Origin of the sequence: Corallococcus caeni (assembly GCF_036245865.1) — a bacterium.
GTDB lineage: Bacteria > Myxococcota > Myxococcia > Myxococcales > Myxococcaceae > Corallococcus > Corallococcus caeni.
On record NZ_BTTW01000008.1, the window covers coordinates 1 to 456,431 of the forward strand.

Genomic DNA, 456,431 nt, shown 5'->3' on the forward strand with positions numbered 1-456,431 from the left:
GCACCACGGACGTGACGGGCACGGTGAAGCTGCCGGACAACGTCGAGATGGTCATGCCGGGCGACAACATCGCCATCGAGGTGGAGCTCATCACCCCGGTCGCGATGGAGAAGGAGCTCCGGTTCGCCGTCCGCGAGGGTGGCCGTACGGTGGGCGCCGGCGTCGTTGCGGAGATCATCGCCTAGTCGGCTTCCCGCCGACCGGCTTTCACGGGCACTGAGTTGCGGAGGGGAGGGCTGCTTTTGTAGCCTTCCCCTCTAGCATCTGGTGAAATGAACCATGCCTAAGGGTAACCGTTCCATCATCTCGCTCGAGTGCACCACGTGCAAAGAGCGGAACTACACGACCACGAAGAACAAGCGGAAGAGCCAGGACAAGCTCGAGCTGAGCAAGTTCTGCCCTCGGTGCCGCAAGCACACGGACCACAAGGAAGGCAAGGTCTAGGTCGTCCGTTCCATGAAGGTTTAGGCCAGTAGCTCCAACGGTAGAGCAGCGGTCTCCAAATCCGCGTGTTGGGGGTTCGAATCCCTCCTGGCCTGCCAGCTTCAGTACAGGGACCCCCGGTACCGAGCGGTGCCGGGGGTCCCTGCCTTTTCGCAGTCCCGCTTCCGCAGTCCCTCGTGAGGCACCATGGCGACGGCATCTGAGGCCAGCCAGCAGGCTAACCGCTCGGGCATCGACCCCAAGCGGCTCGTGGTCATCTTCTATCTCGTCGCCGGCATCGTCCTGGCCCTCTTCCTGGAGCACGTCTTCGGGTTGCTCTGGAGCCGGTTCGGTTGGAACGACGTGGAGCTCTTCGAAGGGCTCGGCTGGCGCGTGTCGACGCTGGTGGGCTATGTGGTCGCGCTGGCCCTGGTGCTGGCGGCCTACTTCAACCCTCGCACGCACACCCTCTCCATCGACGTGGCGTCCGAGCTCATGAAGGTCACTTGGCCTACCTGGTCGGAGACCCGCGCATCGACCATGGCCGTGGTCGTCGCCTCGCTGGTGGCGGCCGTTCTGCTCTTCTGCATCGACACCGTCGCCTACAACTTGATGGTGGAGTGGCTGCCTGCCCTGTGGGGGAAGCTGTAATGGCGAAGAAATGGTTCACGGTCCAGACCTACTCGAACTACGAGAACCAGGCGAAGAAGAACCTGGAAGAGCAGGTGCGCCTCAAGGGCCTGCAGGACCAGGATCTGATCGGTGAGATCCTCATCCCCATGGAGCAGGTCGTGGAGATGGTGAACGGCGAGAAGAAGACCACCCGCCGCAAGCTCTTCCCGGGCTACATCTTCGTCCAGATGGAGCTCAACGACATCACCGTCCACCTGGTGAAGAACACCTCCAAGGTGACAGGGTTTCCGGGCGTCGGCCAGAACGAGCAGCCCCGGCCCATGTCGGACCGCGAGGTCGAGCGCCTCACCGCGCAGGTCACCGAGGGCGCCCACAAAGCCAAGCCCAAGGTCCAGTTCGAGACCAGCGACACGGTGCGCGTCATCGACGGCCCGTTCGCGAACTTCAACGGCACCGTGGAAGAGGTCAACCCGGAGAAGGGCCGCGTGCGCGTGCTCGTCAGCATCTTCGGCCGTGCGACCCCCGTGGAGCTCGACTTCATGCAGGTGGAGAAGACCACCGGCTAGTTTCCCCAGTCTTCCGCGTCCGTCACCCGGGCGCGGATCAACGGGTGGGAGGGTCGTCCCGTCTGGCGACCCGTTGGAACCACCCTCTCGAAAGGCAGCAGTCCGCCGATGAAGAAGGTCACAGGTCAGGTCAAGTTGCAGATCCCCGCCGGCAAGGCGAACCCCGCCCCGCCGATTGGTCCCGCGCTCGGTCAGCAGGGCGTGAACATCATGGAGTTCTGCAAGCAGTTCAACGCCAAGACGCAGGCGGAGGCCAAGGAGGGTCTGATCATCCCGGTGATCATCACCGTGTATCAGGACCGCTCCTTCACCTTCATCCTGAAGACCCCTCCCGCCGCGATCCTCATCAAGAAGGCCGCGGGTCTCCACACGGAGAAGAAGAAGGGTTCGGGCGCGAAGAAGCCGGGCAAGGAGAAGGTGGGGACGATCACCCGCAAGCAGCTCGAGGAGATCGCCAACAAGAAGATCCAGGACACCACCGCCGCGTCCATCGAAGCCTGCATGAACACCATTGCTGGCACCGCGCGCTCCATGGGCATCGACGTCGTCGGCTAGCCCGCCCCATCTTTCAAGGATTCCTGCCATGGCTACCAATGGAAAGAAGTTCCGCGCGTCCAACGAGCTGGTGGACCGCAACAAGCGCTACCCTGTCGCCGAGGGCTTCGCGCTGCTGAAGAAGACGGTGGAGACCCGCGCGACGAAGTACGACCAGACGGTCGACGTCGCCATCAACCTGGGCGTGGACCCCAAGCACGCGGACCAGATGGTCCGTGGCGCCGTGGTGCTCCCGCACGGCACCGGCGCCACCGTGCGCGTGGCCGTGTTCGCCAAGGGTGAGCGCGCCACCGAGGCCGCCAACGCCGGCGCGGACATCGTGGGCGCGGAGGACCTCCAGAAGCGCATCGAGGAGGGCTTCCTCGACTTCGACACCGTCATCGCGACGCCGGACATGATGGGTATCGTCGGCCGCCTCGGTAAGGTACTCGGTCCCCGTGGCCTCATGCCGAACCCGAAGGTCGGCACGGTGACCATGGACGTCGCCAAGGCCATCCGCGACTCCAAGGGCGGTAAGGTGGACTTCCGCGCGGAGAAGGCGGGCATCGTCCACGCGAAGATGGGCAAGGCCTCCTTCGCCGCGGACAAGCTCGAGGCGAACTTCAACGCGCTGGTGGACCTGGTGATGAAGCTCAAGCCGGCCACCGCCAAGGGCGTGTACCTGAAGGGCATCGCCATCTCGACGACCATGGGGCCGGGCATCAAGCTCGACACCACGGAAATCCTGGCGCGTCACCGCTAGTCGCGGGTGTCAGGACGGGCAGGGAAGGGTGCGCTCCCTGACGGGGAGCGTCAGTCCCGTCGCCCGTAGAACATCAGCCCGATAGAAAGTGCTGGATCTTTGCGAAAGCCGGGGGTATAGGCCCCCGGCTTTTGCAATTGGAGCGCCATGTCGAGAGACGCGGCGTTTCGACCTGGTTCATGACAGCAGGGACCTGGAAGGGAGAAGACGCGTCCGTTGGGAACCGGGCAACCGGTCGGGCCGTCCATCCACTCCTGGTTCAAACGACCGCAAGGTCAGCCCTGCCGAGACTGGAGGTGCGGTGTGGTGCCTCTCGGAGGCCCCCCTCTCGCTCTGCCACTTTGGCCCAGGCATCACGCCCGACCGTCAGGTCGGGCCATGAAGGAGGTGAGTCAAGGTGCTGAAGAGCGAGAAGGAAGAGATGATCAAGGATCTTCACGAGAAGTTCACCCGGACCAAGACCGCGGTGCTCGTGGAGTCCTCCAAGGTGAACGTCGAGACCGTCACCAAGCTGCGTCGCAAGTTCCGCGAGGGCAAGGTTGAGTACAAGGTCATCAAGAACACGCTGGCGCGTCGTGCCGCTCAGGGTACGTCCGTCTCCGTGATTTCGGATGACTTCACGGGTCCCGTGGCGCTGTGCATCAGCTACGACGACGTGGTGGCTCCTGCGAAGATCCTGATGGATTTCATCAAGGACATGGAGACCATCAAGGTCCGTAGCGCCGTGGTGGACGGCAAGAAGATTGACGTCAACGGCGTGAAGGCGCTGGCGAAGATGCCGGGCCTCAACGAGCTGCGCGGGCAGTTGCTCGGCATGCTCAACCAGCCGGCAGGCAAGCTGGTTCGGACCATCGCGGCCCCCGGGTCGCAGCTCGCGCGGGTGCTGCAGGCCAACGCGGACAAGTCGCAGGGGCAGTAATCATCCCGAGAAGTTTTTCTACCGCAACCTCTTCGGTGCGGCAGCCCAGATGGGTCGCCCACCGTTAGTCAACCGCAGAAGGACACAGTTCAATGGCTGACCTGAATTCGATTGTCGACCAGCTCTCCTCGCTCACCGTCATGGAAGCGGCCGAGCTCGTGAAGCAGCTTGAGGCGAAGTGGGGCGTTTCCGCCGCCGCCGTGGCCGTTGCCGCCGCGGGCCCTGCCGCCGCCGCCGCTCCTGTCGAGGAGAAGACGGAGTTCAACGTGGTGCTGGCGAACGCCGGCGCCAACAAGATCAACGTCATCAAGGAGATCCGCGCCATCACCGGCCTGGGCCTGAAGGAGGCCAAGGACCTGGTCGAGGGCGCGCCCAAGACGGTCAAGGAAGGCGTCAACAAGGACGACGCCAAGAAGATCAAGGACCAGCTCGTCGCGGCTGGCGCCACCGTCGAGATCAAGTAGTTCTGTACAGGGGCTGCCCTGTTCTTCCGGGAAATCCCGGGCAGCCTGCTGATCGGATGAGCAGGCCGGCGCTCCCTTTGCTGGGGCGCCGGCTTTGCCCATTTGACATTTGCCAAATTTCCCGGCGCCGCCGCGCGTTACTGAAGTTTGCCCCGCCCGAGCAGCCGTCCCCGGAGACCGAATGCCGACGCAGATCCAGAACAATTTCCGCGTGCGGAAGACCTTCGCGAAAATCGCGAAGATCATCGACATTCCCAATCTCATCAACATCCAGAAGCAATCCTACGAGAAGTTCCTCCAGGCCGACATCGCCCCGGAGAAGCGTGAGGACCTTGGCCTTCAGGGTGTCTTCAAGTCCGTCTTCCCGATCCGGGACTTCAACGAGACCTCCTCGCTGGAGTTTGTGAGCTATCACCTGGAGAAGCCGAAGTACGACGTCGATGAGTGCCACCAGCGTGGAATGACCTACTCGGCGCCTATCAAGGTCGTCGTGCGCCTGGTCGTCTGGGACAAGGACGAGGAGACCGGCGCCCAGTCCATCCGCGACGTGAAGGAGCAGGAGGTCTACTTCGGCGAAATCCCGCTGATGACCCAGAACGGTACGTTCATCATCAACGGCACCGAGCGCGTCGTGGTGAGCCAGCTGCACCGCAGCCCGGGTGCGTTCTTCGACCACGACAAGGGCAAGAGCCACTCGTCGGGCAAGCTGCTCTACAACGCCCGCATCATCCCGTACCGCGGCTCGTGGATCGACTTCGAGTTCGACCACAAGGACCTGCTGTACGTGCGCATCGACCGGCGCCGCAAGCTGCCGGCCACCGTGCTCATCCGCGCCCTGGGCGCCGTCGGTGACACGGCGAAGAAGAACCCGCTCGACTTCAAGGGTTCCACCGAGGAGATCCTCAACTACTACTACGCCACCGAGACCATCTACCTGCAGAGCGCCGCGGACTTCGAGAAGTCCGTCGAGCTGGAGCTCCTGCCGGGTCAGCGCGCCACGCGCGACATCAAGACCAAGTCCGGTGAGCTGATCGTCAAGAAGAACCGCAAGTTCACGCGCGCCGCCATCAAGAAGCTCGAAGCGGCGAAGATGACCAAGCTGCCCATCGACGCGGACGAGCTCTTCACCAAGGTGTCCGCCTACGACGTGGTGGACGAGAACACCGGTGAGGTCATCCTCGAGTGCAACGAGGAGGTCTCGCAGGAGAAGGTGGACGAGCTCCTCAAGCGCGACATCAAGGAGTTCAAGGTCCTCTTCATCGACAACCTCAACGTGGGTCCGTACCTGCGTGAGACGTTGATGCTGGACAAGATCGAGTCGCCCGAGCAGGCCATCATGGAGATCTACCGGCGCCTGCGCCCGGGTGATCCCCCGACGCCGGAGACGGCGACGAACCTGTTCAGCAACCTGTTCTTCAACCCGGAGCGCTACGACCTGTCCAAGGTCGGCCGCCTCAAGCTGAACTTCAAGTTCAGCCTCGAGGAGCCCCTGGACGGTCAGATCCTGACCAAGCGCGACATCCTGGAGGTCATCCGCTACCTGATCGACCTGAAGAACGGCAAGGGGACGATCGACGACATCGACCACCTGGGCAACCGCCGCGTCCGCGCGGTGGGCGAGCTGCTGGAGAACCAGTACCGCATCGGCCTCGTCCGCATGGAGCGCGCGATCAAGGAGCGCATGAGCCTCCAGGAGATCGAGACGCTCATGCCGCACGACCTGATCAACGCCAAGCCGGTGACGGCGGTGATCAAGGAGTTCTTCGGGTCCAGCCAGCTGTCGCAGTTCATGGACCAGACGAACCCGCTCTCGGAAGTCACGCACAAGCGCCGTCTGTCCGCGCTCGGGCCTGGCGGCCTCACGCGTGAGCGCGCGGGCTTCGAAGTCCGCGACGTGCATCCGACGCACTACGGCCGCATCTGCCCCATCGAGACGCCGGAAGGCCCGAACATCGGCCTCATCGCGTCGCTGTCGACCTACGCGCGCGTCAACGAGTTCGGCTTCGTGGAGACGCCGTACCGCAAAGTGGACGCGGGCAGCGTGACGGGGGACGTGGCCTTCTACTCGGCGCTGGAGGAGGAGAAGCACACCATCGCCCAGGCGAACGCGGAGACGGACAAGAAGGGCAAGTTCGTCAACGCGCTGGTGCAGAGCCGCCGCAGCGGCGAGTTCGTCCAGGTCAAGGCCGAGGACGTGGACCTGATGGACGTGTCCCCGAACCAGCTGGTGTCGGTGGCCGCCTCCCTCATCCCGTTCCTGGAGAACGACGACGCGAACCGCGCGCTCATGGGCTCCAACATGCAGCGCCAGGCCGTGCCGCTGCTGCGCACGGCGGCGCCGCTCGTGGGCACGGGCATCGAGGCCATCGTGGCCCGCGACTCGGGCGTCACCTGCGTGGCGCGCCGTGACGGCATCGTGGAGTCGGTGGACGCCAGCCGCATCGTGGTGAAGGCGGACTCCAACGCGGCCCTGAGCGACGTGTCCAGCGAGGTGGACATCTACAACCTGCTCAAGTACCAGCGCTCCAACCAGAACACGTGCCTCAACCAGAAGCCCATCATCCGCAAGGGTGACCGGGTGAAGAAGGGCGACGTGATCGCGGACGGTCCGGCCACCGAGACCGGTGAGCTGGCGCTGGGGCAGAACATCGTCGTCGCGTTCATGCCGTGGCAGGGCTACAACTTCGAAGACTCCATCCTGCTCAGCGAGCGCATCCTCAAGGAGGACGTCTTCACGTCCATCCACATCGAGGAGTTCGAGTGCATCGCGCGCGACACCAAGCTGGGCAAGGAGGAGATCACCCGCGACATCCCGAACGTGGGTGAGGAAGCCCTCAAGGACCTGGACGAGAGCGGCATCATCCGCATCGGCGCCGAGGTGAAGCCCGGCGACGTGCTGGTGGGCAAGATCACTCCGAAGGGCGAGACCCAGCTCTCCCCCGAAGAGAAGCTGCTGCGCGCCATCTTCGGTGAGAAGGCCGGCGACGTGCGCGACAGCTCCCTGCGCGTGCCCCCGGGCGTCGTGGGCACCGTCATCAACGCCAAGGTGTTCAGCCGCAAGGGCGTGGAGAAGGACGAGCGCGCCAAGCAGATCGAGTCCATGGAGGAGGCGAAGCTCCTCAAGGACCAGAACGACGAGATCAAGGTCCTCCAGGACTCCGCGTACAGCCGCCTCCGTGGGCTGGTCCGCGGCAAGGAGGTCCAGGGCAAGCTCGTGGACGACAAGGGGAAGATCCTCCTGAAGAAGGGGGACATCCTCAACGACGAGCTGCTGGCCACGGTGCCGTACAAGTACTGGGGCGAGATCTCCGTGGGCGACCCGCTGGACGCGCGCCTGCGCGACATCCTGCGCAGCCTGGAGGATACGAAGGAGGCCGTGAAGCTGGCCTTCGGTGAGAAGATCGCCCGCATCAAGAAGGGCGACGAGCTTCCCCCGGGCGTCATCAAGATGGTGAAGGTGTACGTCGCCATCAAGCGCAAGCTCGCGGTGGGCGACAAGATGGCCGGCCGCCACGGCAACAAGGGCGTCGTGTCCCGCGTCCTCCCCGAGGAGGACATGCCGTACCTGGAGGATGGCCGTCCGGTGGACATCGTCCTCAACCCGCTCGGCGTTCCCAGCCGCATGAACATCGGGCAGATCCTCGAGGTCCACCTGGGCTGGGCCGCGAAGGGCGTGGGCGAGCAGCTGCAGCGCTACATCGACGAGAACTTCAGCGGCGAGCAGCTCAAGAAGCAGCTGAAGACCATCTACGACGACAAGGCCTTCGGCGACTTCGTGGACGGCCTGTCCGACCAGGAGGTCCAGGACCTCTGCCGCCGCCTGAAGAAGGGCATCCACGTGGCGACGCCGGTGTTCGACGGCGCCCGCGAGACGGAGCTGCACGCCCTCTTCGACGAAGGCCGGCTGCCGCGCTCGGGCCAGATGGTGCTCTTCGACGGCCGCACGGGTGAGCCGTTCGACCAGAACGTCACCGTGGGCGTGATGTACATGCTCAAGCTGCACCACCTGGTGGACGAGAAGATCCACGCCCGTTCCATCGGGCCCTACTCGCTCGTCACGCAGCAGCCCCTGGGCGGCAAGGCCCAGTTCGGCGGCCAGCGTCTGGGCGAGATGGAAGTGTGGGCGATGGAGGCCTACGGCGCGGCGTACACGCTGCAGGAGTTCCTCACGGTCAAGTCGGACGACGTGGTGGGCCGCACGCGCATGTACGAGGCGATCGTCAAGGGCGACAACGTCCTGGAGAGCGGCCTGCCCGAGTCGTTCAACGTGCTGCTCAAGGAGCTCCAGTCGCTGGCCCTGGACGTGGAGCTGCTGGAGAGCGCGCCCCCGGAGCGGCAGCGCAGCTTCGGCGGTGACTTCCTGGGTGGCGGCGACGGCGAGGACCGGAAGTCGGGGACCGAGGCCTAGGCCTTTTCAAAGAAGCCGGTGCGCCCGCCTGACCGGCTGGCTGCTTCCTCGTGGAGGGAGCGGCTGGCCGGGCGCAGGGCGGGGGCCCGAAACGTTTGGCGCCCTGAGCGCTCATAAGTTTTCGGAGGCAACGTGAAGGACATTTTCAACTTCTTCGAGAAGCCGAAGGACCCGCTGTCGTTCAACGCCATCCGCATCGCGCTGGCGTCGCCCGACAAGATCCGCCAGTGGTCGCACGGCGAGGTGAAGAAGCCGGAGACGATCAACTACCGCACCTTCAAGCCGGAGCGGGACGGCCTGTTCTGCGCCCGCATCTTCGGGCCGGTGAAGGACTACGAGTGCAACTGCGGCAAGTACAAGCGCATGAAGCACCGTGGCGTCGTGTGCGAGAAGTGCGGCGTGGAGGTCATCCAGTCCAAGGTGCGCCGTGAGCGCCTGGGCCACATCACGCTGGCCACGCCCGTGGCCCACATCTGGTTCCTCAAGTCGCTGCCCAGCCGCATCGGCAACCTGCTCGACATCACCCTCAAGGAGATGGAGAAGGTGCTGTACTGCGAGAGCTACATGGTCATCGACCCGAAGGCGACGCCGCTGCAGCGTGGCGAGCTCGTCTCCGAGGAGAAGATGCACCGGCTCTTCCAGGAACACGGCGAGGACTCGTTCACCGCGGGCATGGGCGGCGAGGCCGTCCGCGAGATGCTCAAGTCCCTGGACGTGGAGAAGCTGTCCGAGGAACTGCGCAAGGACATGCGCGAGACCACCAGCGAGGCGAAGCGGAAGAAGTACGCCAAGCGCCTGAAGGTGGCCGAGGCGTTTCGCGTCTCCGGCAACAAGCCGGAGTGGATGATGCTGGACGTCATCCCGGTCATCCCGCCCGACCTGCGCCCCCTGGTGCCCCTGGACGGCGGCCGCTTCGCGACCTCCGACCTCAACGACCTGTACCGCCGCGTCATCAACCGCAACAACCGCCTCAAGCGGCTGCAGGAGCTGAACGCGCCGGACATCATCATCCGCAACGAGAAGCGGATGCTCCAGGAGGCCGTGGACGCGCTGTTCGACAACGGCCGCCGCGGCAAGACCATCACCGGCCCGAACAAGCGGCCGCTGAAGTCGCTGTCCGACATGCTCAAGGGCAAGCAGGGCCGGTTCCGTCAGAACCTGCTCGGCAAGCGCGTGGACTACTCGGGCCGCTCCGTCATCGTCGTGGGCCCCGAGCTGCGCCTGCACCAGTGCGGCCTGCCGAAGATCATGGCGCTCGAGCTCTTCAAGCCGTTCATCTACAACAAGCTTGAAGAGAAGGGCTACGTCACCACCATCAAGTCCGCGAAGAAGATGGTGGAGAAGGAGCGTCCGGAGGTCTGGGACATCCTCGAGGACGTGATCCGCGAGCACCCGGTGCTCCTCAACCGCGCCCCCACGCTGCACCGCCTGGGCATGCAGGCCTTCGAGCCCGTCCTCATCGAGGGCAAGGCCATCCAGCTGCACCCGCTGGTGTGCGCCGCGTTCAACGCGGACTTCGACGGCGACCAGATGGCCGTGCACGTGCCGCTGTCCATCGAAGCTCAGATGGAAGCGCGCGTGCTGATGATGTCGACGAACAACATCCTCAGCCCCGCGAACGGCAAGCCCATCATCGTCCCGACGCAGGACATGGTGCTCGGCATCTACTACATGACGCGCGCCCGCGAGTTCGCCAACGGCGAAGGCCGCGTGTTCGCGTCGCCGGACGAGGTGCGCGCCGCGTACGACCACGGTGAGGTCCACCTGCAGGCCAAGGTGGTGTGCCGCATCGACGGCAAGCGCAAGGAGACCACGGTCGGCCGCGTGCTGCTGTGGGAAGTCGTGCCGCGCCGCGTGGGCTTCGACGCCATCAACAAGGTGCTCGACAAGAAGTCGCTCGGTAACCTCATCGACCTCTGCTACCGCCTCACGGGCGAGAAGGAGACGGTGCTGCTGGCCGACCGCATCCGCAGCGCGGGCTACTTCCACGCGACCCGCGCCGGTATCTCCATCGCGCTCAAGGACATGATCATCCCTGCGAAGAAGCAGGAGTTCCTGGACTACGCGCGCAAGGAAGTGGCGGAGATCGAGAACCAGTACCTGGAAGGCCTCATCACCGACGGTGAGCGCTACAACAAGGTCATCGATATCTGGGCGGAGATCACCGAGAAGGTCGCCCAGGAGATGATGCAGCAGATCTCCCAGGACGAGGCTTCCGGGGACGTGGACGGCAAGCGCGTGACGCGCAAGCAGCCGTCCTTCAACCCCATCTACATCATGGCCGACTCCGGCGCCCGCGGCAGCGCCCAGCAGATCCGCCAGCTGGCGGGTATGCGCGGCCTGATGGCGAAGCCCTCCGGCGAAATCATCGAGACGCCCATCACGGCCAACTTCCGTGAAGGCCTCTCCGTGCTCCAGTACTTCATCTCCACGCACGGCGCCCGCAAGGGCCTGGCGGACACGGCGCTCAAGACGGCCAACTCCGGTTATCTCACCCGCCGTCTCGTGGACGTGGCGCAGGACGCCATCATCAACGAGTACGACTGCGGCACCATGGACGGTCTGTTTATTGGCGCCCTGGTCGAGGGCGGCGAGATCATCGAGCCCTTGGGTGAGCGCATCCTGGGCCGCGTGGCCCTGGACGACATCCTCGACCCGGTGACGGGCGAGGTGCTGGTGCGCGCCAACGAGGAGATCGACGAGGACCGCGTCCGCCGCATCGAGAACAGCGGTCTGGACAAGGTGAAGATCCGCTCGGTGCTCACCTGCCAGGCCAAGCGCGGCATCTGCGTGGAGTGCTACGGCCGTGACCTGGCGCGTGGCCGCAAGGTGTCCGTGGGCGAGGCCGTCGGCGTCATCGCGGCGCAGTCCATCGGTGAGCCGGGTACGCAGCTGACCATGCGCACCTTCCACATCGGTGGTGCGGCGACCCGTCGCGCGGAGCAGTCCAGCCTGGAGAACCGCTACGCGGGTTCCGTGAAGTTCGCGGGCCTGAACACGGTGCAGAAGGCGGACGGCACGCTGGTGGCCATGAACCGCAACGGCGAGATCGTCGTCGTCGACGAGTCGGGCCGCGAGCGCGAGCGCTACCAGATCATCTACGGCGCCCGCATCCTGGTGAAGGAGAACCAGAAGCTGGAGCCGGGCGTGCTCCTGGCCGAGTGGGACCCGTTCGCGATTCCCCTGCTCACGGAAGTGGGCGGTGTCGTGCGCTACGAGGACATCATCGAAGGCGTGACGATGTCCGAGACGCTCGACGAGGTGACGGGCCTGTCGCGCAAGACGGTCATCGAGTCCAAGGACCCGGAGGCGCGTCCGCGCGTCACCATCCGCGACGCGGCCGGCAACGTGAAGGACCTGCCGTCCTCCCGCAACCAGGCGAGCTACTTCCTGCCCCAGGGCGCGATCATCACGGTCAACGACCAGGATGAGATCTCCGCGGGTGAAGTCATCGCCAAGGTGCCTCGCGAGACCACGAAGACCAAGGACATCACGGGCGGTCTGCCCCGCGTGGCCGAGCTCTTCGAGGCGCGCAAGCCCAAGGACGCGGCGGCGATCGCGGAGATCGACGGCGTGGTGTCCTTCGGCAAGGACACCAAGGGCAAGCGCAAGCTCATCATCACCCCCGAGGTGAGCGGCGAGCAGCGCGCGGATCTGGCCAAGGAGTACCTGATCTCCAAGGGCAAGAGCATCAACGTCCACTCCGGCGACCGCGTGAAGGCCGGCGAGGCGATGATGGACGGCGCGGCCAACCCGCACGACATCCTCAAGGTGCTGGGCGAGAAGGAACTCGCGCGCTACCTGGTGGACGAAGTGCAGGAGGTCTACCGACTGCAGGGCGTGAAGATCAACGACAAGCACATCGAGACGATCGTCCGGCAGATGCTGCGCCGGGTGCGCGTCACCGACGTGGGCGACACCAACTTCCTGGTCGACGAGCAGGTCGAGAAGTGGGTGTTCGAGGAGGAGAACGAGAAGGTCATGTCCGAAGGGAAGCGCCCGGCCGTGGGCGAGCCCCTGCTGCTCGGCATCACCAAGGCGTCGCTCTCCACCGAGTCGTTCATCTCCTCGGCGTCGTTCCAGGAGACCACGAAGGTGCTCACCGAGGCCGCCATCAACGGCAAGGTGGACTACCTGCGCGGCCTCAAGGAGAACGTCATCATGGGCCGGCTCATCCCCGCCGGCACGGGCCTGCCGAACTACAAGCACCTCGACATCGAGGTGGAGAGCCCCACGGACGAGGTCAACGAGATGGAGGCCGCCCTGGCCGCCACCCACGGCGACACCGGCCCGCTGGCCCCTCCGCCGTCGCGGCCGGACACCCGGTCCACCGACGTCGCCTAGTCATTCCCCGAAGCGTCCCTGACGCTTCGTGAGTCAGCCGCCGTCCTGGTGTCATGCCGGGGCGGCGGCTTTCTTGTTTCGCACAGTTCGCACTTGTTGCCTTGACACCATGTCGCGGTGCGTTATGTTGACGCATCACGTTATCAAACCCGGATCAGCCGGGGGGGAGCACGACATGGCGACGACGAGTGCGAAGGCAGCGGACAAGGCGGGCGTGACGCAGAACGTGGAGGCCTTCCTGAAGGGGCGGTTCTCCGAGGCGCACAAGCGGTTCCAGGGCCTGGAAGGGGAGGCGAACAAGGCCTTCCGTGCGCTGGAGACGCGGAGCCAGGTGGCGGCGAAGGAGGTCCAGGCCCTCTGGACGAAGGTGCAGGCCGGTGAGCTGCGCGCCGACCCCCGCGTTCAGGAGCTGACCAAGAAGGTGGACGAGGCGGGTGTGGAGCTGCGCAAGCGGCTGGACGGGCTCCAGGCGAAGGTCGTGGAGGCGGTGGGAGTTGCCAGCCAGTCCCAGGTGCAGCAGATCACCCAGGAGCTGGGCCGCCTGTCGAAGAAGCTGGATGTGCTCCTGAAGCCCACCCGGCGCGCCCACCCTTCGACCAAGAATTCCGGCGGCGCGGCGTCTTCTCCGCGCGCCTGAGCAGCGTTTTCATCACCCACGGGGTGTGCTTAGGTCGCAGACCCCTTTGAATGCCCTGGGTTCCTTCCAAGCGAAGGGCCCGGGCACTCCCGGAGCGACTTCATGGACAACAACACCGAGGCCCCCCGAGAGAAGCCTTCCGTGGCGGAGGCGTTCGAGCGGATCTGGAGCCAGGCGCTCCTGGCCGTGAACACGGCCGAGGAAGAGGCTTCCCGCGCCGTGCAGCGCGTGGCGTCCGTCGCGGGCTGGAGCCAGGACGAGGTGAAACGTCAGGCCCGCGAGTTCGCGGAGCGCCTGACGGGGCACCGCAAGGACCTGGAGCACAACGTGGAGGAGCGGGTCCGCACGGCCCTGACCCTCCTGAAGCTGCCGCGCCGCGAGGAGTTGCAGGCCTTCGGTGCCCGCCTGGAGCGTCTGAACGAACGCATCCAGGCCCTGGAGCACCGTAAGTGAGTGGCCCCGCCGCCTCGGGCGGCAGGTCGCTGGGAACGCGGTTCTTCGCGGGGCTGCATGCCCTGAGCAGCGGGTGCTCCCGGCTCCCGTTGCTCGCGGGTGTGGCGCTCGTGGTGTCCGCGCGGGTGGTGCCCCTCCTGGAGGAGCCCGCCCCCCAGTCCATGGTCCCCGAGCTGGTGGCGCAGGAGGCCGTCTCCGAGGAGGCGGCGCTCATCGACGCCGTGCTGGCCAAGCGCGCCCCGGACCTGGGGCTCACGCTGCGCCGGCGTCTGGGGCAGGCCATCGACGAGGAGTCGCGCCGCACGGGGTATGACCCGCTGCTGGTGCTGGCCCTCATCGACGTGGAGTCCGACTTCGAGGAGGAATCCGTCTCCGAGAAGGGCGCCCGGGGCCTGATGCAGATCAAGCCCAGCACGCTGCACTTCCTGGCGGAGAAGGAAGGCCTGAAGCTGTCGCGCGAGGAAGTGGTGGCGGACCCCGCCGTCTGCGTGCGCCTGGGCATCCGCTACCTGCGCAACCTGCAGGGCCGCTTCGGCGGCGATCTGGACCTGGCGCTGATGGCCTACAACGCGGGCCCCACGCGCATCCGGGACGCGATGAAGGCCGGGGAGCTGGAGAAGTTCCGCCGCTATCCCCGGGCCGTGCGGCGCGACTTCCGCCGCTTCCGCGAAGGCCACGGTCTGGGCGGGGACTGGGCCCTGGCGCAGCGCGAGCCGCCTCCGCCGACGCCCGACGAGACGCCGACCGCGGCGCCCTGAAGGGCCCCAGCGGTCCGATTGGAAGACGGGCCCCCGGGTGAATGTTCGGGGCGGCGGAGCGCTCCAAGAGGCGCCGTCCCCGCCTTGTTCCGCTCCCCCGGGTGCGCTAAGTCGTTGCAAGCCCCCGGGACTGTTGAGGATTCCCAGGAGGAATGCCCCCCATGCCCCGCCCGTCCGCCCGCATTGCCATCACCGTCGCGGCCTCGCTCGTTCCCATGCTGGCCCTCGCCGGTTCGGTCTTCCTGAACGGCGTGAAGATCGACGGTGTGACGAACACGCGCTTCGAGAAGGCCACTGTCCGCATCGACGCGGAGGGGAACGTCCACATCGACGCGCCGGGGTACGCCGCCCGCGTGACGACCGTGACGCCCACGCCCGCGACGCCTTCCACCGCCACTCCGCCTGCCGCCACGCCCCCGGACGCGGGCGTCGTCGCGCAGGCTCCCGGGCCGGCTGCCCCCGCCGCGCCTCCGTCCGTGCCGGGTCGCATCACCCAGCGCTACTGGCTGGTGACGGAGCAGACGACGCCGGGCATGACGGACTTCGACATCGACGTGTACGTGAACTCGCGCTGGCTGCGTCGTTTGCGCAACAACGAGGATCAGGTGGTGGTGGACATCACCAGTCAGTTGCGTCCCGGCGCGAACGCGGTGACGCTGATTGCCCGCAAGCAGGCCACGGGGAACCGCCGCAGCACTTCGCCCGCGAACGTCTTCAAGGTGATCATCGGCGAGGGCAACGAGGGCGGCGGCAACGTGATGATTGACACGCCCCTCATCCGCTTCCAGAAGACGGCTGCGGACGCGCAGGACGCGACCGAGGAGTTCACCCTCACCACCCGCTAGGGTGCGCGGGAAGGGAGACGACGGTGTTCACCATCGACGAGCGCTACCGGGGCCTCCCCGCGAATCGCGACCAGGTGCTCGCGCTGCACCTGTCCCTCAACGCGCCGCACGTGGCGATTCCCGGCAAGCAGGCCGGGCCCGCGCAGGCCTTCGTGGTGGGGCTGCGCGGCGGGCAGGGCGCGGGCGTCTTCGTGTACCTGTACCTCGTGGAAGCGGGGGACTGCGCGGTGTACGTGTCCGGCCGGCGCATCCAGTCCGCGGACGAGCTGCGCGAGGACGAGGACGACGCGCTCGCGTTCGTGGAGTCGCTGGGCTTCATGATGGACAACGCGAACTGGCGTGCCGCGGCGCCCGCGCAGCAGGACGAGTGGCTCAAGACGCTGCCGGTGTTCTTCCGGGAGCCCACGCTCGTGCCCGCCGTGAAGGCCCGCGCCGAAGAGAAGCGCAACGTCGCCACCACCCTGGGCCGCTTCCTGGCCGCGTTCTGACCCTCCACCCCGGATTGGCACCCATGTCCCGCATCACTTCCTCCTGCTTCCTCGCGTTCGCGCTCGCGTCGGCGGGCTGCGCGCACGTCCCCACGGAGAAGGAGCGCCGGAGCTCGGAGATCCACTACGACCTGGGCATCCAGGCCCAGCAGCACGGCCATGTGCAGGACGCGCTCGCGGAGTACCAGAAGGCGCTGGAGCAGAACCCGGACAACCCGGAGGCCCACAACGCGGTGGGGCTCCTGCTGCACCTGTCCTTCCGGCGGCTCGACGAGGCGTCGTCCCATTACGAGCAGGCGCTGAAGCTGCGGCCGTCCTTCTCCGACGCGCGCACCAACCTGGGCAACCTGCGCCTGGACCAGGGCCGCTACGACGACGCCATCAAGCTGTACGAGGAGTCGCTCAACGACATGCAGTACCGCTACGGCTTCTCCGCGCAGAACAACATGGGCTGGGCCCTCTACAAGAAGGGCGACACGGTGAACGCGCTGCAGAACATCAAGGCGGCCATCACCACCAACCCGGACTTCTGCCTGGGCTACAAGAACCTGGGTATCATCTACGACGAGACGGGCAAGACGGAGGAGGCGTGCCGGCAGTTCGCGCACTACCGTGAGAAGTGCCCGGACGTGGCGGAGGCCTACCAGCGCGAAGGCGTTTGCCAGGCGAAGCTCGGGCGGGTGGACGAGGCGAAGGCTGCGTTCGCGGGCTGCGAGTCCAAGGCCCAGCCCAACGAGCAGGTGCTCAAGGACGACTGCCGCTCACTGCTGGACCACCTCTAGGCGCGGGGGCCCCGAAAGACCGTGGACCACGTCGACTTCGGCAAATACCTCAGCCAGCAGCGCGAGCTTCGCGGCCTGTCGCGCGAGGACGTCTCCCGGGAGACGAAGATTCCCCCCAGCCTCGTCGCGGCGCTGGAGGCGGGGCAGGTGGAGCGGCTGCCCGAGCGCGTGTTCGTGCTGAACTACATCCGCGCGTACGCGCAGGTCATCGGCCTGTCGCCGGAGGAAGCGGCGCTGCGCTACGAGGAGGTGGACCGGGCCGTGCCCGCGCCTTCGCCGGTGCAGCTCGAGAAGGAGCGGCGCAAGCGGGCGTACATCATCCTGGCCGTGCTGCTGGCGGTCCTGCTCCTGGGCGCGGCCCTGTTCCTGGTGCTGTCCGGGAAGCTTCCGCCCCCCACGGCGCGTTGAAGAGGGGTTATGGAGCGGTACGCCGACGACGCGTTCGTGCTGTCCACGGTCGACTATGGTGAGTCCGACCGGATGGTGACGTTGCTGACGCGCGAGCACGGCAAGCTGACCGCGTTCGCCGCGGGAGCGCGCAAGAGCAAGCGCCGGTTCGCGGGGGCGCTGGAGCCGTTCATGCGGCTGCGCGTGCAGCTCGTGGAGACGCGCGGCAGCACGGTGCGGTTGGACTCGGCGGACATCGTTGCGGGCTTCTACGCCGCGCGCGAGGACCTGTCGCTCATCGCCCGGGCGCTGTACGCGGTGGAGCTGTGCCGCGAGCTCACGCGCGACCATGAGCCGCACCCGGAGCTGTTCGAGCTGGTGGAGGGCTACCTGCACCGGCTGGACGCGAAGGAGGCCGGGCCCACGTCGTTGCTTGCGTTCGAGCTGGCGGCGCTGGCGCAGGCTGGCTTGATGCCGCGCTTCGACTCCTGCTCCCTGTGTGGCGGCCAGCCCGGTGAGCGGCCCCGGTTCGATCAAGGCCACGGTGGCGCGGTGTGCGAGCCGTGTGGCGGACGCGCGCGTGATTCCGTGGCGGTGCCGGTGGCGCTGCTGTCCGGCCTGCGGTCGCTCCAGGAAGGCGCGCGCACGCCGCTGCCTCCGGACCTTCGCGCTCGGGCGCGGGGACTGCTCAACGTCTTCATCGCGCACCACCTGGGCCGCAAGCTCAAGAGCGTGGACTTCATGGCGCAGGTGGGCCTGGACTGACGACTGTCAGCGCGCGGTCCCGAGGGGGCAGTGTCATGCACGAGGCCGGACCGCTGGACGTGGTGTGTGTCGGCGAGACGCTGGTGGACTTCCTTCCCGTGTCGGGCGGCGCCACGCGCGTGCGAGACGTGGAGGCCTGGAAGCCATCGCCGGGGGGCTCGCCGGCCAACGTCTCCGTGGGGCTTGCGCGGCTGGGCTTGCGCTCGGCGATGGTGGGCGTGGTGGGCTCCGACGAGTTCGGTCACTTCCTGCGCGACCGGCTGGCGGCGGACGGCGTGGACGTCAGCCGCCTGCGCCAGGTGGACCACGCCCGCACGGGCCTGCTGTTCGTCTCGTTGGATGCGCACGGCGAGCGCAGCTTCACGTACTTCCGGACGCGTTCGGCGGAGTTCCTGCTGGATGACTCGGACGTGGATGGCGACTTCGTGCGCCGTGCGAAGGCGCTGCACTGTGGCTCCAACTCCCTGCTCCTGCCGGAGGCGCGCGAGGCGATGGTGCGCATGCTCACCCTGGCGCGTGAGGCCGGGATGCTGGTGAGCTGTGATCCGAACCTGCGGTTGCACGTGTGGGAACGGCCGGAGGAGCTGCGCGTCCTCCTGGGCCGCATGCTGCCGCTGTGCACGGTGGTGAAGCTGTCCGAGGAGGAGATCCACTTCGCGACCGGCGAGCACTCGCCCGAGGCGGCTTTGCACGTCCTGGCCGCTCGGGGCGTGCGGCTGCCCGTGGTGACGCTGGGCCCTCGCGGCGCGGTGTTCCTCTGGCAGGGGGAGGTCCTCTCCGTACCCGCTCCCCAGGTGACGGTGGTGGACACGACGGGCGCTGGGGACGGCTTCGTGTCCGCGATGTTGACCGGGCTGGTGCGGTGGTACGGCGACGCGCGCTCGCTGGAAGGGGCGACGCGCGAGGACCTGGTCGCGCTGATGACCTTCGCCGCGGCCGTGGGGGCTCGGGTCGTGACGAAGCTGGGCGCGGTCGCGGCGCTCCCGTTGGCGTCCGAGGTCGAGGGGCTGCTGCCCACGCGGCCTTCCATGGCCGACGCCGCGCGACGCATCGCGCGCTGACGGGAAGCGCCGTGCCGGGTCAGGCTCGCGTGCTTCGCTGCGTCCGCCGTGGCCCACCATCCCACGCAGGAGGGACCGATGAGTGACACCCGAGAGACCTCTTCCTCCACCCCGTCGCGGGTCCGGGGATTGGAGCAGATCGACCGGCTGTCCGTGCCCCTGCCGCACGGCACGGAGGTCACGACGCGCGTGGAGCGCGTGGCGTCCGCGGGGCGCCGGATTCCGCAGGGCGTGGTTGGCCGCGTGGTGCGCGCGCATGACGGCGGCTTCGACGTGCAGATCGTCGGCGTGGGCGAGGTGTGGTTCGCGCGCGATGAGCTGGTCCCCCGGCGCGCGGGACAGGTGCAGTTCGCCCAGCGTCGCGAGGCGGCCTGGGGCGCTCTGCGGCCCTGCGTCGTGCTGGAGACGCGCGTGGGCAGTCACGCGTGGGGGCTCGCGGACGAGCGCTCCGACGTGGACGTTCGCGGTGTCTTCGCGCTGCCCCTGCCGTGGACGCTGGGCCTGGGGCAGCCGCCGCAGGACCTGGTGAGCGCGGATGGCAGCACCACGTACTGGGAGGTCCGCAAGACGGTGGAGCAGGCGCTGCGCGCGGATCCGAACACGCTGGAGACCCTCTTCGTCCCTGGCGCGACGGCGGTGGACGAGCTGGGCACGTGGGTGCTGGAGGCGCGCGAGGCGTTCGTCTCCAAGGCCATCTTCGGCAGCTTCGGACGCTACGCCATGAGCCAGCTCGACAAGCTCACCCGTAGCCAGCGGCTGGCCGAGCACCGCGACCTGCTCCTCGCGTGGCTGTGCGAGGAGCCCACGCCGGACCTGGACGAGGTGGCCCGGCGTCTGGCCGCCGTGTCGCCCCGCGCCGCGCCCACGCCCGAGGACGGGGTGCTCGCGGCGAAGACGTATGTCAAGCAGCTCTACCGCTCGCTCTGGGATCAGGGGCTGCTCGCGGCGAACGACTTCGCGGCGCTCACGGCGTACGCGCGCGGCGGTGGCCAGCGTCCGCCGTCCGCTCGGGAGCTGCGGCCGAAGAACGCCTACAACCTGCTGCGGCTGGTGGCGCTGGCGACGGGGTGGTTGCGCGACGGCGTGCCGACCTTCGAGGCGACGGGGGCGCTGAAGGCGCGGCTGCTCGACATCAAGGGCGGACAGGTGCCTCTGGAGGACGTGCTGCGCGACGCCGAGGCGATGGCGCCGGGGCTGGAGGCCGCGCACCGCGAGAGCCGGCTGCCGGAGCACCCGGACTACGCCCGCGCGGACCGGCTGCTGCGGCGGGTAGGGGACGAGGTGGCTCGGCGCTGGGTCTTGAAGACGCCGGGACCGCTGGGCCGCGATGCGCCGGAAGCCCCGGCACTGGAAGGAGGGACGGAATGAAGGGCAAGGTGACGGACCATCAGGAGCGGATGGCGGACCGCGTGCTGGACGCCGAGTCCCTCCAGCGCGAGCACCTGGTCATCTCACTGTCCGGCGCGCATGCGTACGGCTTCCCGTCGCACGACAGTGACCTGGACCTCAAGGCCATCCACATCGCGCCCACCGCCGCGCTCCTCGGTCTCCAGCCCCGGCACGTGCCGGCGGAGCGGCTGGAAGTGCTGGAGGGCGTGGAGGTGGACTACTCGTCCAACGAGCTGCAGCCCGTGCTGCTGGGCATTCTCCAGGGCAACGGCAACTACATCGAGCGGGTGCTGGGCGCCATCACCGTGCGGGCCCTGCCGGAGCTGGAGACGCTGCGACCGCGGGTTCGCGCCGTGCTGTCGCGGCGCATCCACCGGCACTACCGCGGCTTCGCGCAGGGGCAGCTCCGCGAGTGGGAGAAGAGCGGCTTCCGCTCCGTGAAGAAGCTGCTGTACGTCCTGCGCACCACGCTCACCGGAACGCATGCGCTGCGCACGGGCGAGGTGGAGACGGACGTCACCGCGCTGCTGGAGCCGTATGGCTTTGGCGAGGCCCACGCGCTGGTGGAGCGCAAGCGGCGCGGCGAGCGCATCGAGTTGACCGACGCGCTCAGCGAACAGTGGCAGCGGGAGGTGGCGCGCGCCTTCGCGGTGCTCGAGGCGGCGGACGCGGCCTCCATGTTGCCCCTGGAGCCACAGCCGGCGGCCGTGGCCGCGCTCGAGGGCTGGATGCTCGACGTGCGGCGACAGCGGTTCGGCGCCTAAGCCGCTTTCCCGGGGCTCCTGGCTCCGGGGGGCGAGCCGTCTGCAAAGACGATCATCGACCTGGGAGGGTTCGGCGGGTAACATCCGCCCCGCCATGAGCATGCAGGGTGGCGCCGGAGAAGATCCCGACCGGGGGCGGCGCATCGGAAAGTACGAGATCCTCACCCGCCTTTCGATGGGAGGGATGGCGGAGCTGTTCCTCGCGTTCACCTCCGGCCCCGGTGGCTTCCGCAAGTTCGTGGCGGTGAAGCAGATCCTCCCCGACATCAAGAAGGACGACCAGTTCGTCAAGATGTTCCTGGACGAGGCGCGCATCACCGCGGCCTTCTCGCACGCGAACATCGGACAGGTTTTCGACCTGGGGGAGGAGGACGGCGAGCTGTACCTCGCCATGGAGTTCCTGCCCGGCCAGAACCTGGAGCAGGTGGTGAAGATGGCGGAGCGGCGCAAGTACGCGCTGCCGCTGGGCTTCTGCGCGCGCGTCATCCGCGACACGTGCCTGGGCCTGCACTACGCCCACCACTTCATGGATCCGTCGGGCCGCCCCGTGGCGGTGGTGCACCGCGACGTGTCGCCGAAGAACGTGATGCTCACCTACGACGGCGTCGTGAAGGTGATCGACTTCGGCATCGCCAAGGCGCGCGGCAAGCTGGGCCGCACCCAGGTCGGCACCGTGAAGGGGACCAGCGGCTACATGTCCCCGGAGCAGGTGCGCAACAAGGACCTGGATGGCCGCAGCGACCAGTTCTCCACGGGCGTGATGTTCCACGAACTGCTGGCCGGTCAGCGCCTGTTCAACGCGCCGGGCGAGGCGGCCGTGATGATGCAGATCGTGGACGGGGAGATCCCCGCGCCGCGCTCGCTCAACCCGGCCGTGCCGGAGGCCCTGGAAGCGGTGGTGCTCAAGGCGCTGTCGCGCGACGCGGCCCAGCGCTTCGGCACCTGCCGGGAGATGGCGCGCGCCATCGAGGCCACGCTGGGCGCCGAGCTGTTCGACGAAGACCAGCTGACCGCCGTCATGGGCGAGCTCTTCGAGGAGAAGCGCCAGAAGACGCGCACCCTCCTGGAGCTGGCCAGCCGCGCCGAGGACGCCCGCGTCAGCGAGGCCGCCGGCGCGCTCCAGGCGGAGGAGGGCACGGATCAAGCCGCCTCCGCGGCCACCGCGCAGGTGAAGTCGCCGCACGCGGAAGCCCCGCAGCCGGACGTCGCCGCGTCCTTCAAGCCCACGCCCGTCCGCCGCGCCGCGGCCGAGTCCGCGACGCCCGCACCGCGCGCGACCCCGCGCTCCACCGCGGAAGCCCCAGAGGCCCGCGCCTCCCGCGTCAACACGCCGGCCGTGACTCCGCGAGCCCAACGGCCCGCGGGTTCGGACGCGGCGCCCATTCCCCGGGTCATCCGTCCTCCCGCGGACGCCGTGCGGCCCTCCAGGGCACGCCCCACCGCGCGGCCCGAACCCGCCGAAGCCCGGAGCGCGCCCCCGGCGGACTCGCTGATGGACCCGCCCAGCGATCTCCAGACGCAGCGCTTCCGGACGCGTCCGGCGCGGGGCACCGCACGTCCGTCCCGCCAGGCGGAGGAGGAGGTGGCCGAAGCGCCTCCCTCGGCCACGCCTGCCCGCGAGGGCTCCGGCTGGGGCATGCGGCTGCTGCTGCTGCTCATCCTGGGGGGCGTGGGCTACCTGGCGACGCTCGAACCCGTGCGCCGCGTGTTCATGCCCGCGTACGACTCCGCGAAGCAGTGGGTGAAGGCGGAGCTGGATCCGGCCCCGCCCGTGGACCCCGCCGCGAGCGGGCAGTGGCCGCCGAAGCCCTCCGGTCCTCCGCCGGGCTTCGCGCAGAAGACCGAAACCCCGGCGCCCGAGAAGTCGCCGGAGGTGGAGCCGACTCCGCCCGAGCCCGTGGTGGAGGCGACGCCCGCCGACACGAAGAAGACGCCCGCGGGGAAGGGGGGCCGCAAGACGAAGCCGGCCCCCAGCGCTCCGGCCGCCACTCCCACCACGCCCGTGGTGGCGGCGACGGCCGAGCCGCGCCCCGCGAAGCCCGAGCCGTCGGAGCGGGCCCCGGAGCCCGTCACCACCGTCACGCAGGCCGAGAACCCGGAGGTGCTGGACACCTCCACCTCGAAGGGCGCGGCGAAGGCGGGCCTGGGGTGGCTGACGCTTTACACGGTGCCAAAGAACGCGGCGGTGTTCGACGGCGCCACGCAGCTGGGCACGTCCCCGCTGATCAAGTTCCCCCTGCCCATCGGGACGTACCGGCTGCGCGTGGTGGACCCGCAGGACCCCGGCGGAACGAGCAAGCTGTTGTCCGCTCCCATTCGTCCGGGCGAGGTGACGAAGCTGCAGATTCGACTGGTCGACCTCCCGGCCTACGCGGACTGACAGCCGTCCTTGACGCTCCTGGACCCCCTCACTAGGGTCCGCCGCGTTCCGCCTCCGCCTTCGACGCACTGCGAGAAGGACTCGCCATCATGTATTTCCAGGACCTCATCCTCACGCTCCAGAAGCACTGGGCCGACCAGGGATGCATCGTCACCCAGTCGTACGACACGGAAGTCGGCGCGGGCACGATGGCCCCCTACACGTTCCTGCACGCGCTCGGTCCCGAGCCCTGGAACGTCGCCTACGTGCAGCCCTCGCGACGCCCCGCCGACGGCCGCTTCGGTGAGAACCCGAACCGGCTGTTCCAGCACCACCAGTTCCAGGTCATCCTCAAGCCCGCGCCCAAGAACGTCCAGGAGCTGTACCTGGAGTCGCTGCGGAAGGTTGGCCTGGATCCGCTGGAGCACGACATCCGCTTCGTGGAGGACGACTGGGAGTCGCCCACGCTGGGGGCCTGGGGCCTGGGCTGGGAGGTGTGGTGCGATGGCGAGGAGGTGACGCAGTTCACCTACTTCCAGCAGTGCGGCGGCTTCGACTGCCGCCCCGTGGCCGCGGAGCTGACGTACGGCCTGGAGCGCCTGGCCAGGTACCTCCAGAACGTGGAGAGCGTCTTCGACATCGAGTGGGTCAAGGGCGTGAAGTACCGCGAGGTCTTCCACGCGAACGAGGTGGAGATGAGCAAGTACGCCCTCCACGAGTCCGACCCGCAGATGCTCTTCACGCTGTTCGACGCGTACGAGAAGGAGTGCAAGCGGCTCATCGAGCGCCACCTGCCGCTGCCCGCGTACGACTACGCGCTGAAGTGCTCGCACACGTTCAACCTGCTGGACGCGCGCGGCGCCATCTCCGTCACCGAGCGCGCCAACTTCATCAAGCGCGTGCGTGACAACGCGCGCCTGTGCGCGGAGGGATACCTCCAGATGCGCGAGCGGCTGGGCTACCCGCTGACGAAGACGCCGTGGACGGTGGGCGAGCAGCCGGCGGTGCTGGAGGGCAAGCCCGCCAGCGACTACTGGAAGACGGTGCAGCTCAACAAGCCGGTGGAGAAGAAGGAGAAGGCGGAGGTGTCCCGTGGCGCGTGATCTGCTGCTGGAGGTCGGCGCCGAGGAGATCCCGGCGTCGTTCATCGTGCCCGCGCTGGAGGACCTGAAGCGCGTGCTCACCGAGCGCATGGCCGACGCCCGCCTGAAGCACGGCGAGGTGCGCACGTTCGGAACGCCGCGCCGGCTGGCCATCTGGGTCCGCGACGTGGCGGACGCGGGAGAGGACATCACGAAGGAGGTGCTGGGGCCCAGCGCCAAGGCCGCCTTCGACGCGCAGGGCAAGCCCACCAAGGCGGCGGAGAAGTTCGCCGAGGGGCTCAAGCTGACCGTGGACGCGCTCGGCCGCACGACGACGGCCAAGGGCGAGTACGTGTCGGCGCGCGTGGAGGAGAAGGGACGCCCGGCGGACGCCATCCTCCAGGATGCGCTGCACGCCGCGGTGCACGGCATCAACTTCAAGAAGTCCATGCGCTGGGGGGACGTGGACACGTCCTTCGCGCGCCCGGTGCAGTGGCTGGTGGCGCTGCTGGGTGACACGGAGCTGGCGGTGGTGCTCGGCGACGTGAAGAGCGGACGGACGACCTACGGCCACCGCTTCCTCGCGCCGGGGCCCATCCCGCTGAAGGCGCCCGCGGACTACGAGTCCACGCTGGAGAAGGCGCACGTGCTGGCGGACCTCGGCAAGCGCCGCGCGTCGCTCGTGGAGAAGCTGCACGCCGCGGCGAAGGGCGCCGGCGGGCAGCTCATGGAGGACGAGGGACTGGTGGACCAGGTGACGAACCTGGTGGAGCTGCCGAACCCCGTGGTGGGCAGCTTCGACCCGCGCCACCTGGACCTGCCGCCGGAGGTGCTGGTGCAGGAGATGAAGAGCCACCAGCGCTACTTCTCGCTGCTGGACGCGCAGGGGAAGCTGCTGCCGCGCTTCATCGCCGTGTCCAACACGCCGGTGCGCGACGCGCAGCTGTCCCTGCGTGGGTACGAGCGCGTGCTGCGCGCGCGGCTCGCGGACGGGCGCTTCTTCTTCGACGAGGACCGCCGCACGCCGCTGGCCGACCGCGTGGAGAAGCTGGGCCGCGTGGTGTGGCAGGGCCAGCTGGGCACGTACCTGGAGAAGGTGGAGCGCTTCCGTGCGCTGGCGGGCTTCCTGGCCCAGGCCACGGGCAGGGCAGGGGAGGCGGCCACGGTGGAGCGCGCCGCCACGCTGTCCAAGGCGGACCTCGTCACCGGCATGGTGGGCGAGTTCCCGGAGCTCCAGGGCGTGATGGGCCGCGAGTACGCGAAGGCGGGCGGCGAGCCCGACGCGGTGGCGCTGGCCATCTTCGAGCACTACCTGCCCCGCGGCGCCGAGGACGCGCTGCCGTCGCAGGACGCGGGCGCGCTCATCGGCCTGGCGGACCGGCTGGACTCGCTGTGCGGCATCTTCGCCATTGGCAAGGCGCCGTCGGGCGCGGCGGATCCGTTCGCGCTGCGCCGCGCGTGCCTGTCCATCATCCGCATCGTGCTGGGGCGCGGCTACCGCTTCAGCCTTTCGGCCGCGGTAGACGAGGCGCTGCGCCTCCTGGCCCCGAAGCTGGCGAACGTGAAGCGCAAGCCGGGCGAGGCGGCCCCGCGTGAGCAGGTGCTGGAGTTCTTCCGCGGCCGCCTCAAGGCGCTGTGGGGCGAGCAGCACCGCACGGACGTCGTGGAGGCCGTGCTGGCCGTGGGCTTCGACGACCTCGTCGCGGCGAAGAAGCGCCTGGAGGCCCTGAGCCTGCTCGTGGGCCACTCGGACTTCCAGCCGCTGGCGGCGGCGTTCAAGCGCGTGGTCAACATCGTGGAGAAGCAGGGCAAGGACGTGGCGGGCGGGCAGACCAACCCGCAGCGCTTCACGGACGAGCCGGAGAAGAACCTCCACACCGCCTTCACCCAGGCCCGCGACAAGGTGGGCGAGCGCGTGCGCGCGGACGACTTCGCCGGGGCGCTCAAGGAGATCACCGGCCTGAAGCCCGCCGTGGACACCTTCTTCGACAAGGTGATGGTGATGGCCGAGGACAAGGACCTGCGGGAGAACCGCATCCGGTTCCTCACGGAGATTGGCGCCCTGTTCAACCAGGTGGCGGACTTTTCCAAGATCCAGGCCGAAACCGCTGCGGCGGCCTGAGGCCCGGTCGCCCGTTCACCGCTGGCGCGTGCCCGCTTTCCCGCCAGGGGAGCGGCGCACGCCGTCCGTGCGGGGGGGAGGGATGTCGGGAGGAGGGCGGCCGGGAATAGTGACAGCCCTATTCAGTTGCCCGGCGCAGGGCGTCGTTCCTACACTCCGCCCCCCTCTGATGCGCCTCCATTTCCTGACCCCCGCGCTGCTGCTCCTCGGAGCGTGTTCGCTCGAATCCGATCCGAACCCGCCTCCATCCACCCGCTTCGTGTACCCCAGCGGGGTGGCGTTCTGGCGCCCTCCGACGGCGGGAGGGCCCTCGGCGAGCAACGGCTATCTCTTCGTCGCGAACGCCAACTTCGACAACTGCTACGACTCCGGTTCGGTCGTGGCACTGAACCTGGACGCACTGAGCACGCAGGTGGACGGGCAGCCGGTGACGGTGCCCCACCTGGGCAGTGTGCTCCCGGAGTCCGCGCTCGCCTTCGAGGACCTGGCGTCCGCGGACGAGTCGCTCGTGCAGATCCGCAGCTTCGCGGGTGAGCTGGGCCTGTGGGTGAACCCGGCCAGCGGGCTGCCGCGCCTGTTCGTGCCGTCGCGCGCGGAGGGCAACGACCTGCACGCGGTGGACGTGAGCCTGGATGGCAACGGCGCGCCGGTGCTCAACTGCGTGCAGGGCGGCGTGGACTGCCGCGACGGCGCGCTGTCGCTCACCGACGACATCCCGGCGTCCTTGAGCGAGGCGGGCCGGCCGGGCCTGCCCCGTGCCCCGTCGCCCATCGGCGTGACGGTGGATGCGGCGAGCGGCACGCTGTACGTGACGCACTCCGAGGCGGCGGACTCGCCCGCGAAGTCCAGCACCAACTTCGAGAACTACCTGGCCACGGTGAAGCTGGACAACCCCACGCGCGACACGCTGGGCTTCATCCCGCTGTCGCCCGACGGCTACCTCTACGGCGGCTCGGACTCCGTGACGGTGGGCGCAGGCTACCTCTACGTGACGGGCCGCAACTTCGTGGCCGGCATCAACGGCACGGTGGCCGCCAACTTCGTGCTGCGGCTGGTGGACAAGAACGAGCCCGGCATCATCCTGGAGCCCGCACTGCAGTCGGTCTTCAGCATCCGCGAGGCGCGCGCGGCGCGCGTGGTGCCCCGGCCGGTGACGGCGGCGGAGCGGGCGGCGCGTCCGAACTTCGTGCGCGAGCGGCTCTACATGCTGGCGCGCGGCCCGGACACGCTGCTCACCCTCGACTTCGAATACGACGCGGTGCCGGGCACCGCCGCCACCCAGCCCTTCTTCCGCGTGGTCTCCGCGGTGCCCCTGCCGGACGGCGTGAGCGACATGCAGCTCATCGAGCGGACGCCGGGCACGTCCAACGCGGACACCAACATCCTCGCGGTGACGAGCACGGGCGACAGCGCGGTGTCCCTCTACGACGAGGCGCTCGGGCAGGTCGTGGCGCAGGTGCCGCTCGTCAACAACCTCAACCAGACCAGCAACCCGTCGCAGGCCTTCGGGCTCGCGGTGGACAACCCGGCCGGGACGAACGCGGCGCGGCTGTTCGTGACCAACTTCGGTGACGGACAGGTGTCCATCGTGGACATCCCCGACCTCGCGCGCCCCCAGGACGCGAGGCTGGTGGCGAGGCTGGGCACGCAGCAACAGCGCGATCCGAACCAGGGCACCAGCGTGTGCCAGGAGAACTGACCTTGAAGCGCGGCTTTCTTGCGGCCCTGTTGCTGAGCGGCGCGAGCCTCGCGCTCGCCTGCTCCGACACCACCTCCACCGCGGGCGCCGCCGGCCTGTCCGGCACGTACGACGTGGTGCTCTCCAACCAGCTCGTCTTCGTCACCTCCCAGGACCGGGATGAGCTGCGCGTGCTGGACCTGACGCGCTCGCCGCGTGAGTTCCTCCCCGCGCCCAACCCGCTGGAGCCCCTGTCCATCCCCGTCATCGCGCGGCCCGACTCGCTCACCCGCGACGTGGGCTACGACGCCACCGGCAACGACGTGTCCGGGCCGTACATCTACGCGCGCAGCTCCGGTGGCCGCGGCATCTCCGTGGTGGCCGCGGACCGCGCGCGCCTCAACGAGGTGACGCGCCTGGCGACCGGCCAGCTCATCACCGCCTTCGCCGCGCATGCCCCGGTGGCGGACGGCGCGCCGAGCGTCCTGTACTACGCGCTCCAGACGCGCCCGGCGGCCGCCGAGCAGCTCTGCGGCCCCTTCGGCGGCGGCGTGGTGATGCGCCAGGACCTGCCCGGCCCGGAGGGCTTCGACGCGGCCGCGCTGCCGCCCGCGCTGCCCGTGTTCTGCCTCAAGCCGGCGGACACCGTGCTGTCCATGATCACGCTGCCCGCGCGGGCCAACGTGACGGACTCGCTGGTGCTCGCCATCCGCAACGTGTCCGGCACCAGCCGGCTGGTGCGCGCCGCCGCGGACGGGGCCTCCGTGGAGATTCCGTACAAGCGGCCGCGTCCGGTCCCCTACGCGGTGCCCACGTACACGGACCTCATCGACATCCCGGCGCGGCTCGTGGCCACGCACGCCAGCTTCAAGGTGTCGGACACGGTGACCGTGCCCGCGGGCCGCTTCGTGTACGTGGTGCTGGATGAGCTGACGTGCAACTCGTCGGACTGCGAGGGCGTCATCGCGCTCGACAACGGGCCGGATCCCCTGGCGCCCTCCACGGCGCCGGCGCTCGCCCGGGACATCACCGGCGCGCCCATGCTGACCCTGAAGCCGTCCGCGGGCCTGCCCACGGGCCTCACGCTGCGCACGGGCCTGGAGGTCCGCGAGCTGCTGTCGGACGGCGTGGCCTACACCACCCCCGTGCCGCTGCTGGGCATCGTGCCGTCCTCCAGCGGGGAGATCACCCTGTTCCGCGCGGACGAGCGGCGCGCGTTCAACCTGGACCGCGACCCCAAGACGGGCCCGCTGAAGGCGTCCGTGTCCGCGGAGCTTCGCGACAGCAACGAGGCCGTGCGCGCGGATCAGTTCCAGGCCATCACCGTGTCGGAACCGGGCTGCCCCCAGGTGCAGGACGCGACCAACGCCACCGCGTTCCTCTGCAGCGGGACGGTGCCCAACGGCACCTACCGCTTCGTCTTCCAGGGCGCGCTGCCTGGCCTGACCAGCCTCACGCGCGACCTGACCGTGGAGGATGCTCCGATCCTCATCGAGACCACCCTGGCGACGTCGCGAGGCGTGGTGCCCGGGGACTCCATCGTGCTGGCGAACAACGCGGGCGCCTGCGCGACGGCCATCCCCATCCTCCGCCTGGAGGACCAGGGCAACGGCCTCACGCGGCTCTACCCGGACCTGTCCGACCCGGCCATCGCCACCGCGGTGGAGCCCTGCGCCTCGTACCCGCTCTTCTCCGTGCGGGCCGGTCCGAACGTGAAGCCCTACCTGCTCTATGCCGGCGCGGAGAGCAGCGGTTCTTTCATCCAGCGGCTGGATGTGAACGAGCCGTACACCGTCTCCAGCTTCCTGGACTACTACGCCCACCCGGACGACTTCGACCTGGGGTTGGACCCGCCCAAGTCACCCACCACCTACGTGCCCGCGCCGCTGACGCTCACCATGACCGCGACCATCGGTGCGCAGAGCCGACTGGTGGCCGGTGACCGCTACGTGGTGACGCTGCTGCCGCGCTTCCGCCGCTTCGTCTTCGGGGTGGACACCGGCTCGTCGAGCAACCTGGCGGTCTACACCCTGCCTGCTTCCGTGGTGGCCACGGACGTGGAGGGCTCCAGCCTGGCCTTCATCGCCTACCCCTCCGCGGACGGCATCCTCCAGGTGGCCCTGGAGTCCATCAGCGACAACGCGAAGAACCTCCAGTATCTCCGGGCCTTCCAGTAACTGGGCGCGCCCGGCCGGCTCTGCTATCGTCCTCTACGTCCAGCATTTCCCGAGCCAAGACCGATGATCGATCAGAACTCCCGTCCCGCACGCAAGGTCGGCATCGCCGAGCACCTGTGGGAGACGTACGAAGAGATGGCCCAGCAGATGGGGTCGGATCGCGACGCGCTCATCAACCAGGCGCTGTTCATGTTCGCGCGTCTCAACGGCTTCATCGACGTGAAGACGAAGGGAGAGCCCGCGGTGGCGGCGGTGCCGTCACCGGCGCCTTCCGCGCGCGCGGCCTCCGCGCCCCCCCCGGCCGCCGCGGCCAAGGGCGCGCCGCCGGTGCTGGCGCCCGCGCCGGCGTCGTCGCGCCCCGCCGCGCGCAACGGGGCGGAGGAGCGTCCTTCCTCCAACGGACTGGACAATGATCCGGTGCGCCGCGAGGTCGCCGAGCGCGTCCTGGAGACGGCCGCGGAGCTGGAGCGGCTCATCAAGGGCAAGAACGAGCCGCCCCCGCCCTCCGCGGACGACATGATCGAGGACGAGGAGGAGCCCCTGCCGGAGCAGGAGGAGCCGCCGCTCGACGACATGCAGGACGAGCCTCCGGAAGAGGCCGAAGAAGAAGAGGCCATGGAGGAGCCGGACGAGGAGGAGGGCGCCGCGCTCTACCTCGTCACGGAGTCCGGCGAGCAGGAGAAGATCGTCAAGGACCGCTACGTCATCGGCCGCGGCAAGCACTGCGACTTCGTCATCAACTCCGGCAAGGTGTCGCGCGAGCACGCCGTCATCGCCCGCGACGGCGGCGACTTCTACATCGAGGACCTCGGCTCCTCGAACGGGACCTGGTTCAACAAGCAGCGCATCAAGCGCCGCAAGGTTGAGGACGGGGACGAGTACTTCATCTGCAGCGAGAAGATCCGCCTCGTCATCCATTGAGGAACGGGATGACGCAGGGCCCCACGGTGCGATGGTCTTGTTCAGGAATTGACGGGCTCCAGGCCTCCATTGTTTGATGGGGGTCGCCTGCTCCCCATGGGAGCAGGTGCCGAATGACACCTGTTCAGCTCGCGCTGTGGACGATTCTGGGAGTGGCCCTGGTGATTGCGGTGGTGACCGACGTGCTGCGCCGGCTCATCCCGAACGCCGTGACCTATCCGCTCATCGTGCTGGGGCTCGGGGTGCGCGCGGTGTCCGAGGGGTGGGGCGGGCTGGAGTCGGGGCTGGTGAGCGGGCTTCTGGCGGGCGCGGGACTCGCGCTGCTGCTGGTGCCGGGTGCGCTGCGCGGGCGCATGGGGTGGGGTGACGTCAAGCTGATGGCGGGCGTGGGCTGCGTGCTGGGCTTTCCCACGGTGCTCGCGGCGGCGGCCTTCATCTCGCTGGTGGGCGCGCTGCAGGCAGTCGTCACACTGCTGTGGCAGGGGGCTGTCTGGGACACGCTGGCGGCGGTGGCCCGTCGCTGGGCGGTGCGGATGAAATTCATGCGCGAGGCAACCTCGCCCGCTCCCGTGCGACACATCCCCTACGGCGTCTCCATCGCGCTCGGGACTTTCTGGGCCATGTGGTGGCAGCAACAACATCTGGGATAGCGCGCCGTTGCGTCCGGGCGCGCGCACGCAAGAAGGGGATTCACACGATGTCCACTCGCTTCACGCAAGCCCTGGCGCTCGGCGCCCTCGTCACCCTGGTGGCCAGTGCCCCCGCCCTCGCCCAGGAGGGCAGCAGCGTCAGCCTGGGTGTGGGTACCCAGAAGGTGCTCACCATCCCCGGCCTCAGCCGCGTCGCGCTGGGTGACCCGTCCATCGCCGAGGTGAAGACGCTCGGCACCGGCCAGTTGCTCGTCACCGGCAACCAGGAGGGCAAGACGACGCTGCTCGTCTGGAAGTCCTCCGGTCAGCGCATCAGCTACCTCGTCACCGTCCGCAAGCAGGACCCCAACGAGGTCATCTCGGAGATCAAGCGCCTCCTGGGTGAAATCGAAGGCGTGTCCGTGCGCATGGTGGGCGACCGCATCTACCTGGACGGTCAGGCCTACACCACGCAGGACGCGGACCGCATCGAGCAGGTGGTGAGCCTCTACCCGAACGTGAAGTCGTTCGTGAAGATCGCCCCCAACGCCAAGAAGCTGGTCGCCCAGAACCTGAACGCGGCCTTCCAGAAGGCGGGCCTGAAGAACGTGCAGGCCAACGTGGTGGGCGCGACCATCTTCCTGGAGGGCTCCGTGGAGAGCCAGCAGGACCTCCAGAAGGCGGAGCTGATCACGAAGGCCATCGGTGAGAAGGTGGAGAACCTGCTCGTCGTCGGCATCAAGCGGATGATCCTCTCCGAGGTCCAGTTCGTCGAAATCCGCCGCAACAGCCGCGACCGCTACGGCATCAAGTACCCCACGGACATCACCGGGTCGCTGACGGCCACCGTGAACCTGAACAAGGCCCTCATCCCGTCCGGCGACGCGGTGTCCAACCTCATCATGGGCGCGACGGGCGGCTCCGACCTGAGCATCGGGTTCCAGGCCAACGACGGTTACGGCCGCCTGCTGGCGCAGCCCAAGCTGGTGTGCGCCAGCGGTGAGAAGGCGGAGTTCCTCGCCGGCGGCGAGGTGCCCATCCCGCTCATCACCAACACGCAGTTCACGGTGGAGTACAAGCCCTACGGCGTCATCCTGAACATCCGCCCCACCGCGGACCGCAACGGCAACATCCAGACGGAGGTGGAGGCGGAGGCCTCTGAAATCGACACCTCCGTGTCCGTGTCCTTCGGTGGTTCGTCCGCCATCCCCGGCTTCCGCACCCGCAAGGTGAAGACGAACGTCACCGTGCGCCACGGTGAGACCATCGTGCTGTCGGGCGTGTTCAGCCACGACGAGCAGAAGGCCGTCGCGAAGCTGCCGGGCCTGGGCCACATCCCCATCGTGGGCGAGCTGTTCAAGAACCGCGCGTTCGACTCCACCAAGCGCGAGCTGGTGATCTTCGTCACCCCGCGCATCGTGAACCCGGACTCCGACAAGGTCCGCAGCATCATCGAGGACGTGAAGACCCGCTACAAGCAGGCCCGCTCCGAGGTGAACTTCAACATCTTCGACTGAGGCCCTCGCAGCCCTCACGTCGGATCCGGGCCGGCCCCATCCCTGCTTCAGCGGGGGAGGGTGCCGGCCCGTCTGTTACCGGGCAGCAGGCGGGCGAGCGTCGCAGGAGTCTTTGAGGTCGTAGGAGGGCTTGGTAGCATCCCGGCCCATGTTTCTAGTCACGCTGACGGAGAAGGGCGGCGGTTCGGAGCAGCGGGAGTACCCCAAGAACGAGATCACGATCGGCCGGATTGCCGGCAACGACATCGTGCTCGCCAAGGGGAACGTCTCCAAGACCCACTCCCGCATCGTCGAAAAGGACGGGCGCTTCATCATCGTGGACATGAAGTCCACGAACGGCACCTTCGTGAACGGCAAGAAGATCGCCGGTCCCATGGTGCTCAAGCCCACCGACCAGGTCTCCATCGGCGACTACATCCTCAACGTGGAGGCGCTGGAGGACGCGCCCCAGGACGAGGGTTACGACGAGGAGCAGGGCGAGGAGGCCTACGAGGAGGAAGAGGCCTACGAGGAGGAGGAGCCCTACGAGGAGGAGGCGCCCGCGCCCGCCGCCGCCCCTCCCAGCCGCATGCCCGCGTCCATGGCCGCGGCCATGGCGAAGAACAAGCGCAAGGTGGACCCCCGGCTGGAGCGCTACTCGCGGCTCCAGAAGGAGATCCACGACCGGCTCATCGAGTACCTGGACCTGCGCCGCATGGACATGGACCGGCTCGGGGACGAGGAGCTCTGGCGCCGCACCGAGAAGGCCATCCGGGACATCATCGACCAGATGGAGGCGGACGGAGAGCTTCCGACGGACGTGGACCGGGAGGAGCTGCTCACCGACGTCATCAACGAGGCGCTGGGCCTGGGGCCCCTGGAGGCGTTCCTCGCGTCGGAAGAGATCAGCGAGATCATGGTGAACCACGCCAACCAGATCTACATCGAGCGCAAGGGCAAGCTGACCCTGTCGGAGAAGACGTTCTCCTCCAACCAGGCGGTGCTCGGCGTCATCGAGCGCATCGTGGCGCCCATCGGCCGGCGCATCGACGAGTCCAGCCCGCTGGTGGACGCGCGCCTCAAGGACGGCAGCCGCGTGAACGCCATCATCCCGCCGCTGGCGCTCAAGGGCCCCTGCATCACCATCCGCAAGTTCAAGAAGGACGCGCTGAAGATCCAGGACCTCATCAAGTACAAGACCGTCACCGCGCAGATGGCCGAGTTCCTGGAGATGTGCGTCACCGCGCGCCGCAACATCGTCATCTCCGGCGGCACGGGCTCCGGGAAGACGACGACGCTGAACATCATCAGCTCCTTCATCCCGGAGGGTGAGCGCATCATCACGGTGGAGGACGCGGCGGAGCTTCAGCTGCCGCAGGACCACTGGGTGCAGCTGGAGAGCCGCCCGCCCAACCTGGAAGGCAAGGGCGCCATCACCATCCGCGAGCTGGTGAAGAACTGCCTGCGCATGCGGCCGGACCGCATCGTCGTGGGCGAGTGCCGCTCCGGCGAGACGCTGGACATGCTCCAGGCCATGAACACCGGCCACGACGGTTCGCTCACCACGCTGCACGCGAACACGCCGCGTGACGCCATCGCGCGGCTGGAGACGATGGTGCTCATGTCCGGCATGGAGCTGCCGGTGAAGGCCATCCGCGAGCAGATCGCCAGCGCGGTGCACCTCATCGTGCAGCAGACGCGCTTCTCCGACGGCTCCCGCAAGATCTGCTTCATCACGGAGGTGTCCGGCATGGAGGTCGACATCGTGACCCTGCAGGACATCTTCTATTACAAGCAGGATGGCTTCACCGAGGACCACAAGGTGCGCGGGCGGTACGTGGCTTCGGGCTTCGTCCCGAAGTTCTACGACGAGCTCCAGCGCAAGGGCATCCCCGTGAACATGAGCATCTTCCGCGAGGACTGACGCGCCCATGGCAACCCTGGTCGTCCGTCACCCTGACGGCACTGAGCACGAGCACGAAATCGCTGGCGAGCTGAAGATTGGCCGCCAGCAGGGCAATGACCTCGTCCTCACGGAAGGCGGCGTGTCGCGGCAGCACGCGCGCGTCTACGTGGAGGGCGGCGCCGTCTACATCGAGGACGGAGGCAGCCAGAACGGCACCTTCGTGGACGGTGAGCGCATCGAGGGGCCCACGGCGCTGACGCCGGGCTCGCAGGTGCTGCTGGGCGACTACGAGCTGAAGCTCAAGGGGAGCGCCCGGAGCAGCAGCAGCGGCCGCCGCGCGGCGACGCCGCCTCCCGGCGATCCCGCGACGCTCGCGGACGCGCCCGTGAAGGGCACGCGCGCCATGCCCAGCATCCGCGCGAAGGCCACCCAGAACGGCGCCGCGAAGCCCGAGGGCGCGCTGGCGAAGCGGCCCTCACGGCCCCAGCCCGCGGGTGGCGCGGCGGCGGGCGCGGGCGCGGGTCCGGTGCTCAAGGGCATGACGGGGCCGTGGGCGGGCAAGTCGTTCCCCATCAGCGGCACGCTGCTGGTGGGCCGGGCGCCTCCGGCGGCGGTCATCCTGGATGACGACTCCGTGAGCCGGAAGCACGCGGAGGTGCGGCGCGAGGGCGCCGCCGTGCGCGCGCGCGACCTGGGCAGCGCCAACGGCACCCTGCTCAACGGCGAGCTGCTGGGCGAGGAGTTCGTCGACCTGCAGCCCGGGGACGTTCTCCAGTTCGGCGTGGTGGAGATGACCTACGAGGCCTCCGACACGCCCGCGCGGCGTCCGGGGACGGGCGCGGTGCCGCCCCGCCGTGGCAGCCGCGCGGAGCCCGCGGCGGATAGCAAGCGCAAGCTGCTGGTGGTCGCGGGCGGCGTGGTGGCCCTGCTGGCGGTGGCGGCGGTGGTGAAGTCCTCCGTCGGGGCTCCCCAGAAGGCCCCGAAGGCCGGTCCGGCCGCGCCGTTGGATCCCGCGCAGCAGGTGCAGGAGCTGCTCAGCGAGTGCCGCTCCTACGCCTCCAACGAGATGGGCGCCCCCAACTGGGACCGCGCCGAGTCCACGTGCGAGCAGGCGCTGGACATGGACCCCATCAACGCCGAGGCGAACACCCTCGTGCGGCGCATCAAGCTGGAGAAGGAGGCCTTCGGCAACTTCGAGGCCGCGAAGAAGGCCATCGAGCTCAACCGTGAGAAGGAAGCGCTGACGCTGCTGCGCAAGATTCCGAAGGAGAGCGAGTACTTCCGCCGCGCCCGCTCCAAGGCGCGGGAGACGGCCGAGCAGTTCGTGGAGCGCGCGAAGGACGACTGCAAGCGCTACCTGAACAACTCGCAGTGGGGACCCGCGGTGCCGCGCTGCCAGGAGTACATGGAGGTGTGGTGCCAGAAGCAGAGCAAGGAGGACCTGGAGCCGCCCATCGGCCAGACGCTCCGCCTGGAGGGCGGCCTGCGCAAGAACGACTGGCGCCCCAAGGACGCCATGTTCGTGAAGTTCCTCGTCGCCCGCACGCGGGTGGACCGCAACGCCGCGCCGTGGACGTGCCCGGTGTCCGACATCCTGGCGTCGGATGAGCTGGGCCCGGATCAGGCCAGCGAGGTGCGCGCCATGTTCACCAAGCGCTACGCCCCGAAGCTCGTCCAGGCGGCGATGATGGACTACTGGACCGGCCGCGGCAGCGAATCCGTGGCGACGCTGCAGAAGCTGCGCGCGAAGGTGGACCAGGCGGAGTTCCACTCGCTGGCGGACGAGCTCATCCGCGACGTGTCCAACGTGGATCAGCTCTTCAAGACGGGCGAGAGCGCGCTCACCAACGAGGACCCCGAGCGCGCGGTGGCCCCGTTCAAGGAGGCGCTGGCGACGGACAAGCGCATCATGGCGGAGCTCGCGGAGTCTCACGTGTCCTTCTACCGGAAGAACATCTTCCAGGACATGGCGGCCGCGTCTTACCTGCGCGGCAAGCACTTCGCCGACCGCGAGGACCGCCGCCGAGGTTGCCGCATCTGGAAGCTGGGCTTCGACTTCTACAAGGGCAACACGGACCTCAACCGCGTGGTGGCCTTCTGCTCCACGCAGGCGCAGAACGCGCTGTCCGGCGTAGGCAGCTGTTCGGACCTGGCGATGGTGGAGGACTATGCCGTGCCGGGTGACGGCATCGCGGAGCAGGTGGCCGCGAAGAAGGCCGAGCTGAAGTGCCGCTGAGCGGCGCTCGGGTGCGGGGCTTCGTGGACAGGGAGCGGGAGGCGCGCTAGGGACGGGGGATGGCCGACACCAGCCCCCCGCGCTCCGAGCGCCGCCTGGCGCTCTTCGACGCCTCTGGCTTCATCTTCCGCGCCTACCACGCCATCCCCCCGCTCACGACGAGCAAGGGGGTGCCCACCAACGCGGTGCTGGGCTTCACCCGCATGGTGCTCAAGGCCCTGCAGGAGCTGAAGCCCACGCACGTGGCGCTGGCGTTCGACAAGTCGGGCCGCGTGGAGCGTCAGAAGATAGACCCCACGTACAAGGCGAACCGCAAGGCGCCGCCGGAGGACCTGACGCCCCAGTTCCCGCTCATCCGCAAGGTGGGGGACGTGCTGAACCTGCCCTCGCTGGACGCGGAGGGCTGGGAGGCGGACGACGTCATCGGCACGCTGGCGCTCCAGGCGAAGGCCGAAGGGTTCCAGGTCCTGGTCATCACCAGCGACAAGGACTTCATGCAGATCGTCGACGAGGACATCACCCTCTTCGACCCCGCGAAGAACAAGCGCATCGGCGTCGTGGACGTGCAGGAGAAGATGGGCATCCTGCCGAAGCAGGTGCGCGACTTCCTGGCCCTGGTGGGCGACGCGGTGGACAACGTCGCCAAGGTGCCGGGCGTGGGCGACAAGACGGCGGTGGAGCTGCTCCACCAGTTCGGCGACGTGGAGACGCTGCTCTCGCGCGTGGAGGAAGTGAAGAAGCCGAAGATCCGCGCGGCGCTGGAGTCCCACCGCGACAGCCTGGTGCGCGCCAAGCAGCTCGTGACCTTCAACACCACGCTGCCCCTGGGCGTGAAGCTGGACGACCTGGCCCGCCGCCCGCCGGACTCCACGCGCGCGCGGGACTTGTTCACGGAGCTGGAGTTCTTCGCGCTCCTGCGCGACCTGCCGGCGGAGGAGCCCGCGGCCCGCCCGGACGTGGCGCCGCTCGCCGTCACCACCACGCTGGTCACCACCGAGGAGGAGCTGAAGGCGCTGGCGGACGCGGCGAAGGCCGGCGGGGCGCTCACGCTGGTGCCCGCCTTCGAGGGCATGCCCTTCGCGGCGCCGCTGGTGGGCCTGGGCGTGGCGCTGCCGGACGGAAATACGCGCTACGTGCCCCTGCGGCACCAGCAGCTGGGCGCGACGCAGGTGCCGGCGGCGGCCTTCACCGCGGTGATGAAGGACGTGCTCGCGGACGCGGCGGTGAAGAAGGGCGGCCACGACCTCAAGGCGCTCACGCTGGTGCTGGCCAACGAGGGGCTGACGCTGGAGGGCGCGCACGACGACGTGGAGCTGCTCAGCTACCTGCTCAACCCTTCGCGCCGGGAGCACGCGCTGGAGGACCTGGCGCGCGAGCGGCTGCGCTCGGAGCTGCCCGCGCTGCCCGCGTCGGTGGGGGGCAAGAAGGGGCGGGCGCTGGCGGACCACGGGCCGGAGGAGGTGGCCGCGGCGTACGCGGTGCGCGCGGACGCGGCGCGGAGGCTGGCCCCGGAGCTGTGGAAGGAACTGGAGCTGGGCGGGCTGGCGGAGCTGGCGCGCACGCTGGAGCTGCCGCTGCTGCCCGTGCTCGCGCGCATGGAGCGCGAGGGCGTGAAGCTGGACGTGGCGGAGCTGGCGCGCACCTCCGAGCGCGTGGACGTGGAGGTGAAGGCGAAGGAGGCCGAGTGCCACCAGGCCGCGGGCCACGTCTTCAACCTGGGCTCCAATCCGCAGCTGGCGCAGGTGCTCTACGAGGAGCAGAAGCTGCCCATCCTCAAGCGCGGCAAGACGGGCCCGTCCACGGATCAGGAGGTGCTGGAGAAGCTGGCGGAGGAGCACGACAGCGTGCTCGCGCGGGCGCTCATCGAGTACCGGGGCCTGTCCAAGCTCAAGAGCACCTACCTGGACACGCTGCCCACGCTGGTGGCGAAGGACGGGCGCATCCATACGACGTACCACCAGGCGGCCACCGCCACCGGCCGGCTGTCCTCGTCCGACCCGAACCTCCAGAACATCCCCATCCGCTCGGAGCTGGGGCGTGAAATCCGGCGCGCCTTCGTGGCGGAGGCCGGGCACCAGCTGGTGAGCGCGGACTACTCGCAGGTGGAGCTGCGGCTTTTGGCGCACATCGCGGAGGACCCGGTGCTCATCGAGGCCTTCCGCAACGACGAGGACATCCACAGCCGCACGGCGGCCGAAATCTTCGGCGTGGACCCCAAGGACGTGGACCGCGAGCAGCGCCGCGTGGCGAAGACGGTGAACTTCGGCATCGCGTACGGCCTGTCCGCGCACGGCCTGTCCACGCGCCTGGGGATTTCACAGGAGAACGCGCGCGACGTCATCGAGCGGTACTTCACCCGGTACGCGGGCATCCGCCAGTACCTGGAGGACACCGTGGAGAAGGCGCGCAAGGTGGGCTACGTGGAGACGCTCTACGGCCGCCGCCGCCTGATGGGGGACCTGCTCTCCAAGAACCGGGGCGTGGCCCAGGCCGCGGAGCGCGCCGCCATCAACATGCCCATCCAGGGCACCGCCGCGGACCTGATGAAGAAGGCCATGCTGTCCGTGGACGCGGCGCTGCGCGCGCAGAAGCTGAAGACGCGCGTGCTCCTGCAGGTGCACGACGAACTGCTCTTCGAGGCGCCGGACGCGGAGGTGGACGCGGTGAAGGCCCTGGCCGTGAAGAGCATGGCCTCCGTCGCCGAGCTGAAGGTGCCGCTCAAGGTGGACGTGGGCGCGGGCAAGAGCTGGGCGGACGCGCACTGAGCCCCAAAAAAATGCGGGAGAGCGCCCACCCCCGTAGGCGCCCTCCCGCTGCCCCATCCCCACATCCCCCCGACAAAACATGCCGATCCGTCCGACCGGCGGAGCGCGCGGACCCCCATCCACGCGTTCCGGCGTTCGACCGTGTGCGGCTCACCGCTCCCCCGAGCAGGAACACGCACCCTCAAGGCGCGGTCACGGACCCCCATCCGCGACAGCGCACCCTCCCGCCAGCCCCCGGACCCTTCCTCATTGAGGAGTGTCAAGCCGGACGGATCGGCAAACCCTTGCAACCAAACCCTGGCGCCAACCGCGCGCCGTGAATGCCTCTCAATGCATGGCGGACCGCTCGTCGCGACGGCCCGCCGGGGCCCGGCGCGCGTGGGACGGCCGCTCGAAGTACTCCACCACCAGGCCGCCAAACGGCACCCGGGGACCATCCGCCTTCGGGTCCGCCATCCGCTGGAGCAGCGCCACCGCGCTGTCCACGGCCTCGTCGAGCGCGCGGTTGATGCGCTGGCGCTCCGCGTCCCCACCGCCCAGGACCTCCAGGGCGTCCACCAGGCACCGCCGCAGCAGTGCGAACTCGTCGTGCAGGGCCCGCGCGCCACGCTCCGGCGCCAGGCGCAGCACCGCGCGGGTGCGGCTCCAGGGGCTGGACTCCACGCCCTCCAGCGTCAGCCCCAGCTCCCGGACGAAGGGCTCCACCAGTCCGTCCAGCAGGCTGGCGCCCGGAACGCCCTGGCCCTCGTGCGCCGCCAGCCGCATCCGCCGCCACAGCGCCGCGATGCGCTCCGGCTGCCTGCTGAAGACCCGGGCCGCCCCGGCCTTCTTCCGTCCCCGCTCCGCCGCCATGTCCGTTGTCGTCCGCATCGCGAGCAAAGACATAGCAAGGGCTTTGCCAACGCCAGACGTGTGCTGGTTCCCAATGAATCCGCCCACTTGGGCAATGGGCCTGCCCTGAAGGGAGGGCGGAGGACGTAAATCCTACGGGGCGGATGTTGAAAGGCCGGGAGCAGGGGAAGAACCTTCCCTGCCTGGGCAGCCCGCGCCTCTCAGTGGAGCGTCGGCTTGGGCGGGCGGCCTGACGGGGACTCGCCGTCCAGCTCGTACTCGCCGCTGGAGGACTCCGGCTCGTCGTCCGCCGCGTCCGGGCCCTCCGGGGCTTCCGGCAGGCCGGCGCCCGACTCCAGCGCCTCCGGCGCGCCCTCCAGGGCCTCCGGCTGGGCGGGCGCGGACGGGTTGGGCGGGGTGGGGGTGGTGGCGCCGGGCCACTCGGGCCAGGGCAGGGCGGGGGACAGCGGCTCGGCGCCGTCCACGGGCACGGGCCCCGCCGCGCGGGCGGCGGCGAGCAGGCGCAGCGCGGCGTCCTCGGCGGCGTCCTCCGCGGCCAGCTCCGTCATGCGCGCGGACTTCTGGCGCATGCGGCGCGCGAACGCGGCCACGCACAGGATGGAGGCGGTGAGCCACAGGAGCGCGGAGCTGGTGGTGAGCGGCAGCCAGCCGTACCGGGCCGCGAGCCCCTCGCGCCAGTCCTGCTCCTCCAGCAACAGCGACGTGCGGAACGCCTTGCCGAAGGCCTGCTCGAAGGGCTCTCCCGCGCGCACGCCGTCCACCAGCAGGCCCATGGCGTGCGAGCCGTGCTTGCCGGTGAGGTAGGCCACGAAGGCGGCGCTCTGCGCGTACGCGATTTCAACGTCCGCGGGCACGTCCGGCCAGTCCTCGGACAGGTCCTCGAAGTGGAAGACGCGCTCCTGCGTCACCGCGCGGAAGAGGGCGGTGTAGTGCGCGACGGAGTAGCGCTCGTCGGTGAGGTTCTGCGCCACGCCCTCCTGGAACCAGCGCGGCCAGTCCTTCGCCAGCTGCCCCAGCGCCACGTGCGCCATCTCATGCCGCAGCGTCGTGGGGCCCTCCGTGTCGCTCAGGCTCAGCGCGTCCAGCAGGATGATCTGATGCCCGGGATACGCGAGCGCCACCGCCCAGCCCGGGGGCTTGCCGCCGGGGAGGGCCAGCGCCTCGAACTCCTGACGGCCCACGCCCAGGCGGATCTCCGTGGTGCCCGGCCAGTCCCGCCCCAGCATCGCGCCGAAGGCGTCCCGCACGCCTTCAATCTGCCCGGCCAGCGCCCGCGCCGCGCCCGCGGCCTTCGCGGTGTGCAGGATGACGAAGCGCTGGGTCTTCAGCTCGCCCGCGACGATGGCGGGGCGGGCGTGGGGCACGAGCGCGCTGTCGGTGACGACGGCCTCCGTGGCGTGGATGCCTCGAGGACCCTCGTCCTGCGCGAACACGCCCGGCGAGGCCAGCAGCATCATCAGGAAGGCGAACAGGCGGAGCATGCGTGGCCTCACGGTCCACCAGAGATAACAGCCTCGACCGCCGCCGCATCAACCCCCTGCACCTTCAATCGCTTACGGCGCGACGTGTCACCCGCCACGAGTGTCACCTGGCGACGCGGCACGCCCAGCGTTTTCGCGATGAATTCCACCAGGGCGGCATTCGCTTCCCCATCCACGGGCGGCGCGGCGAGCTGGATCTTCAACTGGCCGTCATGCTCGCCCACCACCTTCGTGCGGGACGCGCGCGGCTGGACGAGCACCGTCAGCTCCACCCCGGCGGGGACGGCCTTGAGCCAGGGGGCGGGCATGCGCGGGCGTCAGTCGTTGGAGGTGGCCTTCTTCTGCGACAGGAACGCGACGTTGTCCTCCACGCGCGCGTAGTCGCGGTCCGCGAAGGCGGGCGCGGCGAACGTCTCCAGCAGCTTGCGGTGGGCCTCCACCACGGAGCGCACCTGCGACTCGAACTGGGTGCGCTGGCGCTTGAGCTCGTTGATGTCCTCCACCACCTGCACCAGCCGCTGGTGCGCGCCGTGGACGATCTTCTCCGCCTGGTGCTCCGCGTCCGCGATGATGATCTCCGCTTCCTTCTTCGCGGCGTCCTTCAGGTCCTCGCTGATGCGCTGGGCGGTGACCATCGTCTCCTGGAGGGTGCGCTCGCGCTCCTGATGCTGCTCAAGGCGCGCCTGCGTGCGCTTCAGCTCCTCCTTGAGCGCGATGTTCTCCTTCACGACCTCCTCGAACTCGCCGGCGATCAGCTCCAGGTACGCGCCCACTTCGGGACGCGCGAAGCCGCGCATCACCGTCTCGAAGCGCTTCTGCCGGATGTCGAGGGGGGTGATCTTCATGCGCCCCAGTCTAACCCATACACGCGCGCACTCCAGGAATCGGCCCCGGGGCGGCAGGGGCCCACGGCCATGTCAGGCCTGGAGGGAGGGCAGGCGGGCAGGCGTGTTTCAGGGCGCGGGGGCCGCGGCGGCTTCCCACTGCGACGCCACCGAGCGCGCGGCGTTCTGCACCGCGTAGCCCACGCGGCTGTCGGCGGCCACGTCCTGCACCACGCGGCGCGCGGTGGGCGTGCGCTGATAGAGCAGCCCGCTCAGGGCCTGGATCTTCAGCGCGTCCGGCAGGCGCGGGTGGCGCACGACGTTGCCCAGAATCTCCTCCGCGCGGCGGTGCTGGAAGAGGGCCACCGCGCGCAGCGCCGCCTGCTGGATGCGCGGGTTCGGGTCCCAGATGAACGCGGCCAGCGGGTCCAGGGCGCGCGCGTCGCCCAGCAGCGCCAGGTCCTCGATGGCGAGCGCGCGGATCTCCTCCGGCGCGGGCTCCGCCGCCCACAGCAGACCCTTCAGGAGGGCCGCGTCCGACGCGCTGGCGTCCTCCGGGGGCCGGGCGGGGGCGGCCCTGTCCGCGGGGGCCTTCTCGGGCTTCGGGGAGGCCTTGGGCGCGGCGGCCGGGGCCGACGGGGCCTGGGCGTGCGCGGCGGCGGTCAGGAGCAGGGCGGCGGCGAGGAGCGGTCGCATGGGCCTCGTTCTACCCGAAACCCGGGAAGCCCGGCAGCGCGCCCGGGGGCTCCCCCTGGGTCGTCCACGACATTTTCTTGACGGGATCGCCGGACGTGGGAGGTTGCCGCTGCTACAGGCGTGTTGCGAACGGAGGTCGAAGTCACCATGAGTGCGGCGGTCGCGAGCTGGCAGACACTGGAGAACGTCACGGTGGAGTGCACCCACTGCGGCGTGATGATGACGCTCCAGCCCGGGAGCCGGGTGAAGTACTACCGGTGCGGTTCATGCCACCGCTGGGTGTCCAGCACCTACAGCGAGGTCTTCCGCGCGGACGCGAAGATGCGCACGCACCCGGTGAAGGATACCGCGGACGCGGACGCGCGCTTCGTGGAGGTGAAGGCCCGGTTGGACCAGTGGCTCACCGCCGTCCAGGAGCAGTGCCCGTACCAGACGATGGGCGTGTCGCCGCTGGACTCCGCGGACGTCATCCGCGCGCGCTTCCACGCGCTGGCCATGGAGCGGCACCCGGACCGGGGCGGCTCCGCGGAGCAGATGCGCGAGCTCAACGCCGCCTACGAGCGCATCCTCAAGCACCGTCAGCGCAAGCGGCTGGAGGCCATGGCCTCCGGTACGTCCACGCGCGCCACGCCCGCGTCCGTCCTGCCCGCTCGCAACAGGTAGAGCCAGAACAGCGCTCCCAATGACAGGCCCAGCCCCACCTTGGCCCAGGTGGGGAACAGGTGGCCCGGGGAGATGAAGCCTTCCACCACGCCGATGCCGGCGAGGAAGGGCGCGCAGCCCACCACCAGCTTCACCGCCTCACGTCCGCGCGCCTGGAGCGCCTGCGCGCGCGGCAATTCGCCGGGGTCGATGAGCGCCTGGCCCACCATCAGCCCCGCGCCGCCCGCGATGACGATGATGGACAGCTCCACCGGCCCGTGCGCGGCGATGAAGTCCAGGAAGCCCGTGGCCATGCCCTCGCGGAAGCACAGCGCGCCCACCGCGCCAATGAGCACGCCGTTGTTCACGAGCGTGAAGATGGGCCCCACGCCCAGGAGGATGCCGGACGCGAACGCGAACAGCGTGACGGTGAGGTTGTTGGTCGCGATGCCGGAGGCCACGGCATTGGGCGGCGCCACGGACAACAGGTCGTCCGTCCACATGCGCCCCTGCGCCACGTAGCGCCGCACGCCCTCCGGCACCAGCAGCTCCGCGCCGCGCGGCTCCAGCGTCACCACCAGCGCGCCCAGCAGCAACCCCAGCACCAGCAGGCCCGCGCTCACGCCCACGAAGCGCGCCTCGCGGCGCAGCGTGGCGGGGAAGTCGCGGCGGAAGAAGTCGCGCGTGGAGGCCCAGCGCTCGCGCGGCGGCTGGTAGATGGCGCCATACGCTTGCGCGCACAGCTGGTTGAGGAAGCGGTGCGCGTCCGTGCCTGGATAGAACGTCTGGGCTTGCGCCAGGTCCGCGGCCGCGCGCCGGTACAGCGTGTCCAGCGTGCGCAGCTCCGCCAGGCCCAGGCGGCCCGAGCGCTGGCGCGTGAGCAGCGCCTGGAGCGCGTCCCAGTCCGGGCGGCGCCGCGTGACGAACGTGGGCAGGGGCACGGCCATGTCAGTGGGCCGCCTTCGCGCGCGTGCGCAGGAAGGCCTCCGTGGCCTCCGCGGACTGGAGCACCCGCGCGCGCTCCTCGTCCGTCAGGGACGCGCCCACGCGGTCCACCAGCCGCGCGCCCAGCCGCTGGCGCACCTCCGGCTCCAGGCCGGGCGCGCGCGCGAGGAACGCGAGCACCAGCTCCACGTCCTCCGCGTCCAGGGGCCGCTGCACGCTGGCGCCGGGCGTGGAGCCGGGCGCGGCGTCCGCCGGGGGCGCCTGGGTGTACTTGTCCAGGTCGATGGCCTCCTCGCGCACCAGCACGGTGCCGGCGAGCAGGTCCCCCAGCCGGCGGTGCCGCGAGTCCAGCAGCATGGTGATGCAGCCGGTGGCGTAGAGCACGGGCAGGAAGTCCACTGCACGGCAGAGGTTGCGCACCGCGCTTTCGAAGAAGCCCACCGGCGAGCCATCCTCGCGCACCACCCGGATGCGCATCACGCGCTTGCCGGGTGTCTGTCCATGGAAGAAGACCTCCGCCAGCGTCCAGTACAGCCATTGCGTGGCGAAGAGGCCCACCGCGAGCAGTGTCTGCGTGAGCCCCGACAGCGCCTGGAAGGCTCCCAGCACGTCGGACACCAGCAGCGTGATGACGAAGTAGAGCGCCACCCAGAAGAAGAACAGCAGGCTCGCGTCCACCAGCCACGCCAGACAGCGGTAGCCGATGCCGGCCACGGGCAGGGAGAGCGCGACGCGTTCGGGGGTGGCGACGTCGACGTGGGGTGCGGGGGCGGAGGGAGTCATGCGCGCGGGACGCACAGCATACGCCCTTGGCGTCCAGGACGCGCCATCCCCGTGCATTGGCGCCATTCCTCGGACGCCGGGCGAAACAGCAGGCGAAACATTGAAATGTGGACGCCGGATGCGTGTCCCGCGGCCGACAGCGATCACGACCTGACGGACAGGGCCCTGGATTTCGATACGATTCGTGCGCAATTGACAGTCCCGACAGGGGCGGTTCGCATGAGGCCTTGGATGATGTTAGGGTCTCGGTTGGCAGGAATTGCCTGAAACGGAAAGGGAGGAACGGCCCGGATGGGCCAGTTCGGCAGTCGCAAGCGCAGTCCGCAGGGCAGCACTGACAAGACCCCCGGATGGAGTTGAAGCGCGGTTCTCGCACGCTCAGCACAGGCGGAAGTTCCGCCGCGGTTCCACCGACTCCGGGGCAGGTTGAAGTCGACAGGTAGCATTGAAAGCAATTCGCCACGACGGCTGGGGGGCCATCGCATGGCAGCGAATCAATCGGCAGTTCGTATTTCTATTCTCGAAGGACCGTGGGCGGCCTGGCAGGGCTTGTCCGATGGGCTTCGGGGTGAGGGTCATTCCACTTCAGTGACGCGCGACGTGCGCGGCTTCCTGGACGGACTCGGCACGGATCCACCGCAGGTGGCCATCCTCGACGTGGAGAGCGACGGCGAGGCCGCCATCGGATGCTCCGTGACGGAGGGGCTCAACCTGCTGCGTGAGGCCCGCAAGCGCCGGCTGGAAGTGCGCATGCTGCTCTTGTCCGCGGTGAGCACGCCGGAGGTCATCTCCCAGTGCTTCGACGAAGGGGCCTCCGGGTATCTCTTCCGCGCGGGGCTGGGCGTGAACGCGGTGTCCTCCGCGGTCCAGTCGCTGGTGCGGGGCGAGCGCCTCTTCCCGGTGCAACTGTTGCGCAACGACTTCGAGCATCCGCCGGTGACGTCACCCACGGCGAGCGTGCTCTTGCTGCTCACGCAGCGGGAGCGCGAGGTGCTCCAGTACGTGGCGGGCGGGGCGGACAACCTGAAGATCGCCGCGCACCTTCAAATCGCCGAGCGCACCGTGAAGTCACACGTCACGCAGCTCTACCGCAAGCTGGGCGCGGAGAACCGCACCCAGCTTGCCCTGCGCGCCTGCCACCTGGGCGTCAGGCCTCCGCCGGACCTCTAGCCGGTCCGGCCCACCCTCCCCGTTGAAGCGGGGAGGGCGCGGTGGGAAGCGCACGCGGCCTTCAGTTCTTGTTGCGGGCCGCGTCCTCTTCCATCTTCTTGCGGAGGCTCAGCGGACGCATGTCCGTCCAGACCTCCTTGATGTACTCCAGGCACTCGGCCTTCAGGCCCTGCTTGCCGGCGTCCTTCCAGCCCAGCGCGTTCTCACGGTCCGCGGGCCAGATGGAGTACTGCTCTTCGTGGTTGACGACGACCTTGTAGATGGTCGTGTCTTCGCGCTCGTCGCTCATCGGGGGGCTCCTGGATGCAGGGGACCCCCTTTCGTCGCACACCCGGGGAAAAGCGGTCAAGGTAGGTGGAGGCGACAACGCCCGGACCTTCCTGGGAAGGCGGATCCGCGCCCGGCCGCCCGCCGGGGTTGCGCCCGGAACCCGTGGCCGTGACACGAGCGGCATGGGGCGCGGATACTCGGCCGCATGCGCATCTGGAAGAACGCCATGTCGGGGCTCGTGCTCCTCCTGGGGGGCGCCTGGGCCTCGTTGGCCATGGCCCTGACGGGGACGGGGCCGGAGGGGCCGCACGTGGCCCGGACCCTCGTGGCGGGGGCCCTGGTGGCCGCGGCGGTGGCGACCTGGCGGTGGCGCTCCGGGCGCTGGGGCGTGGCGGTGATGCTGCTGGGGTGCCTTGGCGTGCAGGGCTGGGTGCGGACGTTCCAGCCCTCCAACACGCGCGACTGGGCGCCGGACCTGGCGCGGGCGCCGTGGGCGGAGGTGGCGGGTTCGAAGGTGACGCTGCACGAGGTGCGCGACTTCCGCTACCGCAGCACCACGGACTGGGACCCCGCCTGGTACACGGCCACCTACGACACGGACGCGCTCACGGAGGCGTCGTTCATCGTGGAGCCCTTCTCCGGGTTCTACGGCGCCGCGCACACGATGGTGAGCTTCGGCTTCCAGGACGGCCGCCGCGTGGTGTTCTCCGTGGAGGTGCGGCGGGAGCAGGGGGAGACGTTCTCCGCGCTGGGCGGGCTCTTCCGCCGCTTCGAGATCGCCTACGTCGTGGGCGACGAGCGGGACCTGATCCAGCTGCGGTCCAACTTCCGCCACGACGTCGTGTATGTGTATCCGGTGAACGCGTCCCGGGAGCGCATCACCGCGTTCTTCCTGGACATGGTGCAGCGGATGAACGGGTTGCACACGCAGCCGGAGTTCTACGACACGCTCACCAGCAACTGCACCACCAACCTGGTGCGCCACTTCGAGAAGGTGGCTACGAAGGACGTGCCGTACGACCACCGCACGCTGATGCCGGCGTTCGCGGACGAGCTCGCCTACGAGCTGGGCATCATCGACACGGACGTGCCGCTGCCGCAGGTCCGCCAGCGCTACCACATCAACTCGCGCGCCCTGGCCGCGCAGGGGCGGGACGACTTCTCCGCCCGCATCCGCGCGCCGCTTCAGACCGCCACCGCGCCCGCGCCCTGAGGCCTGGCGCCGGCCGGCCTCAGGTGCCCGTGGCGGCCGGGGCCTGCGTGGGGGCAGGGGCGCCGCGCAGGTGCTTGTCGTAGTGCCTCTCCAGCGCGGTGAAGTAGCCGCGCTCCTCCCACATCTCCTGGAGGAGCCGGTCGGTGAGGGACTTCACCTCCGCGCTCTCGCTCTTCGGGTCGGGCACCCGGGCGCCGCCCTGCTTCGGATCCATGAAGGCGCGGGTGGCCTCGGCCATCAGCACCCGGCTGCTCCGGAAGATGCGGCGCAGGGCCTGGTTGATGGGGCGGGCGTCCAACTCCGCGCAGGCGGCGACGATGGCGGCCTGCACCTTCAGGGGCGCGTCCCCCTGGAGCGAGGCCGCGTCCAGGTCTCCGCGCTGGAGCGCGTGGTGCAGCAGGTAGCCGTGGTGCAGGCAGGCGCTCGTCAGGTCCACGCAGTCCTTCACCCAGAGGACGAAGAAGACCTTGCGGAACACCTTGCGCACCGGGAAGAGGGCCACGGCCTTGAGATAGGACACCAGCTGTCCGCCCAGGCTGCGCGCTTCGTACGAGCCGGCGAGCACCGCGATGGCCTTGTCCGGCGCCTTCAGGCCCTTGTCCTTGAGCTGGTCGCGCACGGACTGCTCACGCACCTGGCGCAGGGCATAGTCGTCCAGGAAGGGCACGGGGATGAGCGGGGTGAGCCCGGCCGCCACGGCGTGGAAGGCCACGCGGGCGAGCGAGGGCGGCACGGCGCCGGGCGGCGGGAGGGTGGAATCAGCCATGGCGTGTTTCATAACCGCTTCCGCGCCCGCCGCCTTCCGCCGGTAGAGTGGGATTGTCATGAACCCGTCGCGCGAGCGCGGGACAGGGAAAGGCGTGGCTCCCGGATGAAGGCGAAGGCGAAGGTGAAGCAGGAGCTCCCGGTCGTGCCGTTCGCGTCGGAGAAGGCGTGGGAGCAGTGGCTGGAGAAGCATCACGCCGACGCGCCGGGCGTCTGGGTGAAGCTCGCGAAGCTGGAGTCCGGCATCCCGTCCGTGACGTATGCCCAGGCGCTGGAGGTGGCGCTCTGCTACGGCTGGATCGACGGGCAGAAGGACGCGTTCGACGCGGAGTACTGGCTCCAGCGCTTCACGCCGCGCAAGCCGCGCAGCAAGTGGTCCAAGATCAACTGCGGCAAGGTGGAGGCCCTGGTCGCCGCCGGGCGCATGAAGGCCGCGGGCCTGCGCGAGGTGGAGGCGGCGCGCGCGGATGGTCGCTGGGAGGCCGCGTACGCGGGGGCGAAGACCATCGTGGTGCCGGCGGACCTGACGCTCGCGCTGGAGAAGAACCCGAAGGCGAAGGCGTTCTTCGCCACGCTCAAGAGCGCCAACCGCTACGCCATCCTCTACCGGCTCCACGAGGCGAAGAAGCCCGAGACGCGGGCGCGGCGGCTGGAGAAGTTCGTCTCCATGCTGGAGGCCGGGGAGACGCTCCACGGCTGAGGCCGCGGGAGGCTCCGCGGACTACGTCGGCCCGCCCATGACTTCCATCGTGTGCTTGAGCCGCTCCAGGCCCAGCCGCACCAGGGCGCCGCGCAGGTCGGGCTGGCCCAGGAAGGCCTTCTTGAACACGTCGCGCTCCAGCTTGAGGAGCGTGCAGGGCGTCACGGTGCGCACGGTGGCGGTGGCCAGCCGGCTGCGCAAGAGGGAGATCTCCCCGAACAGGGCGCCTTCCTCCAGCGTGGGGTAGGGGGACTGGCGGCCGTCGCCGTGCGTGTGGAAGACCTCGCACTGGCCCCGGATGAGGACGTAGAGCGCGTCGCCCGGCTGGCCCCGGGTGAGCAGCGTCTCTCCGGCGGGGACGGTGCAGGGGACGAAGGCGTCACCCAGCTCGTGCTGCACCTCCGGGGGCAGGGCGGCGATGAGCGGGTTGCTGCGCAGCGCGTCCGCGAGCAGGCGCTCCCGGGCGGTGACCTGCATCTGCTCGCCCTTGACGCCGTAGTCCTTGCCCAGCTCCCGGACGCCGGCCTGGGTGAGCTCCAGCAGCACGGCGTCCTCCACCGTCACGATGGTGGCGGTGCGCTGCGTGCCGGTGAGCAGCGCCAGCTCGCCGAAGAACTCGCCGGCGCCCAGGCGGCCGACCTCCGTGTTGGCGCCGTTGTCGCCGCCGCGCAGCACCGCGACGCGGCCCTCCAGCACGACGAACATCGAATGGCCCGGGTCGCCCTCGCGCACGACGATCTGGCCCGCGGGCAGGTAGCGCGTGCAGACGGGCGGCGGCGCGGGGGCACCTTCCGCATCCGTCGGAGCGCCTGCCGCCGTGGGCGCGGCGGAGGTCGCGGGCGTCTGCACGGCGGAGGTGGCCGGGGCGGACGGGTGGGCGGACAGCAGGGCCTGCAGGCGCGCGAACAGGGACATGGTGGCCAAATGCTACCCGGGGCGCCCCGGCGGAAACTGTGAAGCGCTTCACAGGCAGCGCGGAGGTGGCCTGAAAGACAGCCAGGCAGGCGCTGGGCGCTCATTGAACAGGGATTGACCGCTGCTGTCACGTCTGTGTTTCGCCCTTCCTGACGCACGGCGACGGGCGCCGGGGATGGCGTGGGCGGACCGGGACGCCCTACAGTCCCTGGCCCATGGGAGACACGCTGGACGTCGTGGTGGACCTGGGAGACGTGGGGGAGACGCCCGCGGACGCCGTGCTGCTGAAGTACGCGCAGGGCTTCCACGGGGCGGACGGCGCGGTGTCGCGCCGGCTGGAGGCGGCGGGCGTGGCCATGGACGCCTTCGACCTGCTCCCCGGGGACCACCGCTTCATCGACACGCGAAGGAGCCTGGGGGCTCCGCTGGTGCTCTTCCTGGGCACGGTGCGCCTGCGGCAGTTCGGCTACCACGAGATCCGCCAGTTCTCCGTGCGCGCGCTCCAGCTCCTGGAGCCCCGGCACGAGGTGCGTCACCTCGCGTGCACCGTGCATGGCCCCAACTATGGGCTGGACGAGGACGAGGCCGTGCTGGCCCTGGTGGGCGGCTTCGTGGACGCGTTCCAGCGCGGCAGCGGGCCGCGCGACCTCACGCGCATCACGGTGGTGGAGCTGAACCCCAAGCGCGTGGAGCGGCTGCGCAAGGCCATCGCGCTGGGGCTCGGGCTCACGCCGGGCGTGGAGCCGCTGATGGGGGCCACGGGCTTCCGCGTGCGGCGGACGTCCCGCTTCGTCCAGGCGCCGCCCATGGCGAGCGCGGGCGCGAACTCCAACGAGAAGCCCCACGCCTTCGTGGCGATGCCCTTCGCGCCGGAGTTGGAGGACACCTACCACTACGGCATCCTGAACCCCGTGAAGGCGGCCGGCCTGCTGTGCGAGCGGGTGGACCAGGCCGTCTTCGACGGCCCCATCATCCAGCGCATCCGGGACCGCATCGACACGGCGAAGGTCGTCATCGCGGACCTGTCATTGGCGAACCCCAATGTCTATCTGGAGGTGGGCTATGCCTGGGGACGCGGCAAGCCCACCCTGATGCTGGTGCGCGACGTGAAGGAGCTGCGCTTCGATGTCTCTAGCTACCGGTGCCTCGTCTACCGGAACATCCGGCACCTGGAGGAGATGCTGACGCAGGAGCTGCAGCGCATCGTCTGAGATGGGCGAGGGGTCAGTAGGGGGCGCAGAGAATGCCCTCGCAGTTACCGGCGCCGTTGTTCCGCGCGACGTTGCCGCCCCCGTCGTAGGCGGTGGGCGCGTAGATGCCCCAGCCTGTGTTGCCCAGGGCCACGTTGCCAATCACCGTGGGCGTGTGGGGCGGCGGGACGCGGAGGCCGTCACCGTCGTTGTACAGGAACCGGTTGGCGCGAACGATGCCGGTCTGCGGAAGGGCCACGTAGGGAAGGTTGCTCAAGGTCAACCCTCCCGCGTTGTTCAAGAAGGTGTTGCCATGGACATAGACCGTGAAGGTGTAGACCTCAAGGCCGCTGCCATTGCCCACGAACAGGTTGTTGACCAGCTCCAGGCTCTGCGGCACCCAAACCGGCTCTGCCGTGGTCCCGAACGAGGTGTTGTTGGCGAGAAGGGAGTCCTCGAACCGCAAGTGACCGCAGAAGTCAGGTCTCCCACCGGTGTCAACCGCTCTGACCACAGCCTGGTTCCGCGTGAAGATGCTTGAACGGACGCGCAGACTGCCACTGAAGCAGTCGATGACGACATCGTTCGAGGTGAAGGTCGAATCGAGGATGTCGGCGATGTGGCCTTGCAGGAGGAAAACGTTGCCATTGTTCTCGAAATGGCTCGACCTCACGTCGAACAACCCATAGGACTGCTCGAAGTCATTGAAAAAAACGTAATTGCTGCCAATGAAACGGGAGTGGGTGACGAGGAAGTAAGTGCTGGTGAAGTCGTAGACTGCGACGCCGTTGTCCTCGAACTTGAGTTCGTGCAGCCGCAGATAGCTTGCGCCTTCGGTAAAGATGCTTATCGCGAAGCCGCGAATCGTGCCGTTGCGCACCATGCTGTCGCCGGAAACCACGATGCCGTATCCGCCCGGTTGGGACAGACCCGAGTCGCGCACGGTGTGGCCCCCCAGATCGAGGACGATGCCATCACCTTCGATGGTGAGCGCGGGCCCGTCCGTGCCCGAGCAGGACAGGTCATGCGTGAGCTTCGTGTGTTGGGTGATGACGTCGCCACACTGGACGTCGCATTCGACCGGCTTCGCTTGCTGGAACCGGGCGTCGAGTGGCTCCCTGTCTGCCGCGAGCGCCGGGGGCGCTCCCAGGGCCAGTCCCGCGATTGCCATTGTGACGAAGAAGCCCATTACCTTATGCATGCCGCCTCCAGCCGGAAGTCCTTCCGGCGATCGGCGCAATGCTAGACAAGGACGGGTGGCCGGGGTCCTGCCTGTCAGTGTCAGCAGGGCCGCCAGAAGCTGACGGCTCGGAGGCACGATGGGGCGGGACAAGCAGGCGAAGGATCAGTAGGGGGCGCAGGTGACGCCCTCACATTGGCCCGCGCCGTTGTTCCGCGCGACGTTGCCGCCCCCGTCGTAGGCGGTGGGCGCGTGGATGCCCCAGCCCGTGTTGCCCACGGCCACGTTGCCAATCACCGTGGGCGTGCTGGGCGGCAGGACGCGCAGGCCGTCACCGTCGTTGTGAAGGAACCGGTTGGCGCGAACGATGCCGGTGAGCCGCTGTCCAGCCACGATGGGAGAGTCGCTGAGGGTCAGTCCACCCGCGTTGTCCCAGAAGGTGTTGCCATGGATGTAGACCGTGCTGGCTTTGACTGCGAGTCCACCGTCGTTGCCCATGAGCAGGTTGTTGACCATCGCCAGGTTCGACACCACTTGCAATCCGAACGAGGTGTTGTTCGCGAGAAGGGAGTCCTCGAACCGAAGCGTATCGCAGAGGAATGGACCTTGGCCGGGGTCCGCAGCTGAGGCCACGGCCTGGTTCCGTGTGAAGACGCTCGAGCGGACGCGCGTGCTGCCATAGAAACAGTTGATGGCGACCTCGTTCGACGTGAAGGTCGAGTCGAGGACGTCGGCGGAGTGGCTGTTCAGGAAGATCGCCTGGCCATTGTTCTCGAAATGGCTCGACCTCACGTCGAGCGACCCCGAGGACACGTCGAACTCACTCAAGAATCCGAAGTCATTGCCAATGAAGCGTGAATGGGTGACGAGGAAGCGGTTGCCCGTGTAGTTGTAGACCGCGACGCCATTGTCCGCGAACGTGAGCTCGTGCAGCCGCAGATAGCCCGTGGCGACGGTCCGGACACCCTGACCGAAGCCGCGAATCGTGCCGTGGCGCACCATGCTCTCGCCGCTGACCACGACGCCCCTTGTGTTGAACCGCTCCGGGCCCGAGCGGCTCACGGTGTGGCCGCCGAGGTCGAGGACGATGCCGTCACCTTCGATGCGGAGCGCGGGCTCGTCCGTGCCCGGGCATGACAGGTCATGTGTGAGCTTCGTGTGCTGGGTGATGACGTCGCCACACTGAACGTCGCATTCGACAGGCTTCGCTTGCTGCAACCGGGCGTCGAGCGCCTCCCTGTCCGCCGCGAATGCCGCGGGTGCTCCCAGGAACAGTGCAGCGATGGCCGCCGTGACGGAAAAGCCCTCTGCTTTATGCATGCCGCCTCCCAGCCGGAAGTCCTTCCGGCAACCGGCGAAATGCTAGACACAACACCGTCAGCGGCATCCCCCATTGCCAGTGGCAGCGCACGGACCGCTAGATGACAGCCGGGCGGCACGCTGGGGCGGTACGGACTGTCACCAGCCGCGCGCCGTGACCTCCCACGCCGCCACGCCCTCGTCGCCGCGCACGACGTGCAGCCGGGGATGCTGGGGGACGGAAACACAGACATGGTTGGGCACCACGCGCACGCGCTCACCGATGCGCGGGCGCCACTCAGTGCCGGACACGTCCAGCAGGCCGTGCTCCTCCGACAGGTTCTTCACCACGACCTCCGGCCGGTCCAGCAGGGCGCCGTAGCCCGGCGCGAGCCCCTCCTCCTTCACCAGCGCCTTGGACCCCGCGTCGATGACCACCTGGCCGGGCACGGCCGTGCTCACCACCGTGGCCAGCACCGAATAGGCACACTCCGTCCAATCACAGGCGCCGATGACGGCCGCGTTGCGGTCGTTGAGCACGTTGAGACCGGGACGGATCTCCGTGAGGCCCTTCACGGTATGGGATCGCCAGAGCGTCGGGGTGGAGCCGCCGCTGACCACCTCCGGCGGCAGGCCCGCGTGGCTCAATGCGCCCACGAACGTCGCCAGCGCCGCTGCCTGGGCCTGCATCGCGGCGGACAGCTCCGCCTGGGGAACACGGATGTGGCCCGCGTAGAACGTCACCCCGCGAAAGGCCACTCCCGCCGTGGACGCCGCCGCGCGTGCCAGCGCCACCGTCTCCTCCGGCGTGCGCAGCCCCACGCGGCGCATGCCCAGGTCCACCTCCACGAGCACGCCCACGGTGCGCCCCGCCTCCCGGGCCGCGCGCGCCAGCCCCTCCAGCGCCTCATGGGAGTCGAGCGCCACGCTGAGCCGCACGCGCGAGGGCAGGGCCATCAACCGAGCCAGCTTGTGCGCGCCCACGGGCGGGTACGCGAGCAGCACGTCGTCGGACACGGACGCCATGACCTCGGCTTCCAGCACCGTGGCCACCGTGACGCCGGAAGCCCCCGCCGCGACCTGCATCGCGCCCAGCTCCGCCGTCTTGTGCGTCTTCGTATGGGGGCGCCAGCGCAGGCCGTGCTCGCGGGCGTAGGTCGCGACGCGCTGGACGTTCCGCTCGACGCGGTCCAGGTCCACGATGGCGGCCGGCGTGTCGAGCGTATCGAGGAAGGTCTGGGACATGCGGCGCATGCTGGCACCGCGCTCCTCGACCCGTCACCGGAATCCCGCCGGACGTGCGGCAGGCAACGCCATTCCCAGCGCTACCGCGGCGGCGTCGCTGGCTCGAAGCTCACCGTGGGCCGCTGCCAGCTCCAGCCGCCGGACTTCAGGGCCTCCGTCGCCTGCGCATCCAGCACGCGCAGCGCCGCGAGCACGTCCGCGGGAGGACGGGGCGCTCCCGGCGCGCTCTCCACCTCGAAGCGCGGGGGGATGGCCGCCGCATCCTGGCCGCCCATCACCACGCGGATGCGGCAGTTCTGCGGCGACAGCTCCGTCTCCCCGGACCAGGACACGTCCTGGACGAAGAGGTCCACCGTCCCCGTGGCCTTCTGCCCTTGCAGCCGCGTCACCACCGCGTCCAGTGAACCCTTCGCGCGCGCGTTCCGCTTCTTTCCAAGACGGGTGAGCGTCCACCAGGCCAGGCCGCCCGCGACCACGGGCGAAAGGATGAAGTAGGGGATGAGCGGGCTCATGGGGCGGCAGGCTGCCACGAAATCCGGAAGAAGAAACGCCCGTCTCCAAGCCCTGGGGCTCGGGAGACGGGCGTGAAGAGAAGCACGGCTACTGCGGCGCGGGCGCGGAGACCTTCTTCGTCGCGTTGGGCTTGTACGTCATGCCCAGCTCGTTGAAGACGAAGGAGTAGACGTCCACCTCCTCCTCGATGCGCGCGGACAGCGGCGTGCCCATGCCGTGGCCCGTCTCCGCGTTGGCGCGCAGCAGGATGGGCTTGGGGGACGCCGTCGCGGACTGCATCCGGGCCACCATCTTGCGCGAGTGGTACGGATCCACGCGCGGGTCATTGGCCCCGGACGTGAAGAGCACCGACGGGTACTTCGTCCCGTCCTTCACCTGGTGCACCGGCGAATAGCTGTACAGCGCCTTGAACTGCTCCGGGTCCTTCACCGAGCCGTACTCCGTCACGTTGAACTGGCCGTTGGGCGTCAGCTCCGTGCGCAGCATGTCGTAGATGCCCACGCGCGCCACCACCGCGCCGTACTGCTCCGGGTGCTGCGTCAGGGCCGCGCCCATCAGCAGGCCGCCGTTGCTGCCGCCCTGGATGGCCAGCTTCTTCGGCTGCGTGTACTTCTGGTCCACCAGCAGCTTCGCGCACGCGTAGAAGTCGTCGAACACGTTCTGCTTCTTCGTGAGCGAGCCGCCCTTGTGCCACTCCTCGCCGAACTCCGAGCCGCCGCGCAGGTTCGCCACCGCGAACACGCCGCCCTGCTCCAGCCACATGCCCGTCAGCGGGCTGTAGCCCGGGTTGATGGAGACGTTGAAGCCGCCGTAGCCGGTGAGCAGCGTGGGGTTGTTCCCGTTCAGCTTCGTGCCCTTCTTCTTCAGGATGGTGAGCGGCACCTTGGTGCCGTCCTTGGACGTGGCCTCCGTGCGCACCACCTCCACGTCGCTCATGTCGACGGGCGCCGTGCGCGCCAGCGCCGTCTTCGTGAGCTTGTTGTCCGCCGCCGAGTAGCGGAACCACGCGGCCGGCTGGGTGAAGCTGCCGTTGACGACGAGCAGGTCGTCCGCGCCCTGGCGGACCAGGCCTCCCACCGACGACACCGGCAGCGTGGGCACCAGCCCCTGCGCCTTGCCCGTCAGGTCCACCATGCGCAGCTGCGACGGACCGCCCAGCTGCTCCAGCAGGTACAGCCGGCTCTTCGTCGGCACCACGGCCTGCACCGTCGCCTCGCCCTCCGGCACGATGACGGCGGCCTTGTCCAGCGTGGGCGTGGCCAGGGGCAGCCGCAGCACCTTGCCCTTCGGCGCATCCTTGCGGCTGATCAGGTACGCCGCGCCGTCGCTGCCAAAGCGCGCGGACACCACCTTGTCCGCGTACTTCGCCACCTGCGTCCAGGTGCCCTTGGGACCGTGCAGGAACAGGTCGTACTCGCCGCCGTCGCCGTTGGCCACGCGCGCGAAGGTGTACTGGCCGTCGTCGCTGGACTCCAGCTCCGTCATCGCGATGCGCGGGAAGTCCTTGCCCAGCGCGTACGTGTCCTTCTCCGTGGGTGTGCCCAGCGCGTGGAAGTACACCTGCTGGTAGACGTTGCGGTCCTCGGGCGGGCGCTCCTCGCCCCGCGGATGGCGCGTGTAGAAGAAGCCCGTGCCCTGCGCGTTCCACGCGAGGCTGCCGCCCGCCGTTCCGCTGTTGACGCGCGGCACCAGCTCGTTGGGCATCGCCTTCGAGGAGGCCACGTCCCACACGGACACGTCACCGCTCTCCGTGCCCGCCTTGGACATGGAGACGGCGACCTTCTTGCCGTCGTGCGACAGCTGGAACCAGTCGATGGTCGTCTTGCCGGAGGTGTCCACGACCGTGGGGTCCACCAGCACGCGCTCCTTCGACGTGTCGTCCAGCGAGCCCACCACGATGAGCGTGGGCTGCTGCTTGGGCGGCTGGTACTTCAGCGCCAGCAGCGTGCCGCCCTGTTCGTCCAGGCCGCCGTAGCCGGGCGACTTCCAGGAGAGGATCTCCGTGATGCGCTGGCGCAGCGGCTCGCGGCCCGGGAGCTTGTCCAGGTACGCGCGCGTGTACGTGTTCTGCGAGTCGGTCCACTGCTGGACCTTGGGGTCGGTGGCGGACTCCATCCACTGGTACGGATCCGCCACGGTGGTGCCGTGGTAGGTCGTCTCCACGGGCCGCTTCTCCGCGGCGGCCGGCTTCGCGGGCGCCTTGCCGGCGGCCCCCGCCACCAGCGGCAACAGCAGCGCCGCGGTCGTCACTGCGATTCTGGACTTCATGGTTCACCTCGCATGCGGGTGGTCCCCTGCGGGACGCTCATCGCAGGGGCAGCTCCACCAGGGCGGTGGAGAAGGTGTCGAAGGTCTCGTTGGCGTTGGGCTTCGTGCCCTCGTCCATGTTGCCGAGCATCAGCGCGAAGACGACGCGCGGGTGCTCCGGGTCGTTGGGGCGCTCCGCCACGCCCACGAAGCACTTCTGGCCCGTGAGCGTGCCCGTCTTCGCGCGGATGCGGCCCGCGGTGGACTGCGTCGTCTTGCGGCCCGCCAGCGTCCCGTCCACGCCCAGCACCGGCAGGCTGTCCACCAGCGCGGCGCCGTAGGGCTCCTGCAGGCTGGTGAGCAGCACCCGCGCCATGCCCCGGGGCGTGGCCAGGTTGTAGCGGGACAGGCCGCTGCCATCCACCGGGCGCAGGTCCTTGGACGGGACGCCCCGGCGCGTCAGCTCCGCGACCAGGGCGGTGCGCAGCGCGGCGTAGCCTTCGTTGCCGGTGCGCTCGCGCGCGAAGCGCATGCCCAGCCGCTCCGCGTACAGGTTGAGGCTCTCCTTGTTCGTCGCGCGCACCAGCTCCGACAGGGGCGGGCTGATCAACTCCACCAGCGGCACCGGCACCGGCGGCATGGGCGGGGTGGGGGCCTCCAGCGACATGGGCAGCCGCGTCACGCCGTGGCGGGCCAGCGCGTCGTCCACGCACGCGGCGAAGAGGGCCTCCGGCGCGTCCACGGACAGCTTCACCGCGGCGGCCTGAGGACACGGCCCCCCTGAAGGCGAGCGCCACGTGCACCGCACTCCACCGCCCCCGCGCACGCAGGCCAGGTTCGCGCGCTCCGCGTTGACGTCCACGTTCACCACCGCGGACAGCGTGGCGAAGGTGGGGGTCCACTGGATGGAGGGCGCATCCGCGCAGGTGGCGCCGGGGGCGCGGGCGAGCGCCAGGTCCACCACGTTCTCGCGGAAGACGAAGGGCGTGGGTGCCGCGCTGTAGGCATACGCCGCGTCGTCCCAGGCCCAGCCGGGGCCCAGGCCGCCATCCACGCCGTCCGTGCCGGCGATGCGCACGTTGCCGCGCCACTGGTGGATGCCGCGCGCCTGGAAGGCCTCCGCGATGCGGTCACACGCGAGCGCCGTCTCCGGGAAGCGCCACGAGCCCAGCGACGGGTCCCCGGACGCCTGCGCCACCACGTCGCCCAGGAACAGGCCTCCCGTCTGCGAGCCCTCCAGGGACACCGGCGTCACGAAGCGGAAGTCCGCCCCCAGCGCGGACAGCACGGCGGAGGTGGACACCACCTTCATCGTGGACGCGGGCAACAGCCGCACGTTCTCCCGGTGCGTGAAGAGGGGCGCCCCGGTGCGAGCGTCCACCACATAGGCGCCCGTGATGGCGCCGTCCGCCTCCAGGGTCTCCAGCAGGGCGTTCGTCACCCCGGGCAGGGTGTTCCGCGGGGCGCCGTCCGGAGTGGCGGGCGCGTGGGTACAGGCGGACAGGAAGAGGGCAACGCTGGCGGGGAAGAGGGCGCGGCGCATGGCGGCGGCCACCGTATGTCGCGTGCCTGGGAGTGTCATGGTTTCCCGCCGGCGGGGTGGGGCGGAGGCGTGCACGGTTGGACGGAGCACGGGCAAACGGCTTCGCGCGCGGGCTATTCCCAGGCCTCTCCGTCCAGCCACACCGAGTGCCTTGACGCGGCGCCACGCGACCCCCATCCTGCCGCGCCCCATGCCTGTCCTACGTGGTGCCGTGACCTTTTCGCGCTTCCGGACCGAGCCGGCCAAGGATGCGCCGTCCGACGTCAAGCGCTGGCTGACCAAGGGACTCAAGTCCCATGCGTTCGAGCCCATCGACCGCCGCTCCGAGGAGGAGCGCGCCGCCGGTTTCGTGGAGCTGGAGAACCCGGAGTCCTCCGAGTTCGCCACCGGAAACCTCTTCTATGGCGAGTACGCCCTGTTCGGCTTCCGCATCGACACGCTGAAGGTGCCCGCGTCGATGATGAAGTCGGAGCTGGACAAGTGGTCTGCCGCCTTCGCCAGGGAGAACGGCCGCCCGCCCGCGCGCGCGGAGAAGAACAAGCAGCGCGCGGAGCTCAAGCAGCTCCTGCGTCAGCGCGCGGTGCCGCGCACCAGCGTGCTGGACGTGACGTGGAACCTGAAGACGCAGACGGTGCAGGTCTGGGCCGCGTCGCGCAAGACGGTGGATGAGATCTGCGTGGCGCTGGAAGGCGCCCTGGCGGTGAAGGTGATTGGCATCACGCCCGCGTCCATGGCGCAGCGCGCGGGCATCGACGAGAAGGCCCTGGGCCCCACGGCGGAGCTCATTGGAATGGACCTGCCGGCGACGGCTTCGGTGGAGGACACCCATGGCGAGGCGTGAGCAGGCGAGGGAAGAGGCGGCGTTCGCGCGGGGCGATGTCGGCGTGGACGGCGTCGCCACCGAGGAGGAGAAGGACGAAGCCGAGGTCGAAAAGGGCAAGGCGCGCGAACAGCTGCTGCGCGGCCGGGCCTACCTGGGCCGCGAGTTCATGACGTGGCTGCTGTGGCGCTCGGAGTCGGGCGACCCGCTGGTGGAGTTCGACGGCGCGGGTGTCGTCGTCCTCTTCCTGGGCAAGGTGGTGCTGCGCGGCGTGGCGGGCGACGTCACGGAGATGAGCGCCAAGGGCACGCTGGCGCCGTATTCGGAGAACGTGCGCCATTCACTGGACCGGGGCCTGCTGGTGTCCCAGGCGCGGCTGCGCATCTCCCACGGCGAGCGCGAATACGAAGTCACGCTCGATTCCGAGTTCCTGGACATCCGCGCCGCCAAGCTGCCCGCGCTGATGACGGAGGAAGAGGATGATCAGCTCAGCGAGCGGCTGGAGCTGACCGAGCAGCTCTCCGGACTGGTGGACGCGCTGGTGCAGGACTTCCTGCCCATGCGCGCCGGCCGCGCCTGGAGCAAGCAGGTGGTGCCCGCGATGAAGGCGTGGATGAAGGGCGAGGAGAAGGGGAGCGACGTGCTCTCCAAGGCCGCCCGCGCCCGGGGCCGCGACGCACGGGCCGCCCGGGGCTGACGGCTGGCAAAGAGCCTCCGGGTCCATGGACTCGGAGGCTCTTGAGTGCGCGCTACGGGTTGATGCAACGCCAGACGCCGCAGGAGCCTTCGCCGTTGCCGCAGTCATACTGGCTGTAGCAAGGCTTGCAGCTGGCCGAGCAGATCATCCGGACCGCCTGGTTGTCGCTCGTCTCCGACGCCGAGCCGGGAACCATGGCCAGGGCCGAGCCCGCCATGGCGCCGATGATCAGGGCAAGGCCGGGAAGGGACCGCTTCAGTCGCGACGGCTTCATGCTTCCTCCGGGGGGAATGGGGCCGGAGCATCCGGGCCCACACCGCGAGGGCATTCGAACAGACGCGCAGAGGCGATCCAAGTTCGACGCTGGTCCAGTCTGGCGCGCTGTCCGAACCGCAATGGAGCGGGCGGCCGTGCCAGTCCGGAGCAGTGCAAGACCGTCCCAGGGCGGTGGACAGAGGCACGGGGCTCGCAATGACTCGCGGCCAATCCCTCCCGCCCGAGCAGGTGTCCCGTGCCGTCCGCCCCCAGCACCGAAGCCATCCAGCGCATCTCCCTGAAGAACCGCGAGTACGCCTACATCGAGGACGCCAACCGCGGCGTTGTGCTGATGGAGGTGGGCCCGCGCGTGCTGACGCTGGAGGCGCACCTGACGCTCGTCGCGAAGGAGCGGATGGTGGAGGTGGGCGCCGGCAGCTGGTGCGTGGTGCGCAACCCCGTGGTGCGCGTGGACGGTCAGGTGGCGCTGGACGACTTCGGCCAGGCCCGCGTCGCGGTGGGCGACCGCGAGGTCCGCGTGGGCCCGAAGGTCTTCCCGCTGTACCCCGGCGAGGAGCTGGAGGGCGACATCGTCCCGGAGTACGTCCTGGGCGTGTCGGAGGCGCTGCGCCTGCGCGCGCTCACCGCCTTCATGGACACCAGCACCCCGGACGCGCCCCGCCGTCGCGAGGCCGGTGACGAGTGGCTGGTGCGCGGCCCCGGCCGCTACGTGCCCGGCGAGGCCGTCACCGTCGTGTCGCTGGAGAAGGCCCGCGTCCTCAAGGAGACCGAATACTGCGTCATCCTCAATCCCGTGGACCGCGCCACCGGCCGCGTCCAGGAGGGCCGCCGCAAGGTCGTCTCCGGTCCGGACGTCTTCTTCCTGGAGCCCGGCGAAGCGCTGGAAGGGGACGTGCGCCGCAAGCACGTCCTGTCGGAGCTCCAGGGGCTGAAGCTCCAGGCGCTGGATGACCTCTCCGAGAACGAGGGCGGCGAGCCCCGCGCACGCAAGGCCGGTGACACGTGGATCGTCCGCGGCCCGCGCACCTACGTGCCCAGCGAGAAGGTCCTCATCCACCGGGAGATTTCCGCGCTGTCGCTGGGGCAGGGGGAAGGCCTCTACGTGCGCGATTTGCGCTCGGGGAAGGTGTCGCTCGTCCAGGGGCCGTGCCAGTTCATGCCGGAGGCGCACCAGGAGCTGCATGAGAAGCGCCTGTCTCCGGACGCGGAGGCGCTGCTGGGCCTTGCTCCGCCGTTGCCACCTTCGGCGGACGCGAAGGACGCCCGCGCGCCGCGCCCTACGACCCAGGCGGAGAAGGGGGACCGCACGCGCGCCATCGTGCTGCGCATCGAGGACAACACGGCGGTTCTCATCAACGACTTCGAGACCAACCACGCGCGCGTGGAGTTCGGCCCCGCGAAGGTGATGCTGCGCCCGTACGAGGACGTCACCGTGCTGGACCTGTCCGGCAGTACGCCCAAGCGCCCGCGGCAGCTCAAGGTGCTGATGCTGCGGCTGGGGCCGGACTTCGCCACGGACCTGTTCGAGGTGGCCACGCGCGACCACGCGCGCCTGCGCATCAAGCTCTCCTACAAGTGGCAGTTCGACGTGCAGGGCGACCCGGAGAAGGACAAGGCCATCTTCCGGGTGAACGACTTCATCGGATACGTGTGTGAGAACCTCGCGTCGCGCATCCGCCAGGTCGCCGCGGAGAACGAGTTCGAGACCTTCCACAAGAACGCCAGCGTGCTCATCCGCCGCGCCATCTTCGGCATGGACGACGCGGGCCGCGCGCGCAAGGACCGCCTCTTCTCCGAGAACCAGCTGCGCATCATCGACATCGACATCAAGGACATCGCCCCCGTCGACGAGAAGACGGCCCTGAAGCTGCGCGAGGCCATCGACACCAACATCCAGATCCAGCTGGACGCCTCACGCCAGGAGGCCCAGGCCGCCGCGGAGCTCAAGCGCATCCGCAGCGAGGAGGAGAAGCAGCTCGCGGACATCGCCAGCCACCGCAAGTCGGAAGCCGAGCGCCAATCCCTCATCGAACTGCAGAACCGCAACCACCAGTTGGAGACGCTCAGCCGCGCCAAGGTGGAGGCGGAGGCGCAGCTGGAGCGGGCCCGCGTGGAGAGCGAGGAGGCCCTGGCCCGCGCCGAGTCCGACGCCCGCGCCTCCCGCATCCGCGCCGAGGCGGAGGCCGAGCGCGAACGGCTCACCACCCAGGTGACGCTGGAGCGCCAGCAGCGCCTCAACGACCTGGAGGTGGAGCGCCAGTCCCGGCTCGCGGAGGTGGAGGCCTCGCAGTTCCGCCAGCGCGTGGAGTCCCTGGGCGGCGGAGAGAACTTCGTGAAGGCCGTGGCCGCGCAGGCCCAGGCCGCCGTCGTCGGAGGCCTGGACAAGGTCGTCTTCCTCCCCAGCGGGTCCAACCTCAACCTCTTCGACGCCATGCAGGGGCTCCTGGGCCCCGGAGGCCAGCCGCGCCTGTCCGCCCACCACGCCCCGACACCGCCTGGAGACACTTCCACCTGAGGTCGACCAGGCGATGCCGCGCGTCGGCCGCGCTCACGGGCGCGTCAGCGCTCGTACTCGTCGCACCCCGTCTCCTGCTTGGACGGGAACGCGGACTTCTTCTCCTGGCGCACGTAGTCGTGGCTCTGGGAGAAGAGGTCCGGGCTCGTCACGGTCACGGTGCCCTTCGCGGCGTCGGCCGTCTTCCACTGGAGCGGCTCCGGCTTGCCGTCGGAGGACGTGAGCCCCAGCACCCACGCCCCGGCGCCCTTGCCGGGCTCCACTGACGTCACCTTCAGCGTGGTGGCCTCCTGGCCCAGCTGCACCTCCACCTCGCCCGTCGCGGGCTTGACGGTGAAGCTGCGCGTCGCGGCGGAGCAGGGCTTGAGGACGACGAAGCCCTTGCCCTGCTTCGTCAGCTCCACCCACGTCCCCGCGAAGGGCTGGAGCTTGTCCGCGGCCACCGGTGCCTTGGCCGCCGTGGGGCCTGAGTCCGCCGAGCAGTCCAGGTCCTCACGCTTGAGCAGCCCCGCCGTGGCCTTCTGCGGCCCCTGGAAGCGCGCGGCGAGGAAGTCCGGCTCCAGCGGGTCGACGTACGCCTCCACCGCGTCGCCTGACACCACGAACGCCTTGCGCGCGGTGTTGGCGGCGTCCGACGCGTGGAAGCTCGCCTTGGATGCCTTCACCTTGCAGATGCCCAGCGGCTTGGAAGTGCTCCGGGCGAACGTGTCCTTGCCCGGGTAGCCCGCGCCACAGCACTGGGGCGACGGGCCGGACTCCAGCACGAACTGCTTGGGATTGACGCGCAGCGTCCAGGGGTGCGGCTCGTCCTCCTGGCTCAACGTCCACGCCGTGGCGGTCTTCTTCTGGACGACCCACGCGCAGTCGCAGGTGCCCACGCTGCTGCCCTGCGGGAACGACCCCGAGAAGTGCACGAGCGTCTCGTTGCTCCCCTCGACGATGGCCAGCCGCCCCTGCTTGTTCGAGTAGACCCCCGTGAGTCCCTCGGGCCCCTGGGCCGAGGCGTCCGGGACCACGCCCGTGACGCAAATGGCAAACAGCAATGCCACACTTTTGAAATCCGGTTGGATCCTGGACATCCGATTGGGCCTCCTGGGCGGGCTCTCTAGTCTCAGCGGATTGATCCGTCGAAACTGAAGTTGCTGGAATCACTGGTTTGACACGATTGTGAATGTGAATGCGAAACTGATCGCATTGCCTTTCGATAATCACGGCGATCCAAGCACGTCCGCGGCGCCTGTGTTCGCGGCCTGACACCCGGGGCTTCCCATGTCCGTCTCCAACATCCGCGTCCGTTCTGGCGACACGCTTTCGGAGATCGCGAAGCGCTACAACACGTCCGTCTCCGACCTGGCCAAGGCGAACAACATCAAGGATCCGAACAAGATCCTGGCGGGCCAGACGCTGAAGGTGCAGCAGGACGGCTTCGAGGCGAAGGGCACGAAGCCGGGCACGAGCACCAAGACGTCGGGCGACAGCTTCACGCAGTCCACCCGCGGCACGCAGAAGACGACGCCCTCCACCGAGGGTGGCACCACCACCACGGCGGGCGGAGAGCTGGGCTCGCTGAGCCGCAAGTACGAGGCGCGCGGCCCCGGCACCGTGTCCACGGGCAAGGGTGACAAGGGCGGCGTGTCCTACGGCTCCTACCAGTTCGCGTCCGCGAACGGCTCCGCGCAGTCGTTCGTCAACTCGCTGAAGAAGTCGAACCCGGACTACTACCAGGCGCTGTCGGGCAGCAAGCCGGGCTCCGCGGAGTTCTCCGCCAAGTGGAAGCAGCTGGCGGCGAAGGACCCGAAGGGCTTCGACAAGGCGCAGCACGACTACATCAAGGCCACGCACTACGACCCGGGCGCCGCCAACATCAAGAAGGCGACGGGCATCGACCTGGACAAGCGCTCCGCGGCGCTGCGTGACGTGGCCTGGTCCACCTCCGTGCAGCACGGCCCGGGCGCGGCGGACGACATCTTCAAGAAGGCGCTGGCCGGCCGCGACCCCGCGAAGGTGAGCGACGAGCAGCTCATCAAGGACATCTACGCCGAGCGCGGCCGCACGAACGCCAGCGGCACCCTGGTGCACTTCTCCGGCAACTCCAAGGACGTGCAGCAGGGCGTGGCCAACCGCTTCAAGTCGGAGGTGAAGGACGCGCTCGCCATGCTCAAGAAGGAGCAGTCGGGCGCTACGACGAAGCCGGCCAACACCAACACGGGCGTGGTTCCCCCGTCCGTGAACAACGACTCGAAGCCGGGCCGCACGAACGGCGCGAACACCTCCAAGCCCACCACGGAGGCGGACCGCACGGACACGCAGCAGGTGGCCCCGTCCAAGTCGGGCCCGGCGGTGCACGTGAAGGTGCCGTACTACAGCCAGTTCGAGGGCGGCCACGGCTACACCCCCAGCGACACGGCGTGCTTCAAGGCCGCGGTGGCGATGGCGGGCGCGAAGGGCGCGAACGTGCTGGGCCCCGACCGCCGCATCCAGGTGGGCAAGAGCGAGAACGGCGTCGGCGCGCTCAACGTGGACTCGAAGAAGGCCGCCGAGGGCCGCAAGTACATCGACCAGCAGCTGAACGCCGGCAAGCCGGTGGTCGTGGGCGTGAGCCACAAGGACTCGAACTACAACGTGGACGGCCTCACGGACCACTTCGTGACCATCACGGGCCGTGGCGTCGACGAGAAGGGCCGCACCTACTACACGTTCCACGACCCGGGCACGACCAACGCCAGCAAGGGCAAGGACACGAACCCGAACAATCGCTTCTACGTGGATGACAAGACCGGGAACATGTACCGCCCCGGCAAGGCCGCGAACGGCTACGTGACGGACCGCCACTACGACGTCGCGATGGTGCGCATCAACGGGTAGTCCCCGGCGAAGAACGCCCCCGGAAGTGCTTCGGCCCGGCGACCTCGTGAGGAGGTCGACCGGGCCGTTACACGTCCGTCCGTCTGTCTTTCCGGGTGACAGGCCCTACGCGTGCGCCGTCTCGCGCCGAGGGGGCACCTCGCCGCGCAGCTCCGCCACCTCCGCGCGCAGGAGCCAGTCGGTGGGGAAGTCCGTGGACGCGCGGGCGATCTGCTCCAGCCGCTCCGGGGCCAGCTGTCCCGTCTCCCGGATGCGGCGCACCTCCGTGTAGAGGGCGGCCAGCGACGGGTGCAGGGCCTGCGCCTTGCGCTCGCGCGCCTGGGCCTCGCCGTCGCCCGCGGTGAAGGCGTCCAGCTCCCCGAACCACTTGTCCCACGTGCCCGGGTCGGCGGGCCCCCCCGCCACGGACGGCAGCCGCTCCGTCAGGTACAGGCGCGCCATGGACGGCAGCGTCAGCTCGCGGTCCGCCAGCTTTCCGCTCAGAGCAATCACCTCGCCGCCGCCCACCGCGAAGCCCTCCAGCACCAGCCCGCTGTCGAGCTCGAGTCTAAAGCTCCCGCGCTCCGGCAGGGTGCCCTGGCCAAATGCGACCAGCGCCGCGCCGGTGAACGGCTTGTCCAGGGCGTGCCCGTTCTTCGACGTGAGGATGGGGCCCTCCAGCCGGGCCAGCGCGGTGGACAGGCCCGGGGCCACGTCCTTCGGGGCCGGCAGCAGCTCCACCACCTTGCCCGTCACCTCCCGGCCGTCCGCGAGCACCAGGTGGTTGACCGTGCGGGCGCGCAGCGCCTCGTTGAGGCCCAGGTCCCCGCCGCGCTTCCACGCGAGCGTGGCCTCGAACTCGGCCAGGACTTCGAAGAGGTGCTCGAAGTCGCGCGCCACGAAGAGCTGCGGCTGCATGCGGGTGATGTCGTAGTCCGTGTCCGCGCACGCCACGCCCAGCGGCAGCTTGTGCACCGCGGACGTCAGGCAGTGCTTCGCCTCGCCGATGCTGGACAGCAGGCCCGCGCCGTAGATGCGCGGGTGCTTCAGGTCGCCAATCAGCCCGTACTCCGCCGTCCACCAGTACAGGCGGCTCGCGCGGGTGCTCTCGCTGATGTAGCGGTGGCTGGCGTTGGCGGCCTCCAGGCGGGCCTGGGCGTGGGAAATCTCCTCCTCGGTGGCGGTGGGGTCCTCCTTCACCACGGAGAGGTTGCGGATGGCCTCGAAGACGGCCTGGTCCTCCACGCTGGCGATGGCCTTGAACCCCACCAGCCCAACGGCCTTGAGGTACTGCGCGTAGCGCGCGTTCGCGATGATGGGCGCGTGCCCCGCGCTCTCATGCACGATGTCCGGCGCGGGCGTGTACTGGATGTGCTCGTGCGTGCGGATGTCCGCCGCGATGGCCAGCACGCCCAGCGCCTGCAGCTCCGTGAAGACGGCCGGCGGGATGAAGCCGCGCACCGCCACGCAGGACCAGCCCAGCTTGGACAGCTTCTCGTTCATCTCGTCCAGGCTGGGGATGGCCTCCGCGCCAATGCCCGTGGCCTCCAGGCCCTCCAGGTAGACGGGGTGCGCCTTGTCGCTCAGATGCTCCCGCAGCTGCCCCAGGATGTGCCGCCACACCGCCTGGTCACGAGGCGTGTACGCCGCGTAGTCCTGCGACACCACGTAGCGGCGCAGGTGCGCGGGAAGGCGGGCAATGGTCCGTTCCGTGGGGGTCATCGCGGCGGCTCCTTCAAGAGAAACAGGACTCCTGAAGAATACGCATCCCACTGGAAGACGGAAATCCGGCAGAATTCGACGTCTTCGTCGGATTATCGTCGTTTGTTCAGGCGACGACGCAGTCCGTCAAGGATGCTCTGGCCCCCGGGGCTGAGGCCGCCGGAGGGCCACAGGGCGACCACCTCCACGACCTGGGGCTCCTGTTCGCGCAGGGGCCAGACGTGGAGGTCGGGCGGGAAGGGCTGGGTGGGGCGCACGTCGGGGGCGATGGTGCAGGCCTTGTAGGCGCGCAGCAGCTCGTAGAGGTGGAGGAAGCTCTCCACGCGGCCGACCTCCGTGACGGAGACGCCGTGGGCGGCGAAGCGCGCGCTGTTGGCGCCGCCGTAGGGGTCGTCCCGCAGCCAGTCCACGAAGCGCTGGCCCTGGAGGTCCTTCACGTCCAGGGAGCGGCGGGAGGGGTGCGCCTTCGCGAGCGCGGAGTCGGGGCCGGCGATGACCACGAAGGACATGCGCAGCAGGGACTCGGTGTCCACGCCCTCGTGCGGAGGCAGCGGGGTGAAGTCGAGCACCAGGTCCTGCTGCCGCGTCTGCACCTGCCGCATGAGCTCGTGCGAGCCGCCGAAGCCCACCACCAGCTTGAGGTCGGTGGCGGCGGCGTCCTGCGCGATGCCGCCCAGCAGGGACATGGAGAGGGTGGGGTTGAGGCCCAGGCGCAGGGTGGGCTCCACGCGGGCCAGGTCCATCAACCGCTTCACGTCCAGCTGGTGCAGCGGCGTCTGGGTGCCCGCGTAGAGGCGCTCTCCGCGCGCGGACAGTTGCAGGCGCCGGCCTGGCCCCCGCTCCAGCAGGGCGGCGCCGTCCGCGAGCACCTCCTCCAGGGCGCGGATGTGCTCGCTCACGACGGAGCGCGCGACGCCCAGGTGCTCCGCGGCGGCGTCGATGCTGCCGGCCTCCACCGCGGCGGTGAAGGACTCGAGCCAGACCAGGTGTCGCTGGAGCTTGCGCGGGGGCATGGGCGCTGGACGCGCTACAGGAAGAAGTCCGGCAGCAGCTCCGCGCCGGGCACGGACTGGTACTTGTCGAAGTTGGTGACGCCCGCGGCGCGCAGCACCTCGTCGTCGATGCAGAAGTTGCCGGTGAAGGAGCGGCTGGGCTTGGTGAGGATGGCGTAGGCGGCGTCGGCCATGATCTCCGGCGTGCGGCTGCCCTTGATGGTGTCGTCACCGCCCAGCAGGTTCTGCACGGCGGCGGTGGCGATGACGGTGCGGGGCCAGAGCGTATTGACGGCGATGCCGTCGTCCTTGAGCTCCTCCGCCATGCCCAGGGCGCACAGGCTCATGCCGTACTTCGCGATGGTGTAGGCCACGTGGGGGCCGAACCAGCGCGGCTCCATGTTGAGCGGCGGCGAGTTGTTGAGGATGTGCGGGTTGGAGGACTTCTTGAGGTACGGGATGCACGCCTGCGAGCACGCGAACGTCCCGCGCGTGTTGATGCCGTGCATGAGGTCGAAGCGCTTGAGCGGCGTCTCCAGCGTGCCGGTGAGGCTGATGGCGCTGGCGTTGTTCACCAGGATGTCGATGCCGCCGAAGGTCTCCACGGCCTTGGCGACGGCGGCGTGGATCTGCGCCTCGTCGCGGATGTCCACCACGCAGGGGAGGGCCTTGCCGCCGGCCTCTTCAATCTCCTTCGCCGCTGAGTAGATGGTCCCGGGCAGCTTGGGGTGCGGGTCGGTCGTCTTCGCCGCGATGACGATGTTGGCGCCGTCGCGGGCCGCGCGCAGCGCGATGGCCTTGCCGATGCCGCGGCTGGCGCCGGTGATGAAGAGGGTCTTGCCTTGGAGGTTGGACATGGGGCGCATCCTCGCCCAGTCCTCCACCGCGTGCATCAGGAAGACAGCATGGGCACGGGGGGCATGGGCGCCCCCGGCCCGGACTGTCGGTTACTGCGTGATGCAGGTGATGGTCTCCAGCATCGTCACGTTGGAGTTGCCGGTGGTGTTCCAGCTGCCCACGCCGTTGGTGCCAACGATGTACGTGTACGCGGAGCCCCGGATGGAGATGGTGAAGCTGCGAGCCCCGATGTGGCCCAGGTCCTGGCAGAAGCGGCGGGCGGTATCGGAGGCAGTGCTGAAGTTCCCGGTGGGGAAGTTCGGCTGGATGGTGCCCACCTGGTAGCCATTCTTCATCGGCGTCGTGTACGTGACGTCCGAATCGGAGGTGATGCAGGTGATGGTTTCCAGCATCGTCACGTTCGCGTTGCCGGTGGTGTTCCACGGCCCCACGCCACTCGCTCCGACGACGTATGTGTACGCGGAGCCCCGGATGGCGGTGGTGAAAACCTGCGCGCCGCCGTAGCCCTGGTCCTGACAGAAGCGGCGGGCGGTATCGGCGGCAGTGCTGAAGTTCCCGGTGGGGTAGTTCGGCTGGATGGTGCCAATCTGATAGCCATTGACCTTGGGCGTCACGTACGTCTGGGACGTGTCAGCGCTGGCGGAAGACGCGAAGCCCACGACGAAGAGCACGGACACGAAGAGGGAGGGGAGACCGCTGCCGCGACGAAGCATGTATTCCTCGGTTTGTAGCTGAAACGGGGGGAACGGGACCGTAGCGACTCCCCTGGCTGAATGCATCCCGCGTGAGACGTACGCGCCTGGTCTACGCTGCGCCCCCATGCGACTGATCCCACTCCTGGTCCTGGTGGTGTTGACCGTCCGCTGTGCCCACGCGCCGGAGGCCGCGCCGCCTGCTTCCGCGCCGGCCGCCGTGTCCTGGCCGGAGGCCCTGCCTCCCGCGCTGCGGCTGCCGGACAGCGTGCGGCCCGTGCACTACGCGCTGGACCTGAAGCTCGTGCCCACGGAAGACACGTATCCTGGCAGCGTCACCATCGACGTGGAGGTCCACGAGCCGGTGCGTCAGGTGTGGCTGCACGCGCAGGACCTGGACGTCACGCGGGCGCGCGTCACCGTGAAGGGCCGCACCTTCGACGCGAAGCCCGTCACCGCGAACGAGGGACGTCTGGGATTGCTGCTGCCAGAGGAGCTTCCCGTGGGCAAGGCGCAGCTGCTGCTGGACTTCACCGGCAAGGTGGACCGCGAGCGCAGCCAGGGGCTCTACGGGGTGGCGGAGGGCGGAGAGTCCTACCTCTACACGTTCTTCGAGCCCATCGACGCGCGCCGCGCCTTCCCGTGCTTCGACGAGCCGACCTTCAAGATGCCGTGGCGCCTGCGCTTCACCGTGAAGGCCGGACACGTGGCGCTGGCCAACCATCCGGTCGTGTCGCGCGAGCCGCTGGCGGACGGGCTGGAGCGCGTCACCTTCGCGGAGAGCAAGCCGATGCCCAGCTACCTCGTGGCCTTCATGGTGGGGCCGTTCGACGTGGTGGAGGCGGGCACCGTGGGCCGCACGAACGTGCCGCTGCGCTTCGTCGTCCCGAAGGGCCGGGGCGCGGAGACGCGCTACGCCGCCAGCATCACGCCTCGCATCGTGAAGGGATTGGAGGACTTCTTCGACCAGCCGTATCCCTACGAGAAGCTGGATGTGGCCGTGGTGCCCCGCTACTGGGGGACGATGGAGCACCCGGGCATCGTCGCGCTCGGGCAGCCGCTCACGCTCATCCGGCCCGAGGAGGAGACGCTGGCCCGCCGCAGGTCCTACGCGGTCATCGCCAACCATGAGCTGGGGCACTACTGGTTCGGCGACGTCGTCACCTGCTCGTGGTGGAACGACATCTGGTTGAACGAGTCCTTCACCGCGTGGCTGGACCGGCAGACGGTGGACCGGCTGGAGCCGTCCTGGGACTTCCAGCAGGAGCGCGCCATGTCCGCGACACGGTCCGCGCTGGAGTCGGATGCGCTGGAGGCGGCGCTCCCCGTGCGCAAGCCGGTGGAGAGCAATGACGACATCGTGGGCTCGTTCGACAACGGGACGACGTATGACAAGGGCTCGTCCGTCATCGCCATGTACGAGGCCTGGCTGGGGCCGGAGCGCTTCCGTGACGTGCTGCGGGGCTATGTCCGCAAGCACGCGTGGAAGGTCGCGACGCTGGAGGACTTCCTCGCGGACCTGTCCCAGGCTGCGGGGCCGGAGGTGGCCCAGTCCTTCGGTGGGTTCATCGTCCAGAAAGGGGCGCCGCGAATCAGCGCGCAGCTGTCGTGCCCCGCGGGCGGCGCGCCGACGGTGAAGCTGTCGCAGGAGCGGTACCTGCCCGTGGGCTCCAAGGCGGACGCAAAGCAGGAGTGGCAGGTGCCCGTGTGCCTTCGCGTGGGGACGGGCACGCAGTCGTCGCGGGTGTGCTCGATGTTGCAGGGGGCCTCGGCGGAGGTGGCGCTGCCCACGAAGCAGTGCCCGGCGTGGGTGCTGCTCAACGCGGGCGGCATGGGCTACTACCGCAGCGGCTACACGCGCGAGCAATTGACGAAGCTGCTCGCGACCCCGGTCGCCGCCTTCACTCCGGCGGAGCAGATGGCGCTCTGGGCGGACGTGGACGCGGCGGTGGAGCGGGGCGACCTGCCGCTGGGCGAGGCGCTGAAGGCGGTGCCTGCCTCCGCGAAATCGCCGAACCGGCTCGTGGTGCAGAGCGGTGCTTCGCTGCTCTCTCAGGTGCGCGTGGATCAGCTCACGCCGGAGGAGCGCCAGCGCTTCCGAGCGTGGGTGGCGTCGCTCTACTCCGCGCGCGCGAGGGCCATGGGCTGGGTGCCGAAGAAGGGCGAGGACGACTCGGTGAAGGAGTCGCGCTCGCTGTTCCTCCGGCTGGCTGGCGGGACCGGGGAGGATCCGCGGCTGGTGAAGGAAGCGCTGCCCCTGGTGCGCGCATGGCTGGCGGACCGCAAGTCGGTGGACCCGGAGGCGTTCGGCAGCGCGCTGCCCCGGGCGGCGACGCATGGCGATGCGGCGCTGTTCGACGCGCTGCTGGAGGCGGCGAAGAAGGAGCAGGACCGCAGCGAGCGGACCCGGCTGCTGGCGTCCCTGTCGTACTTCCGGAACCCGGACCTGCTGTGGCGGGCGCTGGGGGTCGTGGTCTCGCCGGACTTCGACGTGCGGGACTCGCAGGGCATCCTGGGGATGGCGTTGATGATGCCGGAGTCGCAGTCACTGGCCTGGAACTTCTACCAGACGCACTTCGATGCACTGACCCAGCGGCTGCGCTCGGATGAGCTGGGCAGGCTGATTGGACAGACGGGGAACCTCTGCAACGACATCGACCTGGCGCAGGTGGAGACGTTCCTCAGGCCTCGCGTGGACAAGATCGAAGGCGGCCCGCGCGCGCTCGCCCGGGCCCTGGAGTCCATCCGACTGTGCATCGAGTCCCAGAAGGTCCAGGCCCCGAGCGTCAAGGCGTTCCTCCGCACCCGGTGAGTGCCCCGCGTCCGGCCTGCCCAAGGACGCCTGAACTTCCTGGCGAGAGGCCTTCACCAGGAGGCTCCTGACGACGCGCGTGGCTGGATTCGCGGGAGGCCCGGCTTCAGGCGGGGACGAACGTGCCGTGGAACGTGGGGGGCAGGGCGTGCTCGAAATGGCAGCGCGCCACGGGACCCGCGTCCAGCCGCTCGGCGTCCAGCACGGCCACGTGGGTGGTGTCCGTCTTCGTGTCGAAGACCTGGGTGAGCAGCCAGCCGTCGTCCTCGGTCCGCGAGCCGGGGCGGGGCACGAAGACGGGCTCGGAGGGGTACTGGCCTGTTTCCAGCGCGGCCCGCGTCACGCGGCCGCTGCCCAGGTCCAGACGCACCAGCGCGTCATAGAGGCCGCGCCGGGCCTCCTGGGTGCCGTGCGCGCCCAGGTAGACCGCCTGGTACGGCCGGCACTCCACGCTGGGGGCGACGCGGGGGAACTCGCAGCTCAGGTCCAGCAGGGGCTCGCTGCGGAACGTGCGGGCCTTCAGGTCGATGCGCGCGCGGTGGAGCATGCCGTCGGCGTCGGTGGATGGATTGCCGCGCAGCAGGTCCCCCAGCCACTGGTTGGACGCGAAGTCGGGGTAGCGCACGTAGTCCACCACCAGCGTGTCGCCGTCCTCGTAAGCGTTGGAGAAGTGCCAGTTGAAGAAGGAGTCGGCGGGGATGCGGATGGGGTGCGCCACGTCGTCGATGGGCACCACCACCACCTCCGACGCCGCGCCCGGCCGGAAGGAGACGTTGTCCGCGAACGCGCCGATGCGCAGCAGCATCTTCAAGACGTTGATGCTCATCGCCGGCAGGAAGAAGACGAGGTAGCGGTCCGTGACCGTGAAGTCATGGACCATGGTCGCGCCGGGCAGCGGCACGGACCCCAGGTGCCGCGCCTTGCCGTCGTCCGGCAGGGCATACAGCTCCAGCGTGTTCACCCGGCCGTGGTGCTGGCCGAAGTTGTAGCGCGTCTTTCGCGACGGGACGCGGTGGGGGTGCGCGGAGAAGGACTTCAGCACGGCGCCGTCGAGGTTCGTCTCGCCCAGGGTGGTCAGGTCCTCCGGGGACAGCTCCACGGGGAGGTTCGGCTCGTGCAGCGCGTACAGCCGGCCGTTCCACGGCAAGAGCGCCGTGTTCGCGTTGTTCTTCTGGGGGTTGAGCAGCTTGTTGCGCAGCGGCGTGGGCATGGCGTAGCTGCCATACAGCTGCCGGCCCGCCTTGCGCTCCGTGACCATGGTGCGCGAGTCCACGAGCCGGGCCGCGCCCTGGACGCCGTCCGGCCCGAAGCGCACGCCCATCACGCCGCCGTCACCGTCGAACCAGTGCTGGAGCGGTGCCCCATGCACGTCGAACGTCCACGCGCCCAGGCGGAACAGCGTCCCGCGGAGGCCTTCGGGGAGGTGTCCCTCCACCCGCAGGGGTTGGAAGCCGTGCTGGTGGGAGATGTTGCGGAAGGCCCGATTCCAGGCCGGAGGGGGAAGGGAGGCCGGCAGCGGCGTCGCGGTGGTCATGGCGGGTTCGAGAGGGTGCGCGTGGAGGGAGGTCGCTTGGAATCAGGGCGTGGGCTGGGCGATGACCGCCTGCTGTCCGCGCGCCTCGGCCTCGTCGCGGCGAATCCCCATGAGCGTCCACATTGCGCCGCTGAAGTCGATGCAGCCGAAGAATGTGACGATGGGATTACACAGGCCCAGCACCGTGCAGACGATGAGCACTCCCACGATGAACGTGCGCCCCATCACCGCCCAGACGAAGAACTGGCGCATGTCCAGGATGGCCGCCTGATGAGACATGAACGACATGGACACCAGCAGTGCGCCCGCGAGCCTCATGAAGAACAGGTCCCCGTCCGCGGCCCCGGGTGAGATGCCCATCACCTTGAGGAACAGCCCGGGCACCAGCAGCAGCGTGAAGGCGAGCGGGATGGTGTAGTAGACCCAGATATACATCGAGCGTCCCGCGTGGCTCAGCGTGGACAGCTTGGGGAACACCTTCGGTGCGAAGAGCATCATGCGGACTCCAGGGGCGCGGGCTTGAGGCGGTGCCGGGAGCGTAGTGGAAGTCCCATGTTCCGCGCATCCCGGGACCCGGCATGGCTTCAGGGGACATGGAGGTCGCCTGCCCGCCCACCTCGCGTGCCCCCCTCCGCTGACGGCTGTACGCGCTACGCGCCGGGATCGAACGGCTTCATCAGCGTATCCGCTCGCCACAGTACTGACAGGTGTCCGTCGTCTTCAGGTACTCGCTCTGCCCCCGTTGGTACACGGGGCAGCCCGAGTTCTGGCAGACATAGCGCACCTCGTATTTGTCCTTGTTGCAGTCCCCGCACTTCGTCTCTCCCGTCCAGGACTCGAAGCGGTTGCAGGCCTTGTTGTGGCACGCGAACTTGGGGACGGGGATGACCGGGGCGGGAGGCTTCGGCTGGCCCCATCCCAACGGCGGGCCGCCAGAGCCCATGGCTTGACTCCCGAAGCTCGAGGACTTGCCACCGAAGGACGGGCTGCCGAAGGACGGGCTGCCGAAGGACGGCGCTGACAGTCCTGGCTGACCGCGCCCCAGGTTGGCGAAGGGATCCACCCGCGGCGTCGACGACACGCCGCCCATGTTCCAGGATGGCGGCTGGGAGGGCTGGCCGACCTTCTCCGCCATGAGCTCTTCGAGCGTCTGCGCATGGACCTCCTCCCGGATCTCCGCTCGCACCCGGGTGCGGGCGGCGAAGGCGGACAGCTCCGGGCGCAGGAGGACCAGGTCGTCGGTGTATGACTGAGCCTGGCATGTCGTCACATGCACGACCTCGAACTCCGTGGCCTTGATGGCCTCCGAGAGCAGGGTCGGGTGATTGAACTCCGTGACGAACAGCGGACGCAGGCCGTAGATGGACACGCTCTCCAACGCGGAGATGGAGACCTCCGGGAAGGTCTTGTTGCTGCCGATGACCTTGGGGTAGTCCGCCAGCACGGTCGCGGCGGCCCACAGCTCCGGCGACAGATCATCGATACTTCGAGGGAAGTTCGCCTTCCGGACGGACTCGTAGTTCGCGGTCGAGATCCGCGCCAGGTCCCCTTGCCGGATGGGCGCTACGTCGGGGTACCCCTGAAGGTAGAGGACGACGTACTTGGCCACCTCGTCCGCGAGGGTCGTCTGTGGCGGGCCGTAGAAGATGATGTTCTTGCCCGCGGTGAAGCCCATCTTTTCCTTGTTCTTGAGCACCGCGCCGTGGCCGTAGAACACGCCGTGGAGCTTCCCTTCGATTCTGGGCATGGCCTCTGTGCCTTTCTCGAGTTCGACGAATGGGTCCGCGGCATCGTACCTCGGAGCCACCGTCAGCCTCCCACGGGCTTCTCGCGAGCCCTGCGAGACTGGGGAACTCGGGTCGCTCGCGTCCGTGAGCGGGTTGCCCCTGTGGGGCCGCATGTGCCCCCCGTGTGCCCCTCCAGCCGGGGTTTGCTATCGCCCTGCCCACAGGTTCAAGTCCCGTACCCCTCGCTAAAACGTGACCATGCGTCTCCGAGCCTGCATCGCACTTCTCCTCTTCCTCTCTGCCTGCGCGACTTCAGCGCCGAGACCAAGGGCTCGCGTGACGCGGAACCCGAGGATCGCCAATCTCCAGCGAGCGGCGACGTTGCCGTGGACTGACAGGGGGCGGTGCGTCCGTCCACGAGGCTTCCCAGCCTTGGCCCGTGCTGGTGGAGCGCTGCTATCCGGCTCTCGACCATGACCGGATCGAGTTCCACGACACCACGGGGAGATGCACGGTCGCCTCAGCGGATGCGGCAGCCGTGGGGCTCGGGTTCTGCGTGCTGGCGGCTCCTGAGATTGCCGTGGGAGCAGTGATCGTGCTTGGCGTGGTGGTGATCGCCGTCGCCATTCAAGAAGCGCTGGATGCCTATGAACTCCGCCACGCCTACCCAGAGGAAGCAGGGAGTTCACGAGGAACGAAGGTGGCATCTCGGGATGCCGAAGCACAACGCAATCCCAGGCTGGAGCCCGAGCCAGCGGGGCAGGGCAGGCAGCCCCCAGTGCCGCCTGTGCCCGTAGACCGGACGGGCCACGCCAGTTGCGAGCCTGTTCCAGTGCCTCACGCGGGCGGAGACCCCGCGCATAACGAGTGCGCCGACGAGTTCCCTCCCAACCGTTATCCCGGGATGGACGTGCTCGCTGGCGGCGTGCGCTTCGATGCGTTGCAAGTCGGCGTGCGCGTGCTGTGGGAGATCAAGACGCATAAATTCGACACGTATAATAACTTCGTCCAGAGACAGGAGATTGCAAAGGAGTTGGAGCAAATAGAAAGGGAGCAAGAAGCAGCAGCGGCATGCGGATTTGGTTATGCGATCGGGGTGAGCACCCAGGCGCATAGAGACGCGCTGTTGCGAGCGAATCGATTCCTCAATGTCTTCGTTACAGGATGCAAACGATGACCATTCAGAAAAGCCTCGATCTGACAGTCTACGCGCCAGTGCTCGTGGCCAATGAGCGCCGCACACTCGCTGTCGTCCATGGCATGGAACAGGCGCTGCCTGGCTTGCGCCTGAAGTGGGAAGTCGGCGAAGGAGGGCGCCTCATCGAGTTGCCGCAACGCGACGCGTGGCTCGTTGAGGCGACATCACGTGGAAAGCTCCCGCTCCTGTGTAATGGCGACGAGAGTTACCCCGTGACGGTTTCGGGACGGGGGAGAGCGGGACGCCTCGGCCCGGGCGGTCAACCTCTGTTCGACGTCCGTGCGGAGTTGCCGCTAGACGCGGACGTTATCGCGGCATCGGGGGAGATGTTGGAGCGCGTAGCGGAGGGCGCTTGCGCGTTCTGGGGACATGCGACGCCGGATGACGCTGCGCTAGACATCGCGCATCAGACAGCCCCCACGCTGGAAGGGCCGCCATCCCCACGTCGCGGGTTGCCTGCCCTCAAGCTCCTCGATCGGATCCGCTCGCCTGAGATCCCCTATTACCTAGGGTGGCTGAACTACTGGTCGGCCGCTGCCGCGCAGGCCATTGGATTCCCGGACCCGGCCCGGGACGCGGACCTGCTTTCTCGGTCGCGTCGCACGGAGTCGGGCGGGTGGGTCGTGCAGCTCACCGACGCGCCGCTCGACCTGGACAACCCCGTCCACCTGGACGCGCTCCTGCGCGCCTATGAGCGGTTCCCTGCGATTGGCGGGCGCTCGGCCCCTTGAGTCAAGGACCGTAGGGATACATGTTCATTTGATCCGCGATGAGCGGGCGGCAGAGCAGCAGGAGCTGTGGCTCGTCCACGAACGAGGACCTCCGCGCCTTGAGGAAGCAGGACGCGGGATCATCCGAGGGCTGGGCGTACTGGCAGAGCTGGAGCGCTTGTGGATCCTCGAGGAACGCTCGCTCCTGGACCCGCTGGAAACACTTCGCCGGGGCGTCCGAACGGGCACCCTGGCAGAGCTGGGCCGCGATGCTCTCGCTCACTCCGCTGCCCTCGCGCGCCGCTTCGAAGCAGGAGTATTGCGGCGCGCTCTCGGGCGGCTCCTCGACTTGCCCCATGGCCGGCACCCCAAGCAACGTGGCAACCAGCCCCCAGGCTCCTCTCCATGGCCCTCGCTTCATCGTGCACCCCCAGGAGAAGGTGGGGGAGGCATGGCCCGCATGCGAGAGACGGACGGAAAGACAGGCGCCGTGCCCCGGCCGCTTCAGCCGTGCACGGTGCGACTGTCAGCGGGCACGGCCGCCCGGTCCTTCAGGCCGTAGTCCCTCACGACGTGCGCCACGCGCAGGCGGTAGTCACTGAACACGCCTTCGCGGCCCTCGCGCTGGGCTTCACGGTGGGCCTCCAGCCGCCGCCATTCCGCCACCGCCGCCTCGTCGCGCCAGTAGGAGAGCGACACCAACTTTCCTGGCGCGCTCAAGCTCTGGAACCGCTCGATGGAGATGAAGCCATCAATGCCTGCCAGTAGCGGCCGCAGCTCCGCCGCGAGGTCCAGGTACCGCTGCCGATGCTCCTCGTGTGCCCAGACCTCGAAAATAACGGCAATCATCACAGTCCTCCCAGGACGCGGGTGTTGGTGGATGCACGCCAGGTGACGGCGCCCGACAGCGGTGACAGGTCCAGTCCGGTCGCGAGCACGTGCTCCGCCGCCGCCGTGGCCATCGCCGTCGCCAGCAGCGGCCCCGGACAGGCATGCGCGCCCAGGCCGAAGGTGAAGGTCTGACGACCCACGCGCCGGGGCAGGAAGGCGTCGGGCCGCGGATTCTCCAGCGGATCCCGGTTCGCGGCGGCGAGCACGACGACCACGGTCGCACCGGCTTCCAGCTCCTGCCCCGCGACGGTCGCCGCCGCATGGGTAAAGCGCCGCGTGTTCTGGACCGGCGACTCGTAACGAACCGCCTCCTGGACCACGTCGTCGAGCGTGCACTCGCCCCGGGAGAGCTGTTCCCGCAGCGCGGGCTCCCGAGCGATGGCCCGCAGAGTCGCCCCCAGGAGCCCGGCCGTCGCTTCATACGCCTGGGTTAGCAGGCCCACGGCGTTGGGGACGCGCAGTTCCTCCGCGCCAGGGCCCGACATGAGCCGGGCCGTGAACGCGGTCCTCGGTGTGGCCTGGAAGCAGGCCGCCACGCGCTCGTTCAGCCTCGCCGCGCCCTCGCTGCTCACCGTGGGCCCGGCGACCGAGCGGACATAAGACTCCACGTCCCGCACGGTCGCCTCCAGCGTGTCTTCCGGGAAGCCCAGCAGTGTCGCCAGCACGAACACGGGGAGCTGAAGCGCCGCGTCCGGCAGCCGCGACAGGGAGGGCTCAGCGAACAGCCGTTCCGCCTGGCGCCGGCTCTCCGTCTCCACCTCCCGCAGCGCCTCCGGCAGCGCGCGCGACAGGGTCTGCTTCACGGCGGGGTAGGGGCCTCCGTCGTTCATGCGCACCAGCCGTCCGAAGAGGGCCCCCGCGGCGCTACCCACCAGCTGCGGAGGCACGGGCTCCGCGCTCGGCCGGACCCGGCAGTGCTCGCTCGTGAGCACTGCGCGCACGGTGGCCGCGTCCGCCGCGATCCATGGCGCGAACCCGCGGATGCGGTGCAGTCCGCCTGGGGTGCGAAGCTCCGTGTAGTACGGGTAGGGGTCGGGGTGGGTGACGGCCTGATACGGGTCGGTGGGCGGTGTCATCGGTCCTCGCTTCCGGGCACTCTCCTCCCGAAGCCCTGTCCGTGTGCTAGGAAATGGTTCGCCATGGACCGAACGATGAATGCAGGGCCGGACCTCACGACGCTGGCGGGAGCCGTGGGGGACGCCACGCGGATCCGGATGCTGGAGCTGCTCATGGAGGGACGTTCGCTCGTCGCCAAGGAGCTCGCGTTCGGCACGGGCGTCAGCCCCGCGACGGCGACCGCGCACCTCCAGCGGTTGGAGCAGGCCCGACTGGTCCGCTCCACGAAGCAGGGCCGCAACAAGGTGTTCCGCCTGGCCACGCCCACCGTGGCGCGCATGGTGGAGGCGTTGATGACCGTGGCGGTCCGGGGACCCCGTGCGTCAGCGACCCCGGAGCCCCTGCGGGCCGCGCGCTACTGCTACGACCACCTGGCGGGGCGGTTGGGCATGGGCATCACCGACGCGCTGCTCCGGGCCGGGCACCTGTCCCTCCGCCGCCACGCCTTCGCGCTCACCCCGAGCGGCGAGGCCTGGTTCCAGGACTTCGGCATCGACCTGGAGCCCGTGCGTGAGCAGCGGCGCCACTTCGCCCACCGCTGCCTGGATTGGAGCGAGCGGCGCGACCACCTCGCGGGGGCGCTGGGCGCGGCGCTCGCCTCCCGGGTGTTCTCGCTGGGGTGGGTGGAGCGTCAGCCCGACTCCCGAGGCCTCATCGTCACGCCTGGAGGCCAGCGGGGGCTCAAGCGTCACTTCGGCGTGACGTAGGCCGCGGCGGAGGCGTCCGCGCGCTCCCGCGTGCGCTGGATGGCGACGGACACCGCCTCACCCACGACGCGGGAGAGGCCCTGGGCTTCCAGCGTCTTCAGCCCCGCCTCGGTGATGCCACCCGGGGTCGCCACCTCCGCGATGAGCCGTGGCGTGGAGGCGTCCGGTTCGGCCAGCAGCTTCGCCGCGCCGATGAGCGTTCCCCGCGCGAGCTCCGCTGCCTCCGCCGCGTCCATCCCGTGCGCCATCGCGGCCTGGGCCAGCGCCTCCACGAACCGGAAGACATACGCGGGGCCCGTGCCGGACACGCCGGTGCACACCGTGAGCGCTTCCTCGGACACCCACAGCGGGCGGCCTGTCGCCGCGAAGAGGGACTCCGTGGCCCGCCGCGCGGCCTCCGTCACCCGCGTCCCGGGCGTCAGGGGCGTCACCCCCGCGCCCACGCGCACGGGCGTGTGGGGCATGGCGCGGAGCACGGAGACGCTGAGGGGCAGCGCCGCCTCCAACTGCGCGAGCCGCACGTCCGCGGACAGCGACACCACCGCCTGCCCCGCCTCCAGGGCAGGGGCGATGAGCGCCATCAGGTCGCGCATCTGCGCCTGTCGGACGACCAGCAGGACCACCGCCGCGCCTCGCACAGCCTGCGCGTTGTCCGTGAGGACGTTCACGCCGTAGCGGGAGCGCAGCTCCTCGCCGCGCTCGGGCCGGCGAACGGTGACGCGGAGGTCGGACGGGCGCGCGTGGCCGGAGCGCAGCAGCCCCTGGATGATGGCTTCGGCGAGCTTGCCGCCTCCGAGGAGGGCGACGGGTGCGGGAACGGGATGGGAGGCCATGGCTGGAGTCTACTCCTACAGCTTCACGCCCACGGTGGTCCGCAGCTGCGTGTCCAGCGGCGGCACCGTCGCGGGCGGCGCGCTGTCGTAGGTGAGGTTGAAGCCGATGCCCACCGTGACCCGGGGGTTGGGCGTCACCGCGAACAACGTCTCGTTGAGCACGCGCAGGTCGGAGGGGCGGGTGACGCGCGGCTGGAAGTAGACCGTCTCCACCAGCTGGATGTTCTGCATCAGCCTCACCCGTCCCAGCAGATAGCTGGACACGCGTGGATCCGTGTAGCGGTCTCCCGCGTCCGGCTCGCCATCCTTGCGCAGCCGCTCGTGCTCCAGCATCAGCGCCACGCCGAAGGTGAGCCCCGTGGCCTCCTCATTGACCAGCACGAAGCGGGGACCCGCGCCCAGCAGGATCCGGAGCTGGAGCCGGCGGAACTCGTTGTACTCGTGCTGCGCGAAGGCCTCGCCCGACACCAGGTCGCTGAACTGGCGCCGGTAGCGCACGTGCTCCAGCACCTGGCTGACGATCCGCTCGCCGCTGGCGAACGAGTACTCACCCCGGATGACGCCCAGCCAGACCTCGCGCTCCGAGCGCAGCTGACCCACCAGCGAGCCGCGAATCGAGAACAGCTGCGTGCTGCCCGTGCGCCAGTCGCCGCCCAGCTCGATGGCCGCGGCCGGCCCCAGCTCCGCCTTCTCGTCGAAGAGCGCCTGCACGTTGACGATCTGTGCCACCGCGCCGCTCGCGTGGAGCAGCACCACCAGCACCACCCACCCACCTCGCTTCAGGAAACCCATGTGCTACCGCTGTGCCTGCTTGCGCGCTCCTGTTCAACCCCGTTGTGCGGCCCCCCGGCATGTCGGTCCGGCGCTTGACGGCAACACCGGAGCGGAGCATGCCTGCGCCGTTCCCCAGGCCCTTCCCCTGTCCGGAGTCCGCCCATGCAGGTCCACATCATCGATGCCTTCACCCGCACCGCCGGTGCAGGAAATCGCGCGGGCGTGGTGCTCGACGCCTCGGCGCTGGACGTCCCCACGATGCAGCGGACCGCCGCGGCCGTCAGCGCGTCGGAGACCGCCTTCCTCCTGTCCCGGCCCGGCGACGCCACCGTGCGCCTGCGCTACTTCACGCCCGTGGATGAGATCCCCTTCTGTGGCCACGCCACCGTGGCCACCTTCCACCTGCTCGCGGAGAAGGGGCTGCTGAAGAGCCCGGGGACGTACACGCTGGAGTGCCCCGGCGGCACGTTCGCCATCGAGCTGGAGCCCCAGGGCGGCCGTGGGACTCGCGTGTGGATCACCACGCCCCAGCCGCCGGTGCAGCCCAACCCCGTGGCGCTGGAGGCGCTGATGGCGACGCTCGGCGGGACGGCCGCGCAGGTGGACCCGTCGCTGCCGGTGATCCGCCAGGGCCACCGGCTGGTGGTGCCGCTCCTGCGGCTCGCGGACCTGGAGGCCCTGACGCCGCGAGGCGCCGCGATGAACGCGCTGCTGATGCCGCACGGCTTGCGAGGCGTCTACCTCTTCACCCGTGAGGCGAAGGAGGAGGGGAGCGTGGCCCAGGCGCGCTACTTCGTCCCGGGGTTCGGCATCCTGGAGGATCCGGTGACGGGCTCCGCCGCGGGGCCGCTGGCGGCGTACCTCGCCGAGCACGGGAGCCTTCGCCTGCCAGCGGAAGGCGGCACGGTGGCGAGCCGCATCGAGCAGGGCGACACGCTGGGCAAGCCGGGCCGCATCGACATCCAGGTCGCCGGGCGGCCGGGCCACATCGAGCGCGCCCGCGTGGGCGGCGTTGCGCTGACCGTGATGGACGCCACGCTGCTCGCGTAGCGGGGGCTCCCTCCAATGGCAGACACCGGGGCTCGCCAGCCCCGGACCCTTGATGCCTCCCGGGGGCGCGGCCAACTTGGAGGGTGGGATAATCCCATCCCCGCTCGAGTCACCGGGGCGGTCCAGCGGCCGGGCGCCAGCCGGACGCCACCGGGGGAGGACGTCAATGGCAACCGCGAACAAGAACCCGGGGGCCCAGGGGGGGCCTTCTTCCCCGCCCGGCGTGAAGAACGCCCAGCCCGACGTGCAGGGCGGCGGCTTGCAGGCCCAGGAGCCCAGGACGGGCGCTGGCATCACCCGCCGCGAGTCCCTTGCACAGGCCCTCGGCCGTGAGGCCATTCCCGCGAGCCCGTTCGGATTGCTGCGGCGGATGCTGGAGGACATGGACCAGCTCGTCACCGGCTTCGGAGGCCGGGGCCTCGGCCTCCGCGGTGGCCTGCTGGAGGAAGGCCTCTGGTCGCCGCAGGTGGACGTGCTGGAGCGGAACGGCAACCTCATCGTGAAGGCGGACCTGCCGGGCATGAAGCAGGAGGACATCCACGTCGAGCTGCTGAAGGACCTGCTCGTGATTGAAGGCGAGCGCAGCTTCGAGGTGGAGGAGGAAGAGGAGGCCGAAGGGGTCTGGAGCCTGGAGCGCGGCAGCGGCTCCTTCCGCCGCGTCATCCCGATTCCGGAAGACATCGACCTGGAGACGGTGCAGGCGAACTTCGAGAACGGCGTGCTGGAGATCTCCCTGAAGCTCCCGGAGCAGGTGATCCAGGGCAAGCGCATCGAGGTGAAGGGCGGCTCGAGCGAGAAGGCCCGGCTGAAGCCTGGGAAGCCCATCCACTGACGGGACGGGCGCGCGGCTCAGTGCCTGTGTCGGTGGCCCTCGTCCTCCACGACGGCCGCCGCCACCTTCTCCGCCGAGCCGCGCAGCTCCTCCTCGGACGGTGAGTGCCAGGACTCGAAGGCGAACAGCTTTCGCATCAGCTTGCCGGCCTGATAGCCCGGCCGCAGGCCGATGGCGTCGAACATCCACGCCAGCGCCTGGTCCGCGAAGGTGGACCAGGCCTCCTCACAGCCCGTGGCCTCCATGGTGAGGTTCATCGTGGTGACGATTCCATCCGACAGCGCGAGCGCCCGGATGTCGTGGTCGCCCGGCCCCGAAGGCAGGTCCCGCTTCAGCGCCTCGAAGTGGGCGTCCAGCTTGAACAGCCATTGGCGCGACCGCTCCAGCGCGTCGAGCATGAGCTGGAGGTTGTATTCCACGTCCATGTTTGGCGTGGGCTTCTGCCTGAAGAAGCGATGACACCAGCAGTAGCCGCCGAAGCTCTCATTGCCCAGATACAGGCCCGTCTCCGTGTACCAGGGCCCCAGGTTCTGGTGGAGCAGCCGCTGGATGTGTTTGGCCATCGTGTCGTGCTGCTCGTCCGTGAGCTTGCGCGTCCCCGGGGGCACGCGTGGTGCCAGGTATTCACGCAGCAGGCGGATGAGCTTCTCCGGCTCATACCCCTCCAGGCTGTCGCGGATGCGCAGCCAATGGCCCAGGGCCGACCTGCTCATACGGCCACCTCCGCCACCCGCGCCGCCGCGGTCCGGAGGGCTTCCGGGGTGGGCGAGATCCACGACTCGAACACGAAGGCGGTGTCCAGCTGCTCCTGCGTGGCGTCCGACAGGGGCAGCCCCATCGCCTCGATGCACCACGACATGGCGTCCTGCGCGACCTGGTACCAGGTCTCCTCACAGGACGTCGTCTCCGCCGTCAACTCCACGGTCCGCACCAGCCCCTCCGCGAGCGCCTTCGCCCGGAGCGCCTGGTCGTCAGCCGCCAGCTCGAGCTGACGGCGCGCGGTCTGGTACACGCCGTCCAGCGCGTACAGGAACGAACGGATCCGCTCCAGCGCCTCCAGCATGAGCTGGATGTTCGCATCCACGTCCATCGTCCGATGCGGCGGGTTCTGGTTGAAGAACGAGTGACACCAGCAATAGCCCCCCAGCACTTCGTTGCCCAGGGGCAGGCCGCTCTCGATGTACCAGGGCCCCAGTTCGGCCTGGAGCAGGTCCTTCACGGCGTTCTTCGCCTGCTTGAGTCGGGCCTGATGGATGCTGCCGGACCGCAAGGGGGCCAGGACCTCTCGCAGCCGGGCCGCCAGTGATTGCGGCGCATAGGCATCCAGGCTGTCGCGGATGCGGCGCCACGTGAAAGCCGAAGCGTTGCTGGTCATTCGGGCACCTCGTTGCGGCACGGGGCGTCCGGCCCCGCGATGCTCCGGGCCAGCAGCCTTGCCAGCCGCGTGTAGTTCACCGCGTCCCCCGGATGCTTGGGCCACAGCACCACGGGCGCCAGCGGCGGCGTGGGCAGCCGGCCCCGGCGCAGCATGTATTCCAACCACAGCCGCGCCGCGCGGGCGTTGCCGTCCGGGAAGGGGTGGAAGAAACACAGGTCCAGGTACAACCGCGTGGCATGCGCCACCGGATGGCGTTCCTCCCGCGCGTCCGCCTCCACCTTCTCGCGGAAGGCCGCCTCCAGGCCGGGCACGTGCGCGTAGCGGTGCGCGCCACCCCACGCGAAGGCGTCCCCGGTGCGGAAGCCCGTGGGTCCGCCCAGCAGCTCCGACTGGACCTCCACCATCCGGGGGAAGGTCAGCGGCTCGCCCGCGTCCGCGAGCCGCCGCACCCGGCCCAGGGCCCGCTCGAAGCGCTCCGTCCGCGCCGGCCCCTGGGATTCATGGGCCGGTGCGTCATGGCGGAGGAGGAAGTCCTCCTGGGCGCCCGTCTCCCGGAAGGGCTGCCTCGCCGCCGCCGCCAGGTCCGCCCGGAGCGCGGGCAGCGCCCAGTCCAGGGCGCGCGTGGCCTCCCGGTGGGGCGCGAGCTGCTCGGTGGAGGCGGGGGCTTTCACTCGGGGTCCGGGGGGAGGCGGGGGGCGGGAAGCCCAGCACGAAGCAGTCCGGGTGACAAACACCCCGGGCCTCGGGGCCCTCCTGTGGGTCATGGAGTGGAGCCTGGGCGCACAATTGCGTAAACAAGCCGTTCTCGCAGGGAGAAGGCACTGAATGAAGACGTTCCTCGTGGTCAACCCGCGCAGCGCCAACGGGCAGACGGGGAAGCGCTGGGTGGAGATCTCCGCGCTGGTGGGCAAGGTGCTCGGTGAGTTCGGGCACGGCTTCACCAGCGGCGGCATGGATGCGGCGCGTCTGGCGCGGCAGGCCATCGACGACGGTTTTGAGTGCATCGTCGCGGTGGGCGGCGACGGCACCCTCAACGAGGTCACCAACGGCTTCTTCCGCGACGGGCAGGTCATCAACCCGCAGGCCACGCTGGCCCTGCTGCCCCGGGGTACCGGCGGCGACTTCCGCCGCACCTTCGGGTGGGACCTGGAGCTGACGTCCGCGCTGGAGCGGCTGCGCACGGAGAAGACGGAGCCCTTCGACGTGGGGCGGCTGGAGTTCATCGACAACGACGGCAACCCGGCCACGCGCTTCTTCGCCAACATCGCCTCGTTCGGCGTGAGCGCGGTGGTGGCCCGCGAGGTGAACCAGGGCAGCAAGGCGCTGGGCGGCAACCTGAGCTTCATGTGGGGCACCGTGAAGGGCCTCCTGAAGTACCAGGAGCGGCAGGTGCGCCTCACGGTGGATGGTGGCCCCCCGGAGACGGTGAGCGTCACCGCGGTGGCCGTGGCCAACGGCCGCTACTTCGGCAGCGGCATGTTCGTCGCGCCCGATGCGGTGACGCACGACGGCCTCTTCGACGTCACCATCTGGTCCAACTACGGCCTGTCCGACTTCGTCCTCAAGTCCAAGGGCGTCTACAACGGCGACCACGTCACCTGGAAGGGCACGCGGCGGCTGCGCTGCCGCACCATCCACGCGGAGTCGGAGGACGGCGACGTGTTCCTGGACGTGGACGGCGAGACGCCGGGCCGGCTGCCCTGCACCATGACGATGTTGCCCGGCGCCATCCGCCTCAAGGTCTAGCGCCGGAGCGGGGCGGGCACGGCGCGTCCTCCACCGGCGCGCTCGCGCTGGCGTGGGGCGCGGGTGTGGGGCGGTACCAGCTGGTCTGTCCAATCAGGTGCCGCGTGAAGCCGTCCTCCACCAGGGGTGAGGCCTCCGCGGCGCCCAGCACCAGGTAGCCATCCGCCTGGAGCATCCGCCGCACGCGGGCGAGCACCGCGCGGCGGGTGGGCACGTCCCAGTAGATCATCACGTTGCGAAGGAAGACGAGGTCCACCGGCGCCTCCGGTGGGAAGTCGTCCATGAGGTTGAGCGGCCGCAGCTCCACCGGCCTGCGCACCTGTTCGTTCAGCCGCCACCCGTCGCGCTCCGGGCGGAAGTAGCGCTGGCGCAGCTCCGGCGTCAGGCCCCGGTGGATCTCCTGCGCGTCGTAGCGGGCCTCGCTGGCGCGCACGAGCGCGCGCGTGGAGAAGTCGGTGGCGAGGATGCGCACCGTCCAGCCGGTGATCAGCAGCCCGGCCTCCGCCAGCGTCATCGCGATGCTGTAGGGCTCCTGGCCGTAGGCGCACGCCGCGCACCAGATGCGCAGCGTGCGCGTGCGGGAGCGCTTCGCCAGCAGGGCGGGCAGGACCGTGGAGCGCAGGGCGTCGAACACGGGCGCGTCGCGGAAGAAGGCCGTCTCGTGGTTGGCCAGCGCCTCCGCCAGCCGCTGGTGGAGCGGGCTGCTCTCCGGCTGTGAGCGCAGCCGCGCGACCAGGGCGGAGATGTCCGGCAGCCGCTCCTCGCGCAGGAGCGACATGAGCCGCGTCTCCACCAGCGCGTGCATGTCGGGCTCCAGCACGAGCCCGGAGCGGCGCAGCACGCGCTGCCGCAGGTACGCGAAGTCGTCGGCAAGCAGGGACATGCTCAGGTCCTCCGTCCGCGTGGATCCACGCGCCGCACCAGCTCCAGGGCCAGGGCGTCCAGGGGCACCACCGCGTCCGCGAGCCCCGCCTGCTCCACCGCGCCCGGCATGCTGCCGATGACGCAGCTGGCCTGGTCCTGCACCACCACCTGACCGCCCGCCTCGCTCACCTTGCGGCAGCCGCGCAGCCCGTCCTGGCCCATGCCGGTGAGCACCACCGCCAGCACCCCCGCGCCGTACACCTCCGCCGCCGAGCGGAAGAGCAGGTCCACCGCCGGACGGCACGCGTTCTCCGCCGGCCCCTGGTGCGTGAGCAGCCGCACGCCCGTCGCGTCCCGGCACACGGCCAGGTGGAAGTCCCCGGGGGCCACCCACACCGAGCCGGCCCGCACGGACGCACCCGTCACGGCCTCGCGCACGCAGAGCGGGCTCACGCCCTGCAACCGCTCCGCGAGCAGCCGCGTGAAGAGGGGCGGCATGTGCTGCACGACGAGCACCGGCACCGGGAGGTCCGCTGGCAGCGCGGACACCACGCGCACCAGCGCGCCCGGGCCTCCCGTGGACGCGCCGATGACGATGGCCTCCACCCGCGCGGGCACCAGCGGCCGGGGCTGGGGTGCGCGCGTCACGGGGAACGGCGCCATCGTGGCGGAAGCGGGGCGAACGTTGAGCGCCTTGAGCTTGCGCACCAGCTCGTCCCGCACGGCCTCCACCGTGACGTTCATTCCGCCCGCGGACGTGGGCTTCGTCACGTAGTCGCGGGCTCCCAGCGCGAGCGCCTCCAGGGTCAGCATGCCGGCGCGTTCGGTGAGCGCGCTGAACATCACCACGGGCAGGTCCGGGGCGCGCTGGCGCAGGAGCTTCAGCGTCTCCAGCCCGTCCAGCTCCGGCATCTCCAGGTCCAGCAGCACCACGTCCGGCTGGAACTGCTCCACCTTCGCCAGCGCGATGCGGCCGTTGGGCGCGGTGGCGACGACCTCCAGGCCTGGATCCGCGTCCAGCAGCAGTGACACCTGCCGCCGCACCACGGCCGCGTCGTCCACCACCAGGACCCGGATGGGGTTCATTCGCACTCGCGTCACCGGACCGCGTGCGCGACCGGGCAGCGGCCCGCGGGGGCGCTGGAGGCCGCATCGCCATACACCTCGTGGCGTGGCCGGCTCGCGAGGATGGCGCTTGCGCCCCAGTCCGTCACGCGGTGGAAGGCCTCGGACGCGACGAAGGCGTCGAAGCCCTCGCGGCTGTGCCACTCGGAGACGATGAGGTAGCGCCCCGGTGCCCCCACGCTCTTGAACAGCTCCGTGTGCGCGTGCGCCGGCAGCATCCGCATCGCCTCCAGGACGAGCGCGAACTTCCGCTCGAAGGCCTCCGCCTTGCCCTCACGCACCTCGTAGTTCATGCCGATGGTGACCATCCGTCACCTCCTTGTCTGTCTTTCATTCGAGCCAGACCCGGACGTGGCGGTCGCCCTCGTCCAGGTGGAACAGCTCCGCCGGCCGCAGCCCCGCCGCCACCGCCGCCGCGCCGATGGCGACCGGATCCAGGCCCCGCGCCGCGAGCTTGCGCGGCAGGTCCTCCGGCAACAGGTCTTCCAGGTGCGCCGTCACGTCCGCGCGGAAGGTCAGCGCGACGCGCGTGTGCCCAGCTTCCGTCACGCGGACCTTCAGGTAGCGCGCGGTGCCCTCCACCCGCGCCTCGGGCGGCGACGGCGGCGGGGGAAGCGATGGAGCACGGGCCTCGTCCAGCAGCGGCCCCCAGGCGATGGGCGTATCCAGCACGTCCAGGTGGCGCACCAGCCCGTGGAACGCACGCAGGACGAACAGCAGTGACGCGGGCCCGGCCGCGCGGAAGTTCCAGCGGTGCGGCCCCAACGCCTCGGTGAGCCGCGTTCCCAGCCGCCAGCTCCTCGCGTGGAAGGGACCCTCCCGGAGGAAGGGCTCCAGCAGCACGCGGCTCACGGCGGGCAGCGCTTCCGTCATGGGCTCCAGCAGCTCCGGCGTGAAGCCCAGCATCACCCACGCGGACAGCAGCTGCTCCGGGTGCGGCGTGGCGTTCGGAGCCCGGAGGAGGGAGATCAACCGCCCCAGCCCCACGGCCAGCTCCGGCGGCAGCGGCTTCACGCAGCCGAAGTCGAGCACCCCCAGCACGGGCCTGCCGTCCGGCCCCCGGGACACGCGGTAGTTGCCCGGGTGCGGATCCGCGTGGAGCGCGCCCCAGGTGAAGCAGCCGTGGAGGAACAGCCGGATCAGCGTGGTGGACAGCGCCCGGCGGTCCGCTTCGCTCCAGCGCCAGCCCTCCGCGAGGGAAGCGCCCTCCACCCAGCTCATCACCAGCAGGTCTTCACGGGTGAGCGCGTCCACCGGCACGGGGACGACGACGCCCGGCACGTCCGCCATGCGCGCGCCCGCGTCCCGCAGGGCCTGGGCCTCGTGGTGGTAGTCCAGCTCGCCCTGGAGCATCCGGGCCAGCTCATGGCGGTAGGCGGACATGTCCAGCTTCCCGCGCCAGCCCCCCAGCGGCGCGGCCAGCCAGCCCAGCGCGCGCAGATCATCCCGCACGGCCTCCGCGATGCCCGGGTGCCGCAGCTTCACCGCCACGGCGCGCCCGTCGCGCAGCACGCCCCGGTGCACCTGCCCCAGCGACGCGGCGATGCCCACGCCCTCCAGCGACGTGAACACCTCCTGCCACGGGCGGCCCAGTCGTCGGGACACCTCCGCCAGCGCGTCCTCCGGCGCGAGCGGGGAGGGCGCCTCCGCGAGCGAACCGAATCCCGGCGTCTCCGCGCCCAGCTCCGCGAGCGTGAGCACCTGGCCCATTTTCTGGGGCAGTCCCCGCAGGCCCAGGAGCCGCTGGGTCAGCTCTCGCCGCGCGCGCTCCTCGTCCTGGGGACGGGACACCCGCCGCAGGCGCGTGGAGGCGCGGGCCACCTGGCCCAGCTCCCACCACCGCTTCAATCCGATCCGCACGTGCCGTGGCTCCCGGGGCTTGCAGCGGCCCGCGCTACTTCGCCCGCGCCTGCTTGTCCGTGGTGTCCACCTGCACGACCAGCCGTTGCAGCGACTGCGCCATGTGGGCCAGCTCCACCGCCGAGCGCTGCGTGCTGCCCGCGCCCTCGGTGGTGCTGCGCGCGGCCTCCGCCACGGCGGCCATGTTCTCGGAGATCTGCTGGCTGCCCTTGGCGGCCTCGCCCACGTTGCGCAGGATCTCCCCCGCGGTCGCCGTCTGCTCCTCCACCGACGAGGCGATGGACGTCTGCAATTCGTTGATGCGGCCGATGGTGGCGCCGATCTCCAGGATGGCGTTGACCACCTCCTCGGTGTCGCCCTGAATGCTGCCGATCCGCTGGCCGATGTCCTCGGTGGCGCGGGCCGTCTCACGCGCCAGTTCCTTCACCTCGTTGGCCACCACCGCGAAGCCCCGGCCCGCCTCGCCCGCGCGCGCCGCCTCGATGGTCGCGTTGAGCGCGAGCAGGTTGGTCTGCTGCGCGATGGAGGTGATGACCTTGATGACCTTGCCGATGTCCTGGCTGCTGGTCCCCAGCTTGCCGACGAGGATGGACGTGGTGTCAGCCAGCTTGACTGCGGACGACGCCACCTTGGCGGCGGTGCTCGCGTTGCGCGCCACCTCGCGGATGTTCGCGTTGACCTCCTCCATGCCGGACGCGACGCTCTGCACGTTGCGGCTGACCTGCTCCGCGCCGGCGGACACCTGGGTGGCCTGCGCCGCGGTCTCCTGCGCGTTGCTCACCATCTGCTGGCTGACGCTGGACAGCTCCTGCGACGACGCCGCGAGCGTCTGCGAGTGCTGCGTCACCTCCTGGAAGATGCCGCGCAGCGTGCTGTCCAGGTCCTGCTCCCGCTTCTGCACCGCGAGCTTCTCGGTGATGAGCTCCCACGTCACCATGGGGCCCAGGTAGCGGCCCTGGCCGTCGTACACCGCCGTCACCAGCAGGTCCGCGACCTCCGGCCCGATGGGGATGTTCGCGCGCACCGGCAGGTTCTTGTCGTTGGACAGGATCTTCCGCTGGTACGCCGAGTCGCGGTGGAAGACGTCGATGGTGGACCCCAGCACCCGGTCCGCGCTGACGGGCAGGTGCTTCTCCACCCGCTGCAACAGCCGGCGCGAGGCGGGGTTCAGGTAGACGATCTTCAGGTCCTTGTCGGCCGCCATCACGCAGGTGGGGGCGTTCTCCAGCATGGCCCTCAGCCGCGCCATCTCCGTGTCCACGCGCTGCTGATCCGTGATGTCCGTCCACGTCACCACGTAGCCGGTGAGCGCTCCGCTTCGGCCCTCGATGCCGTCGACGTGGACCTTGAGCAGGGTGGGGCCCGCCGCGAAGGTGGTCTCGTACGGCAGCGCGGACGGCGTGCCCAGCCGGTCCTCCTCCAGCCGCAGCTGATGCTCGAAGTGGGCGAGGAAGTCGCGGTCCTCCGCGCCGTCGCTGATGCGCTCGAGGGCCTCCGTGGCGGCCGCGTTGATGAAGACGATGCCCAGGTCCGCGTCCAGGACGAACAGGTTGACCCGCGCCGCGTTGAGCAGCGTCTCGTTGAAGGCGCCCTCGAGCGGCGTGGCCGCGCGGCGGCGGGAGGAGCGGGCCGCGGGCACGGACGCCACGGCGACCCGGCGTCCCTCCGTGCGGGAGGCACGCGCCGGGGCGCGCTTCGACGCGGGCCTGCTGACGCCGTCCTCTTGCGACGTCCCCACCGCCGCCAGCAATTCGCGGGCGACGGGGCCCGGCACGTCCAGCTCATCCAGCACGGTGGCCAGGTGTTCGGCGACGCGCTCGAAGTGATGGGGCTTCAGCGCCATGCGCGCGTGCACCTCGCGCATCGACGGACCGCGATAGACGGCCGGGCCGCCCAGGTGCTGGGTGAGGAACGCGACCATCTGGCGCTGCAACTGGACCAGGTCCGCGCGGCGGAAGAGGGGCTTGAGCAGCGCGTCCGTCATCACCCGCGCGTAGAGCTTCTGCACGGCCGCCGTCAGGGGGGCCTTGCCGCCCAGGCGCTGGAAGAGGGTGGCTTTCACGGCGGGCGCGGTAGGGCGGGCCATCAGCGGGACTCCTGGGGAAGCAAGGGGAAGGAAGGGGCGGCGGAGGCGCTGGACGCGGGCGCAAGCCCGTGCACCACCGCGTCCGCGGACAACACGAGCAGCAGCCGGTCCGGCAGCGCATGGACACCCAGGAGCATCGAGCGCAGGGGCCCACGCAGGTTGTCCGGCAGTGGCGCCAGGTCCGACTGCTCGAAGGGGAGGATGTCGCCAATGGCATCCACGCGGAGGCTCACCGCGCCTTCGTCGCCGCGCAGGACGACGTGGGGCGCGTCCGTCGGAGCGGTTCCGTCGGGCAGGTCCAGGCGGCGGCGCAGGTCGATGGCGGGGACGATCTGCCCGCGCAGGTTGAGCAGCCCCGCCACCTCCGGAGGCGCGCCGGGGACGCGCGTGAGCGGGGGCGGCAGCAAGATCTCCTGCACGCGTTCGATGTCCAGGCCGAACAGGTGGTCCCCCACCTGGAACGAGCACAGCTGGCGGAAGGCGCTCACGGCGCACCGCCCGTCAGCAGCTCCGGGTGCACGGCGCGCACGGTGCCCTCCACGTCCAGGAACTCGGTGGCCCGGCTCTGCACCACCATGGAGCCCAGCACGCCCGGGCGGCGCGTCTCACGCTGGAGCGAAAGCTCCACCTCCGCGACGTCGAGGATGGCGTCCACCACCAGCCCCACGCGCGTGTCCGAGTGCGTGGCGACGACGACGGACAGCGACTCGCCGAACGCGACCTGGAGGCCTTGCGTGAGCCGCTCCGTCGCGCCGGGCCTCGCCTCCAGCACGGAGGCCACGCGCACCAGCGGCAGCAGCTGGCCGTGATAGCGCGCCATCTCCATGCCTCCGCTCAGCCGCTCCACGTCCGACGCGGGCAGCTCCTCCAGCCGCGCTACGCGGGACAGCGGGATGGCCACGCGGCCCTCCGCGCCGGTGCGGCACAGCAGCACCCGCTCGCGCGCGTCCTCGGGGCGGGGCGCCTCCGGAGCGGCCTCGGGGACGACGACCTGGGCCTGCGCCTCCGCGACGGTGCCCACGCGGCGGCCCAGCCCCATGGCGTCCAGGATGAGCGCCACGCGCCCGTCGCCCAGCACCGTCGCGCCGGCGTAGCAGGCCAGCCCCTTCAGGTGCTTCCACAGCGGCTTGACGACGATCTCCTCCGTGTCGTGGATGGCGTCCACCCACAGCCCGAAGGCGCGCTCCCCGGCCTGCAACACGACGATGGTGGCGCCCTCGTCCAGCTCCGGCGTCGCGGGCCCCACGCCCAGCTCGGAGGCCAGCACCACCAGCGGCAGCAGCTCTCCGCGCAGCCGGAGCACGCAGGCGCCCTGGATGCGGCTGATGTCCCTGCGGGCCTGCGCCGGCTCCAGCCACACCACCTCCCGCAGGGAGGCCTGCGGCAGCGCGTAGCGGTCACCCCGGCACGTCACGAGCAGCGCCGGGATGATGGCCAGCGTGAGGGGAATCTTCAGGGTGAACGTCGTGCCCTGACCGGGCCGGCTGTGCACCTCCACGGTGCCGCCGATGCGCTCCACCTGCGTGCGCACCACGTCCATGCCCACGCCCCGGCCGGACAGCGACGTGACGCGCTCCGCGGTGCTGAAGCCAGGCATGAAGATGAGCATCAGCGCGTCCGCGTCCGGCAGCCGCGCCGCCTGGTCGGCCGTGAGCAGGCCGCGCTGCACCGCGACCTGCCGCACGCGCTGCACGTCGATGCCCGCGCCGTCGTCGGACATGCCCAGGTGCACGAGCCCGCCCTCGTGCGACGCGCTCAGCGTCAGGCACCCCACGGGCGGCTTGCCCGCCTCGCGGCGCTGCTCGGGCGTCTCCACGCCGTGGTCCACGGCGTTGCGCAACAGGTGGGTGAGCGGATCATGCAGCGCCTCCACCAGCGTCTTGTCCAGCTCCGTGTCCGCGCCGTGGAGCTGCAGCCGCACCTGCTTGCCGCACCCGTGCGCCAGCTCGCGCACGAGCCGGGGGAAGCGGTTCCACACCTGGCCCACCGGCTGGAGCCGCGTCTTCATCACCACCTGCTGCACCTGCGTGGTGACGACGTCCAGCCGCTGCGACGCGGTCATCAGGTCCGCGCCCGGCGTGGGGGAGGCCGCGCACTGGAGGATGCGGTTGCGCGCCAGCACCAGCTCGCCCATCAGGTTCATCAGCCGGTCCAGCAGCGCCACGTCCACGCGCAGCTTGGAGTCCACGCCGGTGGCGGCGCCGCGCCAGGGCAGGGCGCCCGGGGGTGTCAGGGGCTCCGAAAGCTCCGCGGGGGCGTTCGCCGTCGCCGCGCCCGCCATGCGCGCGAGCAACGCGGCGTGGTCCACCGCGGGCTCCAGCCCCGTCGCCTCGATGTGCTCCAGCGCCGCGCGCGCCGCGTCCGCCAGCGCCAGCAGCGTGGACACGCGCTCGCGGTCCAGCACCAGGCGCCGGTCGCGCGCCAGGCCGAGCAGCTCCTCGGCGGCGTGCATCAGCGCCTCCAGGCGGGTGAAGCCCAGGAAGCCGCAGGTGCCCTTCACGGTGTGCAGGCCGCGGAACAGCTGCGCCAGCAGGGGCTGCGAGCCCGGCTGCGCCTCCAGCTCCAGCACCGTCGCCTCGATGCTCTGCACGTGCTCGCGGGACTCGAGGAGGAACTCCCGCATCACGTCGTCCCAGCCCGGAGTTTCACTCACGGACAGGATGCCCTTTGACGGAAGTCCATGAGGACTGTATGTCTTTGATGGTACGGATTTGACTGGCGCTGCCCATGGGCAACGGCCCCCCCGACCCCCCGGACTCCGGAGTCGAATCCCCAGCATGTCGCAAGGCGCGCGCCGCGAAAGCTGTCCCGGAGGGAAGGCGCCCTGGTCAGAAGAACAGGCGGAGCAGGTCGTACCGCGTCTCCGCCCCCAGCTTCCGGAGCAGGTTCGCCTGATGGAATTTTACGGTGCGCTCGGTAATCCCTAACACGGTGGAGATGTCGGTGGGCGAGCGGCCGAGCGCGAGATATCGCAACACATCGCCCTCCCGCTCCGACAGCCGCGCCGCGTTCGCCATCCTCCGCACCTTCGCCTCGAAGAGGCCGCTGAGCGTGGCGTCACCGATGGTGTGCACGCTGACGCGCGCGGTGCCGGCGCCCGTGGGCGTGGCGGTGACGACCTCGTAGCCGTCGCCGTGCTCGGAGGCCTGCCGCACGATGGTGTGGGGCCAGGACGCGGGGGACGTCGCCGTCAGCGGGCAGTCCAGGCAGGGCGCGTCGCGGTGGGCGAAGGCACCGAAGCAGGGCTGGCCCACCATCTCCTCCTGCTGTGCGTGCCCGGAGGTCCACACCGCCTTGAGCGTGCCGAACGACGCCAGCTCGGTGGAGATTTCATAGTTCAGGTCCTGGTGGGGGCCGGAGGCGCGGGACGGCCCGGCGCTGGCGGTGGGCTCCGGGACGGAGAGCGGCGGTGACGCGCGCATGATGATGGCCACCAGCCGCAGCGGCGGCCGGCCCACGGCGGTCACGTCCAGCTCCACCGACAGCCGCTCGCCGCCGCGCGTGAGCACCTGCGTCTCCAGCCGGTGCTCGGCGTGGGTGAAGACGGCCCGCAGCGCCTGGCCCACCTCGCGCCCGTGTTCCGGCGGCGTGCAGACCTCCGTCCAGCGGCGCCCCAGCAACTCCTCGCGGGGCCGGCCCAAGAGCGACGTGAAGGCGCCATTCGCCAGCTCGATGCGGCCGCGCCGGTCCATCACGACGATGGGGCGCGTGTCCCGCTCGGCGAGCAGGGATGCCGTCAACGACCAGTCCATGATGCCCCCCAGCCGGCCGTTGCAACCACGGTCAAGCTTTACAGATGTAGTGCGGAAATCCTTGGTTTGAATAGCTTACAGCGCTTCGCCTGCGTTTGCATTTGGACGCCCCGCCAATCACAGACCGTCTCGTTGGGAGGGAGACAGGCCGTGCGTGCCCGTCCGCCTGGAGGGCGTGCCAGAAACCTGGAACGTCGCCCTGATTCCAGGCAACCTGCTGCATCGCCTGGGCTCCGGGATTACTCCCTGGGGCCCACCTCGGTTTTTCCGCCTGGGAGAGGAGCTGAACGCATGAGCGCATCGCGACGACCCGCGCAGTTCGACCTCTTCACCGGCGCGGTGGAGGAGCCCCCCGTGTCCTCACGGCGCCGGACCCAGCCGGTAGGGCCCGCCGAGCCGTCCGACAGCCTGCGCATGCTGGGCGAGCAGCTCCCCCAGGGCGTCTACCTGGGCACGTCGTCGTGGACCTTCCCGGGCTGGAACGGCCTCGTCTACGACCACGAGGCCAGCACCACCCAGCTGGCGCGCGAGGGCCTGGCCGCCTATGCGCACCACCCGGTGCTGCGCACGGTGGGCATCGACCGGACGTTCTATGCGCCCGTGCCGGCGGCCACCTTCACCGAGTACGCCCAGCAGGTACCGGACGGCTTCCGCTTCCTGGTGAAGGCCCACGAGGCCTGCACGCTGGCCCGCTTCCCCGTGCACGAGCGCTACGGCGCGCACCGGGGGCAGGTGAACGACCGGTTCCTCCAGGCGGCCTACGCGATGGACCACGTGGTGGCGCCGTTCGTGGAGGGGCTGGGGGACAAGGCCGGCCCGCTCGTCTTCCAGTTCCCACCGCAGGACCCCGCGGCGCTGGGCGGCGCGGGCCGCTTCGTGGAGCGGCTGCACGCGTTCTTCTCCGCGCTGCCGAAAGGCCCGCTGTACGCGGTGGAGGTCCGCAACGAGGAGCTGCTCACGGAGGGCTTCGCGCAGGCGCTCGCGGACACGGGCGTGAGTCCGGTGCTCGCGGTGTGGGCCCACATGCCGCCCGTCGCGCGGCAGGCGAAGCTCACGCGCGCCTTCGAGGCTCGCGCGGTGGTGGTGCGCTGGATGCTGCCGCCGAACCTCGGCTACGAGGAGGCCTACGCCCGCTACGCGCCCTTCAACCGGCTGGTGGATGAGGACGTGGGCACCCGCGACGTGCTGGCCCGCGTGTGCATGGCGGCCGTGCGGCGCGAGCGTCCCGTCTTCGTGACCATCAACAACAAGGCGGAGGGCAGCGCGCCCCTGTCCGCCGTCCGGCTCGCGGAACGCGTCGTGTCACACAAGGAGGAGGGCGGCCAGCGAAGCGTTGCTCACGCAACATGACTTGCGCGCGAGCACGCCGCTTGCTTACGTGAAAGGCCATGAAGGCGATGACCCTGGCTGCCCTGCTGATGCAGATGACCTCCGCCGGTGGTGCCGGCTCGGAAGGCAAGCGGGCGGGCAACCACGTCGACGAGGCGAACGCCCACCCGCAGGGCGCGGTGACGGAGGAGATCACCTCGCTCAAGGGGGAGATCACCAGCCTCAAGGAACAGTTCCGGCTCGCGCGCGAGCGCCAGCGTCTGGCGGCCGAGGAGAAGGCCCGCCTGGAGGAGGCCCGCTACGGTGTCACGCCGAAAGCCACTCCCGCCCCTGCCGCCGGAGGGTCCGGAGCCTCCGCCCACGCTCGATGAGCTGGGAGCGGTAGAAATTCCGGTCGATGGAAACCTCGACCTGCATCTCTTCCAGCCTCGCGAGGTGAAGGAGCTCGTCACCGAGTACCTCTGGGCCTGCCGCCAGAAGGGCGTGCTGGACGTGCGCATCATCCACGGCAAGGGGACGGGCGCGCTGCGGCGCACCGTGCAGTCCCTGCTGCCCACGCTGCCGGAAGTGGAAGGCTTCCAGACCGCCTCCGAGGCGGACGGAGGCTGGGGCGCGACGTGGGTACGGCTCAAGCCCCTGTAACGGGGCCCTGCTCGGAGCGCAGAGGCTTCAGGACAGCCAGAAGTACGCGGAGGCGATGAGGGTGCGCTTCTCCGTCACGCGCCCCTTGTTGGCCAGCTCCGCCAGCTGCCGGTCCTTGGAGGCGTAGCGCTTCTCCTCTTCATTGCGCAGCGACGCCAGCTTGCGGCGGTAGTCGCGCTCCAGGCGGTCCGAGTGCGCCCGCGCCTTCGCGCGCTCCGCGACGTCCTCGATGCCGGAGACGTCCTTGCGCGCGTCGAACCACGCCTGGCGCGCGGCCTCCACCACCTCGCGCGACTCCATCAGGCAGTCCTCGACGTAGCGGTCCGCGCGCTCCTTGGCCTTGTCCAGCTCCAACGCGTTGCGCCGTTCCGCGGCCCGAATCAGCTCATCCTTGGCGGTCATGAGCGACTGCTCTTGCATGAGCTGGACCGACACCGGCGCGGGCTGCCGTCGCTTCTCCTCCTTGGCGTCGAGCTTCGTGAAGTGGACACCGTCCGTCAGCGGCAGGGCCCGGAAGCCGCCGTCCCGGTCCTTCACCAGCACCAGGTGGACCAGCTTCTCCTCCGGCTTGAGGCCGGTGGTCTCGAACTTGTAGACGAACCACCAGCCCTCGCTGCCGGCCAGCCGCGCCAGCCGTGAAGGCAGGCCCGCCGCGTCCAGCTGCAGGTAGCTGACGGTGTCCTGGGTGCGGTCGCGCACCGCGTAGGCGGCCTTGGCCACCTGGAGCCGTCCGGAGGTGCGGCTGCCCAGCACGGAGCCGGTGAGCGCCTTCGCCTCCTGCTGGCGCTTGGCCACCACTTCCTTGGCCGCGTCTCCCGCCACGCGCAGCCGGCGGCGCACGTCGCCGTCGAAGCGCTCCAGCACCACGGAGCGCATCGACGTCATGCGCTGGTTGATGCTGCCCTCCAGCTCCTCGCGCAGCTTGTCGAAGGCGACGTTGATGTCCTTCGGGTCGCGGCAGGACTGGTAGATGTCCAGCACGCGGCGCTCGAAGTCGACGCCGCTCTCCAGCGCGCCCAGGATTTCATCCGACGCGCCGAACACGCCGTCGAAGAGGTTGAGCTTCTTCTCCAAGAGCTCGAACAGGCGCGCGTCCGCCGCGTTCTGCCGGTTGAGGAAGTTCACCACCAGCACGTCGCGCTGCTGGCCGTAGCGGTGGCACCGGCCGATGCGCTGCTCCACGCGCTGCGGGTTCCACGGCAGGTCGTAGTTCACCACCAGGTTGCAGAACTGGAGGTTGAGGCCCTCCGCGCCCGCTTCCGTGCAGATGAGGATCTGCGTCTTGTGGCGGAACTCCTCCACCAGCGCCCGGCGCTCCTCGGGCGTGCCGCCGGCGTCGCCGGACAGGAGGGAAATCTTGTCCTTGTAACCGTGCTCCGACAGCAGGTTGAAGAGGTACTGCTGCGTGCGCTTGGACTCCGTGAAGATGAGCGCCTTCTCCGGCCAGGAGTGCGTGCGCATCACCGCGAAGGTGCGGTCCAGCGCGCGCTTGAGGGCCTCACCCTTGGCGTTGATGCGGATGGAGTCCGCGAGGTCCGCGTACTGGCGCAGCTCCCAGACCTCCTGCTCCAGCGTGCGGACCTGGGGCGCCTTGGCGGGGTCGTCGGACCACTCCTCGCCTTCCTCCACGAACTGCTTGGCCTCTTCCGGCTCGAAGAGCGACAGGGCCTGCTGTCCCAGCCGCGCGGCCATCAGGCGCTTCTCCAGGTTCTCCGACAGCCGCCGCAGCGTGGGCGCGATGGCGAACGTGGAGGAGGCCAGCAGCTTGCGGTAGCACAGCGTCAGGAGCGTCTTCTTGCCCGGCTCGATGGCCGCGGCCTCCGAGCGCTGCAGGTACTCACTGACCTTCTCGTAGAGGTCGTGCTCCTGGGGCGACGGGTGGAAGTCCTCCACGATGCTGCGGCGGTTGGTGTAGCGGACGTATTCGCGCACCTGCCGGCGCAGCGTGCGCTGCACCACCGGAGCCAGCCGCTCCTTCAGTTCGCACGCGGCGGCCTCCGTCATGCCGCCGCCCTCGTCGGCGCGGTAGCGGCTGCGGAAGGCGTGCTCGGGGCCGAGGATCTGCTCGTCCAGCAGCGACATCAGGCCGAACAGCTCCATCAGGTCGTTCTGGAGCGGGGTGGCGGTGAGCAGCAGCTTGGGGCGGCCCGCCAGCGACGCGCGCAGCGCCTGGCCCGTCTTGTTGTTGGCCCGGTGCGCGTTACGCAGCCGGTGGGCCTCGTCGATGATGACCAGGTCCCAGGGAATCTCCGACACGAGCGCGGACTTGTTCGCGGCGAACGGGTGCGAACAGATGACGGGGAAGGGCTGGTCGAAGCAGTTGTTGTGCTTCTTCACGTCGCGGCCGTCGACGAGGACGCTGTCCAGGTCGAACTTCTCACGCAGCTCCGCGTTCCACTGCGCGCGCAGCACCGCCGGGGCCAGGATGAGGATGCGGTTCTTGCCCTCGGCCATGAGCTGGGCGACGACGAGGCCCGCCTCGATGGTCTTCCCCAGGCCCACCTCGTCCGCCAGCATGCAGCCGCCGCGCGACAGCGCGTCCAGCGCGAACATCGCCGCTTCGACCTGGTGGGGGTTGAGGTCCACCTTCGCTTCGGCCAGCGCGTTGGCCAGCCGCTGCTGCGTGTCACCGCTGCGCGCCAGCAACTCCTCGGCGAGGAGCCGCTCGTGGAAGGGCGTCAGCCCCGCCTCCACCAGCTCCTCCGCGGCGCGGGCCGCGATGGCCGCGGCGTCCGCCTCCACTTCCAGCTTCAAACCCCTCGCTACCTCCGCCAAGTCCCGCCTCCCGTCCGGTTTGGAGCGTGCGCGCGTGCGCGCGAACAGTTGAGGCGCGCCATTCTGGGCAGCGATCCGCATCTGTAAAGGGGGTCCTCCGCGAGGCCGAAAACTCGGCCTCCGCGCGATTGGCAAGCGTGGCGTTCGGCGAAACGCCACGCGCGTGCGCGTGCACCGGAGTGTTCCAAAAGGCTTGACGAATGCGACAGGACTCCTCAGAGCCGCCCGCGCGCCTTCACGTCCAGGTACACGTTGAGTGCAGCGGCGCCGAAGCCGCGTGCCGGTGCGCGCACCACCAGCGCCCCCGCGTCGCGCAGCGTGGTGGCGGTGCGGCGGTACTCGGCCTCCATGCGGGCGGCGGCCTGGCGCGCGTAGGCGGAAGGGGCGTCGCCGGGGACGTCGGTGGCGGCGGCCTCCAGGTCCTCGTCCAGCAGCGACGCGACGACGGGCAGGTGCCGGGGGCGCAGGGCCAGCGTGCGCGTGAGGAGCGCGGCGGACGCGTCCGGATCCACCAGGTCGGTGAAGAGCACCACCAGCGTGCGGCGCGTCTGGCGGGCGAACGCGAAGTCGAACGCGCGGCCGTAGTCGCTCTCCTCCAGGCCGGCCTCCGCGCGGTAGAGCGACTCGGTGATGAGGCGCAGGTGCTCCGCGCCCTTGCGCGGAGGCAGGAAGGCGCGCACGTCGCTGGCGAACGCGAGCACGCCCACCACGTCCCCCGCGTCCAGGCTCACGCGCGCCAGCCGCAGCGCCGCGTCCACCGCGTGGTCCAGCTTCCTGCGCCCCTGCACCCGGCCCGCCATGTGACGGCCGCAGTCCAATAGCAGCAGCACCGGCTGGTTGCGCTCCGGCTGCCACGTGCGCACCAGCGTGCGGCCATGGCGCGCGGAGGACTTCCAGTCGATGTGGCGGTAGTCGTCTCCGGGGCGGTACTCGCGCAGCGATTCGAACTCGCGGCCCTCCACCGACTTGCGCAGGAGCGTGCGCGCGGACACGGCCTCCGACGCGCGCGCCAGCGTCAGCGCCTCGCGCGACAGGGCGCTCAGGTCCGGATACACCTTCACGTCGCGAGCCGCGGGCAGCTTCACCTGCCGCGAGCACAGGCCCAGCGGGCCCATCAGGCGCAGGTTCACGTCGCCAAAGCGCGCGTCGCCACGGGCGGGAGGACGCACGCGGTACGTCAGCCGCGTGGACGCGCCGCCCGCCTCCAGCGTGAAGGGCTGCCGGTGGCCGTGGCTCTCCACGTCCAGGGGCGGCTCGTCGCGCAGCTCGCCGCGCACGGGCCGGTCCGTGCGCGACCGCAGCTCCCAGCGCACGGGGTTGTCCACGCCGGAGGAGAGGATGGGCTCCACCTCGCGGCGCGCCTCCAGGTCTTGGGCACGGGGCGCGCGCAGGAAGTCCACCGCGCACAGCAGCAGGACGGCCACGTCCACCGCGAGCGCCAGCCACCCGAAGGCGGGGCTCGCCACCGCGAGCGCGGCGGGCACGAGCGCCCCGGCGAACAGCGCCACGGCGAGGCCGCTGGGGACGGGACGCCCGAGGCTCACCGGGGCACTCGCACCCGTTCGAGCATCTGCTTGAGCACGTCATCCGCGGTGACGCCCTCCACCTCCGCCTCGGCCTTGAGGAGGAGGCGGTGGTTGAGGACGCCAGGCGTGACGGCCTTCACGTCGTCCGGGGTGACGAAGTCGGTGCCCCGCAGCGCCGCGGCCGCCTTGGCCGCCGCGAGCAGGGCCTGCGCGGCGCGGGGGCTCGCGCCCAGCCGCACGCGGGGGTGGGCGCGGGTGTCGCGCACGAGCTGCACGACGTACTGGAGGATGGAGTCGTCGCACGCGACGCGGGCCGCGCGGTCCTGAAGCTCCGTCAACGTGGCCGCGTCCAGCACGCGGGACACGCCGGGCGGGCGGCCCTCGCGCTGGTGGAAGGCACGGAGCAGCGCCGTCTCCGAGTCTCCGTCCGGGTAGCCCACGCGCACGCGCATGAGGAAGCGGTCGAGCTGCGCCTCGGGGAGGGGATAGGTGCCCTCCAGCTCCAGCGGATTCTGCGTGGCGACGACGAAGAAGTGCGGCGGCAGCGCGTGCGTGACGCCGTCGATGGTGACCTGCCGCTCCTCCATGGCCTCCAGCAGCGCGGCCTGCGTCTTGGGCGGGGTGCGGTTGATCTCATCCGCGACCAGGACCTCCGTGAAGACGGGGCCCTTCATCAGGCGGAAGGCCTGCGACTGCGGCTGGAAGACGTTGGTGCCCAGGATGTCCGCGGGCATCAGGTCCGGCGTGAACTGCACGCGGGAGAAGGACAGGCCCAGCGCCCCCGCCATGCTGCGCGCGGTGAGCGTCTTGGCGACGCCGGGCACGCCCTCCAGCAGCACGTGGCCGCGCGCGAGGAAGGCCGTCACCAGGTCGGCCAGCACGCGGGGCTGGCCCACGACGGCCGAGCCCAGCGCGTCGAGGAGGCGGGAGAGGGGCGTGGCGTCGGACATGGTGGCCGGCGACGGTAGCCCGCCTCCCGTCCAGCGAGGCAGCGAAATCCTCGGGGCCCTAATCCTGCTGGCGCTTCAGCCCCATGAGGCCACCCAGCACCGCGATGACGCCGCCGAGGATGCCCAGGAAGCAGCCGATGCTCGGCGACGAGTTCATCATCTCCGAGTTGCCGAGCGGCGACGGCACCAGCGTGGTGTCCGAGGAGAGCTTCAGGAACACCAGCGACCACACGAGCGTCACCACGCTGCAGACCATCTGCGCGCCCCACGGCAGCATGGGGTTCACCCAGGTCATCACCTGACGCGCGCGCAGGCCCACGAAGACCATGGTCGCGATGGCGAAGAGGAAGGAGATGAACCCCAGGCTGATGAGGCCCAGGAAGTCGCCGTCCGCCGCCGTCTCCTTCCACGGGATGAAGCAGGAGAGCACCACCAGCGTCGCGCCCCAGAACGCGATGCGGTCGCCGCCCTCCAGCTCGCGCAGGAACGAGCGCGCGTCGTCCAGCAGGACCTCCGGATCATCGATGGGAGAGCGGGGAGACTCCAACTCGCGCGCCTCGCGGGACCACGGATCCGCCACGGCGTCGCCGGAGTCGTCCTCCTCCTCGATGGGCGCGGGGGCCGGGGCGCGGCGGGCGGCCGGTGCCCGTGCGGGAGCGGCCTTGGCTGCGCCGCTGCCCGCGCGCGACGGGGCACGCTGGGCCTTCTCCCGGGCGATGTCCTCCATGCTGCGCACGTTGGTGGCGTCGTCGCTCGGAGGAGGCGCGGCGGGACGGGGGCCCGTCTTGGCGCGGGCCGGGGCAGGGCGCGCACGGGGCTCCGGCGCGGCGCGGGCCGCGGGCGGACGCGAGCGCGGCGGAGGTCCGACCCCGGTGCTCTCGTCATCGCCGGAGTCCCCCTCGTCCCCGGCTCCCCCAAGGAAGGACTGATCGATGATGTAGTCGCAGTTGGGGCAGATGGCGGTGTCGTCCGCGACCTTGCGATTGCAGCCTGGGCAGTTCAGGGCCGGTGCTCCGGGAGGGGGGAAACGGCGCGATATCTTCCCGGCCCCGGCGCGCGGCTGTCAAACCTGTTCAGCGCCATAACCCCTGGATTTTCGCGGGGAATTGACCTAGCCCCGCTGCCATGGCCCGCCTGCCCGCCGCAGTGTCCGCCGGATTCCTCCTCGTGAGCGCCTGTGCCCACACGGTGCCGCCGCCCGCTCCGCCGCCGCCGGAGACGCCTGCCCAGGTGATGGCGCGCATCCAGGATTGGGAGGACCGCCGCTCGCTGGGAGGCGGTGAGCTCGTGCGGCTCGCCACCGCCGCGCCGGAGGTGAGCGTGCGCATGCGTGCCCTGCGTGCCCTGGCGCGCATCCAGGACGTGGAGACGCTGGAGGCCGTCGTCGCCGAGCTGACGGCGCCGGACAAGGCCGTGCGCGACGAGGCCGCCTTCGCCGCGGGCGAGCTGGCGCAGTCGTGGGAGCCGCTGCCGGAGGACGCTCGGACGGCGCTGACCGCCGCGCTGCTACGCGCCGAGGCCGCGGAAGCGGATGGCGATGTGCGCATCACGCTGCTGGAGGCGTTGGGCAAGCTGGCCACGCCTGGCGCGGTGGAGGTGCTGACGGCCCGGCTTTCTCCCGCCGAAGGCCCGTGGTCCGAGGCCGCGGCGACGGCGCTGGGCGTGGCGGCGCGCAAGGCCGGCGCGGCGGCGGTGGCGAACGTTCCGCTGGAGGCGATCCGCGCGCTGTTGAAGCCCCGTGAGCGGATCGAGGTGAACCTCGCCGGGGCGTACCTCCTGGCGGCGTCGAAGCGGCCGGACGCCGTGGAGGCGCTGCGCGCGTGTCTGTCCAACGCCCATCCGGATGTGATGGCCCTCTGCGTGAAGGGCCTGGGCGACGTGGGCAGCCCCAGCGACACGCTGGGGCTGAACCTGATGCTGGGGGACGCCACGCCGCGCGTGTCGGCGGAGGCGGCGCGGGCGCTGGCGAAGCTCGCGGTGAAGTGCGCGCCCGGCGCGTCCTGCGCTCCGCTCCTGGCCCTGGAAGGCCAGGCGCACCTGGCGAAGCGGGTCGCGGAAGGGAAGGCGGCGCAGGGCCATGCGTTGCTGGCGGTGGCGCAGCAGGGCCTTCCGCTCCAGGGCCGTCCGGTGTTGTCGCGCCTGAGGAAGGCCCTCGCGGAAGCCGACCGCACCGCCGTGTCCGACGAAGCGCACGCGGACCTCGCCTGGCTGGACTGCCGGTTCGCGGCGGCGATGGACCGGCAGCAGGGCTCGTTGGAGCAGGTATTCCAGTGCGGCTACGGCCGCGTGCCCGAAGCCCGATGGCTCGCCCTCGGACTCCATGAAGTGGCCCAGTTCAAGGGAGCGCCCACCACGGCATCGAAGCCGGGCGAGGCCAGCCCCGCGGTGCCTGGCGCGGCGTTCGCGGTGCCCTACCTGAACCACGCCAGTCCCCTCGTGCGTGGCGCCGCGCTGGACGCCCTCTCCGAGCGCCCCGTCCCCGAAGCGATGGCGCCCGTGCGCGCGCTCATCGGGGGAGGCGACGCGGTGGTGGCGGGGCTCGCCGCGGCCACCGCTGGCAAGTTGAAGGACGCCGCGGCGCTGCCCGCATTGGAGGCCCTGGCCGAGCGCGTTCCCAAGGAGCCGGACCTGGCGGAGGCGGTGGCCGGCGCGCTCGTCGCGTTGCAGGGCCGCGCGGCGGAGCCACGCCTGCGCGAATGGCTGACCCATCCGCACGTCAACGTGCGCCGGGTCGCGGCCGAGTCCCTCACCACGCTCACCGGCACGCCCGTCCGCTCCGCGCGCGTGGAGCTGCCCGCGGACACCTACCGTCCGCCGGCCGCGCCCGCGGGGACGACGCTCACGCTGCGCACGCGCAAGGGCGACATCACCGTCCTGTTGGATCCGGACGCGCCGCTCACGGGCGGCAACCTGGTGGCGCTCGCGAAGCAGGGCTACTTCCGGGGCATCACCTTCCACCGCGTGGTGCCGGACTTCGTCGCGCAGGGCGGAGACCCGCGCGGAGACGGGGAGGGCGGTCCCGGGCACTCCATCCGCTGTGAGATGACGCGCCGGCCGTATGCACGGGGCACGGTGGGGATGGCGCTGTCGGGCAAGGACACCGGCGGCAGCCAGTTCTTCTTCACCCACTCACCGCAGCCGCACCTGGACGGCCGCTACACGGCCTTCGGCGAAGTCGTCAGCGGCATGGACGTCGTGGACGCGCTGCTGGAGGGCACGGTCATCGACGACGTCGTCGTCGGAACCCGCGCCCCCTGAAAAAGCCCCCTCGCGCGTCAGGCCCCGGCGGCGCGCGCGGGCATCGGCTCGCCCTGGGCGTTGAGCTTGCCGCCCGTCCAGCGGTGGGTCTCCGCTTCTTCCATCAGCTCCACCTCGCGGCGGATGCGGGCCCACTCGGTCTCCGGCAGGCCGAGGAACGCCTCCGCGAGCGCCGGATCGAACTGCGTGCCCGCGCAGCGGCGGACCTCGTCGCGCGCCACGCTCATGGGGCGCCCCTTGCGATAGGGCCGGTCGGAGGTGATGGCGTCCAGCGTGTCCACGAGACAGAAGATGCGCGCGCCGACGACGATCTCCTCGCCCTTGAGCCCCAGCGGATAGCCCTTGCCGTCCCAGCGCTCCTGGTGCTGCAGGACGATGAGCGCCGCCTCGTGCAGGTAGGGCATCTTCGCCATCATCCGGTAGCCGAACTCCGGGTGCTGCTTCATCTCCACCCACTCATCCGGCGTGAGGGGCCCGGGCTTGAGCAGGATGGAGTCCCGGACTCCAATCTTCCCGATGTCGTGCAAGAGCGCGCCCTGTTCCACCACGTCCAGCGCCGGCCCGCTGAGGCCAATCTCCTGCGCCAGCCGCCGCGCGTACAGCGACACGCGACGCGAGTGCCACTGCGTCTCCGTGTCCCGGTAGTCCAGCGCGCTGATGAGCCCGTCCAGAAGCCCCGTCGTGCGCTCGACGACCCGGCGCTCCAGGTCCATGTTGATGGCCAAGAGCTCCGCGTTCTTGTCCGCGACCTCGCGCGTCAGCCGCTCGTTGGCCGCCACCAGCCGGTGGTGCTCGAAGGCCTGCCGGATGCTGCTCGTCAGCTCGCTCAGGGCCCACGGCTTGCCCAGCAGCCGGAAGACCTCGCCCCGGTTCACCGCCTCCGACGCGACCTTGAAGTCCGCCGCCGCCGTCAACATCAATCGCACCGCGCGCGGGTTCTTCTCCCGCAGCGCCGACAACAGCTCGATGCCGTTGAGGTACGGCATCATGAAGTCCGTCAGGACGACGTCGAATCCCTGCTCCCGCGACGCCACCACCGGATCGCTGTGCATCACGACCTCGTAACCCTCCGCCTGGAGGATCCGGGACAGCGCCGCGAGGATGAGCACGTCGTCGTCCACCACGAGGATTCGGGCCATGGGCTGATACGCTCCGAGCGAGTGGGCTGCGTCTTTTCTCAGAGTCTTATAGCCGGTCCAGGAGCGGCCAAACAGGCCCCCCCAAGCTTTCCAGTGCCGCTAAACTGCCGGAATCCTTGAAGTTTCGCTCAACCCGGAGGTCGCTGGACTCCACGTCCTGCTTGCCTGCCTGTCGAGCCGTGTTCTATGGTGGCCGCCTACCCGTCGTAAATGGCTGTAACCCCTTGGAATTCGGGAGCAATCTCCGATGGCTAGAGCCCCTGATGGGCCGGTGCCGGTGGTGGTGATGGGGCTGGGGTTCATCGGGCAGGAGATTGCCAGGGCGGCCCTGTCATCCCCCGAAGTGGAGCTGATGGGCGCGGTGGACTCGCAGCCCTCCCTGGTGGGCCGTCCCCTGGGCGACGTGCTGGGGCTGGCCGGGCCGCGCTTCAAGGTCGCGGACACGCTGGAGCGCGCCGTGGGGCGCCGCAAGGGCGTGGTGGTGCTGCACGCCACCAGCTCCCGGCTGTCGCAGGTGATGGATCAGCTGCTGGACGCGCTGAAGCTGGGGCTGCCCGTGGCCAGCACCTGCGAGGAGCTGGCGTTCCCGCACCTCAAGTACCCGGAGCTGGCGGAGAAGCTGGAGCGCGCCGCGCAGAAGGCGGGCGTCGCCATCGTGGGCACGGGCGTGAACCCCGGCTTCGTGCTGGACCGGCTGGTGGCCACCGCCGGGCAGGTGTGCGGCCCCGTGCGCAAGGTGACGGCCAGCCGGGTGGTGGACGCCCGGACGCGCCGTGAAGCCCTGCAGCGCAAGGTGGGCGCGGGCCTGACGGAGGAGGAGTTCTTCGACCTGGTGGACCGCGAGGAGCTGGGCCACGTGGGGCTGGTGGAGTCCGCGGCGCTGGCGGCGCTGGGGCTGGGGCTGGACTGCGACGACTTCGAGGAGGAGGTCGCGCCCGTCTTCGCCGAGGAGGAGATCACCGGCGGCGCATTTGTCGTGAAGAAAGGCCGCGTCGCGGGCATGTTCCAGTCCGTGGTGGGTTTGGAGGAGGGGCAGGAGCGGGTCCGCCTGGAGCTGACCATCGCGGTAGGGGCGGACAACCCACGGGATCGCATCGAGATCGACGCGGACCCCAGGCTGGTGCTGGAAATACCGGGGGGAGTGGCGGGTGACCGGGCCACCGCGAACGCGCTGGTGAATGCCGCGCCACGTTTGACGGCCGCGGAGGCAGGGCTCCTGACGGTGCTCGAGCTTCCGGCAGGCCGCTGAAGGATCATCAGGAGAGGGAAATGCTGGACAAGAACGCGATTGGCCGCGCCTCGCCGCCGACGCTCAACGAGGTGGAGAAGGGCGCCATCCGGCGCTTCGCCGAGGCGATTGGCGACTACAATCCCATCTACTACGACGAGGAGTACGCCCGTGCTTCGGGCTACCCCACCATCGTCGCGCCGCCCACGTTCCCCGCGTCGTTCCATTCCGCCGCGGACCTCCGGGAACTCCTGGGGGTGGGCATCAAGAGCCTGCTGCACGCCGAACAGGGCTTCGACTACGAGCGGCCCATCTTCGCGGGGGACCGCATCTACGTGTCCACCCGCGTGTCGGACGTCTTCGAGCGGCCGGGCATGTCCGGCAAGATGGACATCGCGGTCATCGAGGACGAAGGCCGGGACGAAGAGGGCAACCTCGTCTTCCGCGCCCGCCGGACCCTCGTGGTGCGTGCCGCCAAGGAGAACGCCTGATGCCCGCGCGCAAGCTCTACTTCGAATCCATCCGCGTCGGTGACGAGCTGCCGGCGCTGGCCAAGGCCCCGGTGGACCGCGTCCAGCTGTCGCGCTACGCGGGCGCCTCCGGCGACTACAACCCCGTGCACGTGGACGAGCTCTACGCCAAGAGCGTGGGCATGCCGTCCGTCTACGCCCCGGGCATGCTCGTCATGGGCATGCTCGGTCAGCTCATCAGCGACTGGGCGCGCGGCGGGCAGCTGCGGCGCTACAACGTCCGCTTCATCAAGATGGTGTGGCCGGGCGACACCGTGGTCTGCAAGGGCCGCGTGAGCGACCGCCACGGCTCCGGCGGCCGGTACTTCGTCGAGATCGACCTCTGGGCGGAGAACCAGAAGGGCGAACTCGTCATGAAGGGCGGCTCGCAGATCCAGCTCTTCTACTCGCTGGAGGACGAGAACCGGCAGCGCTCCGGCCAGTCCCCCATCGTGGTGGAGGTCCCCCGCGAGAGCCTGGTCGTCCCGGCCCCCGCCACCCCGGACGCCGCCGCGAGCGCCCCGCCGGCCGCCCCCGAGCGGGACCGCGACGAGGACGAGGAGGACGACGAGGAGGCGGACGAGCCCCGCACCGGTGCCTCGTCCAAGAAGACCGCCCCCCGGGAGAAGCCCGCCGCGAAGACGGCGTCCCTCCCGGCCGCGAAGAAGGCCAAGAAGTAGGCGTTCCCGGACGAAATCCCGCGTTCGAGCAGGGCAGCTTTCGACTGCTGCTCAACGCGGGGTGTCATCTTGGGTTGACTCAAAAATCAGTCGACGCCACACTTCCTGCGTCACATGGGCCGCTGACCCTTACTTTTTCCCGCCCTGCGGGAAGCAGGCAGGCAGCGAGCCCCTACGCAGGAGTGGCCATGTCCGCCGGCATCAACACCTACAAGACCGACCTTCGAGAGATCTTCTTCACGCTGTTCGAGCAGTTCGGCTTCGGCCAGGTGGCGGGCCAGGCTCCTTATGACGCCTGGGGGCCGGACGAGGCGAAGGCGGTCCTCACGGAGACGTACCGCTTCGCGCGCGAGGTGCTGGGGCCCCTCAACTCGGTGGGTGACCGCGAGGGCTGCCGGGTGGAGAACGGCGCCGTCTTCACGCCCAAGGGCTTCAAGGACGCGTGGAACAAGCTCTACGAGCAGGGCTTCAAGACGGTGGCGGTGAGCCCCGACCACGGCGGCCAGGGCGCGCCGATGATGCTCCAGGTGACGGTGGAGGAGATCCTCTCCGGCGCCAACACGGCCTTCAACATGTACCCGGGCCTCGCCTTCGGCGCGGCGGAGGTCATCGCGGAGTGCGGCACGCCCGCGCAGCAGAAGCAGTTCGTGGAGCGCATGCTCAACGGCACGTGGGGCGGCACCATGTGCCTCACGGAGCCGCACGCCGGCTCCGACGTGGGCGCGGCCAAGTCCACCGCGCGCCGCAACGCGGACGGCACGTACAACATCCGGGGCACGAAGATCTTCATCTCCGGCGGCGACCACGACATGGCCGGCAACATCATCCACCTGGTGCTCGCGCGCATTGACGGCGCGCCGGTGGGCACCAAGGGCCTGTCGCTGTTCATCGTCCCCAAGCTGCGCATCAACGCGGACGGCTCCGCGGGCCAGCCCAACGACGTCACCGTGGCGTCCATCGAGCACAAGATGGGCATCAACGGCTCCGCCACGTGTGTCCTCAACTTCGGTGAGAACGACGGCTGTCTGGGCGAGCTCGTGGGCACCGTCGAGCACGTGGGCATGAGCCAGATGTTCAAGATGATGAACGGCGCGCGCATCGCCGTGGGCATCCAGGGCGTGAGCCTGGCGTCGGCCGCGTACTACAACGCGCTCGACTACGCGAAGGACCGCAAGCAGGGCTCCCACTTCACCAAGTGGAAGGACCCGGCCGCGCCGCGCGCCGCCATCCTCGAGCACCCGGACGTCCGCCGCATGCTGCTGGACATCAAGGCGCACGTCGAAGGCATCCGCGCGCTGATCATCAAGCTGGCCATGCACCTGGACAAGGCGAAGCAGCTGGCGGGCAAGGACGACGACGCGGCCAGCTACCACAAGGGCCAGGTGGAGGTGCTGACCCCGCTGGTGAAGTCCTACGGCTCCGACCAGGCCTTCCGCCTCTGCGCGCAGGCCATCCAGGTGTACGGCGGCGCCGGCTACATCCAGGACTACCCGGTGGAGCAGTACACGCGCGACTCGAAGATCTTCTCCATCTACGAGGGCACCAACCACATCCAGGCCATGGACCTGGTCGGCCGCAAGATGGGCCAGGCGGGCGGCGCGCACTTCCAGCAGTTCATGGGCGACGTGGGCAGCTTCGTGGAAGCGCACCGCGAGCACCCGGTGCTGGGCGAGGCCGTGAAGACGCTGGCCGGCGCGCAGGAAGGCCTGATGTCCAGCGCGATGGCGCTGTTCGGCTGGTCGCAGGACGCGGGCCGCTTCCCGCTCATCCCGCTGTCCGCCAACCGCTTCCTCAACATGATGTCGGAGGTCGCCGTGGGCTGGCTGCTGCTGGACGCGGCCGTCATCGCGGAGAAGGCCGCCGCCAGCGTGAGCGCGGACCACCCGGACAAGGCGTTCTACGAGGGCAAGAAGTTCAGCGCCCTCTGGTACGCGCGCAACGTGCTGCCCAACGTGGAGTACGCCGCGCGCCTCATCGCCACCGAGGACACGTCCCCCATGGACATCACCGACGCGGCGTTCGGCGGCGTCTGAAGCCCGGCGTGAAGTCCTGAAATGAAGAAGGCCCTCCGGCATGCGTGCCGGGGGGCCTTCTGCTTTTCTTCCGCGCCTAGTTGCCTTCGCGCACGCCGATGGCGAGCTGCGCGAGGCCGGCCTTCTTCGCCAGCTCCATCACCTGCACCACGGTGCCGTGGGAGACGCCTTCGTCCGCCTGCACGATGACCACGGTGTCGGGGTTCTGGTTCTTCGCGGTCTCGAAGGCCTGCTTCAATTCGGCCTCCGCGACGACGTTGCCCGCGAGCATGAAGCGGCCGTCCGCCAGCACCGCCACGGACAGGTCCGTGGTGCGCGCGGTGACGTCCGCGGCGCCGCCCTTGGGCAGGTTCACCTTGAGGCCCGCCTTGGCGCCGCCCCCCGGGCCCTGCTGGGTGATGACCGAGCTGGTCACCATGAAGATGATGAGCAGCACGAGCATCACGTCCGTCAGCGGCGTGATGTTGATCTCCGCGAAGCCCGCGCCCTCCAGCTCGTCGTCGCCCGAGCCGGGCGTCTTTCCCATGGCCATGGTGGGCGTCTCTCCTTACGAGGCGGGCTGCGGATCCGGCCGCGGGGCCGGGGGCGTGGCGCTCTCGCGCGAGGGCGTGGCTTCCGGCAGGGGCCCGCCGGCGGCGCGCTCCTTGAGGGTCTCCACGAACTCGTCGCCCAGGAGGCGCAGCTCCACCAGCACCCGGGACAGCCGGGCCTGGAAGTAGTTGTAGAAGACCATCGCCTGCACGGCGACGAGGATGCCCACGGCGGTGGCGACGAGCGCTTCCGAGATGCCCGTCATCACGGCCGCGGAGCCGCCGGTGCCGCCGGCCTCCACGTCCACGCCCAGGTCCTTGAACGAGCGCATGATGCCGGCCACGGTGCCGAAGAGGCCCACGAAGGGCGTCGTCGAACCGATGGTGGCGAGCAGCCACAGGTTGCGCCGCAGCTTCAAACCCACCTGGGCGCGCTCGCGCTCCACGGCGGACTCGATGCCGTTGCCCCCGGTGGAGCGGGAGCGCTCCCAGCGGTCGAAGCCGGCGAGGAAGATGTCGGCCGCCACGGCGTCGGAGCGCTCGGCGGCGGTGCGGGCGGCGGCCACGTCCCCCCGGAGGAGGTGCTTCTGGACGATCTCCCCCAGGTTGCGGGAGCGCTCGCTCACGCCCCAGAGGGCGATGAGCCGCTCGATGGCCACGCCCAGGGCCACCACGGAGGCGCCCAGGAGGAGGGCGAGGGTGACGCCGCCCAGGCGAAGGTAATGAAGTAGATCGTTCAGGCTCATGATGGATGACCGGGCATGCGGCCCTGGCTCACACTAGGACATATGAACCGCGCAGCCGCCGCAATCTTCCTGGCCCTCCTCTGTTCGGCCTGCCCCAAACGCCTCGAGTTCGGTCCGGAAGGCCGCATCGAGGATGCCCAGACGCTCTACCAGCACGTGCGCGAGCGGCAGGCGCAGGTCGTGAACCTGGAGGGCGACGCCAAGCTGCACGTCGACTCGCCCCAGGGCAGCGGCACCCTCTCCACGTTCCTCTCCATCACCCGCCCGGGCTTCATCCACCTGGAGACGTACGACTTCTTCAACCGCCCGGTGGCCTCGCTCGTCTCCAACGGAGAGCGCTTCGGCGTCTACCAGGCGGGGGAGAACACGTACCTCCAGGGCCCGGCCAGCGCGGAGAACGTGTCCCGCTTCCTGCCTGTCGTCCTGCCGAGCGAGGAGCTGGTGGCGGTGATGCTGGGCCAGGTCCCCCTCCTGCCTCCGGAGTCCATGACCCTGGAGCTGGATGAGAAGGAGCGGGTGTACGTGCTGAAGCTCCAGCGGGGCCCCGCGACACAGACACTCCGCGTGGACCCGAAGCACCTGCGCGTGGTGAAGAGCGAGGTCCGGGGCGTGCCGGGCTATGACCTGGCGTTCGAGGACTTCGAGCAGCGCGGCGACCAGCTCTTCCCCGGCAAGGTGCACCTCATCGCCTCCACGGCGGACACGAAGCTGGACCTGAAGTACACGGACATCCGCCTCAACGGCCGCCCGGACCTGACGCTCTATGAGCTGGTGGCGCCCGAGGGGGCCAGGGTGGTGGACGTCGACGCACGGGGCCAGGAAGTCCGCTCGGGGGGCACGGTGTCGCCCGCGCCCCCCGCGCCGGGTTCCTGAGCTTCCAGGCGTCGAAAGACAGCGCCCCGGCGCAAACCGGGTACTATGGCGCGCACGACATGGCACAGATCAAGCTCGGAGAACTGCTGATCAAGGCGAACGTCCTGCAGGAGAGCCAGCTCAAGGCGGCGCTCGCCGAGCAGGCCAAGTGGGGCGGGAAGCTGGGCGAGATCCTCGTCCGGATGAACCTCGTGTCCGAGGACATCCTCGTGCGCGCCCTGTCGAAGCAGCTCGGCATGCCGGCGGTGAACCTGGACGCCGTGCAGATGGTGCCGCCGCACGTGAAGTCCAAGATCCCGGCGCAGACCGCGCGCGACTTCTCCGTGGTGCCGCTGCAGCTGCGCGACGACGGCAAGACGCTCGTGGTCGCCATGTCGGACCCGCTCAACGTGCGGGTGCTGGACGAGCTGCGGGCCCTGTCCAAGTGCCGCATCGTGGCCAACGTGGCGGGGCGCACCTCCGTGGCGCGGGCGTTCGCGCGCCTCTACGAGGAGACGGCGGAGCTGGAGGACGCGGACACCAACTTCAAGGTGGTGGACGCGCAGGGCCGCACCGTCGTGAAGAACCTGAAGGACCTGGACCCGGCCGCCGCCGTCGCCATGTCCCCCAAGCCCGCCGCCGCCGCTCCGCCCCGGCCACCGCCCCCCGCGGAGGCCCCCCGTCAGGCCGCCTCCGGCAGCCCCGCGGAGCTGCTCAAGAGCGTGGAGGAGGTCCAGCGCAAGGAGGTCGCGGCGCTGAAGGCCATGGTGGAGCTGCTCATTGAGAAGGGTGTTTTCTCCCGCGAGGAATACCTCGCCAAGGTCAAGCGGTAGCCCCCGGCCATGCGCAAGAAGATTGGTGAACTCCTCGTCCAGGCCGGAGTGGTGACGGACGAGCAGGTGAAGCAGGCCCTTGCCTCCGGACGTCGCGGCCAGGGCCGCAAGCTGGGCGAGGTGCTGGTGTCCATGGGCCTGTGCACGGGCCGGGACATCGCGCGGGCGCTGGCGGCGCAGCACGAGCTGCCCTTCGTGGAGATCCCCGAGTACATCCCGCACGGGGTGTCCTCGCTGGTGTCCATGGACTTCCAGAGCGAGCACCGGGTGCTCCTCTTCGCTTCGGAGCAGGACGGCCGCAGCGAGAAGATCCACGTCGCGGTGGAGGACCCGGGCAACCTGATGCTGGTGGACGAGCTGCGCTTCCAGCTGCGCAAGCAGCTCAAGGTATTCGTCGCCGCGTCGGATGACATGGAGCAGGCGCTCGCGCGCGGCCGGGGCGAGCCCCTGGACATCGTGGAGGCTGAACCGATGGACATGGACGAGGACGATTCGCCGGACATCCTGCCGTCGCCGCCTTCCGCCTCCGCGCGGCCCCCGGCGCCGCCGCGCCCGCCCGCGCCGCCGGCGCTGGACTGGGACCTGCCTCCACCGCCGCCGCACGAGTCGGGCGTCGACGGCGCGGAGGTGCTGGAAGACATCCTGGGCTCCAAGCCCCGCCCCAAGGCCCCGCGTCCCCCGCCGCCGCCCGCCGCGGCCCGGCCGCCGCCCCCTCCGCCCTCCGAGCCCGAGGACCCGAGCAAGCCGCGCGTGCCGGTGGTGCTCTTCGGCGGCGCCGCGCAGGGCGCGAAGCCGTCCATGGCGCTCACGCCCACGCCGGACTTCTCCGAGGAGGACCTGGCGGTGCTGGACGACATCGACCGCATCTCGCGCGGCGAGGAGGCCAGCCTGGACACGGAGAAGGTGAAGCCCGCGCGCATGGTCGCGAGCCTCATCCGCCTGCTCATCCGCAAGGGGCTCATCCAGGAGGCGGAGTTCCTGGAGGAGCTGGCCCAGAAGTGACCGGCGTCGCGCCGTCCCCCGGGGCCCGGGTCGACGCCCCGGCCCCGCTGCTGGACGTGCGGGGGCTCGTCACCCAGCTGTCGCTCCCGCGCGGCACGGTGCGCGCGGTGGACGGCGTGTCCTTCACCGTCCCTCCCGGCGGCACGCTGGGGGTGGTGGGGGAGAGCGGCTGCGGCAAGAGCCTCACGGCGCTGTCGGTGATGCGGCTCGTCCCCCAGCCGCCCGGCCGCGTGGTGGGCGGCGAGGTGCGCTTCCGGGGCGAGGACCTGCTGGCCCTGCCGGAGAAGGAGATGCGCCGCGTGCGCGGCCGGCACGTGGCCATGGTCTTCCAGGAGCCCATGACGTCGCTCAACCCGGTGTTCACCGTGGGCGAGCAGATTGGCGAAGGCGTCCGGCTGCACCTGGGCGCGACGCGCGCGCAGGCGCGTGAGCGCGCGGTGGAGATGCTCCGTCAGGTGGGCATCCCGGCGCCCGGCGAGCGCGTGGACGCGTACCCGCACCAGCTCTCCGGCGGCATGCGCCAGCGCGTGATGATCGCCATGGCGCTCGCGTGCGACCCGGCGCTGCTCATCGCGGACGAGCCCACCACCGCGCTGGACGTCACCATCCAGGCGCAGATCCTCGAGCTGCTCAAGCGCCTCCAGGCCGAGCGCCACATGGCGGTGATGCTGATCACGCACGACCTTGGCGTGGTGGCCGGAAGCTGTGACGCGGTGGTGGTGATGTACGCGGGCCGCATCGTGGAGCAGGCCCCGGTGCGCGAGCTGTTCGCCCGGCCCGCGCACCCGTACACGGCGGGCCTGCTGCGCTCCATCCCGTCGCCGCACGACGCGGGCGCGGCGGTGGAGGGCGGACGCCAGCGCTTGAAGGCCATCCCCGGCATGGTGCCTTCGCTGGGCGCGCTGCCGTCCGGGTGCGCCTTCCGCGACCGCTGCGACCGCGCCACCGAGCTGTGCGCCCGCGTCGCGCCCGTGCTGGAGCCCAAGCGCGGAGGCCAGTCCGCCGCCTGCCACCATCCGGTGCCCGCGCCATGAGCGAACCCCTGGTCCAGGTGCGCGACCTGAAGGTGCACTTCCCGGTGAAGGGCGGCCTGCTGGGGCGCACGCGCGGCACGGTGCGCGCGGTGGACGGCGTGTCCTTCGACGTCGCCCGGGGCGAGACGCTGGGCCTGGTGGGGGAGAGCGGCTGCGGCAAGAGCACCCTGGGACGCGCGGTGCTGCGCCTCATCGACCCGACCTCCGGCTCCATCCGCGTGGCCGGGCGCGAGCTGACCGGCCTGTCTCAGCGCGAGCTGCGGCCGCTGCGCCGGCAGATGCAGCTCGTCTTCCAGGACCCGTACGCGTCGCTCAACCCGCGCATGACGGTGGGGGACATCCTCGCGGAGCCCTTCGCCATCCATGGCCTCGCGAAGGGCAGGGCGCGCGAGGACGAGGTGCTGGCGCTGCTCGACGCCATGGGGCTGCCCCGCGAGGCGCGGCACCGCTACCCGCACGAGTTCTCCGGCGGCCAGCGTCAGCGCATCGGCATTGCACGTGCCATCGCGTTGCGTCCGGACCTGGTGGTGGCGGACGAGCCCATCAGCGCGCTGGACGTCTCCATCCAGGCGCAGATCGTCAACCTGCTGGTGGACCTGCAGCGCGAGCGCAGGCTCACATACGTCTTCATCGCGCACGACCTCAAGATCGTGGAGTACGTGTCCTCGCGCGTGGCGGTGATGTACCTGGGCCGCATCGTGGAGGTCGCGCCGTCGCGGGCGCTGTACGCCGGGCCTCGCCACCCGTACACGCAGGCCCTGCTGTCCGCGGTGCCGGTGCCGGATCCGGAGCGTCCCCGCGCGCGACTGCTCCTGCCGGGAGAGCCGCCCTCGCCGCTGTCGCCGCCGACCGGCTGCGCGTTCCACCCGCGCTGCCCCCATGCGATGGAGCGCTGCCGGCGCGAGTCGCCGCCGCTGTATCCGCTGGGCGGAGGCCACGCCGCGGCGTGCTTCCTGGCGGAAGGGGACTCGCGGGAAGTGCAGGACGGGACCGCTGTTTCCGCGTCCGGAGGAGGCGCCGGTGTTCTGGCTCAGCCATCATCACGCGGATGAGTACAACCGCACGTACGTGCTCGCGGGCGTGCGCGTGTGCGCGCGGTGCCTGGGGACGTACCCGGTGCTCGCCGCCGTGTTCCTGGGGTTGTTCGCGCTGAAGGCGCCGCTCCGGTGGGAGTGGGACGTGCCGGTGGTGCTGGCCCTCACGCTGCCCGCGCTGGTGGACTGGGCGGTGGGACGCTTCCGGCCCGCTTCCGGTTCCAACGCGCTGCGCACGCTGACGGGCGTCCTCCTGGGAGTGGGGCTTGGCCGCTCGCTGTACGTGCACGTGCAGCGCCCGCTGCCGGCGGTGCTGCTGGCGCAGGCACTTCTGGTGACAGGGGTGGCGGTCCCTGTCATTCTCGCCACTTACCGGCGGCCACGGCCGGAATAGACCTTTCGCGCACGGCTGTCCGTTACAGGCCGTGGGCGGTGAAGGGGATGGCACCCGTGGCTTCATGGGCACTGGGGGAAGTTTGGCACCCGAAACCTCAGACGAGCAGCTGATGCTCGCCTTCCAGGCGGGAGACGCGCGCGCGTTCGAAGCGTTGGTGCGCAAGCACCGCGCGCCGGTGTTCAACTTCATCCTGCGCTTCGTGGGGCAGCGGGCACGGGCGGAGGACGTGCTGCAGGAGACGTGGCTCAAGGTGGTCCGCAGCGCCCGGGAATACGAGCCCAAGGCCCGGTTCACGACCTGGCTGTACACCATCGCGAGGAACCTCTGCGTGGACAGCACGCGCAAAGAGAGCTACCGCCAGGCGACGTCCCTGGAAGCCCCCACGGCGGGTGCCGACGGGGACGAGGGACGTCCGCTGGGCGAGGGGCTGCCGGATGCCGGCGCCAGTCCGGAGCGCGGGGCGCACAACGCGCGCCTGCGGCCCCTGCTGGAGCGCGCCCTGTCGGGCCTGCCGGAGGAGCAGCGCGAGGTGTTCGTGCTGCGGGAGTACAGCGGCATCCCGTTCAAGGAGATCGCCGAGGTGACGGGCGTGTCCGAGAACACGGTGAAGAGCCGGATGCGCTACGCGCTGGAGGGCCTGCGCCGCCGCCTGGGAGAGCTGGGCGTGGATGGCGACCTGTCGGAGGATGGAAGGACGGTGGCGGGATGAGTGCCCAGAATGCCCACGCGCACGAGGACCGGCTCCTCGACTTCGCCTACGGCGAGCTGCCCGCGTCGGAGGCCCGGTCGCTGGAGCAGCACGTCCAGGGCTGCGCGCGCTGCACGAAGGCGCTGGCGGACATCCGCGGCGTGCGGACCACCATGGCGCAGCTGTCGTCGGAGCCCGCGCCGGACGCGGGCCTGGAGTCGCTGCTCGCGTACGCGCAGCAGTCCGCGCGCCGCGCCGCCGCGGGGCCCGAGCCGAAGCCCTCGCGCTGGCGCCGCTGGCTCCTGCCCGCGGTGGGCCTGGCCACGGTGAGCACCTTCGGCCTCCTGACGCTGACGGTCAGCGAGAACCTCCACCTGGAGCCGAACCTGACGCAGAAGGCCTCCAGCCCGACGATGGAGGCGGCGAAGCAGAAGGCGGAGTATCCCGCCTCGCGCGCCGCGATGCCCCCGCCCGCGCCTTCGAGCGCGCCCCTGGCGACGGCCGCGCCCGAGCCGATGGAGCAGCTCGCGGACCGGAAGCAGGGCGACGCGCAGGCAGAGCTCAAGGGCGCGGCCGGCGCCCGTCCGTCGGACTGGATGAACGCGGGCAGCGGTGGCGCGCTGCTGGAGCGGCGTCGCGCGGACGCCGACGCACCGAAGAAGAAGATGGCCAAGGCCGTCCGGGACGCGGACGAGTTCGCGGCGCTCGAGCCGGCCCCGGCCGCCGCGGTCGCGCAGGAGATGTCTCCGCCTCCGAAGGAAGAGGAGGCCGACAGCGCCCTCGCCATGAAGGACGCCCCCGCGCCGCGGCGCGCACCCGGTGCAAGCAGCGACAAGGCGAAGGTCGCGAAGAACGACTCCCTGCGCCTGGGCGGTGCGTCTTATGGCCGTGGGCTCGCCCTGGACGATGAAGCCGAAGGCATGGCCGCGGGCGCGGCCCCGCCGCCTCCTCCCGTGGCCTCCGCGCCCATGGCCGAGGCCGTGGCTCCCGTCGCCACGGGCGCGCTGGGCCGCCAGCCCGCGCCCGCGAACACGACGCTCTCAGCCCCCGAACAGCGGAAGGAGTCCACCCGCGCGGAGGCCGCGAAGCCCAGGCCCGTGGAGAAGTCCGCCTCCTCCGAAGATGCGATGACGTCACGCGACCTGTCCGCCCAGGCCCAGGCCGCCGCGAGCCAGGGGGACCGCGCCCGGGAAGCACAGCTGCTGCGCGCCGCACTCGCCGCCGGAGCCACGGGCAGCGAGCGGTTGGGGCTGCTCTCACGGCTCTGCGAGTCGGAGTCCGTCCAGGGCCGGAGCCAGGAAGCCGCCACCGTCTGCGGGCAGATCATCACCGAGGCCCCCGGCTCCAGCGCGGCCCAGCTGGCCCAGCGCCGCCTGCGTCAGGCCTCGCCTCCCGCCGCCCCCGCGTCGGCTCCCGCCAAGGTCGCCCCCTCCACGCCCGCGCAGTAGGGGAGGGGGGCAGTCCACATGACCGATGCGTGGAAGGCCCGGGTCCTGGATAATGGGGCCATGAGGTCGGACGTGCACGCTCCCCCCGTGAACAGCCCCCGGAAGTCTCCGCCCCGCCGGATCCGCCGTGGCCAGGCCATGGTGGAGTACTCGATGATCAACTGGGTGTTGATCGTCGGGCTCGTCGTCGGCGCCACGGTGAAGATCCGCTGGAACGAGGACAAGCAGACCAACGTCATCGACCTGTTCCTCGAGGCGTACCAGATTTATTACGACTCGTTCTACTTCGTGCTGAACCTGCCGTTCCCCTGAACGGGACGGAGGAAGGCCGCGGATCAGGCCCGTGTGTCGCGCCGTCCTCCCCACCCGGCGGACAGGCGCCGCGAGCCCCGGGTGTCCCGGGATTCCGCTTTGTCACGAGAGGTGGTTTTGACACCTGCTCTGGGGCATGGCTAACATCTTGCCCCGTTCGCGCCCTGGCATCGCCCCCTCGTCCAAAGCTGTCCTGCCGCCACGACGGCGCCCCACCGTTCTGGAGGACCTAGAACCATGTTGAAGGGTAAGACCCCGCTCGTCGTCGCACTGGTGCTCGGTTTGCTCGCCGGCATCGTGGCCTACTCGGCCATCAAGAAGAAGGAATCGGATGTGCGCCGCGGGTGGAACCTGGTGCCCGTGGTGGTGGCGGGCCAGGACATGCCCGAGGGGTCGGTCATCACGTACGAGATGATCTCCCAGCGCTCCGTGCCCGAGCAGTTCGTCACCTCGTCGGTGGTGAAGCCGGACTCCGCGAACTACATCGTGAACCAGAAGGTGCTGGTGGCGCTGCAGGCCGGCGACCCCATCCTCTGGAGCCAGTTCGAGACGACGAAGGCCGCCGAGCGCCTGTCCACGAAGGTGCAGAAGAAGGCGCGCGCCATCACCATCGAGGCGAAGCAGACCACGTCCGTGGGCGGGTGGATCCGCCCCAACGACCACGTGGACATCATCGGCACGTTCCGCGATCCGCAGACGGATGAGAGCGTCGCCGTGACGCTGCTGCAGAACATCATCGTGGTCGCGACGGGCAAGATCACCGGCACCACGAACATCAACCTCATCCCGGAGAACCAGCGCGAGTACAACAACGTCTCGCTGATGGTGCTGCCGGAAGAGGCGGAGATCCTGGTGCTGGCGGCGGAGCTGGGGCAGCTGACGCTGTCGCTGCGCAACGAGGACGACGTGGACCTCATCGAGGAGCGCGGCCGCGCCACCATCAGCACGCTGCTGTCCGGCGAGCGCACCCGCGTGCTGGAGCAGAAGCGCCGGGAGATCATCCAGATCATCAAGGGCAGTGGCAGCGGCGAGAAGGCCTCGGCCGGCTCCCCGTAGTCGTCGCGCGCGGGGCTGCTTCCCAAGCTGAAGCGGCCCTGCCGACCCCTCCCTCATCCCCCGGGGATTCGCGCCCATGCTCGCAGGTATCGTCCTCCTCCTCGTCACCGGCTCGGTGTTCTTCTTCAGCCTGGTGATCTTCAGCGTCCTGTCGAAGGCGTACGAGCAGTACCAGGAGCGGTACGTCGCCAAGTCGATGAACGACTTGAGCGACATGTTCCTCTTCATCGACGCGCGGCAGATGTTGATCCTCAACATCGCCTGCATGTGCCTCCTGGGCATCCTCAGCTACATCATCTTCAACCCCATCCTGGCGGTGCTGGCGACCATCTTCGGCTTCTTCCTGCCGATGCTGCTCGTGAAGCACTACCGCAAGCGCCGCATCAAGAAGTTCAACGTGCAGCTGGTGGACGCGCTGCAGGCCATGGCCAACGCGTTCAAGGCGGGCCTCACGTTCCCCCAGGCCATCGAGCACGTGGCGCGCGAGGCGATGCCGCCCCTGTCCCAGGAGTTCGGCCTCTTCGTGAAGGAAGTGAAGCTGGGCGTGCCCCTGGAAGAGGCGCTCGTCAACATGGGCAAGCGCGTGGGCAGCGACGACCTGGAGCTGGTGGTGGTGTCCACCAACATCGCGCGTCAGCTGGGCGGCAACATGGCGGAGATGTTCGAGACCATCTCCACGGTGATTCGCGAGCGCTTCCGTCTGGAAGGCAAGATCGACGCGTTGACCTCCCAGGGCAAGCTCCAGGGGTGGATCGTCGCGGCCATGCCGGCGGTGCTGGGCATGGTGCTCAACTACATGCGTCCGGACCTGATGGAGCCGATGATGAACCACATCTTCGGCTACATCCTGGTGACCCTGATCGCCATCATGGAGATCATGGGCATCCTCATCATCCGGCGCATCGTCAACATCGACATCTGAAACGAGGCGCACCGTGCAGGAAGTCCTGACATTTCTGCTGATGGGCGGCTCGGCACTGCTGACCGCGGGCGCGGTGGCGTTCCTGGGCATCGGCCTGTACTCCAACGTCCTGGAGCGCTTCCTGTCGGAAGTCCGGGACGAGTCCGCGGGCGGCGTGAAGGGCGCGGGCTCCGTCGCCATCCGCAAGCTGGGCGCGATGAACCGGCGCTTCATGTGGCCGGGCTACGAGTCCAAGACGCGCCGCAAGCTCATCAAGGCGGGCGAGCCGTCGCAGTACAAGCCCGAGGACATCATGGCGCTGCAGGAGATCAGCGCCTTCTTCGCCCTGCTGGCCGGCCTGTTCGTCGTCAACGGCATCGGGATGAACCTGGCCTGGTCACTGCTGGTGATGCTGCTGGGCCTGTTCTATCCGCTCATCTGGTTGAACGATCAGGTGAAGCGCCGTCACCTGGCCATCAGCCGCGCGCTTCCGTACAACCTGGACCTGCTGACGCTGTCGGTGGAAGCGGGCATGGACTTCACGGGCGCGCTGGCGAAGGTGGTGGAGAAGGGCCGCCAGGGCCCGCTGCGCGAGGAGCTGCAGCTGGTGCTCAAGCAGCTCAAGATGGGCAAGACGCGTGAGGAGGGCCTCAAGAGCATGATCGTGCGCGTGGACCTGCCGTCCCTGACGACCTTCGTCACGGCGCTGATCCAGGCGGACAAGATGGGCACGAGCCTGGGCAAGGTGCTGCGCATCCAGTCCACGCAGATGCGCATCGACCGCACGCAGCGCGCGGAGAAGCTGGCCGGCGAGGCCCCGGTGAAGATGCTGTTCCCGCTCATCGCCTGCATCTTCCCGACGGTGTTCATGGTGCTCTTCGGGCCCATCGTGTTCCAGTTCATGTTCGGCAACGTCGGGGGCTAGTCCTCTGCCCATCCTGCTCACCATCACCCAGGGGCTCCAGGTCGGACGGGAGCTCGCCTTCGAGCAGGCCGAGGTGAAGATCGGCCGGACCTCGGAGAACGACCTGGTGCTGCATGACCACGGTGTCTCCCGGCGTCATGCCCGCATCACGGCGAGGGATGGGCGCTACTTCGCCGAGGACGTCGGCAGCGCGAACGGCACGCAGCTGAACGGCCAGCCGCTGGGCGGCGAGAAGCAGCTGCGCGACGGCGACCGCATCACCGTCGGTCCGGTGGAGTTCACGTTCGTCTGGGTGGCGCCGGAGGATGACGACGACGTCACCCGGCCCATCCGGCGCGCGCTCGCGCCGCCGCATGCGCGGGTGTCGCCGCAGGGCGTGGAGCAGGCTTCGCTCGCGGAGATCGAAGCGGCGCCCACGAGCTACCAGCAGTCGATGCCCGCGATGGCGCGGCCCGCGTCCCTGCCGCGCCCCGGGATGGCCGTGCCCGCCGCGAAGGGTGGGGCGGCTGTTCCCGCGATGCCGGTGATGCCGGTGATGCCGAGCGCTACGCCGAAGCGGCCCTCCGCGCCGGATCTGCCAGCGGTCGGTGCCGCTCCGGCCAGGACTCCCCCGGGGCCTCCCGTGTTGGGAGCTGCGGCATCGGGAGCGGCCGTTCCGAGCAGGGCTCCCGCTGGACCTCCCGTGCTGGGGGCTTCCGCGCCCGGAGGTCAGGTGGCCGGAGCTCCGGCCAAGGCTCCCGGGGCGAGCGCTTCCGCGTCGGGCAGATCCTCCGCGCCGGGCTTGCCCGCGGTGGGGGCGTCCCCGGCGAACAAGGCCGGCGCGACGCCTCCAGCCCCAGGGGCTTCCCCCTCGGGAAGAGCCTCGGCGCCGGGCTTGCCCGCCGTCGGTGCCTCGGGTTCAGGCCGGTCGTCCGTACCGGGCGCGACCTCCATGCCCGCGGGGGTTCCCGAGCCCGCGCACCCGACGGCGCGTGAGCTTCCCGTGGTGGGCGCCCCTGCCTCGGTGGAAGCTGCTCCAGCGCCTGAGAAGGCCGCGGCCCCAGGCCCCGGAGAGCCGGCCGCTTCCGCGAAGCGCAAGGCTGGCGCGAACCTCCCCGGTGTCGGCGCGCCCGCGCTGAACCGTCCCGAGCTGGGTCGTGGCGCGGCACGTGCGTCCGCGGCTCCCGCGTCCAGCCTGCCGTTGATGACGCCGCCGGGGTTCATGGCTCCGCCTCCGCCGGCACGGCCTCCTGTCGCCCCGCCTCCCGTGGACCTCGCTCCGGTGATGCCGGACGAACCCGAGGAGCGCACGCTGATGGCGATCTCCACCGTGGATTCGCCCGTGCCCACCTCCACGCTGGCCCCCGTGCTGCCCGTCCCGGACCTGGAGGAGCCCGAGGAGCGCACGCTGATGGCGATCTCCACCGTGGATTCGCCCGTGCCCGCCTCCACGCTGGCCCCCGTGCTGCCCGTCCCGGACCTGGAGGAGCCCGAGGAGCACACGCTGATGGCGATTCCGGCGACCCCGGAAGCGCCGCCCCGGGTGGAAGACGCGCCGCCGTTGGACGCTTCATCCGCGCTGCCCGTGCCGACGATGGAGGAGCCCGAGGAGCGGACCGTCCTCGACCTCCGGCCCATCACCCCGGTCAGCCCGCTGGTGGCCAGGCCGCTGCGCTTTGGCGTCGCGGTGGCGACTCCCCCCGCGCCGGGCGCCCCCGAACCGGCGACCTTCGTCGGCCAGGACGACGCCATCCCCGCGGACGCTCCGGAGGAGACCCGGGCATCCCCCACCTTCGCGGGCCAGAACGCTCCCGCTGCTCCCGCTTTGGCGCCTCCGCCCGCCTGGAGTCCCCCCGTCCCGCCGCCTTCGCCGGAGCCGGAGCCGGTCACGCTCGTGGGCCGGAACCGGTCCGCGTCTCCGCCGAAGCTCGACGCCGGACCGATGCCCGGCGAGGCGCCGCTGCTGGCTCCCGCGCTCGTCCCGGAAGGGGAGGGCAACGCCACCCAGCCCCACCCTCCCGGACTGGAAGCCTCCGCGATCGAGCCCGGGCCCAAGGGGCCGGTGACGGTCGTCGCGAAGGTCGAACCGTCGTCCGCCGCCGACAAGGCGCGCAAGCGGCGTCAGCTGGGCAAGACGCTCAAGGGCCAGTTCCTCCTCTTCTGGCAGCGCCAGTCGTTGCCCCGGCGCATTGGCTTCGCGTCGCTGGCGGGGCTGGGCGCGCTGGCGCTGGTGACGCTGCTCGTGGCGCTCGTGGTGCCCTCGGCGATCCGGCTCCCCGGCCGCGAACCCTACAAGCTGGGCATGGATCCGGTGCCGGACTCCTTTGGCCTGGGCGAGGGCGTGCGGTGGGTGCACGCCGACGACAAGCTCTTCGACTTCCGCTTCGTGTCCCCCACGCGCGCGGTGGCCGTGCTGCACTACCAGGCCAGCAACATCGCCCGGGACGAGGTCAACCTGTCCCTCAACGGGGTGTCCCTGGGGTGGGTGCCCCCGGACACGGCGCAGACGGCCGAGCGCGAGCTGGAGCAGGTCCTGCCCCCCAGCCTCCTGCGCCGCAACGCCAACAACCAGCTGCTCTTCGACAACGCCCTCAACCCGCCCGGCCGCGACCCCTGGCGCATCTGGAACCTGCGCCTGGAAGTCATCCCGGTGCCCGAGCTGCCGCCGGATCAGCTGGTCGCTTCCGCCCGGGAGTCCGCCAAGACCGGGGCCCGCTTCTACGAGCTGAAGGACGTGGGCGCGGAGAACCTGTTCAAGGCGTGGCGGGAGTACCGCGCCGCGTGGATCACCCTGGAAGCGCTCGACGAAAAGCCGGAGCTGTACGACGACGTCCGGGAGCGGATCGCCCAGATTTCAACGGAGCTGGACCACCGCTGCGGGCAGTTGATGATGCAATTCCAGCGGGCGGTTCAGTTCCGCAGCCGACGGGATGCGGTCGCGACCCTCGAAGACGTGCGGAGACGCTTCCCTACCGCCGAGCATCGCTGCCACAATCTGGCGCTGGAAAAAGCCTATGAGCACGAGCTTTAGGGCCCGTGCCCCCCTCAGCAGGACGCGGTGACCGCCATGTCGAACGCACCACCCCCCGCCCGCCGACGGCCTACATCCGGTACGCCCTCTTCCGGGACCGGACAGCGCGCGCCGGTCCGCCGGTCCACCGCCGGTGCCGCCGCGGCCCGCCCCGCGAAGCTCGTCGTCATCGCCGGTCCCATGGAGGGTGAGGAGTTCGCGCTCGCCGACCTCGAGTACACGGTCGGCCGCGCCACGGACAACCCCATCTGCATCCAGGACACGTCGGTCTCCCGCAAGCACGTGACGCTGCGCAAGGAGTCCGCCGGCTGGATGGTCAGCGACATGGGCTCCGGCAACGGCACCATCGTCAACGGCGAGCCCATCACCGAGGAGACGCTCCTCGCCAACGGGGACGTCATCACGCTGGGCGACTCGGAGCTGCGTTACGAGGACACCGCCAACAGCACCGCCAAGGTGCAGGCCCCCTCCGGCTCCCGGCCCCGTCCGTCCACGGCGGCGGGGCGCGGTCCCACGGCCGTGCCCTCGCGTCCTTCCCGCGAGGGACGTGCGCGCCCGCAGACGGCGCGGGCCGCGGCCGCCGCGGAGCTCACGCCGGAGATGCAGCGCAAGCGCATGCGGATGAAGCTCGCGGGCGCCGCCGTGCTGGTGCTGCTCTTCGCGGGCCTGGGCGTCGCGCGCTCGCGCATGCGGCACCAGCAGGAGGAGCAGGGCCGCATCGAGGCGGAGCAGCGCCAGTACCGCGAGCAGCTGGGCGGCCTCTTCCAGGAGGCCAAGAACCTGGTGCGCGAGGGCCAGTGGCAGCAGGCCAAGGCGAAGCTGGAGGAGCTCCACGCGCAGGCGCCGGACTACCCCGGCGTGGAGGACTACCTCAAGGCCGCGGAGCGGGAGATCCCCAACCAGAACCACCTGAGCACGGCCCAGGCGGCGCTGGACAAGGGGGAGCTCGCCAGCGCGAAGGCGTCCATCGCGAAGGTGAGCGCCGACACGCAGCTCTACGAGCAGCTGAAGACGGCGCGCAAGAACCTGACGGACGCCGCCGACAAGCGCACGAAGGAAGCCAAGCAGCTGCTGGACACCCGCCAGCTGGAGAACGTGCAGAAGGCCAAGGCCATCACCGACGACGTGCTCGCGACCTTCCCGGAGCACCGCGACGGCAAGCTCGTGAACGACGATGCCGTGCGCGTCATCGCGGACCTGACCCGTCCGGATCCGGTGCGCGTGGCCGCGGCGCCCAAGCCGTGGGAGCCCGCCGTGGACCGCTTCCGCGACGGTGACACGTCCGGCGCGGTGGCCATCCTCAACGCGTGCGCGGCCAAGACGCCGCAGTGCAAGCAGCTGATGGGGCAGGTGACGGAGTTCGGCAACCTCTACAAGAAGCTGGAGGAGCTGGACGCCAAGGGCCTCACCCGGTTGCTCGCGCTGGACAAGGACATCACCGACGGGCGCGGCAGCAAGATGGGCCGCAACGCGGGCACCCGCGCGTCGACCATCTATTACAAGAGCGCCGCGGGCGCGAAGGCCGCCGGCCAGTGGTCGCGCGCCATGGAGTTCGCCCGCCGCGCGCTCCAGGCGGACCCCAACCACACGGGCGCCGCCAACATCGTCAACGACCTCAAGGGCAAGGCGAAGGACCTGTACATGCAGGCCTACTCCATCAAGGACTCCAGCCCGGAGGACGCGCTGCCCAAGTTCCGCGACGTCGTCACGATGACGCCGCCCGACGACGAGCTGCACGGCAAGGCCCAGGGCTGGGTCGAGAAGCTGTCGCGATGAAGAAGCGCAAGGGGCTGGAGCCGCCCCCGGCCGAGGAGCCGGGGCAGGGCGACCTGTTCGGCACGTCGCTGCTGCCACCCCTGCGCCCCCCTCCCGCGAAGGCCGCGAGCCCGAGCAAGCCACCCGTGGCCCCGCCGCCCGCGCCGGTGGCCGAAGCCGCGCCGCCGCCGCTGCCCGTCACCGTCACGCCGCCGCCGCGCCCGGAGCGCACGGTGCTGTCGGTGGGGGAGCTCACCCGGCAGATCAAGCAGACAGTGGAGTCGCGCTTCCCGCGCGTACTGGTGCGCGGCGAGGTGTCCAGCTTCCGGGGCGCCAACGCTCGCGGCCACTGGTACTTCACGCTCAAGGACGCGGACGCCTCCATCGACGCGAAGGTGTGGGCGTCCATGGCGGGGCGGATGCGCTTCGCGCTGCGCGACGGCATGGAGGTGCTGGCCGAAGGCAGCGTGGACCTGTACGAGCCCCAGGGGCGCTACAGCCTCATCGTGTCCCGGCTGGAGCCGGTGGGCGAGGGCGCGCTGGCGCTCGCGTTCGAGCAGCTCAAGCAGCGGCTGGCGGCGGAGGGGCTCATCGGCGACCGGCGCGTGCGGCCGCCCCGGCCCGTGCCGTTCCTGCCCCGGCGCATCGGCGTCGTGACGAGCCGCACCGGCGCGGCGCTCCAGGACTTCCTGCGCGTGCTGCACTCGCGCAACCCCCGGCTGGGCGTGCTCCTGGCGGACGCGCGCGTGCAGGGCGAGGGCTCCGCGGAGGACGTGGCGCGGGCCATCGAGCGGCTGGGGCGCACCGACGTGGACGTCATCGTCGTGACGCGCGGCGGAGGGTCCGTGGAGGACCTCTGGACGTTCAACGAGGAGCGGGTGGCGCGGGCCATCTTCGCCTCGCCGGTGCCGGTGGTGTCCGCCATCGGGCACGAGATCGACTTCACCATCTCCGACTTCGTCGCGGACCTGCGCGCGCCCACGCCCAGCGCGGCGGCGGAGCGGCTGGCGCCGGTGCTGGCGGACCTGGAGCTGACGCTGGCCACGCAGTCCGGCCGCCTGCGCCGGGCCATGGAGCGGCGGGTGCTGGAGCTGCGCGAGCGCCAGGGTCAGCTTCGCGCGCGGCTGCCGGATCCGCGCCGCGAGGTGAACCATCAGCGGCTGCACCTGTCCGAACAGGTGGAGGCGATGATGCGCGTGCTGCGCCCCCGCGTGCGTCAGGACCGGGAGACGCTGCGCGGCCTCCAGGAGCGGCTGCAGCGCTCGCGGCCCCAGACGCGGCTGTCGGAGCAGCGGGCCCATCTGCTCAAGCTGGCCATGCGCCTGTCGGAGGCGGCCCGCGCGGGCGTGTCCCGGCGGCGGGGCGCGCTGGCGGACGCGCGGCTGAGCCTGGAGCGGGCCTCGCCCACGGCGCGGGTGGCCACCGAGCGGGCGAGGGTGGCGCAGGCCCGGTCGCGGCTCCTGGAGCTGCAGCGGGGCATGCTGTCGTCCGCGCAGACGCACTTCGGGCGGCTGGGGGGCCGGCTGGACGCCCTGAGCCCCCTGAAGGTGATGTCGCGCGGCTACGCGGTGGCGTTCCGCCAGCGGGACGGCGGGGTGGTGCGTTCCATGGCGGACGTGGCGGTGGGGGACGTGCTGGGCATCAAGCTGGCGGCCCACGGGGCGAAAACCCTGGGAGGGTGTGAAGAAATCGAAGCGACCGTTACCAGCCTGAAAGGCCCGGTGGACTGCTAGCGGGCCACCCTCTACATTCCGCGCCCCGCTCGGGGAGGTGGATGGCCGTGGCGAAGTCGGACAAGAACCCCAAGGTGGAGCCCGCTCCGGAGCAGTACGGGGACGTGGTGTCGCGCCTGGAAGAGACGGTGGCGCGGCTGGAAAGCGGCGACCTGTCGCTGGAAGAGTCGCTCAAGGCGTTCGAGGAGGGCATCCGCCTGGTCCGCCGGGGCGAGAAGCTGCTCACGGAGGCCGAGCAGCGCATCGAGCAGCTGCTGGTGGACGAGGATGGCCAGGAGGTCGTCGCGCCGCTGGCGGTGGGGGCCCGGCCCGCTCCCCAGGCCGCACCCCGGTCGGCCGCGCAGGCGCGTCCGCCACCGGAGGACGATGTCCCGTTCTAGGCATCAGGGGAAGGGCGGAGGCCGGGCATGTCGAAGCCGAAGATTACGATTGTCGATGACGACCGGGACACGCGCGAGCTGCTCGCCGAGGCCCTGGGGGCCGAGGGGTTCGAGGTGATGTCCGCGGCCAACGGCCTGCGGCTCGTCGCGTCGCTGGAGCTGCACCGGCCGCACGCCATCCTCCTGGACGTGAACATGTCCTGGATCAACGGCTTCGAGCTGTGTCAGGCCGTGAAGCAGAACAAGCAGTTCCGGGACATCCCCATCATCTTCATCAGCGGGCGGGGAGACCCGGAGGACAAGCGGCGCGGCATGGAGGTCGGCGCGGCCGACTACTTCGTGAAGCCGCTGGAACTGGACGCGCTCGTCAAGCGCATCCGCGAACTCATCCCCGCCGACGTGGCGAAGGAGCCCTGACGCCGATGGCCGCTTTCAACCTGGACCCCTTCATGCGCACGCAGCAGGAGCGGGTGGAGACGCTCCTGCGCGAGAGCGCGGAACGCTGGGGCCCCGCGGGCACGCCGCCGAAGCTGGCGGAGTCCATGCGCTACTCGCTGCTCGCGGGCGGCAAGCGCCTGCGCCCGGTGCTGTGCCTGGCCTTCGCGGACGCGGTGACCCAGTCGAGCACCGACACCGCCGCCGTGCGGGACGCCGCGTGCGCGCTGGAGTACGTGCACACGTACTCGCTGGTGCATGACGACCTCCCCTCCATGGACAACGACGACCTGCGCCGGGGCGTGCCCACGAACCACAAGGTCTACGGCGAGCCGCTGGCGCTGCTGGCCGGGGACGGGCTGCTCACGGAGGCCTTCTCGCTGCTCGCCTCCGGGCCGGAGCCGGTGCGCGGCACGCTGTGCGCGGAGCTGGCGCGCGCTTCGGGCGCGGCGGGGATGGTGGGCGGGCAGGCGCTGGACATCGCGGCGGACCGGGCCGCGACGCTGGACTACCTGCTGCGGCTGCACCGGCTGAAGACGGGCGCGCTCATCCTGGCGGCGTGCCGGATGGGCGTCCTGGCGGCCGGAGGCGACGCGGCGGCGCTCGCGAGCGCGGTGGCGTACGGAGAAGCCGTGGGCCTGGCCTTCCAGATCGCCGACGACGTGCTGGACGTGACGTCGAGCGCGGAGGCCATGGGCAAGCCGGTGGGCGCGGACGCGGAGGCCGGGCGCTTCACGTTCCCGGCGGTGGTGGGGCTGGACGAGTCGCGCCGCATGGCCGCGGAGCTGGTGGCCCGGGCGGAAGCCGCGGTGCGCCCGCTCGAGGGCGCGGACGGACCGCTGGCGGCGCTGGCGCGCTACTCGGTGGAGCGGAAGTCCTGATGGCGGACGTGCTGTCCGGCGTGGCGTCTCCCGCGGATGTGCGCGCGCTCCCCGAGGCCGCGCTGCCCGGCCTGTGCGAGGCGCTGCGCGAGGCCATCATCACCACGTGCGGCCGCGTGGGCGGGCACCTGGGCGCGTCGCTGGGCGCGGTGGAGCTGGTGGTGGCCCTCCACCGCGTCTTCCACACGCCGCAGGACGCGCTCCTCTTCGACGTGGGGCACCAGGCGTACGCGCACAAGCTGCTCACCGGCCGGCGCGACCGCATGCACACGCTGCGGCAGGCGGGAGGCATCGCGCCGTTCCTGGATCCGCGCGAGAGCCACCACGACGCGCTGGCGGCGGGGCATGCGTGCACGGCCATCTCCGCGGCGCTGGGCCTGCTCGCCGGTCGGCGGCAGCTGGGCCATCCGGGCCACGTGGTGGCGGTGGTGGGCGACGGCGCGCTCACCGGAGGCCTGAGCTTCGAGGGGCTCAACAACGCGGGGGGCAGCCCGCTGCCGCTCGTGGTGGTGCTCAACGACAACCAGATGTCCATCAGCGCGAACGTGGGCGCCATCCCCGCGCTCCTGCGCACGCGCAACGCCCGCGCCTTCTTCGAATCGCTGGGCTTCACCTACCTGGGCCCGGTGGACGGGCATGACCTGGGGGCGCTCACCCGGGCGCTGCGCGAGGCGAAGGCGTCCTCGCGCCCCGTGGTGGTGCACGCGCTGACGAAGAAGGGGCGGGGCTTTCCTCCCGCGGAGGCCGACGAGCAGACGCGCGGCCACGCGATGGGGCCGTACGAGTGGCGCGACGGCAAGCTGGTGCGCTCGCGCGGCGGGCGGCCCACGTTCAGCGAGGCCTTCGCCCAGGTGCTGGGGGAGGCGCTGGAGCGCGACCCGCGCGTGGTGGCCGTGACGCCCGCGATGCTGGAGGGCAGCGCGCTCACCGGCTTGAAGGCGCGCTTCCCGGACCGCGTGCACGACGTGGGCATCGCGGAGCAGCACGCCGTGACCTTCTGCGCGGGGCTGGCCGCGGCGGGGGCGAAGCCGGTCTGCGTCATCTACTCCACCTTCCTCCAGCGCGCGTACGACCAGGTGGTCCACGACGTGTGCCTGCCGGGCCTGCCCGTAATCTTCGCGGTGGACCGGGCGGGGCTCGTGGGCGCGGACGGCGCCACGCACCAGGGCGCCTACGACGTGTCCTTCCTCCGGCCGCTGCCGGGCCTCACGCAGTGGGCCCCGGTGGTGGGAGAGGACCTGGCGCCCATGCTCGCCGCCGCGCTCCAGGCCTCCGGGCCCTCCGTGCTGCGCTTCCCGCGAGGCACGCTGCCGGACCTTCCGCCAGAGCTGGCGAACGCGGAGTCCGAAGCCTCCAGGCCGGACGCGCTGACGGTTTCAGGTGCCCGCTGGCTCAGGCGTGTCCCCGGCTCACGGCTGACGCTGGTGACGCTCGGGCCGCTGGGCCTGTCCGCGCTGGAGGCGGCCCGGAATGAGCCCGGCTGGAGCGTCCTGGACGCGCGCCGGGCGTGGCCCCTGGACGAGGCCGCGCTCCTGGAGGCCGCGGCGGGCGGGCACGTGGTGGTGGCGGAGGAGGGCACCGTCCGGGGCGGCCTGGGCAGCGCGGTGCTGGAGCTGTACGCGGCGGCCGGCATCTCGCCCCGGGTGAAGCTCCTGGGCATGCCGGACGTGTTCCTGCCGCACGGGGACGCGCGGGTGCAGCGCACGGAGTTGGGACTGGACGCGGCGGGCCTGCGGCGCGCGGGCCATGCGCTGCTTGAAGAGGAGCGCCGGTGAAGCCGAAGAAGGAACGGCTGGACGTGCTGGTCGTGGAGCGCGGGCTCGCCGAGTCGCGCACCAAGGCGCAGGCGCTCATCCTCGCGGGCCAGGTCGTGGTCGCGGATCAGCGCGTGGACAAGCCCGGCTCCCTGGTCCCCGTGGAGGCGGAGCTGCGCCTCAAGGGCGAGGTGCTCCCGTACGTGTCGCGCGGCGGCCTCAAGCTGAAGGCGGCCATGGACCGCTTCGGCCTGGACGTGACGGGCCGCGTGGGCGCGGACATCGGCGCCAGCACGGGCGGCTTCACCGACTGCATGCTCCAGCACGGCGCGGTGCGGGTGCACGCCATCGACGTGGGCTACGGCCAGCTCCACGAGAAGCTGCGCGTGGACCCCCGCGTCCGCTCGCGCGAGCGCGTCAACGCGCGCTACCTCACGGACGAGGACCTGCCGGAGAAGGTGGGCGTGGTCGTCATCGACGTGAGCTTCATCTCGCTCACCCAGGTGCTGCCGTCGGTGCTGCCGTTCCTGGTCCCGGGCGGCCTGCTGGTGGCGCTGGTGAAGCCCCAGTTCGAGGTGGGGCCGGACCGGGTGGGCAAGGGCGGCGTGGTGCGCGACCCCGCGGCGCGGCAGGACGCCATCGACACCGTGACGGCGTTCGTGCGCGAGCACGGGCTCACCGTGCGCGGGGTGATGGACTCGCCCGTGCCCGGGCCCGCCGGCAACGTGGAGGCGCTCCTCGTCGCCGACAGGCTCTGACGGCCGCTGCTACGGCTTGACGGCGCGGTAGTCGCTCAGCGGCAGGGCCTGGACCAGGTTGTTGCCCACGCGCATCCACAGCCGTCCGCTGTCATCCACGGAGCAGGACAGGCTGCTGGAGACCTCGTAGCGGAACAGCTCGCCCTTCTCGGCGGAGTCCACCGCGACGATTTCAACGGGCAGCGTGCCGGCCGCGTCCGGGCCGTTGAGCAGGTAGAACTCCGGGCTCGTCGGCAGGCCCAGCTGCACCTGGCGGATGCGCAGCTGTCCGGACGCGTCGACGGAGACGCCGCCCTTGTTGGCGACGAGGCCGTTCCCCGTATTCAGGAACCACACGCGCTGCGTCCCGATGGCCGCCAGCTTCGAGCCCGCGGAGAAGGGGAGCAGGAAGTTCAGCGGCACCGGCAGCGTGACGCTCATCCACTTGAGCGCGGAGCCCTCGCAGCCCGGCACCTCCGTGGAGCAGGCCTGCACCCGCGACTGGTTGTTGGCGAAGGAGAGCGCCAGGAAGACGGTCCCGCCGTCCGGGCTGAGCGAGACGGGGGGCGGTGACGCGGAGTCGCCCTGGTACTGGGTGATGATCCGCTCGTGCACCAGGGGCACCTTGTCTCCGGAGGCCTCGACGGCCAGCGTAACCACCACGAGCTCGAGGAGGTTGGGCGACGCCTCGTTGGGCACGCGCGACATGGGGAAGATGACCTCCGCCCCCTTCTGCTGCGCCGGCCCGACGGGCCGCCACGACGACTGGTGCGTCCACTGGAACGCGCCGTTCGTCGACGTGTGCTTGAGCCGCGAGACGTTGATGCCATTGATGACGAGCGCGTCCCCGTTGTCCATGACGGAGAATCGCTCCGGCCTGTAGGTGGTCGCCGTCCGGCCGGAGATGACGAAGTTGTTGTCGATGGCCACCGCGCCGATGCCGGGCGTCCACACCCACCGCTTGCCGCTCTGCGCGTTGACGCTGGTGATGACCGTGTCCGTGCTGCACGGGATGCCCATCTCCACCGAGTTGCGCACCGCGCCCGCCGAGTCCACGCGGAAGAGCGTGCCGGAGCCGGTGGTGGGGTTGCCACACCCGAGGAAGGCGACGTTCGTGCCGCTGCCCTCGGCGATGAAGAAGTCCGTCACCACCTGGCCGTTGGGATCCGGATCCTTGATCACCTTCGTCACCGGCAGGAACGTGGCCGCCTGGGGCTGGGACACGTTGCTCCGGCCGTCCGAGCACGTCGCCCGCGCGTTGAGCGACAGGCCCACGGCCAGGCCGCGGGTGTACTTGATCTCGTTCTGCGCCAGCTCGAAGTCCATGGACCCGCTGGTGTAGGGGACCGTCTTCAGGAACGTGTCCCGGTCGTAGATGTCCACCTGCGCCACGGAGTCACACCCGGACACGATGACCCGCACCGTCAGCGACGGGGCCGCCGTGTTGGGCTGCGGCACGGTGAGGGTCACCACCGGCGGATCCGGAACAGGGGGCGGCTTGTCGCCACCACAAGCGGCGAACACGGAAGCGCAGAGGGTCAGCGTGGCCAGGAAGGCCCGCTGCGCGAACAGGCGCGAAGGGACGGAGTGCATGGTTTCACACTCTACCGCGCTCCCCTGGGAAGCGGGCGGGGCCACGACCCACCGGCTTTTCCCCCCGGATCCTGATCGCGCGGGCCACGAAAAACCCCGCCGGGTCATGCCTGTCCGGCCAGCCTCCAGCCGGGCATGAAAGGTAGTATGGGAAGAAAGGGACAGCCCCGCTGTTTTCGCGCAGTTCCACCCCTTCAAGGGGCTGGGCAGGCGATTCGGGTCACCGGACCGTCACGCGCATACGGGATTCCGGAGGAAGGACACCGGGCCGGGGTATACGTCGCGCGCCCTTTCTCACCCCTCTCACTCAGGAGAGCCCCGTCCATCCGCTGGCCCGCGGACGGGTTAGACGGCATGATCCGGAATCGACCATGACCCCTTCCGCACCCAACGGGTTTCCGCGACGTCGTTCCCTGGCCAGGCGGGGCGGAGGCGCGCTGTGAGGATCGAGATGCTGTCGTCGGAGCAGCGGGGGCGGGTGCTCGTCCTCGCGGCGAAGGCCGCGGGTGACGCGCTGGTGGAGCGGCTCACGGCGAGTGGGTACCAGTGCGCCTCCACCGAACGGGAGACCGGGCTGGCGGAGATGGTGGATCAGCTCCAGCCAGAGGTGGTGCTGCTGGCGGTGACGGCCAAGCGGGCGGCGGAGCTGCTGGAGACGGTGCGCAAGACGGACAAGCTCCAGCGCCTGCCGGTGCTGGTGGATCAGGGCCGCGCCCGCTCCGCGGAGGCCTTCAAGCGGCTGGCGGTAGACGACTTCGTGCGCGGCGCGGATGAGCTGGTGCCCCGGCTGGAGTCCGCCCTGCGCGCCTGGAGGCTGAAGGAGCGCGAGGAGCGCATCCGCATGCGCATGGGGATGCTGCTGGAAATCACCCAGGCGGCCACCAGCTCCCTGGAGCTGGAGGAGATCCTCCGCATCGCGGTGGAGAAGGTCGGCCAGGTCACGGGCACGGACCGCTGCTCCGTGGTGCTGGTGGAGGGCAGCCACGCGCGCACGGCCACGGTCGTCGCGACGCAGGAGGACCCCAGCCTCGTCCAGCTGGACATCGAGGTGGCGCGCTATCCGGAGCTGCGCCGCGCGCTGGAGACGCGGCAGCCCGTGCTGATTGAAGAGGCGCAGCGCGACCCGCTGATGGCGGAGGTGCGCACGTCGCTCCTGCCGCAGGGCGTGAAGTCCATCCTGGTGCAGCCGCTCATCTGCCAGGACGACCTCCTGGGCGCGCTCTTCCTGCGCGTGTCCAAGGGCGAGGCGTCCATCGGGCGCGACGAGCAGGAGTTCGCGGAGGCCGTGGCGGGCGTGCTCGCCAACTCCATCCGCAACGCGCGCCTGCACACGGCGGTGAAGAAGAAGCGCGAGGACATGGAGCTGGCGTACGTGGAGCGCTACCGCGAGCTCACCGACGCGAACCGCCGCCTGAAGGAGCTCAACCGCCTCAAGGATGAGATCATCGCGGTGTGCAGCCACGACCTGCGCGCCCCGCTCCAGGTGCTCCTGGGGCACGGCCGGCTGCTCCTGGAAGGGCCGCTGGAGGCGCAGCAGAAGCAGTCCGCGGAGGCGATGATCCGCCAGGGCCGGAAGATCCTCACCCTGGTCGAGTCGCTGCTGGAGAAGGGCAAGGGCGAGGCGGCGCGGCTGTCCATCGAGCCCCGCGTGCTGGACGTGGCGCAGCTGTGCCGCGACGCCGTGGCGGAGCTCGAAATCCTGGCGGCGGAGAAGGCCGTGGCGCTGCGCTCCGAGTGCCCCGACAGCCTGATGCTGATTGGCGACGAGGTGAAGCTGCACGAGGTGCTGCAGAACCTCATCAGCAACGCCATCCAGCACGCCAGCGAACCGGGCTCGGTGGTGGTGCGCACGCAGCGGCTGTCCCGCCCGGACGGCGACGCGGTGCGGGTGATGGTGAGCGACAACGGGGTGGGCATCCCCCCGGACGAGCTGCACCTCGTGTTCGACCGCTACCGCCACGGGCCCAAGGGCACCGGGCTGGGGCTGGCCATCTGCAAGGAGTTCGTGGAGCTGCACGGCGGTGAAATCTGGGCGGAGAGCCCGGCCGACGGCGGCTGCACCTTCGTCTTCACGCTGCCCCTGGCGCAGGAGGCCGCGCGCAACCCCCGGCCGCAGCCCGCGCCCGGCGCCGCGCCCGAGCAGCCGCGCGTGCTGGTGGTGGAGGACGAGCCGGAAATCGCCGCGGTGCTGTCGGAGGTGCTGCGCTCGAAGTACCGCGTGGAGGTGGCGCGCGACGGCGCGGAGGGCCTGGCGAAGGCGCGTGCGTCCCGGCCGGACCTGGTGGTCATGGACGTGTTCCTGCCCAAGCTGGACGGCCTGGACGCGGCCATGGCGCTCAAGTCCTCGTCGGACACGGCGCACATCCCCGTCATCCTCCTGTCCGCCCACCAGGGCGTGGCCGACAAGGTCCGCGCGCTCAACCTGGGCGCGGTGGACTACATGGCCAAGCCCTTCAACGCGGTGGAGCTGCTCAACCGCACCGAGCGCGCGCTCAAGCTGCGCCAGGGTGACAAGGAGCAGCAGGACAAGACGAACTCGCTCCAGCGCCGCACCGGCAGCGACCCGGCAACGGGCCTGCTCGACCGCCGCGGCCTGCTCTTGCGCCTGGAGCAGGAGGTGGCCCGCAGCCGGCGCTACCACCGTGCCCTCACGCTGGCGGTGCTCCGTCCGGACCGCGACCTGGACGCCATGCCGCCCAACATGGGGGACGTGATGCGCAAGCGCGTGCGCCACCCGGACTCCATCGCCCACCTGGGACTGGGCGTCTTCGCGGTGGTGCTGCCCGAGTGCAACGCGGACGCGGCGCGCACGGTCATCAACCGCCTGATGCCGGACGTGGAGAAGGTGACCTCCATCGAGTACCGGGCCGCCATGGCGGACGTCAGCCAGGACAGCGATCCGGTGGAGAAGCTGCTGGAGAAGCTGGGGGCGCCCCCTCCCGAGGTCCACTAGCCCGCGTGCGCCCGCTCCCGCTCCTCAGCCGTGCCGCCGTGTTGTGCCTCGCGCTGGCCGCCGGAGGTTCGGGGGCCGCGCCCGCGAGGAAGGCCCCGCCTCCGCACGTCGACCGCGAGGCGATGCGCGAGGCCATGGACTCGAGCGACCGCGACGACGAGCCGTCCGCGTCGTCCGCCAGCTACGCGCACTACCTCCAGTCGCGGCTGATGCACCTGGAGGGCAACCACCGGGCCGCCGTCGACGAGCTGCGGCTGGCGCTCGCCACCGACGACGGCAACCCGAACCTCCTCACCCAGCTGGGCGAGGAGTACGCGCGCCTGGGCGACCTGGAGCGCGCCGAGCGCGAGCTGCGCCGCGCAGTGGAGAAGGCCCCCACGCACTACGCCGCCCACGTGCTCCTGGGCCGGGTGCTGATGGAGTCCGGCCGTGCGCCGCGCGCCCGCCAGCACCTGCGCCGCGCCATGGCCCTGCGTCCCCGCGACCCGGAGGCGTACCTCGTCCTGTCGCAGCTGTACCTCGACGCGAAGGACCCCGACGAGGCGGTGAAGGTGGTGGAGGCGCTGGCCCACGCACTGCCGGGCGAGCCCTCCGGCTACCGGCGGCTGGGGCTGGTGCTCGCCGAGCGGGGCGATGCGGCCCGCGCCGAACGCCTGCTGGTGAAGGCCTCCGAGCGCGACCCGGGCGACGTGGAGGTGTGGTCCACGCTGGCCCGCCTCTACGAGGAGTCCGGCCGGGCGAGGGACGCGGAGGACGCGCTGGCCCACGCGCTGGAGGCTGATCCGGACAGCCGGGAGGTGCTGCTGTCGGCGGGCCGCGCCGCGCTGAAGGGCGGGTCGGTGACGCGGGCGCGGGCGTACTTCGACCGGCTCTTGTCGCTGTCCGCGTCGCCGGAGCTGGCCGTGCGGGTGGCCTTCAGCTACCTGGCCGCGGGAGAGCCCACCGCCGCGGAGGTCGTGCTGGCCGCCGCGCGCAGGGACGCGCCGGACGAGCCCCGGCTGGCGTACTACGCGGGCCTCGTCGCGGAGCGGACGCGCCGCTTCACCGTCGCCGCCGCGGACTTCGCGGGCGTGCCCCCGGACTCGGAGGTGTTCCCCGACGCCCGCGTGCGCCAGGCCCGCTGCCTGTCGCTGGCCGGCGACCATCCGCGCGCGCTGGCGCTCTACCGCGCCGCCATGGCGGAGGCGCCCGACGACGTGGAGGCGCGCGTCGGCTACGCCCGGGCGCTGGAGCGGAGCGGGGCGGCGGCGAAGGCGGAAGGGGTGCTGCGCGAGGCGCTGGCGGGGGAGGGTGGGGCGATGGCGTACGACGCGCTGGCCACCCTGCTGGAGCGCCAGGGCCGGGCCCCGGAGGCGCTCACGCTCCTGCGGGACGCCGTCGCGAAGGCTCCGAGGAACCTGGACCTGCAGTTCGCCCTGGGCACCCTGCTGGAGCGCCATGGCGACGTGGCGGGGGCGCTTTCACGCATGCGGGCGGTGCTCGCGCTGAAGCCGGCGCACTCCGCGGCGCTGAACTTCATGGGCTACACGCTGGCGCAGCGGGGCCGGGACCTGGAGGAGGCGGAGCGGCTGGTGCGCCGCGCGCTGGCGCTCCAGCCCGACAACGCGGCCTACGTGGACTCCCTGGGGTGGGTGCACTTCCAGCGCGGCGAGGCGAAGAAGGCCGTGGAGGTCCTGGAGCGCGCGGTGGACCTGTCTCCGGACGACCCCGCCATCCTGGAGCACCTGGGGGACGCCTACCTCAAGGCGGGCCGTGCCCCGGAGGCCGTCCGGGTCTGGAAGCGCGCGCTGGAGGTGCTGACCCTGGAGCCGGAGGCCGCCGAGCCCGCGGATCAGCGCACCACCCTGGAGCGCAAGTTGAAGGCGCTACCCTCGACGGCGCCGGGCCGCTAAGGTCCCGGGCTCATGGCCCGCCACGACGAAGGCTTCTTCACCGGGAAGGACAACACCCGGCTGTTCTGGACGCTGGACCTGCCGGACGCGGCCCCCCGCGCGCACGTCGCCATCGTCCACGGCTACGGCGACCACATCGGCCGCTACCGGCCCGTCATCGACGCGCTGGTGCAGGACGGCTTCGCCGTGCACGGCTTCGACTACCGGGGCCACGGCCGCGCGGACGGCCGGCGCGCCTACGCCGCGAAGTGGACGGAGTTCCTCGACGACCTGGACGGCTTCTGGCAGCGCGTGCGCAAGGCCGCGGGCGACCAGAAGATCTTCCTCCTGGCCCACAGCCACGGCGGCCTGATGGCCGCGCACGCCCTGGCCGGGAGGCTGGAGGGCCTCTCCGGCGCCATCCTCTCCGCGCCCTACCTCAAGCTGGCCATCACACCGCCGGCCGCGAAGGTGCTCGCCGCGCGCATGGTGGGCTCCGTGGTGCCGTGGATGAAGGTCCCCTCGGGCCTGGCCCCGGAGATGCTCAGCACCGACCCGGACATCCAGAAGGCAGTCACCGCGGACCCGCTGTACGTGCCCTTCGCCACGCCCCGCTGGTTCGTGGAGTCCACGGCCGCCCAGGGGCAGACGCTCGCGCTGGCGCCGAAGATTCAAGTGCCGCTGTTCGTGCTGTGCGGCCAGGAGGACGGGGTGGCGCTGCCGGCGGCGGCGCGGGCCTTCTTCGAGGCGGCGGGGACGGCGGACAAGAAGTTCAAGGAGTACCCCGGCATGCGGCACGAGCCGCTCAACGAGCGGGACCGCGCGACGGTGTTCCAGGACATCTCCGGCTGGATCTCCGCGCATCTCTGACATAATCAGGTCGCCCCGCTCCCGGTGGAGCAGGCGCTGGCGAGGATCACCTCATGGCACAGGGTGAAACGGGCATCATTGGCAAGGGCATCGTCATCAGGGGCAACCTCACGGGCGGAGGGGACCTGGTCATCGAAGGGCGTGTGGAGGGGCAGATCGCCCTGAAGAACCACCTCACCATCGAAGGCACCGGCAAGGTCCAGGCGGACATCCGCGCCGAGGAGCTGACCATCAACGGCGAGGCGAGCGGCAACATCGACGCTTCCACGCGCGTGGCCATCAACGCCTCGGCGAAGGTGGCGGGTGACATCAAGGCCCCGCGGGTCGTCATCGAGGACGGAGCGGTGTTCAACGGCTCCATCGAGATGGACGTGAAGTTGCCGGACGACATCTAGCATCCACCGGGGTCCGTCCCACGGGCCCCCCAGGCGCACAGCTTCGAGCAAGGCGGACAACACTCATGGCGAATACGGTCATTGGTTCGAGCATCGTCATCGACGGGGAGATTTCCGGTGACGAGGACCTGGTCATCCAGGGCACCGTGAAGGGGAAGATCTCCCTCAAGGAGAGCCTGTACGTGGAGGGCTCGGGCGTCGTCGAGGCGGACATCGAGACGCAGAACGTGGAGATCGCCGGCCGCGTGACGGGCAACATCGTCGCCAGCGACAAGGTGGAGCTGAAGACGGACTGCCGCGTGGTGGGCGACATCAAGGCCCCGCGCATCCTCATCGCCGACGGTGCCTCCTTCAAGGGCAACGTCGACATGGACATGAAGGAGCGCTGATCCGTGGCCACCGCCAAGGACCTTGCAGGCAACACCGTCGACAACACCGTGGTGGGGCCGTCCATCCTCATCAGCGGTCGGCTCACGGGTGACGAGGACCTCACGGTCCGCGGCCGCGTCGAGGGTGAGCTCACCCTCAGCCGCACCCTCATCGTGGAGCCGTCCGGCGTGGTGAAGGCCAACGTGGCGGTGAAGAACGCCATCGTCAGCGGCGTGGTGGTGGGCAACATCAACGCCACCGAGAGCGTGGAGCTCACCCGCGAGGGCCGCATGGTGGGCGACATCCGCGCCCCCCGCGTCATCATCGTGGACGGCGCCAGCTTCCGCGGCCGCGTGGACATGGGCGACGTGGAACCGGGCCGACTGCCGGCCGAGCGCCCCGCCGTCACGCGCCCCCAGGCGGTAACGCGTCCCACGGTGCGCCCTGGAGCCACCCCGCCGCGTCCTCCGACGCCGCCGGCCGCCCCGCCGCGCACCGCCCCGACGCCGCCTCCGCCGCCCGCGCGCACTCCGGCCGCGACGACGGCGCCGGCCACCGTCGTGGCCCGTCCGTCGGCCAAGCCGCTGCCGCCGCCCCCGCCGCCCGCCGCGACCACGGCCCGGGCTCCGGAGCCTCCGCGCCCGGCGTCCACTGAGCAGGCGAGCAGTGCCGGCGCGCCCGTACCCCGCGTGATGGGTGCTGGCGCGAAGAAGAAGGTCGTGGTGAAGAAGTCCCGTTAGAGCCCGCCCGCCGCGCCGTCGTTTCCGGCGGCGCGCGGGTGGAACAACCGGGGGTGCCACCATGGACGCCGAGCACAGGGCCGAGGGACAGGAAGGGATGCCGGGCACACCTGGGGAGAACGCGACGCCGTCCCAGCACGAGGGCGCGGCCGACGCGTCCCCGCCGAAGCACGGCGAGGGCGCGGGTGGAGACGTGACGCCGGAAGGCGCCGTGCAGACGAACCTGCCCGGAGAGGGTGGGCAGACGATGGGCACCACGAGCAGCACCGAGGTCAGCACCGCCGGTGGCGAGGGCCAGGGCCTGCCGCACGGCGCTGATGCGAGCACGGCCGGCGGCTCCGCGAATGCGTCCGAGGCCAGCACGGCCAGCGGCGAAGGCAGTGGCTCCGCGAACGCAGCCGATGCGAGCACGGCCGGTGACGAGGGCAGCGGCTCCGCGAACGCAGCCGATGCGAGCGCGGCCGGTGGCGAGGGCAGCGGCTCCTCGGGCGGAGCGGATTCCGGCGAGGCAAGCGGCGCGGGTGGTGGGACGGAGGCCGGCGTGGCGGGTGGTGTCGGAGCGGAAGCCCGGCGGGGCGAAGGCACGGGGAGCGGCGAGGAAGCCTCCACGGGCCCCGGCCGCTACGTGGAGCTGGCCTCGGGCGAGCGCGTGCAGGACGCCTCCGGCACGGGCAGCGACGGCGGCGGCGAGGCGAAGGACTTGCTGGAGGAGCCGCGCTCCGGTCCGGTGTCGGGCGCGGACGACGCGCTGCTGAGCGCCGGCATCTGGGACGTGGCGAGCCGCGCGAGCCAGGAGGAAGCGGGCTCTGGCGCGGGTTCGGAACAGGGCTCCAACGAAGACGCGGCGACCCCGGAAGGGGAGCCCCACGCGGAGGCCATCGAGCCGCGCGTGATGGGACAGGTGACGGCGATGGTGTTGCCGCTGGAGCGACTGGAGGAGGACACCACCTTCCGTCTGCGGGACGAGGGCGACGTGTCCGAATTGGCCACGGACCTGGCGCGACTGGGCCAGCTGTTCCCGGTGGACGTGCGCCCGCGCGGGGAGGACCGCTACCAGCTCATCTGCGGCTTCCGGCGCGTGGCGGCGCTGCGCTTCCTCAAGCGCGACCAGGTCCAGGTGCGTGTCCACGAGGAGCTGTCCGACGAGGACGCGCTCCTGCTGTCCCTGGCGGAGGCCATCCACGCCTCTCCGGTGGAGCACGACGTGCTGGAGGCCAAGCGCGAGTCGCTGGAGGCCGAAGGCCGGCTGACGGCGCCGGTGCGCGACATGCTGGAGAAGGCGCTCGCCACGGAGGAGACGCTGGCGCCGGAGGGCGTGGAGGAGGAGATCGACGCCGACGAGCTGGCGGTGGACGTCGCGCAGCGCATGGGCGCCCTCAACCAGGACCTCTCGCTGCTCGCGGACGTCTTCGCCGCGCTGGATGAATCGCGCAAGGCGGAGCTGTTGATGCAACTGCGCTACTCGGCGCAGCTGGTGGCGTACCTGGAGGGTCTGTAGCCCATGGCGGACACGCTCGAACGCGACCGCGCCCGGCTCCTGGAGGTGCTCACGCAGCGCTCCTTCGAGCGCCGGCGCGTGGTGCTCTCCTCCGGCAAGGAGTCGGACTTCTACATCGACTGCAAGCGCACGGCGCTGCTCGCCGAGGGGCACTACCTCATCGGCCGGCTGATGCTGGAGGCCATCCGGCGCGACGCTCCGTCGGCGGTGGCCGCGGGCGGGCTGACGCTGGGCGCGGATCCGCTCGCGTCGGCGGTGAGCCTCACCAGCTTCCTGGAGGGCGGCGGCCAGAAGTCCCTGCACGCCTTCATCGTGCGCAAGGAGCCCAAGGGCCACGGCACCGGTCAGTGGATTGAAGGCCTGTCCGCGCTGGGCCCTGGCGCCCCGGTGGCCATCGTGGAGGACGTGGTGACGACGGGCGCGTCCACGCTCAAGGCCATCGAGCGCGCGAAGCTGGAGGGCCTGACGGTGCTGGGCGCCTTCGCGCTGGTGGACCGCCTGGAGGGCGGACGCGAGGCCGTGGAGGCCGCTGGCCACCGCCTCACCACGTTGTTCACGCGCAAGGACTTCATCCCGTGAGAAGGCTGCTGGTGGTCGCGGTGGTGCTGGGCGTGCTGGGCGCTTGCGCCAACCACCCCCCCGTCGTCGGGGAGCCCGCGCCCACGCTGGATGATCCGAAGCAGGAGGCCGCGTACCTCGCCGTGCTGGACCGGTACTCGGACCGCAAGGAGATCTACGACGGCTTCGACACGCGCGTCTTCGCGGGGGCCACGCTCCAGACGCCCGCCTTCCGCGAAGCCCGCATCCACCGCCGCGCCCTGTTCCAGACGCTGCCCGCGGCGAAGGTGGAGCAGCTCCTCGCGGAGGAGCTGGCGGATGCGGAGAAGTTCTACGAGTTCTTCCTGGGCGTGCACGTCAACGACTACCGCTACGACGACTTCGCCCACCGCAACAGCATCTGGCGGATCGCGCTGGTGACGCCCGCGGGGGAGATCACCCCCATGGAGATCCGCCGCCTGGGCCGCGCGGACCTCAACGTGCGCGCGTACTACCCGTACACCAGCCTCTTCTGGGTGGGCTACCGCGTGCGCTTCCCCAAGACGTTCGCCAACGGCCAGCCCGTCATCCCCGAAGGCACGGAGCAGGTGATGCTCCGCGTCGCCTCGTCGCTGGGGAACGCGGCGATGAAGGTGAGCGCGCGCTGACGCGCGGGAGCAGGGGACGGCCGCGGGCCTTCAGGTCTGCTGGCCGTCCTTCAGCCACTTCGACGTGAGCGGCATCGTGGGCCCCGCGAGCAGGCGGTCCAGGAGCGCGTCCGGAGCAGCGTTCACCGCGAAGGGCATGCCCTGCGACTCCGGGACGAAGCCCGCCTCCACCATCCGGTTCACCAGCGCGAGCAGCGGCTGGAAGAAGCCGTCCACGTCCAGCAGGCCCATGGGCTTCCTGTGCAGGCCCAGCTGTGCCCAGGTGATGATCTCGAAGAGCTCGTCCAGGGTGCCGAAGCCGCCGGGCAGGGCGAGGAAGGCGTCCGCGCGCTCGGCCATCAGCGCCTTGCGCGAGTGCATGGAGTCCACCCGGTGCAGCTCCGTCAGGCGCGGGTGGGCCAGCTCCTTCGCGTCCATGAAGTGGGGCAGCACGCCCACGGCCTTGCCGCCGTTGGCGATGACCGCGTCCGCCACCGCGCCCATCAACCCCACGCTGGCGCCGCCGTAGACGAGCGTCAGCCCCCGCTTCGCCATCGCGACGCCCAGCCTGGAGGCCGCCTCGCGGTACTCGGCGCGCGTGCCGGAGCGCGAGCCACAGAAGACGCAGACGCTGCGCACGGTTGCTTCAGCCATCGTCAAAGGCCTCCAATGCGCCCGGGATGGGCGGCGACCACGGCCAGCGCCGCGGCGATGAACAGCAGGACGGGGATGGCGCGCGAGTAGAACTTCGGGCCCTGGCGCAAAGCCATGCCGCACGGCAGGCCGAAGAGGAAGCCGCCCAGGTGCCCCGCCCAGCTCACCCCGGGCAGCAGGCTGATGACCGCCACCTGCACCAGCCAGAACATGTGCTCCCGGCGGCCCTGCTGGGTGAGGATGGGCAGCATCGCGCCGCCCCAGCCCAGGATCATCCCGGACGCGCCCACCGTCACGGTGTTGAAGTTGAAGAAGAGCGCGAACGCGGAGCCGCCCAGCGCCGTGACGAGCGACAGCGCCAGGAACCGCCAGCTGCCGATGCCGCGCTCCAGCGACGCGCCCAGCGAGTAGACGGCGGACATGTTGAAGAGCAGGTGCAGCGGGCCGCCGTGCTCGAACACCATGCCCAGGAGGCGCCAGTACTCGCCCGCCTGGACCCAGGGCCCATAGAGCGCCAGCGGGCCCACGATGCCGAAGTTCCTCCCGTCGATGACGAGCGGCCGGCCCATCGAGCTGCTCAGGAAGAACATCACCACCGCGCCCGCGATGATGGCGTAGCAGACGTAGGGCGTGGGCAGCGCGCGCTGGGGCTGCGGCGGGCCCGGAGGCGGGCCGCCCCCGTCCTGCTCGCGCGGCGCGGGGCCCTGTTCGTCTCCCAGCCCGGAGGGGCCAGGGAGGTCATCCAGCATGCGTCGCGGACGGGACATGGCGGCTCACAGCTCCCGCGAGAGGACGGTGTCGCGCGTGCCCTGGTGCTCGTCCGTGTGGGGGTAGTCCAGGGTGTAGTGCAGGCCCCGGCTCTCCTTGCGGCGGCTCGCGCAGTCCACGATGAGGTGCGCCACCTCCGCGATGTTGCGCAGCTCGATGACGTCGCGGGTGACCTTGAAGCGCCAGTAGTAGTCGCGGATCTCCTCGCGCAAGAGCTCCAGCCGCCGCCTGGCGCGCATCAGCCGCTTGTCCGTGCGGACGATGCCCACGTAGTTCCACATCAGCCGGCGGATCTCATCCCAGTTGTGGGTGACGACCACGCTCTCGTCGGAGTCCACCGCGCTGCCGGAGTCCCAGGCCGGCGGATCCTCCTTCGGCAGCGACTGCGAGGACAGCTCCTCCGCCGCCACCTGCACCGCGCGGTGGCCGAACACCAGGCCCTCCAGCAGCGAGTTGGACGCGAGCCGGTTCGCGCCGTGCAGGCCCGTGCAGGACACCTCACCGATGGCGTACAGGCCTGGCACGTTGGTGCGCCCGTGCAGGTCCGTCACCACGCCGCCGCACTGGTAGTGGGCCGCGGGCACGACGGGGATGGGCTGCACCGCCATGTCGATGTTGAAGGCCTTGCAGGTGGCGTAGATGTTGGGGAAGCGCTCCGTGAGGTACGCGCGGCCCAGGTGCGTCATGTCCAGGTAGACGCAGTCGTTGCCCGTGCGCTTGAGCTCCGCGTCGATGGCGCGCGCCACCACGTCGCGCGGGGCCAGGTCCCGCATGGGGTGGTAGCGCTCCATGAACGTCTGGCCGCCCTTGAGCTTGAGCTTGCCGCCCTCGCCGCGCAGCGCCTCGCTGATGAGGAAGCTCTTGGCCTCCGGGTGGAAGAGGCACGTGGGGTGGAACTGGTAGAACTCCATGTTCGCCACGCGCGCGCCCGCGCGGTACGCCATGGCCACGCCGTCGCCCGTTGCGACGTCCGGGTTGGAGGTGTAGAGGTACACCTTGCCCGCGCCGCCCGTGGCCAGCACCGTCACCTTGGACAGGAAGCGCTCGATGGCGCCGCTCTCCAGGAGCGCGTACGCGCCCACGCACCGGCTGGAGGGGGCGTGCGGCCGGCGGTCCAGGATGAGGTCGATGGCGGCCGTGTTCTCGAAGAAGGTGATGTTGGGCTGCTGGTCACACGCCGCCAGCAGCGCGCGCTGCACCTCGCGGCCGGTGATGTCGCCCGAGTGGATGACCCGGCGGGCCGAGTGGCCGCCCTCGCGGGTGAGGTCGAACTCGCCGCCCAGCCGGTCGAACTCCGCGCCCAGCGCGATCAGCTCCTTGAGGCGCGTGGGGCCTTCCCGCACCGTCACCTCCACCGCGTCCCGGTGGCACAGGCCCGCGCCCGCGACGAGTGTGTCCTCGATGTGCGCGTCGAAGCTGTCCGTGGGGGCGAGCACGCTGGCGATGCCCCCCTGGGCATAGGCAGTGTTGCCTTCGCCGCGCTCGCGCTTGGTGAGCACGGCGACGGTGCCGTGCCGGGCCGCCTGCAGGGCGAACGACAGGCCTGCCACGCCGCCGCCCATGACCAGGAAATCAAACCGATGGGGCATGGCCGACAGCCTTAATGGCGGTAAGTGCTGGAAACAAGGCGATTTCTTGAGGACTTTCCGGGCGTTGTCTAAGGTTTCGGCCGCCGCCATGCGTGTCCTGACCGCCCTCGTCGTCCTGCTGACCGCCGCCCTCCCGGCGTACGCCTCCGACGGCATCTACAGCTACGTCGAGAAGGACGGCACCATCGTCTACACGAACGTGCCTCCAGGAGGCGCGCGCAAGGCGCGCAAGCTGTCCGGGACCTTCACGCCCGCGCCGGCCAAGTCCGCGCCCGTGCGGGGCCGCTCGCGGACGCCCACGGAGCTGGATCCGCACATCACCACCGCGGCGCTGCGCTACCGCATCCCGCCGGCGCTGGTGCGCGCCATCATGCACACGGAGAGCAACTTCAACCCGAACGCGCTCAGCCACAAGGGCGCCAGCGGGCTGATGCAGCTCATGCCGGGCACCGCGTCGGACATGTACGTGAAGGACATCTTCGACTCGAAGGACAACATCGAGGGCGGCGTGCGCTACCTGCGCGTGCTGGCGAACATGTTCGACGGCGACATGGTGAAGATGGTCGCCGCGTACAACGCCGGGCCGGACGCGGTGAAGAAGTACGGAGGCCAGGTGCCGCCCTACGCCGAGACGCAGGAGTACGTGCGCAAGGTCCTCCAGCTCTACTACCACTACAAGGAGCGCGAGCGGCTTGCCCAGGCCGAGGCCAGCAGCCGTGAGCCCACACCCGAGAATGACGACGCGCACGAAGGGGACGAAGGAGCCGGGCCCCGCTGAAGAGGAGTTCCTGCGGCAGCTCCACCGTGGAGCGGAGCTGCTGGGCGCCGGCAAGGTCACCGAAGCGAAGGACTTCCTGGAGCGTGCGCACCAGCTCCAGCCGCGCCACGAGAAGGCCCAGAACCTCCTGGGCCTGTCGTATTTCAAGCTGGGCCTCTTCGACCGCGCGGCGGACCTGTACGAGATGCTCGTGCGGGACAACCCGGTGGACCCCACGCTGCGCGTGAACCTGGGGCTCGTCTACCTGAAGACGAACGCGCTCCAGCGCGCGGCGCGCGAGTTCGAGACGGCCACCGACCTGGCCCCGGACCACAAGAAGGCCCACAACTACCTGGGCCTGACCTTCGCCCAGATGGGCGAGTACGGCCGCGCGCGAGAGCACTTCCTGCTGTCCGGCAGCGACGCCATGGCGGAGAAGATGTCGCGCGCCATCGCGGGGGAGGGCTACAGCCGCCCGCCCGCGCCGCCCGCTCCCGCGCCGGCCCGTCCGCGCGAGGAGGAGGAGAGCGCCGCGCCCCCGCCCTCGTCCGGTGAGAGCGACTGGGGCGCCCAGTTCGGCCTGGATGAAGCACCCCGGAGCCCGCGCGCCGCCGCCACGCCGCAGCCCCAGGCTCCCGCAAAGCCTTCGGACGACGACCTGCGCTTCGCCGAGGACGAGGGCCCGCCCGCCCCCACGGACGAGCACGCCTTCGCCAGCCGCACCCAGGAGGACGAGGACCCGAGCCTCGCCGCTGGAGAGAGCACCTACGGGGACGACGCGGAGCTGGCCGCCACCACGGACGCGGACACCTCCGGCGCCGACGTCGAGGTCGCCGACGAGCTGCCTCCCACGCCGGTGTCGGAGGAGATTGAGGTCTCCGAGGAGCCGCCCGTCCTTGCGTCCGACCTGGAGTCGGAGCCCGGCGCCGCCTTCGCGGACACCTTCGACGCGCTGGCGAAGAGCGAGTCGGCTCCCATCGCCCGGCCCTCCGAGCCGGCTCCCGTGCCCGGCGCTGTCCCCGGCATGAACCCGCCCGTGCTTACCGAGTGGGTGCCCACGGTGGCGCTGCCGGGCGCGGTGCCGGGACAGCCCTTCACGCAGGGCGCGGCGGGCGTGACGCTGGCGGTGAATGGCGAGCTGCTCACCCGGTTGGAGGGGCTGGTCGCCGTGCGCGGACAGGTGACCTTCCAGCCGGAGATGAAGCGCTTCCGGGGCCGGGCCACGGACAAGCCCTTCGGCGAGGGCGACCAGGCCATGGTGCGCGCCCGGGGGCAGGGCACGCTGCACCTGGAGCCCTCTTCGGGGCGGCAGCTGGTGCCGGTGGTCCTGGATGACGAGTCCGTCTACCTGCGCGACGCGTGCGTCTTCGCCTTCGAGGAGCCCGTCGTCTTCGAGAACGGCCGCGTGCCGTCGGAGCTGGCCCAGGACCTGGACCTCGTGCACCTGCGCGGGCAGGGGCGGGTGCTGCTCAGCCTGTCGGGCCCGCTGCGCTCGGTGCCGGTGGCCATGGACCAGCCGGTGACGGTGCCCCTCACGCACCTGGTGGGCTGGGTGGGCAACCTCACCCCGCGCGTGATGCCCCTGGTGGCGTCCGCCGCCGGGGAGACACTGCGGGGAGCGGTGGAGCTGGGCGGTGAAGGATTTGCCCTCATCGCACTCGGGGTCCGGTAGAACGCGCGCCCATGGCCACCGAGCGAGCCCTCAGGAAGCAGCGCAAGCGCGAGGAGCGGGCACGCCGCCGCGCCTCCCGCCGTCCCAGCATCCTGGTGCAGGAGTTCTGGAACCTGCCCAACATGCTCACGCTGGGGCGCATCCTCATCATCCCCGTGTTCGTCTGGCTCACCTACGACGCGGACCCCCTGCACTCGCTCCTGGCCGGCCTGGTGTTCGCGGTGGCCGCCATCACCGACGTGGTGGACGGCTACCTGGCCCGTCGCTGGAACCTCATCACCGTGGTGGGCAAGTTCATGGACCCGCTGGCGGACAAGCTCATCGCCATGGCCGCCCTGGTGATGATGGTCCGCCTGGGCCGCATCGCCGCCTGGGTCGTCATCGTGCTCCTGGCCCGCGAGTTCATCGTCAGCGGCCTGCGCACCATCGCCGCCAGCGAGGGCATGGTCATCGCCGCGGGGCAGGAGGGGAAGTGGAAGACGTCCCTCCAATTGGTGGGGATCATCTCCCTGTGCGTCCACTACGTGCACCCGCTGGACCTGGGCTTCCGCACCGTCCCCGTGGACTACAACCAGGTGGGCAAGGTGCTGGTGTACCTGTCGGGCGCGTTCAGCGTGTGGAGCGCCGTCGTCTACTTCCGTGCGTTCCTCGGGATGCTTGCCCGGCGGGGAGGGGCGGATCCGGACGCGAAAAGTGTTTGACGTGCCCGGGAGGCCTCTGTATATCCGCCCCACTTCCGGGGCGGCACTGACCGGGCGGTAGGCAGCACGCGGCACCAGATGCGGGAATAGCTCAGCGGTAGAGCATCGCCTTGCCAAGGCGAGGGTCGAGGGTTCAAATCCCTTTTCCCGCTCCAGATGCAGTCCGTAGTACGGCGGTTCGCAGCACCAGATGCGGGAATAGCTCAGCGGTAGAGCATCGCCTTGCCAAGGCGAGGGTCGAGGGTTCAAATCCCTTTTCCCGCTCCAATCGAAGGCCCTCTGGGAAACCAGGGGGCCTTTTTCTTTCTCTCCGTGCGGTACCGCCACGGTGCACCATGGCAGGCGGGCGCGCGAGGGACCGGCGGTCCGCTGTTCCAGGGCGTTCGCCACCGGCGGACCCTTTGCGGTATGGATACCGGCGCATGATTCGCAACTTCCGGGAACTCTATTCGTACCGGGGGCTCCTCCTCAGCCTGGTGCAGCGCGAGCTGAAGGCGCGCTATCGCGGCTCGGTGCTGGGCTTCTTCTGGACGTTCCTGAACCCCACCCTGCACATGCTGGTCTACGCGCTGCTGTTCGGCGTGTTCATGAAGAACCAGATTCCGCACTACGCCTACTTCATGTTCGTGGGCCTGCTGCCGTGGATCTGGTTCTCCACGTCGGTGTCCGCCGGCGCCAGCGCCATCAGCGACCGGCGCGACCTGATGACCAAGGTGCGCTTCCCGGCCCAGGTGCTGCCGGCGACGGTGGTGGCCACCAACTTCTGCAACTTCATCTTCTCCCTGCCGCTGATGGTGGTGCTGGGGCTCATCTTCGGCGTGGTGCCGACCTGGCACATGGTGCTGTTCCCCGTGGTGGTGCTGATCCAGATGTGCTTCACCTTCGCGGTGGTGTACGCGGTCAGCGCCTTCAACGTGACGTTCCGGGACCTGCAGCACATCGTGATGAACCTGATGACGCTGTGGTTCTTCATGACGCCGGTGCTCTACAAGCTGTCCACCATCCCGGAGGAGTACCGGCGCGTGCTGCAGGTGCTCAATCCGATGTCCATCCTCATCACCTCGTACCAGGCCATCTTCTACGAGCACCGTCTGCCGGACGCGGTGCCGCTCGTGTCGCTCCTGGGCGTCTCCATCGTGCTGCTGTGGGGTGCCACGCAGATCTTCGAGAGCCGCCGCGAGGAGTTCGCGGAGTCCATCTAGATGGTCCAGTCACCGACCGAGGACGCCATCGTCATCCAGGACGTGGTGAAGAACTTCCGGAAGAAGACCATCCGGGGGGAATACACCACGTTCAAGTCGGAGCTCGTGCGCTGGCTGCGAGGGCAGCGGCACGCGTCCCAGCAGGGGCGCTTCATCGAGTCCCTGCGCGGCGTCAACCTGCGCATCCCCAAGGGCCAGACGGTGGCCATCCTGGGGCGCAACGGCTCTGGCAAGAGCACGCTGCTGAAGCTCATCACCGGCATCTATTCGCCCACGTCCGGCAGCATCCAGGTGAACGGGCGCATCTCCGCGCTGCTGGACCTGGGGGCGGGCTTCCACCCGGACTTCTCCGGCCGGGAGAACATCCTCATCAACGGCATCATCCTCGGCATGTCCCGGACCGAGGTGCGCGCGAAGATGGACGACATCATCGCGTTCAGCGAGCTGGGGGAGTTCATCGACGAGCCGGTGCGCACGTACTCCAGCGGCATGTACATGCGCCTGGCGTTCTCCGTGGCCACGCACGTGGACCCGGACATCCTCATCATCGATGAGATCCTCGCCGTCGGCGACGAGCACTTCAGCAAGAAGAGCCTCGCGAAGATGACGGAGTTCAAGCGGCTGGGGAAGACCATCGTCCTGGTCACGCACGACATGTCCACCGTGGAGCGCTGGTGCGACCAGGCGGCGTGGCTGGACGGCGGGCGGATCCGCCGCGTAGGCACTCCGGCCGAAATCGCCGCCGAGTACCGGCAGGCGGTGTCGCTCGCGGAGGCGCGCTCCACGGTGTTCACCCCGCCGGCCCTGACTGAAGGGGGCGGGGCGCTGCCGTCGCTGTCGGAGGGCGCGGTGGTGCGGGACGAGCCGCCGGCGTCGCCGCCCGTCGCTGTGTCGCGGGTGTGGCTGAGCGGGCCGCGCGGGGAGGAGCTGGGGCTCGTCACCACGGAGACGCGCGCGGAGGTCTGCATCGACTACGTGGCGCGCGAGTCAGTGGAGGACGTGGAGTTCGTCCTCACGCTGTCCACCGCGGACGGGGCGGTGCTGTACGTGACGAGTACTCGGACGGACCGGGTGCCGCTGCCGACGCCGCTGCCGCCGCAGGGCCGGCTGCGCTTCGTGCTTCCCCGGCTGGGGCTGCTGGGTGGCTCCTACGTGCTGAGCGTGGAGCTGAAGACGGGCAACAACGCGAATCCGGAGCCGGGCCGGGAAGCGCGCTGCACCTTCTCCGTGTCCACGGAGCACGACGACCGGGGCGTCTTCCGGCCGGAGCATTCCTGGGTGGTGGAGGAGGCTCCGGCCGCTCCCGTCCAGGCGGTCTCCGTGTCCAAGCATGCCGCGGCCTCCTGAGGGGGGAGGAGGCCTCCCGCACGCCGCGGCCCGGGGCCTTGAAAAAAGGGGAGGCGCCTGGGAAGTGAGTACCTTGTTCCACACCATGCCCGAGGGGGGGCAGGCCGCGGAGTCCGCCGGGGAGCTCGCCGAGCGCATCGCCGCCCTGCGCGCGGAGCCCTCCGAGGCCAACGCCCGGGAGCTCGCGGTGCTGACGGAGCGGCTGCGCCGGCTGGTGCCTCCGGCCAACACGCCCCTGTCGCCGCTGCTGGCCGCGGCGAGGCTCGCCGTCCCGTTCGACTTCTCCGTGCCGCCGTCGCACCGGGCGTCGGGAGGCCAGTGGGTGACGGCCGCCAAGCGCGCCTTCGTCCTGGGCCTGCGCCCGCTGCACGTCGAACTGCTCAAGCCCCAGGCCGCCTTCAACCAGCGCGTGCTGCGCGTGCTGGAGCGGCTGGAGGCCCGGCGCGACCAGGGCACCCGTGAGGACCTGACGGACTGGGTCCGGGGGCAGCTGGACGCGCAGGGGGGCGGCAGGGACGCCTCAGCGGCTGCCGCGCGTGCTCCTCACGGCACGCTGAACTTCGTGGAGGTCGGGGCCGCGGGTGGACCGCGCGAGCGGCGCAAGGCGCGCGGCTTCGCTCCCGTGGACATGGCCTGGAAGCTGGCGTGGCGCGCGTGGCGCCGGGCGATGCGGCCCGTGCTGGAGCCGCTGCTCGAGCGCCAGGCGGAGTGGAACGCGCGGATGCGCGAGACCCTGCTGTCCGTCGCCGCCGCGCCGGGTGCCGGCACTCCGGAGCCGCTGGACGCCACGCACCGGGTGGCGCGGCTCGTGGCGCTGGCGTCTCCGCTGGCCCAGCCGGGGCTGCCCCGGGGCGTCCGGGCCTCCGCACCGCTGTGGAGCGAAGTGCTGCGCCGGCAGTCCCGCTTCAACGGTGAGGCGGTGGTGGCGCTGGCCGCCATCCTCGGCGTGCGTACGCCGCCCCCGCCCGTGCCCGCGCTGGAGGACTTCCACCACTGGTGCACGCTGCGCGAGTCCGGAGACATCCACGCCGCCCGCGAGGCCGTGGCTCGGCTGCCGCGCCGTCCCCGGCTGTCCCTCCTCGTCGCCACCGCGGGGGCCTGTCCCGCGCACCTGCGCGAGTGCCTCGCGTCGGTGGAGGCGCAGGTGTACCCGGAGTGGGAGCTGGTGCTCGTGGGGCCGGAGGACGGGCCCGCGCTGCCCGAGCCCTGGGCCTCGTCGCGCCGTCAGCCGCGCATCCGCCGGGTGACGCTCTCCGGGCCCACCGACTTCGCCCGCGCGCTGCGCGTGGGCCTCCAGGCCGCCAGTGGTGACTTCGTGGGTGTGCTGGGCGCGGAGGACACGCTCGCCCCCCATGCCCTGGCGAAGGTGGCGCTGGCCCTGGGCGCGACCCCGGGCCTGGACGTCGTCTACGGCGACGAGGACCGGCTGGACACGCGAGGGCGCCGCACGGCCCCCTTCTTCAAGCCGGACTGGTCCCCGGACCTGCTGCGCTCGGTGGACTACCTGGGCCGGGGGGTGCTCGCGCGCCGCTCGCTGGTGGAGTCCGTGGGCGGCTTCCGCGAGGGCTTCCCGGGCGCCGAGGAGTACGACCTCTTCCTGCGCCTCAGCGAGGCGACGGAGCGCATCGGCCACGTGCCGCACCTGCTCTACCACCGGCGCCTGGGCGCCGTGGGACAGGTGTCGCAGGAGGGCCGCCGCGCGCTCTCCGCGCACCTGGCGCGCCGGGGCGAGGACGCCGAGGTGACGGTGCCAGGGCCCGGCCGCTACCGCGTGCGCTACGCCGTCCGGGGCACCCCGAAGGTGTCCATCATCGTCCCGTTCAAGGACCGGCCGGACCTCCTGAAGACGCTCACGGACACGCTGCTGGAGCGCACGACGTACCCGCACTTCGAGCTGGTGCTCGTGTCCAACAACAGCGTCCGCCCGGAGACCTTCGCGCTCCTGGACACGCTGAACGACCCGCGCGTGGTGAAGCGCACCTGGGACTTCCCCTTCAACTACCCGGCCATCAACAACTGGGCGGCGGGGCAGGCTACGGGCGAGCTGCTGCTGTTCCTCAACAACGACATGGAAGTGGTGGACCCCGGCTGGCTCACGGAGCTGGTGTCCCAGGCGCAGCGCCCGGAGGTGGGCGCGGTGGGCGCGAAGCTCCTCTTCCCCGAGGGCACCGTGCAGCACGCGGGCATCGTCGTGGGAATGACGGGCATGGCGGGCCACCCCTTCTGGCGCCTGCCGGACGGGCCCATCGTCACGCCCTTCGGCCACACGGAGTGGGTGCGCAACTGGCTGTCCGTCACCAGCGCGTGCGTGATGATCCGCCGGCCCCTCTTTGACGCGCTGGGCGGCTTCGACGAGCGCTTCCTGCTGTGCGGCAGCGACGTGGACCTGGGCCTGCGGCTGCACACCCGGGGCCTGCGCGTGGTGTGCACGCCGTTCGCGCGCGTGGTGCACCATGAGTCCGCCAGCCGCCGCACGGACGCCATTCCAGAGCCGGACTACTGGCGCTCCTTCACGTCGTACCGGCCGTGGCTGCTCAAGGGCGACCCCTACTACAACCCCAACCTCACCCTCCTGTCGGGGGACTGCGACCTGCGCCGCCACCCCGAGGACGGCGAGGCGCTGGCGGTGCGCACGCTGGCCCACGAAGTGCCCAGCGCACGGCGCCCGCCAACGTGACGGCGCGCTTGCGCGAGGGCAGTCTGGGCGAGCAGGCCTCGCGATTCGTCGCGGTGCGGCTTCCCCAAGGGTGAGGCCGGTCGCCTGGTGGGGCCAACCGCCGGAAGCCGAAGGTCAGAAGTCAGAATCGCCCCGTCCCGGGTGCACTGCCGCGCGCATGCAGGTCCTCGCAATGACAGCCCCGCGGGCGGTCTGGTTCCAGGCATGCGACTTGCTCAAGGGACAGGGCATGCCGACGCGAATGTTGATTGTGGAGGACGAGGCATCTCTGCGCTGGGCGCTCAACCGGTACTTCACCCTTCGCGGCTATGAGGTCATCTGCGCGGAGAACATCGCCGAGGCCCTGGAAACTGTCTCCGTCGCGAAGACTCCCTTCCATGTCGTCCTGACCGACCTTCACTTCGAGGGTCGGTCCTGCGAGGACGGCCTGGAACTGGTGAAGTGCCTGAAGCCTCTCATGCCCCAGCTGCGCTTCATCTTGTTGACGGCCTCCCTGGAGGAAGACCTCCGCGAGCGCGCCCGCACCGCGGGTGTGGACGTCGCCCTCGTGAAGCCCCAGCGCCTTCCCACGCTGGAAAGCTACATCGCGGCCTTCACCAGCCCTGCCCAGCTCTCGGCGCCTGAATCCATGCCCGCGGCATCGTGAGATTGGCTTGCACACGAGGGCGCGGTGGAGTCCTCGTCACCCTGCAGGCGCACCACGAAGTCGCCAGGGGTGATGACATCCGCGTCGCTGAAGGGCCGCGACACCCTGCCCCGCGAGTGGCCGTTGAGCAGCGTGCCGTTGCGACTGCCCAGGTCGCTGACGCGCAGCCCGTTGTCGGTGGCGACCAGGCGGGCATGCCGCCGGGACACAGGGTCCGACGGCAGGACCACGTCGTTGTCGGGCGCGCGCCCCAGGACGAGCGTCGCGCCCGCGACCCGCGGGTGCTTGCGCGGAGGGCGCAGCGGACCGGAGATGATGCTGTTCCACATGCGCTCCCGTCCCTTTGCATGAGCCGGACACGGCCAGGGAGGTGTGGGCGTGCTCCGAGCAGACGGGAAGGCCCCGTCGGGTCATTTTTCGCGGCAGGTCGTCCCAGCCCCGGTAGCGCGTGAACGAAGGTCTCACTCCGCGCGCAACGCCCGGAGTGGGGCCCATGGCCATGCTCTTGCACACCCATTCCTCGCGCCATGGCGGCTCCTCCCTCTTCCTCGTATGGCTTCGACACGCTTCCCTGCGCTCCGGCCGACTCCCGGTCGGAGACGGTGGCGGGCGTGGCGCGTCCGTCCGTCGGCGCCTTCCCGGAGTGGGAGCCGCCTCCCCACTTCGACGGCTACCAGGTGCTCCGGTGCGTGGGCCGCGGAACCATGGGGCAGGTCTTCCTCGCGCACGACACGGTGCTGGACCGGCCAGTGGCGCTCAAGCTCCTCACCGCGGGGGGGGCGGACGCGGCGGAGCGTGAGCGGCTCCTGGTTGAGGCGCGCGCCGTCGCGAGGCTCCAGCACCCGAACGTCGTCACCCTCTACCGCGTGGGCGAGGTGGAGGGGCGGCCGTACCTCGCCTGTGAGTTCGTACGGGGGCATGGCCTGGACGCGCTGCCGCTGCCGCTGCCCGCGGCCCAGGTGGTGAAGATTGGCCTCGACCTGGCGCGTGGCCTCGCCGCGGCGCACCGCCGGGGCGTGCTGCACCGGGACCTGAAGCCCGCCAACGCCATCCTCGCGGACTCGGGGGAGGTGAAGCTGCTCGACTTCGGCCTGGCGAAGCTGGTGGAGGCCGGGTCCGACCCCGCGCTCACGGACGACTCAAGCCTGGTGGGCACGCCGGCGTACATGGCGCCCGAGCTGTGGCGGGGCGAGCCGGCGTCGGTCCAGTCCGACATCTATTCGCTCGGGGCGCTCCTCTATCACCTGTGCTCGGGGCGGCCGCCCCACGTGGGGGCCACCCTCCATGCCCTGGTGACCCAGGTGCTACGCGAGGCGCCCTCGCCCCTGGAGGGCGTGGAGCGCGCGCTGGCGGAGCCCATCCTCCGCTGCCTCCGCAAGACGCCCGGCGAGCGGTTCCCCCTGGCGGACGCGCTGTGCGAGGTGTTGGAAGGGCTGTCGCCCGAGCGCCGGCACCTGGCGCTGCCCGAGGGAAACCCCTACCGCGGGTTGCAGTCCTTCGAAGCGCAGCACCGCGCGCTGTTCTTCGGCCGCGACGCGGAGATGCGTGCGCTGCTCGAGCGCTTGCGCACCGAGCCGTTCCTCCTGGTCGCCGGCACCTCGGGCCTGGGCAAGTCCTCGCTCTGCAGCGCGGGAGTCCTCCCCCGGGTGAGGGAAGGGGCCCTCGACGGAAGCGGACGAGGCGGCGGAGGACGTGTCTGGGCGGTCGCCACTCTCACCCCCGGCAAGCGTCCCCTGCGGGCCCTGGCCGCCGCGATGGCGCAGCACCTCAAGGAGGACGAGGAGGCCCTCGCGCTGCGGCTGGGCGGCGAGTGGCGGGACGTCACCCGGGAGCTGCGCCGCCGTGCCCGCCAGGGTGCGCCGCTCTGCGTCTTCCTGGACCAGCTGGAGGAACTCGTCACCCTCAGCGCACCGGACGAGGCGCGGCGGATGGCGGAGGTGCTCGAGGACCTCGCGGTGCCGGGGCCGGGACTGCGCGTGCTCGCAACCTGCCGCGCTGACTTCATCGCGAGGCTCGCTTCGCTGCCGGGCATGGGAGACTCCATCAACCGGGGACTCTTCCTGCTGAGGCCGCTGTCACCCGAAGGCCTCCGCGCCGCCGTGGTGGGCCCCGCTCGCGCCATGGGTGTGGAGTTCGAGTCGGACGCCATGGTGGAGGAGTTCGTGGAGGCGGCGTCCCGCGCCGAGGGTGCGCTGCCCCTCCTCCAGTTCGCCCTGGCCGAGCTGTGGGAGGCCCGCGACACCGGCCGGCGCGTCATCACCGCGACGGCGCTGACGGCCGTGGGCGGCGTGGTGGGCGCGCTGGCCCGGCACGCGGACGCGGTCGTGGCGCACCTGCCCCCGGAGCATCGCACCGCCGCCCGCCGCCAGCTGCTCGCGCTGGTGACGCTGGAGGGCACGCGCGCCCGGCGCACCGAGGCGGAGCTGCTCGACGGCACCCCCCAGGCCAGGGCCGCCCTGGCGGCGCTCGTCCGGGGACGGCTGCTCACGGTGGGGGAGGCACCCGAGGGGGCCATGTACGAAGTCACCCACGAGGCGCTCATCCAGTCCTGGCCGCTCCTGCGCCAGTGGCTGAAGGAGGACGCGGAGCTGCGCGTGCTCCGGGAGCGGCTCGCGGTGGCCGCCGCCGAGTGGGAGCGGCTGGGCCGCCGGCGGGAGGCCGTCTGGGGGCCACGCCAGCTCGCGGAAGCGGCCCTGCTGCCGACGTCGGAGCTGCCGGAGCGGGAGCGGGACTTCGTCGCGGCCAGCCATCAGGTCATCCACCGCGGACGGGTGGTGCGCGTGGGCCTCTCGCTCTGCGGACTCCTGATGCTCAGCGTGGTGCTGGCCGGCGTGCGCTACCGCGGCCAGGTCCGGGAGCTCGCGCGGGCCCAGCTGGCTGAAAGGCAGCACCAGACCTCCAGGCGCGACGAGCTGCTGTCGCGCCTGGCCGCCCACGATATGGAGGGGGACGGCAGCGAGGCGCGGGTCCTTGGCCGGACGCCGGTGTCCGTCCCCCAGCTCGCGCCGGGACACTACGTGCTCACCCCCGCGCCCCTGCACCCCGTGAAGGGCGGCGCGTCCTTCATCACCCGCTTCGAGACGACCTTCGGCGAATAGCTCGACGACCTCGAGGCGCGCGGCGCGGACGGGCGCGCCTACCCCCACGGCGAGCAGGTGCTGCCCGCGGACGCCCACTTCGACGAGACGTACCGGCGGCAGCCCCTGGCCACGAGCCCGGCGAGTCATTACCGGAATCGAGTCGAAGGATGCTCAGACAGTGGATGCTCGGACTGGCCTTCGGGCGGCGGGCTGCAACGCGGTGGATGGCCAGGAGCGGTTCGATGAGGCCGGGAGCACCCGCTCCCAGTCCCCGGAGGTGGCCCGCGGCACGGCGCTCAACGGCCACGAGCTGAATGGCCGCGAGCTCAACGGCACCCAGCTCAGCGGGCGCGAGTTGGACGGCACTTCAGCTGACTGGAGGAAGAAGGGCGGGCGGCTCCGCGCCCTCTCGAATGCAGGAACACCGGGTGGCCTGATGAGGGCCCACCCGGTGTCCTGGCAATCCGGTGCGTCGCGGACGGGCGCGCTACGGCGTGTGAGAGCCCATGTACTGGAACGTGCCCGTGGGGAACAGGTTCCACTCGGTTGCGTCGAAGCGCGCGGCGCCAATGCCGATGCCGGGATTGCGCACCAGGGTCCCCCCCAGCGGCAGGATGTCGCCGCGGGCCGAGTTGCTGGGGTCGCCCAGCACGTCCACCGTCTGCCCATCACGCGTGAGCACCATGGCCGTGGTGACCAGCCCGTTCAAGCGCAGCGTCACCTCGTCGTTGTAGTACATCGCGGACGTCACATCGAAGAAGTCGTAGAACTGCGCATCGATGGCGACGTGCACCATGCCCGCCCAGGTTTCGGACAGCGGGACGTTGACGATGTTCATCCGGCCGTTCGCGCTGTCCCACTGGTGCAGCTCGAGCACGTAGCCCTCGGCCATCGTGTTCGGCTCGCCCGCGTAGTAGAGCTCCACCGCGAGCCGGTTGTCGCCCGCATCGAGGAACTCCGAGAAGAACAGCGTCGGGTCGCTCACGGTCACCGCGAAGCGCTGCTCGGCCGTGCCGCCGTGGCCGTCATCCGCGTGCACGGTGACGTGAGCGATGCCCAGGCCCGCCCCCGAGAGGGTCACCATCCCGTTGCTCACGCTCGCGCCCGTCACCTGCGGCGCATCGCTGCTCACGGTGAAGGTGAGCGGGTCGCCGTCCTCGTCGGTGAAGAAGTCCGCAGCCGCGAACGTGCGCGTGTTGCCGGGGACGATGAGCCGGTCCGCGATCGGCGCGGCCACGGGCACATGGTTGGGCGGCGCCTCCACGACGGTGAGGGTGAGCGGCTCGCTGCTCGCGCGCAACTGGCTCGCGTCGACCGCGACGACGCTGAAGGTGTGCTCGCCGAGGCTCGCGCCCTGGACGGTGAACGTCGCGGTGTAGCCGCCAGTGCCCTCGCTCGCGCTCTGCGTGTCGAGCAACTGCGCGCCGTCATAAAGCTCGAAGGACGCCACGCGGTCGTTGTCGGCCGCGGCGGCGATGAGGGTGAGGGGCGTGCCCTCCGCGACCTCGGTCACCGCGCTCCCCAGGACGACCGTGGTCGGCGCGGTGACGTCCTCCCGGTTGAAGGCCACGCTCAGGAGCGCCCGCTGCCCGGCGGCCACCACCGTGCTCGCGCCGCTCACCGCCGGGCGGTATCGCCAGCCGGCATCGGAGAACTCCACGGTGGTCAGCGAGTAGTCACCCGGGACGAGGTCGCGCAGGAGGGTGCCGTCCTGGCCCTGGAAGGACTGGCCGTCAGGGCCGGCCACCGTCACGGACTGGCTCGAGGGCACGCCCTGGAGCGCCACTTCGAGCAGGCCGGTCACCGCGTGGTACGCGACCTCGGGCTCCGCCGTCTGGCCGGCGGCGAGCGTGAAACTCCCCGCGCTCACGGTTGCCGCGTACTGGTACGTGCCATCGCTCGCGCGAGCCGCCGTGAGGACGTAGTCACCGGGCACCAGGTGCTCGAGCATGAAGGTGCCGCCCTCGTGAAGTGTCCGGGTGTATCCCTCCGGCCCGGTGAGCGTCACGTCCGGGGTGATGGCCGTCACCGTCACCGTCAGCCGCACACGCGAGTCGATGACGGCGAACGTCAGCGTGGGCGTTGCCGTCTCGCCCGCGCGGATCTCGAGCGGCACCGGCGCGGCGCGGTAGGTGAATCCATCGAACTCCACGTCCGCGCCCGAGAGGACGTACGCGCCCGGCGCGAGGTCGCCCAGCTGCCCGTTCACGGGCAGCGCGACAGGGTCCGCGCCGGCGGCCCCGAGCTTCAGGAGGGTGCTCGCTCCCTGCGGCAGGCCGGTGGAGCTCGCGACCAGGTGACCGGTGGAGGCCCGGTACGTGACGGTGAGCTGCCGCGTCTCCCCGGCCACCAGCGTGAAGTTCGCCTCGCTGAGTGCGGGCGTGTATTGGTAGGTGCCATCCGTCGCCGGCACGGCCGACAGGCCGTACTCGCCGGGCGCGAGGGCGCTGAGCGTGACGTCACCCGCCTGCGTGAATGTGGCCGAGTAGCCATGGGGGCCGCTCAGGGTCACGCTGGGGGTGATGCCGCTCACCGCGGGGATGCTCACGGCGATGCGAGCGTCGATGGCGGCGAACACCAGCGTGGCCGTGGCGATTTCACCGACCTTCACCTCGAAGACGACCGGAGCGGCGCGGTAGGTGATGCCACCGGACTTCACGTCGGGCGCCTTGAGGGTGAAGGTCCCCGGGGTCAGGTTGTCCACCATGTTGCCCGCCGGGATGCGAAAGGTGGCCCCCTGCGCATTCTGCAGCCTGAGGGACGCGCTCGCGCCGCTCGGCAGGCCGGTCGAGCCCAACTGCGCGGCACCGCTGAGCGTCATGCCGCCGGACGCCGCGGTCTGCCCCGCGCTCACGGTGACGCTGCTGGACTGCCCGACAGGGCCGCTGATGTTGTAGGTGCCGGGCGTGAGGTCCTCCAGCTTGTAGGTGCCGCTGCCGGTCAGGGTCTGGCTGTAGCCGCCCGGGCCGCTCACCGTGACGGACGTGACGGGCTCGGCGGCGGCGGCATGGCCGCGGCGGGCCATGGCCTCGACAGCCGCGTTGCCGTCCGCGCTCACGGTGACCACCAGCGCGCCGGTGATGGGGACGTAAGCGATGTCGAGCGTGGGTGTCTCGCCCGCGCTGACCGTGAGGGTGAGGGGAGGCGCCGCGAAGGTGTACCCATCCTGCTTATAGGGCTCGCCCGTCACCGTGTACGTCCCGGGGGGCAGTTGGAGCTGGCCGGTCGCATCGACGCGATAGACCTGCCCGTCGGCGCCGGTGAGGGTCACCCGGGTGAGCACCTCCTCGGGGGCGGAGATGGTGACGACGGCATTGGCATTGCCAATGACAACGGGGGCGGGCGCTTGACCGCAGGCGGTAAGCAGGAGGAGGGCCGTGAGGAACAGCAGGGATGTGCGCTTCATGGATGGGTCTCGGTCTGTGAACTGACTGCGACCCGCGCTTGAGCAAGGAGCGCACCAGGGGAATTTTGAGGGCAACGCTGGATCCGGCGCGCCGGGGCTGGTGCGCCGGAACCGGGTCGTTCTCCGATGTCCATGGAAAATGACCCGCCAGGACTGTCAGGAATTGGCCGGCCGCTGGGGGCAAACCAGACACGGGCTCGCGGTGCTGAAGGCCTGTCACTTCACGGTACGGCGTTTGCTCTGGCCTCGTGGCCATGAGCTCCCGGGGTGTGGATTCCAATTCGCGGTGCCGACGCCGTCCTGCTTCGGCAGGTGGGCAGCCGCGCGAGCGGGGCTTCGCCCTGCTCGGAGCCCTGGGAGTCACCCTTGCGCTCACATTGGCGGTGACCATCACCTGGCGCATGGTGCGCCAGGAGGCCGACGTCCAGGGTGACCTGCGCCGACAGAAGGAGGCGTTCTTCGCGGCGGAGGCGGGACTGGCGGAAGGGCGCGAGACGATGCGCCTGCTGCTCGGGAACGCGGAGACCTACAACCCGGCCATCACCGCGCTCGGCGCTCCCGCGAGCGAGCCAGGACTCGGCTCCCCGACGCAGCCCTGGTACGACGTGCTGCCAGGCGCCAGCAGTGCTGGCGACGGCTGGACCCCGTACGCGCTCACCCCGGAGGACATGGCGCCCTCGGAGCTGGCGAGCGGGAGCGGAGACGTCTACGCGGACTACCCGCGTCAGGCGAACGTCCGCTACCGGGTCTTCGTCCACGACGACGCGGACGACGGCGACTTCACCGAGGACAGCAACCGTCAGGTCTGGCTCGTCGCCGTGGGAGAGGTGGTCGGCGGCAGCGGGCGTCCCACGCGCGCCGTGGTCCAGGCCCTCATCACCAACGACAACGCCCAGCAGCTCACGGGCCCCGGTTGCGTGAACCGGGGCTGCGGTCCCAGCAACTCCTTCAACAACACCCAGGACCGCCAGGCGCCGGCCACCCAGACGGTCCGCTTCTTCTGAGGATTGCAAAGACATGCATGCGGCATCCATGCGAGCTCATCTGATTCCCTGGCTCCTCCTGCTCGCGCCGCTCGCCCGCGCGGAGAACCGGGGAGAGGACTTGTTCAACCAGGCGTGCTCGCGCTGTCACATCGCCCAGGCAGCGACGCGGGCCTCGCCCACCTCGGGACTCGTCGGGGCCTCCAAGGGCAGTGGCCCCAACCTGGGCGAGCTGATGCCTCGCCGCACCTACGAACAGGTCCGCGCGTGGATCCAGGCGCCCCAGCGGCAACGGCCCGAAACGGGGTGCGACACCCGCATGCTGGCGCCCTCGGACGTGGGCGCGCTCATGTCCTATCTCGCCACTGTCTCGCAGCCTCCCGAACCGCCGCGGGCGGAGCGGTTGCGGCAGGAACTGGCGCAGCAGGTTGCCGAGCGGCGTGCCCGGCAACGACAGGCCGGGACGAGCACCGGCTCGAAGGAGCCGCGATGACCCGTGCGCTCCGTCGCTTCATCGCTCCCGCGCTCCTGCTGGCACCGCTGCTCGCCGGGGCGGAAGGTCTCAGTCAGCTCTGCGCGGACGTGCTGGACCAGGACAAACAGCCCACGTTCCAGGCCAGCGGCTTCGACACGAACCAGTCCATCCTCATCACGAGCGAGAACCCGGCACGCCTTCAGCTCAACACCAACCTGACGGTGCTGGACCCCGAGCACATCTCCTTACCGTTCGACCAGCACGTCACCATCAGCTACGTGTTCGAGTCCGCCGGCGCATCCCACGCGCTTGGCTACATGTACCTGGATGATGTGAAGGCACGCGGCTACGCGGATGAAAGTGGGAACCTCGTGGATGCCAATGGCAATGGCATCCTGGACCTGCACGAAGACCTGTACAACCTGGCTCCCACCAGCGGCTCCAGGGCGCGTCCCTATATCGGGCCCTACACGTCGGACGGTGTTCCCAATCGCCGGTGCAACGTCTCGTTCACCTCGGGCGGCTTCACCTACAACCAGCCCGAGCTGGCCATGAGTGGCGGCTGCGCCAATACCTTCAGCTCCCAGCAGAGCGTGAGGGATGCGCGGCCGGGACAGACGGGCACCACCATCAAGGTGGACCTGGTGGGCAGCACCATGGGCGGCACTCCCACCGCGCCCGCCTTCTCCGACCGGGGCGTCTTCAACTTCATTCCCAACCTGCTGGAGCCGCCGGACCCGCGCAACAACAAGCTGGGGCTGGGGAAGATGGTCTTCCTGCTGTCCGACGACGACACGGACACGACCGTCTTCAACAACCTCGCCCCGGTCGCGGACTCGAGCACCACCGCCGACGGCGTGCCCGACTACGACGTCTCCAAGTACGACGCCAACGGCCTCCAGCGCGCCACCAATCCGGACACGGGCATCACCACGTACGACCGGACGGTGGACCTGGGGCAGCTTCAAGGCGGCAAGGAAATCGTCTTCTTCCTCGTCGTCTTCTACGACGCGACCCACGCCCCCACGTCGACGGGCGGTACCGTCTACCCGTGCCTGCGCCGTGACTCGGCGGACAAGTGCACCCTCCACTTGCGCACGTCCGTCTCCGTCTTCTTCTCCAAGGCGTCGTGGAACCTGGACCAGAACGCCGTGGCTGGCACCACGGTGGCCGAGCGCAACATCGGCTGCAGCTACAATGCGAGCTGCGACCCGAACAGTCCCAGCAGCTCCGCCGGGGCCTGCACGGTGGTCAACTCCACCCAGAAGCTGTGCGGCTGGCTGGAGGGCCCGAAGACCAGCACCAACTCCACGCTGGGCCGGTTGAACACGTCGGCCTACGGCAACCTCGACATGCCCATGGAGAAGGTCTCCATTCCCCGGCCCGCCAACAACCGCATGCCCCACGTCATCGTGGGGGCGCCGAGCACGGACCCGTTCCGGTGGATCCTCGGGTTCGAGGACCTCAATGGAGGCGGCGACCGCGACTTCAACGACGTCGTGTTCATGATCAACAAGGAGAACGGCGGAGGCGTGCGCTCGGGCACCGTCTCCGGTGACATCTCACCTTCCGTCGCCGAGGACTTCACCATCACCAAGGTCCGCTTCCGGCGTCAGGACGACCTCGCGCCCGCGCCGCGCACCTGTTCCGGTGGCGCTCCGTGCTGGTCGGAGGAGCTGCCGGGCGCGTGCCGGCCCCCCGGAGGGCCGCTGCCCACCATCCGGTATTCCATCGCCGTGGACTGCCGCGTCTGCAGCGATGGCGCCTGCACCCGCAATCCCAACCCCGCCTGGTATCCGGTGGATTTCCCCAACACCTCACCCCCCACCCAGCAGGTGGAGCTGGACATGCTGGCGCTGGGCTTCACCGGCTCACAGCTGTGCTGGAAGGCGGACATCACCAGCCCGAACGAGCGGTGCCGTCCCATCATCGATAACGTCGACGTGGGCTACCAGGCCGTACGCGCCGGCACGTACGCGCGCGCGTCGCCCTCCACCGTGGGCAACGCCATCATCTGGGGCACGAACGAGACCCCGGGCCGCGGCTGGGGCACGGGCTGGACGCCGCCCGGCTATGCCGGCATGCCCGCCGCCAGCCAGCGGGCCTACGATGACAGCAAGGACCAGTCGGTGCGGGGGCACCTCTCCTTCCGCTCGCTCTACGACCCGGAGGACCCCACCCGGACGAGCGTCGTCGAGCGGTGGGATGGCGGTCGCGTCATGGCGGTCGCGCTGGCGCAGGGCCAGGACCCCACCACCCGCCGCCTCTTCACCATGGACGGCACCGGGGCGCGCACGGACATCGAAACGGTCGCCGCGGACAGCGCGTCCACCAGTCCGCTCTTCCCCGACTCCCTCTGTGACCAGGTGGTCAACGGCCGCTATGTCTTCGACCTGAACGACGACGGGACGTGCGGGACGCCCACCCATCCGTTCAAGCAGATTGACGACGACACCAACGACCGCGCCTTCCTGCGCGAGTGGCTGTATGGCTGGGAGGACCTGCACCCGCCGGCCCCCTCGAATGCGCGGCGCGCCTGGCCCATGGGCGGCGTCAACCAGTCCACCGTGGCGCTCGCGGTGCCGCCGTTCTTCGACGCCTGGTACCAGGGCGCCCGCCCCGCGGAGCGCGACCAGTACCGCAAGAACTTCATGGAGCCGCTGAAGGACCGTCGCACCGTGGCCTATGTCGGCACGATGAGCGGCTACCTGCATGCCTTCGACGCGGGGGCGTTCCGCACCGATACACGCGATGGCTGCGTGGACGCGGACCAGCGGCGCGGCTACTTCGCGCCGACCTCATGCGGCGCGGGCACCTCCCCGCGCGACTATGGCACCGGCCAGGAAGCGTTCGCCTACCTCCCGAGGCTCCTGCTCGACCGCTACGTCAACCGCTACGTGCGGTACCTGGGCTCGGGCTCGCTGCCTCGTCCGCAGGTGGACGCCTCGCCCACCATCGCCAACGTGGACCTCGGCGTGCCCGGCAAGCCCGCGTGGACGATGTCCAGCTCGCCCTCGCGGACGGAGGGCGCCAAGACGGTGCTGGTGTCCGCCACGGGCAAGGGGAGCCCGGCCGTCTTCGCGCTCGACATCACCCGTCCGGACCTTCCGGCCCGATTCCCGCTGCCCCTCTGGGAGTTCAGCCTGGCGGACACCGCGGTGCAGCAGGCCTTCTCGGATGCGCGCGCCACGGACACCTCCTCTCCCAAGAAGGTGAAGCTCCCGGATGACGCTGGCTCGCGGCACGCTCCGAGCGTGGGGCGCCTGGCGTGGGGCTCCAGCAAGGACAAGGGCGTCTGGGCCGCGGTCGTCGGCACGGACTACGTCCCCAGTTCGGGCCGGGCGGGCACGCTCTACCTGCTCGACATGAAGACGGGGCGCCCGCTCGACCTGGGCACCACCGCCGCCGGCCGCATGGCGGGGGTCATCACCCTGGACGACGGCTCGGGCATCGCCGCCGAGTCCACGCTGGTGGACGTGAACCGGGATGGCACCTACGAGGTCCTCTATGTTCCGACCACGGCCGGCCGCGTGTACCGCGTCAACCTGGACCAGGTCGACACGGGCGCGCCGCCAGGCGCCAAGGTGAGCCGGTGCCGCGTGGCGGACGCCCCGGTGGACGTATCGTTGAGCAGCGGCGCGGCCCAGTCCCAGGACCAGAGCTACCAGCAGCTCTACTCCAACCTGGCCGTGAGGGTGGTGGACGCTCCCGACGGCCCCGTGGTGCGCTTCTACTTCGGCACGGCCGACAATCCGGACGAGTCCTCGGACGGGCCGGCGAACAACACCTCCTACCGCTACCACCTGCTGGGCTACGAGGACCCGGACCCCACGGGCACCCGGGGATGCGTGGCGCTGACCCCGCTCTGGGTAAAGCCGCTGGATGCGGGGCAGGCGGTGTGGGGCGGCGTCTCGCTCTCCGAGGACCAGGTCTATGCCACCACGGCCGTCGGGAAGGCCGCGGACATTTGCAGCCTGAGCAGCACGCAGAGCGGACGGTTCTACGCCGTCGGCCAGCTGGGCGGAGGGACGCAGGGGCCCACGATGTCGAGCGCGCCCATCCAGGGCCACGGTGTCAGCGCGCCGGTGGTGCACGACGAGCACCTCTTCGTGCTCACCGCGGACGGAAAGCTGCTGATGGTGGGCGACGACTCCTGGAACAACGACACCGGAAGCGCGGCGACGACGCGCTCGCGGGTCTTGCTCTGGGAGCCCGCGCCCGAAGGACGGTTGCCGAAATGAAGACCCGGGGACTCAGCAAAGGCCGCGGCGTCGCGCTGATGGAGACGATGGTCGCTTCGGTGGTCCTCGTCATGGGGCTGATGGCGGCCCTGACGCTGATGGTGGAGACGAACCGCGCCAACCGCCGGACCCTCACCGCCACCCAGGCGCAGACCCTCGCCGAGCAGACCCTGGAGAACATCGTCTCCATGGGCTGCACGCGCGCACCGCCGTGCGGCAACATCGCCACGCTGGATGGCAGCCGCTCCAAGGTGTGGCAGACCGCCGCCGGGGCGGTGCTGACGACACGGCCCCAGGCGCCCATCGTCGCGCGCGAATACGAGATCGCGGTGGACGTGGATGGCGCCGTCCAGCCGGGCCTCAACGAGAACGGCTCCCTTGGACAGCCGCCCTTGAACCGCTCGCTTCGGGGGATGGGGCCCGGCAACCTCGTCAACGTGCGGGTCAGCGTCAGCTGGGTCGAGCCGGCCCGGTCCGGACGTCAGGTGGTCGTCCTCCAGACGCGGATGGCGCCATGAAACGCACTCCTTCCTGGATGCGTGGCTTCACGTTGGTGGAGCTCATGATTGCCGCCGCGGTGTCCGTGCTGCTGCTCACGCTGGCCCTGAGCGCCAGCGCCCAGGTCCAGCGGCGCCTGGTGCTCGAACAGCAGACGATGTCGGCGCAGGTCACCGGGCGCGCCGTCAAGGAGTTCCTGGGCACCGAGGTCCTCCGCGTCGGCGTGGGCATGGGGAACGCGACGGTGGTGTTCTCACAAGGGGATTTGCGCCAGGGCTTCACCGTGTGGTCGGAGCCGGACCTGTCGCAGGGCCGTCCCCCCCTGCTGGCCGCGGACCCCGGCTTCGCGCTTCCGCCCGCGAGCGGGCCGTACGCGGGCATGGCCTCGGATGCCCTGCAGCTGTGGTGGGGGGACACCCGGGGACTGATTGCGTTGGACGACTGTCCCGGCGGAAAGGCCTATCGGGTCCGCGAGGGCGGCCCCTCGCGGTTCTGCACGGCGCCCGCGCCCTCCTCGGAGCTCCAGCCCCAGGCGGGGCAGTCCACGCCGGCGTTCCTCGTCAATTCCGGCCTGGCGCTGGCCTGCCACGTGGAGGTGAGCCAGGTGCGGGTGGCGGCCCGGGAGGTCTCCGCCTTCGTCGGCAGGGGGACGTCATCCACCCAGAGCGGCCCTTGCGCGGACGCGCAGGACCCCGTGTGGGAGCGGACGGGCTGGCTGCTGCTGAGGGCCCAGGGCTCGTCGTACCGGGTGAACTGGGCCACGGGCAATCCCGTCCTGGAGTACCTCGCGTCGGGGGCCACCACGTGGACCGCCATGAGCCGCGATGTCGAGCGTCTGAAGATTCGGCAGGGGATCATCGACCTGTCACAGCCACAGCTGCCCCCGCGGTGGTTTCCGGACGCGGCGGCCGGGCGGCCCGCCGTCGATGCCTGCACACGGGGCCAGCCGGAGTGCGCAGTGGACGCGGGGCCTGCGGGCGCTCCCGAGGCCCCTGCCTCCACGGATGCGGAGCTCCGGCGGCTCCTCCAGGAGCGCGTCCGGTCCGTGGAGGTGACGCTCGTCGTCCGCACGCCGCGCCGGGACCTTTCCTCCATCCAGACGGACACGACCGATGACGAGGGGCTTCCCAGGGACGGGTACAACCGGCGGACGCTCACCTTCCGGGTGAGCCTCCGGAACAACGCTTTCGCGGGAAGGCTGCCCTGACCGGGCCCGAGGACTCCATGAGTGGCTTTCGAGGAATGACTTTGCTGGAGCTGCTGGCGGGGCTGGCCGTGCTCGGCATCCTGGCGACGCTGGCGCTGGGGGAGCTGGGCGGCAGCATGGAGCGCCAGCGTGAGAGCGGTGCCGCTCGCGACCTCGTCTCCGCGGCGCTGCAGGCGCGGCAGCGAGCCCAGGCCACCCATCAACCCATCCGCTTCGTCGTGGATGCGAACGTGCCGCTGGCGGATGGCACCGTGCGGAACGTGGCCCGCTGGGAGCGGCCGCGGTGCGACAACACCTGGGACAGTGACTCCTGCCCGGCCACGAGCTGCGAGGCCACGACGTGCCGGCAGACGCCATCGTGCTGCGACGAGGTGGGGGCGGACATCCCGCTGCCCCCGTCGATGAACGCCTCGCCCGTGCATGGGTTGTGTTTCCTGCCCACCACGGGACGGCCCGTGCGCGTCGAGGGCGACCTGACTTGCATGCTGTCCAGCCGGGGGCGGCCTGACGCGCTCGCGGCCGCCGCGCCCGGGACGCTGAAGCTCACCTATTCGTCCGGGCGTGCCCCCACGCTGTTCCAGGTCGAAGGGCTGACCGGCCTGGTGAGCCTCCTGGACTGCGATGCGCTGTCCGCGAGCGCCACCGCGGGCAAGGACTGCCCGTAGGACGCAGCCCGAAGGGGAGGAGGCCCGGGCTGCGTCAGGGACAATCCCGCTGCTACAGCGACTCCTCCACCTTGTCACCGTAGCGGATGCGCCCCTTCAGGCCCAGGCAGAGGACGGGCTCGACTTCCGTGTCCTTGTCCGGCATGCGCGCGGTGAAGCCCACCGCCACCTTCAGCATTCCATCCTGCGTGTAGGGGAACAGGTTGACGGCGTCGTTGCCCGGCAGGTTCAACTCCGTGCTGGCACCGGCCTCCGTGCGGCTCCATTCCGTCAGCACGACGGGGCCGCCGCTCACCGTGGCGTTGTCCATGCCCAGCTTCACGGCGTCCAGGAAGCCGAGGTCGCCGCCGACGGCCCGGAAGGTGGCGCGACGGAAGCGCACGTCCGCGCTGACCATGTCCATGTCCTCGGGGAGCAGGCTCTTCACGTCCACCTCCAGGCTGAGGGTGGGCGAGAACGTGCCCTCCACCGGCAGGTTCGAGGCCTGGAACGCGTAGGGCTTCATCCGGGTGCAGATCTCCGGGATGTCCACGTCGCCGAAGAGCAGTTCGCCGCAGCCGGACAGCAGGGAGGCACCGGCGAGCAGCACCAGGCGCAGGGGAGGGGAATCGAGCATCGACTTCATCGAGGAACTCCAGTGGGGAAGCCGCAGGGACGCTCAGCCCAGGTACAGCAGGAAGCCGAGCTTGAGGGTGGGAAGGGTGCCGCTCACGCGTGGCGCGGTGATGCTCTCCACGGTGACGTCGGAGGCGCGGGCCTTGGACCAGTCCTCCACGCCGTGCACGCGGGTGCGCACGTAGGACAGGCCTCCGCGCAGGAAGAAGGAGAAGCGCCGCGCACTGCCCAGCTCCAGGCCCAGATGGACGTTGGCGAAGTCGTAGCCCACGCGCTCGAGCAGCAGGCCCTCCGCCCCGAGCGTCCCGGCGACTCGCTCGATGGCCCGGCGTGCATTGCCCTCGGGCAGCCGGCCCACCTCCGCCGTCAGCGTGGGGCGCACGAAGGCTTGGAGCGGGATGAAGGACGCGCCGAAGCGGCCGCCCAGGCTGACGGCGTTGTGCACGACACCGCCGTGCAACCGCAGCATGCGGAGCGGGCGCAGCGCCAGCGACACACCGGCTCCCTCGGGAATGCCCGTGTCCAGCATCAGCCCCAGCCAGGGCAGGCCGGGCGCGGCGGACGCCACCGGAGCAGCGGGCACCTCGTGCGTGACTGGCACCGCTTGGGCAGCAGGTGCCTCGTGCGCGGCTGGCGCCGCATGAGCAGCGGGTGCCTCATGAGCCGCGACCCGCGGGTTGAACATCAGCGCACCGAGCAGCATCAACGACATGAGCGGGGAAACCTCGTGGAGAGAAACGCTCTCCCGGAGGTCCATGGACCTGGGCCTCGCGGATGGCCGAGGAGCGTGTCCTTCGGGACTGCAATCACGGGTCCATCCCTCCACACGCCGGCCCTCGCCCTGAACGCGAGCCCGGTGGTGCGCGGGTGACCGGGTGATTCACACTCCAGTGCCACGGTCCTACTCGCCTGTTGCGGGGACCGCCGCTCGGACGCTCACGAGCGGGCCATTGGCCCCGAAACTGAATCACCGCTCCGGGAAACACCGACCGGAGTACCCACGATGCAACACAGGCCCCCCCGGAGCATTCTCATCGTGGATGACGAGGCCAGCGTCATCCATGCCCTGCGCCGCTGCCTGCGCAAGGAGAACTGCGAAATCCTGCACGCCAGCGGCCCTCATGAGGCGCTGAAGGTGCTCAATGACACGCCGACCGACCTCGTCATCTCGGACCACCTGATGGGGGACATGACGGGCCTTGCGTTCCTCAAGCTCGTGCGCGACAGGCACCCCGACTGCGTCCGCATGCTGCTGACCGGTCAGGCCGATATGCAGACGGCCATCGCCGCCATCAATCACGGAGGAATCTACCGCTTCCTCACCAAGCCCTGGGACGACATGGAGCTGCGGGTGACGGTGAACCTCGCCTTCGACCATCTCAAGCGCGAGCGTGAGAACCGTCTGCTGATGGCCCGGGCCCGGAACCCCGCGCTCCAAAACAAGATGGCTCGAGTCGAGCTGTCGCGTCCCCTGCCGCCGCCGCACCTGCCCAGCATCATCCGGGACGCCGACGGCGCCATCCTCCTCCCCGCTGAGCCGGACTCCGAGCTCGCACCCGCCTGAGCCCCCGTGACGACACTCCCCCTCATCCTGGTCTTCCGCTCCGCCATGCCGGAGGCGCTCCGCCGCGCGCTCGAGGAGGCGGGGCGGCTCCGCGGGTGTACGAGTCCCCACGAGGCGGCCCGCTCCATCAGGTCTGGCTGGGGCCAGGTGGTCATCTGCGACCGGGTGCCGGGCTGGCAGGCGCTCGTCGCTCGCGTCGAGAGCGCGGGAGGCGCGGCCATCCTCTGGGGCGCTCCCCCCACGCCGGAGGAGGGAAGGCAGCTCATCCCTCCCGGCGTGGAGGCGCTCGAGGACCCCGCCTCCATCCTCGACGCCGTCGCGCGCGCGGAGCGGCGCAGGCAGGCCCGCCTGGAGCGGGGCACCCCGGCTGACGTCCTCCCGCCTGGAGAGGCGGTGGAGCGGGCCATCCGCTTCACCCAGTCCATCGCCAGCCAGGCCACCCTGCACGACGTCATCGCCGAGTCCATGGCGTGCGCGAGGGATCTGTGCGACGCGGATGGTGCCATGCTCCTGCTGGTCGACCCTGACACGGGCGACCTCTGCCTCCTGCCCCAGTGCGAGGGCACGGCGGCGCCGGCCCGGCTCCATCCAGACCAGGGGGTCGCCAGCAGGGTGGCCCGTGAGGCCCGGCCCCTGCTCGTGACGGACGCGGGCCCCGGTGCGGAGCTGTCCTCCTCGCACGGCGCCTTCGCCGGCTTCAGGCCGGGCTCGGTCGTCGCCGTTCCCCTCCTGTTCTCGGGGGATGTCATCGGCGTGCTCGAGGCCGTCCGTGGCGTGGACCGTCCCGCCTTCACCGCCAGGGAGCTTCGCTGCCTGGAGCAGCTGGCGCCGCACGTGGCCGTCTCGGTGCACAACACGCAGACGCGGCTGGCACTGTACGAGAGCCGGGAGGAGCTCCTCCGCTACAACCTCCGGCTGGAGGAGCGGGTGCGCGAGCGGACCGCGCAGATTGCCCGGGCCCAGCGCGAGTGGGTGGCCACGTTCGACTCCATCGGTGAGCCGGTGGCCTTGCAGGACGGCTTCACCCTCCGGCGCGCCAACCTCGCCTATGCGCGTCGGGCCGGCGTGGCCGTGAAGGAGCTGCCGGGGAAGACCTGCCACGAGCTGCTCGCGAGGCGTGACAGCCCCTGCCCCGGCTGCCCCCTGGGCGCGCCGTCGAAGCCCCCCCTCTCGGGCGACATCCGCCTGCCAGATGGAACCGTCTTCACCTTCCACGGGTTCAAGCTGCTCGACGACACGGCGGGCGACTCCGTGGTGGTGCACTACCGCGACATCACCGCCAAGAAGCTCCTCGAAGCGAAGCTGCGGGAGAGCGAGCGACTCGCCTCGGTGGGACAGCTCGCCTCCGGAGCGGCGCACGAAATCAACAACCCGCTGGCCTTCATGGTCTCCAACCTGCGCAACCTCTCCGAGTCCCTCCAGGAGGTCTCCCAGCAACTCCAGGTCCTTCACGGCGCGGCGCGGGCGTTCGCCTCCGGGCAGCGGGGCGACGCGGAGCGCGCCCTCTGCGGCGTGGACTTCGAGGCGCTCGACGGGGAACTGCGGGAAGGACTCGTCATGATTGACGAGTCGCTCGCCGGAGGGGAGCGGGTCGGCAACATCGTTCGCAGCCTCCGCGAGCTGTCGCGGCTCGAGATGACCCGTGAGGAGCTCACGCGCGTCAATGACTCCGTCCTCCGCTCGGTGCGGGCGGAGTTCGGGGAGGACGCGCGGGCCGTGGGGCTGGAGCTGTCCGCGCGCGCGCGGACCTGGCTGTCTCCGCTCCACCTGGACCAGGCCCTCGGGCACGTGCTGCGCAATGCGCGTCAGGCGATCCAACCCGGGCAGCGCGTCTTCGTGAGGACCTGGGATGAAGAGCGGACCGTCGTCATCGAGGTTCAAGACGAGGGCCGCGGCATTCCCCAGGAGTGCCTGGGCCGGGTCTTCGAGCCGTTCTTCACGGTGGCTGGAATCGGCAGGAGCGTGGGGCTGGGCCTGACGGCGGCCCATGGCATCGTCGAGCGCAGCGGCGGCACCATCGACATCCAGTCCCGCGTCCACCACGGCACCACCGTCCGCATCACGCTGCCACGCGCGGAGGCCCCCGCCTTCCCCGCCAGCGCCGAGGGCCTCGGCCCGGACGCCGTAGCCGAAGCGGCTGTTTGACCCGGCGGGCCTTCGCGGCTCCCACGCCTGCCCTCGCGGCGCGGGTCGGATCCTGCCGGGTGGAAGACGACCCGTTACCACGGGCAGACCCGCTGACTGATGAACAGCCGCGCACCGCGGCCCCCCGACGCCGTGCGCCGGGGGCAGCGGCACACGTCTCGCATTGGTGGAATTTGGAAATTCAAACACATGCGTTGCATTGGAGGGTGCGTACATGTCTGTTACTTCCTGCCGCCAGGGTTCGGCCGAGTCACGGGTCCCAGACATCCAGGCAACGGCCCGGGCGGTCCTCACCGAGGGCCTCACGCAGCTCGCCGACCCGGCGGCCCCGCGCCAGCGTCAGGCCATCATCCTGCTCGTCTGGCTGGTCGCCCGCCTCACGGGAACCCATGACCTGGCTGCTGCCTCACGGCTGTGGACGGCCATGCAGGAGAACGGGACGGCCGTCTTCCAGGGACTCCGCCTGCGCTTCGATCCGGCGGGGCCCGGCTCGCCCATCTCGGTCGAGACCTGAATGGCGCGCACCTCACACATCGTCTTGCGCTCCGGTGGCGCTGGCGCGCCGCCAGGCCTGAGGCTCATCCTGCGACTGGGGTTGACGAGTGACGAATTGCTGCCCGTCCTCCAGCTCGCGGAGCGAGCGCCGGAGCAGCTTCGCGTGGGCCTGACCGAGCACCTGTCACGTGGGGAGCACTGCCTCCTGGGCGCCTCGGCGGCCGGGCCGGGGCTGGCGATGGGCCTCCTGGCCTCCGGTGCGCCCATGCCCGCCCTGCTCGCGGCGGGGATGCTGTCCGTCGTGTCGGGGCTCGCCTTCCTCGCGCTCTGGCCGTGGCGCCTGCGCGCCATCGTCGTGCGCCGGGCCCGTGCGGCGCCGGGATTTCCCCTGAGCCTCTCGCTGAACCCATCCACGAAGCTTCCGCACCCGGTGACTCCCTCGCATGTCCTGCTCGCATCCAGGCCAGGGAAGAATCCTCGTCGTCGGTGACAGCGCTGGCTCGCTCCATGGCGAGCAGGCGGTTGTTACCGGTGCGGGCTACACCGTCACGCCCGTCTCCGGCGGTGACGGGGCGCTCGCGGCGTTCGAGGCCCAGCCCCACGACCTCGTCCTCATCGACCTCGTAACCACCGGGCATGCGGGGCTCCAGACCTGCTCTCGCTTGAGGTCCGTGCCGTCCGCGCGCCACACGCCGGTGGTCTTCCTGGCCGCTCCGAACGACTCGCCGACCTTGCGCGAGGCGCTGCGGTGCGGGGCGGATGACCTCCTGCTCAGGCCGGTCCATCCGGCCGCGCTGCTCCTGCGCGTCCGGTCGCTCCTGCGCGGCTCGCTGCTCCACGGGGAGCTGGCGCGAGAGTGCGCGCGCCTGCGGCAGCGGCTCGATGAGGCCTACATCGCGCGTCGGCAGAAGGAGGAGCTGACGGAGCTGGCGGTGCATGACCTCAAGAACCCGTTGGCCTGCATCGAGGCGAACGTGCGCTACCTGCTGGCGGAGGACGCCTCGGAGGTCCTGGAGTCCCTGCGGGACATCCTCACGGCCTCCGAGTCGATGCAGCGGCTGGTGATGGACCTGATGGACCTCAGCAGGGGCGAGGTCCGCCAGCTCACCCCGAAGCTGGCCCCGGTCGACCTGGTCCCGCTGGTGCGCGAGGTGTGCACCTCGATGCGGCGGCGGGCGGATGAGCGACGTCAGCGCTTCGAGTTCTCCCCCAGCGCCCACCCGGGCCGCGTCCTGGCGGACCAGGACCTCCTGAGGCGCATGCTGGAGAACCTGCTCGACAACTGTCTCAAGTACGCGCCTCCGGGGAGCGCCATCCAGATAGCGGCGCGGTCCGTGTGCGCGGGCTTCCTCGACGTGTGCATCTGCGACCAGGGGCCCGGGATTCCTCCCGCGCTGCGCAAGAAGGTCTTCGAGAGGTACACGCGGCTCGACACCGCGGGCCACGCGGGCGGCCACGGCGTCGGGCTGGCCTTCTGTCAGCTCGCCGCGGAGGCCCACGGCGGCCGCATCTGGGTCGAGGACAACGCGCCGGTCGGCAGCATGTTCTGCTTGCGACTGCGCGCCGCCCAATGAGCCCCGCGTGCCCGACGGGTCAAACACCTCGAAGCGGTGCAACTCCAACCCGCTCGGTCGCTTCCCATGTCTGGGCTCCACTTCTTCACTCGGGAAAAGCCTGGCGCGCGGCGAGGACTCCGGCCCCGAAGGGTGGACTTCGACCTTGCGGCATCCGCGGATTCCCGTCGCGCACGGCCGGCCGGCGGGCGTCGCCCCGGCGGGAATGCGCTGGCACGGCGAATGAAAGGACAGACATCCGCCGGTGAACACAAACACCGCGCTTCGCAGTCCTACTCCCACGATTGGAACACCATGAAGTCCCCCCAGCGTCTCGCCCTCACCCTCGCCGGAGTCGTCGCCCTGTCCTCGCCCGCGGTCGCCGCCACCGCGACGAGCAACCTGGACGTCTCCGCCAGCGTGGCGGCCAACTGCCTCATCAGCACGGCCGCGGTCGCCTTCGGCGCTTATGACCCGGTCTCCGCCAACGCCTCCACCGCGCTCACCGGCACCGGCTCCGTGTCCGTCACGTGCACCAGCGGCTCGGGAGCCACCATCACGCTGGGCCAGGGCGACAACGCGGATGCGGCCTCCACCGACGCGGCCCCGCTGCGCCGCATGAGCGACGGCGCGGCCAACGTCCTGTCGTACGGCCTCTACCAGGACGCGGGCCGCACCACCGAGTGGGGTAACACCGCCGGGACGGGCGTGGCGCACCTGGGCACCGGCAGCGCCACCAGCATCACGGTGTACGGCAGCATCCCCGCCGGCCAGAGCGTGCCGGTCGGTGCCTACGCCGACACCGTCCTCGCCACCATCACCTTCTAGGCCAGGGCCTTCCGATGATGCGCATGGCTCGGCCCGCCCGCTCCTTCCCCACGCTCCTCCTGGGGCTCCTGCTGCTCGTCACCACGGGCGCCGGGGCTTCCGACTTCCAGGTCAGCCCGGTCCGCGTGGACGTCGGTGACCGGGTGCGCTCCGCGCTGCTGACGGTGCGCAACCAGGGCCAGGAGCCGCTCCGGCTCCAGGTCACCGCGTTCGCCTGGGACCAGGACTCGCGCGGAGAGCAGCGGCTCACCGCGACGACGGATGTCTCGTTCTTCCCCTCCCTCCTGTCGTTGGAGGCGGGAGAGGTGCGGAACATCCGGGTCGGAGTGGCGGGAGCTCCGGGCGCGACCGAGCGCACGTACCGGCTCATCATCGAGCAGCTTCCGCCGCTCGTCCGCGGCGGAAGCTCGCCTCCGGGCATCCGCGTCCTCACGCGGATGTCCATCCCCGTCTTCATGGCCCCGGTTCGCGGCGCGGGTATCGGGGGCATCCGCGCGCCCTGCCTCAAGGCAGGCGCCGTCGCCTTCTCCGTCTACAACAAAGGCACCGCCCACTTCCTCGTGCAATCCGTGCACGTCCGCGGGCTGGACGCGGCGGGGGCCGTCGTCATGGAGCGGCAGCTCCCCGGCTGGTACGTGCTCGCCGGCGGCCGGCGGGACTACACGCTCGACCTTACCGCGCCTCTCGTCCGCCAGATCCGCCGCATCACGGTGGACGCGCGGACGGACGTCTCCAACCTCTCCGGCAGCTTCGACGTGGCTGCTGGCGTCTGCTCCTCCTGAGCGATGGCGTGCTCCAGCCCCCAGCCCGCCCGGCCCCGCCGCGCGCCCGTCGCCGTCCTCTCGTGGGTGCTCTGGCTCTGGCTCGCCGCGCTTCCCGCGGCGGCCCTGCCCCCCGCGCCGGAGGAGCGGCTGGTGCTGGCGCTGGAGGTCAACGGAGTGGCCCGCGGTGAAGTCTTCCCGCTGCGCAGCGACGGGCGGCTGCTCATGGAGAGCGGGGAGTTGCTCCGCGCGGGCATCCTCCCTTCCATGCTGCCCGGCCGCCGCGAGACGCGTGACGGGCGCACGTACCTCGTCCTGGACGAGGCCGCGCCCGACCTGCGCTACACGCTCGACGAGCGGCGGGCCCTGCTCCGCGTCACCGTCTCCCTCGCCGCGCTTCCCCTGTCGTTCGTGGACCTGCGTGCCGGCGCGCGGCCGGACGCGCTGGAGGTCTCCCAGCCCGCCAGCGGCTTCCTCAACTACGCCGCGCGCATGGTGGGAAGCCGGCTGTCGCTGCAGGCCGATGCCGGCGCGAGCCTGCGCGGCGCGCTCCTCACCACCACGGCCTCCTGGGCGCCGGGGGCACCGCCCGTCCGCGGGCTGACGCGGCTCTCCTTCGACGAACCGTCCCGGCTGCTGCGCTGGACCTTCGGGGACGCCATCACCTCCGGCGGTCCGCTCGGCGGCGGCGCGGTGCTGGCCGGCCTCCACGTGTCGCGCGAGTTCGGGCTGGACCCCTATGGCGTCTACGTCCCCACCGTCGGGCGGGTGGAGGGTGTCTCGACGCCGTCCACGCTGGAGGTCTACGTCAACGACATGCTCGTGCGCCGGCTCGAGCTGCCGCCCGGCCCCGTCTCGCTGCAGGACCTGCCGCTGGCGCGCGGCGCCAACCAGGCCCGGTATGTGATTCGGGATGCCTTTGGCCGCACGCGCGAGGTGACCGAGCGCTTCTACCTGGCGTCCGACTTGCTGGCGCCAGGGTACAGCGACCTGGCGCTGTCCGCGGGCTTCCGCCGGGAGCACCTGTCCACGGCCAGCTTCGACTACGGCCCCCCGGCGCTCATCGCGCGGTACCGCCGGGGCATGAGCTCGGGCTCCACGGTGGGCGCCCGGCTGGAGGCCGCGCTGGACCGCGTCAGCGGCGGTCCGGAGCTCGCGCGCGGGCTGCCCGTGGGAGAGCTGTCCCTGTCGCTGTCCGGCAGCTTCGCGGACGGGCACGCGGGGGCGGCGGGCCAGCTGAAGTATGCCTTCCTGGGCCGCCAGCTCGGCCTCGGCCTCTTCGCTCGCGCCATGAGCAGGGGCTACTCGACGGTGAGCCTCGAACCGGAGGAGGACCGCCCGTTGCTGGAGGCGGGGGGCTCGGTGACCACGTCGCTCGGGCGCGTCGGCTCGGTGGGCGTCCAGGGCTCCGCGTCGTCCTGGAAGGGACAGGGCCGCGCGTTCCGCGTCACCGCGCTCGGCGGCGCGCGGCTGACGCGCACGCTCTCGCTCGCTGTCTCGGCGGGCCGGGCCGCGGGGCCGGGCCAGCCCGCCGCGTGGGAGGGGCAGCTGTCGCTGAGCCTCGTGCTCGGCGCGCACGCCACGGCCAGACTCTGGCGGGAGCAGGGCGAGCGGCAGGGCTCCACGGCGATGGACGTGCTGCGCACGCCTCCCGTGGGCGGAGGGTGGGGCTATCGGGTGCAGGGACAGCACGGCGTCCAGGACTTGCTCGATGCGAGCGCCGAGTACCAGGGCACCGCCGGACGCGCCGCCGCGGGCGCCGAGTGGCGCGAGGGCGTGCTGACCCCGCGGGCCGAGGTGTCCGGCGCGCTCGTCGCCATGGATGGCGAGGTGCTGCCCACCCGCTCCGTCGAGCAGGGCTTCGCGCTCGTGCGCGTCCCCGGCGCGGCCCACGTCCAGGTCCGCCTCAACAACCAGGACGTCGGGAGGACGAATGCGTCCGGGGCCGCCATCGTTCCCGGGCTGCTGCCCTACTACGCGAACCGCGTCTCCATCTCCGAACAGGACCTGCCCCCGGAGTTCGCCGTCGCGGAGGTCGAGCACGCCGTGGCGCCCGTGTTCCGTGGAGGGGCGCTCGTGCGCTTCGACGCCCGGCGCTTCCGGGCGCTCCGGGGCACGGTCGTCCTCAAGGGGCCGGGCGGGCCCGTGATCCCCTCGTTCGGTGAGCTCGCCGTCACGCTCGACGCCGTGCGCGGGCTGGAGCGGCGCTCGCCCCTGGGCCGCCAGGGCGAGTTCGAGCTGGAGGGCCTGGAGCCGGGGCTCTACCGGGCGACCGTCGAGTCCCCCGGCGGCACCTGCGTGTTCATCCTCACCGTGCCCTCCGGCGGGCCCGACATCACCGAACTGGGACAACTGAGATGCGGAAGATGAAGCACGCCGTTATCAGGAGCGGCTGGGCCGTGGCGTTGCTGGCCGTGCTCCAAGCGCCTCTCGCGGGCGCCGAGCCCGTCTGCTCGCTTGACGTCGTGGGCTGCGGCTTCGGTCCGTACGACGTCTTCAGCACGGCGCCACGGGACTCGACGGGGAGCATCACCGTGTCGTGCCAGGGGAGCACGGGCCCCGTCCCCGTGACGCTCACGCTGGATGCGGGGTGGTCCGGAGACGCCGCGCGCCGGACCATGAGCAGCGGGGCGGGAGCGCTCGAATACAACCTCTTCGTAGACGCGTCCCGCACCCAGGTCTGGGGCGATGGGTTCTCCGGCACGTCGAACCGGCAGCTCAGCGTCGACGGAAGCCCCGTGACGGTCTCCGTCTTCGGGCGCATCCCCGAAGGCCAGGTGGTGCCCCCCGGCACCTACGCCGACACGGTGGTGGTGACGGTGAGCTTCTGAAGGAATGGCAGCGGCTCCAAGGGAATGGAGTCGGTTCGAAGGTGCCGAGGCGGAAGGCTTCGTCATCGAGAATGGTTGTCTGGAGATGTCCGTCGAAACCCAAACGAGGCTTGGATTGGAAGACCTGGTGACACCCGCGGTCTCGCCACGGCGCCGGCTGCTCGTGGTGGACGACGAGAAGAGCGTCCTCAATGCCCTCCGCCGGACGTTGCGCGGGGGGGGCTGGGAAGTGGCGACGGCCCAGGACGCGGAGTCGGGGCTGGAGGCGCTCGAGCGGTTCACCCCCGAGGTGGTCATCGCCGACTTCCGCATGCCGGGGATGGACGGCGTGGACTTCCTCACCCGGGTGAAGGAGCACATGCCGCACGCCCAGCGCATCATGCTGACCGGGCAGGCGGATGAGCAGGTCATCGAGGAGGCCATCAACCGCTCCGAAATCTTCCGCTTCATCTCCAAGCCGTGGAACGACAACCACCTGCGGTTGACGGTGAAGAGCGCCTTCGAGCAGTACCTGCTCCGGGCGGAGAACGCCTGCCTGTATCGCGTGGCGCGGGAGCAGAATGCGCAGCTCAAGGATCTCAACGCGGACCTGGAGGCGCGCGTGGTCCAGCGCACCCAGGCGCTCAGCCAGGCGAAGCGCGACTGGGAGCTGACCTTCGACAGCCTGGACACGCCGCTGGCACTGGTGGACCTCGCGGACGGCACCGTGCGCCGCGCCAACCAGGCATACGCGCGCGCCGCCGGGCGGCGGGTGGAGGACGCGCGGGGTGTTGCCTGCCACCGCTACCTCTTCGGCCGGGACACGCCCTGCCCGGGCTGTTCGCTCCAGGCCGCGGCCAGGAGCGGCCAGGTGGCGCGCGCGACGCTGGAGCTGGGCGACCGCACGTACCTGCTCTCCGCCCACCCGCTGCCGGGTGAGAACTGCGCGGTGTGCACCTACCAGGACGTCACCGAGGAGCGGGCGATGACGCGCCGGCTCGTCGAGGCGGAGAAGATGGCCGCGGTGGGCCAGCTTGCCGGAGGCGTGGCCCATGAAATCAACAACCCGCTGGGCGGCATCCTGGCCTTCTCGCAGTTGATGAAGCGCGACCGGGGCCGGACGGAGGCGGACCTGGAGTCGCTCGACCTCATCGAGGAGAGCGCGCTGCGCTGCAAGCGCATCGTGGACAGCCTGCTGAAGCTCAGCCGGCACAGCCGCAGGGAGGACCGGTATCCGCTGGACCTGTCGCGCTGCGTGGAGGACGCCACGCTCCTCTTCAAGGCCCAGCTCAAGTCCATCCCGAAGGTGAAGCTGGAGCTGAAGCTGGCGCCGGAGCTGCCCCCGGTGCTGGCCGACGCGGGTCAAATCGCCCAGGTGGTGCTCATCCTCCTGCAGAACGGGCTCCAGGCGCTGCCCCAGGCGGCGGGCACGCTGACGCTGGAGACGGGCCGCCGCGCCGAGCGCTGCTTCCTCTGCGTGAGCGACACGGGCCGGGGCATCGAGGAGCGCCACCTGCCCCACATCTTCGAGCCGTCCTTCACCACCAAGCCCCCGGGCGAGGGGACGGGCCTGGGGCTCTCCATCGCCTACCGCATCGTCCATGACCATGGGGGCACCTTCGACGTCGACACGCGGGTCGGCGCGGGCTCCCGCTTCACCGTCTTGCTTCCCATTCCCACGCACCCCCAGGAATCACAGTGACCCACTGCAAGCGTGCCAGGATTCTCGTCGTGGACGACGACACGGTCGTCCTCAAGGCCGTGACCCAGATTCTCCAGCGCGAGGGCCATCACGTCCTCTCCATCGACGACGCAGTGGAGGGACTGGTGGCCGCGAAGGACCCCACCATCGACGTGGTGGTGCTGGACATCAACATGCCCAACGTCTCCGGGATGCACCTGCTGCGCGCCATCAAGGCCGAGCGCCCGGATGTCGAGGTCGTCATGATGACCGCCTACGCCACCATCGGCACCGCCGTGGAGGCGGTGAGGGTGGGGGCGTACGACTTCCTCACCAAGCCCTTCGAGAACATCGATGTGCTGAGCCTCACGGTGGCCAAGGCCATCGAGCGCAGGACGCTCAAGGCCCACACCCGGGTGCTGGAGGATGCGCTCCACACCCGCAACCACTTCGAGGACCTCATCGGCCAGTCGGCGCAGATGCACTCCGTCTTCAAGCTGGCGCAGATGGTGAGCGAGTCCACCGTCACCGTCCTCATCCAGGGTGAGAGCGGCACGGGCAAGGAGCTGGTGGCGCGCGCCATCCATTACCGCGGCCCGCGCAAGGACAGGCCCTTCGTCGCCGTCAACTGCTCCGCGCTGACGGAGACGCTGCTGGAGAGCGAGCTGTTCGGTCACGTGAAGGGCAGCTTCACCGGCGCCACCGGCAACAAGAAGGGCCTCTTCGAGGCGGCCGACGGCGGCACCCTCTTCCTCGACGAGATTGGCGACATTTCCCCCGCCACCCAGGTGCGCCTCTTGCGCGTGCTGCAGGAGGGCGAGGTCAAGCGCGTGGGCGCCAACGAGTCCATCAAGGTGGACGTGCGCGTCATCGCCGCCACCCACGTGGACCTGGTCCGCGCCAAGTCGCAGGGCAAGTTCCGCGAGGACCTCTTCTACCGCCTCAACGTCATCAAGATAGAGCTGCCGCCCCTGCGTGACAGACCCGAGGACGTGCCGGTGCTGGCGCACCACTTCCTGCGGATCTACACGCAGAAGGCCGGCAAGCAGGTGACGGGCTTCACGCCGCACGCCATGGAGGCCCTCATGGCCCACCGGTGGGAGGGCAACGTGCGCGAACTGGAGAACATCATCGAGCGGGCGCTGGTCCTCACCCAGAACCAGGTGCTGGACGTGGAGGACCTCCCTCCCGGCTTCGAGGACGTCTCCCACATCAGCTCGCCAGCGGAGGTCGTCAGCCTGGCGCACCTGGAATACGCCCAGGCCAAGCGCCTCACCCTGCGCGCCTTCGAGCGGCGCTACCTCGCCACGCTCATGGAGAAGTACGGCCACAACATCACCAACGCCGCGCGTGCGGCGGGGCTGGACCGCTCCAACTTCCGCCGCCTGCTCAAGCAGTACGAGGTGGCCGGCCGCTCGATGAAGCCGCGCGCCGACGACTCCTCCGAGGACACCGACTCCTCCTCGCTGTCTCCGTGACCCACGGCGGGACCCCGGCGCAGCCACGCCGGGGGGCCCGCGCCTCCGCGTTCCTGCAACGTCCGTTGGGACGGCCCATGCCCTTTCGAAGCGAAGAACCCAGCCCCGAGCCCATCGAAGCGAGGAGCAAGGCGCTCCTTGGCGAGCACCTGCACCGGGTCCACGTCCGCATGGACCACCTGATGGGCGGCTTGATGCTGCTCCAGTGGGGCCTGGTCGCCGCCGTCGCCATCCTCGTGTCGCGGGTCTTCCGGGAGCACGGGTCGCACCTGCTCAATGCCCGCGTCGACAGGGCCCTCCTGGTCGGCGCCGCCCTGGGCACCGTGCCCGCCGCCCTGGCCTACCTGCGTCCGGGCAGGGCGTCCACGCGGCATCTCATCGCCGCGGCCCAGATGCTCTGGATTACCGTCCTGGCCTGGCTGAGTGACGGCCGGGGGGAGACGCTGTTCTATGTCTTCGCCTCGCTCGCCCTCCTCGCCGCCTACCGCGACTGGAAGGTGCTCGTCACCGCGACGCTGGTCTTCATCGCGGAGTACGCCGTCTGGGGCCAGGCCTGGCCCGAGTCCCTGTACGGCGGGACGTCCCTTCAGTGGTGGCACGTCTTCGAGCATGCGGGCTGGGCGGTGCTCACGGATGTCTTCCTGCTCCTGGGCATCCGACGCAGCATCGAGGAGATGCGCGGCACCGCCCTGCAGCAGGCCCGTGCCGAGGAGCTCACCCGGAGCCTGGACCAGCGGGTGGTGGAGCGCACCGCCCAGCTCGAGGAGGCCCAGGCCGTGGCGCACGTGGGGAGCTGGGAGACGACCTCCGCCTCGGGCTGTATGCAGTGGAGCCCCGAGCTGTTCCGGATCTGTGGGGTGGACCCGAAGACCTTCACCCCCTCGATCGAGACGGCCCTGGTGCTCGTGCACCCGGAGGAGCGGGAGTCCGTCCGCCAGGAACTCGATCAGCTCCTGATCTCGGGAGGCGAGCTCACCCGCGAGGTGCGCATCCGCCGGCCGGATGGACAGCCGCGGCACCTGCTGATGCGGGCCAGGGCCCGGGCGGACGAAGCCGGACGTGGAATGCGGCTCGTCGGCACGCAGGCGGATATCACCGAGCGCAAGCGGGCCGATGCGGCGCTGCGCGCCAGCGAGGCGAAGTACCGCCAGATTGTCGAGACCTCGCACGAGGGCATCTGCTCCCTGGACCTGGAGTCCCGCATCACCTTCGCCAACGGGCGCATGGCCGAGATGCTGGGCGTGGAGCCGTCGGAGCTGCCGGGCGCGTACGCGCTCGACTTCATCGACGAGGAGAGCCGCCGGGCCTGCCAGGAGCGGATGGGGCGCTTCCGAAAGGGTCGCGCGGAGCTCGTCGACGTCAGGCTTCGCCGGAAGGACGGCGACGAGCTGTGGGCATTCGTGTCGGCCAGTCCCGTGCTCGGTCCGGACGGGCAGCGGACCGGCGCCTTCGTCATGGTGACGGACATCACCGAGCGCAAACAGATGGAGGAGCGCCTCAGGAGCCGCGAGGCCAAGCTGGCGGAGGTCGAGGTGCTGGTCCATGCGGGGAGCTGGGAGCTGGAGCTCCCATCGGAGCGGCTCCGGCTGTCGGACGAGCTCTGCCGCATCCTCGGCTTCGAACCCTCGCGGTTCCTGGGGACCCACGCAGCCTTCATGGAGCGCGTCCACCCCGAGGACCGCGGTGCCCTCCAGGTCGGCGTCACCCGCTCGGCGGAGAGGGGAGCGGTCTTCTCCTCGGAGTTCCGCATCGTCCGGCCCGGAGGAGAGGTGCGCATCCTCAGCGCGCTGGGCCGCGTCGCACCCCACGTGACGGGAGGGCCCGTCCACGTCGTCGGCATCACCCAGGACGTGACGGAGCGACGGGAGATGGAGGCGAGGCTCATGGTGGCGGACCGCATGGTGTCCATGGGCACGCTCGCGAGCGGTGTGGCCCACGAAATCAACAACCCCCTCGCCTACGTCCACAGCAACCTGGACTTCATGGCGGGCCAGCTGGAGCAACTGCGGGCCGCGCACCCCCAGGAGTGCCTCGACGAATTGGTGGAGGTGGTGCGCGAGACGCAGGAGGGCGCCGGCCGCATCCGCCGCATCGTGCGCGACCTGGGGACGCTGTCCCGGGCCGACGATGAGAAGCTCGGCCGCGTCGCCGTGGAGGAGGTGCTCGAGTGGTCCGCGAAGATGGCGTGGAACGAAATCCGCCATCGCGCGCGGCTCGTGAAGGACTTCGCGAGCGTGCCCGCCGTCGAGGCCAACGGCGCCCGCCTGGGACAGGTCTTCCTGAACCTGCTCATCAACGCGGCGCATGCCATTCCCGAAGGCCAGGTGGAGAAGAACGAAATCCGGCTCAGGTCGCGGCTGGACGAATCGGGCCGGGTGGCCATCGAGATCTCGGACACCGGCTCGGGCATTCCCTCCGAGATTCGCGGCCGCATCTTCGACCCGTTCTTCACCACCAAGCCGGTGGGGGTGGGCACGGGGCTGGGACTGTCCATCTGCCATGGCATCGTCAAGTCCATGGGCGGCGAGATTTCCGTGGCGAGCGAGATGGGCCGGGGGACGACCTTCACTGTCTGCCTGCCCGCGGCGGGGCAGGACGTCGACGACGAGGAGGCGTCGGAGGAGGCGCCCAGGAGGGCGGCCACGCGGAGGGCGAGGATCCTCATCGTGGACGACGAGCCCGCGGTGGCCGGCTCGCTGCGCCGGCTGCTGGCCTCGGAGCATGACGTGGAGGTGGTGCTCCGGGGCCGTGAGGCGCTCGAGCGGGTGGAGGCGCACGAGGACTTCGACCTCATCCTCTGCGACCTCCTCATGCCGGACATGACGGGGATGGACCTCTTCGACGAACTGGTGCGCGTGGCGCCGCGGCTCGCGGACAGGGTGGTGTTCCTGACGGGCGGGGCGTTCACCCAGCGGGCGCGGGAGTTCCTGGACCGGGTGCCCGGTCGGTACATGCAGAAGCCGGTCGACACCCGGCAGGTGCGTCGGCTGGTGCGGGAGCGGGTCTCCACCCAGGACGTGGCATCGTGACGCCGGTGTCCCCCGGGCACCCTGCCGCGTGTTGGTGGGCTCGCACCACGCTGGCGTCCACGTAGTGCCGCGTCCACTCCAGCCGACCGTGCTCATGCGCCTCGGCCTGCAACCGTCGCGGGATTCGCGCCCAGGTGCCCGGCCGCTGTGATGGCAGCCGGCCGGCCAGTCTCGCCCATCGCGCGTCGGGTCTGTTCGCCCCGGCTCATGCTCTCTCGAAGCCGGGCGCGCTCGACCTATTTGCGGACACGCACTAGCGGATGGCCCGCCAGGTGAACCAGGCGTCGTAGGCCAGGTTCGCCAGCGGCACGCCGCTGCGGCGCACCACGCTGTCGCGCCAGGGGTTGGTCTCGAAGGCCTTCCACGCCTCCTTGAGCGCCCCCTTCACCGAGCCCAGCTGAGCCAGCTTCGCCAGCTCCAGCTTGAGGCCGAAGGTGGTGATCTCATGCACGCCGAAGCTCTCCACGTGCGAGTACTTGAGGAACTCGCGCGCCTCCTGCTCCGTGGGGTAGCGCGTGTAGCGCAGGAGCTCCTGGAGCGTGCCGGGCTGCAGCTCGTCCGCGGTGAAGCGCAGCAGGGGAGACAGCCGCGCGTAGTCCCTCGCGTAGTCGTACATGCCCTCCTGCACGCGGCGGAAGAAGCGGGCGCTGTTGTCCTTCTCCTGGTCGTGGTGCAAGAGCTCCGGCATGGGCAGGTGCGGCGCCCACGGGTTCTTCCCGTAGCGCACCGTGCTGCCGTGGTTCGCCGTGGTGATCATCTCGAAGATGGCGGTGTTGCGCAGGAAGTCCGCCTCCTCCAGGTCGCGCCGCCGCAGGTCCGACAGGTAGCCGTACTTGAAGGACTTCTTCGCCAGGGGCTGACCGTCCGGCACGTAGGCCAGGTAGAAGCCGTGCAGCTCCGGGAAGCGCGCGTCGTGCTCGAAGGCGCGCATCAGGTTGTCCTGCATGCTGCCCTTCCACCCGATGTCCACGAGCGCCGTGCGCGTGAGGCCCATCAGCCCGCGGTACTCCAGGTAGCGGGACAGATTCGCCTTCGCCTCGTCGCGGCGCTGGTGGAAGGCCACGCGCACGCGGCGCGACGCGAGGAAGCGCTGGAAGGCGGCGTCCTTCGTGGGCTCCACGATGGGCCGGTCCGGGTCCGTGAGGCCGCACTCGGCGGCCAGCCGGATGAACTCGTCCTGGGGCAGCGACAGGTTCTTGAGCAGGCCGCGCAGCGACTGGCGGCTGTACTGGCGCCAGAAGCGGTGCACCTCCTCCCAGCTCAGCTCGCGCATGGACGCGAGGATGGTGGAGGCCCGGCTGACGAACAGGTAGTGCGCCTTCGGCACCCGGCGGAACAGCCCGGAGTCCTTCAGGAGCGCGAACACCTTGAGCAGCGTCAGGCCCTCGCGCGCCAGGAAGTAGACGTGGTCGATGCCCAGCTTCTCCGAGCGCTCGATGACGTCCACCACGAAGGCCACGATGCCCGGCGCCAGCGTGCGGCCCAGCTGGTAGCTGGCGTCGTCGTCCGGCGGGCGGACGTGGCGGGCCTCGTTGCCCAGCACGACGTCCACGTAGTGCGCGGCCCAGTACGGGTTCTGCTCCACGGCCTTCTGGGCAATCTCCAGCCGGCGGCGGCGCACCTTCTCGTCCGGGTCCTCCACGCGCAGGGTGGAGATGCCCAGCCGGCGCGGCTGCACGTTGTCGGCGTTCTCGTCGTCGCCGACGAAGAAGAGCTGCTCGGGCTTGAGCCCCTCGCGCTCCAGCACGCGCGGGAAGAGCCGGCCGGACGCCTTGCGCAGCCCCTCGTCGATGGAGACGTAGCCCGCGTCGAAGTACTGCTCCAGCCCGCAGTGCCGCAGCAGCTCACGCAAGAGCGGCTGCGACAGGTACATGTCGCTCACGAAGATGAGCCGCTTGCCCTGGGCCTTCAGCGCGGACAGCACCTCCGGGATGCCCGGCGCGGGACGCAGCGCCAGCTTCTCCAGCTCCAGCTCCAGCGCGCGCAGCTCCGCGGCCATGCGCGAGCGCATCGGCTCCCGAGGCAGCCAGCTGCCCGCCCAGCGCTGCAGGAGCGCCTCGAAGTCCACCTCGTTGTCGCGGCCCTGGGCCACCTGCTCCCCGGCGATCTCCATCTCCAGGGCGAAGCGGCGCTGACGCACCTGGGCCACCGTGGGCAGGGCCTTGGGGTGCACCAGCTCCTTCAGCCGCGCGTGGAAGCCGCGCGCCACGGCCGTCTTGAGCCACTCGCCCTCCACGCTGCGCACCACCAGCGTGTTGAAGACGTCGAAGCCCACCACGTCGTAGCCCGCCGTCGCGGTGAGCAGCCGCTCGCGCAGCGTGGCGAAGGGGGAGGATTCAATGGGGGGCGCGTCGCCCGCGCGGAAGAGGCGCGAGGCCTGGGCCAGGCCGTCCACCACGTTGGGCGGCAGGGCCTCCGAGGCAATCACCGACATGCGCTCGCCGGGCGTCGCGCGCGGGTGCTTCGTGGCGACGGGAGCGCCCTTCTGCGTCAGGTACAGGTCGCGCGCGGTCTCCACCGCCCAGCGCTGGAGGGCGGGAAGCAGCGCGGCCGCTGCGGGTTCACGGCGGGCTGTCATCTGCTTCCGGTGTCCTTGGCTCTAGTTGGGGACGGCCGCGAGGGTGCGGCTGGGACGCGTGAGCTTCTCCGCGCCCAGGGCCTCCGGGGCGGAGGCCTCCGGGGCGCGCGCGCCGGTGGACTCGACGGCGACGGGCACCGCCACCGGGGGCCGCGTGGGCGTCAGCGACGCCAGGTGCGCCACGGGGTCCGCGAACAGGTGGGCGTCGTGCAGCACGCGCTGGAAGCACGCGGACGCGTCGAAGGCCTCGCGCATCTTCTGCCACGCGCGGATGCGCACCGCGCGGAAGGACACCGGCATGCGGAAGACTTCGTCCAGCGAGCGCGCCCACTGGCCGTCCGGCCGGTAGAGGAACTCGTCCTCCGGCTCGATGTTCCACTCCCCGGCGAAGACCGTGTCGGCGATGACGAGCAGCCCGTGCGCCATGGCCAGCAGCGGCAGCGGATCAAAGCGGCCCATCAGGTCGCGCGACGCGTAGACGAGCGTCCCGGCCTTCTCCAGCGCCTGGGACACCTCTTGCGGCGTGGCGTGCGAGGACAGGACGTCCACCGGCCCCAGCTTGCGCAGGTCGTCCAGGGCCTCCGGCGAGGGGCTGGCCCAGTCCGCCACCAGCATCCTCCGGACCTCCAGCCGCGGGCCCGTCGGGCACCGCGCGGTGTCCACCGGCAGGGGCAGCGTCTGCAGCAGCGGCAGCCGCGCCAGCTCCGGCGACGTGGGCGTCTCCAGGTAGGTGAGCCAGCGGAAGCCCTGCGCGTCCGGACCGCTGGTGCGCGAGAGCCGCTCAATCTCCTCCGCGCTGAACAGCGGCGCGGGGATGACGCCGATGCGCATGCTCCCGGGCACCCGCGCCACCTGCTCCGGCGTGAGGTCCTGCGGCCGGAACACGAGCGTCGCGTTCGCGCCCCAGGCCTGGGCCGCGTCGAGCGCGGGCTCCCACTGGCCGGCCGTCACGGGGAAGAAGCGGACCTCGGCCCACGCCGCCTGGACGGGCACGTGCGGCTCGAAGGTCGGCTCGCCCACGAAGGCGACGCGCTGGAGGGAGGGGGAGGGCGGATGGACTCTCATGACAGGACTCGCGTCAGACGCGCGCGGAGGGACTTCTTCAAGTCGTCGCCCACCAGCTTCTGCAGCGCGCGGACGGGGCGGGACTTCTTGAACTGGCGGTAGCGCTCCAGCAGCACCTGCTCGCCGGGCCCCACGTACGGGTGCAGCGGCGAGTGGCCTCCGCGCTCCGCGCGCCAGACGTCGTCCAGCCAGTGGCCGTGCATGGTGGACATCGCGGCCAGCGCGGGGCGCAGGTGCGTGTTCGTCCAGCCCTCCGCGTGCAGCGCTTCCAGACCGGAGGCCACCTGGCGCGTGCTGGACTCCCAGTCCGTGAACGCCTTCGCGGTGGCGAGCGCGTTCGTGCGCAGGTGCGCGAGGTACGCCGGCTGCGTGCTCAACAGCCGCAGGAACTGGACGATCTGCCGGTGGTTGTACGGCTCCACCATCAGCGAGTTCTGCCCGTGCACCATGTACTCGTCGGTGCCGGTGACGGTGTACGTGATGGCGGTGCCGCCCTGGGAGAACATCTCCAGCGGCGGGCCGAACATGCCCTCCACGCGAGAGAGCTTCAGCAGCACGTCGTACTGGCCGTAGACCTGGTGCACCTGGTTGATGGGGATGCGCTCGTGCACCTGCACCGGCTGCCCGCCCACGGTGGGCTTCTGCCCGCCGGAGGACGACGCCAGCCACCCCGTCTCGAACTGGACGCCCGCCTGCGCCGCCAGTTCCAGGACCTCGAACGTCTCCGGCACGCCCTTGAAGCCCACGCCCCACGGGCCCTCCACCAGCACGCGCAGCTTGCCGCCACGCTGGGGCGGGGCCTGCACGCAGGGGAAGTGGTCGCGGGACAGGCCGTTCTGCACGTAGAGCGTGCGCCCCTCGGGCTGCAGCGTCTGGATGAACTCCACCAGCCACTTCGCCTCGGTGACGAACAGCAGCGGCAGCGAATACGTCTGCCGGTTGAGCAGCTTGTAGTGGCGCTCCGCGTGGAAGCGCGACTCCAGGCTCTGGTTCAGGTAGCCGTACACCCGGGCGTTGACGCGCCACAGGTCGTAGAAGGTGATCCACCACGTGGCCAGCGCGAAGTCGAAGGACTCGCCCTCGGCCTCCGCGAGCGACCGGCGCGGCAGGTCCGCCAGCCGCGGGTGCCACAGGGGATACGTCAGCTTGACGGGGCCCGGGGTGATGAGGACGGCCTCATGGCCGAGGTCCTGGAGCCGTGAGGCGTACTCCAGGATGACGTTGGACCCACCGGAGATATTGGCGATGTCCCCAACGAGGAACCCGATCTTCATGCCTTGGCAACTCGCGTCGTGGGCTGGATGCGGCCCGGAGGAAACGATTCGCCGCCGCCGTTGATTCTCCCCGTGGCATCCCCCTCAGGATTGACGAGGCAGGCGAAGCGAGGGGCCGATGTAGCGCGGAGATGGTTGCTGCGTCAACGCCCGCCAGGGCCGCTGTCCGTCGAGCAGGCAGCCATTCGCTCAGGGTGAGGATGGGCCTGGCGGATCCTTCTCCAGCTGCTTCAACCGCGCTTCCAGTTCGCGCCGCCACAGCGCCTGCGTCCGCGCGTGTTCGCGCTGGTTCTCGATGACGACGGTGAGCGCGTCCAGGATGGCCTCGTTGAAGTGCACCTGGCGGCGCAGCACCTCGTTGATGAACGGCTGGAACGCGCCGCGGAACGTCCGCTTGGCGAACACGAGCACGGGCCCCAGGACGGGGCGGTGCGACGTCGCAGGCTCCACGTAGCGCACGTCCGCCTTGGCCCGGGCCTCCAGCAGCAGCGCCGGCCACTGGCCCGCGACGGGGGCGCGCAGCGACGCGGCCAGCGTGCGGCGCAGGTGGTCGCGCGCGGCGGCGGACGGCTCGGGGAGCCGCTCGGTGGCGGCGGCCACGGCCTGGGCCGTGGGCTCGGCCGTGAGCAGGTCAGCGGCGTGCATCGCGGGCTCCTCGCTTCTTCTTCGATGACAGGGCCTGGACCAGGACGTTGGCCACCGCGTCCAGGTCCGTGCGGTCCAGCTCCACCAGGCGCGGCCCCAGGTGGTGCCGGGCCGCCTCCGTCGACGCCTCGTCGGACGCGCCGGCCGCGTCGCGCACCCCCCAGCTCCGCCGCCCCACGCTGGCCATCAGCGCCTGCGCCGCGGCGGTGTCCACGCCCAACAGCACCACCTTCCCGGACGACGCCCGCACCGCCGTCTCCAGCGACGACGAGCTCGGCAGCAGCTCGGGCGCGGGGCCGACGGGCTGGTCGGGGGTGAAGTGCCAGACAGGCGCTCCTCCGGTCGTCTGGGGCCCGAGCGAGAGAGTGGGCTCCTCGCCGCGCCCCCGGAGGGCGAGGATGCGGGAGTCAGGCAGGCGGCGGTGCAGCTCGCGGGCGAGCCGCGACATGGGCGCCTCCGGCCGCGCGGAGAAGCCGGGGCAGACGAGTTCGATGGCGGGCGCCTGCGAGGCGGCCACCGCCGGACCGGGCCCGCTTCCTCCCAGCCAGCCCTGCAGCGCGGTGCGCACCTGCGCGGCCACGGCCTTCTGGGACAGCCCGGCCACGCGGGCGCGCTGCGCGGTGAGCACCTGCTGGCGCAGCGCGGGTTCGCGCTCCAGCACCGCGAGCAGCTGCGCCACGTCCATGGGCTCGCGCGAGAACGTGGTGAGGCCCGCGCCGCCCATCGTCTCCGGGACGGCCGCGGCGCCGTACGCGACGACGGGGACGTCGCGGTACATGGCCTCCAGCAGCGGCACGCCGAAGCCCTCGTGCCGGCTCATGGAGAGGTAGGCCGTGGCGGACGCGAAGCAGGCGGACAGCTGCGCGGCGTTGACGCGGCCCAGGAACTGGATGCGGTCCGGGCCGAGCAGGTCCTTGAGGCCGTGCAGGAAACCGCCATAAGGCGCGTCGCGGTGGATGTTGCCCGCGATGAGCAGGCGGCTCTTGGGCTGGTACAGGCGCTGGTACGCGGTGAAGACGCGCAGCACGTCGTCCACGTACTTGCTGGGCACCGCGCGGCCCACGAAGAGGATGTTGGAGCAGCCGTCGTCCAGCTCCGCCATCAGCGCAGGGTCTGGCGGCGTGTCGAACGCGTTCCAGTCGATGGCGAAGGGCAGCACGTCCACGCGCGGGTAGCCCGCGGCGACCAGCTCCTCCGCGCTGAAGCGCGAGTAGGCGAAGGCGCCGTCCACGTGCGGGCGCAGCGCGAGCAACTCCAGGCGGGCGGCGTCGCACGCGAGCACCGCGCCCCGGTCATAGCCCTCGAAGAGCCGGGCGGGGGTGATGTTGTGGTAGACGAGCAGCTTGCGTCCGCGCGACCGGGCGATGAGCGGCACCTGCCTCGATTCGAAGCTGTGGTGCACGAGCAGCACGGAGTCGCGGGTGGCCTCGCGCGGGTAGCTCCTGGCGGCGCGCACCTGGTCGCGGCACGCGTCGTCCCAGGAGTCCGCGTAGATTTCGGAGGTGTGGCCCCAGGAGCGCAGCAGGCTCTGGAGGTAGCGCACCTGGTTGCCAATCGCGTCACCCCACGCCAGGCGGGTGACCAGCTGATGGATGTGCAAGGGTCCGCCCGGGCCGTGAGGAGGTCGCGGTGACACGCGCGCGTTCCCTTACAACCGTCCAGCCCGCCCTTACAAGGGCGCCGCACGTGCCTTGACGGGGGGACTTCCGCACAGTAGCCAGGGCGGCCCACGCGTCCCCCAAGGTTGGGTCCATGTCAACGAACGTCCTGGTCACGGGAGGGTGCGGCTTCATCGGGTCCAACCTGGTCCGTTACCTGCTCCGCGAGCGGCCGGACTGGAAGGTCGTCAACCTGGACCGGCTCACCTACGCCGGCAACCTGGAGAACCTCGCCGGCCTGGAGGACGACACCCGCCACGTCTTCGTGCACGGCGACGTGGGCGACCGGGCGTGCGTGGACCGGGTGCTCCAGGAGCACGCCATCGACAGCGTCCTCCATCTGGCCGCGGAGAGCCACGTGGACCGCTCCATCGAAGGCCCGGCCGTCTTCGTCACCACCAACGTCCTGGGCACGCAGCACCTGCTGGAGGCCTGCCGCGTGCACGGCGTCCGGCGGTTCGTGCAGGTCTCCACGGACGAGGTGTACGGCTCGCTGGGGCCCTCCGGGGCGTTCACGGAAGCGTCGCCCCTCCAGCCCTCCAGCCCCTATTCGGCGTCCAAGACGGGCGCGGACCTGCTGGCCCTGGCGTACCACCACACCTACGGCCTGGACGTGGTGGTGACCCGCTGCTCGAACAACTACGGCCGCTACCAGTTCCCGGAGAAGCTCATCCCCCGCATGGTGGTGAACGCGCTGAGGAACCAGCCGCTGCCCGTCTACGGCGACGGCCAGCACGTGCGCGACTGGTTGCACGTGGAGGACCACTGCCAGGGGCTGCTCCAGGCGCTGGAGCGGGGCCGGGCGGGGCAGGTCTACAACCTGGGCGGCGGCGCGGAGCGCAAGAACCTGGACCTGGTGAAGGGCATCCTCGCGGCGCTGGGCAAGCCGGAGTCGCTCATCGAGTTCGTCACGGACCGCCTGGGGCACGACCGCCGCTACGCCATCGACCCCGCGAAGAGCCGGTGCGAGCTGGGCTGGACGCCCACGCATTCCTTCGAAGCGGGGCTGGCGGACACGGTGCGCTGGTACGTGGAGCACCCGGAGTGGTGGGAGCGCGTGCTGAGCGGTGCGTACCGGAGCACCGTGACGCTGACGCGCCGGAGGAACGGAGCATGAGCCGCTTCGTCGTGACGGGAGCGAACGGGCTGGTGGGGCGCCGGGCGTGCGCGCTGCTGGCCGCGCGGGGGCACTCGGTGGTCGGAGTGGGGAAGGGCCCGCGCCGCGCCTTGGGGCCGTTCGACTACGAGGCGCTGGACCTCACGCGCGAGGCGGACGTGGCGCCCGCGTTGGGGCGGCTGTCCCCGGCGGTCGTCCTGCACTGCGCGTCCATGACGGAGGTGGACGCCTGCGAGAAGGCGCCCGAGGCCGCGTACGCCGCGAACGTCACCGCCACGGCGGCGGTGGCCCGCTGGACGCGCGAGGCCGGCGCGCACCTGGTGCACGTGTCCACCGACTACGTCTTCGACGGCGACGCGGGGCCCTACGGTGAGGACGCGGTGCCGAACCCGCGCGGCGTCTACGCGGTGACGAAGCACATGGGCGAACAGGCCGCGCGCGTGCTCTCGCCCGGGTGCGCGATTGCGCGGACCGCGGTGGTGTATGGCTGGCCTCCAGTGGAGGGCCGGCTCAACTTCGGCGCGTGGCTGGTGAAGACGCTGTCGGCGGGGCAGCCGGTGAAGCTCTTCGAGGATCAGGTCGTGTCCCCGAGCTTCGCGGACAACGTGGCCGCGATGCTGGTGGAGATGGGCGAGCGGCGGCTGGGCGGGACGTGGAACACCTGCGGCGGCACGGTGCTGGACCGCGTGGCCTTCGGGCGGGCGCTGTGCGACGTGTTCGGCTTCGACGGGGGCCTGGTGGTCCCCACGCGGATGGCGGACCTGAAGTTGTCAGCGCCCCGGCCGCTGAAGAGCGGGCTCTTGACGGACAAGGCGCGGGAACAGCTGTCGGAGAAGCCGCTGGCGCTGGCGGAGTCCCTGCGGCGCTTCCATGCGAGCTGGCTCGAGGCCCAGGCCGGGGAGGCGGGATGAAGGGAATCATCCTCGCGGGAGGCTCGGGGACGCGCCTGTATCCGCTGACGCTCGTGGTGAGCAAGCAACTGCTGCCCGTCTACGACAAGCCGATGATCTACTACCCGCTGACCACGCTGATGCTGGCGGGCATCCGGGAGGTGTTGATCATCTCCACGCCGCACGACCTGCCGCGCTTCCGCGACCTGCTGGGCGACGGCGAGCAGTGGGGCATGTCCTTCCAGTACGCGGAGCAGCCCCGGCCGGAGGGCCTGGCGCAGGCGTTCGTCATTGGCCGGGACTTCGTGGGGAGCGACGCCGTGTCGCTCATCCTGGGGGACAACATCTTCTACGGGGACGGCCTGAGCGAGCTGGTGCGCCGGGCGGTGCGGCGCGCGTCCGGGGCGACGGTGTTCGGCTACCAGGTGAAGGATCCGCAGCGCTACGGCGTGGTGGAGCTGGCGCCGGGCAACCGGGCCATCAGCATCGAGGAGAAGCCCGCGAAGCCGAAGTCCCACTACGCCGTCACGGGGCTGTACTTCTACGACAACCAGGTGCTGGACATCGCCGCCGCGCTGAAGCCCAGCAAGCGGGGCGAGCTGGAGATCACCGACGTCAACGCGGAGTACATGCGCCGCGACCAGCTCACGGTGGAGTTGATGGGCCGCGGCTACGCGTGGCTGGACACCGGGACGCACGAGTCGCTGATGCAGGCCTCGTCGTTCATCGAGATCATCGAGCGCCGGCAGGGCCTGAAGATCGCCTGCCCGGAGGAGATCGCCTACCGCATGGGCTACATCGACGAGGCGCGGCTGGAGGCGCTCGCGGAGCCCATGTTGAAGAACGACTACGGCCAGTACCTGAAGGCGCTCCTGGGGACCCGGGGGACGACGCCATGAAGGTGCAGACGACGGAGCTTCCCGGGGTCCTGCTGCTGGAGCCCCGCGTGTTCGGAGACTCGCGGGGCTTCTTCGTGGAGACGTTCCACGCCCAGCGCTACCAGGACGCGGGCATCCCGAGCGCCTTCGTGCAGGACAACCTGTCGCGGTCGGTGCGGGGCACGCTCCGGGGCCTGCACTTCCAGGAACCGAACGGGCAGGGGAAGCTGGTGCAGGTGCTGGCGGGCGCGGTCTGGGACGTGGTGGTGGACGTGCGCAAGGGCTCGCCCACGTTCGGCCGGTGGATGGGGGCGGAGCTGTCCTCCGGCAACAAGTGGCAGCTGTGGATCCCCCCGGGCTTCGCGCACGGGTTCTGCGTGCTGAGCGACTCGGCGGACTTCTTCTACAAGTGCACCGCGCAATACGCCCCGGAGTCCGAGCGGAGCGTGGCCTGGGACGATCCGGACCTGGCCATCCCCTGGCCCGTGAAGGAGCCGCTGCTGTCGGTGAAGGATCAGCGCGCGCCCCGGCTGAAGGACGCCCAGGTGCTGCCCGTCTACTGAGCTTCGGGCGGCCGGGCAGGCTTGGGACGGGGGCTTGTCATTCCATGCGCCCTGCGCGGTGAGCAGGCAGGGGGGCAGGCAACGTCCCAGGGGAGGAAGCCGACCGGGGGATGGAATGCCCAATCTCCTCCGAGGAGGAGAAGGCATGGTCCTGCCCGGCAGGGGAATGAGTTGGAAGGAGTTCTTCAAGTCCCTCAAGGACGAGTGGGGGCGCGACAACGTGGGCAACGTCGCGGGGGCGCTGACGTTCCAGAGCATCCTCGCGCTGTTCCCGTTCCTGCTGTTCCTCGTGTCGCTGGCCGGCGTGCTGATTGATCCGCATCAGGCGCAGCAGCTCATCCAGGAGCTGTCCAAGGTGGCGCCCCAGGAGGTGACGAAGATCCTGGGCGAGCGGCTGGAGGCGCTGGCGACCAGCAACCCGGTGGGACTCCTGACCATCGGTGGCGTGGGCGCCATCTGGGCGGCGTCAGGCGGCGTGGTGGCGCTGATGGAGGCGCTCAACACCGTGTACGGCGTGGAGGAGAAGCGCCCCTTCTGGAAGAAGCGGGGCATCGCGCTGCTGACGACGCTGGGCACGGCGGTGACGGTGGTGCTGGCGGCCATCGTCGCGATCGTCACCCCGGCGGTGGCGGACAAGCTGGGTGAACCGCTGGCGGGCCTCATGCTGTGGCTGCGCATGCCGGTGGCCGGCATCCTGATGATGCTGCTGCTGGCGGTGCTCTATTACGTGCTGCCGGACGTGAAGCAGAAGTTCAAGTTCATCACCCCGGGTTCGGTGGTGAGCGTGATCATCTGGGTGATCGCGTCGTGGGGCTTCTCGAAGTACGTGTCGAACTTCGGCTCGTATGACGTGAACTACGGCGCCATCGGCGGTGTCATCGTGATGCTGCTGTGGATGCAGATCTCCTGCATGGTCGTGCTGCTGGGTGCGGAGATCAACGGCGTCCTCGAGCACAAGTCACCGGATGGGAAGTCGCCGGGCCAGCGGGATCCGGACGCGCCGGGACCGAACGTGACGAAGACGGAGGCGGAGGAGCAGGGCGCGAACCTGCCCGGCGCCACCGACTTCCGGCCCATCCCGCCGCAGCCGAGCTACCAGAGCCAGCCGGTGCCCCTGAGCAAGACGCCCCTGGCCGCGGCGGCGAAGTGGGCCGCGGGTGTGGGCCTGGGCGTGTTCCTGATGCGCCGCAAGTCCGCGGCGCGGTAGGCACGACAACGCCTTGCACGGCGGGCGGTCCTCGCGAGGGGGCCGCCCGTTGTCTTTTCAGGGGAGCGGAGAGGTGACGTAGTCCTTCCCGTCGGAATGACAGCCGTGGCAGCTGGAGTGGGCGCGGCCGTAATAGTTGTCGGAGTAGGTCGGGCCGAAGCCCTCGTAGAAGACCCAGGTGTCCTTGCCGGGGCCCTCGGCGACCTTCACGTCCAGCGCGTGGCCCCGGAGCGTCTTCCCGTCGTCCTCGAAGAGCTCCTTCACGAGGATGCTGCCCACGGGATGGGTGGCATTGCCTTCCCGGAGCGAGCTCGCGACGACGTCGTTGAAGAAGACGCGGACCTTGCTGCCGTGAGGGGCGCGCGTGTCGTGGACGGAGGGCTCCGCGAGCCAGGAGCTGTACTGGCCGGAGCGCACGAAGGCGGTGATGCCCTGTTCGGACGTGTCGAGCTGCTGGATGACGCCGAGCCCCTCGTCCACGGAGGAGGAGGGACCGCAGGCGCTGGCGAACAGGAGCGGCAGGAGCAGGGCATGGGGGCGCATGCACTGGGCTACGCCCCGGGCGCCGGGACGGTTACAGCGGCGGACTGCTCATTGGGGCGAATAGGTGTGGGTCAGGTCGATGACCAGGGACTCCACGATGGGCGGAAACGCGAGCTCGATGTGGCCCCGGTTCAGATCCGCGCGGGTGACCTGGTAGGAGGTTCCGCCGAACTCGTCATCGAAGGTGAAGTCATCGTTGTCGAAGATGGAGATCTCGATGGGGTGCAGGAGGAGGTTGGACGTGATGACCTCACAGCTGCCCGAGCGCCATTCGGGCTCCCAGCTCTCGTCCTCGGCGGTGCGGGTGCGCTCCGGAGCGGAGGGGCAGCGCATCTCCACGACGACGTCGGGAGGGGAGCCGTCGGAATCCCAGTCCTCGCCGTTGTCCGGATCGACGTCCACGATGAAGGCCCGGCGGGGCTGCACCCGCGTCCGCATCACGCCCGCGTAACAGGCCCGGGTATCGAGCCGACAGACATTGCCGTCGGGACAGCTCTCACAGAGGGCGCCGCTGGAGCCGCAGAGGGCGTCGCCGAGGTCGAGGACGCACACGTTGCTCACGGAGCAGCAGCCGTTCGCGCAGCTCTCCGGAGTGCACTCGGGCTCACCGCAGGCCGGGAGGAAGAGGGCGCACGTCAGGGCCATCAGGAGCAGGCAGGGCGTTTTCATGACGGTCGTGAAGGCTACCAGAGGCGGTTCACTTCGCGGTGACTGCGGCCAGGATGTATCGGGGCAGCAGATCCTCACGGAACTTCCGCCAGACCCGCGGTGAACAGCACGACGAGGTCGAACTTCATGAGATCGGCGATCTGCTATTCATTCGTCTCGTGACATCCCACGTCGGCCAATACCAGCGCATCCGCCTGCTCGCCGAAGGCATCATCGAGGACCATCTGGCCAAGGCCGCTGGCCCGCAGGGCATCGAGAAGACGCTGGTGCTCCAGTGCCTCCGGCCGGACATGGCCGAGCAGATGGAGTTCCCGGAGCTGTTCCTCGACACGGCGAGGACCGCCGCCCGGCTCACGCACCCGCACCTCGTGAAGGTCTTCGACTTCGGTGCGGCGGACGGCACGTACTTCCTAGCCAGGGAGCACGTCGATGGGATCAGCCTGAGCAGGTTGATCAAGCACCTGGCGGTCCAGCGGATGACCCTGCCGGCGACGCTGTGCGCGCGCATCATCTCGCAAGCCTGCGAGGGGCTCGCCTATGCCCACGACCTGACCCACCCCGAGACGCACGAGCCGCTGAGGCTCATCCACCGCTGCATCCGGCCGTACAACATCCTCCTGTCGCGTCAGGGGACGACCAAGGTGGTGGACTTCGGCATCGACCATCTCCGGTCCCGGTGGACCCCCGAACACCCGCTCCCCGTCATGAGCAAGTACGTGTACATGGCGCCCGAGGAGATAAGGGGCGAGCGGGCAGACCGGCGGGTCGACGTCTACGCGCTCGGAGTGGTGCTCTACGAGTTGCTCACCACGCGCAGGCCCTTTTCGTCCACGTCCGAATGGGATTTGCCTCGGGCCGTCATGTCCGAGCCCATGGTGCCCGCCGAGCAGCACCGCCCGGACCTGCCCGGAGTCCTGCGAGCCATCCTCGCCCGGGCGCTCGCGAAGGATCGGGACCAGCGCTACCCGGACTGCCAGGCGTTCCGGGAGGACCTGGAGCAGTTCATCCGCTCGGAGGGTGAGCCGGTGACACCGCGGCAGGTGGCCCAGCTCGTCCAGCAGATCACCGCGAGCGACGACCCAGCCGTCAGTGCTCCGGCTCCGGACGACCTGGAGACCCAGGCACGGCTCCGCTTGGGACGACGCTGGATCCTCGCGGCGGCCGTGGGCCTGGGGGTCCTGCTCGGAGGCGGCGCGCTGCTCTGGAAGATGAGCGCTGCGCCCGAGCCCGAGAAGGTCCGCGCTACTCCACCGTGAGCGGGAACAAGGCGGATGCCGGATGGCCCGTCACCGTGAGGACGCGAGGCTCCTCCTTGTCCTGCCACTGCCAGTATTTGGCCTGCGACTGCCACGAGCACGGCTCGACGGTGATGGTCAGCGGTCCTGAGCCCTCTCCCCGGGGCTTGAAGGTCACCTCCAGCTCCGCGGTGGCCTCTCCCTCCAGGCCGGCGGCAACCCCCACGAGATTCACGCGGTTCTCATCCACCATCGGGAGTGGCTGGCCGCGATACCGCACGCTCACGTCCACCACGCGAGCGCCGACGAGCGCCCCGGACACCCGGATCCGCACGGCCTCACACGAGGTCCCGTCATTGCGCACCACCGAACGCCACGTCTCGGTCACGGGCACGGACACGGTCAGCGGTCCCGAGGAGTGCTCGGTCCAGTGGAGCGCGGGCGTCTTGTAGCCCACGTGCATGAGCGGCGCGCCCGGGCTCACCGGCCGGTTCGAGGCGTGGAGGCGCAAGGGGGGGCCGGGCTCGGCGGTGAGCAGGAAGAGCGCGTCACTGTCCTCGGCGCCCACCCACCACCGGTCAGTCCCCGCGGGCGTCACGGACACGATGCGGGGCCACTCTCCCACGAGTGTCTCCATCACCTGGAGCCCGGGCAGGGACACCAGGAGGGTCTTGTCCTGCACGAAGAGGAGCGCCCGGGACGCGTCGAGAACGCACACCCCGGCACCACCCCAGATCAGTTCATCCTCTTCATCGTCATCACCCTCTTGGTCCGGGATGGACCCGAGCAGGGTGCCGTCGAGCGCGAAGTGGAGGAGCGCCGTCTGCCGGTAGTTGATGACGAGCAGGAGAAGCACGCCCTGGGGAGTGGCTAGGGCCCGCCAGATGTCCTGCTCACCGCCCGGCTCCACCTGAAGCGCGCCCTCCGGCTGAGTCGCCCCCGGGCGGAGCACGTAGACGCGGCCTCGGCCTTTCTCGAGGACGGTGATGCCAAAGGGGCTCGAGTCGAGGAACGCCCCATCGGAAACCTGCCGGAGGGGGAGCCCCTCCGAGTATCCGTACCCGTGCGTGGCGTGCACGGGCTTGGGCAAGGTCATGGGCTCCCATCGCTGCCCGGACGCATCGGTCGCGAAGAGGGTGGTCAGCTTAAGGGCGCCGTCCACCACCGCTCCGACGAGCCGGTCCCCATCGGAGGTGAGATCGAAGCACTCCCTCGGAAAGGCCAGGACGGGAGCGCTCGCGCCGGCTCCTGCGGAGAAGACACGGCGATCCCCGTTTCCCACCCAGACGTCCTGTCCCTCATTGAGCGCGGCGAGCACCACGGGCGCGGACGGATGATCCACCACGTCTCCACTGGCCTCCCGGCGCACGCCTTCGGCTCCATGGAAGACGATGAGCCGCTGCGGTCTGAGATCAAACAACCACGGTCCACGGGCCAGGAGGCGACGTCTCGGGTACATGGGCCTGCATCATACCCACGGACACCCGTCCCCCTGCGGCATCAAGTGTTCCACCTGCCGGTTGTACTCGGCGGCCACCTTGCTCCGAATGGAACTGGAGGAGGCGAACTTCATCTCGTTCATGAGCGCGCGAGGCTGGATCAATTAACCGGTGATGCTCTTGCCTATGCCGAGGGTGACCACCAGCCGGAAGTGTCCGGAAGGGAGACCACCCGCTCCTCCAAGGCTTCGACACAATCCGGATGCCTGCCTTCAGTCTGGCGGAGTGCTTCCGCGAGCGCCTCCATCCGACTCCACTCCTGTTCTTTGAACGTGTGGCTGCGGATGACGCTTGGGATGGGGGCGTCATTCTCCTCCAGCCCCCATCGTGCCCGCTCACGTTCCAGTTGGGTTCCCCGTAGCAACATGAGGGGAAACGCCTTGAGCACGGGCACTTGCCGACGGAGGCAGAAGTCGACCGTTTGTCGAAAGGACTCCAACGTCTGCTCGGGCAGCCCGAAGATGATGGAAACCTCGAAAGGGATGCCGCGCGCGTGGAGCTTGCGGACTCCTTCCACCACCTTCTCGAGATGATTCACGCGCTCCACGGCGCGTGCCTCCTTCTCGTGGATGGTCTGCAGGCCAAACTCAAGCCGGACCGCGAGCCCTTCGCAGGCGTCGAGGAACTCATCATCCAACGTCGAGAAGTGGCACTGCAAAGACAGCCGTCCGCGATAGTCAAGCCGCTGGAAGGTTCGCAGCACCGCCAGCGCGTGATCCCCGAGATTGAAGAGCGGATCCAGCACGGCGATGTCGTTCACTCCCGAGCGCACGAACAGCCCAATCTCTTCCTCAAGCCGAGCCATGGGGAGGTCACGGCGACGCAACCGGCTGCCGGCCTCCCGGTGCTGGCAGAACGAGCAGCGGAAGGGACACCCGCGCTGGGTTTCCCACCGGATGAACCGTTGCTCCCCTGAAAGTTCAATCACGTCTTCGAGGAAGGGGGACGCAAGCGTCTCCAGCTTCGCCTGTGCTTGGACGCCAGCATCCAACTGGCCAGCCCAATGGACTCCTGGAAACCGGATTCGATCGGACGTGGCGGCAATCGCCACCATGGCCTCTTCGCCATAACCCCGGACGAATCCATCCGCTTCAGGGTAGAGCTGCTCAAGGCCCGGTCCCGCGTAGGAGACCTGGGGCCCTCCGAGGATGATACGCCCCGCGAATCCGCTCCGACGCAGCGCCCCCAGAAGCTTCTTCACCACCCGGTCGTTCCACACGTAGACGCCAAGGCCCAAGTCTACGTCCCGAGCCTCAAGTCCCCGTGCACCTTCAAGCACGCTCCACAGGATGTGCTCCTCACTGAAGTCAGAGCGATTGATGGCAAACGAGAACGCTCGCACGTCGACGTTCGCCTTTCGCAGTGCCGCGACGATGGAGGCATGTCCCAGGGGGAGGCGAGGGTCTTTGTCGCGCGTCCAATCAATCGAGACCAGAATGACCCGCCGTGGCTGAGGTGGGACAGAAATGACCTCGGAGCTCCGACTGGACATTTGCTCCCCCAGAAACGGCTCGCGTGGACTGTTCTGCGGTGCCGATGACTCCGCTCTCTCCGGACGAAAAGGGCCGCGGAAGATTCAACCGCAAGGAGAAGGGCTGGTGAGCCCTCTTATCCAAGTGGAGGAGATGGTTCTGACCGATTTCACTTCGCCTGTGCATCCCCCATGAGGAGTAGGAACCGGATACGAAAACGCCGCCCCACTTCCGATGGACCGGAAGTGGGCGGCGATGACACTGCTTGGGACCTCGGCGCGGTGACCGGCTATTCGGCGTAGTAGGTGGTGACCTGGAAGGCCACGGACATCAACGCACTGGAACCCGTGAGCTCCACGACGCCACGGTCGATGTCGGAGCGGGTCATCTGGTACTGCGCCGACGCAATCGGGTCGTCGAAGATGGCGTCAACATCAATGACGGTGAACTGGATGGGGGCCGAAAGCAGATCGGTACTGAGGACGTCGCATGAGCCCTTCGTCCAGGTGGGGGTGAAGCTCTCAACTTCCTCCGAAGGGGGGACGGCGGCTGGCGTGTTGGGGCACGACAGCTGAATCACGACATCCGGCGGCGAGCCATCAACGTCCCAGTCGCTGTTGTCAGCGGGATCCAGCGGCGCGATCTGCGCACGAAGGGGCTGGATCTTCGTGCGGATGGTGGGGGTGTAGCACTGCTGCTTGGAAGGGTGGCACATCATCCCGGTTGTGCACTTGGAGCAGGTGCTGCCGTTAGGACCGCATGCGTCGGCGGTGCGAGTCATGACGCACTTGTTGGTGGTTGGGTCGCAGCAGCCTTCACAGCTCTCCGCAGTACAAAGCTCGGTGAGCGGAGGCGGGTCATCCGTGATGGGGTCGGGGCCGCCTGGGCTGAGGTCCTCGGGCCCACATGCGGCAAGCAACAAGAAGGACGCCAAGCCAAGGCAAGTAAGGATTCGATGGGTGATTTTCATTGTCTTTTAGTTGAGTTGAAGCACGAGAACGCGGGTACTTTTGTCCATCCGCACTTCGGCCGTTGACATCCTGATCACAGGAACGCTCGCAACCTGGGTGCGCCGTCCTCCTGGCGTGGCCGCGAGAACGATGGGCGCGGGGGTTGTAGATGCGAGCGCAGTGACGGTTTGAGGTTCGGCATAGCCAACGAGGAAGAGTTCGCCAGTGGCTCGTACACGGTGAACCTCGATTCCGTCTGGCAGGTTCCCGTAGGTCGGAGTGTTGGCGTTGTAGGTTGGAATCGAATCCATCCGAAGGAAGGCGTAGCGACCTCTCGGAAGCTGAGCGATCCGCGATCCTCGCTCGGATTCTGACGCAGGCACGACCTGGTGCTGCTGGCGCACAGCCCTGATCTGTGTACCTGGAGCCATGGGCACGAAAGCGGAAGGTGGCTGCTCGATGGGACGCACATCCGTCATTGGTGGTGATCCCTTGCCGCTTTCAGGTCGCTGCGAGACCACGGCAATCCCCCCTGCGATCACCCCTCCCGCGATGACGACCGCGAGCCGACTGGAGCCCGAGCGACTCGGTGTAGCAGGCGGTGCTGGGACTTGGATGACAGGAGAGACCGTGATGACTGGAGAGACCGTGACAGTCGCGGTGCTCGGCGCTGGCGTTGAGCCAGCCGGCACGGATGGCGCGGGCTCAGGAGGTTTCGGGGGGCTGTGCGACGTCGGCGCAGTCTGCACCGTGGCGTTGGCGCTTGCGTCGGATCGTGTGGAGGGTGGCGGTGTCGGTTGGCCCGCGGTTCGAGGGTACGAGAGCTGGGCGCTGGCCGCGCCAAATTGTTTCCGCAGGTCGGGGAAGAACTTGTGGCAGTCGATTCCGCCATAGCAGCGAAGCCCCTTGCTACCTCTCAGATTGGCGACCCTGCTGAAGAGATTTGGATTGCGGGCCTCAATCACGGCGTCTTCTTCTCCGTAGAACCCCCAGAGGATGTCGACGTCCTTGTGTCGATCGACGTCAATGGTTGCGAGGGTCTGGGTGAAGACGTCATCCCACCCGCCGTACCCGATCACGACCAGCGTGTGGTCTTGAAGAATCTGGATCAACTCCGCGGAGACGTGTCTGCGCTCGCGACCAAGCTGGATACCCGTGTGTAACGTAGGCGAACGGTGCCAGTAGCCGTGAAGATGGATGATGTGTGTGGATTTGGATGAGGCAGGGACTGTCTGCCCAAACGGGATGTCACTGGCCACGATGGTGCGATGGAAATCGCCACCGGCCACCTTCACCGATGCCGAGATGAGGGGATCAAAGTTCGTGGTCAAGACAGGACCAAACGTCTCAGCTCTTTCCACCAGCAATCTACCGAGGTGCTCCGTCGCGGGCGGCAAGGCCCATCCGCCATGGTCCAGATCCAACTGGTCGTCAGTCGCCGCTCCATCGCGTTTGCGGTCCACCCGTGCGCGAAGCACCGCCTCTCGAACAACCCTCTCGGAGACATCCTTATCGCAATGGCCTTGTACGAAGCGCATGGCCCATTGGTATTTGTTTTCTTTGGTGTACTCGCGCTCCGTGTCGAATTTCGCTTGGAATCCGGCCGGAACGTGCTCGCGGATGAGATCCAGCATTGCATTCACCCCAGGAACCTGAGGGGCGTCAGCTCGTTCCTGCGTCGACAAGGGAGAGCCCACTAGAAACGCGATTTTCCGGTTTTTAGAGGCAGCGATGACAGCGTTTGGGAGCGCATCCTTCGGATGCAGGAACGGGTAGGAACTCATCGGGAGACGAACGCTATCAGAAGCGCAGGCGGGTTCGAGTTCAGGCGGCCCGCTCGCGTTGACCGCCCTGTTCCTCCTCTTGGAGCGCCAAGGTCTTACGGTACTCCGCCGCCTCCGCGAGCTGGGTCAGCTCGAACTCCCCGTGGTGCTTGCGCACGGCCTGGGCGATCTCATCCAAGCTGACGCGGAAGAACTCCTTGCGCTCATTGATGCGGTTGACGCGCCTGTTCGCGAACGTCCTGTGGAGTGCGTTCTCCAGGGCCGGGGCGTCCGAGGTCCGGATGATGGCGTGGACATCGAACTCGAAGGGCACGGATGCATCCCCCAGCTCGTCGATGCGGTCCTGGGGCACGAGCCTCCTCGTCATTCCCAGCTTGAACACACCTTCCCCAAACGAGCCGATGTTGGAGATGACGTAGACGTGCCCCGTCCGCGTGAGCTGGGCCTGGGAGATGGCTCGCTGCTTCTCCAGGTCTTCGGCCACGCGGCGCTCCAGCTCGGCGATGCGTTCCAGCAACTTCTGCTGCTCGGAGCCCTTTGCCCGATCGTAGTCCGCCTTCGCCTTCGCCAGGGCCTCGGCGTCACGCTTCGACTCGCGCTCCGCCTCCAGCTTCGCCTTCTCCAGCTCGCGCTGGGCGGCCTCCTCCTCTCGCATCTGCTCCCGGATGCGGCGCTGTTCGTCCCGCTCCTGTTGCACCTTCTCCGAGTACTCATACGCGAGCATCAGCTCCTCGACCTTGAGCTTGACGTAGCGCCTGTCGATGACACACCGCTGTATCTCCACAAGGCCATTTATGGCGGCAGCTGCCTTCTCGATGCGCGTCTCCATTGCCTTCACGTTCTTGTACGAAACCTTCGCGACACACGCATCCGCTTCGCCATTGAAGGCCCGGAGCATCAGCTTCAAGGTACGGTCCGTCTGCTTCTTGCCCTCCGCCTTGCTGCCATTGACCTCCCACTGGAGAGAGCACGTGGCGGCTTCCTTGTTCTTCAGCATCTGTTTCTGAGAATCGCGGAGCCTCTCCAGGCGGTCCTCGTATTCCTTCACGGACGAGAGGGCGTACACCGGCTTGTAGAAGCCAAAGGAGAGCAGGACCTCCTCTTCCTCAAGGGCCTTCAGCTCGGCCTTCAACCGGGCGAGGCTTGACTCCAGGCTGGTTCGCTCGGTGTTCGCCTGCTTTCGCCGCGCTTCCGCCTCCTCCATGGCGCGTGTCGCGCTCTGGGTCGTCTTCGCCGTCTCTTCACGGATCCGGCTCAGCTCCGCCTTCGCCCGGCTCTGTTCGGCCGCGATGGCTTGCTCCACGTCCGCCTTGGCCCGGGCCAGCTGGGTTTCCACCCGCTTCTGCTCCGCCGCCAGCGCGTTGTCCGCCTCGCTCCTGGCTTTCGCCAACTCTTCACGGACCCGCTTCTGCTCCGCGGCAAGCGCAGCGTCCGCGTCCGTGCGCGCCCGCGTCAACTCCTCGGCCACCCGCCGCCGTTCGGCCTCCAGGTCCAGGATGGGCTTGAAGCGCTCCTGGACGGCCTTGAGCCGACTTCGTGTCTGGAACCACAACCCGAGGAGCAACAGACTCAATACGCCCAGTCCAACGGCAATCATCGTGGTCATGGTTGTCTCCTGTTCAGGCGCTGGCGGCGCGCATCTGGTTCTCCGCCGCGGGCTCCTCGCGCACCACGGCCGGCAGCTCCGCCGCCTCTTCCCGAAGCACCTCTTCAACGTGCGCGACGATCCGGGCGACCTCTTCCGATGGCGAGCGGAACCAGTCCGTGGACCAGATGCGGTGCAGCCTCCATCCCAGGCCCTTCAGCACCTGATCCCGGAGGCGGTCCCGGTCCCGGGCGGAACGTGACGAGTGATACCTCTCTCCGTCACACTCGACGCCAAGGACGTAACGGCCCGCTTGCCGAGGATGCCGCAGGGCCATGTCGATGAAATAACCCGCGACGCCCACCTGCGGGACCACTTCGAATCCCCGCGCGACGAGCGCCTTCGCGACGGCAATCTCGAAGTCGGAGTCGGGTGGCCGACCGCTGCCCACGCCGTGCGCCACCTTCTCTCCCTTGGCTTCGGACAGGTATCGCTGCAGGACGCGCATCCCGCGGGGACTGCTTTCCTGGACCTTGAGCTCCGACGGGTCGAAGGACGCGAACACCGTCAGCGCGCACCGCGCCCGCGTGAAGAGGACGTTCAGCCGGCGGTACCCGTCCGCTTGATTGATGGGCCCGAAGTTCATCCGGAAGCGCTCGTTCTTGTCGGGACCGAACGTGACCGACACGAAGATGGCGTCGCGCTCGTCGCCCTGGACGTTCTCCAGGTTCTTCACGTCGAAGGGCATGGGGGACTTCTCCCACTTCGCCAGGAAGGCCCGGAGGGCCGCGTCGTTCTTCTCCTCGGCAGTCACCAGGTCGTCGATGAGCTCTCGCTGCTTCGAGTTCAACGTGACGACCAGCAGGCTCTGCTCCGGGCGCGTACGCGCATGCGCCTTCACCGCCGCCAGCACCTCGCGGGCCTCGGGAACGTTCCGGTTGGACTCGTACAATCCCTGCTCCACGCGGTGGAAGTGGAGGCCCAGCCCGTCCAACTGCTCGCCGGGCGCGGGGAAGGTGATGAGGTCGCCGTTGTAGAACTCGCGGTTGCTGAAGGCGATGAGCGAGGGGTGGCGGGACCGGTAATGCCAACGCAACATGCGCATGGGAAACCGCTCCGCCGCCGCCGTGAGGATGCTCTCCGAATCCTCCAGGAAGGACGGCCCCTGGACCTCGTCTCCCTCCGCGCCCTCGGTGTCGGCGTCCTCCTGCTCCACCTGCGCGAAGAAGCTGGTGGGAGGAAGCTGCTCCGGGTCGCCCACCACCACCAGTTGCCGACCTCGGGCAATGGCTCCCAGCGCGTCCTCGGGACGCATCTGGCTGGCCTCGTCCATCACGACCAGGTCGAAGGTCAGCTGCCCGGCGGGCAGGTATTGGGCGACGGACTGCGGCCCCATCATGAAGCAGGGCATCAACGTCTGGAGTGCACTGCCGGCGCGTGCCACCAGCTCGCGAATGGGGAGGTGCCGCTGCTTCTTGCCCAGCTCGTGCCGCAGGAGATGCGTCTCCGTCATGCCCGCAACCTTTGCCGACGACACGCCGGGAGGGACCGGACGCTGACTGAGTTGACGCGCCAGGTATCGGCCCTGCTTTTCGATGCAATGCGTGTCCAGGCGGGCGAACTCCTCACGCTGGGAGGCGTGAACCGCGCCCGTGAATTGATCGAGCTCCGGCTGGTCTCGCAGGATGGCTTCCGCCAGGGAGCGGAAGAAGACGGCGTCAAAGGCCGCGACCAACTGCTCCGGCTCCAGGCCGGGACGGGTGTCGACGCGCTCCAGGAACCCCAGGGTGCTCCGCGCTCGCGCGACGGCGCGCCGCTGCCGTTGGTACGCGCACCAGGCCGGGAGCGTCGCGGACTGGCTTCGAGCCTGGCGCAGGCGCATGACCGTCGCCTGGAGCGGCTTCTCGGCGGCGGGTTCCTCCCAGGTGCCGGGCGCCATCCTTCCCAGCTCCCAGGCCTGATTGGCGGACTGGCTATAGGCGGTGAGCGCTACCTCCACGTCATGCGTGGCGGTGAGCAGGTCCGCGTGCCTCCGTGGCGTGTCCTTCCTCAGCAGCCACTCCGCCAGCCCCTCGGGCAGTGGCGCCGCGAAGAGGACGTCGACATGGCGCAGGGCGCTTCGAGGGCCCGCGAGGGACGTCTTCCGACCCCGGTATGCGATCCCTGGCAAGCCCGCCGCCGGGGCATGCGCTTCCAGCCGGTTCTCGGCTTCGCAGGCCTCGCGCACCCGGCGCAGCTGTCCCTGGAGCTGGGAAAGGGTCAAGGACGGCAGGGCATCTCCCTTTCGTGCCCAGTTCAGGACCTCACCCAGGTGTTTCAACAAGGCATCGAGGCTGTCCTGGGCCTTGCCGCAGGGTTCGGTGTTCCAGGGGGCGTGCGGCAGACCCATGCGCGTCGCGGCTTCCTGCACGGTAGTGCTCACGTCGCGGGCCTGGAGCAACTCGTCACCCCACACGCGGGTCTTCGCCAGGGCCTCCTGCCAATGGCTCGCCGGCCGCTCCAACACCGCGCGGCGGAGTTCCGCCCCTCGCTCTCCCAGCGAAAGGAGCAATGCATCGACGTTCCGGTAGGCGTCCACCCACGAAAGAATCCGGTCGAAACGCGTATCGACTCCCTGGAAGCGGGCGCCCAGGGTCGCTTTCAAGGTCGCGTCCTCGTGGAATCGCTCCCGCGCCGCGTGGTGCGCCAGCAGGTCGGTGTAACCCTGGAGCAACACGGGCCGCGTCGGACGGACGCCGTGGGACATGGCCTGGAAGTCCCGCCTCGCCGCACGCCATGCACCCGAGAGCCAGGGGATGAAGGGCGCGGTCGAAACCGCGACGGCATGTGCCTTGAGCGTCGTGAGCGGAGGAACGAGTTCGGGCATGAAGCGCACCGCGAGCGCTCGCGCCTGGTCCTTCAGCTCCGAGCAGGTGCTGCCGGCCTTCCGAAGCAACTCCTCGGCCTCGCGCTCGACCCAACGCGCGTCCCGCCACTCCAGGGCGGCGTCATCCAGGACCGCCATCGCTTCGACGACGCGGACAAACGTCTGGAGCTGCTGCGGCGTCCAGAGCGTGACGTCCACCTCCAGGCATGAGGCCACTGCAGCCATGAACCGGCGTCCCTGTGCCAGGGCCCGGGCTGCTGCATCCACCGCTTCATGCGCGCGTGTCAGCGTGATGAGCGTGGTGTCTGGCGAAAGCAGGCGCAGGGCCGTGTCGAGGATGGCTTGCGCGTCACGCACGGTGGGTACGGTCAGGTCCTCCTGGGCACGCCAGCCCGCCTCCAGCCCCGCCCACCGCGCCTGGACCGACTCGATGGCATCGAGCAGGGCGCGCAATCCCTCGCGCTGCGTGGCATCAAGCAGGGTAGGGATCAGCTCCGGAGGAGCCCCCTCCGGAAGGCGTGGAAGGACCCGGACGTTTGAGACCAGGGCATCCGCCGCGAGCGCGCTCGACCTGGGGGTGATGCCAGTTCGGACTGTGAACGCAGCCAGCGCCTTCTCCAGGAGCAGCGTGGACTCTTCCCAGGCCGCGATCCGTTGAACGAGTGTCTGGCGGTCCTTGTCCGTCAGCGCGTCGTTCGTCACCCCCGCAAAGGGGTGGGCGCAGAGGACGGGAGCGACGCGGCGAACGTCCCCCAACTGCGCAGCGAGGCCCCGAACCGTGTCGCGGACCTCCGCCAGCGCAGTGGAGGACATGCTCTCCGCGCCCTCGAAGCGCAGGCCCTCCAACTCGACGACTGCTTCTCCCAGCTCCGCTTCAGTGCGACTGACCTTCCAGAACACGTCGTGCGGTGACATGCCGAGCGCCCCGAATGGCTTGTGCATCCGCTCGGTATGCGCGCGCAGGATGCCCGCGGCGCTCGAGACCTGTTCGGTGAGCGGCCGGGGAGCGCTCGCGCCTGCGTCCAGGTTGAGCCTTCGCCGCAGGTCCTCCATGAACTGCTGCTTCTGGGTCTTGTGGCTGTGCAGCTCCAGGCAGAACTCACCCAGCCCCGCCTGCTGGAGGCGGCGTGAGACGACCTCCAGCGCCGCCAGCTTCTGCGTGACGAACAGCACGGTCTTGCCCGCCGCCAGCGCAGCTCCGATGAGGTTGGTGATGGTCTGTGACTTCCCGGTGCCGGGCGGTCCCTGCACCACCAGGTTCTCACCCCGGAGCACGTCCACCAGCACGCTGTGCTGACTGCTGTCCGCGTCCGTGATGAGGGGTGGAGGATTCAGCTCCGGCGAGTCCAGGTCATAGACCTCGCTTCGGCGTTCCCGGAGGCCGCCTCCGCCTCCTGCGCCTCCTCCCGGTTCATTCGCCTGCGCCTGTCCTCCCATCAGCGTGCGAACGAGCGGGTTGGCCAGCGGGGAACCGTTCTGCGGCCATCGGGTTGGCTCCAGGTCCCGCCACATCAGGAGCCGCCCGAAGGACAGCAGCGTCAGCGTGACCTGCCGCTCCAGCCCCCATCCGGGGCGCAGGCCCTTGAGCAGCGCCGTCACCTTGTCGAAGTACGCCTCCAGGCCTTCCTCGGCGGAGAAGGCCGGCAGCGCGATGCCGAACTCCTGCCTCAGCTTCTCCTGGAGCGTGAGGTTCAGCTCGATGGACTCGCCTTCGTTGTAGTCGACCTCGTAAGCGTGGACCTGGGTGTCCGGGTGGGCCTGGCCGCGCTTGAGGCTCACCGGCATGAGCACGAGCGGTGCGCTGCGCGGCTTCTCCTGCCGGGTATCACCAGACTCGTACCAGCGCAGGAACCCGAAGACGAAGTGGAGCAGGTTGGCTCCGGTCTCCTGGATGGCTGTCTGCGCGAGCCCCTGGAGGCGGTGCAGGTGGCCCTCCAGATCCTCCGGGAAGTACAACGTCTGCAGGTGGCGGTCCTGATGCTTGCGAGGAGGGGTGCCGCTCTCCGTGGGGGCCGCCTTGGGCAGCTCATACCGGGTGTCGATGCCCAGGCGCTTCGCCTGTTGAAGCAGCAGCTTCTGCCGGGCGTCCTTGCTGGGGACCTCCTCGGTCATCGAGAACACCACGGTCGCGGCGGCGGGGTCGAAGTCCTCCTGTTCCTCGGAGTCCTGCTCCGGTGGCGTCACCGGGAGGAACGTGAGCGCGCGGTGGTTGCTCAGCCGCTCGAAGACGACACCTGGAAGTTCATCCACGATTCGCAGCGACGTCCTGGCCGTGTGCTTGAAGTGGAGGAGCCGGTTGGTTGCGCTCAAATCCAGCAACCGGTTGCGTTGCCGCTGAAGCTCTTTCAGCATGACCGAGTCGTGCGGAGTCATGAATGTCTTCGCCCCCCCGGGCCGTCATGGGTGGGACGACCTGGCACCCCAGGTTCTGGCCCATTCCCCACGAAAGGGACATCACCCGGAAGAGGGATGGACAGCCCACGAAAACGCCGCCTCGCTTCCGGAGGACCGGAAACGGGCGGCGTTTGGCACTGCCTACGGATGTGACGAAGGACTACCGGCGCTTCTGCGCCGCGTCCGCGTGCTTCTCCATGAACTCCGAATACGGGCCGTTGAAGTCGAGCACTTCCTTGCCCTGCTCCAGGCTCCAGATGCGGGTCGCGACCTCGGAGATGAGCTCCTGGTCGTGCGTCACGCAGATGACCGTGCCTTCGAACTTCGACAGGCCTTCCGCCAGCGCCGCGATGGACTCCAGGTCCAGGTGGTTCGTCGGCTCGTCGAGAATCAGCACGTTGTCCTGCATGATCATCAGCTTGGACAACAGCACGCGCACCGTCTCACCACCGGAGAGCGTGTCCGTGGGCTTCATCCGCTCCTCACCCGAGAAGAGCATCCGGCCCAGCACGCCGGAGATCTCCTCGTTGGTCAGCTTCTCGCTGATCTCCCGGAGGTAGCCGAAGCACGTCGTGCCCTTGTGGATGACGCCGTGGTGGTCCTGCGGCAGGTAGCCCACCGTCGCCTGGTGACCCCAGGTGATGGTGCCCGCGTCCGGCTCCAGCTGCCCCGCCAGCATCTTCACCAGCGTGGACTTGCCCACCGCGTTGCGGCCGATGACGCAGATGCGCTCGCCCTTGCAGACCAGCCCCTTGAACGGCTTGATGACCGGCACCCCGTCGAAGGACTTCTTCAGGCCCTCGAACATCAGCGTCTGCCGGCCGCTGACCACCTTCTGGTCGAACCGGATGAACGGCCGCGCGATGTTCGAGCGCTTCAGGTCCTCCGTCTTCAGCTTGTCGATCTGCTTGATGCGGCTCTGCACCTGCGACGCGCGCGTACCCGCGTGGAAGCGCGCCACGAAGTCCTGCAGCTGGGCGATCTTCTTCTTCTTCTCCGCCGTCTCGGACTCCACCCGGGTCCGCAGCTGCGACTTCTGCCGGACCATGTCGTCGTAACCACCCGTGTACTGGATGATGGTCTCGTAATCGATGTCCGCGATGTGCGTGCAGATGGAGTTCAGGAAGTGCCGGTCGTGGCTGATGGTGATCAGCACGCCCTCGTAGGCATGGAGGAAGTTCTCCAGCCAGCGGATGGAGTCGATGTCCAGGTTGTTCGTGGGCTCGTCCAACAGCAGCCCTTCCGGCTTGCCGAACAGCGCCTGCGCGAGCAACACGCGCAGCTTCAGGCCGCCGGTGAGCTGGCGCATGGGCTCTTCGTGGAAGGACTCCTCGATGCCAAGGCCCGCCAGCAGCGTGGCCGCGTCGCTCTCCGCGGAATAGCCGTCCTCCTCCGCGATGACGCCTTCCAGCTCACCCAGCCGGTTGCCGTCCTCTTCCGTGATGTCGGCCTTGGCCAGGAGCTTGTTCTTCTCGTCCATGGCCGCCCACAGGTGGCGGTTGCCCATCAGCACCACGTCGATGACGCGGTCGTTCTCGTAGCGGAAGTGGTCCTGGCGCAGGATGCCCAGCTTCCGCGGGCGGATGATCTCGCCCATGTCCTGCTCCTCGTCACCCGCGAGGATCTTCATGAACGTGGACTTGCCGGCCCCGTTCGGACCGGTCAGGCCGTAGCGACGGCCCGGCGAGAAGGCGACGTTGACCTCCTCGAAAAGTTTCTTGGGCCCGTAGGCCTTGGAGACGTTGATGACGTTGAACATGGCGGCGGCTTGTAACGGAAATGGCGCGGCGACCCAAGACGCGCGGTGAATCGTGTACCGGAGGACCCAATGTAACCGCCGCCACGCCCCGGAAATGCCGGCTTCCGACCCCGCCCCTGGGGGCCGGGTAGGGAAAACGGAGCCTTCCCTGGGAGGAACGGCCTCCCGGGGACCAGGCAGGCGTCCCCAGGAAGCGGGTGCCCTCGGACGGGCAGGCTGGGTATAAGGCCCGGCAATGGCCGTCCGCTTCGAACTCCTGAATACCGACCCCACCGGCGCCCGCACGGGCATCCTGCACACCCGCAAGGGGTCCTTTCCCACGCCGATGTTCATGCCGGTGGCCACCCACGCCGGCTTCCGCCACCTCGGCATGGAGGAGGTGAAGGAGACGGGGGCGAAGATCCTCCTCGCCAACACCTACCACCTGATGCTCCGGCCCGGCCCGGAGGTGTTCGAGCGCTTCGGCGGCATCCACCCGTTCATGCAGTGGGACGGCGCGGTGCTGACGGACTCGGGCGGGTTTCAAATCTTCTCCCTGCCGGAGGACCGGCTCATCACGGAGAAGGGCGCGCACTTCCGCAGCTTCTACGACAACAGCCGCCAGCTCCTGAGCCCCGAGTCGAGCATCGCCATGCAGCAGGCGATCAACTCGGAGATCATGATGGTGCTGGACGTGTGCATCGACTCGCGCACGGACGAGGCCGGCACCCGCGAGGCCATGGAGCGCACCCACCGCTGGGCCGTGCGCAGCCTGGCCGCGAAGGAGAAGCGCGCCACGGGCCAGGCGCTGTTCGGCATCGTCCAGGGCGGCGTGCACCCGGCCCTGCGCGACGAGAGCGCCGCGTTCCTCACGAAGCTGCCCTTCGACGGGTTCGCCATCGGCGGGCTGGCGGTGGGGGAGACGAAGGTGGAGCGCGACACGATGACCGAGCGCGCCACCGCGTCCCTGCCGCAGGACAAGCCGCGCTACCTGATGGGCGTGGGCACGCCCACGGACCTTCTGGAGGCGGTGCTGCGCGGCGTGGACATGTTCGACTGCATCATCCCCACGAAGATGGCGCAGCAGGGCTACGCGTACACGTTCCAGGGGCTGGTGCGCATCACCCGCACCGCGTACCGCCTGGAGGACGGGCCGCTCGACCCCGAGTGCGACTGCTACGTGTGCAAGCGCTACTCGCGCGGCTACCTGCAGCACCTGATGCGCGGCAAGCACCACCTGGGCTCGCGCTTCCTGTCGGTGCACAACGTGCGGCACTACCAGAAGCTCATGGAGCGCATCCGCGAGGGCATCCTGCGCAACGGCTACGCGCAGACGTACCGCGAGCTGAAGTCGGCCATCGCCACGCCCAAGGACCTGAAGGACGAGGCCGCCGCCACCGCGATGACGTTGAAGGACGTGGGCTGAGCCTCGGGCGCGCGTTCCGCTGGCCGCCCCCCGGCCGGGTTGAAGAAGGCCTGACGCGGACGGCGGTATGGCGGGACGTGGCGGGTTAGCCTGCGGTGCCCGGGCGCGTAGGCCCGGCGCTCTCGCCGCATGGACCCGCGCACCGCCACCCTCCTGAGTCACGTCCGCGCGAGCGCGGAGAACCGGCCCGGCGTGTACCGGTTCTTCGGTCCCGCCGGTGAGCTGCTCTACGTGGGCAAGTCCGTGCGGGTGCGCACGCGACTCCTGTCGTACTTCCGCGCGGACGAGGGCGAGAAGGCGTGGGAGATCGTCTCCCAGGCGCACCAGGTGGAGTGGGAGTACACGGCCAGCGAGTTCGCGGCGCTCCTGCACGAGTTCCGGCTCATCAAGAGCCACCGGCCGCTCTACAACGTGGAGCACAAGCGCGACCGCGCGCACTGCTTCCTCCAGCTCACGCGCGAGGCCGTGCCCCGGCTGCGCGTGGTGGGGCAGCCCGGCGGCGGCGGGACCGCGGAGTACTTCGGGCCCTTCCACGGCCGGCACACCATGGCGGACGTGGTGCGCGCGGTGAACGACCTGCTGGAGCTGCGCGACTGTCCGTCCGAGACGCCCATGCGGCTGGCGGATCAGATTCAACTCTTCCCCATGAAGGACGACCCGCGGTGCATGCGCGGGCAGACGGCGCGGTGCCTCTCGCCGTGCGCGGCCGGGTGCACGACGGCGGAGTACCAGGCGCAGGTCGCGCTGGCGCGGGCGTTCCTCAACGGCGAGTCGGACCGGCCGCTGGTCATCCTGCGCGAGCGCATGGCGATGGCGGCGCGGCGGCTCCAGTTCGAGTACGCGGCGGAGCTCCGCGACCGCGCGGAGCGGCTGGAGAACGTCCAGGCGTGGATCGTCGAGCTGGGGCGCACGCTGCGGCGGCTGTCGCTGGTCTACACGGTGCGCGGGCACGGCGGCGAGGACCGCACGTACGTGCTCAGGCGGGGACGGATCCGCGCGGAGGTCCCCGCGCCCCGGACGATGGAGGAGCACGCGGCGCTGGACGCGCGGGTGCGGGACATCTTCGCCATGCCGGAGCCGGAGGCGATGGGCCTCCGCGCGCAGGAGGCCCAGGAGCTGATGCTCGTCGCGAAGTGGTTCCGCCTGCACCCGGAGGAACTGGATGCGACGGTGCCTGCCCCGGCGCGGGCTGGAAGCGATGAGCCCTTCGAGGAGGCGGCGGAGGCCCGTGCCGCGCTCGCTCGCACGCTGGAGCGCACCGTGGAGGGCCCGGAGGAGCAGGAGCCCCCGGAGCCTGACGGCGCCGCTGAGCCGGCAGGGTGATGACGCCAGCCATCACCCCTCCAACGACAGTCATCAGCGGTGAGGGCCTTCGCTGACGTGGACAGGCCCACGGGGCCTGGAATCACAGGGGGTTGGCGCTCACTCCAAGGCGCACGAGCGCTGGCACACGCCGTGCTCATGGGACCGACATCCCCGCTGTTTCCATCGAGGCCCTGTCCCATGGCGATCTCCTCCCTGCCGCGTCCGTCCTCAAACCCGTGCGCGATGCGTCCTTCCGAAGCCGCGCAGGCCCCTCGGAATGTCGTGGTGAAGGTCGTCACCCCCGAGGGCAAGCCAGTGAAGACGGTGGACTCCGCGAAGCAGCCCCAGGAGTTCGCGAAGCTGCTGAAGGAGCTGGGCCTGACCAAGGAGGCCCTGCTGAAGGGCGAGGGCGCGAAGGGCCCGGCCCCGAAGCCCACCCCCTCACAGAGCTTCCAGCAGGACCGGAACCGCGACAGCTTCGAGCCGTCCAAGCCGCAGGGCGCGAAGGGCCCGTCCTCCGGCAAGAGCGCGGATCAGGTGGCCCAGGACATCGCGAAGGAGGCCACGTCCTGGAAGTACGACTACTCGGGCGGCAAGACGTGGGATGCCGCCATGAAGAACGCCGGTAACTTCGACGCGTCCAAGTCTGGCGTCTGCGTGGACATGGCCATCGAGGCCGAGCAGCGCTTCGAGCAGGCTGGCGTGGAGGCGCGCGTCGCCTTCGGCAACACGGACCAGGGCCTTCACGCGTGGGTGGAGTTCAAGGACGACAAGGGCCAGTTCCAGGCCTTCGACCCCACCGCCGCGGCCTGCACCAAGAAGGCCGACGACGCCATCACCCCGTACGACGGCGGCGCCTACAAGTACCAGGGCGTCACCGAGACCCACCAGGCCGTGGGCTGACGTCTCCCGCCGGGTCAGCGTGAGCGCCGCGCCGCGATCCCGTCGAGCACGCACTCCAGGCCCTGGTCGAACAGCGCGTCCAGGGGCGGGTGCGTCGCGTCCTGCATGACCCTCGCGAGCATCGGGAACTGGCCGGTGGCGAGCATCCGCTGGAGGTAGGGCCCCGTGGCGTTCTGCCACTCCGTCTTGGTCTTGCCGCTCTGGACTTCGGAGCGCAGCTCGCTGGCCTCGGACTGGATGGCGCCGATGACGTAGGCGTTGACCGTTCGCAGGGCGTGCATGACGGTGTCGATGTCCTCGAACCCCGGCGTGTCCCCCAGCGCGGCCAGTGCCGCCTCGAGGTGCGCGAGTGCGTGGGGGCCCAGGTGGGGACGGCCGCCCAGCAGGCCGGTGAACCACGGGTGCTTGCGTGAAGCCCGCCGCATGCGGTGGGCGACGGCGCGCAGGGCCTTGCGCCAGTCCCCGCGCAGCCGGCCGTCCGCGGCCATCTCCCCGTAGACCTCGTCCACCATCAGCTCGAGCAGCTCCTCCTTCGTGGCCACGTAGCCGTAGAGCCGCATGGGGCCGGCCTCCAGCGCGGCCGCCACGTTGCGCAGCGACACGGCGTCGAGCCCCTCCTTGTCGGCGAGCCCCATGGCCGCCTGCACGATGGCCTCCCGGCTCAGCGGGACCGGCGGGGGCCTCTGGGCGGGCTCGGGGCGCTCCCAGACCACGGGGGGCTTCTTCGCACTCGGTTTGCGTCCAGGGCTCATCGCCCTCCGTCTTGCCCATTTCCGGCCACATTGACAACCCGTATCCGGAGATACACTGTATTGAAGGATACGGCGAATCGGAGATGGCGATGGAGACGAAGTCGACGGCGGTGCTCGTGGTGGGTGGCAGTCTGGTGGGGTTGTCAGCCGCGGTGTTCCTCGCGTGGCGAGGTGTTCCGACCGTGGTGGTCGAGCGACATCCGGGGAGCCATCCGCATCCCCGCGCCATCGGCTTCACGCCCCGGACCCTGGAACTGTTCCGCGCCGTGGGCCTGGGCGCGCGCATCCCCCAGGCGCCTCCAGGAATGCGGCTGCGGCGGGTCCGGGCGGAGAGCCTGAGCGGACAGTGGTTCGAGGAGTCCGCCTGGACGCCGGAGGACCGGAACGTGCCCGACCTGGAGTTCTCGCCGTGCCGGGGTGCGGCGATGGCGCAGGATCGCCTGGAGCCCATCCTCCGGGAGCAGGCGCTCGCGCTGGGCGCGGACCTGCGGCTGGGGACGGAGTTGGTCCGGTTCGAGCAGAGCGCTGACGGCGTCGTCGCGTGGTTGCGCGGCCGCGACGGCCAGGAGGAGCTGCTGCGGGCCGACTACCTGGTCGCGGCGGACGGACATCGAAGCCCGGTCCGCGAGGCGCTCGGCATTGGCCGGAGCGGGCGGGGGCTCATGCGCACCGCGCGCAGCGCCATCTTCCGGGCGCCGTTGCAGGAGTACCTGAAGGCGGGCGTCTCGCAGTTCAACATCGTGCAGCCGGACTTCGAGGCGTTCCTCACCACCTACGGTGACGGCCGCTGGCTGCTGATCCACCGGGAGGACCGCGAGCTGGATGACGCCGAGCTCCGGGCCATCATCGCCCGGGCGATTGGCCGGGACGACCTGCCGGTCGAGGTGCTCACCACGGGCCGCTGGGAGATCAGCGCGCTGATCGCGGACCGCTTCGCCTCCGGCCGGGTGTTCCTCGCGGGAGACGCCGCGCACACGCTGCCGCCCAACCGCGGCGGCTACGGGGCGAACACGGGCATCGACGATGCGCACAACCTGGCGTGGAAGCTGGCGGCGGTGCACTCCGGCGCGGCGTCGCCCCGGCTGCTCGACACGTATGACGCCGAACGGCGGCCCATCGCATGGTTGAGGCACCAGCAGATCTTCGCGCGCGACGACTTCAAGCCCATGGCGGCGCCGGGTAGCGACGCGCCAATTCTCGACGACGCGGCCATGGAGTTCGGTCAGCTCTACCGTTCGGACGCGGTGCTGGGCACGGACGCGACGCTGCCGCCCGCGGCCCGGCCCGACCAGTGGGCCGGTCAGCCCGGCACGCGCGCGCCCCATCTCTGGGTGGAGAAGGGCGGTGAGCGGGTGTCGACGCTCGACCTGCTCCAGCGGACGTGGGTGCTCCTCACCGAGGACGCGCGGTGGGAGTCGGCCGTGGCGCGCGTCGCAAGGGCGTCAGGCCTCGCGCTGGAGTGCGTGCGCATGGGCGGGGACGTGCGGCCGCTGGACGCGGGGCGTTCCGGAGCGCGTTCGGGCTGAAGGCGGGAGGCGCGTCGTTGATCCGCCCGGATGGCTACGTGGCCTGGCGCTCGGTCGACCTTCCGGACTCGCCGCTCGATGCGCTCCGCGAGTCCCTGGCGAAGTGCGCTTCCTCGACGCGCATGGGCTGAGCGCCGTTACCGGAGGTTCCGGATGACGCGGCAGGGGTTGCCGGCGGCGAAGACATACGGCGGGATGTCCCGGGTCACCACGCTGCCCGCGCCGATGGTGGAGCCCTCTCCGATGGTCACGCCCGGGCAGATGATGGAGCCGCCGCCAATCCACACCTTCGAGCCGATGGTGATGGCGCGGCCCAGTTCCGGGCCCTTGATGCGCTCATCCGGGTCCAGGGGATGCGTGGCCGCGTACACCTGCACGCCCGGTCCGAAGGACACGTCGTCGCCAATCGTCACCGTGTTGCAGTCCAGGATGACGCACTGGAAGTTCATGAAGACGCGCTCGCCCAGCCGGATGTGCTCGCCGTAGTCGCAATAGAAGGGCGGTTCGATCCACGTCCCCGCGCCCACCTTGCCCAGCAGCTCGGTGAGCAGGCTCTCCCGCTCCGGCAGCTCATCCTCGGTGGACTGGTTGTAGCGGCGCAGGAGCTTGCGGGCGCGGGCCCGCTCGGCCATCAGCTGTGGATCGGTGGCGAGGTACAGCTCCCCCGCGAGCATCTTCTCCTTCTCGGTCCGTGCCATGCCCTGGAGGGTAGTCACACCTCCACGTCGCTGGTGAACAGCCCGTGGCCCGGCTTCGCGGACCCGGATGACACTGGACAGTCAGGCCAGCGAGGATGGCGCCCATGAGGATCGAGCGGGTCGAGGAGACGCTGGAGCGCATCCGTCGCGAGGTGGAGCGGACGCCGGACGGCGTGCTGGCCTTCGACGGGGACGGCACGTTGTGGAGCGGGGACGTGGGGGATGACCTGTTCATGGCCCTGCTGGAGCACGGCGGCGTGCGGCCCGAGGCCCGCGTGGCGCTGGAGCGGCTGGGCGCCCACCATGGCGTGGAGGCGCATCCGGACGCGGTGACGCTGGCGCACGCGCTGTTCAAGGCGTTCGAGGCCGGGCGGCTGCCGGAGAAGGCCACCTACGAGATGATGGCGTGGATCTTCGCGGGCTGGCACGCGGAGGAGATGCGCGGCTTCGCCCAGGAGGTGGTGGCCCGCAAGGACGTGGCCCGCCGCATCCACCCGGAGGCTCGCCGCGTGGTGGAGTGGGCCCGCGGGCAGGGCGTGGACTGCTACGTGGTCAGCGCGTCGCCGCGCGCGGTGGTGGAGGCGGCCGTGCGCGAGGTGGGGCTCACGTCCGAGTTCGTGCTGGCGTGCACGCCGAAGGAGGAGGGCGGACGGTTGCAGACGTCCGTCTTCGAGCCCGTGCCCTACGGCCCCGGCAAGGTGTCCTGCCTGAGGCAGCGCACGGACCGGCCGCTCTACGCCGCCTTCGGCGACAACGTGTTCGACCTGGACCTGCTCGCGGCGGCCCGCGTTCCGGTGGCCATCCGCCCCAAGGTCCGGCTGCGGGACCGCGCGGCGGAGCTGCCGGCGCTGGTGCAGCTGCATCCCGAAGAGGCCTGAAACGGCTGTGCGCCGCTTCGTGGGTGAACACGAAGCGGCGCACGTTGCTGCGTGCGGGAGTGTCAGCGCCCGGAGACGGGGACGAACTCCCGCGCGCCGCTTCGCGGGTGACCACGAAGCGGCGTCACGTCGATGCGGGCGGAGGTCAGCGCTCCGACACGGGCACGAACTCCACGCGGCGGTTCGCGCTGCGGCCTTCCGGCGTCTCGTTGGACACGCGCGGACGGTCGGGGCCGAAGCCCTTCGCCTCCATGCGCGAGCCCGCGATGCCCTTCTGGATGAGGTACGCGCGCACGCGGTTCGCGCGCTGCTGGCTCAGCGTGCGGTTGGCTTCCTCCGGACCGCTGTTGTCCGTGTGGCCTTCAATCCGGATGCTCAGCTTCGGATTCGCCTTCAGGTACGCCGCGATGGCATCCAGCTGCTGCTGCTCGTTCTCCTGGAACTCCGACTGGTTCACCGGGAACTGGACGATGTGCTCCAGCGGCGACGTCGTCTCCTCCGCGGGCTTCTCCTCCTGCGGCTGGGGCTTGGGCTCCTCGGGCGGCTTCTGCTGCTTGGCGGGGCAGCCACGTTCGGACGCGGGACCGGCCTCGTTCGGGCAGGCGTCGTCCTTGTCCGGCACGCCGTCCTTGTCCGTGTCCTTCACGGGGCAGCCGCGCTCGGACGCGGGGCCGGCCTCGTTCGGGCAGGCATCGTCCTTGTCTGGCACGCCGTCCTTGTCGGTGTCCTTCACGGGGCAGCCACGCTCGGACGACGGACCGGCCTCGTTCGGGCACTGATCTTCACGGTCCACCACGCCGTCGCCGTCCGAGTCCTTGTCCGGGCAGCCGTTGTTCTCCACGGAGCCGGACTCCAGCGGGCAGCGGTCGTCCTTGTTCGCCACGCCGTCGCCGTCGTCATCCTCGTTGGGGCACTGCTCCGGCGTGTGGCTGCGGCCGGTGCGGCAGCGGTCCACGGGCTCGGGCTCGTTCGCGTACGCGATGCCCGCGCCCAGGCGGAACGACGGCGTGCCCGGGATGTCCGTGAAGCCGTGCCCGCCAATCGCGAACGCCTCGAAGCCCGCGCCCACCGGCAGCCGCACGCCGCCCAGCAGCTCCAGCGCGAAGTCCGACTCCACGAGCGACTCGGCGGCCTGCAGCGCGATTTCGCCGCGCAGCCCCTTGCCGCGCGTGGCCACCACCACGCCCTGCTCCAGCTCCGTGCCGACGTCGCGGCCCGGCTCCACTTCCTTGGAGCGGATCCGCACGCCCGCGTTGGCGCCCAGCACCACGGGCCCCAGCTCGCGGCTCACCGACACGCGGGGCGCCACCTGGAACCCCGCCCAGCCCGCCTGACGGCCGAACGCGTCCGCCGTGCCGCCCGGCAGCCCGATGTCCAGGCCCAGGCCCAGGAACACCGGCGCGCCTTCCTCCCGCCGCAGCAGTTCGTAGCGCACGCCCAGCTCCGGCGTGCCCAGGCCGAACGAGTCCGGCTCGCTCACGCCGACCAGCTGCTCCGCGCCGTGGCCGCCCTGCGCGATGATGACGGGCAGCTTCGCGGAGAACTCCAACCGGTCCACCGGCGACCACGCGCCAGCCAGCCAGCCCGCGGTGCGGTAGTGGAGGATGGAGCGCTCCAGCCCGTCACTGCCCTGGAGCAGGAGGATGCCGCGCTCGTAGTTGACCATGAGGAGCAGGCGGTAGCCGCCCTCGGGGAGCACGCGGCCGGTGTCCACCAGCATCGAGTCCGTCGCCGCCGGCTGGAAGCGCAGGCGCTCCAGGTCCAGCGGCCTGAGCGGGCTCGTGGTGGTCTGTCCGAACGCGGCGGGGGAGACGGCGGTGGCCAGCAGCGCGGCCAGCGCCCAGCTCTGTGCCTTTGTACGCAAGGGAAGGTCCATTCGAGAAAAGAAGGAGCGCATGTCTCAGTTCTCCCCAGCCGGGTTCTGACGGCGGCGCGACTGACTCCAGGCCGCCAGCGCGGCGAGGAGCGCCAGCGCGGACGTGGTGCCGCCGGTGCTGTCACAGCCACCGCCGGCGATCTCCACGACCTCCGCCTGGACCCGGACCTGGAACGTGCACTGCGCGGTGTTGCCCGCGGCATCCGTGGCGGTGACGGTGACCTGCGTGGCGCCCGGCGCGAAGGTGCTGCCCGACGCGGGCGACGACGTCACCGTCGGCGAGGCCGTCACCGCGTCCGTGGCCGTGGGGTTGAACGTCACCGGCTCGCCAGGGCCCACCAGGACGTCGGCGGGGCAGGTGAGCGCGGGAGCCGTGGTGTCCTGCACCGTCACCTGGAACGAACAGGTGAGGCCGCTGGAGGTCGCGGTGACCGTCGTGGTGCCCAGCGGGAAGCGCGAACCCGACGCCTGCGAGTAGATCACCGGGAGCCCCGCCGGCTCCAGGACCGCGGGGTCGTAGGTCACGTCGGCGCCGTCCGCACCGGTCGCCTCCGCGGTGACGTTCGCGGGACAGGTGAGGGTCGGGACGGCATCCACCACGTTGAGGGTCACGGTCGCGAGGTTGCTGTCGTCGACGCAGTCCCGAACCCGGTAGGTGAAGCTGTCAGGGCCCACGTAGCCGGGCGCGGGCGTATACGCGAGGTGCCCCTGCGCGCTGGTGCCGAGCGTGCCGTGCTGCGGCTGGGTGACGATGGTCCAGGTCAACACCTGGCCGGGGTCCGGATCCGTGCCGTTCAGGCCGAGCTCCACCGCCGTGTCCTTCGGGACGGTGACCGTCTGGTCCGCCGCCGTCGGGGGGCGGTTGGCGACGACGGTCACCGTGCGTCCGCCGGGGATGGCGTTGGCGAAGACGGAGAGGCCGTAGGTGCCCACCGGCGTGCCGGTGGGGACCGTCACCGTCGCGCGCGTGGCCGAGGTGTCGCTGCTGGGGAGCGTCCAGAGGCGCCCGCCCTCGGCGGCCCGCAGCCGCACCAGGGGGAAGTCGGTAGAGGAGTCGGCGCTGTTGCCAGAACTCGCACCGGAGATGCCCCGGAACAGCAGGCCCTCCAGGACGGTGGGGCAGCCGGCGACGAAGGTCGGCGGGTTCGTCACGGTGGGCCGCCACGCGGGGAGGGCGCCGGTGTCATCGAACAGCTCCGCGTTGGGGGTGGCGAGGCCGCCCGTCAGCAGGACCTCACCCGAGGGCAGGGCGACGGTGACCAGCCCCCCCGCGGTGGTGGGGTCCGCGACGTTGAGCCAGCGGCGGAGCATGGGGTCGTAGACCTCCGCCGTGTTGGCGTAGTCACCATTCGTGGTGATGCCGCCCGCGGCCAGCACCTTGCCGTTGGGCATCAGCGTGGCGGAGTGCAGCCAGCGGGGCTGCGTGAGCGCGCCCACCGAGGCCCAGGAGTTCGTGCCGGGCGTGTACAGCTCCGAGGTCGTCAGCTCCGTGAAGGCCGCGATGCCGCCCGCCGCGAGCACCTGGCCCGACGGCAGCAGCGTCAGCGTCAGCTCGTCGCGGGCGCCCGCGAGGCTCGCCGCCGCGGCCCAGGTGTTGGTGGCGGGGTCATAGATCTCCGCCGAGGCCAGCTCCGAGCCGCCGCCGCCGTGTCCGCCGACGACGAGCACCCGGCCGTTCTGGAGCAGCACGGCGCGATGTCCGGCGCGCGCCGTGGCGAGCGAGCCGGCCGGGGTCCACGTATTCGTGTCGGGCGCGTACACCTCCGCGCTTCCGAGCACCGTGGTGTTGCTCTGGCCACCGACGACGAGCACCCGGCCATCCGGCAGGAGCGTGGCGGTGTGCAGGTGGCGCGTGCCCAACAGCGTCGCGGTGGGCAGCCAGGTGTTGGTGGTGGGATCGAAGCGCTCCACGGAGGCCGTGGAGGTGTTGGTGTTGCGGCCGCCCACGATCAGGACCTGCCCCGAAGGCAGCACGGTGGCGGTGGCGCGCTCGCGCGGCGTGGCGAGCGCGGGCAGGGCGGTCCACGAGTTGCTCGCGCGGTCATACAGCTCCGCCGCGGACGACGAGGTGAACTGGCCGCGGCCGCCCGCGACGAGCACCTGACCCGACGGCAGCAGCGCCACCGCCGCGTCGGTCCGGGGCGTGCCCATGGCGCCCGCGGGCGACCACCGGCTCAGGGCGGGATCGTAGACCTCCGTCTCCGCGTAGAAGGTCAGGGCGGGGGCCGAGGCGAAGCCGCCCGCGATGAACACCTTGCCGTTCGGCAGCAGCGTCGCGGTGTGGTTCTCGCGGGCGACGTTCATCGTGCCCGCGGCGGCCCAGGTGCCGGTGGCGGGATCATAGATTTCCGATTCGATCTGCGGCACCGAGTTGGAGACGCTACCCCCGGTGACGAGGACGCGGCCGTCGGGAAGCAGCGTGGCCATGTGGCCGGCGCGCGGGAACGCGAGGCTGCCCGTGGCGGTCCAGGTGTTGGCCACCGGGTCGTAGAGCTCCGACTGGGTCGTCGCGCCGCCCGCCGCGAAGCCGCCCGCGACGAGCACGCGGCCGTCGGGGAGCAGGGTGCTGGTGAAGTAGTGACGGGCGACCAGCGGGGCCGCGGCGGCGGTCCAGGTGCCGGTCGCGGGGTTGTAGCGGTCCGCGCCGGGCACCTCGCCGGCCCCGCTGAAGCCGCTCACCGCGAGCACCTGCCCGTCGCGCAGCCGCGTGGCGGTGTGCGCGTTGCGGCCCAGGGTCATGGCGCCGGTGGGGACGAAGGCGTTGGCGACCGGGTCATACAGCTCCGCCGACGTGAGCCGGACGCCGCCAGCGCCGGTGCCGCCCGCGACCAGCGCCTGCCCCGTGCCCAGCAGCGTGAGCGTGGGCGTGCTGCGAGTGGTGGACATGTTGCCCGTGGCGGTCCAGGCGCCCGTCGCGGGGTCGTAGAGACGTCCCGCGGCGGAGCCGTCGGTCAACACCAGCACCTTGCCGGTGGGCAGCAGCACGGCCTGCGTGATGTTGCCCTGGATGCCGGTGGCGCCCGCGGAGGTCCAGGCGCCGGTGGCCGGGTCATACAGGTCCGCCGTGGTCACGAACCCGGTCCGGTTGACGCCGTTGATGATCAACAGCTTCCCGTCCGGGAGCAGGACGGCCGCGTGTTGCGCGCGGGGCCCCGCCATGGACGCGGTGGCGTACCAGGCCGGCGCCGTCGCGAGACGGGAGGTCGCGGCGCCGGCGCCCTCCGGTGCCGGGCGCTCGTTGCCGCCGCACGACAGAAGGCCCAGGCTCGCGCAGAACACCAGGAGCCCGCTCCAGACAGCGCGTTGTGATCGCATCGATGAAACCCCGATCCGCGAGGGCTGGCGCGAACGTGACCGTTGGCCCGCCGCTCGACGTGAACACTCCGGATGGCGGATTATCAGCGGGCCGGGTGGTGGGGCAATGCGTGAAAAAATCCGGTGCGGTCATCCATCCCGTGGATCGGAGATGGGCGTCGGGGGAGGCTCCAGGAAGCGGCGCCACCAGTGGCGGGTCTCCTCTTCGGAGTAGCCGTCCCAGGTGTCGGAGCGGGTGAAGGGCAGGAGCCAGGGTTCCAGGAACCCTGCCAGTTCGCGATACGCCGGCAGCGTTTCGCCCAGTTTCGTGTCTCCCGCCAGTGGCGCGGGGCCCAGGCGGATCAGGGCACGGCCCCCGGTGAGTTCCTGGACGGTGGTCTCCGGATGTTTCAATGGCGAAAGCATCCATGGGTCGCGGAGTCCGTCGTCTGCGCATAGCGCGTGGGTGCCGAAGCGCACGACAGGCTCAGCAGGGCCATCACCCCGCCCGGCAGTCGCCCCTCAATCATCGTCCTCGCCCACGTCATGCGCCGCCGCGTTGAACAGGCCGAAGCCTCCCGCCTCCTCGCTCGAAATGTCCGCCCGGCGCAGCGCGGGGGAATCCCGTGTCTGTCCCACCGCCATCCAGCGGGGCGCGGCCAGCAGCACGCCGTCCTTCGGCAGCTCCGGCAAGAGGTGCTCCAGGTCCCCGAGGATGAACTCCGCGTGCCCCACGTCCTTGGGCTCCGCCAGGCCTTCCGGTGGATGCCACGGCCCTCCGTCCAGGTGGCCGAAGGGGAAGCTCCCCGTGCCGCTCGCGCCCCCGTACCCGCCCTCCAGGAGCTGCCGCGTCCGCTCCTCGCCCCCCGTCACCGACGGCAGACAGACGCGCGTCAGCCACTCCCAGGTCGCCGTGCCCTGCTCCACGGGCCAGTCCAGCTCCACCGTGTCGTCCGCCTTCGCCAGCAGCGCGTCGACGTACGCGCACGCCGCGCGCGGTCCCAGCACTCCGCCCCGGCGCGCCTCCTCCACCGCCGCGGGCCACAGCTCCTCGCGGTAGTAGTGCGCGAAGTAGAACCCCGGCTCCTCCCACTCCGGCCGCGCGCCCCGGGGCAGCTTCGCCAGCACCAGCCCGCTCGACAGGTACGCCGGCCCGGTGGCCCGGGGATGGAACTGGCTGAACGCGAGGCGGAACACCCGCACCGCCAGCCCCGCCTCCTCCGTCGCCTCCAGCCCCTCCGGACAGCCCGCCCGCAGGTGGAAGTCGTCGAAGCGCAGGAACACGTCCACCCCGATGCCCACCGCGTTCTGGCACAGCGACTCCAGGCACGCCGCCAGCGGATGCCCCGCGGCCACCGAGCCAGGGGCCTCCCACGCGGCCTCCTGGATGAGCCGCGTCCCGGTCTCCACCCGGAGCGACAGCCGCACCCGGCCTCCCGGAGAGGGCGCCTCCCCGTGCCGCACGTCCTCTCCGTGAAGCGCGCCGCGATGTTCCTGCCCTGGGGTCCTCATGCTAGGCACCCATCCTTTCCCACACGTCCCCTCCAGGCCAGGAGCCCCATGTCCGAGCCCTCCCATCCGCGCGACGGCGACTTCGAACTCGTCACCCTGCGCAACGGCCACCGCGCCGTGCGCCACCTGGGCCATGGCGAGGTCATGCACCCCGCTGTCGGCCCGTGGCAGGAGGCCCTGCGCCTCTACGTGGACCAGCCCGGCCTCGCGGACCGCCTGCGCAAGCCCGGACCGCCGCTCGTCATCCACGACGTGGGCCTGGGCGCCGCCACCAACGCCGTCGCCGCGCTCACCCGCGCCCGCGAGCTGGGCCCCCAGCGCGCCCGCGACCTGCACGTCGTCAGCTTCGAGGTGGACCTGGCCCCGCTGCGCCTGGCGCTCGCGGACGCGGAGGGCTTCCCGTTCCTCCAGCCGTTCCGCGAGGCCTGTGAGGGCCTCATGAAGCACGGCACCTGGTCCGAGCCCGGCATCCGGTGGGAGCTCAAGCTGGGGGACGCGGTGCCCTTCCTGGATGCGGCGCTGCCCCCGGCCGACCTCGTCTTCTTCGACCCGTTCTCACCCGCGTCCAACCCGGACATGTGGACCGAAGCGGTGCTCGCCCGGGTGCGCCGACACTGCCGGGAGGACGGGGAGGGCGCCCTGCTGATGACCTACAGCGCGGCCACGCCCACCCGCGTCACGCTGCTGCTCGCGGGGTTCTACGTGGGCGCCGGCGTGTCCACCGGCGCCAAGGGGGAGACCACCGTGGCCTCGACCCGCTACGAAACCCTGGCCGCCCCGCTGGGGACCCGGTGGCTGGAGCGCTGGGAGCGCTCGTCCTCCCGGGCCCCGCATGGGGCCACCCTCACGCCTGAGGTCGAGCGTCGCCTGCGGACCCATCCTCAGTGGCGCTGAGCGCCGTCTCGACGGGGGCCTCGCTCCAGCGCAGGTGGAACGTCGCCGCCGTGCCGTCGAACTCCTCCGGCAGCGCCACCACCCGCCAGCCCCCGCACAGCTGCACCGCGCGCGCCAGCAACCCCGCCGCGAACGTCGGCTGATCCGCCAGCACGTCGTTCATCCACAGCTCCAGCGACGTCGCGCCGCGCTCCACGATTTTGACTTCACTGAAGTTGTTGCCGGCGCGAAAGCCCACGTCCGCCCGCAGCAGCATCCGCCGGGGACCGGCCAGCCGGCCCACGCCCAGGAGGGCGCGGCCAAAGAAGGTGCCGAAGTAGGCGTCCATGAAGCGCTCGCCCAGGGAGTAGTACGCGGCCTCCGCGGGCACGCCGCCATAGACGTGGCCGGCCGCGATGCGCAGGAACTCCCGCCACTGTTCCAGCGAATACGTGCGTTCCAGCTTGCGGTCGAGGTCCAGCCCCGCCCGCTTCAGGTGCTCGCGGCACGCGGGCGTCAGGCGGTTCTCCAGCGCTCGGACGAAGAGCGCGTCGACGGTCTGGGCGAAGACAAGCTTCTCAGGATTCATGCGAAGCACCCTACACGAAGCCCCCCATGCGATGCTCCCCCACCTGTGTACTGACGTTCAGTGCCGCGCCCCCCGAGTGTCAGGAAGCTGGCGCGCGCCGCACCCTTCGTGAACTCCGGGTGTTTTCAGACCCCGCGCTGACGGCGCGCGCCACGAGCCCGCGCAGCCACTGGTGGGCGGGGTCGCCGTCGAAGCGCTCGTGCCAGACCTGGAGGATGTCGAAGGTCGGCACCGGGATGGGCGGGGGGAACACCTGGAGCGCGTACGCCTCGCGGAACGCGGCGATGAGGCGGCGGGGCGCGGTGAGGACGTAATCCGAGCGCGACACCGCCAGCGGGGCGATGAGGAAGTAGGGCACCCGCAGGGCGATGCGGCGCGGGGGCAGGCCGCGCCTGGCCAGGACCATGTCCACCGCGCCCACTCCGTCGCCGCGGGGGCTGATGAGGATGTGGGACAGCTTCAGGTAGGTGTCCAGGTCCAGCGTGCGGCGCACGGTGGGGTGGTCCTTGCGCACCACGCAGACGAAGTCCTCGGTGAGCAGCTTCTTCTGGCGAAGCCCCGGCCCGGCCTCCACCGGCGGCGAGACGACGGTCAGGTCCACGGCGCCCGTCTCCAGGAGCGCGGGGTAGGTGTGGCCGTCCACGTGCAGCACGGACAGGTCCACGCCGGGGGCCTCGCGGCCCAGCAGCTCCAGCGCGCCCGGCAGCAGCACGGTCCCGAAGTAGTCGCGAGTGGCCACGGTGAAGCGGCGCGACGCGGTGGCGGGTTCGAAGGGGGGCTCGTGGCGCAGGGCCCGCCGCAGCTCCGCCAGCCCCCGTTGCAGCGGCGCGGCCAGCTGCTGCGCGCGCGGCGTCAGCACCATGCCGCCCCGCCCCCGGATGAGGAGCGCGTCACCCAAGAGCTCCCGCAGCTGGGCGAGCGCATGGCTCATGGCGGACTGGGTGAGGCCCACGCGGGCGGCGGCGCGGGTGACGTGCGCCTCCTGGAGCAGCGCGTCCAGCGCCACCATCAGGTTCAGGTTGATGCCGGAGAGGTCGACCTCGGCGGGAAGCGGGGCCGGGGTTTCATGAGCGCGGCGCATGGGGACATGAATAGCATGCAGTGGCCTCATGCAGGGCGCGGGGGCACTGTTGCGCCATCTCGCTGTCGCCGGAGGCACCCCATGTCCATCGTCATCAACACCCCGAATGGCAACATCGGCCGTTCCCTCGTCCAGAAGCTGCTGAAGGCCGGCCACAAGGTCACGGTCATCTCCCGCACGCCGGAGAAGGTGGCGGACCTGGTGAAGCAGGGCGCGAAGTGGGTGCAGGGCTCCATCGACGCGCAGGCCACGCTGGACGCGGCACTCCCGGGCGCGGAGGCGCTGTTCTGGCTCACGCCGTCCGCGCCCCGTCCGGACTTCGTGGAGTGGGCCACGGCCACCGGGCGGATGGCCGCGGAGCGCGTGAAGGCGCACGGCGTGAAGCGCGTGGTGCTCATCTCCAGCGTCGGCGCGCAGAACGGGCCGGGGTCGGGGCCGGTGTCCTCGCTGAAGGCCATTGAAGAGGCCTTCCAGGCGGCGGCGCCCAACGTCGTCAGCCTGCGCGCGGGCTTCTTCATGGAGAACCTGCTGCGCGACGTGCAGGGCCTGGCGAAGACGGGCGCCATCTTCAGCCCGAACCCGGAGACGAAGCGCTTCCCGATGGTCGCGACGGCGGACATCGCGGCCAAGGCCGCCGGGTTCCTGACGGACGCGTCGTGGACGGGCCACCGCTACGTGGGCGTGCACGGCCCGCAGGACCTCACCTATCCGGAGGTCGCGAGCATCCTCACCCAGGTGCTGGGCCTGCCCGTGAAGTACGTGCGGGTGGGGCTGGAGGACGCGCGCAACAGCATGACGGGCGCGGGCATGCCCTCGTGGATGGCGGACAGCTTCGTGGAGATGTACGGCGCCATCCAGGACGGGCGCATGGACCCCGCGGAGCCGCGCTCGAAGGAGACGACCACGCCCACCACGCTGGCGGAGTTCGCCAGCACCGTGCTCAAGCCGGTGTTGGAGCAGGCGCGCGCGTCGTAAGGGGAACCCCGCGTCCGCCTGGCCGTCCGCCCGCGGAAACGGACGGGGGAACGTCCGCCACCCCGTCCTCTTCCTCCCGACTGGTGCACGATGGGGGCCGACCGGAGATTCACCCGGTACGGCCACCCCACCGAACACGAGCGCACCATGGACGAGCAACGCCCCGCCACGCCCCCGGCCCGGACGGACCCCTCCATCGACCTGCTTCACCAGCGCACGCGCCAGCCGCTGGAGGTCCTCTTCTCTCCCCGCAGCGTCGCGGTGGTGGGGGCGAGCGAGCGCCCCGGCAGCGTGGGCCGCACCGTCCTCTGGAACCTCATCAGCAGCCCGTTCGGCGGCACCGTCTATCCCGTCAACCCGCAGCGCCCCAACGTGCTGGGCATCAAGGCGTGGCCCTCCCTGCGCGCGCTGCCGGAGGCGGTGGACCTGGCCGTCATCGTCACCCCGGCGAAGTCCGTGCCGGCCGTCATCCGCGAGTGCGCGGAGGTCGGCGTCAAGGGCGCCATCATCATCTCCGCGGGCTTCAAGGAGACGGGCCCGGAGGGCGTGAAGCTGGAGCAGGAGGTGCTGCGCATCGCGCAGGCCGCGAACCTGCGCATCATCGGGCCCAACTGCCTGGGCGTGATGCGCCCCACGGGCGGCTTCAACGCCACCTTCGCCAAGGGCATGGCCCGCCCCGGCAACGTGGCCTTCATCAGCCAGTCCGGCGCGCTGCTCACCTCCATCCTGGACTGGAGCCTGCGCGAGGCCGTGGGCTTCAGCGCCTTCGTCTCCGTGGGCTCCATGCTGGACGTGGGCTGGGGAGACCTCATCGACTTCCTCGCGGATGATCCGATGACGCGCTCCATCCTGCTCTACATGGAGTCCATCGGCGACGCGCGCGCCTTCCTGTCCGCCGCGCGCGAGGTGGCGCTCACCAAGCCCATCATCGTCATCAAGGCCGGCCGCACCGCGCAGGCCGCGCAGGCCGCCGCGTCGCACACCGGCACGCTGGCCGGCAGCGACGAGGTGCTCTCCGCCGCCTTCCGCCGCGCGGGCGTGCTGCGCGTGGACTCCATCGAGGACCTCTTCCACATGGCGGAGGTGCTGGCCCGCCAGCCCCGGCCCTCCGGCCGCAGGCTCACGCTGCTCACCAACGCGGGCGGCCCCGCGGTGCTCGCCACGGACGCGCTGGTGTCCGGCGGCGGAGAGCTGGCCGTGCTGTCCGACGACACGCGCGCGCGGCTGGACGCCTTCCTGCCGCCGCCGTGGAGCCACGCCAACCCGGTGGACATCCTGGGAGACGCGGACGCGGAGCGCTACGCGAAGGCGCTGGAGACCACCGGCGCGGACCCCAACAGCGACGGCCTGCTCGTCATCCTCACCCCGCAGGACATGACGGAGCCCACCCAGACGGCGGACCGCCTCAAGGGCTACGCGAAGCTGCCCGGCAAGCCCGTGCTCGCGAGCTGGATGGGCGGCTCCGAAGTGGCCGCCGGCGAGCGCATCCTCAACGACGCGGGCATCCCGACCTTCGGCTACCCGGACACCGCGGCCCGGGTCTTCAACTACATGTGGCGCTACTCGGACAACATCGCCGGGCTCTATGAGACGCCCACGCTGGCGGAGGAGCCCACCGGCGGTGGCCGTGACGTGGCGCGCGCGCTGGTGGACGAGGCCCGCGCCGCCGGCCGCACCCTCCTGTCCGAGTACGAGTCCAAGCGCCTGCTGGCCGCCTACGGCATCCCCACCGTGGAGACGTGGCTGGCGACGAGCGAGGACGAGGCGGTGGAGAAGGCCCGCGCGCTGGGCTTCCCCGTGGTGCTCAAGCTGCACTCGCTCACGGTGACGCACAAGACGGACGTGGGCGGCGTGCGGCTGGACCTGCGCGACGAACCCCAGGTGCGGGAGGCCTTCCGCGCCATCCGCGACGCGCTCACGGAGCGGGGGCTGGCGGACGCGTTCGACGGCGTCACCGTGCAGCCCATGGCGAAGCTGGACGGCTACGAGCTGATTCTGGGCAGCAGCCTGGACGCGCAGTTCGGCCCGGTGCTGCTCTTTGGCGCGGGCGGCACGCTGGTGGAGGTGATGCAGGACCGGGCCCTGGGCCTGCCGCCCCTCAACACCACGCTGGCGCGCCGGATGATGGAGCGCACGCGCATCCACCACGCGCTCAAGGGCGTGCGCGGCCGGGCGCCCGTGGACCTGGGCGCGCTGGAGCGGCTGATGGTGCGCTTCAGCCAGTTGGTGGTGGAGCAGCCCTTCATCCGCGAGCTGGACATCAACCCGCTGCTCGTCTCCGCGGAGCGCATCATCGCGCTGGACGCGCGCGTGGTGCTGCACCCGCCGGACGTCACCGCCGCGTCGCTGCCGAAGCTCGCCATCGAACCGTACCCGCACCAGTACGCGCAGCTGCTCACGCTGAAGAACGGCGAGCAGCTGCTCGTGCGCCCCATCCGCCCGGAAGACGAGCCCGCCATGGGCCGCTTCCACCAGGCCCTGTCCGAACAGACGGTGTTCATGCGCTACGCGGGCCTGATGAAGCTCAGCCAGCGCGTGGCCCACGAGCGCCTGGCGCGCATCTGCTTCAACGACTACGCGCGGGAGATGGCGCTCGTCGCGGAGCGGCCGTCACCGGACGGGAAGGGTGGGGGAGAGATATTGGCGGTGGGCCGGCTCACGCGCCTGCGCGGCACGAAGGACGCGGAGTTCGCCATCACCGTCAGCGACAAGGCGCAGCGGCTGGGCCTGGGCACGGAGCTGCTCCGGCGGCTGGTGGACGTCGGCCGGGACTGGGGCCTGCGCCGCATCGTCGCGGACATCCTCACGCGCAACCGCGGCATGCAGGCCGTCAGCAAGAAGCTGGGGTTCACCCTCGTGGAACACGAGGAGCTGGCCCCGGACATGGTGAAGGCCGTGAAGGTGCTCAACGGCTGACCGTGCCCGGGGCCCTACTGCCTCACGGCACTACACGTCGTCGCAGGGCGTGCCCAGCCGCGCGCCCGTGTAGACGCCCAGCTCGTTGTAGATGAACGGCAGGTTCTCCCCTACCGGCACCGCGCGCAGCTTCTGGCGCTTGCTCTTGACCACCCAGAACGACGGCTCCTCGCGGTCCACCACGAGGCGCAGGTCGCCGCCCTGCGTGGAGAAGATCTCCCCCTGCGAGTCGGTGACGACGTTGAGCATCTTCTGCTGCTTCACCTGGCCGCGCTGGCCCGTGAAGATGCGGAAGCTCTTGTTGTCCGCGCCGATGCCGCGCTCCACCAGGTAGTACGTGCCCTTGTCGTCGCGCAGCAGCGCGTACGGCTGGAACTTCGTCGGGCTGGGCTGGTAGGCGGCCTTGCGCAGGAGCTCCTTCGCCTGATCCGCCGGCACCGGCTGCTGCGGCAGGCTCTTCTCACCGCAGCGCAGCGCGCACGTCTTGAAGTCGTCGCTCAGCTTCACGTCGGAGACGACCCGGTAGTCCATGCCGCGGAAGTTGTCGTTGGCCTTGGGGTTGAAGAAGCGGGGCTCGAAGAAGGCACCGTCCGTGGCGGTGGGATAGCCCACGGGCCGCACCTGCGTGAACGTCTTGCCGTCCCCGTAGTACAGGTCTCCGCCGTCGTGCTCCGGCGAGTGGGGGACGAGGACCGTGTAGTGGCCCTTGCCGTCCGCGCAGACCTTCGCGGACTCCAGCACCATGCGCTCACGCAGCTTCTGTTCCTTCCCCCAGGGGGGATCCAGCGCGAGCGCGGCTTGCGGGGCCAGGACGAGCCCCAGGGCGATGACCATGTGTCGAAGCGTCATGTCGGTGGGCTTTCGTTCTAGAGGGTGTCGGTGAAGTAGGTGGTGGCCGCGTCGGGCTGGACCTGGTCGCCGTCCGTCACAGCCCAGATGACCTTGCGCGCTTCCAGCTTCAGCGCGGCTTGCGCGTCCATGCGGCACTCCACCGTCTGGACCTTCTCCTGGACGGCGCGCTTGGCCTCGTCGGAGCGCTCGCACAGCTTCTGGAGCGTCTCCAGCGGGCGCGCGCAGTAGCTGCCGTAGGAGATGTCATTGAGCTGCTTGTCCGTGACGGAGTCCCAGGCCACGGTGGATGTCAGCTTGGAGCCGCACGCCTTGTTCGTCTCGGCGAGCGCCTCACCCAGCTGCGCCTCCGCCTGGTTCGTCCAGAACTTGCGGTCGAACGCGAGCAGCGCCTGGTACTTCTTGTCGCCCTCCAGGTCCTGGTAGCGCTCGAAGACCTTTTCCACCTTGAGCGCGCCCGTCTTCCCCGTGTCCGGCTTCAGGTGCGTGTAGCCCGTGTGGTTCACGTCGCTGAAGACGAGGTCCTCGTAGCCGCCCCGGTCCTCCACGGAGACGAAGCGCTGGCTGTGGCCGCGCCACTTCGTCCAGTACTCCGTCCGGCGCCGCTCCTCGCCCACCGACGCGACTAGCACCTGGCCGTCCAGCTCGCTCTTCGTGCCTTCGAACATCACCAGCGCCTTGTGCGCGTCACCGGGCTCCAGCCCGATGAGGGTGATCTTCTCGCCGGCCTCGTTGGAATACACCTTGCCGGTGACGGGCTTCGTGCCCGCCACGGCGCTGTCGGGCCGCACGCCCCGGGAACACCCCAGGGACAGCGCCACGACCCCCACTGCAAGTAGGACTCTCACGACGACTCCTTGAATTGAGGGCGCGCCCCCGCTCTGGAGCTTCCGCGCGCCCGGACGACCCTAGAGGTCGATATCGTACTGCGAACAGTATTGTCGGACCCTTGGACGTTCCGTTGCCGGGACCCGGGTCCATTGCGCCCGCGCATTCGCCAGGTCGTGCTGATGGCAGTACACGCGGGTGAGCAGCGAGAACGACAGGCCGGTAATCTTCGTGCGCTGGCTGCGCCGGATGTGACGCAACGCTTCCGACGAGTTCGACGCGTCCAGCGCCTTCTGCGCGGACGCCAGGTCCTCGCGCACGCTGTCCGGCATCGACTCCGGGACGCCGCCACCGCGCGGCGCCTTCGCCCGGGTCGTGACGGCGGGCGGGTCCGTGGGCTCCACGGCCGGCCGCTTCTCCTCGGGAGCCGTCGGCTGCGGCGGCTGGGCAGCCGGTTCCACCACGGGCGGCTTCTGCTCCACGGGCGGCGTCACGGCCGCGACGGGCGCCGCCGCGACGGGGGCCGTGGGCGCCGGCGGATTCGCCGCGACGAGGGTGGGCGGGGGCGTGGCCGCGCCCTTCCAGAAGAAGGCGACGGCGAACGCGATGATGACCGCCAGGCCCACGGCCACGGCCACCGGCCACTTCGGGCGGGGGCGGGACAGGGGCTGCGCGGGCAGGGAGGCGGTCTGTGGCCCGGTGGGGGAGGCCTCGTGGCCGGCGTGGGGGCGCATGCCCACCGTGGGGATGTGCTCCTCCTGATCCGGCGGGCGCGACGCGGGCGGCGGGGACGTGGGGGCGGAGGGGCGCGTGCGCTCGTGCTTCGCCTCCGCGAGCGTCTGGAGCGGGCTGCCCGTCAGCTCCAGGATGAAGCTGCCCACGTCCGGGTAGCGGTCCTCCGGCTTCTTCGCCATCGCGCGGGTGATGGCCGCCACCACGTGCGGCGGCGTGCCCGGTGCCAGCGAAAGGAGCGGCGGCGGCTCCAGGTGGACGATTTGATAGATGAGTTCCGCGATGTTGTCGCCGGAGTAGGGCGGCCGTCCGGCGAGCATCTCGTAGACGATGCAGCCGAACGCGAACAGGTCCGTGCGCGCGTCCACGTTGCTGTTCTGGCCCATGGCCTGCTCAGGGGCCATGTACTGCGGCGTCCCCATCAGCACCGAGTCCAGCGTCTGCACGGTGCGAGAGTCCACGAGCTTGGAGATGCCGAAGTCGAGCAGCTTCACGCGCTCGCCCACGACGCCGCCGGCCTCCGTGGGCACGAGGAACACGTTGCCCGGCTTCAGGTCGCGGTGCACCACGCCCGCGCGGTGCGCCGCCTGCAACGCCGCGCCCATCTGCCGCGCGATGGAGAGGACCTCCTCCAGCGGCAACTGCTTCTGCTTGCGCAGCCGGCGCGACAGGCCCTCGCCGCGCAGGTACTCCATCACCATGAAGGGCGTGCCGTCCTCCAGGGTGTCGAAGTCCAGCACCTCCACGATGTTCGGGTGCCCCAGCCGGGAGGCGATCTCCGCCTCGCGCCGGAAGCGCACCGCCACCTCTTCCGACAGCGCCTCCGCGCCGTGCAGCACCTTGATGGCGACCTGCTTGCCCGGCAGACGCAGGTGGCGGGCCAGGAACACCGCCCCCATGCCGCCCTTGCCCAGCACGGTGCCAATCTCATACGTGGCACGCAGGATCCGTCCCGTCGTCAACGGCTCGGACTGCACGGAGGTCGGTTCGGTGGGCTTTTGCATCGGCGGTCCGATTTCCTACTAAACCGGGCCGACACGATTGGAAAGCACCTGGGTCGAATCCTCCCCCACGGGTCATGCGCAGAGGCTCGGGCTCTCATGTTTTGAGAGCCCGAGCCGATTTCCAACCAGGGGTGGAGCGCGCTACGGCGTCGCGGGGGGCAGCACCAGTCCGGACTGGAGGTTCGTCGCCTCATCGAGGTGCGTCTGCACCGCCTGCCGCTCGGTGAGCAGCTCCTGCTGGAGGGCCGGGTTGGTGACCTGCGTCGTCAGCAGGCTGTCGCCGATGAAGGCGACGCGCGCGTGCGCGGCGGCCTGCGCGCTGATCAGCGCCAGGTCGCGCGCGGTGCCCGCGGGCGGCGCGTTCGGGCCGCTGAGCACCTCCATCATCTGCTGGACCTCCTGCTGCAACTGGAGGCTCAGCGCGGAGTCCTCGGGCACGATGCCCTCGGTCGCGAGCAGCGCATCCAGCCGTTGTTTGACGGCGGTGTGCTCCGTCTCCATCTTCTGGTTGAAGGCCTGGATGGCCGGGTCCGTGGAGAGCGGCGCGGCGTACTGGCCGAGCATCACCTCACCGGCGTTCGCCACCTGCAGGACGCGGGCGATCTGCGCGTCGGTGAGCGTGAGCAGCACGCCCGCGTCGGTCCCCGCGTCCGGGTTCTGCTGCGTTGCCTCCTGCGGGGTGGGGTTCTGCGAGTTGCTCCCGCACCCGTAGCCAAGCGCCAGCGCGCCCGCCAGCCCCGTCCCCACCCAGAATTTCGCTGTCCGCATGTTCAAACCCCCGTGAATGTCGCGGGGGCAGGATGGGGAGGACCTCCGTTCACGGCCATGCGCGACTCAGCCGTTGCCACTGTGCCCGGCTGCACAGGCCGGGCAGGCAGGAGGCTAGGTAACGCCAGTCCTGACGCTCCGGAATGACTCACGGCGTGTTTCACCGTTCCGCGTCATGACGCAGGAGGTGGGGTGTGGGGTGGAGACTGGATCTTTCTCATACATTGACAAAGGCATTGCGCCCCCGCGCATCGTTGACAGTGAAACACCCGATGGTGTTTCGTGTTTCAAGATGAACGGTTCACGGCGCGTCACTGTTCTCTCCCTGCACCGGGGTTCCGCGAGCATCGTTCGCGCCCTCGTGCCCCACTTCGATCTGCCTCCGGCGGAGCTCGCCGCGCGGCTGTTCCGCGCCCCCGCCGTGCTGGCGGGAGGGCTGCCCGAGGAGCTCGCCAGCAGCCTGTCGGAGGTGTTGGGCAACGCGGGCCTGCGCGTGGTCGTGGAGCCGGATGACGCGCCCCTTCCTCCACCCGCCGCGCGGACCTACGACGTGGCGCTGTACCTGCGGGACGGCGGGCGCTTCCGCGACGTCTGCACGGAGCTGGCCGCCGTCCTGGGGTGTCCCCTGACGGACGCCGCCGCGGCGCTCTGCGCCACGCCTCCCACGGTGCTCGGCTCCGTCTCCCAGGCCACCGTGGACGCGCTCCAGGAGCGCTTCTCTCCGCTGGGCGCTGAGGTGGACGCCAGCCACCCGCCCACGGCCCTCTATGACGTCTTCTCCACGGACACGGCCAGCCTCTCGGTGATCCGCCCGGTGCTGGAGTCGCAGGGCGTGACTCCGGCGGCGGTCCCCCTGGTGGCCCGGGACCTGTCGCACGAACAGGCGGAGCGCGTGTGGAGGGAGCTGGGCCCGCGGGGTGGGGTGCGGCTGTTGGACCATGCCTTCCAGCGGTTCGACGTGAGCCTCCTCGAGGCCCCCGCGGACGCTGGCTTCACGGAGCTGCTGGTGCGTGAGACGGGCATGCCGCTGGCGCTGGTGCCCAAGGTGCTCAAGCGTCTGCCGGTGGTGCTGCACACGGGGCTGTCGCGCGCGGACGTGGTGGCGCGCACCGCCCCGCTGGAGGCCGCGGGCGCGAAGCTGGCCGTGCAGCTCATCAACTTCCGCAGCTTCCGCCTGACGGTGGAGGACTCGAAGGACCCCGCCGGGGCCGCGGAGCTGCTGTCCACGGCGCTGGGCCTGCCCGCCAACGAGACGCGCACCGCGCTCTCCCGGCTGCCGCACACCTTCCATCCCGCGGTGGGGGACACGCGCGCGCGCTGGCTCGTCGCGGAGCTGCGGGCGCGTGGCACGCGGACCTCCCTGGTGTCGCATTGAGCGTCCCGGCGCTGCACTTCCGCGTGGCCGAACAGGGCAAGGTGTTCGCGCTGGCCGGCCGGCATGACGAGGCGCTGCGCCACTACCGCGAAGCGCTGCGGCTGGCCGCGCTCCAGGGCGGCTCCGACGTCTGCCAGCGTCACTATGCGTGGTGCGTGCTCGAGTCGCTGGAGCGCTCGGGGGCCCACGAGGCCGTCATCTCCTTCTGCCTGCGCGTGGAGGCCCACTACCAGCAACAGCCTCCCACGAGCGAGCTGGCCCTCCAGGACCTGGCCGCGCACCACGAGCGGCACGGGCTGGCGCTGGCGAAGCTGGGGCGCCTGTCCGAGGCGCGCACCCGGCTGGAGTCCGCGGTGGCGCTGGCTGGCGCGGGGCGCCTCCCGCTGTCGGAGCGGGTGCTGGGGTGGACGCGCGCCGGGCTGCACGTGGACGCGCGCCGCATCACGCTGGAGCAGGACCGTCACGCCTACTGGGTCGTCCGGCCCGACACCGTTCGTCCCGACGTCGCTGTCGCACTTCCTCCCGTTGCCTCACCACTGGGGTAGACCATGCCGAAAGCAGGGAAGATCCTCGCGGATCTCAACATCTCCGACTTCATCCGGGACATGGGGCTCGCCATCGCCGAGGCCCAGGCCAAGCTGGACACCAACAGCGTGGATCAGACGCTGCGCATGGGGCAGACCGTCCTGCCGGGCATGACGCAGAACCTGCTGTCGCTGGGGCTGCGGCCGGCCTTCTACCACTTCCAGTACGCCGACCTGGAGGTGAACCTCAACGTCTACTACTCGACCACCGTCGACGTGGGCGTCAACTTCAACTACGACAACGAGAACGAGTCGAGCGAGTACAGCCTCGAGACGTCCTCCGCCAGCGGCAGCGCCACCATCACGGTGCAGGACGGTGAAGGCATTCCGCCCTACGCCTGTCTGGCATTGGTCGCCAACGCGCCGGGCCACCTCACGGTGGGCACCACCAGCTACGCGCTGGACGGCGGCGTGGGCCCCAACAGCACCGGCCTGCCCGTCGCCCGTCAGGACACGCTGTGGGAGACGGCGCAGGAGCTGCTCGTGGCCCTGCGCAACAACTCCGTCTGGACCAACCAGGCCACGGGGGACCTGCAGGGCATCTTCATGGACTGGGAGATGCAGTCGGGCGTCACCGCCAGCACCAACCGCCCCGACCTCTACGCCATCAACCGCTCCGTCATCACCGTGCGCACCTCGCCGCAGGCGGCGCCCGGCGACAACCTGGTGATCGCGCGGCTGGGCAGCGTGACGCCCGCGCCCGCGCTGCTGCTGCCGGCCACCAACGGCACGCGCTACACCAGCGCCGCGGCGACGGTGGGCGCGGCGCTGGCGGACATCGGCCAGCAGGTGGACCCGGCGGCCTTCGTCGTCGTGTCGGGCGGTGACTGCAACCGGGCCATCTACTTCGACACCGACATCCACGACGTGCCCACCACCACCTACGGCACGGACCGCGAGCCCTCCGCCGTCCTCGACGCGGTGGCGGCGCTCCTGGCGGAGCACCCGTCCGCCTCGCTGACGCTGGAGGGCTGGGCGGACCAGCGCTCCCCGCCGGCCCCCGGCTACAACCAGCGGCTGTCCCAGAAGCGCGCTGACTTCGTCCTGCGTGCGCTGACGTCGCGGGGCGTGGCGGCCAGCAGGCTCACGGCCCGGGGCATGGGCGCGACGGTCAGCTTCAGCAGCTCGGACCTGGCGGCCAACCGGCGCGTCGTCTTCCAGTTCTCCGGCGTGCCCGCGGCGCTGGTGGCCCGCACCGTCGCGGCCACGGCCGCCTTCGACCCCACGGGGACGGACCGGGAGGCCCGCATCGTCCCGCGCACGCGCGCCCCGGCGAACGCGCCCACCACGGCCGTCGTCACCTTCCGCGGCACGGACTTCACGCAAGGCACCGCCTCCCAGGGCACCACCTTCGCGGTGGGCGCCACCGCCGAGTCCACCGCCGCCAACCTGGCCCGCGCCATCCGCGACGCCAACGCCAACACCGCCTTCGGCGCCTTCGCGCGCGGGGACCGCGTCTACCTGTACGGCACCGGCGACCACGCCCTGTTCACCCTGTTCGCGCGCACGCCCACCGCGCCGGCCCTGTCCGCCGCGGGCTCCATCCGCGTGGCCCGCCGCTTCGGCGACGGCCGCCCACCGGCCACGCCCCAGCCGCGCGACACCCTCGTCATCGACAACGTGCAGCTGGTGGCCGTGGAGGCCGGCGTCGCCCCGCAGCCAGGGCAGTTCACGCTGGGGGTGACGGGCGCGGACACGGCCCGCAACCTGGCCGCCGCCATCACGGCGGGCTCCAGCTCCGGCCTGCTGGCCGCGGGCCTCCAGGCCCAGTCCGCGGGCAACATCGTCACCGTCTCCGGCCCCTCCGGCACCATGCTGGGCACCAGCAACCCCGCCGCCTTCCTGCTGTCGGGGACGCGCATCGGCGGCAGGCCGTCCGCGGACCGCGAGGAGAGCTCCGAGCGCGAGCTTCGCGCCCTCAACGTGGATGCGCACCTGGCGGTGAAGTACGAGCTGAGCGTGTCCGGCAGCTCCACCATCAAGGCCCGCCTCGTGGCCGTGCCCGCGCCGCCCCAGTTCCTCCAGGCCATCGGCGACTACCTCGAGCGCTGGTACCCGTAAGGATCCTCCATGCCCGGAAACAACACCACGCAGGGCCAGCGCGCGATGATGACGGTGCTGGACGCGCCGCTGCCGGAGCTCATCGAGAGGCTCGGGCGCGCGGTGGCGGACGCGCAGCACGCGCTGGACGTCAACTCGCTCGACATCGCGAAGCGCATGTCCGAGCGCACCGTGGACCTGGGCGACGGGCAGCTGTGGAGCCTGCTCGCGCTCGGCTTCACGCCCACGTTCTACGCCTTCGCCGAGGCCACGTTGGAGGCGAAGCTCACCTTCACCATCCGCGAGTCCACGGAGTTCTCCGTGGGCGGCGGCGCGACGGGCGGCATGGCCGGCATCTTCTCCGTGACGGTGAACGCCGAGTACAGCCGCAAGTACGGCTTCGAGGTGCAGGGCGCCAGCTCCATCGCCGCGCGGCTGGTGTCGCTGCCCCCGCCTGCCCGCCTGCACCAGCTGCTCAACGAGCTCGCCGCCCAGCCGCCCGCCCCCGCGGCCTCCACCAACACTTCCGCCTGAAGCGCGCAAGGACCCAGACACCATGCCCAACGTCGGTCAGGAACTGCTGAACGTCCCCATGGGGGACATGATTCGTGAGATGGCGACCGCCATCGCCGAGGCGCAGCTTGAGCTGGACAAGAGCGGGATGCTCGTCGCGGAGATGATGAGCGGCGAGGCGCTGCTGCGGGACGCGGACGGGAACATCCAACTGGACGGCTCCGGCAAGCCCATCCGCGTGGACACCAAGGTGTCCTTCGCGGGCACGCCCTCGTCCATGATGGAGCTGGGGTTCGCGCCGAACTTCTACCAGTTCGTGGACACCATCATCGAGGTGAAGATCGCCATCAAGATGACGGAGAGCGTGGAGAGCAAGGTGGCGACGCAGACCACGCGCCAGACGGCCGGCGGGCTGCGCCTCTTCAAGCGCGGCGGCGCGCCCCAGGCCGTGGTGACGACGGTGGATGCCAGCTACACGCGCAAGTACGACTACAGCGTGGAGGGCTCCAGCCTGCTGCGCACGAAGCTGGTGCCCGTGCCTCCTCCGGCCCTCTTCGAGGAGCGGGTGCGCGCGCTCATCGCGGCCAGGGCCGGCACCGTCACCCCCACGAAGTAGCTCCGGAAAGCGCGCACCATGTCCACCAACTCCATTGGTCAGGATCTGCTCAACGTCCCCTTCGGGGAGATGGTCCGCAACCTGGGCAACGCCATCGCGGATGCCCAGTACGCGCTGGACAGCTCGTCGCTGAAGATCGCCCAGCTCATGGCGGGCTACCGCATCGACGACAGCGGCAACGCCGTGCGGGACGGGGCCGGCTTCGTGAAGCTGGGGACCACCGAGTACCCGCTGCTGCTGCTCGGCTTCACGCCCACGTTCTACCAGTTCGTGGAGACCATCATCGAAGTGAAGATGGAGATCTCCATGCACGAGTCCACCGACGACTCGACCCAGACGCGGGACCGCAAGGTGGACCGCGACAAGGGTATCCTCACCACGCTGGTGAAGGGCCACAAGAGCCACGTCACCACGGTCACGGCCAAGCACTCGCAGAAGTACAGTTACTCCGCCGAGGGCTCCAGCCTCATCCGCACCAAGCTGGTGCCCATCCCTCCACCGGCGGCGCTCCAGCAGATCTGCGCGGAGATCGCCAAGGGCCTCAAGGGCACCGCGGAAGGCCAGGCCGTCAGCGGGAAGATCGACACCGCCGTGGGCAACGTCACCTGACGGAAGAGGGTCGCCGCGCATGTCACACGTCCGTTGGGAAGACCTGCTGGAGGAGGACGCCGCCGAGGCCGCCGGCAACGCGGGCGCGTCCGCTCCGGTTCCGGGAGCGGGGGCATCCGCCGCGGCGTCCGTGGTGCCCTCCCTTGAGCAGGTGGCCGCCAGCGACCCGGCGTTGGCGGAGCTGCTGAAGGAGCGCCGGCAGCTCGAAGACACGATGAAGGCGCTGAGCGGCGTGCAGGAGGCGCCCGTCGACGAGCGGCTGGCGAAGCAGTTCCCCGTCGTCCAGCACACGCCGGAGTCGCGCATCGCGGAGCGCAAGCAGCACGAGCGGGACACCGCGCGGCGGCTGCTGGAGCAGAAGCTGTACGCCCGGCGCCGGACGGAGGCGGAGGAGGCGGAGCGGGTGGAGCAGCTGCGCCGCGAGCGCCTGGAGGCGGGCAAGGCGGGCCGGCGCAAGGCGCAGCGGCAGCAGACGCTGCGCCAGCAGTGGGCGACCAAGGCACGCGAGCGCGCGAAGCTCGCGACGCGGCTGGCGGAGCGCGTCCTGGAGACTCCGGGCAGGGGCCGCATGAAGCTCGGAGACGTGGGCTCCGCGACGAGGGACGCGGCCCGGCGGCTGTCGCACGCGGCGGAGGAGGCGCGCTCCGCGGCGCGCAAGCCGATGTCGCTGGTGAAGGGCCAGGCGCTGCCCTCCCTGGGAAACCTGGGACGGCGCGGCGGGCTCCAGGTTGGGAAGGTGGAGAAGGGGGTGGCGGTGGCGCGCGAGCTGTGGGGCATGAACCCCCGCTCGCTGGACACCGAGGCCCTGATGATGCGCGGGCTGGCGATGGCCGGCATGGACATGGAGTCCATGGAGCAGCGGATGGACATGGAGATGGAGCGCGCCGGCATGGGCATGGACGACATGGACGCGCGCGACACGGCACGTGACGCGCAGCGGGCTCGCGGGCGCCAGGGAGCGCGGGATGAGTGACACGACACAACAGGCGCAGGAGCTGTTCGGCACCCTGGACGAGTACCTGCTGGAGCTGGCCGACGGCCTGGCGAAGGCCCAGGAGGAGCTGGGGGGCCTCTCCGCGGCCGGCGCGCCCGGCCGCCAGTTCACCTACTACGTGCCGAAGCTGGAGTTCGAGCTGCGCATGGACCTGCGGGTGGAGACGTCCAGCACCACCTCCGGAGCGCCGGTCAACGCGAAGATCCTGAAGATGCGGCCCGTGCGGCTGGCGGACGTGGCCTCGTCGCAGACGCAGACGGAGATTGTCAGCGTGATTCGCGGCAGCTTCGTCGCGGTGCCGGCCAACGAGGGCCTCCCTCCGGTGGTGCTCGACGCCCGCTGCGTCATCGGCGCCGGGGGCGTGCCGGGCGTGGTGGTGCGCGTGCGCAACGCGGCGGGGGAAGCCCTGCCGGGCGTGGAGGTGGAGTTCAACCTGGACCGGCGGACGACGCAGTCGCTGTCCGGCGTGGCGCCGCTGGCGGGCACGGACGTGGTGCTCGCGGTGGTGCGGACGGATGCTGCGGGTGAGGCGCGCACGACGCTGCGCCTGGCGGCCGGCGAGCGGGCCCGCTTCCTGGCGATCACGGTGGACGCGGCGTCGCGGACGCTGGCGCTGTCCTGCGAGGTGAGCCCGTGAAGGTCCGGGCCGTGTTCCTCAAGTCCACCGGAGTGCCCGCCGGCGGCATGAAGGTGGCGTGGTGGGTCCCGGCGAAGGCGGGGACGTTCGAGCTGCGCGACACCGGGGTGACGAACGCGGAGGGCGTGCTGGAGCTGGAGGTCAGCAGCGCCACCTTCGGCTCACACCTGCGGCTGGACTCCGCCGGGGTGGCCACCTTCCCGGTGAAGATGAGCAGCACCCTCATCGACTACGGGACGCTGGTGCTCCTGGAGCCCGCGCGCGAGGGCATCCGCGCCGTGTCTTCCGGCGCGATTCGGTCCGCCGTTACGGAGCCCACCCAGGAGACGGCCACGCCGCTCGTGCTCTCCGATCGCCTGAAGACGGCGGGGCAGCAGATCGAGTCGGTGCGCGCGTCGCTGACGACGGTGCGGCTGAGCACCGTCCGCGTGCGGTGGACCGAGACGACCCCCGATGGCGTGACTGAGGCGGAGGCGCAGTTCGTCGAGCAGTCTCCCACCGCGCCCGCGACGGGCGACGCGCCCGCTCGCGAGGTGCCGGACTTCCGGGGGCTGACGGCCTCGGCGGCCCGCCGGCGCGCGGCGGAGGCGGGGGTCCGGGTGGGGCTGGCGCCCGTCTTCGTCAAGGAGGCCGGCCAGTACGGCCGCGTGCTGCGGCAGGTGCCGGAGTCCGGCGCCATTCAGGCCTCGGCTTCCGTGCAGTTGTTCATCGGCCAGGCAATGGAGGGCTGAACCATGGCGGATTCGAATGACGTCCCCCAGTTGGAGGCACTGAGCGCACCGCTGGGCGCGTTGATCTCCGCGGTGGGCCGCGGCGTGGCGGAGGCCCAGCGGGAGCTGGATGCGGAGACCATCGAGCGGATCCGCGAGCTCTACGCCTCGGACGAGGACCTGGCGGTGGAGCTGCAGCGCATCGGCTACCGGCCGACCTGGTACCACATCCCCGAGGCCGAGGCGGAGATCGCCGTGGCGCTGTCCATCACCTCGGAGGAGCGCTCGGAGGGGAGGACGCGGCTGAAGATGTACGGCGCGCCCCTGGACGCCAGCTACACCAACCGCTTCGCCTACAGCCTGACGGCGCAGTCGCGGCTGAAGTTCCGCGTGGTGCCGGTGCCGCCCTCGCCCCAGGCGGAGGCGCTGGTGGTGGTGCCGGCGGTGGTGGGCAGGACGGTGGCCGACGCGCGGGCGCTGCTGTCCGCCATCGGCGTGCCGCACCGGTTCCCCAACGGCGCGGCGGACGCCGCGGTGGTCACCTCGGCCTCGGTCGGGCCGGGGGCGCTGCTGCCGCGCGGCACGGAGCTGGTGCTCACCGTGCAAGCGACCGGGGGAGGGAAGCTGCCTCCCACCAGCACGCCCACCCGCTCGCCGGTCCTGGAGCCCTCGACGGCGGGGACGTTGAAGTGAGCCGGCGCTCCACTCCGCGGAGGGGTCTTCTGGCGCGATGAGCGACGCCCTCGACTTGGATGCCCTGCTGGTGGACCTGCGTGAGTCGCTCGCGCGGGTCCACGCGCGGCTCGGGGCCGGCCCTTTCGTGCTGGGGCCGGTGGAGCTGGAGCTGCGCGGGCAGGTTACCGCGAGCGGGACGGGCATGCGGTTCACGCCCGGGGGCTCCGGCGAGGTGCGGGCCGTCTTCGTCCAGACGGGCCCCGAGGCGGCGCCACCCACCGCGCCGGAGTTGCTGGGACTGACGCGGAGTGCCGCCGTGCGCAGGGCGCGCCTGGCCGGCGCCTCGCTGGAGGTGACGGACGTGCCCTGCTTGTCGCCGGAGCAGGCCGGACGGGTGTGCTGGCAGCGCCCCGCGGCGGGCGGGCCCCTGCGGGAGGGCCGCATGTCCGTGGGACTCTACGTCTCCCGGTGAGCGCGGCCCCTGAACGCCGGGACGGTGGTCGCGTCCGAACACCTTGAGGCCGCCGCCGCGCGATTTTTCACGGTGGCCCCAGCGCCAACCCCTAGAGTCGGGCCCGATGAGTGCCTCCGCCGACACCCGCGCCCCGCTCGCCGCCCTGCTGCCGAAGCCCGGCGAGCCCCCTCTCGATGCCGACGAGATCCTCAACCGCTTCGTGAGCTACGTCGCCACGAATGGCCTGAGCCTGTACTCCGCCCAGGAGGAGGCCATCCTGGAGCTCTTGAGCGACAAGCACCTGTTCCTCAAGACGCCCACGGGCTCCGGCAAGTCGCTGGTGGCCATGGCGCTCCACTTCAAGGCCATGGCCGAGGGCAAGGTGTCGTTCTACACGTGCCCCATCAAGGCGCTGGTGAACGAGAAGTTCTTCGCGCTCTCCAAGGCGTTCGGCCCGGAGAACGTGGGCATGCTCACGGGCGACGCGTCCATCAACCGCGAGGCGCCCATCCTCTGCTGCACGGCGGAGATTTTGTCGAACCTCGCGCTGCGCGACGCCTCCGCGCGCGTGGACGCGGTGGTGATGGACGAGTTCCACTACTACTCCGACAAGGACCGCGGAGTGGCCTGGCAGATTCCGCTGCTGGCGCTGCCGAAGACGCAGTTCCTGCTGATGTCCGCCACGCTGGGCGACACGCACGTCATCGAGCAGAGCCTGGAGAAGCTCACCGGCCGCGAGGTGGCCACGGTGCGCAGCTCCGAGCGCCCCGTGCCGCTGGACTTCGACTACCGCGAGGTGCCGCTGCACGAGACCATCCAGGACCTCATCGCGCGCGGGAAGTACCCCGTGTACCTGGTGAACTTCACGCAGCGGGCCGCGGCCGAGCAGGCGCAAAACCTGATGTCCGTGGACTTCAACACCAAGGAGGAGAAGGAGGAGATCCGCCAGGCCCTCCTGGACGCCCCCTTCGACACGCCCTACGGCAAGGACTTCCAGCGCTACCTGCGCCACGGCATCGGCATGCACCACGCGGGCCTCTTGCCCAAGTACCGGCTGCTGGTGGAGAAGCTGGCGCAGCAGGGCCTGCTCAAGGTCATCAGCGGCACGGACACGCTGGGCGTGGGCGTGAACATCCCCATCCGCACGGTGCTCTTCACGCAGCTGTTCAAGTTCAACGGCGAGAAGCTGGCGACCTTGAGCGTGCGCGACTTCAAGCAGATCGCCGGCCGCGCGGGCCGCAAGGGCTTCGACACCGAGGGCAGCGTGGTGGCGCAGGCCCCGGAGTACATGATCGAGAACATCCGCCAGGCGGCGAAGGAGGCCGCGGGCAAGAAGAAGTCTCCCAAGGCGAAGCCGCCGCAGAAGGGCTTCGTGCAGTACGACAAGAGCACCTTCGAGCGGCTCCAGAACGGACTGCCGGAGCCGCTGGAGTCGCGCTTCGACGTGAGCCACGGCCTCCTGCTCAACCTGCTCCAGAGCGACAAGACCGAGGGCAGCGGCGGCTACAAGCGGCTGGTGCAGTTGGTGATGCGCTCGCACAGCTCCGACTACACGAAGAAGAAGCTGCTCAAGGACGCGGCGATGTACTTCCGCACGCTGCGCGACGCGGGCATCGTGAAGGTCGTCCAGTGGGAGAAGCACTCCGCCACGGTGGAGGTGTCCGAGGACCTGCAGCGCGACTTCAGCCTCAACCACACGCTGTCCCTGTACCTGCACGAGACGCTGGAGCTGCTGGACCCCACGCTGGAGACGTACGCGCTGGACGTCGTCACGCTGGTGGAGTCCATCCTGGAGAACCCGGACGTGGTGCTGTACGCGCAGCTGCACCAGTTGAAGGGGGAGAAGATCCAGGAGATGAAGGCGCGGGGCGTGGAGTACGACGACCGCATGGAGGAGCTGGAGAAGCTGGAGTGGCCCAAGCCGAACCGCGAGTTCGTCTATGGCACCTTCAACGCCTTCGCCAAGAAGCACCCGTGGGTGGGCGAGGAGAACATCCGGCCCAAGTCCATCGTCCGGGACATGTTCGAGCGCTTCATGTCCTTCCACGACTACGTGCGCGAGTACGGCCTGCAGCGCAGCGAGGGCGTGCTCCTTCGCTACGTGGGAGACGTCTACAAGTCGCTGGTGCAGACGGTGCCGGAGAAGTTCCGCAACGAGGACCTGGACGACATCATCGACCACCTGCGCGCGACGCTGCGGCAGGTGGACTCCAGCCTCCTGGACGAGTGGGAGCGGATGCGCAACCCGGAGGCCCCGGTCGAAGTGAAGCCGGTGGTGGACCTCAAGCCCAAGGAGCTCACGGAGGACCCCAAGGCCTTCGCCGCGCGCGTGCGCGAGGAGCTGCACCGGCTGCTGCGCGCGCTGGGCCAGCGCCGCTATCTGGACGCGCTGGGCATGCTGGACAACGCGCTGGGCGAGTGGACCGCGCCGAAGCTGGAGCAGGCCATGGCGCCGTACTTCGAGGAGCACAAGCTGGTGGTGCTCACGCCCCAGGCGCGCAAGCCGGCGAACACACAGCTCAAGGAGGCGGGCACGCGTCAGTGGGAGGCCCAGCAGCGCATCATGGACCCCGAGGGCCATGGGGACTGGGTCATCGACTGCGAGATCGACCTGCGCGGCCGGCGCATGGACGACGGCCCCATCCTGATGCTGCGCCGCATTGGCGGCATGGCCGCCTGGTCGTAGGCCTCAGACGGGAGGTGGCTTGGAGGCTCCGGAGCCTTGGGCCGCCTCGCGCACCGTGCGGGCGGCGACCTCCACCTCTTCGAGGATGCGGCGCGCGTGCTGGAGCAGGGCCTCGCCGGTAGGCAGCAGGCGCATGCCCTTGGGGACGCGCTCGAAGAGGGGCGTGCCCAGCTCGTCCTCCAGCGCGAGGATGTGACGGCTGAGCGGCGGCTGGGTGAGGTGCAGCCGGCGCGCGGCCCGGCCCACGTGGCCCTCTTCCGCCACCGCGACGAAGGACTGGAGGTGCGTGATGCTCACGCGCGTGAGGCTAGCGCGAGACGCGCGCGCCGTGCACGCGCCCGCGTGATGCCAGAACAGCATTGGACGTTCCGGAAGGGCGGGTGCCACCTTGCCCGGCATGGGCATTCCCCTCTTCAAGGGCAGTGAAGTGGAGCGGTTGCGGCTCGCGGGCCGCGCGGCGGCGGGCACGTTGGAGCACGTGGCCTCCCGGCTGCGGCCGGGCGTGACGACGGCGGACATCGATTCTTGGGTTCGCGAGGACACGGCGCGGCGCGGCGGCACGCCCAGCCAGCTGGGATACAAGGGCTTCCCCTCCACGGTGTGCACCAGCCGCAACCAGGTGGTGTGCCATGGCATCCCGCGCGTGGATGAAGTGCTGAAGCCCGGGGACATCCTCAACGTGGACGTGACGACGCACCTGGACGGCTTCCACGGCGACACGTCCGCCACGTTCATGATTGGCGAGGTGTCCGCCGATGCCCGGCACGTGGTGGACGTGGCGCGGCGGTGCCGGGACGTGGGCGTGTCGGTGGTGCGGCACGGCGCGCGGCTGGGGGACATTGGCGCGGCGGTCATGGCGCTGGCGAAGGCGGAAGGGTGCAGCATCGTGGAGGAGTTCGGCGGCCACGGCATCGGCCGGCAGATGCACGGGGAGCCGCACGTGCCGCACATGGCGAAGGCGGGCACGGGCATCACGCTGAAGTCGGGGATGGTCATCACCATCGAGCCCATGGTGAACCTGGGGCGCCCGGAGATCCGGATGATGCCGGACGGGTGGACCGTCGTGACCGCGGACGGCAGCCTGTCCGCCCAGTTCGAACACACCGTGCTCGTCACCCGCGACGGCTGTGAAGTCCTCACTCCGAGCGAGCTGTCCCTGCACATCTCCGGGAGCCATCCAGAAAGCTGATAGCCCATCGCTTCTGCCATCTGGTGTCCGGAGGCCGCCAGGGGCATGTCCTGGCGCATGGAAACGCCTCCGCTGGCCCCTGTCGCCCGGTCCCGGTCGTGGACGCCCGGGCACGTCCTCCTGCCGCTGGGCGCGGCGGTGTGCCTGCTTCCCGTTGTCTCCACGGGCCTGGCGCTGCTCGCGGGGCTGGGCGTCGCCATGACGGTGGGCAATCCGTTCGTCGCGACGACGCGCAAGCTGACGCCCCGGCTGTTGTCCCTGGCGGTGGTGGGGTTGGGCGCGGGCATGGACCTGGGCGCCGTCCTCTCCGCGGGACGCGAGGGGCTGGGCTACACGGTGGTGGGCATCGCGCTGTGCCTGACGCTGGGGGTGGGGCTCGCCCGGCTGCTGGGCGTCCCCCGGGTGACGGGGCTGCTCATCAGCGTGGGCACGGCCATCTGCGGCGGGAGCGCCATCGCGGCGGTGGTGCCGGTGCTGCGGCCCCAGGAGCATGAGACGTCCGTGGCGCTGGGTACGGTGTTCCTGCTCAACGCGGTGGCGCTGGTCGTCTTCCCCGTCGTGGGCCACGCGGTGGGGCTGACGCCGCACCAGTTCGGGCTGTGGTGCGCGATGGCCATCCACGACACCAGCTCCGTGGTGGGCGCGGCGCTGCGCTACGGCCCCGAGGCCCTCGCGGTGGCCACCCCCGTGAAGCTGGCGCGCGCCCTGTGGATCCTCCCGCTGACGGTAGGCCTGGCGGCATGGAAGCGCCGTGAAGGCGATGCGGTGACGGGCAAGGTGCGCCGGCCGTGGTTCATCGCCGGGTTCCTGGGCGCGGCCGCGGTGGTGACAGTGTTCCCGGTGCTCAAGCCGGTGGGGCAGGGCGTGGCCGCCGTCGCGCGGCAGGTGCTCGTCGTGACGCTGTTCCTGCTGGGCGCGGGGCTGACGCGCGACACGCTGCGCGCCGTGGGGCTCCGGCCGCTCGCGCAGGCGGTGGCGCTGTGGCTGCTCATGGCGGGCCTGTGCCTGGGGGCGCTGCACCTGGGCTGGGTCGGCTGAGCCCATACGCTCAAGCCGGTGGTGCCGGGGCCACGGCCGGTCGCACCGCGAGGGCTTCAGGGCAACAGCACGGGCGGCGCGGCGCGCGCGTGGCGCAGGAAGCGGCCCGCGACGCCCGACGGTTCGTCCACGGGCAGGGCCCAGGAGAACGCGCGCGCGATGCGCAGCCCCGGCACGGGCAGCACCTGGAAGCGCCCCAGGGACAGCTCGCCGTGGATGCTCCAGCGCGACAGCAGTGCCACGCCCAGGCCCAGCGCCAGGGCCTTCTTGATGGCCTCGGTGCTCCCCAACTGGAGGTCTCCCGGCTGGGGCCCCTTGCGCACGCCCGCCTTGCGCAGGGCCCGGTCCAGCACCGCGCGGGTGCCGGAGCCCTGCTCCCTCCAGAGCAGCGGCACTCTCTTCAGGGCGTCGAGCGTGCGGATGCGCAACCACTCCGGCGGCCCCTGTGACGCGACGACCGGCACCAGCTCGTCGTCCAGGTACCGCTCCAGCCGGATGCGCGGCGCCCGCGCGTGCCCCTCCACGAGCCCGAGCGGCACCCGGCCCTCCGCGAGCCACGCCAGCACCTCACGCGTATTGCCCACTTCCAGACGGACCTGGAGATCCCGGTGGGTCCGCAGGAACGACGCCAGGAGGCCGGGCACGATGGCGCCGGCGATGGTGGTGCTGGCCGCCAGCGCCAGCTCGCCCGTGAGCGTCTCTTCCGCCGCGATGGCGAGCGCCGCCTCGTCCAGCAGGCCGTGGATGCGCTGGGCGTAATCGAGGAGCACGCGCCCCGCCGCGTTCAAGCGCACGCCTCGCGCGGTGCGCACGAGGAGCGGCTGGCCGCAGTCCGCTTCCAACTGGCGGATCTGCGCCGTCACGGCGGGCTGCGACAGGTGGAGCAAGCGCGAGGCGGCGGAGACCTGCCCGGTCGTCGCGACGACACGGAAGGTTTCGAGCCGGCGGGGATCGACGAACAAGGCCGCCATCCTAGACGACGTCCAGAGGCAGGGGCCCCCTCATCGGTGGGTGTTGAGAAGGGGGCGCTTGCGTCCGCCTGCCCGGCCGCGCGGCAGGTGGTTCTCATTGGAAGCGTCAGGGCCTTTGATAGGTTGCCGCCCCATGAAGAAGATCCTGGTCGCGCTCCTCGTGCTCATCGTCCTGGCGGTCGCGGGTGTGGGCGGAGCGTTCATGCATTTCCAGAACGCCACCACCGCGCCGCACGCCGCGGCGGACCCGGCGCCCAAGGAGTTCATCGTGAAGAAGGGCGCGTCCGCGCGCTCGCTGGGCCAGCAGCTCCAGGCCCAGGGCTTCCTGGACGACCCCACCGTGTGGCGCTTCCACCTGTGGCGCCGGGGCAGCCTCAACGTGAAGGCCGGCCGCTTCATGCTGAGCCCCACCGCGTCCGTGGCGGAGCTGGCCACCGCGCTGGAAGGCCCGCCGCTGCCGGAGGACGTGCCCTTCGCCATGATTGAAGGCTGGCGCCTGCGCGACACCGACCAGGTGCTCGCCGCGCAGGGCCTCATCAAGCCGGGCGAGTACATCGCCGCGGCCAGCCGTCCGGACCGCTTCGCCGCGCCGTTCCCGCTGCCCACGCGCAGCCTGGAGGGCTACCTGTACCCGGAGACGTACGGCATCGTCGCGGAGAACTTCAAGGTGGAGGCGTTCATCCAGCGGCAGATCGACACCTTCCGCGCCCGCTTCTACGACGCGCACCAGGAGGAGATCGCCAAGAGCGGCCGGTCGCTGCACGACATCGTCGTGATGGCCTCCATGCTGGAGCGCGAGGAGCCGGTGCCGTCCCAGCGCGCGCTCGTGGCGGGCATCCTCTGGAAGCGCGTGGACAAGGGCTTCCCGCTGGGCGTGGACGCGACCAGCCGCTACGAACTCGCGGAGTGGAACGACCGCAAGGCGTTCCTCAAGCGGCTGCGGGACAACTCGGATCCGTGGAACTCGCGCACCCGCGCGGGCCTGCCGCCGGGTCCGATTGGCGCGCCCACGGTGGACTCGCTGCTCGCCGCGCTGCGGCCGGTGAAGAGCGACTTCTGGTACTACCTGCACGACGCGCAGAAGGTCCTGCACCCGTCTCGCAACGCGCAGGAACACGAAGCACTGCGGGCCAAGTACAACGTGTACTGAGGCCCGCCGATGACGTCCCCCCTCGTCAAGCCAGACGGTCCCTCCGCTCCCGCCACCAGCGCGGAGGCGGCGTTGCGCGAGGAGGTGGCGCTGCTGCGCCAGGAGACCGAACGGCTCCGCCGGCTGCTGGAGACCGCGGCGACCGTGACCTGGACGGACCGCCTGGACGACGCGCGGTCGCCCCTCTCGCCCTCGTGGACGGCCTTCACGGGGCAGCCCACGGAGCAGCTGCGCAACGGGGGCTGGCTCCATGCCGTGCATCCGGACGACCGGGAAGGGGCGCTGGCGGCGTGGGAGCAGGCCACGGCCAGCAACCAGCGCTTCTCCACGCGCTACCGGCTGCGCCGCGCGGACGGCACCTACGTGTGGATGCTCGCCCGGGGCATGCCGGTGCTGGGGCCGGACGGCGCCGTGCGCGAGTGGGTGGGCACCTGCATCGACATCCAGGCGCAGGCCCTGGGCGAGGAGCGCGCCGCGTTCCTGGCGCGGGCCAGCGAGCTGTTCTCGTCGTCGCTGGACGCTGGCGCCACGCTCGCGTCGCTGGCGAACCTGTCGGTGGGGAAGCTCGCGGACTGGTGCATCGTGGACGTGCTGCATCCGGACGGGCACTTCGAGCGCGTCCAGGTGGTGACGGAGGATCCGGCGCTGACTTCGCTCGCGGCGGCGGTGCAACAGCTGCCGCCGGTGCCCCGGGAGCGGCCCGTCTATCCTCCCGCGGTGGCGCTGGCCACCGGCCGGTCCACCGTCGTGCCGGAGGTCACCGACGCGCTGATGCAGGCCGTGGCGCAGGACGTGAACCATCTGGCGGCCATGCGCACGTTGGGCATCCGGTCGTTGCTCACGGTGCCGCTGCTGGCCCGGGGCCACATCCTGGGGGCGCTGACCTTCCTGGTCACCACCTCCGGGCGCCGCTATGGCGACGAGGATCTCCAGTTCGCCCAGGAGTTGGCGAACCTGGCCGGGCTCGCGGTGGACAACGCGCGGCTGCTCCAGGGCGCGCGCGACGCCATCCGCCTGCGCGACGAGTTCCTGTCCGTCGCGAGCCATGAGCTGAAGACGCCGCTGACGCCGCTGAGCCTGAAGCTCCAGGCGCTCTCGCGCGCGGTGAAGGCGCACCCGGACTCGCCGCTCGCGCCCGTCATCGAGGCGCACGTGGAGACGGGGCACCGCCAGGTCCGCCGGCTCACGGAGCTGATGAACGACCTGCTGGACGTGTCGCGCATCAGCGCCGGCACCTTCCGCCTGCAGCGCGAGGACGTGGACGTCGCGGAGGTGGTGCGCGAGGCGGCCGCGCGGTTCGCGCCCAGGTTCGCCGTGGAGCACTGCGACTTCCGCGTGGAGGCCCCGGAGCCGGTGCACGGCAGCTTCGACCGGTCACGCCTGGCGCAGGTGTTGGATCACCTGCTGGACAACGCCCTCAAGTACGGCGCCGGCACGCCGGTGTCCGTGGGGCTCGTGGTGGATGGGTCCAGGGTCCGGATCACGGTGCGCGACGGCGGCATCGGCATCTCGAAGGAGCAGCGGCCCCGCCTCTTCGAGCGCTACGGCCGCGCGGTGTCCGAGCGCCACTACGGCGGACTGGGGCTGGGGCTCTACCTCACCCGCACCATCGTGGAGGCCGAGGGCGGCAGCGTGTCCGTGGACAGCCGCCTGGGCGAGGGCGCGACGTTCGAGGTGGAGCTGCCGCTCACGCGGCCCTGAGCCACTACGGCGTGCTCGTGCCGGGCGGCTGGGGCGACGTGTGGAACATGTCCGCGAGGATTCGCTCGGCCGCGTCCGCGAGCAGGTCCCGGGCCATGCGCGTCTCCTCGCCGAAGATGCCGCGCGACGTGCGCGCGTCCAGCACGTGCGTGGCGAGCAGCGAGAACGCCGCGGGCTCGTCGAACGTCGCCTCCGAGGAGAGGACGCGCTTGCCGGGCTGCGGATCCTCCTCGTGGAAGCGCCCCTCCCAGGTGTCGCCCAGGGTGATGGAGAAGTACTGCGCCGCCACGTTGCCGGGCCGCGACATGTGCGAGGCGGCCACCACCGCGCGAAGCTGGCCGCGCTCCTCGGCGGTCATCTGGCGCTTCCAGGCTTCGACCGACGCGTGCATCGTGTCGATTTGATCCCTCGCCGAGTCCTCCGCGTTCTTCAGGAGGTCCGGCACCTGGGCGTGGATGAACGTGGAGAGCTGGTCCCGCGTCACGCGGTTCGCGGCCAGCACGGAGTCCACGAGCGCGAGCGACGCGCCGAGCATCCGGTGCTGCCGCGCCAGCGCTTCGGCCGGGAGGCCGCGGGTGTCCAGGCTCGTGGCCGACGCGGTGATGAGGCCGCGCAGTGTGGTGAGGCGCGTGCGGGTGTCGTCGTCGAGCGCGTCCTGCTGGCTGGCGAGCAGGACGTGGAGCGCGAGGGGGACGTGCGTGACGGCCTTGTATTCGTGGTAGCGGCGCGTGCGCGCGGGGGCCTCGAAGCGCTGGCCGCCCTTGCGCAGGATGAGCACGTCGTCGATCTGCGCGATGACGGGGCCCATGCGGGACAGCACCGCCTCACGGCGCGCGGCGTACGCGTCGCGGAAGGCCTGGTTGAGCACGGAGAGCGGATCCGCGGGCTCCAGCGCCACGGTGCGCGCGACCTCGGAGGGCGGTTCGGGAGGAGGGGAAGGGGAGGCGGGACCGCCCACGGGGCACTCGGCCATGGGCGGCACCGTAGCGCCCTCCGCGCGTCCGTCAGCCGCGGGCTCGGGCCGGGTGTCCGGATTCCTTCAACCCGCACGGGCGGTTCGTGCACACAGGCATCAGGTGTGGACCCCGTGGGGGCGCACCTCACGAACCGGTCCGACTGTCGGACAGGTTTGGAAGCCTGCGTGGGCCAGCAGGGCTGCCGGGGGTCAGGGCAGGGGCGTGACGCTGGGCGGCGGTGGCACCGCGATGCCCGAGGGGGTCGCCGCCGTCAGGTCCCGGGCGGCTCGCGCGAGCCCCGCGTCCTTCGGGGAGAGCGCGGAGGCCCGTGCGTACAGCTCACGCGCCAGCTCCAGTCGTCCCGCGCGCAGGTGGTGCTCCGCGGCGATGGCCACCACCCGCCAATCCTCCGGCGCCTCCGCGAGCCCTGCCGCCACCGCCCCCTCCATGGGCGCGGTGGGGAACGCGGCGGTCGGCGTGCGCTGGAGCGCGGCGGTATAGGCCCGAAGCGCCTCCGCGTTCCGCCCCAGCGCGGCCAGGGCCCGGGCCCGGAGGTACTCCGTGGGCGCCAGGTCCGGGAAGAGGGCGAGCACCTCCGAAGCGTCCACCAGCGCTCCCGCCGCGTTGCCCCAGGCCAGCCGCTCGGAGGCCCGCGCATGCCGGGCATCCAGCGAGTCGTGCAGCGCGAACAGCTCCTCGCTCCACGCGTCGCGGCGAGGATCCCCCAACGCCTCCGCCCCCGCGACCGCGAACGCCAGCGCGTCCAGCGTGCCGCCGCGCCGCTTCAGCGACTCCGCCGCATCCGCAAGGGCCTGCTCCCGCTCACCGCCGGCCAGCCGGCACCGCGCGGACACCAGCAGGGGATCCAGCGAGGTGTCGTAGAGCACGCTCCGGAACCCCGCCTCCGCCGCGGCCTCCGCAGCGGGCAGCGCCTGCTCGCAGTGCCCCGCGCGCCGCGCCAGCTCCGCCATGAAGAAGAGGTCCATGGGCGTGTCCGCGCCAAACCGCTGGAGCGACAGCGCCGCCGAGCGCGCCGCCACCTCGGGAGACTCGAACGGCACGCCGCGCAGCGGGCGCAGCAGCGCCGTGAAGGGCTGCGCCGCCTGGATCCGCTCGAACGCGCGCGTGGCCTCGTCGTAGCGCCCCGCAGCCAGCGCGGAGGCCATCGCGGACGCATCCGCCGCGTTCGTCTCACCGCGCTCGAACTGCCGCTGCACGTCCCGCACGAAGGGAAACAACACCGGCAGCGCGAAGACCGCCGCCGTCAGCCCGCCATACACTGCCAGCGCCCGCGGCTGCCGTCGCGCCTGGAACACCACCGCCACGCCCACCCCCGCGAACAGGGCCCACGCCGGCAGCGCGGCGACGCGATAGCGGCTCACCACGTAGAACCCCAGCGCGAGCACGGAGCTGGCGAACAGGTACAGCACGCCCCAACCCACGCGCACCCGGCGGAGCAGCGCGATGAGCAGGCCCGCCAGTCCCATCAGCCCCAATGCCTGCGCGCTCACCAGCGGCCACTCCGCCAGCCGCGCCTCCGCGCGACGGACCTCCACCAGGTCGTGCCCGTCCGGCCCGAACAGGAAGAAGGCGAGCTTGCGGCGGATGAGTCCCAGGAACGTGCCGGGCTCCCATGCCGCGAAGGCCAGCGTCTTCTTCACCCAGAACAGCTCCGCGTCCGCCGGGGACAGCGCATGGCCGGTGTCCGCGCGCGCGAACTCCCGGTAGAGGTGGTGGGCATAGTCCGGACGGTCCTTGGAGCGCAGTTGCGCCTCGTACTGCTTCACGAGCGTGGGCGGCTGCGCACCCAGGCCCGTGCCCTCCGGCCGGTTGCCCATGTGCAGCACCGCGCCCGCGCTCATTGTCGCTCCCACCTGCGAGCCCACCCGCGCGCGCACCACGAGCGTCGGCAGCGCGGAGGCCCCGAACCCCACGGCCAGCAGGAGCCCCGGCGCCAGCCAGCGCCGTCCGGGGTGCCCCCAGGCCTCGCGCACCATCCACAGCGCCGCGAGCCCCAGGATGAACAACCCCGTGGGCCGCGTCGCCCCCGACAGCCCCAGCAGCACGCCCGCGCCCACCACGGAAGGCGTCCGGAAGCCCGGGCTCGCGGCGGCCAGCAGCGCCAGCGCCGCCAGGTTGAACACCATCACCAGCAGGTCGGGCTCCAGCGTGGCTTCGTACAGCAGCACCGGCACCGTCACCGCCAGCAGCCCCGCCGCCAGCAGCCCCGCCGCGCGAGACAGCATCCGGGAGCCCAGCACGTACACGGCCCACAGCCCCACCGCGCCCGCGAGGCTCTGGAGGACGCGCAGGGGCCCGGGCGCGAGCACCCCGTTGAGCAGCAGGTAGAGCGGGCTGAAGTCCGCGCCCTGCTCCGGGGACAGCGTCCCCAGGGTCAGCATGCGGGCGCTGTCCGGATACTTCCCGAACATCCACGCCGGCAGCAGGGTCAGCCCCAGGGCGACGTGAAGCAGGCACAGGAGCCCGAGCATCCCCGGAACGAACCAGGGGCGGGACACGAGGGACGGCGCGGACGGAGCATTCACGAGCGGCCCCATCCTACAGGCCCGCTGGCCCCTGTCCCCCGGACAGAAAAAGGCCGGCCCCGCGTCGAAGCGGGACCGGCCTTCCTTCACGACTCAGCGTTGAAGCTCAGGTGAGGCTCAGGCGCTCACTCGACCGGACGCACCTGGACCTGCATCACGGTGTCGTTCTTGTTCGTCGACAGCACCTCGATGATGGTGCCCGTCTTCGGGACCTTCACGCCGCCGTACGGCTGCGTGGAGTACCAGAACTCGTTCGTGTCGTTGAACACCGGCACCGCGGGCTGCGAGGGGTACTCGTTGCGCGGGAAGCCGTTGGGCTTGATGGACAGCGGGAAGCTGGGCTCCAGGCCGAACGTCGCGTCGTGCGTCTGCACGCGGCCGGACCAGTAGCGGCCGTCGCTGCGCTGCAGGGGCTGCGGGCGCGAGTCGATGGGCAGGATGCGGCCCGCACCGGGGTGCTGGGACACGTTGTTGTTCGACTGGGAGGTGTCCCAGTACGTGACGAGCAGGCCGGGGTTGTACGGGTAGCGCTCCGCCCAGTCGTACAGGCCGTCCGCGCTGAAGCCGTAGTTGTACGGGCCCGTGGCCAGCGTCTCGTCGTAGCCGCGGAACTGGCGCCACTCGGCCAGGTAGTAGTGGTCGTAGAGGGTGTTGGTGCCGTCCGTCACGAAGAACGTGGACTTGTCCCACCACTTGTGGCCCCACTCGCCGTCGTCACCGAAGACGTAGGTGTTCTTCGCGAACAGCTGCACGAAGTCCACCAGGAAGCCCTTGCCGAACTCCGCCCCGTCCGTCTTGTAGCGGATCTTCAGCGTGACCTTCTTGCCCGCGTAGGCCGACAGGTCGAACGACAGCGGCACCCAGCCGTTGGACGTGCCGGTGATGCCGTTGCCCAGGTTGTTGCCCCAGGGGTTCGTGTCGCGGCTCACCGGGCTGGGCAGGTTGACGAACGGGCCACCCTCCACGGACAGCGCGACGTAGGCGTAGTCCCAGTCCTCCTCGATGTCGAACCACGTCTGGAACGAGAAGGTGATGGGCGTCTTGTTCGGCAGCTTGACCGTCTTCTCCAGCACGCGGTCCAGGTTGTTGCCCTGGCCGCCCTGCCACATGCCCTGACCCTCGAACGGCGCGGTCGTGGGCTGCACGATGGGCTTGCCGGGCAGCTTCACCAGCAGCGCCTGCTTCGCGTTCTGCGACGTGAACTCCGCGGGGCCCAGCCGGTGGTACGAGTACAGGCCCGCCGACGTGGTGGCGTAGTCCAGCCAGCCCAGCTGCAGCTTGTCCCAGGCGAAGAAGTCACCCGGACGGCTGCCGATGTCCGTGGTGCCGTCGTTCAGGTACGAGCCGGACGACATGATGGTCCAGAAGCCCGTCCCGTTGTCCGCCGCGTTCGTCGTGTCGTAGTGGTCCGGCAGGCCCAGGTCGTGGCCGAACTCGTGCGCGAACACGCCCAGTCCGCCGTTCTCCGGCTGGATGGTGTAGTCGCCCACCCACTTGTCCACGTTCGCGTTGAAGCGCGTGCCGCCGTTCGGGTTGTACGCGGGGCCGGTGCCGTCCGCGCTCCCGCCCGTGCTGTACGCGAACCAGCGGTGGCTCCACACGGCGTTGGTGCCCTGCGCGCCGCCGCCGACTTCCTCGCCCATGCCGGCGTGGACGATCTGGAAGTGGTCGATGTAGCCGTCCGGCTCGTCGAAGTTGCCGTCGCCGTCGTAGTCGTACCGGTCCCACGTGTCGAACGTGTCCAGGTACGCCTTGATCTCCGCGGGCGTCTTGCCGGCGGCCAGCTGGGCGTTGGTCCACGCCTTGATGGCGTCGCTGATCAGCGGCCACACGGAGTTGGAGCAGCTGGAGCTGCCGCACAGGTTGTTGCCGTAGCGGGCGGCGTTGTACGGCACCTTCACCCACTCGGACACCGTGCCGGACACGGTGTAGCGGCCGGAGGACGCGGCCTTGTAGTAGTTCGCCACCGAGTCCGCGCCCGGCGTCGTGTCGAAGTAGAGCTTCTCGAAGTGCGCGCGGTCGTAGTTCGGCTGCCAGATGGTGGTGTTGTCCACCGCCCGGTCAGGGGCCGGAATTTCGTTGTGCAGCGGGCCCGGGATGTTGCCGCCCGGGTTGGTGGCGGGGTTGCCGTACACCGGGTGGATCTGCGTGCCGTACTCCACGAGGATCACGAAGATGCGGTCCGTGCGCTCCAGCTCCAGCTCCACGAACTTCCCGTTCGCCAGCTTCTGCACCTTGCCGGGCTGACCACGGCCCTCCAGGCGCTCCCGCAGGGCCTGCGCCTTCAGCTCCTTCTGCTGCTCACCCAGCCGGTGCGGCAGGTCGTCCGTGACGTCCTGCACAACGGACTTGCGCAGCGACGCGGCCGGCGCGGCGACGTCGGATTGCGGCTTCTCGTACCAAGCCCGCTCCGCGTACGCGGACGGCGCCGCGAGCGCGAGCAGGCCCAGGGCCAGCCAAGACGGATTCTTCCGCATTGCCACTCCTTCAGGGTCAGGTCAGACATCCCGGCGGGTCCGGGAGCGCTCACTTTCTAATGGAAGCCATGTCCTCAAGGGAAGACCGGGAGGCTAAATTTTTCCTGCAAGGACGGAGAGAGTCTTCCGTTCGACGTTGGTCGAAAATCCGAGATTGGGTAGGGGAGGGCGGGGGGCGAAGGACTACGGTTCCGGTCCGTTATGGCGCGTTCACGTCCCGTGGATCCCCCGCTGCGGCGGGATGTCCGGCTCTTGGGCCGGCTGTTGGGTGAGGTGTTGGTGGAACAGGAGGGACAGGCCCTGTTCGACAAGGAGGAGGAGGTCCGCCTCCTGGCCATCCAGCGCCGGCGCGGTCCTGTGGCCGGACGACGCGCCGCGGCGGCGGAGCTGGCGGCGGTGCTGCGGCGGCTGCCGTCGGAGCAGGTGGAGCCGGTGCTGCGCGCCTTCTCCGTCTACTTCCAGCTGGTGAACCTGGCGGAGCAGCACCACCGCATCCGCCGCGCCCGGGCCCACGCGAGCCCCACCGCCACCCGGCCCCAGAAGGGGTCGCTGGAGGCGACGCTCTTGACGCTGAAGGCCGCGGGCGTGAGCGCCGACAAGGTGCGTGAGACGCTGGGGACGCTGAAGGTGACGCTGACGTTCACCGCGCACCCGACCCAGGCGGTGCGCCGGACGCTGCTGGAGAAGCTCTACCGGCTGGCGCGGCTGTTGGAGGAGCGCGACCGGTGCGCGCTCACCCCGCGCGAGTCCGCCGCGAACCTCACGGCGATGCGCGAGGAGATCACCGCGCTCTGGCAGACGGACGAGCTGCGCCGCGAGCGCCCCACCGTGGGCGACGAGGTGAAGAACGTCCACTGGTACGTGGAGGAGATGCTGTCGGAGCCGGTGGCCCGGCTGCCGGAGGCGCTGGACTGGGCCTTCGAGCGCGCCTACGGCGAGCCCCTGGGCGTGCTGGACACGCCCGTGCGCGTGCACTCGTGGGTGGGTGGCGACATGGACGGCAACCCGCTGGTGACGCCGGAGGTGTTCGCGGACACGCTGCGCGCGCACCGCGCCCGGGGGCTGAGGCTGCTCCTGCGCGACGTGGAGCAGCTGGGCGGCATGCTGTCGCAGTCGGAGCGGCACGCGCGCCCCACCCAGGAGCTGGAGCGCTCGCTGGAGGAGGACGCGAAGGCGCTGCCGGACGTGGCGAAGCAGCAGGGCCCGCGCACGCTGGGCGAGCCGTGGCGCCGCAAGCTGCGCTTCATGGAGGAGCGCCTGTCGCTGGCGCTGGCGCACGTGCTGGCGCGGCGGCAGGGGCAGGACTCCACGCTGCCGCCCGGGGCCTACCGCTCCCCGGAGGCGCTGTTGGAGGACCTCGCGGTGCTGGAGCGGTCGCTCTTCGCGGCGCGCGCGGAGAACGCGGGGCTGCGCGAGGTGCGCCGCATGTCCGAGCGCGTCCGCGCGCTGGGCCTGGGCCTGGGCGAGCTGGAGGTGCGGGCGCCCGCGGAGGACGCGGTGAGCGCGGCGGCGTCCTTCGACGGCGGACCGCCCCCCACCGAGGGCGGCAAGCGGCTCCTGGAGGTGCTGGCCCGGCTGCGCGAGGGCCAGGACGAGGGCGGCGAGTCCGTCTGCCGCACGCTCATCCTCTCCATGGCCTCCACGGCGGACGACGTGCTGGCGGCCTTCCAGTGCCTGAAGCACGCGGGCCTCTGGGACAACGCGCGGCAGTGCGCCACCGTGGACGTGGCGCCCCTCTTCGAGCAGCTGGGCGCGCTGGACGGCGGGCCGGAGGTGCTGCGCCAGCTCTTCGCGCACCCGGAGTACCGCCAGCACCTGAAGGGCCGGGGCGTGCAGGAGGTGATGGTGGGCTACAGCGACTCCGGCAAGGAGGTGGGCCTGCTCGCCGCGGCCGCGGCGCTGTACCGCGCCCAGGCGGCGCTCACCCACGTGGCTGACGAGCACGACGTGCCCCTGCGCCTGTTCCACGGCCGCGGTGAGACGGTGGCGCGCGGCGGCGGCCCCGCCCAGACGGCCATCCTCGCGCTGCCGCCGGGCACGGTGGCCGGGGCCTACAAGGCCACCGAACAGGGCGAGGCGATGGACCACAAGTACGCGCGCCCGGAGCTCACCCAGCGCACGCTGGAGCTGGTGGTGGGCGGCGTGCTCCTGCACACGCTGGACGCGCAGCCGCGTCCGTCCCCGGAGGACGAGTCCGCCTTCCGCGCCGCCTTCGACGTGCTGGCGGAGGAGGGGCGCAAGGCGTACCGCGGGCTCGTCTGGGAGGACCCGCGCTTCGTGGAGTTCTTCATGACGGGCACGCCGGTGGAGGAGATCGCCGCGCTGCCCATCGGCTCGCGCCCCAGCAAGCGCAAGGCGGGTGGGCTGGACACGCTGCGCGCCATCCCCTGGAGCTTCGCCTGGACGCAGACGCGCGCAATCCTCCCGGCCTGGTACGGCGTGGGCAGCGCGCTGGAGGCGTACGCGGCCACGCCGGAGGGCGCGGCGCTCTTGCAGCGCATGTACAAGGAGTGGCCCTTCTTCCACACGGTCATCGACAACGTGACCATGGTGCTGGCCAAGACGGACATGGCCATCGCGGCGCGGTACGCGAAGCTGGCCCCCGCGTCCACGCGGCCCCTGTGGCTGCGCATCCAGCAGGAGCACTCGCGCACGCGCCGCGCGGTGAAGTCGCTCACCGGGGAGGCGAAGCTCCTGGACAACAACCCGCAGCTGCAGCGGAGCATCGCGCTGAGAAACCCCTACGTGGACCCCATGTCCTTCCTCCAGGTGGAGCTGCTCAAGCGCAAGCGCGAAGGGGACGCGGAGTGCGACCGGCCGCTGCTGCTGGCGCTCAACGGCATCGCTGCGGGCATGCGGAACACCGGTTAGAGAAGAGACCATGGCCCAGGAGACGTTCGTCGTGGAGGAGATCAACCCCAAGCACGGCTTCGCGCGCGTGCGCCCGGAAGCGGGGACGGGGTTGCTGCACACCGCCCTCTATCCGGATCCGGAGTTCACCCAGGCGCCGCCCTTCCAGCTGCGCAAGGGGGACCGGGTGACGGGCCTTCGCCGGGGGCAGACGGTGGCGGAGGTGGCCTGGCTCACGCGCGTGGAGCCGCCGTGGGAGGAGGTGGAGCGCGTGGCGGAGCTGCTCGCGCTCCTGGAGCGCTGGGAGATCCGCATCCCCCACGAGGCCCGCGTCCTGGCCGAGCACGCCTGGCGCGACAGCAAGGAGGACCCGCTGCGCGACGAGCTCCAGGCGCAGCTGCCCACCTTCTTCGACCTGGAGGGCGCCCACCCCTTCGAGGACCCGACGCTGCTGGATCGGCTCTCCGCCGCCATGCAGCCGTACCTGCCGGGCTTCGCCATCCAACCGGTGCAGGGCCAGCCCGCGGTGCGCGTGGAGCCCGGCGCCGTGGAGGTCCAGGCGGGCGTGGGGAGCTGGGACGTGCCCCAGCCCACCTTCGCGCCGATGATCGCGGAGGTGAACGCGCGGCTCGCCGCCGCCGGGGCCCCCGTGCGCTGGGTGCCCACGCGCGAGGACTGGATGCTCGCGCCGCCCGCGCTGGCCGCGCTGCTCCAGAAGCACGGCCTGCTGGAGTCCGCCGCGCTCCCCGGGTGATGGACCAGGGCCTCCCGCCGCGCTGTGTCAGCAAGCGGTGTGAGGTCAAAGGGTTGTCTGGTACAGGACGAAGACCGCCATGGTTCTTCGTCCGCGTGTCGCCCTCCTCATTGGCCTCCTCGTCCTTTCCGCCTCCGCCTGCGGGCCTGAACCCGAACGGCGGCTGAGCGAGGCCGAGCTTCCGGCGCCCTTGCAGCCGCGCGTCACCCTCGACGGGCATGAACCGGACACGCACCGGCTGTTCGGCACGGTGGCGAGCGACGCGGGCGGGGTGCGGGTGGAGGTGTTCGAGGACGGGCGCTTCCTGGGGCATGCCGACGTGGGCGGCGGCCGCTGGAGCCTGCCCTGGTGGCCGGGGCGCCGCGCGCTGGCGCTGGAGGTGGTGGCGCGCGACAGGCAAGGCGCCGAGGCGCGGGCCCGCGTCGACTTCCAGCACCTGACGTTCGACGCGCGGCCCGGGCTCTACCAGCCGGAGACGCTGCTGGCGTTGCCCACGGCCCCGGGCCTGCGGACGTACTTCACGCGGGACGGCTCGACGCCCACGCCCGCGTCGTCGCGCTACACCGGCCCCATCGCGCTGCTGAGGCGCTCCACGCCGCCGGTGCGGTGGGCCTTCGTCCCCACGACGGCGCCCAGCGCCGTTGAAGGCTCGCGGTGGGTGACGCCGCTGGAGGAGCCGCCCCAGGCCGCGGTGGTGCGCTACCGGCAGTACGCGGGCACGGAGCCGGTGGGCCCGGTGCGCACCCGCACGTTAGTCATCGGCCGGACGCCGTACACGCTGCCGGTGCTGTCGCTCGTCAGCGACGCGGCGAACTTCTTCGACCCGGCGACGGGCATCTACGTCCCCGGCCTCCTCTCCCAGGCGCAGCCCGACAACCCGGAGGCGGCCAACTACACGCAGGACGGCAAGGAGTGGGAGCGCCCCGTCCACGTGGAGTGGTTCGAGTCCTCCGGCGACCGCGTGTTCGCCCAGGACGCGGGCGTGCGCATCCACGGCTCGGGCAGCGCGGTGCTGCCGCAGAAGAGCCTGCGGCTGTACGCGAAGGAGGACTACGGCCCGAAGTCGTTCGCGGGCGCGGTGTTCCCCGGCTCGGGGGTGACGGAGTTCACGCGGCTGGTGGTGCGCACGTCCGGACAGGATCAGGGCATCACGAAGCTGCGCGACTGCGCGCTGCAGGGGCTGCTGGCCCAGACGCGGCTCGCGCTCCAGGCCTGCCGTCCCACGCTCGTGTTCATCGACGGTGAGTACTGGGGCCTGCACGAAATGCGCGAGCGCCTGGACGAGTACTACCTGGCGTCGCACTACGGCGTGGACCGCAAGAAGGCCGTCATCCTGGAGGGCGGCGGGGCGCTGGACGTGGGGGAGGCGGGGGACGAGCAGCCCTATCAGGCCCTCATCGACTTCGTGGCGACGCACGACCTTGCGGTGCCGGAGCACTTCGCCTGGGTGCGCACGCAGATCGACGTGGAGGACTTCATCGACTTCCAGGTCGCGCAGCTCTACCTGGCCAACGTGGACTGGCCGGAGAACAACGTGAAGTTCTGGCGGCTGCGCACGAAGAAGCTCGAACCGGCCGCGCCCTACGGACACGACGGCCGCTGGCGCTGGCTCGTGTATGACCTGGACTTCGCCCTGCGCTTCGGCCCGGACTTCGACAGCCTGGGGCGCGTGCTGGACGAACCGTCGCCGGTGGCGGCCTGGTCGACGTTGCTGCTGAAGGGGCTGCTCCAGTCGCCGGAGTTCAAGGCCCGCTTCATCGAGCGCTTCCTCTGGCACCTCGAGCACACCTTCGCCGCGGAGCGGGTGACGGCGGCCCTGGACGCGGTGGCGGAGGCGCTCGCGCCGGAGATGCCCGACCACGTGGCGCGCTGGAGCCAGCCCGCCTCCGTGGAGGCGTGGAACGGGCACGTCCAGTACCTGCGGGAGACGCTGGTTCAGCGTCCGGCGTTCATGCGCCAGCTGCTGGAGCAGCACCTGGGGCCGCTGGAGCACGCGGCCCTGGGGCAACCGCCTCAGTAGCCGTAGGAGCCGCTGCGCACGTCCACGAGGCGGCCGTCGCGGAAGATGGCGACCTGGAGGAGCCGGTGGGGCCCGAAGTTGTAGGTCCACTCGTCCACGGTGGTGGAGGACGTCACCTCCGTGGAGTCCTCCTCGGTGGGCGTCTTGGCCTTGACCTTCCGGGTCACGTACTCCGTGCGGCTCTCCCGCGAAACCGGTTCACCGCACTTGGCCAGCGCGTCCGTCTTGGAGGCGCCTTCGGAGACGATCTTGTTGTCGCAGCGGAGCGCGGACGCGTACGCGAGGGAGGGCAGGGCGAGGCAGGCGATGACGAGGGCGGCGGGGTGGGCACGCACGGGGGAGCTCCGGAGAAGATGGAAGACGGGAACACCGCAGGGACGCAGGGCTCCCCAACCTATTCAAACCCCTCGCACGCTTTCCAGCCGGACAGGGGCTACAGGCCGCCCTTCTCCTTGAGGACCCGCGCCACCTCGGCCGCCATGACGCGGTGGCCCTCCGCGGAGGGATGGATGCCATCCACCTCCAGTCCATCGATGAAGAGGTCCGCATTGCCCGGCTGGCGCATCACCGCCTCCAGGTCGATGACCTCCGCGCGCGTCAGCTTGCGGACCCAGTCATTGAACGCGCGGCGCTGGAGCTTCACCGCGTCGTAGCTGCCCTCGTTCGTCTTCTCCTTGGGCAGCAGCGTGCTCACCCACAGCCGGCACCTGGGCTGGAGCTGATCCAGGATCTGGTTCATCCGCTGCTCCAGCTTCTCCACCGTCATGTCGGCGGCGCCCAGGTCATTGGTGCCCAGGAGCACGATGCAGTCCGTGACGCCCTGGAGCGCGAGCACCTCCTGCGGCAGCTGGAGGTTCGCGTCCCAGAACCCCTGCCCGGACACGCCCGAGTTCACCACCGGCACGCCCAGCTGCTTCTCCACCAGGGCCGGCCACGCATTGCGCGTGTCGTTGAACGTGTCCATGTAGCCCTCGGTGATGCTGTCGCCGATGGCCACGAACGCGCGTCCCGGCGCGCCCTCCACGTCCACCGTGGCCACGGCCAGGGACCGCTGCCACTGCTGGCCGCCCAGCGCCCCCTGCGTGGTCGCGAAGGCGCCGGTCTTCATCCAGCTGTCCGGGAACGCGTCGATCATGCTCTGGGCCACCTCTCCCTTCACCTCGAAGGAGAGGGCCAGCTCGTCGCGGAACCCCACCGGGAACGCGACCGGATCCGACGTCACCAGCGTGCGGGCGTTCGCGGTGAAGCCTGCGTTGCCGTTGAACGTGAGCGTCACCGGCGCGGACGCCAGCGCGCCGTTGGCGCCCGCCTTCGCCACCGTGGCCCGCTGCAGCGTCATGCCGCCATCCCCCGAGCGGAAGGTGACGCGCACCCGGCTGCCCGCGCGCCCCACCGGTATCTTCAACCGGTAGGTGGTGATGCTGCCCACGGCGCCGGACAGGCGCAGCGCCTGGTGGAAGCCGGGCTGGAACTGGGAGGGGAGGGGCGCCACGGGCGGCGTGGCCTGCACCCGGTGCCCGTCATGCAGCGTCAGCGCGGGCGCGGCCTCCACGGCCTCCGCCGGCGCGGTGACCTGGGCGTCCGTGTGGCCCGGGCCAGAGGCCTCCTCCGGGGCGCCGCCGTCGTCCATGCCGCCGCACCCCGCCAGCAGGCCCAGGACCCCGAAACACCCCCAGCGCAGCGCCTTTGTCAGACCCATGCCCACGACCTCCCGGCGCAAGACAATGTGCACGATGTGCCTTCGCGGCGACCCGGGGATTCATGGCGCGCGCCAATCCCCGGAGGCCGTGAACATCCCCGCGCCGGGAACGGACGGCGCAGGGCCCGCCCCATGAGGTGGCGGGCCGGGGCCCTGGGGGACCCGCGCGCTCGCCACCCCGGGCCGGCGGCTTCCTTCCGTGGGCAATCCCTTGCCTACGGGACGCAGGCTCCCACGTCGCCGTTGTTGTTGATGGGCCGGCAGGCCACGCCGTTCGCGCACCCCGGAGAACCGGCGGGCGTGCGGCACAGCGTCCGGCACGTGCCGCTGCCGTCGGCCATCACGCAGGTGCTTCCCCGTGAACACTGGTTGCTGAAGTCGCACGCGGCGCCTTCGCTCCGCGACCCCTGTCCCGCGCACACCGGTCCGTTGGCGGCCGGGTAGCAGCCCAGCGGGCTCTCGCAGTCCTGCGCGAACGCATCGCACGACGCGGAGGCCGGGCCGCACACCAGCGGCAGCTCCCGCGTGCCGGCCAGGCGCAGCACGGTGTTGCACTCGCCGGAGCCGCAGTCGGACGTCGTGTGGCACAGCTTGCGGCAGAAGAACCCGGTGCCGCCGTCGCCCTGCGCCTCGTCCTTGCAGTAGAGGCCCGCCGCGCACGTGTCGTACGTCTGTCCCGGAGGTGACTCGGCCAGCGTGCACGGCGCGCCCTCAAGGGCGGTGCCCGCCGCGACGCACTGGCGCTGCGTGGCCCCGCCGTCCTGCCCCACGTAGGTGCACCGCTGCCCGGACGGACAGTCCTGGCGGACCACGTCGCACGCGCCCGCGAAGCACTGGCTGCCAGTGCCGCCATCCGCGAGGTCCGTGTACAGACAGCCCTGGCCCGCGGCGCAGCCCTCCTGCTTCCCCACGTTGCAGGCGAAGTCGGAGCTTCCGCCGCCCCCGCCGTCACCGGCATCGACAACCCCGGAATCACCGGCGTCCGTCCCGGAATCCAGGGTGGTGCCCGCATCCGTTGGCGGCCGGACAGTTGGTTCGTCGTCGCAGCCCGCCACCCACAGCCCCAGCATCAGGGCTCCACCCAACAACACGAGACGTGCACGCATCCGGAAACTCCTGGCGTCGAAGTAGCCTGGGACTTACACGAGGCGTTCCGTCGTCCGGGGGCCCTTGAACCGGGCCTGGAAACCAGCCGACACTTCCGGTCCGAGAACCGAGGGGGTCAGGGTGCGCATGAACACGAAGTTGGATGGGCCGGTGGAGCCAGACCCGTACATGAACCGCCGCGCCGAGGAGCGCGTGGCGGCGCGGTTCGAGGTGCGCTTCGAGCAGGCGGAGGACGCGGCGCGTGCGCTGCGGGCCTACTCGCTGAACCTGTCCGCCGGTGGGCTGTGCCTGCGCACGCGCAAGTCCTACGACGTGGGCTCGCAGGTGCGGCTGGCCATGGTGGTGGACGGCGAGGAGTTCCACCTCACCGGCATCGTCGCCTGGGTGCGCGACGAGGCGGAGGCCATCGGCGTGCGCTTCATCGACGTGAGCGAAGAGGACCACGAGCGCCTGCGCCGCGTCATCGCGAGCTTCAAGCGCTGAACCGCTTCCACCGCGAAGCGGCCCGGGCGTGAGCACCGGGCCCTCGCGGCACCCCCACCGCTACTTCTGGGGCTGCTCGTACTCCGCGTGGCGGAACACCCCGGAGTCACCCTCCACGTAGCCGCACGCGCGGTAGAAGGCGCGCGTCTCGTCGGTGACGTTGATGGGGGCGATGAGCTGGAGCTGCTTCACGCTCAGCACCTTGCCGCGCTGGGCCACCTGCGCGAGCAGCGCGCGGCCCACGCCCCGGCGGCGCCAGCCCTCGGACACGACGAGCTCGTCCACGGTGGCCACGCGCCCGCGCAGCCGCAGCTGGGGCCGGTGGGAAAAGGACACCATGCCCACCGCGCGGTCCTGCGGATCTCCCGCGACGAAGATCTCAATCTCCGGATGGCTGATGACCCAGTGCACCGTCTGCTGGTCGGTGCCCTGGGGGTAGCCCAGCTCGCGCAGCAGCTGGGCCATGACCTCTGCGTCGCCACGGCGCGCGCGGCGGATACGGAAGGCGTTGGCGTCTGGGGCAGGGGTCATGGTGCGGACGATGGGCTGGGACACGGAAGTTGGGATTCTAACGACAGGGCCGCCGGCCTCCAAAGAGGAACGGCGGCCCGTGTGACTTTCCGCGCTCGGTGGAACGAGGGCGGCTTACGGCTGCTCGCGGCAGAGGTTGCGCAGGGCGGTGGTGATGTCGTTCTGCTGCGGCACCGACGCCATCTCCAGCGCGTCCGCCAGGCCGATGCCCGGGATGAACTTGCCGGCGACCAGCCGGGGAGGCGCGAGCAGCGAGTAGAACAGCTCCTCCACGGTGCGCCGGACCAGGTGCTCGCCGAAGTTCGTCACCTCGGTGTCCTCGTTGACGTAGAGCACGCGGCCCGTCTTCTGGACGGAGGCCTTGATGAGCTCCCAGTCGTAAGGCCAGAGCGAGCGCAGGTCGATGACCTCCACGCTCAGGCCTTCCTCCGCCAGCTGTGCCGCGGCCTTGATGCACAGGGGCATCGTGCGGCCGTAGCTGATGACGGTGGCCTGGGTGCCCTCGCGCACCACCTTGCCCTTGCCGATGGGGACCGCGAACGCCTCCAGCGTGGGCCACTGGGGCTTCCACTGCGAGCGGTCACCCAGCGGCGCGTCGATCATCTTCGACAGCGCGCGGTCGTCCTCGGGCTCGCCCGGGATGCGCTCCTCGCCCTTCACGCGCAAGAGCGCCTTGGGCTCCAGGAACATGACGGGGTTGGGGTCCTGGCAGGCGGAGATGAGCAGGCCGTACGCGTCCAGCGGCGTGGAGGGCATGACGATCTTCCAGCCCGGGATGTGCGTCATCGTCGCGTCGAACGAATGCGAGTGGTACAGCGACCCGCGGATGCCGCTGCCCACGGGCGTGCGCACCACCATGGGCATGGCCCAGTCACCGTTCGTCGCCCAGTGCGTGTTGCCCGCGAGCTTGAGCAGGTCGATGGTGTTGTAGATGTAGTCGCAGAACTGGATCTCCGCGACGGGACGGTTGCCTGCCATCGCCAGGCCCATGGCCGTGCCGATGATGCCGCGCTCGTCCAGGGGGCTGTTCCACGCCGTCTTCAGGCCCTGCGTGCAGGTGAAGACGCCGCCCAGCGGGGCGCCCACGTCCTCGCCGAAGATGTCGGTGACGCCCAGGTTCTCTTCCGCGTAGTGCAGGGCCATGCGGATGGCCTGTGCCATGTTCGCCATGGTTATTTCTTCTCCGCGTAGATGTGTTCCCAGATGGAGTCGCCCGAGGGCTGCGGCTCGTCACGCACGGTGCGCGCCGCGGCGGCCAGCTCCTCCGTGTAGCGGTTGCGCACGTCGTCCATCTGCTTGCGGTCGAGCACGCCCTCCTGCTCCAGCCGCGCCTCGAACAGGCGCAGGCAGTCCTGCTCCTCGTTCACGAAGTTGGCGCCTGACGCGGACGAGTGCCCGTACAGGCGCGACACGCGCGCTTCAATGAAGAAGGGCTTGCGCTCCTTGCGCACGTACTCCATCGCGGCCTGGAGCTCCTGGTAGGACTCCACCGGATCATTGCCGTTGATGGTCTTCGCCTGGATGTTGAAGGCGCGCGCGCGGTCGCTGATGTTCGTCTCGCCGTGCTGGCCGTCCGAAGTGGTGGAGATGCCCCACTTGTTGTTGGTGACGATGATCAGGATGGGCAGCGGGTTGGCCGGGCGGCTGCTCCAGATGAGGCAGCTGGCGAAGTCGCCCTCGGCCGTGCCCGCGTCGCCGCCGGTGACGATGGTGATGGCGTCGCCGCCGTGGCGCTTCTGGGCCATGGCCGTGCCCGGCGCGATGGCGTACTGCACCTCGATGGGGGAGGTGACCGGCGCGATGTTCTTCGAGCGCCGGCTGAAGTGGCCCGCGAAGTTGCGGCCGCCGGAGTAGGGGTCCGTGGCCGTGTTCTTCATCTGCCGCAGCGCCCCGATGGGCTCCTCGCCCATGGCCAGCAGCGTCGCGGACTGGCGGTAGTGCGCGTGCAGGTAGTCGTAGGCCGGGCCCTCGCCCACCTTCATGAGCATGCCCAGGGGGACGTTGAACGCCTCCTCACCGGGGCCGCCAATCCAGAAGTAGCCGTGGCCCTGCTTGTACATCTGGATCAGGCGCTCCTCCAGGACGCGCGCCTTCACCATCAGGTCATGGATGCGGATGAGCTGCTCTCGGGCGAGCGAAAGCGGCGCGGAGTTTTCTTTGATCAACCGGGGCCGTGACACGGGCGGAGGACCTCGAAGGGAAAGGAAGGGACGCCCCTATACTCCGAACGCGGCCTCCCGACTCAAGGACCCTGATGTCACCGGTGTTCGCCGCCACCGTTTGGGCCCCCGGGTGGCGCGACGCGGCAATGAGCGGAACTCATCCATCCCCTGTGACGTGCTGCTTCCCGCGACCGGGAACACCTCCGGTAGAGGCTGATCGCACGGCCGCTGGGGGGCCGGGAGGAGAGGCGCCCCCCGGGAATACGTCGATAGGTGGACTCCTCGCGTCAATCAGGAAGTGAGATACAGTCCGCCCCGCCCCGACCGCGTCCCCACGCGCGCTCCCCCAGGTCTGCCTTTGTCCCGTACGAATACGCGCCTCGACCCTGCCCCTGAGTCCCCTGACGCGCCTGACGACGCAGGGCCCGGCACTCCGCCCCCTCCGCCGGAGTACACGGGCACCCACTCCCGGGACCTCACCGCCCTGCGCGGGGAGAACACGGCCACCCGGATGACCGGGACGCTGGGGCTGCCGGCCACGGAGCCCACGAGCACGGTCATCGCGCCCATGGAGGCCGGCGAGCTGCCCAACGTGGCGGCCATCCGCGGCCTCCGCCTGGATCAGCTGCTGCTGCTCACCACGGGCGCGCTGGTCATCGTCATCGTGGGCCTGCTGGCCGCGCTGTCGGCGAAGACGACGGAGGCGCAGCTCACCGCGACGTCGGACCGCTTCACGCAGCGGCTCCAGTCCCAGGCGCGCGAGCTGGGCCAGACGGTGAGCCACACGCTGGCGCTCACCTCCGCCACCAGCCTGCGCGACAACAACTATGCGTTCCTCACGGAGGTCGCGCGCTCCATCATCGCGGACAACCGCAACATCCTGCGCGTGCAGATGTTCGACGCGGACGGGCAGCTCGTCGCGGACAGCGACCCGGCCGCGAAGCTGGGCGAGTCCTCCGGGGGCCGCACCGCGGAGCGCCGCTGGGCCAGCGCCTTCTTCCAGGGCCAGCCCGTCTTCGAGTTCCAGGAGCCGCTCGACTACGGCTCGCAGGGCGGCAAGGGCGTGGTCGTCATCAGCTACTCGCTGGAGGACCTGCAGAAGCAGCTGCACGAGCTGGAGGAGACCAACCGCGCCGCGGTGCGCGCCAACACGCTGCGCATCGTGGGATTGGGCGTGGGCTTCGTGGTGCTGGCCGGCGTGCTGGCCGCCTTCCAGAGCCGCCGCATCACCAAGCCGCTGGGCGTGCTCACCCACCGCGTGATGCAACTGGCCGCCGGTGACCTGGGCGCGCGCGCGGGCACGGCGCCGGGCGCGGGCCGCGAGGTGACGACGTTGGGCGTGGTGTTCAACCACATGGCGGAGCGCATCAAGGTCCTGCTGGAGGACGTGCGCGCCAAGGCGCAGCTGGAGCGCGAGGTGTCGCTCGCGCGCACCGTGCAGGAGACGCTCCTGCCGGGCCGCGAGGCCGTGACGGTGGGCCCGCTGCGGCTGGCCGGACTGGTGGTGCCCGCGGACGCGTGCGGCGGCGACTGGTGGTTCCGCGCCGCGCTGGACGACCGGCGCGTGGTCATCGGCATCGGGGACGTGACGGGCCACGGCCTGTCCACGTCGCTGGTCGCCACCAGCGCCACCAGCGGCTTCGCCTCCGCGATGACGCTGCGCGAGCCGTCGCAGGTGCACGCGCAGATGCTCATCACCGCGCTCAACGTGACGCTGGCCAACGTGGGCCGCGGCGAGCACCAGATGTCCAGCGCGCTCGCGGTCATCGACGTGTACAGCGGCAGCATCGACTACGCGGCGGGCGCCCACCCGGCCGCGGCCATCTACAACCGCAACACGCGGCAGATGGCGTCCCTGCCGGCGCGCGGCCCGCTGCTGGGCGCGAACGTCGCCTCGCAGTTCACGTCGCGCCAGGCGCAGCTGAGCCCCGGCGACATCATCGTCTGGTACACGGACGGCCTCACCGAGGCGCGCGACGGCGCCAACCGCCTCTACGGCACGCAGCGCCTGGCCGCCGCGCTCCAGACCCACGCCCACCTCCCCGCCGACGCCCTTCGCGACGCGCTCCTCGCGGACGTGCGCGCGTACAGCGCCGGCCAGCCCCAGCGCGACGACATCACCGTCATCGTCGCCGAATTCAGCCCCGCCCCCTCGCCGTGACGAACCGCATGCGCCCATTTATCCGCTCCCCGCGCCGCGTCTCCACCGCGCTCGCCCTGCTGGCCACCCTGGCCGGCCCGCCGACGGCGCTCGCCCAGTTCCGCCCGCCGCCCGCCACCGAGGCGCAGCGCATGACGGAGCAGGGAGAGCAGTCGCTCGTGTCCGCCAACGCCGCCCTCGCCAAGGGCGACAAGAAGGAGGCGGAGGAGAAGTTCAAGAAGGCGCTCCAGCTCTTCGAGCAGGCGCTCACGCAGGAGCCGCAGTCCGTGTACGCCGCCGCGGGCCTGGGCAGCGCCGCAAACGCGCTCCAGGACTTCCAGCGCACGGTGGCGCGCGTTGCGCCGGTGTTCGCGCAGAACCCGTCGGAGCTGTCGCTCGCGTACCCGCTGGGCACCGCGTACTTCAAGCTGCGCCGCTTCGCGGAGGCCGTGCCGGTGCTGGAGCAGGTGGCCGCCGCGGATCAGCCCGACCACCTCATCGTCCACTACTACCTGGCCAGCTACTACCTCTACGTCCAGGACGGGAACCGCGCCGTGACGCGGCTGCAGCGCTACCTGGCGCTGCGCCCGGAGAAGCTCGCGGGCAACGACTTCCAGATCCACGAGCTGCTGGGCAAGGCGCACCTCATCCGCCGCGACGCCGTCGCCGCGCGCGCCTCGTTCGAGAAGGCGCAGGCCGGCCGCGCCGAGTCCGCGACCGCGCAGATTGGCCTCGCCGCCGTGCTGGAGCTGGAGGGCCGCGTGCCGGAGGCCCGCGCGCTCTTGGAGCGGCTGGTGACGAAGTACCCGCAGGTGGCGGAGCCGAAGGAGCGCCTCGCGCGCCAGTACCTCGCCGCGGGCGACGTGCCGCGCGCGGACATCCAGGCCACCGCCCTGATGAAGCTGGGCTCCACGCCCGCCGCGCACCTGTTGCTGGGTGACGTGCGGCTCGCGCAGAAGCAGCCCGCGCAGGCGGAGGCGGAGTTCCGCAAGGTGCTGGAGCTGCAGCCGGGCCTGCTCATGGGGCAGATCGCCGTGGGCAAGGCGCTCCAGGCGCAGGCGCGCCACGAGGAGGCCATCCAGTTCCTGGAGTCCGCCGTGAAGTCGGGCGGCGGCAGCCTGGAGCTGTGGGCGACGCTGGGCTCCGTCAACCGCCGCGCCGGCCGCTACCAGCGCGCGGTGGAGGTGCACCGGCGCGTGGTGGAGATGGCCCCGCGCCAGGCGCTGGGCTGGATGCTGCTGGGCGCGGATCACTTCGCCACCGGCCAGTGGGACCAGGCCATCGAGGACTACGGCAGCGCGCTCCAGGTCGAACCCGGCCACCCCGGCGCCAAGCAGTGGCTGGCCCGGGCACTGGCGCACCGCGCACGTGACCGCGCCGGCACGCAGCGCCTGGACGACGCCGTGCGCGACCTGCGCCGGGCGTACGACCTGGACCGCTCCGTGGCCATGGCCCGCCGCCTGGGCGCGGCGCTGCTGGACAGCCACCAGTACGCGGAGGCCCGCAAGGTGATGGAGGGCGCGGTGACGCTGCCGGGCGCGACCTGGCGCGAGCACCTGCTCCTGGGCTACTCGCGGCTGGGCAGCGGCGACGCGCAGGCCGCGCTCGCCGCGTTCACCCAGTCCGGTGAGTCCACGCAGGAGCCGGATCAGCGCGCGGAGGCGTCCGCGGGCGCCGCGCTCGCGGAGGTGGAGCTGGGTCAGGTGGACGCCGCCGTGCAGCGGCTGACGGACGCGGGGCCCTCCAAGACGGCCTCGAAGGTGGCGGAGGCGAACCTGCCGCGCGTGCTGGTGCGCCGGGCCCTGGCGAAGCTGGAGTCCGGAGACGCGGCCGCCGCGAACCGGGACCTGGACGCGGTGGACCGCCTGGGCACCGGCAAGCGCGCGGACCTGGCGAAGCTGGCCACCTTCGCCCGGGCGCTCACGCGCGCGGAGGAGGGCCGGTTCGCGGAGGCCTCCGCGGGCCTCAAGCGCTCGCTCACCCCGGCGCCGGAGTGGGCGTGGCCCAACACGCGCGCGCTCGCGGACGCGTGGGTGCTCTACCGCCAGGGCAAGGTCGCGCCCTCGCGCAAGCTGCTCACCGCCGCGCAGAAGAAGCCCATGCCCGGACAGCCGAAGTGGATGGGCAACCTCACCGGCGCGCTGCTGCGCCGCGAGGCCGCGCTCGCCTACGCCTCCGGCAACATGAAGGCGTCGGAGAAGGCGCTGAAGGCCGCGCTCGCCGCGACGCCCGACGACGCGCTGGTGCAGCACAACCTGGCGTGCGTGGACTGGCGCCAGGGCGACGCGGCCTCCGCGCTCGCGACGTGGAAGCGCCTGGAGACCGCCGTGCCCGTCGCCTCGCTCAACCTGGGCATCGACGCGCAGGAGCGCCGGCACGAACCCGCCGAGGCCGTGGACGCCTGGCGCCGCTACCTGGCCTCCGGCGCGGGCTCCCGCGCCGCCCAGGTGCGTGAATGGAAGGACCGCTTGCAGGGCCTCTATGGACTGGGTGACGCGCAGGGCGCCACGCCGGCCACCGGGGTCGCGGAGGAGACGCCGTGAAGACGCCATCCCTTGTCGCGCGGTGGAGCCTCCTGCTCGCCGCCGTGTTGTTCGTCGCCATCCCCGCGTCCGCCGCGCCGAAGAAGGCCACGCTGGGCGTGTTCCTCGCCACCACGCTGTCGGACGGCCAGGAGCGCTTCCAGTACGCGGAGGCCCTGGCCCAGAAGCTGGAGGCCAGCCTGGGCCGCCCCGTCGCCGCCAAGAGCTTCGGCCGCTACGAGGACTTCTCCAAGGCGGTGGGGGAGGGGCAGATCGACTTCGCCGTGGTGGACGGCTGGGCCGCGGTGCAGCTGGGCGCCAAGGCGCAGGCCGTGGCGTACGCGCCGCGCGCCGGTGAGACGCAGCAGCGCTGGGCCATCATCTCCACCCAGAAGGGCAGCGTGAAGGACCTCGCCGGCAAGCGCATGGCGCTGGTCAAGGGCGCGGGCCCCGCGGACCCCAAGTTCGTCTCCCACGTCGTGCTGGGCGGCGACCTGGATGCCCAGAAGCACTTCAAGCTGGTGCCGGTGCCCAACGTGGAGTCGGCGGTGAAGATGCTGGAGGCCAAGGGCGCGGAGGCCGCGCTCGTGCCGGTGGCGCACGTGCCCAGGGACATGCGGGTGCTCTTCAAGAGCGCCCGGGTGCCGGGCGCCGTGCTGGTGGACCTGAAGGGCGGGGGGGACGCGCTGTCCCAGGCCCTGTCCGCCGTGGGGGTGGTGGCCCCGTTCGACGCCTTCGCCCGCATCCAGGGCCGCGAGTTCGAGGACTTCCGCAAGCTCGTCACCCAGGGCCCCCCGCGCCGCCAGCCCGTCCTCGCGGACGCACCCGACCTGCGGGTGGAGACGCCCGTGCTGGTGCAGTCGGAGTCGCTGGGTCCCGCGCTGCCGCCCTTCGCGGACGACCTGGCCGTGTCCGCTGAACAGCCGGATGACTGATTGCGCCGTGGCTGATCCGCGCACGGCGCTCCCGTCGCCGTTCGCGTGATTTGCCCGGATCGACAGCCACGACTTGGCCTTAGGCGAGTTATTGCGGTAATTTAAGAAGTCGAGCGGACCGCCACCGTTCAGGGGTGGAAACTCGCCCCTGTGGACGATTGCCAGTCGCACCGGCTCTGGATCCTGGCGCACGGACCGCGGACATCCCTGCTTCCCCTCGTGGAATTGAGAACGATGGACTCGACTGAGTACGGTGGGCCGCGCACCAACGCGGTGAAGGGGTTTGCCGGCCGGCTGAACGCGCGCGCATGCCTCACGCTGGTTGTCTGCGCGCTGTCGCTGTTCGTGGTGGAGACGGCCCGGGCCCAGGAGGCCCAGGACCCGGCTCCCAAGACCCGGACGAAGGCCTCGCGCAAGCGCGCGGCCACCACGCCGGGCACGAAGGCCGCCACCCCGGGCGCGAAGTCCGCGGCGCCGGGGACGAAGCCTCCGCGCACGGCGAAGACGCGCCGGGGCGCGAAGACGCCGCCTCCGCCGGTGGAGCCGGAGCCCATTCCCGGAGAGGACCCCGCCGCGCAGGAGCCGGTGCTCGCCACCGAGCCGCCGCCCGCGCAGCCCGCTCCCGTGGCCGGCCCTGCCGTCGGCCCGTCCGTGGCGGATCCGATGCCCGTGGCCTCGCCCGGGACGCCCGCCTCGACGTCGCCCTATGACGGGCCGTTGACCTCCGACATCCCGTCCAACCCGCAGCCCGCGCCCGCGCTGGGTGCCGGCGCGATGCTGCCGGCGTCGCAGCCCCGGACGGCCGACAACGTCCCGGACCGCGCGCCCTTCACGCAGCCCACGTCGGACCGCGCGCTGCCCCCGCCCTCCAGCCTCTCCGGCCTGGACGGCCCGGACCTGGGCGGCGGCGACGACCTGGAGAAGAACATCAACCTGGCGCTGAGCGAGGCCGTCGTCACCACGGCGTCCAAGCGCAGCCAGCGCATCTCCGACGTGCCCCTCACGGTGTCGTGGATCCCGGCGGAGGAGCTGGAGGGCACCGGCCAGTTCTCGCTCTGCGAGGCCATCCAGTACTTCCCCGGCATGGAGTGCCGCCGGGGCTCCATGCGCAAGGCGGCGGTGAGCGCGCGCGGCCTGGGCTCCAACTACCTGTCCAACCGCCTGCTGCTCCTCAAGGACGGCCGTCCGCTGACGGACCCCTGGACGGGCCAGTTCTACGCGGATGAGACGACGCCGATGACCAACCTCAAGCAGGTGGAGGTCATCCGCGGCCCGGGTTCGTCGCTCTACGGCTCCAACGCCTTCAGCGGCGTCATCAACATCATCGAGCGCCAGCCCGCGGACCTCATCGCCAAGGGCCAGAACGTGGGCGCCGACGCGCGCATCCTCGCGGGCCAGGACAAGACGTGGCGCCTGCAGACCAACGTCGCCGGCCGCGGCGGGCCGGTGGAGGCGCTGCTCGGCTACTACGGCTTCGGCTCGGACGGCCCGCAGCTCTTCAACAACCAGCAGCTGGGCCAGACGGACACCAACGAGGACTCGCTGGTGCACCAGGTGAACGGCAAGGTCCGCGTGGGGCCGCTCGCGCTGGACGCGGACTTCACCGACGGCAACATCGGCCGGCCCGGTGGCCAGAACATCTCCACCGTGGGCAACTGCGGCCGCTGCCACTACACCGCGCAGGACAACGAGCACGTCCAGAACCTGAACGCCGCCCTGCAGCTGGATCAGCAGGTGACGGACAACGTGCGCGTGTTCGCGCAGGCCTACACGTTCTTCAAGCGCCGCAACGTGACGCTGGAGAACGAGATCACCGGCGCGCTGGAGGACACGCTGGGCAAGCGCAGCCGCCTGGGCGGTGAGGCGCGCGCGCTGTTCTCCCTGGACAAGCTGTCCGTCACCGTGGGCGGCGACGTGAAGGCCGACCAGGTGAACAACCAGAACGTGCTGCCCGGCCTGACCCTGGACGACACGAAGCAGACCATCCTGGGCGGCTTCGTGGACGCCGAGTACCGCATCACGGACCGCGTGGTCGTGGGCGCGGGCGCCCGCTACGACAGCTACCAGATCCCCTCCAAGGTCTGGGAGGCGAAGACGGACCAGGTGTCCCCGCGCGCCAGCGTCGTGTTCCACGCCATCCCGGAGCTGCTCACGCTGCGCACCAACTACGGCCGCGCCTTCCGCGCGCCCACGCTGGCGGAGCTGGCCATCAACCAGCAGATGTACGCCGCGACGCTGCTGGGCAACCCGGCCCTGCGCGCGGAGACGCTGGACACGGTGGAGGCGGCGGTGGACTTCTGGCCGTTCGACCGCAAGGTGCGCCTGACGGGCACGGGCTTCTACAACCGCGCCCGCAACTTCATCAACCAGGAGCTCCTCTTCGGCTCCACGTCCCAGTTCAAGAACCTGGGTGACGCGCGCGTGGCGGGCTTCGAGGCGGAGGCCGCGGCGCAGGTGCCGTCCCTCAACTCCTCGTTCGACGTGGCCTACCAGTTCCTGGACGCCCAGGCGCTGCCCGTGGGCGGCGGGGCCAGCTACCCGCTGGACTACGCGCCCAGCCACCGCGTCTACCTGCGCGGCCGCACCAACATCGGCAAGTTCGCCTTCGTGGAGCTCTACGGCCTGTTCGTGGGCCCGCGCTTCGACCCGGGCTTCGTGGTGGATGAGAACGCCGGCACCACCACCCGCGTGAAGCTGCCCAGCTACATCACCGCGACCGCGCGTGTGGGCTTCAACGTCCACGAGCGCGTGGCCGTGTCGCTGCTTGGCACGAACCTCTTCAATGCGAAGTATGAGGAGTCCCACGGCTTCCCCGCTCCGCCGCTGGGCGTCTTCACAGAAGTTCGACTCCATTATTAGGGCGCTGTTTGGATACCGTCGCCGCCGTGAAGGATGCCCCCCTGAAGTTGACGCCGGACACGACGCTCACGCCGGAGGCGCTGGAGAAGGCCTCCGGGGTGCTGGCCCGGGACGGCGTCCTGTTGGGGCGCGGTGACGACGCGGCGCCGCACCTGGTGCTGTTCGACGGGCGGTTCACTCCCGCCCACGCGGCGCTCCTGGAGCGGCGTCCCCCGGCGCTGCTGATGGCCACGCGCGGCGAGGGCGGACAGCCGTCCGCCTGGGAGGCGCGGCTGCTCGGCGCGCTCATGCGCGGCGAGCCCATGATTCCCCGGGAAGCCGCCACGTCCGTGGCGTGGCTGGGCAGCGTGGCGGAGGTGACGGCCGCGGGAGAGCGCGCGGCCGAGGCCGTCCTCCAGGCCGGCGGCTCCAGGGCGGCGTCCAGCCGGGTGGCGGATGTCGTCCATGAGATTGCCGCGAACGCCCTGCTCGACGCGCCGGTGGACGCGGGCGGCGAGCCGAAGTACGCCCATCGGCGCGGGCAGGTGCAGTCGGTGGCGGAGGAGGATCGCTGCCTGCTGTCCTGGGCGATTGCGGACGGCCGGGCCTGGCTGGAGGCGACGGATCGCTTCGGCCGCCTGTCGGTGTCACCGCTGGTGCGGGTGGTGAAGGCGTGGGGTGAGAAGGCGCAGGTGGATGCTTCGGGTGGTGGCGCGGGCCTGGGTCTGCGGCGCATCCTGGAGCACAGCGACGCGGTCGCGGTGCGGGTGACTCCGGGGAAGCGGACCCAGTTCGCCTGCGCGGTGGACCTGGGGGATGCGCGCCGCCGGGCCGCGCAGCCCAAGTCGCTGCTGTTCAGTCTGGAACGAGGGTAGGCGGGTGGAGAGCCAAACTTCCAATGCCAGCATCACCTCCGTGCGCGTGGGCAGTCTGACCCACGTGCGCGTGGCCGGGGTGATCGACGAAACCTTCCCCCTCTCGCCGGCGTCCAAGGGCCTCCAGGGCCTGGTGGTGGTGGACCTGGGGCTGGTGGAGCGCATCAGCTCCTTCGGTGTGCGCCGGTGGATTGAGTTCGCCGGCCACCCGCCGCAGGGCGTGTCGGGGCTGTACGTCGTCAACGCCCCGCCCGTGGTGGTGGACCAGCTCAACATGGTGGAGGGCTTCGCGGGCGTCGCGCGCGTGCTGTCGCTGCTCGCGCCGTACTCCTGCCGCTTCTGCAAGGAGGACCGGCTGCGGCTGGTCCGCCTGGTGGAGGAGAGCAAGGTCGTGGAGGCGGGCGGCGCCCCGCCGCACCACTGCCCCGTGTGCGCCCAGCCGCTGGAGTTCGCGGACGAGCCCACGGAGTTCTTCGACTTCGCGCGCCGCCAGCAGTTCTCCGCGGTGGACCCCGCCGTGCTGCGCTACCTGCGCGCGGGCCTCCCGAACGAACCGTCCGAGCTCTCCTCGCACCTGAAGATCGTCCAGGACGACATCACCTTCATCACCCTGGCCAGCACGCTCAAGGGCGACCTCAACGTGCGCCGGCTGGCGTCCGGCCTGGAGGGGCGCGTCGCGTTCGACTGCTGCCACGTGAGCACGGTGGAGCCGGAGGCGCTGCCGCGCATCGAACAGGTGCTGGAGGTGGCGTCGCAGGGCGCCCAGGTGGTGCTCTGCCGCGTGCCGCCGCCGCTGCTGGGCGTGCTGGCGAAGTCCACCAAGGCGCTGCCGGCGAAGCTAGCCACGCTGTGGCTGCCTTGCGACTGCCGCAACTGCGGCCAGGTCACCCACCAGCGCATCCAGACCTCCGAGTACCTGGAGGTCCTGCGCGCCAAGGGCACCCTGGACCGCGTGTGCCCCGTGTGCGGCGGCAACGCCCGGGCCCCGGCGCTCGCGCAGTTCCAGGGGCTGCTCGCGCGTACGCCGCTCACCGACAAGCCGCTGGACGACATCGAGGCGCTGGAGCAGCGCGCGCTCAGCCAGTACCTCTTCGGCTCCACGAACCAGGACCCCGGCGCCAAGGGCACGTCCGCCACCGACACACACAACAGCGGCGCGCGGCTGCAGATCATCCGCCGGCTGGGGCAGGGCGGCATGGCGGAGGTCTTCCTCGCCAAGCAGCAGGGCGTGAAGGGCTTCGAGAAGTTCGTCGTGATGAAGAAGATTCTCGCGCAGTTCGCTGAGAATCCTGAGTTCGTCGACATGCTCTTCGCGGAGGCCCGCGCCAACGCGCGCCTCACGCACCCCAACATCGTCCAGACCTTCGACGTGGGCGTGACGGACGGCGTGGCGTACATCCTGATGGAGTACGTGCGCGGCCCGGACCTGAAGCGCCTGCTCACGGAACTGCGCCGCAAGGGCATGGCGCTGCCGCTGGAGCACGCGCTGCGCATCGTGGCGGAGGTCGCCGCGGGCCTGCACTACGCGCACAGCTACGTGGACCCGTCCGGCACCGCGCACCCGGTGGTGCACCGCGACGTCAGCCCCCACAACGTGCTGGTGTCGCTGGACGGCGCCATCAAGCTGTCGGACTTCGGCATCGCCAAGGTGCAGGGCGAGGAGCAGACGCAGGCGGGCGTCATCAAGGGGAAGATTTCCTACCTCTCCCCGGAGGCCGCCAGCGGCCGTCCGCTGGACTGGCGCAACGACGTGTTCGCGCTGGGCGTGGTGCTCTTCGAGCTGCTCACCGGACAGCTGCCGTTCCGCCGCGACCACGACGCGGCCACGCTGGCGGCCATCGTGCGCGAGCCCGCGCCGGTGCCCTCGCAGCTGCGGCCCCATATTCCGCAGGACGTGTCGGACCTCATCCTGCGCGCGCTGGTGAAGGACCCGGCGCGCCGCACGCCCACCGCGGCGGCGATGCGCGAGGAGATTGAAGCCGTCATCACGCACCACCGGCTGTCCTCGTCGCCCGCGTCGGTGGCGCAGTTCTTCAAGGAGGCGCTGGGCGACCGGCTCTCCGAGTACGCGCCGTCGTCCATCGCCGGCTCGGGCACGGGCTCCAACCCCCGGGCGCTGATGCCGGGGACGGGCTCGCACTCGCGCGCCCCGGGCACGGGCTCCGGCAGCGACATGCGCGCCCCGTCGGACCTGTCCCGTCCGCCCGTGCGCGGCGGCTCCGGCAGCATGCCCCGGATGGAGCCGCCCCCGGTGGCGTCCCCGCCGGAGCCCGCCGAGCGCGGCACCGAGGTCGTCTCCGTCACCTCGGAGTCGTCGCGTCCCCCGGTCGCCCCGCCCGTCGCCGCCGCGCCCGCGCCCCGTCCGTCGCGCCCGGCCGCGCCTCCGCCCGTGTCGCCGCTGCCGCCGCCCACCGCGGTGCGCCCGGCGGCCTCCGCCAACGTGCCCACGCGCGTGGGGCCCCCGCCGCAGCGTCCGTCGGTGTCGGTGCCCTCCGTGGCGCCCCTGACCGCGGCACCGCCGCCACCGCCCGTGGCCGCCCTGCCGCCCAGCCCCGTCGCCGCCCATCCGCAGCACGGGGGCACCCACGCGCAATACGGGGTCGCGCCCGCGCCGCAGGCAGGTGCCCACCCGCCGCAGTCGGGCACGCACGCGGCCCATGGCGGGAACCACCCCGCGCCGCCGCCACCGCCCGTGGCCGCACCGCCGCCGCCGCAGGTGGCCACGCCCGCGCGGCCTCCGGCGGCTCCGGTGGCCCCGCCGCCTGCGCCCGTCCACGCCGTGGCCCCCGCGGCCCCGGTGCCCGCCGCCGACGCGGCGGGGAAGGGGCTGACGCCCGGCCAGCGCAAGGGGCTCGTCGTGGGCGGCGTGGGACTGGTGCTCGCGGGGCTCGCGCTGGTGTTCCTGCTGCCCAAGGGCGGCGTGGAGGTGCGCAACGCCCAGGAGGGCGAGCGCGTCTACGTGTCCGGCGTGCTGCTGGAAGGCAGCAACGCCCTGCCGGAGGACCCCTCCGGCTGGCTCGTCTCCACGGCCGTGGAGGGCAAGCTGCACCGCTTCGGCAAGGTGCCCAGGTCGGAGCACATCGACCTGCGCACGCTCGCGGACGCCGCGCCCCAGGCGGAGGCCCGGGGCACGCTCAGCATCACCGGCGCCCAGGGCTGCCGCGTGGCGCTGGGCTCGCAGGTGCTCCAGGGCCAGACGCCGCTCGCCAGCCCCATGCCCGCGGGGCGTGAGTTCGAGGTGCGCGTCACCTGCGGCGGCAAGCCGGACGTCGTCCGCTGGGTGATGGCCGTGCCGGGACAGGGCGTCGCGCTGGACGTGCCCTGAGCCGGACGCCATGACACGGGCCGGGGGCCGCCACGACAGGCGTCCCTCCGGTCCGCGAGCGGTTGGGGCCTACAGCTTCTTCAGCATCAGGTCCTTGTAGGCCCCGTAGCCGGGCAGGTCCTCGCCGATGGAGCCGTCCAACTTCGCGCGCAGGGTGAGCGTGCCGCCCGACAGGTCCAGCGTGTAGCCCGGGTCCTCCTTGTGGGAGACCTGCACCACCTTGACGCCGTCCCGGACGGCCTCCTTCCCGACGTCGTCGTTGCAGATGTACTTCATGTCGTCGATGAGCCGGTCGAAGAAGCCGTTGGAGATCATCTGGATGGCGGCCACGCTGGTGAAGCTCGCCTCGTCGAGGGTCACCTGGATGTCCGCGCCCCCCGCGGCTTCCTTCAGCTCCGCCACCTTCGGCGCGAGGTAGTCCTTCTTGAAGGCGGCCATTTCCTTCCGTTCGGCGAGTCCCATGGTGTCGTGCTCCGTGCGGTGTCCGGGCGGCAATGCCCGAAAGAACCGGAACCGTCGTGGACGGGCCGCCCGTGTGTCAACGCCCACACAGGGGTGATGCTTCACGTCATCAGTCGTGGGTCCCCACGTGCAGGTCGCCGTGGCGCACGCAGACCCAGTGGAAGGCGCACGAGCAAGCCACCGCGCGGGCGTGGGTGCAGCAGCGGCCACCGAAGTCCTCCGGCAGGGGCTCGCGCTCGGCGGGGGGCGGCTCGGGGAGCTCCTTCGGCGCGCCCCGCCCGGAGTCCGCGGGCACGCTGCCGCAGCAGCCGCGCTGGAGGCAGCCGGGACACAGGGACAGCTCGCAGTGCGCGCACCAGTCGAACACCTCTCCGGCGGTGCCACGGCGCTCACAACCTCCACAGGCGTCGAACATGGGCGGCCTCCTTGCTCACTCGCGAACGAAGGTAGAGCAGGGGTCCGACATCACGGGTCGTGCGGGCACGCCTCGCGCTCCGGGAGGAGGGAAGCGACGGACAGGCGACGCTCGCGGCGCGCACCTTCCACGGGTGGACGGGATGAAGGCCGCACGCCGGTCCGTGAGCCCTTGCGGCGTTGGCCGGGGATTCGCATGGAACAGGGGCTCACGTAGTTCCGGCTTTTCGGGGAGGACGCAGTCATGCGCAGACACCGCCGCATCATCGGAGTCTTCGGCTCCGGCACGGAGACCCACGAGGAGTGGGTCATCCCCCTGGCGCGGTGGATTGCCGAGGCGGGCTTCGACCTGCTGACCGGCGCGGGGGGCGGCGTCATGAGCGTGGCCACCGCGGCCTTCGTCCAGGTGGAGGGGCGGCGGGGGGCGGCCATCGGCATCATCCCCGGCACCGTCGGGGCGGATGGCCGCTACCAGCCCCGGCCCGGCTACCCGAACACGGACATCGAGATCCCCATCTACACGCACCTGCCGCTCAGCGGGGAGCAGGGCACGGACCCCATGAGCCGCAACCACATCAACGTGCTGACGCCGCATGCCCTGGTCGCGCTGCCCGGAGGGGCGGGCACCGCGGCGGAGGCCGTCCTGGCGCTGCGCTATGGCAAGCCGCTCATCCTGCACGGGCCACCGGAGGCCTTCCGGCGCTTCCCGGCGGAAGCCGAGCGGACCCTCTCCCTGGAGCGGGTGGCCGAGTTCCTCCTGGCCGCCACCCGCTAGGTGGCAGCCGGGCTGACGGGGGCCGGGCGGGGGGAAGGCGCCCCACGGGGAGGGAAAAGATTCTAGGATGGACGGCGTGGGGCAGGGTGCGCCCGGCAGCAGGACGCCCGGAGCCCTTGCCTCGCCCGCCATCATGATCAACCCCGACTATCCGCTGGCCAGCTGGTTCCTCGCGGTCTCCACCTCGGTCTTCGCGGTCGTCTACGCGCTGCCGTTGCTGTTCGTGCCGCTGCGCTGGGCGCGCTGGTTCGGCTGGGAGCTGCCCACGGGCAACAACGACCTGACGGTCTACTTCGCGCGCTGCCTGGGCGGCCTGGCGCTGTCCGTCATCATCGCGGTGGTGCAGTTCATCCCGGACCCCAAGAGCCACCTGGTCATCTTCGAGCTCATCGGCCTCATTGGCGGCATCATGACCGCGGTGCACGTCTGGGGCGCGGTCATGAAGCAGCAGCCCTGGACGGAGACGGCGGAGATCCCCCTCTACGGCGCCGTGTGTCTGGGCGCCCTCTACCTGCGCTACGCCACGTTGTCCTGAGCGGAAAGCCCCCGGGGATGCCCTCCACGCAGCCCATCGATCCCGTCGTCGCGACGCTGGCGCCCTACATGCCGGCGGCCATCCTCGCGCGGCTCGGGAGCCAGGAGGCGGACGCGCTGCCCCGCGCGGAAGGGGTGCGGGGCGCCATCCTGCTCCTCGACATCGCGGGCTTCACGCCCATCGTGGTGGGGCTGAGCGGCGCGGGCCCGCGCGGCATCGACGCGCTCCAGCGCCTCTTGACGAACTACTACACGGAGATGATCGACGTGGTCCGCGACCACGGCGGGGACATCTACCAGTTCGCCGGTGACTCCATCCTCGCGTGCTTCGAGGCCGCGCCCGGCGAGGCGGACGGCGACGTCGTGCAGCGCGCGGCGGTGTGCGCGCTGGGCGTGCAGCGCAGGCTGGCGCGCTTCGCCCGGCTGGAGCTGATGGGCCAGCGCTTCGGCGTGTCGTCGCGCATCGGCATCGGCTTCGGGGAGGCGACCCGCATCGTGATGGGCGCCACCGGCCTGTGGATGCACCCGGCGCTCGTGGGCGAGCCGCTGGCGCAGGCGGTGGGCGCGGAGAAGCAGGCCACGGTGTTGGAGGTCGTCCTGAGCCCGCGCGCCTGGGCCGCGCTGCCGGAGGCCGCGCGCAGGGGCGAGCCGCGCGAGGGCGGCAACCACCGGCTGGCGCTCGACGCGCCGGTGGAGGCCGTGAAGCGCCCGCTGCCCGCGCCCACGGGCGGGGCGGAGCTGGTGGGCCGGTGCGCGCTGCTCTTGCACCCGGTGCTCTTCACGAAGATCACCACCGCGCACCAGGAGTTCGCGGGCGACTTCCGCGACGTCACCTGCTTCTTCGTGCGCTTCACCCACGCGTCGTCGGACGCGGATCCGGACGCCTTCACCCGCGACCTCAACGCCTACTACGAGTTCGTCCAGCGCGAGAGCGCCCACCACGGCGGCGTGCTGCTGATGACGGACTTCACGGACAAGGGCAACGTGCTCTACGTCCTGTTCGGCGCGCCCACCGCGCAGCAGAACAAGGAGGTCCTGGCGTGCCGGCTGGCCTGCAAGCTGCTCAAGGCGCGCGAGCAGTTCCCCTTCCTGGGGGAGCTGCAGATGGGCATCGCCACCGGCCACGCGTACTGCGGTGACATGGGCTCGCCCACGCGCAAGGGCTACTCGGCGCTGGGCGAGGTCGTGAACATGGCCGCGCGCCTGATGACGCACGGCGGACGCCAGGACGGCGTGCACCTGTGCGCCAACACCCAGGCGCGCTCGCAGCAGGGCGGCTTCGCCACCGAGTTCGTGGAGGACGCGAAGCTCAAGGGCGTCTCGCGCCCGGTGCCGGTGTACCGGCTGCTGGGGGAGACGCGCCGCGGCCTCTTCATCAAGGGCCGGGGCGACATCATCGGCCGCAGCCGCGAGCTCAACGTGCTGCACGAAGCGCTCAACGCCTCGTTCGCCGGCCAGGGCCGCGTGTGCGTGGTGTCCGGCGAGGCGGGCATCGGCAAGTCGCGGCTGGGCGCGCGCGTGCTGGAGGACGCGGAGGAGGGCGGCGCGCGGGCGCTGTACGGCGTCTGCTACTCCTACGAGGCCTTCACCCCCTTCTTCCCCTGGAAGGAGGTGCTGCTCCAGGCCTTCGGGCTGCACGACTCGGACGACACCGAGGCGCAGCTCACGCGCCTGCGCCAGGGCCTGGAGGGGCTGGAGGACGTGGGGCCGGAGTGGATCCCGGTGGTGGCGGGCATCCTCGGCATGTCGCTGGAGGAGACGTCCGCCACGGCGGGGATGGACGCGCGGCGCAAGCAGCAGAAGGTGTTCCAGATCGTCTTCCTGTTGCTGGAGAAGCTCAGCCGCTCGCAGCCGCTGCTGCTCTTCTTCGAGGACCTGCACTGGGCGGACTACATCTCGTTGGACCTGCTCCAGCACCTCGCGGTGCGCGTGGGTTCGCACCGCATCATGGTGCTGGCGACGATGCGCCCGGGCGACCAGGTCAAGGGCCTGCGCGAGCTGCCCGAGTTCGTCCCCGTGGACCTGGTGAGCCTGGACGACGAGGACACGCGGGCGCTCCTGCGCGTGCACCTGCGCCTGTCGCCGCCGGACGTCGCGCTGGAGGACCGGCTGCTCGCGAAGGTGCAGGGCAACCCGTTCTTCATCGAATCCATCGTGGAGGGCCTGGCGGAGCAGGGCTACCTGGGCCTGGCGGAGCCCGGCTCCACGCGGATGGAGCTCAAGCGCGGCCTGCAGGACCTGCTGCTGCCGGACTCCATCCAGGACGTGGTGCTGTCGCGCATCGACCTGCTCAGCGAGACGGAGAAGCTGGTGGTGAAGGTGGCGTCCGTCATCGGGCGCATCTTCACGCTGGACGCGGTGGCGGCGCTGGTGCCCACCCTGGGCGCGCAGCGCCTGCGCGAGGCCATGGACACGCTCCAGCGCCTGGGCCTCATCCTGCTGGAGCAGGAGGAGCCCTACACCTGCCTCTTCAAGCACATCGTCATCCGGGACGTGGCCTACAACACGCTCCTGGTGTCGGCGCGCGAGGACCTGCACCGCCGGCTCGCGCGCTACCTGGAGGTCCGGGCGAACGACAACCTCGCGGCCTCCGCGGGTCTGCTCGCGTTCCACTTCCTCGCGGGCAACGTGGAGGACAAGGGCCTGGAGTACACGCTGATGGCGGCCCGCAGCGCGCGGGCGCAGTACGCGAACGACGACGCGCTCTACCACTACAACCGCGGCGTGGAGCTTTTGGGCACCGTCGCCCCCGTGGACCCGGAGGCGATGCTCGTCAAGATGCGCCGGGTGATGCAGGAGCTGGCGGAGACGCTGCTCCAGGCGGGCCACTACGCCAACGCCATCCTGATGTTCGAGCAGTGCCTGGTGGACGAGGAGGACCCCCAGCGCCAGGCGGAGCTGCACCTGGGCCTGGGCCGCGCGCACCAGGAGAAGGGCGAGTCCGCGCTCGCCACGCAGCACCTGGAGAAGTCCTTGGTGCTCCGGGGCCGCAGCCTGCCGGGGAGCCTGGCCGCGCTGGGCCTGCGCACGCTGGCCAACCTGCTGCTGCGGGGGCTGGCCTCGCTCCTGCCGTTCATCCTGCGGCCGCTGCCGGCCTCCCGGCAGGGCAACTACCTCCAGCAGCTGTCCACGCTCAACTCGCTCATCCGCATCTACTACTTCGCGGACATCATGAAGCTCACGTGGGCGACGCTGGTGTCCACCAACATGGCGGAGCGCTCGCGCAGCGACTACGCCATGAGCCTGGCGCGCGGCTACTACGGCACGCTGCTGTTCGGCGCGGGGCTGCTCAAGCGCGCGCGCTACCACTGCGAGAAGGCGCTGGAGTACGCGCGGCGCTCCAAGGACCCGGTGGCGGAGGGGCTCGCGCTCAGCCGCCTGGGCATCCAGGCCTTCTTCGCCAACGAGCTGGAGCGCGCGCGGGGCTTCCAGGAGGAGGCCGTCTCCACGCTGCGCCAGGTGGGCGAGCGCTGGGAGCGCCAGACGTCCCTGATGATGCAGGCCACGGGCGAGTTCCTCCACTCGCGCTTCCGCACGGCGGAGGCGCTCTACGAGCAGATGAAAACCATTGGCGTGGAGCTCAACGCGCTGATGCACCAGGGCTGGGCGCACTCGTGGGCGCCCATGTGCCGCTACCTCCTGGGCGAAGGCGACGTGGGCGAGCTGTGCGCGGAGCTGGAGCAGGGCCTGCGCATCAGCGTGGAGGTTGCGGACCTGGCCAACCAGTGCGCCAGCCTCAACCACCTGGCCAACGTCACGGTGCGCGAGCATCAGGTGGAGGAGGCGGCGCTCGTCGCGGTGCGCTGCTTCCAGAGCATCTGGAGCTACCAGGTGCTGGTGCCCTTCCTCCAGGTGGGGCTGGTGGACGCGGCGGAGGCGGCCCTCTTCGCGCTGGAGGAGGGCGCCACGGTGGTGCCGCGCAGGAAGCTGCTGCGAATCGTGCGGCTGTCCTGCATCAAGGCGCGCTTCATCGCCCGGCTCTACCCGTACCTGAAGGGCCCGGCGCTGCGCGTGACGGCGCGCTCGCTGGCCCTGCGCAAGGGCCCCAGGGCCGCGGAGCCGGTGTTCCTGGAGGCCATCGCCGTCCTGGAGAAGAGCCCCAACCGGTGGGAGACGGGCGTGGCCTACTTCGACGCGGCGGTGGCCCTGCCGCACCGGCGCGAGGCCTTCCTCGCCCGCGCGCGTGAAATCTTCACGGAGGTGGAGGCCCGCGCGGAGCTGCGCCGCATGGACCGCTTCCAGGCCGCGACCTAGCTCCCGCCCGCGGAGGCGCTCCCCGTGCCCCAGGCGTCAGGCGCCCGTGACGTCCGCGTGATGTGACACCGGGGGACGCATTCCTTGTCCCGTCAGGCGGGCCCCCTAGACTGCGTGCTTCTTCCTCGACTCCGCACCGGGCCATGACCACCGCACCGCTCCGCTTCCAGCTCAGTCCCGTCATCGTCGGTTACATGGTCGTGGTGCACGCGCTGGCCGCGCTGGCGTTCTTCCTGCCCTGGCCGCCGTACGCGCTGCCGGTGGGGCTGGCCGTGTACGTGTCCATTGGCCTGGGCACGACGGTGGGGCTGCACCGCCTCCTGTGCCACCGCGCCTTCGCGTGCCCCCGCTGGGTGGAGTACGCGCTGGTGACGGTGGCCATGCTCACCGCGCAGGGCAGCCCGCTGCTGTGGGCCGCCAACCACCGGCTGCACCACGCGAAGGCGGACGCGGAAGGGGACGTGCACTCGCCGGCGCGGGGCTTCTGGTACGCGCACATGGGGTGGATCCTCAACGAGGCCTCCACCGAGGAGGACGGCTGGCGCACCTGGTGCCGCGACATGGCGAATGACGGGTACTACCACTGGCTGCTGCGCTACCGCATCGCGCCGCAGGTGCTGGGGGTGCTCTTCGTGGGGCTGACGTTCGGCTGGCGCGCGGTGCCCGCGTACTTCTTCCTGCCCGTGGTGTGCTGGATGCAGAGCACCTACGCGGTGAACTCCGTGTGCCACGCGGCGTTCGGCCACCGCGCCCACGACACGCGCGACCACAGCCGCAACGTGTGGTGGGTGAGCGTGCTGGCGCTGGGCGAGGGCTGGCACAACAACCACCACGCCTTCCCCGCGTCCGCGCGGCACGGCTGGGTGTGGTGGCAGTGGGACCCGGGCTGGCTCTTCATCCGCCTGCTGCGAGCCCTGGGACTGGCGTGGGACGTGCGGCTGCCGTCCCGGGTCCAGTCAAGACCTGCGGCGTGAGGCCCAGCGTGGCCATCTGCTCCGCGTCCCAGGACTCGATGGCGTCCAGGCCCGCGATGTAGCGGCGCTCCTTGTTCTTCAGCGGGTTGCGGATGCTGACGATCTCCGGGCCGGAGAAGAGGATGGTCTGCTTGTAGCGGGGCAGGTCGCTCAGCATCAGCTTGGACGCGTAGTGCCGCGCGATGTTGGGCAGGCTCCCCAGCGTGCGGCACAGCCGCTGGAAGTGCTCCACCACCTCCGACGCGTGCAACTGCTTGGGCCGGTGGCACAGCGTGTAGCCGTCGTAGTCGCGGCTGATGGTGCCGGGCAGGAGCCTGTCTTGCGCCTGGAGCTCGCGGAAGAAGGGCGTCTCCGGGTAGGGGCACACGATGCCCAGGAACGTGACGGAGAAGTACTTCAGGTCCGCCAGGTACTCCGGCAGCCGGTGCAGGTACTCGTTGGTGTCCCCGTCCGAACCGACGATGAGCCCGAAGGAAAGGAGGATGCCGGCGGAGAAGACGCGCCGGATGACGGCGTCCACCTCCGACAGCTTGTTCTGGCCCTTGTTCATCGCCTTGATGGAGTCCGGGTTGAGCGACTCCAGGCCGGTGTAGACGTAGCGGCAGCCCGCCTTCGCCATCAGCTTCACCAGCGACTCGTCCTTGAGCACGTTGAAGGTGAGGGCGCAGCCCCAGGTCTTCTTCAGGGGGATGAGCGCTTCGCACAGCGCGCGCAGGTACTTGGGGGAGCCGCCCAGGTTGTTGTCCAGGAAGACGAACGCGTCCCCCATCAGTCCCAGGAAGTTCGGGTTCCAGCGCATGCGCGTCTGGATCTCGTCGATGACCTCCGGGATGGGCCGGAAGCGGTAGCGCTCGTGGCCCGTGAGCACGCAGAAGTTGCAGGTGAAGGGGCAGCCGCGCGACGCCTCGATGCCGGGCAGGCGCACCTTGTTGTGCGTGAAGTCGATGAGCTCGTAGCGGTACGGCCGGATGGCTGCGGCGCCGTGCGAGGGCAGGCTGTAGCGCGGCTTCAGCTCGCCCTTCTCGAAGTCCGCGATGAGCGCGGGGACGTTGGATTCCGGCTCCCCGGTGATGACCGCGTCGAAGTACTTCGCCGCGTCGTCGGGGAAGTGGCCCGCGTGCCGGCCGCCCGCCACCGTCGTCATGCCACGCTGGCGGAAGAGGGTGGAGAGGACCTTCGTGTGCTCGTAGTACGAGTGCAGGTACGAGAAGAAGACCAGGTCCCAGTGCCGATCCAACGGCAGGTCCGCCTCCTTCTCGTTGAAGATCTCCACCTGCGCGTGCTCCGGGCACAGGCCCGCGATGAGCTCCGGCACGGAGGACTGCATGATGGAGGGTTCCTTGATTCGCAGGCGGGTCGGATGGGTGTACGTGGCGATGATGGCGATGCGCATGCGTGCGGGCCCGGCGACGGCGCGGAAGGAAACGGGCCGCGCCCGTTCGTGAATGCACCTGCCGGACTGCGTCCCCCTTCGTCAGCGGAGGATCACCCGGAGTCCGGGCAGTGGCAAAGGATCTCCGTCGCGCGCGCCGCACTCCGCGTGTTTCCGGTGGCAGCGGACGACCCAGGAGGACCTATCTCGCTTGGGGGGCGTGCTGATAGATATTTGAAACATGGATACTTCTCCCCCGCCAGCCGCCCCGGGTTGGCCGTTTAAACGTTACTTCTGGATTTCCGTCGCGTTCGCGGCGGTGCTGGGCGCGCTGGTGCTGCGCGTGGGCTTCATGCCGGATGACTTCATCTGGCTGGGCGTCTGGGACCACGTGCCGCCGCCCGCTCCGCTGGGCAACACGCCCCTGGACGTGTACCGCACCGCCACCGGCATCCCGGAGCACACGCTGCGGCTGGCGCAGGTGGGCGTCTTCCCGTGGTGGGTGGAGCCCACCGTGCGCGTGGCGTTCTTCCGGCCCCTGGGCAGCCTGTTCTACGGACTGGATCACCTGCTCTACAACCGCGTCGCCGTGGCCTATCAGGTCCACTCGGTGCTCTGGTACGTGGGCATGGTGGTGCTGGCGGGCGTGCTGCTCAAGCGCGTGCTGCCCACGGCGGTGGCGGGCGTGGCGATGTTCCTCTTCGCCATCTGGGGCTCGCACTCCGCGGTGCTGGGCTGGCTGTCCTACCGCAGCGTGGTGATGTCGCTGCTCTTCGGCGTCCTGGGCATCTACTTCCACGTGAAGTGGCGCGAGGAGAAGCGCACGGGCTCCCTGGTGGGCGCGCTGGTGTCCTTCGCGCTGGCGCTCCTGAGCGGGGAGACCATGGTCATCCTCAGCCCGTACGTGCTGGCCTACGAGGCCTTCTCAGGCCCGGGGCAGGCGAAGGACAAGCTCAAGGGGCTCATCCCCTTCGGCGTGCTGATGGCGGGCTACTTCGCGCTGTACCGCGCGCTGGGCTACGGCGCGGGGGGCTCGGACATGTACCTGGACGCGGTGGGGACGCCCGTGGAGTGGTTCAAGGCCATGCTCACCCGCGTCCCGGCCGCCATCGCGGGCCTGACGCTGAACGCGCCCCCGGACTTCATCTTCGACCAGTCCATGGTGCCCCTGTTCACGGTGCTGGGCGCCGTGGGGCTGACGCTGTTCGCGCTGCTCGTGTGGGGCGTGTGGCCCCGGCTGGAGGCCGCGGAGCGACGCACGGTGGGCTGGATGCTGACGGGCGCGTTCGTGTCCACGTGGCTGGCCAACTCCGCGTTCGCCGGCTCGCGCACGCTCATCGTGCCCAGCCTGGGCATGGCGGTGGGCCTGGCCGTAGTGCTGCGCCACGCGTGGCAGGGCCGGGCGCGCACGTTCCGCGCGGGCGCGGTGCTGGCCGGCGCCGCGCTGCTGGCGCTGGTGCACGTCGTGGGCGCCCCCTACATCTGGTGGCAGACCACGGAGGCCTACGCGCAGGCGGACGCCCTCATGGCGCGAGTGCAGATGCGCTACGAGGAGGCCCTGGACGAGTCGAAGCTGCCGGAGCAGCGGCTGGTGGTGCTCAACGCCCCCAACGGCATCATCGGCATCTATGGCTCCGTGCGCTGGTGGTCCACGGGCATGCCGCTGCCGAAGGCCTGGTGGGTGCTGTCCTATTCGCTCAACGAGCAGAAGGTGACGCGCACCGGGCCCAACTCCCTGGAGCTGTCGTTCACCAAGGGCGGCCACTTCCTGGACTCCGTGGAGGAGCGCATCCACCGCGCCGCGCGCCACCCGGTGGCCCAGGGGCAGGAGTTCGACATGAAGGGCCTGAAGGTGCGGATTGAAGAGATGGACGGGCAGTTCCCCACGCGCATCTCCTACACCTTCGACGTGCCGCTGGAGGACCCGTCGCTGAAGCTGGTCCAGTGGCACAACAAGAAGGTGGTGCCCTTCGTCCCGCCGGCGGTGGGCGGGCCGCCGTCGGCCCTCAACGTCCGGTAGGGGAGGGCCGTGGCGCGGGGGGCCTCCCCCGCGCCCGGGCGTGTCTCAGCCCACCAGCCGCACCACCACCAGCGTGAGTCCGTAGACGATGACGGACACCAGCGCGGCGGCGGGGATGGTGAACACCCACGCCCAGATGATGCGGCCGGCGGTGCCCCACTTCACGGCGCGCCAGCCGCGCGTGGAGCCCACGCCGACGATGGCGCCGGTGATGGTGTGCGTGGTGGAGACGGGGATGCCCAGCTCCGCCAGCGCGATGATGGTGACGCCGCCGCCCGTCTCCGCGCTGAAGCCGCCAATGGGCGCCAGCTTCGTGAGGCTGTGGCCCATGGTGCGGATGATGCGCCAGCCGCCGAAGAACGTCCCCATGGCGATGGCCGCGTGGCAGGAGATGATCATCCACCAGTCGATGTGGAACGGGCGGTCGCGCCAGATGGTGCCGAAGAGCACCACCGCGATGATGCCCATGACCTTCTGCGCGTCGTTGGTGCCGTGGCTGAAGGAGAAGATGGCGGACGACACCAGCTGCAGCCGGCGGAACCAGGTGTCCACGCGCAGCGGCGTCTGACGATGCACCGCCCAGGTGCTGGCCACCATCATCGCGATGCCCAGCGTCATGCCGATGAGCGGCGACAGCACGATGAAGGCCGCGATGCGCGCGATGCCGCTGCCCACCAGCCCCTGGAAGCCCAGCACCGGCAGCGTGGCGCCAATCATCCCGCCCGCCAGCGCGTGCGACGACGACGAGGGCAGCCCCCACCACCACGTGAGCAGGTTCCACGCGATGGCGCCGATGAGCGCGGAGAAGATGACCATCAGCACCGCGGTGGGGCCGGCCGCGCGGAGCATCTCGAAGTTGATGATGCCCTTGCCCATGGTGTTGGCCACGTGCACGCCGCCCGCGAAGGCCGCCACGAAGTTGAAGAACGCGGCCCACGCCACCGCCAGGTTCGGCGACAGCACGCGCGTGGACACCACCGTGGCGATGGAGTTCGCCGCGTCGTGGAAGCCGTTGATGAAGTCGAAGACGAGCGCGACGATGACGATGAGGACGACCGCGGCGAGCAGCATCTCAGGAGTGCTCCAGCACGACGCCTTCGATGACGTTGGCCACACCCTGGCACTTGTCGGTGGCCGTCTCGATGAGGTCGAGGATCTCCTTCCACTTGATGATGGTCAGGGTATCCACGCCGCTCTTGAACAGACGGCCCATGCCCGCGCGCAGGACTTCATCCGCCTGCGTCTCCAACTGCTTGATCTCCTTGCAGCCCGCGAGGATCTGCTCCGGCTTCTTGATGAGCCGCAGCGCCGCGACGACCTCCTGCACCTTCTGCGTGGAGAGCACCAGCAGCCGCGCCAGCTCCGTGGCGTCCGGCCGGCTGGATTCAATCTCGTAGTACAGCAGGCGCGCCGCCGCCGCGTTGGTCAGGTCCAGCACGTCGTCGATGCGCGACAGGAGCGTGTGGATCTGCGCCCGGTCGAACGGGGTGATGAACTGCTGGTGGAGGCGGTTGAAGGCCGCGTGGGTGACCTCGTCGCCCCGGTGCTCCACGTCCTTGAGCGCCTGGACGCGCGTGGGCACGTCCCGGTAGTCCGCCAGGAGCTCGTGCAGGAGCTTCGCTCCCTCGACGGTCCTCGCGCATTGCGCGTCGAAGTCGTCGAAGAACTCGTCCGACTTCGGCATCAGCTTTTCGAGCATGGGATCTCCCTCGGCGCCTGGAGGGACAGGCGCGGTCCGCCGCGGGAGGTCGGTGGCGCTTGGGTGTGACGCTCCCGTGACGCGGGGAGTGACTACCCTACCTGGAGAGATTCGCCAGTCTTCCGTGCAAAAACGTACGGATTCCAGGGGGTTGCGCTTGACGCAAGGGGCCGCTCAGACGACGCGGTTGCGCAGCTCCTCGAAGAACCCCACCCACAGCTGCCACATCTCCTCGGCGCCGCGGGTGATGGTGGCCAGCTCCGCGTCGGTGTACTGGAGCCCCACCGTGTGGCCGGCCGTCTCCACGTGGTCAGGCTCCTGCTTCACGTGGATGTCCACCCACGGCAGGGACTTGAGGCCCGTGGTGCGGCGCACCAGCTTGCCCAGCTTGGCCACCATGGTGAGGTCCGCCACCTCCGTGCCGTAGAGGAAGCCCAGGCCGGTGAGGTGGCTCTCCGTGGAGCGCTGGTAGCCGTCGATGAGCCGGCGCGTGGCGGGCGTCATGTCCGCCTCCGACACGCCCGCCTTCGTGAAGCCCGCGTCCGTCATCGTCTGGATGAAGAAGCGCTCGTGCGCGCGCGCCGGGTCTCCCTCGCCCACCTCCTGGTTCAGGATGTGGGTCACCGCCGTCTTCATCTCCATCTGCGGACAGACGGCGATGAGCTTGCTCAGGAAGTTGGGGAAGTAGTGCAGGGGGTGCCACCACTGTCCCAGCACCATCTCCGCCTGATCGTGGCTGAAGGCCTTCTCGTCCACCACCTCGAAGAAACGATGCTTGATGAGCTGCTCACGGTGGGGGTTCTTCGCGAGCGCCGCCTCGATGGTCTGGTTCCGCATTGCCGCCTCCAGGTTGAGGTCCAAAAGGGCTGGGTCGGCGTTTATCACAAGGCAGTGCTGAGATTCTTGGAATAAAAGAAAGACAAGTTCAACGAGACTACGTTGTTTACCGTCAGTGTGGAACGTGCAGGCAGGCGTGGGTGGGCTGTTCGGGGTGGGGGGGGCCGTCCTACAGTCCGAAAATCGGCATTTCTCCCCTGATTCCTCTTGTCGTGGAAGGCGCATGACCCTGTTCCGGCACCCTGAAGATCGCATCCCGGTCCTGATGTTCCTGAGTGTGTTCGCGCTCGACATGACGGTGTTCCTGACGGCGCGAAGCTGGTGGGTGCCGGTGCTGTGGTTCGGGCTGGGCATCATCCCCAAGGGGTGGATCTGCTCGTGGAACCACCACCACCAGCACCTGTCCTTCTTCAAGCACGCGCTGCCCAACCGCCTGTTGGAGATCGTCTTCGGCTTCCAGACGGGCGTGACCTCGCAGGCCTGGTTCCTCCACCACGTGCTGGGCCACCACAAGAACTACCTGGACCAGACGCAGGACGAGTCGCGCTGGAAGCGGGACGACGGCTCGACGATGGCGGAGCTGGAGTACTCGCTGAGCACGGCGCTGACCGCGTACCCGCGCGCGTTCCAGGTGGGCAGGAAGCAGCACCCCAAGGCGCTGCGCGTGTTCGTGTGGATGGCCGCGCTCCAACTGGTGCTGCTGGCGGGGCTGTTCTGGGTGAACCCCTACAACGCGCTGTTCGTGTTCCTGTTGCCCATGGCGGCGTCGCTCTACGTGACGGTCTGGGCCACATACTTCCACCACGTGGGCCTGGACACCGCCAACCACTCGGAGGCCTCGTACAACATCCTCCACAAGGGCTACAACCTGATGACGGGCAACCTGGGCTACCACACCGCGCACCACACGCGGCACGGGCTGCACTGGTCCAAGCTGCCGGAGCTGCACGCGCAGCTGGCGCGGGACATCCCCGCGAACCTCTACCGTCAGCCGGGCATCCCGTTCGTCTGGCGCGGCTCGGAGGAGAAGCTCGTGCTGAGCGAGCGCGAGGTCGAAACGCTCGCCGGCGGGCCCGTGGCCGACGGCGGGGAGAAGCTGGCCGCCTAGCGGTCCGGCGTCCCCGGGAACGCTTCGGCCGGAAGCACTGCTTCCGGCCGAAGGCGCCGCGCTACTGCGGCTGCGTCGTGCGGTTCGCCGCGATGTTGATGACGTTGAGCAGCAGGTCCTTCACGCGGCGGGGCTTGTTGCCGCCGTTGTCCTCGATGATCTTCTCGATGTCGTCATCCTGCCGGTGGTACTCGGGGATGAGGTCGCCGCCGCCCTCGGGGTTGGACAGGCCCTCGAAGAGGAAGAGGACGTCCTCGCCCTTGCGCCCGAAGGACGCGCCGTCCTGCCGGTCGCGGTAGACGTTGATGTCGCGGTTGATGCGGTCGAACGGATCCGCCAGCTGCTGGTTCGCCTGGTCCACCACGTCGCGGAAGTAGTTGGGCTGGCCCTTGGTGTTGGTGTCCACCACGGACAGGCGCTGATCATCCCAGCGGCCCACCATGTCCGTGTTGATGACGCCGGCGATGTTCTTCAGCTCCACGCCGGGGATGGGGTGGTCCACGAAGTACTGCGAACCCACCAGCCCCTTCTCCTCCGCGCCCGTCCAGACGAACAGCACGGAGCGGTCCAGCTTGCCGTTCTTCGCGGCCTCCGCCAGCTCCGGCACCGCCGCCATCAGCACCGCGCTGCCGGACGCGTTGTCGTCCGCGCCGTTGTAGGCGTTGCCCTTGCGGTCCACGCCCACGTGGTCCAGGTGGGCCATCACGACAATCACCTCGTCCTTGTGCGGGCCGGTGCCGGGCAGCATGGCCATCGTGTTCACGGCCTGGCCCGTGGCGGTGGCCACCTGCTTGAGCTCCTCCACGCCGCGCTGCTTGCCGGAGCGCGCCGGGACGGCGCTCTGTCCCGCCGCCTTCATCGTCTGCTCGTACTGCTGGTTGAGCAGCTTCAGCGTGTCCTTGGGCATCTTCTCGTCCAGGTAGAAGCCCTCCTGGAACGTCTCGTGGCCGAACTGCTTGTGCTCGGCGTGCCCGGCATGAGCCGCGCCCGCCGCCTCGCCGGCCTTGTCCGCGCCCAGCCAGGAGTAGACGTTGAACTTCTGCTGGAAGGGGTTCTCCGGGTTGTTGGAGTTCGGCCCCACGAGCCCGTACTTCTCCGCGTGCGCCTGCACGTAGGCGGAAGCCGCGTCCAGGCCCGCGGAAGGGCTGTCACGCCCCTTCAGCGCGTCCGACGCCAGGTACTCGATGTGCTTCATCGGATCCGAGTCGTCCGACACGGGCGGCTCGGTGGGGGCCTCCGGCGGCACCGGCGGCGTGGTGGCGGGCGGCGGCAGCGACAGCACCGGCGGCGGCGCCGGCAGTTGCGGCAGCTTGGACCCGGGACGCGCGCCGGAGGACTCGAAGCCGTCCTTCCACGCGATGGGGCGGTTGCGCGTCTTCGCCTCCGCGCTCCGGGTGTCCTGCGACGACAGCCGCGAGACGGAGGTGAGGGGACGCGAGCTGTCGTTGATCTTCGAGGCCATGGTGGGGGAGTCCGGGGGAGGAACCGCGCTCCCCAGATTATCCGACCGCCCCGGTCAGGAGTTGTGCGCCACGGCAAAGTTCCGCCCGCGCGCGGTTCATTCCCTGAATCCAGGTTTCACGAGCACGCCCGCGCGTGAGACGCCCTGCCGCTCCGCGTGAGACCGGGACCGTCACACGGAGCATGTTTCATGTAACATGAAACGCTACTCTTGTTTTCTCATGCAATGAATTGCAAGAGTGAAAATAGACGGACTTCGGGTGTTGGCGCGCGGAGTGCAGTGGGGTCGCGGGCAGTCCACCCCCACACCAAGAGGTAGTGCATGCACCTGAAGATGACGGGTTCCCTGCTGGCGTCCCTGCTGTTGAGCATGACGGGTTGCGCGGGCGGCGACGACAGCCAGTCCGCCGGTTCGCTGAGCGCGCAGGAGTCCGCGGCGTCCCAGTGTGTGAAGAAGTTCGACGGCATCACGACGTGTGCGTTGGGCCGGGCGAAAGTCGACTCCGTCGCGGACGGGCTGGCGGTGTCGGGGTTGCTGACCCAGAAGGACGGCGTCTCCAGCAGCTTCGCGCAGGCCGTGAAGTGGGAGCAGCGCGTGGCGATGAGCCTGGGCGCGCAGGGCGGCTACCAGCTGGCCGCGCGCGATGGGGATCAGGTCGTCAGCACGCTGAAGGTCACCCCGGGCCGTGAGGCGAACTCGGTCAACATGCTGCCCACGTTCACGGGCTCGCCGGGCGGCTCCGCGTACCGGATGAACGTCTACCTCGGCGGCGTGCTCCAGGGCTCCAGCCCGCAACCGGCCGGGATGATGATCGTCTTCCACAACTTCAGGGACTTCCTCCGCTGGGCGGAGATGCACCACTTCTTCCTGAACGACTTCGACATCGACGGGCTGTCCACCGGCTCCGCGGAGACGAACGTGGGCGCGTGCGTGTGGCGCCTGGACGCGGAGAAGAACACCTTCACGGTGGACATCAACGGCAAGTCCATCACGGGTGACTCGGTGGAGTTCATCGAGACCATCGCGGATGGCGCGTACCCGTACCGTCATTTCACGGGCATCGACACGAACGCCATCGCCGGCCAGTACACCATCCGGTCGGAGTCCATCACTCAGCCCACGGGCGTGAAGTAGCAGGGAAGACGTGCCGGACGGGGGCTTTCCGCATCCCGTCCGGCGTCGTGCCGCTAGCGTCCTCCGGAGACGGAGGACGTGGGCGTCGCCACGTTGCGACCGCTGCCGCCCACGCCGGTGGCGGGGCTCACCGTGGGCGTGCGCGTGGCCTCCAGCGGGGCCTTTCGCGCCGGCGCGAAGGAGGCCGGGACTTCGTTCGCGTAGAGCAGCTTGTAGGCGCTGTAGCTGCTGAGCACGCGCTTCACGTAGTCGCGCGTCTCGTCGAAGGCGATGTGCTCCACCCACTCGTCCATCTCCGCCTGGGGCAGGGCCTTGCGCCAGCGCTCCACTGCCGCGGGGCCCGCGTTGTAGGCCGCCACCGCGTAGGCGGGGTTGCCGTCGAAGTGCTTGAGCAGCGAGCCCAGGTACGCCGCGCCCAGCCGGATGTTCTGCGCGGGCTGGAGCAGCGACGACACCTCGAACGAGGCCAGCTTGAGCGAGTCCGCCACCTGCTGCGCCGTCTGGGGCATGAGCTGCGCGAGCCCCAGCGCCCCGGTGGAGGAGCGCGCGGTCGGGTTGAACCGGCTCTCCTCGCGGATGAGGCCCTGCAGGAGGTCCGGATCCACGCGCGCGGCCTTCGAGTAGCTCTGGATGAGCGGCCGGAACGCGAGCGGCCACGTCGCCTCCCACACCGGGCGGGACGCGGCGCTCAAGGGGCCCGCGGCCTCCTGGCGCAGCGTCACGCGGGCCACCTGCCGCGTGGCCCGGCCCCGGCCGGTGCGGCGCATGGTCTGGTAGAGCAGCCGCGCGGGCGCCTCCGCCAGGCCGCGCGTGTCCACCGCGAGCAACTCCTCCACCACGCCCGGCTGTCCCAGGCGCAACAGCTCCACGCCCGCCGCGAAGCGCGGATCCTTCTGGAGCGCGCCCGGGGGCAGGGGCCAGACCTCGTCGTTGGCCGGCGCGGCGGTGTTCAGCGTCTTCGCGGGGACGGCCTGCGCGGCGGCCTCCGTCAGCCGTGCCAGCCGCTCCGGCGCGTGCCGCGCCAGCCGCGTGCGGGAGAGCAGCCCGTACCAGGCCGTGGGCCGCTCGGTGGCGATGAGCTCATAGCGCGCGAGCGCCGCGTCCAGCGCGCCGCCGTTCTCCTGGACCCGCGCCTGCCAGTAGCGCGCGCGCCACAGGGCCTCGTCGGTGCGCGCGGCCTCCGGCAGCTGCTCCACCGCCATCAGCGACGCCAGGCCCGGCTGCGTCTCGCCCTGGCGCAGGTGCAGCCAGAAGGCGCGGAAGAGGGCCTCGGCGGCGAAGTTGCCGGCGGAGTAGCGCTTCGCCAGCGCCTCGTAGTTGCGCAGCGCTTCGTCCGCGCGGCCCAGGCGCTGCTGCGTCCACGCCTCGAAGAACAGCGCGTCGTCCGCGTAGCCGTGCTCCGGGTAGTCGCGCGCCAGCGTGGCGTAGGTGTCCACCGCGGCCTCCGGCTGCACCACCGACTGCGAATAGGCGAGCAGGTAGAGCGCCTGCGGCCGCTGCTCGGGCGACTGGCACTCGCGCGCCACGGGCTCCAGCACCTGGATGGCGCGGCGGTGCTGGCGCTCCTTGCGCAGGGCGCGGCCCAGGGTGAGCTGGGCGCGGCAGGCCATTTCATCCGGGAGCTCCGTGCGGGGGCCTGAGCGGGCCAGCATGTTCATGGCCGCGACGTTCTGGTGCAGCTCCACCAGCGCCTCCGCGCGGCGCACGCGCCACTTCATGGGCAGGGGCAGGTCGCGCAGCATGGCGCGCGCGCGGTCCGCCTCCCTGGACAGCGGCGCGGTGGCCCAGACCTCCAGCAGCGCGCGGTGCTCCGCGTTGTACTGCCCCGCCGCGCGCGCCAGGTCGCAGTACGCGAGCAGCGCCTTCATCCGAAGCGCATCCGGGCCGCGGGCCTGCCGGCTGTCGATGAACTCCTGGAGCGCGGCCAGCGCCTCCGGGATGCGCAGCTGCTTCTTGAGCACGCGCGCCATGGTGAAGCGTGCCTCGGGGTAGAGCGGGGAGCCCGGGCTCACCGCGCCGTACTGCTCCGCCGCGCGCAGCGGCTTGTGCAGCCGCTCATGCGACTGCGCGGCCCGCATCAGGCAGTGGTCGCGCAAGGGGACGTAGTCCTCCGCGAGCGCGGTGAACTCCGCGGCGGCGGTGGTGAAGTCGCGCGCGAGGAACGCGCTCTGGGCCTGGAGGAAGCGGCCGGGCAGGGAAGGGGGGGACTCCGTGGCGAGCAGCGCCCGCGCGGACTTGTACCGGCCCCGGTCGAACTCCGCCTTCGCCTTCGCCAGCAGGCCGTCGGTGAAGTAGGGCGCCAGCCGCTCCGGCCCGAAGGCCTCCGCCGTCACCTCGTCCTGGGAGGGCTGCGCCGTCGGCGTGTCGAGCAGGGCCTCCAGCTTCTCTTCCGACATCACGTCGCCGGAGTCGTCCTCACCCGGCGCCTGCGCCCACGCGGCGCCCGGAGCCCACAGGCCCGCGCAAGCAAGCAAGACCGCAGCTGTTCCTCGAAGTCCGTCCATGCCAGCCCTCGTTCGTCCGCCAGGGACCCGGATGGATTGGCACTGCCGGTGCGCTTGGGACCTGTCCGGCTGACTGCTCGCCAGGCGCGCGTTGGCTTTCGTGCATCCCGCCCCAGGCACACATCCGGTGCGTTGCACGAAAGCCAACGGCCCGGCGGCCGCTCGACTGGTATCTGGGGTGCTACATACCCAGGGGCGCCTGCCTGCTGTCGAGCGGCCTGGAGCCCGGCCACGTCGAACCCAGCGGAAACGTGGACGAACCCCTGCACCGCGCAGGTGCCGTCGCTGACCGTGGCTGGCGTCTGCCTTTGAGGCCCGCGCCCGGTGGACGGAACGTTGACAAGGTGCGTCTGCGACAGGGCGTGAGGGCTTGTTACACGTGATACATGAGGGGAAGGAATGTGAGGCATTGCGTCCTCTTGCAGCCGGCGTGCTTGTAGCTTTACCGTGCGCCTGCTGCCCTCCCCCGGACATCCATGGCCACTCCGAGTCTCCCGTCGTCGAGTGTCGCGCTTGAAGCAAGACCCCCTCTGGCCCGCGTCTGGTGGCTCGCGCTGCGGCCCAAGACGCTGACCGCCTCCATCGCGCCCACGGTGCTGGGCTGGGCCTTCGCCCACGCGGAGGGCAGCTGGCGGCCGGTGCCCGCGCTCACGTTCCTGGTGGGCTTCGTGCTCATGCAGATCGTCAGCAACCTGGTGAACGACTACGCGGACTTCGAGCGCGGCGCGGACACCGAGGCGCGCCTGGGGCCGGCGCGCGTCACGCAGAAGGGCTGGCTGTCCGCGCGCGAGGTGGCGACGGCCGCGGCGCTGGCGTTCACCGGCTCCTCGCTCGCGCTGCTGCTGCTGACGCAGGCGGAAGGGTGGACGGTGTTCGCGGGCGGCGCCTTCTGCCTGGCGGGCGCGGTCTTCTACTCCGCGGGCCCCATCCCCCTGGGCTACCTGGGGCTGGGGGACGTGCTGGTGCTGATCATCTTCGGGCTCTTGGGGGTGAGCGGCAGCTACGTCGTGCTCACCCACCACGTCACGCCGGCCGTGCTGCTGGCGGGGCTGTCCATGGGCCTGTTCTCCGCCGGCATCCTCGCGGTGAACAACCTGCGCGACCGCAAGACGGACGTCGTCGCCGGCAAGCGCACGCTCGTGGTGCGATTCGGCCAGCGCTTCGGGCAGTGGGAGTACACGCTGGCGGTGGGCGGCGCGTTCGTGCTCCCGGTGCTCGCCTGGCTGGCGCTGCCGGAGCACGCGGGGGGCTGGCTCTTCACGCTGGCGGCCCTGCCGCTCGCGGTGAAGCAGATCCGCGCCATCTGGCGCGAGGACGGCGGGGCGCTCAACCCGCACCTGGGCAAGACCGCGGCGCTGGGGCTCGTCTTCGCGCTGCTCCTGTCCGCGGGCCTCAGCCTCTGGCCCCAGACGACGCCCTGAGTCAGGCGCGGCGGGCGCCCCAGCCCCCCTGCGCGATCTGAAGTCCGCGAATTGCGCGGACTCTCATAATGTGGTCAGTTCGATGCGATGAGGTGTTCTCCTCCCAACCCTTCCTGGACCTCACCGTCTCCGCGTGGCGGAGCGTTGGCGGCGTCGGGAAGGGTGGGACGCGTGGGCCCGCGCGTGAGGACACCTGCTCCCTTTCCTTCCCCCGTCTGCCTCCGGCCTCGTCTTCCATGAATCGCTCAATCCTGTTGAAGAGCGCGTGGTGCGCCCTGCTGGTGCCCCTGCTGTCCTGCAACCTCCTCAAGGTCACTGACGACGAGGGGTCCACCACGGGTCGCGGCGCCAAGCGGTTCGACCCCTACCAGGGGCTCAACTCCGGCGCGATCCGGCTCAGCCTCCAGTACATCAACGGCTGCGCCTTCCTGCCCAACGGGCAGATGGTGGCGAAGAACGGCGTGCCCGTCCCGTACCCGGACGTGTGCATCACGCCGCTGGCGCCCAACCCGCTGACGCTGTCGCCTCCCACCGGGACGCTGCAGATCCTGTCGGACAACCAGTACTTCCTGAACCAGTTCTCCGTGTCGGAGACCGTGGTCAACCAGCACAACAACCCCAACGACCTGACGGCCGCGCTGTCGTGGATCAAGACCCAGACGGTGTTCGCCGGCCTGGACTGGACCAACGTCAACCAGGGCCCGGACGAGTGGAGCTTCTACAGCCTCGCGGGGGCCGTGGAGGACTGCTGGACGCGCGAGGTGCTGTTCGGCAACGCGAACTGGCAGAAGGTGAAGGACGACACCATCACCGTGGAGGTGCTGGACGAGACGGGCACCTCGCGCGCGAGCCAGACGTACCTGCGCTCGGAGCTGCTGGCCTCCTCTCCCTACGCCGGCCACAGCCGCTTCGCCTGGCGGTCGGAGAACCTGAAGCCGCCGCGCTTCCCCGGCGACAAGGACCCCGGTACCGTGACGGGCTTCCCGGGCGGCCTGGACCAGAGCCCCACCACCCGCACCGTCGCGCGCGTGGACATGGTGGGCAGCACCAACCCCTTCAAGGTGCTGCGCATCCCGCGCCTGTCGGGCCCCGGCGCGCTCAAGGCCACCTGGAGCCAGCTGCCGGACAAGCCGTTCTACTTCCCGGTGACCTACGTCATCCCGGATGACCGCCCGTCCACCTGCACCGACGACGCCGGCAACCCGGTGCAGTGCAGCCCGGGCCTGGACTCGCGGCTGGTGTTCTCGCCCCCGAAGGAGGGCAGCTTCTACAAGCCCGGCGAGGACGTGAGCCTCTACGTGGACCTGCGCGACAGCGCGGGCGCCCACCTGCACTCCAAGGACCTGCTGCCCAGCGCGCGGCAGATCATCGCCGGCCAGTCCAACGGCATCCAGACGTTCGTGCCCGGCGTCATCGCGTCCGTCATGGAGAACGACTCCATCTCCAACGTGGCCATCGCGGGCCCGCTGCAGGACCTCCAGGTGCTGGGCAACCCCAGCGACGAACCCCAGTTCTTCGCCAAGCCGTTCCCGTTCGCCCTCTACGATGACGCCACGCTCACGGGCCTGACGCCGGGCCTCATCGACTACCAGTGGCCCACGCGGCAGACGTTCACGCTGCCGGCGAACGCGAAGCCGGGCACCTACGTGGCGCTGGTGAAGTTCAACCGCGCGTCCATGGGCGAGCGCGTTGCGAAGCTCAACCCGTTCTTCTTCCAGGTGGGCCAGGACGAGCCGACGACGTACCCGGGCAACGTGGGCAACTGCCAGATCTGCCACCGCGGCGTGCTGTCGCTGGACAACCTGCGCCACGGCCTGTCGGTGGACCACATCGAAAGCTGCAAGGTCTGCCACCACTACGACACGGACACGGTGGGCCGCACGCAGGAGATGGTGCACCGCATCCACATGAACTCGCCCAGCTACCCGGCGAACCGCGCGGACTGCACCGTGTGCCACCTGACGCGCAAGAGCACGGAGCGGCCCAGCCTGGCGCTGTGCGGCTCGTGCCACATCTCCCAGCACGGTGACGAGTTCTTCCAGATCGCCTTCAACCAGCGCGGCACGCCCAGCAAGTTCGGCAACTGCGCGCAGACGTGCCACGGCGGCGATCAGCTCCCCGCCGGCCACATCCTCCCCGTGAAGTAGGGGATGCGACCCGCCATGCAAAAAGCCCTCTTCGTCGGAACGCTGCTCGGCGCGGCCCTGCTGAACGCCGCCTGCACGGAATCCTCCAACTCGCCCGCGTCATCCACCTTCACGCCGCGCCCCACCTACGAGAACCGCGAGCCGGAGGGCCTCTCCTCCCGGCTGACCGGCTTCACGGTGGATCCGGAGGCCTACTTCATCAACCTGGCCAACTGCGCGCCGCCGCCCGCGCAGTGCGCGCTGCCGCCGCTGTACGCGGAGTTCAGCCCGCTGCTCCAGCGCGCGGTGGTGCGCAACGCGCCCATCACCCTGCAGGACACGGTGCCGGACCCGGCCACGGGCCGGCCGCCCGACCCGGCACCGCCCACGCTGTCCAGCGCCGCTGGCCTGTGGACCCTGGACAAGGTGCCCACGCGGCGGGGTCCGCCGTTCTTCGTCCTGTCCCCGGGCGGGCCGTCCGCGCAGGTCAAGCTGGCCAACGACGTCCCGGCGCCGTTCCCGCTGCCGCCCGTGGCCGAGGGCAACTACCTGCCCACGCTGACCATCCGCCCGGTGGTGCCGGCGCACAGCGCGTGCGTGGGCCTGGAAGCGCTCCAGGTGAGCGACAAGGGCATCATGGAGGCGGTGGCGAAGTACCTGACCCTCACCGACGGCACGTCCGTGACGGTGGCGGACCTGCTCAACCCGGCCCGCTTCGGCGGCATCACGGTCTTCTGGCTGTACCGCCCGGGCTTCCCGGTGTTCCGCGTGCCCGCGTCCAACACCACCGTGGAGGCCTCGTCCGGCCGCGTGCTCAACATCGAGTGGGCGCCCGTCGGCGCGCTGCCGCCGCCGCTCGTGCCCTTCCAGTCCACGCGTGGCTTCTTCATCCCGCCCGGTCCGCCGGCGCCCAACAGCAGCCTGGGGCTGGTGGCCATCGTCCACCCGCCGCTGATGGGGCCGCCGGGCAACGTGACGTACACGGCGAAGGACGCCACGACGAGCGTGCCGGAGAACCGCCCCTGGTCGCTGATGCCGCTCGCGCTCCCGCAGATCCCTGGCCTCGTCACGTTCGCGGGACTGCAGATGTCGCCCGCGGTCCCGTCCAAGACGCCCTCGATTCCCCCGCCCAGCACCTGCCTGCCTGGGCAGTAGCCGCCGCACCCGTCTCAACGCCTGCGCTCCGTCCACCCCTCCCCGTGGGGAGGCCGGAGCGTCCGTGTTTCGTCCCCGTTCGTCCGGAGCAACGTTCCCCATGATGAAGAAGATCCTGCTGGCCATTGGAGTGCTGGTCGCCCTGGTCTTGATTGGCGCGGGTACCGCCATGGGCGTGGCCACCCACAAGATCAACAAGACGTATGACTATGTGGCGCTGCCCAACATCACGCGCGACAGCTCGCCGGAGGGCATTGCCCGCGGTGAGCAGGTCTTCCGCGCGGTGTGTGGCGAGTGTCACGCGGGCGGTGGCAACACCAAGCCCGTGGGCGGTCGGATGCACGACTTCCCGCCCGACCTGGGCACCTTCTACTCGGCGAACATCACGTCCGACATGGAGAAGGGCGTGGGCGCCTGGACGGACCAGGAGATCGCCCGCATGGTGATCAACGGCATCGACAAGAGCCACCACTTCCGCCCCATGCCCCCGTTCCCCAACATGGGTGACAAGGACATCGCGGCGGTCATCGGCTTCATGCGCTCCGGGCACCCGGACTTCGCGCCGGAGAAGGCCCAGCCGCCGCGCTCCGAATTGACGCCCCCGGGCCGGATGGTGTTCGCGTTCGCCATGGGCATCAACGACAAGAGCCGCACGGAAGCCGTGCCCGTGCCCGTGAAGGCGGCGGACTCCGTGGAGTACGGCCGCTACCTGGCGGGCAGCGTCTACGACTGCGTCTTCTGCCACTCGCCGGGCTTCGACGGCAGCGCGGTGAAGCTGCAGCACCCGGACACCGTGCTGAGCGGCGGCTTCGAGTTCGACCTCACGCCGCTGGGCGGCGAGGGCAAGCTGCTGTCGCCCAACATCACCGTCAGCGAGACGGCCGGCATCGGCAAGTGGACGCTGGATGAGTTCAAGCACGCCATGGTCACCGGCGTGACGCCGGGCGGCTACATCCTGCGCCCGCCCATGCCCAAGTACCGCTACGCGGACGACGTGGAGCTCGCGGCCCTCTACACCTTCCTGCGCTCCATGAAGCCCAACGACAAGGTCGTCCCGCCCCCCAGCGGTGGCCGCCCCAAGGCGGAGCCCTCCGCCGACCCGGAGAAGATGTTCAGCTCCCTGGGCTGCGCCACCTGCCACGCCCCCGGCAAGGCCTACGAGGCCAAGCTCCAGGGCGCCAAGGGCAAGGCCCCCGAGGAAGTGGCGAAGTGGATCCGCAACCCGGAGTCCTTCAAGCCCGGCACGCAGATGCCCACCTACGAGACCCTCGTCGACGAGAACAACGCCCTGGCGCTCGCGAAGTACGTCCTGGGCAAGACGGGCGGCAGCGTCAGCGAAGGCACCGCCCCCTGAGTTTGACGAAGTTGTGACAAAGCCCCCGCGTGAGTGTCGACACGCGGGGGCCGTTGAAACAGTTCCCCACTTCCGGGGTGGGCCGCTGTCACAGGATGTGCAGGTTGATATAAGCTTTCATGCGAAGTCGTTCCCCCACCCCGCGGAGCGTCATTCCATGACTGTTTCACCGGCCTCCCCCTCGTCCCACCACAAGCAGCGTTCGAAGCCCGTCCACCTCCATGAGACGAAGGCGCCGGACGCGCAGGGACCCATCCAACTGGATGACGTGCTCTGGAACCCCGTCGACGCCGAGGAGGCGCTGGAGGGGCTGGAGAAGATCCTCGGCCGGCTGAATGCGCGCAACGACTCACGCGCCATCTTCCTGGACATCTACGCCATCGTGACCCGGAAGGTCGTCCACCTGCTGAGCCGGCCGGACGCGGGGGGCTTCCTGGAGCCCGAGTGGCTGTCCCACCTGACGGGCCGCTTCGCGGAGGAGGCGCTCATCGCGGTGCGCGACTCGCTGAAGAACCTGCCGCTGCCCACCGCGGCGTGGCGCTTCGCGACGCACTACCCGGCGCAGGGGCTCACGCAGCCGTATCAGGACGCGCTCTTGGGCGTGAGCGCCCACATCAACCACGACCTGGGAATGGTCGTCTACGACAACATCGCGCACCAGTCGCCGCCGGCGGATGCGCGCCGCATGGCGCGCTACCGGCACGACTACTTCCACGTGAACGAGATCCTCCGCTCGTGCATCCCGGAGTGCCTGGACCTGCTCGCCGAGCGCTATCACTGCACGTCCACGAAGCTGCTGCTGAAGGTGCCCTTCAGCCGCCCCGTGGTGGAGCGGGCCGTGATGCAGATGCTCATCGTCTGGCGGCAGCGCGTCTGGGAGAACGTCGTCGCGATGCTGGAGGCGCAGACGCCCGAGGAGTACCAGGCCGTCGTGGAGCGCGTGCGCACGACGTCCGGCCGCATTGCCCAGGCGCTGTGCGCGGACAAGGCGCTATGGCGGACGGTGCGCGGCGAGGCGCCGCCCTTCAGCCTGGACCTGCCGCCGGAGGCGTGGCCCGGCGTGGTGCCGCCCGCGCCGGACGCGGACGTGGCCGTCAACGCCCGCGCCAGCTAGCGGGCCGCCTCAGGAGGGCGTGACTCCGGCCACGAGGTAGAAGCGCAGCTGGCCGGAGTTGACGCCGTATGCGACGTCCACGCCCAGCAGGGGCAGCACGACGTTGTTGAGGTACAGCCGCAGGCCCGCGCCCACGCCCTGGGCCACGGTGACGGCCGGCTGTTCTGGCGAATACGACTCCGGCAGGTAGCCGCGGATGTTGCGTCCCCTGGCGTCGAAGAGGATCCCGTCGGAGGGCAGGTCCCGCCACGCGATGGCGCCCGTGTCGGAGAAGCCCACGCCGCGGAAGGCCAGCGACTTCACCTTGAAGAGGGGGAAGTGGTACTCGGCGGTGAAGGTGAGCCGGGTGTCGCCGCGGAACTGCCGGTACTGGAAGCCGCGCAGCGTGGTGCCGCCCATCACCAGCTCCTGGTGGAAGGGCAGGTCCTTGCCCACGGCCAGCTCGCCGCGCAGCACCAGGTTGTGCTCGCTGAAGAAGCGCAGTCCCTGGCGGTAGAGGATGCCGAACTTGCGGTAGCGGAACTCGCTCCACACGCCCGGGACGGACACCTCGTAGGAGCCCTCCAGGTTGAGCCCCTCCGTCACCGCGTGCAGCGTCTGGCGCGAGTCCAGGCCCACCATGAAGCGCAGCGACGTGTCGCGCAGGGACGGGCCGGTGGAGAACGCCTGCGACGTCACCGGCTTCTTCGGATCCGGAGCCTGCGCGTCGATGCTGGACAGGCGGTACTTCGCCGCCGCGCGGACGCGCTCGAAGAGGATGAAGCCCAGCTCGGAGCTGAGGGACGCGGAGTTCATGCGCGTGCGCCGGAGGATCTCCGGGTCGTCCTGGCTGGCGTCCGGACTGTACTCGTCCACGCGGTCGCTGCGCAGCTGCCCCTCCAGGCTGAACTTGAGCTGCGGCAGGCCGAAGAGGATGGGGTCCAGGAAGCCCACGTACACGCCGCTCTCGCCGGTGCTCACCTGCGCCGCGACGGCGAGCTTCTTCGCGCGACCGCCCAGGTTGTTCTCCGCGTAGAGCAACCCGCCGCCGGTGTTCGCGGAGGACAGCGCCACCGTGGGGGCCACGACCCACGACGCCTTGTCCTTCACCCGCAGCACCAGCCGCACGCGCCCGTCGGGCAGGGGCTCCGTGCTCACGTGCACGTCCTGGAACAGCCCCGTGGCCAGGAGCCGCCGCTCCACCTTCTCCAGCTCCTCGCTGTCCACCTCGTCGCCCACGTCCAGCTGCCCGAACGCGCGCACCGTCGACGACGTCGTCTTGTTCGCGCCCTCCACCGTCACCTCCGCCACCTCCGGGCGGTGGAGCGCGGGCACGGGCGTGTCCTCGTCGGCGTGGGCCAAGGGGGCGGCCAGGCCCGTCAGGGCCACGGCGAGCAGGGACAGGTGAGGGCGGAAGCGGGGGCGCGGCACGCCCTGCTCATACCGCACGGTCCACGGGCCCCGGCTGTTTCAGCGGGTGTCGGCCGGCTCGGGCGCGCGATGCTCAACGTTTGCGCCCGGTACGCTCGGCGCCGGGCCGACAGTGCGCCCTGGAGGACAGTGGCCACCGCGCCCGCGGGAGGCCCCCTTGCTGATGAAGGGGCACCCTGCGCGCGGATATATTATCCTCATCATCTGGATATGCACCCATCTTGGAGGGACGCGGGCATGGCTTCGACGGAAGAGGGTGGGCGGCAGGCGTTGTTCCTGGACGACCTGTCGGTGGGGCAGAAGTTCATCAGCGGCACGCACGCGCTGGACGCGGCGCAGATCATCGCCTTCGCGCGGGAGTTCGACCCGCAGGGCTTCCACCTGGATGACGCCGCGGCGAAGGAGACGCTCTTCGAGGGGCTGGCGGCGAGCGGCTGGCACACGGCGGCCCTCACCATGAAGCTCAACGTGCAAAGCGGACTGCCCTTCAAGGGCGGCATCGTGGGGGCGGGCGGGGACATCCGCTGGCCCAGGCCCACGCGCCCGGGGGACGTCCTTCACGTGGAGAGCGAGGTGCTGGAGATCATCCCGTCGCGGACGCGGCCGGACCGGGGCATCGCCACCGTGCGCAGCGAGACGCGCAACCAGAAGGGCGACGTGGTGCAGGTGCTGGTCGCGAAGCTGGTGCTGCCCCGCCGCCCGGCGAGCGGCTGAGCGGGACGGGACGCTTTGCGTCAGCGCGGGTGGAGGCTACCGTGCGGCCCGTTTCTGTCCGGGTCCCCGTCCCGCTCCCGAGGAGTCCTTCGCATGTCCCGCGGCACCCCTGACTTCGACCTGGCTTCCGTGGACGTGGAGGGCTTCTACCGGGAGCTGAAGGAGCTGCGCGCCCGGCTGGACGCGGACCTGGGCGAGTCGGACGCGGCGCACCTGCGGAAGCTGGAGCGCTGGGGGAAGGTGGCGTCGGTGCTGGGCGTGGCCACGGCGTGGATCGCGCCCAACCCGCTCTCCGCGGTGGCGCTGGGGCTGGGCCGCTCCACGCGCTGGCTGCTCATGCACCACGTGGGGCACCGGGGCTATGACCGCGTGCCGGGCATGCCCGCGTCGCGCACCAGCAAGGGCTTCGCGAAGGGCGCCCGCCGGTTCGTGGACTGGCTGGACTGGATGCTGCCGGAGGCGTGGGTCTTCGAGCACAACGTGCTGCACCACTCGCACACCGGCGAGGAGGCGGATCCGGACCTGCTGGAGCGCAACGCGGAGGGCTCGCTGCGTGACAACAGCCGGTCGCTGCCCCTGCGCTACGTGCAGCTGGCGCTCCTGGCCGTCACCTGGCGCGCGAGCTACTACGCGCCGGAGACGCTGGGCTCGCTGCGCCGCAAGGGGCGGCGCGAGGGTGGGGCGCTGACGCGCGCGGAGCTGTGGGAGCTCTTCACGCGCTGCTACCTGCCGTACGCCACCGTCTTCTTCGGGCTGTACCCGGCGGCGTTCCTGGTGCTGGGACCGTGGGCGGCGTTCAGCGTGTTCTGCAACTCCGTGCTGGCGGACGTCGTCACCAACCTGCACACCTTCTTCGTGGTGGGGCCCAACCACACCGGCGAGGACCTGTACCGCTTCGACTCCGCGCCCGCGAACAAGGCGGAGCGCATGGTGCAGCAAGTGGTGGGCAGCGCGAACTACCGCACCGGCGGCGACCTCAACGACTACGCCCACCTGTGGCTGAACTACCAGATTGAGCACCACCTCTGGCCGGACCTGCCGATGCTGAAGTACCGCGAGGCGCAGCCGCACGTGCGCGCCCTCTGCGAGAAGTACGGCATCCCGTATGTGCAGGAGAGCGTCTGGACGCGCGCGCGGAAGATGGTGGACGTCGTCGTGGGCAAGACGTCCATGAAGCGGCTGGTGAAGGCCGCGGCGCCGGCCATGTCCGCCGCGGACGCACGGGCGGAGGCCTCCGCGGCCTAGCGTCAGGCGGGCGGCGCGCGACGGCGGCGAGGCAGCGGGGCGAGCGCCACGGGCGTCGCCTCCGCGGTCGTGGCCTCCTGGCGGACGGCCTCCGCGTTCACCACGCGCACGCCGTCGGGTTGAACGGGCAGGCCCAGCGTCTCCACGAACAGCCGGTAGCTCTCCTCCAGGCGGCGGTGCAGGGCGCTGAAGGTCTGGTGCGCGGTGCCGGGCATGTCCTCGGTGTACGTGAAGTACCAGCGCAGTTCGTCCAGGCGCCCGTAGAAGTGGTCCACCACCGCCTGCTCCTGTTCGGAGAGGTGGATGAGCTGGGCGAAGGCGCCGTCCGCGTAGCGTGAGGCCACCGTCTCCACCAGCGGGTCGCGGCTGCGCAGGCGGGAGAAGAGGAGGAACATCTCATCCCGGCGGGCGGCCAGCCGGCGCATGATGCCGGCGGCGTCGAGGGCGAGCAGGTTGCGCACGCGCGCGGTGGTTTCGTCGGCCTTCTTGCGGCGAGCCATGGTGCGACACAGCCTATCGTCAGTGGCACCCCCTCACGCCAGGGGCTGCCCCCTCCGTGGGGAACCGGGCGACCAGGGCCATGCCGGCCCCACGGCGATGCGGCGCGGCGGGAGAGCGGTTGTTACGGTGGGGCCACCATGGTGCTCAAGATCGTCCAGGCGGGGGAACCGGTGCTGCGTCAGCGCGCGCGCGAGCTGACCCCGGAAGAAATCGGCAGCGAACAGACGCGGCAGCTCATCCAGCTGATGCGCGACACGATGCGCGACGCGCCCGGCGTGGGGCTCGCGGCGCCGCAGGTGGGCGCGGGCGTGCGGCTGGTGGTCATCGAGGACCGGGCGGAGTACCAGGCCGGCGCTTCGCCCGCGGACCTGGCGCTGCGGGAGCGGGCACCCGTGGCCTTCCACGTGCTGATCAACCCGAAGCTGGTGGTGGAGGACCCCACCCCGGTGGAGTTCCACGAGGGCTGCCTGAGCGTGAGCGGCTTCGCGGCGCTGGTGCCCCGGGCGCGCGGCGTGCGGGTGGAGGCGCTGGATGAGAACGGGCAGCCGGTGACGGTGTCGGCGCGCGGCTGGTACGCGCGCATCCTCCAGCACGAGCTGGATCACCTGGACGGCACGCTCTACGTGGACCGCATGGAGACGCGCAGCCTGTCGACGCAGGACAACCACCGGCGGCACTGGCTGGGCAAGAGCACGGCCCAGGTGCGCGCGGCGCTGGGGCTGCCGGAAGAGACGCCTTCGCTTCCCCGAAAGGACCCGACATGAGCAGCAAGCTGTTCACCCCCCTGAAGCTGCGGGACATCACCCTGCGCAACCGCGTGGTGGTCTCGCCGATGTGCCAGTACTCGAGCGAGGACGGCTTCGCGAACGAGTGGCACGTGGTGCACCTGGGCAGCCGCGCGGTGGGTGGCGCGGGGCTGGTGTTGACGGAGGCCACGGCGGTGGAGCCGGAGGGCCGCATCTCGCCGCAGGACCTGGGGCTGTGGAAGGACGCGCACGTGGAGCAGCTGGCGCGCATCAACCGCTTCATGCACCAGAACGGGGCCGCGTCCGGCGTCCAGCTGGCGCACGCGGGCCGCAAGGCCTCCACGCCCCGCCCGTGGGACGCGGGCAAGCGCGTGGACCCGGAGCATGGCGGCTGGACGGTGCTGGGGCCGACGACGGAGGCCTTCGACGAGGGCTATCCCGTGCCGGTGGCGCTGGACGAGGCGGGCATCCAGCGCATCGTGAAGGCATTCGCGGACTCGGCGGTGAGGGCGAAGGCGGCGGGCTTCCAGGTCATCGAGCTGCACGCGGCGCACGGCTACCTGCTGCACGAGTTCCTGTCGCCGCTGTCGAACAAGCGGACGGACAGGTACGGCGGGACGTTCGAGAACCGGACGCGCTTCGCGCTGGAGGTGACGCGCGCGGTGCGAGCGAAGTGGCCGGAGTCGCTGCCCCTGTTCATGCGCATCTCCGCGACGGACTGGGTGGAGGGAGGCTGGACGCCGGAGGACTCCGTGGCGCTGGCGCGGCTGGTGGCGAAGGAGGGCGTGGACCTGGTGGATTGCTCGTCGGGCGGCGTGGTGCCGTACGCGAAGATTCCCGTGGGGCCGGGCTACCAGACGCACCTGGCGGAGAAGGTGCGCAAGGAGGCGGGCGTGCTGACGGGCGCGGTGGGGATGATCCGCTCCGCGTTCCAGGCCGAGCACATCCTGGCCACGGGCCAGGCGGACCTGATCATCATCGCGCGGGAGCTGCTGAGGGATCCGTACTGGCCGCTGCGCGCCGCGAAGGAGCTGCGCTCGGACGTGCTGTGGCCGCACCAGTACGAGCGCGCGAAGAACTGAGTCGCGGGGAGGGGACGCCGGTTCAGTCGAGGAACCGGCGGTCCCACGGGAAGAAGTCCTCGTCGGGAAAGTCCGCGGGTCGCCGGGTCGCGTGGAAGGCCCAGGGCTCCAGGACGCGGGCCAGCTCCCGGTAGGCCGGAAGCGGCTGGTCCGGACCGCCGGCGAGCGGCGCGGGCCCCAGCGTGACGACGGCCCGGGACGCGTCGAGGGCTTCCACGGTGGTGCCGGGCGTGTGGAGCTGGGAGCGCAGGAAGTCCACGCCTCCCATGGCGCTTAGCGCGGGATCGCCGATGAAGGTGAGCCAGTGCGGGACGCGCAGGCGGGTGCCGATCTCCCAGGAGACCAGATCCAACTCCATGAGGTCGACTCCGGGGTATTGGACCAATTGGGGAATCAAGTCCAATGTGACAGAGCCCATACCGAGGAAGCCGGTGACGGCCAGTCCCGCGTGCCCGGAGCTGAAGGGCAGCGGCGCTGCCAGCTCCAGCGCCAGTTTCCGGACGCTGTCGGGACCGTGGGTGTTCATCCATGACGGCGGAAGAACACATCGAACCGCGCTCACGTGACCTGGATCGCGACGGAAGATGGCTGCATGGAGGTCCTTTCCGTCGTAATGAAATTCGTATCCGTTGGGATAAGGAGCGTCGTTGGTGAGAAAGACATCCGCTCTGAGCGGGCGTTTCATCTTCTCACGGACCACAACCCAGCCGGCTGCGTCCAGCTCCTGCCATTCACCCTCATCATCCGAGTAGTGGGTGAGCGTCTGGGGCGAGATGGCGTGAAGATACGTCTGTAGGGATTCAGAGACCGCCTGTGTGACGTCCAGCGTGGACTTGGGAAGATAGAAACAAAGGCTCAAGCCGACTTGTGTGACGGTTTTCTTTCCACGCGAAATCTGAAGGAATGAGTAGTTCATGGCCTATAGCCCGGCTCCTAGATAGGGAATCACTTGAAGGACCTCACTCGGGCTGAATGCCTGTCGGTAGACCGCATCCTGGGTTAGACCGTCATAGGGATGTCCCGGCGGGTATGTTCGCCAACGCGGACGTTTGTCGATATCCACACAAGGAAACTTGAAATCATAAACGGCTTGAACCCACGACGGGTCGCCAGCGTGAAGTACCACGTCGGGAACGAGAGACCCTTTCAGCTCTCCCAGCGGGCCACGCTGCCGGATGCGAGCCACTTCGGCGGGTGACAACCAAGTCGTCTTCCCGCTGTCCAGGTCGTAGAGATACGTCGGCTCCAGGCTGAAACCACCCGGACGGAGTTGGTTCAGCTTCTCCTCCGCGCACTGGAAGGCAACCCGGTGCATCTCATCCCCAAGCTTCATCGCGCGGGTGATGGTCCGGCCCTGTGCGTCGCGGACCTGCTCGTTGCACTCCTTCGGCGTCGGGCTGCGGGTCCCGAAGTTCGCGAGGATGACCTCTTTTCGCGCCTTGTCCACGCACTCCTCCAGCGCCTTCTTCACCTGCTGCTTCAGCGCGGCATCCAGGACCTTCACGGCCGCCGCCGCGGAGCTTCCCGCCGTCGCGAACGTCCGCACCGCCCTGGGAATCACTGCCTCCTCTCCGGCGGCCTGGGCGCAGTAGGCGGGCTGGGTCCTGCAGGAGTTCGTCGCGCTGTCGAAGTCGTACCGGCTCCGCCCGTGCGCGCCTCCGCACGCCTGCATGAGCACCGTGCACGAGAGAAGCGATGTCCATCTTCGACTCAGCCGCATGGGCGCCTTCCCTTCGAAGTCCGCATAAGCTTCCGCGCATGCTGACCGAGGTGCAGGCGGGACCCTATACCGTGCGCGGCGTGTCCGTGGGCGGCGTGTACACGTCGCTCCTGGTGCCGGAGCTGGGGGTGCTGCTGGACGCGGGCATCCCCATCCGGTCCTTCGCTGGCACCGACCGCATCTTCCTCAGTCATGGGCACGCGGACCATGCGAGCGCGCTGGGATCGCTGCTGGGCATCCGCGCGCTCGTGGGGAAGGGGCCGCCGTTCGTCTACCTGCCGGCGGAGATCGAAGCGCCCGTGCAGGAGGCCCTCGCGGCCCTGGGGCGCCTGCACCGGATGAAGTCCGAGATCCGCACCGTCCCCCTGCGCCCTGGCGACACCGTGAAGGTGCAGCAGGACCTGTGGGTTCGCGCCTTTCGCACGCACCACCCCGTGCCGTCGCTGGGCTACCAGTTCCTCCGCCGCGTCGCGAAGCTCAAGCCCGAGTACCGCGAGCTGCCTCCCGCGGAGATTGGGCGCCGCCGCCAAGCCGGCGAGCCCCTGTTCGATGAGGTCGAACGCCTGGAGCTGGCCTACTGCACCGACACCCTCTCCAACGTGCTGGAGCGCCAGCCCTCCCTGTTCGACAGCCGTGTGCTCATCCTCGAATGCACGTTCATCGACGCGGAGCGCACCGTGCGCGACGCGCAGGAGCGCGCCCACATCCACCTGGAGGAGATCGCGTCCATGGCGGACCGCTTCCAGAACGAGGCCCTGGTCCTGATGCATTTCAGTCAGGCTTACAGCCCCGCGCAGGTCCACGCGACGCTCCAGGCCCGGCTGCCGGCGTCACTGCTCGAACGCGTGCGAGTCTTCGCGCCTGACTCCGGCCGCTGGTTCGGGTGAACGCCAGCGCCGGCCCGTCTGGAGGCCGCCATGACGTCCCCATCCTCTCGCCACGTCCTCATCGCTGGAGCCGGCATTGGCGGCCTCACGCTGGCCTGCGCCCTGCGCCGCGCGGGAGTCCGCGCCACCGTGTTCGAGCGCGCCGAAGCGCTGCGTCCGGTGGGCGCGGGCATCATCGTGCAGATGAACGCCGCGGTCGCCCTGCGCCGCATCGGCCTGTGTGACGCGGTGGTGGCGGAGGGCGAGCGCGCCGAGGACAGCCGCATCCTCGACACCACGGGGGCCCGCATCACCGGCGTCGACGTGCGCTCGGTCCAGGAGGAACTGGATGCCCCGATGGTGTCCATCCACCGCGCCCGCCTCCAGGCCGTCCTTCGCGCCCACGCGGGCCCGGAGGAGACTGTGCGGCTGGGCGTCTCCGTCACGGGCTTCCAGGATGACGGCGCCCGCGTCACGGTGTCGTTGTCCGATGGCGGCACCGTTTGCGGCGACGTCCTGGTGGGCGCGGATGGGCTGCACTCCGCCGTGCGGGCCGGCCTGCTGGGCGCGCGGCCCACGCGTTACTCTGGCTACACCAGCTGGCGTGGCGTCTGTCCGGCCTCCGACCTGGTGAAGGCCGGCCACTTCACGGAGACCTGGGGACCCGGAGCCCGCTTCGGCATCGTGCCCATCGGCCATGGCGAGGTGTACTGGTACGCCACGCTGAACGCGCCGCAGGGGGCGCAGGACGCCCCGGGCCAGACGCTCGCCATCCTCCAGGAGCGCTTCGCGGGATGGCACGCCCCCATCGCGCGGGTGCTCGCGGCGACGCCGCCGGAGCGGGTCCTGCGCACGGACATCCACGACCGGCCGCCGGTGCGCAGCTGGAGCAGGGGCCGCGTGACGTTGCTGGGCGACGCCGCGCATCCGATGACCCCGAACCTGGGGCAGGGCGGCTGTCAGGCCATCGAGGACGGCGTCGTGCTCGGGGAGTGCCTCACGGCCCCCGGCGGCGTGGAGGACGCACTGAAGGCCTACGAGTCCCGCCGCGTCCGGCGCGCCAATGCGCTGGTCGTGATGTCCTGGCGGATGGGACGGCTGGCCCAGTGGGAGAGCCCGGCCGCACGCTTTGTCCGCGATGCACTATTCCGGCGGGTTCCGGAGTCTGCCGCGAGACGTCAGCTACAGACCCTGGTGCAGGGCCTGCGCTGAGAGGAATTGGGCTTTGTAGAGTCTGCCTTTGCCAGGGCTTCGCTGTCGGTCCTGGCGGGGGGGTACCCATGCAGACGAAGCCTCCGCGGCTTGCCGCCGTCGTCCTCGTGTCCGCGGCCGCCTGTCAACGCGATGCACCCACGGTGGCCGCCGTACGGCCCCCCGCGGCCAATGTCGTCGCCGCGGATGACGCCACCGCCGCGGTCAATGCCCGCATCCAGGACGTCCTCGGTGAGCCCGCGAAGTACGCGCAGGCCTTCGCGGCGTTCCAGAGGGCCGTGGCCGCGCGTGATGCGAAGGCGGTCGCGGCCCTGGTGGCTTACCCCTTCACCGCGAACATCGGCGGCAGGAAGGTGAAGCTGCCCGACGCCGCGTCCTTCGTGCGGCATTACGACGCCATCGTCACGCCGGTCATCGCCAAAGTCATCACCCGGCAGCGTTACGCGGACGTCTTCGTCAACGACCAGGGCGTGATGTTCGGCCAGGGCGAGGCGTGGCTCCATGGCATCTGCCGGGACGCCGCCTGCGAGGAGGTCGACGTCCGGGTGATCGCGATCCAATCCACGAACTGATCAGCGCCGCGCGACGGACTCGAGGAACGGCAGCACGTGGGGCAGCACCTTCGGTGCCTTCGCCCAGGCTCCGCCATGGTCCGCATGCTCGATGGTCGCGAACGCCGCGCCGGCCCGCGCGGCCACGGCCTTCATGGAGTCGTGGTACGGGTCCATCGCGCCGCAGTACAGCAGCCCCGGCCGCCTGGATTGCACCAGCGCCTCATCCAGGCCCGCGGACTTCTCACAGGCCTTCAGGCACAGCCGCAGCGCGTCCAGGTCTCCCGCGTCGATGGCCTCCGCCAGCTCCGGCGCGCGCCGTGCGCCGAAGAGGAGCACCTGGAACCAGTCCACGTCCTTTCCCGGCCGCAGCTGCTTCTCCAGCGCCGCGTAGGCCACGGGCAGGCCCACCGCCGGGTCCCACCCGCCCACCACGTAGGACGCCAGCCGCTCCGGCGCGAAGGACGCGAGCCCACACACCGTCCACCCGCCCATCGAATAGCCCCACGCGTGCGCCCGGTCGATGGAGAGCGCGTCGAGCACCGACAGCGCGTCCTCCACCCGGTGCCGCAGCCCGTAGGCCTCCAGGTCGTGCGGCGTGTCGCTCCGGCCATGCCCCAGCGAGTCGAACGTCACCACCGTGTACGCGTCCGTCAGCGCGGCCAGGTACCCCTTGAGCGACCAGTGCGAGCCCAGCTGGAGCAGGCCGTGCAGCAGGAGCAGGGGAGGGCCGTGGCCCTGGACCTCGTAGTGGATGCGGCGGCCGGACTTCGTCGCGAAGGGCATGGCGTGGGGATTTCCTACAGGCCCGCGACCTTCGCGGCGCTGGCCACGGTGAAGCCGAAGGTCACCGTCTGCCGGGAGCGCGGCGGCACGCTCAACTCGAAGCGCACGATGCCCTCGTCGCTCACTTTCGTGGGCGCGGGCTTCGTGGCGTCCTTGAGCATCGCCACCTCCACCGCCTCCACCTCCGACACCGGCATGCGCTCCTCCACCGCGAGCGCCGCGGGCTTCGCGCCCATGTTGGAGACGAACAGCTTCACCTTCTGCGTGCGCGTGCGGCGGCCGGTGATGCGCGCGACCTCCTCGCCCATGTCCACCTGCCGCGACACGCGCAGCGAGTCCTCGCTGCCGAAGCCCAGCTTCACGCGCTCGTTGCGGCCCGCGAACTTGAGCTGCGCGCGGCCCACGTAGCCGTTGGCGCGCACCAGGTCGACCGGCCCCGCGAGCAGCACCGTCGGGCCCGTGTTGTCGAAGCGGGCCACCCGGTGCACCAGCGGCGACTGCTCCGGACAGGCCACCAGCTCCGACGTGGCGGGCGCGGTGAAGGAGAACAGCGCCACGCGGTGGGCCTCGCCATCCGACGGCACCGTGGCCTTGTGCGGCGCGGACAGCGTCACCGGCTCGCCGCCGTCGTCCATGCCGGGCAGCGCGTCCGCGGCCTTTGCCGTCCCCGACTCGCCCGTCTCCTGGACTGACTCCTCGCGGATGGAGACGTCCACCACCTGCTTCTCGCGCGACGTCTTGTCCCGCAGGGTCAGCCAGTCCTCCGTGAGCCGGGGCGGCGTGGCCCCCAGCGTGGGCCGCGCCGTGGAGAAGGCCAGCGTCACGTCCTTCCACGGCTCGCCGGTGTTCTGCCAGACGACGGCCTCGCACTCCAACGTCACCGTGGACGCCGCCTCCGCGAGCCCCAGCACCGCGCGGTAGGCCGGACGCCAGGCGGCGCACGGCACCAGGTAGCTGAGCGTCAGCGTCGCCTCGCCGCCGACCGAGTGGCTCACGTCCAGCTCCGCGCGCACGTCCACCGTGGGCTCCGGCGCCTCCGTGCGCGACAGCACGTCGCGGGTCTCCTGGATATGCTGCCGCTCCAGGCGCCCCAGGTCCCGGCGGGCCTGCCGCAGCTGATCGTCCGCCGCGGTCTGCTCCTTGCGGACCGTCGCGAGCTGGTCCTTCCATTGCGCCGGATCCGCCTCGCCGGCGCCGGTGCGCTCGGAGATGGCGCGCAGGACGTCCTGGCGCGCGGTCTCCAGCAGCTCGTGCTTGGCTTCCAGGCGCCGCACCTCCGCCTGGGCGCGGGCCAGCACCTGCTCGCGCTCGAAGGCGCGCCGGGCCAGCTCCGAGTGGTGCTCACGCAGCGCTTCCGGCAGCACCGCGCGCATCGTGCGGCGCAGGCTGGCCTGGGTCACCGTGCCGCCGGTGAGCTTCGCCTGGAGCGAGCGGTCCACCGCCACCGCCGGCAGCCCGTCCACCACGAGGCGGCAGGGGCCCGGGGGCAGCGTCACCGCGCCGCTGCGTTCGATGAGGGCCCGGTCCTCCAGGACCGTCACCTTGACCAGGGGCAACAGAATGGAAGTGCGCATCACGTCCTCCGGTTCCCGCCGTTCAGCATCTTGCTGGCGGGCAGCTTCACGACCCACGTCGCCTTCATCGAACGCTTCTCTCCAGCGGGGACGCTCACGCGCCACACCCGCTCGCCCTCCACCGCGTCTTCACCCGGCAGGGGCGTGGCCTTATGCCAGGGCGGCACCACCTCCGCCTCCTCCACCTTGAGGTCCTTCTGGGCCTCGGGGACCGCGCCAATGCGCTCGGAGATGGCGATGCTCGCGGGGCGCGACAGGTGGTTGGCCACCTCCACGGAGACGTGGTGCGTGAGCACGGTGCTGTTGCCGAACATGCCGCCCGTGGCCTCCTCGAAGCGGGTGTTGCGCGCCACCTGGAGCGCCTCCTCCACGCCCAGGCCCAGCCGCTGCGTCTCACCTGGCCCCAGCGTGGGCAGTGGGGACGTCATCAGGAACTCGTCCCCGAGCGTCACGTCCACCGGCCCTGCGAGCAGCGGATGCGGCGAGGCGTTGTCCAGGCGCACCGTGCGGAAGACGCGCGGCTCCACCGAGGGCACGCACACGTACTCGGCCTTGAACTCCAGAGGCACCGTCAGCATGGGCACGGTGTGCCAGGCGCCATCGGACGGCACGTCCGCGACGGCCTCCGCGTCGAAGCGCGCATCGAAGTGCCGGGCGGAGTCGCGCGGCGGCACGGACCAGGTGGGGGGCGTCACGCTGTTCACGGACTCGGCGAAGACGAAGGCCTGTGCCTCCAGGCGCACGACCTCCACCTGCACGTTGACGGAGGTGAAGGACAGCATCGCCTGCGACATGAGCGCGGGCCGGGGACGCAGCCGGCCCCGCTGCGCCGGGGAGGCTGCGGAGGCCGCGGAGGCCAGCGTCAGCGAGTCGTAGTCGAACAGGTTGTCCGCCGGCTCCAGGCCGGCCGCACGGCGAAGCTCGTCGCCGCCGCCCTCTTCGTCCGCCGACAACAGGTCCTCCATCGGGGCGTCTTCGAGGCTCTCCTCCATGACCGCTCGCTTCTTGTTGCGCATGCGGTCCATGCCTCCGCCGCCTCGGGCCGACGCCGGTGCGGACACGCTCGGCGGCGCGGCGGCGACCGCTCCGGTGACGCTGCGGCGGGGGGAGGGACGGGAACCGCCGAGGAAGGCTCCCGAGGACTTTGGTGCCGCCATGGGGGGAGGCGGCGGAGCAGGTCGGGACACGCTGGGGGCGCCTCCTGGCGCGCCTCCGAACGTTGCCATTTCCTTGTAGGACTCCTGCTCCTCGTAGCCGTCGTCATCGGTTTCCGGAACGGGCTCCTCGTACATCGGGGCCACGGGCGCTTGGGGCTTTTGAAGCACCGGCGGCGGGGGAGCCACGTGCAGGGCGTCGTAGCCCGCGAACAGCTCCTCCAGGCCCGGCGCGGGTTCGCGCCACCCCGAGCGCGCGGGCGGCGGCTGGCTGCGGCCGATGCGCAGCGACTTCAGCTCCGGCACCTCCGCGCGCCGCTCCAGGCTCGCGGTGGAGACGGCCAGCCGCACGCCCGTCCAGTCCTCGCCGGTCCGCTGGATGACGGCGGCGCGCATGCGCAGCGTGCCTTCCTCCAGCGTGCGCGGCAGGCGCAGGTCATAGGTGGGCACCCAGCGCGCGCCGGCCACCGCGTACTCCAGCACCAGTCGTGCATCGCCCTGCGCCGCGATGGGGCCGGACAGCGTCAGCAGCGCCGCGCGGAACAGCCGGGCCCGGTCCACGCTGCGCGCGGAGGACAGCTCCTGCACGCGGCGGCGGCGCAGCTCCAGCTCGTTCGTGGCGTCGCGGTGCTGACGCTCCAGGTCCAGCTCCTGGGACTGGAGCTCCGCCAGCTCCGCGTCCACGAACCCCGTGAGCGACAGCATCGCGGTCAGCGGTGCCTCGCGCGGTGGATGGCCCTTGCGCTGGGCCGGCCAGGTGGGCGTCAGGCCGCGGAGCGCCGCGATTTCCGAGCGCACCCGCTCCAGCCGGCTGTGCACGGCCGACAGCGCGGCCTCCGCTGCTTCGAGCGCGTCCTGCTCCGCGGGCAGCTCCGACTCCGGCGGCAGCCGCACGTCGAACGTGGGCTTGAGGTCGCGGACGAGGAGGCCCGACGGCCCCTCCACCACCCGGGCGCGCAGGGAGCCCGTGCGCAACGCCAGGGGCAGGCCGTCGACGCGGACCTGGCCGGGCAGGTGCCCGTTCTCGGGTGAGAGCACGAAGGCGCGCGTGCACAGCGCGCCCTCGGCGTGAACGGTGACGGATTCCAGGACGGACGGTACAACGCGCATGGGCCCCCTCTTCCGCAGAGAGGGCCGCACGCTACCCCGAGGCCCCCGCCCATTGCGACGGCGAGCAGGGGGCGGAAGGCACTTCACGGCGCGGATCACGCACCGCGCCGTGGGCACTGGCAGCGGTCAGAACGCGCGGTTCACGGCGTACGCGCAGATCTGGTGCTCGGCCTTGGAGGTGTTCGCGCCGGGGACGCCGTCGATGGGGCCCGTGTAGCCGAACTCGCGGCCCACGGTCTGCACGCGGGTCCAGTAGATGGAGCCGGGGATGCCATCGTCCTCGGCGGAGGTGCGCGGGCTGCCGCGCCGGTTCAGCTCGCGCGCGGTGATGCGCACGCGGAGCTTCTCCGTGTTCGGTCCCGTCACACCGTCGATGGGGCCCGTGTAGCCGTAGTCGCGCTGGCCCACGGTCTGGATGCGTTTGTAATAGATTTCACCCGGGATGCCGTCGAACTCGGTGGTCGTCTGCGGCAGGCTGCTGGAGCCGCCGCCCGGCGCCTGTCCTCCGCCCGCGATCTTCCCGCCCGCGTAGTCCATGGACCAGCCCAGATAGCGCGCCCCCGTCTTCGCCGAGTAGCCGGAGACGCTGTTGACGCCAATCGCATCCCCCCAGGACTGGGAGAGGTTGTACGTGGCCATGAACACCGTGCCCCCACCGCCGTTCAGGTCCGCGCCCACGTGGCCCGCCGATCCGATGTCCCACCAGTGGAAGGCCCCCGTCAGCGCCTTGGACGCGTCCAGGGAGACGATGCGCGACGCACGGTACGCCTCGATGGCCGTGGGCCGTACGGCGGAGTCCGGGAGCTGCCCGAAGCGCACCATCAGCGACCCGCACCACTGGTTCCACGAACCGCCGTCACGCTTGGGATTGGCGGCGGCGAACGCGCGCGCCCGGTCGTAGATGGGGGAGTTCGCCTCACCCTCCACCGCGCCAATGGCAGACACGTCCGGCCCGGGTGACTGCACCTCCGCGCCGCCGCACGCGGCCAGCATCAGGCCTGCGGACACCAGCAGGGCAGGGGACCACGTCATCCAGTTCAAGCGCATCATCTGTCACCTGGGAGGGGATTCAGCGAGGGATGGAAAATTACGATCAAATCAAGTCAGGCATTATTTGCAGGCTTGAGTCTGTTCCGTTGTCGCGCGTGACCATGCAAAGGTTGCCGTCCATGCGAACGTCCTGGCTGCGTCTGTCGTGGGTGCTGTTGCTCTCTGCCTGTGCCACCACTCCGTCCCCGCCGCCGGGCGGCACGGCGGATCCGCTGCATCAGGTGCGGCGGGTGAAGGTGGCGCCGGAGGTCGAGCTGGAGGTGCTCGACTACGGCGGCAAGGGGCCGGCGCTGGTGTTCCTGCCGGGCCTGGGGAGCACTGGCCATGTCTTCGACGTGCTGGCGCCGGAGTTCATCGCCACGCACCACGTCTACGCCTTCACGCGGCGAGGCTTTGGCGCGTCCAGCTGGCCCGCCACAGGCTACGACAGCGCGACGCTGGGGCACGACGTGCTGGCCGCGCTGGACGGACTGGGATTGAGGAAGGCGACGCTTGCCGGCCATTCGCTCGCGGGGGATGAGCTGAACTGGATGGGCCTGAACCATCCGGAGCGGGTGGAGGCGCTCATCTTCCTGGACGCCACGGACAACAAGGGGGAGATCGCCGAGTTCCTGAAGCCCGGTCCGCTGCCGCCGCTGCCGTTCACGGTGCTCGACGGGCAGCCGTCACGCGAGGCCGTGACGGCGCTGCTGGCGCGCGACCTGGGCGGCCCGTTCCCTCCGCATGAGATTGAGCAGGCGTATGAGTTCGACGCCGCCACGGGCGCGTACCTGCGCTATCGCCGGCTTCCCGAGTCGACGGAGCAGTGCATCCGGGGCTCGGCCTTGCCGGACTACGCGAAGTTACGGGGCCCCGTGCTGTCCATCTCCGACGAGCAGGCCTTCGCGGGGTGGGTGGAGTTCCTGTCCCAGGCGGAGAACCTCCCGGCCGACCTGCGCGAGCGCGCCCGGGTCTTCCTGCCGCAATTGCGTCAGCACGAGGCCGCCCAGGACGCGCTGCTCAAGAGCCTGCCGAACTGGAAGGTCGTGACGCTCCCAGGGGCGGGGCACTACCTCTGGCTCACGCGGCAGGCGGAGGTCGTCGCCGCGATGCGCGCGTTCCTCGCGCGCTAGGCGCTCGGACAAAGGGAGTCGTACGCATGATCACGGACAGTACCTATCTCGCGGTCTTCCTCAGCAACAAGACGAGTCCGCGCTGGCGGGCCTGGTATGCGATGTCCGACGACGAACGGCGCGCGAAGGACAAGGAAGGCCTCGCCGCCCTGGCCGCCTGGGACGAGAAGCACCGGGACGTCATCGTCTACCAGGGCGGCCCGCTCGGCAAAACCAAGCGGACGTCGCCGGATGGCATCGCGGATGTCGTGAACGAGTTGACCGTCTTCGTCGTCGTGCGCGCGCCGTCGCATGAAGCCGCGGCGAAGTTGTTCGAAAATCATCCACACTTCACGATCTTCCCGTGCGACGCGGTGGACGTGATGCCATTGCTTTCGGGGCCGCCCGAGACGTAAGCGCGCGCCGTCGCCCGGTCGGAGGGGCGGCGTTGAACGCCGCCAGTTGCGCGAGGGGCTTGCGCACTGCCTGTCCGATGATCCCCGCGACGAGGGCCCAAAGGTAGGCAAGCGGGAGCAACACGAACCCAAAGAGCCCGCTCATGTCGCTGGCCCAGCCGGGCATCGCCGTCGGGAGCCCCCACCGCCAGCATCCTTCCGGAGCCGCGCATCGCCGGACCATCATCCAACCCCGAGGCGTCCGCGCGCCAGCGGCCATCCCTTCCAAGAGAGGTCACCTGCCATGAGTTGGAGAGTCCTGATCATCCCCGCCGTGCTGGTCCTGAGCGCCTGCTCGGAATCCGATCCCGACCCCGTGCCCAGGCGTCCGCTGAAGGCGGTCCTGTTCCCATACATCCCCGACTCCGCGGGGGACACCTTCGCCAGCTTGGAGCAGCGGCTGGAGGCTGACTTCGAGAAGGCCCATCCGGACATCGACCTGGATGTCGTGTTCGACGCCAACCTGGATGTCTATGACCTGGATGAGGGGGGAACACTGAACCAACTCCTGGGGGCCGATGCCGGGGCCGCCCAGGTGGTGGAGGTGGACACGCTGCTGCTCGGGTCGCTCGCGGCGAAGGGATGGATCCAGCCGGTCGCACTCGAGGCGGGCGTCGTGCATCCCGCGGCCGAGGAGGCTGTCCGCATCGCTGGTGAGAATTACGGCGTTCCCACCTATCTGTGCACCAACGTCGTCTACTCGCGGACCTCGAACATCCGGTCCGCCACCGACAGCGCTTCGCTCGTGCGCATCCTCCGCGAGGCGGCTCCCGGCAAGCGCCCGCTGGCGACAAACTTCGATGGGAGCTGGACGCTGCCTTCCTCATACATCGATGCCTGGGCGGACACGCATCCGGGGGATGCGCTCGCGAGGGCCATCTCCCTGCCGCTCGACTCACAGACGGTGGGGGCGTTCGCGGAGGTCGTCGACAGTTGCTCGCTCGAAGCGGGCGTCAATCCGTGCCTGGATGGCACCTACGCAGACAACTCGGTGGCGGAAGAGGCCTTCGCCGCGGAGCAGGCCAATGGCTTCATGGGCTACACGGAGCGCCTGTTCTACATCCTCAAGGCCAATCCCTCCATGCCGCTCCCGGAGGTCATCTCGGTTCCGCTGGGCACGGGCTCGGCGCCAGCGGTCTTCGTGGATGCGCTGGTGCTCAACGCGAGCTGCACCGGAACGTGCGCGGAGGACGCCCGGGCCTTCACGTCGTTCATGCAGGCCCCGGAGACGCGCAACCTCATCGCCTTCAGTGAAGACGGCCCCGAGGGCACCCGGCCTCGCTACCTGCTCCAGGCCAACCGCGCCTTCTATCAGCGGGAGCCCGCGCGCTCCGACCCCATGTATCAGCAGTACGAAGCCATCCTGAGTGGAGCGCGGCCCTATCCCAACCAGCACTTCCCCGAGAACCGGAAGGCGCTCCAGGCGGCCCTGCTAGAAGACCTTCAGTGATCACAGACATGCATCGGGCGTAGCAGCGCTTCGAGGGACCCCGCCAAAGGCACTCGTGCGGGGGCTCCCGCCAGCGAGCGATAGAGCGGAGGCAGCGGCTTCTGGGGGATCAACCGGGGACGCACCGTCCGCAGCCGTTCCAGCAGGAGGGGCCAGCCGGGCGTCTCACGTTCCTCGTCCGCCCGGCGCGCCAGTTCCCGCAGGGCTTCGAGGTCCGATGTGGACAGCGGTGCCCGCCGGCAGAAGTCGTCCAGGCCGCGTGCCATCTCCAGCACCGCCGCGCCCCTGGGCTGCGGCCCGTCTCCGAACAACCCCCGTGCGACGCCGAGCGCTGCTTCCACCGGGACAGGCACCGGGGCATGGAGCCGGGAGAGCTCGGCCGCGAGCCGCTCGCACGCGGCGCCCAGCGCCCGCTCCAGCTCCACACGGGTCACGAGCTTCGGGGCCTGCTGGAGACACGCGTCCGCCCGGGACAGCACGCGGACGGCCTCGTGCGTAAGGCTGAACTTCAACCCTTGCACCTCCGCGAGCACCGCGCGGAGGGGAGGCAGCGTGGCGACGAGCAGCTTCGCCTCCACGCCCGTCACGCACGCCGCCGCATCCTCCACGGTCACGGGCGTGTCCTCGCCCATCACCGGCCCCAGGACCCGGATCAGCTCATCCCGGAAGCGGAGGTCGACGTCCGTGTCCTCCGCGACGGCTGCTTCGAGCAGCGGGGCGAGGCCGCGCAGCGCCCCCGGGCCCGAGCCCCGGGGCATGGCCCGGAGCGCTTGCAAGAGGGCCGTCCTTGCCGCCTCGACTGTCGGATCTCCTGACATCGACTCCGCCCCCGCTGAGGGATGACCGGTGCTCAGGCCTGCTTGTGGACGTTCTCCAAGCCATTGCCAGACGCTGGCTTCACGGGACGCTGGAGCACCTGCGGCTTCTGCTCGTTCTGGAGCACCCGCGCCATCAGCGCACCGAGCAGCCCCTGCCCACCGCCTCCCTCCTGGCCGAGCGCGATCTCCGGCACGAGCTTCACCCCATGCTGCGCCAGCACCGTCGCCAGCTGCACCGCCGTGAAGGCCTGGGCCCCCAGCGCGGCCACACCGGTGCGGTACGCCTCCGCCTTGGCCTCACCCACGAGCCGTGTCGCTTCGGCCTCGGCGCTGCCGTGCAGCCGCTTCGACTCGGCCTCCGCCTCCGCGCGCTGCCGCAGTCCGTGCGCCTCCGCGTCCGCGTGCAACCGCGTGCGGGCGGCTTCGCCCTTCGCCGTCTCCTCGGCCGCGAGCGCGCCCTTCTCGCTGATGGCGACCATCTGCTCGCTGCGCACCACTTCGGGCTGCATGTTCGCCACCGCCGTGGCGCGCTCCAGCTCCCGGCGGCGGACCTGGGCCTCGCGCTGTACCTCGTAGGTGCGCTGGAGCTCCTCGGCGATCTTCCGGTCCGTCTGCGTCTTCATCAGCTCCGCCGGCGGCTGGATGTCACCCACGAGCGTGTCGATGCACTCCACGTCATACGCCCCCAGCGCGCCGCGGATGGCCTCGTACGCCTCGCGCTGGCGGTCGGTGCGCGCGGAGAGGAACTCCAGCACCGTCACCTGCTGCGCGGAGTTGCGGAAGTAGTTGGCCACCGTGGGCTGCAGCACGTGGTCCACCAGGTTCTGCATGGAGCCCACGCGCGAGATGACTCGCGGCGCCTGCTTCATGCTGATGTGGATGATCTGCGACACGTCGAGCATGAAGCTGAAGCCGTCCCGCGAGCGCACCGTGATGGGGCTGAGCTTCTCGTCGTACTTGTGCTGTTCGGTGCGCTGCGCCCAGTTGAGGACGATGTTCGTCGTGGGCACCAGCTCCACCTTCATCACCCGCGTGTTGAGCGGGTGCTTGCCCGGCAGCAGCGGTTCGATCCACACGCCCTTGCGGCCGCGCTCCACGAGGTCGCCGTGCGTGAACTCGTCACCGGACACGTCCAGGTGCTCGCGCCCCACGTAGCTGACCACGACGCCCACGTAGCCGATGGGCACCTCCGTCATGGGGATCTGCTCCACGCGCACGAACCACGGGTTCAGGTTCCACGAGCCGGACAGCAGCACCTGCTCCTGGAGGCCACGGCAGCCGCCCGCGTCCAGGAACTGCTGGGCGCTCTGGAACGAGTCATGCCCTTCCACCGGCACGCCCGCCAGGTCTCCGGCAGGGATGGGACGGCCATCCAGCGTCGTCACGATGCCCACCTTGTCGGGGCCCACGCTGAAGATCTCCAGGTCCTCCACGTCCATGTCGAACCGCTCGGCGTTCTCCGGCGTGATGACCGTGAACAGCGCGGGGTTGATGCGGTAGGTACCCGCGGTGAGGAAGGCCAGCTGGCGGCCCTTCTGCCCACCGCCTTCGAGGAACGCGCGCGCATCCTGGAAGCCGTCACAGGCCACCTCGCGGCCAAGGATGCAGCCGGGCGGAATGGGTGCGCCGCCATTGGCGACGACGAGCGCGATGTGCCCCTGGCGCACCACCACGACCGGGACGCGCGTCACCTTGAAGCGCCAGAACGGATAGCCGAAGTGCCACCCCGGCGGCAGCAGCTCCGCCTGGTAGCCCGCCTCGCCCTCCAGCGCGACCAGCCGCCCGGGCGGCAGCGGTGCGCCGAACTTCTTGATGATCAGCCCCGACTCGTTCTCGCCGATGACCTGCACGCCGCTGAGCACGTAGAGCACTCCCACGCCCAGCAGCAACGCGACTCCGGCCAGAACCACGAAGTAATCCATGAGGCCCTTCTCCTGCGGCCCGCGCCATTGCGGGAGTGCGCCCCTCCACTGCACGCCCCCTGCCAGGGCCAAGTGCCTGGAACTGCTGGGGACGCTTCAGTGCGCCATGATTCAAATCAGGGGCCGTCCGTGTTTGATTCGCGGGATGCGCACCTTCGAGTGGAGGGGTCCGGCTCCCAGGCCGTCCCTCAAGCAGCGTTTGGATGCCGCGGGCTGGAAGGCGATAGGCGCCGGTGCCGGGGTGGTGGTGGTGAGCTCCGCGCGGCCACGGCTTCCGGCCGCGCCGAAGTCGGGGCCCTGGGTCTGGCTGTGCGAGCAGCCCGTGCCGGTCGATCTGCTCCGGCTCGCGGTGGAGCAGGGCGCGGTGGACGTCATCCGCACGGGCGCGGATGACTGGGAGGCGCGGCTGTTGCGCCGTCTGGAGGAGAGCCTCGTCGAGCTGCCAGCGCCTCGCGTCTCGGGGACGCTCATCGCGCACAGCGCGGCGGCGAAGGCGCTGCTCGGCCACCTGGCGCAGGCAGCCCGCACGTCGATGCCAGTGCTGCTCACGGGGGAGACGGGGACGGGCAAGGAGGTCGCCGCGCGGCTCATCCATGAGTGGTCCGAGCGGCGCTCGCGCACCTTCGTGCCCATCAACTGCGCGGCCATCCCCAACGAGCTCATGGAGGGAGAGCTCTTCGGCTACGCGAAGGGGGCGTTCTCCGGCGCCGTGCACGGCTACGACGGCCTGGTGTCCGCGGCGGAAGGAGGCACGGTGTTGCTGGACGAGATCGACGACACGCCGCACGCGCTCCAGTCGAAGCTGCTGCGCGTGCTGGAGGACCGGGTCATCTCGCGCCTGGGCGAGAACGCGTGGCGCAAGGTGGACTTCCGCATCCTGGCGGCGACGAACCGGGACCTGAAGCAGCTCATCGACCGCGGCATGTTTGGCGAGGACCTCTATGAGCGCCTCTCCACGGTGCAGATCCACCTGCCGCCCCTGCGCGAGCGGCAGGAGGACGTGGCGCCGCTCGTGCTGCACTGGCTGGAGCGCTACTACGCCGTGGAGGAGCCGGAGCCCGCCGGCCCTCGCGTGCGCGGCGCCACCCCCGAGGCGCTCGACGTGCTGCGGGCCTATCCGTGGCCCGGCAACATCCGCGAGCTGCGCAACGTCATCTACGGCGCGCTGGTGGCCAAGCGCGCCGGGGATGAGTTGCTCGTGTCGGACCTGCCGCGACGGCTGTGGCAGCGGGAGCGCACGGGCTCCTCCGTGCTGGTCTCCGCGCAGGAGGTGGAGCGCCGCGTGGCTGCGGGAACGATGAACCTGCGCGCGGAGCGGGAGAGGCTGGAACGGCTGGCCCTCCAGGCCGCGCTGCGGCGCGCGGATGGCAATGCCGCGGAGGCCGCGCGCCTGCTGGGCGAGGTCGGCCGGGGCACGGCGAAGGACCCCGGCGGCACGGTGCGCACGATGATGAAACGGCTGGGCGTGTCCCCTCGCGGCGGTGCGTGAGCTCCGCGGTGGCGGGTCGGCTCCCCGTGCTCCGGAGGGAGGAGGGCGACGTGTGGCACATGGGCGGGCGAGCCCCCATCGTTGAAGAGGGAGGAATCCGTTCCAGCCACGCGTCCCATGGATCGCCTGCACGACAGCCCAGCGAATCCACCCCCGAGCGCCATGCCGCCAGGGCAGAGCCGCCTCCTGGAGGCCGTCCTCGCCAGCCTGGGTGAGGGGCTCATGGTGGCGGATGAGCACCAGCACCTCGTGTTCATGAACCCGAAGGCGGAGCTCATCCTGGGCCTGGGCCCCACGGACGAGCCCGTCAGCCGGTGGCCGGAGCACTACGGGCTCTACCTGCCCGACAAGGTGACGCTCCATCCGTCCGCGAGCCTGCCCATGAGCCGGGCCCTGCGGGGTGAGACCGTCAGCCGCGAGGAGGTCTTCCTCCGCAACGCCGCGAGGCCGGCGGGGACCTGGCTGCACGTCAGCTCCAGCCCGGTGTGTGACGAGCATGGCGCGGTCCGTGGCGGAGTCTCCATCGTCAGCGACATCACCGACCGCAAGGGAGCCGAGGACTCACTGCGCTCGGCCGGCGAGAAGTACCGCTCGCTCTACAACAACACGCCCGTGATGATGCACTCCATCGACCTGGAGGGGCGGCTCATCAGCGTCAGCGATCGCTGGTTGAGCACCCTGGGCTACGAGCGCGCGGAGGTGCTCGGGCACGACTCCGTGGAGTTCCTGACGCCGGAGTCCCGTCGATTCGCCCGCGAGGTCGTCCTCCCCGAATACTTCAGGACGGGGGCCTGCTGGAACGTGCCGTACCAGATCGTGAAGAAGAACGGGCAGCCCATCGACGTCCTCCTGTCCGCCATCGCGGAGCAGGACGCCTCCGGCAAGGTGGTCCGCTCGCTCGCGGTGCTCATCGACGTGACCGAGCGGAAGCGGGCGGAGGGCGCGTTGCAGGAGAGCGAGCAGCGGCTGCGCGCCATCCTGGACAACGCGCCGACGGTGTTCTTCCTGCTGGATACCCAGGAGCGGTTCCTGTTCGTGAACCGGGAATGGGAGCGGCTCTTCCACCGCACGCGGGCACAGGTCGCGGGCCGGACCGTCTTCGACGTCTTCCCTCAGGACATCGCGGAGGCCCTGCACCAGGCCAACCGGGACATCTTCAAGGCCGGCGTCTCCGTGGAGCGGGAGGAGCGGCTCGCGCACGACGACGGCATCCACATCCACCTCACGCAGAAGTTCCCGCTCCGCGACGCCACCGGGATGGTCTACGCGCTCTGCGGCATCGCCACCGACATCACCGAGCGCAAGCAGATGGAGGTCTCCCAGCGCTTCCTCGCCGAGGCGAGCCGCGAGCTGGTGACGTCGCTCGACTACGAGACCACGCTCCAGCACGTCGCCGAGCTGGCGGTGCCCGTGCTGGCGGACCTGTGTGTCGTCTTCGTGCGGACGGAGACGGAGCCCCTGCGGCCCGTGGCGATGGCGGACCGTTCGCCGGCCCGCGCCGCGAGCGTGCGGGAGTTCCTCCAACGCCACCCGCCGGACCCGGCGGCCCCCCACGGTCCGGCCCGCATCCTGGCCACCGGAAGCTCGGAGACGTCCGAAGCGTCCATGGGGCTTTTGGATCCGGTGGCCCTGGCGGAGGAGCGTTGGGCGGAGGTGCGGACGCTCCGGGGCCGACCCTCGATGGGCGTGCCCCTCCAGGCGCGAGGCCGCACCCTGGGCGTGCTGTTCCTCGTCTCTCCCGCGCCGGGGCGCGCGTATACGCCCGCGGAGCTGGCGTTGACGGAGGAGCTGGGCCGCAGGGCCGCGGTCGCCATCGACAATGCGCAGCTCTACTGCGCGGCGCAGGAGTCCATCCGCGCGCGGGATGAGTTCCTGTCCATCGCCTCCCATGAGCTGAAGACGCCGCTCACCTCCATGCGGCTGCGCGTGCAGCAGCTGGGGTCCGCCATCACGTCGTCGCGCCCGCTGCCCGCGGAGAAGGTGTCGAAGCTGCTGGAGGTCTTTGAATCCCAGCTCCAACGGCTGTCACACCTGGCGGAGCACCTGCTCGACGTCTCGCGCATCAACGAGAAGCGGCTCGCCCTGCGCCTGGAGGCGCTGGACCTGGCGGCGTTGGCGCGGGACGTGACGGCCCACCTCACGGAGCAGTTCCAGAAGTCAGGCTGCGCGTTCGAGCTGATGGCCCCGGAGCCGGTGTGGGGGAGGTGGGATCGGCTGCGGCTGGAGCAGGTCATGCTCAACCTGCTGACCAACGCGATGAAGTATGGCGCGGGGCGGCCCATCCGGATGGAGGTGGCGAGCCACGCAGGAGGCGCGCGGCTCGTCATCAAGGACCACGGCATGGGCATTCCCCCGGAAGCGCAGGCCCGCATCTTCGAGCGCTTCGAGCGCGCCGCCTCCCGCAACTACGGAGGGCTCGGGTTGGGGCTCTTCATCACGCGCCAGCTGGTCGAAGCGCACGGTGGAAACATCCGCGTCGAAAGCGAGCCGGGGCACGGCGCGACGTTCACCGTGGAGCTGCCGCCGCGCGTTCCCTTCTGACGGGGCCTGCGTCCCGGAGCCTAGCTCGCGTCCTGTCGGACCACGGCGGGCGTGGGCTCCACGTTCAGCGCACGGCCCAGGCAGTCCTCGCCGGCCTCCGGCGCGGAGGTGCTCCGGGGCCGGTACTCCCAGTGCCACGGCTCCGACGATACGGTGCGGCGGAAGCCGAAGCGGCACGCGTTGCCCGCGAGCCAGTCATACGTGGGGGACGCCTCCTCGCTGCCCACCACCAGGTCCACTGCGAGCCCTCGGTTGTGATTGGAGCGGCCCGGCCGCGCGGCCTTGGGCCCCAGACCCTTGCGGTAGAGGCGCCAGAGGTAGTGCTGCTTCTGATACGAACGCCACCCGCTGGTCACCAGCAACGGCTGCCCCGCCGTGCGCGCCTCGTCCGCCATGCGCTCGAAGGCGGTGGCCGCGTCGCGCTGGAGCCGGTGGCCGCTGTGGATCCGCACCAGCCGCGGCCCCTTCGCCTTGGCCTTGCGGACCTTCACTTCCTTCGCGAACCCGACGGGAGCCAGCAGACAGACCAGGAGCACGAGGCCCCAGCGGAGCAGGGGAGAGGACATTCTTCGGAGGTCCAAGCAGTGGGCGAGGTTCGAAGGCTGACGCCTTTATTCCGCGCTGAAAAGCAGGCGAGCCGCCGAGCGCTTCCGCCACGTGCCCGGATGCCTGGACGCTCCGTGAGCCCTAGAAGAGCTTGAGCTGCGCGTCGGGTGCGGGCGCATCCCTGGGGGGCAGCACGCTGAAGCCGTGGGCGCGTGCCCAGGCCTCGCTCGGGCCCCTCCAATGGTGCGCGTCCATGCGCACGTGGCCCGCGTCGTCGAAGGCGACGCCCTCGGCCTCCAGCAACTGGCGCTGGCGGTCGCCGGAGGTGCTGATGCCGCCCGTGCGGTTGATGATCCGCTGCCAGGGCACGCTCGCCGCGCGCGAACCCAGCGCGGCCATCGCGTGCCCCACGGTGCGCGCATCACAGCCCCCGCCGACGATGGCGGCGATGTCTCCGTAGGTGGCCACCTGTCCGGAGGGCACCTGTTCGCAGACGGCGTAGATGCGCTCAAACGGGTCCTGCGTGTCGGTGGGGGATGCCATCGGGTCTCCGGGCAGGGGATGGCCCGAATCCTACTCATGACATCCGCCAATGCACGCATTACCCGAGGCGTCCGTCAGCCCCGGGCCGCAGTCGCGGCTAATCCCACCGCTCGATCTTCACGTCGATGGGGCCCGAGGCGCGCAGGGCCTCGACGCCGCCATCGAGCTTGCCGAGCCGGATGAGCCCACGCGAAGTCACGGTGACGCCTTCGCCAGCAGCTCCTTGGCGCGGCCGATGGCCGACATGGCGTTGGGCCAGCCCACATAGAAGGCCAGGTGGGTGATGAGCTCGACGAGCTCCTCCTGCGTCACGCCGTTCTCGAGGGCGCGCGGGAAGTGGAAGCCCATCTGCTCCGTCTTGCCCGTGGCCACCAGCGCGGCGCAGGTGATGAGGCTGCGGTCGCGCTTGGACAGCTGCGGCCGCTCCCACACGTCGCCGAAGAGGACGTCGTCCGTCAGCTCGACGAGCTTGGGTGCGAAGTCGCCGAGGGCCTTCTGTGCCGCGGTGAGGGGCTTCTCGTTCGTGCTCATGGTGTGGCTCTCCTCCGGGGAAACTCCGGGCGCGAGGGGGGCGCGTCACCCGCCCATCGCGGTCGGTCCTTTCGAGGAGAGATACGTCCGGCGTGCGGACAGGACCAGACGTCCCGGTGCGAACGGGCTGTTAAGCCACGCTGGAGAATGCGGTCCAGCGCTTCACCCTGTCGCGCAGCCAGGCCACGTCCCCCTGCTCGCCGCGACTCGAGCTGCCTCTACGACCTAGGCCGCCACGGACGTCCGATCCTGCGACGGAGCGCTGACCTGATTGAGCACCGCCCACTCCTTCCGGAGGCGTTCGTACAGGGCATTCAGCGGCTGGCCCGGGGCTTCGTACTGCCCGGCGTGGTGCTCCACGATGTGGCGCAGGAGCACGAAGCAGATGGTGGCCGCGCCGGCGCCCTCCACGGCCGTGAACTGGGCCGGAGCCGTGAACCAGAGCGTGGTGGGCATCTGGCAGGCCTGCGTGCCCAGGGACACCAGGTGCGCGCCGGGCTTGAGCCAGGGGTACTTCGCGAACAGGTTGGGCCGGTCCACCGTGAGCGCGCTGATGAGGTTGGAGATGCGGCGGTCCTTGAACCGCGAATCCCCATACACCTGACCGAACACCAGCCCGCGCACGCGCTTCATGAACACCTGGGACGTCAGCGCCAGCATCGACGTCACGCGCAGCACCAGCATCTGCGCGAACTCCAGCACCGTGAGCTTCTTGAACGACGGCCAGACGTCCAGGTCCATCTGCCGCTTGAGCAGGGACATGACGTCCTCCAGGCGGGCGCGGCCCCAGACCAGCGCCGTCGCCACCGCCGCGGTCAGCACGCCGGGGATGAGATAGAGGAAGTAGTCCCGGGGCTCCCAGTCGCCCTCGCGAGCGGTCTCGAACCCGCGCCACGCCAGGATGCCGGCGGAGAGCAGGGTGAGGAAGAAGAGGCCGTAGGCCATCCAGGAGACCCCGTTCAGCGTCACCCAGCCGCGCTTCGTCGGGTTCGCGGGGACGTTGTACATCTCCGGGCTCTGGACGCTGACGTCGGAGATGACCAGCGTGGGCGGCGGCTCCGACCGGGTGTACGCGAGCAACAGGCTGTCGATGCCCTGGTTGTCATAGATGCCGCCATCCATCAGCGGCAGGCCGCTCTGGAAGCCCGGCCCCAACGCCGCCAGCGCGGTGTCGAGCGGGTAGGCCTGGGGCCAGTGGAACTGCTGCGGGAAGACCAGCGGCTCGAAGCCGCCCGGGAAGCAGGAGGACGCCGCCGCGACGTCCGCCAGCCGCACGTGCTGCGCCACAGGGCGCGGCAGCCGGTAGCCGTTGTTGCCGAGGATCGTGTTCGGGTTGCCGCTGCGCCGGAAGCGGAAGTCCAGGCCCGAGTGGAACTCCGTGGTGTTGAAGATGGCCTCCTGAAGCTGGAGCCCGCCCGCGTCCAGGACCTCCCCGAAGCGCCGGTCCCCGAGGAAGTCGGGCCGGGCATACACGTCCGCGGCGGAGCGGATGAGGCTGGCCCACGCATGGCTGCCGTGGTCGCGGTTGGAGGTCAGCCCGGTCAGCGCCTCGGCAATCACATTCGTCCGCAGCAGATACGCGGAGAATGTCTCGTGAAACGCCTTGAACGGCTTGCCGTCCAGCTGGCTCACCACCCAGGCCAGGCCCGTGAGCGTTCCTCCGGACACCGTGGACAGGCCCACGACATCGGACAGGAGTCCAACGGTGTCGAGGAACCGCAGCGTCCCCAGGTGGAACGCCGCCGCGCGATAACCGCCACCGGACAGGGACAGCGCGAGCGGCCCGAGCGGACCGTGTTTCTCTGGGACAGGGGAGGGGGCGTCTTGGCTCATGGGCTGGCGGCTGCGGTGGGGAGGACCGCGAGAGTTTAGGCCAGTTCGACTCCGGACCGCGCGACCTGAAGGGAGGCCTCCGCGATGTCCAGGTGCTCCCGCAGCAGCGCGTTGACGCGCTCCGCGAAGCGCAGGGTGACGCCGTGCGAGGCCTGGGGGAGCTCCACGAAGCGCGCGCCGGGGATTCCCACCGCCAGGGCCTGTCCGGCGGTGGGGGGCGCGATGGGGTCATGCGTGGCGCTCACGACCAGGGTCGGCACGCCCGCCAGCCCCCGGAGGAACGGCGTGGCGTCCGCGTTCCCCATGGCCCGGAACTGCCGCATCGCCACGGGGGGCTGAACCGCGAGGTCATGGTCGAACAGCGCCGCGAGCTGCTCCGCCACCGCATCCTTGTCGGCGTGGGCCAGCTCCTCGGGCGCCAGCACCATCCGGAGGAAGGCGTGGCGCCGCATGCGCCGCGTGCCCACCTGCGTACGCAGGCCCATGAGCAGCATGCGCGGCGTGAGCCGGGTGGGCACCGCGCCCGTCGCGAACGTGCACAGGAGCGCGAGGCTGCGCACCCGCTCGCGGGCCCGGTGCGCGAGGTACAGCGCCACCAGCCCTCCCAGCGAGTGCCCCACGACGTGCGCGCTCTTCCACCCCTGCGCGTCCATCAGCGCGAGCACGTCCTCGGCCATCAGCTCCACCGTGAGCGCGTCGCCCGCGGGCTGGCTGGCGCCGAAGCCCCGGTTGTCCAGGCAGAGGCAGCGGAAGTCGGAGGCCAGCCCCTCCACCTGGGGCCGCCAGCCGGTCGCGCCGATGCCCACCCCCTGGATCATCACCACCGGAGGACCGTCTCCCTCCACGAACCAGCTCAGCGTGCAGCCCCGGTGCAAGGTGCTCTGTCGGCGGTAGGCGTGATTCACGGAGGCTCCTGACGCAAAGAGACACAAGGCTAGCCTGTCTCAGTGTAGCTGGCGCTTCGCGAGGGCGTTGGAGCAGGCTCCCGGCCCATGCCAATCCCTTCCTCGCATCGTCGCAAGGTCGTCCCCGCGGCACTCTTCTGCGCGGGACTCGCGCTGGGCTGGCCCCTGTTCGCGGGCGCGAAGCTCCAGGGTGGGGTGTGTGATCCGCTGAATGATGAAGCCGAAGGCGTCCGGCTGCGGCTCGTGTCAGCCACCGCGGATGGCGTCTCCATCATCCCCGAGCAGGGCACGGGCCCCATTGGCGCCGTCTACAACGTGTGGGCCGTGCGGCCGGAGGCCGGAGTGACCGGCGAGTTCGCGCGGGCCACGCTCTTCGAAGCCGAGCCGACGGAAGGCACGGGAGAGCTCTACCGGAACCTCAACCTCCAGAGGCAGCCATGAGGAAGATTGGCATCGTGCTCGCGGGCATGCTGACCAGCGCCCTGGCCTCCACGCTGTTGACGGCCTGTTGTCCGGACCGCCCCCCGCGCGTGGTCTTCAGGCTTCCCTTCGGGACCTACACGGTGAGCACGCCCACGGCGGACACGAACTATCGCCTCGTCCTCTCCGAGGACGGCCTCACCGTGGTGGAGACCTTCGAGCGTGGGGGCAAGGTCTACCGGCAGGAGTACCGGGTGACGGAGCGGCAGGAGAGCGATACCTGAGGAGCCGCCCTCGTCGGGTGCTCGCGGTGTCTGGCTTCAGCCGCGCCGGTCGCGCAGCCGGGTGTATGTGTATGAGACGAGCAGCAGCATGACGCCCAGCAGGATGAACGTGAGCACGCGTTGATCCGGCGGCAGCTTCGCCACGTCCACCAGCACCAACCGGCCCAGGGCGAGCCCCAGCACCGCCAGCGCGGCCAACCGGTACCAGCGCTCGTGCACCGCGAAGCCCACGCCGAAGAGGAGGAACGCCGCGATGACCCAGCCCAGCGTGACGAGGCCTTCGGGCATCCGCGCGCCCACCAGCGCCACCAGGGACAGCCCCGCGCCCACGGCGCAGATGGCGGTGAAGAGCGTCCGGGCCTCGGGCTGGGGCAGGCCGGCGACGCGCACCGTCCCTCCGCGCTCCACCAGCACGAACGCCACCACCAGCCCGGCGAGCAGCGTCAGCCGTCCCGGCGTCTCCCATTCACACGCGCCCAGCGCCACGTAGAGGATGAGCACGCCCACGCCCCGCAGCACCGGGGACTCCACCCCTCGCGCGGCCAGGCCCGCGACGAGCCCCGTCACCGTCCATGCCGCCACCAGCGCGACGTCGTCGTAGCGCGCGGGCATGGCCAGCGCGAGCGTCACCGCCGTCAGCGCGAGGTACGCGTGCGTCAGCGCCGCGGGCGCACGCTGGAGCCGCGACACGGCCGCCCCCGCGCCATGCGCCAGCGCGACGACGAGCAGGAACGTGAAGAGGCCCGAGTCCTGCTCCTGGGAGACCTCGTACGCGCCCAGCGACGTCAGGCCCGCCCAGTTGAGCAGCGTGAACGCGAGGCTCGCGCGCACGGGCAGGTCGCGCGGACGGACGAGCAGCGCCACGGAGAACAGCAGGAAGTAGAGTGCGAGGAAGCCCAGGCTCAACACCAGGCGGTCGTGCTCGGGGGCCCCCGGCGCCATGTGTCCCGTGCGCACCGCCCAGACGACGTGCGTGCTGTACACGGCCACCAGGCTGGACATGGGGACGATGACCCAGCGGTTGCGCACGAGGAAGAACAGCGCGCCCGCCGCGAGCAGCGTGGTGGACAGCAACGTGAACGCGGTGATGTCGCTGAGCATCCCCGTGTGCAGCCCCAGGAACAGCGCGATGCCCGCCACCGTCTCCGACTGCATCCGGTGCGCGATGGTGACGATGGCCACCACGAAGCCCGCCAGCAGCACCAGCGCCAGCACCTCGCTGTCGATGACCCGCACCGCCGGGATGAAGTGCAGCGCGTAGGTGACGAAGTACGCGAGCGCCAGGCCCCCGCCGAAGACGATGCGGCCGAACAGTTGATGCCGCTGGGCCAGCCACAACCCGAACGCGCCCAGCCCCGCGCTGAGCAGGTAGCCCGCGCCCACGCGCGCCAGCACCCCCAGCTCCCCGAAGTGGTAGGTGATGAGGTACGCGATGCCGATGATGAGCGCCACGATGCCCAGGCGGCTCAGCCAGTAGGTGCCGACATGCGCCTCCAGGTCCCGCTGCTCGGGAGCGGCCACGGCCGGTGCGGCGATGGGGACCGGCGAGACGGCGGGCATGGACCCGGGACGCGGCACCTCCCGGGCCTCCACCTTCGCGAGCCGCGTCTCCAGGGCCGCGACCGTCGCCTCCAGCCGCTTCACCGTGTCCCGCAGGTCCTGCCCTTCACCCTCGTCCGACATGGACTCCCCTCGTGCGCCACCGCGCTTCCCGGCGGATGCGCACGGGGGCCGGATGCCGGTGCTTCAGGCGAGGTTGTGGAAGACGTGCTGCACGTCGTCGTCCTGCTCCAGCATGTCCACCAGCTTGAGCACCTCCGTGGCCTGCTCCTCGGGCAGCTCCTTGAGGGTGCCGGGCAGGGGGATGTACTCGGACTGCGTGGACACGGGCGCGATGCCCTTGGCTTCAATCGCGGACATGAGCTTGCCGAAGTCCGCGAACTTGCAGCGCAAGAGCAGCTGCTTCTCGCCCTTCTCGCCGGTCGTCTCGCCCATCTCCTCCAGCCCGTGGTCGATGAGCTCCAGCTCCAGCTCCTCCGCGTTCACGCCCTCGGCGTCCAGGCGGATGGCGCCCATGTGCTCGAAGAGGCGGGACACGCTGCCCGCCGTGCCCATGCTCCCGCCCAGCTTGGTGAAGGGGAAGCGGACGTTGGCCACGGTGCGCGTGACGTTGTCCGTGGCGGCCTCCACCAGGATGCCCACGCCGTGGGGCGCGAAGCCTTCGTAGAGGAGGATCTGGTAGTCGGCCTGGTCCTGACCGCTGGCGCGCTTGATGGCCGCGTCCACGTTGGTCTTGGGCATGTTCGCCGCGCGGGCGTTCTGCACGGCCCGGCGCAGCGCGGGGTTCGACTCGATGTTCGGCCCGCCCGCCTTCACCGCGATCACGATGTCCTTCGTGATGCGCGTGAAGACCTTCGCCATCTTGTTCCAGCGGGCGAACATCGTCGCCTTGCGTGTCTCGAAAATGCGTCCCATGGTGTCCTCAATATACCGTGACCCGCCCCAGTGGAGAGGGTTTCGGAAAGGGGTTGCGTCACCCGCGCGGGAAGCGGCTCGCCAGCGCGTCGGCCAGGGGGCCCGCGCCCGTGCGCAGGGGGTCCACGCAGGGCAGGCCATGCGCCCGGCCGGTGGACTCCAGCAGCGATAGCGCCTCGGCCTCGCCCAGGTGTTCGGTGTTGATGGCGATGCCCGTGCACTGGATGGCCGGGTTCGTCAGGCGGCCCTCAAGCACCGTGCGGTCGATGACGTCCTGGATGGAGGGCAGCGGGTGCTGCACGCCCCGCATGCGCGTGCGCGTGGGCTCGTGGCAGACGATGAAGGCGTCCGGCTGCGCGCCGTGCAGCAGGCCCAGCGTGACGCCCGCGAAGGAGGGGTGGAACAGCGACCCCTGGCCCTCCACCACGTCCCAGTGGTCCGCGTCGTTCGCGGGCGTGAGCCACTCCGCCGCGCCGGAGACGAAGTCGGACACCACGGCGTCCAGCGCCACGCCGCGCCCGGAGATGAGGATGCCCGTCTGCCCGGTGGCCCGGAAGTCCGCCTTCCACCCGCGCTGGCGCAGCTCCTTCTCCAGCGCCAGCGCCGTGTACTTCTTGCCCACCGCGCAGTCGGTGCCCACGGTCAGGACGCGCAGGCCGGGCCGCTTCGTGCCCTGGCCCGTGGCGAAATCCCGGTCCGGGAAGCGCACGTCGTGCAGCCTGCGCCCGTGCCTCGCCGCCGCGGCCGCCACGGCGGGGAAGGAGGACAGCCGCTTGTGCAGCCCGGTGGCCACGTCCAGCCCGGCCTCCAGCGCCCGCGTCAGCGTGTCCACCCACGCGTCCGCCAGCACGCCGCCCGGGTTCACCACGCCCACCACCAGCGTGCGCGCGCCCTTCGCCTTCGCCCGGGCAAGGTCCATGTCCGGCAGGCCACAGTCCGCCACGCAGCCCGGGAGGCGCAGCTGACCCACGCACCAGTCGGGCCGCCAGTCCACGATGCCGTGGGCCGTCTTGGCCGCGAGCTGATCCTTCACGTCCCCCAGGAACAGCAGGTAGGGCTTGTCGATGTCCACGCGCGGTGCCTTAGCACGGCCGAAAAACGGCGTGGAAATGGCGCGGGGGAATAAGCGCGACACCGGACGTAACAGGGAGGAGCCCGCTTACGGGCACCGTCTTCCGGAGTCACCCATGCGCTTCATTCCTGCCGCAGCCGTCGTGTTCGCCGCCTCGCTCGCCACCGCCTGTGGCGGCCCCCTCGAGGAGGAGGCCCCTGGCGCGGAGGTCGTGGACGAGTCCCTCGCCAGCCAGGAGCAGGGCGTCGACGAGTCCTGCGTGGGCTCGAGCGTGGTGCTGGCGCAGCCGGACGGCGCTTCGGTCGCGGCTGTGTTTCCCCACTGCTCGTACGCGGACGCGGCGGCGGCCTCCAACGACGGCACCTATGATCAGCCGTCCTGTGCCCACCGCTTCGTGACGGAGGTCACCGGCCTGGCGGGCAACTACGCCCAGCCGTTCGTGGAGGTCATCCCCGCGTCGAGCAACGTCACGGAGAGCGCCTGCAAGGGCCTGGCGATCGCCGGCGCCGCGTTCGGCTACGCGAATGGCTACTGGTATTCGCTGGGCTCGGTGAGCACCACCGGCACGTGGTACCCGGCGGGTCCCTTCTTCCCGGCGTTCTGCGGGCTGCGCGTCAACATCGGCTCGGGCGGGTCCGGCTACAGCAAGATGCGCGTCACGGGCCTCGGCGCGGCGCTGGGCGTCTTCAAGGCCCGGGTGCGCACGGGCGTTCGCATCGGCAACGGCCCCTGCTAGCCCTCCGGGCCGCCGTCCCGGGTGTCCCACCTGTCGGGTGGGAAGCGCTGGGGAGGGTGTCGACGGACTTCGCGGGAGGGGCGGCTCCTGCTAGGAACGCCCCTGTGGTGTTCCGCCCGCGATCGCCCCGCGTCGCCCCCCGGCCCGGGGAGTCCTCCGCATCCGACGCGGAGGTGCCTTCGGCTTCCCGTGAGGACGCCGCGGAGTTCCAGGCGCTCGTCGCGCAGTGCGCGCCGGCGCTGGAGGCGCGGGCCCGCATCCTGTGCCGGGGCCGCAACCCGTCGGACGCGAAGGACCTGCTGCAGGAGACCTACGAGCGCGCCTTCCGCGCGTTTCATACGTATGACCGGTCCGCGCCCCCCATGGCGTGGCTGGCGTCCATCCTCGTTCGACGCTTCCTCGACTGGTGCCGGCACGACCGGCGCCACCCCCACGAGGAGTTCACCGACACGATGGGGGACACCCTGGCGGAGGCCGAAGCCGCCCCGGAGACGTGGGCGCGCTACACGTTGGATGACGTGTGGCAGGCGGTGGAACAGCTTCCCCCGGAGCTGCGCGAGGTGGTCCGCATGAAGGACATGGAGCGACAGAGCTACGCGGAGATCGGCCGACGGCTCGGCATCCCGTCCATGACGGTGGGCACCCGCCTGTTCCGGGCGCGCAAGAAGCTCAAGGAGCTGCTCCTGGCCCGGGAAGGGACCGCGGAGGGGCCGGCATGACGGTGTCATGTGAACAGCTCGCCGCCTTCGTGGACGGAGAGCTTCCGCCCGAGGAGGCCGAGGCCTTCCAGCTCCACCTCGCGGACTGCGCGGAGTGCCAGGCCGGCCTGGAGGACCAGGTGCAGGCGAGCCTCCTCGTGCAGGCCGCCGCGGACGCCCGTCCCGGTGCGCAGGCGGGGGCCGGAGCGTCGCCGGGGGCGGACGCCCGGCCCGGCGTGGGCCTCCGGGCCGTGCCTGGGACGGGAAACCCGTCCGCGCCGGTGTCCGACGCCGGGGAGCGGTCCTCCCTCTCTCGCTCCGAACGTCCCCGCGCACGCGCCTGGGATCGCCGCCGCGTGGCGGGCTTCGCGGCGGCCGCCGCCGCGGTGGTGCTCGCCGTGCTCGCGGTGGGGCGTCCGTGGAGGTCGTCCGGGTCGGAGCGCGCGCTGCCCTTCGCGCTCGCCGCCGTGCGCCCCCTGGAGGGCCGGCTGAGCCACCCGGGGCTCGCGGACTACCGCGCCCTGGGCACGATGCGCGGCAGCGCGGATGGCCGGCCGGAGTTGGACCTCAAGGCCCTGACGGAGCTGGAGGCGAAGGGGGACCTGCACGGCGTCGCGACCGCGTGGCTCGCGGCCGGGGACTTCGAGCGCGCGGAGCGCATCCTGGAGCGCCTGCCCGCGTCGCCCGCCGTGCTGGGCGACCTGGCGCTGGCGGCCCTGGGCCGGGCCCAGCCGGAGCGCGCGCTGTCCATCCTGGAGCTCGGCCTGGAGTCCGCGCCGGACGACGCGCGGCTGCACTGGAACCGGGGCCTCGCGCTCCAGGCGCTCTCGCTGGAGCTGGCCGCCGCGGAGGAGTTCTCCCGCGTGGCGCGGGCGAAGGAGCCCGGCTGGAGCACCGAGGCCGTGGAGCGCGCGGACGGCCTGCGCAAGGGCGCGCTGGCGCGGCGCGACTCGTGGAAGGCCATGAACGCGGCCGGCATGGCGCTGGCGCTGGACGGCACGCCGTACCCGGCCTCCATGGCGCGGCGAAACCCGGACCTGGCGCGGCTGTACCTCTACCACGCGCTGCGCGCGGCCCCGTCCGTGGAGCGGGTGAAGGCGCTGGCGCCGCTGGCCGGAGTGCTGGACGAAGCCACCCGCACGAAGACGGCGAGCGCCTACGTGGCCCGCGTCGCGGCGGCGGACTTCCACAAGCGCGGCCCGCTGGCGAACACCTACCGGGAGATATTGACCGGCACGCGGACGCTGGAGGGCGCGGAGGCGGACGCGTTCCTCGCGCGGCTGCGGCGCTCCAGTGAGCGCGACCTGCTGCTGGGCGCCATCCTGCTGCTCCACCAGGAGGACCGCTTCGTCGACGAGCTGACGACGCTGGTCCGGCAGTCCGGCGAGCCCGCATGGTACGACGCACCGCTCGCCCGGGGCCGGGCGCAGGCGGCGCTGGCGCGGGGCGACGCGCAGACGGCGGAGAAGTCCCTCCAGGACGGGCTGGCCGCGTGCCGGAGCGCGGGCTTCCAGTACCGCTGCGTGGACCTCCAGCGGCACATGGCGGGCCTCTACAACCGGCTGGACCGCCGCAAGGAGGCCGAGTCCCTGGCCCGCTCCGCGCTGGAGGAGGCGTTCCGCAGCGACAGCTGGTTCCAGGAGGAGCGGCTCCTGGCGGAGCTGGTGACGAGCGCGCGGCTGAGCCACGACCCGGCGCTGGCCCGCGCGTTCCTGGACGAGTACGTCCAGCACGCGCCGGAGGACTGCGCGCGCCGCTCGGAGTACCACCACGCGCGGGCGCTCCTCTTCGTAGAGGACCTGGACGCGAAGCGGGCCCGGCGCGAGGTGCAGGACGCGCTCGCCTGTCCCAGCGCGCCCACGCTCCTGGAGGTCGCCGTCGCCGGAGACCTGCTGCGGCTGGAGGGCAGCGCGGTGCCGGGCCGCGAGCTGGACCGCGTGCGCGAGCGCCTCCGCGTGCTGCGCGAGGACCCGTCGCTGACGGCGGGCGAGCGGCTGCTCGTGGACCACATCGAGGGGCGCATCCTCATCGAGCGCGACCGCGACGCGGGCCGCAAGCTGCTCCGCGGGGTCATCACCGGCTCCGCGCTCCAGCGCTCCACCGACATCGAGGCGCGCAAGGCCTGGGCCCACAGCCACCACGTGCTGGTGATGGACGCCGGCCGGGCGAAGGAGTGGGGCCCCGCCGTGGACCTGCTCGCGGAGGAGGTGGACCGCACCGCGCCCACGTCGTGCCTGCTGGCGCTGGCCGGCCAGGACGAACGGCTGCTCTTCGTCGCCCGCGGCCCCACCGGCGCGAGCAGCGGGCTGTACCTCAACGCCCTGAAGCGGCCCCTGCGCGAACAGGTGCCCGCGGTGCCCGAGCCGCTCCTCCAGGTGCTCGCCGGCTGCGACGCGGTGCGGGTGCTCGCGGAGCCCATCCTCCAGGGGCGCCCCGGGCTGCTGTCGGTGGACCGCGCGTGGAGCTACCTCGCCCCCGGCGGCCACCGCGTGGAGGCCCCGGCCGTGGCGCCCGCCCCGAAGCGGCTGGTGGTGTCGGACGTGGAGCCGCCCGCGGCGCTGGGGCTGCCGCGCCTGATGCCGTGGAAGGGCGCGACGGGCCCGGGCGACGTCCACCTGCGGGGTCGCGCGGCCACGCCGGAGGCGGTGCTCGCGGAGATGAAGGACGCCACGGAGGTGGAGCTGCACACGCACGGCCTGTCCGGCGCCGTGTCCGACGCGGCCTTCCTGGCGCTGTCCCCCGACGCGGCCGGCCGTTACGCGCTCACGGCGGAGGACCTGGAAGGTCAGACGCTCCAGGGCGCCCCGGTGGTGATGCTGGCCGCCTGCGACGCGAACGTGGGTGCGTGGCGCTACCACGCGGTGTGGAGCCTGCCGGCCGCGCTCATCCAGGCGGGCGCCCGGGCCGTGGTCGCGCCGTCCACGGAGGTGCCGGACGTGGAGGCCGGGGCCTTCTTCCAGGCGCTGCTGGACTCCCTGCGGCGCGGCACACCGCCCGCGCAGGCGCTCCGGGACACCCGCGCCCGGTGGCTCCAGCAGGGCAGCGCCCGGTGGGTCCAGGATCTGGTCGCGTTCGAATAACCGGACTTCCGGCGAATAATCGCGCCCGAACGCGTATGGGAACCGGGAGGAATCATGATCACGCGTTGGAAGTCCGCAGTGGGAAGAATGGCCGTGGGAATCGCCACCCTGTCGGCGGCGCAGGCCGGGGCCCAGCAGGCGAGGACGCCGAACCCGGCGGTGAAGGCCGCCCCGGTGGCGAAGCCCGTCACCAGCCCGGCGACGGCGAAGTCCACCGGCACTGTGGACGTGGCCGTGGATGACGGCGCCAAGGGCACCCGGATGTACCGGTACGACCGGGGCAGCGGGAAGCTCACGTTGGTGAAGCAGCTCAGCCAGAAGGAGGCGGCCAGCACCACCGCCGGCTTCAAGGCGCTGGCCTCCGTGGAGAGCAGCGGCGGCATGTCCCTGGTGGACCCGGGCCGCGGCGGCGCCGTCGCCCCTGAAGGCCCGCGCCCCCCGGGCGGAGGCGGAGGCCCCCCGGGCGGACATGATCCAGGCCTCATGACCCAGGCGGACCTGGCCAACATCAACCGCGAGCTGGCCACCCTGAAGCTGAACAAGGCCCAGGTGAAGCTCGGCATGCCGCAGCAGCGGTAATCCCAGCCTCTCACCGGATGAAACGGACGGCCGTGGCGCCGGGGTAGGGACGCGTCCCCTCACCCCGGAGGGCCACGGCCTTCACGTTCCTGGATGGACCCTGGCCCACGCGTTCAACCCCAGACGCCCCGAGTGTCGGCCCTGACCTCGCTCCCGCGTTTCCCGTGCCTCTCGTGCCTTGCCCCACGTACAACGTGGTCACACTTTTCGTGCGTGAGGGGGCGCTGCTCGCCCGTTTGTCTTTGACGCCCTTCTCGTCCGAATGACTGTGGGTCCGGCCGGAGGACCCCAAGGCGGCAGGAGGGTGCACACATGGGGAACATGGAGAACGGTTGTCGTGGAGCGGGAGTGCGCACGCTGGTGGGGGCATGGGTCCTGACCCTGGCGGTGCTGGGGGCGGGCTGTGACCCTGGCGCGAACGAACCCGCGCTAATGGACTCACTGGCCACGCAGGAGCAGGCGGCGCTCAGCTACAACAAGCTGTCCGCCAACGGGCTGTCGTACAATGGCTTGTCATTCAATGGCCTGTCCTTCAACGGCCTGTCTTTCAATGGCTTGTCAACGGCCGCCTTCGCGTCGTGGTTCAGCGCGGATCCGGCGCTCGCGGACGAGGTCATGCGCTACGTCGTGCGCTGCGCCGTCCCCGCGGGGCAGACGCGCGCGTACACGCATGCGGCGACGAACACGGTGCACACCTGGACGGGGCTGCTGGGCCTGGCGCCGGGCTGGGCCGGGGGCGCGCCCCCGACGCTGGCGGAACAGCAGATCGTCTCCGCGTGCCTCGCCGCGCACGCCAACCCCTTCGGCGTGAGCGTGCCCATCTCCGTGCAGGGCCGGGACGGGCTGGGGCAGCCGATTGCCTCCTCCTCGGAGGAGCTGGCCATGTTCGCCCGGCCGGAGTCGTGCTTCTTCGGCAACCTCTTCCAGGGCCAGGGCCTCTACGCGGGCAGCCAGAACCCGCCCCTCGCCGCGAACCAGAGCACCACGCGCGCGTGCGCGGTGGTGGATGGCTCCGGGGCGCCGCGCATGACGTGCTCGCCGCTCGTCTACGTGGGGAAGTGCTCGGCGGCGTGCACCCCGGATGGCACGGCCGGGCGGGCCTTCGCGAGCTGCACGGCGGGCGGGGTCACCTTCCAGCCGCTCTCCACGTACGTGCGCGACGCGGACCTGGCCGTGTGCGGTGACGGCGTCTGCCAGGTGACGGAGTCCTGCGGGACGTCCAACACGTACAACGCGTGCGCGGCGGACTGCGGCGCCTGTCCTTGAGGAGGAGCGGGGCGGCCTTCAGCCGGAGTGGGAGCCCAGGCCGGAGGCCGCGCCCGCGCGCAGCCGTTCGTGCAGCGCGTCGGTGAGCAGGTACCAGAACTGGACGTTGCCGAAGCTGAGGATGTCGCCGCCCCTGAGCGGCACCTCGCGCTTCCCGGTGGTGCTGGCGTTGACGAAGGTGCCGTTGGTGGAGCCCAGGTCGCGCACGGTGCAGCGCGCTTCGGCGCGGCTCCACTTGAGCTCCGCGTGCTGCTTGGACACGGACGCGTCGTCCAGCACCAGCTCGCAGTCCAGCCTCCGGCCAATCCTCAGCACGTCGGAGTCCTTGAGGTTGGGGAGGGTGGCGACGAGCAGGTCGTCGAACTCGAAGAGCAGGGCGAGCATGCCCTGCTCGACGTCGCCGGGATCCGCCATGCGGGTGGGCGCGAGCGCGGCGGCGGACAGCTCCGACGGCGGACGCTGTACCAGCGCGAAGGGGCCCAGCTGGTGCTGGAAGGCGCCCACGGGCAGGGCGGAGGCGAGCGCGCGCAATTCCTGGACGGACAACACGGGGGGCAGCCTAACGGGTCGGCCGTCGGGCGCCCAGCCACTACCGGACGGTCACGGTGAGGCTTTCGTTGACCCGCGAGTCGCTCGTTCCCTACATTGACCCTTTCGAGTCGCGGGCCGGGTTCCAGGAGGGAGCGCCGGACCTCCGATGCATGCAGCCAGGTGATGGAAGGAGCGGTGGTTCGATGAGCGGGAGCGACAACATCCCGATGACCCCTCACGGTCTGCAGAAGCTCAAGGACGAGCTGAAGCACCTCCAGTCCGTGGAGCGGGGCAAGATTTCGCGTGAGATCGAGGTCGCGCGCGCGCACGGCGACCTGCGTGAGAACGCCGAGTACCACGCGGCCAAGGAGAAGCAGTCGCACATCGAGGGGCGCATCCTGACCCTCGGCGACTGGATCGCCCGCGCGGAGGTCATCGACCCGGCGAAGCTGGGCGGCGACAAGGTCGTCTTCGGCGCCACCGTGGAGCTGGTGGACACGGAGAACGACAAGACCATCAGCTACCGCCTGGTGGGGGAGACGGAGGCCGACCTGAAGAAGCGGTGGATCGCCGTGACCTCTCCGGTGGCGCGCGCGCTCATCGGCAAGAAGGTGGGCGACGTCGCGACGGTGCAGAGCCCCGGCGGCGTCCGCGAGCTGGAGGTCGTGAAGATCAGCTTCGAGGATCCGCAGGAAGAGCCGGCCAGCGCGAGCTGAAGCCCGGCTGGCCGGATGTCCTTCGGGGGGGCGGGCCTGGGCTCGCTCCCCCGGTTTCGTTTTCCGCGCGGCGTCAGGCGTGCTTCGTAGGATGGAGGCTGGAAAATCCGCGTGAACCACCCGCTCGCCAGCCTCGTTGGACCTCTCAAGTACGCGTGTCAGCGTGACTTCGCCCAGCTCGGGACCGTGAAGGACTTGCGCACCCTGATGGAGCGCACCCTGGCCGCGGCCGGGGGCGTGGACGCGCGGGCGCTGGAGGACTTGAGGGCGGCGCTGCCGCACGTGGATCCGCCCGCGCCCCCGGAGCACCGCAAGGCCGCGCTGCGCCAGGTGCTGGGGGCGCTGAAGCTCAGCGGCGTGGCGCTGCCGGAGGAGCTGGAGCGGGTGGTCGTCACGGGGGAGATCAACGCCGTGGCGGCGGGGTTCCCGCGTGCGCCGGAGCGGGCGCACCTGCTCGAAGGGGAGCTGCTCCCCGCGCCGCCCCGTCGCCGGTTGACGCCGCCGCCGGGGACAATGGAGGCGCGCGGCAACACCGTGCCGCCCTGGCGTTCGCAGGACCCCGTGTCCGAGCCGCTTCCGTCGGGAGCGCGGACCGCGACACCTCCGGGTGCCAACGCGGGCCCGGCCCGGGGCGAGCCCGTTCCCTACGGCGCGCGCATGGCGGCCTCCCGTGGCGGAGCGCCAGGCCCGGCGCAGGGCACGGCCTCGCGTGGCGGGGCCCTGGTCCCTGCCCGGAACGAACCCCTGCCTTACGGTGCGCGCATGGCCGCGGCCGGTGGCGCCGCCTCCGCCGGTTCCGGCAACGCGGTGGCCCGCGCTCCCGTGGCGAAGACGGGCACCGACCCTCGCAAGGGCGCGCCGCCGGCGGAGCGCGCACCCGCGGAGAAGACCCGGAAGAAGAAGGCCAAGGCCGTGGGCGCGGAGGCGTCCCGCTCGGAGGCGAAGCTGCTGTCCATCGCGCCGCGCACGGGCCCGCTGTCCGCGCCGCTCAAGACGCTGGGCAAGCGGCTGGGGCCGCGCCTCGTCGCCGTCCTGGACAAGAAGGGTCTGCGCCGCACCGGCGACATCCTGTTCCTCTTGCCACGCTGTTACGAGGACCGGCGCCGGCTGCGCACCATCGCGGAGCTCATCCCCGGCGAGCGCGGCGTGACGGTGGGCACCGTCAAGACGGCGGACTTCGTCCCGGGACGCGGTGGCAAGCGCATGTTCCGCGCCGTCGTGGGGGACCGGTCCGGCAGCATCGCGGCCACCTATTTCAACGCGGGGCCGTGGCTCAAGAGCCGCTTCTCCGTGGGCAAGCAGCTGGTGCTCTCCGGTGAGGTGCGCGCCTCCATGAACGGCCGGGAGATGGCCCACCCGGAGCTGGAGCCCGCCGAGGACCTGGAGAACACGACCTCCGTCCACTTCCACCGCATCGTCCCCGTCTACCCGGGCTTCGAGCGCGGGGAGCAGCGCTCCTTTCGCGAGCTGACCTCGCGCATCAGCGAGCAGCACGCGCACCACCTGGAGGAGCCGCTGCCCGCGGACCTGCGCCGCCGCTACCACCTGATGGGGCTGCCGGACGCGCTGCGCTTCATCCACTTCCCGCCGGACGACGCGGACCTGGAGGCGCTGGACGCGCACCAGAGCCCCGCGCACCGCCGGCTCGCGTTCGACGAACTGTTCTTCCTCCAGCTGGGCATGGCCTTGAAGCGCCAGGGCATCAAGGCGGAGGAGGGCATCTCCTTCGACGTCACCCCGGAGCGGCTGGAGAAGGCCCGCGCCGCGCTGCCCTTCCAGCTCACCGGCGCGCAGGCGCGCGTGGTGGGCGACATCGCGCGGGACATGGCGCGCCCGGAGCCGATGAACCGGCTGGTGCAGGGCGACGTGGGCAGCGGCAAGACGGCCGTGGCGCTCGTGGCCGGCATGGTGGCGCTGCAGGACGGCTACCAGGTGGCGGTGATGGCCCCCACCGAGATCCTGGCCGAACAGCACGAGCGCACCTTCCGCCGCATCCTGGAGCCGCTGGGCTTCCGCGTGGGGCTCATCAGCGCGGCGGGCACCGCGAAGCACAAGCGCGAGGTGCGCGAGGCCGTGGCGAAGGGAGACATCCACCTGGCCGTGGGCACGCACGCGCTGATTGAGGGCGGCGTGTCCTTCCAGAAGCTGGGGCTGGTGGTCATCGACGAGCAGCACCGCTTCGGCGTGCTCCAGCGCCACACGCTCATGAGCAAGGGGCTCACGCCGGACGTGCTGGTGATGACCGCCACGCCCATCCCGCGCACGCTCGCGATGACGCTCTACGGCGACCTGGACGTGTCCATCATCGACCAGCTCCCGCCGGGCCGCACGCCCATCACCACGCGCGTCTTCAATAACGAGCAGCGCGCGCGCGTCTACGAAGCGGTGGGCGCGGAGCTGGCCAAGGGCCACCAGGCCTACGTCGTCTATCCGCTGGTGGAGGAGTCGGAGAAGCTGGACCTGGAGGACGCCACCCAGGGCGCGGCGAAGTTGCAGGTCGTGTTCCCCGACGCCAGCGTGGGCCTGCTGCACGGGCGCATGAAGCCGGAGGAGAAGGACGCCGTGATGGAGGCGTTCCGCGACAAGCGCATCCAGCTGCTCGTCTGCACCACGGTGGTGGAGGTGGGCGTGGACGTGCCCAACGCGTCCGTGATGGTCGTGGAGGCCGCGGAGCGCTTCGGCCTGTCGCAGCTGCACCAGCTGCGCGGGCGCGTGGGCCGTGGCGCCGCGGCCAGCTACTGCTTCCTCGTCGCGGGCGCCGCGCGCTCCTGGGAGTCCACCGAGCGGCTGGGCGTGATGGAGCGCAGCAGCGACGGCTTCGTCATCGCGGAGAAGGACCTGGAGATCCGCGGCCCCGGCGAGTTCCTGGGCACGCGGCAGAGCGGCCTGCCGGAGCTGGCCGTGGCGAACCTCGTGCGCGACGGCGACCTCCTGTCGCTCGCCCAGGTGGAGGCGCGGCGCATCATGGACGCCGACCCCAAGCTCCAGGAGCCGGACCACCAGGGGCTCGTGAAGGCGCTGGAGGAGCGCTGGGAGGGCCGGCTCGCGCTCGCCCGGGTAGGGTAGGCCCGGGGAGGCCTGCGTCCGCCCACCGGATTGGCCCGGACTGTTGGCGTGCTTACTCTTCCCTGGAGGAGCACGAGGGGGCACACGCGATGGGAGACTGGGGCCGAGCGGAGTATCTGGCGAGGCAGGGCATCCGGGACCGGCGGGTGCTCGCGGCGATCGCCAACCTGAGCCGCGCGGACTTCGTGCCCGAGGGTGAGCGGGACGCGGCCTACCAGGATGTGCCCCTGCCCATCGGCCACGGACAGACCATCAGCCAGCCCTACGTGGTCGCCCTGATGACGGAGGCCCTGGGGCTGCGCGGCGGCGAGCGCGTGCTCGAGATTGGAACCGGCTCCGGCTACCAGACGGCGGTGCTCGCGCTGATGGCCCGCGAGGTCTACACGGTGGAGATCGTCCGCGAGCTGGCCCGGCCCGCCCGGCGACTGCTGCACCGGCTGGGCTTCACCAACGTGTTCTTCCGGGAGGGCGACGGCTCCCTGGGCTGGCCCGAGGCCGCGCCCTTCGACGCCATCATCGCCACCGCTGCGCCGGAGGAGATTCCCCGCGAGCTGCTGCGGCAGCTGAGGCCCGGAGGGCGCATGGTCATCCCCGTGGGCCCCACGCACGAGGCGCAGGAGCTGCTGCGCCTCCGCCGGGGCCAGCCGGGGATGCTGCCCCGGGTGGACCGCCTGCTGCCGGTGCGCTTCGTGCCCATGACGGGCCAGGCCTCGGTTCCGACCTGACGCGAGCCGACGGTGCTGGCGGGTGCGGAAGGACGCACGCCTGCACGCCCACTGCCTGCGTCCCGGGTCGCGTTGCCGTGAGGGGAGGGGACCGGTAACGTCCCGTCCATGATCATCTGCCCGGTCTGCGACCACGTGCAGTCGGAAGGCGAAGAGTGCGAAGGCTGCGGCAAGCGCTTTCCTGGCCTCGTGAACACCCCGGACCCTGTCGTGGCCCCGCTGCCGGAGCTGGAGCTGACGCACCACGCGGGTGGCCGGGTGCCCGTGGATGCGCCCGTGCTGCCGGAGCTGGACCTGACGCGGCTGCGCTCGGGGCCGGACCTGCCGGCCATGTCCGTGCCCGACCTGGAGCTGACCCGCTCGGGCGTCACGGGCGAGGTGCCCGTCGCGCAGATGACCGACCTGGACACGGGCCGCGCGCAGGACGACGGCGTGCGCACCGTCGCTCCCGTGGGCGCGGTGACGTGCCGCTACTGCCGCCACGTCCAGGCGGAGGGCCTGCTGTGTGACGGCTGCGGCATGCGCCTGCCCCGCGTCAAGGTGGCGGCGCAGACGACCGCGAAGCGCAAGGGCGCGGACGAGGGCGAGCGCGTGCCCTGTCCCTCCTGCCACGTGCCGGCCTGGCCGGGCCGCGCGTGCGTGGCGTGCGGCACGAAGGTGGAGGCGGAGGCGTGACGGCTCCGGCACTGACGGCGGGCTACGTGTGCAGCGAGGGCTGCGGCTTCACCGCGTCGCTGTGGGAGGTCGTCTACCGCTGCCCGCGCTGCGAAGGACTGCTGGAGGTGGCCCACGACGAGGCCGCCCTGCGCGCCGTGCCCGCTTCGGAGTGGAAGCGCCGCTTCGAGTCCCGCTTCGCCACCTCCCGGCTGCCGGACGGCTCGGGCGTGTGGGGCAAGCGCGAGTGGGCGCTGCCCGAGCTGCCGGTGGAGGACATCGTCTCGCTGGGCGAGGGGCGCGTGCCGCTCAAGCCGCTGCCCCGCATGGCGGCGGAGCTGGGGCTGGGCTCGCTGATGTTGAAGGAGTGCGGCGTCTCCCCGACGGGCAGCTTCAAGGACTGGGGGATGACCGTCCTGGTGTCCGCGGTGAAGCACCTGCGCTCGCGCGGCACGCCCATCCGCGCGGTGGCGTGCGCGTCCACGGGCGACACGTCCGCGGCGCTGTCCGCGTACGCCGCGGCGGCGGGTATCCCGGCAGTGGTGTTCCTGCCGAAGAACAAGGTGTCGCTCGCGCAGCTCGTGCAGCCCATCGCCAACGGGGCGCGCGTGCTGTCGCTGGACACGGACTTCGACGGCTGCATGAAGCTGGTGCAGGCGGTGACGGCGGACACGGGGCTGTACCTGGCGAACTCGATGAACTCGCTGCGCATCGAGGGCCAGAAGATGATCGCCATCGAGCTGTGCCAGGACCTGGGCTGGGAGCCGCCGGATTGGATCGTCATCCCGGGCGGCAACCTGGGCAACGCGAGTGCGCTGGGCCGGGGCCTGGACCTGCTGTTCAACCTGGGGCTCATCACCCGCCGGCCGCGCATCGCGGTGGCGCAGGCGCAGCGGGCCAACCCCCTGGCGCGCGCCTTCCGAGGTGGCTTCCAGGACCTGGTGCCCATGCAGGCGGGAGCGACGCTCGCGTCCGCCATCCAGATTGGCAACCCGGTGTCCTTCCGCCGCGCGGTGCGGATGCTGCGCGCGTTCGACGGCGTGGTGGAGGAGGCGTCGGAGTCGGAGCTGGCCAACGCGGCGGCCCGGGCGGACCGCGAGGGCACCTTCACCTGTCCGCAGACGGGCGTCGCGCTGGCGGCGGTGGAGAAGCTGGCCGCGTCGGGCGTGATGGCGAAGGGCGCCAGCGTCGCGGTGGTGGCCACCGCGCACGGGCTGAAGTTCGCGGACTTCAAGGTGGGCTACCACCGGCAGACGCTGGCGGACGTGAAGGCCGCGCTCGCGAACCCGCCGGTGGAACTGCCCGCGGACCTGTCCGCCGTGCGCGCCGCCCTGAAGGACCTGGGCTGAGCCCGTTCAGGAAGTAAGGCCGGGAAGCGGCTCCGGCAGCGCGTCGGGCAGGGCCTGTTCGACGCGGCGGACGCTCGGCAGGAGCGTGCACGCCGCCACGAGCAACACGGTGGCAGCGCCCAGCAGCAGGAAGAACAGGGCGATCCCCCGGCCCGGCCCCGTGCCCCCCACCCAGGGGCCCAGCGCGGAGGCCAGGGGGCTGCCCACGGCCATCATCGGCTCGAAGACGTGATCCGCGAGCGGTCCGGAGAGCAGGTAGGCGGCCGGGATGGCGCCGCCGGACAGCGCGGCATGCACGGCGAAGACGCGGCCCTGCAACCCGGTGGGGACCTTGCGCTGCCAGAGGGTCTGGTTGCAGCTCATGATGACGGGGACGGTGAACAGGACGCCGAACGCGCCCGCGCCCACGCCCCACGCGGACGCACGTGACGCGCCCAGCCCCATGAACAGGCCCTGGAGCAGCACGAACCCCAGCACGGTCCAGACGCCGCGCGCCCCGCCCCAGGCGAGCAGCAGCAGGCTTCCGGCGAGCATGCCCACGCCGCCCGCGGTCATCACCGCGCCCAGCGTGCGCACGTCGGTGAAGGACATGACCAGGGGCGTGACGAGCACCTGGAGGATGCCCAGGTTGAAACTCATCAGCGTGAGGAGGACCTGGAGCCCCAGGAGGCCCGGCCGCTCGCGGATGTAGCGCCAGCCCACTGCGGCGTCCTGGAGCGCGCGGACTCCCAGGGACGCCTTCACCGGCGCTGCCTCCGTCGGTGGTGCGGCGGGCACGCGCAGGGACTGGAGCACCGCCAGCGAGAGGGCCGCCGCGATGACGTCGATGATCAGCAGGCCGGTGACGCCGATGAGGGGCAGCAGGACGCCGGACAGCAGCGGCGCGACGATGTAGCCCAGCGCCAGGCCCAGCTGCATGAGGCCATTGGCGCGCGGAAGCTGCTCCGGGCCCACCATCAGCGTCGTGGCCTTGGTGAAGGCAGGGCGTTGGACGCTGTTGAACGCGGCGCCGGCCGCGACGAGCGCGAGGAGGGCGCCCACGCTCAGGCGATCCAACCAGAGCAACAGCGCGATGAGCACCGTGCAGACGGCTCCGCCCGCGTGCCCCAGCATCATCACCTTGCGCAGGTCGTGCCGGTCCACCACGCCGCCCAGCAGCGGTGCCACCAGCACGCCCGGCGCGAAGGCGGCCAGGGCGATGAGCGAGTAGAGCGACGTGGACCGCGTGTGCTCATACATCCACACGCTCAGGCCGAAGCCGTTCAGGTGCGAGCCCATGCCCGACACCGTCTGCCCCAGCCACAGCAGCACGAACCGGGAGAAGGGCGGCGGCCCGCTGTCACGGCCTCGCGGTGGCTGGGGGAGGGAGGTTCGCATGCCCGGGTCGAACTGGAGTGGCCACGAACCCTGCCACTCCGCTCTGACACCGGGCGTCCGGCGAACCTCCCGGGTTTCGCTACTCCACCGTGAGCGGCAGGCGCGACTCGATGGTGAGCCCGAAGCCGGAAAGGCCCCGGTAGGTCATGTCCGTGTTGGACATCACGCGCATGGCGCTCACGCCCAGGTCGGTGAGGATCTGGCAGCCCATGCCCACGTCGCGCGACTCGTTGGCCGCGAGGCTGACGGACGCGTTGCTGCCGTCGCCCGCGCGCTTGTGGTGGATGCCGAAGTCGTTGCCGTGCATGCCGGGCAGGTAGACGATGACGCCGTTGCCCTCGCGCGCCACGTTCTCCAGCGCGCGGTCCAGCAGCAGGTTGCACTTGCAATCCGGTGACCCGAACACGTCACCCAGGGCGCAGGCGCCGTGCAGGCGCACCAGCGGGGCGGGCTGGGCCTTCGCGGGGTCGCCCTTCACCAGGACCAGGGACTTCGCGCCGTCGGGCGTCCACGTGTACGTGAGGGCGGTGAACTCGCCGTGGCGGGTGCGCACGACGCTCTGGCCGGGCTCGCGGCGCACCAGCCGGTCCTTGCGGCTGCGGTACTGGATGAGGTCCGCGATGGTGATGAGCTTGAGGTTGTGCTCGCGCGCGAACTGCTTCAGGTCCGGCATGCGCTGCATGGTGCCGTCGTCCTTCACCAGCTCGCAGAGGATGCCGGAGGGCTGCAGGCCCGCGAGGCGCGCCAGGTCCACGGCGGCCTCGGTGTGGCCCGCGCGGCGCAGCACGCCGCCCTCGCGGTAGCGCAGCGGGAAGATGTGGCCGGGGCGCAGGAAGTCGTCCGCGGTGCTGTTCGGGTCCGCGAGCGCGCGGATGGTCTTCATGCGGTCGCTGGCGGAGACGCCGGTGGTCGTGCCGTGGCGGAAGTCCACGGAGACGGTGAAGGCGGTGCGGTGGGATTCCGTGTTCTCCGACACCATCTGCGGCAGGCGCAACGCGTCCAGCCGCTCCGCGAGCATGGGCTGGCAGATGATGCCGCTGGTGTGGCGGACCATGAAGGCCAGCTGCTCCGGGGTGGCCAGCTCGGCGGCCATGATGAGGTCGCCTTCGTTCTCGCGGTCCTCGTCGTCGGCGACGATGACGCACTTGCCGGCCTGGATGTCGCGGATGGCCTCCTCGATGGTGTTCAACTCGGAGTCTCGGCTCATGTCGGAGGGGCTCATCCTGCTGACGGCGTGGAGAGGCATGGTGGGCGGCATGTAACGCGAGGGGGGTGGGGTGGCAAGCCATGCCCGGGAAGCGAGCGTGCGTCCGTTCAATGGCTGGGATGAGGGAAACCTGTGACGGGGCGCCCATGTAGGTGGCGTGGCCCGGCCGGCGACTCGACGGGCTGGAGCCCCTGATGTAGGATGCTCGGTTCCGTGAGCGCAGACATCCAGGACAAGCGGGCCCGGTTCAACCAGCTGCAGGACAGCCTGGCGACCCGGCAGAGCACTACCCACTTCACCCACGCGGGTGTTTCCGTCATCGCCTTCATGCTGATTTCAGGGGCGGCGGGGAAGCTGTTCTACGACTCCCTGCGCACGCCGGTGCTCGCCTGGGGTGCCACCCTCCTGGCGCTGGGGCTGCTGGTGTACGGCTTCCGCAGCTACCGCCAGGGCCGCAAGGTGCTGGTGGACGAGCTCCAGCGCTATGAGGCGCTGCTGGCGCTGCGCCGCGAGCTGCACCTGGACAACCCTGCCGCACTCCTCCCCCGGTGAGCGCCGCGAGGAAGGTCGCCCTTCCGGGGCGGTTCATCGTGCTGGAGGGCCTGGACGGCGCGGGCACCACCACGCAGACGGAGCGTCTGGCATCCCTGCTGAGGTCGGAGGGGCACGACGTCGTGACGACGCGCGAGCCCTCGGATGGCCCGGTGGGCACGATGCTGCGCCAGGCGCTGACGGGCCGCCTGGGCCTGCCGCAGGGCCGGGGACCGCTGGCGCAGGAGACGCTGGCGCTGCTGTTCGCGGCGGACCGGACGGACCACCTGCACGCGCGGATTTTGCCGGCGCTGGAGCAGGGCAAGGTGGTGCTGTGCGACCGCTACGTGCTGTCCTCGCTGGCGTACCAGGGGGCGAGCCTGCCCATGGCGTGGGTGGACGAGGTGAACTCGCACGCCGTGTCGCCGGACCTGACGTTGTTCGTGGGCGTGGACCCGAAGGTCGCGGCGACGCGCCGGGCCGTGCGCGGAGGCCCCGCGGAGCTGTTCGAGGCGGACGAGGCCCAGCGCCGCATCGCGATCCAGTACCTCAAGGCCATCGAGCTGCGAGAGAATCACGAGCGCATCGTGCACATCGACGGTGAGCTGTCCGTGGAGGCCGTGACGGAAGCGTGCCTCGTGGAAGTGCGGCAGGTCCTCGCGCGCAAGCGCTGAGAGCCCCGACCGACGCGGCGGAGTTCACACCCACCGCCGCGCCGGAGGACGCCTCGCCTCAAGCGGTCTCCAACACGAGCCGCTGGCTGACCTCCCTGCACACGGCCTGCGCCTGCTGCACGGTGTCCGCGTAGGCGATCACGAAGCCCGCTCGGTCCTCCGACTTCAGGGCCTGCCGGACGGTGGTGCCCAGCTCGACCTGGAGCGAGATCTCCACGACTCCCGGAATGCGCCGCAGGGCGTGCGCGCCGTTGAGCCGCTTGAGCTTGCCGGGCGGCGGCGTGAAGAACTGGATGGCCGCGCCGCCCCGGGGCACCGGATCCGCCTCCAGGGGCTTCAGCGTCCCCATGGCCCACTGGAGCGTCATGTCCAGCAGGTCGTGCCCGGTGGTCAGCCGGACCATGTCCCACAGGCGGTCGCCGCCCAGCCGCGTGTGCGTCTCCACGATGCGCGGGCCGCGCGACGTGTACTTCAGCTCCGTGTGCGAAGGCCCGTCCTGGATGCCGAGCACGTCCAGGAAGCTCCGGATGAAGTCCCGCACCTCGCGGTCGCGCTCCGGGGGCATCGGCGCGGGGACCTGGTGGGCCACCTCCAGGAACGCGCTGGCGTTGGGGTCCGTGCTCTTCGTCTCCTCGTTGATGCCCAGGATGATGTGGCGCCCCGCGAAGGAGAAACACTCCACGGAGTACTCGGGGCCGTCCAGGTACTCCTCGGCGATCCACGACGCACGGCCGTTGAGCACGCCATCCAGGTCCGCGGCGGAGCGGACGAGCCGCACGTCGATGCTGCCCACGCCGTCCACGGGCTTGAGGATGAACGGATAGCCCTGACGCCCGGCGAACGCGATGGCGTCCTCGTGCGTCTTCACCGCGGCCCACTGCACGGGGGAGAACCCGCCGGAGTCGAGCACCCGCCGCATGGCCGGCTTGTCGCGCGTCTTCTCCACCAGATCCAGCGGCGTCCCCCGCAGGCCCAGCGCCTCGTTGATGCGCGCGCAGGGGATGAGCGCCTCCTCCGCGACGGTGATGGCGCTCACGAACGGGGTGACGGCGTGCGCGGCCTTCAGCATGGGGATGAGCGCCGGGTCGTCGTAGTTCATGAGCAGGACCCGGTCGGACTGCCGGTTCACGACGTCATCCGACAGCCCCGGCTGCTGGATGATCAACGGCCGCAGGCCCAGCTGCCACGCCCGCTCCGTGATGAACTGCCGTGCGCCCAGAAGGATGAGGTTCGCCGCCATGGTCATGCGCTCCTTGAAGAGAAGTCCTCCACGCGGCCCCGCGCGTGACGGATGAAGGCCTGGCGTCCTTCCTCGGACACGACGAACGCCCACCCCAGCTTGCCTCCACTGGTGATGTTCACCACCTTGGAAGTGCGGCTGCCTCGCACCAGGAAGCCGTTGGTCCTGCCGCCGTAGGAGTAGAAGCCCAGCACCAGCCGGTACTCCTCCGGTGCGGTGTCACCCCCGGCGCGCAGCCGGACGCTCTCCGCCTCCACGACGCGCTGGCAGATCCACCGCTCGACGCCCGGCTCACGCAGCCTCCGCTCCAGCTCCTCCGAGGACCAGTCCGTCCCCATCAGCACGCCAGCGCCGCCGTAGGAGCTGCTGTCGTCGATCTTGAACACGAGCCCGCTCTTGTCGCGCAGCGCGGCCGCCAGGTTCTCCTCCGACAGCGAGAAGGCGTGGGGCAGGTACCTCCGGATGGCGGCCACCTCCTCGTCGCTGAATAGCGTCTGGTGGCCCGGCTCGCACAGCAGCGCGAGGAACCGCTTGCTCATGCGCAGCTCAGGTTCGAAGCCGTTGGTGAGCACCGCGCCGCTCGCCCAGAGCTTCTCCAGGAACGCGAAGCCGTCCGTGACCTCCTCGTAGGTGAACATGCGGTGGATGAGCGTGCGCTCCGCCTCCTCCCGCTTCAGCCACGCCTCCGGGTAGCTCACCTCGTCGAGGATGTGGACCTGCACGCCCGGGTTCAGCTCTTCGAGATATCGCTTCAGGTACTCCTGGCGCGGATACCCCAGGCCCGAGTGCCCTCTGGAGTCGAGGATCACCACCCGCCGCAGCTCCCGCTTCCGGCACTCCTTCGCGTACAGCACGGCGAGGTCCCGCAGCGGGCTGTCCATCAACCCGGCCTGGGGAAAGCCCAGCGCCGCGGTGGCCGCGCGGGAGCCCTCGTAGGCCTCACCGCCGCCCACGCCGGGAAAGATGTTGAACTCGCAGAAGAAGTACCCCTGCCGCGTGGGCACGACGTCCATGCGGCCAATCGTCGCGTCGCCGTGGCGCAGGTTGTCCCAGTGGATGAAGCGCGCGAGGTGCCGAGGCATCCGCAGCAGGTCGAGCAGGCCCTCCCGCGAGCGCGTGTCGATGAGGTGGTTGATCAGCTTCAGCTGCGCGGAGAGCAGGGCACGGCACGCCTGGCTCAGCTCCTCGAACTCCGCCTGGCTGAAGAGGATCGGGTGCGCGAACTGACTCTTCTCGTACATGGGCGAGTCCAGGTCGTGGATCGCGGCCATCGTGCTCGCCTGCGCCGTGGCGTCACGCGCGGGGGTCCACCCCTCTTCCAGGGCGGCGAGGAACGCTTCGTTGAATTCACCGATCATGGGTGGCCTCAGGAGCGTCCGGCGTCGCCGACACCGAACAGCGCGTTCATCTTCTGGAGGGAGAAGGCCTTGTAGACGACGGGCTCGTACTTCGCGGGCGCGTCCTTGCAGAACTTCGGGAAGCACTCGATGAGCGCGTCGTCGTTCGCGAGCTTGAAGAACGCCAGGGACTGACGCTCGCCGCCGGACAGGATGACCCGGTGCGGGGTGGAGACGTACTCGTCGTTGGACCAGCGGGCCATCAGGTCGCCGATGTTGACGATGAGGTGGTCCCGCCGCTCCAGCGTGGGGGTGATCCACGCGCCCCCACGCTCCTTCACCTGGATGCCCGGCCCCGTCTGCGCCAGCATCGTCAGCAGCGTCCCGTCCGTGTGCTCGCCCATGCCCTGGTCGTTGATCAGCTCCGGGCTGAGCTGGGGGTAGAGCAGGGAGCGGAGCGAGTCGGTGGAGGCGGAGGTCTTCTTCGCGAAGAAGTCCCGGGGCAGGTCCAGCGCGATGCTGAACAGCTCCGTGAGCCGGGCCGTCAGCGCCTCGCACTCGCGGAAGTACACCTTGAGCGCCGCGCGCAGCCGCTGGCCCTCCGCGTCCGCGCTGAACGGCAGGCTCGCGGCGTCGTCCTCGATGAGCCGGCCCACGCTGAACTTCTCCACGTAGTCGCCAGGCAGCCCCTTGCGGCCCATGTACGCGAAGGCGTTCTCCTCCAGCATGCCGCTGTAGCCGTAGGGCGTGTAGTCGTCCGCGGCCATGGTGAAGCCGGACTGCAACCGGCAGCGGTTCTTCGCCTCCAGCGGCTGGCGGAAGAACGCCCGCGACAGGGCATAGGCGTCCTCGAAGACGGCCGGCGAGATGCCGTGGCCGCTCAACGTGAAGAAGCCCACCTGCTTGCAGGCCCGGTCGATCTCGAACGCCGCCCGGCGCTCCGCTTCGGACCCTGGCGTCGCGGACGTCAAATCGATTCGGGGCAACTCCTTCATCATGTGCTCCTCCAGGTTCAATGGCTCAGCTCTTCGCGGGCCAGTGCCGTCCCTCGAGCTCGCGCAACACGTGCGCGACCGTGAGGACGTCGAGGAAGGCATGGCCCGTGGAGCTGAAGACGGTGCGGCCCGCGCGCAGGGGACCGCTGTCCCTCCGCACGAGCTGCCCCAGGGTGATGGCGCTGGCATGGACCGGCCCGGCCTCCGCGAGCGCGGTGGCCAGGTCCTCGACGATGACCGTCGACGTGCGCAGCAGTTCGAGCGGCACCTCCCGCGCCTCCACGGTGTGTCCGCCCATGCAGTTGATGTGCACGCTGGGGGAGAGGCCCTCGAAGCTCCCCAGCGGTGTCTTCGACGACGTGGCGGTGCCAATCACGTCCGCGCCACGGAGGGCCTCCTCCAATGAGGCGCAGGCGACGACGTGCACCGCTTCGCCCAGCGACGCGCGCAGGTCCGCCGCGAACGCGCCGCGCCGGGCGGGGTTGCGCGCCCAGAGCCGCACCTCCTGGATGGGGCGGACCGCGCGGACCGCCGCCACCTGCTGCCGGGCCTGCGCGCCAGCCCCCGCCACCGCCAGCGTCCGGGCGTCCGTGCGCGCGCAGAGGTCCGTGACCAGCGCGGACACGGCGGCGCATTTGAGCTCCGTCACCGCCGCGCCATCCAGCAGCGCGAGCAGCTCCCCCGTGCGCGTGGAGAACGCCGCCACCACGCCGTTCATGGTGGGCAGCGGATCCGTCGCGGCCCGCTCGAAGAGGGTCGCGACCTTGTTGATGTAGAGGCCCAGGTGCTCCGCCACGGCCGGCATCGACACGAACGCGGCGTGCCGGGTGGCCGAGGGGACTGCGACGCGCAGCGGGACCTGCACGCGCTCGTGCAGGCCCTCCGTGAGCGCCGCCTCCAGCTCGCGCACGAGCCGGGGCAGGTTCCCGTGCGCGGAGACGACGTCGTGGGGAAGGAAGGCAGCCATCGCGCGGGCCTCCTGCTACAGCGTCGGGAGGACTTCCTTCAGGTGGCCGATGAACGCCTGCACCCTCTCCGTGGGCAGGTCGCCGCGCAGCATGAGCCGGATGCCCGCCTTGCCCACCGGCACAATGGGGAAGAACACCGCGGACGTATAGAAGCCGCGCTTGTAGAGCTCGCGCGACAGCTTCACGGCCTTGTCCTGCTCGCCCACCTCCACGACCTTGATGTGCAGTCCGTCGCCGCGCTGCGCGGTCTGGATGTGCTCGTCGAACAGCGCGATGTTCCGGCGCAGCTGCTCCTGCCGCTTCGCCAGCTCCGGGCTGCGGTGCACCTTGATGCTGCCCATGGAGGTGCCGATGGCCGCCGTCCGCAGGCTCTGGGACCAGCCCATGGGGCCCGTCCGGTAGAGGAAGTCGAAGTGCTTGCGCGACCCGAGCATCGCGATGCCGCCCGTGCTGCCGAACGCCTTTGCGATGGAGGCGATGATCAGCGTCCTGTCGTTCATCTCGCGCAGGCGGGAGCGGATGTAGCCCTCGCCGTTCTTGCCCTGCGTGGAGAGCGAATGCGAGTCGTCGATGTAGAGGAAGAGGCCGTACTTCTCCTGGAGCGTGAGCAGCGCCTGGAGGTCCGTCGCGCCGCCGGTGGAGTAGACGCCGTCGCAGACGTAGGCCACGCGCGGGTACTTCCGGCAGACGTCCTCCAGGTAGTTCATGTCGTTGTGCGGGGCGTTCAGCACCAGCGTCTCGTCGGCGACGATGGGCTTCACGAACGCCATGGAGAAGTGCGCGAACTTGTCGAACACCATCACCAGGGGCTCGCTGTCCGTCAGGTGGCCCGACCCCAGCACCGGGAGGATGGCCGCCGTGAGCGCGCTGGACGTGACGGCCGGCAGCACGGGCCCGCCGAAGAGGTCCGCCAGCTGCTCCTCCAGCTCCTCCATCAGGCCGAGCCGGATGCGGAACTCCGCCATGGACAGGCCGGTGATGCCCGCGCTCTTCAGCGCGTCGATGCCGCCCTGGAGGACGTCCGGGTGGCTGTTGAGCCCCAGGTAGGAGCAGGAGCACAGGTTGGCGAACTCGTGCCCGGTGTCCACCTCGCGCATGCGGTTCTGGCCGCCCACGGCCTCCACGCGGATGTTCAGCATGTGCGAGTCGCGGGCCACGGCCCAGGCGCTCTCGCTGGCGGGGATCATCTTCTGGTTGTTGCGGTGCAGGTGGGGTCCCATCACCGCGTCGCTGGGCGTCGTCACTTCCGCGCTCCTGTCTTTTCCATCACGAACTGACCGATGCGTTGCAGGGCCTCGCGGCCGCTGGTGAGGCGGTGGAAGTGCAGGTGCCAGACGTGGACCATGTCGGGCCACTCCTCGAACGTGACGTCCACGCCCTGGGCCTGGGCCTTCTTCGCCATCGCCTGCGAGTCGCTGAAGAGCAGCTCCCGCTCGCCCACCTGGATGAGCAGGGGCGGGAAGCCGGTGAGGTCCGCGTGGATGGGGGAGATGGTGGGCTGCCGCGGGTCCTGCCCGTTGAGGTAGTGCCGGGCGACCTCCTCCACCACCTTGCGCTGCACCAGCGCGTCGGCCTTCTCACGCGACTCGTAGCTCTCCCCCTGGATGCCCAGGTTGAACCACGAGGAGATGCACACCAGGGCGCCCGCGAGCGGGAGTCCCTTGGCACGGGCGTGGACCTGCATGGAGACCACCAGGCCGCCGCCCGCGGAGTCCCCGGCGATGGAGATGCAGCCGGGCGCGAAGCCGCGCTCCAGCAGCCAGCGGTACGCGGTGGTCGCGTCATCCAGCGCGGCCGGGTAGGGGTGCTCCGGGGCCCGGCGGTAGTCGAGCTGGAGCACCCGGCAGCGCGCCTGCCGCGCCAGCTCCGCGGCCATGTGGCCATGGCTCACCAGCGAGCCGAAGACGAACCCGCCGCCGTGGAGGAAGAGGAGGGCGCGGTCCTGGTCGCACTCCGGCGGCGTGAGCCACTGGGCGCGAACGCCGTTCACGTTGACAGGCTCCACCCCGATGTCCCTGGCGATGGGCAGCCCGAGCGAATCGTAGTGGACCCGCGCCGCCTCGTAGCCGTCCGGCCAGGGCCGGGCGTCCAGGTACGCGAGCAGCTCCTTCATCTCCGCCGCGTTGCGCTCCGCGTGGTGTCGCGCGGTCATGCCCGCACCTCGATGATGTTCGGGTAGGGGTTGAGCTCGCCGCGGACGAAGCGGGTGATGTTGGCGTCCTCCTTGTGGTTCGACGCCTTCTCCAGCGACAGGCCGTAGTAGTCGTACCAGCGCTTGAGGTCTTCGGAGCCCGCGACCTGGTACTCGACGTGGCGGATGGGGCGCTTCGCGGCCTTGCTCGCGTCGGTGAGGGACGGCTGGGTGGCGGCGTGCGCGAGCCCGCCCACCACCTCGTTGTGGAGGACGATCATCACGATGTCGTTCTCCAGGTCGAGCTTCAGCGCGAACGAGTAGTCGCGCAGGATCTCCTCGGAGAACTCCGCCTTCACCGCGACGTTGTAGTTGTTGGGGATGTTCTCGATGAGCGCCCGGGGATCCAGGCCCTTGTCCTGGCAGAAGCGGCGCGTGTCGCAGATCATCGGCATGCCGCCGCTGATGTTCTGGTTGGGGCCGTAGAGGTTCGCGATGAACGGCGTCGCCGAGTCGAAGTGGACGCACTTCGTGGTGACGAACTCGCGGCTCTCCGTGTGGTCGCTGTTGGGCGTGAAGTTGCGGTTCTTGTTGAAGCCGTCCACGTCCATCTTGGCGACGCGGTCGTAGGCGACGGGCGTGGGGCTGTAGCGCGACAGATCGAAGCGCGGCGCGATGGCCCGGAAGATGCCCTCCAGGTAGTCCCGGGCCAGCGCGGCGCCGGACTCGGTATGGAGGTCCAGCCCGCGCGCGGCCAGCAGCTTGTTCACGCCGTACACCACCGCGAACCCGTTCTTCTTCTCCACCGCCTCCACCACGGCGTCGAGCAGCGCGGCGTCGGGAGCAGCCGAGCGGCCTTCACCCAGGTCCGCGGGGAAGGTGGAGACATTGATGAATGAATCCTTGATACGGCTCGGATCGATTCTTTTCATGGGCTGTCCAGGGGATGAGGGGAATGGGGCGGCAGCCGATAGTCAGGCAATACAGGCCGCGATGTCTGGATTGATATACTGATCGAAAAGTCTGGCGTCAATCCACCCTGGTCTTGATCGGAAAAGACAGCCTTTGAGGGCTCGGGACGGATCGCGCAGCTTGAGATTATGTCATTCCCCAGAGGGTCCGGGAACGACGCTCCCAGGAGGGCGTCGGGCCGCCTTGAGGGCAACCCCTTGCATGCGTAGGGTAGGATCCCGCTGACGCCGTCGCGTGTCGGTCTGGATGTATGTGATTTGGCTGGTCGTGGACGTGTCCGGAATGGATCCTTACATTGTCTGGCAATGTTGAAAGGACCTCTGGATGGGATCGCGCCGGTGGCGATCTCTGGTTTTGCGTTTGCCTTGCCGGGCGCTCGCACACTCGATGAACTGGCGGAAGTGCTGCACGGGGGGAAGACAACGTATGGCCAGTGGCCCGAGGAGCGCATTCCCCGGGCCCTGTATCTGGACCCCACGGCGGCCGTGGGCGCGGCCCGGACGTCCACGTTGCTGGGTGGGGTCGTTGGATCGCGCGAGCTGCCAGGGCAGGAGGCTCCGCACGGATGGGTGGTGGAGACGGCGCACCGGGCCCTGGCCTCGGCGGGTCTGGCTCCCGGCTCGCTTGGCGGGCAGCCCGTCCCGGTCTTCCTCGCGCACTCACGCGGGGGTGGGCATGGGCTCTACGACGCCGCGGTGCTGGCCGTGGCGGGCCAGCTCCAGCCGTACCTGGTGCACGGCGCGCATCCGAATGAGTTCTCCCATCAAGAGCTGACGGACCTCACCCGGAAGGTGCGCCAGTCGCTCCGGGAGTCGTTCGGGCCGGACTTCGTGGAGGACCCGAGGGAGCGCGCCACTCACCGGCTGGCGAGCGCCATCGCGGAGGCGCTTGGGACCACGGAGAAGGCGCTGCTGGTGGACGGGAACTGCACCGGCGGTCTGGCCGCGATCGAACTGGCGGCGCGGGAGCTGGCGAAGGGGGCGCCGTGGGCCATCGCGGGGGCGCTGTCCTACGTCGACACGGTCAACCAGGTCCTCTATTCGAACTCACGCCTCCTGTCGTCCGACGGCTGCTTCCCGTTCGCCCAGAAGGGCAACGGAACGGTCATCTCCGACGGCGTGGTGCTGCTGGTGCTCACGAGTCTGGAGCGGGCCACGCAGGAGCGGCTCCCCATCCACGGGGTGATCCGTGGCGTCGGTGGTGCGAACGATGGCGCGGCCGAACCGTACATGCTGGTCCCGAACCCGCGCGGCCACGAACTGGCGGTCCGGCGTGCGCTCGAGCAGGCAGGCGTGGCGCCCCGGGAGCTGGGCGTGATCCTCGCGCACGGCACGGGCACGCGGACCGGGGATGCGGTGGAGGCGAAGGTCTTTGATCGGGCCCTGAAGTCACATGGGGAGGCCGACCAACCCGCGTCGCCGGTGCCCGTCATGTCCATCAAGGGGAACCTGGGGCATGCGAAGGAGGCATCGGGGCTGGCGAACCTGATCGCGCTGCTCGCCATGTTCGAGTCCGGCGGCATTCCGGGACCGGTGCATGGGGACAAGCCCCGGAGCCTGCTCGAACCGGGAGGCCTCATCGAGGTCGAGAAGACCGCCCGGTCCTGGCCGGCCGGCGAGCAGCCGCGCATCGGAGGCGTCAGCGCCATCGCGAGCGGAGGCCAGAACTACCACGCGGTGGTGGAGGACCGGCCTTCGCCCGCACGGGCCCGGGCGCTGCTGCGAGGCACGCGCAAGCGCTCTGCGAGGGGGGACGAGCCCATCGCCATCGTGGGCATGGCGGGAGCGTTCGCGCAGGCCCCGGACCTCGCCACGCTGTGGACGAACCTGCTGCGGGGCCGCCGCGCGTTCCGGAGGCTGCCGTTCGGACCTGGAGCGCCGCTGGACCTGGATGCACACCGGTTCGCGGGCAGCGCGAGCCAGTACGACGAACGTCCCGCCGACATCCTCCGGCATGATCCGCTCCACTACCTGCTGGTGGACCTGGCGCGGAGCGCGGCCTCGAAGGTCTCCATTGAACGGGGAAGCAACATCCCGGTGGTCGTCTCCGCGGAGCACTGCAGCGAGTACGGCCTGCGCCAGGTCGCCGCGGCACGTCTGCCGGAGCTTGAGGAGCACCTCCAGCGAGTGCTGCGCGAGACGGGCAAGGACCCCAAGGGGGTGGCCCGCACCGTGCGAGCGGCGATGAAGCGCCTGTCAGGCGACCTGCCGGAGCTGTGGGCTGGAAGCCTGTTCAACCTGTCACCCAGCTTCATGGCGGCGAGGATCGCCCGAGCGTTCGACCTGACCGGACCGACCTGCGCCATCGAAGCGGGAGGCGCGGCTGCCTCCATGGGGGGATTGGAAGTCGCCTGCGGGCGGCTGTCGTCGCGAGAGGCGGACGCGGTCTTCTGGGCGACGGCGGACATGCGGCTCGGAGTCACGCGCATGGCGGACGAGGGCACGCTGGGGCTGCTGTCCCGCCGGGAGGCGCCGACCGCGCTCGATGCATCCTCCGACGGCTATCTACCCGGGGAAGGCGCGACGGTGTGCGTCCTGCGGCGCTTGTCGGATGCGCAGGAGCGCGGCGAGCCGGTGCTCGGGATCATCCGGGCGATGGGGAGCGCGTTCGGAACGCCCCAGGACCACGAACTCGTCTCCGAGCCCGCGATGAGTCTCGCCATCCGGCGTGCGTGGTCGCGGTGTGACGTGTCGGCCGACGCGCTCGCTTTCGTGGAGTGCTTCGGCAGTGGTCATCCTGCCAGCGACACTGCGGAACTCGCCGCCCTGGGCCGGACCCTCGCCACCGCGCGAGCCCGGCCGCTCCCCATCGGCGCGGTCATGCCGAACATCGGCCACACCGGAGCCGCCGCAGGAGCCGCGAGCCTGATGAAGGCGCTGTTCACGCTGGCCGCGAAGCAGGTCCCCGCGACCGTGGGAGTGACAACCCCACTCGTCGGTGCTGCCGACAACCTACGAGTCGTCACGGAAACGCACGAACTGAAGGACGCGCGCTTCGCAGGCGTCAACGCAGCAGGCGGCGGAGGCACCCACTACCACGTCGTGCTCGAAGCCGGCCCCGACCTCCAGGTGCCGGGACCATGAGCCTCCACGCGGACGTGAAGCAAGCGTGCGGCCTGAACCACGCGGAGATGAAGCGCCATGCGTGGACTTCCACGACGAAGCTCCCAGGGAACCACCCATGAACCTTCACCCGAGCGTGAAGAAAGCGGGCGGCCTGAGCCTCGCGAAGGTGGAGCGTCATGAATGGGCTTCCACGACGAAGCTCCCAGGGAATTACACATGAGCCTCCAACGTGAGGATGTCCTCGGGCATCTGGCGAGGGACCTTCATGAACGGATTCCGATGACGAAGTTCCTCGGGATCCACTTCGTGGAGTTCGAGCCCGGCCGCATCGTGCTCGCGGCGCCGCTGGGCCCGTCGTTGAACCACCGGGGGACGGCGTTCGGTCCAGGGGTATTCACCTCGGCGGGACTCGCCCCGTGGCTGTTGCTCGTGCGGGCGGCGTGGGCGGAGCGGCTGTCCGTGCAGATCCTGTTGCGCCGCTGTGAGTTCGCCATCCACCGGCCCATCGCTTGCGACTACCGGGCCAGCTGTGACGCGTTGCCCGCGCTGGAGGCCGACACGCTTCGTCAGGGAGGCAAGGTTCGGCTCACGGCCACGTCGCAGGTCTTCATTGACGAGGGCGCAGCCGCCGCGACCTATACGGCGCACTTCACGTTGATCGGTTCCTCGGGGGCAGGGGAGGGGGACCTGGCATTGCCCTTTCCGGAGGCGTGGCGGACATGATCTACCGCAAGCTCTGCGGCATCGACGTGTCGGTCTTCGCCCTGGGCGCGGCCAACTTCGGGGGCATCGGAAGCTCCCGGAAGCTGCTCGGCCAGGGAGAGACCGAAGCCGAAGCACATGCGCTCCTGGACCGCGCGGTGGCGCTGGGGATCAACCTCATCGACACGGCGGGCACCTACGCGGACGGAGCCAGCGAAGCCATCATCGGCGCATGGCTGGCGTCTCGCGGTGCCGCGATGCGGGACCGGGTGCTCATCTCGTCCAAGGTGGGCCTGCGCGGGGGGCTCGGGCGGAAGCACGTGTTCGCGGAGGTGGACCGCTCGCTCGCGCGGCTTCGCATCGACACGCTCGACTTCTACCTGTCGCACGTGCCCGATCCAGCGACACCGTGGGATGACGTCCTTGAGACCTTCCAGTCCCTCGTGAGGGCAGGGAAGGTCCGTCGCTTCGGCTTGTCGAACGTCGCCGCGAGCGACCTCTGGCGCTGCGCGGCTCCACGCTCGGGCGGCCCGGTGGGATTCGGCTGGGTCCAGAACCGCTTCAACCTGCTCGAACAGGACGACGCGCGGAACGGCGTGCTGGAGGCCTGCGCGAAGCTGGGCCTCCAGTACACGCCCTATTCACCGCTGGCGGGCGGCCTGCTGAGCGGCAGGTACGCCATCGCGGGGGAGATTCCAGAGGGCACGCGCATCGGGCAGCGCCGGGACCTCTACGCGAAGGCCTGGACCCCGGAGAACGCGGCCCGGGTCGAACACCTGAAGGCGCAGGCCTCCGCTTACGCGCTGTCACCGTCAGGCCTCGCCACCTGGTGGCTGGTGCACTGCCCGTTCGTGACGTCGATCCTCGTCGGCGCGCGCAGCCCGGAGCAGCTCGAACAACTCGTGTCCGAAGCGTTGGGCCTGCCCGCGAACGACGCCCTCTGGCGAAGCCTCACCGCCACTTCCACCCAGGAGCCATGACGTGCGAGCGATTGTCTGCCGGACGTGGGGCGGGCCCGAGCAGCTCACCCTCACCGAGGTCCCCGAGCCTGTTCCGACGCCCGAAGAGGTGAAGATCGACGTGCACGTCTGCAGCGTGAACTTCGCCGACCTCCTCATGATCGGCGGGACCTATCAGACCCGTCCCGAGCTGCCCTTCGTGCCGGGCCTGGAGGCCGCGGGCACCATCGCCAACGCCCCCGACGGCTCAGGCTTCAAACCCGGGGACCGCGTCGTGGCCATCCTCTGGCACGGAGGCTACGCCGAACAGGCCGTGGCCTCCGTCCAGGAGACGTTCCTGCTGCCATCGGGAGTCTCGTTCGACGTTGCCGCCGCATTGACCAGCGCCTACGTGAGCACCGCCCTGGCACTGATCCGCGTCGCCCACCTGAAGCCTTCGGAGGTGCTCCTCGTGCTCGGAGCCAGCGGAGGCGTGGGGCTCGCGGCGGTGCAGCTGGGCAAGGCGCTGGGCGCCAGGGTCATCGCGGTCGCGAGCACACCGGCCAGGCGCCTCATCGCGCTCGAAGCCGGCGCGGACCGGGCCTTCAGCTCCGCTGACGATGACTGGAAGGATCAGGTCCTCGCCGCCGCGGGGCCCGCGGGCGTGAGCGTCTGCTTCGATCCGGTGGGCGGCCCGCTCTTCGACCCGGCGCTCTCGACGCTGGGTTGGGGCGGCCGCTACGTGCTCGTGGGCTTCGCCGCCGGACAGATACCGAGCATTCCCGCCCACCGGCTGCTCGTGAAGCACCGCGCGGTGCTGGGCTCGTCGCTGCGCTACTTCCGCTACCACGACCCGGCCGCGCTGCGCGAAACCATGGACCAGCTCTTCGCCTGGTACGCGCAGGGCCGCATCACCCCGCGCATCACCCTCCGCCTCCCCCTGGAGCAGACCGCCGATGGCCTGCGCACCCTCGCGGAGCGACGCGCCATCGGCAAGGTCGTGGTCCACGTCCGCGAGGGACGCGACGCGCCGCCCGGCGCTACGTGAACGAGCGGGGCAGCCCCAGCACGTGCTGGCTGATGTACGACAGGGCCATGTTCCGGCTCACGGGCGCGTTGATGAACAGGCGCACCTCGCGGAACTTGCGCTCCACGTCGTACTCCTCGGCGAAGCCGTAGCCGCCGTAGGTGTCCATGCACGCGTTGGCGGCCTCCCAGGCGGCCTCCGCGGCCAGGTACTTCGCCATGTTCGCTTCGGCCGCGCAGGACTGGTGGTTGTCGAAGAGCGTCGCGGCCTGCTCCGTCAGCATGGACGCGGCCGTGAGCGCCGTGTGCGCCTTGGCGATGGGGAACTGCACGCCCTGGTTGGCGCCAATCGGCTTGCCGAACACCACGCGCTCCTGCGCATAGGTGACGGCCTTCTCGATGAACCAGCGGCCATCCCCGATGGCCTCCGAGGCGACGAGCACCCGCTCCGCGTTCATGCCGTCCAGGATGTACGAGAAGCCCTTGCCCTCCTCGCCAATCAGCCCCTCGGCGGGCACCTCGACGTTCTCCAGGAACAGCGCGTTCGTCGCATGGTTGAGCATGGTCCGGATGGGCCGGACCTCCATCCCCTGCGTCTTGCGCAGGTCGAGCAGGAACACGCTCATCCCGTCCGTCTTCTTGCGCACCTCCGCCCGAGGCGTCGTCCGCGCGAGCAGGAGCATCAGGTCGGACTGGAGCACGCGCGAGATGAAGATCTTCTGGCCGTTCACGACGTAGCGGTCCCCGCGCCGGACCGCCGTCGTCTCGATGGCGGTGGTGTCCGAGCCCGAGTTCGGCTCCGTCACCGCGAACGCCTGGAGCCGCAGCCGGCCCGCGGCGATCTCCGGCAGGTACCGCTGCTTCTGCGCCACGGAGCCGTGACGCAGCAGCACGTTCATCACATACATCTGCGCATGGCACGCGGACGCGTTCCCGCCGAAGTGGTTGATTTCCCCCAGCACGACGGCCGCCTCGCGCAGCCCCAACCCGGCGCCGCCGTACTCGGCCGGGATGAGCGCGGCCAGCAGGCCTGCTTCGGTGAGGGCATTGACGAAGTCGTGGGGGTATTCACGCTCCGCGTCGAGGGTCCGCCAGTACTTCGCGGGGAAGCGGTTGCACAGCGCACGCACGGACGCGCGGATCGCGTCCCGGGTCTCATGGGAGTCCATGCGTGAAGGATGTCCGTCCCCCCATGCTGACTCCAGGACAGGGCGGGTCCGCGCGGGAGCACCACGCGAGTCCACCCCCGGGGTCCGTTGGAGTAGAGTCCCCGGCTCCATGGAGCGCACCGGCGCGGCGGCGATCATCATCGGCAACGAGGTCCTCACCGCGAAGGTGAAGGACGAGAACGGCCCCCACCTCATCCAGCGGCTGCGGGAGCTTGGCATCCCGCTGGTCTCGGTGGAGACCATCCTGGACGACGTGGACGCCATCGTGGACGCGGTGGCCCGCGCCCGGCGCAAGGCCCGCTACGTCTTCACCAGCGGGGGCATTGGCCCCACCCACGACGACGTCACGGTGCGCGCGGTGGCGCTCGCGCTGGGCCGGCCCGTGGTGCGCCTGCCGGAGATGGTGTCGGCCATCCAGGCCCGCGCTGGCACGTCACCGGTGACGCCGGAGTCGCTGCGTCTGGCGGACGCCCCCGAGGGCGCGGTGCTCCTGGCCCAGCCGGGCATGTGGTTCCCGGTGCTGACGGTGGGGGACATGTTCCTGCTGCCGGGGGTGCCACAGCTCTTCCGGCTGCAGCTGGAGACGGTGCTCTCACGGCTGAGCGGCACGCCGGTGCACCTGGTCAACCTGTACTTCAACCTGGGCGAGAGCGCCCTGGCGGCGGTGCTGGACCGCGTGGCGTTGGACATGCCCCACGTGGCCATCGGCTCCTATCCCGTGTTCGACGCGGCCATGGACTACCGCGTGAAGGTCACGGTGGAGGCCCCGGAGCGGGCCCACGTGGATGAAGCCGTGGGCCGGCTGCTCGCGGGGTTCCCGGCGGACGCGCTGGTCCGCCGGGAGTAGCGCGGGCCCGGAGGCCCGGTGGACGACTACAGCGACAGCCCCAGCCGCTGGCGCAGCCGGAAGAAGTCGTCGGTGAGCAGCCACGACAGCAGGGCCTTCAGGTCCGCGCGCTCGCGCACTGCCTGGAGGATGGCTTCGGGGCTCTCCTGCTTGTTGGCCACGATGTTCGGATCCTCGCGCAGCAGCATGGTGAGGCCGACCGACGGGTCTCCGCACACCAGCAGGCCCGCGCGGTCCGCGGAGTAGGCGAGCGCGTCCACCACCGAGGCCACGTCGATCTTCGACTGCTCGGCCAGGGTCTGCGCGGGGCCTTCCGAGGCCTTCATCGCCTTGCGGTTGAAGGCCTTCTTGAGCTGCTTCGTCATCTCGTCGTTGCGCCGGCCCAGGCCGTTGAACTGCTGCACGTGGACGCGGATGGCGTTGCCGAACAGGTCCACCGTCTCGCCCTGGGACGTCTTGGAGAGGACGGCCGTCTTGTTGAGCAGGCCCAGCACCGCCTTGCCGATGAGGAACTTCTGCTCGCGGGCGTTGAAGCGGCGCACGACGTCCTGGCCCACGCACAGGGACAGGGGCTCCGTCGTCTCCAGCTGCAAGAGGCCGCGCCGGGCCAGGTAGACCTCGAACTCCTCCACGCCGAAGGTCTGCGCCACCGCGCGCACGGCCTTGAACACGGCCGAGTCCGGCTTGAGCTTGTCCGTCTTCGGGTTGACGCCGAGCATCTCGAACTGCGGCGGGAACACCTTGCCCAGGTGCTCACCCATGGCGCGCAGGAGGTCCGTCAGCGGGCCCCGCGCGGCGGGGTGCATGAGGACGGTGTCCACGTCATTGGCGGGCAGGGCTTCACGCGGCTCCTGCGGCTGCCGGACGCGGGCCTCCGAGTAGAAGGCCTGCTCCACCTCGTTGGTGGCGCGCAGGAACGTCAGCACCGCGGCGACGGCGAACGCCTTGTCCTGCTGCTTCTGGGCGTCCCACAGCTTGAACAGCGCATGCAGGCTCTCCACGCGCGCGGGGTCCAGGCGAAGCAGCTGCCGGTGCTCCTCGATGGCCAGCGGGTAGCTGGCCATGTCGCGGCCATACAGCTCCGCCAGCGCGGCGCGGGCCTGGAGGTTCTGCGCATCCTGCTCCACGATCTGCCGGTAGATGACGGTGGCGCGAGCAGGCTCCGCCAGCGGGCCCGCGTAGAAGCCCGCCACGCGGATGCGCAGGGCCACCGCGCGCTTGACGTCCGTGGACGCCGTGGCGGCCGCCTGGGCCTCCAGCATCTGCGCCAGCTCCGGCAGGTTGCGCTGCCGCTCGTAGAGGGCCACCAGCCGGTCCACCAGCGCGGGCTCGCCCGGCGTCAGCTCCAGCGCCTTCTTGTAGAGCGCCGTGGCGGAGGCGACGTCGCCCAGGCCCTCGTCGTGGATGCGCGCCAGCTCCACGGTGAAGCGAGCGCGGGCGTCGTTGGGCAGGTCCTGATCCAGCAGCCGCCGCAGGCAGTCCACCGCGCCGCCGAAGTTGCGGCCCTGCGCGTACACCGTCGCAAGCCGCTCCAGCGCCTCCGGGTGGCGGGGCAGGGTGGCCAGCGCCGTCTGCAGGTGCGCGGCCGCGCGGCCCGGATCATTGAGGTGCTGCTGGTAGAGCGCGCCCAGCGTCAGGTGGTGCTGCGCGAGCACGCGAGGGTCACCGCCCTGCTGCACGCGCTGGCCAAGCATCTGCGCGGCCTCCGCGTACTGCTGCGCCTCCAGGAGGAGCAGGCCGCGCGTCTCCAGCGCGTCGGGGAAGCCGGGCCGGGCCGCCAGGGCCTTCTCCAGCACCGCGAGCGCGCGGGCGCGGTCACCCAGGGCCACGTTGTGCAGCCGGGCCGCGGTGACGTACGCCGCCGCCGCCGCTTCCACGTCGCGCTGCGCGAGCCGGGCCTCCGCGCGCCGCTCGTGCAGGGCCGCGAGGTCGGAGGAACCGCCGCGCTGCGCGAGCAGCTCCTCCAGGCCGGTGGCGGCGCCCGGGTGCAGCGGGTCGCGCTCCAGCGCCAGACGGTAGAGGGCTGCGGCGCCGTCGGGATCATTGAGCTTCTGGGCCGCGAGCTTCGCGGCGGCGACGAAGCCCTCGATGGCGCTCTTGGCGTCGCGGCTCGCGCGGGCCTCGGTCTCCATCATGGCGCGGGCGGTGGCGAAGTCGCCCCGGCGCAGGGCCACGCGACGGGCGCCCTGGAGCGCGGGGAGGCACTGCGGCTGGAGCTCCAGCGCCTGCCGGTACAGCGCGGCGGCCGGCTCCAGGTCGGGGTTCTTCTCCGCCAACTCGGCGGCGCGCAGGAGCAGCTCCAGCGCCTCCGTGGCGTCGGTGGTGACGGCCAGCCGCATGCCGTACATGCGCGACAGGGCGGCGGTGTCACCCGTCTGCCGCAGCACGCGCTCCAGGCTGAAGGCGAGCCGCGCGTCGGAGGGATCCGCGTCGAACGCGCGCTGGTAGACCTCCAGGGTGCGCTCGGTGGGCGGGCCCTTCTCCTGATCCGCGGCGGCCAGCAGGCGCAGGGCGCTGGACAGGCGCGGGTCGGTGACGCGGTCGGCGATGCGCGTGCGCAGCTCCGCGCGGCGGGGGCGGTCCGACACGCGGATGCGCTCCAGCAGCGTGAGGGCGGTGAGGTTGCCGGGCTCCAGGCCCAGCACGGACTCGCAGCACTGTGCGGCGCGGGACGGCTCCTGGAAGCGGTCCAGGTACAGCCGCGCCAGCTTGAGGTACGCGGTCACCTTGGCCGCGGGCGTCTGGCCCACCTGCGTCTCGCGGTCGAGGATGGACACCAGCTCCTTCACGTTGTCCTGCGCGACGTACAGGCGCTCCAGCGCGCGCAGCGTGGCGGCGTGGCCCGGCGTGAGGCGCAGCACTTCCTGGTAGCCGTCGATGGCCAGCTCCGGCCGACCCAGCTGGTCCTCCCAGATGGCGGCGGCCTGATACATCGCGTTGGCGCGCTCCAGCGGGTCGGTGCGGTTGGCGGCGTCCGCGCGCAGCACCTCCACCAGGCTCTCCCACGCGCCGTGGGCCCGGTGGATGCGGGCCAGCGCGCGCAGCGCCGGGAAGTAGCTGGGCGCCAGCATCAGCGCCTCCTGGTACGACGCCAGCGCCTCGTTCTCCTGCTTGAGGCGGTGCTCGTACAGCTCGCCGATCTTGTAGATGAGCGCGGCGGCCGCGTCGGTGGAGGCCGAGATCTCGGACTCCGCGCGGTACATGTCGATGAGCTTCTCCCAGCGGCCGTCCTGCGCGTACAGCCGGCCCAGGGCCTTGAGCGCGGGCAGGTACGAGGGCGACAGCGCGAGCACGCGCTCATACGCGGTGATGGCGCCCACGCGGTCCTTCAGGTGCTCGTCCAAAATCTCCGCGTTGCGGTGGAGCAGCGACAGCACCTGCTTGGTGTCCCCGGCGAAGGACGCCTCCAGGTCGTTGGTCTCCAGCAGCTCGCGGTAGCGGCCGGCGCGCTCGTAGAGGCGGGCCAGGTTGCGCAGCGTGGGCAGGTGATCCGACGCCAGGTCGAGGATGCGCTTCATGCACTCGATGGCGTGGTCGAGGTCGCCCAGGCGGTCCTCGTAGATGACCGCCATCTTGTTGAGCGTGGTGATGACCTGGTCGCGGTCGGACGTCTGGAGCAGGTCCTGCTCGAACATCGACACGAGCTCGGCGAAGCGGCCCTGGCGCTCGTAGAGGCGGGTGAGGGCCTTCTGCGCGGGGAGGTAGCCGGGCTGGAGCTGGAGGCACGCGTTGTAGCGCGCGATCGCGTCCTCCTGGCGGCCCAAGCGCTCCTCCAGGATCTCGGCCGCCTTGTACATGCGCGCGGCCTTGCCCTTGGCGTCCTCGGCGGCGGTGACCTCCGCGTCGAAGACGGCGACGAGGCCCTCCCAGTTCTGCATCCGGTACGACAGCTTGCCCAGGCCCGCGAGCGCGGCGGCGTGGCTGGGGATGCGGGAGAGGATGGCCTGGTAGCGGGCGGCGGCCTCCTGGTCGCGCTTGAGGTCGTCCTCGTACAGCGCGGCGAGGCGCAGGTTGATGGCGACGAGCTCGCTCTCGTCGTTGATGGAGCCCACCCACGCGAGCAGCACGTCGGCCAGCTCCTCGAAGCGGCCTTGAGTCTCGTAGATGCCGGCGAGCGCGCTCAGCACGAGCGGCTCATTCGGGCTCACGCGCCGGGCTGCGAGCAGCGCGGACAGGGCATCGTCCTTGCGGCCCAGGCGGTCGTGGATCTTGGCGATGTGGAGGTACGCGGGAGCGGCCTGGGAGCCCTGGCCCTCGGCCTCGGAGAGGAGGGCGGAGAGGAGCTCATCGGTGCGGCCCTCGCGCTCGGCGACGCGCTTGACGGCGGCTTGGAGCAGCGGGTCGGAGCGGTCGAGCGCGAACGCCTCACGGAACGCCGCGGCGGCGGCCTCCTTCTGCTTGAGGCGCTCCTCCAGGACCATGCCCGCGGAGGTGAGGTAGTGGGCGCGAAGGGACGGCGGGACGACGGCGGCGGCGAGCAGCCGGTAGATCTCCACCAGCGCGCCCGCGTCGTTGCGGGACGCGTAGACGGACTCGAGCTGGGTGAGGAGCGTGACATCGGTGGGCTTGCGGTCCAGGGCCTGGCGCAGGGCATCCGCGGCGTCGTTGTCGCGGGACAGGCGCTCCTCGAGGATCTGCCCCTTCTCGAAGAGGAGGGAGGCCTGCTGGCGAGGGTCCTCGGAGGCGATGAGCTCCGCGTCGATGAGCTGCACGACCATCTGCCAGTTGCCGACGTCGGCGAAGAGGCGGCGAGCGGCGCGGATGTTGGCGAGGAAGCGCGGCGCCAGCTTGTAGGCGTTCTGGAACGCGACGGCGGCGTTGCGAGGATTCTTGAGCGGCTCTTCCCAGAGCAGGCCGACCTCATGGAAGAGGAGGGCGGCCGTCTGCGGCTCGGTGGTGGCGAGCGCCTTGGCCTCGCGCTCCATGGAAGCGATGCGCTCGCGGGCATCATCCTCGGCGCTGGCGGTGGGGACGGGAGCGGGGAGGGTGGTCACGTTCTGGGCCAGTGTCTGCGCCGCGCCCGTCGGTTCGGGGACTCCGGGGGGAGGCACCGATGCGGAGGACGAAGGCCGCGTGACGTCATTGCGCTCGCTCATGGAAGCCGGCTCCAGGCACTTTGGAATTGAGAGGGGGAGACTGAACGGGAGTTCGTACCACGCGCTCGGCTGGCCCCTCAACTTCCCGTCTTTCCTGGCGATTTGAGTGCAGGGGAGGCAGGCGGACGGGCGCTGGGACGGTGATGGGGACTGCGTGTGGGAGGCCGTGTTGCTCCAGTGCGGAGGGGCGTGCTTGGCTCCTCACTCCCCGTGAGCCCGCCCCCCGTCGTCGATCCCCCGATTCCTGTCGCCGCGAAGGATCAGGCGGCCCTGGAGAAGTACGTCGGCCACTGCTACTCGCTGGCCCGCTACCAGAGCACCGACGTCCTCGTGGTGGAGAGCTTCACTGGGGAGAAGCAGCTGTGGGTCAGCCCGCATTACGGGGGCTACCGCAACGCCTGGACCGCCGCCTTCGGGCCCGTGGTCTCAGGGCATGATGTCGACCACATCTACTCGAAGAACCGGGGGAAGATGTACGGGTACGGGTACGTGCGCTGTGCCCTGGTGGACTCGAAAGCCAATCAGCGGAGCGGTGAGTTCGAGTCCCTGATGGGGAAGGTGTTCGAGGCGAACAAGGCCTTCCACGGGAACCAGGCGATGCAGGCCCAGGAGATCCGCTACGCGGACGCGGTGCAGGAGGCGAAGTTGAAGCACCTCGCCTTCAAGCCCAAGGATTCCTACGCGCCCCTCCAGCGACAGGGACAGGCCATCCTGTCGGGCTCGCGGCTGGTCGGAAAGACGACGCGGCTGACCCCACAGTCGGGACCGCAGGTCACGGTTCCGCTGCAACCCGTCAGCACGCAGCCGGTGGCGGTGAAGCCGCAGTTGACGCCCGTGCCCCTGAAGCCGTTGCCGCCCGCGCGGAAGTTCCAGGTCACGGCCGTGACGCTCCGCCGGACCTCGAACGCGATCGAGGTCGTCCCGGGGACCAAGTCGTACAATTGGTCCGCTTCGGTCGTCGAGTGGATCATGAGCGGCCTGATCACCGCCGCCAATTACAAGCGCACGCAGGCCGCACTGGACAAGATCCTCGACCGCGTCGGACCGCATCTCCCGAAGAATGGCGGAGTGCTGATCGCGACCATCTACGAACATCCAGACAACGCGGCCCAGTACGGCTACTCCACGGAGCTGTTCATGTACGCGTACGTCCTGGGCTATGGCGCGACCGCGCAGGAGGCGTACGAGCACCACCTGCAAGAGATCTCCCGGCCGGGGTACGCCACGCTGTCACCCGCGGCCAAGAAGAACTGGTCGAAGGTCGAACACCACGTCTGGATCCGGAGCGAGGACCGCTGACGCGCCGAACGCCTCACGCTGGATGGGCAGTCACTCGCCCTGACAAGTCAGGGGTAGCGGGTCCAGCTGGCAGAAAAGCTGGGACTCACCTCAGAGAACGCGTCACCAGACGTGTAGTGATGCAGGGTGATGATGGTGGTTTCTGGTGAGGCATGGACGAGACAAAATCCGCTACCGTACATGTGGCGCGTTGCGGTGTACTCGTCTGGCGTAGACGTCGGCGTGATATTCTCAAACTTCAGATCGCCGTTCAGCCAGCAGCCGTCTCCGTCGTTGGTCATGTACCCATCGCCGCCAGAGATTGACACGATGCCGGGCCACCCACCTGACTTCCAGGTTCCGATGAGTGAATCTCCTGGTGGCAGCAATGCTGCTGTCTGCGTATTCACCTGAGGATCGGTGGGAATTTCCTCTCCACAAGCAGTGGTCAGAAATGCGAGAAGCGCTGTGGCTGCCAGGTGTCTGGTCATGAAATCCCTAGTCAAGCAAGGGCAGGGCCGCTGATTGAGCCTGGCTAGCATTGCACCAGGCCGCCGGGCATGCAAGCGCTTGATGTGAAAGTTGAGCGGATTGAGGCGTTCGCAGGTGCGTCCACGTGCTTCATGAACTGTCTGTCAATCACTCGTCCGCCACATCCAGCTCGGCGATGAGTCCTGACTGACTGAACAAGACCTTCCAGCGCAGCGTCTGGTCCTTGCCGTACACGGCGCGGTAGGTCCGCGTCAGGTGGTCGGCCGAGTCCTCCAGGAGGACCAGGCGGCTCAACCGAGGCATTCCGCCAAGCTGGATGGGCAGCCACTCGTTCAGGTCCGCGAGCGCGTCCTTCGCGGCCCCGGTGAAGTGGCGGGCATCCGCCTTGCCCTCGACCAGCGCCGGCAAGAGTTGCTTCAAGGCCTGCGTCCGCTCCGGCGTAGCGTCGGTGATGCCGGGATCATTCAGTAAGGGAGGGGACGGCAAGTAGAAGTTCGCCACGCCGTGCGCGAGATTGGGGACCAGCTTCCGCTGGTTCGTCAGCACGACCACGGAAAGCTTGTCGTCCGGGTAGTAGACCGTGTCCGAAAGCGCAGGACCGCCGCTGTGACCCACTTCGGAACGTCCTCGGTAACGGCCCACGGTCCACCCCACCGCGAAGCTACTGGGCTTGCCGTTGTTGAGTGTGGGAGGCGTCCACATCGCGGAGCGCAGTTCTGGCTTCAAAAGCTTGTCGCTCATCAGCGCGGCCACGAACCTGGACATGTCCGCGACGGATGAGAACAGCCCACCGGCTGCCAGCGTATAATGCGGATACACGAACCAGTATTGCTGCTGGTGGTCGGTGCGCCACTGATAGGTCGCCGACCGCTCAGGAATCACGTCACTGGTCAGGACAATGTCTTCCTCGGTGAGAATGGCATGGTCGAAGCCACTGTTCGTCATGCCCAGGGGCGTGAAGATGCGGTCGCGCAGGAGTTGCGGGTAGGGCGCACCGCCCACCTTCTCCAGCACGTGGGTGAGGATGACGAAGTCGTCCGAACCGTAAGCCGCCTTCTCACCCGGTGCCGACGCGAGCGGGACCTTCTTCGCCGCCTCGACGGCCACCGCGACGCTGGAGACATCGGCGTTCACCGGCCCGGGCTTCATTCCGGACGTGTGGCTCGCAAGCTGACGAACCGTGATGTCCTTCCAGGCCGGCGGACAGTCGGCGATGTACTGGCAGACGCGGTCATCCAACTGGAGCTTTCCCTGGCCCACGAAGTCCATCAGCAGTACCGCCGTGAACATCTTGGTGCCAGAGGCAATCTGGAACGCCGTGCGGGTGCTGGTCGGTGCGTTCCATTCCAGATTCGCCGTGCCGTAGGCCGCGAGCTTGATCACCTTGCCGTCACGGACCACCGCGACTGCCGCGCCAGGGATGTGGTTGCGAGCCATCTCCGCGCGCAGGAACGCATCCACCTTGTCAGGTGCGCCCCAGGCCAGTTGCGTCCATCCCATGAGGAACAACAGGCACCAACGTTGAGTGTTCATGATCAATTCTCTTTGGAGGTGCTCGGAAGCCCGAGAAGCGATTCCGTGAATGCGAAGAGCTTCGAATCATCCGGCCGCAGGTTGCTCAGGATGATGACGGTGCGGCCATCGTCGAGGACGCGCCAGGAGACGGTGCGATAGGCGCCGCTCGTCCCGTCGTTCGTCGCGACGGTGTGGGCGGACTGCACCTGGGTCTCATAGGTCCGGACGCGGCCTCCCAGGGCGTAGGCGGATTCGGGGCGCTCGACGGTCAGCAGCGCCTTCCTGGATGCTGGCGACAGGAGCTTTCCCGAGAGCACGCCGTGATTCAGTCGCAGCATGTCATCGGCGGTGCTGTAGAACCCGCCACCGGTCACCAGGTAGTTCGGGAGCGTGTAGATGCGACGCTCGACCTTAGGTTCCAGGGCGCGATACCCCAAGGCAAGGTTCGGAACGTTTCCGGCTTCGCCCGCCGCGATGCCGCTGTCCGCCATGCGCAGAGGCTTGAACACAAGACGCTGAGCGAGCTGCGCGTAGGACTGCCCGGAGACGCGCTCCAGGATGGCCTGCACGAGAATCCAGTTCGTGATGTTGTAGTCAAAGCGCGTGCCCGGCGTGAACACGAGGTCGCCGCTCGCGTACCGCGTCACCGCTTCAGCCTGGGGACGCGTCTCACTCTCGATGCTCGGGTCCTTCTTGAACGCGTCCATGAGCCCATTGGGCAGACCGCTGCCATGGCTGATCAGGTGGCGCAGGGTGATCTGCTTCCCCGTGTCCGCGCGGTACTCCGGGAGGTGCGTGAGGATGGGTTCGTCGAGCGACAGCTTCCCCTCGTCCACAAGGCGCAGGACCACGATGGACGTGAGCCACTTGCTCACGGAACCCACGAAGAAGCGGCTGTTCCGCGTGAGGGGCTCCTTCGCTTCGGCGTTCGTGACCCCGAACGCCTCCACGTACTCAGCACGCGAGCCCTTGCCAACGAGGATGACGCCGTTGAAATGAGTGTCGGCGGCGAACTGCCGGGCTTTTGCTCGGACCCCGTCTTCCGCACGCGCCGACAGCGAGACGCAAAGGCCAGCAAGCAGCCCCAAGGAGGTCATCCTGAAGTGATTCACGGACATGAAGTGCCTCGATGGTCGGGCTTGGCCTACGGTCAATTGAATCCCGGATACGTCGGGAGACGAAGCCGATTGCATGAGCGCCGCTCTTGGGGAGTGTCATGCGTATTGTCGGTGTTGCTTCAGCGTCCACCAATCTTCGGGAAACGCTCGTACGCTTTCAGAAGCGCGTCCAGGTGCGCTGGCTTGTCGAGCTCGAGTGGCGTGTCCGTGAGTTGCACGATCCATCCATTCGTCGGTGTGCGTCGTGCCCGCGAGAGCAGGTCTGCGTCACGCGAAGGGGCCGGAAACCCGAGCGCACGCGCGGAAGCGTCCGACCAATGGTTCAGCCACCCAAGGCGATGCGGAATCGCAGGAGAGGAGCGCGCATCCGGCGCCATGAGGACCGGAAGGCGTCTCGGTGGAGATGGAGGCCCGTCCAATGTGGGGGCTGTCTGCTCAGCAATGTCTGCTGCCGCTGCGAACGGCGTCAAGTCTCCCCACCGGGCATCGGAAGTCTCCGCTACAGCCGCCAATACAGCCTCTGCCAGGCCAATCACAGTGGCATTCAGGGGAAGTCTCATATGCACTTCAAGCTGAGGCTTGCCTCCAGGGCCGTCCGGATTCTCCAGCCCGTAGAGCGTCACAGGCGTCTGATCGTCGTCGTTACAGAGGAACGGCAGCCCGCCGTCCGTCGTGTTGGCCGCGACCCAGTCATCACGGTGCTTCAGGGGGATGAGCTCTCCCTTTTCAGAAGTCGTCCATGCCAGCCTTAAGCCAGGAAGGGCATGCTCCACGCCATGAACAATGGCGAGAGGCCGCTTGTCGGCGAGGGTCAGCGCGGGTGCGTAGACAATGAGGCTCAAGAAGTCCTGCGCGGAGGGCATTTCAACACCAGTCCATGAGAACGACCTTGAGCCTTGCTGTCTGCTCGAAGCAGCGCTTGTTTGTGGGCCTTGCTACGAACGCCAATGACGAACTCGTATCCGCAGGCCGTGGCCAGGGCTTGTTCGCGGCGCAGTTCCGGGAGCTTCATCTTCACGAAGAAGTCCTGTGACCGGAGCGGTTGCTTTTCGAAGTCGTCTGTTTTTACTTCCCACAGCGTTCGTGTCGCCGGCACCAAGGCATCGAAGTATTTTCCGTTGACGAGCACATTCAGGCCACGGAACGCGTTGCCTCGAACGTCGTTGGCGCACTGGTTGTGGGGTTCATTCCCTCCTCGGGGAGGGCCCGGAACCGGTCTGCATTCCGGACGGCGCTCGTACTCCGGTGACTCTGGCGGCGCCGGGGGAAACACGTCCTGCGGTGACGGTGCTGGCTTGGGACCTCGGTGAGCCGAGGAGGCAGGCAGAACGGGCTTCGTTCGAGGCTCGACCACTTCCTCCGCGGGCCAGCTCCCCTTCAACTCATAGTCAGCGAGCGCTTCCTCGATGGCGACCGCAACCACCAGCGCACCAATGACAACGACGGCGCCCACGGCAATTTCCGGAGCTGCCAGGACACAGACGCCGATGCCCATTGCGGCGGCCCCGGCCGAGGCCACTGCGCACCGTCCTGAGGGATCATTGAATCGGATCCGGTCATGGTCGAGCGCCGGAAAGCACCTCTCGACAAGCTCAGACCATGGCTGGGAAGCCTCCCGAACAGCACAGCGCCCGTCATCCGTCCACGGTAGCGCCGCTGCTCGCTGGAGGTTGGTGAGCCTCGGGGTCCGGGATACATGCAGTCCCGTGCTCGGTGCTGACGTGGCGCACGCGGAGAGAAAAAGCAAAAGCGCAGCACAAGCCCGCAGTCGCATGGCGACCATCCTTCCGGCGAGCTGGTGGCTCGCGTGTCACTGCTAACTGAGTCGGGCTGGAGCAGCTCCGGACGCCGGCCCGGAGCTGTCTCGAATCAGAGGCGCTTCAGGCAGTCGCTGACCGCACCGCCTCGCGGATCGCCCCGGACTCAACCAGCGCAGTGACGGCCGTGATGTCGTGATGCAGCTCGCGGTCCCGATCCATGTGCGGAACCTTGCTGCGCACCAACTCGTACGCCGCCAGGACGCCCTTGCCAGGCTTCACCGGCTGACGGAAGTCCAGCGCCTGCGCCGCGACCAGCACCTCAATCGCCAGACACGAACGCGCGAACTCCGACACCTGACGGCCCTTCAGCGCAGCCGTCATGCCCATGGACACGTGGTCCTCGCGGCCCGCGGAGGAGGGGATGGAGTCCACGGAGGCCGGGTGGCTCAGGATGCGCGACTCCGCCACCAGGGCCGCCGCGGTCACCTGGGCGATCATGAACCCGCTGTTCAAGCCGCTGTTCTTCGCGAGGAACGCGGGCAGACCCGACAGGCTCGGGTTCACCATCTGCTCCACGCGGCGCTCGGAGATGCTCGACAGCTGCGTCAGGGACATGGCCACCACATCCATTGCCAGCGAGATGGGCTGACCGTGGAAGTTGCCTCCGGAGATGATGTTCCCCGTGTCCACGAACACCAGCGGGTTGTCCGTCCCGCTGTTCACCTCCACCTCCAGGATGCGCCTTGCGAAGGCCAATCCCTCACGCGCGGAGCCGTGCACCTGCGGGATGCACCGGAGGCTGTAGGGATCCTGCACCTTGCTGCAGTTGACGTGCGTCTCCACCAGCTCGCTGCCCTTCAGAATCCGGCGCAGGTGCTCCGCCACCGCCTTCTGGCCCGCGTGCGGACGCACCGCGTGGATCTCCGGCAGGAACGGCTTGTGGCTGCCCAGCAGGCCCTCCACCGTCATTGCTCCCGCGATGTCCGCCACGTCCGCCAGCATTTCCGCTCGCAGCTGCGTCAGCGTGCCCACCGCGCACATCGCCTGCGTGCCGTTGATCAGCGTCAGGCCTTCCTTCGCCTCCAGCACCACCGGCTTCAGGCCCGCCTTCTCCAGCGCCTGCTTCGACGGCATCCGCACGCCCTCGAAGAACGCCTCGCCCTCGCCAATCAGCACCAGCGCCAGGTGCGCCAGCGGGGCCAGGTCTCCGGACGCGCCCACGCTTCCCCGCTCGGGGACCACCGGCACCACGTCCCGGTTCAACATGTCGATGGCCAGGCTCAGCGTCTCCATCCGGATGCCGCTGAAGCCCTTCGCCAGCACGTTGGCCCGGAGGAGCAGCAGCACTCGCGCTTCCGGCAGGGGCAGCGGATTCCCCACGCCACAGGCGTGCGACAGGATGAGGTTGCGCTGCAGGTCGCGCAGGTCCTTCCGGTCGATCCGCACCTCCGCCAGCGTGCCGAAGCCCGTGTTGATGCCGTACGACGGCGTGTCCCCCGCCGCCACCCGGTCCACCAACGTCCGGGAGGCCTGCACCCGCTGCGCGGCTTCGGGCGCGAGCTCCACCGTGACTTCGTGGCGGGAGACCTGGAGGATCTCCTCCAGCTTCAGGGTGTCACCATCGATGAGGAGGCGGGAGCGGGACATGTCTTGGTACTCCAGGAATGCGGCTTGAAGTCGTTGGGCCACGAACGCTAGCGGATTCGCGGCAGGCAGGTTGAGGGCCCTTTACACCCGGGGCCCGGCGCCCATATAGCCTGCGCGCGTCCGTGCAGGGAGGTCGCAAGCCCCGTGGCCCTCATCGTCCAGAAGTACGGCGGTACCTCGGTGGGTGACACCGAGCGCATGAAGAACGTCGCTCGCCGCTGCCTCGCTGCCCAGAAGGCCGGCCATGACGTCGTGGTGGTCGTGTCCGCCATGTCCGGTGAGACCAACCGCCTGCTCAAGCTCGTGGCGCAGATCACCGACCGGCCCGACGAGCGCGAGCAGGACGTCGTCGTCGCCACGGGCGAGCAGGTGTCCATCGGGCTCGTCGCCATGGCCATCCAGGCGCAGGGCGGGAAGGCCGTGAGCTTCCTCGGCCACCAGGTGCGCATCGTCACCGACAGCACCTTCTCCAAGGCGCGCATCAAGAGCATCGACGCGGAGCCCATCCGCGCCGCGCTGAAGCAGGGGAAGATCGTCGTCGTCGCCGGCTTCCAGGGCGTGGACGAGACGGGCAGCGTCACCACACTCGGCCGCGGCGGGTCCGACACGACGGGCGTCGCGCTGGCCGCCGCGCTCAAGGCCGACGCGTGTGAAATCTATACGGACGTCGACGGCGTCTACACCACCGACCCCAACGTGTGCCCGGCCGCGAAGAAGCTGGACCGCATCACCTACGAGGAGATGCTGGAGCTGGCCAGCCTGGGCGCCAAGGTGTTGCAGATTCGCTCGGTCGAATTCGCCATGAAGTACAAGGTGCCCCTGTGGGTGAAGTCTTCCTTCACCGAGGATCCGGGCACGCTCGTCTGCGAGGAGGACGCATCCATGGAGGACGTGCTGGTTCGAGGGGTCGCCTACGACCGGAACGAGGCGAAGATCACCGTGGTCGGCGTGCCGGATCAGCCGGGCATGGCGGCGAAGCTCTTCGGAGCGCTCGACGCGAAGCACATCGTGGTGGACCTCATCGTGCAGAACCCGTCCCGCGACGGGCGCACCGACGTCACCTTCACCGTCGCCAAGTCCGACTTCGCCAAGGCCCACGAGGTCGTGAAGCAGGCCGCGCAGGAAGTGGGCGCCACGGGCATCGAGGTCGATGACGCCATCGCCAAGGTGTCCATCGTCGGCGTGGGCATGCGCAACCACTCGGGCGTGGCCGCGAAGATGTTCCAGACGCTCTCCCAGGAGGGCATCAACATCCAGCTCATCTCCACGTCGGAGATCAAGACGTCCTGCGTGATCCACACGAAGTACACGGAGCTGGCGGTGCGCGCGCTGCACACGGCCTTCGGGCTGGACGCGCCGCCCCCCGTGACGGCCAACCCCACCGTGTCCGAGGTGGACGCGCTCAAGGGGCAGAAGGCCTGAGGCGGTTCGGGCGCACGTCCGCGCTCGCGGCGCTGTCGCTGGGGCTGCTCGCCCTGGGCTTCACGGCCCGGGCGCGGTGGCCGGACTCGCGGCCTTCGCTCGACTGCCCGCCGGAGGCCGTGCGCCTGGACCCGGCGGGGCTCGCCACGTGCGGCCCGGGGACGGTGCCCACGGGGAGCCAGGCGCTCGCGCTGGGGCTCAAGCTGGACCTGAACGCGGCCTCCGAGTCCGAGCTGGCCCTGTTGCCCGGGGTAGGCCGCGACCTGGCCAAACGGCTGGTGTCCGCCCGCGAGGCGCAGGGCCGGTTCGTGAGCTGGGAGAACGTGGACGCCGTGCCCGGCGTGGGCGCTGCCAAGTTGGAGACCCTCCGGGCAGCCACGGTGCTGGACCCGGCGGCGGCCAATGGGAGCGTGTGGTAAGGACGGCCGGTGCAGATCGCCTGCCCGCAATGCTCGATGCAGTACGTGCTGGATGCCCGACTCCTGCCGCCTGGCGGCGCTTCGGTGCAGTGCACGCGGTGTGGCCATGTGTTCAAGGCCTCGCCCACTGGCGTCATGGCTCCCGCGCCGAAGATTCCTCCGGCGGGTGGGGGAGACCGTACGGGGGCGCCGTCGTCCACGCAGATCTTCGGCGGTGAGAGCGGCGCCAACCTGAAATCCACGAACCTGTTCGCGGGTTCCACCACGGCGTCCGGTTCCTTCGTTCCGCAGCCGACGCCGCCTTCGGGCGCGGTGTCCTCGTCGGGCGTGATTCCTCCGCCTCCGTCCGTCGCGCCGGTGTCCGGCACGCAGCCTCCGGCGATGGGCACCACGCGTGCCTTTGGCGCGGTGGGGCCCGGCATGGGGGCTCCTCCCGCGGCGGCGACGGGGCAGGGCGCGGCTCCTGTCGGGACCACGCGCGCGTTCGGAGCCGTCTCCGCGTCGTCCTCGGGTTCGTTCCGTCTCTCGGAGCCTGGGGCTTCGGCGGCGGGGAACTCGACGCGTGCGTTCGGCGCGGTGCAGGGCCCTCCGGCTCCGGGTGCCTCCGAGGTGAGCAGTGGACCGACGCGTGCGTTCGGCGCGGTCTCCGGACCCGCGGCCGCGTCCCCCGGTGGGGTTGAACCAGGGGGCTCGACGCAGGCGTTCGGGGCGGTGGCCGGCCCTTCGGAGTCCTCCGCGCCCCGTTCCCGGTCCTTCGAGAACATCTCGCCCTCGGACGACACGGGGAGTCCACCCTGGTCGGCCGCTGGCGCCTCGCGCTCCAAGCTCGTTCCGGAAGGCCACGGCGACGCGCCCTGGGCAACGGGCGCGCCGACCGCGACCGTCTCCCTGCCCGACGACGACGCACCCTTCGCTCGCACGGAGCCCTCCAGGGCCGCGCCAGCGCCTTCCGGCGGCGCATCGCTGCTCGGGAGTGGGCTGGACCGGCCCCTTCCTTCGCGCAAGCCCTCCAGCGACCTGCCTCCGGAGCTGCTCGGGGCCTCCCGCACCGGCTCCGTGGTGATCGAGGACGGCGACCGGCGGTCCTCCACGCTGAGCCGGGTGCTCCTCGTGCTCGCGGTGCTCGCGGGCATCGCCCTGGCCGGGTACCTGGCGTATCCCGCCTTCCGCGACCGCAATGCCGCCATGCCGGCGGAGGCCGTGGACAAGAAGGAAGCCGCCGTCAAGTCACTGCGCCGTGATGACGCTGCGTCGCGCGAGCAGGCCATCCAGGACCTCAAGGCCCTGGCCACCGCCCACCCGAAGTACGCCGAGGTCCAGGCCGAGCTGGCCGTGGCCTACACGCTCCAGCTGAGCGACCTGCACGCGGAGTTCGACCAGCTGCGCCTCCAGGCGGAGCTGCTCAAGCGGCAGTTCGACGAGGTGAACTCCGCGAGGTCGTCGCCCGGTTGGATGGGGCAGGCGAACGCCCTCCGCGCGGAGATGAGCGAGGCCGAGCGCGCCATGAGTCCGCTGCGCACGACCATCGCCGAGCGGCGCAAGGGGCTCGACGCGCTGGTGGAGAGCCTTCGGGCCGCGCCGGACGTGGAGCCCGCCGCGACCGTCGCCGCGCGCCTCAAGGCCCAGTCCCTCTACGCCGCGGTGACGGGCGCCTCCAACGCGCTGGGCCTCGCGGAGCGCCTGCGCCAGGCGGAGCTCACGCCGTCCTGGAGCGTCGTGGCCCGCGCCGAGTTCGCCCTCAGCTCCGGCTCTCCCGCCGCCACCCTCCAGGCCGTCTCCAAGGAGCTGGTCGCGCTGCGCACCCAGGACCGGACCTTCCTGCGGCCCTACTTCCTGGGCGCCCGGCTGGCGCTCCGCCAGAACGACCCGGACACGGCCCGGAACCTGCTGAACGAGCTGCTGGCGCTCAATCCCAAGCACGAGCTGGCGAAGCGCACGCTCGCCCAGCTCCCCGCCGCTGGCGCCACGCCCTGAAGCGTTGACCGGATCACCTCCGTCTCACCCTGGAGAAACTCCAGTCCTCCCCAGGGGCTCGCTGGCTCTCTCGCCCTGAAGTCCCTCTGAACGTCCAGGCACGCGCCTTGCTTTGTCCACGGGCGTCGAGGACTCGGGGTTGGGAGGGTGGGTCGATGGCGGAGGTCTTCTTCTGGTGCGCGGCGCTGGCGCTGGTGCACACGTATTTTCTCTATCCCTTGAGCCTGTTCGCCCTGGAGGGCGCGGCGCAGGTCTTCCAGAACCTGCGGAAGGTGCGCTCGGGGGAGGCCGCCCGGACGGGCGTCAGGGCAGGGCCGCTGCCGTCGGTGAGTCTGGTGGTGGCCGCCTACAACGAGGCGAGCTGCATCGAGTCGAAGCTGAAGAACAGCCTGGCGCTGGACTACCCCGCGGACCGCTTCGAGGTCGTCATCGGCTCGGACGGCTCCACGGACGGCACGGACGGGCTCGTGCAGCAGTGCACGGATGACCGCGTGCGGCTGTCGCCCGCGGCCCGCGCCGGCAAGACGACGGTGCTCAACCGCTGCATCCCGTCCGCGCACGGCGACATCGTGCTCCTGTCGGACGCGAACACGATGATCGAGCCGGACGCGGTCCGGAAGATCGTCCGCCACTTCGAGGACCCGGAGGTCGGCGCCGTCTGCGGCAAGCTGCGGCTCTACAACCCCACGAAGCAGGACTACGAGGAGAGCGCGTACTGGAGCTACGAGTCCCTCATCAAGATGTACGAGGGCCGGCGCGGCGCGGTGGTGGGGGCCAACGGCGGCCTCTACGCCATCCGGCGCTCGCTCTTCACGCAGCTGCCTCCGTCCACCATCGTGGATGACTTCGTGATTCCGCTGCGCATCCTGGAGAGCGGCTACAAGGTCGTCTACGAGGAGGGCGCCGTCGCCCACGAGGAGACGACGGAGGACTACGACAAGGAGTTCGGCCGGCGCGCGCGCATCGCGGCGGGCAATTTCCAGAGCCTACGCCTCGTGCCCGGGCTGCTGCTGCCCACCGCGGGCTTCCCCGCGTTCGCCTTCTGGTCGCACAAGCTCTTGCGCTGGTGCGCTCCCGCGCTGATGGCGGCGGCGCTCATCGCGAACCTGTTCCTGCTCGACAGCCTCTTCTACCGCGTCACCCTGGGCGCGCAGCTGGGCTTCTACGCCCTGGCGTACCTGGGCCGCTCCGGCGTCTTCAAGAGCGGCGTCGCGAAGAAGGCCACGTCCATCGCGTACTACTTCGTGACCATGAACATGGCGATCGCCGTGGGCTTCTGGCGCTTCCTGCGCAACTCGCAGCGCGCCGCGTGGGACCGCACCGCCCGCGTGCCGACCTCCACGTCGACCTGACCTTCACCCGCTTTGGCAGTGCAAGCCCGTCGGTTCCCCGCGGCGCTCCGGCTGGTTCCGGAAGCGCACGGCTGGAATCGACGGGCTTTCCTTTTGAGTCCTACCGGGCCGCGACCGCCAGGGGCTTCGCCGGGCCGGAGGGCAGCACGCTGCCGAACGCGGCGAAGAGCTGGCCGGTGAGCACGTGCGGCTGGCCGGGGGCGGGGCTTCGCAGCATGTCGTTGAGCACCTCGCCCGTCTTCGGATCGCGGGGCAGGTGGGGGCGCGCCAGGTTCATCCGGTAGCGCACCACGCCGCGCTTCACGCGGTGGATGACGGTGACGGTGCCGTCCGCGTCCACGCCGTCCACCAGCCCCACGTGGGTGAGGCCGTCGTTGCGCCGGCCGTCGCGGTTCTGATCATACGTCTCGCGGAAGAACACCAGGTCGCCCGGCACGGGGCGTCCGTCCGTGTACACGCGGCCGTTCGCCCGGGCGTAGCGGTAGAGCGCGGTGACGCCGTTGTCCCCGGGCTTCAGCGTGCCCCGGAACTTCACGCCCGCCTGGGCGTACGTGGCCTCGATGAGCGCCGTGCAGTCCGCCGGGTAGCGCCGGCCGTTCACCTGCACCGTGGGCTGGCCCACCAGGGCGCGCGCCGTGGCCAGCACGCGCTCACGCGGGGTGCCCGTGGGGGCGGGGCTGGCGGGCGTCTGCTTCACGGGCGTGACGGTGGGGCGAGGCTTCGCGGGGGCCTTCGCCACCGCCGGGGCCTTGCCGCGCGTGGGGGCCTTCGCGGGGGCGCGGGGGCTCTCGCGGACCGCCACCTCCGAGGACAGCGTGGCGCGCGGGAAGGCAGGAGGGGAGGCGGAGCGGTAGCGCACGGCATCCGACGCCACCCAGGCGCCCACGGGGGATCCGGTCGCACAGCCCGTCGTCATCGCCAGCATCGCCATCCATGCGCCCAGCTTCATGGCCACCTCGTCCTGTAGCGTCCTGGGACGGAGGCTCCCTCCACTGGTGCGTGTAGGCAAGAAAACCACCCAGGCAACCGGGCGGGTCGGCTCGGGTTTTCGACCGGGGGCGGGTGGGGTATTGCTGGAGGGGAATGCCCACCTTCCGCCGCGCCCTCGCCCTGCTGCTCCTGGCCACCGGTTGCTCGCACACGTCCTTTGAACGGGCCAGCGAGGCGGACACCGTTCAGGCCTACCAGGACTTCCTTCGCGAGCACCCGGATGACCCGGAGGCGCTGACGGCCCAGGGGCGCATCGAGGGGCTGGAGTTCGACGAGGCGAAGCGGCTGCACTCGGTCCTCGCCTACAAGCGCTTCCTGGAGATGTACCCGGACGCGCCGCAGCGGCAGCGGGCACAGTCGCTGCTGGAGGGCCTGCGCTTCAACGCGGCGAAGGAGACGGACTCGGAGGCCGGGTGGCGGCAGTTCCTCGCCGAGCACCCCGACGGCACCCACCGCGACGAGGCGCGCGCCCGGCTGCAGACGGCCCAGGAGCGCGACGTCCAGACGACCACCGACCTCAAGCGCGTGTCCCTGCTCCTCCAGGGAGAGGCCGCGGGCGCCCGCCGCGAGGAGCTGGAGCGCAAGCTGGACGACGAGTCCTTCGCCCAGGCCAGCGACGCCGGGAAGCTCTTCGCCTACCTGCGTGACTTCCCCGCGGGCACGCACCGCGAGGAGGTTCGCGTCAAGCTGCTGGAGCTGGAGGTGGAGGGGCTGCTCGTCTCCGGGCTGGTGGACGAGGCCGAGGAGAAGGTGAAGACCCACCCGCTGGGGCCCAAGCTGACGGGCTTCCCCGCGCGCCTGGCCCGCGCCCGCGCCGAGCAGGGCGCCCTCTCCCGCACCGAGCCCGCCGCCCGCGCGATGCAGGCGGGCCACTACCTGCGCGACCTGGAGGACCTGAAGCGCGCGCTCGTGGCGCCGGATCCGCTGGACCGCTGGCAGGCGGCGGAGGAGCTGGGCCAGCACGTCTCCGTGCGCGCGGTGGATCCGCTGCTGGAGGCGCTGCGCACGGCGCGCAATCCGTTGATCCGCCAGAACGCGCTGGCGTCGCTGCGCTCGGTGCTCTCCGCGCTGCCCGCCCCCGTGGCCGCCTATGAAATCGCGGTGCGGCTGGAGTCCCTGCGCGAGCGCGCCAGCAGCCCGGAGCTGTACATCTCCGTCGCGGCGCTCCTGGACCTGAGCGGCCAGCTGGAGCAGGCCGCCAGCCAGTACCAGCGCGTCTATGAGTCCGGCGGCACGGATCCGCTGGTGCTCTGGCGCTGGGTGCAGCTGCGCGAGCAGCGCCATCAGGCGTTCTCCTCCGCGGTGGCCGCCCGGCAGCTCGCGGTGTGGGCCCAGACGACCGCGCGCGAGGAGACCGTGTCTGCGGAGGGTGGGGTGCCCCTGGCGTCGGCCCGGCAGCTGTGCGCGGCGGTGGTGGACGCGCGCTTCGCGGCCCAGGCCATCGCCCGCGTCCGCAAGGAGAAGACGGAGTTCCCGGAGGACCTGGACACCTTCGAGCGGACCGCCCAGGACGCGGTGCGGCTCGCGGAGGCGAAGCTCGCGGACGCGGAGCTGCTCCTGCGCCAGCAGCACCCCGGCGTCCGCACCTGCGCGGATCAGCAGGTCGCCGAGCGCCTGTCGCAGGGCGTGAAGGAGCGCACCCAGGCGCTCCAGCAGGCGTCGAGCGCGAAGCTGCCGAAGCCCGTGGGCACGCTGCTGCTGGAGCTGGCCCGCGAGCGCGATCCCTCGCCGGAGGTCCGCGCCGCGGCGGCCTCCCGGTTGGCCGGATCCACCCCTCCCTGAGATGGACTGGCGCGCGCGGTCGCGGCGGTTAGAGTCCCACCCCCCCATGGCCGCCCCCCTGCCGTTGAACCCCGCCGCCCCCGCCGGAGCGCCCTCGCGCCGCCTGGACCTGGACGGCGCGCTCAACGACGAGCAGCGCGCGGCGGTGGAGGCAGGGGAGGGGCCCGTGCTCGTGATCGCCGGGGCGGGCTCCGGCAAGACGCGCACGCTCACGTACCGCGTGGCGCGCATGCTGGAGCGGGGCGTCCCGCCGTCGTCGCTGCTGCTGCTCACGTTCACCAACAAGGCCGCGCGCGAGATGATCCGCCGCGTGGAGGAGCTGGCCGGCGGCTTCGCGGACGTGGGCAGCCTGCTGGGTGGCACCTTCCACCACGCGGCGCACGTGCTCTTGCGCCAGCACGCGGGGGCGCTGGGCTTCTCCACCAGCTTCACGGTGCTGGACCGCGAGGACGCGCGCGACCTGATGGCCACGTGCCTGGCGGAGCGGAAGCTGCGCAGCGACAAGCGCTTCCCGCGCCCGGACGCGCTCCTGGACCTCGTCTCCCTGGCCACCAACCTCCAGCAGCCCGTGTCGCAGGTGCTGGTGGATCGGCGCCGGGAGCTGCTCCCCGTGGCCCCGGAGATCTTCGCCACCGCGCGCCGCTTCCAGCAGCGCAAGGCCCAGCTGCACCTGATGGACTACGACGACCTGCTCGCGCACCTGAAGCGGCTCTTGGAGGACCACCCGTCCATCCGCGCGGAGCTCACCGGGCGCTTCCAGGGCGTGCTCGTGGACGAGTACCAGGACACAAACCGCCTCCAGGGCGACCTGGTGGACCTGCTCGTGGGCGAGCGCCTCAACCTCACCGTCGTGGGCGACGACTGCCAGTCCATCTACAGCTTCCGGGGCGCGGAGTTCACCAACATCATCGACTTCCCCCAGCGCTACCCCGGCTGCGGCATCTACCCGCTCACGCGCAACTACCGCTCCACGCCGCAGGTGCTGCGGCTGGCCAACGCCGTCATCGCACGCAACACGCGCCAGTTCCCCAAGGCGCTCGTGTCCGACGGCGCGCCCGGCGCCGTGCCCCAGGTGGTGCCCACCCGCGACGTGAAGGCCCAGGCCGCCTTCGTGGCCGAGCGCGTCCTCGAGCTGCGCGCCCGGGGGCACCGGCTGGAGTCCATGGCGGTGCTGTACCGCGCCCACCTGCACTCGAAGGAGCTCCAGCTGGAGCTGGCCCGCCACGGACTGCCATTCCGCGTGCGCTCCGGGGTGCGCTTCTTCGAGCAGCCCCACGTCAAGGACGCGCTCGCCCACCTGCGATGGGCGCACAACCGCGCGGACGAGCTGGCCTTCAAGCGGCTCGCGCGGAAGCTCCCCGGCGTGGGCACCGCCAGCACCGAGCACCTGTGGACCGCCCTGGCCGCGCTGCCCCCGGAGCTGTCCCTCGCCGACGCGCTGGCCCACCCGGACGTCCAGGCCCTGGTGCCGCGCAAGGCGCAGGCGGCCTTCCAGCGCTTCCAGGCGCTGATGACCACGCTGTCCTCCGGCGGGCCCCGAAGCCCGGGCGCGCGGCTCGCGGACGTGCTGGCGGCGCGCGAGCCCCCGGCCACCCCGGACGGGGAGGACCCCCGCGCGGAGGACCTGCGCCAGCTCCAGGAGTTCGCCGGCCGCTTCGAGGACGTGCCCCGCTTCCTGTCCGCCATCGCCCTGGTGGCCGAGTTCTCCGCCCGGGCCGCCCTGGACGGCGAGCCGCCCGACGACGCGCTCACCCTCACCACGGTCCACCAGGCCAAGGGGCTGGAGTGGCGGACCGTCTTCGTGCTGGGGCTCGTGGACGGGCGCTTCCCCCTGTCGCAGGCCACGCGCGACACCGAGAACGAGGAGGAGGAGCGCCGCCTCTTCTATGTCGCCGTCACCCGGGCCCGGGAGGCGCTGTGGCTCGTGTACCCCCACACCTCGCTGCCCCGGGAGGACGGACGGCTGCTGCTCACCCCGTCGCGCTTCCTGGCCGAACTGCCGGCCGGGCCTGACGCGGTGTGCGAAACCCTCCCGCCCCCGGAACCCGACGGGCCCATCCGCCTGCGCGACCTGGGGCCGGATCCGGACCGGGAGCTGTAGCCGCCCGGGCTGGAATCAGCCCCCCTGGTGGGCGGGCTGGCCAGAACTACAGTCAGGGAGGAAGCGTCCGCCTAGAAACGCGCACGCGACGGCTCGACGTGCTAGAGAGTGAGGACGGGCGCGGCCTCCCCCTGAGCTGCGCACGTTGACCTTCATGGCGGACAGACCTCGCATCGTCGGGATTGACCTGGGCACCACCAACACCCTGGTGGCGTCCGTGCGCAACCGCATCCCGAAGATCGTCCCCACGGACCGCGGCAACCTCATCCTGCCCTCCGTGGTCGCGCTGTCCTCGAAGAACGACCTGCTGGTCGGCGGCGTGGCCAAGGATCAGATGGTCACCAACCCCAAGAACACGCTCTGGGGCACCAAGCGGCTGATCGGCCGCAAGTACCATTCGAAGGCGGTGGAGGACCTCAAGGGGTACTTCCCCTACGACATCGTCGAGGACCCCAACGGGGACGCCGCCGTGACGATGGGCGGCAAGCTCTACACGCTGCCGCAGATCTCCAGCTTCGTGCTGTCGCAGCTGAAGACCATCGCGGAGCAGTTCCTGGGCGGCCCCATCGACGCGGCCGTCATCTCCGTCCCGGCCTACTACAACGACAACCAGCGCAACGCCGTGAAGGAAGCGGGGCGGCTGGCCGGCTTCGACGTCAAGCGCATCGTCAACGAGCCCACCGCCGCGGCGCTGGCCTACGGCTTCAACCGGGGCCTGGACCAGAAGGTCCTCGTCTACGACCTGGGCGGAGGCACCTTCGACGTCAGCGTGCTGCACCTGGCCGGCAACGTCTTCGAGGTGCTGGCCACGGGCGGCGACTCGTTCCTGGGCGGCGCGGACTTCGACAACCGCATCATGGAGTACGTGCTGGAGCGCTTCCGCGACGAGACCAAGGTCGACCTGACGGAAAGCCCCATCGCCCTCCAGCGCATCAAGAACGCCGCCGAGGCCGCGAAGATCGACCTGACGCTGATCCCCAACGTCGTCATCGACCTGCCGTACATCGAGGAGCGCAAGGGCAAGCCGCTGGACCTGCGCATCCCGCTGACCCGCGACTACCTCAACAACCTCACCGGCGACCTGGTGGACCGCACCTTCGACATCTGCGACCGCGTGCTCGCGGAGAAGGGCATCAGCCGCTCGGAGATCGACGAGATCATCCTGGTGGGCGGCCAGAGCCGCATGCCGCTGGTGCAGCAGAAGATCCAGGCCCACTTCGGCAAGGCCCCGCGCAAGGGCGTGCACCCGGACGAGTGCGTGGCCCTGGGCGCGGCGCTGCTGGGCGACTCGCTGGGCAGCATCGACGCGGTGACGCTGCTGGACGCGCTGTCCATGCCCATCGGCTACGCGATGCCCAACGGCCGCGTGAAGCGCATCATCGAGAAGAACTCGCTCATCCCGATGGTGAAGAGCTTCCGCCTGCCGCCGCCGCAGCAGCCGGGGTCGCCCTTCATCGAGCTGGACATCTACCAGGGCGACAGCGACCTGATGGTGGACAACGAGTACCTGGGCACCGTCCGGGTGCCGGCCGCCGCCGCGGGCCGGAAAATCGACTTCCGCCTCACCGAGGAGTGTCTGCTCCAGGTGCAGGTGGAGGACGCGAGCGGCATGTCGCGCAAGGTGGACCTGGCCACCCGCGACACGCCCGAGCAGTTGAAGAAGGCCCTGCAGGAAGTCGCCTCGCGCAACGCGCAGGCCGCCCCGTCGAGCAGCAGCGGGGCGAGCAACGACGACCGGGGGCTCTTCTCCAGCATCAAGAGCATCTTCCGTAGGGGGTAGGGAGGCGCGATGCCGAAATTTCCGTCGAAGGAATGGCTGGACGAGGCCGTCCGGCTCACCAATGCAGACCCGGAGTGCGCCATCGCCGGCAAGGGCTGGAAGGGCGACTTCGGGGCCATCATCGAGGCGGAGAAGGGCAAACTGGACACGTCCTTCGTCGTCCACGTGGAGCCCGGCGACTGCGACATCAAGCGGGCCCGGGTGCTGTCGGATCCGGACGACCTGGAGGAGCTGGAGCCGGTGTACCTGGCCCGCGCCCCCTATTCCGTCTGGAAGCAGCTCTTGCTGGGCACGCTGGACCCCGTGGAGGCCGTGCTCAAGCGGCGCATCTCCATGCGCGGGGACCTGCAGCCCCTCATCGAACGCATGCGCTACAAGGGCATCGCGGACCGCGTCTTCGCCGCGCTGAAGACTGAGTTCCCCGACGGCCCCTGAGGGGCCAGAGGACACCCACCATGGGCATCCGGGACGACTTGAAGAAGCAGGCGCTGGGGCTGTCCAGCATGGCCATGGAGAAGCTCATGGCCGACGAGAAGCGCGCCCTGGCCGTGGCCCAGGCCATTGGCCGGGTCCAGCGCGGCAAGCAGGCCCTGGACCGGGGGCAGGAAGAGGTCATGAAGGCCCTGCACTTCGCGCCGAAGGGGGACTTCAAGGCCGTGGGCAAGCAGCTCGCGGGCCTCAAGCGCCGCCTGCGCGAGCTGGACGCGAAGCTGGAGTCGCTGTCGGAAGAATCCTCCTAGGAAATGCGTTGACACTCGCGGCGGCGGATGGCATTTACCGCCGCGTTCGTTGCGCAGCGGTCGCGCGGCGGGCGGCAGACAGCAGGGCGCGTAGCTCAGCGGTAGAGCACTGCCTTCACACGGCAGGGGTCGCAGGTTCGAAACCTGCCGCGCCCACTTCAAACAAGAGGCCGTGAGTCCCCTGGGGCTCACGGCCTTTTGCTTTTCCACCTCCTGACAGGTCGCTGTTCTCCGGGCGGAGACGCCCGTTCGCTGCCGCACGCGGCAGGGTCGCAGTGTCGGGTTCCGGCGCAATCGACGGGGGCGGGGCGTGGTCGGCGATCCACGGACTGTGCGACCTTCACGGCCGTGCCCAGGACATTGCGATTCACGTGGGATCAGCAGGGACGGGCGGTCGTGAGTGGCCTGCCGCCCGATGACGTGCTGGCGGACTACCTCGCCCAGGAGCTGCGCCCGGACCCGAACCGGGCGCAGGGACTGCTGCGGATGCTGGCGGCCGTGCGTCAGGGACAGCGCGACCGCTGGGACGTCACCGGCGAAACCTGGAGCCTGGAGCTCAACCGGGCCCGGGCCTCCATCCACAGCGAGGTGGCCATCCCCGGACGCTCCCAGGACCTGCCCCTGGAAGAGTTCGAGGACGCCATCCGCTCGTGGGCGGAGTTCATGGAGCTGTCGCGGGCGTTCTGAAAAAAAGAGGCCCGAGCCCTCATGCGCTTCGAGGGCCCGGGCCCGGAGCCCCACACCCCATGGGACCCACAGCCGGAAGTTGAATGGTGCCGCGGGAGCGTCAGCTCTCCGCGGGGGACGGCGTGCTCCGCGGTGCCTCTGGTGACGCGTCACCGGAGGGCGCGTGCGGCGGCGTGTTCCGCGCCTTCACCAGCGAGGCCACGATGCTGGCGCCCAGCACCAGCGCGATGACGCCCAGGGAGATGGCCGGGGACAGGTGCACCACGTCCACCAGCGCCATCTTCGCGCCCACGAAGACGAGCACGCCGGACAGGCCGACCTTCAGGTAGGTGAACTTCTCCATCGCGCCGGCCATCAGGAAGAAGAGCGAGCGCAGGCCCAGGATGGCGAAGATGTTCGACGTGAAGACGATGAACGGGTCGCGCGTCACCGCGAAGATGGCGGGGATGGAGTCCAGCGCGAAGAGCACGTCGGACGCCTCCACCAGCATCAGCGCCATGAGCAGCGGCGTCGCCAGCCGCCGGCCGTTCTCCACCGTGAGGAAGTGCTGCCCGTGGAAGTGCGGCGTGGAGGGGATGACGCGGCGGGCGGTGCGCATCAACCAGCCGTCCTCCGGGTGCTCCTCGTGGTTGCGCTGGATGAAGAGCTTCACACCCGTGAGGATGAGGAAGGCGCCGAAGACGTAGATGAGCCAGTGGAAGCGCTCCAGCATCGCCACGCCCGCGAAGATCATCGCCGCGCGCAGCACCAGCGCGCTCAGGATGCCCCAGAAGAGGACCCGGTGCTGGTAGAGGGCCGGGACCTTCATCGTGGAGAAGATGACGACGAAGACGAAGATGTTGTCGACGGAGAGCGACTTCTCGATGAGGTAGCCGGTGAGGAACTCCATGCCCGGCCCGGCGCCGAAGCGCCACCACAGGAAGGCGTTGAACGCGAGCGACAGGCTCACCCACACCGCGCTCCACGCACCGGCCTCCTTGAAGCTCACGGTGTGGGCCTTGCGGTGGAAGACACCGAGGTCCAGTGCGAGCATCGCGATGACAAATGCGATGAAGCCGCCCCACATGACGGGGCTGCCGATGGTGTGTAGGGATTCCAAGGCGTTCACCTGGGGAAGGCACGGGGAGCCAACCCCTCTCAAATAGGAGTCTCGGCACTCTTCGGCAAATAGAGAATCCGGACGCGAAACTTCGGGAAAACGGAAGTGTCATCCGGAGCAGGCGGGCGCCGCGCGGGGGGAGCCGGCCGGACGGGGGCTCTGGAGGCCCTTGTCGCGATGGGAAGTGTTCACGACCGCCGCGGTTTGCAAAGGCCCCGGCTGAGAACGCTTTCACCGGGCCACCGAGACCAGCCGAGCGCCCGAACCTCCCGTGGCACGTGAGCCCGGGAGCGGTGGCGTGGGTGACGAGGGCCGCAGGCGAAGGCGTCGCGGCCGCTGCCCGTCGTGTGGCCCCCCGTGCACGGATACCCCCTGCCTGATGCGGAACCGATCTGTCTTCACGTCCAGCGCGCTGCTGCTGGCGCTCCATGCCTTGGGTTGTGGCGCGAGCCCCGAGGGAGAACCGACGAACCCGACCGGCGAGGTGAGCACCCCCGCGCCCAGCCCCGCCCCGGGCGTCCCGGCCCCCCCCGCCACGCCCGCCCCCGAGCCAGAAGCACCCCCGGAGCCCGTCCCCTCGGAGACGGAGGCCCCGGCGGACCCCGCCGCGCCCGCGCCCACCGCGCCTCCGGAGACCAGCCCCGCGCCCGCGCCCTCGGGCGTGGACGGCTTCGGCGTGACGATGCTGTACCCGTCCAAGGCGGGCGGTGAGGCGTGGGCGCTCGCGGACGACGCGACGGCGGACAAGCGCTTTGATCCGCAGGGCACCATCACGCGCAACGCGGACGGCTCCTGGAAGATGAAGAGCACGAAGGTCCGCATGAGCGCCTACCCGGCCACGGGCTACGACGCGAAGCAGATCGCCACGTACGACCGCGACGTGCTGGCGGGCCGCGGCTACATGCAGGCGCCCAACGACTGGAAGAACATCGAGATGACCGGCTTCGTGAAGGTCAACGCGGTGAACAACACCCAGGACAACTTCGCCTGGTACGCGCGCGGCGGGAAGCACAACGACAAGAGCTCCGGCTGCGAGGGCAGCAGCTACAAGGGCGGCCTGCACTACGACGGCCGCGTGCGCTGGGAGAAGGAGACCTGGCACGTGTCCTATGACCAGGCGCCGTACAAGCCGGCCACCTCCGCGCTGAAGGGCCGCTGGGTGGGCTTCAAGGCCGTCATGCGCAACGTGGCGGGCACGAAGAACCCGGAGGCCGTGAAGCTGGAGCTGTACCTCAACGACTCCGCCGACAAGGTCACCTGGACCAAGGTCTACGACATGACCGACGATGGGGCGTGGGGTGGGGACGCCCAGCACTGCGGCGGCTCCGTTGGCGCCATGCCCATCACCTGGGGTGGGCCCATCGCCACGTTCCGCTGGGACAATGCCAGCGACGTGGACTTCAAGTGGCTGAGCGTCCGGGAGATCCAGCCCTAGGCGGGCCGCACGTTTCCTGTCGTGGATTCATCAGGGGAGGGGGGCCTGCGCGGTCCTCCTCCCTTTTTGTTCGCGGCCGGACGTGGCGTGCGTGGGCTTTCCGACAGGAGGGGCGCGCCGGGGTGCCGCTGGAAAGAGACGCCCTAGCTTCGCAGCCTAGCTGACGCCGGGACCACGGGTTGCCCGCGCACAGCCACTCCAGGGCGCGGTCCTCCCGGCCGGGTCCTCCACACGAGGGACGACGTTCATGCGGATCACCTTCCTGGGTCATGCGGGCTTCGCGGTGGAGACCGCCGGAGCGCTCGTCGTCATGGATCCGTGGCTGACGCCCCAGGGGGCCTTCGACTCCGCGTGGATGCAGCTGCCGCGCAACCACCACCTGGCGCCGCGCGTGAAGGAGCTGCTGGAGACGCCGGGCAAGGAGCGCTTCCTCTACATCAGCCACGAGCACAAGGATCACTTCGACCCGGAGTTCCTGGCCACCATCGCGAAGCGGGACTTCACCGTGCTGGTGCCCAAGTTCCGCCGCTCGGAGCTGCGGGACATCTTCGAGAAGTACGGCTGCAAGCGAGTCATCGCATGCGAGGACTCGCGCGAGATCCCCATCAAGGGCGGCTACATCAAGCTCTTCGTGTCCGAGCAGGGCACCAACCGCGACTCCAGCGTGATGGTGCGCGGCGACGGGCAGTGCTTCCTCAACATCAACGACTGCAAGATGCACGACCGGCTGGTGCGCGTCATCGCGGAGGAGGGGCCCATCGACGTCTTCTCCGCCCAGTTCTCCGGCGCCATCTGGCACCCCACCTGCTACGAGTACCCGGAGGAGACGTACTCGGCCATCAGTCTGAAGAAGCGCGACAGCAAGTTCGAGGCGGTGGCGCGCGCGCTGGACGTGGTGCAGCCCCGCGCGTACATCGCCGCGGCGGGCCCGGCGGCCTTCCTGGATCCGGCCCTCTTCAGCCTGAACTTCCAGGACGTGAGCATCTTCCCGCGCGCGCCGGCCCTCTTCTCCTACCTGGAGAAGCGCCTGCCCACGCTGCCCACGCGCTACCTGGAGCCCATGCCCGGGGACGTGCTGGACGCGGGCACGCTGGAGTTCGTCTCGCAGGTGCCGGAGCGCGTGACGACGGAGAACTTCAAGGAGTACCTCCAGACGTACGCGAACGACATGGCCTACGTCTTCCGCGAGCGCCGCCGCAACCTGATGCGCGAGGAGGTGGATGAAATCCTCGGCCGCCTGCGCGTGGAGCTGCAGCGCAAGCTGGACCTGTTGGATCTGCACGACCGGGTGGGCATGCCGCTCTACGTGGAGCTGACGGAGGCGCCCACGCGGCTGTTGCGCGTGGACTTCAAGGGCCGCCGCGTGGATGAGGTGCCGGAGATGCGCGACAAGAGCCGCTACGCGATGAAGGTGAGCGCCAGCGACATCGTGCGCGTGCTGGACCGCAAGCTGAACTGGGAGGACTTCCTCCTGTCCTTCCGCCTGCGCCTGTCCCGCAACCCGGACGTGTACGAGCCCGTGCTGCACGGCTTCCTGGGCGTGGAGGTGGAGGACATCCGCGAGTTCTGCGACGGCATCCGCGCCACGGAGTCCCAGAAGGAGCGCACCACGGTGGACGCCGGTGGCAAGCGCTTCACCATCCAGCGCTTCTGCCCGCACCAGGGCGCGGACCTGTCCGAAGGCTGGGTGGAGGAGGGCCGCTACGTGGTGTGCCCGCGCCACCGCTGGCAGTTCGACCTGCAGAACGGCGGCGCGTGCAAGACGAACAACTCCACGCTCTGCGCGGAGCCCGTCGCGGACAAGCCGGAGGGCGGCAAGGTGGAGCGCGGCGGCGACAAGGCGCCCGTCGAACCGCCGCGCGTCTGATGCGTCAACTGCCCCGGTAGGTGGAGAAGCCGAAGGGGCTCAGCAGCAGCGGGACGTGGTAGTGCTCGTCCGTGGCGGTGACTTCGAAGAGCACCTGCACGGACGGGTAGAAGCCCCGCTGCCCCCGGGCCTGGAACCAGGCCCCGGTGTCGAAGGTGAGGCGGTACACGCCGGGCGGAAGCTTCGTGTTCGCGCCCGACAGGTCCTTCACCCGTCCATCCGCGTTGGTGACGCCCCGGGCCAGCTCCCGGAAGGCTGCACCCTCGCGGGCTTCCAGCGTGAGGGAGAGGCCTTCCGCGGGACGGCCCGTGCTCGTGTCCAGGACATGCGTGCTGAGGGTGCTCATGACGCGAGGAGCTTCTCCAGTCGGATGCGGGTGATCTTCGCCTGCTCCCCGGCCGCGATTCTCAGCTCCGCGTCGGGGGTGTTGTGCATGCGGTCCTGGAGCAGCTCCAGCATCTGCGCGGCGCTCTTGCCCGTGGCGCACACCAGGAAGATGAAGCCGTAGCGGGACTCGTAGTCCCGGTTGCCCTGGGCCAGCGCCTGGAGCACGCCTTCATCCGCGCTGGCCACGCCCTTCTGCTCCTGCGACGACCACTGCGCGGTGGAGGCGAACTTCTCCCGCAGCTTGGACACGTCGCCGATGCGCGGGTGGTGCGTGAAGGCCTCCAACCAGTCCTCCGGCCCCGTGCGCGCCCAGGCGTCCACGGCCTCCGCGTACAGGTGATCCGCGTCGCGGAACGGCCGGACGGCCAGCATCCGCTGGACCCACTTCGTGCTGCCGCAGCAGCGGATGAAGGCCTGGGTGGCCTCCTCCGTCGTGGCCGTGTTCAGGCGCTCCAGCGGCGTCGTCACGCCGGCTCCCCGAAGAGGCGCAGCCGGCTGACGCCGCCATCCGGGAAGATGTTGAGGCGCACGTGGGTGATGGGGCCCACGTCCTTCAGCTCCTTCTCGAAGACGTGGCAGTGGTCCGCCTGGAGCTTCGACTGCGGCAGCAGCTCCTTCCACTGCAGGTGCGTCGCGTTGGCGAAGTCCAGCAGCGGCTCCTCCAGGTGGATGCCCTCCAGCGAGCAGCGGTCCGGGAAGTTGCCCTTGAAGAAGTGGGTGTCCACCTCCGCGCGGCGCAGCGTGCCCGCCGTGGCCAGCTTCACGACGATCCAGTCGAAGCCCGGCACGCGCTTGCGGCGCGTCTCCCAGCCCTCGCCCATGTTCGCCGCGCGGCCCGGGAAGATGAGGTTGTCCTTCGTGCCGAAGAACTGATCATTGCACGTGACGACGGAGCCGCCGTTGGCCGCCGCCGCCAGGTCCACCAGCCCCGCCTTCTTGAGGGCGTGCCAGTCCGGCAGCACCTGCCCGTGCACGCGCAGGCGCGCGACGCCGCCGTCCGGGTAGATGTTGAGGCGCACGTGCGTGAAGCGCCGCTCGTTCGCCACCGCGAAGAGGTTGCGCGAACCGCCGCGCAGGCGCTGCTTGGGGACCAGCTCCGTCCAGCGCGACACGTCCTCCGCCAGCGACTCCGGCGTCGGGTCCCCGTCCACCTCGCACGCCTCCAGGGAGGCATATTCGGGGAAGTTGCCGATGAAGTGGTTGGTGTCCACGTCGATGCCGTGGATGGCGCCGGGCAGGCCCAGCTTCACGATGCACCAGTCGTAGCCGGGCACGCGCTTGCGGCGCGTCTCCCAGCCGTCCATCCACTTGCCGCGCTCCGTGTACTTGTCCGCGATGAAGACGCCGCGCCCGGGCTCCAGCATCGCTTCCTTGGGCGCGAAGAACTCGTCGTTGGCCAGCAGGGCCTTGCCGCCCACCTTGCGTGCGGCGAGATCAATCAGGTCGGCGAAGGCGACGTGCATCGCCCCGGGTGCTTCGGCTTGCATCGGTTGTCCTCTCCCGGACCGCCGGGGCCTATCCGCGCGGCAGCCACTGGCCGATGCGCGGGCCCGTCAGTCCCTCGGTGGCGTCGAAGATACGCTGGCCGCGCAGGTATGTCCTCAACACCCGGCCTTCCAGCTCCCGCCCCGCGTAGGGCGTCAGCCGGTGCTTGTGGCGGATGTCCTCCGGCGCCACCTTGAAGCGCGCCTCCGGGGCGAAGACGACGAAGTCCGCGTCCAGCCCCGGCCGGATGGCTCCTTTGCGCCCCGACAATCCGGCCAGCTTCGCGGTGCGGTGCGCCATGCGGTCCACCAGCGCGTCCAGGCCCAGGCCGTGCGCGCGCATGCCCGTCCACACGGCGGACACGCTGAGCTGCAGGCCGGCGATGCCGCCCCACGCGCCGGAGAAGTCCCCGGCCTCCAGCTTCTTGAGCGCGGGCGTGCAGGGCGAGTGGTCCGACACCACCAGGTCGATGAGGCCGCTCTTCACCGCGGCCCACAGCCGCTCGCGGTTCGCCGCCTCGCGGATGGGCGGGGCGCACTTGAAGTGCGTGGCGCCGGCCTCGATCTCCTCCGCGGTGAAGGTGAGGTAGTGCGGGCAGGTCTCCACCGTGAAGGGCAGGCCCTCCGCCTTCGCCTTCGCGATGTCGTCCAGCGCGTCCGCGGCGGACAGGTGGACGATGTGCACCGGGCCCCGGTGCTGGCGGCACAGGTCGATCATCATCCGGATGGCGTCCACCTCCCACGCGGCCGGACGGGACGCGAGGTAGCTGGCGTACGCGCGCACGTCGCCCGCGAAGGGCGGCTCGTGGTCCGTCAGCTCCGCGTGGACCAGCAGCGGCACGCCCGCCTTCGCGAGGATGGGCATGGCCTCATCCAGCACCTCGCGCGTGGCGGCGGGGAACTCGTCCACGCCCGAGTGCACGAGGAAGCACTTGAAGCCCGGCGCGCCCGCGTCGACCATCGCCTGGAGCTCGCCCGCGTTGCCGGGGATGACGCCGCCCCACAGGCCGTAGTCGATGGCGCACTGGCCCGACGCGGCCTCCGCCTTGGTGCGCAGCGCGGCCAGGGACGTGGTGGCCGGGATGGAGTTGAGCGGCATGTCCACCACGGTGGTGATGCCGCCCGCCGCCGCCGCCGCCGTCGCCGTGGCGAAGCCCTCCCAGTCCGTGCGGCCGGGCTCGTTGATGTGCGCGTGGCTGTCCACGATGCCGGGCAACAGCGCGTCGCGGCCCAGGTCCACCACGTCCGCGCCCTTCGGCACGTCCACCGTCGCGTGGATGCCTTCGATGCGCCCGTCGCGCACCACCACCGCCGCGGCGCGCGTGCCCTCGGGCGTCACCACGCGCTCACTGCGAAACACGGTTACAGATGCACTCACGTCTCGAACTCCGTCGTCGCGTAGTCCGCGAGCGCGCGGAAGTGGCGCTCGCTGTCATCCAGGTAGAGCTGCTTGGTGATGCCGCCCACCAGCCGGGGCAGGCTGTACTTCATTCCGGAGATGCTGGCGCCGCCGAAGCCCAGCGAGAGCAGGCACCCGAAGGTGTAGTTGAACACGCCGCCAATCCACCGCGCGCTCCCGGGCTGCTTCTCCTGGAACTCGAAGGAGGGGCCCAGGTACGGGTGGCGCAGCAGGTCCGCGTGCCGCTCGTTCTCCGGCGGGGTGAAGCGGTCCTTCCACAGCGCGATGTGCGGGTGCAGCTCCGCCAGCTCCGGCCGCAGCGACAGGTCCGTGGTGAATCCGGACGCGATGATGAGGAAGTCGAACGTGTGCGTCGCGTGCGGCGTGCGCACCACGGCCTGGCCGTCCTGCTGCTTCACCTCCACCCAGGGGCTCTCCGCGTGCAGGTGGAAGTGCGGGTGGCGGCGCGCGCGCTCGAAGGTGTCGCGCGGCGGCAGCTGGCCCATCTCGATGATCTGCCGGATGAAGCGCCAGCGCTGCGCGTCCGGCAGGTCGCCGTGGTGGCGCAGGAAGCCCGCGAACTCCGCCCAGCGGTAGGGGTTCACGTTGGGCAGCTTCTTGCGGCGGTAGAACAGGTCCACCTGGCCCGCGCCCGCCTCCAGCGCCACGGAGGCGTTGTCGAACGCGGAGGCCCCCGCACCCAGCACGCCGATGCGCTTGCCCTTGAGCGCGTCGAAGTCGATGGGGTCGTGCGTGTGCGCCCACAGCGCGCGCGGCAGGGGCTGCACCTCCGGCGGCGCGTCCCAGCGGCCGGAGCCGTCGATGCCGGTGGCCAGCACCACCTTGCGCGCGAGCAGGAACTCCGCCTCGCGGTTGTGCGCGGCGGGGACCTCGAAGCAGTCCAGGTCCGCGCGCCAGCGCAGCGCGCCCGCCTTGGTGCCGCACTTCACGGGGATGCCCAGCACGCGCCGGTACCAGAGGAGGTAGTCCGCCCACAGCTCCTTCGGAATGAGGGCCACCTGCTGGAAGCCCTCCGCGCCGTGCTGCGCCTCGTACCAGGCGCGGAAGGAGAGGTTGGGGATGTTGTAGTCCGGGCCGGTGAGGTACTTGGGCGTGCGCAGGGTGATCATCCGCGCGAACGTCTTCCAGGGCCCGTGGAAGCCGTCCTTGCCATCGTCCAGCACGAGCAGGTTCGTCACCCGCTCGCGCATCAGCCCGAACGCGGCGCCCAGCCCGCTCTGGCCTCCTCCAATGACGAGCACGTCCAGGATGGAGCGGCCGTCCGGTGTCGAGCGCGGCGGCACCCAGCTCCGGGCCGGGTAGGACAGGATGTCCAGGTCGCGCCGGAGGGCGTCTTCCAGCGCCTCCAGGCCCTGCGGGGGACGGTACGGCGAGGCCAGCGGATCGCGGTCGGGCATCGGGCCCGAAGCAACCCACGCCCGGATTCCCCATGCAAGGGGGGCCCGGCGGCAGGGGGCCGGTTCCGGACGGCCGCCTCAGCGGCGGGAGGTGGGCCCGGCCGCCTGGGGCACGAGCAGCTCGAAGCGCACGCGCGCGTTGTCCGTGCGCATCCCGGCGGGGCCCTCCAGCGTGAGCGCGTCGGCGGGCAAGCGTCCCTCCCAGACGCGCTGCCCGTCCGCGTACACGGTCAGCACGCCCGCGTCGATGCGGGCTCGCAGCACGTGGGGCTCCCCCGGGGAGAGCCGGTCCAGCGGCTCCATGAAGCGCGGCCGCACGGTGGTGTAGCCGGCGTTGCCGCACTCGGCGCTCTCGTGGTCGTCCGGGTTGCGCTTGAAGTTGACCACGATGCCCGCGGACGGAGCGATGCGCCACATGGCGTAGATGACGTTGCAGCCATCCCGGGCGCGCAGCTTGAGCCCCACCTGTTCGCGCTGCTGACCGGAGGCCAGCGGAATCACCGGGTCGGTGACGCCCAGCCAGGTGAAGCGCAGCTCCGCCTCGTCGCCCGTCGACTCCGGGACGACCGCGCGCTGGCGGGGCTCCTCGACGGCGAAGCGCGTCCCGTCCTGTGCCCCCTCCGCGAGGCTCACGAGCTGGCCTTCCGTGACGTGCAGCTGCCGCCGCGTGACGGGGGCCAGGACGCGCGGCGCTGGCGGGTCCGCGCGAAGCGCGCGCGTGCTGGAGGATGCAGGGGAGTCCATGGGCTTCCTCGCGCTGTTGCAGGCGCCGTGGCTCACGAGCAGGGCTCCTGCCCACAGCATCAACACGCTCGAAGTTCCGACCGCCACCCACCGCCGCTGTCGCGCGTCGCTCATGGGCCCGTGCTCCCCAGCATCGAGCGCAGCGTCTCCAGGTGCGCGCCCAGGTAGGCTTGCTCCGCCTGGAGCCGCGCCAGCTCCAGCAGCAGGTAGTCGCGGAAGCGGCGCACCTGCCGCGTCTGCAGTTGCTCCACCTCGCGCAGCTGGCCTTGCAGGTCCGACACCAGCGCGGACACCTCGCCCAGCCGCTGCTGTTCGCTCCGCTCGGTGATGCGCAGCTCGCCCAGCAGCTGGCGCACGCGCCGGGGCGCGCCGTCCACCGCGTCGCGCGTCTCCTGGCGGCGGCCCTCGCGCGCCTGGGCGTTGGCCCGGCCCTGCCAGAAGTGGCCCAGGTTGTAGCCCAGCGTGAGCTGCCCGAAGAGGGGCGTGCTCTGGTCCACGTCGAAGACCTCGTCGTAGCCGCCGCGCACGCTCAGGCGCCACGCGGCCGCCGTGCGCAGGCCGCCGGACAGCACCTCCACCTGATCATCCGCCGCCTCGAAGGCGCTGAGCAGCGCGCCCAGGGTCTGCCCTTCCGGCGGCGGGGGTTCGAGCGCCAGCTGCTCGCGGGCCTGGGCGGTGTCGCGCGCGAGCGAGCGCAGGTTGTCCAGCCGGACCTGCACCGCGTTGAGCTCCTCCAGCGTCGCGCCGCCGTCGCGCAGGTCGTCGCGCAGCGCCGCCACCAGCGCTTCAGCGCGGGGCAGGGAGGTGGCCAGCGCCCGGGCGCGTGCGTCCAGCGCCGCCGCCTCCCCCAGCCGCGAGCCGTGCTCCACGGCGCTCTGGAGCGCGGCGAGCGCCTGGTAGCGGCGGCACTCGGCCTCCGCGCGCGAGCGCAGTGTGTGGCCCCGGTAGAGGCCCACGAAGTCGTAGCCCAGCCCCGCGGTGACGCGCAGCTTGGGCGAGCCCAGGGGCGTTTCATCCGAGCCGCCCACCGCGTCGCCCGCGTTCACCGCGCCCACGCTGGCGAACACCTCCGGCGCCATCTCCAGCGCGGCCTCCGCGCGCGAGGTACCGCGCACGCGCTCGCAGTAGCCCTTCGCGAGGTCCGCCTGGGCCCGCACCGCCCCCGTCTCTTCCTCCGCCGGGGCCATGCCCGCCCACAACCCGAGCCCCAGCAGGGCTCCTCTCGCGAGGCTCGTCCGCATCCTCCGCTTCCTTTCCTTGTCCAAGACGGGGCTCACAGCATCAGTGGGGGATGGCCCAGGTGAAGCAGCGGCTCGCGCGCGCTCGGCGCGTCCCGAAGCTGGAGTTCCACCATCACGCCTCGCAAGTGGTACTGGCGGATGGGGTGCTGCTGGGAGATCTCCCCCTCCAGCACGGGCCCCACCACGCCCACCTCGCGGCACCAGAGGATCTTCAGCGCGCAGGTGTAGAGCGGGGTGCCAGCCCGGGCGTTGGGCAGGTTCTCGTAGGGCACGAAGGCCACCGTGAGGTTCTGCTCCAGCGCCTTCAGGTACGGCGAGCCGTGCACCGCCACGAGCAGCTGGTTGAAGCGGCGGATGCGGTCGTCCAGCGCGTGCACGTCCACCTCCAGGCTCTTGCGCTGCGCCTCCGCCCGGGCCATCGCCAGCACCGACTGCGTGTACTCACGCTCCAGGAGCAGCGTGTCCGTGGTCAGCCCCTCGGGGTTGTCGTCGCGGCCCAGGCCGTTCTCCGCGGCGGTGAGCCCCTCGCTCTCTCTCCGGAGCGTGTCCAAACGCATGTCCAGGTCCACCGTCTCCTGGGCCAGGGACAGGTTGCTCTGCGCCATCTGCGCCAGGTGGTGGTTGGTGGTGAGCACGTCCTCGCGCTCCATCAGCTTCGCGCCGTAGAGCGCGCTCGTGCGCGTGCGCGCCAGGCCGCTGTATGCGCGGTTGGACTCGGCGATCTCCCCGCCCGCGCGCATGTACTCCTGGCGCAGCGCGGACAGCCGCTTCGCCAGCCGGTCGCGGGAGCGCTTCTCGCCCTTCAGCGCCACGACGAAGCGCTGCTGGAAGGAGCGCTCCGTGGCCACGGTGCGCTCGGCCTCCTGGAGCCGGTCGGAGGCCTCGCGCCGCCTGGCCTGCAGCCCGTCCCGCTCCGACTCCTGCTGCGCCGCCTGCGCGTTGAGCGCCAGGACGTTGGGGTCGGTGGGCGACAGGATGGTGGGCATCACCCAGCTGCTGCTCGCCAGGAAGAAGCCCTGCACCGCGAGGAACGACAGCAGGCCCAGGAGGATCAGCGCCAGCAGCACCGACCCCATGAACTTGTAGGCGGACACCGCGACGGAGTTGAGCCGGTTGGCGACCTGCTGGTTCATGACGGGGTTCCCTCGCCTGCGGAGTTGGAGGTGAGCTGCACGGGGGCGGGGGAGGGGGCCTGGGCCGGCGTCGGGCTGCCGCGCGTCTCCCAGCTCCCGGAGTCGAGCGTCAGCAGGGCCAGCGGCGTGAAGAGCGCGTACGTCACCGGCATGAGCAGCGCCATGGGCAGGAAGCTCACCGCGGGCACGCGCCGGTCCTCGGGCAGGTAGCGCGTCTCCATCCGGTAGATGAAGCCCAGCAGGCCAATCACCAGGAAGTGGAACGCGAGGATGTCCCAGAACTCGCCGTTGAGCATGTTGTGGACGATGACCACCGGGTACGCGAGCAGCAGCGCCAGCTGCGACACGTAGTGCACGGTGATGACCGGGTGCAGCCGCCACGCGTGCGACAGGCCGCACAGGAGGTCCACCAGGTTGGAGCGCCGCCAGCGCAGCTGCTGGCTGAAGTAGCCCGCGAGCGTGGACGGCGCGGCGGTGAAGCAGTACGCGTCCAGCGTGTAGACCGTTTCATAGTCGTGCTTGACGATCTGCCGCGTGAGGAAGCGGTCCTCGCCGTACTTGATGGGGATGCCCGCGATGGCGCGCGCCTCCAGGATGGGCTCCAGCTCCAGCAGCACCGAGCGGCGGTACGCGGTGAGGCAGCCGGACAGGCACATCACCTGGCGGAACGAGCGCTCCAGGTCCTTCAGCCACTTCTGGGCGAAGTGGAACTTGATTTCGATCATCCGCGTCAGCCAGTTCTGGTGACGGTTGATGACGAAGGTGCGGCCGCCCACCGCGGCGACGTTCGGGTGCACGAAGCGGCGGATGAGCTGGCGCACGGCGCTCTTCTCCACCACCACGTCGGAGTCCACGGAGACGATGATCTCCGCGGTCTCCGCCGCGCGGACGCCCCGGTTGATGCCCTTGCGCTTGCCCATGTTCTCCGGGTTGCGCATCACCCGGACGTTGGGGTGCCCTTCCGCGGCCTTGGTGGCCCACGCGACGCTGTCGTCGCGCGAGCAGTCATCCACGACGATGATCTCCGTCAGCTCGCGCGGGTAGTCCTGCTCCAGCAGCGCCTTGACGGTGTGGAAGATGCCCTGGCCTTCGTTGAACAGCGGAATGACGATGGCGACCTTCGGGCGGTAGGTGTCATCCACCCGCTCGAACCGCCGCCCCTTCAGCCGCCTCAAGAAGGGGCCCAGGATGTAGCGGTTCATCAACACGACGATGAACAGCAAATGAATGGGAAACAGTTCCATCGGCCCCGCGCGCCCCTTCACGCCCCGGAAGGGCCCCGGGTACCTCCCGGAGCCCTTCCTTCCGTCCCCAAGACGGCCGCTCCACCCCTGTGAAGCGCACGGAAGGTTGGGGCGTCCCGCACGTCCCGCCAACTGCCCGGGACCGGTGGGCCGAGGGCTGTCAGGGAAGCTTCATCCGCGCCCGACCTGGCGGGGGACTTCAGGTGCCCAGCAGGGTGACGGTCACGTCGGCGGTGAAGGGCGCGTGATAGTCCGCGCAGTCCCTGCGGTAGCCAGCGGTGAAAGTCACTCCGACGCTGCCGTCCGCGGTGTCACGCCCGCCGGTGCCCCGGGTGATGTCCAGGTCGAAGGCGCAACCGAACTGATAGTCGTGCGGGGGGATGAGCAGGTGGCAGGTCCCCGGGTTCAAGGCGAAGGTGGACTTGCCCGTCATGGTCGCGGTCAGGTCGCAGTCAAAGGGGGAGAGCGAGACGCGCAGTTCATTCCGCGATCGCGCCTCCGAACTCAGCTCGAGCGTGGCCTTGTCGAAGTCGGGGACGTGGTTGCCCTGTGCGTTGGTGATCATCATCACCACGGGATGGGTGCCCGTGACGTTGGAGCGCGTGTCCTGGAGCTCCTCGGTGGGGGCGGCGGCCTCGTCATCCCCGCCGCATGCGGCGCAGAGGAGGGAGAGGGCGGCGGATGTCAGGGCAAGGCTGCGGCGCATGGGGAGCTCCTTCGCGGCACGGGGAACCGAGGACCGCGACTCGTGACGAGCCAGCGCTGGCGTTATTCAAACGACCCGCGCCCGAGGCAGCGCCGACGCCAGCGCCAGGTCCCGCGTCAGCTCCGCCTCGCGCGCCTGACGTTGAGCGGGGGAGGAGAAGGTGATGGCCGCCATCGACTCCGTCGCGGCGGCGGCGATGCGGTCCACGCCGTCCCGGGAGATGACGCCCGCGTGGAACGCGTCCACCGCCGCGCCCACGTACGTGTCGAAGAAGAAGACGTGCTTCGCGCGCCATTCGTCGCGCTTGGGCTGCGGCGTCGCCACCACGTCGTGGATGAACACGGCGCGCACCGCCTGGGGCAGGGCCTCGCGCATGCGGGCGCCAAACTCCACGTCGCCCTGGCCGCTGTCGCCCACGAAGACGAAGCCGTACTCGGGGAAGAGGCGGGCGTACTGTTCGAAGTTCTCGAACTTCTTCTGCGCGATGCGCGTGTTGCCCAGCAGGTAGAAGAAGCTGCCGGACAGCATCACCGCCAGCGGCACGCCGCGCTTGCTCAGCGAGTCCAGCGTCGCGTTCTCGATGAGGCCCAGCGGATCCTGCGGGCGGGCGCTCACGAAGACGAGGTCGCCCGCGCGGCCCGGGATGATGCCCGGGCCCCGGTCCAGCTCCTGGTAGAACGCGAGCACGCCCGGGTACACCGTCTTCTTCGGGTAGCGCGGGTCCACCCAGTTGGCGAAGAACGTGTCGTCGATGTCGCTCAGGACCTTGTTCTCCCCGCTGGGGAAGGCCTGGGCCTCGCGCTGGAAGTGGGCGAGCAGCTCCGCGCGCACCGCCACGTCGTCCACGTCGTCGAACACCAGCTTGTGCAGGTCGTGGTACTCGCCGCCTGCTTCCAGCAGGTTCTTGAACCCGGTCAGCTCCCGGCCCTTCAGCCCCAGGAACAGGTCGCGCAGCCTCGCTTCCGCCTGCGCGCGCGTGGCGCCCTTCTGGAGCGCGGTGGCCAGCGACGCGCGCACGGGCAGGGACAGCTCCGCCGCGCGGCGCTTGCACAGCAGGTCCAGGAGCGCCGTGTGATGGTCGGGGCCCACCAGCCGGTCGTCCAGGTCCGACAGCAGGCGCACCAGGTCCACGTTGGACAGCAGGAAGTTCAGCTCCTCGCCGGTGGCGCCCTCCAGCAGGTCCAGGATGCGGCGCTCGTCGTCGCGGTCCGTGTGGCCGGTCATGTCCCGGCGCAGCGCCTGGAGCTTCGTCGTCGCGGTGGACAGGTCCATGCGTGTCTCTCCCCCTTGCCGTTGGGCCGGGCAGCCTACGCGCCTGGTTCAAGGCCGGACCAGCCCCCGTGACAGGCGCGGCGGTTCCTGATTGCCTGCGTGACATGACGCCGTCCCCGCCCTCCACGCCCCTCGACCTGCGCCCCGACGAGGTCCACGTGTGGCTCGTCGAACCCGAGCGCATCGAAGACCCGCGCCTTCTGGAGGCCTACAAGGCCCTGCTGGACCCCGGCGAGCGCGAGCGGCAGCGCCGCTTCCACTTCGAGCGCCACCAGCGGCAGTACCTCGTGTCCCACGCGCTGGTGCGGCTGACGCTGTCGCGCTACGCGCCCGTCGCGCCGGAGGCCTGGCGCTTCGTCCCCAACGAGTACGGCCGTCCCGCCATCGTCGGTCCGGTGGGTCAGTGGCTGCGTTTCAACCTGAGCCACACCGACGGCATGGCGCTGGTCGCGGTGGGCCGGGACGTGGACCTGGGCGCGGACATCGAGGACGCGGAGCGGCCGGGCGAGACGGTGGAGATCGCCGACCACTACTTCGCCAAGACGGAGGTGCAGGCCCTGCGCTCGTTGCCGAAGGAGCACCAGCGGGCGCGCTTCTTCGAGTACTGGACCCTGAAGGAGGCCTACATCAAGGCGCGCGGCGCGGGCCTGTCCCTGCCGTTGGATCAATTCGCCTTCGACCTGGTGCCGGGCCAGATGCCCGGCATCGCCTTCGACCCGCGGATGAACGACCTGCCGGACGTGTGGCAGTTCATGCAGCACAAGCCGTCCGCGCGGCACCAGGCGGCGGTGGCCTTCCGCAGGCCCCGGGGCGGGGCGCTGTCCGTGCGCTGGCAGCACACCGTGCCGCTCGCGGGGGACATGGCCCCGGTCATCAAGACGGCCTGAACGGGCATTTGACGTCAGGAGGCGTGCGGGCCCTCCAGCGCCACCGTGCCTCCCGGAAGGGGACCTGGCGCGCGGTGCAGCTCCAGGACGATGTCCGGCGGGTAGGCCGCATCGAGCGCGCGCTGGTAGCGCAGGTGAAGCGCGTCGTAGTCGCCGCGCTTGAGACGCAGGACGGCCCAACCCGCCGCGACCGTTACCAACGCTCCGAGTCCGCCCAGGACGGGCCCGGCCAGGAAGCACACGGAAGCCATGACGGCGGCCGCTGATAGCACGGCGATGAGCCAGCCCCTGCGGAGCGCCTTCCCCAGCCGGCCGTACCTCGTCAGCTCTTCGGAGGAGAGGGCCCGCGATGCCTCCTCGTGGGCGCGCTGCTCCTCCTCGGGATCCTCTGTCTGGTTGAGGTGGACCCGGACGCGATACCAGGAGGGCTCGACGTGGAGCCGGTCTTCGGCGGACGTGATCTGCGGGCGCGGGTTGCGGAAGTCCTCGCACCCACCGGCCAGCGCGGTTCCCGAGCCGAGGTGGAGTCCCAGCTCGTTCCCGACCGTGTCGAACCGTTGCCCGGGCGCAGGGACGAACGGCTCATCGACGTGGATCTGGAGGATGTAGCTGCCGTCCGCGCTGGTGTCGATGACGAGCACCTCCCCACGCGCGGCGCTCGCCTCCAGCGCCTTTCCCCCGATGGAACGCTTCGTGGCGGGGAGGCCGGCGTCCCAGATTCCCACGCAAGCGATGTCCGTCCCCGCGTGGATGCGGTACCGGGCCATGAGCGCTCGCTACGTCGCGGCCGTCATCCAGCGCGTCAGGTCCTCGCGCACGGCCGCCAGCACCTGCGGCCCGTGCGAGCGGATGAAGAAGTGGCCGCCGTCGAAGTGCCGGATGCGCACGTCGGCCGTGGACTCCGCGCGCCAGTGCTCCATCAGGTCCAGCCCCACGTGCTTGTCCCCCTTGCCCGCGTACACGGACAGCGGGATGTCCAGCGGGGCTGGGTCCTTGCCGTTCTCCGACCAGGCCAGCCCGAAGTCCGCGCGCAGCGTGGGGAGGATGAGCTCCAGCAGCTCCTTGTGCTGGAGGACCTCCTCCGGCGTGCCGTCGTACTCGCGCAGCTTCTCGATGAAGCCCTTGTCATCCAGCGTGTGGATGGGCTCCCGCTCGTTGTGCGACGGCGGAGGCGCCGCCGCCGCGATGAAGCCCAGCGGCTTCGGGCCGCCCTGGCGCTTCAGCGTGCGGGCCACCTCCAGGCCGATGCGCGCCCCCATGCTGTAGCCGAACAGGGCGAAGGGCCGGTCCATCAGCGGCGTCAGCGCCGGCATCAGCACGTCCAGCAGCTCCGGCAGGGACTTGAGCGCGGGCTCCATCAGGCGCCGCTCGCGCCCGGGCAGCTGCACCGCGCACAGCTCCACCCCCGTGGGCAGCGCCATGCTCCAGGGCGTGTAGATGGCCGCGCTGCCGCCGGCGAACGGCAGACAGAACAGGCGCAAGCGCGGCTCCGGAAGCGGCTTGCGGGACGGGAACCAGCGATCGAGGACGGGAGAGGAGGCGCTTGCCATGGCGCGGCCGTCTATACCATGTGCCCCCCGCGGGGAACGTCCTCCCGCACGCCCGGTGAGGCTCCGGGACACGCACCCGGAGTGGGCCCGTGAAACATCCGTCCCAACAGGTCGGACGCCCATGTTTCACCGGCCCCCTCCCGCATGTCGCATCCGCGGTGTGTCACCGCCGGGGACCCGGAAACTTTCATGGCCACGGTTGGGCGCGGGGAGGGTTGTGGTAGCTTGCCTCGCCGTGAGCTACGAGCTTTCACATCTTGAGGCGCTGGAAGCCGAGTCCATCTTCATCATCCGGGAAGTCGCGGCGGAGCTGGATCGGCCGGTACTGCTCTTCTCGGGTGGCAAGGACTCCGCGGTGATGTTGCACCTGGCGGTCAAGGCCTTCTGGCCCGCGCCGCTGCCGTTTCCGCTGATGCACGTGGACACGGGGCACAACTTCCCGGAGGTCATCCAGTATCGCGACGAACGGGTGGCGGAGCTGGGGGCGCGGCTCATCGTCGCGTCCGTGCAGGAGGCCATCGACGCGGGGAAGGTGACGGAGGAGAAGGGTCCTCGCGCGTCCCGCAACCGCCTGCAGACGCAGCCCTTGCTGGAGGCCATCGAGAAGAACGGCTTCAACGCCGTCTTCGGCGGTGCCCGGCGCGACGAGGAGAAGGCCCGCGCGAAGGAGCGCGTGTATTCCTTCCGCGACGAGTTCGGCCAGTGGGACCCGAAGAACCAGCGGCCGGAGCTGTGGGCGCTCTACAACGGCCGCCACCGCCGGGGTGAGCACCTGCGCGTGTTCCCCTTGTCCAACTGGACCGAGCTGGACATCTGGCAGTACATCGGCCGGGAGAACGTGGCGCTGCCGTCCATCTACTACACGCACCGGCGCGAGGTGTTCCGCCGGGACGGGATGCTGATGGCCTGGTCGCCCTTCATGTCCATGATGCCCGGCGAGACGGTGACGACGGAGACGGTGCGCTTTCGCACCGTGGGCGACATGACGTGCACCGCGTGCGTGCCGTCCACCGCGTCCACCGTGGAGGAGGTCATCACGGAGGTGACGGCCTCCCGCGTGACGGAGCGTGGCGCCAGCCGCGCGGACGACAAGTTCTCTGAGACGGCGATGGAAGACCGCAAGCGCGAGGGATACTTCTAGTGGAACTGCTGAGATTCGCGACCGCGGGCTCCGTGGATGACGGCAAGAGCACCCTCATCGGGCGGCTGTTGTACGACACGAAGTCCATCCTCGAGGACCAGCTCGCCGCGGTGGAGCGCACGAGCCACGCCCGGGGCGACGAGTACGTCAACCTGGCGCTGCTGCTGGACGGCCTGAAGGCCGAGCGCGAGCAGGGAATCACCATCGACGTGGCGTACCGCTACTTCTCCACGGTGAAGCGCAAGTTCATCATCGCGGACACGCCCGGACACCTGCAGTACACGCGCAACATGGTGACGGGCGCGTCCACGGCGGACCTGGCGCTCATCCTGGTGGACGCGCGCAAGGGCGTGCTGGAGCAGACGCGCCGCCACGCGTTCATCGCGTCGCTGCTGCGGGTGCCGCACCTGGTGCTATGCGTGAACAAGATGGACCTGGTGGACTACGACCAGGGCGTCTTCGACCGCATCCGGGAGGAGTTCCGCCAGTTCTCCATGAAGCTGGACGTGACGGACCTGTCGTTCATCCCCATCTCCGCGCTGGGCGGGGACAACGTGGTGACGCGCTCGGAGAAGATGCCCTGGTACCAGGGCCCCACGCTCCTGCACCACCTGGAGAACGTGCACATCGCGTCCGACCGCGACCTCATCCACCTGCGCTTCCCCGTGCAGGGGGTCATCCGGCCGGCGTCCGCGAAGAAGTTCCACGACTACCGCGCGTACTCCGGGCAGCTTCTGGGCGGCGTGATGCGCCCGGGCGACGAGGTGATGGTGATGCCGTCCGGCTTCACCACGCGCATCAAGTCGCTGGAGCTCGCAGGCAAGCCGATGACGGAGGCGTTCCCGCCCATGTCGGTGAACGTGTCGCTGGAGGAGGAGCTGGACATCAGCCGCGGCGACATGCTGTGCCGGCCGGGCAACCCACCCACCGCGAGCCAGGACATCGACGCGATGGTGTGCTGGCTGTCGGACACGACGCAGCTCAACAGCGGCTCGCGGCTGGCCATCAAGCACACCACGCGCATGGCGCGCGCCATGGTGAAGCAGCTGCACTACCGGCTGGACGTCAACACGCTGCACCGTGACGACCAGAGCCCGGGCCTCAAGCTCAACGAGGTGGGCCGGGTGACGCTGCGCACGACGGTGCCGCTCTTCTTCGACGAGTACCGGCGCAACCGCAGCACCGGCAGCTTCATCCTCATCGACGAAGGCACCAACGCCACCGTGGGCGCGGGGATGATCAACGGCCCCGCCGTGGACAGGTAGGGAATGGCCATGCAACAGCGTCCGGGCTTCATCCTCTGGTTCACTGGCATGTCCGGCGCGGGCAAGAGCACGCTGTCCGCCGCGGTGGCGCGGCAGCTCTCGCCCGTGCAGCGCGTGGAGCTGCTCGACGGGGACGAGGTGCGCACGTACCTCTCCCGCGGCCTGGGCTTCAGCCGCGCGGACCGCGAGGAGAACGTCCGGCGCATCGGCTACGTGGCGCGCGTGCTGGCGAAGCACGAGGTGGGCGTCATCACCGCGGCCATCTCGCCGTACAAGAGCTCCCGGGACGAGGTGCGCGCCCTGGCCACCCAGGCCGGCATCCCGTTCCTGGAGGTCTACGTCCAGGCCAGCCTGGACGCGCTCATCGCCCGCGACGTGAAGGGGCTCTACAAGAAGGCCCTGGCCGGGGAGATCCCTCACTTCACCGGCGTGTCGGACCCGTACGAGCCGCCCGAGTCCCCTGAAATCACCGTCCGCTCCGACGCGGAGACGGTGGAGGCGGGCCTGGAGCGCATCCTCGACACGCTGCGGGACCGGGGGCTGCTGGCCCCCGCCGCGAGCGCCGCCTAGCCCGCCCCCCGGCCTGCCGGGACGCGGCGCCGGAAAACTCCAGAACGGATGAAGAAAGGGGGATCCCGCCGTCCCCTGAATCATTTATCATCCAAGGAGTTTTGACTTCACCGGAACGGGCCTAACTCATGTTTTTCGAGGATATCGAGTACGTCGAGCTGTGCGTCGCCGACGTCTCGAGCGCAGCGGGCTTCTACTCGGACCGCATGGGCTTCCGCCGCGTCGCGGAAGGGGGCCCGGAGACGGGGCTCGTGGGCCGGCGCTCCGTGTTGTTGCAGCAGGGCACGCTGCGGCTCTTGCTCACGCAGGGGCTCACCGCGGACGACGGGGCCTCTGGCTTCGTGGAGCGGCACGGCGACGGCGTGCGGGACATCGCGCTGCGCACGAGGGACGCGGTGGGCGCCTTCGGCCACGTCACCCAGCGCGGGGCCCGGCCGCTGCGCGAGCCGGTGAAGGCGTTGGACGGGGAGGGGCGGAGCATGCTCCAGGCCACCGTGGCGACGGTGGGGGACCTGGTGCACTCGTTCATCCAGTCCGACGCGGCGGTGGGCGCGTTCCTGCCGCCGGGCCTGGTGCCGTGCGAGGCCGAGGTGTCGCTGACGCCGCCGCCGTTCTCCGGGTTGGATCACCTGGCCATCTGCCTGGAGCCGGGCACGCTGGACGCGACGGTGCGCTTCTACCAGCACGCCTTCGGCTTCCATCAGTCCCATGAGGAGGTCGTCCACACGCGCCAGAGCGGGATGAACTCCAAGGTGGTGCAGAGCCCGTCCACGCGCATCATCCTGCCGCTCCAGGAGCCGCTGTCCGCGGAGAACCCCGGGCAGATTGGCGAGTTCCTGCGCCGCAACGGCGGCCCGGGCGTGCAGCACATCGCGCTGCTGACGGCGGACATCGTGGGGGCGGTGCGCGAGCTGCGGCGGCACACGCGGTTCCTGGAGATCCCGGCGCCGTACTACGAGCGGCTGGAAGCGCGGCTGGGGGCGCTGGACTTCGACCTGGCGCCCCTGCGCGAGCTGGGCATCCTGGTGGACCGCGACGCGTGGGGCACGCTGCTGCAGACGTTCACCCGCTCGGAGCACCCGAAGCAGACGCTCTTCTTCGAGGTCATCCAGCGCCAGGAGGCCCGGGGCTTCGGCGGCGCCAACATCCGCGCCCTCTTCGAGGCGGTGGAGCGCGACTACGCCCGGGCGCAGGCGTGACGGCCCCCGCCGCGCGCCCCCTCTGCCTGGACGCGTACGAACACCAGGCCCGCGCGCGGCTGCCCGCGGACGTCTTCGACTACGTGTTCGGCGGCAGCGACGACGAGTGCTCGCTGCGCGACAGCCGGCGGGCCTTCGACGCGTGGTGGCTGCGGCCTGGCGTGCTGGTGGACGTGGCCCGCTGCGACACCTCCGTGGAGCTCTTGGGCACGCGCCTTTCGCACCCGCTGGGCGTGGCGCCCATGGCGTACCAGGCCCTGGCGCATCCGGACGGCGAGGTGGCCACCGCGAGGGCGGCCGGGGCGCTGGGCGGGCTGATGGTGGTGAGCACCATGGCCAGCCGCACGCTGGAGGACGTGGCCGCCGCCGCGACGGGGCCGCTCTGGTTCCAGGTGTACTGCTTCCGCGAGCGCGCGGTGACGACGGCGCTCATCCGCCGCGCGGAGGCCGCGGGTTACCAGGCGCTGGTGCTCACGGTGGACGCGCCCCGGCTGGGCCGCCGCATGCGGGACCTGCGCAGCGGCTTCGGGCTGCCCGCCCACGTGCGCGCGGCCAACTTCGACGCGGGCGTGAACGCCGCGCTGGGGGCCCGCGCCTCCGGTGAGTCCGGCATCGCGTCGCACGCGTCGCGCGACTTCGACCCCTCGCTCACGTGGGAGGCGGTGGAGTGGGTGCGCTCGGTGTCGAAGCTGCCGGTGCTCCTCAAGGGCGTGCTGACGGCGGAGGACACGGCGCGCGCGGTGGCGGCGGGCGTGGACGGCGTCATCGTGTCCAACCACGGCGGCCGGCAGCTGGACGGGGCCATCCCCCCGCTGGAGGCGCTGCCGGAGGTGGTGGCCACGGCGAAGGGCCGCTGCGAGGTGCTGATGGACGGCGGCATCCGCCGGGGCACGGACGTGCTCAAGGCCCTGGCGCTGGGCGCGAAGGCGGTGCTGGTGGGCCGCCCGGTGTACTGGGGGCTGGCAACGGGCGGGGAGGAGGGCGTGGGCCACCTGCTGTCGCTGTTGCGCGAGGAGCTGGAGCTGGCGCTGGCGCTCGCGGGCCGGCCCTCGCTGCCGTCGCTGGACGCGTCGGTGCTGCGGCGCAGGACCTTCTGAGTCGGCCGGGGCGGTCCTCGCCCCGGCTTTTCGGCTAGGCTCCCACCCTGGAGGGGGTCTCAGGCCGTGCCGATGCTCGTCTACAACCCAGGGCAGCCGGATGAGCTGTCCTTCCCGCTGGGGGACGCGCCCATCACCATTGGCCGCGCGGATGACCAGGGCATCTGCATCCCCCACCGCAGCCTGTCGCGCCAGCACGCCCGCATCGAGCCGGCCGACGGGCGCTTCTTCGTCACCGACCTGCAGAGCAAGAACGGCACCTTCGTCAACGGCGTGCAGATCCGCCGCAAGGAGCTGCGCCCCGGCGACACGCTGACGCTGGGCGAGCTCGTCTTCCTGCTCACGCACGAACCCCCGCCTTCCACGGTCCCGGGCCAGGCCGGCGCGGCGGCCGGCGCGTCCGACGAGCCCCGTCCCCAGCTCACGCGCGCGCTCACCCGCGTGCCGCTGAAGACGCTGGTGCAGGCGGTGTCCGACCCGGAGCGCTCCGCGGCGGAGGCCGCCAGCGCGGCCACGCGCGCCCGGGAGCGGATGCGCATCCTCCAGGAGGTGGCGAAGCTGCTGTCCGTCACGGACGACCTGGAGGCGCTGCCCGGCAAGGTGCTGGACCTGGCGTTCCAGATCCTCCGCGTGGACCGGGGCGTCATCCTGCTCATGGACGAGGGCACCGGGAAGCTGGAGCCGCGCGTGACGAAGACGGCCGAGGGCGCGGCCGTGCGCGGGCCCATCTACAGCCAGAACATCGTGGACTTCGTGCTGCGCAAGAGCGTGGCGGCCCTCTTCTCCGACGCGGTGAACGACCCGCGCCTGGGCGCCGCGGAGTCCGTCATCTTCAGCTCGATCCGCGCCTCCATGTGCGTGCCGCTCAAGCCCCGCGACGAGGTGCTGGGCGTGCTGTACGTGGACAACGTCTCCACGCCCAAGAGCTTCTCCGAGGACGACCTGGACTTCCTCGTCGCGTTCGCGGGACAGGCGGCGCTCGCGCTGGAGAACGCCCGGCTCTACCGCCGCATCGAGCAGGAGACGGTGCAGCGCATGCAGCTCATCATGGACGCGAAGCTGGCCTCGCTCGCGGCCATGGTGGGCGGCATGGCGCACGAGCTGCGCAACCCGCTCAACTTCATCAGCAACTTCGCCGGCCTGTCCGTGGGCCTCACGGAGGACCTGGCCGCGGTGATGGAGCCGCAGCGCGACCGGCTGACGCCGGACTCCGTGCGCGACGTGGACGAGGCGCTCGCGTGCCTGCGCACCAACGTCCAGAAGATCAACGAGCACGGCCGCCGCGCGGACGCGCTCATCCAGGGCATGCTCCAGCACGCGCGCCGCTCGCCCGGCCCTCGCGAGCCGGTGGACTTCAACGCCCTGGTCGCGGAGAGCGTCGCGCTGGGACAGGGCGGCATGCGGGGCGAGCCCCTGACCGTCCACCTGGAGGCCGAGTACGATCCGGCCGCGGGCCGGCTGGAGCTCAGCCGCGCGGAGGTGGGCCGCGTCATCATCAACGTCGTGGACAACGCGCTCTACGCCATGCGTCAGAAGCGCCAGGCCCAGGGCGCCACGTACGTGCCGGTGCTCAAGGTTCGCACCCTCGCGCGTCAGGAGCACGTGGAGGTCCGGCTGCGCGACAACGGGCCGGGCATCCCCTTGGAGAGTGCGGCGAGAATCTTCGACCCCTTCTTCACCACGAAGCCACCGGGGCAGGGGACGGGGCTGGGGTTGTCACTCAGCCATGACATCATCGTGCAGGGCCACCAGGGCACCTTCCGCATGGAGACGGTGCCGGGTGAGTTCACGGAGTTCGTCATCACCCTGCCCAGGCGGGGGGGACGGTCATCAATGGAGCGAGGCTCGGGAACGCGATGAAGAACCCCATGGACCCCCAGCTGCTGGAAGCCTTCCAGGGCCGGTACGAGCTTTTGTCGGAGCTGGGCGAGGGCGGCTTCGGCCGCGTCTACAAGGCCCGCCAGGTGACCACCGGCCAGAACGTGGCGGTGAAGCTGCTCAGGCTGACGGACGGCGCGACGCCGGAGTCCGTGGAGCGCCGCAGCGCGCGCTTCGAGCGCGAGATGAAGCTGTGCGCGCAGATGCACCACCCGAACATCGTGCGGCTCATCGACTCCGGGAGGGCGCAGGGCGGCGCCGTCTACTCCATCTTCGAGTTCGTGCCGGGGAAGAACCTGGCGCAGGTGCTCGCGGAGGAGGGCGTGCTGGACCCCGTGGAGACGCGCCACCTGATGCTCCAGCTCTTGGACGCGCTGGCGTGCGCGCACGCGCAGAACGTGGTGCACCGCGACCTGAAGCCCGCGAACATCATGGTCGTGCCCACCGGCGCGCGGCGCAACGCGCTGGTGCTGGACTTCGGCATCGGGTCGGTGACGGACGAACTGACGCGCTCGGAGCCACAGCCGCGCATCACGTCCACCAATGAGTCGCTGGGCACGCCGTCGTACGCGGCGCCGGAGCAGCTGCGCGGGCAGGCGCCCACGCCGCGCTCGGACCTGTACGCGTGGGGGCTGGTGTTCCTGGAGTGCCTCACCGGCAAGCGCGTCTTCGAGGGCGCCACCGTCGCGGAGGTCATCTTCCAGCAGCTCTCCACGGAGCCGGTGCCCATCCCCCCGGTCATCGCCGCGCACCCGCTGGGCAAGCTGCTCCAGCGTGTCACCGCGAAGGACGCGTCCCAGCGCACGGTGTCCGCGGAGGTGCTGCTGCGCCAGCTGGAGGCGGTGGACGTGTCCAACCTGCCGCGCCGGCCCTCGCCCGTGCGCATCCAGCCCGCCGCCCCCAACGCGGAGACGGCGACGGTGGAGCTGTCCAGCCGCACGCCCAACGCGCTGTCCACGCGCGCGCGCCGGTGGGCGGAAGGGGAGCGCCGCCAGCTCACGGTGGTGTGCTGCACGCTGTCCGCCACGCAGACAGCGCCGGGGCCGGTGGACATCGAGGAGCTGGACCACGTGCTGGGCGCCCAGCAGGAGGTCTGCATCGAAATCGCCCGGCGCTACAACGGCCACATCGCCAGCGCGCTGGGCGACATCGTCCTCTTCTACTTCGGCTATCCGGCGGCGCGGGAGGACGACGCGCGCCGCGCGGCGCAGGCGGCGCTGGACATGGTGGCGGAGGTCCGGCGGCGCGGCCGCGCCATTGAAGCCGAGCGCGGCACGCGGGTGGAGATCCGCGTGGGCGTGCACACGGGCCTCGTGGTGTCGCGCGAGCAGCGGGACCCCACGCTCTCCGGCCTGGGCTTCGTGGTGGGCACCACGCCGAAGCTGGCCTTCCGGCTGTCCACCTCCGCGCCTTCGGGGGCCATCCTCGTCACGGGCGACACGCAGCAGCTGGTGCGCAAGCACTTCCCGCTGGAGCGCGTGCCCACGTCCCCGAACGAGCTGTTGCCCCCGGGCCTGGAGACGTTCGTGCTCCAGGGCGCGGACGCGATGTGGAGCGGCACCGACGAAGCGCTGACGCTGGTGGGCCGCGCGCGGGAGCTGGACCTGGTGCTGTCGCGCTGGGAGCAGGTGCGCGTGGGGCAGGGGCAGGCGGTGCTGATTTCCGGCGAGCCGGGCATCGGCAAGTCGCGCCTCACGCGCGAGCTGAGGGACCGGCTGGGCGCGGAGCCCCACACGTGGCTGGAGGCCCGCTGCACGCAGGACGGCGTGGGCCAGGCGTACATGCCCGTGGTGGACCTGTTCACGCGGATGCTGGACCCGAACCGCGACCTGTCGCCCGAAGGCCGGCTGACGGGCCTGGAGGCGCTGCTGTCCGGCTACAGCTTCGACCTGCCGGAGACGCTGCCGCTGTTCGCGGCGCTACTGTCCCTGCCGCTGCCGCCGGAGCGGTGGGCGCCGCTGGACGTGTCGCCCATGAAGCACCGGGAGCTCACGCGCAACGCGCTGCTGTCGCTCCTGGCCGCGATGGCGGAGCGCCAGCCCGTGGTGCTGGCGATGGAGGACCTGCACTGGGCGGACCCCTCCACGCTGGAGCTGCTCAAGGCGCTGGTGGAGGAGGTGTCCTCGTCGCGCCTGCTCGCGGTGTTCAGCGCGCGGCCGGAGTTCGAGCCGCCCTGGGCCTCGTCGTCGGTGACGCAGGTGCAGCTGGGGGCCCTGGCCCGCGCGGAGGTGGAGCGCCTGGCCACCGCCGCCGCCGGAGGCCCGCTGTCCGCGGAGGCGCTGGAGGAGATTGTCGCGCGCACGGACGGCATCCCGCTGTTCGTGGAGGAGCTGGTGCGCACGCTGCGCGAGTCCGGCGCGCTGGTGGAGCGCGAGGGCCGCTTCGCGCTGGAGGCGGGCAGGGCGGGCGTCGCGGTGCCGGGCACGCTGAGGGACCTGCTCGTCGCGCGCCTGGACCGGCTGGGCCGCAGCAAGGAGACCGCGCAGATCGCCTCCGTGCTGGGCCGCGAGCTGACGCACGAGCTCTTGCGCCACGTGAGCCCGCTGACGCCCGAAGCGCTGGAGGCGGACCTGGAGCGGCTGGTGGGCTCCGGGCTCCTGCACCGCAAGCGCAGGCCGAAGGGCCCCGTGTACCTCTTCAAGCACGCGCTGGTGCGGGACGCGGCCTACGACTCCATGCTCAAGCGGTACCGGCAGCAGGTGCACGCGAAGACGGCGGAGGCGCTCGAGGCGCACTTCCCGGAGCAGGTGGAGGCCCGGCCGGACCTGCTCGCGCACCACTGGGCTTCCGCGAACCTCAAGCGCAAGGCCATCGTCTACGCGCAGAAGGCCGCGTTCGCCGCGCTGGTGCGCTCCGCCTACCTGGAGGCCATCCTCTTCGCCCGGCTGGGCCTGTCGTGGCTGGACGCCATCGACGACCCGGTGGAGCGCGCGCAGCTGGAGCTGAGCCTCAACGGCGTGCTCGCGCCGGCGCTCATGTCCACGCAGGGCTGGCGCTCGCAGGAGCTGCGCACCGTGGCGGAGCGCTCGCTGGAGCTGCTCTTCACGGTGGGCGAGAGCCCCTACGCGGCTCCGACGCTGTGGGTCCTCTCCATCTTCTACCACCTGGGGGGTGACCAGCGCCGGGTGCGCGGGCTGCTGGACCGGCTGGTGGCGCTGGCGCAGCGCACCGGGGACGCGGGGCAGGAGGCGGTGGCGCTCACCATTCTCTCCAACATCGAGCTCTTGGAAGGCCGGCTGGGCGAGGCGAAGGCGAAGGCGGACCGCTGCCTGGCGCTGTTCGACCCGGTGGCGCACCGCATCCACCGCATCCTCTACGGGCAGGACACGCGCGTGGGTGGCGAGTCCGTGCTGTGCCGCGGGCTGTGGCTCCTGGGCTTCCCGGACCAGGCGAAGGCGCACGGCGAGGCCGCGGTGGCGTGGGGCCGCGAGCTCAACCACGGCACCAGCATCGGCCTGTCGTTCATCTACCTGCTGCTGATGGCGCAGGAGCACGGCGACCGCGCGGAGGCGCTCCAGCTCATCGCCCAGCACACGGAGCTGTCCCACCGCTACGGCCTGCTGGAGCAGTCCGCCTACGTGGGCATCCTGCGCGGGTGGGCGGCCAAGGACCTGGAGGCGATGCGGCGCGGCGTGGCGATGCGAGAGGCGTTCGGCACGGAGATGGACCAGCCGGCCTACTACGCCATGCTCGCGGAGCTGGAGCTGGAGCTGGGCCACGTGGAGGCGGCGCTCGCTTCGGTGGAGCACGGCCGGCAGCGCGCCCAGGCGCTGGGCGAGGCGTACCACGAGTCCAAGCTGCTGCGCGTCAAGGGGCAGGTGCTGCTGCAGCGGGATGGAAACACTGCACCCTCCGCGGAGGCGTGCTTCCGGCAGGCCGCGGACGTGGCACACGCCCAGGGGGCGCGGATGCGCGAGCTGCAGGCCGTCACGGCGCTGGCGCGGGTGCTCCAGGCTTCGGGACGACAGGAAGAAGCCCGGCAACGGCTGCAAACGGTCTACAGTACCTTCTCCGAAGGATGGGGAACGCCGCCCATCCAGGAGGCCGGCGCGCTGCTGGAAGCGCTGGGAGGAGAACGCTGACATGAGCAAGAAGAAGCCGGAGTCGAAGGCCGCGCCCGCGCCCGCACGGGCCCGCCCGGTGGCTCGCAAGCCCACGCGGAGCGCGGGGGCCCAGGGCGCCACGGTGAATGACTGGCAGGCCGTGTGGATGCGCGCCGTCGCGCTGGCGTGGAAGGAGCCGGAGTTCGAGGCGGCGCTCCAGAAGGACCCGCGTCAGGCCCTCAAGAAGCGCTTCGACTTCGACCTGCCGGCCAGCATCCACCTGAAGGTCGTCCCCTCCACCGTGAAGGACGCGGCGGCGGACAGCACCTGGAAGGTGAACAGCGCGGAGGTGGAGCTGCACCTGCCGAAGAAGCCGGCCGACGTGGCCGACCACGCCGTGGCCCTCTCCAGCCTCACCGACACCTACGGCCGCTCGCACTGCTGCGGCAGCCCCTGCTGCTGAAAGCCGCCGCGCGGGCGCGTCGCGGCCGTCAGGGGGCCGAGTCCGGAGGATCTCCCCCCGACACCGCGAAGGCGCCCACGGAGGCCTCGCCGAAGCCGTCCACGCCCGCCACGCGCTGGAAGAAGTCCGGGTCGCTCCGGCCCAGCGCGTAGGGCCTGAGGCCCAGCGCGGTGGACACCAGGTAGAGCGTCTGCACCAGCGCTCCGGTGTCCTGCAGCACCAGCGAGTACGCCAGCGTCTCGTACTTCCACGCGAGCCGGGGCACGCGCGCGGCCACCACCATCAGCACCTCGGGCCGCTCGAAGGGCTCCACCGGCGCGCGGGCCTCGTCCAGCAGCGCGTGGAACTCCGGCGTGGGGCCGCTCAGCTTCTCCAGCCGGTGGCCCAGCGGATCGTAGTGGTAGGCGCCCGGGGCCAGGCCCTGGCACTCGCCCACCATGGGGTACAGCTCCAGCGCGTACACCGCGCCCGCGCCGGGGTAGGGCCGGTCCGTGATGTCCCCGTCCTGTGTGGTGCGCACCTCGCGCACGCGCGCGGCGCGGTAGAGCAATTCACCCAGCTGCCGCACGGTGAGCGGGGCGGCGCCGCGGCCGCGCAGGCTGCGGCGGGCCTCCAGCACCTCCGTGAAGGTGCGGTCACCGCCCGCGCGCAGCGCCTCCATGTCCGGCCGGTACAGCTCCACCGCCTCCTGCGTCACCGACGGCTTGAGGGCGGGCGGGTTGGGCAGCTCTCCTCGGAAGCGGTAGGTGGCCCCCGCGCGCGTCTGGTGGCCCCAGCCCCGCGAGCGCAGGTGGAAGAGCAGGTCGTGCGGCTCCCACTGCTTCAGCGCCGTCTGCGTCTCCTCCGACGCCGGCACGTCCAGCCCGTTGGGGACCAGGATGCCCGTCTCCGCCAGCAGGCGCACCAGCTCCCGCAGCGTGAAGGACTCGATGCCGGTGTTGAACTGGTTGAGCCGCGCCAGCAGCGTGGGGCGGGCCATGTCGAAGAGCAGCGACACCACGCGCCGGTCATGCAGCGCCGCGGTGGCGTGCACCGTGGGGCAGTCCAGCACCGCGCGGCCCTCCGCCATGCGCGTGTGCGCGAAGCGCGACAGCTGCAGCGGCTGGGTGGCGTCGAACGTCGCGCGGTGGCGCAGGAAGGACGCGGAGGCCGGCGTGAGCGTCAGGAGCAGGTTGCCCCGCTCCTCCACCGTCCACGACAGCAGGCCGCCGTCGCCCGCCAGGTCCAGCCAGTACCACGCGAGCGTCGTGTCCGAGCCCGCGGCGGCCGGCACCTCCGCCTCGTGGATGCCTCCGTCCGCGAGCGACTCGAAGACCGCGCGCACACCCGGGGCCAGCGGGCCCAACCGCAGCGAGCGGCCAGGGCCCTCCACGCGCGCATCCTCCGCGTCGGGGCAACGCAGCGCCACACCTTCGGCGAGCGACAATCTCATTCGTGCGGCCTCACGGCTCCACACCGTAGAACCGAGTCGGGTTTTCCCAGAGAACCTTTCGTAGACGACTTTCGGTCATCCCGTCACGCAAGGACAGCAGCGACCCCAGCACATCCTCGCCGTGGTCCAGGTGGGGGAAGTCGGTTCCGAAGACCAGGCGGTCCTCCGGGAGGTGGCGCACCACGTCAGACAGGTACGGCTCATCCGGCTCCAGGGAGACGAAGCAGTGCTGGCGCAGGTAGGAGGAAGGGAGCTGTCGGATGGTGGCGGAGACCTCTGCACCCACAGCGCGATATTCCTCGTCCAGCCGCCACGCCCAGTACGGCAGCCAGCCGCAGCCGGCCTCCATCGCGCCGATGCGCAGGGTGGGGTGCCGCTCCAGCACGCCTCCCTGGAGGAGCGCCAGCAGGCCCATCATCAGCTCCATGGGGTGGGCGCAGACGTGGTTGGCGAAGCGGGTGTCGAAGCGGTCCGCGCCCGCGGACGGGACGTAGACGTGCCCGCTGCCGTGGAGCACCACCGCCAGTGAGCGCTTCTCGCACTCGGCCCAGAAGGGCGCGTAGGCGGCGTCCGACAGCAGCCGGCCGTTGATGGGGTTGGGGCGCACCATGACGGCGCGCCAGCCGAAGCCCGCGACGCGGCGGACCTCCGCCACCATGGCCTCCGGCTCGTGGCGGCTGATGAGCCCCACGCCCCGCAGGCGCTCCGGCTGGTGCGCGCAGAAGTCATGCAGCCAGGTGTTGTAGACGGACGCGAACGCGGTGGCCACCTGGGGCTTCAGGGGGGAGAAACCCTCCAGCAGCAGCGCGTAGGTGGGGAAGAGGGCCGCCATGTCCACGCCGTCGCGGTCCATCTGGGCCAGGTACACGTCCGGCCGCTGCAGGAGCTCATTGCGGCCCAGCTGCGCGTAGGCGCGCGCGGAGAACTCCACCCAGGCCCGCTCCGGCATGTGGTTCCACAGCGGCTTGCCGTCCACCTCCGGCAGCGGCTGCACGGGCAGCAGGCCCTGGGGGCCCAGCCGCTCCAGGCGCGCCTCCAGGGTTTCGTCCGGCAGCCGTCCCGGGCGGGGTGCGTGGCGGCGCAGGCCGGGCTCCAGCTGCTCCGCCCACAGGCTCAGCGGCTCCAGGACGTGTCGGTCCGCGTCGAAGATGCGAAGGCCGTCGCGCATGCGTCAGGGTCCCCAACTCGCCAGTTCGTCGCGCACGTCCTTGAGCAGCGCTTCCAGGAGGCCGGTGCGGCGGGCCTGGGTGCGCAGGGCCTGCTCCTCCGCGTCCTCCAGCGTGCCGGCGCGTCCGCCCCGTGCCTCCACCGCGCGGTCGCACAGCTCGCGCAGGAACTCGTGGTGCTGCGGCTGGAGCGTCTGGAAGCCCTCGCCCCAGCGGGCGACGAAGTCTACCAGCACGTCGCGCGAGGCCTCCGGCACGTCGCGGCGGTCAGGCAGGTCGCGGCTCAGGCGCACGAAGAGGTCCGGGAACACGTCGCGCATCGCCGTGGCGAAGGTGGCCGGGACGTAGACGGGCTGCGTGTCCGGGACGAGGTCGCCCTGGCGCTCGGCGGCCAGCACCGCGTCGAAGTCCGTGAAGAGGCGCTCGTGCCGGCGGCGCTCGTTCTGGTTGCGCGCGAGGAAGAACACCGCGCGCGGCAGCATGGCCGGGGCGGCGCGGCGCACCTCCGCGAGCGTGTCCCCTAGAGACTGTCGCTCCGAGGGCGTCAGGGCCCAGGCGGTGGTGGCCTCGCGCAGGAAGCGGTCGGTGACGGCCTCCGGCCATTCGGGCTCCTTCACCTGGGGCGGGCGCTGGATGCCGGCGATGAATCCCCGGATGCGCTCGCAGGCGGCGTCCCAGGTGGACAGCCGCTCCACCAGGTCGCGGAAGCCCTCGAGCAACTGGGGCCGCGTCATGCCCAGGGGCATCACGTTGAGCACGATGGCGCCCCGGTCCTGGGAGTGCGCCTTCCTGGGCGTGGCGAGCCGGCCCTCCGCGCGCAGCCGCGTCCACAGCTTCGTGCCGCGCGGGGCCTGGAGCGGCGCCACCACCACCCAGGGCAGGTGCGTACGCTGGATGTTCGCGTGCAGCGAGTCGAAGACGGCGGGCGTGTCGTGGTCGAACCCGACGATGAAGCTGCCCCGGGGGCCGATGCCGTGCGCCTGGATGCGCAGGAGGTCGCCCACGAGGTCCGCGCGCACGTTCTGGTGCTTCTGCGCTTCCTTGAGCGCGCCCGCGTCGAAGGACTCGATGCCCAGGACGACGGTGTAGAAGTTCGCGTCCGCCATGCCCTCCATCAGGGCGGCGTCGCGGCTCAGGTTCATCGTCACCTGGGTGAAGAAGCGCAGCGGGCGGTGCAGGGCGCGGTTCAAGGGCACCAGCCCCGCGAGCACCTCCTTCGCGTAGGCCGCGTCCCCGATGAACTCGTCGTCCGCGAAGAAGACGCCCTCCGCGCCCAGCGCCGCGTGGGCGCGCACCTCCTCCAGCACGCGCTCCACCGGTTTGTGCCGCTGCTTGCGGCCGTACAGGTAGATGACGTCGCAGAAGGAGCAGTCGAACGGGCAGCCGCGCGTGGTCTGCACGGAGCCCCACGCGTAGCGCGGGAAGTCCGCCGCGACGGCGTCCCAGCGCGGCGGGGGGCTCTCACTGAGCGACGGCTTGTCGAGCTGCCGGTACTCCGGGGAGTACTCGCCCGCGAGCCAGTCCGCGAGGAAGCGCGGCCAGGTGCGCTCCGCCTCGTTGACGAAGAGGGCGTCGAAGAAGCCCCGGTAGTCCTCTGGCGCGGCGGAGACGGCGGGGCCGCCCGCGACCACCGTGGCGCCCCGGTCGCGGAAGAGGCCGCCCAGGAAGCGCGCCTGGTAGGTGAGGGCGGAGTACATCACCGACACGCCGACGAGGTCGTAGTCCGGCAGCTCCGTGTCCGCGCGCAGCTGCCCGTGCAGCTCCTCGTCCCAGATGTCCACGCTGAAGGCGTCCGGCGTGAGCGCCGCGAGCGTCGCGCAGGCCAGCGGCGTCATCGTCGCGCGCTTCACCAGCCCGCGCTCGGGGTCGAAGTCCTCCGTCTCACGGTCCACGTGGCGCCGGTCGGGCCCGCACTGGACCAGGAGGATGCGCGGCTTGGGTTCAGGAGGCGGCGCCATGGCTCAGAAGTAGAAGGGGACGGGGTTGAGCTGCGCTTCGGTCCTCGGGGCCTCGAGCCACCCCATCCGCACGGGGACGTCATACAGCCGGCCGGGGCCCAACCGGCGCCAGAAGTGCCGCAGCCCCGGGACGATGACCTTCACGGCGGATACGCCCACGTCCGGCCGTGATTGCTCCATCACCAGCATCTCCAGTCCCACGCGGGCGGCCCGGGCCACGCACTCGCGCACGTCGTCCCGCAGGTCGTCATGCCACACGCGCGGGAAGTCGGCGCGGACGCGCGCGGGGACCGAGTCGTCCGGGAAGAGCCAGGTGACGTCGTCGTGCGCGCCCGCGTCCCAGGGCGACGGGGCCGTGTCCTTCGGGTCGTAGCACTGGGCCACCTCCGTGAGCGCGCGCTGCACGGCGAGCTTCGCGTCGAAGTGGCAGCCGCACCCGGCCCAGGCCCGCCCCCGCTCCGGGGACCACACGAGCGCGACGAACACCGGGATGCCCAGGTCGTGCGTGAGATCCAACACCGACAGCTGGACGCCGAGCGACTGGTAGTGCGCCTCCACGGACGCGAACCACGGCTCGTCGAAGGAGCGCAGGTCCAGGCGCGGACGGCGCAGGCGGTTGTACCACCAGAGCGCCACCGCATCGCGCTCCACCAGCTCCAGGAAGCCCTGGAGGATGGCCTCCTCCACGCAGTTGCCCGCCGCGTTGCCGTTGGAGTTGAAGAGGCAGAACGGCCCGTCTCCCCCAGGGGGCGTGGGCGTGAAGAGGTACGCGAACGACGTGGGCACGTACTTGTGGACCCCGTGCGTGAGCGACCACGCGGGGCTCCAGTCCAGGGGTTGATCCGCGTAGGGCAGGGGCACCGCGGTGCGCATGTCGCGGCGGGCCGGGCCTTCGAGCGTGGCGGGCCGGGCCTGGAACTGCGCGGCGCTGAAGTGCTGGAGCTCGTCCGGGTGCACGGCCTTCGCGCCCAGCTGGGACGCCGTGGCGTGGACGCGGGGCTCGTCGCCCTGGAACACCGCGCTGTAGCGCTCCAGCGCTTCACACAGCGCGCCCGCGCGGGACTGGGCCTCCGTGCGGCCCTTGCCGCTGGCGACGCGGTGGAAGTCGTCGGAGGCCGGCGCGTCCGTCCAGGGGCACACGCGGAACACGGCGGAGTGGATGTGGCCCAGGGGCGCGTCGCCCGGCACCGCGCGCAGGTCGCTCACCACGCCCGTCACCGGGCTGATGAGGTGGCGGTGGCGCTCCCAGGTCTCCTCGGGCGTGAGGATGCGGTGGCCGCCGTCGCCGGTGAAGCGCTTGGGGCGCGAGGCCAGCTCCAGCGGCGCCTTCGCGCGCGCCTCCATCCAGTGGGGGTCGCCGCAATCCGGGCACTGCGGCCGCCGCGTCACCGCGTGCGACTCCAGCTTCCAGGTGGCGAAGTCCAGCGTCCACAGCCGCGTCTGGCCGCCGTCGGTGGCCCCGTCCACCACCCAGCGGGCCACGAGCGCCGCGGCGAACGACAGCCCCGCCTGCGCGGTGGTGGGCAGGCCGGTGCGCGGCGGACGCGTGGCTTGCGGTGGGGTGCCCTTGCGCGCGAGGTACTTCTCGATGGGGCGGTTGTCCAGGAGCCGCGCCGTGAGGCACGTCCAACAGGCGCGCTCGCCGGTGCCCACCACCGGGCCCGCGTGGCACGCGGTGCCGGACACCTTGAGCGGGAGGAACGCGGCGCCCGCGCTCCGGGCTTCACGGGCCAGCAGGAGCGCTTCCTGCGACAGGTAGTCGTCCACCAGCAGCACGTGGCGGTCCGCGTCCTCGCGCACGTCCAGGCCGGTGTCGCGCAGCGCCTCCGTCAGCCGCTCCCCGTCCTCGCCGTCGACGGCGCGCACCGCGACGGACATGTCCAGCAGCCGCCCCGCCGCGACGGCCGCGCCCACGCCCAGCGACTCCCAGAAGCCGGCGACGCTGGCGTCGAAGACGTCATGCGCCTCCTCCACGTGCCCGCGCTCCTCCAGCAGCGACAGCGCGTAGAGCACCTCCGGCGCGGAGGCCCGCCCCGCCAGCGCGGCGATGACGTTCGCCACGGTGCGCTGGCCATCCAGCAGGGGCACGATGCTCGCGTGCAGCTCGCCCTCCAGCAGGAACTGGGCGCGCTCCCCGACGAGGAACACGCGCCGCGCGTCGAGCACCTCGGCGCGCAGGTGGGGTTTGATGCGGAGGACTCGGTCCATGGGCAGGCGGGCGAGCCTAGCCGGGGCCCGCGCCAGTGCCTACGGCCGGCCCGGCTTCCGGGAGCCCGGACTCCGCGTGGTAGAACGCCGCGCATGTCCCGCATCCCCCTGTCGCAGAGCGCGCGTGTGTCCCCGGAGTCCGTGCATCCCCCCCTGCGGAGCCGCGCCGCCACCGGCACCGTGGAGGTGACCCTGGTACTGCGCCACGGCTCGCCGCTGCCCACGGTGGCCCAGCTGTGCGCGGATCCCCCGCGCCGCCCGCTCACCCACGACGAGTTCGAGGCGAAGTACGGCACGGATCCGAAGCACCTGAAGACCGTGCGCGCCTTCGCGAAGAAGCACGCGCTGCGCGTCGTGTCCGAGCAGCGCGCCCGGGGCTACGTGGTCCTCCAGGGGACCCCGGCGGCGATGGGCAGGGCCTTCGGCGTGGACCTGCGGCGCTACACCCACGGCCCCACGTCCTACCTGACCCACACGAAGCCGGTGACGCTGCCGCGCGCGCTGCACGGCGTGGCGGAGTGGGTGCTGGGGCTGGACACCCGGCCGCTCGTCACCCACAACGCCGCGTCCCTGCCCGTGCCCCGGGAGCTGGCGAAGCACGCCGGGGTGCGCTCGTACACGGCGCCCCAGGTGGCGAACCTCTACCGCTACCCCCGCAACACGGGCGAGGGCCAGTGCGTGGGCATCATCGAACTGGCGGGCGGCTACCTGCCGGCGGACCTGACCCAGTCCCTGGAGTCCGTGGGCGTGAAGCGCACGGCGCCGGTGGTGAACGTGGGGCCGAATACGGCGGGGCGCTTCGACACCGCCTCCAACGCGGAGGTCACCATGGACGTGGAGCTGGTGGCCTCCGTGTGTCCTGGGGCGACTGTCGTCGTCTACAACGCGGGCTCGAAGGACTACTCGCTGCGCGACTACCACCGCGTCCTGGCGGAGGCCATCAGCGACCGGGTGAACCTGCCGTCGGTGCTGACCACCAGCTGGTCCTTCTACGAAGGCTCGCTCATCCAGCAGGGCGAGGAGCTGGCCTTCGATCGCCTCTTCATCGAGGCCGCGCTCCTGGGCATCACCGTGTGCGCCGCGTCCGGAGACCTGGGCTCGCAGGTGCCCGTGAACGGCCACTCGCCCACCGGCGCCATCACCGTCGCCGCGACGAGCTACCCGGCCGCGAGCGCGCTGGTGCTGGGCTGCGGCGGCACGACAATGGAGGCGCTGGGGGACGTCCTCCACCACGAGCGCGTGTGGAACCGCCTGGGTGAAGCGATGTCCATGGGCGTGCTGGGCAACACCTCCACGGCCGCAGGCGCGAGCAGCGGCGGCGTCAGCACCATGAACGCGCTGCCGCTGTACCAGCGCGGCATGGGCGTGCCCGACCTGGTGACGTCGTCGTGGAAGAACGGCGTCTTCAGCATCTCCCGCGGCACCGGCCGGGGCGTGCCGGACGTCGCGGCGAACGCGGACCTGCACACCGGCTATCAAATCGTCTTCAAGGGCCAGCAGGGCGTCGCCGCGGGCACGAGCGCCGCCGCGCCGATGTGGGCCGCGCTCATCGTCCGCCTCAACGAGGCGCTGGGGGAGCGCGTGGGCTTCCTCCACCCCCGGCTGTACAGGCTCGTCAGCGAGGCCGAGCCCGTCGTCCGCCGCATCACCCAGGGCGGCAACGGCGCGTACTTCGCGAGCCACGAGACGCTGTGGAACGCGTGCACCGGCCTGGGCACGCCGGACGGCGAGGCGCTGCTCGCGGGCCTGCGCAAGCTCCAGCGCCGCAAGCACTGAAGCCCGCTCCCCGCTCTCCGCTCAGATGGCATCCTCGGTGATGCCCAGCTTCCGGCGGACGGCCTGGAACTGGGCGTCCAGCCGGGCCCGGTGCTCCGGCTTGAGCGCCGGCTTGCCCCGGCCCACGCCGCCCTTGTTGATGAAGCCCGCGCCCGGCTCCCGCGGCTCGTACACCACCGTCCGCGGGTCGAACCGGGCGTCGTGCTGCTTCATGTATTCGAAGCCCGTCTTCTCCATCAGCAACGGCAGGTCCTCGTCCGCCACGGGCACGCCCAGGAACGCGCCAATGCGGCGCAGGCACCCTTCGCGGTCCGCGACGAGGTCCGCGTAGCGCACGTGCAGCACGTTCGCGTCCGCGCGGTGCGGCCACCACGAGGCCAGGTGCTCGCCCCACTCGTCCTTGCGCAGCACCTTGTGGACGAACCTGTCGAAGTCCAGGCGCAGGCCGGTCATCACGCAGTTGTGCGTGTAGCGGGACACCAGCGCGTCCGGCGCGGCGCGCGTCACGTAGATGATGCGGCTGTCCGGCGGCGGCCGGAGGAACCCGTACTTCATGTGTGTCTTCAGGATGCGCGGAGTCTCCAGGCCATCCAGCACCTGCTCGGCCCGGGGGGAGAGGATCAGCTCCTCCAGGAACGGCGCCACCTGGAGGATGTGCTCGTACTCGCCCCGGCCCCGGGTGAGGAGCTGGTAGACGATCTGCTGCATCCACGTCGTCCCGGACTTGGGGAAGGTGGAGATGTAGATGTCCCCCGGCCGCGGCTTCAGCCACACATAGCGCAGCCGCAGCCAGCGGGCCGCGTCGAACGGAATCCGGTGCAGCGCGCGCAGCACGTCCAGGAAGCCCACCACGACGTTGAGGACCGCCCTCAGGACAGGGCGGGAATCAGCGGAATCCGAGGCCATGCGCGCTTCATAGCAAACTACGCGGAGCGTCCCCGCACCCGCTCATCCACCAGCGGATGACGTCCGGTGAGCGAGGCCAGGACGATGATCAGCTCCGCGGGCTCGATGGGCTTGGGCACGTGCATCTGGAAGCCCGCGAGCAGGGCCCGGGTGCGGTCCTCCATCCGCGCGAAGGCGGTGAGCGCGATGGCGGGCGTCTGGCCTCCCTGCTCCAGCGGCAGGGCGCGCAGCCTGCGGATGAAGGAGTAGCCGTCCTCTCCCGGCATGCCGATGTCGGAGACGATGACGTGGGGGCGGTGGGCCTGCTGCTTCTCCAGGGCGTCGCGGGCGCTGGAGGCCGTGACGACCTGGGCCCCCCGGCTCTCCAGCACCACGGTGAGCAGCTCGAGCGCGTCGGGCTCGTCGTCCACCACCAGCACCTGCAACCCCTCCAGCACGCTGCGGGCGAGCGACGGCGCCTCCTGGCGCGCCTGGGTCTGGAGGAGGGGCGGACTTCCGCGCGCCGCCGCCGCGGCGGACAGCGGCAGCGTCAGGCGGAAGAGGGCGCCGTGCCCCTCGCCCTCGCTCGTGGCCTCGATGGTGCCTCCGTGCAGCTCCGTGAGGTGCTTCACGATGGCCAGCCCCAGCCCCAGGCCGCCATGCTTCCGGGTGGAGCTTCCGTCCACCTGCCAGAAGCGCTCGAAGATCTGCCCCAGGTAGGCCCGGGGGATGCCCTGGCCGGTGTCCTGGACCTCGATGAGGACGTGGCCCTCCACCCACCGCAGGCGCACGGTGACCTGGCCGCCCCGGGGCGTGAACTTGATGGCGTTGGAGAGCAGGTTCCAGACCATCTGCTGCAGCCGGTCCGCGTCGCCATGGATGGAGCCGGAGCCCGGGGGCAGCTCGGCGCAGAGCGTGACGCCCTTGGCCTCGGCCGCGTGCCGCACGGAATCCAGCGCCGCGTCGATGAACGCGGCGGGGTTCACCGGGCGGATCTCCAGCCGCATCTTGCCGGTGATGATCCGCGACACGTCCAGCAGGTCCTCGATGAGCTGCGTCTGCACCTGCGTGTTGCGCTCCACCGCCTCCAGCGCCCGCGCGGCCTTCTCCGGCCCCAGCTGTCCCGTGCGCAGCATCCGCGTCCAGCCCAGCATCGCCATCAGCGGGGTGCGCAGCTCGTGGGAGACCGCGGCCAGGAACTCGTCCTTGGCGCGGTTGGCCTGCTCGGCGCCCAGGTGCTCCGCCTTGGCCATCTCGAACAGCCGCGCGTTGTCGATGGCGATCTCCGCCCGCCGCGCCAGCTCCTGCACGAGCTCCAGGTCCCGCGCGCCGTAGCGGCGGCCGGAGCGGGAGGCGCACACCTTCAGCGCGCCGAAGACGCGCCGCTGCGCCCACAGGGGGACGATGATCCACGAGCCCGGGCGGATCCCTTCGTCGTCGCCTTGCGGCCCCAGGACCTCCGCGAGGACGTCCTCGGTGAGCTCGGGCACCAGCTCCGGCACCCCCGTGCGCAGCACCCGCGCGACGCCGTGGCTGGCGGTGGCGGACGGAGGCAAGGCCCGGTGCTGTTCGCGCAGCAGCGGCACCCGCGAGGGGTCCGCGTGGGCGACCATCGCCTGGAGCACGGGCCCGGCGTCGTCCTGGAGGTAGACGGCGCACCAGTCCCCCAGCCGGGGGAGGATCAACGCGGACAGCCGCTCCAGCGTGACGGACATCTCCAGCGAGGCGGTGAGCATGGTGCTCGCCTCCGCCAGGAAGCTCAGCGTCTCCGCCGCGCGCTTCTGATCATCGATGTCGGTGCAGGTGCCCAGCCACTGGAGGATGCGGCCGTGCGCGTTGCGCAGCGGCAGGGCCTGGATGAGGTGCCAGCGGTAGGTGCCGTCCGCGTGGCGCAGGATGCGCCCCTCGCACTCGAAGGGCGCCCCCGCCTGGCGGCTCTCGTTCCACTTCCCCAGACAGCCCACCACGTCGTCCGCGTGGATGGCCCCCCGCAGGAGCAGGGTGCTCGCGCTCGCGTTCTCCTCCAGCGAAGGCGTGTGGGGCAGGCCGGTGTAGTCGTACCAGCGCCGGTTGAAGTAGTCGGGCCGGCCGTCGGGGCCCGCCGTCCAGACGATCTGCGGCAGGGCCTCCGCGAGCGCGCGGTGCCGCTGCTCCGCCAGGTGCAGCCGCATGGCCTGGCGCAGGCTCTGCCCCAGCCGCTCGGCGGACAACCGGCCCTTGGCGATGTAGTCGGACGCGCCCGCCTTCATCAGCTCGACGGCCGTCTGTTCGCTGCCCTGGCCGGTGAGGACGATGATGGGGGAGCGCGAGCCCCGGCTGCCCAGCTCGCGCAGCACCCTGAACCCGTCCTCACCCGGCAGGAAGAAGTCCAGGAGGATGACGTCGAAGGCCCCCGCCTTCAGGTGCTCCAGTGCCTCGCTCCCGCTCGTGGCCTCCACCACGTCCACCGACAGCCCGGTGGCGCCCAGGAGTCGCTGGACCAGGAGCCGGTCGACCTCGTCGTCGTCGACGAGCAGCAGCCGGAGGTGCTCGGTCATGGTGGGGACTTCCACGGAGGGAGGGGAGGCAGGGGTGACACTCACGTGAGGCGTTCCTCGGTCCCGGGCCAGGTGAAGTGGAACGTGGCGCCCACGCCTTCGGCCGACTCGACCCAGGCCTGGCCGCCGCGACCCTCCACGAGCTTCTTGACGACACTCAGGCCCATGCCGGCGCCCTCGACCTTGTCGCGCGAGACGAGCGTTTGGAACGGGCTCCAGATCTTCTCGTGGTAGCGGGGCGCGATCCCCTGGCCGTCGTCCGCGACGGAGAAGTGATGGAGGGCGGAGCGGGCCCCCACCTCCACGCGGATCCGCACGTCCTCCCGGCCCGCGTGCTTGAGGGCGTTGGACAGCAGGTGCAGGAAGACCTGCTCCAGCGCCACGCGGTCCGTGACGAGCACCGGCATCCCGGGGCCGGTCTCCAGCCGCGCGGAAGCCCCGGGGGCCAGCCGCGCCATCGCGTCGTGGATCAACCGCTCCACCTCCACCGGCTCGGGCGTGTGGTGGACGCGGCCCGCGCGGCTGTACTCCAGCAGTCCCTCCAGCATGGCCTCCATCCGCTGCACCCGCCCACGCAGCAGCTCCAGGTGCTTGCGTGCCCCGGGACCCGCCTGCGGTCCCAGGTCCTCCTCCAACCACTGGGCCAGGTTGGAGATGCCGCGCAGCGGGGCCCGCAGATCGTGGCTGGCCACG

The 456,431-nt window shown here is 70.5% G+C and carries 377 protein-coding genes and 4 tRNA genes (1 of these 381 running past the window's edge); 222 read left to right on the plus strand and 159 right to left on the minus strand.

Going from position 1 to position 456,431, the window contains the following annotated elements; all coding sequences use genetic code 11:
- From AABA78_RS29220 to polA, 33 genes are all read left to right on the plus strand, one after another.
- A partial coding sequence (locus tag AABA78_RS29220) for an EF-Tu C-terminal domain-related protein (protein WP_456264010.1) occupies nucleotides 1–185 on the plus strand: 185 nt, incomplete at its 5' end.
- Nucleotides 186–279: 94 nt separating this feature from the next.
- Nucleotides 280–444 (plus strand): 50S ribosomal protein L33, encoded by a 165-nt coding sequence (rpmG, locus tag AABA78_RS29225; protein WP_002617522.1) that lies wholly within the window; start codon nucleotides 280–282, stop codon nucleotides 442–444.
- Between the two features lie 22 nt (nucleotides 445–466).
- A tRNA-Trp gene (locus AABA78_RS29230) sits at nucleotides 467–542 on the plus strand.
- Between the two features lie 88 nt (nucleotides 543–630).
- Nucleotides 631–1,074 carry a preprotein translocase subunit SecE gene (secE, locus tag AABA78_RS29235; protein ID WP_171413688.1) on the plus strand — a complete coding sequence of 148 codons (444 nt, stop codon included), beginning with the start codon at nucleotides 631–633 and terminating at the stop codon, nucleotides 1,072–1,074.
- A complete protein-coding gene (gene nusG, locus AABA78_RS29240) occupies nucleotides 1,074–1,622 on the plus strand; it encodes a transcription termination/antitermination protein NusG (RefSeq protein ID WP_120526763.1) in 549 nt (182 codons plus the stop codon). Before secE ends, nusG begins: the two co-directional genes overlap by 1 nt.
- Before the next feature lie 108 nt (nucleotides 1,623–1,730).
- Nucleotides 1,731–2,177, plus strand: a complete 447-nt coding sequence (gene rplK, locus AABA78_RS29245; protein ID WP_120605023.1) for a 50S ribosomal protein L11 — start codon at nucleotides 1,731–1,733, stop codon at nucleotides 2,175–2,177.
- A 28-nt stretch (nucleotides 2,178–2,205) separates the two neighbouring features.
- Nucleotides 2,206–2,919: a 50S ribosomal protein L1 gene (gene rplA / locus AABA78_RS29250; RefSeq protein WP_120526761.1), complete on the plus strand. Its 714-nt coding sequence runs from the start codon at nucleotides 2,206–2,208 to the stop codon at nucleotides 2,917–2,919.
- 397 nt (nucleotides 2,920–3,316) lie between these two features.
- A complete protein-coding gene (rplJ, locus tag AABA78_RS29255) occupies nucleotides 3,317–3,838 on the plus strand; it encodes a 50S ribosomal protein L10 (RefSeq protein WP_171413689.1) in 522 nt (173 codons plus the stop codon).
- Between the two features lie 92 nt (nucleotides 3,839–3,930).
- On the plus strand, nucleotides 3,931–4,302 hold the full coding sequence (rplL, locus tag AABA78_RS29260) for a 50S ribosomal protein L7/L12 (RefSeq protein ID WP_171413690.1): 372 nt from the start codon (nucleotides 3,931–3,933) through the stop codon (nucleotides 4,300–4,302).
- A gap of 181 nt (nucleotides 4,303–4,483) precedes the next feature.
- Nucleotides 4,484–8,710, plus strand: a complete 4,227-nt coding sequence (gene rpoB, locus AABA78_RS29265) for a DNA-directed RNA polymerase subunit beta (protein WP_171413691.1) — start codon at nucleotides 4,484–4,486, stop codon at nucleotides 8,708–8,710.
- 132 nt (nucleotides 8,711–8,842) lie between these two features.
- Nucleotides 8,843–13,054, plus strand: coding sequence for a DNA-directed RNA polymerase subunit beta' (gene rpoC, locus AABA78_RS29270; RefSeq protein WP_171413692.1), 4,212 nt, complete (start codon nucleotides 8,843–8,845; stop codon nucleotides 13,052–13,054).
- Between the two features lie 175 nt (nucleotides 13,055–13,229).
- Nucleotides 13,230–13,691: a hypothetical protein gene (locus AABA78_RS29275; protein ID WP_338268068.1), complete on the plus strand. Its 462-nt coding sequence runs from the start codon at nucleotides 13,230–13,232 to the stop codon at nucleotides 13,689–13,691.
- 102 nt (nucleotides 13,692–13,793) lie between these two features.
- Entirely contained in the window at nucleotides 13,794–14,144 is a 351-nt protein-coding gene (locus AABA78_RS29280) for a phasin family protein (protein ID WP_120526755.1), read from the plus strand.
- The gene (locus AABA78_RS29285; RefSeq protein WP_338268071.1) at nucleotides 14,141–14,902 is read left to right on the plus strand and encodes a lytic transglycosylase domain-containing protein; all 762 of its coding nucleotides are present in this window, start codon (nucleotides 14,141–14,143) and stop codon (nucleotides 14,900–14,902) included. The genes AABA78_RS29280 and AABA78_RS29285 overlap by 4 nt, the downstream gene beginning before the upstream one ends.
- Before the next feature lie 161 nt (nucleotides 14,903–15,063).
- Complete coding sequence (locus AABA78_RS29290) at nucleotides 15,064–15,747, plus strand: hypothetical protein (RefSeq protein WP_338268072.1); 684 nt, start codon at nucleotides 15,064–15,066, stop codon at nucleotides 15,745–15,747.
- 23 nt (nucleotides 15,748–15,770) lie between these two features.
- Nucleotides 15,771–16,235 carry a social motility and stimulation tgl protein gene (locus AABA78_RS29295; protein WP_171413696.1) on the plus strand — a complete coding sequence of 155 codons (465 nt, stop codon included), beginning with the start codon at nucleotides 15,771–15,773 and terminating at the stop codon, nucleotides 16,233–16,235.
- 23 nt (nucleotides 16,236–16,258) lie between these two features.
- Nucleotides 16,259–17,017 carry a social motility TPR repeat lipoprotein Tgl gene (gene tgl / locus AABA78_RS29300; protein WP_338268077.1) on the plus strand — a complete coding sequence of 253 codons (759 nt, stop codon included), beginning with the start codon at nucleotides 16,259–16,261 and terminating at the stop codon, nucleotides 17,015–17,017.
- A gap of 21 nt (nucleotides 17,018–17,038) precedes the next feature.
- Nucleotides 17,039–17,425 (plus strand): helix-turn-helix domain-containing protein, encoded by a 387-nt coding sequence (locus AABA78_RS29305; protein ID WP_171413698.1) that lies wholly within the window; start codon nucleotides 17,039–17,041, stop codon nucleotides 17,423–17,425.
- A 9-nt stretch (nucleotides 17,426–17,434) separates the two neighbouring features.
- Nucleotides 17,435–18,169, plus strand: coding sequence for a DNA repair protein RecO (gene recO, locus AABA78_RS29310; protein WP_171413699.1), 735 nt, complete (start codon nucleotides 17,435–17,437; stop codon nucleotides 18,167–18,169).
- 35 nt (nucleotides 18,170–18,204) lie between these two features.
- The gene (locus AABA78_RS29315) at nucleotides 18,205–19,230 is read left to right on the plus strand and encodes a carbohydrate kinase family protein (protein WP_338268081.1); all 1,026 of its coding nucleotides are present in this window, start codon (nucleotides 18,205–18,207) and stop codon (nucleotides 19,228–19,230) included.
- A gap of 78 nt (nucleotides 19,231–19,308) precedes the next feature.
- Nucleotides 19,309–20,598 carry a DNA polymerase beta superfamily protein gene (locus AABA78_RS29320; RefSeq protein WP_338268083.1) on the plus strand — a complete coding sequence of 430 codons (1,290 nt, stop codon included), beginning with the start codon at nucleotides 19,309–19,311 and terminating at the stop codon, nucleotides 20,596–20,598.
- A complete protein-coding gene (locus tag AABA78_RS29325; protein WP_338268085.1) occupies nucleotides 20,595–21,383 on the plus strand; it encodes a nucleotidyltransferase domain-containing protein in 789 nt (262 codons plus the stop codon). The genes AABA78_RS29320 and AABA78_RS29325 overlap by 4 nt, the downstream gene beginning before the upstream one ends.
- A gap of 94 nt (nucleotides 21,384–21,477) precedes the next feature.
- Complete coding sequence (locus AABA78_RS29330) at nucleotides 21,478–23,763, plus strand: protein kinase domain-containing protein (protein WP_338268087.1); 2,286 nt, start codon at nucleotides 21,478–21,480, stop codon at nucleotides 23,761–23,763.
- 89 nt (nucleotides 23,764–23,852) lie between these two features.
- Nucleotides 23,853–24,845, plus strand: coding sequence for a glycine--tRNA ligase subunit alpha (glyQ, locus tag AABA78_RS29335; protein ID WP_171413704.1), 993 nt, complete (start codon nucleotides 23,853–23,855; stop codon nucleotides 24,843–24,845).
- Nucleotides 24,835–26,946 carry a glycine--tRNA ligase subunit beta gene (gene glyS, locus AABA78_RS29340; RefSeq protein ID WP_338268089.1) on the plus strand — a complete coding sequence of 704 codons (2,112 nt, stop codon included), beginning with the start codon at nucleotides 24,835–24,837 and terminating at the stop codon, nucleotides 26,944–26,946. Before glyQ ends, glyS begins: the two co-directional genes overlap by 11 nt.
- 169 nt (nucleotides 26,947–27,115) lie before the next feature.
- Nucleotides 27,116–28,645 carry a YncE family protein gene (locus AABA78_RS29345; protein WP_338268091.1) on the plus strand — a complete coding sequence of 510 codons (1,530 nt, stop codon included), beginning with the start codon at nucleotides 27,116–27,118 and terminating at the stop codon, nucleotides 28,643–28,645.
- Between the two features lie 2 nt (nucleotides 28,646–28,647).
- Complete coding sequence (locus tag AABA78_RS29350; RefSeq protein ID WP_338268094.1) at nucleotides 28,648–30,801, plus strand: hypothetical protein; 2,154 nt, start codon at nucleotides 28,648–28,650, stop codon at nucleotides 30,799–30,801.
- Nucleotides 30,802–30,864: 63 nt separating this feature from the next.
- Nucleotides 30,865–31,722 carry an FHA domain-containing protein gene (locus AABA78_RS29355; RefSeq protein ID WP_171413708.1) on the plus strand — a complete coding sequence of 286 codons (858 nt, stop codon included), beginning with the start codon at nucleotides 30,865–30,867 and terminating at the stop codon, nucleotides 31,720–31,722.
- A gap of 113 nt (nucleotides 31,723–31,835) precedes the next feature.
- On the plus strand, nucleotides 31,836–32,372 hold the full coding sequence (locus AABA78_RS29360; RefSeq protein WP_338268097.1) for an A24 family peptidase: 537 nt from the start codon (nucleotides 31,836–31,838) through the stop codon (nucleotides 32,370–32,372).
- Nucleotides 32,373–32,419: 47 nt separating this feature from the next.
- The gene (locus AABA78_RS29365) at nucleotides 32,420–33,868 is read left to right on the plus strand and encodes a type II and III secretion system protein family protein (protein ID WP_171421036.1); all 1,449 of its coding nucleotides are present in this window, start codon (nucleotides 32,420–32,422) and stop codon (nucleotides 33,866–33,868) included.
- Nucleotides 33,869–34,016: 148 nt separating this feature from the next.
- Nucleotides 34,017–35,771, plus strand: coding sequence for a TadA family conjugal transfer-associated ATPase (locus tag AABA78_RS29370; protein WP_338268101.1), 1,755 nt, complete (start codon nucleotides 34,017–34,019; stop codon nucleotides 35,769–35,771).
- Between the two features lie 7 nt (nucleotides 35,772–35,778).
- Nucleotides 35,779–37,989, plus strand: coding sequence for an FHA domain-containing protein (locus AABA78_RS29375; RefSeq protein WP_338268104.1), 2,211 nt, complete (start codon nucleotides 35,779–35,781; stop codon nucleotides 37,987–37,989).
- A 59-nt stretch (nucleotides 37,990–38,048) separates the two neighbouring features.
- Nucleotides 38,049–40,754, plus strand: a complete 2,706-nt coding sequence (polA, locus tag AABA78_RS29380; RefSeq protein ID WP_338268105.1) for a DNA polymerase I — start codon at nucleotides 38,049–38,051, stop codon at nucleotides 40,752–40,754.
- A gap of 327 nt (nucleotides 40,755–41,081) precedes the next feature.
- On the opposite strand, the gene AABA78_RS29385 is transcribed toward polA, so the two are convergent.
- The 5 genes from AABA78_RS29385 to AABA78_RS29405 all read right to left on the minus strand — a co-directional run bounded on the left by AABA78_RS29385 (nucleotide 41,082) and on the right by AABA78_RS29405 (nucleotide 44,607).
- Nucleotides 41,082–41,624, minus strand: coding sequence for a hypothetical protein (locus AABA78_RS29385; protein WP_171422267.1), 543 nt, complete (start codon nucleotides 41,622–41,624; stop codon nucleotides 41,082–41,084).
- Between the two features lie 182 nt (nucleotides 41,625–41,806).
- Entirely contained in the window at nucleotides 41,807–43,087 is a 1,281-nt protein-coding gene (locus AABA78_RS29390) for a peptidase MA family metallohydrolase (RefSeq protein WP_338268109.1), read from the minus strand.
- An 8-nt stretch (nucleotides 43,088–43,095) separates the two neighbouring features.
- A complete protein-coding gene (locus tag AABA78_RS29395; RefSeq protein WP_338268112.1) occupies nucleotides 43,096–43,395 on the minus strand; it encodes a DUF167 domain-containing protein in 300 nt (99 codons plus the stop codon).
- A 9-nt stretch (nucleotides 43,396–43,404) separates the two neighbouring features.
- The gene (locus AABA78_RS29400) at nucleotides 43,405–43,932 is read right to left on the minus strand and encodes a DivIVA domain-containing protein (RefSeq protein ID WP_171422141.1); all 528 of its coding nucleotides are present in this window, start codon (nucleotides 43,930–43,932) and stop codon (nucleotides 43,405–43,407) included.
- 108 nt (nucleotides 43,933–44,040) lie between these two features.
- Complete coding sequence (locus AABA78_RS29405; RefSeq protein WP_338268114.1) at nucleotides 44,041–44,607, minus strand: HEAT repeat domain-containing protein; 567 nt, start codon at nucleotides 44,605–44,607, stop codon at nucleotides 44,041–44,043.
- Nucleotides 44,608–44,754: 147 nt separating this feature from the next.
- On the opposite strand from AABA78_RS29405, the gene AABA78_RS29410 reads away from it, so the two are divergent.
- Nucleotides 44,755–45,270 (plus strand): J domain-containing protein, encoded by a 516-nt coding sequence (locus tag AABA78_RS29410; RefSeq protein WP_171415687.1) that lies wholly within the window; start codon nucleotides 44,755–44,757, stop codon nucleotides 45,268–45,270.
- On the opposite strand, the gene AABA78_RS29415 is transcribed toward AABA78_RS29410, so the two are convergent.
- The gene (locus AABA78_RS29415) at nucleotides 45,186–46,196 is read right to left on the minus strand and encodes a stage II sporulation protein M (protein WP_338268117.1); all 1,011 of its coding nucleotides are present in this window, start codon (nucleotides 46,194–46,196) and stop codon (nucleotides 45,186–45,188) included. The two genes, AABA78_RS29410 and AABA78_RS29415, sit on opposite strands and share 85 nt — an antisense overlap.
- Nucleotide 46,197: 1 nt before the next feature.
- Nucleotides 46,198–46,977 carry an RDD family protein gene (locus tag AABA78_RS29420; RefSeq protein WP_338268119.1) on the minus strand — a complete coding sequence of 260 codons (780 nt, stop codon included), beginning with the start codon at nucleotides 46,975–46,977 and terminating at the stop codon, nucleotides 46,198–46,200.
- Between the two features lie 483 nt (nucleotides 46,978–47,460).
- On the opposite strand from AABA78_RS29420, the gene fruA reads away from it, so the two are divergent.
- Nucleotides 47,461–48,147, plus strand: coding sequence for a response regulator transcription factor FruA (gene fruA, locus AABA78_RS29425; RefSeq protein ID WP_043321786.1), 687 nt, complete (start codon nucleotides 47,461–47,463; stop codon nucleotides 48,145–48,147).
- A gap of 61 nt (nucleotides 48,148–48,208) precedes the next feature.
- Here the strand turns inward: fruA and AABA78_RS29430 are convergent, their stop codons facing one another.
- Complete coding sequence (locus AABA78_RS29430) at nucleotides 48,209–48,436, minus strand: MbtH family protein (protein ID WP_143901243.1); 228 nt, start codon at nucleotides 48,434–48,436, stop codon at nucleotides 48,209–48,211.
- Between the two features lie 186 nt (nucleotides 48,437–48,622).
- On the opposite strand from AABA78_RS29430, the gene AABA78_RS29435 reads away from it, so the two are divergent.
- Nucleotides 48,623–49,630 (plus strand): Lnb N-terminal periplasmic domain-containing protein, encoded by a 1,008-nt coding sequence (locus AABA78_RS29435; RefSeq protein ID WP_338268125.1) that lies wholly within the window; start codon nucleotides 48,623–48,625, stop codon nucleotides 49,628–49,630.
- Between the two features lie 19 nt (nucleotides 49,631–49,649).
- Here AABA78_RS29435 and AABA78_RS29440 read toward each other — a convergent pair whose 3' ends face one another.
- Nucleotides 49,650–50,396 carry a hypothetical protein gene (locus AABA78_RS29440; RefSeq protein WP_338268127.1) on the minus strand — a complete coding sequence of 249 codons (747 nt, stop codon included), beginning with the start codon at nucleotides 50,394–50,396 and terminating at the stop codon, nucleotides 49,650–49,652.
- Between the two features lie 105 nt (nucleotides 50,397–50,501).
- Here AABA78_RS29440 and AABA78_RS29445 point away from each other — a divergent pair, with 105 nt between their 5' ends.
- Complete coding sequence (locus AABA78_RS29445) at nucleotides 50,502–51,095, plus strand: YdeI/OmpD-associated family protein (protein ID WP_338268130.1); 594 nt, start codon at nucleotides 50,502–50,504, stop codon at nucleotides 51,093–51,095.
- 21 nt (nucleotides 51,096–51,116) lie between these two features.
- Here the strand turns inward: AABA78_RS29445 and AABA78_RS29450 are convergent, their stop codons facing one another.
- The gene (locus AABA78_RS29450; RefSeq protein ID WP_338268132.1) at nucleotides 51,117–52,010 is read right to left on the minus strand and encodes a cyclic nucleotide-binding domain-containing protein; all 894 of its coding nucleotides are present in this window, start codon (nucleotides 52,008–52,010) and stop codon (nucleotides 51,117–51,119) included.
- A 215-nt stretch (nucleotides 52,011–52,225) separates the two neighbouring features.
- Between AABA78_RS29450 and AABA78_RS29455 the strand changes: the two genes are divergently transcribed.
- Complete coding sequence (locus AABA78_RS29455; protein ID WP_338268135.1) at nucleotides 52,226–53,221, plus strand: hypothetical protein; 996 nt, start codon at nucleotides 52,226–52,228, stop codon at nucleotides 53,219–53,221.
- Nucleotides 53,222–53,234: 13 nt separating this feature from the next.
- Here the strand turns inward: AABA78_RS29455 and AABA78_RS29460 are convergent, their stop codons facing one another.
- The 6 genes from AABA78_RS29460 to dacB form a co-directional block, all read right to left on the minus strand.
- Nucleotides 53,235–54,401: a right-handed parallel beta-helix repeat-containing protein gene (locus AABA78_RS29460; RefSeq protein WP_338268137.1), complete on the minus strand. Its 1,167-nt coding sequence runs from the start codon at nucleotides 54,399–54,401 to the stop codon at nucleotides 53,235–53,237.
- 144 nt (nucleotides 54,402–54,545) lie between these two features.
- Entirely contained in the window at nucleotides 54,546–55,700 is a 1,155-nt protein-coding gene (locus AABA78_RS29465) for a right-handed parallel beta-helix repeat-containing protein (protein ID WP_338268139.1), read from the minus strand.
- A 138-nt stretch (nucleotides 55,701–55,838) separates the two neighbouring features.
- Nucleotides 55,839–56,933, minus strand: a complete 1,095-nt coding sequence (locus tag AABA78_RS29470) for an alanine racemase (protein ID WP_338268140.1) — start codon at nucleotides 56,931–56,933, stop codon at nucleotides 55,839–55,841.
- 71 nt (nucleotides 56,934–57,004) lie between these two features.
- Nucleotides 57,005–57,436 carry a hypothetical protein gene (locus AABA78_RS29475; RefSeq protein ID WP_338268142.1) on the minus strand — a complete coding sequence of 144 codons (432 nt, stop codon included), beginning with the start codon at nucleotides 57,434–57,436 and terminating at the stop codon, nucleotides 57,005–57,007.
- Nucleotides 57,437–57,524: 88 nt separating this feature from the next.
- Nucleotides 57,525–59,705, minus strand: coding sequence for a prolyl oligopeptidase family serine peptidase (locus AABA78_RS29480; protein ID WP_338268143.1), 2,181 nt, complete (start codon nucleotides 59,703–59,705; stop codon nucleotides 57,525–57,527).
- A gap of 37 nt (nucleotides 59,706–59,742) precedes the next feature.
- On the minus strand, nucleotides 59,743–61,227 hold the full coding sequence (gene dacB / locus AABA78_RS29485; RefSeq protein WP_338268144.1) for a D-alanyl-D-alanine carboxypeptidase/D-alanyl-D-alanine endopeptidase: 1,485 nt from the start codon (nucleotides 61,225–61,227) through the stop codon (nucleotides 59,743–59,745).
- Between the two features lie 190 nt (nucleotides 61,228–61,417).
- Between dacB and rdgC the strand changes: the two genes are divergently transcribed.
- Both rdgC and AABA78_RS29495 read left to right on the plus strand, forming a co-directional pair.
- Entirely contained in the window at nucleotides 61,418–62,068 is a 651-nt protein-coding gene (rdgC, locus tag AABA78_RS29490) for a recombination-associated protein RdgC (RefSeq protein ID WP_171415665.1), read from the plus strand.
- Nucleotides 62,055–62,744, plus strand: a complete 690-nt coding sequence (locus AABA78_RS29495; RefSeq protein ID WP_338268145.1) for a hypothetical protein — start codon at nucleotides 62,055–62,057, stop codon at nucleotides 62,742–62,744. The genes rdgC and AABA78_RS29495 overlap by 14 nt, the downstream gene beginning before the upstream one ends.
- Before the next feature lie 52 nt (nucleotides 62,745–62,796).
- On the opposite strand, the gene AABA78_RS29500 is transcribed toward AABA78_RS29495, so the two are convergent.
- Complete coding sequence (locus tag AABA78_RS29500; RefSeq protein WP_338268147.1) at nucleotides 62,797–63,018, minus strand: hypothetical protein; 222 nt, start codon at nucleotides 63,016–63,018, stop codon at nucleotides 62,797–62,799.
- A gap of 237 nt (nucleotides 63,019–63,255) precedes the next feature.
- Here AABA78_RS29500 and AABA78_RS29505 point away from each other — a divergent pair, with 237 nt between their 5' ends.
- The gene (locus AABA78_RS29505) at nucleotides 63,256–65,535 is read left to right on the plus strand and encodes a hypothetical protein (protein WP_338268149.1); all 2,280 of its coding nucleotides are present in this window, start codon (nucleotides 63,256–63,258) and stop codon (nucleotides 65,533–65,535) included.
- A gap of 44 nt (nucleotides 65,536–65,579) precedes the next feature.
- Here the strand turns inward: AABA78_RS29505 and AABA78_RS29510 are convergent, their stop codons facing one another.
- Nucleotides 65,580–66,584: a hypothetical protein gene (locus AABA78_RS29510; protein ID WP_338268151.1), complete on the minus strand. Its 1,005-nt coding sequence runs from the start codon at nucleotides 66,582–66,584 to the stop codon at nucleotides 65,580–65,582.
- Between the two features lie 220 nt (nucleotides 66,585–66,804).
- Here AABA78_RS29510 and AABA78_RS29515 point away from each other — a divergent pair, with 220 nt between their 5' ends.
- On the plus strand, nucleotides 66,805–68,400 hold the full coding sequence (locus AABA78_RS29515) for a LysM peptidoglycan-binding domain-containing protein (RefSeq protein ID WP_338268153.1): 1,596 nt from the start codon (nucleotides 66,805–66,807) through the stop codon (nucleotides 68,398–68,400).
- Nucleotides 68,401–68,505: 105 nt separating this feature from the next.
- Here AABA78_RS29515 and AABA78_RS29520 read toward each other — a convergent pair whose 3' ends face one another.
- The 4 genes from AABA78_RS29520 to AABA78_RS29535 form a co-directional block, all read right to left on the minus strand.
- Nucleotides 68,506–70,101, minus strand: a complete 1,596-nt coding sequence (locus AABA78_RS29520; protein WP_338268155.1) for an aromatic amino acid hydroxylase — start codon at nucleotides 70,099–70,101, stop codon at nucleotides 68,506–68,508.
- A 92-nt stretch (nucleotides 70,102–70,193) separates the two neighbouring features.
- The gene (locus AABA78_RS29525; protein ID WP_338268157.1) at nucleotides 70,194–71,114 is read right to left on the minus strand and encodes a LysR family transcriptional regulator; all 921 of its coding nucleotides are present in this window, start codon (nucleotides 71,112–71,114) and stop codon (nucleotides 70,194–70,196) included.
- A gap of 14 nt (nucleotides 71,115–71,128) precedes the next feature.
- Nucleotides 71,129–71,950 carry an SDR family oxidoreductase gene (locus AABA78_RS29530; protein WP_207056899.1) on the minus strand — a complete coding sequence of 274 codons (822 nt, stop codon included), beginning with the start codon at nucleotides 71,948–71,950 and terminating at the stop codon, nucleotides 71,129–71,131.
- A 90-nt stretch (nucleotides 71,951–72,040) separates the two neighbouring features.
- Nucleotides 72,041–72,664 (minus strand): hypothetical protein, encoded by a 624-nt coding sequence (locus AABA78_RS29535; RefSeq protein WP_338268162.1) that lies wholly within the window; start codon nucleotides 72,662–72,664, stop codon nucleotides 72,041–72,043.
- Between the two features lie 106 nt (nucleotides 72,665–72,770).
- Here AABA78_RS29535 and AABA78_RS29540 point away from each other — a divergent pair, with 106 nt between their 5' ends.
- Nucleotides 72,771–75,455: a M1 family metallopeptidase gene (locus AABA78_RS29540; RefSeq protein WP_338268165.1), complete on the plus strand. Its 2,685-nt coding sequence runs from the start codon at nucleotides 72,771–72,773 to the stop codon at nucleotides 75,453–75,455.
- Between the two features lie 106 nt (nucleotides 75,456–75,561).
- Here the strand turns inward: AABA78_RS29540 and AABA78_RS29545 are convergent, their stop codons facing one another.
- The 3 genes from AABA78_RS29545 to AABA78_RS29555 all read right to left on the minus strand — a co-directional run bounded on the left by AABA78_RS29545 (nucleotide 75,562) and on the right by AABA78_RS29555 (nucleotide 78,736).
- A complete protein-coding gene (locus AABA78_RS29545; RefSeq protein WP_338268168.1) occupies nucleotides 75,562–76,989 on the minus strand; it encodes a carotenoid oxygenase family protein in 1,428 nt (475 codons plus the stop codon).
- A gap of 42 nt (nucleotides 76,990–77,031) precedes the next feature.
- Entirely contained in the window at nucleotides 77,032–77,487 is a 456-nt protein-coding gene (locus AABA78_RS29550) for a hypothetical protein (protein ID WP_338268171.1), read from the minus strand.
- 178 nt (nucleotides 77,488–77,665) lie between these two features.
- Nucleotides 77,666–78,736, minus strand: coding sequence for a hypothetical protein (locus AABA78_RS29555; RefSeq protein WP_338268172.1), 1,071 nt, complete (start codon nucleotides 78,734–78,736; stop codon nucleotides 77,666–77,668).
- Between the two features lie 419 nt (nucleotides 78,737–79,155).
- On the opposite strand from AABA78_RS29555, the gene AABA78_RS29560 reads away from it, so the two are divergent.
- Together AABA78_RS29560 and AABA78_RS29565 are read left to right on the plus strand one after the other, a co-directional pair.
- Nucleotides 79,156–79,893, plus strand: a complete 738-nt coding sequence (locus AABA78_RS29560) for a DUF6310 domain-containing protein (protein ID WP_338268174.1) — start codon at nucleotides 79,156–79,158, stop codon at nucleotides 79,891–79,893.
- A complete protein-coding gene (locus tag AABA78_RS29565; protein WP_338268176.1) occupies nucleotides 79,890–80,645 on the plus strand; it encodes a DUF5953 family protein in 756 nt (251 codons plus the stop codon). The genes AABA78_RS29560 and AABA78_RS29565 overlap by 4 nt, the downstream gene beginning before the upstream one ends.
- A gap of 1 nt (nucleotide 80,646) precedes the next feature.
- On the opposite strand, the gene AABA78_RS29570 is transcribed toward AABA78_RS29565, so the two are convergent.
- The 3 genes from AABA78_RS29570 to AABA78_RS29580 form a co-directional block, all read right to left on the minus strand.
- Nucleotides 80,647–80,982 (minus strand): hypothetical protein, encoded by a 336-nt coding sequence (locus tag AABA78_RS29570; RefSeq protein WP_338268179.1) that lies wholly within the window; start codon nucleotides 80,980–80,982, stop codon nucleotides 80,647–80,649.
- A gap of 146 nt (nucleotides 80,983–81,128) precedes the next feature.
- Nucleotides 81,129–81,473, minus strand: a complete 345-nt coding sequence (locus tag AABA78_RS29575) for an antibiotic biosynthesis monooxygenase family protein (RefSeq protein WP_338268182.1) — start codon at nucleotides 81,471–81,473, stop codon at nucleotides 81,129–81,131.
- The gene (locus tag AABA78_RS29580; RefSeq protein WP_338268184.1) at nucleotides 81,473–82,591 is read right to left on the minus strand and encodes a cytochrome P450; all 1,119 of its coding nucleotides are present in this window, start codon (nucleotides 82,589–82,591) and stop codon (nucleotides 81,473–81,475) included. The genes AABA78_RS29575 and AABA78_RS29580 overlap by 1 nt, the downstream gene beginning before the upstream one ends.
- 63 nt (nucleotides 82,592–82,654) lie before the next feature.
- Here AABA78_RS29580 and AABA78_RS29585 point away from each other — a divergent pair, with 63 nt between their 5' ends.
- The gene (locus AABA78_RS29585; RefSeq protein ID WP_338268186.1) at nucleotides 82,655–83,338 is read left to right on the plus strand and encodes an ArsR/SmtB family transcription factor; all 684 of its coding nucleotides are present in this window, start codon (nucleotides 82,655–82,657) and stop codon (nucleotides 83,336–83,338) included.
- Here AABA78_RS29585 and proC read toward each other — a convergent pair.
- On the minus strand, nucleotides 83,320–84,171 hold the full coding sequence (gene proC / locus AABA78_RS29590) for a pyrroline-5-carboxylate reductase (RefSeq protein ID WP_338268188.1): 852 nt from the start codon (nucleotides 84,169–84,171) through the stop codon (nucleotides 83,320–83,322). The genes AABA78_RS29585 and proC overlap by 19 nt on opposite strands.
- A 15-nt stretch (nucleotides 84,172–84,186) precedes the next feature.
- A complete protein-coding gene (locus AABA78_RS29595; protein ID WP_338268190.1) occupies nucleotides 84,187–84,963 on the minus strand; it encodes a DUF481 domain-containing protein in 777 nt (258 codons plus the stop codon).
- Between the two features lie 144 nt (nucleotides 84,964–85,107).
- On the opposite strand from AABA78_RS29595, the gene AABA78_RS29600 reads away from it, so the two are divergent.
- Both AABA78_RS29600 and AABA78_RS29605 read left to right on the plus strand, forming a co-directional pair.
- Nucleotides 85,108–85,995 (plus strand): PhzF family phenazine biosynthesis protein, encoded by an 888-nt coding sequence (locus AABA78_RS29600; RefSeq protein WP_338268191.1) that lies wholly within the window; start codon nucleotides 85,108–85,110, stop codon nucleotides 85,993–85,995.
- A gap of 166 nt (nucleotides 85,996–86,161) precedes the next feature.
- A complete protein-coding gene (locus AABA78_RS29605) occupies nucleotides 86,162–86,827 on the plus strand; it encodes an Hsp20/alpha crystallin family protein (RefSeq protein ID WP_338268193.1) in 666 nt (221 codons plus the stop codon).
- Between the two features lie 17 nt (nucleotides 86,828–86,844).
- Here the strand turns inward: AABA78_RS29605 and AABA78_RS29610 are convergent, their stop codons facing one another.
- From AABA78_RS29610 to AABA78_RS29620, 3 genes are read right to left on the minus strand one after another with little or no spacing between them, the layout of a single operon-like run.
- On the minus strand, nucleotides 86,845–87,540 hold the full coding sequence (locus AABA78_RS29610) for a hypothetical protein (RefSeq protein WP_338268194.1): 696 nt from the start codon (nucleotides 87,538–87,540) through the stop codon (nucleotides 86,845–86,847).
- The gene (locus AABA78_RS29615) at nucleotides 87,537–88,202 is read right to left on the minus strand and encodes a hypothetical protein (RefSeq protein WP_338268195.1); all 666 of its coding nucleotides are present in this window, start codon (nucleotides 88,200–88,202) and stop codon (nucleotides 87,537–87,539) included. Before AABA78_RS29615 ends, AABA78_RS29610 begins: the two co-directional genes overlap by 4 nt.
- A complete protein-coding gene (locus tag AABA78_RS29620; RefSeq protein ID WP_338268197.1) occupies nucleotides 88,199–88,876 on the minus strand; it encodes a Fic family protein in 678 nt (225 codons plus the stop codon). Before AABA78_RS29620 ends, AABA78_RS29615 begins: the two co-directional genes overlap by 4 nt.
- Nucleotides 88,877–89,030: 154 nt before the next feature.
- On the opposite strand from AABA78_RS29620, the gene AABA78_RS29625 reads away from it, so the two are divergent.
- Nucleotides 89,031–89,951, plus strand: a complete 921-nt coding sequence (locus AABA78_RS29625) for a diacylglycerol/lipid kinase family protein (protein WP_171417407.1) — start codon at nucleotides 89,031–89,033, stop codon at nucleotides 89,949–89,951.
- On the opposite strand, the gene AABA78_RS29630 is transcribed toward AABA78_RS29625, so the two are convergent.
- The 8 genes from AABA78_RS29630 to AABA78_RS29665 all read right to left on the minus strand — a co-directional run bounded on the left by AABA78_RS29630 (nucleotide 89,941) and on the right by AABA78_RS29665 (nucleotide 99,638).
- Nucleotides 89,941–90,834, minus strand: coding sequence for a CheR family methyltransferase (locus tag AABA78_RS29630; protein ID WP_338268200.1), 894 nt, complete (start codon nucleotides 90,832–90,834; stop codon nucleotides 89,941–89,943). The two genes, AABA78_RS29625 and AABA78_RS29630, sit on opposite strands and share 11 nt — an antisense overlap.
- A 2-nt stretch (nucleotides 90,835–90,836) precedes the next feature.
- Nucleotides 90,837–91,901 carry a chemotaxis-specific protein-glutamate methyltransferase CheB gene (gene cheB, locus AABA78_RS29635; protein WP_338268202.1) on the minus strand — a complete coding sequence of 355 codons (1,065 nt, stop codon included), beginning with the start codon at nucleotides 91,899–91,901 and terminating at the stop codon, nucleotides 90,837–90,839.
- An 11-nt stretch (nucleotides 91,902–91,912) separates the two neighbouring features.
- Nucleotides 91,913–92,248 (minus strand): antibiotic biosynthesis monooxygenase family protein, encoded by a 336-nt coding sequence (locus AABA78_RS29640; RefSeq protein ID WP_338268205.1) that lies wholly within the window; start codon nucleotides 92,246–92,248, stop codon nucleotides 91,913–91,915.
- Nucleotides 92,249–92,270: 22 nt separating this feature from the next.
- Nucleotides 92,271–93,800, minus strand: coding sequence for an ABC1 kinase family protein (locus AABA78_RS29645; RefSeq protein ID WP_338268207.1), 1,530 nt, complete (start codon nucleotides 93,798–93,800; stop codon nucleotides 92,271–92,273).
- Nucleotides 93,801–93,834: 34 nt separating this feature from the next.
- Entirely contained in the window at nucleotides 93,835–95,886 is a 2,052-nt protein-coding gene (locus AABA78_RS29650) for a methyl-accepting chemotaxis protein (protein ID WP_338268209.1), read from the minus strand.
- Nucleotides 95,886–96,374 carry a chemotaxis protein CheW gene (locus AABA78_RS29655; RefSeq protein WP_338268211.1) on the minus strand — a complete coding sequence of 163 codons (489 nt, stop codon included), beginning with the start codon at nucleotides 96,372–96,374 and terminating at the stop codon, nucleotides 95,886–95,888. The genes AABA78_RS29650 and AABA78_RS29655 overlap by 1 nt, the downstream gene beginning before the upstream one ends.
- Nucleotides 96,371–98,539, minus strand: a complete 2,169-nt coding sequence (locus AABA78_RS29660) for a chemotaxis protein CheA (RefSeq protein WP_338268214.1) — start codon at nucleotides 98,537–98,539, stop codon at nucleotides 96,371–96,373. The genes AABA78_RS29655 and AABA78_RS29660 overlap by 4 nt, the downstream gene beginning before the upstream one ends.
- 175 nt (nucleotides 98,540–98,714) lie before the next feature.
- Nucleotides 98,715–99,638 (minus strand): PAS and helix-turn-helix domain-containing protein, encoded by a 924-nt coding sequence (locus AABA78_RS29665; RefSeq protein WP_338268217.1) that lies wholly within the window; start codon nucleotides 99,636–99,638, stop codon nucleotides 98,715–98,717.
- Between the two features lie 291 nt (nucleotides 99,639–99,929).
- Here AABA78_RS29665 and AABA78_RS29670 point away from each other — a divergent pair, with 291 nt between their 5' ends.
- Genes AABA78_RS29670 through AABA78_RS29680 form a run of 3 tightly spaced genes read left to right on the plus strand, consistent with a single transcriptional unit; the run spans nucleotide 99,930 to nucleotide 101,609 of the window.
- Nucleotides 99,930–100,988, plus strand: coding sequence for a DUF72 domain-containing protein (locus AABA78_RS29670; RefSeq protein WP_338268219.1), 1,059 nt, complete (start codon nucleotides 99,930–99,932; stop codon nucleotides 100,986–100,988).
- Between the two features lie 38 nt (nucleotides 100,989–101,026).
- Nucleotides 101,027–101,338 carry a hypothetical protein gene (locus AABA78_RS29675; RefSeq protein ID WP_338268222.1) on the plus strand — a complete coding sequence of 104 codons (312 nt, stop codon included), beginning with the start codon at nucleotides 101,027–101,029 and terminating at the stop codon, nucleotides 101,336–101,338.
- Nucleotides 101,271–101,609 carry a Smr/MutS family protein gene (locus AABA78_RS29680; RefSeq protein WP_338268224.1) on the plus strand — a complete coding sequence of 113 codons (339 nt, stop codon included), beginning with the start codon at nucleotides 101,271–101,273 and terminating at the stop codon, nucleotides 101,607–101,609. Before AABA78_RS29675 ends, AABA78_RS29680 begins: the two co-directional genes overlap by 68 nt.
- Before the next feature lie 27 nt (nucleotides 101,610–101,636).
- On the opposite strand, the gene AABA78_RS29685 is transcribed toward AABA78_RS29680, so the two are convergent.
- The 4 genes from AABA78_RS29685 to AABA78_RS29700 form a co-directional block, all read right to left on the minus strand.
- A complete protein-coding gene (locus AABA78_RS29685; RefSeq protein WP_338268735.1) occupies nucleotides 101,637–104,357 on the minus strand; it encodes an SNF2-related protein in 2,721 nt (906 codons plus the stop codon).
- Nucleotides 104,358–104,599: 242 nt separating this feature from the next.
- Nucleotides 104,600–105,928 (minus strand): DUF58 domain-containing protein, encoded by a 1,329-nt coding sequence (locus AABA78_RS29690; protein ID WP_338268227.1) that lies wholly within the window; start codon nucleotides 105,926–105,928, stop codon nucleotides 104,600–104,602.
- Nucleotides 105,925–106,860: an AAA family ATPase gene (locus AABA78_RS29695; protein WP_171417431.1), complete on the minus strand. Its 936-nt coding sequence runs from the start codon at nucleotides 106,858–106,860 to the stop codon at nucleotides 105,925–105,927. Before AABA78_RS29695 ends, AABA78_RS29690 begins: the two co-directional genes overlap by 4 nt.
- Nucleotides 106,861–106,918: 58 nt before the next feature.
- Nucleotides 106,919–107,587, minus strand: coding sequence for a hypothetical protein (locus tag AABA78_RS29700; RefSeq protein ID WP_338268737.1), 669 nt, complete (start codon nucleotides 107,585–107,587; stop codon nucleotides 106,919–106,921).
- A gap of 440 nt (nucleotides 107,588–108,027) precedes the next feature.
- Here AABA78_RS29700 and AABA78_RS29705 point away from each other — a divergent pair, with 440 nt between their 5' ends.
- Complete coding sequence (locus tag AABA78_RS29705) at nucleotides 108,028–110,118, plus strand: peptidylprolyl isomerase (RefSeq protein ID WP_370469490.1); 2,091 nt, start codon at nucleotides 108,028–108,030, stop codon at nucleotides 110,116–110,118.
- Nucleotides 110,119–110,135: 17 nt separating this feature from the next.
- Here the strand turns inward: AABA78_RS29705 and AABA78_RS29710 are convergent, their stop codons facing one another.
- On the minus strand, nucleotides 110,136–111,257 hold the full coding sequence (locus AABA78_RS29710; RefSeq protein ID WP_171421682.1) for an HD domain-containing phosphohydrolase: 1,122 nt from the start codon (nucleotides 111,255–111,257) through the stop codon (nucleotides 110,136–110,138).
- A 247-nt stretch (nucleotides 111,258–111,504) separates the two neighbouring features.
- Between AABA78_RS29710 and AABA78_RS29715 the strand changes: the two genes are divergently transcribed.
- The 4 genes from AABA78_RS29715 (at nucleotide 111,505) to AABA78_RS29730 (ending at nucleotide 115,707) form a co-directional block, all read left to right on the plus strand.
- Nucleotides 111,505–112,506 carry an NAD(P)H-dependent amine dehydrogenase family protein gene (locus AABA78_RS29715; RefSeq protein WP_171421681.1) on the plus strand — a complete coding sequence of 334 codons (1,002 nt, stop codon included), beginning with the start codon at nucleotides 111,505–111,507 and terminating at the stop codon, nucleotides 112,504–112,506.
- Nucleotides 112,507–112,526: 20 nt separating this feature from the next.
- Complete coding sequence (locus AABA78_RS29720; protein WP_014397671.1) at nucleotides 112,527–112,976, plus strand: MaoC family dehydratase N-terminal domain-containing protein; 450 nt, start codon at nucleotides 112,527–112,529, stop codon at nucleotides 112,974–112,976.
- A complete protein-coding gene (locus tag AABA78_RS29725) occupies nucleotides 112,976–113,674 on the plus strand; it encodes a MaoC family dehydratase (protein ID WP_338268236.1) in 699 nt (232 codons plus the stop codon). The genes AABA78_RS29720 and AABA78_RS29725 overlap by 1 nt, the downstream gene beginning before the upstream one ends.
- A gap of 188 nt (nucleotides 113,675–113,862) precedes the next feature.
- Nucleotides 113,863–115,707, plus strand: a complete 1,845-nt coding sequence (locus tag AABA78_RS29730) for an acyl-CoA dehydrogenase family protein (protein WP_171421832.1) — start codon at nucleotides 113,863–113,865, stop codon at nucleotides 115,705–115,707.
- A gap of 76 nt (nucleotides 115,708–115,783) precedes the next feature.
- Here AABA78_RS29730 and AABA78_RS29735 read toward each other — a convergent pair whose 3' ends face one another.
- Nucleotides 115,784–116,239, minus strand: a complete 456-nt coding sequence (locus AABA78_RS29735; RefSeq protein WP_171421831.1) for an ExbD/TolR family protein — start codon at nucleotides 116,237–116,239, stop codon at nucleotides 115,784–115,786.
- A 15-nt stretch (nucleotides 116,240–116,254) separates the two neighbouring features.
- Nucleotides 116,255–116,983 carry a MotA/TolQ/ExbB proton channel family protein gene (locus AABA78_RS29740; RefSeq protein WP_171421830.1) on the minus strand — a complete coding sequence of 243 codons (729 nt, stop codon included), beginning with the start codon at nucleotides 116,981–116,983 and terminating at the stop codon, nucleotides 116,255–116,257.
- Nucleotides 116,984–117,025: 42 nt separating this feature from the next.
- Between AABA78_RS29740 and AABA78_RS29745 the strand changes: the two genes are divergently transcribed.
- From AABA78_RS29745 to AABA78_RS29840, 20 genes are all read left to right on the plus strand, one after another.
- Entirely contained in the window at nucleotides 117,026–117,856 is an 831-nt protein-coding gene (locus AABA78_RS29745; RefSeq protein WP_338268241.1) for a DUF4292 domain-containing protein, read from the plus strand.
- A 59-nt stretch (nucleotides 117,857–117,915) separates the two neighbouring features.
- The gene (locus AABA78_RS29750) at nucleotides 117,916–118,668 is read left to right on the plus strand and encodes a cyclic di-GMP-binding domain-containing protein, MshE-related (protein ID WP_338268244.1); all 753 of its coding nucleotides are present in this window, start codon (nucleotides 117,916–117,918) and stop codon (nucleotides 118,666–118,668) included.
- A gap of 9 nt (nucleotides 118,669–118,677) precedes the next feature.
- Nucleotides 118,678–119,670, plus strand: coding sequence for a cyclic di-GMP-binding domain-containing protein, MshE-related (locus AABA78_RS29755; RefSeq protein ID WP_338268246.1), 993 nt, complete (start codon nucleotides 118,678–118,680; stop codon nucleotides 119,668–119,670).
- Nucleotides 119,667–120,704 carry an ABC transporter ATP-binding protein gene (locus AABA78_RS29760; RefSeq protein WP_338268247.1) on the plus strand — a complete coding sequence of 346 codons (1,038 nt, stop codon included), beginning with the start codon at nucleotides 119,667–119,669 and terminating at the stop codon, nucleotides 120,702–120,704. Before AABA78_RS29755 ends, AABA78_RS29760 begins: the two co-directional genes overlap by 4 nt.
- On the plus strand, nucleotides 120,701–121,756 hold the full coding sequence (locus AABA78_RS29765) for an ABC transporter ATP-binding protein (RefSeq protein ID WP_338268248.1): 1,056 nt from the start codon (nucleotides 120,701–120,703) through the stop codon (nucleotides 121,754–121,756). Before AABA78_RS29760 ends, AABA78_RS29765 begins: the two co-directional genes overlap by 4 nt.
- Nucleotides 121,725–122,132: a DUF2085 domain-containing protein gene (locus AABA78_RS29770; RefSeq protein ID WP_171421848.1), complete on the plus strand. Its 408-nt coding sequence runs from the start codon at nucleotides 121,725–121,727 to the stop codon at nucleotides 122,130–122,132. The genes AABA78_RS29765 and AABA78_RS29770 overlap by 32 nt, the downstream gene beginning before the upstream one ends.
- 64 nt (nucleotides 122,133–122,196) lie before the next feature.
- A complete protein-coding gene (locus AABA78_RS29775; protein WP_171421847.1) occupies nucleotides 122,197–122,844 on the plus strand; it encodes an RNA polymerase sigma factor in 648 nt (215 codons plus the stop codon).
- Entirely contained in the window at nucleotides 122,841–124,271 is a 1,431-nt protein-coding gene (locus AABA78_RS29780; protein WP_338268254.1) for an anti-sigma factor family protein, read from the plus strand. The genes AABA78_RS29775 and AABA78_RS29780 overlap by 4 nt, the downstream gene beginning before the upstream one ends.
- A 72-nt stretch (nucleotides 124,272–124,343) precedes the next feature.
- Nucleotides 124,344–124,583 (plus strand): hypothetical protein, encoded by a 240-nt coding sequence (locus tag AABA78_RS29785; protein ID WP_338268256.1) that lies wholly within the window; start codon nucleotides 124,344–124,346, stop codon nucleotides 124,581–124,583.
- Nucleotides 124,584–124,820: 237 nt separating this feature from the next.
- A complete protein-coding gene (cpaB, locus tag AABA78_RS29790) occupies nucleotides 124,821–125,639 on the plus strand; it encodes a Flp pilus assembly protein CpaB (protein ID WP_120546685.1) in 819 nt (272 codons plus the stop codon).
- A gap of 76 nt (nucleotides 125,640–125,715) precedes the next feature.
- Complete coding sequence (locus tag AABA78_RS29795; protein WP_120605704.1) at nucleotides 125,716–126,561, plus strand: type II secretion system F family protein; 846 nt, start codon at nucleotides 125,716–125,718, stop codon at nucleotides 126,559–126,561.
- 13 nt (nucleotides 126,562–126,574) lie between these two features.
- Entirely contained in the window at nucleotides 126,575–127,465 is an 891-nt protein-coding gene (locus AABA78_RS29800) for a type II secretion system F family protein (RefSeq protein ID WP_171421128.1), read from the plus strand.
- 73 nt (nucleotides 127,466–127,538) lie between these two features.
- Nucleotides 127,539–130,475, plus strand: a complete 2,937-nt coding sequence (locus tag AABA78_RS29805) for an FHA domain-containing protein (protein ID WP_370469491.1) — start codon at nucleotides 127,539–127,541, stop codon at nucleotides 130,473–130,475.
- A gap of 180 nt (nucleotides 130,476–130,655) precedes the next feature.
- Entirely contained in the window at nucleotides 130,656–132,251 is a 1,596-nt protein-coding gene (locus AABA78_RS29810; protein WP_370469492.1) for an FHA domain-containing protein, read from the plus strand.
- Nucleotides 132,248–133,963, plus strand: a complete 1,716-nt coding sequence (xseA, locus tag AABA78_RS29815) for an exodeoxyribonuclease VII large subunit (protein ID WP_338268267.1) — start codon at nucleotides 132,248–132,250, stop codon at nucleotides 133,961–133,963. The genes AABA78_RS29810 and xseA overlap by 4 nt, the downstream gene beginning before the upstream one ends.
- Before the next feature lie 41 nt (nucleotides 133,964–134,004).
- Nucleotides 134,005–134,343 (plus strand): exodeoxyribonuclease VII small subunit, encoded by a 339-nt coding sequence (gene xseB, locus AABA78_RS29820; RefSeq protein ID WP_171420528.1) that lies wholly within the window; start codon nucleotides 134,005–134,007, stop codon nucleotides 134,341–134,343.
- Nucleotides 134,344–134,370: 27 nt separating this feature from the next.
- Nucleotides 134,371–134,760 carry a response regulator gene (locus AABA78_RS29825; protein WP_014397650.1) on the plus strand — a complete coding sequence of 130 codons (390 nt, stop codon included), beginning with the start codon at nucleotides 134,371–134,373 and terminating at the stop codon, nucleotides 134,758–134,760.
- 5 nt (nucleotides 134,761–134,765) lie between these two features.
- Complete coding sequence (locus AABA78_RS29830) at nucleotides 134,766–135,659, plus strand: polyprenyl synthetase family protein (RefSeq protein ID WP_338268273.1); 894 nt, start codon at nucleotides 134,766–134,768, stop codon at nucleotides 135,657–135,659.
- On the plus strand, nucleotides 135,659–137,434 hold the full coding sequence (locus AABA78_RS29835) for a 1-deoxy-D-xylulose-5-phosphate synthase (RefSeq protein ID WP_338268274.1): 1,776 nt from the start codon (nucleotides 135,659–135,661) through the stop codon (nucleotides 137,432–137,434). Before AABA78_RS29830 ends, AABA78_RS29835 begins: the two co-directional genes overlap by 1 nt.
- Nucleotides 137,431–138,171 (plus strand): TlyA family RNA methyltransferase, encoded by a 741-nt coding sequence (locus tag AABA78_RS29840; RefSeq protein WP_338268276.1) that lies wholly within the window; start codon nucleotides 137,431–137,433, stop codon nucleotides 138,169–138,171. Before AABA78_RS29835 ends, AABA78_RS29840 begins: the two co-directional genes overlap by 4 nt.
- 9 nt (nucleotides 138,172–138,180) lie before the next feature.
- Here the strand turns inward: AABA78_RS29840 and AABA78_RS29845 are convergent, their stop codons facing one another.
- The gene (locus AABA78_RS29845; RefSeq protein WP_338268278.1) at nucleotides 138,181–139,743 is read right to left on the minus strand and encodes a hypothetical protein; all 1,563 of its coding nucleotides are present in this window, start codon (nucleotides 139,741–139,743) and stop codon (nucleotides 138,181–138,183) included.
- A gap of 454 nt (nucleotides 139,744–140,197) precedes the next feature.
- On the opposite strand from AABA78_RS29845, the gene AABA78_RS29850 reads away from it, so the two are divergent.
- From AABA78_RS29850 to AABA78_RS29890, 9 genes are all read left to right on the plus strand, one after another.
- Nucleotides 140,198–142,696 carry an ATP-binding protein gene (locus AABA78_RS29850; protein ID WP_171420533.1) on the plus strand — a complete coding sequence of 833 codons (2,499 nt, stop codon included), beginning with the start codon at nucleotides 140,198–140,200 and terminating at the stop codon, nucleotides 142,694–142,696.
- A 5-nt stretch (nucleotides 142,697–142,701) separates the two neighbouring features.
- The gene (locus AABA78_RS29855) at nucleotides 142,702–144,588 is read left to right on the plus strand and encodes a tetratricopeptide repeat protein (protein WP_338268280.1); all 1,887 of its coding nucleotides are present in this window, start codon (nucleotides 142,702–142,704) and stop codon (nucleotides 144,586–144,588) included.
- Nucleotides 144,589–144,600: 12 nt separating this feature from the next.
- Nucleotides 144,601–145,437 (plus strand): alpha/beta hydrolase, encoded by an 837-nt coding sequence (locus AABA78_RS29860; protein ID WP_338268282.1) that lies wholly within the window; start codon nucleotides 144,601–144,603, stop codon nucleotides 145,435–145,437.
- Nucleotides 145,438–145,490: 53 nt separating this feature from the next.
- The gene (gene bacN, locus AABA78_RS29865; RefSeq protein ID WP_120537550.1) at nucleotides 145,491–145,832 is read left to right on the plus strand and encodes a bactofilin BacN; all 342 of its coding nucleotides are present in this window, start codon (nucleotides 145,491–145,493) and stop codon (nucleotides 145,830–145,832) included.
- A 65-nt stretch (nucleotides 145,833–145,897) separates the two neighbouring features.
- Nucleotides 145,898–146,221, plus strand: coding sequence for a bactofilin family protein (locus tag AABA78_RS29870; RefSeq protein WP_002636698.1), 324 nt, complete (start codon nucleotides 145,898–145,900; stop codon nucleotides 146,219–146,221).
- A 3-nt stretch (nucleotides 146,222–146,224) separates the two neighbouring features.
- Complete coding sequence (locus AABA78_RS29875) at nucleotides 146,225–146,941, plus strand: bactofilin family protein (protein ID WP_338268299.1); 717 nt, start codon at nucleotides 146,225–146,227, stop codon at nucleotides 146,939–146,941.
- 97 nt (nucleotides 146,942–147,038) lie between these two features.
- Nucleotides 147,039–148,439 (plus strand): ParB/RepB/Spo0J family partition protein, encoded by a 1,401-nt coding sequence (locus tag AABA78_RS29880; RefSeq protein ID WP_338268300.1) that lies wholly within the window; start codon nucleotides 147,039–147,041, stop codon nucleotides 148,437–148,439.
- Nucleotides 148,440–148,442: 3 nt separating this feature from the next.
- The gene (pyrE, locus tag AABA78_RS29885; RefSeq protein WP_338268302.1) at nucleotides 148,443–149,018 is read left to right on the plus strand and encodes an orotate phosphoribosyltransferase; all 576 of its coding nucleotides are present in this window, start codon (nucleotides 148,443–148,445) and stop codon (nucleotides 149,016–149,018) included.
- Nucleotides 149,015–149,644, plus strand: a complete 630-nt coding sequence (locus AABA78_RS29890) for a hypothetical protein (RefSeq protein WP_338268304.1) — start codon at nucleotides 149,015–149,017, stop codon at nucleotides 149,642–149,644. The genes pyrE and AABA78_RS29890 overlap by 4 nt, the downstream gene beginning before the upstream one ends.
- A gap of 30 nt (nucleotides 149,645–149,674) precedes the next feature.
- On the opposite strand, the gene AABA78_RS29895 is transcribed toward AABA78_RS29890, so the two are convergent.
- The 3 genes from AABA78_RS29895 to nadB are packed head-to-tail and all read right to left on the minus strand — an operon-like array spanning nucleotide 149,675 to nucleotide 152,634.
- Entirely contained in the window at nucleotides 149,675–150,277 is a 603-nt protein-coding gene (locus tag AABA78_RS29895) for an LOG family protein (RefSeq protein ID WP_338268307.1), read from the minus strand.
- Nucleotides 150,278–150,279: 2 nt separating this feature from the next.
- Nucleotides 150,280–151,044: a rhomboid family intramembrane serine protease gene (locus AABA78_RS29900; protein WP_338268309.1), complete on the minus strand. Its 765-nt coding sequence runs from the start codon at nucleotides 151,042–151,044 to the stop codon at nucleotides 150,280–150,282.
- Between the two features lie 6 nt (nucleotides 151,045–151,050).
- Entirely contained in the window at nucleotides 151,051–152,634 is a 1,584-nt protein-coding gene (nadB, locus tag AABA78_RS29905) for an L-aspartate oxidase (RefSeq protein ID WP_338268311.1), read from the minus strand.
- An 88-nt stretch (nucleotides 152,635–152,722) separates the two neighbouring features.
- On the opposite strand from nadB, the gene AABA78_RS29910 reads away from it, so the two are divergent.
- The 9 genes from AABA78_RS29910 to AABA78_RS29950 all read left to right on the plus strand — a co-directional run bounded on the left by AABA78_RS29910 (nucleotide 152,723) and on the right by AABA78_RS29950 (nucleotide 161,636).
- Nucleotides 152,723–153,412, plus strand: a complete 690-nt coding sequence (locus AABA78_RS29910; RefSeq protein ID WP_171411989.1) for a lytic transglycosylase domain-containing protein — start codon at nucleotides 152,723–152,725, stop codon at nucleotides 153,410–153,412.
- The gene (locus AABA78_RS29915; protein WP_338268315.1) at nucleotides 153,369–155,063 is read left to right on the plus strand and encodes a tetratricopeptide repeat protein; all 1,695 of its coding nucleotides are present in this window, start codon (nucleotides 153,369–153,371) and stop codon (nucleotides 155,061–155,063) included. Before AABA78_RS29910 ends, AABA78_RS29915 begins: the two co-directional genes overlap by 44 nt.
- Before the next feature lie 11 nt (nucleotides 155,064–155,074).
- Complete coding sequence (gene pgsA, locus AABA78_RS29920; RefSeq protein ID WP_171411987.1) at nucleotides 155,075–155,764, plus strand: CDP-diacylglycerol--glycerol-3-phosphate 3-phosphatidyltransferase; 690 nt, start codon at nucleotides 155,075–155,077, stop codon at nucleotides 155,762–155,764.
- Between the two features lie 80 nt (nucleotides 155,765–155,844).
- A tRNA-Gly gene (locus tag AABA78_RS29925) sits at nucleotides 155,845–155,919 on the plus strand.
- Between the two features lie 37 nt (nucleotides 155,920–155,956).
- Nucleotides 155,957–156,031: transfer RNA gene (locus AABA78_RS29930), tRNA-Gly, on the plus strand.
- Nucleotides 156,032–156,186: 155 nt separating this feature from the next.
- Nucleotides 156,187–156,966 carry an ABC transporter permease gene (locus AABA78_RS29935; RefSeq protein WP_120525539.1) on the plus strand — a complete coding sequence of 260 codons (780 nt, stop codon included), beginning with the start codon at nucleotides 156,187–156,189 and terminating at the stop codon, nucleotides 156,964–156,966.
- Nucleotides 156,967–158,313, plus strand: a complete 1,347-nt coding sequence (locus AABA78_RS29940) for an ABC transporter ATP-binding protein (RefSeq protein ID WP_171411985.1) — start codon at nucleotides 156,967–156,969, stop codon at nucleotides 158,311–158,313.
- Nucleotides 158,314–158,377: 64 nt separating this feature from the next.
- On the plus strand, nucleotides 158,378–160,990 hold the full coding sequence (locus AABA78_RS29945; RefSeq protein WP_338268320.1) for a glycosyltransferase family 2 protein: 2,613 nt from the start codon (nucleotides 158,378–158,380) through the stop codon (nucleotides 160,988–160,990).
- Between the two features lie 229 nt (nucleotides 160,991–161,219).
- Nucleotides 161,220–161,636, plus strand: coding sequence for a response regulator (locus AABA78_RS29950; protein ID WP_338268322.1), 417 nt, complete (start codon nucleotides 161,220–161,222; stop codon nucleotides 161,634–161,636).
- Here the strand turns inward: AABA78_RS29950 and AABA78_RS29955 are convergent.
- Nucleotides 161,570–161,965 carry an FHA domain-containing protein gene (locus AABA78_RS29955; RefSeq protein ID WP_338268325.1) on the minus strand — a complete coding sequence of 132 codons (396 nt, stop codon included), beginning with the start codon at nucleotides 161,963–161,965 and terminating at the stop codon, nucleotides 161,570–161,572. The genes AABA78_RS29950 and AABA78_RS29955 overlap by 67 nt on opposite strands.
- Before the next feature lie 282 nt (nucleotides 161,966–162,247).
- Here AABA78_RS29955 and AABA78_RS29960 point away from each other — a divergent pair, with 282 nt between their 5' ends.
- Nucleotides 162,248–164,734, plus strand: coding sequence for a serine/threonine-protein kinase (locus AABA78_RS29960; protein WP_338268327.1), 2,487 nt, complete (start codon nucleotides 162,248–162,250; stop codon nucleotides 164,732–164,734).
- A 469-nt stretch (nucleotides 164,735–165,203) separates the two neighbouring features.
- Here the strand turns inward: AABA78_RS29960 and AABA78_RS29965 are convergent, their stop codons facing one another.
- Nucleotides 165,204–168,122: an Ig-like domain-containing protein gene (locus tag AABA78_RS29965; protein ID WP_338268330.1), complete on the minus strand. Its 2,919-nt coding sequence runs from the start codon at nucleotides 168,120–168,122 to the stop codon at nucleotides 165,204–165,206.
- A 383-nt stretch (nucleotides 168,123–168,505) separates the two neighbouring features.
- Between AABA78_RS29965 and AABA78_RS29970 the strand changes: the two genes are divergently transcribed.
- Genes AABA78_RS29970 through AABA78_RS29995 form a run of 6 tightly spaced genes read left to right on the plus strand, consistent with a single transcriptional unit; the run spans nucleotide 168,506 to nucleotide 176,191 of the window.
- Entirely contained in the window at nucleotides 168,506–169,126 is a 621-nt protein-coding gene (locus AABA78_RS29970; RefSeq protein ID WP_338268742.1) for a hypothetical protein, read from the plus strand.
- 28 nt (nucleotides 169,127–169,154) lie between these two features.
- Complete coding sequence (locus AABA78_RS29975; protein ID WP_338268336.1) at nucleotides 169,155–169,598, plus strand: c-type cytochrome; 444 nt, start codon at nucleotides 169,155–169,157, stop codon at nucleotides 169,596–169,598.
- On the plus strand, nucleotides 169,595–173,821 hold the full coding sequence (locus tag AABA78_RS29980; protein ID WP_338268338.1) for a DUF4114 domain-containing protein: 4,227 nt from the start codon (nucleotides 169,595–169,597) through the stop codon (nucleotides 173,819–173,821). Before AABA78_RS29975 ends, AABA78_RS29980 begins: the two co-directional genes overlap by 4 nt.
- On the plus strand, nucleotides 173,818–174,339 hold the full coding sequence (locus tag AABA78_RS29985; protein WP_338268341.1) for a type IV pilus modification PilV family protein: 522 nt from the start codon (nucleotides 173,818–173,820) through the stop codon (nucleotides 174,337–174,339). The genes AABA78_RS29980 and AABA78_RS29985 overlap by 4 nt, the downstream gene beginning before the upstream one ends.
- Nucleotides 174,336–175,526 carry a prepilin-type N-terminal cleavage/methylation domain-containing protein gene (locus AABA78_RS29990; RefSeq protein WP_338268344.1) on the plus strand — a complete coding sequence of 397 codons (1,191 nt, stop codon included), beginning with the start codon at nucleotides 174,336–174,338 and terminating at the stop codon, nucleotides 175,524–175,526. The genes AABA78_RS29985 and AABA78_RS29990 overlap by 4 nt, the downstream gene beginning before the upstream one ends.
- Before the next feature lie 17 nt (nucleotides 175,527–175,543).
- A complete protein-coding gene (locus AABA78_RS29995; RefSeq protein WP_502260926.1) occupies nucleotides 175,544–176,191 on the plus strand; it encodes a pilus assembly FimT family protein in 648 nt (215 codons plus the stop codon).
- A 52-nt stretch (nucleotides 176,192–176,243) separates the two neighbouring features.
- Here AABA78_RS29995 and AABA78_RS30000 read toward each other — a convergent pair whose 3' ends face one another.
- Both AABA78_RS30000 and AABA78_RS30005 read right to left on the minus strand, forming a co-directional pair.
- The gene (locus AABA78_RS30000) at nucleotides 176,244–176,816 is read right to left on the minus strand and encodes a hypothetical protein (protein WP_338268347.1); all 573 of its coding nucleotides are present in this window, start codon (nucleotides 176,814–176,816) and stop codon (nucleotides 176,244–176,246) included.
- 33 nt (nucleotides 176,817–176,849) lie between these two features.
- Nucleotides 176,850–177,518, minus strand: coding sequence for an autotransporter outer membrane beta-barrel domain-containing protein (locus AABA78_RS30005; protein WP_338268351.1), 669 nt, complete (start codon nucleotides 177,516–177,518; stop codon nucleotides 176,850–176,852).
- 291 nt (nucleotides 177,519–177,809) lie between these two features.
- Between AABA78_RS30005 and AABA78_RS30010 the strand changes: the two genes are divergently transcribed.
- The 12 genes from AABA78_RS30010 (at nucleotide 177,810) to AABA78_RS30065 (ending at nucleotide 193,150) form a co-directional block, all read left to right on the plus strand.
- A complete protein-coding gene (locus tag AABA78_RS30010; protein WP_338268354.1) occupies nucleotides 177,810–178,370 on the plus strand; it encodes a response regulator in 561 nt (186 codons plus the stop codon).
- 6 nt (nucleotides 178,371–178,376) lie between these two features.
- A complete protein-coding gene (locus AABA78_RS30015; RefSeq protein ID WP_338268358.1) occupies nucleotides 178,377–180,515 on the plus strand; it encodes an ATP-binding protein in 2,139 nt (712 codons plus the stop codon).
- 214 nt (nucleotides 180,516–180,729) lie between these two features.
- On the plus strand, nucleotides 180,730–181,029 hold the full coding sequence (locus AABA78_RS30020; RefSeq protein ID WP_338268361.1) for a hypothetical protein: 300 nt from the start codon (nucleotides 180,730–180,732) through the stop codon (nucleotides 181,027–181,029).
- Nucleotides 181,030–181,500 carry a hypothetical protein gene (locus AABA78_RS30025; protein ID WP_338268363.1) on the plus strand — a complete coding sequence of 157 codons (471 nt, stop codon included), beginning with the start codon at nucleotides 181,030–181,032 and terminating at the stop codon, nucleotides 181,498–181,500.
- The gene (locus tag AABA78_RS30030; protein ID WP_338268364.1) at nucleotides 181,454–182,584 is read left to right on the plus strand and encodes a hybrid sensor histidine kinase/response regulator; all 1,131 of its coding nucleotides are present in this window, start codon (nucleotides 181,454–181,456) and stop codon (nucleotides 182,582–182,584) included. The genes AABA78_RS30025 and AABA78_RS30030 overlap by 47 nt, the downstream gene beginning before the upstream one ends.
- Before the next feature lie 294 nt (nucleotides 182,585–182,878).
- Nucleotides 182,879–183,391 carry a Csu type fimbrial protein gene (locus tag AABA78_RS30035; RefSeq protein WP_338268366.1) on the plus strand — a complete coding sequence of 171 codons (513 nt, stop codon included), beginning with the start codon at nucleotides 182,879–182,881 and terminating at the stop codon, nucleotides 183,389–183,391.
- Between the two features lie 23 nt (nucleotides 183,392–183,414).
- Entirely contained in the window at nucleotides 183,415–184,173 is a 759-nt protein-coding gene (locus tag AABA78_RS30040) for a fimbrial biogenesis chaperone (RefSeq protein ID WP_338268368.1), read from the plus strand.
- A gap of 3 nt (nucleotides 184,174–184,176) precedes the next feature.
- Nucleotides 184,177–186,522 carry a fimbria/pilus outer membrane usher protein gene (locus tag AABA78_RS30045; RefSeq protein WP_338268369.1) on the plus strand — a complete coding sequence of 782 codons (2,346 nt, stop codon included), beginning with the start codon at nucleotides 184,177–184,179 and terminating at the stop codon, nucleotides 186,520–186,522.
- Complete coding sequence (locus tag AABA78_RS30050) at nucleotides 186,519–186,983, plus strand: Csu type fimbrial protein (RefSeq protein ID WP_338268371.1); 465 nt, start codon at nucleotides 186,519–186,521, stop codon at nucleotides 186,981–186,983. The genes AABA78_RS30045 and AABA78_RS30050 overlap by 4 nt, the downstream gene beginning before the upstream one ends.
- A 127-nt stretch (nucleotides 186,984–187,110) precedes the next feature.
- Nucleotides 187,111–188,664 (plus strand): ATP-binding response regulator, encoded by a 1,554-nt coding sequence (locus tag AABA78_RS30055; protein WP_338268373.1) that lies wholly within the window; start codon nucleotides 187,111–187,113, stop codon nucleotides 188,662–188,664.
- Nucleotides 188,661–190,121: a sigma-54-dependent transcriptional regulator gene (locus AABA78_RS30060; RefSeq protein WP_338268374.1), complete on the plus strand. Its 1,461-nt coding sequence runs from the start codon at nucleotides 188,661–188,663 to the stop codon at nucleotides 190,119–190,121. The genes AABA78_RS30055 and AABA78_RS30060 overlap by 4 nt, the downstream gene beginning before the upstream one ends.
- Nucleotides 190,122–190,198: 77 nt before the next feature.
- Entirely contained in the window at nucleotides 190,199–193,150 is a 2,952-nt protein-coding gene (locus tag AABA78_RS30065; RefSeq protein ID WP_338268375.1) for a PAS domain S-box protein, read from the plus strand.
- 253 nt (nucleotides 193,151–193,403) lie between these two features.
- On the opposite strand, the gene AABA78_RS30070 is transcribed toward AABA78_RS30065, so the two are convergent.
- The 5 genes from AABA78_RS30070 to AABA78_RS30090 form a co-directional block, all read right to left on the minus strand.
- Nucleotides 193,404–195,728 (minus strand): HAD family hydrolase, encoded by a 2,325-nt coding sequence (locus AABA78_RS30070; protein ID WP_338268377.1) that lies wholly within the window; start codon nucleotides 195,726–195,728, stop codon nucleotides 193,404–193,406.
- A gap of 21 nt (nucleotides 195,729–195,749) precedes the next feature.
- Nucleotides 195,750–196,793: a hypothetical protein gene (locus AABA78_RS30075; protein ID WP_338268379.1), complete on the minus strand. Its 1,044-nt coding sequence runs from the start codon at nucleotides 196,791–196,793 to the stop codon at nucleotides 195,750–195,752.
- Nucleotides 196,790–198,067 carry a glycosyltransferase family 4 protein gene (locus AABA78_RS30080; protein WP_171411982.1) on the minus strand — a complete coding sequence of 426 codons (1,278 nt, stop codon included), beginning with the start codon at nucleotides 198,065–198,067 and terminating at the stop codon, nucleotides 196,790–196,792. Before AABA78_RS30080 ends, AABA78_RS30075 begins: the two co-directional genes overlap by 4 nt.
- A gap of 189 nt (nucleotides 198,068–198,256) precedes the next feature.
- A complete protein-coding gene (locus tag AABA78_RS30085) occupies nucleotides 198,257–198,712 on the minus strand; it encodes a hypothetical protein (protein ID WP_171411981.1) in 456 nt (151 codons plus the stop codon).
- Complete coding sequence (locus tag AABA78_RS30090) at nucleotides 198,699–200,312, minus strand: glycosyltransferase (protein ID WP_338268383.1); 1,614 nt, start codon at nucleotides 200,310–200,312, stop codon at nucleotides 198,699–198,701. The genes AABA78_RS30085 and AABA78_RS30090 overlap by 14 nt, the downstream gene beginning before the upstream one ends.
- Before the next feature lie 152 nt (nucleotides 200,313–200,464).
- Here AABA78_RS30090 and rfbB point away from each other — a divergent pair, with 152 nt between their 5' ends.
- The 5 genes from rfbB to AABA78_RS30115 all read left to right on the plus strand — a co-directional run bounded on the left by rfbB (nucleotide 200,465) and on the right by AABA78_RS30115 (nucleotide 205,025).
- A complete protein-coding gene (gene rfbB, locus AABA78_RS30095; protein ID WP_338268386.1) occupies nucleotides 200,465–201,487 on the plus strand; it encodes a dTDP-glucose 4,6-dehydratase in 1,023 nt (340 codons plus the stop codon).
- Nucleotides 201,484–202,398: an SDR family oxidoreductase gene (locus tag AABA78_RS30100; protein WP_338268389.1), complete on the plus strand. Its 915-nt coding sequence runs from the start codon at nucleotides 201,484–201,486 to the stop codon at nucleotides 202,396–202,398. The genes rfbB and AABA78_RS30100 overlap by 4 nt, the downstream gene beginning before the upstream one ends.
- A complete protein-coding gene (gene rfbA / locus AABA78_RS30105) occupies nucleotides 202,395–203,276 on the plus strand; it encodes a glucose-1-phosphate thymidylyltransferase RfbA (RefSeq protein ID WP_171411978.1) in 882 nt (293 codons plus the stop codon). The genes AABA78_RS30100 and rfbA overlap by 4 nt, the downstream gene beginning before the upstream one ends.
- Nucleotides 203,273–203,818: a dTDP-4-dehydrorhamnose 3,5-epimerase gene (rfbC, locus tag AABA78_RS30110; RefSeq protein WP_171411977.1), complete on the plus strand. Its 546-nt coding sequence runs from the start codon at nucleotides 203,273–203,275 to the stop codon at nucleotides 203,816–203,818. The genes rfbA and rfbC overlap by 4 nt, the downstream gene beginning before the upstream one ends.
- Before the next feature lie 145 nt (nucleotides 203,819–203,963).
- A complete protein-coding gene (locus AABA78_RS30115; RefSeq protein ID WP_338268394.1) occupies nucleotides 203,964–205,025 on the plus strand; it encodes a YihY/virulence factor BrkB family protein in 1,062 nt (353 codons plus the stop codon).
- A 57-nt stretch (nucleotides 205,026–205,082) separates the two neighbouring features.
- Here the strand turns inward: AABA78_RS30115 and AABA78_RS30120 are convergent, their stop codons facing one another.
- Both AABA78_RS30120 and AABA78_RS30125 read right to left on the minus strand, forming a co-directional pair.
- Nucleotides 205,083–205,568: a hypothetical protein gene (locus AABA78_RS30120; RefSeq protein ID WP_171411975.1), complete on the minus strand. Its 486-nt coding sequence runs from the start codon at nucleotides 205,566–205,568 to the stop codon at nucleotides 205,083–205,085.
- A gap of 48 nt (nucleotides 205,569–205,616) precedes the next feature.
- Complete coding sequence (locus tag AABA78_RS30125) at nucleotides 205,617–206,237, minus strand: hypothetical protein (RefSeq protein ID WP_338268399.1); 621 nt, start codon at nucleotides 206,235–206,237, stop codon at nucleotides 205,617–205,619.
- 158 nt (nucleotides 206,238–206,395) lie between these two features.
- On the opposite strand from AABA78_RS30125, the gene AABA78_RS30130 reads away from it, so the two are divergent.
- Nucleotides 206,396–207,493 carry a serine/threonine protein kinase gene (locus AABA78_RS30130; protein WP_338268401.1) on the plus strand — a complete coding sequence of 366 codons (1,098 nt, stop codon included), beginning with the start codon at nucleotides 206,396–206,398 and terminating at the stop codon, nucleotides 207,491–207,493.
- Here AABA78_RS30130 and AABA78_RS30135 read toward each other — a convergent pair.
- From AABA78_RS30135 to AABA78_RS30165, 7 genes are all read right to left on the minus strand, one after another.
- Entirely contained in the window at nucleotides 207,480–208,892 is a 1,413-nt protein-coding gene (locus AABA78_RS30135; RefSeq protein ID WP_338268404.1) for a hypothetical protein, read from the minus strand. The two genes, AABA78_RS30130 and AABA78_RS30135, sit on opposite strands and share 14 nt — an antisense overlap.
- 203 nt (nucleotides 208,893–209,095) lie before the next feature.
- Nucleotides 209,096–210,313 carry a B12-binding domain-containing radical SAM protein gene (locus AABA78_RS30140; RefSeq protein ID WP_338268406.1) on the minus strand — a complete coding sequence of 406 codons (1,218 nt, stop codon included), beginning with the start codon at nucleotides 210,311–210,313 and terminating at the stop codon, nucleotides 209,096–209,098.
- Nucleotides 210,314–210,732: 419 nt separating this feature from the next.
- Complete coding sequence (locus tag AABA78_RS30145; RefSeq protein ID WP_338268408.1) at nucleotides 210,733–211,224, minus strand: hypothetical protein; 492 nt, start codon at nucleotides 211,222–211,224, stop codon at nucleotides 210,733–210,735.
- A gap of 195 nt (nucleotides 211,225–211,419) precedes the next feature.
- Entirely contained in the window at nucleotides 211,420–213,027 is a 1,608-nt protein-coding gene (locus AABA78_RS30150) for an SIR2 family protein (RefSeq protein WP_338268411.1), read from the minus strand.
- A gap of 190 nt (nucleotides 213,028–213,217) precedes the next feature.
- Entirely contained in the window at nucleotides 213,218–214,645 is a 1,428-nt protein-coding gene (locus tag AABA78_RS30155) for an SNIPE associated domain-containing protein (protein WP_338268415.1), read from the minus strand.
- A gap of 151 nt (nucleotides 214,646–214,796) precedes the next feature.
- Nucleotides 214,797–219,980, minus strand: coding sequence for a PDDEXK-like endonuclease domain-containing protein (locus AABA78_RS30160; RefSeq protein WP_338268417.1), 5,184 nt, complete (start codon nucleotides 219,978–219,980; stop codon nucleotides 214,797–214,799).
- Nucleotides 219,981–220,182: 202 nt separating this feature from the next.
- Complete coding sequence (locus AABA78_RS30165; RefSeq protein ID WP_338268420.1) at nucleotides 220,183–221,781, minus strand: ABC-F family ATP-binding cassette domain-containing protein; 1,599 nt, start codon at nucleotides 221,779–221,781, stop codon at nucleotides 220,183–220,185.
- Nucleotides 221,782–222,016: 235 nt separating this feature from the next.
- On the opposite strand from AABA78_RS30165, the gene tgt reads away from it, so the two are divergent.
- The 3 genes from tgt (at nucleotide 222,017) to AABA78_RS30180 (ending at nucleotide 225,394) form a co-directional block, all read left to right on the plus strand.
- Nucleotides 222,017–223,186, plus strand: coding sequence for a tRNA guanosine(34) transglycosylase Tgt (gene tgt / locus AABA78_RS30170; protein WP_171411962.1), 1,170 nt, complete (start codon nucleotides 222,017–222,019; stop codon nucleotides 223,184–223,186).
- Nucleotides 223,187–223,315: 129 nt separating this feature from the next.
- Complete coding sequence (locus AABA78_RS30175; RefSeq protein WP_338268424.1) at nucleotides 223,316–224,509, plus strand: excinuclease ABC subunit UvrC; 1,194 nt, start codon at nucleotides 223,316–223,318, stop codon at nucleotides 224,507–224,509.
- A 180-nt stretch (nucleotides 224,510–224,689) separates the two neighbouring features.
- A complete protein-coding gene (locus AABA78_RS30180) occupies nucleotides 224,690–225,394 on the plus strand; it encodes a transglutaminase domain-containing protein (RefSeq protein WP_338268427.1) in 705 nt (234 codons plus the stop codon).
- Between the two features lie 14 nt (nucleotides 225,395–225,408).
- Here the strand turns inward: AABA78_RS30180 and AABA78_RS30185 are convergent, their stop codons facing one another.
- Entirely contained in the window at nucleotides 225,409–226,107 is a 699-nt protein-coding gene (locus AABA78_RS30185; protein WP_338268430.1) for a TetR/AcrR family transcriptional regulator, read from the minus strand.
- 128 nt (nucleotides 226,108–226,235) lie between these two features.
- On the opposite strand from AABA78_RS30185, the gene AABA78_RS30190 reads away from it, so the two are divergent.
- Both AABA78_RS30190 and AABA78_RS39290 read left to right on the plus strand, forming a co-directional pair.
- Entirely contained in the window at nucleotides 226,236–227,672 is a 1,437-nt protein-coding gene (locus tag AABA78_RS30190; protein ID WP_338268433.1) for an FAD-dependent monooxygenase, read from the plus strand.
- A complete protein-coding gene (locus tag AABA78_RS39290; RefSeq protein ID WP_338268435.1) occupies nucleotides 227,606–227,803 on the plus strand; it encodes an aromatic-ring hydroxylase C-terminal domain-containing protein in 198 nt (65 codons plus the stop codon). Before AABA78_RS30190 ends, AABA78_RS39290 begins: the two co-directional genes overlap by 67 nt.
- A 6-nt stretch (nucleotides 227,804–227,809) precedes the next feature.
- Here the strand turns inward: AABA78_RS39290 and AABA78_RS30200 are convergent, their stop codons facing one another.
- Nucleotides 227,810–228,370: a sugar O-acetyltransferase gene (locus tag AABA78_RS30200; protein WP_338268437.1), complete on the minus strand. Its 561-nt coding sequence runs from the start codon at nucleotides 228,368–228,370 to the stop codon at nucleotides 227,810–227,812.
- A 104-nt stretch (nucleotides 228,371–228,474) separates the two neighbouring features.
- Between AABA78_RS30200 and AABA78_RS30205 the strand changes: the two genes are divergently transcribed.
- A complete protein-coding gene (locus AABA78_RS30205; protein ID WP_338268440.1) occupies nucleotides 228,475–229,248 on the plus strand; it encodes an HAD family hydrolase in 774 nt (257 codons plus the stop codon).
- Nucleotides 229,249–229,393: 145 nt separating this feature from the next.
- On the opposite strand, the gene AABA78_RS30210 is transcribed toward AABA78_RS30205, so the two are convergent.
- The 4 genes from AABA78_RS30210 to AABA78_RS30225 form a co-directional block, all read right to left on the minus strand.
- Complete coding sequence (locus AABA78_RS30210; protein ID WP_338268443.1) at nucleotides 229,394–231,112, minus strand: OmpA family protein; 1,719 nt, start codon at nucleotides 231,110–231,112, stop codon at nucleotides 229,394–229,396.
- A gap of 36 nt (nucleotides 231,113–231,148) precedes the next feature.
- Nucleotides 231,149–234,439 carry a Kelch repeat-containing protein gene (locus AABA78_RS30215; RefSeq protein ID WP_338268445.1) on the minus strand — a complete coding sequence of 1,097 codons (3,291 nt, stop codon included), beginning with the start codon at nucleotides 234,437–234,439 and terminating at the stop codon, nucleotides 231,149–231,151.
- A gap of 129 nt (nucleotides 234,440–234,568) precedes the next feature.
- Nucleotides 234,569–234,832 carry a type VI immunity family protein gene (locus tag AABA78_RS30220; RefSeq protein WP_338268447.1) on the minus strand — a complete coding sequence of 88 codons (264 nt, stop codon included), beginning with the start codon at nucleotides 234,830–234,832 and terminating at the stop codon, nucleotides 234,569–234,571.
- A gap of 108 nt (nucleotides 234,833–234,940) precedes the next feature.
- On the minus strand, nucleotides 234,941–235,930 hold the full coding sequence (locus AABA78_RS30225) for a hypothetical protein (RefSeq protein WP_338268448.1): 990 nt from the start codon (nucleotides 235,928–235,930) through the stop codon (nucleotides 234,941–234,943).
- A 48-nt stretch (nucleotides 235,931–235,978) separates the two neighbouring features.
- Between AABA78_RS30225 and AABA78_RS30230 the strand changes: the two genes are divergently transcribed.
- Nucleotides 235,979–236,824, plus strand: a complete 846-nt coding sequence (locus AABA78_RS30230; protein WP_338268449.1) for a tRNA (5-methylaminomethyl-2-thiouridine)(34)-methyltransferase MnmD — start codon at nucleotides 235,979–235,981, stop codon at nucleotides 236,822–236,824.
- On the opposite strand, the gene AABA78_RS30235 is transcribed toward AABA78_RS30230, so the two are convergent.
- Both AABA78_RS30235 and AABA78_RS30240 read right to left on the minus strand, forming a co-directional pair.
- Nucleotides 236,775–237,392 (minus strand): DUF2378 family protein, encoded by a 618-nt coding sequence (locus AABA78_RS30235; RefSeq protein ID WP_171411951.1) that lies wholly within the window; start codon nucleotides 237,390–237,392, stop codon nucleotides 236,775–236,777. The two genes, AABA78_RS30230 and AABA78_RS30235, sit on opposite strands and share 50 nt — an antisense overlap.
- A gap of 79 nt (nucleotides 237,393–237,471) precedes the next feature.
- Entirely contained in the window at nucleotides 237,472–238,473 is a 1,002-nt protein-coding gene (locus AABA78_RS30240) for a LysR family transcriptional regulator (RefSeq protein ID WP_338268452.1), read from the minus strand.
- Nucleotides 238,474–238,554: 81 nt separating this feature from the next.
- Between AABA78_RS30240 and AABA78_RS30245 the strand changes: the two genes are divergently transcribed.
- Together AABA78_RS30245 and AABA78_RS30250 are read left to right on the plus strand one after the other, a co-directional pair.
- Nucleotides 238,555–239,448 (plus strand): NmrA family NAD(P)-binding protein, encoded by an 894-nt coding sequence (locus AABA78_RS30245; protein WP_338268454.1) that lies wholly within the window; start codon nucleotides 238,555–238,557, stop codon nucleotides 239,446–239,448.
- Between the two features lie 147 nt (nucleotides 239,449–239,595).
- Entirely contained in the window at nucleotides 239,596–242,364 is a 2,769-nt protein-coding gene (locus tag AABA78_RS30250; protein WP_338268456.1) for a bifunctional acetate--CoA ligase family protein/GNAT family N-acetyltransferase, read from the plus strand.
- Between the two features lie 30 nt (nucleotides 242,365–242,394).
- Here the strand turns inward: AABA78_RS30250 and AABA78_RS30255 are convergent, their stop codons facing one another.
- The 4 genes from AABA78_RS30255 to AABA78_RS30270 form a co-directional block, all read right to left on the minus strand.
- Complete coding sequence (locus AABA78_RS30255; RefSeq protein ID WP_338268458.1) at nucleotides 242,395–243,213, minus strand: hypothetical protein; 819 nt, start codon at nucleotides 243,211–243,213, stop codon at nucleotides 242,395–242,397.
- 17 nt (nucleotides 243,214–243,230) lie between these two features.
- On the minus strand, nucleotides 243,231–244,061 hold the full coding sequence (locus AABA78_RS30260) for a hypothetical protein (RefSeq protein ID WP_338268460.1): 831 nt from the start codon (nucleotides 244,059–244,061) through the stop codon (nucleotides 243,231–243,233).
- 60 nt (nucleotides 244,062–244,121) lie between these two features.
- Nucleotides 244,122–245,777 (minus strand): serine/threonine-protein kinase, encoded by a 1,656-nt coding sequence (locus tag AABA78_RS30265; RefSeq protein WP_338268462.1) that lies wholly within the window; start codon nucleotides 245,775–245,777, stop codon nucleotides 244,122–244,124.
- A gap of 141 nt (nucleotides 245,778–245,918) precedes the next feature.
- On the minus strand, nucleotides 245,919–246,545 hold the full coding sequence (locus AABA78_RS30270) for a DUF4142 domain-containing protein (protein WP_338268464.1): 627 nt from the start codon (nucleotides 246,543–246,545) through the stop codon (nucleotides 245,919–245,921).
- Nucleotides 246,546–246,906: 361 nt separating this feature from the next.
- Between AABA78_RS30270 and AABA78_RS30275 the strand changes: the two genes are divergently transcribed.
- From AABA78_RS30275 to AABA78_RS30330, 12 genes are all read left to right on the plus strand, one after another.
- The gene (locus AABA78_RS30275) at nucleotides 246,907–247,920 is read left to right on the plus strand and encodes a hypothetical protein (protein WP_338268466.1); all 1,014 of its coding nucleotides are present in this window, start codon (nucleotides 246,907–246,909) and stop codon (nucleotides 247,918–247,920) included.
- Nucleotides 247,917–248,465 (plus strand): peptidylprolyl isomerase, encoded by a 549-nt coding sequence (locus AABA78_RS30280; RefSeq protein ID WP_171421598.1) that lies wholly within the window; start codon nucleotides 247,917–247,919, stop codon nucleotides 248,463–248,465. The genes AABA78_RS30275 and AABA78_RS30280 overlap by 4 nt, the downstream gene beginning before the upstream one ends.
- Nucleotides 248,466–248,468: 3 nt before the next feature.
- Nucleotides 248,469–250,565 carry an OmpA family protein gene (locus AABA78_RS30285; RefSeq protein WP_338268469.1) on the plus strand — a complete coding sequence of 699 codons (2,097 nt, stop codon included), beginning with the start codon at nucleotides 248,469–248,471 and terminating at the stop codon, nucleotides 250,563–250,565.
- A gap of 9 nt (nucleotides 250,566–250,574) precedes the next feature.
- Nucleotides 250,575–251,078 carry a hypothetical protein gene (locus AABA78_RS30290; protein WP_338268470.1) on the plus strand — a complete coding sequence of 168 codons (504 nt, stop codon included), beginning with the start codon at nucleotides 250,575–250,577 and terminating at the stop codon, nucleotides 251,076–251,078.
- Between the two features lie 22 nt (nucleotides 251,079–251,100).
- On the plus strand, nucleotides 251,101–251,673 hold the full coding sequence (locus AABA78_RS30295; protein ID WP_120530515.1) for a hypothetical protein: 573 nt from the start codon (nucleotides 251,101–251,103) through the stop codon (nucleotides 251,671–251,673).
- An 18-nt stretch (nucleotides 251,674–251,691) separates the two neighbouring features.
- On the plus strand, nucleotides 251,692–252,282 hold the full coding sequence (locus AABA78_RS30300; protein ID WP_338268472.1) for a hypothetical protein: 591 nt from the start codon (nucleotides 251,692–251,694) through the stop codon (nucleotides 252,280–252,282).
- Nucleotides 252,283–252,301: 19 nt separating this feature from the next.
- On the plus strand, nucleotides 252,302–253,255 hold the full coding sequence (locus AABA78_RS30305) for a hypothetical protein (RefSeq protein WP_338268474.1): 954 nt from the start codon (nucleotides 252,302–252,304) through the stop codon (nucleotides 253,253–253,255).
- Nucleotides 253,248–253,913 carry a hypothetical protein gene (locus tag AABA78_RS30310; protein WP_171422019.1) on the plus strand — a complete coding sequence of 222 codons (666 nt, stop codon included), beginning with the start codon at nucleotides 253,248–253,250 and terminating at the stop codon, nucleotides 253,911–253,913. The genes AABA78_RS30305 and AABA78_RS30310 overlap by 8 nt, the downstream gene beginning before the upstream one ends.
- Nucleotides 253,910–254,644 carry a PASTA domain-containing protein gene (locus AABA78_RS30315; protein WP_338268477.1) on the plus strand — a complete coding sequence of 245 codons (735 nt, stop codon included), beginning with the start codon at nucleotides 253,910–253,912 and terminating at the stop codon, nucleotides 254,642–254,644. The genes AABA78_RS30310 and AABA78_RS30315 overlap by 4 nt, the downstream gene beginning before the upstream one ends.
- Before the next feature lie 3 nt (nucleotides 254,645–254,647).
- Nucleotides 254,648–255,316: a PASTA domain-containing protein gene (locus AABA78_RS30320; RefSeq protein WP_171420638.1), complete on the plus strand. Its 669-nt coding sequence runs from the start codon at nucleotides 254,648–254,650 to the stop codon at nucleotides 255,314–255,316.
- Nucleotides 255,317–255,353: 37 nt separating this feature from the next.
- Nucleotides 255,354–255,770, plus strand: coding sequence for a PASTA domain-containing protein (locus AABA78_RS30325; RefSeq protein ID WP_338268480.1), 417 nt, complete (start codon nucleotides 255,354–255,356; stop codon nucleotides 255,768–255,770).
- A 106-nt stretch (nucleotides 255,771–255,876) separates the two neighbouring features.
- Complete coding sequence (locus tag AABA78_RS30330) at nucleotides 255,877–258,438, plus strand: DEAD/DEAH box helicase (protein ID WP_338268482.1); 2,562 nt, start codon at nucleotides 255,877–255,879, stop codon at nucleotides 258,436–258,438.
- A gap of 3 nt (nucleotides 258,439–258,441) precedes the next feature.
- Here the strand turns inward: AABA78_RS30330 and AABA78_RS30335 are convergent, their stop codons facing one another.
- Entirely contained in the window at nucleotides 258,442–258,735 is a 294-nt protein-coding gene (locus tag AABA78_RS30335; protein ID WP_338268744.1) for a LysR family transcriptional regulator, read from the minus strand.
- A 100-nt stretch (nucleotides 258,736–258,835) separates the two neighbouring features.
- Between AABA78_RS30335 and map the strand changes: the two genes are divergently transcribed.
- Nucleotides 258,836–259,627 (plus strand): type I methionyl aminopeptidase, encoded by a 792-nt coding sequence (map, locus tag AABA78_RS30340; protein ID WP_338268484.1) that lies wholly within the window; start codon nucleotides 258,836–258,838, stop codon nucleotides 259,625–259,627.
- A 45-nt stretch (nucleotides 259,628–259,672) separates the two neighbouring features.
- Nucleotides 259,673–260,665, plus strand: coding sequence for a YeiH family protein (locus AABA78_RS30345; RefSeq protein ID WP_338268486.1), 993 nt, complete (start codon nucleotides 259,673–259,675; stop codon nucleotides 260,663–260,665).
- A gap of 56 nt (nucleotides 260,666–260,721) precedes the next feature.
- On the opposite strand, the gene AABA78_RS30350 is transcribed toward AABA78_RS30345, so the two are convergent.
- A complete protein-coding gene (locus tag AABA78_RS30350) occupies nucleotides 260,722–261,636 on the minus strand; it encodes a LysR family transcriptional regulator (RefSeq protein ID WP_338268488.1) in 915 nt (304 codons plus the stop codon).
- Nucleotides 261,637–261,769: 133 nt separating this feature from the next.
- Between AABA78_RS30350 and mltG the strand changes: the two genes are divergently transcribed.
- Complete coding sequence (gene mltG, locus AABA78_RS30355; protein WP_338268490.1) at nucleotides 261,770–262,786, plus strand: endolytic transglycosylase MltG; 1,017 nt, start codon at nucleotides 261,770–261,772, stop codon at nucleotides 262,784–262,786.
- A 9-nt stretch (nucleotides 262,787–262,795) separates the two neighbouring features.
- A complete protein-coding gene (locus AABA78_RS30360) occupies nucleotides 262,796–264,487 on the plus strand; it encodes a sensor histidine kinase (RefSeq protein WP_338268492.1) in 1,692 nt (563 codons plus the stop codon).
- A gap of 4 nt (nucleotides 264,488–264,491) precedes the next feature.
- Here the strand turns inward: AABA78_RS30360 and AABA78_RS30365 are convergent, their stop codons facing one another.
- From AABA78_RS30365 to AABA78_RS30375, 3 genes are all read right to left on the minus strand, one after another.
- Nucleotides 264,492–265,460, minus strand: coding sequence for a hypothetical protein (locus AABA78_RS30365; protein WP_338268494.1), 969 nt, complete (start codon nucleotides 265,458–265,460; stop codon nucleotides 264,492–264,494).
- Nucleotides 265,461–265,652: 192 nt separating this feature from the next.
- Nucleotides 265,653–267,989: a glycosyltransferase family 39 protein gene (locus AABA78_RS30370; protein ID WP_338268496.1), complete on the minus strand. Its 2,337-nt coding sequence runs from the start codon at nucleotides 267,987–267,989 to the stop codon at nucleotides 265,653–265,655.
- A gap of 125 nt (nucleotides 267,990–268,114) precedes the next feature.
- Nucleotides 268,115–270,466: an immune inhibitor A domain-containing protein gene (locus AABA78_RS30375; RefSeq protein WP_338268498.1), complete on the minus strand. Its 2,352-nt coding sequence runs from the start codon at nucleotides 270,464–270,466 to the stop codon at nucleotides 268,115–268,117.
- Nucleotides 270,467–270,667: 201 nt separating this feature from the next.
- On the opposite strand from AABA78_RS30375, the gene AABA78_RS30380 reads away from it, so the two are divergent.
- From AABA78_RS30380 to AABA78_RS30390, 3 genes are all read left to right on the plus strand, one after another.
- Complete coding sequence (locus tag AABA78_RS30380; protein ID WP_338268500.1) at nucleotides 270,668–273,337, plus strand: phosphoenolpyruvate carboxylase; 2,670 nt, start codon at nucleotides 270,668–270,670, stop codon at nucleotides 273,335–273,337.
- A 10-nt stretch (nucleotides 273,338–273,347) separates the two neighbouring features.
- Nucleotides 273,348–274,070 carry a hypothetical protein gene (locus tag AABA78_RS30385; protein ID WP_171420626.1) on the plus strand — a complete coding sequence of 241 codons (723 nt, stop codon included), beginning with the start codon at nucleotides 273,348–273,350 and terminating at the stop codon, nucleotides 274,068–274,070.
- Between the two features lie 79 nt (nucleotides 274,071–274,149).
- The gene (locus AABA78_RS30390; protein ID WP_338268502.1) at nucleotides 274,150–276,090 is read left to right on the plus strand and encodes a CotH kinase family protein; all 1,941 of its coding nucleotides are present in this window, start codon (nucleotides 274,150–274,152) and stop codon (nucleotides 276,088–276,090) included.
- Here the strand turns inward: AABA78_RS30390 and AABA78_RS30395 are convergent.
- The 3 genes from AABA78_RS30395 to AABA78_RS30405 form a co-directional block, all read right to left on the minus strand.
- Nucleotides 276,084–276,425 carry a DUF2845 domain-containing protein gene (locus AABA78_RS30395; RefSeq protein WP_338268504.1) on the minus strand — a complete coding sequence of 114 codons (342 nt, stop codon included), beginning with the start codon at nucleotides 276,423–276,425 and terminating at the stop codon, nucleotides 276,084–276,086. The two genes, AABA78_RS30390 and AABA78_RS30395, sit on opposite strands and share 7 nt — an antisense overlap.
- A gap of 98 nt (nucleotides 276,426–276,523) precedes the next feature.
- Nucleotides 276,524–277,789, minus strand: a complete 1,266-nt coding sequence (locus AABA78_RS30400; protein ID WP_338268506.1) for an SGNH/GDSL hydrolase family protein — start codon at nucleotides 277,787–277,789, stop codon at nucleotides 276,524–276,526.
- Between the two features lie 215 nt (nucleotides 277,790–278,004).
- Nucleotides 278,005–278,895: a hypothetical protein gene (locus tag AABA78_RS30405; protein WP_338268508.1), complete on the minus strand. Its 891-nt coding sequence runs from the start codon at nucleotides 278,893–278,895 to the stop codon at nucleotides 278,005–278,007.
- Between the two features lie 127 nt (nucleotides 278,896–279,022).
- Between AABA78_RS30405 and AABA78_RS30410 the strand changes: the two genes are divergently transcribed.
- Nucleotides 279,023–279,379, plus strand: a complete 357-nt coding sequence (locus AABA78_RS30410; protein ID WP_171437337.1) for a TIGR02266 family protein — start codon at nucleotides 279,023–279,025, stop codon at nucleotides 279,377–279,379.
- Between the two features lie 60 nt (nucleotides 279,380–279,439).
- On the opposite strand, the gene AABA78_RS30415 is transcribed toward AABA78_RS30410, so the two are convergent.
- The 3 genes from AABA78_RS30415 to AABA78_RS30425 form a co-directional block, all read right to left on the minus strand.
- Nucleotides 279,440–279,844 (minus strand): GNAT family N-acetyltransferase, encoded by a 405-nt coding sequence (locus AABA78_RS30415; RefSeq protein WP_338268511.1) that lies wholly within the window; start codon nucleotides 279,842–279,844, stop codon nucleotides 279,440–279,442.
- A gap of 180 nt (nucleotides 279,845–280,024) precedes the next feature.
- The gene (locus tag AABA78_RS30420) at nucleotides 280,025–281,080 is read right to left on the minus strand and encodes an alpha-ketoacid dehydrogenase subunit beta (RefSeq protein ID WP_171417943.1); all 1,056 of its coding nucleotides are present in this window, start codon (nucleotides 281,078–281,080) and stop codon (nucleotides 280,025–280,027) included.
- 2 nt (nucleotides 281,081–281,082) lie between these two features.
- On the minus strand, nucleotides 281,083–282,090 hold the full coding sequence (locus tag AABA78_RS30425) for a thiamine pyrophosphate-dependent dehydrogenase E1 component subunit alpha (protein ID WP_338268512.1): 1,008 nt from the start codon (nucleotides 282,088–282,090) through the stop codon (nucleotides 281,083–281,085).
- A gap of 340 nt (nucleotides 282,091–282,430) precedes the next feature.
- Here AABA78_RS30425 and AABA78_RS30430 point away from each other — a divergent pair, with 340 nt between their 5' ends.
- The 6 genes from AABA78_RS30430 (at nucleotide 282,431) to AABA78_RS30455 (ending at nucleotide 294,707) form a co-directional block, all read left to right on the plus strand.
- Nucleotides 282,431–284,233, plus strand: a complete 1,803-nt coding sequence (locus AABA78_RS30430) for a PP2C family protein-serine/threonine phosphatase (protein ID WP_338268514.1) — start codon at nucleotides 282,431–282,433, stop codon at nucleotides 284,231–284,233.
- Nucleotides 284,234–284,241: 8 nt separating this feature from the next.
- Nucleotides 284,242–286,755, plus strand: coding sequence for a tetratricopeptide repeat protein (locus AABA78_RS30435; RefSeq protein ID WP_338268516.1), 2,514 nt, complete (start codon nucleotides 284,242–284,244; stop codon nucleotides 286,753–286,755).
- Entirely contained in the window at nucleotides 286,752–287,669 is a 918-nt protein-coding gene (locus AABA78_RS30440; RefSeq protein WP_338268517.1) for a PhnD/SsuA/transferrin family substrate-binding protein, read from the plus strand. The genes AABA78_RS30435 and AABA78_RS30440 overlap by 4 nt, the downstream gene beginning before the upstream one ends.
- Nucleotides 287,670–287,903: 234 nt before the next feature.
- On the plus strand, nucleotides 287,904–290,528 hold the full coding sequence (locus tag AABA78_RS30445; protein WP_338268519.1) for a TonB-dependent receptor domain-containing protein: 2,625 nt from the start codon (nucleotides 287,904–287,906) through the stop codon (nucleotides 290,526–290,528).
- 26 nt (nucleotides 290,529–290,554) lie between these two features.
- Entirely contained in the window at nucleotides 290,555–291,382 is an 828-nt protein-coding gene (locus tag AABA78_RS30450) for a hypothetical protein (RefSeq protein WP_338268521.1), read from the plus strand.
- Nucleotides 291,383–291,386: 4 nt separating this feature from the next.
- The gene (locus AABA78_RS30455) at nucleotides 291,387–294,707 is read left to right on the plus strand and encodes a serine/threonine-protein kinase (protein ID WP_338268523.1); all 3,321 of its coding nucleotides are present in this window, start codon (nucleotides 291,387–291,389) and stop codon (nucleotides 294,705–294,707) included.
- A gap of 69 nt (nucleotides 294,708–294,776) precedes the next feature.
- Here AABA78_RS30455 and AABA78_RS30460 read toward each other — a convergent pair whose 3' ends face one another.
- Together AABA78_RS30460 and AABA78_RS30465 are read right to left on the minus strand one after the other, a co-directional pair.
- Nucleotides 294,777–295,169, minus strand: coding sequence for a hypothetical protein (locus AABA78_RS30460; protein ID WP_171422146.1), 393 nt, complete (start codon nucleotides 295,167–295,169; stop codon nucleotides 294,777–294,779).
- 109 nt (nucleotides 295,170–295,278) lie between these two features.
- Nucleotides 295,279–295,584 carry a hypothetical protein gene (locus tag AABA78_RS30465; RefSeq protein ID WP_171422145.1) on the minus strand — a complete coding sequence of 102 codons (306 nt, stop codon included), beginning with the start codon at nucleotides 295,582–295,584 and terminating at the stop codon, nucleotides 295,279–295,281.
- 243 nt (nucleotides 295,585–295,827) lie between these two features.
- Between AABA78_RS30465 and AABA78_RS30470 the strand changes: the two genes are divergently transcribed.
- The 4 genes from AABA78_RS30470 to AABA78_RS30485 all read left to right on the plus strand — a co-directional run bounded on the left by AABA78_RS30470 (nucleotide 295,828) and on the right by AABA78_RS30485 (nucleotide 302,120).
- Nucleotides 295,828–296,358 (plus strand): SLOG cluster 4 domain-containing protein, encoded by a 531-nt coding sequence (locus AABA78_RS30470; protein WP_171422144.1) that lies wholly within the window; start codon nucleotides 295,828–295,830, stop codon nucleotides 296,356–296,358.
- 67 nt (nucleotides 296,359–296,425) lie between these two features.
- Entirely contained in the window at nucleotides 296,426–296,893 is a 468-nt protein-coding gene (locus tag AABA78_RS30475; RefSeq protein ID WP_338268527.1) for a hypothetical protein, read from the plus strand.
- A gap of 17 nt (nucleotides 296,894–296,910) precedes the next feature.
- A complete protein-coding gene (locus tag AABA78_RS30480; protein WP_338268529.1) occupies nucleotides 296,911–301,146 on the plus strand; it encodes an AAA family ATPase in 4,236 nt (1,411 codons plus the stop codon).
- 143 nt (nucleotides 301,147–301,289) lie between these two features.
- Entirely contained in the window at nucleotides 301,290–302,120 is an 831-nt protein-coding gene (locus AABA78_RS30485) for an acyl-CoA desaturase (protein WP_338268531.1), read from the plus strand.
- Here AABA78_RS30485 and AABA78_RS30490 read toward each other — a convergent pair.
- Nucleotides 302,041–303,513 carry a B12-binding domain-containing radical SAM protein gene (locus AABA78_RS30490; RefSeq protein ID WP_338268533.1) on the minus strand — a complete coding sequence of 491 codons (1,473 nt, stop codon included), beginning with the start codon at nucleotides 303,511–303,513 and terminating at the stop codon, nucleotides 302,041–302,043. The two genes, AABA78_RS30485 and AABA78_RS30490, sit on opposite strands and share 80 nt — an antisense overlap.
- A 220-nt stretch (nucleotides 303,514–303,733) precedes the next feature.
- On the opposite strand from AABA78_RS30490, the gene AABA78_RS30495 reads away from it, so the two are divergent.
- Nucleotides 303,734–305,512: a hypothetical protein gene (locus tag AABA78_RS30495; RefSeq protein WP_338268535.1), complete on the plus strand. Its 1,779-nt coding sequence runs from the start codon at nucleotides 303,734–303,736 to the stop codon at nucleotides 305,510–305,512.
- A 45-nt stretch (nucleotides 305,513–305,557) separates the two neighbouring features.
- Here the strand turns inward: AABA78_RS30495 and AABA78_RS30500 are convergent, their stop codons facing one another.
- The 3 genes from AABA78_RS30500 to AABA78_RS30510 all read right to left on the minus strand — a co-directional run bounded on the left by AABA78_RS30500 (nucleotide 305,558) and on the right by AABA78_RS30510 (nucleotide 308,048).
- Entirely contained in the window at nucleotides 305,558–306,583 is a 1,026-nt protein-coding gene (locus tag AABA78_RS30500; RefSeq protein ID WP_171414802.1) for an inorganic phosphate transporter, read from the minus strand.
- Between the two features lies 1 nt (nucleotide 306,584).
- Nucleotides 306,585–307,211: a DUF47 domain-containing protein gene (locus AABA78_RS30505; protein ID WP_171414800.1), complete on the minus strand. Its 627-nt coding sequence runs from the start codon at nucleotides 307,209–307,211 to the stop codon at nucleotides 306,585–306,587.
- A 174-nt stretch (nucleotides 307,212–307,385) separates the two neighbouring features.
- Nucleotides 307,386–308,048 (minus strand): iron-containing redox enzyme family protein, encoded by a 663-nt coding sequence (locus tag AABA78_RS30510; protein WP_338268538.1) that lies wholly within the window; start codon nucleotides 308,046–308,048, stop codon nucleotides 307,386–307,388.
- Nucleotides 308,049–308,271: 223 nt separating this feature from the next.
- On the opposite strand from AABA78_RS30510, the gene AABA78_RS30515 reads away from it, so the two are divergent.
- Nucleotides 308,272–309,156, plus strand: a complete 885-nt coding sequence (locus AABA78_RS30515) for a fatty acid desaturase family protein (RefSeq protein WP_338268539.1) — start codon at nucleotides 308,272–308,274, stop codon at nucleotides 309,154–309,156.
- A 61-nt stretch (nucleotides 309,157–309,217) separates the two neighbouring features.
- On the opposite strand, the gene AABA78_RS30520 is transcribed toward AABA78_RS30515, so the two are convergent.
- Complete coding sequence (locus AABA78_RS30520) at nucleotides 309,218–310,618, minus strand: M28 family metallopeptidase (RefSeq protein ID WP_338268540.1); 1,401 nt, start codon at nucleotides 310,616–310,618, stop codon at nucleotides 309,218–309,220.
- A 321-nt stretch (nucleotides 310,619–310,939) separates the two neighbouring features.
- Here AABA78_RS30520 and AABA78_RS30525 point away from each other — a divergent pair, with 321 nt between their 5' ends.
- On the plus strand, nucleotides 310,940–311,752 hold the full coding sequence (locus AABA78_RS30525) for a hypothetical protein (protein WP_338268541.1): 813 nt from the start codon (nucleotides 310,940–310,942) through the stop codon (nucleotides 311,750–311,752).
- Nucleotides 311,753–311,805: 53 nt separating this feature from the next.
- On the opposite strand, the gene AABA78_RS30530 is transcribed toward AABA78_RS30525, so the two are convergent.
- Nucleotides 311,806–314,256 carry a lytic transglycosylase domain-containing protein gene (locus AABA78_RS30530; RefSeq protein ID WP_338268542.1) on the minus strand — a complete coding sequence of 817 codons (2,451 nt, stop codon included), beginning with the start codon at nucleotides 314,254–314,256 and terminating at the stop codon, nucleotides 311,806–311,808.
- A 476-nt stretch (nucleotides 314,257–314,732) separates the two neighbouring features.
- Between AABA78_RS30530 and menA the strand changes: the two genes are divergently transcribed.
- The 5 genes from menA (at nucleotide 314,733) to AABA78_RS30555 (ending at nucleotide 321,426) form a co-directional block, all read left to right on the plus strand.
- A complete protein-coding gene (menA, locus tag AABA78_RS30535; protein WP_338268543.1) occupies nucleotides 314,733–315,677 on the plus strand; it encodes a 1,4-dihydroxy-2-naphthoate octaprenyltransferase in 945 nt (314 codons plus the stop codon).
- A 236-nt stretch (nucleotides 315,678–315,913) separates the two neighbouring features.
- Nucleotides 315,914–317,824 (plus strand): hypothetical protein, encoded by a 1,911-nt coding sequence (locus tag AABA78_RS30540; RefSeq protein WP_338268544.1) that lies wholly within the window; start codon nucleotides 315,914–315,916, stop codon nucleotides 317,822–317,824.
- A gap of 15 nt (nucleotides 317,825–317,839) precedes the next feature.
- Complete coding sequence (locus AABA78_RS30545; protein WP_338268545.1) at nucleotides 317,840–318,958, plus strand: hypothetical protein; 1,119 nt, start codon at nucleotides 317,840–317,842, stop codon at nucleotides 318,956–318,958.
- Nucleotides 318,959–319,058: 100 nt separating this feature from the next.
- Complete coding sequence (locus AABA78_RS30550) at nucleotides 319,059–320,312, plus strand: c-type cytochrome (protein WP_338268546.1); 1,254 nt, start codon at nucleotides 319,059–319,061, stop codon at nucleotides 320,310–320,312.
- Between the two features lie 157 nt (nucleotides 320,313–320,469).
- Nucleotides 320,470–321,426, plus strand: coding sequence for a DUF5995 family protein (locus AABA78_RS30555; protein WP_338268547.1), 957 nt, complete (start codon nucleotides 320,470–320,472; stop codon nucleotides 321,424–321,426).
- 9 nt (nucleotides 321,427–321,435) lie between these two features.
- Here the strand turns inward: AABA78_RS30555 and AABA78_RS30560 are convergent, their stop codons facing one another.
- A complete protein-coding gene (locus AABA78_RS30560) occupies nucleotides 321,436–322,836 on the minus strand; it encodes a BamA/TamA family outer membrane protein (protein WP_370469493.1) in 1,401 nt (466 codons plus the stop codon).
- A 237-nt stretch (nucleotides 322,837–323,073) separates the two neighbouring features.
- Here AABA78_RS30560 and AABA78_RS30565 point away from each other — a divergent pair, with 237 nt between their 5' ends.
- Together AABA78_RS30565 and AABA78_RS30570 are read left to right on the plus strand one after the other, a co-directional pair.
- Nucleotides 323,074–323,550 (plus strand): MaoC family dehydratase, encoded by a 477-nt coding sequence (locus tag AABA78_RS30565; protein ID WP_338268549.1) that lies wholly within the window; start codon nucleotides 323,074–323,076, stop codon nucleotides 323,548–323,550.
- Between the two features lie 93 nt (nucleotides 323,551–323,643).
- Nucleotides 323,644–324,795, plus strand: a complete 1,152-nt coding sequence (locus tag AABA78_RS30570) for a fatty acid desaturase family protein (RefSeq protein WP_338268551.1) — start codon at nucleotides 323,644–323,646, stop codon at nucleotides 324,793–324,795.
- 2 nt (nucleotides 324,796–324,797) lie between these two features.
- Here the strand turns inward: AABA78_RS30570 and AABA78_RS30575 are convergent, their stop codons facing one another.
- Nucleotides 324,798–325,295, minus strand: a complete 498-nt coding sequence (locus AABA78_RS30575; RefSeq protein ID WP_338268553.1) for a hypothetical protein — start codon at nucleotides 325,293–325,295, stop codon at nucleotides 324,798–324,800.
- Nucleotides 325,296–325,433: 138 nt separating this feature from the next.
- Between AABA78_RS30575 and def the strand changes: the two genes are divergently transcribed.
- Together def and AABA78_RS30585 are read left to right on the plus strand one after the other, a co-directional pair.
- Complete coding sequence (gene def / locus AABA78_RS30580) at nucleotides 325,434–326,060, plus strand: peptide deformylase (protein ID WP_338268554.1); 627 nt, start codon at nucleotides 325,434–325,436, stop codon at nucleotides 326,058–326,060.
- A complete protein-coding gene (locus AABA78_RS30585; protein WP_338268556.1) occupies nucleotides 326,057–327,124 on the plus strand; it encodes an NADH:flavin oxidoreductase/NADH oxidase in 1,068 nt (355 codons plus the stop codon). Before def ends, AABA78_RS30585 begins: the two co-directional genes overlap by 4 nt.
- 22 nt (nucleotides 327,125–327,146) lie before the next feature.
- On the opposite strand, the gene AABA78_RS30590 is transcribed toward AABA78_RS30585, so the two are convergent.
- Together AABA78_RS30590 and AABA78_RS30595 are read right to left on the minus strand one after the other, a co-directional pair.
- A complete protein-coding gene (locus tag AABA78_RS30590) occupies nucleotides 327,147–328,040 on the minus strand; it encodes a type VI immunity family protein (RefSeq protein WP_338268557.1) in 894 nt (297 codons plus the stop codon).
- Nucleotides 328,041–328,043: 3 nt separating this feature from the next.
- Nucleotides 328,044–328,628: a hypothetical protein gene (locus AABA78_RS30595; RefSeq protein WP_338268559.1), complete on the minus strand. Its 585-nt coding sequence runs from the start codon at nucleotides 328,626–328,628 to the stop codon at nucleotides 328,044–328,046.
- A gap of 254 nt (nucleotides 328,629–328,882) precedes the next feature.
- Between AABA78_RS30595 and AABA78_RS30600 the strand changes: the two genes are divergently transcribed.
- The 3 genes from AABA78_RS30600 to AABA78_RS30610 all read left to right on the plus strand — a co-directional run bounded on the left by AABA78_RS30600 (nucleotide 328,883) and on the right by AABA78_RS30610 (nucleotide 331,494).
- On the plus strand, nucleotides 328,883–329,731 hold the full coding sequence (locus AABA78_RS30600) for an MBL fold metallo-hydrolase (RefSeq protein WP_338268561.1): 849 nt from the start codon (nucleotides 328,883–328,885) through the stop codon (nucleotides 329,729–329,731).
- Nucleotides 329,732–329,761: 30 nt separating this feature from the next.
- Nucleotides 329,762–330,922, plus strand: a complete 1,161-nt coding sequence (locus tag AABA78_RS30605; RefSeq protein WP_338268563.1) for an FAD-dependent monooxygenase — start codon at nucleotides 329,762–329,764, stop codon at nucleotides 330,920–330,922.
- Nucleotides 330,923–330,990: 68 nt separating this feature from the next.
- Nucleotides 330,991–331,494, plus strand: coding sequence for a hypothetical protein (locus AABA78_RS30610; protein ID WP_338268565.1), 504 nt, complete (start codon nucleotides 330,991–330,993; stop codon nucleotides 331,492–331,494).
- Here AABA78_RS30610 and AABA78_RS30615 read toward each other — a convergent pair whose 3' ends face one another.
- From AABA78_RS30615 to AABA78_RS30630, 4 genes are all read right to left on the minus strand, one after another.
- The gene (locus tag AABA78_RS30615) at nucleotides 331,495–332,259 is read right to left on the minus strand and encodes an alpha/beta fold hydrolase (protein ID WP_338268566.1); all 765 of its coding nucleotides are present in this window, start codon (nucleotides 332,257–332,259) and stop codon (nucleotides 331,495–331,497) included.
- 14 nt (nucleotides 332,260–332,273) lie between these two features.
- A complete protein-coding gene (locus tag AABA78_RS30620) occupies nucleotides 332,274–333,833 on the minus strand; it encodes a mucoidy inhibitor MuiA family protein (RefSeq protein WP_338268567.1) in 1,560 nt (519 codons plus the stop codon).
- The gene (locus AABA78_RS30625) at nucleotides 333,833–336,097 is read right to left on the minus strand and encodes a DUF4139 domain-containing protein (protein ID WP_338268568.1); all 2,265 of its coding nucleotides are present in this window, start codon (nucleotides 336,095–336,097) and stop codon (nucleotides 333,833–333,835) included. Before AABA78_RS30625 ends, AABA78_RS30620 begins: the two co-directional genes overlap by 1 nt.
- A 126-nt stretch (nucleotides 336,098–336,223) precedes the next feature.
- The gene (locus AABA78_RS30630) at nucleotides 336,224–337,129 is read right to left on the minus strand and encodes a hypothetical protein (RefSeq protein WP_338268569.1); all 906 of its coding nucleotides are present in this window, start codon (nucleotides 337,127–337,129) and stop codon (nucleotides 336,224–336,226) included.
- 137 nt (nucleotides 337,130–337,266) lie between these two features.
- On the opposite strand from AABA78_RS30630, the gene AABA78_RS30635 reads away from it, so the two are divergent.
- The 3 genes from AABA78_RS30635 (at nucleotide 337,267) to AABA78_RS30645 (ending at nucleotide 340,143) form a co-directional block, all read left to right on the plus strand.
- The gene (locus tag AABA78_RS30635; protein ID WP_338268571.1) at nucleotides 337,267–338,259 is read left to right on the plus strand and encodes an alpha/beta fold hydrolase; all 993 of its coding nucleotides are present in this window, start codon (nucleotides 337,267–337,269) and stop codon (nucleotides 338,257–338,259) included.
- Between the two features lie 26 nt (nucleotides 338,260–338,285).
- Nucleotides 338,286–338,654: a hypothetical protein gene (locus AABA78_RS30640; RefSeq protein WP_338268572.1), complete on the plus strand. Its 369-nt coding sequence runs from the start codon at nucleotides 338,286–338,288 to the stop codon at nucleotides 338,652–338,654.
- A gap of 283 nt (nucleotides 338,655–338,937) precedes the next feature.
- A complete protein-coding gene (locus tag AABA78_RS30645) occupies nucleotides 338,938–340,143 on the plus strand; it encodes an extracellular solute-binding protein (protein WP_338268573.1) in 1,206 nt (401 codons plus the stop codon).
- Here the strand turns inward: AABA78_RS30645 and AABA78_RS30650 are convergent.
- Both AABA78_RS30650 and AABA78_RS30655 read right to left on the minus strand, forming a co-directional pair.
- Nucleotides 340,137–340,919 carry a hypothetical protein gene (locus AABA78_RS30650; protein WP_338268574.1) on the minus strand — a complete coding sequence of 261 codons (783 nt, stop codon included), beginning with the start codon at nucleotides 340,917–340,919 and terminating at the stop codon, nucleotides 340,137–340,139. The genes AABA78_RS30645 and AABA78_RS30650 overlap by 7 nt on opposite strands.
- Nucleotides 340,920–340,993: 74 nt before the next feature.
- On the minus strand, nucleotides 340,994–342,883 hold the full coding sequence (locus AABA78_RS30655; RefSeq protein WP_338268575.1) for an SPFH domain-containing protein: 1,890 nt from the start codon (nucleotides 342,881–342,883) through the stop codon (nucleotides 340,994–340,996).
- 145 nt (nucleotides 342,884–343,028) lie between these two features.
- Here AABA78_RS30655 and AABA78_RS30660 point away from each other — a divergent pair, with 145 nt between their 5' ends.
- Nucleotides 343,029–344,372 (plus strand): sigma 54-interacting transcriptional regulator, encoded by a 1,344-nt coding sequence (locus tag AABA78_RS30660; RefSeq protein ID WP_338268577.1) that lies wholly within the window; start codon nucleotides 343,029–343,031, stop codon nucleotides 344,370–344,372.
- Between the two features lie 117 nt (nucleotides 344,373–344,489).
- Nucleotides 344,490–346,913: a PAS domain S-box protein gene (locus AABA78_RS30665; RefSeq protein WP_338268579.1), complete on the plus strand. Its 2,424-nt coding sequence runs from the start codon at nucleotides 344,490–344,492 to the stop codon at nucleotides 346,911–346,913.
- 20 nt (nucleotides 346,914–346,933) lie between these two features.
- Here the strand turns inward: AABA78_RS30665 and AABA78_RS30670 are convergent, their stop codons facing one another.
- The 5 genes from AABA78_RS30670 to AABA78_RS30690 all read right to left on the minus strand — a co-directional run bounded on the left by AABA78_RS30670 (nucleotide 346,934) and on the right by AABA78_RS30690 (nucleotide 351,271).
- Nucleotides 346,934–347,479 (minus strand): M15 family metallopeptidase, encoded by a 546-nt coding sequence (locus AABA78_RS30670; RefSeq protein WP_338268581.1) that lies wholly within the window; start codon nucleotides 347,477–347,479, stop codon nucleotides 346,934–346,936.
- Between the two features lie 121 nt (nucleotides 347,480–347,600).
- Nucleotides 347,601–348,002: an MGMT family protein gene (locus AABA78_RS30675; protein WP_338268583.1), complete on the minus strand. Its 402-nt coding sequence runs from the start codon at nucleotides 348,000–348,002 to the stop codon at nucleotides 347,601–347,603.
- 195 nt (nucleotides 348,003–348,197) lie between these two features.
- Nucleotides 348,198–348,533 (minus strand): carboxymuconolactone decarboxylase family protein, encoded by a 336-nt coding sequence (locus tag AABA78_RS30680; RefSeq protein WP_338268584.1) that lies wholly within the window; start codon nucleotides 348,531–348,533, stop codon nucleotides 348,198–348,200.
- 225 nt (nucleotides 348,534–348,758) lie between these two features.
- Complete coding sequence (locus AABA78_RS30685) at nucleotides 348,759–350,366, minus strand: patatin-like phospholipase family protein (protein WP_338268585.1); 1,608 nt, start codon at nucleotides 350,364–350,366, stop codon at nucleotides 348,759–348,761.
- Nucleotides 350,367–350,401: 35 nt separating this feature from the next.
- Entirely contained in the window at nucleotides 350,402–351,271 is an 870-nt protein-coding gene (locus tag AABA78_RS30690) for an alpha/beta fold hydrolase (RefSeq protein WP_338268587.1), read from the minus strand.
- Between the two features lie 87 nt (nucleotides 351,272–351,358).
- Here AABA78_RS30690 and AABA78_RS30695 point away from each other — a divergent pair, with 87 nt between their 5' ends.
- Together AABA78_RS30695 and AABA78_RS30700 are read left to right on the plus strand one after the other, a co-directional pair.
- Nucleotides 351,359–351,712 (plus strand): hypothetical protein, encoded by a 354-nt coding sequence (locus tag AABA78_RS30695; protein ID WP_338268589.1) that lies wholly within the window; start codon nucleotides 351,359–351,361, stop codon nucleotides 351,710–351,712.
- Nucleotides 351,709–351,975 (plus strand): hypothetical protein, encoded by a 267-nt coding sequence (locus AABA78_RS30700; RefSeq protein ID WP_338268591.1) that lies wholly within the window; start codon nucleotides 351,709–351,711, stop codon nucleotides 351,973–351,975. Before AABA78_RS30695 ends, AABA78_RS30700 begins: the two co-directional genes overlap by 4 nt.
- A 36-nt stretch (nucleotides 351,976–352,011) precedes the next feature.
- Here the strand turns inward: AABA78_RS30700 and AABA78_RS30705 are convergent, their stop codons facing one another.
- From AABA78_RS30705 to dgcN, 3 genes are all read right to left on the minus strand, one after another.
- The gene (locus AABA78_RS30705; RefSeq protein WP_338268592.1) at nucleotides 352,012–353,658 is read right to left on the minus strand and encodes a DUF2339 domain-containing protein; all 1,647 of its coding nucleotides are present in this window, start codon (nucleotides 353,656–353,658) and stop codon (nucleotides 352,012–352,014) included.
- Between the two features lie 63 nt (nucleotides 353,659–353,721).
- Nucleotides 353,722–354,450, minus strand: coding sequence for a YebC/PmpR family DNA-binding transcriptional regulator (locus tag AABA78_RS30710; protein ID WP_338268594.1), 729 nt, complete (start codon nucleotides 354,448–354,450; stop codon nucleotides 353,722–353,724).
- A gap of 58 nt (nucleotides 354,451–354,508) precedes the next feature.
- Entirely contained in the window at nucleotides 354,509–355,522 is a 1,014-nt protein-coding gene (dgcN, locus tag AABA78_RS30715) for an N-acetyltransferase DgcN (protein WP_338268595.1), read from the minus strand.
- 115 nt (nucleotides 355,523–355,637) lie between these two features.
- Here dgcN and AABA78_RS30720 point away from each other — a divergent pair, with 115 nt between their 5' ends.
- The 5 genes from AABA78_RS30720 to AABA78_RS30740 all read left to right on the plus strand — a co-directional run bounded on the left by AABA78_RS30720 (nucleotide 355,638) and on the right by AABA78_RS30740 (nucleotide 361,881).
- Nucleotides 355,638–356,258 carry a hypothetical protein gene (locus AABA78_RS30720; protein ID WP_338268597.1) on the plus strand — a complete coding sequence of 207 codons (621 nt, stop codon included), beginning with the start codon at nucleotides 355,638–355,640 and terminating at the stop codon, nucleotides 356,256–356,258.
- 107 nt (nucleotides 356,259–356,365) lie between these two features.
- A complete protein-coding gene (locus tag AABA78_RS30725; RefSeq protein WP_338268599.1) occupies nucleotides 356,366–356,977 on the plus strand; it encodes an RNA polymerase sigma factor in 612 nt (203 codons plus the stop codon).
- A complete protein-coding gene (locus AABA78_RS30730) occupies nucleotides 356,974–360,036 on the plus strand; it encodes a CHAT domain-containing protein (protein ID WP_338268601.1) in 3,063 nt (1,020 codons plus the stop codon). The genes AABA78_RS30725 and AABA78_RS30730 overlap by 4 nt, the downstream gene beginning before the upstream one ends.
- Before the next feature lie 93 nt (nucleotides 360,037–360,129).
- Entirely contained in the window at nucleotides 360,130–360,615 is a 486-nt protein-coding gene (locus tag AABA78_RS30735) for a hypothetical protein (protein ID WP_338268603.1), read from the plus strand.
- Between the two features lie 312 nt (nucleotides 360,616–360,927).
- The gene (locus AABA78_RS30740; protein ID WP_338268605.1) at nucleotides 360,928–361,881 is read left to right on the plus strand and encodes a hypothetical protein; all 954 of its coding nucleotides are present in this window, start codon (nucleotides 360,928–360,930) and stop codon (nucleotides 361,879–361,881) included.
- Nucleotides 361,882–361,899: 18 nt separating this feature from the next.
- On the opposite strand, the gene AABA78_RS30745 is transcribed toward AABA78_RS30740, so the two are convergent.
- Nucleotides 361,900–362,430: an FHA domain-containing protein gene (locus AABA78_RS30745; RefSeq protein WP_338268607.1), complete on the minus strand. Its 531-nt coding sequence runs from the start codon at nucleotides 362,428–362,430 to the stop codon at nucleotides 361,900–361,902.
- A 185-nt stretch (nucleotides 362,431–362,615) separates the two neighbouring features.
- Between AABA78_RS30745 and greA the strand changes: the two genes are divergently transcribed.
- From greA to thrC, 5 genes are all read left to right on the plus strand, one after another.
- Nucleotides 362,616–363,128, plus strand: coding sequence for a transcription elongation factor GreA (greA, locus tag AABA78_RS30750; RefSeq protein ID WP_338268609.1), 513 nt, complete (start codon nucleotides 362,616–362,618; stop codon nucleotides 363,126–363,128).
- Nucleotides 363,129–363,239: 111 nt separating this feature from the next.
- On the plus strand, nucleotides 363,240–366,194 hold the full coding sequence (gene recG / locus AABA78_RS30755) for an ATP-dependent DNA helicase RecG (protein WP_338268610.1): 2,955 nt from the start codon (nucleotides 363,240–363,242) through the stop codon (nucleotides 366,192–366,194).
- A gap of 89 nt (nucleotides 366,195–366,283) precedes the next feature.
- Nucleotides 366,284–366,919, plus strand: coding sequence for a protein-L-isoaspartate(D-aspartate) O-methyltransferase (locus AABA78_RS30760; RefSeq protein ID WP_338268613.1), 636 nt, complete (start codon nucleotides 366,284–366,286; stop codon nucleotides 366,917–366,919).
- 108 nt (nucleotides 366,920–367,027) lie between these two features.
- Nucleotides 367,028–367,594, plus strand: coding sequence for a hypothetical protein (locus AABA78_RS30765; RefSeq protein ID WP_338268614.1), 567 nt, complete (start codon nucleotides 367,028–367,030; stop codon nucleotides 367,592–367,594).
- Complete coding sequence (gene thrC, locus AABA78_RS30770) at nucleotides 367,591–368,922, plus strand: threonine synthase (protein WP_338268616.1); 1,332 nt, start codon at nucleotides 367,591–367,593, stop codon at nucleotides 368,920–368,922. The genes AABA78_RS30765 and thrC overlap by 4 nt, the downstream gene beginning before the upstream one ends.
- Before the next feature lie 6 nt (nucleotides 368,923–368,928).
- On the opposite strand, the gene AABA78_RS30775 is transcribed toward thrC, so the two are convergent.
- Entirely contained in the window at nucleotides 368,929–370,299 is a 1,371-nt protein-coding gene (locus AABA78_RS30775; protein WP_338268618.1) for an MFS transporter, read from the minus strand.
- A gap of 79 nt (nucleotides 370,300–370,378) precedes the next feature.
- Entirely contained in the window at nucleotides 370,379–371,506 is a 1,128-nt protein-coding gene (ribB, locus tag AABA78_RS30780) for a 3,4-dihydroxy-2-butanone-4-phosphate synthase (protein ID WP_338268620.1), read from the minus strand.
- A gap of 213 nt (nucleotides 371,507–371,719) precedes the next feature.
- On the opposite strand from ribB, the gene AABA78_RS30785 reads away from it, so the two are divergent.
- Together AABA78_RS30785 and tmk are read left to right on the plus strand one after the other, a co-directional pair.
- Nucleotides 371,720–372,058 carry a hypothetical protein gene (locus AABA78_RS30785; protein WP_338268623.1) on the plus strand — a complete coding sequence of 113 codons (339 nt, stop codon included), beginning with the start codon at nucleotides 371,720–371,722 and terminating at the stop codon, nucleotides 372,056–372,058.
- Nucleotides 372,055–372,711 (plus strand): dTMP kinase, encoded by a 657-nt coding sequence (gene tmk / locus AABA78_RS30790; RefSeq protein ID WP_338268625.1) that lies wholly within the window; start codon nucleotides 372,055–372,057, stop codon nucleotides 372,709–372,711. The genes AABA78_RS30785 and tmk overlap by 4 nt, the downstream gene beginning before the upstream one ends.
- Before the next feature lie 58 nt (nucleotides 372,712–372,769).
- Here the strand turns inward: tmk and AABA78_RS30795 are convergent, their stop codons facing one another.
- The 7 genes from AABA78_RS30795 to AABA78_RS30825 are packed head-to-tail and all read right to left on the minus strand — an operon-like array spanning nucleotide 372,770 to nucleotide 380,314.
- Complete coding sequence (locus tag AABA78_RS30795) at nucleotides 372,770–373,951, minus strand: ATP-grasp domain-containing protein (protein ID WP_338268627.1); 1,182 nt, start codon at nucleotides 373,949–373,951, stop codon at nucleotides 372,770–372,772.
- A gap of 2 nt (nucleotides 373,952–373,953) precedes the next feature.
- Nucleotides 373,954–375,309, minus strand: coding sequence for a hypothetical protein (locus AABA78_RS30800; RefSeq protein WP_338268629.1), 1,356 nt, complete (start codon nucleotides 375,307–375,309; stop codon nucleotides 373,954–373,956).
- Between the two features lie 8 nt (nucleotides 375,310–375,317).
- The gene (locus tag AABA78_RS30805; RefSeq protein WP_338268630.1) at nucleotides 375,318–376,286 is read right to left on the minus strand and encodes an isopenicillin N synthase family dioxygenase; all 969 of its coding nucleotides are present in this window, start codon (nucleotides 376,284–376,286) and stop codon (nucleotides 375,318–375,320) included.
- Between the two features lie 22 nt (nucleotides 376,287–376,308).
- Complete coding sequence (locus AABA78_RS30810; protein ID WP_338268632.1) at nucleotides 376,309–377,250, minus strand: ornithine cyclodeaminase family protein; 942 nt, start codon at nucleotides 377,248–377,250, stop codon at nucleotides 376,309–376,311.
- A 15-nt stretch (nucleotides 377,251–377,265) separates the two neighbouring features.
- Complete coding sequence (locus tag AABA78_RS30815) at nucleotides 377,266–378,495, minus strand: aminotransferase class I/II-fold pyridoxal phosphate-dependent enzyme (protein ID WP_338268634.1); 1,230 nt, start codon at nucleotides 378,493–378,495, stop codon at nucleotides 377,266–377,268.
- Nucleotides 378,492–379,403 carry an alpha/beta hydrolase gene (locus AABA78_RS30820; protein ID WP_338268636.1) on the minus strand — a complete coding sequence of 304 codons (912 nt, stop codon included), beginning with the start codon at nucleotides 379,401–379,403 and terminating at the stop codon, nucleotides 378,492–378,494. Before AABA78_RS30820 ends, AABA78_RS30815 begins: the two co-directional genes overlap by 4 nt.
- Nucleotides 379,400–380,314, minus strand: coding sequence for a hypothetical protein (locus tag AABA78_RS30825; RefSeq protein WP_338268638.1), 915 nt, complete (start codon nucleotides 380,312–380,314; stop codon nucleotides 379,400–379,402). The genes AABA78_RS30820 and AABA78_RS30825 overlap by 4 nt, the downstream gene beginning before the upstream one ends.
- A gap of 345 nt (nucleotides 380,315–380,659) precedes the next feature.
- On the opposite strand from AABA78_RS30825, the gene AABA78_RS30830 reads away from it, so the two are divergent.
- The 4 genes from AABA78_RS30830 (at nucleotide 380,660) to AABA78_RS30845 (ending at nucleotide 386,107) form a co-directional block, all read left to right on the plus strand.
- On the plus strand, nucleotides 380,660–383,437 hold the full coding sequence (locus AABA78_RS30830) for a beta-ketoacyl [acyl carrier protein] synthase domain-containing protein (RefSeq protein WP_338268640.1): 2,778 nt from the start codon (nucleotides 380,660–380,662) through the stop codon (nucleotides 383,435–383,437).
- A 198-nt stretch (nucleotides 383,438–383,635) separates the two neighbouring features.
- Nucleotides 383,636–384,142 carry a YiiD C-terminal domain-containing protein gene (locus tag AABA78_RS30835; RefSeq protein ID WP_338268643.1) on the plus strand — a complete coding sequence of 169 codons (507 nt, stop codon included), beginning with the start codon at nucleotides 383,636–383,638 and terminating at the stop codon, nucleotides 384,140–384,142.
- Nucleotides 384,139–385,101, plus strand: coding sequence for an aldo/keto reductase (locus AABA78_RS30840; protein WP_338268644.1), 963 nt, complete (start codon nucleotides 384,139–384,141; stop codon nucleotides 385,099–385,101). The genes AABA78_RS30835 and AABA78_RS30840 overlap by 4 nt, the downstream gene beginning before the upstream one ends.
- 1 nt (nucleotide 385,102) lies before the next feature.
- Nucleotides 385,103–386,107 (plus strand): NADPH:quinone oxidoreductase family protein, encoded by a 1,005-nt coding sequence (locus AABA78_RS30845; RefSeq protein WP_338268646.1) that lies wholly within the window; start codon nucleotides 385,103–385,105, stop codon nucleotides 386,105–386,107.
- Here AABA78_RS30845 and AABA78_RS30850 read toward each other — a convergent pair.
- Nucleotides 386,100–387,254 (minus strand): acyl-CoA dehydrogenase family protein, encoded by a 1,155-nt coding sequence (locus tag AABA78_RS30850; RefSeq protein ID WP_338268648.1) that lies wholly within the window; start codon nucleotides 387,252–387,254, stop codon nucleotides 386,100–386,102. The two genes, AABA78_RS30845 and AABA78_RS30850, sit on opposite strands and share 8 nt — an antisense overlap.
- 109 nt (nucleotides 387,255–387,363) lie before the next feature.
- On the opposite strand from AABA78_RS30850, the gene AABA78_RS30855 reads away from it, so the two are divergent.
- Nucleotides 387,364–388,101 carry a competence/damage-inducible protein A gene (locus AABA78_RS30855; protein ID WP_338268650.1) on the plus strand — a complete coding sequence of 246 codons (738 nt, stop codon included), beginning with the start codon at nucleotides 387,364–387,366 and terminating at the stop codon, nucleotides 388,099–388,101.
- Between the two features lie 26 nt (nucleotides 388,102–388,127).
- Here the strand turns inward: AABA78_RS30855 and AABA78_RS30860 are convergent, their stop codons facing one another.
- Complete coding sequence (locus AABA78_RS30860; RefSeq protein ID WP_338268652.1) at nucleotides 388,128–393,197, minus strand: tetratricopeptide repeat protein; 5,070 nt, start codon at nucleotides 393,195–393,197, stop codon at nucleotides 388,128–388,130.
- Between the two features lie 210 nt (nucleotides 393,198–393,407).
- On the opposite strand from AABA78_RS30860, the gene AABA78_RS30865 reads away from it, so the two are divergent.
- Nucleotides 393,408–394,496 (plus strand): hypothetical protein, encoded by a 1,089-nt coding sequence (locus tag AABA78_RS30865; RefSeq protein WP_338268653.1) that lies wholly within the window; start codon nucleotides 393,408–393,410, stop codon nucleotides 394,494–394,496.
- A gap of 47 nt (nucleotides 394,497–394,543) precedes the next feature.
- Here the strand turns inward: AABA78_RS30865 and AABA78_RS30870 are convergent, their stop codons facing one another.
- From AABA78_RS30870 to hutH, 6 genes are all read right to left on the minus strand, one after another.
- Nucleotides 394,544–394,966 (minus strand): hypothetical protein, encoded by a 423-nt coding sequence (locus AABA78_RS30870; protein WP_338268655.1) that lies wholly within the window; start codon nucleotides 394,964–394,966, stop codon nucleotides 394,544–394,546.
- A gap of 148 nt (nucleotides 394,967–395,114) precedes the next feature.
- The gene (locus AABA78_RS30875; protein WP_338268657.1) at nucleotides 395,115–396,500 is read right to left on the minus strand and encodes a serine hydrolase domain-containing protein; all 1,386 of its coding nucleotides are present in this window, start codon (nucleotides 396,498–396,500) and stop codon (nucleotides 395,115–395,117) included.
- A 2-nt stretch (nucleotides 396,501–396,502) separates the two neighbouring features.
- Nucleotides 396,503–397,600 (minus strand): serine hydrolase domain-containing protein, encoded by a 1,098-nt coding sequence (locus AABA78_RS30880; protein WP_338268658.1) that lies wholly within the window; start codon nucleotides 397,598–397,600, stop codon nucleotides 396,503–396,505.
- Nucleotides 397,601–397,719: 119 nt separating this feature from the next.
- Nucleotides 397,720–398,463 carry a DUF5953 family protein gene (locus tag AABA78_RS30885; protein ID WP_338268660.1) on the minus strand — a complete coding sequence of 248 codons (744 nt, stop codon included), beginning with the start codon at nucleotides 398,461–398,463 and terminating at the stop codon, nucleotides 397,720–397,722.
- On the minus strand, nucleotides 398,439–399,095 hold the full coding sequence (locus tag AABA78_RS30890; protein WP_338268662.1) for a DUF6310 domain-containing protein: 657 nt from the start codon (nucleotides 399,093–399,095) through the stop codon (nucleotides 398,439–398,441). Before AABA78_RS30890 ends, AABA78_RS30885 begins: the two co-directional genes overlap by 25 nt.
- A 385-nt stretch (nucleotides 399,096–399,480) precedes the next feature.
- Nucleotides 399,481–401,007, minus strand: coding sequence for a histidine ammonia-lyase (gene hutH / locus AABA78_RS30895; protein ID WP_338268664.1), 1,527 nt, complete (start codon nucleotides 401,005–401,007; stop codon nucleotides 399,481–399,483).
- A 144-nt stretch (nucleotides 401,008–401,151) separates the two neighbouring features.
- On the opposite strand from hutH, the gene AABA78_RS30900 reads away from it, so the two are divergent.
- From AABA78_RS30900 to AABA78_RS30915, 4 genes are all read left to right on the plus strand, one after another.
- Entirely contained in the window at nucleotides 401,152–402,429 is a 1,278-nt protein-coding gene (locus tag AABA78_RS30900) for an aspartate kinase (protein ID WP_171420900.1), read from the plus strand.
- A 119-nt stretch (nucleotides 402,430–402,548) separates the two neighbouring features.
- On the plus strand, nucleotides 402,549–402,848 hold the full coding sequence (locus AABA78_RS30905; protein ID WP_338268667.1) for a ComEA family DNA-binding protein: 300 nt from the start codon (nucleotides 402,549–402,551) through the stop codon (nucleotides 402,846–402,848).
- A gap of 9 nt (nucleotides 402,849–402,857) precedes the next feature.
- Nucleotides 402,858–404,822 (plus strand): zinc-ribbon domain-containing protein, encoded by a 1,965-nt coding sequence (locus tag AABA78_RS30910; protein WP_338268669.1) that lies wholly within the window; start codon nucleotides 402,858–402,860, stop codon nucleotides 404,820–404,822.
- A gap of 155 nt (nucleotides 404,823–404,977) precedes the next feature.
- Nucleotides 404,978–406,174 (plus strand): glycosyltransferase family 2 protein, encoded by a 1,197-nt coding sequence (locus AABA78_RS30915; RefSeq protein WP_338268671.1) that lies wholly within the window; start codon nucleotides 404,978–404,980, stop codon nucleotides 406,172–406,174.
- A 100-nt stretch (nucleotides 406,175–406,274) separates the two neighbouring features.
- On the opposite strand, the gene AABA78_RS30920 is transcribed toward AABA78_RS30915, so the two are convergent.
- Nucleotides 406,275–407,123, minus strand: coding sequence for a CHAP domain-containing protein (locus tag AABA78_RS30920; RefSeq protein ID WP_338268672.1), 849 nt, complete (start codon nucleotides 407,121–407,123; stop codon nucleotides 406,275–406,277).
- 134 nt (nucleotides 407,124–407,257) lie between these two features.
- Here AABA78_RS30920 and AABA78_RS30925 point away from each other — a divergent pair, with 134 nt between their 5' ends.
- The 7 genes from AABA78_RS30925 (at nucleotide 407,258) to AABA78_RS30955 (ending at nucleotide 414,254) form a co-directional block, all read left to right on the plus strand.
- Nucleotides 407,258–408,946 (plus strand): HEAT repeat domain-containing protein, encoded by a 1,689-nt coding sequence (locus tag AABA78_RS30925; RefSeq protein ID WP_338268673.1) that lies wholly within the window; start codon nucleotides 407,258–407,260, stop codon nucleotides 408,944–408,946.
- A gap of 46 nt (nucleotides 408,947–408,992) precedes the next feature.
- Nucleotides 408,993–411,047, plus strand: coding sequence for an ATP-dependent helicase (locus AABA78_RS30930; protein WP_338268674.1), 2,055 nt, complete (start codon nucleotides 408,993–408,995; stop codon nucleotides 411,045–411,047).
- Nucleotides 411,048–411,201: 154 nt separating this feature from the next.
- Entirely contained in the window at nucleotides 411,202–412,827 is a 1,626-nt protein-coding gene (locus AABA78_RS30935) for an Hsp70 family protein (RefSeq protein WP_338268675.1), read from the plus strand.
- 9 nt (nucleotides 412,828–412,836) lie between these two features.
- Nucleotides 412,837–413,262, plus strand: a complete 426-nt coding sequence (locus AABA78_RS30940) for an SCP2 sterol-binding domain-containing protein (protein ID WP_171421480.1) — start codon at nucleotides 412,837–412,839, stop codon at nucleotides 413,260–413,262.
- 20 nt (nucleotides 413,263–413,282) lie between these two features.
- A complete protein-coding gene (locus AABA78_RS30945) occupies nucleotides 413,283–413,567 on the plus strand; it encodes a hypothetical protein (RefSeq protein WP_171421481.1) in 285 nt (94 codons plus the stop codon).
- Nucleotides 413,568–413,651: 84 nt separating this feature from the next.
- Nucleotides 413,652–413,723: transfer RNA gene (locus AABA78_RS30950), tRNA-Val, on the plus strand.
- Between the two features lie 240 nt (nucleotides 413,724–413,963).
- Nucleotides 413,964–414,254, plus strand: a complete 291-nt coding sequence (locus AABA78_RS30955; RefSeq protein WP_338268677.1) for a YacL family protein — start codon at nucleotides 413,964–413,966, stop codon at nucleotides 414,252–414,254.
- 100 nt (nucleotides 414,255–414,354) lie between these two features.
- Here AABA78_RS30955 and AABA78_RS30960 read toward each other — a convergent pair whose 3' ends face one another.
- Entirely contained in the window at nucleotides 414,355–415,353 is a 999-nt protein-coding gene (locus AABA78_RS30960) for a TerC family protein (RefSeq protein WP_171421483.1), read from the minus strand.
- A 379-nt stretch (nucleotides 415,354–415,732) separates the two neighbouring features.
- Between AABA78_RS30960 and AABA78_RS30965 the strand changes: the two genes are divergently transcribed.
- Complete coding sequence (locus tag AABA78_RS30965) at nucleotides 415,733–416,788, plus strand: carbohydrate-binding protein (RefSeq protein WP_338268679.1); 1,056 nt, start codon at nucleotides 415,733–415,735, stop codon at nucleotides 416,786–416,788.
- A 247-nt stretch (nucleotides 416,789–417,035) separates the two neighbouring features.
- On the plus strand, nucleotides 417,036–418,655 hold the full coding sequence (locus AABA78_RS30970; protein WP_338268681.1) for a Rieske 2Fe-2S domain-containing protein: 1,620 nt from the start codon (nucleotides 417,036–417,038) through the stop codon (nucleotides 418,653–418,655).
- Nucleotides 418,656–418,659: 4 nt separating this feature from the next.
- Here the strand turns inward: AABA78_RS30970 and uraH are convergent, their stop codons facing one another.
- From uraH to AABA78_RS31025, 11 genes are all read right to left on the minus strand, one after another.
- The gene (gene uraH, locus AABA78_RS30975; protein ID WP_338268683.1) at nucleotides 418,660–419,001 is read right to left on the minus strand and encodes a hydroxyisourate hydrolase; all 342 of its coding nucleotides are present in this window, start codon (nucleotides 418,999–419,001) and stop codon (nucleotides 418,660–418,662) included.
- Nucleotides 418,998–419,510, minus strand: a complete 513-nt coding sequence (gene uraD / locus AABA78_RS30980) for a 2-oxo-4-hydroxy-4-carboxy-5-ureidoimidazoline decarboxylase (RefSeq protein ID WP_338268684.1) — start codon at nucleotides 419,508–419,510, stop codon at nucleotides 418,998–419,000. The genes uraH and uraD overlap by 4 nt, the downstream gene beginning before the upstream one ends.
- Nucleotides 419,507–420,529, minus strand: coding sequence for an allantoicase (gene alc / locus AABA78_RS30985; protein WP_338268685.1), 1,023 nt, complete (start codon nucleotides 420,527–420,529; stop codon nucleotides 419,507–419,509). The genes uraD and alc overlap by 4 nt, the downstream gene beginning before the upstream one ends.
- A gap of 28 nt (nucleotides 420,530–420,557) precedes the next feature.
- On the minus strand, nucleotides 420,558–421,904 hold the full coding sequence (gene allB / locus AABA78_RS30990) for an allantoinase AllB (protein WP_338268686.1): 1,347 nt from the start codon (nucleotides 421,902–421,904) through the stop codon (nucleotides 420,558–420,560).
- The gene (locus tag AABA78_RS30995) at nucleotides 421,901–423,343 is read right to left on the minus strand and encodes an NAD(P)-binding domain-containing protein (RefSeq protein ID WP_338268688.1); all 1,443 of its coding nucleotides are present in this window, start codon (nucleotides 423,341–423,343) and stop codon (nucleotides 421,901–421,903) included. Before AABA78_RS30995 ends, allB begins: the two co-directional genes overlap by 4 nt.
- Nucleotides 423,344–423,421: 78 nt before the next feature.
- A complete protein-coding gene (locus tag AABA78_RS31000; RefSeq protein ID WP_338268690.1) occupies nucleotides 423,422–424,201 on the minus strand; it encodes a hypothetical protein in 780 nt (259 codons plus the stop codon).
- Nucleotides 424,198–425,328: a hypothetical protein gene (locus AABA78_RS31005; protein ID WP_338268692.1), complete on the minus strand. Its 1,131-nt coding sequence runs from the start codon at nucleotides 425,326–425,328 to the stop codon at nucleotides 424,198–424,200. Before AABA78_RS31005 ends, AABA78_RS31000 begins: the two co-directional genes overlap by 4 nt.
- Nucleotides 425,329–425,360: 32 nt before the next feature.
- Nucleotides 425,361–426,461, minus strand: coding sequence for a hypothetical protein (locus AABA78_RS31010; RefSeq protein ID WP_338268694.1), 1,101 nt, complete (start codon nucleotides 426,459–426,461; stop codon nucleotides 425,361–425,363).
- Nucleotides 426,458–427,705, minus strand: coding sequence for a glycosyltransferase family 2 protein (locus tag AABA78_RS31015; protein WP_338268696.1), 1,248 nt, complete (start codon nucleotides 427,703–427,705; stop codon nucleotides 426,458–426,460). Before AABA78_RS31015 ends, AABA78_RS31010 begins: the two co-directional genes overlap by 4 nt.
- A gap of 199 nt (nucleotides 427,706–427,904) precedes the next feature.
- A complete protein-coding gene (locus AABA78_RS31020; RefSeq protein ID WP_338268698.1) occupies nucleotides 427,905–428,411 on the minus strand; it encodes a hypothetical protein in 507 nt (168 codons plus the stop codon).
- A 66-nt stretch (nucleotides 428,412–428,477) separates the two neighbouring features.
- Nucleotides 428,478–429,683 carry a phosphatase domain-containing protein gene (locus AABA78_RS31025; RefSeq protein ID WP_338268699.1) on the minus strand — a complete coding sequence of 402 codons (1,206 nt, stop codon included), beginning with the start codon at nucleotides 429,681–429,683 and terminating at the stop codon, nucleotides 428,478–428,480.
- Nucleotides 429,684–429,787: 104 nt separating this feature from the next.
- Here AABA78_RS31025 and AABA78_RS31030 point away from each other — a divergent pair, with 104 nt between their 5' ends.
- The gene (locus AABA78_RS31030) at nucleotides 429,788–430,570 is read left to right on the plus strand and encodes a 4'-phosphopantetheinyl transferase family protein (RefSeq protein ID WP_338268700.1); all 783 of its coding nucleotides are present in this window, start codon (nucleotides 429,788–429,790) and stop codon (nucleotides 430,568–430,570) included.
- A 14-nt stretch (nucleotides 430,571–430,584) separates the two neighbouring features.
- Here the strand turns inward: AABA78_RS31030 and AABA78_RS31035 are convergent, their stop codons facing one another.
- Both AABA78_RS31035 and AABA78_RS31040 read right to left on the minus strand, forming a co-directional pair.
- Nucleotides 430,585–431,337, minus strand: a complete 753-nt coding sequence (locus tag AABA78_RS31035; protein WP_338268701.1) for a hypothetical protein — start codon at nucleotides 431,335–431,337, stop codon at nucleotides 430,585–430,587.
- A 9-nt stretch (nucleotides 431,338–431,346) separates the two neighbouring features.
- Nucleotides 431,347–432,120, minus strand: a complete 774-nt coding sequence (locus tag AABA78_RS31040) for a thioesterase II family protein (protein WP_338268703.1) — start codon at nucleotides 432,118–432,120, stop codon at nucleotides 431,347–431,349.
- 235 nt (nucleotides 432,121–432,355) lie between these two features.
- Between AABA78_RS31040 and cysD the strand changes: the two genes are divergently transcribed.
- From cysD to AABA78_RS31080, 8 genes are all read left to right on the plus strand, one after another.
- Complete coding sequence (gene cysD, locus AABA78_RS31045) at nucleotides 432,356–433,261, plus strand: sulfate adenylyltransferase subunit CysD (protein WP_120529214.1); 906 nt, start codon at nucleotides 432,356–432,358, stop codon at nucleotides 433,259–433,261.
- Nucleotides 433,261–434,526, plus strand: a complete 1,266-nt coding sequence (locus AABA78_RS31050; RefSeq protein WP_338268705.1) for a sulfate adenylyltransferase subunit 1 — start codon at nucleotides 433,261–433,263, stop codon at nucleotides 434,524–434,526. Before cysD ends, AABA78_RS31050 begins: the two co-directional genes overlap by 1 nt.
- 9 nt (nucleotides 434,527–434,535) lie before the next feature.
- On the plus strand, nucleotides 434,536–435,096 hold the full coding sequence (gene cysC / locus AABA78_RS31055; RefSeq protein ID WP_120529218.1) for an adenylyl-sulfate kinase: 561 nt from the start codon (nucleotides 434,536–434,538) through the stop codon (nucleotides 435,094–435,096).
- 128 nt (nucleotides 435,097–435,224) lie between these two features.
- On the plus strand, nucleotides 435,225–436,295 hold the full coding sequence (gene hppD / locus AABA78_RS31060; RefSeq protein ID WP_338268707.1) for a 4-hydroxyphenylpyruvate dioxygenase: 1,071 nt from the start codon (nucleotides 435,225–435,227) through the stop codon (nucleotides 436,293–436,295).
- Nucleotides 436,292–437,392 carry an alpha-hydroxy acid oxidase gene (locus tag AABA78_RS31065; protein WP_338268709.1) on the plus strand — a complete coding sequence of 367 codons (1,101 nt, stop codon included), beginning with the start codon at nucleotides 436,292–436,294 and terminating at the stop codon, nucleotides 437,390–437,392. Before hppD ends, AABA78_RS31065 begins: the two co-directional genes overlap by 4 nt.
- A gap of 72 nt (nucleotides 437,393–437,464) precedes the next feature.
- Nucleotides 437,465–439,252 carry an FHA domain-containing protein gene (locus AABA78_RS31070; protein ID WP_338268747.1) on the plus strand — a complete coding sequence of 596 codons (1,788 nt, stop codon included), beginning with the start codon at nucleotides 437,465–437,467 and terminating at the stop codon, nucleotides 439,250–439,252.
- A gap of 8 nt (nucleotides 439,253–439,260) precedes the next feature.
- Entirely contained in the window at nucleotides 439,261–443,352 is a 4,092-nt protein-coding gene (locus tag AABA78_RS31075; RefSeq protein WP_338268710.1) for a TOMM system kinase/cyclase fusion protein, read from the plus strand.
- A gap of 1 nt (nucleotide 443,353) precedes the next feature.
- A complete protein-coding gene (locus AABA78_RS31080; protein ID WP_338268712.1) occupies nucleotides 443,354–443,776 on the plus strand; it encodes a BMA_0021/BMA_0022 family TOMM bacteriocin in 423 nt (140 codons plus the stop codon).
- Nucleotides 443,777–443,804: 28 nt separating this feature from the next.
- Here the strand turns inward: AABA78_RS31080 and AABA78_RS31085 are convergent, their stop codons facing one another.
- From AABA78_RS31085 to AABA78_RS31100, 4 genes are read right to left on the minus strand one after another with little or no spacing between them, the layout of a single operon-like run.
- Nucleotides 443,805–445,208, minus strand: a complete 1,404-nt coding sequence (locus AABA78_RS31085; protein ID WP_338268713.1) for a SagB family peptide dehydrogenase — start codon at nucleotides 445,206–445,208, stop codon at nucleotides 443,805–443,807.
- Nucleotides 445,209–445,218: 10 nt separating this feature from the next.
- Entirely contained in the window at nucleotides 445,219–446,376 is a 1,158-nt protein-coding gene (locus tag AABA78_RS31090; protein ID WP_338268715.1) for an amidohydrolase family protein, read from the minus strand.
- Between the two features lie 3 nt (nucleotides 446,377–446,379).
- On the minus strand, nucleotides 446,380–448,332 hold the full coding sequence (locus AABA78_RS31095; RefSeq protein WP_338268716.1) for a B12-binding domain-containing radical SAM protein: 1,953 nt from the start codon (nucleotides 448,330–448,332) through the stop codon (nucleotides 446,380–446,382).
- Between the two features lie 3 nt (nucleotides 448,333–448,335).
- On the minus strand, nucleotides 448,336–450,540 hold the full coding sequence (locus AABA78_RS31100) for a TOMM precursor leader peptide-binding protein (protein ID WP_338268718.1): 2,205 nt from the start codon (nucleotides 450,538–450,540) through the stop codon (nucleotides 448,336–448,338).
- 93 nt (nucleotides 450,541–450,633) lie between these two features.
- On the opposite strand from AABA78_RS31100, the gene AABA78_RS31105 reads away from it, so the two are divergent.
- Nucleotides 450,634–452,316 (plus strand): S53 family peptidase, encoded by a 1,683-nt coding sequence (locus AABA78_RS31105; RefSeq protein WP_338268719.1) that lies wholly within the window; start codon nucleotides 450,634–450,636, stop codon nucleotides 452,314–452,316.
- A 21-nt stretch (nucleotides 452,317–452,337) separates the two neighbouring features.
- Here the strand turns inward: AABA78_RS31105 and AABA78_RS31110 are convergent, their stop codons facing one another.
- The 3 genes in view from AABA78_RS31110 to AABA78_RS31120 are tightly spaced (at most 41 nt apart) and all read right to left on the minus strand, a layout consistent with a single transcriptional unit that may run on beyond the window.
- The gene (locus AABA78_RS31110; protein WP_338268721.1) at nucleotides 452,338–453,222 is read right to left on the minus strand and encodes a sulfotransferase domain-containing protein; all 885 of its coding nucleotides are present in this window, start codon (nucleotides 453,220–453,222) and stop codon (nucleotides 452,338–452,340) included.
- 17 nt (nucleotides 453,223–453,239) lie between these two features.
- Nucleotides 453,240–455,738, minus strand: coding sequence for a response regulator (locus AABA78_RS31115; RefSeq protein WP_338268723.1), 2,499 nt, complete (start codon nucleotides 455,736–455,738; stop codon nucleotides 453,240–453,242).
- A 41-nt stretch (nucleotides 455,739–455,779) separates the two neighbouring features.
- Nucleotides 455,780–456,431, minus strand: partial view of a sensor histidine kinase gene (locus AABA78_RS31120; RefSeq protein WP_338268724.1) — the 3' portion only. 119 nt of this gene lie beyond the right edge of the window; the window shows 652 of its 771 coding nt (coding positions 120–771); the start codon falls outside the window, past its right edge; its stop codon occupies nucleotides 455,780–455,782.

What these genes read in the sequence shown, in the direction of transcription:
- AABA78_RS30885 (WP_338268660.1), bottom strand. Translation starts at nt 398,463, where the DNA reads ATGCCCTCCGCGCAGGACTTCTTGAGCCTCATTGTCTACGCACCCGCG.
- AABA78_RS31070 (WP_338268747.1), top strand. Translation starts at nt 437,465, where the DNA reads ATGCTCGTCTACAACCCAGGGCAGCCGGATGAGCTGTCCTTCCCGCTG.
- menA (WP_338268543.1), top strand. Translation starts at nt 314,733, where the DNA reads ATGGCCACTCCGAGTCTCCCGTCGTCGAGTGTCGCGCTTGAAGCAAGA.
- AABA78_RS31000 (WP_338268690.1), bottom strand. Translation starts at nt 424,201, where the DNA reads ATGAGCGACGCGCGACAGCGGCGGTGGGTGGCGGTCGGAACTTCGAGC.
- AABA78_RS30025 (WP_338268363.1), top strand. Translation starts at nt 181,030, where the DNA reads ATGGCGCGCACCTCACACATCGTCTTGCGCTCCGGTGGCGCTGGCGCG.
- AABA78_RS30830 (WP_338268640.1), top strand. Translation starts at nt 380,660, where the DNA reads ATGTTGAAAGGACCTCTGGATGGGATCGCGCCGGTGGCGATCTCTGGT.
- AABA78_RS30330 (WP_338268482.1), top strand. Translation starts at nt 255,877, where the DNA reads ATGAGTGCCTCCGCCGACACCCGCGCCCCGCTCGCCGCCCTGCTGCCG.
- uraH (WP_338268683.1), bottom strand. Translation starts at nt 419,001, where the DNA reads ATGAGCACCCTCAGCACGCATGTCCTGGACACGAGCACGGGCCGTCCC.
- AABA78_RS29570 (WP_338268179.1), bottom strand. Translation starts at nt 80,982, where the DNA reads ATGGGGCAAGTCGAGGAGCCGCCCGAGAGCGCGCCGCAATACTCCTGC.
- AABA78_RS30730 (WP_338268601.1), top strand. Translation starts at nt 356,974, where the DNA reads ATGACGGTGTCATGTGAACAGCTCGCCGCCTTCGTGGACGGAGAGCTT.
- rpoB (WP_171413691.1), top strand. Translation starts at nt 4,484, where the DNA reads ATGCCGACGCAGATCCAGAACAATTTCCGCGTGCGGAAGACCTTCGCG.
- AABA78_RS29940 (WP_171411985.1), top strand. Translation starts at nt 156,967, where the DNA reads ATGGTCCAGTCACCGACCGAGGACGCCATCGTCATCCAGGACGTGGTG.
- AABA78_RS29390 (WP_338268109.1), bottom strand. Translation starts at nt 43,087, where the DNA reads ATGCTCCGCCTGTTCGCCTTCCTGATGATGCTGCTGGCCTCGCCGGGC.
- AABA78_RS30925 (WP_338268673.1), top strand. Translation starts at nt 407,258, where the DNA reads ATGCCCACCTTCCGCCGCGCCCTCGCCCTGCTGCTCCTGGCCACCGGT.
- pyrE (WP_338268302.1), top strand. Translation starts at nt 148,443, where the DNA reads ATGGCGGACACGCTCGAACGCGACCGCGCCCGGCTCCTGGAGGTGCTC.
- AABA78_RS30320 (WP_171420638.1), top strand. Translation starts at nt 254,648, where the DNA reads ATGGCGGATTCGAATGACGTCCCCCAGTTGGAGGCACTGAGCGCACCG.
- AABA78_RS30995 (WP_338268688.1), bottom strand. Translation starts at nt 423,343, where the DNA reads ATGCCCGACCGCGATCCGCTGGCCTCGCCGTACCGTCCCCCGCAGGGC.
- AABA78_RS29435 (WP_338268125.1), top strand. Translation starts at nt 48,623, where the DNA reads ATGCGCATCTGGAAGAACGCCATGTCGGGGCTCGTGCTCCTCCTGGGG.
- AABA78_RS29605 (WP_338268193.1), top strand. Translation starts at nt 86,162, where the DNA reads ATGGCAACCGCGAACAAGAACCCGGGGGCCCAGGGGGGGCCTTCTTCC.
- AABA78_RS30415 (WP_338268511.1), bottom strand. Translation starts at nt 279,844, where the DNA reads ATGGCCCAGCTGCTGCGCGAGCTGGGCTACCCCCAGGGCACCGACCAG.
- AABA78_RS30565 (WP_338268549.1), top strand. Translation starts at nt 323,074, where the DNA reads ATGGCTTCGACGGAAGAGGGTGGGCGGCAGGCGTTGTTCCTGGACGAC.
- AABA78_RS30605 (WP_338268563.1), top strand. Translation starts at nt 329,762, where the DNA reads ATGACGTCCCCATCCTCTCGCCACGTCCTCATCGCTGGAGCCGGCATT.
- AABA78_RS30940 (WP_171421480.1), top strand. Translation starts at nt 412,837, where the DNA reads ATGCCGAAATTTCCGTCGAAGGAATGGCTGGACGAGGCCGTCCGGCTC.
- AABA78_RS30825 (WP_338268638.1), bottom strand. Translation starts at nt 380,314, where the DNA reads ATGAAAAGAATCGATCCGAGCCGTATCAAGGATTCATTCATCAATGTC.
- AABA78_RS30515 (WP_338268539.1), top strand. Translation starts at nt 308,272, where the DNA reads ATGACCCTGTTCCGGCACCCTGAAGATCGCATCCCGGTCCTGATGTTC.
- AABA78_RS29475 (WP_338268142.1), bottom strand. Translation starts at nt 57,436, where the DNA reads ATGAGCCCGCTCATCCCCTACTTCATCCTTTCGCCCGTGGTCGCGGGC.
- AABA78_RS29860 (WP_338268282.1), top strand. Translation starts at nt 144,601, where the DNA reads ATGGCCCGCCACGACGAAGGCTTCTTCACCGGGAAGGACAACACCCGG.
- AABA78_RS30480 (WP_338268529.1), top strand. Translation starts at nt 296,911, where the DNA reads ATGCCCTCCACGCAGCCCATCGATCCCGTCGTCGCGACGCTGGCGCCC.
- AABA78_RS30360 (WP_338268492.1), top strand. Translation starts at nt 262,796, where the DNA reads ATGACGTCCCCCCTCGTCAAGCCAGACGGTCCCTCCGCTCCCGCCACC.
- AABA78_RS29950 (WP_338268322.1), top strand. Translation starts at nt 161,220, where the DNA reads ATGCCGACGCGAATGTTGATTGTGGAGGACGAGGCATCTCTGCGCTGG.
- AABA78_RS30435 (WP_338268516.1), top strand. Translation starts at nt 284,242, where the DNA reads ATGCGCCCATTTATCCGCTCCCCGCGCCGCGTCTCCACCGCGCTCGCC.
- AABA78_RS30555 (WP_338268547.1), top strand. Translation starts at nt 320,470, where the DNA reads ATGACTGTTTCACCGGCCTCCCCCTCGTCCCACCACAAGCAGCGTTCG.
- AABA78_RS30545 (WP_338268545.1), top strand. Translation starts at nt 317,840, where the DNA reads ATGCAAAAAGCCCTCTTCGTCGGAACGCTGCTCGGCGCGGCCCTGCTG.
- AABA78_RS30880 (WP_338268658.1), bottom strand. Translation starts at nt 397,600, where the DNA reads ATGTCCGTGAATCACTTCAGGATGACCTCCTTGGGGCTGCTTGCTGGC.
- AABA78_RS29995 (WP_502260926.1), top strand. Translation starts at nt 175,544, where the DNA reads ATGAGTGGCTTTCGAGGAATGACTTTGCTGGAGCTGCTGGCGGGGCTG.
- AABA78_RS29835 (WP_338268274.1), top strand. Translation starts at nt 135,659, where the DNA reads ATGGCGGACGTGCTGTCCGGCGTGGCGTCTCCCGCGGATGTGCGCGCG.
- AABA78_RS30570 (WP_338268551.1), top strand. Translation starts at nt 323,644, where the DNA reads ATGTCCCGCGGCACCCCTGACTTCGACCTGGCTTCCGTGGACGTGGAG.
- AABA78_RS29565 (WP_338268176.1), top strand. Translation starts at nt 79,890, where the DNA reads ATGACCATTCAGAAAAGCCTCGATCTGACAGTCTACGCGCCAGTGCTC.
- AABA78_RS29530 (WP_207056899.1), bottom strand. Translation starts at nt 71,950, where the DNA reads ATGTCCAACCTCCAAGGCAAGACCCTCTTCATCACCGGCGCCAGCCGC.
- AABA78_RS29965 (WP_338268330.1), bottom strand. Translation starts at nt 168,122, where the DNA reads ATGAAGCGCACATCCCTGCTGTTCCTCACGGCCCTCCTCCTGCTTACC.
- AABA78_RS31100 (WP_338268718.1), bottom strand. Translation starts at nt 450,540, where the DNA reads ATGGACCGAGTCCTCCGCATCAAACCCCACCTGCGCGCCGAGGTGCTC.
- AABA78_RS30380 (WP_338268500.1), top strand. Translation starts at nt 270,668, where the DNA reads ATGGCGCGTTCACGTCCCGTGGATCCCCCGCTGCGGCGGGATGTCCGG.
- AABA78_RS30265 (WP_338268462.1), bottom strand. Translation starts at nt 245,777, where the DNA reads ATGCAAAAGCCCACCGAACCGACCTCCGTGCAGTCCGAGCCGTTGACG.
- AABA78_RS30510 (WP_338268538.1), bottom strand. Translation starts at nt 308,048, where the DNA reads ATGCGGAACCAGACCATCGAGGCGGCGCTCGCGAAGAACCCCCACCGT.
- AABA78_RS30625 (WP_338268568.1), bottom strand. Translation starts at nt 336,097, where the DNA reads ATGCGCGTTGTACCGTCCGTCCTGGAATCCGTCACCGTTCACGCCGAG.
- AABA78_RS31005 (WP_338268692.1), bottom strand. Translation starts at nt 425,328, where the DNA reads ATGCGGACGAGCCTCGCGAGAGGAGCCCTGCTGGGGCTCGGGTTGTGG.
- AABA78_RS29735 (WP_171421831.1), bottom strand. Translation starts at nt 116,239, where the DNA reads ATGGCCATGGGAAAGACGCCCGGCTCGGGCGACGACGAGCTGGAGGGC.
- AABA78_RS30805 (WP_338268630.1), bottom strand. Translation starts at nt 376,286, where the DNA reads ATGATGAAGGAGTTGCCCCGAATCGATTTGACGTCCGCGACGCCAGGG.
- AABA78_RS30840 (WP_338268644.1), top strand. Translation starts at nt 384,139, where the DNA reads ATGATCTACCGCAAGCTCTGCGGCATCGACGTGTCGGTCTTCGCCCTG.
- AABA78_RS29515 (WP_338268153.1), top strand. Translation starts at nt 66,805, where the DNA reads ATGTCCGTCTCCAACATCCGCGTCCGTTCTGGCGACACGCTTTCGGAG.
- AABA78_RS30385 (WP_171420626.1), top strand. Translation starts at nt 273,348, where the DNA reads ATGGCCCAGGAGACGTTCGTCGTGGAGGAGATCAACCCCAAGCACGGC.
- AABA78_RS30145 (WP_338268408.1), bottom strand. Translation starts at nt 211,224, where the DNA reads ATGACTCGCACCGCCGACGCATGCGGTCCTAACGGCAGCACCTGCTCC.
- AABA78_RS29720 (WP_014397671.1), top strand. Translation starts at nt 112,527, where the DNA reads ATGCTGGACAAGAACGCGATTGGCCGCGCCTCGCCGCCGACGCTCAAC.
- AABA78_RS29315 (WP_338268081.1), top strand. Translation starts at nt 18,205, where the DNA reads ATGCACGAGGCCGGACCGCTGGACGTGGTGTGTGTCGGCGAGACGCTG.
- mltG (WP_338268490.1), top strand. Translation starts at nt 261,770, where the DNA reads ATGAAGAAGATCCTGGTCGCGCTCCTCGTGCTCATCGTCCTGGCGGTC.
- AABA78_RS30810 (WP_338268632.1), bottom strand. Translation starts at nt 377,250, where the DNA reads ATGGCTGCCTTCCTTCCCCACGACGTCGTCTCCGCGCACGGGAACCTG.
- AABA78_RS30575 (WP_338268553.1), bottom strand. Translation starts at nt 325,295, where the DNA reads ATGGCTCGCCGCAAGAAGGCCGACGAAACCACCGCGCGCGTGCGCAAC.
- AABA78_RS30775 (WP_338268618.1), bottom strand. Translation starts at nt 370,299, where the DNA reads ATGCGAACCTCCCTCCCCCAGCCACCGCGAGGCCGTGACAGCGGGCCG.
- AABA78_RS30670 (WP_338268581.1), bottom strand. Translation starts at nt 347,479, where the DNA reads ATGTCCTCTCCCCTGCTCCGCTGGGGCCTCGTGCTCCTGGTCTGTCTG.
- AABA78_RS30325 (WP_338268480.1), top strand. Translation starts at nt 255,354, where the DNA reads ATGAGCGACGCCCTCGACTTGGATGCCCTGCTGGTGGACCTGCGTGAG.
- AABA78_RS30085 (WP_171411981.1), bottom strand. Translation starts at nt 198,712, where the DNA reads ATGCACGCCGCTGACCTGCTCACGGCCGAGCCCACGGCCCAGGCCGTG.
- AABA78_RS29795 (WP_120605704.1), top strand. Translation starts at nt 125,716, where the DNA reads ATGCTCGCAGGTATCGTCCTCCTCCTCGTCACCGGCTCGGTGTTCTTC.
- ribB (WP_338268620.1), bottom strand. Translation starts at nt 371,506, where the DNA reads ATGAGCCGAGACTCCGAGTTGAACACCATCGAGGAGGCCATCCGCGAC.
- AABA78_RS29810 (WP_370469492.1), top strand. Translation starts at nt 130,656, where the DNA reads ATGGAGGGTGAGGAGTTCGCGCTCGCCGACCTCGAGTACACGGTCGGC.
- AABA78_RS30010 (WP_338268354.1), top strand. Translation starts at nt 177,810, where the DNA reads ATGCAACACAGGCCCCCCCGGAGCATTCTCATCGTGGATGACGAGGCC.
- AABA78_RS30965 (WP_338268679.1), top strand. Translation starts at nt 415,733, where the DNA reads ATGCGGAACCGATCTGTCTTCACGTCCAGCGCGCTGCTGCTGGCGCTC.
- AABA78_RS29640 (WP_338268205.1), bottom strand. Translation starts at nt 92,248, where the DNA reads ATGGTCACCATCGGCATGAACTACGAGGTGCGTGAGGGCAAGGCGGAG.
- AABA78_RS29975 (WP_338268336.1), top strand. Translation starts at nt 169,155, where the DNA reads ATGCGAGCTCATCTGATTCCCTGGCTCCTCCTGCTCGCGCCGCTCGCC.
- AABA78_RS30800 (WP_338268629.1), bottom strand. Translation starts at nt 375,309, where the DNA reads ATGATCGGTGAATTCAACGAAGCGTTCCTCGCCGCCCTGGAAGAGGGG.
- AABA78_RS29755 (WP_338268246.1), top strand. Translation starts at nt 118,678, where the DNA reads ATGCGCAAGAAGATTGGTGAACTCCTCGTCCAGGCCGGAGTGGTGACG.
- AABA78_RS29630 (WP_338268200.1), bottom strand. Translation starts at nt 90,834, where the DNA reads ATGTCCCTGCTTGCCGACGACTTCGCGTACCTGCGGCAGCGCGTGCTG.
- cheB (WP_338268202.1), bottom strand. Translation starts at nt 91,901, where the DNA reads ATGAACCCCATCCGGGTCCTGGTGGTGGACGACGCGGCCGTGGTGCGG.
- AABA78_RS30460 (WP_171422146.1), bottom strand. Translation starts at nt 295,169, where the DNA reads ATGGGACTCGCCGAACGGAAGGAAATGGCCGCCTTCAAGAAGGACTAC.
- AABA78_RS29700 (WP_338268737.1), bottom strand. Translation starts at nt 107,587, where the DNA reads ATGGAGGACATCGCCCGGGAGAAGGCCCAGCGTGCCCCGTCGCGCGCG.
- AABA78_RS29495 (WP_338268145.1), top strand. Translation starts at nt 62,055, where the DNA reads ATGGCGAGGCGTGAGCAGGCGAGGGAAGAGGCGGCGTTCGCGCGGGGC.
- AABA78_RS30125 (WP_338268399.1), bottom strand. Translation starts at nt 206,237, where the DNA reads ATGAAAACGCCCTGCCTGCTCCTGATGGCCCTGACGTGCGCCCTCTTC.
- AABA78_RS29955 (WP_338268325.1), bottom strand. Translation starts at nt 161,965, where the DNA reads ATGTGGAACAGCATCATCTCCGGTCCGCTGCGCCCTCCGCGCAAGCAC.
- AABA78_RS29990 (WP_338268344.1), top strand. Translation starts at nt 174,336, where the DNA reads ATGAAACGCACTCCTTCCTGGATGCGTGGCTTCACGTTGGTGGAGCTC.
- AABA78_RS29615 (WP_338268195.1), bottom strand. Translation starts at nt 88,202, where the DNA reads ATGACCAGCAACGCTTCGGCTTTCACGTGGCGCCGCATCCGCGACAGC.
- AABA78_RS30410 (WP_171437337.1), top strand. Translation starts at nt 279,023, where the DNA reads ATGAACACGAAGTTGGATGGGCCGGTGGAGCCAGACCCGTACATGAAC.
- AABA78_RS29460 (WP_338268137.1), bottom strand. Translation starts at nt 54,401, where the DNA reads ATGCATAAGGTAATGGGCTTCTTCGTCACAATGGCAATCGCGGGACTG.
- rfbA (WP_171411978.1), top strand. Translation starts at nt 202,395, where the DNA reads ATGAAGGGAATCATCCTCGCGGGAGGCTCGGGGACGCGCCTGTATCCG.
- rfbC (WP_171411977.1), top strand. Translation starts at nt 203,273, where the DNA reads ATGAAGGTGCAGACGACGGAGCTTCCCGGGGTCCTGCTGCTGGAGCCC.
- AABA78_RS30495 (WP_338268535.1), top strand. Translation starts at nt 303,734, where the DNA reads ATGGATACTTCTCCCCCGCCAGCCGCCCCGGGTTGGCCGTTTAAACGT.
- AABA78_RS30610 (WP_338268565.1), top strand. Translation starts at nt 330,991, where the DNA reads ATGCAGACGAAGCCTCCGCGGCTTGCCGCCGTCGTCCTCGTGTCCGCG.
- AABA78_RS29455 (WP_338268135.1), top strand. Translation starts at nt 52,226, where the DNA reads ATGGGAGACACGCTGGACGTCGTGGTGGACCTGGGAGACGTGGGGGAG.
- AABA78_RS31020 (WP_338268698.1), bottom strand. Translation starts at nt 428,411, where the DNA reads ATGCGCCGCAGCCTTGCCCTGACATCCGCCGCCCTCTCCCTCCTCTGC.
- AABA78_RS30470 (WP_171422144.1), top strand. Translation starts at nt 295,828, where the DNA reads ATGCGCAGACACCGCCGCATCATCGGAGTCTTCGGCTCCGGCACGGAG.
- AABA78_RS29985 (WP_338268341.1), top strand. Translation starts at nt 173,818, where the DNA reads ATGAAGACCCGGGGACTCAGCAAAGGCCGCGGCGTCGCGCTGATGGAG.
- AABA78_RS29385 (WP_171422267.1), bottom strand. Translation starts at nt 41,624, where the DNA reads ATGCGGACGACAACGGACATGGCGGCGGAGCGGGGACGGAAGAAGGCC.
- AABA78_RS29520 (WP_338268155.1), bottom strand. Translation starts at nt 70,101, where the DNA reads ATGACCCCCACGGAACGGACCATTGCCCGCCTTCCCGCGCACCTGCGC.
- AABA78_RS29355 (WP_171413708.1), top strand. Translation starts at nt 30,865, where the DNA reads ATGATCGATCAGAACTCCCGTCCCGCACGCAAGGTCGGCATCGCCGAG.
- AABA78_RS30795 (WP_338268627.1), bottom strand. Translation starts at nt 373,951, where the DNA reads ATGGCGGCGAACCTCATCCTTCTGGGCGCACGGCAGTTCATCACGGAG.
- AABA78_RS29585 (WP_338268186.1), top strand. Translation starts at nt 82,655, where the DNA reads ATGGACCGAACGATGAATGCAGGGCCGGACCTCACGACGCTGGCGGGA.
- AABA78_RS30175 (WP_338268424.1), top strand. Translation starts at nt 223,316, where the DNA reads ATGGACCCGCGCACCGCCACCCTCCTGAGTCACGTCCGCGCGAGCGCG.
- AABA78_RS31015 (WP_338268696.1), bottom strand. Translation starts at nt 427,705, where the DNA reads ATGGAACTGTTTCCCATTCATTTGCTGTTCATCGTCGTGTTGATGAAC.
- AABA78_RS30640 (WP_338268572.1), top strand. Translation starts at nt 338,286, where the DNA reads ATGATCACGGACAGTACCTATCTCGCGGTCTTCCTCAGCAACAAGACG.
- AABA78_RS29625 (WP_171417407.1), top strand. Translation starts at nt 89,031, where the DNA reads ATGAAGACGTTCCTCGTGGTCAACCCGCGCAGCGCCAACGGGCAGACG.
- AABA78_RS30850 (WP_338268648.1), bottom strand. Translation starts at nt 387,254, where the DNA reads ATGGACTCCCATGAGACCCGGGACGCGATCCGCGCGTCCGTGCGTGCG.
- map (WP_338268484.1), top strand. Translation starts at nt 258,836, where the DNA reads ATGGGCATTCCCCTCTTCAAGGGCAGTGAAGTGGAGCGGTTGCGGCTC.
- AABA78_RS30160 (WP_338268417.1), bottom strand. Translation starts at nt 219,980, where the DNA reads ATGCTGAAAGAGCTTCAGCGGCAACGCAACCGGTTGCTGGATTTGAGC.
- AABA78_RS30710 (WP_338268594.1), bottom strand. Translation starts at nt 354,450, where the DNA reads ATGGGACGCATTTTCGAGACACGCAAGGCGACGATGTTCGCCCGCTGG.
- AABA78_RS29545 (WP_338268168.1), bottom strand. Translation starts at nt 76,989, where the DNA reads ATGACCACCGCGACGCCGCTGCCGGCCTCCCTTCCCCCTCCGGCCTGG.
- AABA78_RS30870 (WP_338268655.1), bottom strand. Translation starts at nt 394,966, where the DNA reads ATGACCAGACACCTGGCAGCCACAGCGCTTCTCGCATTTCTGACCACT.
- AABA78_RS29375 (WP_338268104.1), top strand. Translation starts at nt 35,779, where the DNA reads ATGGCAACCCTGGTCGTCCGTCACCCTGACGGCACTGAGCACGAGCAC.
- AABA78_RS29675 (WP_338268222.1), top strand. Translation starts at nt 101,027, where the DNA reads ATGAAGGCGATGACCCTGGCTGCCCTGCTGATGCAGATGACCTCCGCC.
- AABA78_RS30420 (WP_171417943.1), bottom strand. Translation starts at nt 281,080, where the DNA reads ATGGCGAACATGGCACAGGCCATCCGCATGGCCCTGCACTACGCGGAA.
- AABA78_RS29600 (WP_338268191.1), top strand. Translation starts at nt 85,108, where the DNA reads ATGCAGGTCCACATCATCGATGCCTTCACCCGCACCGCCGGTGCAGGA.
- AABA78_RS31095 (WP_338268716.1), bottom strand. Translation starts at nt 448,332, where the DNA reads ATGGCGCCGCCTCCTGAACCCAAGCCGCGCATCCTCCTGGTCCAGTGC.
- AABA78_RS29430 (WP_143901243.1), bottom strand. Translation starts at nt 48,436, where the DNA reads ATGAGCGACGAGCGCGAAGACACGACCATCTACAAGGTCGTCGTCAAC.
- pgsA (WP_171411987.1), top strand. Translation starts at nt 155,075, where the DNA reads ATGGCCACCGAGCGAGCCCTCAGGAAGCAGCGCAAGCGCGAGGAGCGG.
- AABA78_RS30890 (WP_338268662.1), bottom strand. Translation starts at nt 399,095, where the DNA reads ATGGGCATCGGCGTCTGTGTCCTGGCAGCTCCGGAAATTGCCGTGGGC.
- alc (WP_338268685.1), bottom strand. Translation starts at nt 420,529, where the DNA reads ATGCAAGCCGAAGCACCCGGGGCGATGCACGTCGCCTTCGCCGACCTG.
- AABA78_RS29670 (WP_338268219.1), top strand. Translation starts at nt 99,930, where the DNA reads ATGAGCGCATCGCGACGACCCGCGCAGTTCGACCTCTTCACCGGCGCG.
- AABA78_RS30720 (WP_338268597.1), top strand. Translation starts at nt 355,638, where the DNA reads ATGCGCTTCATTCCTGCCGCAGCCGTCGTGTTCGCCGCCTCGCTCGCC.
- AABA78_RS29535 (WP_338268162.1), bottom strand. Translation starts at nt 72,664, where the DNA reads ATGCTTCGTCGCGGCAGCGGTCTCCCCTCCCTCTTCGTGTCCGTGCTC.
- polA (WP_338268105.1), top strand. Translation starts at nt 38,049, where the DNA reads ATGGCCGACACCAGCCCCCCGCGCTCCGAGCGCCGCCTGGCGCTCTTC.
- AABA78_RS30700 (WP_338268591.1), top strand. Translation starts at nt 351,709, where the DNA reads ATGAGGAAGATTGGCATCGTGCTCGCGGGCATGCTGACCAGCGCCCTG.
- AABA78_RS30505 (WP_171414800.1), bottom strand. Translation starts at nt 307,211, where the DNA reads ATGCTCGAAAAGCTGATGCCGAAGTCGGACGAGTTCTTCGACGACTTC.
- AABA78_RS30540 (WP_338268544.1), top strand. Translation starts at nt 315,914, where the DNA reads ATGAATCGCTCAATCCTGTTGAAGAGCGCGTGGTGCGCCCTGCTGGTG.
- AABA78_RS29345 (WP_338268091.1), top strand. Translation starts at nt 27,116, where the DNA reads ATGCGCCTCCATTTCCTGACCCCCGCGCTGCTGCTCCTCGGAGCGTGT.
- AABA78_RS29420 (WP_338268119.1), bottom strand. Translation starts at nt 46,977, where the DNA reads ATGACTCCCTCCGCCCCCGCACCCCACGTCGACGTCGCCACCCCCGAA.
- AABA78_RS29445 (WP_338268130.1), top strand. Translation starts at nt 50,502, where the DNA reads ATGAAGGCGAAGGCGAAGGTGAAGCAGGAGCTCCCGGTCGTGCCGTTC.
- AABA78_RS29740 (WP_171421830.1), bottom strand. Translation starts at nt 116,983, where the DNA reads ATGAGCCTGAACGATCTACTTCATTACCTTCGCCTGGGCGGCGTCACC.
- AABA78_RS29915 (WP_338268315.1), top strand. Translation starts at nt 153,369, where the DNA reads ATGACGACGCGCACGAAGGGGACGAAGGAGCCGGGCCCCGCTGAAGAG.
- AABA78_RS29405 (WP_338268114.1), bottom strand. Translation starts at nt 44,607, where the DNA reads ATGCGACCGCTCCTCGCCGCCGCCCTGCTCCTGACCGCCGCCGCGCAC.
- AABA78_RS30590 (WP_338268557.1), bottom strand. Translation starts at nt 328,040, where the DNA reads ATGAACTACTCATTCCTTCAGATTTCGCGTGGAAAGAAAACCGTCACA.
- AABA78_RS30390 (WP_338268502.1), top strand. Translation starts at nt 274,150, where the DNA reads ATGGTTCTTCGTCCGCGTGTCGCCCTCCTCATTGGCCTCCTCGTCCTT.
- AABA78_RS31090 (WP_338268715.1), bottom strand. Translation starts at nt 446,376, where the DNA reads ATGCGCGACGGCCTTCGCATCTTCGACGCGGACCGACACGTCCTGGAG.
- AABA78_RS29400 (WP_171422141.1), bottom strand. Translation starts at nt 43,932, where the DNA reads ATGAAGATCACCCCCCTCGACATCCGGCAGAAGCGCTTCGAGACGGTG.
- AABA78_RS30820 (WP_338268636.1), bottom strand. Translation starts at nt 379,403, where the DNA reads ATGACCGCGCGACACCACGCGGAGCGCAACGCGGCGGAGATGAAGGAG.
- AABA78_RS30600 (WP_338268561.1), top strand. Translation starts at nt 328,883, where the DNA reads ATGCTGACCGAGGTGCAGGCGGGACCCTATACCGTGCGCGGCGTGTCC.
- xseA (WP_338268267.1), top strand. Translation starts at nt 132,248, where the DNA reads ATGAAGAAGCGCAAGGGGCTGGAGCCGCCCCCGGCCGAGGAGCCGGGG.
- AABA78_RS30190 (WP_338268433.1), top strand. Translation starts at nt 226,236, where the DNA reads ATGGAGACGAAGTCGACGGCGGTGCTCGTGGTGGGTGGCAGTCTGGTG.
- AABA78_RS29880 (WP_338268300.1), top strand. Translation starts at nt 147,039, where the DNA reads ATGCCGGGCACACCTGGGGAGAACGCGACGCCGTCCCAGCACGAGGGC.
- xseB (WP_171420528.1), top strand. Translation starts at nt 134,005, where the DNA reads ATGGCCGTGGCGAAGTCGGACAAGAACCCCAAGGTGGAGCCCGCTCCG.
- AABA78_RS29710 (WP_171421682.1), bottom strand. Translation starts at nt 111,257, where the DNA reads ATGGCCCGAATCCTCGTGGTGGACGACGACGTGCTCATCCTCGCGGCG.
- rplL (WP_171413690.1), top strand. Translation starts at nt 3,931, where the DNA reads ATGGCTGACCTGAATTCGATTGTCGACCAGCTCTCCTCGCTCACCGTC.
- AABA78_RS29325 (WP_338268085.1), top strand. Translation starts at nt 20,595, where the DNA reads ATGAAGGGCAAGGTGACGGACCATCAGGAGCGGATGGCGGACCGCGTG.
- AABA78_RS29695 (WP_171417431.1), bottom strand. Translation starts at nt 106,860, where the DNA reads ATGTCCGACGCCACGCCCCTCTCCCGCCTCCTCGACGCGCTGGGCTCG.
- AABA78_RS30475 (WP_338268527.1), top strand. Translation starts at nt 296,426, where the DNA reads ATGGACGGCGTGGGGCAGGGTGCGCCCGGCAGCAGGACGCCCGGAGCC.
- AABA78_RS30930 (WP_338268674.1), top strand. Translation starts at nt 408,993, where the DNA reads ATGGCCGCCCCCCTGCCGTTGAACCCCGCCGCCCCCGCCGGAGCGCCC.
- AABA78_RS31010 (WP_338268694.1), bottom strand. Translation starts at nt 426,461, where the DNA reads ATGAACCAGCAGGTCGCCAACCGGCTCAACTCCGTCGCGGTGTCCGCC.
- cpaB (WP_120546685.1), top strand. Translation starts at nt 124,821, where the DNA reads ATGTTGAAGGGTAAGACCCCGCTCGTCGTCGCACTGGTGCTCGGTTTG.
- hppD (WP_338268707.1), top strand. Translation starts at nt 435,225, where the DNA reads ATGTTTTTCGAGGATATCGAGTACGTCGAGCTGTGCGTCGCCGACGTC.
- AABA78_RS30860 (WP_338268652.1), bottom strand. Translation starts at nt 393,197, where the DNA reads ATGAGCGAGCGCAATGACGTCACGCGGCCTTCGTCCTCCGCATCGGTG.
- rplK (WP_120605023.1), top strand. Translation starts at nt 1,731, where the DNA reads ATGAAGAAGGTCACAGGTCAGGTCAAGTTGCAGATCCCCGCCGGCAAG.
- AABA78_RS30665 (WP_338268579.1), top strand. Translation starts at nt 344,490, where the DNA reads ATGGATCGCCTGCACGACAGCCCAGCGAATCCACCCCCGAGCGCCATG.
- AABA78_RS30490 (WP_338268533.1), bottom strand. Translation starts at nt 303,513, where the DNA reads ATGCGCATCGCCATCATCGCCACGTACACCCATCCGACCCGCCTGCGA.
- AABA78_RS30250 (WP_338268456.1), top strand. Translation starts at nt 239,596, where the DNA reads ATGGACGAGCAACGCCCCGCCACGCCCCCGGCCCGGACGGACCCCTCC.
- AABA78_RS30035 (WP_338268366.1), top strand. Translation starts at nt 182,879, where the DNA reads ATGAAGTCCCCCCAGCGTCTCGCCCTCACCCTCGCCGGAGTCGTCGCC.
- AABA78_RS29395 (WP_338268112.1), bottom strand. Translation starts at nt 43,395, where the DNA reads ATGCCCGCCCCCTGGCTCAAGGCCGTCCCCGCCGGGGTGGAGCTGACG.
- dacB (WP_338268144.1), bottom strand. Translation starts at nt 61,227, where the DNA reads ATGCGCCGCGCCCTCTTCCCCGCCAGCGTTGCCCTCTTCCTGTCCGCC.
- AABA78_RS29450 (WP_338268132.1), bottom strand. Translation starts at nt 52,010, where the DNA reads ATGTCCCTGTTCGCGCGCCTGCAGGCCCTGCTGTCCGCCCACCCGTCC.
- AABA78_RS29525 (WP_338268157.1), bottom strand. Translation starts at nt 71,114, where the DNA reads ATGCCCCCGCGCAAGCTCCAGCGACACCTGGTCTGGCTCGAGTCCTTC.
- AABA78_RS30445 (WP_338268519.1), top strand. Translation starts at nt 287,904, where the DNA reads ATGGACTCGACTGAGTACGGTGGGCCGCGCACCAACGCGGTGAAGGGG.
- AABA78_RS30285 (WP_338268469.1), top strand. Translation starts at nt 248,469, where the DNA reads ATGCCGAAAGCAGGGAAGATCCTCGCGGATCTCAACATCTCCGACTTC.
- AABA78_RS30040 (WP_338268368.1), top strand. Translation starts at nt 183,415, where the DNA reads ATGGCTCGGCCCGCCCGCTCCTTCCCCACGCTCCTCCTGGGGCTCCTG.
- AABA78_RS30920 (WP_338268672.1), bottom strand. Translation starts at nt 407,123, where the DNA reads ATGAAGCTGGGCGCATGGATGGCGATGCTGGCGATGACGACGGGCTGT.
- AABA78_RS29980 (WP_338268338.1), top strand. Translation starts at nt 169,595, where the DNA reads ATGACCCGTGCGCTCCGTCGCTTCATCGCTCCCGCGCTCCTGCTGGCA.
- AABA78_RS31080 (WP_338268712.1), top strand. Translation starts at nt 443,354, where the DNA reads ATGAGCAAGAAGAAGCCGGAGTCGAAGGCCGCGCCCGCGCCCGCACGG.
- AABA78_RS30240 (WP_338268452.1), bottom strand. Translation starts at nt 238,473, where the DNA reads ATGCGCCGCGCTCATGAAACCCCGGCCCCGCTTCCCGCCGAGGTCGAC.
- AABA78_RS29725 (WP_338268236.1), top strand. Translation starts at nt 112,976, where the DNA reads ATGCCCGCGCGCAAGCTCTACTTCGAATCCATCCGCGTCGGTGACGAG.
- glyQ (WP_171413704.1), top strand. Translation starts at nt 23,853, where the DNA reads ATGTATTTCCAGGACCTCATCCTCACGCTCCAGAAGCACTGGGCCGAC.
- AABA78_RS30585 (WP_338268556.1), top strand. Translation starts at nt 326,057, where the DNA reads ATGAGCAGCAAGCTGTTCACCCCCCTGAAGCTGCGGGACATCACCCTG.
- AABA78_RS30115 (WP_338268394.1), top strand. Translation starts at nt 203,964, where the DNA reads ATGGTCCTGCCCGGCAGGGGAATGAGTTGGAAGGAGTTCTTCAAGTCC.
- nusG (WP_120526763.1), top strand. Translation starts at nt 1,074, where the DNA reads ATGGCGAAGAAATGGTTCACGGTCCAGACCTACTCGAACTACGAGAAC.
- def (WP_338268554.1), top strand. Translation starts at nt 325,434, where the DNA reads ATGGTGCTCAAGATCGTCCAGGCGGGGGAACCGGTGCTGCGTCAGCGC.
- AABA78_RS29360 (WP_338268097.1), top strand. Translation starts at nt 31,836, where the DNA reads ATGACACCTGTTCAGCTCGCGCTGTGGACGATTCTGGGAGTGGCCCTG.
- AABA78_RS31110 (WP_338268721.1), bottom strand. Translation starts at nt 453,222, where the DNA reads ATGGCCTCGGATTCCGCTGATTCCCGCCCTGTCCTGAGGGCGGTCCTC.
- AABA78_RS30945 (WP_171421481.1), top strand. Translation starts at nt 413,283, where the DNA reads ATGGGCATCCGGGACGACTTGAAGAAGCAGGCGCTGGGGCTGTCCAGC.
- AABA78_RS30525 (WP_338268541.1), top strand. Translation starts at nt 310,940, where the DNA reads ATGCACCTGAAGATGACGGGTTCCCTGCTGGCGTCCCTGCTGTTGAGC.
- AABA78_RS30200 (WP_338268437.1), bottom strand. Translation starts at nt 228,370, where the DNA reads ATGGCACGGACCGAGAAGGAGAAGATGCTCGCGGGGGAGCTGTACCTC.
- AABA78_RS29465 (WP_338268139.1), bottom strand. Translation starts at nt 55,700, where the DNA reads ATGCATAAAGCAGAGGGCTTTTCCGTCACGGCGGCCATCGCTGCACTG.
- AABA78_RS29500 (WP_338268147.1), bottom strand. Translation starts at nt 63,018, where the DNA reads ATGAAGCCGTCGCGACTGAAGCGGTCCCTTCCCGGCCTTGCCCTGATC.
- AABA78_RS30760 (WP_338268613.1), top strand. Translation starts at nt 366,284, where the DNA reads ATGGGAGACTGGGGCCGAGCGGAGTATCTGGCGAGGCAGGGCATCCGG.
- AABA78_RS30630 (WP_338268569.1), bottom strand. Translation starts at nt 337,129, where the DNA reads ATGACGTGGTCCCCTGCCCTGCTGGTGTCCGCAGGCCTGATGCTGGCC.
- AABA78_RS29470 (WP_338268140.1), bottom strand. Translation starts at nt 56,933, where the DNA reads ATGCGCCGCATGTCCCAGACCTTCCTCGATACGCTCGACACGCCGGCC.
- AABA78_RS30660 (WP_338268577.1), top strand. Translation starts at nt 343,029, where the DNA reads ATGCGCACCTTCGAGTGGAGGGGTCCGGCTCCCAGGCCGTCCCTCAAG.
- AABA78_RS29650 (WP_338268209.1), bottom strand. Translation starts at nt 95,886, where the DNA reads ATGGCCCGCCCTACCGCGCCCGCCGTGAAAGCCACCCTCTTCCAGCGC.
- AABA78_RS30400 (WP_338268506.1), bottom strand. Translation starts at nt 277,789, where the DNA reads ATGGGTCTGACAAAGGCGCTGCGCTGGGGGTGTTTCGGGGTCCTGGGC.
- AABA78_RS30270 (WP_338268464.1), bottom strand. Translation starts at nt 246,545, where the DNA reads ATGCGGACAGCGAAATTCTGGGTGGGGACGGGGCTGGCGGGCGCGCTG.
- AABA78_RS29750 (WP_338268244.1), top strand. Translation starts at nt 117,916, where the DNA reads ATGGCACAGATCAAGCTCGGAGAACTGCTGATCAAGGCGAACGTCCTG.
- AABA78_RS30655 (WP_338268575.1), bottom strand. Translation starts at nt 342,883, where the DNA reads ATGGATTACTTCGTGGTTCTGGCCGGAGTCGCGTTGCTGCTGGGCGTG.
- AABA78_RS30695 (WP_338268589.1), top strand. Translation starts at nt 351,359, where the DNA reads ATGCCAATCCCTTCCTCGCATCGTCGCAAGGTCGTCCCCGCGGCACTC.
- AABA78_RS30050 (WP_338268371.1), top strand. Translation starts at nt 186,519, where the DNA reads ATGAAGCACGCCGTTATCAGGAGCGGCTGGGCCGTGGCGTTGCTGGCC.
- AABA78_RS30215 (WP_338268445.1), bottom strand. Translation starts at nt 234,439, where the DNA reads ATGCGATCACAACGCGCTGTCTGGAGCGGGCTCCTGGTGTTCTGCGCG.
- AABA78_RS30615 (WP_338268566.1), bottom strand. Translation starts at nt 332,259, where the DNA reads ATGCCCTTCGCGACGAAGTCCGGCCGCCGCATCCACTACGAGGTCCAG.
- AABA78_RS30235 (WP_171411951.1), bottom strand. Translation starts at nt 237,392, where the DNA reads ATGAATCCTGAGAAGCTTGTCTTCGCCCAGACCGTCGACGCGCTCTTC.
- AABA78_RS30915 (WP_338268671.1), top strand. Translation starts at nt 404,978, where the DNA reads ATGGCGGAGGTCTTCTTCTGGTGCGCGGCGCTGGCGCTGGTGCACACG.
- AABA78_RS30365 (WP_338268494.1), bottom strand. Translation starts at nt 265,460, where the DNA reads ATGGCCGAGTGCCCCGTGGGCGGTCCCGCCTCCCCTTCCCCTCCTCCC.
- AABA78_RS30620 (WP_338268567.1), bottom strand. Translation starts at nt 333,833, where the DNA reads ATGCGCACTTCCATTCTGTTGCCCCTGGTCAAGGTGACGGTCCTGGAG.
- AABA78_RS30970 (WP_338268681.1), top strand. Translation starts at nt 417,036, where the DNA reads ATGCGGATCACCTTCCTGGGTCATGCGGGCTTCGCGGTGGAGACCGCC.
- AABA78_RS29895 (WP_338268307.1), bottom strand. Translation starts at nt 150,277, where the DNA reads ATGGCTGAAGCAACCGTGCGCAGCGTCTGCGTCTTCTGTGGCTCGCGC.
- AABA78_RS30070 (WP_338268377.1), bottom strand. Translation starts at nt 195,728, where the DNA reads ATGACAGCCCGCCGTGAACCCGCAGCGGCCGCGCTGCTTCCCGCCCTC.
- AABA78_RS29825 (WP_014397650.1), top strand. Translation starts at nt 134,371, where the DNA reads ATGTCGAAGCCGAAGATTACGATTGTCGATGACGACCGGGACACGCGC.
- AABA78_RS30080 (WP_171411982.1), bottom strand. Translation starts at nt 198,067, where the DNA reads ATGAAGATCGGGTTCCTCGTTGGGGACATCGCCAATATCTCCGGTGGG.
- AABA78_RS31025 (WP_338268699.1), bottom strand. Translation starts at nt 429,683, where the DNA reads ATGGACCTGTCCACCGCGACGACGAAGCTCCAGGCGCTGCGCCGGGAC.
- cysC (WP_120529218.1), top strand. Translation starts at nt 434,536, where the DNA reads ATGCAACAGCGTCCGGGCTTCATCCTCTGGTTCACTGGCATGTCCGGC.
- nadB (WP_338268311.1), bottom strand. Translation starts at nt 152,634, where the DNA reads ATGCCCCATCGGTTTGATTTCCTGGTCATGGGCGGCGGCGTGGCAGGC.
- AABA78_RS30245 (WP_338268454.1), top strand. Translation starts at nt 238,555, where the DNA reads ATGTCCATCGTCATCAACACCCCGAATGGCAACATCGGCCGTTCCCTC.
- AABA78_RS29320 (WP_338268083.1), top strand. Translation starts at nt 19,309, where the DNA reads ATGAGTGACACCCGAGAGACCTCTTCCTCCACCCCGTCGCGGGTCCGG.
- AABA78_RS29330 (WP_338268087.1), top strand. Translation starts at nt 21,478, where the DNA reads ATGAGCATGCAGGGTGGCGCCGGAGAAGATCCCGACCGGGGGCGGCGC.
- AABA78_RS30065 (WP_338268375.1), top strand. Translation starts at nt 190,199, where the DNA reads ATGCCCTTTCGAAGCGAAGAACCCAGCCCCGAGCCCATCGAAGCGAGG.
- AABA78_RS30675 (WP_338268583.1), bottom strand. Translation starts at nt 348,002, where the DNA reads ATGGCATCCCCCACCGACACGCAGGACCCGTTTGAGCGCATCTACGCC.
- AABA78_RS30765 (WP_338268614.1), top strand. Translation starts at nt 367,028, where the DNA reads ATGATCATCTGCCCGGTCTGCGACCACGTGCAGTCGGAAGGCGAAGAG.
- AABA78_RS30205 (WP_338268440.1), top strand. Translation starts at nt 228,475, where the DNA reads ATGAGGATCGAGCGGGTCGAGGAGACGCTGGAGCGCATCCGTCGCGAG.
- AABA78_RS29365 (WP_171421036.1), top strand. Translation starts at nt 32,420, where the DNA reads ATGTCCACTCGCTTCACGCAAGCCCTGGCGCTCGGCGCCCTCGTCACC.
- AABA78_RS30405 (WP_338268508.1), bottom strand. Translation starts at nt 278,895, where the DNA reads ATGCGTGCACGTCTCGTGTTGTTGGGTGGAGCCCTGATGCTGGGGCTG.
- AABA78_RS30875 (WP_338268657.1), bottom strand. Translation starts at nt 396,500, where the DNA reads ATGAACACTCAACGTTGGTGCCTGTTGTTCCTCATGGGATGGACGCAA.
- AABA78_RS30740 (WP_338268605.1), top strand. Translation starts at nt 360,928, where the DNA reads ATGGGGAACATGGAGAACGGTTGTCGTGGAGCGGGAGTGCGCACGCTG.
- AABA78_RS29935 (WP_120525539.1), top strand. Translation starts at nt 156,187, where the DNA reads ATGATTCGCAACTTCCGGGAACTCTATTCGTACCGGGGGCTCCTCCTC.
- AABA78_RS29575 (WP_338268182.1), bottom strand. Translation starts at nt 81,473, where the DNA reads ATGATTGCCGTTATTTTCGAGGTCTGGGCACACGAGGAGCATCGGCAG.
- rfbB (WP_338268386.1), top strand. Translation starts at nt 200,465, where the DNA reads ATGTCAACGAACGTCCTGGTCACGGGAGGGTGCGGCTTCATCGGGTCC.
- AABA78_RS30305 (WP_338268474.1), top strand. Translation starts at nt 252,302, where the DNA reads ATGTCACACGTCCGTTGGGAAGACCTGCTGGAGGAGGACGCCGCCGAG.
- AABA78_RS29370 (WP_338268101.1), top strand. Translation starts at nt 34,017, where the DNA reads ATGTTTCTAGTCACGCTGACGGAGAAGGGCGGCGGTTCGGAGCAGCGG.
- AABA78_RS29410 (WP_171415687.1), top strand. Translation starts at nt 44,755, where the DNA reads ATGAGTGCGGCGGTCGCGAGCTGGCAGACACTGGAGAACGTCACGGTG.
- proC (WP_338268188.1), bottom strand. Translation starts at nt 84,171, where the DNA reads ATGGCCTCCCATCCCGTTCCCGCACCCGTCGCCCTCCTCGGAGGCGGC.
- AABA78_RS30705 (WP_338268592.1), bottom strand. Translation starts at nt 353,658, where the DNA reads ATGTCGGACGAGGGTGAAGGGCAGGACCTGCGGGACACGGTGAAGCGG.
- AABA78_RS31035 (WP_338268701.1), bottom strand. Translation starts at nt 431,337, where the DNA reads ATGGCCCGGTACCGCATCCACGCGGGGACGGACATCGCTTGCGTGGGA.
- AABA78_RS30225 (WP_338268448.1), bottom strand. Translation starts at nt 235,930, where the DNA reads ATGAGGACCCCAGGGCAGGAACATCGCGGCGCGCTTCACGGAGAGGAC.
- rplA (WP_120526761.1), top strand. Translation starts at nt 2,206, where the DNA reads ATGGCTACCAATGGAAAGAAGTTCCGCGCGTCCAACGAGCTGGTGGAC.
- AABA78_RS30855 (WP_338268650.1), top strand. Translation starts at nt 387,364, where the DNA reads ATGGAGCGCACCGGCGCGGCGGCGATCATCATCGGCAACGAGGTCCTC.
- AABA78_RS30550 (WP_338268546.1), top strand. Translation starts at nt 319,059, where the DNA reads ATGATGAAGAAGATCCTGCTGGCCATTGGAGTGCTGGTCGCCCTGGTC.
- AABA78_RS29555 (WP_338268172.1), bottom strand. Translation starts at nt 78,736, where the DNA reads ATGCCCAGAATCGAAGGGAAGCTCCACGGCGTGTTCTACGGCCACGGC.
- AABA78_RS29540 (WP_338268165.1), top strand. Translation starts at nt 72,771, where the DNA reads ATGCGACTGATCCCACTCCTGGTCCTGGTGGTGTTGACCGTCCGCTGT.
- AABA78_RS29280 (WP_120526755.1), top strand. Translation starts at nt 13,794, where the DNA reads ATGGACAACAACACCGAGGCCCCCCGAGAGAAGCCTTCCGTGGCGGAG.
- recO (WP_171413699.1), top strand. Translation starts at nt 17,435, where the DNA reads ATGGAGCGGTACGCCGACGACGCGTTCGTGCTGTCCACGGTCGACTAT.
- AABA78_RS30375 (WP_338268498.1), bottom strand. Translation starts at nt 270,466, where the DNA reads ATGCGGAAGAATCCGTCTTGGCTGGCCCTGGGCCTGCTCGCGCTCGCG.
- AABA78_RS30645 (WP_338268573.1), top strand. Translation starts at nt 338,938, where the DNA reads ATGAGTTGGAGAGTCCTGATCATCCCCGCCGTGCTGGTCCTGAGCGCC.
- AABA78_RS30075 (WP_338268379.1), bottom strand. Translation starts at nt 196,793, where the DNA reads ATGAGAGTCCATCCGCCCTCCCCCTCCCTCCAGCGCGTCGCCTTCGTG.
- AABA78_RS29440 (WP_338268127.1), bottom strand. Translation starts at nt 50,396, where the DNA reads ATGGCTGATTCCACCCTCCCGCCGCCCGGCGCCGTGCCGCCCTCGCTC.
- hutH (WP_338268664.1), bottom strand. Translation starts at nt 401,007, where the DNA reads ATGTCCCGCTCCCGCCTCCTCATCGATGGTGACACCCTGAAGCTGGAG.
- AABA78_RS29745 (WP_338268241.1), top strand. Translation starts at nt 117,026, where the DNA reads ATGAACCGCGCAGCCGCCGCAATCTTCCTGGCCCTCCTCTGTTCGGCC.
- AABA78_RS30180 (WP_338268427.1), top strand. Translation starts at nt 224,690, where the DNA reads ATGGCGATCTCCTCCCTGCCGCGTCCGTCCTCAAACCCGTGCGCGATG.
- AABA78_RS29900 (WP_338268309.1), bottom strand. Translation starts at nt 151,044, where the DNA reads ATGTCCCGTCCGCGACGCATGCTGGATGACCTCCCTGGCCCCTCCGGG.
- AABA78_RS31075 (WP_338268710.1), top strand. Translation starts at nt 439,261, where the DNA reads ATGGACCCCCAGCTGCTGGAAGCCTTCCAGGGCCGGTACGAGCTTTTG.
- AABA78_RS30290 (WP_338268470.1), top strand. Translation starts at nt 250,575, where the DNA reads ATGCCCGGAAACAACACCACGCAGGGCCAGCGCGCGATGATGACGGTG.
- secE (WP_171413688.1), top strand. Translation starts at nt 631, where the DNA reads ATGGCGACGGCATCTGAGGCCAGCCAGCAGGCTAACCGCTCGGGCATC.
- AABA78_RS29780 (WP_338268254.1), top strand. Translation starts at nt 122,841, where the DNA reads ATGAGTGCCCAGAATGCCCACGCGCACGAGGACCGGCTCCTCGACTTC.
- AABA78_RS29480 (WP_338268143.1), bottom strand. Translation starts at nt 59,705, where the DNA reads ATGAAGTCCAGAATCGCAGTGACGACCGCGGCGCTGCTGTTGCCGCTG.
- AABA78_RS29610 (WP_338268194.1), bottom strand. Translation starts at nt 87,540, where the DNA reads ATGAGCAGGTCGGCCCTGGGCCATTGGCTGCGCATCCGCGACAGCCTG.
- AABA78_RS31085 (WP_338268713.1), bottom strand. Translation starts at nt 445,208, where the DNA reads ATGAGATTGTCGCTCGCCGAAGGTGTGGCGCTGCGTTGCCCCGACGCG.
- greA (WP_338268609.1), top strand. Translation starts at nt 362,616, where the DNA reads ATGAGCGGGAGCGACAACATCCCGATGACCCCTCACGGTCTGCAGAAG.
- AABA78_RS30255 (WP_338268458.1), bottom strand. Translation starts at nt 243,213, where the DNA reads ATGACGCTTCGACACATGGTCATCGCCCTGGGGCTCGTCCTGGCCCCG.
- AABA78_RS30500 (WP_171414802.1), bottom strand. Translation starts at nt 306,583, where the DNA reads ATGCTGCTCGCCGCGGTCGTCCTCATCGTCATCGTCGCGCTCGTCTTC.
- AABA78_RS31105 (WP_338268719.1), top strand. Translation starts at nt 450,634, where the DNA reads ATGTCCCGCATCCCCCTGTCGCAGAGCGCGCGTGTGTCCCCGGAGTCC.
- AABA78_RS30520 (WP_338268540.1), bottom strand. Translation starts at nt 310,618, where the DNA reads ATGGCCTCGAAGATCAACGACAGCTCGCGTCCCCTCACCTCCGTCTCG.
- AABA78_RS30465 (WP_171422145.1), bottom strand. Translation starts at nt 295,584, where the DNA reads ATGTTCGACGCCTGTGGAGGTTGTGAGCGCCGTGGCACCGCCGGAGAG.
- AABA78_RS30000 (WP_338268347.1), bottom strand. Translation starts at nt 176,816, where the DNA reads ATGAAGTCGATGCTCGATTCCCCTCCCCTGCGCCTGGTGCTGCTCGCC.
- AABA78_RS29830 (WP_338268273.1), top strand. Translation starts at nt 134,766, where the DNA reads ATGGCCGCTTTCAACCTGGACCCCTTCATGCGCACGCAGCAGGAGCGG.
- AABA78_RS29550 (WP_338268171.1), bottom strand. Translation starts at nt 77,487, where the DNA reads ATGATGCTCTTCGCACCGAAGGTGTTCCCCAAGCTGTCCACGCTGAGC.
- AABA78_RS30020 (WP_338268361.1), top strand. Translation starts at nt 180,730, where the DNA reads ATGTCTGTTACTTCCTGCCGCCAGGGTTCGGCCGAGTCACGGGTCCCA.
- AABA78_RS29775 (WP_171421847.1), top strand. Translation starts at nt 122,197, where the DNA reads ATGGGCACTGGGGGAAGTTTGGCACCCGAAACCTCAGACGAGCAGCTG.
- AABA78_RS30100 (WP_338268389.1), top strand. Translation starts at nt 201,484, where the DNA reads ATGAGCCGCTTCGTCGTGACGGGAGCGAACGGGCTGGTGGGGCGCCGG.
- AABA78_RS29415 (WP_338268117.1), bottom strand. Translation starts at nt 46,196, where the DNA reads ATGGCCGTGCCCCTGCCCACGTTCGTCACGCGGCGCCGCCCGGACTGG.
- AABA78_RS30685 (WP_338268585.1), bottom strand. Translation starts at nt 350,366, where the DNA reads ATGAGCCAAGACGCCCCCTCCCCTGTCCCAGAGAAACACGGTCCGCTC.
- AABA78_RS30485 (WP_338268531.1), top strand. Translation starts at nt 301,290, where the DNA reads ATGACCACCGCACCGCTCCGCTTCCAGCTCAGTCCCGTCATCGTCGGT.
- AABA78_RS29765 (WP_338268248.1), top strand. Translation starts at nt 120,701, where the DNA reads ATGAGCGAACCCCTGGTCCAGGTGCGCGACCTGAAGGTGCACTTCCCG.
- AABA78_RS29580 (WP_338268184.1), bottom strand. Translation starts at nt 82,591, where the DNA reads ATGACACCGCCCACCGACCCGTATCAGGCCGTCACCCACCCCGACCCC.
- AABA78_RS29290 (WP_338268072.1), top strand. Translation starts at nt 15,064, where the DNA reads ATGCCCCGCCCGTCCGCCCGCATTGCCATCACCGTCGCGGCCTCGCTC.
- AABA78_RS31030 (WP_338268700.1), top strand. Translation starts at nt 429,788, where the DNA reads ATGACGCCGTCCCCGCCCTCCACGCCCCTCGACCTGCGCCCCGACGAG.
- AABA78_RS31040 (WP_338268703.1), bottom strand. Translation starts at nt 432,120, where the DNA reads ATGGCAAGCGCCTCCTCTCCCGTCCTCGATCGCTGGTTCCCGTCCCGC.
- AABA78_RS29275 (WP_338268068.1), top strand. Translation starts at nt 13,230, where the DNA reads ATGGCGACGACGAGTGCGAAGGCAGCGGACAAGGCGGGCGTGACGCAG.
- AABA78_RS30300 (WP_338268472.1), top strand. Translation starts at nt 251,692, where the DNA reads ATGTCCACCAACTCCATTGGTCAGGATCTGCTCAACGTCCCCTTCGGG.
- AABA78_RS29715 (WP_171421681.1), top strand. Translation starts at nt 111,505, where the DNA reads ATGGCTAGAGCCCCTGATGGGCCGGTGCCGGTGGTGGTGATGGGGCTG.
- AABA78_RS30310 (WP_171422019.1), top strand. Translation starts at nt 253,248, where the DNA reads ATGAGTGACACGACACAACAGGCGCAGGAGCTGTTCGGCACCCTGGAC.
- rdgC (WP_171415665.1), top strand. Translation starts at nt 61,418, where the DNA reads ATGCCTGTCCTACGTGGTGCCGTGACCTTTTCGCGCTTCCGGACCGAG.
- fruA (WP_043321786.1), top strand. Translation starts at nt 47,461, where the DNA reads ATGGCAGCGAATCAATCGGCAGTTCGTATTTCTATTCTCGAAGGACCG.
- tgl (WP_338268077.1), top strand. Translation starts at nt 16,259, where the DNA reads ATGTCCCGCATCACTTCCTCCTGCTTCCTCGCGTTCGCGCTCGCGTCG.
- tgt (WP_171411962.1), top strand. Translation starts at nt 222,017, where the DNA reads ATGGCCGTCCGCTTCGAACTCCTGAATACCGACCCCACCGGCGCCCGC.
- AABA78_RS29595 (WP_338268190.1), bottom strand. Translation starts at nt 84,963, where the DNA reads ATGGGTTTCCTGAAGCGAGGTGGGTGGGTGGTGCTGGTGGTGCTGCTC.
- AABA78_RS29870 (WP_002636698.1), top strand. Translation starts at nt 145,898, where the DNA reads ATGGCGAATACGGTCATTGGTTCGAGCATCGTCATCGACGGGGAGATT.
- AABA78_RS30680 (WP_338268584.1), bottom strand. Translation starts at nt 348,533, where the DNA reads ATGAGCACGAACGAGAAGCCCCTCACCGCGGCACAGAAGGCCCTCGGC.
- bacN (WP_120537550.1), top strand. Translation starts at nt 145,491, where the DNA reads ATGGCACAGGGTGAAACGGGCATCATTGGCAAGGGCATCGTCATCAGG.
- AABA78_RS30635 (WP_338268571.1), top strand. Translation starts at nt 337,267, where the DNA reads ATGCGAACGTCCTGGCTGCGTCTGTCGTGGGTGCTGTTGCTCTCTGCC.
- AABA78_RS30005 (WP_338268351.1), bottom strand. Translation starts at nt 177,518, where the DNA reads ATGTCGTTGATGCTGCTCGGTGCGCTGATGTTCAACCCGCGGGTCGCG.
- AABA78_RS30530 (WP_338268542.1), bottom strand. Translation starts at nt 314,256, where the DNA reads ATGGACGGACTTCGAGGAACAGCTGCGGTCTTGCTTGCTTGCGCGGGC.
- AABA78_RS30165 (WP_338268420.1), bottom strand. Translation starts at nt 221,781, where the DNA reads ATGTTCAACGTCATCAACGTCTCCAAGGCCTACGGGCCCAAGAAACTT.
- AABA78_RS31115 (WP_338268723.1), bottom strand. Translation starts at nt 455,738, where the DNA reads ATGACCGAGCACCTCCGGCTGCTGCTCGTCGACGACGACGAGGTCGAC.
- AABA78_RS30295 (WP_120530515.1), top strand. Translation starts at nt 251,101, where the DNA reads ATGCCCAACGTCGGTCAGGAACTGCTGAACGTCCCCATGGGGGACATG.
- AABA78_RS29730 (WP_171421832.1), top strand. Translation starts at nt 113,863, where the DNA reads ATGTCCGCCGGCATCAACACCTACAAGACCGACCTTCGAGAGATCTTC.
- AABA78_RS29845 (WP_338268278.1), bottom strand. Translation starts at nt 139,743, where the DNA reads ATGCACTCCGTCCCTTCGCGCCTGTTCGCGCAGCGGGCCTTCCTGGCC.
- AABA78_RS30150 (WP_338268411.1), bottom strand. Translation starts at nt 213,027, where the DNA reads ATGCTGGATCTCATCCGCGAGCACGTTCCGGCCGGATTCCAAGCGAAA.
- AABA78_RS29910 (WP_171411989.1), top strand. Translation starts at nt 152,723, where the DNA reads ATGCGTGTCCTGACCGCCCTCGTCGTCCTGCTGACCGCCGCCCTCCCG.
- AABA78_RS29665 (WP_338268217.1), bottom strand. Translation starts at nt 99,638, where the DNA reads ATGGACTGGTCGTTGACGGCATCCCTGCTCGCCGAGCGGGACACGCGC.
- AABA78_RS30045 (WP_338268369.1), top strand. Translation starts at nt 184,177, where the DNA reads ATGGCGTGCTCCAGCCCCCAGCCCGCCCGGCCCCGCCGCGCGCCCGTC.
- AABA78_RS30345 (WP_338268486.1), top strand. Translation starts at nt 259,673, where the DNA reads ATGTCCTGGCGCATGGAAACGCCTCCGCTGGCCCCTGTCGCCCGGTCC.
- rpmG (WP_002617522.1), top strand. Translation starts at nt 280, where the DNA reads ATGCCTAAGGGTAACCGTTCCATCATCTCGCTCGAGTGCACCACGTGC.
- AABA78_RS30350 (WP_338268488.1), bottom strand. Translation starts at nt 261,636, where the DNA reads ATGGCGGCCTTGTTCGTCGATCCCCGCCGGCTCGAAACCTTCCGTGTC.
- AABA78_RS30120 (WP_171411975.1), bottom strand. Translation starts at nt 205,568, where the DNA reads ATGCGCCCCCATGCCCTGCTCCTGCCGCTCCTGTTCGCCAGCGCCTGC.
- AABA78_RS30230 (WP_338268449.1), top strand. Translation starts at nt 235,979, where the DNA reads ATGTCCGAGCCCTCCCATCCGCGCGACGGCGACTTCGAACTCGTCACC.
- AABA78_RS30030 (WP_338268364.1), top strand. Translation starts at nt 181,454, where the DNA reads ATGTCCTGCTCGCATCCAGGCCAGGGAAGAATCCTCGTCGTCGGTGAC.
- AABA78_RS30935 (WP_338268675.1), top strand. Translation starts at nt 411,202, where the DNA reads ATGGCGGACAGACCTCGCATCGTCGGGATTGACCTGGGCACCACCAAC.
- AABA78_RS30835 (WP_338268643.1), top strand. Translation starts at nt 383,636, where the DNA reads ATGAGCCTCCAACGTGAGGATGTCCTCGGGCATCTGGCGAGGGACCTT.